The following is a 387,845-nucleotide window of genomic DNA, read 5'->3' on the forward strand; positions in this document are numbered from 1 at the left end:
ATTCTATTAAACGGAGTTTTCTCCATGTCTGAAATCGCTTTGATTTCGGCCCGTAAAAACAGGCTTGAAACAGTCTGCGAAAAAAGGCAATAATAGTGCAAAAACGGCACTAGACTTAGCTAATTCCCCAAATAAGTTTTTATCGACAGTACAAATCGGAATTACCCTTATCGGAATTTTGACAGGTATTTATTCTGGTGACAAAATTACTGCAGATGTTGAGCTTTTTGTAGCAGGATTTGAAGTTCTTAAACCTTACGCACATTCTATTGCGGTGGGAATTGTAGTTGTAGTTTTAACTTTCTTCTCATTGGTTTTGGGAGAATTACTTCCTAAACGAATCGGATTAAATTATCCAGAAGCAATTGCGAAAATGGTTGCAATGCCAATGAAAGTGATTTCGATTATTACAGCTCCATTTATTTGGTTGCTTACTACATCGACAGATTTCTTATTGAATGTTTTCCAAATAAAACCAACCGCTGACGGAAAAGTTACGGAGGAAGAAATTAAAGCCATCATTAAAGAAGGTACAGAAGTAGGAGAGGTTCAAGAAATTGAACAAGATATTGTGGAGCGTGTTTTTCATATTGGAGACAGAAAAGTAAACTCTTTAATGACACATCGCAAGTCGGTTGATATGTTACCATTAAAAGCCGATAAAGAAAAAATCAAAGAATTGGTTGTTCAAGACCTTCACGCAGTCTATCCTGTTTACAATGATAATTACGATGATATTGTTGGAGTCGTAACACTTAAAAATATTTTTGCTAACATCGAAAGCGATAATTTTGATTTAGCTGGCAATTATGTCTGACGCGCCCTATTTAATGGAGCAAACAACGGCGTACAAAGCTTTAGAAAATTTCAAAAAAACGGGTGTCCACTATGCTTTAGTTTCAGACGAATATGGAGTTTTTCAGGGACTGATTACTCTTAATGATATTTTGGAAGCTTTAGTTGGTGATGCTCGCAGAATTTTATAAAGACGAATTCCAGCTTATAGAAAGAGAAGATGGTTCGTGGTTAGTTGATGGACATTATTCATTGCACGACTTCTTGACTTACTTCGAATTGGATGAGTTAACAAACGATTATGAAGTAAATACCGTAAGCGGAATGATTATGACCGAGCTTTCTCATATTCCAAAAGAAGGAGAAAAATTAGTTTGGCAAAAATTCGTTCTAGAAGTAATCGACATGGACGGTGTTAAGATTGATAAAGTGCTTGTGAAAGCATTAAAAGAGTAGAGAGAAAATTTGTTTCAGGTTTCAAGTTTCAAGTTTCAGGTTATATATTAAACAACTTGAAACTTGAAACCTGAAACTTGAAACTTTACATAAACAAAGAAAATGACAGAAGGAAATTTTGTAGATTACGTTAAGATATATGTTTCTTCCGGAAAGGGAGGAAAAGGTTCTACGCATTTACATAGAGAGAAATTTATTGAAAAAGGAGGTCCAGATGGTGGCGATGGAGGTCGTGGTGGACATGTATATTTAGTTGGAAATAAAGGGCTTTGGACATTATTTCATTTGAAGTTTGCGCGTCATATTAAAGCAGGTCACGGTGGAGACGGAGGTTCTGACAGAAGTACTGGTGCAGACGGAGAAGATAAAATCATTGAAGTGCCATTAGGAACTGTTGTAAAAGACAAGGAAACTGGAGAAACGCTTTTTGAAATTACAGAACATGGAGAAAAACAGATTCTTGCAAGAGGAGGAAAAGGAGGTTTAGGAAACTGGCATTTTAGAAGCTCTACAAACCAAACGCCTCGTTATGCACAGCCAGGTTTGCTTGGTATTGAAATGGATGTGATTTTGGAACTTAAAGTTTTGGCTGATGTTGGTTTGGTTGGTTTTCCTAATGCAGGAAAATCTACTTTATTGTCTGTATTGACTTCGGCAAAACCAAAAATTGCCGATTATCCGTTTACGACTTTAAAACCGAATCTAGGAATCGTGGCTTACAGAGATTTTCAATCTTTCGTAATTGCTGATATTCCTGGAATTATTGAAGGCGCGGCAGAAGGAAAAGGTCTTGGTCATTACTTCTTGCGTCATATTGAACGTAACTCAACTTTATTGTTTTTAATTCCTGTTGATACAGCAGACATTAAAGGAGAATATGATATTTTGGTTAACGAATTAACAAAGTATAATCCTGAAATGCTAGACAAAGAACGTCTTGTGGTAATTTCAAAGTGTGATATGTTGGATGATGAATTGAAAGCTGAGCTGAAAGCAGAATTAGATGTTTCTTTCAAAGGCGTTCCTTATATGTTTATTTCATCTGTAGCACAACAAGGTTTGACAGATTTAAAAGACAGACTTTGGAAAATGCTTAACGAATAGTAAAGCTTACTTAGATATCAAAAAGGTGTTCTGTTCTCAGGGCACCTTTTTTGTTTTATAATGTTAAATTCGTAATAAACGGCTAAAAATCTAATATCATTTTTAATTTTAAGATTGTTTGGGTTGAGATAATTGCTAAAATGGCTTATATTCGCATCACTTAAACAAAATAACATGAAAAAAGTAATTTTATTCTTGACCATGTGCCTTATGGCTTTCCCAATGAGAGCCGATGAAGGAATGTGGTTTTTGATGTTTATCGAAAGATTGAACCATAGAGATATGGAAAAAATGGGCTTGCAATTGACAGCCGAAGAAATTTACAGTATCAATAATCATAGCTTAAAAGATGCAATTGTGCAATTCAATGGAGGATGTACAGCTGAAATCGTTTCAAACAGCGGTTTGGTTCTTACTAATCACCACTGTGGCTATAGTTCGATTGCAGAACTTTCAACTGCAGAACAAAATCATTTGAAAAATGGTTTTTGGGCAAAAAATCGTTCAGAAGAACTAAAACCAAAATCTTTATACGTTCGTTTCTTTGTTCGTATGGATGATGTTTCAAAAAGAATCCTGTCTAAAGTAAACGATACGATGACAGAAACTGAAAGAAACACAATCATTCAGCAAGAAATCGCTTTGATTGAAAAAGAAAATAGCGAAAATGGAAAATACACAGTTTCTGTTCGCCCTTTCTTTCAAGGAAATGAATATTACTATTTTGTTTACCAAGATTACACAGACGTTCGTTTAGTTGGAACTCCTCCTGAAAGCGTTGGTAAATTTGGTGGAGATACAGACAACTGGGAGTGGCCTCGTCAAACTGGAGATTTCTCTATGTTTAGAGTTTATGCTGACAAAGACGGAAATCCTGCAAGCATATTCTAAAGATAATGTGCCATTAAAACCAAAACACTATTTACCTGTAAGTTTAAAAGGAGTTAAAGAAAACGACTTTGCAATGATCTTAGGATATCCAGGCAGAACAAACCGTTGGATGCCGGCTGGAGGAATCGAGCAAAACATTAAATATGCTTATCCTGCTTGGGTTGAAGGTGCAAAAACCGGAATGGATGTAATGAAAAAGTATATGGATAAAGATGCAACTGTTCGTTTACAGTATGCTTCTAAATATGCTTCGACTGCTAACTACTGGAAAAACCGTCAAGGTATGATCGACGCTTTAACAAAAGCTGGAACTGTAGATGCTAAAGCAGAACAAGAAGATAAATTCTACGAGTGGGCAAGTAAACCTGCAAACAAAGAAAAGTACGAGAATGTAATTCCGACTATTAACGATTATTACAGAGAAACAAACTTAAAAGCGCGTCACGATAATTATTTGACTCAACTTTTACGTACTTCTAGCTACGCAACAGGACCTGCTAATTTAGGAAATGCATTAATTGCTTACTACAAAGAGAATGATGCTAAGAAAGCAGAAATGCTTCCTAAAATCAATGAAATGATTGAGAAGATTTATGGTGAGTTTTATGCTCCTTTAGAAAAAGACATTTTAACAGCTCAATTAAACTTATATGCTGAGAAAGTCGCTGAGTATGGACTTGCTCCAGAAATTGCAAAAATGAAAACAGCTAACAATGGTGATTTTACTGCAGATGTGGCAAAAGCTACAGAACAGAGTTACTTTACAACTAAGGAAAAAGTACTAGGATTTTTAGCAGATCCAAAACCAGTAGCCATTACGCACGATCCGTTGTATATTATTTCTAATGATTTATTGACAAAATACCGTTCTAAAACAGACGATCAAGCAAAAGCTGATGATGGTTTTGCAACTGCATACCGTAAATTGGTAGAAGGTTTAAGAGAATCTAAATTGAACGCAATTAAATATCCTGATGCAAACTCTACGTTGAGGTTGACTTACGGAAAAGTTCGCGCTTTACCTGTTGATCCTCGTAACGATGCTAAGATTAACAACTATACCACAATGGAAAGTATGGTTAAAAAATATAAAGCAGGAGATCAGGAATTTGACTTGCCAGCTCGTTTGTTAGAGTTAAACAAGAAAAAAGATTACGGTCAATATGCTGATAAAGCAGGTTATATGCCAATCAATTTCTTGACAGATAATGATATTACAGGAGGAAACTCTGGTTCGCCAGTTCTTAACGGAAAAGGAGAATTAATCGGTATCGCTTTTGACGGTAACATTGAAGCTATGGCTGGAGACGTAATTTTCGATTCTAAATTGCAAAGAACAATCAACGTAGATATTCGTTATGTACTTTGGATTATCGACAAATATGCAGGAGCTAAAAACATTATTGATGAATTGACGATTGCTAAATAATCTCAAATTCTTTTATAAAATAAAACCCGACAGTTTTTTAAGCTGTCGGGTTTTTTATTTTTTTAATTTGTGTAAAGTATACAAGGCTGATAGAAGTCGGGGCCTTTTGAATGCGTGTGTTCGACTTTACTTAGACTGACAAAAGATACATTTGATGATTTCAAAATTTGGATTTTCTCAAGTAAGAAATTTTAAATTGTTTTACATTTTATACCGAATGAAAGCACGAGTGTTTTTCATTGTTGTAATTGTATTTTTGAAGCTGATCGGGGATTTATATAAAAAGGTTGGAATAAGATTGACTATATTTTTCGTACAAATTACTAATTTATATTCAAAAGCAAATAGCATTTTATATTTCCTTATTTTTGAAATATGAAAAAGTCGCTAATTTTCTTTTTGATTGTTCCAATGTACTGTTGGTCACAATCTAATTTTGAGAAAGCAGAGAAATTATTCCGCGCAAAAAATTACGATGAAGCTAAACTCATATTTGAATTTGTCCTTAAAACAAATCCGTCAGATATAAAGTCACTGGAATATCTTGGAGAAATAGAAGCACATCAAAAATCTTGGGTAAAAGGTGCGGAATATTTTAAAAAACTAAAAGAATTGAAACCCACAGTGGCAGATTATTTTTTTAAATACGGAGGATGTTTGGCGATGCATGCTGTAGAAGTGAATAAAATTAAAGCATTTTCTATGGTGGGCGATATGAAAGAAGCTTTTGAGAAAGCCATCGAGCTTAATCCAAAACATGTTCAGGCGCGTTGGGCATTGATTGAAATTTATTTACAATTGCCTGGAATTTTAGGCGGAAGCGAATCAAAAGCAATTGCATATTCTAACGAATTAGCACAGTTTTCTCCAATTGATGGCTATCTGTCAAGAGGAAGAATTGAAGAGTATTTTAAAAGATATGATCTTGCCGAAAAAAATTATAAGAAAGCACATGAAATTGGCAATTCAAAAGTCACATTTCAAAAATTATATAATTTATATTTGAACAAACTAAAAGACACAAAAAAAGCGCAGGATTTAAAACGAAAATTCGAAGCATAAAATAAAGATTCTAAATGAAAACACATTTCATTGCCATTGGCGGAAGCGCAATGCACAATTTAGCATTAGCATTGCATAACAAAGGATATCAGGTTACAGGAAGTGACGATGCTATTTTTGAACCTTCAAAATCAAGATTAGAAAAGAAAGGAATTCTTCCTGCTGAATTGGGTTGGTTTCCAGAAAAAATCACTTCAGATATTGATGCTATTATTCTTGGAATGCATGCTAAAGCGGATAATCCTGAATTATTAAAAGCACAGGAATTAGGTTTAAAGATTTATTCGTATCCTGAGTTTTTATACGAACAATCTAAAAATAAAACTCGTGTTGTAATAGGTGGTTCTCATGGAAAAACTACGATAACTTCTATGATTCTTCATGTAATGCATTATCACAACATTGCAGTCGATTATATGGTAGGAGCACAGTTGGAAGGTTTTGATACGATGGTTCATTTGACTGAAGAAAATGATTTTGTGGTTTTAGAAGGCGATGAATATTTATCTTCTCCAATTGACAGACGTCCGAAATTTCATTTATATCAACCAAACATTGCTTTAATTTCTGGAATAGCTTGGGATCATATTAATGTTTTTCCAACGTATGAAAACTATGTGGAGCAATTTGAAATTTTCATTGAAAAAATTACAAATGGCGGAATTTTAGTTTATAACGAAAATGATCCAGAAGTAAAACGTGTTGCCGAAGCGACAACAAATCCGATTCGAAAAATTGCTTATTCGACTCCAGAATATTCGGTAAATGATGGAGTAACTTTATTAAAAACTCCAGAAGGCGATATGCCAATTGAAGTTTTTGGCGCACACAATTTAAATAATTTGGCAGGAGCAAAATGGATCTGTCAAAATATGGGGGTTGATGAGGCCGATTTCTACGAAGCGATTGCTAGCTTTAAAGGTGCTTCTAAACGTTTAGAGAAAATTGCTGAAGGAAAAGGAAAAGTGGCTTACAAAGATTTTGCGCATTCGCCAAGTAAAGTGGCCGCAACAACAAAAGCGGTAAAAGAGCAGTATCCTAATAGAACTCTAGTTGCTTGTTTAGAATTGCATACTTATAGTAGTTTAAATGCTGAGTTTTTAAAAGAATATGAAGGTGCTTTAGAATATGCTGATGTTGCAGTTGTTTTCTATTCTCCAGATGCGGTTAAAATTAAGCGACTAGAAGAAGTTACTTACGAGCAAATTGCTACGGCATTCAATAGAAAAGATTTAATTATTTATACCAATCCAACTGAGTTTAAAGAATATTTGTTCAATTTAAATTTAGAAAATTCTGCACTTTTATTAATGAGTTCAGGAAATTACGGAGGTTTAAATTTTGATGATGTAAAAGGTTTGATTAATTAGAAATTAGTCAATTTGAAAATTAGATAATGTGCCAATGCTTTTGTAGTTGGCACATTTTTTTTAGTCTAATTATCTAATTAGAATTTTCATATTTAAAATGTCCAACAATTTTGTATTCAAATAAACAATCTTCTAAAACTTGTCCGCCGCCGACGTTATGAACAATTAAATTACGTTTTCCGTCAGCTGATTTTTTATTAGTTACAATTCCAATATGCGGAAGTTTATCATTAATCATCCAAGTTACTAATTCTCCAGTTTTGTAATCTTTTGCGTTTTGAGTTACAGGTAATTTGGTTCCTTTTCTTTCAAAAAACACCTCTAGGTTCGGGACTCTTCTATGATCAATATTGGTATCGGTTTTTGTCATTCCCCATTTTTTTAAATTTGGATAAAGAGAAAAATTTTCAACCATATCTTGATGAACTTCTTTTTGTAAATCGATATTTAGAACTCGATACGATCGTATTATAACATCTGTGCAAACTCCCTTGTTTTTTGGAACATCGCCATTTGGGTAATCAATTTTGAAATAAGCAGGATCGTAATCAATCGAGGGATCAATTATTGAAATTGCGGCTTGAGATAATTTTTCGGCAAAAGTTTTAGGTTCGGTATAATTTGAAACAGTCTGCGCTTTTGTTTTCTTTTTGGTGGCATGATAGAAAAAATAATAAAATAAAGCAGGAGATTAATGGTTTCATTTTCAGATAATTTAGTTTTTAAAGATACTAAAATTTAAGAACGGTTAATAATATTTGAAAGATTTTTCTTCTTTTTTAAATATCTTCGCTTCTTAAAATTATTATTATGGAAGGAGGGCATTTCGCTATAAAAAATTGGTCTGATGATGATAAACCGCGCGAAAAATTAATGCTCAAAGGAAAAGATGCTTTAAGTGATGCTGAATTAATGGCTATCTTAATTGGTTCTGGAAGCCGTAATGAATCTGCTGTCGCTTTAAGTAAGCGAATTTTAGCTACAGCCAAAAATCTAACTGCTTTAGGAAAAATGACAATTTCTCAATTAATGCAATTTAAAGGTATTGGCGAAGCAAAAGCTGTTTCAATTGTTTCTGCTTTAGAGTTGGGTAGGAGGCAACGTATAGAAGATGTTGCGAAACCAAAAAAAATAACTTCAAGTAAAGCTGTTTTTGATATTATGCAACCCATTATTGGAGAACTTCCGCATGAAGAATTTTGGGTGCTTTTTCTTAATAATTCAAACAAAGTGATTTCTAAATCCCAATTAAGTAAAGGAGGTATTGCTGGAACAGTTGTAGATATACGATTGGTTTTTAAATTAGCACTAGAGAATGGCGCTACAGCCTTGATTTTGTGTCATAATCATCCTTCGGGTAGTTTAGTTCCAAGTGATGCCGACAAACAAATTACTAAGAAAATTAAAACAGCAGGAGATATATTAGATGTTAAAGTTTTAGATCATGTTATTATTACTGAATCAAAATATTATAGTTTTGTAGATGAAGGAATTTTTTAATACATGAACACCAATATTACCGACATCTTTTTTGATTTAGATCATACGCTTTGGGATTTTGATAAAAACTCAGAAATGGCTTTTGATCGTATTTTTAAAAATAAGTACCAAGAAATCGCAACTCAAGATTTTATTAAAGAATATATTCCGATCAATCAAGAATGTTGGAGATTGTATCAGAATGACAAAATTACGCATCAGGAATTGCGTTATAATCGTTTGAAGTTATCCTTTGATGCTTTGAATTATGTAGTTTCAGATGAGAATATTCTGGAAATTGCAAATGATTATATTGAGTTTCTTACTGATAACAATTATCTTTTTGATGGAGCGATTGAGGTTTTGGAATATTTGAAACCAAAATATAAACTTCACATCATCACAAATGGATTTGCTCAAGTTCAAGAAAAGAAAATTAATAATGCTGCGCTTGGCAATTATTTCAGTACAATCACAAATTCAGAATTAGCAGGTGTTAAAAAACCAAATAGTATTATATTTGATTATGCATTAAAATTGGCAAAAACTTCAAAAGAAAACAGCATTATGATCGGAGACGATTTTGAAGCAGATGTAAATGGAGCGTTGAATGCTGGTTTGGATGCTATTTTCTTTAATGAGAAAAAATTAGATATTTCGGGAAATTATAAACAAATTAACCATTTATTAGAACTAAAAAACTATTTATAATTATGAAAATTAAAATTTTACTTACTGCTCTTTTATGTTCAGTTGTTGGATTTGCGCAGTCTGTTAATGATTACAGGGCTGTAATTGTACCTCTAAGATATGATTTTATAAAAACAGATAATCAATATCGTTTGGCTACATTAACCAAATCAAATTTATTAAAAGGAGGTTTTGAAGCTTATTATACAAACGAGCAATTACCAGATGGACTTACAGATCGTTGTCAGGTTTTATATATAGATGTGAAAAAAGACAATGCTTTTTTGGTCACTAAACTTTTTATTGAATTAAAAGATTGTTACGGACAAGTGGTTTACACTTCTGAAGTGGGTAAAAGTAAGGAGAAAGAATATGAAGTTGCCTATAAAGAAGCGCTAGATAACGCTTTTAAATCGATTTATGGATTGCACTATAAATACAGCGGCAAGTCTGTAGTGCCATCTAGAACTGTTGTGGCACAGAAAAATACTGCCGAAACTTTGGCGGCTGCGACAGTTGCTCCTGCAGCAGCTGCAGTAAAAGTAGCGCAAACAAATCCAGTAGCAGCGACTGTTTCGCCAGATTTAAAAGATCCTAATTTATTATATGCTCAACCAACAGAATCTGGTTATCAATTAATAGATAAAACTCCAAAAGTAGTTATGAAGCTTCTTAAGACTTCTCAAGCAAATGTTTACATCGCGATAAAAGATAATGTTCAAGGTTCTTTGATTTTGAAAGAAGACGGACAATGGTATTTTGAGTCTTATCAGAATGACAAATTAGTTTCAGAAAAAATTGTAGTTAAATTCTAAATACAAAATACGGTTTAATAGCCGTATTTATCTTTCCAACGGTTCTTTAGAAATTCGCGGGTACTATTCTCTCTAGAATTGTTTCCAGGATTGTAAAGAACCGTTTCTTTTATAGCATCTGGTAAAAATTCTTGTTCTGCAAAATTATTGGCATAATCGTGAGAATATTTATATTCGTCTCCATAACCTAATTCCTTCATTAATTTGGTTGGAGCATTTCGTAAATGAATAGGAACAGGCAAATCGCCAGTTTGCTTTACTAACTGTTGAGCATTGCCAATTGCCATATAAGAAGCATTGCTTTTTGGCGAAGTAGCCAAATAAATAGCACACTGACTTAATATGATTCGGCTTTCTGGATATCCGATTGTTGTAACAGCCTGAAAAGTATTATTAGCCATTATCAGTGCAGTTGGATTAGCATTACCAATATCTTCGCTTGCTAGAATTAGCATTCTTCTAGCAATAAATTTTACTTCTTCGCCGCCTTCAATCATTCTGGCCAACCAATAAACGGCTCCATTAGGATCACTGCCTCGTATAGATTTAATAAAGGCAGAAACGATATCGTAATGTTGTTCGCCAGTTTTATCATAAAGAACCGTGTTTTGTTGTACAAGTTCAAAAACGCGATCGTTAGTAATTGTAATTTCATCACCAGCAGAAGCATTAATGACGAGTTCAAATACATTTAAGAGTTTTCTTCCGTCACCACCAGAAATACGCAATAATGCTTCTGTTTCTTTTAAATTTATTTTTTTTGTCAATAAATAGGCATCAGTTTTCATTGCACGCTGCAAAAGAGCTTCTAAATCGGCTTTTGTAAAAGCATTTAGTATATAAACTTGACAACGTGACAATAATGCAGGAATTACTTCAAAACTGGGGTTTTCGGTTGTAGCACCGACCAATGTTATCCAACCTTTCTCGACAGCGACTAAAAGTGAATCTTGTTGTGATTTACTAAACCTGTGGATCTCGTCTATAAATAGAATCGGATTTTTAGCCGTAAAAAGTCCGCCACTTTGTTTTGCTTTTTCAATAACATCGCGAATATCTTTTACACCAGAATTTATGGCACTTAGAATATAAAACGGTCTCTTTGATTCTTGCGCAATAATTTGTGCCAAAGTTGTTTTTCCTGTTCCTGGAGGTCCCCAGAAAATCAATGAAGGAATTATCCCTTTTGAAATTTGCTGTGTTAAAGAACCGGTTGGACCAACCAAATGTTGTTGGCTTATATAATCTTCTAATTTTTGCGGACGAATACGCTCTGCTAAAGGTGCTTCCATATTACAAAATTACTATTTTAAGATTTAAATTTCATTCATTCAAAAGTTAAAACAGTTCATGGAGAGATCGATTGTTCTGATTTGAGACAATTCTTTATCTTGGTATGACAAAATATCAGTAAATTATTTTTGGATAGTTTTTTGAGTTCTGTTAGATGTTATTTTCTAAAAATATGAGCGACACTAATTTTAAGTTTTCAAATTCGGTTATTGGACTTCCATTGTTTTTTGTCCTTTTTTTATGGATAATATATTGGCTTCAGATTCGCTTTGATTTTGATTTTTACCGATTCGGAATTTACCCTCGCGATTTTATTGGACTGCGAGGTGTTTTCTTCAGTCCATTTATTCATGAAAATTTAGATCATTTATACAATAATAGTATTCCGCTTGTAATACTATTGGCGGCAATGCAGTTTTTTTATCCAAAACAAACTTTTGGAGTTATAAGTTATGGAATAATATTTTCAGGATTGATTACTTGGGTAGTAGGAAGAGAGAATTTTCATATTGGGGCAAGCGGATTAATTTATGTTTTGGTTAGTTTTATTTTTTTTAAAGGTATTCAGACTAAATATTATAGATTGGTTGCATTATCCTTAACTGTGATTTTGCTTTATGGCGGAATGATATGGTATGTTTTTCCCGATGTTGATCAATCTATTTCTTGGGAAGGGCATTTAGCAGGACTTATTACGGGTTTTGTTTTGACTTTATTTTACAAAGCGCCCGAATATGCAAAACCAATTGTTTACGATTGGCAACGTCCAGATTTTGATCCAAGCCTTGATCCTTTCATGAAACATTTTGATGAAAACGGAAATTTCGTTACTTTTTCTCATGAAAACGAAGAAGAACAAATTCAGTATTTTTCGTCAAGCCATCCTGTAAATTATATAGTAATTAAAAAAGCTGATCAAGAAGAAGAAACTGGCCAGTAATTTTCTTTGAAATAAAAAGAGTAAATTTGTTAAACTAACAATTTAATTTTGAGCATTATGGAAATGAAGATTGTCGTTTTATTTTTGTTTTTTGTTTTTAATGCGAAAGGCGTTGCTCAATGTGAAATAAAAAATAGGGTGCAGGCAGATGGGAGTATGATCTACTATTTTGAGCCAGCAGACTTTTTACACTACAAAATCAAAATCGTTGAAAATTAATATTGTTACAGACAAAGAACATTATTTCGTAGCACTGCAGCCCACGCCTTTTCCTGATAAGAAAGAAGGGAAAAAAATTAAGGACGATTTAATAATTCTTCTAGCAGATAACAAAACATATAAGCTAGCACATTACGATACTCAATATCGACGTAACGATTCTATAATGCAGGTACTTTATTTGATTGACGATAAAGATCTCGATGCATTTTCTAATTACGAAGCTGTAAGTGCAGATATCAATATGCAGGGAACTGAATTTGTGCGAAGCTATAATTTTAAGCTTCATAAAAATGCTATTGTTGAACAGCTTAAATGCTTTTTGAAGAAAGAAGAAAACTAATTTTATTCTTCGTCTTTTACTTCAGGATGTTTTTTGGCTTCAATTTTCTTTTTAAGGTTTCGAAAAAAATTATTGAAACTTATAGTAAGCGAAGCGGCGTTGGTTGTTTGGTTTCCATTATTTCTTGGAAGATATTCGTTGCAATACGTTAATTCAACCTGAAAATCATCTGTAAATAAATAACCAGCACCAATATTGAATCGATTTCGATCAAAAAAACTTTCTCCAGTAACATTTGCTCCAGATTTAAAATAAAGTTCATCTGATGCAATCGCATATACGACTCCGCTTCTTAAAAATTTACTGTTAATGGGCTGTATATATTTAATCTGTTGTCGATATCTAAAAACGTTTTCATATTGATCATCATCATTTTTAATATGACGATATTCAGTACGCATTCTTGTACTTAAAGTGTAGCCTGTTTTGTGAAAATAATAAATGCCTTGAAGAGCAAAGCGCCATTCGGGAGATTCGAACTGACCAATTTCGGGAACATCTCTATTGCTGAAATAGGCAACAAAGGCGGAGAGTTTCCATCTGGGAGAAAAGTAATAATGTCCCCAACCTCTAATGGATCTTTGAATAGTGTTTTCGAATAAATTTGGAGATGATTCGGAACTGCTATAAGCTGCAGACAAAATCAATTTCGGTTGCCCACTTTTTGCTTAAAGTCTGATTGAACTGTAATTCATTCCAAAACTGATTATACGTAGTATTTTGTCCGTAGCTGTTTGTAATTAATAGAATTACAAACAGGCATCGGAATATTGTAATTTTTGATTTTGAATTAGATTTTGAAAGCATTAATTAAAGGTATTTAATTATTTCATTCGCATCTTAATCTCTCAATGTATTTTTTAGATTCTTTGTCTAACAGCTTCGTATAGAAAAGCACCACAGGCAACAGAGACATTTAAGGATCCTATTGAGCCGAACATTGGTAGCTTGGCCTTTTCGTCTACTATTTTTAAAACAGAAGGATTTATTCCTCGGTCTTCAGATCCCATAATAATGGCTAATGGTTCTGATAATGATATGTCATATATGTTTTGATCTGTTTTTTCAGTTGCTCGCTACTGTTTTAATTCCAGAACCTTGCAAATAGAAGATAGCATCTTTTATATGTTCAACTTTGCAGATAGGCACATTGAATACAGCTCCAGCTGAAGTTTTAACAGTATCACCGTTTACAGGAGCTGAACCTGCTTTTTGTATAATGATTCCATTAACTCCAGTACATTCTGCTGTTCTAATAATAGCGCCAAAATTTCTAGCATCTGATATTTGATCTAATATTAGAAAAAGAGGCTTGCTGCCAGACTCAATTGTAGATTCTACTAAATGCTCTAAATCAATAAAACCAATAGGAGAGATGGTTGCTACTGCACCTTGGTGATTATTTGGTGTAAGACGATTTAATTTTTCTACAGGAACATAAGAGAAGTTTACGTTTGCACGTTTCATTACCTTCATTAAATCTTTCATAAGTTCACCAGAAATGTCTTTCTGAATGAAAACTTTATCCACTTCTTTTCCTGCTTGAATCGCTTCTATGATGGCTCTAATGCCAAATATTTGATGTTCTTTTTCCATTGGACAAATATAGGTAATGTTTATATAAAAAAAAACCATCCCAATTTGGGATGGTTTAGTTTCATTGTTAAAAGAAGAATTAGTCAGCTAAAACTCCTTCTTTGTATGAGAATTTCAATTCTTGACTTGTAGTTCCTTGAACTTTGTCAGTAATTTTGATGATTCCAGTGTAAAGAACATCTTGGAAATCTGGATCTGATTCAGTTCCAAAGTTTACTGATCTTGTGATTTTGTAAACAATAACATCACCAACTACCAAATTAGTTAAAGATGTAACTTTAGTACCTGCGTTGTAAGCATTCTCAGCGACAAATAAGTTAGCAGTTGAGTAGTTTACAGTATTGTCTTTTACGAAATCGATACTAACTCCTTCTGATGTAGCGAAACCAAATGGGCTAACGAAATCAATTTCAGAAGCTTCATGGTCTCCAGTTTTGAAACTGAATGTTGACTCACTGTCAGAAATGTTTCCATTGTGAGAAGCACCAAATACTTGATCAGCAAAAGTTACTGTTGTAGTAATCTCATCTGTTTGAGTTCCTGAAGTTATAATAAATTTGTAAGTAATTTTATCTCCAGCAACAATTCCACCATAAGTAGAATATGGATAACTATTCAAATCTATAGTCTGTTTAGTAGCAGGCAATGTTCCAGGTAAATTAGTAAATGTACCAGTATCATTTTTAGACCATTGTCCAACAATACTTGTGATTGTTGTAGCAGCTTTAGTAAGTGGAGCGATATGCACTTCATAAGCAGCAGGATCATTAAATTTAATTGCTGAGATACCACTTGAAGTACTGTTTACAAGATCTCCATCAGCGTTTACTACTTGCCAAGTAATTGCTTTTCCAACTACTAAAGAAAAAGGAGCTCTTGATGTTGTTCCATCAGAATAAGTTGCAAGAATTGCTAATTCAAACGTTCCTGTTTTTCCAGTTAAAGTTGTTACACCACCTTCAGTTACTGGGAAATTGTCGAAACTTCCTAATGTAGAAGTATTGAAAGTAGCTTTTCCTTCACTTAAAGTTGCATCTGCTACTTTGTCTCCAAATACGATAGGATCTGTTGGAGGTGTTTTTGCGAGCATTTTTGAAAATTTCAACTTTAGTCACAGTTACACCTTCTTTAGTGTATGTGTTAAGTGGCAGGTTGTAGTTGTTATCCAAACGACTTATACTAGTCGTTGTTGGAACTGCATTACCTCCTGTAGTTGCAAATTCCATATTGTCATCTGCAGAACATGAAGCTAAAGTTGCAATAAATGCAAATGCGGCTATCTGTTTAATGTATTTTTTCATATTTGTACTGTTAAATATAATATTAGTGTTTGTCCCAGAAAAGTTTAGTAGTTACAGCATTGTTACCCAATTTTGCAACTGCAGCTTCTAAGTTTGCGACGTTTAATGTCTGCTCGATTCCTGGATAAGAGTAGCGTTTTGGAACTTCAGTGATGTCACCAAATGTTACAGGTGGCGCAACTAAAGCAGGGAAGTCTAATCTTCTGTAAGAAGTCCAAGCTTCAAAACCTCTATTATAGTAAGCAATCCAAGATTGTTCTCCAATTTTTTGTTTCCAAGTTCCTGTTGCAGTAGCATAAGCTACATCAGATCTTGTTAAGTAAGCGACGATATCACCAGCAGCTACACCCCAATCTTGTAAAGATGCAGTTACAGCAGCGTTATAGTGAGATTCAGCAGTACCTCCAACAGCGATACCTCTTTCTACAGCTTCAGCTAATAAGAATTCAACTTCAGAATACGTGAAAATTACACCTGGATAAACTGGATCTTTAATAGTTTCAGTAATGTGAGAGAAGTTTCCGTAAATGTTAACTGTTCCGTATACACCACCTTTGTATTGTCCTGATCCTTCTGGGTACTCAGTGAAGTATTTAGATCTTCTTGGGTCAGAAAGAGCATTCAATTTGTTAACAAATGTATCAGCAGGAACGAAGTCATTACGTCCACTAGCTACTAAGTCAAGATATAACGGGTTGTTATTTGTTGTATTTGTAGCGTAAGGCATGTAAGCACCATCAGCACTAGATGTGATTAATCCATCTTCTTTAGCCGCTAAAGCTTGTGTGCTAGCGTAAGCGTGATCAACGTCATCCATCATGATAGCCATTCTGAAACGAAGAGAGTTAGCAAACTTAGCCCATTTTGCAGTGTTACCACCGTAAATAAGGTCAGCACTACCATAACTGTCAGCAGATTGATCTAATTTATGAGATGCATTAGTTAATACAGTAAGTAAATCTCTGTAGATAGTTTGAGCGTCATCATATTTAGGTTGTGGATGATTTTCAATATCTAAAGCTTCTGTATAAGGAACATCTCCAAAAGTATCAACTAAGATACCGTAGCAGTAAGAAGTTAAAATGTCGATAATTGCAAGTTTATTTTCAATTACCACTAAACCATCAGCAGTTCCAGTGTAGCTTGCTTTTTGCTCTAGCAAAAGTGTTTTAGCTTCTTTAAAATCTCTTAGTACATCACGGTAGTAAGTAGCCCAGTGACGATCTGGAATTGTACGTCCAGTAAGGTCATATTGAGTTTCTTGTGGGTATTGTACTTCTGTCCATTGCTGAGCATATAATCTGAATACGTTGAAGTTAACAGATGTGCTAGTAACCTGATCCATCATGAATTTCTCTGCATTTGTAAATAAAAATTCAGGAGAAGTAGTGGTAGGGTTTTTTGTGTCTTGGTTCATGTTCCCAAAATCATCAGAGCAAGATGAAAATAAGGCAATGAACGATATTAATATTATTAGTCTATTTTTCATAGCTTAGAATTTTATTGTTAAGTTACAACCAATATTTCTAGTTGTTGGTAAAGAACCGATAGAAAGTCCTTGAGATCCTACGTTAGATCCTAATCCACTTTCTGGGTCTGCATCTGGAAGATTCTTTTGGATGATCCATAAGTTAGATCCGATAAGTGAAATTCTAGCATCAACTAATTTCATTTTTTGAACTAATGAAGATGGTAAAGTATAAGTAATGTTTACCTCTCTTAATTTGATAAATCCAGCATCGTAAACAAATTGACTTCTTGGTCCGTTAGTGTAAGCATTTGTAATAGCTCCACCTGTAGAGTAAGCAGTTCTTGTTGTGTTTGGAGTTCCATCAGCGTATACACCTGGAAGGATAACACCACCACCATTTACTAAACTATTTCTTTTTGGATTTCCAAGATCATTGTTTCCACCTGTTTCGTCAGTTAAACCAGTTCCAACTCCGTACCATTGGTCAGTAGAGAAAACATCTCCTCCGTGTTTAACATCGATTAAGAAGCTGAAAGATAAGTTTTTGTATGCGAATTTGTTGCGGATACCTCCAATCCAATCAGGATTGATGTTTCCAATAATATTGTTTGTAGAAGTATTGATTACGTATCTACCAGTTGCTGGGTTAACGATTCTTTGTCCGTTAGCATCATAAGTATAATCTGTTCCTTTCAATACACCAAATGGTTGTCCAACAACAGCATTTAAAGTTACTGTACCAGGGAAAGAAGATACTTGTAAGTTACTTACACCATCAGCCAAAGCTGTAACCATGTTTTCGTTTTTAGACCAGTTCACATTAACATCCCAAGAAAAACTATTTGTTTTAATAGGAGTAACGTTGAATTGAACCTCGATACCTTTGTTTTCTACTGTAGCAGCGTTAACATATTTAGAAGTATAACCTGTAGCAGTTGAGTAAGGTACTCTTACAGCTTCTCCGTCATTCACGTTTTTGTATAAACTCACGTCAAATCCAACTCTTCTGTTTAAGAATTGCATCTCAAGACCGATCTCTTGTGTATTAGTTTTAATAGGTTTAAGATCTGGGTTGTTTTTAATAGAGTTTACAGAATACATTTGGTTATTGTTGAACGGATCGTATTTTGTATAAGTATCAACCAATGCTAATGCAGGTGTTCCTAATGGGCTTTCAGAGTAACCTCCTCTTAATTTACCAAAACTTAACCAGCTAGCATCAATGTTTTTAGAGAAAACCCAGCTACCAGAAACAGAATAACTTGGGATGCTATTGTCGCTTGCAGGCAAGTTTGAGAAAGCATCTCTACGAGCAGTTGCATCGATGAAATATGTATCTAAATATCCTAAAGAAGCTGAAATGTAGTAACTGTTAACAGAAGCTTTAGTTTCTCTTTCGTATGGGTATGGGCTTGCAGCTTTAGAGTTTGATAAACTGTAAATACCAGGGATAATTAAACCTCCTTGAGTAGAAGCTGTAATTTGGTTGAAATAAGTGTTTCTTATTGTTCCCCCAGCTACTCCACTTAAACTAAAATCTTCTCCGAATTTTTTGTTGTAAGTAAGAATCAAGTCATAGTTTTGCTCAGAGAAGTTACCATTGTAACGTTGGTATCCTGAAGTCTCGTCAAGAGCATTGATACCAAAAGTTTTTGCAACAGATCCTACAGCAACTCTTTCTTCACGAATCTCAGAATAAGTATCTGTAGAGATTTTTCCAGTTGCAGAAAGCCAGTCTGTAATTTTGTACGTTAAGTTTGCATAACCGATAAAACGATTTCTACTATCGTTTTGGTAGTTTTGGTAACGCTCAAAGTAAGGGTTGTTCCAGTATGCAGGAGATCCATCGTCAACAGAAGTTCTGTTCCAAGTGATGTTTTGTCCGCCTGAATTGTTGTATGCTTGTTGTAATTGTTTAATATCAACGTTTGTTTGCCACCATTGACGGAAACCAGAAACTAAGTTGTCGCTGTATCCTGTCATGTTTCTACCAACTGTTTGTTGTGCAGAAAAGTTAGCAAAAGTACTTAAAGACAATCTGTCTGTAAATTGGTGGTTTAATTTTAAACTGAAGTTATTTTTTCTTAATTCACTATTAATTAAAACACCAGTTTGGTCAGTATTTGTATAGTTAAATACAACATTTGTTTTTTCATTTCCATCTTCAAAAGAGATACTGTTCACTAAAGAAAGTGAGTTTTTGAAGAAAGTGAAAGGATCGTTTGCGACAGCTTGCCATGGAGTTGCTTTTCCGTAGTTAGCATTTCCTGGGTATGCAGAGAATGCATCCCATTGGTAAACATTCAATGAAGGATCAAAACGGTTACCTACAGAAGCATCATCTCCCATAAGAACTACTCTATCATTTACACCGTCACCATTAATATCTTGTGTAGTGTCAAAAGAAGCACCGTATCCAGCTCCATAATTTTTTTGGTATTTAACGAAAGTGCTTTTGTCAGGACTACCAGTTACTACTTCAGAAGAAACAGTGATTCCTAATCCTTTTCTAGCTTTACCTTTTTTAGTTGTAATCATTAAAACCCCGTTACCAGCTAAGTATCCGTATAATGCAGAAGCCGCAGCACCTTTTAATACGTTCACACTTTCGATATCTTCTGGATTAATGTCCATCGCGTTATTACCGTAGTCAAATCCTCTAGATCCTGATGATTGAGCTGTTGTTCCGTCGTTTGTGTTGTTAGCGTTGTTGATTGGCATACCATCAATAACGATTAACATCTCATTACTTTGACCAATAGCTTTAACCCCTCTAGAAATTGCACTTGTAGAACCTCCAAAGTTAGTGTTTCTTGTAATGTTAACACCGGCAACTTTACCAGAAAGTTCGTTTAAGAAGTTACCACTAGAAGTACCATTTCTTAAATCTCCTCCTTTTACCTCTTGTGTTGCATAACCAAGAGATTTTTTCTCTCTTTTAACACCTAAAGCTGTTGTTACTACAACGCTTTCAAGTTCTTGAGCATCTCCAGCCAATTTTACGTTAACTGTTGATGAAGTTGCGACTATTTCTTGAGTTTTCATCCCAATGTAGCTAAATACCAATACTTGGCTTGATGATGCTTTGATAGTATATTTACCATCAAAATCGGTTTGCGTTCCAGCTTTGGTTCCTTTAACTAATACACTAACACCTGGTAGAGGCATCCCTGCATTGTCAGAAACTGTTCCCGAAACAGCTCTTTCTTGCGCAAAAGAAAGTTGCGCAACTAGTACTAATAAAAGCACTAAGAATCCATTGAACTTTAGTTTCATTTTTAAATATTTTGAATTAGTATCGCAAAACTCTTAATAATTTGTTAACTTTCCTAATAAATAAAAATCTTTTTTTGGTAAACTTTAAAATTTAACATTATAACATATGTTTACGATAGTGTTATATAATTGTATTTCTTGCTGATTTTCCTGACCATTCGTGAGAATAATTCGTAAAATTCCGTTTTTTGTTTGTATTCCTGCACCTATCCCGATTCCTATTAAATTCTTAATTTTTTTAGGATTTGAAATATTGGTTAAGTCTTGATATATAGCGTAATCCGTAATTGAATGAATGTATGCGCTTTTTGAAAACATATATCGATATTCTGTAAGAATTGCTGAATAAAAGTTTGCTTGAAGACTATTTTCTGAAAATCCTCTAATTGAGTTCATTCCGCCAAATCGAAATAATTCGTTCGAAATGTAATTTTTACTGTCTAAGTAAAAATTTTGAGAATTTATGTTAATGTAATTTTTGCTATTTAGTTCAAAATTATATGTTGCATTTAAATTTAGGTAGAATTGTTTGCTTGGATCTGCGGTCTCAGGATCATTATTTGTTTCTCGTTTTCCAAAACCTACGATTGTGCTTAAAAAAGCTTTTCCAGGCATTAAGCTATTATTTGGATCTATTCTTTTGTATTCATATGTGGATGTCAGATAGGAGTTGTTGAAATCGCTAATTGTAGAATTGTTGGCGTTTTGAATATCGCTCGATTCGGTTGACTGATAACCAAGATAGATTTTAGAATTGTAGTTTAAATAATAGCCGAGATTAATATCTGTTTTTGTATTCTGAAAAGTACTGTCTTGTTTAAAAATGTTTAATTGTGCCTTTATTCCAAGTGGTGATTGAAATAGATATGGAATCTCAAGCTTTGTGTTGAAAGTTTTTTGTTGATTTCCGTCGCTTTTCCAGTATAAGGAAAATTTTTCGCCAGCTCGAAGTATATTGGTTAATGAAATATCTAGGTAGCCATTTAATATTAGCTTTTTGTTTTCGTCATTGGAAAAGCCAATATAACCATCAAAATTGTTTGCTTTCCTTTTGTCAAGATAGGTATAGACTTTGGTTGAGTCTGGTGTAAATAAAATTTCTGGGTATTTAGGTTGAGAAACAAACTCAAAGCTATTGATGTCATCATGAAGTTTTTTGACAGTTTCTTGATTGAAAGTTTTGTTTAGGTATTTTTTGTTTAGTTGTTTTACTGCTCCTTTCGGAAAATAATCTTTTAAAGCAGGATTGGTATAATTTATAATAATGGAATTTAGGGTTCGTTTTTTTTCGGAATTAAAATTTAAGTCAGCGTAAATTATCGAATTCTTTTTTTTGATATTTTGTAGTTTGATTTTAGAAAATGCAAAACCTGCTTTTTCATTCTCTGATATTTCTTGATTTAAGAAATTTTCAAGTTCTGAATAAGGTATAATTATGCTGTCATTTTCTGTTTTTTTTGACTCATGAGAAAAATTATTTATACCTATATATATATGTACTTCTTTTATTCTGTTTTTTAGATCTATTAAAACGTTATATATGGTGTCGTTTGTTCTTTTGTTTTCCAGTACTTTAGAGTCAATATAGCCTTGTTTTGCAAGTCTGTTTATTACTGTCGTAATTTCGCTGTTTATTGATTTAATATTTGGATGTTTTTTTGTGTAAGAAATCGAGTCAATGGTTTGATTCTGTTTTTTATTAATTCCGTTTATATTAAGGTAGAAAGATTGCGCAAAACAATTAGCCGATAAGAGAAAAATGAGTATGTAATAAAATTGTTTCAAAAGCAATTGTTTTGTTAGTTAAATGTAAAGCAAATATCTAATGTTTCTTTGTTAAATCATAGATATAAATAATGTTGTTGAAAATTAATGATTTAACGTTTGTATACTGAAAAATATTTTATACATTTGCAACCCCGTAAAAAGCGGGAATTTAATAAACATAATAATTTTTAGTATTAATTATGCCAACAATTCAACAATTAGTAAGAACAGGAAGAACTCAGATCACTAAGAAGAGTAAATCGGTTGCTTTAGATTCTTGTCCTCAAAGAAGAGGGGTTTGTACGCGTGTTTACACTACTACACCAAAAAAACCAAACTCTGCAATGCGTAAAGTTGCGCGTGTACGTTTGACAAATGGTAATGAGGTGAATGCTTACATCCCAGGAGAAGGACATAATCTACAAGAGCACTCGATAGTATTAGTGCGAGGTGGAAGGGTAAAAGATTTACCAGGTGTTAGATATCATATCGTTCGTGGAGCGCTTGACACGTCAGGAGTTGCAGGAAGAACGCAAAGAAGATCTAAGTACGGTGCTAAACGCCCAAAAGAAGCAAAAAAGTAATTTAAAAACTTTTAAGAAAAAGACATGAGAAAAAGAGCGGCAAAGAAAAGACCACTTTTACCGGATCCAAGGTTTAATGACCAATTAGTTACACGTTTTGTGAACAACTTAATGTGGGATGGTAAGAAATCTACAGCTTTTAAAGTATTTTATGATGCAATTGATATCATCGAAACTAAAAAGCAAAATGATGAGAAAACTTCATTAGAGATCTGGAAAGATGCTTTAACTAACGTTATGCCTCACGTAGAAGTACGTAGCCGTAGAGTTGGTGGAGCTACATTCCAAATCCCAATGCAAATTCGTCCAGACAGAAAAATTTCTATGGCAATGAAGTGGTTAATACTTTATTCTAGAAGAAGAAATGAAAAATCTATGGCACAACGTTTAGCTTCTGAGTGTTTAGGCTGCTGCTAAAGAAGAAGGTGCTGCGGTTAAGAAAAGAATGGATACTCACAAAATGGCAGAAGCTAATAAAGCATTCTCTCACTTTAGATTTTAATTCGTAAAGAAATGGCTAGAGATTTAAAATATACAAGAAATATCGGAATCGTCGCTCACATTGATGCTGGTAAAACAACAACAACTGAGCGTATTCTTTTTTACACTGGAAAGTCACACAAAATTGGTGAGGTGCACGATGGTGCTTGCAACAATGGACTGGATGGCTCAAGAGCAAGAAAGAGGTATTACAATTACTTCAGTTGCTACAACTTGTACTTGGAACTTTCCAACTGTACAAGGTAAAGTTATTCCAGAATCATTACCATACCACTTTAATATTATTGATACTCCTGGACACGTTGACTTTACTGTAGAGGTAAACCGTTCTTTACGTGTACTTGATGGTTTAGTTTTCTTATTTAGTGCTGTTGATGGTGTTGAGCCTCAATCAGAAACTAACTGGAGACTTGCTGATCAATATAGAGTTCCTCGTATGGGATTCGTAAATAAAATGGACCGTCAAGGTGCTAACTTTTTAGCTGTATGCGGACAGGTTAAAGATATGTTGAAATCGAATGCGGTTGCAATTACTTTACCTATTGGTGATGAAGCAGATTTTAAAGGTATTGTTGACTTAGTGAAAAATCAAGCTATTGTATGGCATGATGAAACTCAAGGAGCTACTTTTGATATTGTGGATATCCCAGCTGATATGGTTGATGATGTAAAACACTACCGTTCTATCCTTATCGAAGAGATCGCTACTTATGATGAGAATCTTTTGGATAAATACATGGAAGATGAAAACTCTATTACAGAGGAAGAAATCAACAATGCATTAAGAGCGGCTACTATTGATATGGCAATCATTCCTATGCTTGCTGGTTCTTCTTTCAAAAACAAAGGAGTTCAATTCATGTTAGATGCTGTTTGTAAATATTTACCATCTCCATTAGATAAAGAAGGTATCGAAGGAATTCATCCTGATGATGCTGAATTATTAGAAGAAGATCAAACTAAAATCTTACGTCGCCCAGATGTAAAAGAGCCGTTTGTTGCTTTAGCGTTTAAAATTGCTACTGACCCATTCGTAGGTCGTTTAGCTTTCTTCCGTGCTTATTCTGGACGTTTAGATGCTGGTTCTTATGTTTTAAATACTCGTTCTGGTAACAAAGAGAGAATTTCTCGTATTTACCAAATGCACGCTAATAAACAAAATCCAATCGAATTTATTGAGGCTGGAGATATTGGAGCTGCTGTAGGATTTAAAGATATCAAAACTGGAGATACTTTGTGTGATGAAAAGAGTCCAATTATCTTGGAATCTATGAAATTCCCAGAGCCAGTAATTGGTATTGCTATTGAGCCTAAAACTAAAGCTGACGTTGATAAAATGGGTATGGCTTTGGCTAAATTGGCTGAAGAGGATCCAACGTTTACTGTAAGAACTGATGAGGCTTCAGGTCAAACTATTATTTCTGGTATGGGTGAGCTTCACTTAGATATCTTAGTTGATCGTATGAAACGTGAGTTTAAAGTAGAGGTTAACCAAGGTGAGCCACAAGTAGAATACAAAGAGGCGTTTACTAAATCTGCTCAGCATAGAGAAACTTACAAAAAACAATCTGGAGGTCGTGGTAAATTCGGTGATATCGTATTTAGAATCGAGCCTGCTGATGAAGTTGATGGTAAAGTTCCAGTTGGATTACAGTTCGTAAATGAGGTAAAAGGTGGTAACGTACCTAAAGAGTATATTCCTGCTGTTGAAAAAGGTTTCCGTGAGGCTATGAAAACAGGTCCATTAGCTGGATACGCTGTTGATAGTTTGAAAGTAACTTTATTAGATGGATCTTTCCACCCTGTGGATTCTGATGCTCTTTCTTTTGAATTAGTCGCTAGAATGGGTTATAAAGAGTCGGGACGTGCTGCTGGAGCTGTTATTCTTGAGCCAATCATGAAAATCGAAGTTATTACTCCAGAAGAAAACATGGGTGATATCGTAGGTGACTTGAACCGTCGTAGAGGACAAGTTAATGATATGGGTGACAGAAATGGTGCTAAAACGATTAAAGCTGATGTGCCTTTATCAGAAATGTTTGGTTATGTAACTACATTAAGAACATTATCTTCTGGTAGAGCGACTTCAACAATGGAGTTTTCTCACTATGCAGAAACACCTTCTAATATTTCAGAAGAGGTAATCAAAAAAGCAAAAGGTAACGCTTAATTTTAAGAAAATGAGTCAAAAAATCAGAATAAAACTAAAATCTTACGATCACATGTTGGTAGATAAATCTGCTGAAAAGATCGTAAAAACAGTAAAAACTACTGGAGCGGTTGTAACAGGTCCAATTCCGTTGCCAACTCACAAAAAACTTTTCACTGTATTGCGTTCTCCGCACGTTAACAAAAAAGCGAGAGAGCAATTTGAAGTAATGTCATACAAGAGATTGATTGATATTTATTCATCTTCATCTAAAACAATTGATGCTTTAATGAAACTTGAATTGCCAAGTGGTGTTGAAGTAGAGATAAAAGTATAATTTTTTTTATATTTTTTTATATAAAAAGCGAGTCAGAAATGTCTCGCTTTTTTTTGTTTTTAAAAATGCCTTTAGTTGGTTGATTTTGTGAAGTTTTAGTTTTGAATTTTTCTAATGAATTTCTTTAAAGGCCTTTGTTTTAAAGTGATGCAGGATTTTTTTGTTATGATTTTGTTGGTTAATTGTTAAGTGTAGTTTGTTTGTGTGTTGGAAAAAATAGGTTGAAATTTTGAATAATCTAAGTTGTTTTTAGTGTTGCTTTTGAGCTTGGATTTTGATTATGAGCGATTTAATTTTTGTAACTGTTTGGTATATTCAATTTTAATGTCTACTTTTGCACTCCCTGTTTGGAAATTTCTGTTATTTTCAAATTGAAGGGAATTTTAGTAATTAATAATTAATATTTATGTCTGGGTTAATTGGTAAGAAAATCGGCATGACTAGTATTTTCGACGAAAACGGGAAAAACATTCCTTGTACAGTAATCGAAGCTGGGCCATGCGTTGTTACCCAAGTCAGAACCAACGAGGTTGACGGGTATGAAGCGTTGCAACTTGGTTTCGATGACAAAAACGAGAAACATTCTACTAAAGCGGCTTTAGGTCACTTTAAAAAAGCTGGAACTGTTGCTAAGAAAAAAGTCGTTGAATTCCAAGATTTTGCAACTGAACAAAAATTAGGAGATCTTATTGATGTTACTATTTTTGAAGAAGGAGAATTTGTAGATGTACAAGGTGTGTCTAAAGGTAAAGGTTTCCAAGGTGTTGTTAAACGTCACGGTTTTGGTGGTGTTGGACAAGCTACTCATGGTCAGCACAACCGTTTAAGAGCGCCAGGTTCTGTAGGAGCTTCTTCTTATCCATCTAGAGTATTCAAAGGAATGCGTATGGCTGGAAGAATGGGAGGAGAAAATGTAAAAGTTCAAAACCTTAGAGTTTTAAAAGTAGTTGCTGAAAAGAATCTACTTGTTGTTAAAGGATGTATTCCTGGGCACAAAAACTCTTATGTAATCATTCAGAAGTAATGGAAGTAAAAGTATTAGATTTCAACGGAAAAGATACTGGAAGAAAAGTTCAACTTTCTGATTCAGTATTCGCAATTGAGCCAAACAATCACGCTGTATATCTTGATGTTAAGCAATATCTTGCTAATCAAAGACAAGGTACTCATAAAGCTAAAGAAAGAGCTGAAGTAACTGGAAGTACGCGTAAGATTAAAAAACAAAAAGGAACTGGTACTGCTCGTGCAGGAAGTGTTAAGAATCCATTGTTTAAAGGTGGTGGAACAGTTTTCGGACCAAGACCAAGAAGTTATTCATTCAAATTGAATAAAGGATTGAAGAGATTGGCTAGAAAATCAGCTTTCTCAATCAAAGCAAAAGAGTCAAATATTGTAGTTTTAGAAGACTTTAATTTTGAAACGCCAAACACTAAAAATTTCATTAACGTTTTGAAAGCTTTAGGGTTAGAGAGTAAAAAATCTCTATTTGTGTTGGGTGAGTCAAATAAAAACGTATATTTGTCGTCACGTAATTTAAAGGCTTCAAATGTTGTAACTAGCTCAGAATTAAGCACTTACGCAATATTAAACGCTAATAATTTGGTGCTTTTAGAGGGTTCTTTAGAGTTAATTGAAGAAAATTTAAGTAAATAATAGGAATATGAGCATCATTATTAAGCCTATAGTAACGGAAAAAGTAACCAAAGAAAGTGAAGTTCTAAACCGCTTCGGATTCGTTGTTAACAAAAAAGCAAACAAAGTTGAGATTAAGAAAGCTGTTGAGGCTGCTTATGGAGTAACTATCGTTTCTGTTAACACAATGAATGTGAGACCAGATAGATCTACTAAATACACTAAAAGTGGTTTAATCAGTGGAAAGACAAATGCTTATAAAAAAGCAATTGTACAAGTACAAGAAGGAGAAACAATTGATTTTTACAACAATATCTAAGATAGAAAAATGTCAGTAAGAAAATTAAAACCTATTACCCCAGGTCAGCGATTTAGAGTTGTGAATGGTTATGACGCCATTACAACTGATAAGCCGGAACGCTCTTTGATAGCGCCGATAAAAAACTCTGGAGGTAGAAATAGTCAAGGAAAGATGACCATGCGTTATACGGGTGGTGGTCACAAGCAGAGATATCGTATCATCGATTTCAAAAGAACTAAAGATGGAATTCCAGCTACAGTGAAATCAATCGAATACGATCCAAATCGTACTGCGTTCATCGCTTTGTTAGCTTATGCTGATGGAGAGAAAACTTATATTATCGCTCAAAATGGATTGAAAGTTGGTCAGAAATTAGTTTCTGGACCAGAATCTCAACCAGAGATTGGTAATACATTACCTTTAAGCAGAATTCCTCTTGGAACTGTTATATCTTGTATTGAGTTACGTCCAGGACAAGGAGCTGTTATTGCTCGTTCAGCTGGAACTTTTGCTCAGTTAATGGCAAGAGACGGGAAATATGCAACAATTAAAATGCCATCTGGTGAGACAAGATTAATCTTGTTAACTTGTTCGGCTACAATTGGAGCTGTTTCTAATTCTGACCATCAATTAGTTGTATCTGGAAAAGCAGGTAGAACAAGATGGTTAGGAAGAAGACCTAGAACTAGACCAGTAGCGATGAACCCAGTTGATCACCCTATGGGAGGTGGTGAAGGACGTTCTTCTGGAGGGCACCCACGTTCAAGAAACGGATTGCCAGCTAAAGGTTACAGAACTCGTTCTAAGAAAAACCCGAGTAACAAGTATATCGTAGAACGTAGAAAGAAATAATAAGATATGGCACGTTCATTAAAAAAAGGACCTTTCGTTCATTATAAATTAGACAAGAAAGTTCAAGAAAACGTAGAAAGTGGTAAAAATGCAGTTGTTAAGACTTGGTCTAGAGCTTCAATGATTACTCCAGATTTCGTTGGACAAACTATCGCAGTTCATAACGGCCGTCAATTTGTACCAGTTTACGTAACAGAAAACATGGTAGGTCACAAATTAGGAGAGTTTTCACCAACTAGATCTTTTAGAGGTCATGCTGGAGCAAAAAATAAAGGTAAAAAATAAGAAGCAATGGGAGTTCGTAAAAGAGAAACAGCAGATGCGAGAAAAGAGGCTAATAAGTCTATCGCTTTCGCAAAATTGAATAACTGCCCTACTTCACCTAGAAAAATGCGCTTAGTAGCGGACTTGGTAAGAGGTCAGAAGGTAGAAAGAGCACTTAACATTTTAAGATTCAGTTCTAAAGAAGCTTCAAGAAAATTAGAAAAACTATTATTATCTGCAATCAATAACTGGGAGCAAAAAAATAGTGAAGGTAATTTAGAAGAAGCTGGATTATTTGTTAAAGAGATCAGAGTAGATGGTGGAATGATGTTAAAAAGACTTCGTCCAGCTCCGCAAGGTCGTGCACACAGAATCAGAAAACGTTCTAATCACGTAACAATCGTGCTTGGAGCTATCAATAACACACAAAGCAATTCTTAAGCGACATGGGACAAAAGACAAATCCAATTGGAAATAGACTTGGTATCATCAGAGGATGGGACTCAAACTGGTATGGTGGAAATGATTACGGTGATAAATTAGCCGAAGATCACAAAATCAGAAAGTATATCCATGCTCGTTTATCAAAAGCTAGTGTATCAAAAGTAATCATCGAGAGAACTTTGAAACTTGTAACCGTTACTATCACTACTGCTAGACCTGGTATCATTATTGGAAAAGGTGGACAAGAGGTAGACAAGTTAAAAGAAGAACTTAAGAAGGTTACTGACAAAGAGGTTCAAATCAACATCTTTGAAATCAAAAGACCTGAGTTAGATGCTTATCTTGTGGCGACAAGCATCGCTCGTCAAATCGAAAGCCGTATTTCTTACAGACGTGCAATCAAAATGGCTATTGTTGCTTCTATGCGTATGAACGCTGAAGGTATCAAAGTTTTGATTTCTGGTCGTTTGAATGGAGCTGAGATGGCGCGTTCGGAAGGTTTCAAAGAAGGTAGAATTCCTCTATCAACTTTCAGAGCTGACATTGATTATGCTCTTGCTGAAGCTCACACTACTTATGGTAGAATGGGGATTAAAGTATGGATCATGAAAGGTGAAGTTTACGGTAAGAGAGAACTTTCTCCACTTGCTGGAATGGATAAAAAACAATCTGGTACAGGTGGTGGAAAAGGTGGAGATGCTCCTAGAGGCAAATCTAACTTTAACAAAGGTGGAAAACCAGACGCTCGTAAAAGAAAGTAAATTTTTAAACTAAAGAAAAATGTTACAGCCTAAAAGAACAAAATACCGTAAGGTACAAAAAGGTAGAATGAAAGGTAACTCTCAAAGAGGGCATGAGCTTTCAAATGGAATGTTTGGTATTAAATCTGTACATGAAGATGGAATGTTCTTAACTTCTCGTCAAATCGAAGCTGCACGTATTGTTGCAACTCGTTACATGAAAAGAGAGGGACAATTATGGATTAAAATTTTCCCAGACAAACCTATTACTAAGAAACCTCTTGAAGTACGTATGGGTAAAGGTAAAGGAGCAGTTGAGTATTGGGCTGCTGTTGTTAAACCAGGAAGAATTATGTTTGAAGTTGGAGGAGTTCCTTTGTCAGTTGCAAAAGAGGCGTTACGTCTTGCGGCTCAAAAGCTTCCAGTAAAAACTAAGTTCGTCGTTGCTAGAGATTTCGAAGCATAATTTATATTTATTATGAAACAATCAGAAATAAAAGATCTTTCTGCAGCGGAGTTGCAAGAAAAGCTTAGTCAAACTAAGAAAGTATATGCTGACCTAAAAATGGCTCATGCTATCTCTCCAATTGCTAACCCACTTCAAATTAGAAGCGTTAGAAGAACAGTTGCAAGATTAGCTACAGAGTTAACTAAAAGAGAGTTACAATAATTGTATTCTGCTGAAAGATGGAAGAAAAAAGAAATTTAAGAAAAGAAAGAATAGGTGTTGTTACTTCAAATAAGATGGATAAATCTATCGTTATTTCTGAAGTAAGAAAAGTAAAACACCCATTATACGGTAAGTTCGTGTTGAAAACAAAAAAATATGTTGCACACGACGAAAAAAACGACTGTAACATTGGTGATACTGTAAGAATTAGCGAAACGCGTCCTTTAAGTAAAACAAAATGTTGGAGATTAGTTGAAATCTTAGAAAGAGCTAAATAATTATGGTACAACAAGAATCAAGACTAAAAGTAGCAGATAACACGGGAGCTAAAGAAGTTTTAACTATTCGTGTTTTAGGAGGTACTAAAAGAAGATATGCCTCTGTTGGTGACAAAATTGTAGTTTCTATCAAAGATGCAACTCCAAACGGAAACGTTAAGAAAGGAGCTGTTTCAACTGCAGTTGTTGTGCGTACTAAAAAAGAAGTGAGAAGAGCCGATGGTTCTTATATCCGTTTCGATGACAATGCATGTGTTCTTTTGAATGCTGCAGGGGAAATGAGAGGAACTCGTGTTTTTGGTCCGGTAGCAAGAGAACTTCGTGAAAAACAATTCATGAAAATTGTATCATTAGCACCAGAAGTGCTTTAATTCGTTTTAAGATGATAAAGCTAAAAATAAAATCAGGAGATATCGTAAGAGTTATTGCTGGAGACCATAAAGGTGCTGAAGGTAAAGTTTTACGTGTTTACCGTGAAAAAAACAAAGCGATAGTTGAAGGTGTGAACTTGGTTTCAAAACACACTAAACCAAGTGCTAAAAACCCTCAAGGTGGTATCGTTAAGAAAGAGGCTTCTATTCAAATTTCTAACATTGCTTTAATTGATCCTAAAACTAAGGAGACAACTAGAGTAGGTATTAGAGTAGAAGGAGATAAGAAAGTAAGATTTTCAAAAAAATCTAATCAAGTACTATAGTAATGGCATATACACCTAGACTAAAAGAAGAATATAAGAGTAGAGTAATCTCTGCTCTTAAAGAAGAGTTCGGATATACAAACGTAATGCAAGTTCCAAAACTTGAAAAAATCGTTTTGAGCCGTGGAGTTGGTGCAGCTGTATCTGATAAAAAACTTATTGACTATGCGGTTGATGAGTTAACAAAGATCACTGGACAAAAAGCAGTTTCTACAATCTCTAAGAAAGACGTTGCGTCTTTCAAATTGAGAAAAGGAATGCCTATTGGAGCAAAAGTTACTTTACGCGGAGAAAGAATGTATGAGTTTTTAGATAGACTTATTACTTCAGCTTTGCCACGTGTTAGAGATTTCAGTGGTATTAAAGCTACTGGTTTCGACGGAAGAGGTAACTACAATCTTGGAGTTTTAGAGCAAATCATTTTCCCAGAAATTGATATTGATAAAGTAAACAAAATTTCAGGAATGGATATTACTTTTGTTACTACTGCAAAAACTGATAAGGAAGCAAAGTCATTATTGGCTGAATTAGGATTACCTTTTAAAAGAATTAAGACATGGCTAAAGAATCAATGAAAGCCCGCGAGGTGAAAAGAGAGAAAACGGTAGCTAAGTATGCTGAGAAGAGAAAAGCTTTATTAGAAGCTGGAGACTACGAAGGTTTACAAAGATTGCCTAAAAATGCTTCACCAGTTCGTTTACACAACCGTTGTAAATTAACAGGTAGACCTAGAGGTTATATCCGTCAATTCGGTATTTCACGTGTAACTTTCCGTGAAATGGCTAACAATGGGTTAATTCCAGGAGTTAAAAAGGCTTCTTGGTAATCTCGCAATAAGTTATTACTTTTGCAAACCAAAAAATAATTTTTAATTGATTAAAGGTTCGGGAAACGAGTGTTTCCCGAAAACCATAATCGCAATCAAATACATATGTATACAGATCCTATTGCAGATTATTTGACTAGAGTTCGTAACGCTGTGGCTGCAAACCACAAAGTTGTTGAAATTCCAGCTTCTAATCTAAAAAAAGAGATAACTAAGATCTTATTTGATCAAGGTTACATCTTAAGTTACAAATTTGAGCAGAACACAGTACAAGGTTCTATCAAAATTGCTTTGAAGTATGATAAAGATACTAAAGAGCCTGTAATCAAAGATATCCAAAGAATTAGTAAACCTGGTTTACGTAAGTACGCAGGTGCTGCCAAATTACCTAGAATCCTTAACGGATTAGGAATTGCTATTGTTTCTACATCAAAAGGTTTGATGACTGGAAAACAAGCTAAGCAATTAAATGTAGGTGGTGAGGTAATTTGTTACGTATACTAATTTTAAACACTAGATAAGATGTCAAGAATAGGTAAAAGCCCAATTGTAATCCCTGCTGGTGTAACTGTTGAAGTTAAAGACGGTATTATTACAGTAAAAGGAAAAAAAGGTCAACTAGTTCAGGAGTTTTCGGACGTAGCTGTAAAAGTTGAAGGCGATCAAGTTTTAGTTGAAAGATCGTCTGATCATAAAGACCATAGAGCAAAACACGGATTATTTAGATCTTTGATCAATAATATGATTGTTGGTGTTTCTGAAGGTTTCACAAAAGAACTAGAATTAGTTGGAGTTGGTTATAGAGCTTCAAACCAAGGTCAAAAATTAGATTTAGCTCTTGGATATTCTCACAATATTGTTTTAGAAATTGCTCCTGAAGTAAGTTTAGAAACAATATCTGAAAAAGGTAAGAACCCTATCGTAAAATTAACATCATTTGATAAACAACTTTTAGGTCAAGTTGCTCGCGAAAATCAGAGGATTCCGTAAGCCAGAGCCATACAAAGGAAAAGGTGTTAAATTTGTGGGTGAAGTATTAAGAAGAAAAGCAGGTAAATCAGCTTAAAATATAAGATTATGTCATTAACAAAATCTGAAAGAAGACAGAGAATTAAATTCAGAATTAGAAAATCGGTTAGTGGTTCTGCTGCAAGACCAAGACTTTCTGTATTTAGAAGTAATAAAGAAATTTACGCTCAAATCATTGATGATGTAAATGGAGTTACTATCTTAGTCGCATCTTCTAGAGAAAAAGAAATAGGAAAAGGTACTAACGTTGAAGTAGCTGCTGCTGTTGGAAAACTAGTTGCGGAGAAAGCGTTAAAAGCCGGGATTGATACTATCACTTTCGATAGAGGTGGGTATTTGTATCACGGTCGTATTAAATCATTAGCAGAAGGCGCAAGAGCCGCTGGACTTAAATTCTAATATATTATGTCTAAATACAAAAATGTAGAATTGGTAAAACCTAGTGGTCTTGAATTAAAAGATCGTCTAGTTAGTGTTAATCGTGTTACTAAAGTTACAAAAGGAGGTAGAGCTTTTGGTTTTTCTGCTATTGTAGTTGTAGGTGATGAAAATGGAGTAGTTGGTCACGGATTAGGAAAATCTAAAGACGTTTCTGAAGCAATTGCGAAAGCAGTAGAAGATGCTAAGAAAAATTTAGTTAGAATTCCTTTGAATGGACAATCTGTTCCTCACGAACAAAAAGGTAAATTTGGTGGTGCACGTGTATTCTTAATTCCAGCATCTCATGGTACTGGGGTTATTGCTGGTGGAGCTGTTCGTTCAGTTCTTGAGTCAGTAGGTATTCACGATGTATTGTCTAAATCTCAAGGATCGTCAAATCCACATAACGTAGTAAAAGCAACTTTTGATGCTTTATTGCAAATGAGAAGCGCTCATACTGTTGCAAAACAAAGAGGTGTTTCTTTAGAGAAAGTTTTTAAAGGTTAATTAGGAAATTATGGCTAAATTATTAGTAAAACAAGTAAGAAGCAAAATCAACTGCCCTCTTTCTCAAAAGAGAGGTTTAGAAGCTTTAGGTCTACGTAAAATTGGACAAGTTGTGGAGCATGAGTCAAATCCTGCTATCCTTGGGATGATAAACAAAGTTAAACACTTAGTTTCTGTTGAAGAAGCTAAATAACAAATACTGTTATGAATTTAAGTAACTTACAACCTGCTGAGGGATCTACACACAATCAAAATAAAAGATTAGGTAGAGGAGAAGGTTCTGGAAAAGGTGGTACCGCTGCACGTGGACACAAAGGAGCAAAATCTCGTTCTGGTTATTCTAAAAAGATTGGTTTTGAAGGAGGGCAGATGCCACTTCAAAGACGTGTACCTAAGTTTGGTTTCAAAAACATCAATCGTAAAGAATACGAAGGTGTTAATTTAGATACTCTTCAATTATTAGTTGATAACGGTGCAATTACTGATTCTGTTTCTATGACAGAGTTCGTAGCAAATCGTCTAGCTACTAAAAATGAAATCGTTAAGATTTTAGGTAGAGGAGAATTGAAAGCAAAATTAAAAGTAACTGCCCACAAATTTACTGCTACTGCTAAAGCTGCTATTGAAGCTGCTGGTGGAGAAGCTGTAACTATATAACTTATCTATTAAGATGAAGAAATTTATTGAATCAATAAGTAATGTTTGGAAAATCGAAGAACTAAAGAATAGAATCTTAATTACTTTAGGATTACTTTTAGTATATCGTTTTGGAGCACACGTTACGCTTCCTGGAATTGACGCAACGCAATTGACTGGTTTAGCGGGACAAACTAAAAATGGTCTAGGGTCTATTCTAGACATGTTCACCGGGTGCTTTCTCTAAGGCTTCAGTATTTGCCTTAGGTATCATGCCTTATATTTCTGCGTCTATTGTTGTTCAGTTAATGGGAATTGCGATTCCATATTTACAAAAACTTCAAAATGATGGGGAAAGTGGTAGAAAAAAGATTAATCAAATCACTCGTTGGTTGACAATCGCTATCACATTGGTTCAAGGTCCAACTTATATCTATAATTTATACAGAACATTGCCTAGTAATGCATTTTTGCTAGGCTTTAATTCACCTGAATTTTTGTTCTCGTCAGTTATCATTTTAGTTACAGGTACAATTTTTGCTATGTGGCTTGGTGAGAAAATTACAGATAAAGGTATTGGAAATGGTATTTCATTGTTAATTATGGTTGGTATTTTAGCACGTTTACCGCAAGCTTTTATTCAAGAGTTTACAACACGTGTTACCAATAACAATGGAGGTCCAATGTTATTAGTTATTGAAATTATTGTGTGGCTATTAGTTATCATTTCTTGTGTATTGCTTACAATGGCAGTACGTAAAATTCCAGTACAATACGCTCGTCGTACAACAACTGGAGATTACGAACAAGATTTGGCAGGAGGTAATAGACAATGGATTCCTCTAAAGCTTAATGCTTCTGGAGTAATGCCAATTATTTTTGCGCAAGCAATTATGTTTATCCCTGCAGCAGTGGCTGGATTGTCTAAATCAGATACATCACAATCTATTGTTGGTGCATTTAGTAATATGTTTGGTTTCTGGTATAATTTTGTTTTTGCAACTTTAATTATTGTATTTACATTCTTTTATACTGCAATCACCGTTCCTACTAACAAAATGGCTGATGATTTAAAAAGAAGCGGTGGTTTTATTCCAGGCGTACGTCCAGGAGCAGAAACTTCTGATTTCCTTGATAAAGTGATGTCTTTAATAACTTTCCCAGGATCTTTATTCCTTGCTTTGATTGCTGTGTTCCCAGCTATTGTTGTAAGTATTATGGATGTACAACAATCTTGGGCAATGTTTTTTGGAGGTACCTCATTAATAATTATGGTTGGTGTTGCAATAGATACTATTCAGCAGATCAATTCATACTTGTTAAATAAACATTATGATGGTTTAATGAAGACTGGTAAAAATAGAAAAGCGGTAGCTTAATATATTTATGGCAAAACAATCAGCAATAGAACAAGACGGATCAATCATTGAAGCATTGTCAAATGCGATGTTCCGTGTAGAGTTAGAAAATGGACATATTGTAATTGCTCATATTTCTGGAAAAATGCGAATGCATTACATCAAGTTATTACCTGGTGATAAAGTGAAACTAGAAATGAGTCCTTATGATTTGTCAAAAGCAAGAATTACTTATCGATATTAAAGGATATTCACTATGAAAGTTAGAGCATCAGTAAAAAGAGAAGTGCCGAGTGCATTATCGTGCGTAGAAAAGGGAGACTGTACGTAATAAACAAAAAGAATCCTAGATTTAAACAAAGACAAGGATAATTATGGCAAGAATAGCAGGGGTAGATATCCCAAAAAACAAAAGAGGTGTTATCGCACTTACCTATATTTTCGGATTAGGAAAAAGTAGAGCTATTGAGATTTTAGAAAAAGCTCAAGTTAGCCAAGATAAAAAAGTTCAAGATTGGAATGATGATGAGATCGGAGCGATTCGTGAAGCTGTTTCATTTTACAAAATTGAAGGAGAATTACGTTCTGAAATTTCTTTAAACATTAAGCGTTTAATGGATATTGGATGTTACAGAGGTATTCGTCATAGATCTGGTCTTCCATTAAGAGGACAAAGAACTAAAAACAACTCAAGAACAAGAAAAGGTAAAAGAAAAACTGTTGCTAACAAGAAAAAAGCAACTAAATAATAAGTAATATGGCTAAAGCAACTGCAAAAAAACGTAAAGTTATCGTTGAATCAACGGGTGAGGCTCATATTTCTGCCACTTTTAATAACATTATTATTTCTTTGACTAATAAGAAAGGTGAAGTTATCTCTTGGTCTTCAGCTGGTAAAATGGGTTTCAGAGGTTCTAAAAAGAACACTCCTTATGCAGCTCAAATGGCAGCGGAAGATTGCGCTAAAGTAGCACTTGAGGCAGGACTTAAAAAAGTGAAAGTTTATGTAAAAGGACCAGGTAACGGACGTGAGTCTGCTATCCGTTCTATTCATAACGGTGGAATTGAAGTTACTGAAATTATTGATGTTACTCCAATGCCACACAACGGATGTCGTCCTCCAAAAAGACGTAGAGTTTAATTTTTTATTTTTATAGTATAACCAAGGTAGAACATAGATTATCGAAGGATTAGACCTGAATTCATAATTTCTACCTTAAATTTTTTTTAAAATGGCAAGATATACTGGTCCTAAAACCAAAATCGCTCGTAAATTTGGCGAGGCAATCTTCGGAGATGATAAATCTTTCGAAAAAGAAATTACCCACCTGGACAACACGGGATGGCTAAAAAAAGAGGAAAAAAATCTGAGTACGCTGTTCAATTAATGGAAAAGCAAAAAGCTAAATATTCTTATGGAATTTTAGAAAAACAATTCAGAAATTTATTCGAAAAAGCATCAGCAACTAAAGGGGTTACTGGTGAAGTTTTATTACAATTATGCGAAGCAAGATTAGATAATGTTGTTTTTAGAATGGGAATTGCTCCATCTAGAAGAGGTGCGCGTCAAATCGTTTCTCACAGACACATTACTGTAAATGGAGAGGTTGTTAATATTCCTTCTTACCACCTTAAGCCTGGTGATAAAGTTGCAGTTCGTGAAAAATCTAAATCTTTAGAAGCTATCGAACGTTCTTTATCAAATTCAAGTCATGTTTATGAATGGATTACTTGGAACAATGATCTTAAAGAAGGAACTTTTGTTTCTGTTCCTGCAAGACTTCAAATTCCAGAAAACATTAAAGAACAATTAATCGTAGAGTTGTACAACAAATAATAATTGACTTAGTCGAAATTTATGGCAATATTTAATTTTCAAAAGCCCGATAAAGTTATCATGATCGATTCAACCGATTTTGAAGGTAAATTTGAGTTTAGACCTTTAGAACCTGGTTACGGATTGACAGTTGGTAATGCACTTAGAAGAGTTTTGCTTTCAGCGTTAGAAGGTTATGCAATTACATCTGTTCGTATCGAAGGTGTAGATCATGAGTTTTCTACTATTTCAGGTGTTGTAGAGGATGTTACCGAAATTATCCTTAATCTAAAACAAGTACGTTTCAAACGTCAGATCGAAGATATAGATAATGAATCAGTTACTATTTCTGTTTCTGGTAAAGATCAACTAACAGCAGGTGATTTTCAAAAATTTATCTCAGGTTTTCAAGTTTTGAATCCAGACCTTGTTATCTGTAATTTAGATTCTAAAATCAAATTGAACTTCGATTTAACAATCGAGAAAGGTAGAGGATACGTTCCTGCTGAAGAGAACAAAAAACAGAATGCCTGCAATTGGAACAATTTTTACAGATTCTATTTTTACTCCGGTAAAAAATGTAAAATATGCAATCGAAAATTTCCGTGTAGAGCAAAAAACAGATTATGAAAAATTAGTTTTTGAAATTAAAACTGATGGATCTATTAATCCTAAAGATGCTCTTACTGAAGTCGCTAAAGTTTTAATTCACCATTTCATGTTGTTTTCTGACGAAAGAATTACACTTGAGGCTGACGAAATTGCACAAACAGAATCGTATGATGAAGAGTCATTGCATATGAGACAATTGCTTAAAACTAAGCTTGTTGATATGGATTTATCTGTGAGAGCATTAAATTGCTTGAAAGCGGCTGAAGTTGATACACTTGGTGATTTAGTATCGTTCAATAAAAATGACCTAATGAAATTCCGTAATTTCGGTAAAAAATCTTTAACTGAACTTGATGAACTTGTTGCAGTTAAAAATTTGACTTTCGGAATGGATTTAGCTAAATACAAATTAGATAAAGAATAATTTACTTCATATTTTGCTCTCCATAGTGGATTGTAGCAAGATGAAGATAAAAAAAACACGTCATGAGACACGGAAAAAAATTCAACCACTTAAGCAGACAGACTGGACATAGAAAAGCTATGTTGGCTAATATGGCTTGTTCTCTTATCGAGCACAAACGTATTAACACTACTGTTGCTAAAGCTAAAGCGCTTAAACAATTCGTTGAGCCTTTAATCACTAAATCAAAAGAAGATACGACTCACAATCGTCGTATTGTTTTTGCTTACTTACGTAACAAATACGCTGTAACTGATTTGTTCAGAGATGTGGTCGCTAAAGTAGGTGACCGTCCAGGAGGATACACTCGTATCATTAAAGTTGGAAATCGTTTGGGAGATAACGCTGATATGGCGATGATCGAACTTGTTGACTTCAATGAACTTTACAACGGAGGTAAAAAAGAAGTTAAAAAAGCTAAAAGCCGTCGTGGTGGTAAAGCTAAAAAAGCTGAAACTGCTGCTCCAGAAGCTCCTGCTGCTGAAACAGAAACGACTACTGAAGCTTCTGAATAATTATGAAAGTAATCATTCTATAGAAATCAAGGATAAACTAATTTTTAGTTTATCCTTTTTTTTGATTTTTTTGAAACGGAAGAAATGTAACTTATTTAAAATGATAGGTTTTATTTTTACGAATGAAAGTTTTAAAAAATCTTGGAAGGGCTATTTTAAAGAAGTAAATTTGCAAAATATCTAATTACACTTAAAACCTTTATATTGGTTTTATATCTTGATTAAAAAAACAATTCAAATTAAATAATGAAATACACAACACGACAAAGCGCCATCTTATTACTTAGTGATGGAACAATCTTTCACGGAAAATCTATCGGAATTAGCGGTAAAACTTTCGGTGAAGTTTGTTTTAATACTGGAATGACAGGGTATCAGGAAATTTTTACTGATCCTTCTTATTTCGGTCAAATTATGGTTGCTACAAATACACATATCGGAAACTATGGTGTTAATGATTCTGAAGTTGAATCTGATAGTATTAAAATTGCCGGTTTAGTTTGTAAAAACTTTAGTTTTAATTATTCTAGAGAGAATGCTTCAGGAAGCTTGGAAGATTATTTTGCTAAACAAAATTTAATCTGTATTTCTGATGTTGATACTCGTGCACTTGTAAGTTACATTCGTGACAATGGAGCGATGAATGCTGTAATTTGCACAGATGGAACTCCAGTTGAAGATTTAAAGAAAGAATTGGCGAATGTTCCAAATATGGAAGGTTTAGAATTAGCTTCTAAGGTTTCTACTAAAGAACCATATTTCTTCGGAGATGAAAATGCAACTTATAAAATCTCAGCTTTAGATCTAGGAATTAAAAAGAACATTTTAAGAAACCTTGCTAAAAGAGATTGTTATATTAAAGTATATCCATTTGATTCAACTTATAAAGATATGACTGAGTTTAATCCAGATGGATATTTCTTGTCAAATGGGCCAGGGGATCCAGATCCATTGTTTGGAGCGATTCAAGTAGCAAAGGAAATATTAGCAGATAACAAGCCTTTGTTCGGAATCTGTTTAGGACATCAGGTAATCGGTTTGGCAAATGGTGTTGAAACCTATAAGATGTTTAATGGACACCGTGGAATTAATCACCCGGTTAAAAATATCATCACAGGTAAAGGCGAAATAACTTCTCAAAATCACGGATTTGCTGTTAAGAGAGAACAATTAGAGAATCATCCAGAGCTTGAAATAACTCATGTTCACTTAAATGATGGAACTGTTGCGGGAATGAGAATGAAGAATAAAAATTGTTTTTCAGTTCAATATCACCCAGAGGCTAGTCCAGGACCACACGATTCGTCATATTTGTTTGACCAATTCGTAGAGAATATTAAAAGTAGTAAGGTCTAAAACGATGTAGTTAATAAATAAAGGTGTTTAATGTCTAAAATGCGTTTATAGTATTAAATATTTTTATAATTTCGAAAAAAAATATAATTTATTAATAAAAAACAAAAATAATGAGTATTATAATTAAAGTTCACGCAAGACAAATTCTTGATTCTAGAGGTAACCCAACTATTGAAGTTGATGTAGTAACTGAAAATGGAGTTTTAGGTAGAGCTGCTGTTCCATCTGGAGCATCTACAGGAGAGCACGAAGCTGTTGAATTACGTGATGGAGGTAAAGCTTACCTAGGTAAAGGTGTTTTGAATGCAGTGAATAATGTAAATACTATTATTGCTGAAGAATTAGTTGGGACTTCTGTTTTCGAACAAAACACAATTGACCAATTAATGATTGATTTAGATGGTACTCCAAATAAATCTAAATTAGGAGCTAATGCTATTTTAGGGGTTTCTTTGGTCTGCTGCTAAAGCTGCTGCTAATGAACTTGGCTTGCCATTATACAGATACGTAGGTGGTGTTTCTGCTAATACGTTACCGGTTCCAATGATGAACATCATCAATGGAGGTTCTCACTCTGATGCGCCGATCGCATTCCAAGAGTTTATGATTTTCCCAGTAAAAGCGACTTCTTTTACACATGCAATGCAAATGGGAACTGAAATTTTCCACAACTTGAAAAAGTATTACATGATAGAGGTTTAAGTACTGCTGTTGGTGATGAAGGAGGTTTTGCTCCAAATTTAGCTGGTGGAACTGAGGACGCTTTAGATACTATCAAATTAGCTGTTGAAAAAGCAGGATATTCTTTCGGAGACGAAATTATGATTGCTCTTGATTGTGCTGCTTCTGAGTTTTATGTAAACGGAAAATACGATTACACTAAATTTGAAGGAGAAACTGGAAAAATCAGAACTTCTGAAGAACAAGCTCAATACTTAGCTGAACTTGCTGCTAAATATCCAATTATCTCTATCGAGGACGGTATGTACGAAGATGATTGGGATGGATGGAAAGCTTTAACTGAAAAAATTGGAGATAAAGTACAATTAGTAGGTGATGATTTGTTCGTAACTAACGTTGCTCGTTTATCAACTGGTATCGAAAAAGGAATTGCTAACTCAATCTTAGTAAAAGTAAACCAAATTGGAACTTTAACAGAAACTATCGCTGCAGTAAACATGGCTAAAAATGCTGGGTATACTTCAGTAATGTCTCACCGTTCTGGAGAAACAGAAGATAATACAATTGCAGACTTAGCTGTGGCTTTAAACTGTGGTCAAATTAAAACTGGTTCTGCTTCTCGTTCAGATCGTATGGCTAAATACAACCAATTATTGAGAATTGAAGAAGAGCTTGGAAATACTGCTTATTTTCCTGGTTTAAATGCTTTTAAAATCAAATAATTTCTGAAATTATATATTGGAAAAAACCATCCGCCGCGGCGGATGGTTTTTTTTTGGACTTTTAACAAATTCATAGCAGTATTCTTTTTTAAATTAGTCTTAAATTCATTAGATTTGATAAATTATTATTTAAAGAATTATTTCCAGTATATTATGTCAAAAATAGCTACATTAGAAATAGATGGTAAAAAGGTTGAACTTCCGGTAATCACAGGGAGTGAAAACGAATCAGCTATCGATATCAACAAATTACGTGATTTAACAGGTTATATTACCCTTGATCCAGGTTATAAAAATTCAGGATCTTGTACAAGTGAAATCACTTTCCTAGACGGAGAAGAAGGAATTTTACGTTACAGAGGATATTCTATTGAAGACCTTGCTGAAAAAGCCAGTTTCTTAGAAGTATCATATCTTTTGATTTTCGGTGAATTACCTACAGCTAAACAATTAGAAGATTTTGAAAATGGTATTAAAAAACATTCTTTGGTAAACGAAGAAATGAAAAATATCATTGACGGTTTCCCTAAAACGGCTCATCCAATGGGAGTGTTATCTGCTCTAACGAGCGCTTTAACGGCTTTTAATCCTAAAGCGGTTAATGTTGATAACGAAAAAGAAATGTACGAAGCTATTTGTAAAACAATGGCCAAATTTTTAGTGATTGCTACATGGACTTACAGAAAATCTATGGGTTATCCTTTAAATTACTACGATAATACAAAGGGTTATGTAGAAAGCTTTATGCAATTAATGTTTAAATTGCCTACAGGACCTTACGCTGCAAATCCTGTAATTGTAAATGCCTTAGATAAATTATTCATTCTTCATGCAGATCACGAGCAAAACTGTTCTACTTCAACTGTAAGAATGGTAGGTTCTTCTCATGCAGGTTTATTTGCTTCAGTTTCTGCAGGAGTTTCTGCTTTATGGGGGCCACTTCATGGTGGAGCTAACCAAGCAGTACTTGAAATGCTTGAAGAAATCAATAAAGACGGTGGTGATACAGATAAGTTCTTAGCGAAAGCGAAAGATAAAAATGATCCATTCCGTTTAATGGGATTCGGACACAGAGTTTACAAAAACTTTGACCCAAGAGCTAAAATCATCAAAAAAGTCGCAACAGAAGTATTAGAGACTTTAGGTGTTGAAGATCCGATTTTAGATATTGCAAGAAAATTAGAAAAAGCAACTCTTGAAGATGAGTACTTCAAATCAAGAAACTTATATCCAAACGTTGATTTCTATTCTGGAATTATTTACAGAGCTTTAGGAATTCCAACAGATATGTTTACTGTTATGTTTGCAATTGGAAGATTACCAGGTTGGATTGCGCAATGGAAAGAGATGCGTGAAAATAAAGAGCCAATCGGAAGACCAAGACAAATTTATACAGGACATCCTTTACGAGAGTTTAAGTCTAATAAATAAAAAACGAAAGCTTCACTTAACTGTGAAGCTTTTTTTATATTTGCTCAAAATACAATAAAGTTATGTTGCAATTAAATGTAAAGAATGAAACGTCTCGACTTCGTGCTGTAGTTCTGGGTTCTGCGGTTAATAATGGACCGACCCCAACTATAGAAGAGGCTTATGATCCTAAATCATTGGAACATATTAAAGCAGGAACTTACCCTGTAGAAAAAGATATGGTTGCTGAAATGGAAGCTTTTAATGCTGTTTTTCAGAAATATGATGTAACTGTTTATCGTCCAGAGATGATTGAAAATTACAATCAGATTTTTGCTAGGGATATTGGGTTTGTAATTGATGATATCTTTGTAAAATCGAATATTCTTCCAGATAGAGAACGTGAATTAGATGCTATTCAATATGTAATTGATCAGATTGATCCATTAAAAGTAGTTCGTCCTCCAGAAGAAGTTCATATCGAAGGAGGAGATGTGATGCTTTGGAATGATCATATTTTTATCGGAACTTATAAAGGAAGCGATTACAAAGATTATATTACTGCAAGAACAAATATGCATGGTGTAAACTATATTAAATCATTATTCCCTAATAAGATTGTAAAGGAATTTGATTTAGTAAAATCTAAATTGGAAGCAAGAGACAATGCTTTACATCTAGACTGCTGTTTTCAGCCTGTAGGAAAAGACAAAGGAATTATCTATAAAAGAGGTTTCCGTGAAGAAGCAGATTATCTTTATTTAGTGAAACTTTTTGGGAAAGAAAATCTATTTCATATCGAAAGAAACGAAATGTATAATATGTTTTCGAATGTGTTTTCAATTGATGAAAATGTGGTAGTTTCTGAAAAGAATTTCACGAGATTAAATAACTGGCTTCGTGAAAATGGTTTTATCGTTGAAGAAATTCCATATGCTGAAATTTCAAAGCAAGAAGGTTTGTTAAGATGTTCGACGCTTCCATTAATTAGAGACTAAAAAAAACAATTTTAAATTTCAGGCTTCTAGAAAAACTTGAAACCTGAAACTTGAAACAAAAAAATAAAAAATGAAACAAACTACTAATGCTATCGTGATGATTCGCCCAGTTGCATTCAGAATGAATGAACAGACGGCTGTAAATAATTATTATCAAAAAGTATTGGACGGACTTTTACCAAGTACGGTTAATGCTAAAGCGCAACAAGAATTTGATGCTTTTGTTGAAAAGCTAAGAGCTGTTGGAGTAGATGTAACTGTTGTAGAAGATAATTTGGAAACGGATACTCCAGATAGTATTTTTCCAAACAATTGGGTTTCATTTCATGAAAACGGAGATGTAGCGCTTTATCCAATGTTTGCTGAAAATCGTCGTCAAGAACGTCGGGAAGATATTTTGGATACTTTGGAAGAAAAAGGATTCGAAATTGCAAATATCATGGATTATACTTCTGCAGAAGAAGATGGCATTTTCTTAGAAGGAACAGGAAGTTTGTTATTAGATAGAGCAAACGGAAAAGCGTATTGCGCATTATCGCCAAGAGCAGATGAAGAATTGTTTATAGAATTTTGCGAAGATTTTGATTATGCTCCTGTAATTTTTGAAGCTTTTCAAACCGTCGATGGTGAACGTAAATTAATTTATCATACCAATGTGATGATGTGTTTGGGTGAAACTTTTGCTGTAATTTGCGCAGATTCTATTGATGATAAAAAAGAACGCAAAATGGTTTTGGATAACTTAAAAGATGACAAAAAAGAGGTTATTTTAATCACAGAAGATCAAGTGAATAATTTTGCGGGAAATATGCTGGAGGTTAGAGGGAAAGATGATAAGAGATACATTGTAATGAGCGCATCGGCACATCAAAGTTTAACTCCGAAACAAATTTCGCAATTAGAAAATCACGCTGAAATTTTAAGTTCGAGTTTAGATACAATTGAAGCTTGTGGTGGAGGAAGTGCCAGATGTATGATGGCAGAAGTTTTCTTGCCAAGAGCTTAAATAAAATGAATAGATGAAAAAAGAAAAAGGGATGAAATTATTTAAATTTCATCCCTTTTTCTTTTGGATCGTAGAGTGATATTAGTTAAAAATTTCCTTTAATAATATTGATTATAGCGCTTACTATATATTGAATTCCGATTGAAATAACTATAAAACCAACAATTCTAGAAATTGCAACAATACCCGAGGCTCCCAATATTCTAGCTAAATAATGTGCGCTTTTTAGAATAGCGAAAATAGCTACTGCAATTGCAAAAATTGCTAACGAAGAAATTATGATTTCGTTTAATTCATGGTGCTCTTGGTAAAAAGCAATTAAAAGAGACATTGATCCAGGTCCAGCAAGCATTGGAATTGCAAGCGGAGTGAGGGCAATATCGTTTCTATGCTGGGCTTCATTTTCAATTTTTTTGTTGATTCCTCTTTTCTTGTTGAACTTGCCAGATAGCAAAGAAAAGCCAGAGTTTACAATTACAATTCCGCCAGCAATTCTTAAAGCATCGATGCTAATGCCGAAAAAAGTTAGAACATATTGGCCAATAAAATAAGAAACCAATAGTATGATAAAAACATTGATGGCCGTCCAAAGTGAGATTCGGGATCTTTCTTTTTGAGAGTCATGTTGAGTTAGTCCAACAAAAATTGGTACAGTTCCGATTGGATTAAGTACCGAGAATAAAGCGACAAATAAGTAAATAAATAATTCCATGTTGTATTGGTTAGTGAAGTAAATGTAGTTATTTTTTGATGCTTTTAGGTGAAATTATGTTATAATAATATTTTTATTGGTGTCAATTCTGGCTTATAAGGCATAAAGTTAAATCGTTCTTTTTGATTACTTTTGCAATCTAAATTAAAACTATGAAAAGTAAAAAAACATTGGTTATAGGAGCGTCGACAAATCCAGAGCGTTATTCTTATAAAGCGGTAAATATGTTGGTAGGAAAAGGACATTCTGTATTAGCAATCGGTCAAAAAGCTGGCGAAGTTGCTGGAGTAAAAATTCAAACTAAAGCAATACCAGTTAAAAATATTGATACTATTACTCTATATTTAAATCCTGTTCGTCAGAGAGATTATTATAATTACATTATTGAATCGCATCCTAAAAGAGTAATCTTTAATCCTGGGACAGAAAATCCTGAATTGTATCAATTATTAGAGCTTAATGATATTCAAGTTGAAGTAGCTTGTACATTAGTTTTGTTGACTACAAATCAATACTAAATTATTGTTTGTTACTTTTCTTTTAGTCTCGAAAAGAAAGGGGTTTCGTAATAAAACAGCAATAGCATAAAGCTTTGAATTTAATGGCTGTAATGTAGGCTAAACCATTAAAAGTATTACTTTTGTCGTCATGGAATTTTCATCAAAATTAATTGAAAAAGCAGTAGGCGAAATGTCGCAATTACCTGGTATAGGTAAACGTACAGCACTTCGGCTAGTTCTTCATTTGCTAAAACAACCGAAAGAACAGACTGCTTTTTTATCTCAAGCATTGATGAATATGCGTGAGGATATTAAGTTTTGTGAAAGTTGCCATAATATTTCTGATACTAAGATTTGCGAGATTTGCGCTAATCCAGTTAGAAATCATGAAACAATATGTATTGTAGAAGATATTCGAGATGTTATGGCAATTGAAAATACGGGCCAGTTCAAAGGGATATATCATGTGCTTGGTGGGAAAATTTCGCCTATTGAAGGAGTTGGTCCTAATCAGTTGAATATTTCTAGTTTGGTAACAAAAGTGAAATCTGGAAATGTGTCAGAGATTATTTTTGCATTAAGCTCAACAATGGAAGGGGATACGACAAATTTTTATATATATAAACAGATTGCAGACACTAAGATTATAATTTCGACAATTGCTAGAGGGATATCAGTAGGAGATGAATTAGAGTATGCAGATGAAATAACACTAGGACGAAGCATCTTGCATAGAGTACCTTTTGAAAAAACATTTAAAAATAATTAACTTAACCCCAAATAAAAGTTAGGTTTTTCCGAACATTAAAGGAAAAGCCATATTTGCGATAAAATTGAACGAATGACAAAAAAAGTTTTTTTCTATTCTTATTAATTTCAGCATTATTTACCTCATGTATTCCAATTAAAGATTTGGTTTACCTTCAAGATAAAAATAATTCAGGAGAACAAACAGCAATTGCAGCGGTAGAAGCAAAACCCTATAGATTGCAAGTAAACGATGTTTTAAAAATCAATATAAAAGCTATTGATTCAAAATTGGTTTCTATTTTTAATACAACAGAAGGTGAAAGTAGTCAGGCAGGAAAAACTGAATCCAGTTTATACTTTGATGGATTTACAATTGATGATCATGGTAATATTAGGATGCCAATTTTGGGAGAAATAAATGTAATTGGCTATACTCTTGAAGAGGTTCGTGTAAAAATTGAAAAGAAATTACTTGAAGAATATTTTAAGAGCGAAGCTAATATTTTTGTTACAGTTAAATTAGCTGGTTTTAGATATACTATTAATGGAGAGGTTGGAATGACAGGAACAAAAACACTATTTAAGGATAATGTAACTATTTTGGATGCTGTTGCAAATGCGGGAGATATTACTACGGTTGGTAATAGAAAAGAAGTAACCATAATTCGTCAGACACCAACGGGTGTGCAAATGCATGATATTGATCTTACTGATGTGAATGTAATGAAGTCACCTTATTATTATTTACAGCCAAATGATTACATCTATGTAAAACCCTTAAGACAAAAAACTTGGGGAACAGGCCAAACAGGGATACAATCTATAGGAACAATAATTACATTATTATCTTTGGCAACAACAGTTTACCTAATTATAAAGTAAAAATAGATTTTTAAAATGTTAGACATTAAAGACTTCGCCATTTTTGAAAATCATTCTCATTTTGATTTTAAAGGGTTTCTGTTGAAAATTGTGGGATACTGGAAATGGTTTCTTATAAGTTTGATTATTACATTTACAATTGCTTATCAGATAAACGTTCGTAAAGAAAAAATTTACGGAATGCAGACAATGATTTCTATTAAAGAAGAAAGTAATCCTTTTTTTACCTCAAATACAAGTTTGGTTTTCAATTGGGGAGGGGTTTCTGATCAAGTAAATGGTATTTCTACAATTCTTCAATCAAGGTCTCATAATGAGTTGGTTGTAGATAAACTTCAATTTTATATTGATTATTTAGAACAAGGAAAATATAATTTAATAGATTCTTATGGAGCTGTGCCATTTTATGTCGATATTGATAAAACAAAAGGACAGCTTGTAAATACATTAATTAGTGTAAAATTTTTAAATGAAAACGAGTATGAAATAAGGATTCCATTTGAGGTTAATTCTGTTTCGTTAATAACTTACAGCAATAATTCTTATAATAATACGTCAGTACAACCTATAATGTTTGTTAAAAAATATAAAGTCGGAGAACGTGTTAATCTTCCATTTTTAAATTGGAAAATTCAAATAACAGATAATCCAGGTTTTTATAAAGGAAAAGAATACTTTATTAGATTTAATGATTTTGATGGAACAGTCTCTCGTTATAGAGGTGTAAATGTAGATTCAGGAAAAAGTAGTGGGTCATTATTGACTTTGTCTATGCAGGGTACTAATAAGGCAAGAATGGTTGATTATTTGAACGCAACTGTTAAAATGCTTATTAAGATACAACTTGATGGAAAAAATCAATTTGCTACGAATACTATCAGATTTATTGATAGTACACTAGTAGCAATGGAATCACAACTTAAGCAAACGGGTAACGAATTAAAATCTTTTCAAAAAGATAAAAAGATTTATGAAATAGAAGATGGAGGTTCTAGAGTTTCAGAGAAAATAATGAATTTTGATGTTGAAAAAGATCAAGTTACAAGAAAAATAGCTTATTATAATTCATTAAGATCATATTTAAATAGTAGTGATGATTATTCTAGATTACCAGCCCCTTCTGTTGCAGGAATTGAAGATCCGAATGTTGTTGCAAATGTGTCAAAACTTATTGCACTTTCTACACAAAGATCTGAAATGGCTTATGCAGTAAAAAGTGAAAAAATATTTAAAGATTTTGACAATCAAATGGCTGCAGTAAAAAATGTTCTTCAAGAGAATATTGTTACCGCAAAAGCGACTTTAATATATGATTTATCGCTATTAAACGCGAAAATTGGTCAAGCCGAAAGTACTGTTAAAAAACTTCCAGCCGAACAGCAAGAATTATTGAAGATTAAAAGAAAATATGATTTGAATGACAATATCTATACTGAATTTCTTCAAAAAAGAAATGAAGCAGAAATTGTAAGGGCATCTAATTTATCTGATATTCATTTTATTGATCCCGCAAAAGATATTGGAGGAGGATTGATCGGGCCCAAAACCTCAATGAATTATATACTGGCATTGTTTATTGGGATTTTAATTCCCTTGCTTTTTATCCTTGTGATTTTTTTTATTAATAATTCGATTCAGAATACTGAGGATATAACTAAATTAACTCAAATTCCTTTATTAGGAGTAATTGGTCTTAATGTGAATTCGAGCAGTTTGGCGGTTTTTGAGAAACCAAAATCAGCACTTTCTGAATCTTTTAGAGGAATACGTTCTTCGCTTCAGTTTTTATATAAAAAACAACAGCTTACCGGATCAAAAACTTTAATGATTACTTCTTCAATTAGTGGGGAAGGAAAAACTTTCTGTTCTATAAATATAGCGACTGTTTTTGCTTTAAGTGAAAAGAAAACAGTAATTGTAGGTCTAGATTTAAGAAAACCAAGGTTGGCAGATGAATTTCAATTAAAAAACCCTTTAGGAGTTGTCAACTATCTAATAAAACAAAATAGTTTAGAAGAAATTACCAATTCGACAGCTATTCCAAATTTAGATGTAATCCTCTCGGGTCCAATACCTCCAAATCCTTCAGAGTTAATTTTAAGCGATGGTATGAGGGAATTGATTGACGAATTGAAGCAGAAATATGATTATATAGTTTTGGATACTCCACCTGTTGGTTTGGTCGCAGATTCATTAGAATTGGTTCAATTTGCAGATGTGACATTGTATATTGTGAGACAGAATTATACTAAGAAAGATATGATAACGTTGTTGAATACAAGACTTAAACGCGGAGAGTTAAGTAACGTGAGTATTGTGTTGAATGGTTATGAAAATAAGGCAAAATATGGTACAGGTTATGGATATGGTTACGGTTATGGAGCATATTCGAATGGTTATCATGAGGAAGAGATCAAAGAAGGATTTTGGAAAGCGTTTGTAAATCGAATTAGAAAAAGCTAAATTTTGACAAATGAAAAATGAGATAAAAAGTACGATCTTGATTACAGGAGGAGCTGGATTTATTGGCTCAAATTTGACTGAGTATTTTTTAGACTTAGGTTATAAGATTGTTTGTCTAGACAATTTTTCTACAGGTCATCGTCATAATTTAAAAGATTTTTTAGATAATCCTGATTTTAAATTAATTGAGGCTGATATTAGAAGTTTAACAGATTGTAATTTGGCGGTTCAAGGAGTAGATTACGTTTTACATCAGGCAGCTTTAGGTTCTGTGCCTCGATCAATCAAAGATCCGATTACTACAAATGATGTAAATGTTTCTGGGTTTTTAAATATGCTTACTGCTGCACGAGATGCTAAAGTAAAACGATTTGTATATGCAGCAAGTTCGTCGACTTACGGAGATTCTCAAGGATTGCCAAAGGTAGAAAATGTTATAGGAAAACCATTGTCTCCTTATGCAATTACAAAATATGTAAACGAATTGTACGCAGAGATTTTTAGTAAAACATATGGGTTAGAAACAATCGGACTTCGTTATTTTAATGTTTTTGGAAGAAAACAAGATCCTAACGGAGCATATGCAGCTGTAATTCCAAAGTTTGTAAAACAATTTATGAATCATGAAAGTCCCGTAATTAACGGCGATGGAAATTATTCACGCGATTTTACTTATATCGATAATGTTATACAAATGAATGAGTTGGCTATGACTTGTCAAAATCCAGAGGCTGTTAATACTGTTTATAATACAGCATTTGGAGATAGAAATACATTAAATGACTTAGTTGGCTATTTAAAAAAGTTTTTATCAGACTTTGATCCAAAAATAAAGGATGTGCCAGTTATTTACGGCGAAAATAGAGCGGGAGATATCCCTCATTCTTTAGCAAGCATCGAAAAAGCAAAAAGAAATCTGGGTTATAATCCAAAATATTCTTTGCAAGACGGATTAAAAGAAGCTGTTGAATGGTATTGGCATAATTTAAAATAAACTTAAGATCAAGATAAAATAGATCAAATGAAAATTACAAAAATTTGTCGCATTGGTGCAGGATATGTTGGTGGACCTACAATGGCGGTTATTGCTCAAAAATGTCCACATATTCAGGTTACAGTTGTTGATTTAAATGAACAAAGGATAGCAGATTGGAACGATCCGAACCCTGAAAATATTCCAATATATGAACCTGGTCTTTCTGAAATTGTATCTGAAGCAAGAGGTAGAAATCTATTTTTCTCTACTGATGTTGATAAAGCAATAGATGAGGCTCAAATGATATTTATTTCAGTAAATACTCCAACTAAGACTTATGGAAAAGGAAAAGGGATGGCTGCTGATTTAAAGTATATTGAATTGTGTGCAAGGCAAATTGCAAGAGTTGCCAAACAAAATAAAATTGTAGTTGAAAAATCGACTTTGCCTGTTAGAACGGCTGAAGCAATTAAAAGTATATTGGATAATACAGGGAATGGTGTTCAATTTCAAATTTTATCTAATCCAGAATTTTTGGCAGAAGGAACTGCGGTCGCCGATTTGTTAAATCCAGATCGAATTTTAATTGGTGGAGACACAAATCAAGAAGGAGAAGAAGCAATTAATTCATTAGTTGATGTCTATGCAAATTGGGTAAGTAAAGATAGAATTTTGACAACAAATGTTTGGTCTTCAGAATTATCTAAACTTACAGCAAATGCATTTTTAGCACAACGAATTTCTTCAATCAATGCAATGTCAGAGCTTTGTGAGAAAACAGGTGCAGACGTAAATGAAGTTGCGAAAGCAATTGGTATGGATAGCAGAATAGGGCCAAAATTCTTAAAAGCTTCTGTAGGATTTGGAGGTTCTTGTTTTCAAAAAGACATTCTAAATTTAGTTTATATCGCAAAATCATATGGATTAAATGAAGTTGCAGATTATTGGGAACAAGTAATTATTATGAACGATCATCAAAAAGAAGATTTTCAAATAAAATTGTTCAGACATTATATAATACAGTAGCTGATAAGAAAATTGCCTTTTTGGGTTGGGCCTTCAAAAAAGATACAAACGATACAAGAGAATCTGCAAGCAATTTATGTTGCTGACGATTTAATAAACGAGCAAGCAAAAATTTCAGTTTACGATCCTAAAGTTTCTAAAAACAAGATGTTAAGTGATTTAGATTATTTAGAAACAAGAACAGGTGAAGAAAATAGAAGTGCATTAAATGTGTTTGATAATGCCTATGAAGCATGTAAAGATGCGCATGCAATTGCAATTTTAACTGAATGGGATGAATTTACGATGTACGATTGGAAGAAGATTTATGATTCGATGCATAAACCAGCTTTTATATTCGATGGAAGAAATATTTTAAATGCTAAACAATTAGAATCAATTGGATTCGTTTATAATGGTATAGGATCATAAATTGGTTTTGTGATTATTGTAAAATGAAGTAGTAAAAACTGCGTCATCATAAATAAAAAAAATGAATTGGTACGTAGTTTATACAAAACCTAAATGGGAAAAGAAAGTTGCAGATAGACTTATTCAACAGGGAATAGAGTGTTATTGTCCATTAGTAACACAAGTAAAGCAATGGTCAGATCGTAAGAAAAAAGTTGAAACACCTCTTTTTAGTTCCTATGTTTTTGTTCAATTAGCTGATTCAGATCGTAATTTAGTCTTTCAAGTTCAGGGAGTAGTTAGGTACCTATTTTGGTTGGGAAAACCCGCAATTGTAAAAGATCAAGAGATTGAAATTATTAAAAAGAGTTTAACGGCTCCAAACCTAAGTGATATTTCAATTTCTAGTATTCAGGTTGGAGATAAAATCAAATTAGAATCAGGCGTATTTAGCAATCAGAATGCAATAGTTCAGCAGGTATCTAGTAATTATTATGTGCTAGTGCTAGAAACATTAGGATGTGTTTTGAAGATAAAGTATAAATGATTTAAAAAATTAAGATGCAACAGAAGAGAAAGTCATTTTATGATTTTTTTCTTCTGTTTTTTATTATGTATTTATTTACAGTCTGATTAATAGATTGTTGGAAAAATTAGTTTTTTTTTAGTAATTCGTTTTGTAAGTATTACGGGAAACCGTATTGAATAACTAGACTTATTATGTTATATTTGCCGAAAATGATTAATTTAGGTATCTGAGTCAGAATTTTGTGACTGAGAACGGCGAAGCCATGAGTTTTATTGACCAGAAATAAATTAAAAAATATGAATTTGAAAGCTAAAGTAAAAATTGCAGTTATAGGTTTAGGTTATGTGGGACTACCATTAGCTCGATTATTTGCTACAAAATACCCAGTAGTGGGATTTGATATAAATGAATCACGAGTAGAGTCTTTAAGATCTGGAACAGATACTACTTTAGAAGTAGAAGATGATGTCTTAAATGAAGTTTTAGTAGATAGTTTAGATGGAGAAAAAGGATTGTATTGTACTACATCAATAGATGATATTAAAGAATGTAATTATTATATAATCACTGTTCCAACCCCTGTCGATAAAAATAATAGACCTGATTTGACTCCCTTGTATAAATCAAGTGAAACGGTTGGAAAAGTTTTGAAAAAAGGAGATGTCGTTATTTATGAATCGACTGTCTATCCGGGAGTAACAGAAGAGCAATGTGTTCCCGTTTTAGAAAAAGTTTCAGGCTTAAAATTTAACGAAGACTTTTTTGCAGGATATTCTCCAGAAAGGATAAATCCTGGTGACAAAGAACACACAGTCGAAAAGATATTAAAAGTTACTTCGGGCTCAACTACTGAAATAGGTTTAAAAGTCGATGAACTATATAAGTCTGTAATTACGGCAGGGACACATTTGGCACCTACAATAAAAGTTGCAGAAGCAACAAAAGTTATTGAAAACTCTCAGCGTGATATTAATATTGCTTTTGTTAATGAATTGGCTAAAATATTCAATTTAATGAATATTGATACCCAAGAGGTACTTGCAGCGGCATCGACAAAATGGAATTTTTTGCCTTTTAAGCCAGGACTTGTAGGTGGACACTGTATTGGTGTTGATCCCTACTATTTAGCACAGAGAGCGCAAGAATTTGGTTATCATCCTGAAATAATTTTAGCAGGAAGACGTTTAAACGATAGCATGGGGGAATATGTCGCTTCGCAAATCGTAAAGTTGATGATAAAAAAGGTATTTCTGTTAATGGCGCTGAATTATTAATGCTGGGCATTACTTTTAAAGAGAATTGCCCAGATGTAAGAAATACTAAAATTGTTGACGTGGTAAGAGCTTTGAAAGAATACGGAATATTGGTGAGTATATTTGATCCCCTTGCAAATGCACATGATGTAATAAAAGAATACAATTTAGTAACATTTAACTCTATTCCAGATAATAAATTTGACGCTATAGTTCTAGGAGTTTCACATTCTGAATTTTTAGAATTAGATTTTGCTAAACTGCAAAAAAAGAATAGTTTATTATATGATGTTAAAGGAGTCTTAGGGACTATAGCTGATAATAGATTATAGGTCTAACCTTTTTTTATTTTAGAGAAAATGGAAACAAAAAATTCAATAGTACATGTGGTTTTAACAGGAGGTGTAGGTAGCAGATTATGGCCACTTTCACGTAAAAGCCAGCCTAAACAATATCTAGAAATATTTGAAGGTAAATCTTTATTTGAAATGACTGTTGAACGTAATAGTCACTTGGCAGATAAAGTAATGGTTGTTGGTAACGTTGACAATCATCATTTAAGCGGTAAAGTAATGGAAAAAACTAAAACTTCGTACATTAATATTGTAGAAGCAACACCAAGAAATACTGCTGCGGCTATTGCCTTTGCTGCCTTTGCTTCAAAGTCAGACGATATACTAATTATTACCCCTTCTGATCATATTATTGATAAAATGGAGGATTATAATGCAGCAATTCAAGAAGCAATTTCAAAAGCTAATGACGGATTTATAGTTACTTTTGGAATCATTCCAACAAAACCAGAAACAGGCTATGGTTATATAGAATCCAAAGGTGATGAAGTATTATCATTTCGTGAAAAACCAAATGAAACCACGGCGAAGGAGTTTATCTCAAGAGGTAATTTCCTTTGGAACAGTGGAATGTTTTGTTTTAAAGCAGATGTTTTGTTGAATGAATTAAAACAATTTCAGCCGGATGTTTATGAAAAATCTAAAATAGTTTGGGAGGCATCTAAAGAAGGATTTTTGGATTTAGATTTATCATTGCAAATTCCATCTATAAGTATTGATTATGCTGTAATGGAACGAAGCAAAAAAATAAAAGTAGTGCCAGCTTCTTTTTCATGGTCGGATTTGGGCTCTTTTGAGTCAGTATATGAATATCTTGTTTCAAAAGGTCATCCAATAGATTCAAACGGAAATATGGTTATTGGATGTGACAGCCATACTACTTTCTTAGGATTAAGAAATACCATTTTTGTGCATACAGAATCTGCTAATTTAATTTTGCAAAAAGAAAATTCGCAAGATGTAAAAGATATATACAACGAATTAGAAAGACAAAATTCGGAATTATTAAAATAAAGAAATCAAAAATATAAAATGAAAAAAATTCTTATAACTGGCGGTGCAGGATTTATAGGATCACATGTAGTGAGACGTTTTGTAAATAAATATCCAGAATATCAAATTTATAATTTGGATGCCTTGACATATGCTGGAAATCTGGAAAACATTAAAGATATTGAAAATAAGCCTAACTATAATTTTATTAAGGGAGATATTGTAGATGAAGCTTTTATAAACGAACTATTTTCTCTACATAATTTTGATGGCGTTTTACATTTAGCGGCAGAATCTCATGTAGATCGTTCAATAGAAGATCCCTTAGCATTTGTAAAAACAAACGTTATTGGCACAATGAATTTGTTAAATGCGACTAAAAATCAATGGAAGAATAATTTTGATAATAAAAGATTCTATCATATTAGTACAGATGAAGTTTACGGAACTTTAGGAGAAGAAGGATTATTTACAGAAACAACACCTTACAATCCTAATTCTCCTTATTCTGCTTCAAAGGCAAGTTCAGATCATTTTGTTAGAGCTTATGGTGAAACTTATGGTTTGCCTTATGTTTTAACTAATTGCTCAAATAATTATGGATCGTATCATTTTCCAGAAAAATTAATTCCTTTATTTATTAATAATATTATAAATAATAAACCTTTACCTGTTTATGGCGATGGAAATTATACAAGAGATTGGTTATTTGTTGAAGATCATGTTGCTGCAATAGATTTAGTTTTTCATAAGGGAAAAAATCATGAAACATATAATATTGGCGGTTTCAACGAATGGAAAAATATAGATTTGGTAAAATTACTTTGTCAAATTATGGATGAAAAATTAGGAAGAGCCAAAGGTACTTCTAGGGAATTGATTACCTATGTAAAAGACAGACCAGGTCATGATTTGAGATATGCTATTGATGCTTCTAAAATAAATATAGAACTTGGATGGAAACCATCTGTAACTTTTGAAGAAGGCTTAGAAAGAACAATCAATTGGTACCTAAATAATGAAGAATGGTTACAGAATGTTACATCTGGCACATATAAAGAATACTACAAAAAACAATACTCATAAATTAAATTATTCTTACTTAAATTTATTTTTTAAGATTAAATAAAATCAACATGAAAAAAATAATATACGTTCTTATTTTGTTTTTTACTTTTCTATTTTCATATAATGTTAAAGCACAAGATATTTTAAAAAGTAAAGACTTAAGTACAATTAAAGTTGATTATTTATCTGATGATGACTTGTCTAAAATTAGTACACAACTTAAAAGTAACAATACTACAATAGAACAAGTTGAGCCAATGGCCCTATCAAGAGGAATGAGCCAGACTGAATACGATAAATTGAAAACCAAACTTAACGAGTATTTAGCAAAACAAAACAAGGGTATTGACGAAAAACCAAAAAAACAAGAAGATAAGGTTGAATTTGGAAGAAAACAAGATAAAATTAAAAATGAAAAGGTTAAAGACTCTGCAAATGTTTTAATTTTTGGTTCCGAATTGTTTGATAATCCTACGTTAAATTTTGAGCCTGATTTAAAAATGGCAACTCCTGTAAATTATGTATTAGGACCAGGCGACGAATTGCAAGTAAGTGTTTATGGTGTTCAAGAGTACAATGCGTCAATACCAGTCTCTCTTGAAGGGAAAGTTGCTATTCAATATGTGGGACAGATTTCAGTATCTGGAATGTCTATTGAAGTCGCTACTAAAAATAAAAGTCGCTATTGCAAAAGTATATAGTACTGTTCGTTCTGGGCAATCTCAGGTAAGCGTTAGCTTAAGTCAAATAAGAACAATCAAAATAACTATAGTAGGAGGTAAACAACCTGGAAATTACTCAATTTCTTCTCTAGCTACAGTTTATAACGCTCTACATTTAGCGGGTGGTCCAGGAAAAAATGGAAGTTATAGAAATATTGAATTAATTAGAAATAATAAAGTATATAAGAATATTGATATCTATAGATTTTTAGTAAAAGGAGATCAATCTGACAATGTTACTCTAAAAGAAAATGATGTAATAAGAATTCCAGCATATAGTCAGCGAGTTACTGTAGAAGGAGAAGTTAAGCGTCCCGGTATTTTTGAAATGAAGAAAGGAGAAACTTTTTCCGATTTATTAAATTTTGCTTCAGGTTTCAATGAATTTGCTTATACAGCTTCAGTAAATGTATTACAAAAAACGGGCAAAGAATTTAAAGTGCATGATATAAATGAAAGCGAATATAATTCATATCTTCCTCAATCAGGAGATGTTTTCAGGATTACAAAAATTTTAAATCGTTTTGAAAATAGAATTAAAATAGAAGGTGCTGTTTTTAGACCAGATTATTATTCTTTTACTGAGGGGATGCGAGTGTCTGATCTTATTACTAGAGCTGAGGGACTGAAAGAAGATGCCTATAGTAAAAGAGCAAGAATAGTTCGTCTAAAAAATGACCTAACGACAGAGATTATTAATGTAGATCTAGATTCTGCATTGTCTGGCGATTTAAATGCAGATATTGAATTAAAAGAGAAGACATAGTTACTGTTTATTCTATTTTAGATTTTAGAGAAGAATATAAAGTTACTATTGATGGAGAAGTAAAAAATCCAGGAGAATATGATTATTTAGAAAATTTGACTCTTAACGATTTAATTGTGCAAGTTGGCGGTTTGACAGGGTCAGCATCTAAAAGAGTTGAAATTGCTAGAATGATAAAGTCTGACTTTATCGATGATTCAGATCCAAAACGTATTGAATTAGTCCAATTTGAAATTACCGCAGATAATAATGAACAAGCCAAGAATTTTATTTTAAAACCTTTTGATGTAGTTAATATTCGAAGAATAGCTGTTTATGAAAAACCGCAAATGGTAGTTATAAAAGGAGCTGTTACATATCCTGGGAAATATGTTTTAGCAAATAAAAAAGAAACTGTTTATAATGTTGTAATGAGAGCTGGCGGACTTACCTCTGTGGCCAATTTGGAGGGGATGAAAATTCTTAGACCAATTAAGGAAGATCAAATTGAAAAATTAAAAAGTGTTGATTTGAATTTAAAAACGGATACGCTAAATAATAAATTAATAAATAAACTTGAAAATGAATTAAAGTTTTCGACAATTCCAATTAACTGGGAAAAAATAGTAAAGAATAAAAATCATTATTCCAACGTGACACTATTCCTGGTGATGAAATTGAGGTTGCAGTTTATAATGAAGGGGTAAAAGTAACAGGAAACGTATTGTTAACATCTGAAATTCCATATCGAAGTGGAAAAGGCTTTAAATATTATATTAATTCTGTTGGAGGAGTTGATAGTAAAGGTTGGAAGAAAAAAGCCTACATTATTTATCCAAATGGAAAAGCTGATGTAACAAAATCATTCTTGTTTTTTAGATTTTATCCAAACGTAGAGCCAGATTCACAGATAGTTGTTCCTGAAAAACCTGAAACTAAAAAGATGAGCACAGGAGAATGGGTAAGTATAGGAAGCGTATTGACTAGTCTAGCATTATTGATTGTAACAGCTTTTAAATAATTTTAGAATGAATAAAACTATAGATAACGACGAAATTTCACTAAAAGAATTATTATCGATTGCATCGGATTGGTATGCATATTTGCTTTCTAAATGGAAAATTATTTTAATAGTAGGAATCATTGGAGCTTCTTTAGGTGTAATATACTCTATAATTAAAAAACCTACATACAAAGCGACATTATCTTTTGCTTTAGAGGATGAAAAAGGAGGAGGTATTGGTGGTGCTTTAGGACTCGCAAGTACATTGGGACTTGATTTAGGAGGGAGTGCTGGAGGTATATTTACAGCGACCAATTTAACAGAACTTTTTAAATCAAGAGCAATGGTTGAAAAGACGTTGCTGAGTCCTGTTGTAATAAATGGTAAAACAATTTCTTTGGCAGAGATGTATATTCAAAACAATGAATGGAGAGAAAATTGGAATGAAAAGCCTCAATTAAAAAGCATTCAGTTTTTACCAAATCAACAGCGACAAGAATTTACTAGGGCAAAAGATAGTATTTTAGGAGAAATCTATAAAAAACTTTCAAATTCTGGTTTAATTGTTGCCATTAAAGATAAAAAAGTATCGATAATTACAATGGAAGTTTCATCTACAGATGAACTATTTTCTAAATATTTCTGCGAAGCATTAGCGAAGCAGGTAGGTAAATTTTATATTGATACAAAAAGTAAAAAGGCCAGAATGAATATGGATATTTTGGAACATCAAACAGATTCTATCCGAAATGAACTTAATGGAGCTATAACGGGAGTTGCAGTAGCTAATGATAATACTTTTAATCTGAACCCTGCTCTAAATGTACGTCGTGCTCCTTCAGTTCGCAGACAGGTAGATGTACAGGCTAATACAGCTATATTAACAGAATTGGTAAAACAAACAGAGCTTGCAAAAGTTACTTTAAGAAGAGAAACTCCTTTGATTCAAGTTATTGATAGACCAATTTTGCCACTAGAAAAAGAAAGATTTGGTAAATTAAAAGGGATTGTTTTAGGAGGCTTTTTATTTGGTTTTATTACCATTGCCTTTTTAACCATTAAGCGTATCGTTAAACAATTAGTTTAAAAATTTTATAACAAAAATCAATAATAACAATTATGTTAGATAATAAAACAATATTAATTACTGGAGGAACAGGGTCATTAGGAAAGGCACTAACTAAACATATACTTGAAATTTGTCCTACAATTAAGAAGTTAATTATTTTTTCTCGAGATGAGCAAAAACAATTTCAAATGGCTCAAGAGTATCCACAACAGCAGTATCCTCAAATTAGATTTTTTTTGGGAGATGTTAGAGATGAACAAAGATTAATAAGAGCTTTTCAAGGGGTTGATTATGTTATACATGCGGCTGCTATGAAACATGTTCATTTGGCTGAGTATAATCCAGATGAATGTATTAAAACAAATATTGGAGGAGCTCAAAATGTAATACATGCCGCTATGCAAACTAATGTGAAAAATGTTGTGGCTTTATCTACAGATAAAGCTTGTGCGCCTATTAATTTGTATGGAGCTACAAAATTAACATCAGATAAGTTATTTGTTGCGGCAAATAATATTAAAGGAGTTAATCCTATTAGATTTTCAGTTGTAAGATATGGTAATGTAATGGGGTCTAATGGTTCTGTAATTCCATTTTTTATTAATAAAAAGAAGAACGGAAAATTACCAATTACTGATGTAGCAATGACACGTTTTAATATTTCTCTTCAAGGAGGAGTGGATATGGTTATGCATGCGTTAGAACATGCCTGGGGAGGGAAATTTTTATACCGAAAATTCCTTCATATAGAATAACAGATGTTGCAGAAGCAGTAGCTCCTAATTGCCCAATTGATATTGTGGGGATTAGACCAGGTGAAAAGATACATGAAGAAATGATTACTGCGTCTGATTCCTTTTATACATATGATTTAGGGAAATATTATACGATTTTACCTTCTATTCCTAATTTTAAACTTGATGATTATTTAAATCATTTTAAAGCAAAAAAAGTTGAAGAAGGTTTTTATTATAATTCAGGAACAAATGAAGACTGGGAGACTGTTGATAGTTTGAGAAGTTTGATAAAAGAACATGTAGATGCAAATTTTGAAGTGTAATGAGAAATAAAGTTATACCATACGGTAGACAAGAAGTAACAGATGAAGATATTAAAGTTGTAATAGAAACTTTAAAATCAGATTTTTTAACCCAAGGACCGAAAATAAAAGAATTTGAGGAAAAATTTGCTAAATCGGTTGATGCTAGGTATGCTGTAGCTGTCAATAATGCTACTGCAGGCCTTCATATAGCAGTTATGGCTCTTGGATTAAAAGAAGGAGACAGGGTAATTTCTACTCCAATTACTTTTGCAGCCTCAGCTAATTGTGCACGATTTGTGGGAGCAGAAGTTTGGTTTGCAGATATTGATCGGGATACTTATTTATTATCGCTCGAAAAAACAAGAGAATTAATTTTAAGCAAACCGAAGGGCTTTTTTAAGGGAATTATTCCTGTAGATTTTGCTGGATTGCCTGTAAATTTAGAAGATTTTAGAAAACTAGCAAATGAACATGATCTTTGGATTTTAGAGGATGCTTGTCATGCACCAGGAGGATACTTTATAGACTCAAAAGAACAAAAACAATTTTGTGGAAATGGAGTCTATGCGGATGCAAGCAGTTTTTTCATTTCATCCCGTAAAACATATTGCGTGTGGAGAAGGAGGTATGGTCACAACAAACTCTGAAGAAGTATATAAAAAATTATTGCTATTGCGTTCTCACGGAATAACGAAAGAAAACATGTCAGAAAACCATGGAGGTTGGTTTTACGAAATGCAAACCTTAGGTTTCAATTATAGAATAACTGATTTTCAGGCTGCCTTAGGAATATCTCAATTAGCTAGAAATGAAAGAGGAGTTATCATTAGAAATGAAATTTCTGATCGTTATAAAAAAGCTTTTTTAGGAAAAGTGAAATTTCAAACTTTGCCAGAAAATTTTTTAAATGCACACCATCTTTTCGTAATTGAAGTCAATGATAGAAAAGGATTATATGATTATTTGCATGAAAATAAAATATATGCCCAAATACATTATATTCCTGTTCATAAGTTGCCTTATTATAAAGAGATTGGATATAATACAGATACAGATTTGAGCAAATCAGAAGATTATTATTCAAAATGTATTAGTTTGCCAATGTACCCAACTTTGAGCGCTGAGGAACAAGATTTTGTTATAATGAAAACACTCGAATTTTTAAATGTCTAATCTTTGTATAATTCCTGCAAGGGGAGGAAGTAAGCGAATTCCGCGAAAAAACATCAAGTTATTTCTGGGTAAACCAATAATTGCTTATTCAATTGAAGCGAGCAATTAATTCTAAATTATTCGATGAGGTAATGGTTTCTACTGATGATCCAGAAATTGCTGAAATAGCAACAAAATTTGGAGCAAATGTACCATTTTTCAGAACAGAAAAAACAGCAAATGATTTCGCTACAACTTTTGATGTAATTGAAGAAGTTCTTCTAAACTATAAAGATTTAGATCAAAATTACGATGTAGTTTGCTGTCTTTACGCTTGCGCACCGTTTGCAACTTCAATTAAACTTACTGAAAGTTTAGAAGTTTTAGAAAAGAATAATTATGATAGTGTTTTTCCTGTTATGCAATTCGGATTTCCTATTCAAAGAAGTTTAAAATTTGAAGATGATAAGATTAAATTTTTCTACCCTGAATTTAGTTTGTCAAGATCACAGGATTTAGAGAAAAGTTACCATGATGCTGGACAATTTTATTGGATGCAGGTTGATAAATGCTTGCCAGAAAAAAAGATTTTAACCGGAAATAGTGGGAGTATAGTTATTTCTGAAATGGAGGGTCAAGATATTGATAACGAAGTGGATTGGAAATTAGCTGAATTAAAATATGAATTGCTACAAAGTATTAAATAACCAGAAATATTCTGAAGGAGATTTTTCAATCATACCAATTCGTTACGAAGATCGTTTAGATATAATGAAATGGCGTAATGAACAAATTTATCATTTGCGTCAAGATAAACCATTAACAGTTGAAAGTCAGGAAAATTATTTCAATAATATAGTGTCTAAGCTTTTTGACCAAGAAAAACCAAACCAAATTTTATTTTCTTTTTTAAGAAATGAAGAGTTTGTTGGTTATGGAGGATTGGTTCACATTAATTGGGTTGATAAAAATGCTGAGATATCATTCTTAATGAATACAAATTTAGAAAAGGAATTTTATAGTTCTTTTTTGTTGAATTTTCTAAGTTTAATTGAAAAAGTTGCATTTAGTGATTTAGATTTGTTTAAAATTTACACATACGCTTTTGACGTGCGACCACAGCTTTATCCAATACTTGAGCAATCTAATTTTTTTAAAGAAGCCGTATTAAAGAATCATTGTTTCTATTATGGAAGTTTTAAAGATGTTATTATACATAGTAAATTTAATATATTGTGATGGGATGTAAATATACTTACGTAAATTTCACTGATTTAAATAATGAAGAATTATTATTGGTATTTAATTGGAGAAATAATTACGAAGTAAGAAAATGGATGTATAGTACTGATTTAGTTGAGTTAGATAACCATTTTAATTTTGTTGAAAGATTAAAAACGGATAAATCTAAATTGTACTTCCTTGTAAAAAGAAATGATTTGCCGATTGGTACTTTTTCACTAACTGGAATAGAAAATGGAGAAGCCGAATGGGGTTATTATGTGGCTCCAGATTATCATCATAAAAATATAGGAGTTGAATTTTATTATTATGCATTAGAATATATTTATTTGGTATTAAAGATGAAAAATGTGAAAGGATACGTTTTAACTACTAATAAGTCAGCAAATTCATTTAGTGATCTCTTTGGTTTTTCAAAAGTAATATCAAAATTTACTAGTTCGGGAAATAACAACGATGAATATTTTTTTAGAGAAATGTCTGAAAATGTGTGGGAAGAAAAAGTTAGAAAAAATAAAAAAATCGAAAGGCTCTTAGAATTGACGGTAAAATCAACAATTTAATATTGATCAATTAAGAGTTAATTAATGTGTTTGTGATTTCTTTGCTGTTGTATATTAGTAATTTAAGATTTTACAAAACATTCGTGTTTAAAAAAATAAAAAGTAATGGAAGCGTTTTTAAATGGAATCTCGTATTATTTGCCAGAAAAAGTTTTGGATAATTCAGAACTTTCTTCGATGTTTCCTGAATGGTCTGTTGAGAAAATTTCTCAAAAAACAGGAATTATTAGCAGACATATCGCGGATGAGGATGAATCATCAAGTGATATGGCAATTAAGGCCTTGGAGAATTTTATAAATGACTATAATTTTGATAAATCATTAATAGATTATATCATTCTTTGTACTCAGACACCAGATTATCTCCTTCCAACTACAGCTTGTATCATTCAAGATAAAGCAGGATTATCAAAGAGATGTGGAGCAATAGATGTTAATTTAGGATGCTCTGGATATATATACGGATTGGGTCTTGCAAAAGGACTTGTTTCTACGGGGCAAGCTAAAAATGTGATTTTGATTACTTCTGAAATGTATTCAAAAATTATTCATCCGAAAGATAAGTCTAATCGAACAATTTTTGGGGATGGTGCAACGGCAACATTAATAACATCTGAACCTAATTATAAACATTTTTCGGCGAAGATTAAAAACTTTAAATACGGAACAGACGGTAGTGGATTTGACCATTTAATCGTAAAAAATAGTGGAGTTAAAATAGATAGAGAGAATCAAAAAGATTTCTATGATGAGGAGGATAATTTTGTATCTAACGATGATTATCTTTATATGAATGGTAAGGAAATTTTTAACTTTACTGCATTTGAAATACCAAAATTAGTGGCTAATACGCTTGAAGTCAATGCTCTTTCTTTAGCAGAGATTGATATGGTAATTTTTCATCAAGCAAATGCTTTTATGCTTGATTTTATTAGAAAAAGATGTGGTATTGATTCAGATAAATTCTATGTTTCAATGAGCGACATAGGTAATACTGTTTCATCAACAATTCCTATTGCGCTTAGTCGAGTAATAAAAGAAAATAGGTTTAAAACAAATCAAGAAGCCTTGCTCTGCGGTTTTGGAGTTGGTTTGTCAATGGCGGGAGTAGTAATTGAAATTTGTTAAATTAAAAATATAAAAATATGGAAAAAGAAATTTTTGTTTCAAATGTTAGACAACAATTTATTGATGCTGAAGAGATTGTTTTAGAAATGTCTACTGAATTTAGACAATTAGATAGTTATGATTCATTGACTGGAATGACTATTATGGTTATGATAAAAGATGAGTACGGTGTTGATATTTCTGAAAGTGATTACAGAGCAAAGAAAACTGTGCAAGAGCTATATGAATATGTGTTAGCAAAAACAGAAAAAGTAATGGATGCCTATATTAATGGTATTTCTTACTATTTGCCCGAGAAGGCAATTACAAATGATGAGTTGCAAGAGATCTTTCCTGAATGGGAAGTTGATAAGGTAGCATCTCGCATTGGCGTAGAAAAAAGATATTTGTCATCAACTACTGAATTTACAAGTGATTTAGCTATCGCAAGTGCAAATAAATTAATTGAGGATTATAACATTGATAAATCCTCAGTTGATTATTTGATTATTTGTTCACAGACGCCTGATTATTTATTGCCTGCAACTTCATGTATTGTACAAGATAAGACAGGTTTGCCAAAATCAATTGGAGCATTAGATATTAATCTAGGCTGTTCTGGTTATATTTATGGTTTAGGCTTTGCAAAAGGATTAATATTTTCGGGCCAGGCTAAAAATATCATTTTTGTGACTTCTGAAACATTAACAAAATTTATCCATCAAGACGATAAAGCTAATAGAGCTTTATTTGGCGATGCTGCAACAGCGACATTTATTACATCTGAACCAAATAAAGATTTTTTTCTGCAAAGATAAAAAACTTTAAATATGGTACCGATGGAAGTGGTTATGATAAATTGATAATTAAAAATAGTGCTGGACATTTAAATAAAAAGGAATCGAACAGTATTTTGGATGACGATGGAAACTTTGTTTTAAATGACGATTATTTGTATATGAACGGTACTGAGATTTTTAATTTTACAGCTTTCGAAATTCCAAAATTAATAAAAAACATTTTAGATGTAAATAATCTAACATTAGATGATTTATCTATGACTGTACTACATCAGGCAAATTCATTTATGCTTGATTTTATTAGAAAAAGAAGTGGCATTGCTTCAGAAAAGATGTATATTAATTTACTCGAAACAGGAAATACTTTATCTTCAACAATTCCAATAGCGCTTTGTAAATTAATTGAAAACAATCAGATAAAAGAGCATAATAAAATTTTATTATCGGGATTTGGTGTTGGTTTATCCATGGCAGGTGTAATAATCGAAAATTAAAAATTAAAGAAATGAAAATTAGGAATATTTCTATAAATGAAAATTCACCAGTATTTATAATTGCTGAATTATCAGCAAATCATAATGGAAGTTTAGAAGTAGCTTTAGAAACTGTAAGAGTCGCAAAAAGGGCTGGTGCTGATTGTATAAAATTGCAAACATATACTGCAGACACAATAACTCTTGATTCCCAAAAAGATGATTTTATGATAAAAGGATCAATATGGGATGGAAAGAATTTACACGATTTATACAAAGAGGCTTATACGCCGTGGGAATGGCATAAAACTATTTTTGAGGAGGCAGAAAAAGTAGGTTTAGTTTGTTTTTCATCACCTTTTGATAAATCATCGATAGATTTTTTAGAAAATTTAAATACACCTGCATATAAAATTGCTTCGTTTGAAATAACAGATATCCCATTAATTGAATATGCAGCATCTAAAGGTAAACCTATTATCATTTCTACTGGTATTGCAGAGCAAGAAGATATAGAGTTGGCATTAGATGCTTGTCGAAGAATGGGAAATAATGATATAGCATTATTAAAATGTACTTCTAGTTACCCTGCTCCTATAGAAGAAGCAAACATGAGTATGGTAAAAGACTTAGCAGAAAGATACAATATTATTAGTGGATTATCTGATCATACTATGGGGGCAACAGTGCCTATTGTTGCCACAGCTTTTGGTGCTAAAATAATCGAGAAACATTTTATCCTTGATCGAGCAATAGGAGGGCCAGATGCTTCTTTTTCTATGAATGAAGAAGAATTTGGCGCTATGGTAAAAGCTGTGAGAGAAGCAGAAAGTGCTATTGGTGTGGTTGATTACACATTAACGGAAAAACAAGTTGCAGGTAAAGATTATTCTCGTTCATTGTATGTTGTTGAAGATATTAAAGCTGGGGAAATTATTACAGAACAAAATGTTAGATCAATAAGACCCGGGTATGGAATGCATCCTAAGTATTATAATGATATTTTAGGTAAAGAAGTTGTTGTCGATTTAGAAAAAGGAGATGCTTTAAAGTGGGATAATATCATTAAATAATATCTATATGAAACAAAAAATACTTACAGTTCTTCTTGTTTTAATGTTTTGTTCTTCTTGTACGGCTCAAGATGAAGATGATTCATTTAAAATACCAACTCAACGAATAACCTTTAATGGAGGAGAGTTGTATAATGCATTTACGGATTTGGTTTTTTTGATGATCAATTTTTTTGATATACAGAGAGTCAGATAAACATGCTTATGGTCTTAATGGAGTTGCTAAAATTTATAATAGTTTAGATGGTAAACAATGGACATTTTTAAAAGAGTTTAGTGTTGATGGAGTTGATCTACGAGACCCTAAATTTTCTATAGATGGCAATAAATTATCAGTTTATCTTCATGGTTCTGTTTGGTTGAGAGGAGGAGTTGTTGAAAGTAGAGATTTTATTTCTAATTTGAATAAGGTTGAATGGAGTAACCTCCAACAGGTATTACTCGATAATAAGAAATCAGGAACTACAAAAATTATAGGTAATGAATCTTGGCCTTGGCGCGTGACTTGGTATAAAGATGTAGCTTATGTTTTCGGATATAATGGAAAGGGCATATTTGACTTATATACTAGTAGGGACGGAATAAATTTTGCAAATGATGGAGAGTATTTTGATAAAATAGGAGCAATTCCCACCGAAGCAACAATTCGAGTTGACAAAAATGGAGTTTTTTATTGCTTTGTGAGAAGAAATGAAGGGTCTTCTGTTTTGTTAAAATCAACAAATAAAGGAGAAAAATGGGAAACCATTGGTGAGATTCCAATTGTTAGTATAGGAGGACCTAATTTTGTGTTTTATAAAAATGGCTTGATTTTCTCTGGAAGAGACAATGGGAAAGTTATTGTCGGTTATTTTGATTTGACCAACAACTCATATAGTAAGTTCAAAACTTTGCCTAGTGGTGGTGATTGTGGTTATCCTGGAATGGTCATTAAAGATAATGATTTGTGGATAAGTTACTATTCTGCACATGAAAATAAAATTAGCACAGCTATTTATCTTTCTAAAATTGATTTGACGACTATCAATTAAGATTGTTCTGTGCCAAGACATAATGCAATAGGAAAAATCTTAAAGATATATGATAAAATTTAATAATTAATAATAACAAAAATTAAATAATACAAATGTTTATTGATGATTTGAGTGAAAATTTATTTTTGAATGGTTTTGGCTCTTATTAAAATAATTAATTTGTAAATGATTTTAAGTTGAAGGATCCCCTTTAAGTATTTTTAATGTCTCAAAAACTCGTAAAAAGCACAATATATTATTCAATAGGAGAAATTGTCCCTAGAATTATTTCATTTCTTTTATTACCTATTTTAACTAAATATCTGACACCAGATGAATATGGCATAGTAAGCTATACTAATTCAGTAATGATGTTTGTATTTGTAATAGCTACTTTGTCGTTGAATACTTTTGTTCTGCGTCATTATTATAGTTCTAAAGATGAATATTCAAGAAAAGAATTAATCGGGAGTACGTTTTTATTTATTTTTGGATTCAATTGTATCTTGATGATTTTTCAAATGCTTTTCTTTCCATTACTAATAGATTTCTTTAACGTTAATATTCCGTTTAAACCCTATTTCCAATTAGCAATTTTAAATAATTTTTTTGATGTAATTTCTATTATTCCTTTAGTGTTATATAGGGTAAAAGAAAATGCAAAAGGATTCTTAATATTAAGCTTGTCAAGAACTTTGCTTCAATTTTTGATGGTTTATGTTTTAGTAGTTATATATAGCGAAGGTTTGTTAGGAAGTTATTATGCAAGGTTGGTTATTAATATACCTTTCATGTTTGTATATTTTTATATGATCTATAAGAATAGTATTTTCAAGATAAATTTTAAATTAATAAAGGAAGCACTGCATTTTACTTTACCTATTTTGCCTGGAAGTTTGGCTTTTTTATTTGTGTCATTGAGCGATAGGGTAATTTTGGAAAGATACATTTCACTGGATCAATTAGGGATCTTTTCTGTAGCTATAACTCTAGCGACTGTTTTAAATATTGTGATTCAAGCTTTATATAAAACATTTGAGCCAATCTTATTCAAAGAATACTATAATGAAAATTTTCAAGAGACAAACTTAAAATTATACAAAATTTATTTATTAGCTGTTTTTTCAGGAGCATTTGGAACTTCTATTTTTAGTAAAGAGTTTTTTATGATTGCAACATCAGGTGTTTTTAGAGAAGGTTATAAATTAGTGCCATTATTTATTGTTTCTGTCGTTATTTCAGGTATTAACACCTATTTAAATATCTTAATGATAGCAAATAAAAAGCAAAAAATGGTTTCTATAGTTTCAATTATTTCTGCCGTCATATCAGTTATTCTTAATTTTATTTTAATACCATACTATGGGTGTTATGGTGCTATAATCGCTTCTGTAGCTTCTTTTATATTTTCAAATATTATCTTTCAATACTATACAATTATTACTAAAAAATATATCATAACTCAAGTGATATTAATTGCACAAATCGTATTTGTACCGATAATTTATGATGAATTATTTAATTTTAACATACTAATAAATTTTGTATTAAAGATCATTATTTGTATTCTTTTTATACTTCTTAGTTTTAAGTTCTTTAATATTGATTTGAACTTTGTCAAATTAATGTTTACAAAGAATAGTGTTAAGAAAAATAGTTATTAAAGAGTTTGGCCGAGATGGGCATTGTTATTTAAAAAAAATTAATGAAAAGTAGTTTGACTTTAACAGTTGAAAACGTTTTAAAATCTATCTCTGTAGACAAAAAATATAAAGGTTATGCTTTAGAAGAATCTTTGATAGCCTTTAAGTATTTACAAAAATTAGGTTTACGAAATACGATTTGGTGGAAAAGTCTAATTAAACTTTCGATAGGTTTTATAAAAAAAATATTTTTTTATAAAAAGTTAATTCTAAGGGAAAGCTTAAAAAAAGATAAATATAAAATATTAGTTGCAATTAATTTTTCAATTGCTGATACAAGACATTCTAAAATTCTAATAGATTTTATCAATGAGTTTCCTGACAAGATGGATTTACTTATTGTAACAAATCAAAAATGTGTTGAAGAACATTGTTTGAAAAATGATTTTTCTTGTATTTTTTTAAAAACTCTATTTACAATTTTAATTTAGGTGATTTACTTAGTGGTTATACTATTAATGAGAGCTTTATTTTTAAAGAATATAGAGAATATATTGATTTTCTAAATGTTCTTTACCTTAGGGTAACACCGAAAATAGTAATTACAACGCAAGATTTTTTATTGCCTGATTTTTATTTTGCCAAGGTTGCAAATTTTCAAAACATCCAGACAATAACACATCAACATGGTGAAATACCAAATTCTGAGAAATCTCTTTATAGTGTGCTTTTTTCAGATTATTTTATGTGCTGGGGAGAAGTCTCAAAAGAAAGATTGAAACGTAGCATAAATGAAGATAGGATCAAAATTGTTGGAACAACAAAATTTGGTAAAATTAGAGCTAAAAATAGTTTTATTAAAGAAAATATTTTAATTACTCCAACGGTATTTCCGTTACATCAATTAAAATTTATATTAAGCAATACTCTAATTGAAATAAAAGATTTTAATAATATAATAATAAAAACACATCCAAGTCAAAATACCAAAGAAATTAAGGATGTAATTGATGAAATATGTAAATTGAATGAAATTACAACAAATATAAAGGTCATTGGGAGTGAAGAAGGATTAATAGACTTATTAGATAATGCATTTATTCTAATAAACATTAAATCTGGAGCATATTTAGAAGGAGTTCTCTCTGGTACATCTTTAATTGATCTTGATCTTGATGAAGTTAATAGTTCATTATTTCAGAATGCTGATGCGTTTATAAAAGTTAGTGATTTGAAAAATGAAATAGCTAAAAGAAAATCAGATTCAAAATACAATGAAAGTATAATCAGAAATCAAAATCTATTATTAAAAAAGAATATATTTTCATCTACTTTAGAAACCGAAATCGAGTTTGTCAAAGGCTTATTATAAGGTTAATTCTTCTTTATGATTAATTTTTATTTATCAAACGAGTAAAATACGATATGTCTAATAATTTTCAAAATAAAAAAATTTTATTTATAGGTCCAATTTTTCATAATTATCATATTTTAATTAAGGAAAAATTGGAAATTTTAGGAGCCACAGTTGATTTTTATCCTGAAAGAGATTATGGATGGAAATTTAAAATTATAAATAATTTATTTAAGAATCATTTAAATAAATTTCAAAAAAACTATTATGATTCGATTTTAGAGAATTCAGAAAATGCTGATTATGATTTTTTATTTGTAATAAGGGGGTATATGCTATCTAATGATTTTGTAAATAATTTTAAGAAATTATATCCAAAGGCTAAGACAATAATGTATCAATGGGATTCTGATGAAGAAAATCCATTTTTTGATGTAGCATCTTTATTTGATAAAGTTTATTCATTTGATTTCAAAGATTGTAATAACATATCATTTGTAAAATATATACCGTTGTTTTACACAGATGATCTTATACCTTATAGACAAAAAGAACAGGAAGCGGAATATGATTTCTTTTTTATGGGATGGTGTTTTCCTGAAAGATACAAAGCGGTTATTTCTTTTAGAGAGTTTACAAGGACAAATAATTATAAATTGAAAGCCTTTTTATATATGCCTTTTTCATCATATCTAAAAGAAGTGTTAAAAGGGAATTTTCTTGATCGGTCTATTGTCTCTTTTACTCCTATGAATAGAGTTCAATACTTAAGTATTTTGTCTAAATCAAAAGTTATGGTAGATGTAAGTAATCCTCGTCAGACAGGTTTAGCAATGCGTGTAATTGAAGCAATAGCTATGGGCACTAAAGTTTTAACGAATAATATGAATTTAAGGCAGGATAAGATTGTTGGTAAGACAGAGCTTTTTTCATTTTTTGATGAGAAAGATATTTTTGTTAAAGAAGATTTCATAAATGATCAATCATTTAAAGGCTCTAGTAATTCTATGCTGTCTATTGAACTTTGGTTGAAAAATATATTTGAACATAATGAAAACTAGATGGTTTACAAATCCTATATGGGTTTACTCTTGGATTTGGATTTTTGTCATGTTAGTTTATAATTTAAGATGGTCAAATTATTATAATAATTTATCTGTAAAATTAATATCTTTTTTTTGCATAACATTTTTTTTGTCGTTTATAGGAGGATATATACTGGAGATTACAAAAAAGAATAAATTTAAAGAGATCCCAGTCAGTTATTATAATTTAACGATGTTATTATTTTTGTGGGTTGGATATATATTAGAGTTTTTGTATTCTGGAGGTGTTCCTTTACTTCTAGTATTAAAAGGGTCATTTGGAAATTATAAAGATTTTACGGGAATACCTACTTTCCATGTGATTTTAGCATCGTATACTATTTTTTTGGGAGTTTACTTTTTTCATCAATTTGTATCGACAAAAACGAACAAAAAACTACTAATGTTTTTGATTTTGGCAGTTTTTCCAAATTTACTGGTACTTAATCGAGGGGCAATAATGATTACCCTAATAGCTTGCCTAATTATCTATTTAATGAAACAAAATATTGTCAAAATTACTAAAATGATAAAAATTGTTTTAGGAGTTTTAGTTGTTTTGTTTTTATTCGGACAACTTGGTAATGTACGTAATGAACTTTCTGCAGATAATAAAGAATATATTTTAAGTTTAGGAGGAGCAACGGATGAATTTATTTCTGGAAATGTACCTTTCGAATATTACTGGGGATATTTATATATTGCTTCTCCTCTAGGTAATTTAGACAATCTTGTAAATAACTATGATCCAAAATTTGACATCCATAACGTTCCAAATTTGATGTTTGAATTTACTCCAGATTTTATCTCTAATAGGCTACGATTAATTTTTAATGATGGAGAGATAGAAGATATTTCAAATTATTTAGTAGTAGAGTCTTTAAATGCACCAACTGTATATTTTAGGTCATACTTTTTATTGGGTTGGATAGGTATGTGGTCGATGTATTTTTTTTCTATGTTTTCAGTAATTTGTTATCTTTTTATTTTGCCAACTTCAGGAAAATATTATTTAACAGGATTGGGGATACTATCATCCATTATCATTTTAAATACATTTGGTAATATGTGGATATCTTCAGGAACTGTTTTAATATGGCCTTTGATATTTTCATTGTTTGATAAAATTAAAATTAAAAATAATGCTTAAAAAAGTAGTTAGTATAATCGTTCCCGCCTATAATGTACAAGATTATATATATCAATCTTTAGAATCTCTTTTAGATATTAAAGATGATAATGATATAGAAGTAATAATAATCAACGATGGATCTACTGATCAAACATTGAATGTCATTAAATCCTTTATAACAAATTATTCTTGCTTTAGTTTTCATTTAATTGATCAAGTTAACACTGGCCTAAGCGGTGCAAGAAACAACGGGTTAAAGTTAGCCAAAGGAGAATATGTTTTTTTTATGGATAGTGATGATATTATTCATTGCGACGGGTTACTTGAAATGTTAAAAAAAGCACAGGAAACAAAAGCAGATATTATTGTTGGTAATTATTATGAATTTACTGACTTAGAAAAAAACAAAGTATATAGAAATGATAAAACTAATTTTGAAAAACCTTTAATTACACTTGATGAACGTTTGGAAAAATTATTTACAATTGATATTTCTTTTGCTGTTTGGAATAAGCTTTATAAATATGATTTCTTAGTTCAAAAGAACCTAATATTTAAAGAGGGAATGTGGTTTGAAGATTTAGATTTTGTTTTTAGAGCTTTTTATGAAGCCCATAAAATTGAAAAAGTTGAAAACTTTGTTTATGGTTACAGGCAACGACCAAATTCAATTATGACTTTAGTAGTTCCTAAAATTCTTGACAAAATGAAAATTATGGAATCTTTGTCAGTTTTTTTAGTAGATAAGGGGACTTTTGAATATTACAAAGCGCAGTATGATATCTTGTATTTAAAAATGGCATTTTCAATTTTAAGTCCCGTAATTAAAAGAGACACTGATTCTTTTGAAGTAATCGTGAAAGGAGTTTTGAAGAATCCGTATTTTGCTAATTTAATTAAAAGCAATTTAGTTAATTTAGAATTGATGAAAATTAACGAAAGAGTATTTTATTATCTTCTTAAAAGTAATATCATAAATTATTATAGTTTAAGAATGCTATTTAATATTAGTAAATTATGGAAATAATCAAAAGATATGGTTTTTTAGGAATTATAGAAATGGGTATTTTTTTTTAAGAACAAAACTTATTTTCCCAAAGGCCCGATTAATAAGATTTCCTATCGACATAAGAAATAAGAGACAGATAAAAATTAATGAAGGGTTTACCACAGGCAGACATTGTAGGCTTGAAGCATATTCTCATGATGGGGAAGTCGTTTTGAAAATTGGGAAAAATGTACAAATTAATGACTTTGTACATATTACGGCTGTTGAAAATGTTTTAATTGAGGATAATGTGTTGATAGCGAGTAAAGTCTATATTTCAGACTCATCACATGGTAGCTATAAAGGTGATGAGAACGATAGTAATCCTAATCTAATCCCTAAAGATAGGTTGTTGGTTTCTAAACCAATAACTATTAAAGAGAATGTATGGTTAGGAGAGTTTGTTTCAGTTTTACCTGGGGTTACCATAGGAAAAGGCACTATAGTAGGCGCAAATTCAGTTGTTTCTAAAAGCCTTCCAGAATATGTAATTGCAGTAGGAATTCCTGCAAAGCCAATAAAAAAGTTTAATTTTCAATCTCAGAAATGGGAAAAATATCGATAAAAAAATATGAAAAACATTTTAATTACTGGAGGTGCAGGTTTCATTGGAAGCAATTTAGCCCTTAAGCTTATAGAAAAGGGACACACAGTTACTGTTTTGGATAATCTTTCAAAACAAATACACGGAGAAAATCCTCAAGAAACTTCTCCTCTTTATAAAAGCATAAAAGACAAAGTTATTTTTATTGAAGGTACAGTAACTTCAAGAAGTGATTGGGAAAAAGCACTTCAAAATCAGAATGTAGTAGTTCATTTTGTCGCAGAAACAGGAACGGGTCAATCTATGTATTGTATAGAAAAATACACAGAAGTTAATATCCAGGGAACAGCTATAATGCTTGATATATTAGCAAATAATGAGAATTCAGTTGAGAAAATTGTAATTGCCTCTTCGCGTTCAATTTATGGTGAAGGAAAATATAAGCATCCAAAATTAGGAATTGTTTATCCGACACATAGAAATGAAAATGATATGTTAGCAGGAAATTTTGAGCTTACTTTTTCAGATAAAGAAGAGCTTGAATTGTTGGCAACTGATGAGGATTCAAAAATTCATCCTTCTTCTGTTTACGGAATTACAAAACAAAACCAAGAGCAAATGATAATGACCGTTTGCCCAACAATAGGAATTGCTCCAGTAGGGTTTAGATACCAAAATGTTTATGGCCCAGGGCAATCTTTGTCGAATCCTTATACTGGTATTTTATCAATTTTTTCTACACAGATTAGAAATAATAATCCGATTCAGATTTTTGAAGATGGTAAAGAAACAAGAGACTTTGTTTTTATAGATGATGTTGTTGCCGCAACAATCCTTGGTATTGAAAAAGAAGAAGCAAATGGACATGTTTTTAATGTTGGTACTGGTGTTGCAACAGATGTTCTTGAAGTTGCAAATTCCTTGATAAAAGCTTATGAAATAGAGGTACCCGTAACAGTTACAGGAAGATTTAGATTAGGTGATATTCGTCATAATTTTGCAGATTTAACAAAAATTAAAGAGCGTTTAGGTTTTGAGCCAAAAGTATATTTCAAAGAAGGAATACAAAAATTTTCTGCTTGGGTATTACAGCAAGAAATCCAAGAAGATAAATTAAGTAAGTCTCTTGAGGAAATGAAGAAGAAAGGTCTTTTAAAATGATGATTGAAGAAGTTCTTAAAAATAAAAACATTTTGTTTTTTTCTGTTCAGACTTTTAATCTTGAGAAAGAGATTTTGAGTAAATTACAGCAGCTAGGAGCAAATGTTGATTACTATGATGAAAGACCTTCAAATAATAATTTTACAAAGGGAATTATCAGGATTAAAAGAGATTTGCTTCAAATAAAAATCAATAAGTACTATAGTAAAATTTTACTTGATATAAGTAATAAAAAATATGATTACTTGTTTGTAAATAAAGGAGAAGTCGTTCCAGAATTCTTTTTAAATGAGTTTAAAAAACAACAACCTCATTGTCATTGTATTTTTTATACTTGGGATTCTTTTTCAAACAATAAGAATGCAGTGGCAATTTTGAAGTATTTTCATGAGAAATTTTCATTTGATTCAGACGATGCGGTTAAGTTTGGTCTTAAATTTAGGCCACTTTTTTATTTAGATTTTTATCAAGATATACATGTAGATTCAAAAGCGGAAATAAAAAACGATTTACTTTTTTTAGGGACAGCACACTCTGATAGATATCGTATTAGTAGCAATATTGTTGATTGGTGTAATAAAAATGATATTAAATCATATTGTTACTATTATATGCAGGGGAAATTGGTTTATATTTATAAAAAACTCTTTGATAAAACTTTTAAAGATTTTGAATATAAAAAATTAAGTTTTGAAAGCCTAAAAGCAAAAGATTTATTTCAATTGTATCAAGATTCGAAAGTTATTTTGGATATTAATCATCCTGGGCAAAAAGGACTTACAATGCGAACTTTTGAAGCAATTGGAGCAAGAAGAAAAATAATAACAACCAATAGTGAAATTCGAAAATACAAATTTTATGATCCCAACAATATATTAATTGTTGATAGAGAAAATATCGTATTGAATAAGCAATTTTTTGAATCTGAATACAAGGATATTGAATCCACTTTATATGAAAGAATGTCATTAAGAGGATGGTTAACGTGCTTATTTGTTAAAAATGAACCAAACATTTGGGTCGAGGGAATAAATTAGAAAAATGCAATACACAATATTAGGTTTAGTTTTAATGATCTTAATGCTTCTTTATTTCAAAGTTGCAGATCGTTTTAATATTATCGATAAACCAAATCAGCGAAGTTCACATACAGAAATAACACTTCGAGGAGGTGGTATAATTTTTTGGTTTTCAGCTTTGCTTTATTTTTTTCAGCATATCGAAAGCAATTATTTTTTCTTTGCAGGAATTACATTGGTAAGTTTAGTAAGCTTTTGGGATGATATTCAAAGTCTTTCAAATAAGATTAGAATTTCAATTCATTTTCTTGCTATCACATTGATCTTCTTAGATCTCAACTTGTTTACTCTTATGCCAATTTGGGGAGCTGTTATATCTTATGTGCTTGCAATTGGATTAGTAAACGCTTACAATTTCATGGACGGTATTAATGGAATAACAGGACTCTATACTTTGGCTGTACTTGGATCTTTATTATATGTTAATGCCAAAATTCAACTATTTACAGATGGCAGTTTCATAAAATATGGAATGATTGCAAGTCTTGTCTTTTTGTTTTTTAATTATAGAAAAAAAGCGAAATGTTTTGCAGGCGATGTTGGTAGTATAGCAATTGCATTTTGGATTATTTATTTAGTTTTAAAATTAATTTTAAGTACAAACTCGGTTATTTGGCTTTTGTTTTTAGCTGTTTATGGAGTTGATGCTGTTTGTACCATTTTACATAGGCTTTATTTAAAACAAAATATATTCGAAGCACATCGTTTACATTTGTATCAAATTCTTAGCAATGAATACAAAATACAGCATAGATTAGTTTCGTTATATTATGCATTGGCACAAATTGTAGTTTCTATTTTAGTAGTATCACTTTATCAAAAAATAAGCGATTATATATTATTTGCGATTATAATTGTTCCATTGCTTTTAGTATATTCTTTAAAATTTTATTTAATAAATAAAAGCAACTTAAAATTACAAGTATGAGTCCAGAAGTAATTCAGGGAGGAAATTTTTCAGATCATCGAGGTACTATTTCATATGTTAATGATTTTAGTTTTAATGATATTGAAAGATTTTATATCATAACTAATTCGGAAGAAAACCCTATTCGTGCTTGGCAGGGACATAAATTAGATTCAAAGAATTTTTATTGCGTAAGCGGATCTTTTAAAATTCATTTTGTAAAAATTGATAATTGGGAGAATCCTTCTAAAGATTTGACGATCGAAACAGTTGAAGTTTCTGAGTTTGACAGTAAAATTGTTCATGTTCCTGCAGGTTATGCAAATGCAGTAGAATCCTTAGAAAAAGATTCAAAATTAATATCATTTTCTACTTTGCCATTATCAAATGTAAAAGAAGATGATGCACGATATCCTGCTGATTATTGGAATTTAAATGGGTAGAATTTATTTATCCTTATCGCAACAAAGTGGTTTTGAAATAGAATATATTGAGAAAGCATTACAATCTAACTGGATTACCTCGGGAGGACCAAATGTAAATGATTTTGAAATTGAACTTCAGAATTATTTCGGAGAAGATTCATTCGTTGCGGCGTTAAATTCAGGAACATCTGCAATTCATTTGTCATTAATTTTATTAGGAGTAAAACCAGGAGATGAGGTTATTTGTCAAAGTTTGACATTTTCAGCATCTGCGAATCCGATTTTATATCAAGGCGCTACTCCTATTTTTGTTGATAGTGAACCTGAAACTTGGAATATATGCCCTGATAATCTTGAAATAGCGATAAAAGACCGAATTAAAAGAGGTAATAAACCTAAAGCAATAATTGCAGTTCATTTGTATGGTATGCCATATAAAGTAGATGATATTCATGCTATAGCTGATCGCTATAGAATTCCTATTATCGAAGATAGCGCCGAAGCATTAGGAAGTTGTTATAAGGGAAAAAAATGCGGTACTTTTGGTGAATTTGGAGTATTATCATTTAATGGCAATAAAATAATTACGACCTCGAGTGGCGGTGCCCTAATATCTAATTCAAAAGAAGTAAAGGAAAAAGCCATTTTTTATGCCACTCAGTCAAAAGATAATGCGATTCATTATCAGCATAGCGAAATTGGATATAATTACAGAATGAGCAATATTTGCGCTGGGATTGGTTTAGGACAAATGAAAATTTTTCAGAAAAAAATAGATTCAAGAAGGAATAATCATATGTTTTATCAAGAGCTTTTTTCAAGTATTGAAGAGGTAGAGCTTTTTGAGGTAAAAAATGAAGATTATTTTTCAAATTATTGGCTGAACACGATTTTGCTAAAATCAAGCGAAGTTAAGAATGATTTATTGCAAGCCTTTGAGGAAGCAAACATTGAGACACGTCCTATTTGGAAACCAATGCATTTGCAACCAATTTTTGAAAGCTATCCTTATTACGGCAATAAAATATCAGAAAAGATATTTGAAAATGGATTATGTCTTCCATCTGGAGCAGATTTAACTATTAAAAATAAACAAAGAATAAAAGAAGTAATCAACACTTTTTTTTATAATTAAAAAAACATTTACCCAATTTATATGAAAGTTGAAGAAACCTATATTAAAGATTTAGTCATTATTGAACCAACTGTTTTCGGAGACGAAAGAGGTTATTTTTTTGAATCTTACAGTAAAACGAAATTTGAAGATTTAGAAATTAATATTGATTTTGTTCAAGATAACCAGTCATTTTCAAAATATGGAACATTAAGAGGCTTACATTATCAAAATCCTCCTTTTGCACAAACGAAATTAGTGCGTGTTTTAGAAGGTGAAATTATTGATGTTGCTGTAGATTTAAGAAAAGATTCACCTACTTACGGAAAATCTTTTAGTATTTTACTTTCATCTGAAAATAAAAAGCAATTGTTAGTTCCTCAAGGATTTGCCCATGGATTTTCGGTTATTAGCGAAACCGCATCAGTAATGTATAAATGTGATCAATTTTATAATAAAGCTTCTGAAGGAGGAATCAAATATGATGATCCATTTTTAAATATTGATTGGGGAATGGATTTGAACGACGCAATTGTTTCTGATAAAGATCAGATTTTGCCGTTTATTGAAAACTGTAATAGCTTATTTTAATGAAAAAAATTCTTGTAACGGGGGCAAATGGGCAATTAGGATCAGAACTTTCAGTTTTATCATCAAAATATCCAGAATATGAATGGTTTTTTGCCGATAGAACAAAAGCCACATTAGACAATCTAGATCTTTTGCCTATTCAATTAAATGATATTAAAGCAGATGTGATTTTTAATTGCGGTGCTTATACTGCAGTTGATAAAGCTGAAACAGAAAAAGAGCTAGCTTTTACAGTAAATTCTTCGGCAGTAGAAATAATTGCGAAATATGCTTCAGAAAATAAGGTGAAGTTAATTCATGTGTCCACAGATTATGTTTTCGATGGTACTTCATCAGTTGCTTTAAACGAAGAAGCATTTACAAATCCTATTAATGCCTATGGGGAAAGTAAATTAGCAGGAGAAATTGCATGCATGAAGCAAAATCCAGATTCAATTGTTGTTAGAACTTCTTGGGTTTACAGTAAATTTGGAAATAACTTTGTAAAAACCATGCAACGCTTAATGCAAGAGAAAGAAGAAATAAGTGTTGTGAATGATCAAGTTGGTTCACCAACTTATGCAACTGATCTAGCGCAGGCAATGATCAATATTGTTAATTCACCAAATTGGATTTCAGGAACATATAATTATTCTAATGAAGGAGAAATAAGCTGGTATGAATTTGCTTTGAGCATTAAAGAGTTAGGAAATTATAATTGCCAAGTAAACGGCATTCCATCTTCTTCATATCCAACACCTGCAAAAAGACCGAGTTTTTTCATTATTAGATAAAAATAAAATAAAATCAATCTATAATTTAGAAATTCCATATTATAAAGAAAGTTTAAAAAAGATATTTCTATAATATAAATATTGAGTTTGATTTCTATATTCTGATTAAAGTCAAAGTTTAAAATACTAAAATTAAAATTTATGAAAGGGATTATATTAGCTGGAGGTTCTGGCACAAGATTACACCCATTAACTTTAGCGGTTAGTAAGCAATTAATGCCCGTATATGATAAACCCATGATATACTACCCATTATCAACTTTGATGATGGCAGGAATTAGTGAAATTTTGATAATCTCCACACCTCATGATTTGCCTCATTTTAGAAAACTTCTGGTGATGGAAGCGCGATTGGTTGTAAGTTTAGTTATGCAGAACAACCAGATCCAAATGGTTTGGCTCAGGCTTTTGTTATTGGAGAAGAGTTTATAGGCAAAGACAAAGTGGCTTTAGTGTTAGGAGACAATATCTTTTTTGGAACAAATATGCAAGAACTTTTAAAAGATAATGCTAATCCAGATGGAGGAGTTGTATTTGCCTATCACGTTGCAGATCCTGAAAGGTATGGAGTAGTAGAATTTGACGAAAACAAAAATGCAATTTCAATAGAAGAAAAACCTTTGGAACCAAAATCAAATTATGCTGTTCCGGGCTTATATTTTTATGATAATTCTGTAGTAGAAATTGCCAAAAATATTAAGCCAAGTGCCCGTGGTGAATATGAAATAACAGATGTAAATAAAGTTTATCTTGAAAAAGGACAGTTAAAAGTTGGAATATTAAGTAGGGGAACGGCTTGGTTAGATACTGGAACATTTAATAGTTTGATGCAGGCAGGGCAATTTGTGCAAGTTTTAGAAGAAAGACAAGGATTAAAAGTGGGTTGTATCGAAGAAATTGCTTGGAGACAAGGTTTTATTGATGATCAACAACTTGAAAAGTTAGCACAACCACTGTTAAAATCAGGATATGGATCATATTTAATAGATTTTCTAAAACAAAAGAAAAAAGTGTTAAAATTTAATTTGTATCTTTAACTAATTATTTAAAATCTTTAATTTGTATTTTTGTATAAATGTCGGATTAAAGGCACTTAAAAAAAGAACAATTGAACACAGAAAAACCAAATAATATAACCTCTTTGTTATATAATACCTTTTCGCCAAGAAATCTTCGGGCAAATATTAATAATCTAAGTTATTTGCCTAGATGGATTATTGTTGGTATAGATGTTATGGTTTTGGTTTTTTCTTTTTGTCTTACCTATTTGCTTTTTGAAGGTACGGCAATAGGGTATCTTATTACGTCTCATAATTTTTTCTTTGTTGCAGGATTAATTATTGCCAATGTGTTTTTTTCTGGCTTTTTAGAACATACTCAGGAATTATTAGGCATTCTTCCTATATAGATGCAATAAAATTGTTGTTTTCTCAAATGTCTGTTCTTGTATTTTTCTTGTTTATAAATTTAATTTTTGAATTATATACAGGGCATAAAGCATTTTTAAACACTGCCCTTTTTATTAATTTAGTATTGTCTTTTTGTGGACTTTTCTTATATCGTGTTGTAGTAAAGCAGACATTTGAAATGTATTTTTCTGAAAAAGCTACGACTAAATTAATTCGAACTGTAATTTATGGCACAGATGCTAATGCAATTTCTGTTGCAAATGCATTGAAATTTGAAAGTCCTTCTCGTTTTAAAATAGTTGGTTTTGTTGATAAGAATAATCAGAATGCGTCTAAACGTATGCTAGATCTTCCTATCCTTATTTTAAGAAAGAAGTTGCCTGCTTTAATGCGTTCTGTAGCTGCAGAAGGTGTAATTATTGCAGATAAAAGTTTAAGCAAAGACGAACAGCTTATTATAGTTGATCAATGTTTGGAGTTTAATTACAGAGTATATACAGTACCTCTTATTTCAGATTGGGAAAATCAAAAAGAAATTTCGCAAAAAGTTAAGAATATCCAAATCGAAGACTTGTTAGAAAGAAAACCTATAGTTCTAGATAGTAGATCTATTTCTAAGCAGTTAAAAGATAAAACAATTTTAATTACAGGAGCAGCAGGATCAATAGGAAGTGAGATTGTAAGACAAGTTTTGAATTTTAATCCAAAAAATGTTATTGTCTTAGATCATGCAGAAACACCATTGCATAATTTGTGTTTGGAAACTCAAGCAATGAATGTAAGCACTAAAATAGTTGCGGTAATTGCAGATGTAAGAAGTAAAAAAGCTTTAGATAAGGTTTTTAAAAATTATAATCCACATGTAGTTTTTCATGCTGCAGCCTATAAGCATGTACCTTTGATGGAAGAAAATCCTTCTCAGGCAATTCAAACTAATATCAAAGGAACTAAAAATCTTGCTGATTTGGCTTGTAAATATCATGTGAAGAAATTTGTAATGGTTTCTACAGATAAAGCGGTTAACCCAAGCAATGCAATGGGAGCCAGTAAACGAATCGCAGAAAAATATGTACAGTCTTTATTCTTAAAAAATCAAAGAGAGAACATTCAAGGAGGGACAAAATTTATAACGACTCGTTTTGGAAATGTTCTGGGTTCAAATGGGTCAGTCGTTCCGTTGTTTACTAAACAAATTGCAGAAGGTGGACCTGTAACAATCACACATCAAGACATTATACGTTATTTTATGACAATTCCAGAAGCTTGTCAACTTGTATTGGAAGCTGGAGCTATGGGGAATGGAGGAGAAATCTATATTTTTGATATGGGTAAACCAGTTAGAATTATCGATTTAGCTCGAAAAATGATTAAGCTGGCTGGTTTTATACCAGATAAAGAAATCAAAATTAAAATTGTCGGATTAAGACCTGGAGAAAAGCTTTATGAAGAATTATTAAATGATACTTCAAAGACTCTTCCAACATATCATAATAAAATTATGATTGCGCAAGAAATTCAAGACGAGTATGAGAATCTTCATATTGATGTTGATGAGTTAATTGGAATTGCTGATTTTTACGAAAATGATGATATTGTTGCTAAAATGAAAAAAATAGTTCCAGAATTTAAAAGTATGAATTCGACTTTTGAAGTTTTAGATAAATAATATTAAACAAAAATAAAATCAAATATAATCAAGAGGTGTTTTTTTAAACGCCTTTTGACATTTTTAAACAAATTCTAAAATATTAAAAATCTTGTTAATTTTTCACAATAAGGTTTTTACGCTCTTAAATGGATTCTAAAAATACAAACGATTGGTTGTTTGAGATAACACCAAAAAATAAATTTCTTACGCTCAATTTTAAGGAAATTTGGCAATATAGAGATTTATTAATGCTTTTTGTTAAGAGAGATATTATAACAGTTTATAAACAAACTGTTTTGGGACCTCTATGGTATTTAATACAGCCTTTGTTTACTTCTATTACTTTTACTATTATTTTTAATAACGTTGCAGGAATTAAGACAGGAACGATTCCTCCATTTTTATTCAATTTAGCAGGAATAATGGTTTGGAATTATTTTACTGCTTGTTTAAATGGGACTTCTGATACATTTAAATCTAATGCCAATATATTTGGAAAAGTATATTTCCCAAGAATTATTACTCCTTTGTCTATAGTGATTTCGAACTTAATTAAATTTGGGATTCAATTAGGTATATTTATTTTCTTTTACATTTTCTTTTATTTTCAAGGAGTAGATTTACAACTTAATATGTCTATATTGTTTTTTCCAATCTTAATTTCAGTTATGGGAATTTTGGGACTAGGTTTAGGAATGATGATTTCTTCAATGGTTACAAAATATAGGGATCTAAATAATTTGGTTGGTTTTGGTGTACAGCTTTTAATGTATATATCTGCCGTAATGTACCCGATGGAATTAATAAAAGAAAAACTCCCAAAATACGGTTGGATTGTAGAATACAATCCATTAGCTTATGTGATAGAAACTTCACGTTATATGTTATTAAATATTGGGAATATATCAATTTTAGGTTTAATATATACAATGGTAGTTACAATTGTTGTTTTCTTTACTGGATTATTAGTTTTTAATAGAACAGAAAAAAGCTTTATAGATACCGTATAAATGAAAGATATAATATTAAAAGCCGAAAATATTTCTAAACAATACCGTTTAGGTCAAGTCGGTACAGGTACTTTAAGCCATGATTTGAATCGATGGTGGCATAAAATTAGAGGAAAAGAAAATCCATATCTAAAAATAGGTGATACTAACGATCGTTCTACCAAAGGAACGTCAGATTATGTTTGGGCTTTACAGGATATAAATTTTGAAGTTGAAAGAGGAGAAGTTTTAGGAATTATTGGAAAAAATGGAGCAGGAAAATCTACGCTTTTAAAAATACTTTCAAAAGTTACGGCTCCAACAACAGGTAGTATAAAATCTCGAGGACGTATTGCTTCTTTATTAGAAGTTGGCACAGGGTTTAATGGAGAAATGACTGGTCGAGAAAACATATTTCTAAACGGTGCTATTTTAGGAATGACCAAGAAAGAAATTACTTCAAAACTGGATGAAATTATTGAGTTTTCTGGATGCGAACGTTATATTGATACTCCAGTTAAAAGATATAGTTCTGGAATGACAGTTCGTTTAGCATTTGCTGTTGCGGCTTTTTTAGAACCTGAAATACTAGTTGTTGATGAGGTTTTAGCCGTTGGTGATGCCGAATTTCAAAAAAGCAATTGGTAAAATGCAAGATATTTCTAGGGGTGAAGGAAGGACAGTGTTATTTGTGAGTCATAATATGCCAGCAGTTAGAAGTCTTTGTACTAGGGGGTTGATTTTAGAATATGGAAAAACAGTTTTTGAAGGAAATATTAATGAGTCGATAGATTATTATTTAAATAATAACTTAATACTTGAGAAACTTTATCTTAATAAAAAAGTACCTAAAGTTAATGGTATTAAAAGTGTAAAAATTCTGGAGGCTAATGAATATTTACACCATAGTGAAAGCATTAAAATTGAAATAAGGCTTAATAATCAAATACAAAATATTAATGTGGGTATTGCAGTTCTAAATTCTGATAAAGTCAAAATATTTACCACATTTCATTTAATGGCTTCTAAATCCGATATTGTTTTTTGCAAGATTCCTGCGAAAACATTATTAAAAGGAACTTTTAGTTTAGATGTGGCAGTATTTGAAGATTCAAGAGTTTTTGAATATTTAAATGATATTTGTAATTTTCAAATTGAAGATTTAGATAACGATTATAAAATATATAATGGAAGTATTGGTGACATAAAAATTGATTGCAAATGGTACGGAAATTAATTGATAAGTTTTATAAAAAAAATGATTCAATATTATTAGACAAGACCGTAAAGGTATATCCTAATGTTATTTTGGAAACAAATTATGGAGGATCTATTGAGATTGGTAAGAATTGTGAATTACTTTATGGTGTTATTTTAATGACGTATGGCGGAAAAATAAAAATTGGTCATTCTTGTTCTATAAATCCTTATACCGTTTTATATGGCCATGGTAATTTAACTATTGGAAATAATGTTCTAATTGCAGGACATGTATTGATAATTCCAGCAAATCATCGATTTGATGACATAAATATTCCTATAAATAAACAGGGAGAAAATAGAAAAGGAATCATAATTAAAGATAATGTTTGGATCGGTGCTGGTTGTCAAATTTTAGACGGAGTAATTGTAGAAGAGGGGGCAATTATTGCAGCTGGTTCTGTTGTTACAAAAAATGTAAAAGCAAACACGATTGTTGGCGGAGTACCGGCAAAACTAATTAAATTAAGACCGTAGTACTAAAATGAAATTAAAAAAGCTACGAAAGATATATCGTATATTATTTCCGGTAAAATTTTCTGAGAAACAAATTTTTATTAATGAATTGCAATCAAACTGTTTAATAAAGGAGTTTAAAGAAACAAATTCTTTATTCTTACTCAACTTATGTAATGGTAAACAGATTTATCTTAGAGACTATACCCATAGTGATTACTCCGTTTTTACTCAAATATTTAAAGATGAAGAATATAAAATAGCTTTGTCTTTTTTTAAGTATAATAGGGATTTTAAGAATGCAGTAATGATTGATGTAGGTGCAAACATAGGTTATGCAACTATATATTTTCAGGAAAAATTAAAGTTTGACCATATCATTTGTATAGAGCCTTCAATATCTAATTTTAATATTTTAAAAAAAATATTGAATTAATAGATAATTCAAAAGACATTTTACTTCTAAATAAAGCCATTGCAGATAAAGAAAATTTGAAATTCAAAATTGAAAACAATTTTAGAGATGGAAAGGATTGGTCAATTACTACAAAAAAAAGTGATTTTGGAGAAATTCAAGGAATTACACTCAATGAAATAATAAGGGAAAACGACTTAAAGGAAATAACTTTATTAAAAATAGATATTGAAGGTGCTGAAAGATTTATTTTCCAAAGTTCTACAGATTTATCATTTTTAAATATCACAAAAGTTATTGTTATTGAAATTCATGATGAGTTTAATGTAAGAGATAGTATTTATAAGATATTAAGCGATAAACAATTTGTATTAATAGAATCTGGTGAAACAACAATCGGTATAAATAAAAATTTCCTCAATTAAAAAACAAAATGTCTCCAAAATTAAGTGTAATTATCCCTTGTTACAATTCAGAGGCTACTCTAGAATTAACTTTAAATTCGATATTGAATCAAAATTTTCAAGAATGGGAAGCTATAATTATCAATGACGGATCTAAAGATGCAACGGAAGAGATTTCAATAAAATGGACTGAAAAAGATAAGCGTTTCAAATATTTTTCAAAAGAAAATGGAGGATTAGGCAAAGCAAGAAATTTTGGAATTGAAAGAGCACAAGGAATTTATATACTTCCTTTAGATTCTGATAATCTTGTTGAAGAGAATTTTAGTAGAAAGGCAATCTCTGTTTTTGAAAAAGATTTAAGTATTGGTGTAGTGCATGGATACGCAGAATATTTTGGAGAAAAAAAGGACTATGGAAAATTGAAGATTTCAATTTACAAAAAATGCTTATTCATAACTATATTGATGCTTGTGCAATTTTTAAAAAAGAGTTATGGCAAAAAAATGGGGGTTATGATGAGAATATGCCACATCAAGGTCATGAGGATTGGGAATTTTGGCTGGCTCTCGGAATTAATAACACCAAGTTTTATAATTTAAACGAAATTACGTTCAAATATTTTGTAGCTCAAAATTCTATGATTAGATCATTTTCAAAAGAAATGATGATTGCAAATCAAGACTATATTGCGAAAAAATATTGTAAAGTCTATTATGATGAGTATTGCAAAACCTTTTTTCAAATAAAGAACACTAATAAGAAGATAGATTCAAAATTAAAAAGTGAAAAATTTGTAATTAATCTTTTCTGTTATACTTTTTTCAGATTTAAAATTTTTAAAGAAAATAGATCGTAATTTTGTAATGAGTCTACAGATAAAGCCTTTGGTTTCTATTATTATTCCAAATTATAATCATGAGAAATTTCTAACTCAGAGATTAGAAAGTGTATTCAATCAGACTTTTCAGGATTTTGAAGTTATTTTGCTTGATGATTGCAGTAGTGATAACAGCATACTTATTTTAAAACAATATGCTAATCATCCTAAAGTTTCTCATTGTATTTTCAATACCAATAATTCAGGAAGTCCTTTTATACAATGGGACAGAGGTATTAAAGCTTCAGAAGGGAAATATATCTGGATTGCCGAATCTGATGATTTCTGTGATATAGATTTTTTGACTAAATTATTAAAACCCTTACTAGATAATGATTCATTAGGAATTGCATATTGTCAGACAAACGATGTAGATGAAAATGGAATAATTTTGAAAAATAGAATTTCTTATACTCAAATATTTCAACCTAATATTTGGGAAAAATCATTTTCTCAAAAAGGTGAAGATTTTGTCAAATTATATCTTAGTTTCTTTAATGTTATTCCAAATGCAAGTGCTGTAATCTTTAAAAAGGAATTGTTAGAAACATCTTTTCTATTAGCTTCTGTATTAAAAATGAAGATGTGTGGAGATTGGTATTTTTGGATAAAAATAATGTTAAATTCAGAAGTTTTTTTTCTAAATGAAACATTGAATTATTTTAGAAATCACAATTCTGTTACTCGAAATCATACAACGATACTTAAAAAAAGACAACGTTTATTAGAAGAGAAAGAAGTGCGGTCTTTTTTGCAGTCAATCAAATTAAATAATTTTGAATCAGAAAAGGTTTTATACAACAGATGGTTTAAATTGTACTCCTTTAGAAATCTTTTTCGAAAATCTTTTTATGAAATCAAATTAGATCAGACATCTTATTTTAGTTTTTTTAAAACATATTTTTTTTTAAAATCTAAAAAAATTAAATGAAATATGAAATTTAAAAAATAATAGAATAGCGATTGTAGCGCCAGGGCAAAATAAATATTCAGAAACTTTTATTCAAGAACAAAAGAAAGGATTAAAAGGAGAAATCTTTTATTATTACAACGGAACCCCTCCTAATTTTCTTGAAGATAAAGGAAAATTATTCTCAAAATTTGATTTGACTGTTTTTAACATAAAACACAAATTAAGGCTTACAAGATTTAGTGCGATAGAACAAGCCTTTATACGATCACTAAAAAAAATAAGATAGATGTAGTTCTGGCACAATATGGCCCAACAGCGCATAAAATTGTCTCACTCTGCAAAAAAATAAATTTACCTTTAATAACTCACTTTCATGGTTATGATGCTTCCGAGTATTCTATCATAACACAATGCAATAATTATAAAGAAGTGTTTTCATATAGTAAATATGTTATTGCTGTATCATTATCAATGAAACAAAGATTAATTGATCTTGGCTGTTCAAATGAGAAAATAGTTTACAATTCATGTGCGCCAAATTCTATTTTTTGGATGTTAATCCCTCATTTAAAAACTCAACTTTTATAGCTGTAGGGCGTTTTGTAAATAAGAAGGCTCCGTATTATACTATTTTGGCCTTTAATAAAGTTTTGAATAAATTTCCAGATGCAAAATTAGTTATTGGTGGAGACGGAGTATTGTACGAAACCTGTGTAAATTTAATACGTTATTTAAAAATAGATAATAATGTATCGTTGCCTGGAATAATTGGAAGAGAAGATTTTCTTGGATATTTAGAAGACTCTTTAGCTTTTGTTCAACATTCAATAACTGCAATTTCTGGAGATCAGGAAGGTACACCTGTCGCAATTTTAGAGGCTTCCGCTGCAGGATTGCCTGTTATTTCAACCCAACATGCTGGCATTCCTGATGTCATCATTGATGGCAAAACCGGTTTTTTAGTAGAAGAGCATGATGTAGAAATGATGGCAGAAAAAGATGATATTTTTTCTAGAAAATAGAAGTGTGGCAAAGCAATTTGGTGAAAAAGGAAAAGAACTCGTAAAAAGTAATTTTACGTTAAAGAAACATTTAGATGTAATAGATGATCTAATAGAAAAAGCCTTAATTAAAACGTAAGTATTCTATAATTTCTATTATTGCTTTATACGATTTAGAAATGTTAATCAAAGAAAATTAGAAAATATGGATACGATTGATAAATCTAAAATTGCCATTCTTACCACTGTTACAAATTTTGAGTTGTATAAAAGAACATCTACAATTTTTCCAGAGGAGATTGATAAAATCGTTATTGATGGAACTAATGGGAGTATGGTTTAGAGAGTATAAACTATATGTTTAAGAAACTCAACAATAAAAAGTATGAGTGGATTATAATGGCAGATGAAGACATTTTTTTCTATGATTCTAATCTTGTTTTCGATTTGATCACGTACATGGACAAAAATAATTATCAAATATCTGGAGTTAGAAATGGTAGATTAATTAAACACAGAATTAATAACCCAGAAGTAATTGACACTTTTTTCTATGTAATAAATTATAAGAAATATACGGCTTTAAGTCGGTCAAAGAACACCAAATATTTATTCCAGAAATTTTTGAGAATAAAGACTATTCTTTTTAAAATACGATTATGATATAAAGAGCCTTGATGAATCATATTACTGTTTTTTTTTTTGGTCTATTCTAAAAGGCTTTAAAATTTTATATCTCGATACAATAAATCCAGTTAAAAATGATGAAACAGGAAATATAGTTCTTGATGTAAATGGAAATAAAATAGCTTTTCACAGCTGGTATGCTCGTGCCTATAAAGTTCATGAAGATCAAACCAAAAGAATTGATCATTATATAAGAGAATTTAAGATTGAAGAAGCATTAATCAATTTAAAAGATGTGCATATTTTTAAAAAGAGATTTTTTAATTTTAAGAAAAGATTTAAAAAAATAAAAAAATATATAGGAAAATGATAACAATAATTTTTCCTTATCGCAATAGAGAATCCGTCCGGGTTAAACGCTCTTTAGATTCGCTGAGGGAACAGACAAATTCTGATTTTGAAGTTGTTTTTGTAGACTATGGCTCAAATTCAGTTTCAGCATCCAATATTAAAGACTTGGTGGCTAATTATAAATTTGTAAAATATATTTATAATTATTCAGAATTTCAGCCTTGGTCAAGAGCTAAAGCAATTAACATTGGACTAAAAAATGCTACCACAGAGTACATATTTACAGCTGATGTTGATATGATTTTTAATCCAAATTTTGTTTGTAAACTTCATGAATTAAAAAATCCACTTAAAGGCTATTATTTTAAAGTTGGTTTTTTGAATGAAAAAGAATCAGAGTCTGATAAGAAATTTCAAGATCTTGAAATTGATTTTAGCAGTGGAGTTGGCGCGCAAGGATTATCATTATTTCATCTTAATAGTTTGAAAGAAGTAAGAGGATATGATGAGTTTTTGCATTTTTGGGGAGCTGAAGATATCGATATTCATAATCGATTAGAAAAAAATGGGGTCGAAAGTATTTTTTATTCAGAAGAAATTTTAATGCTCCATCAATGGCATACTAGCTATAGAAAAGAAGAAAAAAATGCTTACAAAAGATTTGCAACTGACAGATATTATAAAAATAAATCATCAAAAACTGTTAGCAAATACAGAAAATAGAGAAGTGCAAGTTAATAATGTAAAATGGGGAGCTGGTATTTGTAAAAATGATTTTGAGATTTTAAAAAAAGATAAGAAAGAAAAAATAATGCTTAATAAAAAAGAGATTGTTAGCCACTTTCTGTTTTGTGAATTACCGAATTTTGAAGACGATATTTTAAATATTAGTTTTGTGGAAGATCCTTTTCAGAATTCTCTGAAATATAAACTAAAGAAAATTCTAGGCAAAAAAGTTCCTAAATATTATACTTTAAAAGAAATTAATGATTTACTGTTGCTTCATATTATTTCTTTTTATCATACTTTTCCTTACTTGTACGAGGTCAGTGACGAATTAAATAGTATCAGATTCAAAATAAAAAAATAAGTGATTAGAAAAGCAAACCTCAAAAGAATTGAGCTGTTTCGAAAATATAAATCTCATGAATGAGCCTAAAGTTTCTGTAATAATTCCAACATATAATCGTGCACACATTATTAGTGAGACGCTAGATAGTATACTAAACCAAACTTATCAAAATTGGGAATGTATTATTGTCGATGATGGTTCAAATGACAATACAGAAAACATAATAAATAAATATTTAAAAAACGATAATCGTTTTAAGTTTTACCGCCGTCCAGATGATCGTTTAAAGGGGGCGAATGCGTGCAGAAATTATGGAATTGAAAATAGTTGTGGTACATATATAATGTTTTTAGATTCAGATGATATTTGTGAGTCTTTTTGTTTAGAAGAAAGAGCAGGTATAGTAGCAAATGATCTTTCTATAGATTTATTAATTAGAGATGGAGCCTTTCTTATTGATGAAGTAAAACAGTCATATTCCATTAACAAAGATCCAGAACTAAAAAATAATGAAAATTATTTAATGATGTTTTTAAGCTATAATACTCCTTGGCAAACTACTGCAGTTCTGTATAAAAAAAGTAGTATAAGGAATTGTTGGTTTGATGAAAAATTAAAGCGTTTTCAGGATTTAAGTTTTAATATTAGAGTACTTTCGCAACCTAAAGAATTAAAGATACATAGGGATTATAAAATCGATAATTATTATCGACAGGATGATGAAAAGGTTGTAAAGAACAATTTTATTGGTAATATGTATGAATCTTTTGTTGTTTTTCATCAAGTCCATATTAATTTGTTTGAAAATAAAATTTACAAAGGAGACTTTAGAAGATTTAATTGTAAAATCATTTATCAATTTGTAATACCATATTTCTATCAAAATAGAAAAGCATCAAATCGATTTCTTTTTTGGACAGTAAAATCCAATATATATTCTTTATCACAAAAATTGACATTGATTATTTTGTTGATTGTTCTCAATACAAGTTTATATAAAATAAAAGGTATAGGAATGTACCAATTACGAAATAAGATAAAAAGCTTCGCTAATTAATTCCAATAAAATAAATGTCGAATAAAACTTTAATCTCTGTCATTGTTCCTTGTTATAAACAATCTCACTTTTTAGATGAAAATTTACAATCGGTTTTAGATCAGACTTTTGAGGATTGGGAATGCATTATTGTTAATGATGGAAGCCCAGATGAAACCGAGGAAATAGCTCAAGAATGGTGTAGAAAAGATGATCGTTTTAAATATTTAAAAAAAGAAAATGGAGGCTTGCCAAGTGCAAGAAATGCAGGAATTGCAATTAGTAAAGGAAAATATATTTTACCTCTAGATTCAGATGATAAAATTCATTTGAGCTATCTTGAAAAGATATGTAAAGCTTTTTCTGATAATCCGGACATAAAAATGGTGACCTCTAGAATTCAATTATTTGGAGTTAGTAACGAGGAGATGAAATTGCCAGATTATAGCTATAGAAAAATATTAGTTCAAAATTGTTTTGCGCATTGTTCCGCTTTTAAGAAAGATTCTTGGGAAGAAGTTAATGGTTATGATGAAAACATGAAATCTTTTGAAGATTGGGAATTCTGGATTAGGATACTAGATGAAAACAGTAAAGTCTTTAAAATTCCTGAGTTAATGTTTATTTATAGAAAACACCTTGAAGGAAGTATGACTAATAAATTTGTAACCAATCCAGATTTTTATTTCGGACTTTATGATTATGTGTATGAGAAACATAAAGACATTTATAAAAAATATTTTTCAAATCCAATTATAGCATATAATGAGAATTTAATTTTAGAGGAGTTTAATAAAAAAATCAAAAGACATTTTCTCTTCAAATTGTATGTTAAAATAAAAAAAATGCTATGATTAGTGTTGTAATTAGAAATAAAAATCAAGAAAAAGCATTAGAATTTTTATTGAAAAATTTAAAAGAACGCTATTTTCAAGATATAAATGAGATTATTGTATTAGATAATCTATCTACAGATAGAAGTAAAGATATAGCAAGTAAATTTAATGCTAAATTTGTTTCCATAGAAAAATTCAGTTATGGAGGCAGTGCAAATTTAGGTGCCTTGTCTGCATCAAATAATATTGTTGTTATTTTCAGTGCACATTCTTACCCTGTTAGTCCAGATTTCTTTAAAGTGATTAAAGAAAAGTTTGATAATAATAAGAACTTAGCAGGTCTTCGTTGTTTGCATTCTTCAAATGATTTCAAAAATTATATTCTTGGAATCGATGCGAAGACTGATCCTAATAAATCAGGAGTTATTTTTTCAGGATCAGCTTTTAGTCGTAAAGTATGGGAAGTTATTCCATTTAATGATCAAGTTCCTACTTTTGAAGATAAAGATTGGACTCTTAGAGTTTTAAAAGCGGGTTACGATATAGAATTTGCACCAGTTGTTTTTAGCTATGAAATAAAAAGAACACTGACACAAGAATATTTTAGATTTAAAAATGATGTATTAGGAAATTATCAAATATGGCATGTCGAACCTAGTATGATGTCTATCATTAAAGGTTTTATTATGTCGTTGTTTAAGGTTTGTAAAAATCCATTTATTCAGATTTATTATATTTTTAAGAGATTCTTTTTTATGATAAAGTTTAAAATTGTCAAACCGCAAAAATTTGATTATTAACGATAATTATTTTTTAATGAATTGTCAAATAATTGTGCTTTTAAATGAGAATTGGCGAAAACCCTACAAGAGATAGATTAATAGAAAAAAGTGATTCTTCGCACCGAATTATCATTCCTTTATATATACCCCATGAAAAGGATTACTATAAGGATGCATTTAAAATTTTTAAATTATGTGTCTCATCTATAATGAAGACAAGTAGTTCGATAGTAAAGATCTCGGTAGTAAGCAATGGATGTAGCGATTCTATTAACGAAAGGCTATTGGATATAGCTAAACAAGGTTTAATAGATGAGCTTACTATTGAAAAAGGGGCAATTGGAAAAGTAAATAGTATTTTAAAAGCATTAAGAACTGCTCAAGAACGCTTAATTACTGTTACTGATGCAGATGTATTATTTGTCAATGGATGGGAAGAAGGAGTTTTAGAGGTTTTCAATGCTTTCCCTAAAGCCGGATCAGTAAGTCCTGTGCCAGTTTTTAGAACACATTTAAGACTAACAAGTAATATATGGTTGAGGAATTTTTTTCTAAGAAATTATATTTTAGAGCAGTTAAAAACCCTGAAGGGCTTACTGCATTTGCAAAAAGTATTGGGTGGCCAGATTTAGAATTGAAATTTAAAGATGTTATTGCGACAATTCAATCTAAAAACAATACGATCGCTGTGCTAGGATGTTCACATTTTGTAGTTACTTATAAACGAGAAATTTTCGATCAGTCTCCAAAAACAAATAGTATTTATCAATTGGGAGGCAATAGTGAACATCTTTATCTTGATGAGCCTGTTATTAAGATGGGTGGATATCGTTTAGCTACCTATGATAATTACGCTTTTCATATGGGTAATGTTTTTGAGCCTTGGATGGAAGATGTTTATGAAAATCTAGAAGTAATAGACAAAACGGTGATGGACTATAATACCCTTCCGTTTTTAAAGAAAAAAAATTAGAGTGTTTTTTTTCTGAAAAAATTTTTAAAAAAATTTTTATGAAAAAAAAATACGTAGTTTGATTTTTAAGTATAAAGGACTAAATCAAGAACAGATAAAAAATTTTGTAAGTTGGTAACTTACTTTTAAAAGAGATCAGAAAACTTTGTGTTCTCATTTCAAGAGATAAATTAAAAAGGTAAATTTTATGAAAAAAACCGCTATAATTCCACTTCGTAAAAATTCAAAAGGAATTCCAGGGAAAAATAAAAAGAAAATGCTTGGAAGACCACTTTTTTCATGGGTTTTAACAGAAGCTATTTTCTCAGAATTAGATGAGGTTTATGTTTTTACAGACGATCAAGATATTATTGATTATATCAAGAGAGAATATTTTTGGACTCCAAAAGTAAAGACGCTCTTAAGGAATGACGAGAATGCTTCTGACACCGCATCTACAGAAAGCGCCATGCTGGAATTTGCAACATTGGTAAAAAACGATTTTGATGTGCTGTGCTTATTGCAGGCAACTTCTCCAATGACAAAAGCCCAAGATATTAATACTGCATTAAACGAAATCCTTATCAATAAAAAAGAATCGGCTTTGACTGTTGTCAATACACATCGTTTTATTTGGAATTCAAATGGAACTCCAAGTAATTATGATGTTTTTAAAAGACCAAGACGCCAAGATTTTGATGGATTATTGATTGAAAATGGAGCTGTTTATGTTACCACAAAAGACGCTTTCTTAAATTCGAAAAATAGAGTAAGCGGTTCTATTGGCTTGGTAAAAATGGCAGAAGAATCTCTTGTAGAAATTGATAGTTTATCTGATTGGGATATTATTGAAAAACTTTTAGGAGATCGTCAGAAAAAACAAAAATTGCACCAAAGAATAGATTATTTAGTTTTAGATGTCGATGGAGTTTTTACAGATGGATGCGTCTATTATGATGCCAATGGCGAAATGGCTAAAAAGTTTGACATGCGCGACGGAATGGGCTTGGAAATTTTAAGACAGAATAATGTTGAAGTTGTAGTTATGACTTCAGAAAATTCTGAATTAGTGGCGCAGAGAATGAAGAAATTGCAGATTAAACATATATTTTTAGGAGTAAAAGATAAATTTTCCTTTTTAACACATTTTCTTTCAGAGAGAAATAGTAGTTTTGGCGCCGTTTCCTACGTGGGTGATGACGTAAATGATTTGACTAATATTTGCAGTGTTGGATGGTCTTTCGCACCAGCTGATGCAACAGATATTGTAAAAGCAAATGCAGATTATGTTTTAACACACCAATCTGGAGGTGGAGCAATACGAGAAACTTGTGAAATTTTATTAAAGTACAATAAACGTTATGAAGGAATTTAAAAAACCTTATGTGATTGCAGAAATTGGATGTAATCATAAAGGCGAAATGGAAATAGCAAAGGAATTAATTAAAATAGCAAAGATCTTCGGAAACGCAGATGCAGTAAAATTCCAAAAGCGCAATAATAAAGAACTTCTAACAGAGGAACAATATTATGCTCCGCATCCAAATGCTTCTAATTCTTATGGAGAAACTTATGGTGCACATAGGGAGTTCTTAGAATTTGATGTTGAACAGCATAGAGAGTTAAAATCATATTGCGAAGAAATCGGAATTATATATTCTACATCGGTTTGGGATACGACTTCAGCAAAAGAAATCGCATCATTAAATCCAGATTTTATTAAAATACCATCTGCTTGCAACAACAATTTTGAAATGTTGGAATGGCTCAGCGAAAATTATTCGGGAGAAATTCATATTTCTACAGGAATGACAACTAAAGATGAGACAGATACTTTGGTTGAATTTTTTACTAAAAAAGAAAGAAACCAAGATTTAGTTTTATATAATTGTACATCAGGTTATCCAGTTCCTTTTGAGGATGTTTGCCTTTTAGATATTACTATCCTACAGCAAAAGTATGGGCATTTGGTAAAGCATATAGGTTTTTCTGGTCATCATTTAGGAATTGCTGTAGATATAGCGGCTTATACTTTAGGAGCTAATATTATCGAAAGGCATTATACCCTAGACAGAACTTGGAAAGGTACAGATCATGCTTGCTTCATTAGAACCAATGGGTTTACGCAAACTTACTCGTGATCTTCAGGCGGTTTATCAAGCGTTGAATTTTAAGTCTACCGATATTTTGCCAATCGAACAAATTCAAAGAGACAAACTAAAAAACAAAAAAGTACAAGCTTAAAGGAATTCAATTAAAGCCATTTAAATATCTTAACTTGTAACAGAGGCTAAAAATGAAGATGTAAAATTTTCCTATTAGAGTCTATTTAAATTAAAATGAAAAAAAACATATTTATTTTTTTGCCTGATGGTGTTGGACTTCGAAATTTTGCCTTAACCTCTTTTAAAGAAATTGGAGAACAAAATGATTTCGATATTACATATTGGAACAACACTCCATTTTCGATTAAGGAGAAACTAGGTTTTGAAGAATTAAAAATTCAAGAAAAATCACTACATCCGTTAACAACAGTTTATAGCCGTGCGCGTAAAAGAATGGAATTAAATTTCTTTGATAAGAAATTTAAAGAGGTGGTTTACAATACCTATAATTTTCCGCAATCTTACAAAGGAGTTGCTAATCTTGCTAAAAGTTTAATGGTTGATGCCTTGACAACTTTTGGATCTAACGAAAAAGGAATCAAATTTGTTAGAAAGCAAATAAAAAAAGGCGAGCGAACTACAAGTAAATACAAAGAAAGTAAAAGACAATTAGAAAAATACAGACCAGATTTTGTTTTTTGCACCAATCAGCGTCCAACGCAGGCAATTGCTTCTATTTTAGCGGCACAAGACTTAGGAATTCCAACAGGAACTTTTATCTTTTCTTGGGATAATCTTCCTAAAGCAACGACGCTAGTCGAAACTGATTATTATTTTGTGTGGAGCGAACACATGAAAAAAGAGGTTTTAATGTATTGTCCTTATGTGAAAGAAAACCAGATTTTTGTAACAGGAACGCCTCAATTCGAAAGTCATTTTGATAAAACAATATTACAATCAAGAGAAGAATTTTATAGTTCACATAATCTCGACTTAAACAAAAAATATATTTGTTACTCTGGTGATGATATAGTTACATCTCCTTTAGATCAATATTATTTAGAAGATTTAGCATTATCAGTTAGAGAATTAAACCAAAATGGATATTCTTTAGGAATCATTTACCGAAAATGCCCAGTAGACTTTACAGATCGTTATGATGAGGTTTTAAAGAAATATCAAGATGTTATTGTAAGCATTGATCCGTTATGGAGTCCAGTTGGGGAAAGTTGGAATGAAATTATGCCGACAAAAGAAGATTTTGCATTGCAGGCAAATATTTGTGAATACACAGAATTTGTTGGTAATATAGCTTCATCAATGGTATTTGATTTTTCTGCGCACGATAAATCTTGCTTATTTTTTGACTACGAACAGCCACAACTTAGAAAGGGAATTCGTGATATTGGGCAAAATTATAAATACATTCATTTTAGATCAAAACCTTCAGAGCAGGCCGCTTTATGGATAAGAGATAAAAAAGATCTAACCAATATGGTTAAAGATATTATTGACGGAAAAATTTCAAGTGTTAAAGACAGTAAAAAGTGGTTTGAGATTATTGTTGGACCAAATCCTACCAAAGCATCTGAAAAAATCTGGGAAAGTTTAAAAGATATCTCAGGAAGTAATTTAGATTAATCAATAATATTTAATTCAGAGAGATGTATTATCTACTATGTCACAAGTAAATCGTATTTATTTACCCAATTTAAATTCATTAAGAGGAATTGTCTGCCTTAATGGTCATTTTTTCTCATTTACCTGCTGATAAATTTATATTAACATTTAAAAATTTCGGCACTATTGGTGTAACCATTTTTTTTACACTAAGTGGTTTTTTGATTTCATATCTTTTACAAGTAGAAGCAAAAGAGTTTTTTACTATAAATGTAAAAAACTTTTATTTGAGAAGAATTTTAAAGATATGGCCACTTTATTTTTTAATATTGTTTTTTGTATATATATTATATCCACATATTTTTCCGTCATGGTATGATACTGAACAAGAGAGATTTTCTGCAAAAAGTCTATTGATGAATATCTTCTTTTTGACTAATGTAACTCTTATTTTGAAGTTAACTCCTTTCATTATTAGAGTAATCTGGTCAATCGGAATTGAAGAACAATTTTATTTGATTCTGCCGTGGATAATGAAAGTTGAGGAGAAAAGACGAATTTTTATACTTTTCGCATTAATTTTTCTATTGCCATTTTCGAAGCTGTTTTTAGTATTATATCAAAAGATAACAGCTAGTGATTCTTTACAAATCATTTCAAGTATAATAACTGTTACAAGATTTGATTGCATGGCAATTGGGGTATTGTTTGGAATTTTGTCTTTTTCTAAAGAAATTAAACTGGGGAGGTTTATTATTAAGCGACAGTATTTTACAAAAAAAGAAGTTCAGATAACGATATATGCTCTTGCATTAATTTTTGTTTTAATCACTATAATAGTTCCTTCTCTTTTCAATATAATTAATTATGTGGTTTTACCATGGCTATTTGCAATTATAATTTCTAATCTGGCTACAAACAAAGAATCTATTTTTCATATAGAAAATAAAGTATTCAACTATTTAGGCAAAATTTCATATGGTATGTATTTATTACATGAGTTTGTTATTTTGATGTTATTGCCTTTAATATTGCCTTTAATATTGCCTTATCTTGTAGATTTACCGTCGTATATTAAAAGTTTTATTGGTTATATGATTGCTTTTGGTTTGACTATTATTATTTCTCACATTTCCTTTTATTGTTTTGAAATTCAATTTTTAAAACTTAAAAATAAAGTGTCGTATTTTAAGACATCTAATGAATATTAAATTTTATAACCGTTCGTACAGAATCATATGTTTTTTAATTCCTTAGCATTTGCTGTTTTTCTGCCAGTAGTTTTTTTCTCTACTGGTTTGTTTTCAATAAAAACAAGAGCACACAAAATGCTTTATTAATTGTGGCAAGTTATTATTTCTATTCTTGTTGGGATTGGAGGTTTCTATTTCTGCTAGTTTTTTCAACATTTTTAGATTATTTCACAGGAATTCAAATCGAGAAAAGTAATTCGGGAAAAAGTCGAAAATTTTGGTTTTGGCTTAGTATTTTGGTGAATTTAGGATTTCTAGGAGTCTTTAAATACTATAACTTCTTTGCAACTTCATTTGCAGAAATGTTTACCTCATTTGGCTTTAAAGTAAGTCCAATGTTGTTGAATGTAATTTTACCTGTTGGAATTTCATTTTACACTTTCCACGGATTATCTTACGTAATTGATATTTATTATAAAAGAATTAAAGCAGAATATAATTTCATAGATTATTCTTTATTTGTAAGTTACTTTCCTCTTTTGGTTGCTGGACCAATTGAAAGAGCAACGCATTTACTTCCAGAGTTAAAAGAAAAACGTGAGTTTAATTTAGAAAAAGCAAAAGAGGGAGTCTATCAAATTGTTTGGGGACTTGTTAAAAAAGTGGTTATTGCAGATACTTGTGCAGTTTATGCTAATGCTATTTTTGATCATTATCAGTCAATGAATTCTTTTTCATTAATTATGGGGGCAATTTATTTTGCGTTTCAGATTTACGGAGATTTCTCAGGATATTCAGATATCGCACTAGGGGTTTCTAAATTATTTGGTTTAGACTTATTACGAAACTTTAATTATCCATATTTTTCAAGAGATATAGCAGAGTTTTGGCGTCGTTGGCATATCTCACTTTCTTCTTGGTTTAGAGATTATTTATATATTCCTCTAGGTGGAAGCAAAGGTGGACTTTGGATGAAAATCCGAAATACATTTATCATTTTTGTTGTTAGTGGATTCTGGCATGGAGCCAACTGGACATATATTGTTTGGGGATTTATAAATGCTGTTTATTTCCTTCCACTATTGATTTCAAATAGTAATAGAAATAATATGGATTCTATAATTCTAAGATGGAATCTAGATTCTGTCAAAGTATTGTTTAGTATTCTAACAACATTTTTATTGACTTGTATTGCTTGGGTGTTTTTTAGAGCAAAAACCATTACAGATGCTGTTTTGTATCTAAAAAGAATATTTACTAACGGCGAGTTTAGCCCTCAGTATTTAGATAACGAAAGATATAATTATGAATTACTATTGATGATTGGTCTGTTTGTTTTAGTAGAATGGAATAATAAAACTAAAGTAGAACCAATTTCTGGAAAAAGAAGTTGGTTAAAAATGGCAGTGGCAATTATGGCAATTATTGCTTTCGGAACTTATTCTGATTATAAAGAATTTATTTATTTCCAGTTTTAATGAAGAAGTTTTTATTATACATATTAGGAGTTTTTCTTTTAACAGCTGTGATGGCAGTTCTTTTGGACGGATTGTATACTTATGCTTTTATACAGTCCAAAAATCGAGGAAAAATAGAAACCGTTTTCAATTCTACAGCAAAGAAGTATGATGTGGTTATTTTAGGCTCTTCAAGAGCTAATAACCATTTTGTTTCTCAAATGTTCGAAGATAAAGGATTAAATACGTTTAATTACGGAATGAGTGGCGGACATTTATTTGAAGCTTCATTAATGTTAAAATTAATGGTAGAAAGAAAATATGAAATAAAAAATTTAATTCTCGAAGCAGATTTAAATCTTTCTAACGATCAGGAATCTGAGGGAGTTGTCGCAAAATTTCTTCCCTACATACATTGTTCAAAAGCCATTAAAGATCATTTTTTACCAGAACCAAATTTCAACGAATTATATTATATCCCTTTTTACAGATATGTAAAATTCGATTCGAAAATTGGTTTTCGAGAAATCTATAAAATTGCTGTAAACGAAAAAACTAATGCATTAGACAATTTAGGATATTACCCTTTAAAGAAACATAAAAATGGTAATATGAAAAATAATATTGTTAATCTAAATCCGTTGCCACATAATAAATATTACGAGGAAATTAAGAGTATTTGTAAAAAAAATAATATAAATTTTATTGCCGTTATGACTCCAATGTGCGAAAATGTTGTTGGAATGAATTACTTTGATAAGGTAAAAAAAGCGTATCCTGAAATTCATAATTATGAAAATGTTGTTGTAGAAAATAAATATTTTTCTTCATGCGGTCATATGACAAATGATGGAGCTCGATTATTTACCGCAAGAATTATCAGAGATTTTTTTGGGAAATAATAAATATAGGCAATGAAGAATTTTTTAATTTATATATTCAAAATTTTAGTATTAACTTTTGTTTTGATGTTTATATTGAATAAAATTTATTCATATGCCTTTCTCCAATCGAATAAAAGAAGTAAAATCAGTCTTATTTATAATTCGCCGCCAACAAATTATGATGTTGTAATATGGGCTCTTCTAGAGCAAATAATCATTTCGTGACAAAAATGTTTACAGATACGGGGCTAAAAACATTTAATTTCGGAATGCAAGGTTCTAAACTGTTTGAGTCTGATTTGATTCTGAAATTACTTTTAGAAAAAAAAATAAAATCAAAAATGTAATAATTGATGTTGATGTTACACTAAAATCTGAAAACAAATCAGAGAGAACATTTTTGATGTTTTTGCCTTATCTTGATGATTATCATGTTGTTAGATGGCATTTTGAAGAATTGGAAGACTTTAACAGCTTTTATTATATCCCTTTTTATAGATACCTAAAATTTGATTCAAAAATTGGTTTTAGAGAGATGTTTTCTTCTGTCTTAAATAAAAAAAGTAATGAAATTGGTAATGGAAGATATTATCCTTTGCCTGAAAATAAAGGAAAACTAAATGCCGAAATTTTAGATTTTCAGCCACAAAGGAATAAATATTATGAAGAAATTAAAAAGATTTGTAAAGTAAATAATATTAATCTCATTGCAATTATGACACCTATGTGTGAAAAGGCTGTAGTTAATGATTACTTCAAAAAAGTCAATATGCTATATCCTGAAATTTATGACTATGAAAATAAGATAATTGAAGATAAATATTTTTCTACCTTTGAACATATGAATGATATGGGGGCCAAAGCTTTTACAACAAAAATTTTAAACGTTTTTTTTAATAAATAATGCATATTGCTTTTTTAACCCCAGAATATCCCCATTCAAAAACACTGCCATCCGGTGGATTGGGTACTAGTGTAAAAAATCTTGTATCAGCTTTAATTGCTGAAGAAATTAAAGTTTCTGTATTTGTTTATGGACAGAAAAACCAAGAGGTTATAAAAGAAGATAATGTCGAAATTCATCTTATTAAAAACAAAAAATATAAGTTTTTAAGATGGTTTTTTTATCGTAAATATATAGAGGAATATTGCAACTCAATTATAAAAAGAGAGTCTATTGATCTAATAGAAGCCGCTGATTGGACAGGAATAACAGCTTTTATGAATTTCAAAATTCCATTAGTAATTCGTTTTCATGGAAGTGACACTTACTTCTGCCATCTAGAAAATAGAAAACAGAAGATAAAAAATTTCTGGTTTGAAAAATTGGCCATAAATCGTGGGCAAGCATTTATTGCGCCAACTAAATTTGCGGGAGAAATTTCAAAAAAACTTTTCAAAATTCGAGAAAAAGAAATCAAAATAATTCATTATGGGATTAATCTAAGAAATTTTGAAAACCAAATTCCTCATCAATTTGAAAAGAATTTGATTCTATACATTGGAACTTTAATTAGAAAAAAAGGTGTTTTAGAACTGCCGGAAATTTTTAGCAAAGTTCGAAATGATTTTCCAAGTGCTAAATTAATTTTAATAGGAGCAGATTCTTTCGATATAAAAACAGGTTCAAAATCGACTTGGGAATTAATGAAAAATTTGTTTAATGAAGATGATTTAAAACACGTTCATTATTTAGGTAAAATTCCTTATGATGAAATTCAAAATTACATAAGGAAAGCAAATGTATGCATATTCCCAACTTTTGCAGAAACTTTAGGAATGGTAACAATAGAATCGATGGCTATGCAAAAAGCAGTTGTGAATAGTAATATTGGCTGGGCACAAGAACTTATTGTAGACGAAGAAAGCGGTTATTTGGTTCACCCTTCAAGTCATGATCTATATTCTAATCGAATTATTCAATTGCTAAAAAACAATTCACTTTGCCTAGAAATTGGAAAGAAAGCAAGAATTAGGGTAGAACTTAAATTTGATATCAATAAGTTAGTAAAAGAGAATATAGAATTTTATAGAAAGATAACCAATCAAAAAAGGTAATGGTCGTTGTTTATCATCAAAATAATAAGGTTGTAAAAGTTTACCGAGAGAGAGAAGTTATTTCATTTAGCGCTTCTTTAAATCTTGCCGCAACTTTAATGACGTTAGCAAAAAAATTTCCAACAGATAGATTAATCTGGAGTCATACTGCAATAGAAGCCAATATAAACTGGGATGCTTTAGATTCAATTTTTCATCATGACAGAATTATGGCATCTTTCAATAGCGACCAAGAAGAGTATTTTTCCGAAGGTATTGGTTATATTGACGAATCTATTTTTATAAATGTCAATAAAAATGTAAGTTATCCGACTTGGTTATGCAGTAGTGCTTTGGGAGGAATTAGTTCTAAAGCATTTTTGCAATTTGAAAATACAATCGAGTTAGAAGATAATTTTGATTATTTCTTGAATAGTATAGCAAAAATGGGAGCTCCAAAAGGATTATTTTGCTATTATGAGCCAAGACTTGTTATAGATAAAACAATTTCTGTACCTGTTAAGAAGGCAAATGTTTATACCTTATTTCGATTTACAAAGCAACATTATCGTACACGTTGGATATTCATATTGCTGTTGAGCTTTTTAGTTTTCGAAAAACGGTTTCCTATAATGGCTTTGTTGTTTTCTTTAAGATTTAAAAAGCGTGATAAAACCGCTATTGACTTGTCTGCAGTACCAGTTCAATCAAAGTTGAAAGTTATAGAATCTAAAACTATTGATGTTATTATTCCAACAATTGGACGAAAAGATTGCTTATATGATGTATTGCAAGATTTAGCAAAACAGAGTCATTTACCTAAAAATGTTATAATCGTAGAACAGAATCCGATAGCAGATAGTAGTAGTGAGTTAGATTATTTAACCACAGAGAAGTGGCCTTTTGTTATTAAACACATTTTTACTCATACAACGGGAGCTTGCAATGCGCGAAATGTTGCTTTGGGCCAAGTCTCGAGCGAATGGGTTTTTTTAAATGATGACGATAATAGGTTTAATGAAAATTTAATCATTGACATTTTTGATAAAATAGAACAGTTCGGAATATATGTTGCGACAACATCTTATTTGCAAAAAAATGAAAAATTAGTTTATAAGGATATTCATCAAACGGATATTTTTGGCTCAGGAAATAGTTTTGTAAAATCAAGTTGTTTAGATAAAGTTTCTTTTTCAATGGCACTAGAATTTGGTTATGGAGAAGATTTTGACTTTGGCGTGCAATTACGAAAAGAAGGCTTTGACGTAATATATTTTCCTAATCCATCTATTTTACATTTAAAAGCTCCTTTTGGAGGATTTAGAATTAAACCCAAATTTCCTTGGTTAAATGATAAACATCAGCCAAAGCCATCGCCAACAATCATGTACATAAAGAAAAAACATTTACATCCAAAACAACTAGAAGGATATAAATTAAGACTCTTCATGAAATCTATCAGAAATGAGTCTTTTTTTAATTGGTTTAAATTTTATGCATCATTTACGAGACGATGGAATGCAAGTGTGAATTGGAGTAATAAACTGTAAGAATTTAAAATGTCTGCTAAAAGATGGTGAAGATATATACAGAACATAGTTTTTTGAATGCTGATAATAGGAAAATAATATTTCCATTATTATTTGATTTAGTATATCTGCCAAATGATAAAGCGAGATCAAATTTTAATTTAACAGATTCTATTTTAGAAGCAGACGTTGCTATTTTTCCTGTAGATATTATTTCTTTTTTGAGAAAAGATAAATCTAATTTTTTTGAAAATTGGATTTCAAAAGTATCAGAATATAAAGTTCCCATTTGGATTTATGCAGCTGGCGATTTTGGACTTACATTTAAGAATGATAATGTTTTAACTTTTAGATTAGGAGGTTTCAATTCAAAGTTGAGTAATAATTCATGTATAATTCCTTGTTTTGTAAATGATCCTTATGATAGAATTTTAAAAAATGATTTTTTTGTACTTTCTAAAAGCGAAAAGCCAAATATTGGCTTTGTAGGAAATGCAAATGGTTCATTTTCTAAATTAATTAAAGAGTTTATTTTATATTTAAGAAGGAATGTAATTAACAGAAAATTCAAATTCCCAGAAGATTATCATCCTTTTTATCCCGCAGGAAAAAATAGACATAAATTATTGCAGAAGATTCAGAAGGAAGATAAAATTGAGAGTAATTTTATTTTTAGAGATAAATATCTAGGAGGAAATAAGGATAAAAGCATTAAAGAAAAAACAACTTTAGAGTTTTTTAAAAATATTCAGGATAATCTATATACTTTTTGCCTAAGAGGAAATGGGAACTTCTCTGTTCGATTTTATGAAGCATTGATAATGGGCAGGATTCCAGTTTTAATCGATACAGATGTAAGACTTCCTTTAGTTAATTCGATTGATTGGACTAAACACTGTGTGGTAGTTTCAAAAGATTCTATAATTCAGGACTTACTAGATTTTCATTTATCCAAGCCAGACGAAGAAATAAGAAAAATACAGGAAAACAATCGAAAATTAGTATTAGAAAAATTGAATAGAGTTGACTATTTTATTCAAATTAGTAAGCTATATTTGAAAAAGTAATGAAATTCTCTTTAATCATATGCACTTACATGCGTCCTACTCCGTTATTAAAATTATTAATTTCGATTAAGGATCAAATTTTATATCCAGATGAAATTTTGATTATTGATGGCTCACTTGACGATAAGACTAAATCGATCTTGGAAAACAATAATTTCGATCATTTAAAATATTATTTAATCTCAGAGCAAGATAGAGGTTTAACAAAGCAACGTAATTTTGGAATTTCGAAAGTAGACTCAACTAGTGATATAGTCTGTTTTTTAGATGATGATACAATTCTCGAAACTGAATATTTTGCAAATTTGTTGAATACCTATAATTTGTTTCCAGATGCTTTAGGAGTTGGAGGTTACATTACAAATGAGATTAAATGGCAAAAAATACCAGAAAGTTATTCAGAAAATAAAAATGAATTTTATTATGATGGTTGGAAACGAAAAGATGGAAGTCGTTTTGTTCTGAGAAAAAAAATAAATCTGGATAGTGATTGCCCTCCTGGATTTGCTCCAAAATTTTCGCATGGAAGAAGTGTCAGTTTTTTACCTCCGAGTGATAAAATTTATCCAACAGAACAATTAATGGGAGGGGTTTCTTCATTTAAAAAATCTGTCTTTGAACAATTTTCATTTTCCACATATTTTCAAGGTTATGGCTTATATGAAGATGCTGATTTTTGTTTAAGATTGGCTAAAGAAGGTAAACTATATTTAAATACAGCAAGCAAAACTTAGTCATTATCATGACTCAGCAGGTAGGCCAAATCAGTATACATATGGCAAAATGGTGGTTAGAAACGGATGGTATGTTTGGCGTATAAAAAACCCTAATCCAATTTTAAAAGACCGTTTAAAATGGAATTCAATTACAATTTTATTGATCGTTACAAGATTTGTAAATGTGATTAAAGGTAAAGACAAAAAAGTTGTCTTTACAGAATTTGTTGGAAGAGTTGTAGGCTGGTGGAGTTTAATATTTAACAAACCAAAACAAAAATGATTTTTGTTATAAAAAAGAAGATCGTAAAAAAACTTAAAGAATTTAAGCAGAATTACTCTTATGTTAGATTTTACAATAATCAAGATCCGGTAATCTATTTAAATTTAAAACATAAGACAAAAGTTCGCACTTATCTAAATCTTTTTTTAGAATTAGAGCAGTGTATAATGAGCCAATAGTTATAGAATTTTCACTTTTAAGGATAGTATTTTTAGCAAAATGGTTTAAAGATCTTGACTATATTTATTTTTCAAAGCCTTTTTCAAAACTTAATAAAGTAAAAGTTTTTAGCCATAATAAAAAAGCTGATTTTAATGTTAACTATAATTTTAAAAAAGTTTATTCTTCTGTAGATTTTAATAAAAATGCATTGCCATACATAATGCATCCTAATAATTATTTAAGCAAGGAAGCTCAAATTATGGAAAAAAAAGTTGGCATTTTAATGAGTGGCAATTTTGACAAAAAAATTTATGGTACAAACATCATTTCTAAAAACTTTGGAATGATGAATAGATGGGACGTTTACCAAGAAATTTTGAAACATAGTGCCCTACTTTCTATTTACGGAACAGATCTTTTAGAGAATTTGGATTCAGGACAATTTAAAAACAAATTTGTTTTAATGAAATGGCAAACAGGAGCAATCCCAATAGAAAAATGGAGAGATTATCTTTCTTCTGCAGATTTTATATTCTGTGCTCCCGGCATGACCATGCCTATGTGCCATAATGTACTTGAAGCAATGTCTGTTGGAGTAATTCCAATTTTAAATTATTCTAATTGGCTAAATCCTTCATTAGAAGATGGTGTTAATTGCTTAGAATATTCAAATTCCAGCGATATTGCTAAGGTAATAGATACTGCCCTGTCTTTGCCAGAAGAAAAGAAACAGATTTTGAGAGAAAATACAATAGCATATTTTAAAAAATATTATGATTTATATGATTTCAAAAAGAATTCATCAAATGAACTAGTAGTTTTAAATGAAAATATTTCTGATTTAATTTAACGAATGTCTGCATGAAAAAATTTGTTATTATAACGCATGTAAATCACATTCAAAATCAAGATCAGTATTATGGTTATGCTCCATATGTGCGTGAAATGAATCTTTGGCTTCAATATGTCGATCAATTAATTGTAGTTGCGCCATTAAAAAAAGACAATCTAACATCAATTGATCTAGCGTATAATTGTAATGATATTTTTTTTAGTAATATTCCCGATATTAATTTCATTACATTTAAAAGCAGGATTTCTTCAGTTTTTAAATTACCAGTTATTTTTTGGAAAATATTTCTAGCAATGTATCGCGCAGATCATATTCATTTAAGATGCCCAGGAAATATTGGACTTATTGGGTGTTTTGTCCAAATTCTATTTCCAAAAAAAGTAAAAACAGCTAAGTATGCTGGTAATTGGGATCCTAAAAGCAAACAACCTTGGACTTATAGACTACAAAAATATATCTTAAATAATACCATTCTAACGAGAAATATGCAAGTTCTTGTATATGGAAATTGGGATGGACAATCAAAAAATATCAAATCCTTTTTTACAGCAACTTATTCCCAAACCGAAAAAGAAGCTGTTCAAAAGAAAAGTTTTCAGGAAGGAATTTCTTTTCTTTTTGCAGGAAGTTTGTCAAAAGGTAAAAATTCGCTTTATGCAATACAAATTGTAAATCAATTATTAAAGAAAGGATATAATATTACTTTTAATCTTTTTGGCGAAGGAGAAGAAAGGGACAATTTGCAACGATTCATTTTAGAGAATAAAATAGAAAAATTTGTTTGCTTACATGGGAATCAAGATAAAGAAACAATTAAGAAGGCCATGAAGGAAAGTCATTTTGTAATTTTGCCTTCTAAAAGTGAAGGTTGGCCAAAAGTTGTTGCAGAAGGAATGTTTTGGGGTGGTGTTTCAATTGCAACAAAAGTGTCATGTGTTCCGTATATGTTGGATTATGGTAAACGTGGAGTTTTACTGGAAATGAATTTAGAAAAAGATACTGAACAGATTGAAAATGTATTGATGAATCAAGATGTTTTTTTAAGCAAAAGTCAACTTGCCTTAAAATGGTCACAGGGTTATACTACAGATGTTTTTCAAGAGGAAATAAGGAAATTAATTAAATGAGGATTGTACAAATTATAGACTCTTTAGAAATTGGAGGAGCTGAACGCATGGCAGTTAACTATGCAAATGCATTAGGCGAAAAAATTGAATTTTCGGGTTTAATTGCTACTAGAAGTGAAGGTGAGATGCTAAATCAGATTTCAAAAAAAGTTTCTTATTTGTTTTTAGATAAAAAGAGAAAAATTGATTTTAAGGCAATTTTTAAATTAAAAAAATATTTAAAACAGAATAAAGTAAATACTATCCACGCTCATAGCTCTTCCTTTTTTACAGCTGTTTTGGTTAAATTAGTTTATCCAAAAATAAAAGTTATCTGGCATGATCATTATGGACCAAGAATAGAACAGACTAAGAAAGATAATATAATTTTGATTTTTTGCTCTTTATTTTTTGCCTCGATATTTGTTGTAAATAAACAGCTAAAAGAATGGAATATGAAAAATATGAAATGTAAAAATGTTGTTTTTGTTCCAAATTTCATTCAGCACAATCATTCCTCTGAGCAAATAACCAAATTAAAAGGAATAGAAGGAAAACGTATAGTTTTTTTGGCTAATTTAAAAACTCCAAAAAATCATATTGTAATTTTAAAATCCTTTTTTGATCTAAAATTATTTGATCTTGGGTGGAGCTTACATTTAATTGGTAAAGATTATCATGATCAATATTCCCAAGTTTTAAAAGATTTTATTCAAAAAAATAATTTGGTTAATGATGTACATTTGTATGGAACTAGAAAGGATATAAGATTTATTCTTTCGCAAGCTTCAATAGGAGTCTTAGCTTCTACCTTTGAAGGATTTCCAGTAACATTGATTGAATATGGAGAATCGGAATTAGCAGTTCTTTGTACTAATGTAGGGTTCTGTTCGGATATAATTAAGGATGAAGAACGAGGATTATTATTTGATCCAAAAAATGAATTTGAACTTCTTGCTCAATTTAAAAGAATAACGGCAGATAAAAATTTGAGAACAGAAATTGCATATAAATTAAAGAATTTAGTCCAGGATTATTACACAGAAGATAAAGCTGTTGAAAAAATTCTTACAGAATATTACAAAGTAAAATAATGAAAAACATAAAACTTAATTATTTCTCTCTAATTGTAATTCATGCTTTAATTGCATTAATTGTTTTCATAATTCCATTTTTATCCAAAATTTATGCTCTGTCGATTCTTTTTATAGGGATTTTTATTGTTTCTAAAAATAAAAATAAAAATAATGAAGTCCTTCTTATAAGTGCTTATTTAGTTGGAACAGAGGTTTTTTTACGCATGACATTAGGTAGTTTGAATAATGAGTATGTAAAGTTTTCTGTGATATTTTTTATGCTTTATGGAATGCTTTATAGTAATTTTTCTAAAAATGCATTTATATATCTTGTTTTCTTATTTTTTTTAATTCCAGCAATTTTTGTAACCACTAGTGAAGCTACTTTCAATATAGATGTTAGAAAAGTTTTAGTTTTTAATTTGTCTGGCCCCTTCTGTTTGGGTATTTGTGCTGTTTATATGTTTAAGAGAAGAATTACTTTTGATAAACTACAGAGCATTTTAATTTCATTAGGACTGCCAATAGTCACTACTACGGTTTATTTGTTTTTATATACACCCAATATTAAGGATGTTGTAACAGGTACACAATCAAATTTCGAAACTTCAGGAGGTTTTGGTCCAAATCAGGTTTCTACAATTTTAGGTCTTGGAATGTTCGTTTTTTTTACACAATTAGTGCTTTTTTCCAAGTCTAAATTACAATTTTTGATTAACGGAGGACTATTTATTTTTATCAGCTATCGAGGAATTGTTACTTTTTCGAGGGGAGGAATTATTACAGCAACCATTATGATTGTATGTTTTTTAGCTATTTTATATTATTTTTCTAATGCTGAAGGAAAAAGAAAATTTAGTTTCGTATTTGTTCTGACGATTTTAATTGGCACAGGAATATGGTTTTATAGTTCGTTTCAAACTAACGGTCTTATTGATAAACGTTATGCTAATAAGGATGCGAGGGGACGTGAGAAGGGAGATCGTTTAGGAGGAAGAGAAGAAATTATGAATCAAGAGAAAGATATTTTTATTGATAATCCAATCTTTGGCGTAGGTGCTGGAATGAGTAAGTATGCGAGAGCTCAAATTACCAATGAAGAAATTGCATCACACAACGAAGTAACCAGAATGTTTAGTGAACATGGTTTGTTCGGAATATTTGCATTATTGATTCTTCTTATTACACCTTTCATATTATATATTAATAATAAACAGCATATATATTTTTTCTCATTTTTTGTTTTTTGGCTTTTTACCATAAATCACGCCGCAATGCGAACTGCAGCTCCTGCATTTGTATATGCATTAAGTCTTCTTTCAGTACAAATAAAAATTCCTGAAAAAACAAGAGAAGCAAATTAGCTAAATTCAATTTTTATAATACATTTGCCTCAAGTTTAAGCCCCTAACAAACTGAAAAATAATGTTGTCAAAAAAGAAAATGCATTTCGAAATTTCGGAAAGGAGAATACTGCTTCTTTCTTTCGATGCTGTTTTTGTTTTATCCGCTTTATATCTATTAAGTTCAATATTTGAGTATCATTATTTTGATTTCGGAGTAAGTAGTTCTTTAAGTATTGTTCTATTAATAGCATATCTTTACATTTTTGGAGTAATATTTGAAATTTATAATTTACAAGTAGCAAGTAATCATCTTCAGATTTTGCAAAATGTTGTTTTTACTGCAACAGCTACTGTTTTAGCCTATTTATTTACGCCAATTTTCTCTCCAGTACTTCCCAAACAAAGACTCGTCATACTAATATTTTATTTTACGATATTAATTACATTGTTGTTATGGCGTTTGTTTTACTGTTACTTTTTAGCTTCTCATAGATTTTCTCAAAATGTCGTTTTGATTTGTGATCAAAATGAAGTCGAAAAATTGGTTTTAGGATTGGAGAATGTCGATCCGCATTATAAAATTATTGGTTTTGTAAACTCCGATTCTATTGCAGATGAAAATTTAGATTTTCATTACGTAAAAGAAATAAAAAAGGATGATTTAGAACATTTTGTATCAACGAACCATATTTCAGAAATTATTATTGCTTCTCAGAATACAGATGGTATTACTCCAGATTTATATCAGCAATTGCTTCATTTATTAGAAAAAGGAATTATTATACGAGAATATACTCAAGTTTACGAAAGTAAAACGCAAAGAATCCCCGTTCATCATATAGAAAGAGATTTTTATAGATTTTTTCCTTTCAGCAGAAGCAATAGTAATAAACTTTATTTGTCTTTTGTTCGACTTATAGAGATCATGTTTTCTATTCTAGGGCTATTAATTTCCCTATTTTTTATCCCAATAATTTTTCTTTGCAACATCTTCGCAAACAAAGGGAGTCTTTTTTATACTCAAGAAAGAGTAGGGAAGAATGGAATCATTTTTGAGATTTATAAGTTTAGAACCATGACAGAGAATTCAGAAGCCAATGGAGCTGTTTTCGCTAGTCATAATGATAAAAGAATTACTCCGTTTGGTAAATTCATGCGAAAGTCAAGAATTGATGAATTGCCTCAATTTATTAATGTTTTAAAAGGCGATATGGGAGTAATAGGGCCAAGACCTGAGCGACCATTTTTTGTTGAAGAAATCGCCGCAGTAATGCCTTTTTATGAAACACGCCATGTAATCAAACCTGGACTTACGGGCTGGGCGCAGGTAAATTATTCTTATGGAGAATCTATAGACGAAAGTTTGATTAAGCTTCAATACGATCTATACTACATCAAGCACAGAAGTGTTTTTCTTGATTTAAGCATCACTTTCAAAACCATTACAACGGTTTTATTCTACAGAGGGCAATAATTTTTTTAGATTATAATCGGAATTGGTTTTTTGTTTCGAATTGCTGTTCGTACTAAAACCACTCCGCTCGTAATGATTAATGGTAAAGTAATAAAGAAATGCGCCTTGTTAATCAAAAATAGAAAGTAAATCACTAAAAGCACAAAGTTGATTAGTGAAAATCTATAAGTCCATAATTTGTTTTTGAAAATAGAAAACAAAACTAAAACCAATAAAAACGGACTAAATAATAGGACATTGTAATTCATCGCCAATTCTTGGTGAAAAGAGTAAAATCCCATAATAACGAAGAATATCCCAATAAGAGATAAAATCACAAAGTAGATTTTATCTACCGTTTTGTTTCTTGCAAAGATTACAAAAAGCAAGATAAAGAGATAAGTGTAAATGTTATTCCACCAAGATTTTGGTGTTTCTTTTGCAAATTCTAATAGTGTTTTGCTTTTTGCCGCTAAGGGTTTATTTTGAAAACTTGTTTTGTTTAAACTATTTTTCAATTCAAAAGGAAGAAAAATTCTTGTTCCCATTTGATCGACTTTCGTTCCAAAAATAATACTTGTTCCCAACTGATCGTAGAAATGGCCATCAAAATAAGGAAATAGGATAGAACGATAGGTTTTGTCTGTGTCTTGTGTTTTTACAATAACATCTCTGCCTAAAGTTTTATTCACTACATCTACAACCATCGAAGTACAGTTTTTATCGATGAATTTATAAGTATAATAACGTTCTTCAGAATCTAAAACGGCATTTAACTGGTCAAAAAGTTTTTGTTTTAAATCTTGAGAGATCAGTAATTCCTGCTCATAAATACTTCTTTTTTCGTAAGTGTATTCATTAAAAAAATCAGCAAATGAATGTACAGTTGCAAAATATTGCAAATCTCCTTTAGCAAACTTTAAAACAAAATTTGGAGTTCTAAAATCAAAAGTTCCATAATTGTAAACAACATCAAAATTGTTTACGGGATCTAAAACTCTAATTCCCGTATGTCCGAAATAAGAATAAGTTTCGTTTCCAAGTCCGCAGGTCAAAATACTTATTTTGGCATCTTTCGATAAAGCTAAACTTTGGCTGAAACCAATAAAACTTGATAAGAATAATAAAATTAAAAGTGCTTTTTTGGACATGAGAGTTTTCATGATTTAAAATTTTAAATGTTTTGTGGTTTCGAAATTATCTAAAGATACCCAAATCTACTTTTAACGAAAAAATATTAGAATACAAAGCGGTACTTTGATTTCCTAAATCGGTTAAAGCATAATCAATCTGTATGCCTTTATATCTAAACCCTAAGCCAATATTAGGCTGAAAGTTTATTTTTTCGGTATTATCTAATTGTGTTACATTCTGAAAATTTCCTGCTCCAGCTCTTACGAAAACTAAATCGGTATAACCAAATTCAAACCCTAGAGCTGGGTCTATACTTACAGCTTTTGATGAAATAATATCATTTGTCTGCTCAAAGCGCATATTTAAATTTGCAGAAGTGACAAGACTACATTCGTTATGGAAATCAAATCTTTTTGAAACTCCTAATTGAGCTTTTGGCAATGTTATTTCTGTACTTTCCGGCAATTCGTTGTTTTCTCCGGAATTGCATTTGCAATTTTAGCATATTCTTCTTCATCAATATTCCAAACATTGTAAGTTGTGGTAATATCGCGAAGCATTAAACCAAATTTCCAGTCATTTCTTTCAAACTGAAGTCCGATATCAAATCCAAATCCCCAAGAATTGGCAAATTTCCCAATTATTCTTCGAATTACTTTTGCATTTACACCATATTGAAATCCATCAACAGGCAATTTTCGAGCATAAGAAAAAGTAAAGCCATAATCTGCCGTAGAGAACAAGCTGATTCTGTTATAATCAATATTTCCTTGATTATCGATTAACTGCGTGGTGTCCATAATGTCGTCTACTCCAAAACGAATCATCGAAATTCCCCAAGCACTTCTGTCATCAATTGGACTTGCGTAACCTATGTAATCGTACTGTGCAATATTGGCGAAGTAGCTGGCGTGCATTAAAGCAATTTGATGATCTTCAAGATGAGTTAAACCTGCCGGATTCCAGTAACCTGCCGTTACATCATTTGTTGCGGCAGTCACAGCACTTGCCATTCCAAGAGCTGCGGCATCGACCCCAATATTCATAAATTCATTCGAGTATTTTCGAACGGTTTGTGCATACTGAAAAGTACAGCTACAAAATAATAAAAACACTAAATATTTCTTCAACGTATATGTTTTTGCAGATCGAGGCCTGTTTTAAAATTTTTATCAAAAATATAATATTTTACTCATCTAATAAGTTCCTTTAGTTAAATATTCCCAAAGTCATACTTCGAATTAAAAAACTCTCTAAAAAACTCGTTTTGCATCGAGTTATTATACTAAATTTGTTCTCTGCCATTATCAAAATTTAAAGCTATGAATATTAAAAAACACATTCCAAATCTAATTACATTAATTAATCTTTTCTGCGGTTGTGTCGCAATTGTCTTTATTTCCGAAAACAATTATTTAATGGCTTTTTTCATGGTTTGCTTAGGAATCTTTTTTGATTTCTTCGACGGCTTTTTTGCTAGATTATTTAAAGTTTCAAGTCCGCTTGGATTGCAATTAGATTCTCTTGCAGATATGGTAACAAGCGGAGTTGCTCCAGGATATGTGATGTACAGTATGTTTGTACATAGCGGTCATGAATTAGGAACTCACCCTGCAATTCCGTTTTTAGGATTTATTATCACTTTAGGATCTTGTTATCGTTTGGCCAATTTTAATATTGACACTCGTCAGACAGATTCTTTCATCGGATTGCCAACTCCAGCAAATGCTCTTTTTATTATTAGTTTGCAAATTGTTCTAGATATGTATGCAGAATCGTCACTGCTTATTCTTGAATTATTAACCAATCAATGGGTTTTGTTGATTATAACATTATGTAGTGCTTATATTTTGAATGCTGAGATTCCGTTGTTTGCTTTAAAAATTAAAAAATTCAGTTTGAAAGAAAATGCCCTTCAAATTGTATTTCTTGTTATTTCGGTATTGATGATTATTTTACTTCATTACATCGCAATTCCACTAATTATTGCTTTTTATGTATTGTTGTCAGTTATCAATAATCTTTTCTTGAAAAAGTAAATCTGTTTAATGGCAAGAAAAACGACTTATCGTAAAACATATACAAGAAAGCCCGCTGGAAGATCATTTCTAAGCAGGCTTTTTCGTTCATTTTTATTGATTCTTTTCGGACTTTTATTCATTGGGATAATTTATCATTATCGCAAAGGACTTGCTTATTATTTAGGTTTTAAAACAGAAAGAGTTTTAGATGAAGATGAGGTAGACAAACATCTTTCTGATGTTCGAAACATTCGTGTTCTCGAAAACCATAAAGGAAAAGTAATTGGAATTGACGTTTCTGAATTTCAAGGAAAAGTCGATTGGGAAGAAGTCGAAATCTTGGATGAAAAATATCCTGTTCAATTCGTGTTTATTCGTGCAACAGCAGGAAACGACCGCGTAGACAGACAGTTTAAAAGAAATTGGGAAGGTGCAAAAGAGAATAAAATCATGCGCGGCGCTTATCATTATTATCGTCCAAACGAAAATTCTATTGAACAGGCAGATCTTTTTATCAAAACAGTAAAATTGCAAAAAGGAGATCTTCCGCCAGTTTTAGATATTGAAAAATTGCCTAAAAATCAGCCTTTAGATAGTTTAAAAAAAGGATTGAAACGTTGGTTGAATAAAGTCGAAAAACATTATCAAGTTCGCCCAATAATTTATTCAGGAGAACGATATTATTCTGATTTTTTAAAAGAAGAATTTAGTGAATATCTTTTCTGGATTGCGAATTATAATTTTTACAGAGAGAAAATTGAAGATGATTGGTTGTTCTGGCAATTTACAGAAAAAGCTTCTCTGCCAGGAATAAAACATCGTGTTGATGTTAATATTTACAATGGAGATTTAGAGCAATTGCATTTTATTACTGTTGAGTAGTTTTAGTTTCTGTCGAGAACTATTTCCATAAAACCAAAATAACAATTATTACAAAAGGCAATAAAAGCATTACAGAATATGGATTGGCAAAATTTATAGTATAACCCATCCATTGAATCTTTTTCGGAGGAAGTAATCTTTTGTCTTTTGGGTTATAATAAAAGCTATTAAAGAAATACCAATTTTTTGGGTCTTTGTGCCAGTTGTCGTAATCTTCCTGAGTTGGTTTTTCTGATTTCATTTGCAACTATTTAAGAATCTTAGATTAAAAAAAATGGTAAAAAGAAATTTACTTTTTACCATTGATATATAACTGTCTTAAAATTCAAGTTTCTTTTTGCGTAGCTCGAAGTTTTGTCCAAGATAAACACGACGAACCATTTCGTCTTCTACCAATTCTTCTGGAATTCCTGCTTTTAGAATTCCTCCTTCAAACATTAAGTATGTTTTATCAGTAATTGCTAATGTTTCCTGAACGTTGTGATCGGTAATTAAAATTCCGATATTTTTGTTTTTTAATTGCGCAACAATTCGCTGAATATCCTCAACCGCAACAGGGTCAACTCCCGCAAAAGGCTCATCCAATAAAATAAACTTTGGATCGGTTGCCAATGCGCGTGCAATTTCGGTACGGCGGCGCTCACCTCCAGAAAGTAAATCTCCTCGGTTAGTACGAATGTGCTCTAAGCTGAATTCTTCAATTAAGCTTTCCATTTTAGCAATTTGCTCTTCTTTAGAAAGTTTAGTCAATTGCAGTACACTAAGAATATTATCCTCAATGCTAAGTTTTCTAAATACAGAAGCTTCTTGTGCCAAATAACCAATTCCTTGTTGTGCACGTTTGTACATTGGGTAATCGGTAATATTCAAATCATCAAGATAAATGTTTCCTTGATTTGGTTTTACTAATCCCACAATCATGTAAAAAGACGTTGTTTTTCCAGCTCCATTTGGCCCCAAAAGCCCTACGATTTCTCCTTGATTTACTTCAACAGAAATTCCTTTTACAACACTACGTCCTTTATAGGTTTTGATTAAATTATCGGCTCTTAATTTCATTTTTTAAGTTTAATCGTTTAATCGATAAATCGTTTATTCGTTGCAAATTAACAAATAAACGATTCAACAGTTAAACGTATTAACAATTATTTATTTTCCAGCTTCTTCAAGTGCTTCCCAAAATTCGTAAGCTCTTCTTAAATGTGGAATTACAATTGTTCCTCCAACAAGAGTTGCGATTCCCATTGCTTCCATCATTTCTTCTTTAGAAACACCTTCTTTATAACTTGTTTCTAAATGGTATTTTACACAGTCGTCACATCTCAAAACAGTTGATGCAACTAAACCTAAAAGTTCTTTTGTTTTTACATCAAGAGCGCCTTCAGCATAAGCATTGGTGTCAAGATTAAAAATTCGCTTTACAATTTTGTTATTGTCAGCAAGCAGTTTTTCGTTCATTTTAGAACGATAGTCATTAAATTCTTGAATTATATCAGACATTTTCTTTCATTTTATTTTTATACACAATCTTCGATATCCAGATACTTAATTCGTAAATGATTAGCATCGGAATTGCAACAATAGTTTGACTCACAACGTCTGGCGGAGTTACAATTGCAAGCAATAATTAAAATAATTACAACGGCGTATTTCCAATATTTTCTTAAAAAAGAAGGAGTTACTAAGCCTAATTTTGTTAAGAAGTAAATTGCAATTGGAAGCTCAAAAAAGATCGCACTTCCCAAAATACTTGTTTTTACCATTCCCATGTAAGATTCTAGTGTAAACTGATTTTTTACAACATCACTCACAGAGAAAGTAGCAACGAAATTAACCGACATCGGAATAACTACAAAATAGCCAAATAATACGCCTAAGAAGAAAAGCATTGAAGAAACAAAGATGAATACTTTTGCATTTTTGCGTTCTTTCTCATATAAAGCAGGACTGATAAACTTCCAGATTTCCCATAAAATATAGGGAAAACTCAAGATAAAACCTGCCAGAAGGCACATCCATACAAAAATATTTACTTGCCCTTCCATTTCTGTATTCTGAATGATAAAATTCAATTCAGTAATACAAATGCTGTCTGCAAATCCTAATGAATGCGATAAATCACAGAACCAAACGTAGGTAAAAAATGTTGGCCTAATTGGTCCTAAAATAATCTGATCAAATAAATAATCACTGATAAAATAAGTGACAAATGCCATAATACATATTGCAATTGTACTTCTAACTAATAACCATCTAAGTTCTTCAAGATGGTCCAAAAATGACATCTCGCCAAGGTTTTTCTTTGCCATTATACGATTCCTTCTTTTAAAATGTCATGTAAATGTAATACTCCTTTATATTCGCCATTGTCGGCTACGATTAATTGTGTAATCGAGAAATCTTCTAAAATATTTAAAGCGTCAACCGCCATAGTTTCCGAGGAAACTACTTTTGGATTTTTAGACATAATATCTTTTGCTGTTAAGTCTGCTATAGTATCTACGTCGTTTAGCATTCTTCGGATGTCTCCATCAGTAATAATTCCAACAATTTTATTGTCTTCAATTACTGCTGTAACTCCTAATCTTTTTTCAGAAATTTCAAAAATTGCTTTTTTAATAGAAGTTTCTGGCGTAACTGCAGGTTTTAATGAATGCTCAATCATATCTTTTACTCGAAGCAGTAATTTTTTTCCTAAAGCTCCTCCTGGATGATAAACTGCAAAATCTTCGGGTTTAAAATCACGCATTTCCATTAAGCAAACAGCCAATGCATCGCCCATTACAAGCTGTGCTGTTGTACTATTTGTAGGAGCTAAATTGATAGGGCAGGCTTCTGTATCAACAGTTGTATTTAAAACCAAATCAGAGCCTTTTGCCAAAAATGAAGTTGTATTTCCTGTAATGGCAATTAAAGTGTTTCCAAACCTTTTTAATAAAGGAACAAGAACTTTAATTTCTGGACTATTTCCGCTTTTAGAAATGCAGATAATGATATCGTCGTTTTGAATCATTCCTAAATCACCGTGAATCGCTTCTGCTGCGTGTAAAAACATAGAAGGAGTTCCAGTTGAGTTAAAAGTAGCTACCATTTTTTGAGCAATGATCGCGCTTTTTCCAATTCCTGTAACGATCAGACGGCCTTTGGTTTCATATATGCGTTGGACGGCTTCGTAAAAATTTTCGTCCAAAAAATCAATTAGTTTTGTAATTGCTTCACTTTCAGAGAGTATTGTTTTCTTGGCGATCGCCAATATATTTTCTTTTGTGATCAAAACAGAATATTTAAAATTTGTATGTATAAAAGAAAGTTGTATCTTTATGTGTTGCAAATTTATACAAAATACCATTAATATAGAGAATGAATTCAAATGAAATTGAAATACATAAAGAATTAAAGAAGTATTTCGGCTTTAGCCAATTTAAAGGCTTGCAGGAGCAAGTCATTACGAGCATTTTAGACGGAAAAAATACATTCGTAATTATGCCGACCGGTGGAGGAAAGTCTCTTTGCTACCAATTACCGGCTTTAATTCAAGAAGGAACAGCAATTGTTGTTTCTCCTTTAATTGCTTTGATGAAAAATCAGGTAGACGCAATTCGAAGTCTTTCGTCTGAAAATGGAATTGCACATGTATTAAATTCCTCTCTAACTAAAACAGAAATTGCTCAGGTTAAAAAAGATATTACATCTGGATTGACCAAACTTTTGTATGTCGCCCCCGAATCATTGACAAAAGAAGAATATGTGGCTTTTTTACAAAGTGTTCCAATTTCTTTTGTTGCTATTGATGAGGCACACTGTATCTCAGAATGGGGACATGATTTTAGGCCAGAGTACAGAAATCTGAGAAATATAATCAAGCAATTGGGTAAAGTGCCAATTATTGGTCTTACCGCAACGGCAACCCCAAAAGTTCAGGAAGATATCCTGAAAAACCTTGACATGGCTGATGCTAATACTTTTAAAGCATCATTCAACAGACCGAACTTGTATTATGAAGTTCGCACAAAAACGAAAAATATTGAGTCGGATATTATTCGATTTATCAAACAACATAAAGGTAAATCTGGAATTATTTACTGCTTAAGCCGTAAAAAAGTAGAGTCGATTGCCGAAGTTTTACAAGTTAACGGAATCAGCGCAGTTCCTTACCATGCAGGTTTAGATGCCAAAACACGGGCCAAACATCAAGATATGTTCTTGATGGAAGATGTCGATGTTGTTGTAGCAACAATCGCATTCGGAATGGGAATTGATAAACCAGACGTTCGTTTTGTAATTCACCACGACATTCCAAAATCACTTGAAAGCTATTACCAAGAAACTGGTCGTGCAGGACGTGACGGCGGAGAAGGACATTGTTTGGCTTACTACTCTTATAAAGATGTAGAAAAGCTAGAGAAATTTATGTCTGGAAAACCAGTTGCAGAACAAGAAATTGGTTTTGCACTTTTACAGGAAGTTGTGGCTTATGCCGAAACCTCAATGTCACGCAGAAAATTCCTGCTACATTATTTCGGAGAAGAATTTGATAGCGAAAATGGTGAAGGTGCCGATATGGATGACAATGTTCGTAATCCTAAACATAAAGTAGAAGCCAAAGAACAAGTGGTTAAATTGCTTGAAATTGTTCGTGATACCAAACATATTTATAAATCAAAAGAAATTGTGTTTACTTTAATAGGGCGTATTAATGCCGTAATTAAAGCACATAAAACAGATACTCAGCCTTATTTTGGCGTAGGTTCAGACCACGACGAAAAATACTGGATGGCATTATTGAGACAAGTTCTAGTTTCTGGTTATTTGTCTAAAGACATTGAAACTTATGGAGTAATCAAAATCACAAAAGCTGGTTTAGACTTCATTAAAAAACCAGTTTCATTCATGATGTCTGAAGATCATGAATACAGCGAAGCGGATGATGAAGCAATAGTAACATCATCAAAATCTTCTGGAACTGCCGATGAGGTGTTAACGGGAATGCTTCGTGAACTTCGTAAAAAAGTAGCCAAAAAACTTGGAGTGCCTCCATTTGTAGTTTTCCAAGATCCGTCAATTGAAGATATGGCTTTAAAATATCCGATAACAATTCAGGAATTATATAATATTCATGGTGTTGGTGAAGGAAAAGCTAAAAAATATGGTAGTGAATTTGTTGCTTTAATCAGTCGTTATGTAGAAGACAACGATATTATTCGCCCAGACGATTTAGTGGTTAAATCTACAGGAGTAAATTCTGCCAACAAATTATATATTATCCAAAATATTGATAGAAAGCTTTCATTAAATGATATCGCTTCCGCGAAAGGACTTACGATGGATGCGCTGATCAAGGAAATGGAACAGATTGTTTATTCTGGAACAAAATTAAATATCAAATATTGGTTAGACGATATTCTAGATGATGATCAGCAGGAAGAAATTCACGATTATTTCATGGAATCTGAATCTGATAAAATCGAAGATGCGCTGAAAGAATTTGATGGCGACTACGATATAGACGAATTGCGATTAATGCGTATTAAGTTTATTAGTGAAGTAGCGAACTAAAAAATAAATTCCAAAGTTTTTAAATTCCAAATTCCAACCCTTTTTGGGAATATTCAAAATAAAAATTCCAAATTCCAAGTTTTCTATAGCATTGGAATTTGGAATTTCATTTTTTTAAGTATTTCAGTTTTGGAATTTGGAATTTAAAATATTGGAATTTTATTCAGTATATAATTCCCCACGATGCGGTTTCAAAGCATCTCTTACCTGAATCATATTCTCATCGGTTACGACCATAAATGCTATGGCGTACATTTCGTCTATGATTTTAAATCCAGTAATATTTAAAGGCAGACTTTTCTATTGTAATATATTCTTTAAGATGAATTTCGTGATGTTCTGCAGTTTTAGCAGAAGCTGGCCCACGGAAATCCCAGATTAGTTTTATTTTTCGTGACATTTTATTTAAAGGTGCAAAGGTTCAGAGTAGCAAAGGTACAAAGTCTTTCTCAAAGGTTCTAAGATTCTGAGGTGCTAAGGTTCTAAGTTTTTTTTTGTAGAGATATACTGCAGTGTGTCTAACTGCTCTTAAGAGAAATCTTTTTAATCCAAATAATCTGTGGCTAGAAATAAATTGCAAAGATTTTATGAAAAATAAATTAAGGATAAAATCTGCGTAAATCTGCGTGAAAATTTAGAGTAAATATAAAATCTCATTTCAAAATAGTACTTTTGCATGTTCTTTTCATAGAAAGAAAAGCTAATAGAATAAATAAAACAAAATGCCTAAAGAACTTTTACTTCAAGTTACACCCGAAATTGCCGCAAACGAATCATTGCTAAAAGATCATTTGTCTAAGCAGATTAAAGTTTCTGCTCAAGAAATTCAGCACGTTTCAATTTTAAAACGCTCTATTGACGCACGTCAGAAAGCGATTAAAATTAATTTGAAAGTTCTTATTTATTTAAAAGGCGAACCTTTTCAGGAAACTAAAATTGAGCTTCCTATATATAAGGACGTTTCGAATGCACAAGAAGTTATTGTTGTCGGTGCTGGTCCAGCTGGACTTTTTGCGGCATTGCAATTAATTGAATTAGGTTTAAAGCCAATTGTACTCGAAAGAGGAAAAGACGTTCGTGGCCGTCGCCGTGACTTAAAAGCGATAAATCGTGAACATATTGTAAACGAAGATTCGAATTATTGTTTTGGAGAAGGCGGAGCAGGAACATATTCTGATGGAAAATTATATACTCGTTCTAAAAAGCGTGGCGATGTAACTAGAATTTTAGAACTTTTAGTTGCTTTTGGAGCTTCTGAAGATATTTTGGTAGAAGCGCATCCGCATATCGGAACTAATAAACTTCCAAAAATTATTGAAGATATTCGAAATAAAATTAGGGAGTTTGGCGGTCAGGTTTTGTTTGAAACCCGTGTAAGCGATATTTTAGTAAAGAATAATGAAGTTGAAGGAATCGTAACGCAGAACGGAGATAAAATTCATGCCAATAAATTAATCTTAGCAACAGGACATTCGGCTCGCGATATTTTTGAATTATTAGACAAAAAGAAAATTTTAATAGAAGCAAAACCTTTTGCTTTAGGTGTTCGTGCAGAACATTCACAAGAATTAATAGATAGTATTCAATACAGTTGTGATTATCGTGGAGAACATTTGCCTCCAGCTCCGTATTCTATTGTAAAACAAGTTAACGGTCGCGGAATGTATTCGTTCTGTATGTGTCCAGGTGGAGTAATTGCGCCATGTGCGACAAGTCCGGGAGAAGTGGTTACAAATGGTTGGTCACCATCTAAGCGAGATCAATCAACGGCAAATTCTGGAATTGTAGTCGAATTAAAATTGGAAGATTTTAAGCCTTTTGCAAAATTTGGTGCTTTGGCCGGAATGGAATTTCAAAAAAGCATCGAACAAAAAGCTTGGCATTTGGCAGGAGAAACCCAAAAAGTTCCAGCACAGCGAATGATTGATTTTACAAAAAGTAAAGTTTCGGCAGATATTCCGAAAACATCTTATGTTCCAGGAACCACTTCGGTTGAGTTAGGACAGGTTTTTCCTGGATTTTTAACTCAAATTATGCGTCAAGGTTTTCAGGATTTTGGAAAATCAATGCGCGGATATTTAACTAACGAAGCAATTTTGCATGCGCCAGAAAGTAGAACTTCATCACCAGTTAGAATTCCGAGAGATCCGATGACTTTGGAGCATTTGCAAATCAAAGGTTTATATCCTTGTGGAGAAGGTGCAGGTTATGCAGGCGGAATTATTTCTGCGGCAATTGATGGCGAAAAATGTGCTTTAATGATTGCGGAATCCTTGAAATAATTGACTTCAGGTTTTTTGGTCCAGTAAAGATTGTTATCTTAGTATTCTGATTTTAATAGAATATTCCCCCAAAGATGACAATACAAGAAATCGAAAAAAAATACAGATTTGAATACCCTTTCTTATACAAACAGTTAGAGGCTGACGGCATGCTAGATGTTGGAGAATATGGTCCAAATTGGTATACAGATGTCTATCCTACTTTAAAAGACAATCCGCCTTTGCTTTTACATTCTTATGATTTTGAATCGCTGAATTTAAAATCTGTTGCAGAAGAAATAGAAGAACTTCAAGATCCAGAAGATTATCGAAATATAAATCCAGAATTTAAATTTATTCCGTTTGCTAAAAGTGGCGGTGGCGATCATTATTGTTTCTTTTTAAACGAAGAAAACAATGGAGATGTGCCGATTGTTTTTGTTTGGCACGACTCTAATGAAGTTAATTATTTGGCAAAAAACCTTCAGGATTTTATTTTCAAAGTTTTATTGATTGATATGTCGAAACAAGATGTCTATAATGAACTTACTGATGAGGAATTTAGAGACGATATAGAATCAGTATTTAAATCGCACAAAAAGTATCTGACTGAGCAGACAAAACGCAATTCTATCAGCTATTTTAGAACGAGATATAATTGATTACGAAATACATGTTTCGCCAAAAATAGTTGAATCTGCTAGAGGATTATTAACAGATCATGAATTAGAATCGATTGTTAATGAAGTGATTCCTTTTGATAAAATGAATCAGAGTTTTAAATATTCTAACGATTAGTTTTAATACCAGTAATTGTAATGAGCTTTTTCTCAAACATATTTGGACGCAATAGCGACCCAAAATCTATCATTTCTTTTGATGTTATTGATCCTATTTACTCCTATTTATATAATGAGCAGTCAAGTCTTGAATTTAAAGTAAAGGGAATTCAGGAAGATGTGATGGTGAATTTATTTTTCTTTCCAAGTTCATTTGATCATGAAGAAGGAAATGAAGAAATTAAAAAAGCAGGTTTCAATAATGCTTATGAAGTTTTGAATGAACTTTATAAAAAAATGAATATTTCGACTCTTTCTGATGAGCAGATTCAAGAAGGTTTAGAGTACGATTTTATACACATTCAATTTTATTCGGAGCCAACCCCAGAAGAAAAAAAGTTCTTTAAGCGTTCTATAAAAAACTTCGTGATCTTTTTCTGTCGCACGAATAGTTTAGAAATAAACGATTTTAAAATATTGTATTCAGGAAGACATTTCTTTGATTATACAAAAGGATTGCTGGAAAGCGAACTTTTAGATGTAAATAATCCGAAGAATGAAAGTGAAGAAATCGGAATTAGAGATTTTAAATTGGTTTTGCAGGGAATCTGCCAATATTTAAATATTGAAATTCCTAAAACAGTAGAACTTTCTTCTCAAGAAAATTTAGTGCAAAATGAAGAAGCGACTGTAGAAACATTTAAAGAATTTCTACAATTAGTTTCTAGAGGAGAAATCGACGAAGAACTATTACAAAGTCAATCCCAAGAACTTTTTGATAAGAGAAATCAAAATGATGATGAATTTGATTATGATTTTGACTTTTTTGAAGGTATGAATTCATGGCATAGCGACTGGAAATTTGATCCAGAAGATGCAGAATATTTTATTTCTGAAATGCTTGGTGAAGATTTCAGGTTTGATTATCCAGAAGAAACCTATAGTCATGATTTGTTTCCATACATTCAATCTGAATTAGAAAAAAGGAATTTGGAATTAATGACGTATGAAACGTATGGCGATAGTTATTTGTTTTTTCTAGCCAATAAAAATGAAGTGAATAGGATTCTAGAATTGTCTGAATTGACAAAAATGGAAGTCGTTAAATTATGATGTTTTGCCACGAATTACACCAATTCTCACGAATTAAATTTAAAACCAAAAATAAAAATTAGTGAAAATTGGTGTAATTCGTGGCAAAAAAAATTAAGGAATCAAAATAATTTTTCCAGTGCTTTTTCTGCTTTCTAGAAAATCGTGCGCTAATTTTCCTTCTGATAATTTAAAAGATGTTGGTTCTGAAAGTTTGATTTTTCCTTCGGTAATCCAACTAAATAATTGAGTTGCTCTTTTAATTCTTTCTTCTTTAGAATTTAAATAACTCCATAAGTCACCTCCCGTTAAAGTTTTAGAACCATCCATTAGCATTCTTGGGTCTACAGGTGCTGGATCTCCGCCCGCCATTCCGAAGAAAACTACTTGTCCACATTCTTTGGTGACTTCAAAACTTTCCATCAAAGTACTTCCTATACTATCATAAACAGCATCGACACCATTGGGAACAACTTTAAAAACTTGCGATTTCCAATCGTCATTATAAAGAAAAACATGATCTGCACCTTGTTCAAATCCAGTTTTTGCTTTTTCAGCCGATGAAGTTAATCCAATGACAGTTGCGCCTAAAAGTTTACTGATCTGAGTTAGTATTTGACCAACTCCACCTGCAACGGCATGTATCAAAACAGTTTCTCCTTTAACAGTTTTATGACTATCTGTTGCAAGATAATGAGCTGTTAAACCTTGAAGCAAAACAGAAGCTGCGGTTTCAAAAGAAATATTTTCAGATAACGGAATAATGTGATTTACATTTACGGCAACCAATTCTGCATTGGCAAACGGAGCATCGGCAAAAGCCACACGATCGCCAATTTTAAATTCTGAGTGATTATTTGCATCAACAACAATTCCTGCTCCTTCATAACCGGCAATAAAAGGCGGATTTCCTTTTAAGTGATAATTTCCCTTGCGTCGGTAAACATCTGCAAAATTTAATCCGATGGCTTTCATTTCGACTAAAATTTCGTCTTTTTTTAATTGCGGATTAGGGATTTCTATATATTCTAAAACATCTGATTCTCCAAAAGAAGAAAAGGTAAGTGCTTTCATTTTTAATTGATTTAAGAATGTAAAGTTCGGGAAAATTCAAAAGAAAAAGCCTCAAATTATTTTGAGGCTTTTTTTATTTTTTCTTGGCCACAGATTAAAAGGATTTTCACAGATTTTTTTAAGTTTTTAATTTAAAAATTTTAATAATCCATTTAATCTGTGGCAAAAAAACTAATTAGATCTTAGGGAATTTCATGTCATTAAAAGTACTTTTTTGTTTGGCTAAAGCTTCAATGTCTTGCCATTTTCTAGGAGAATCTGCAGAAAGATTTTCATAAGAATCTTTAAGCATTAAAATATCATCTTCGATACGAACGCCAATATTCCACCATTTTTTATCGCATTTGCTATTTGCAGGAATATAAATTCCTGGTTCAACAGTAAGAATCATGTTTTCTTTTAGAGTTCCCATATAATTTCCTTTATCATGAACATCTAAACCAAGAAAATGCGAACATCCGTGCGGATAATAAATTCGGACATCTTTAGGATCTGTAATAATTCCTAATTTAATTAACCCAGCAGTTATAACTTCTTTTGCTTTTTTATTTAAATCCTGAATAGGAGTTCCTTCTTTACAGATTTTAAAAACTTCTTCCTGTGCATCATAAACAATTTGGTAAATTGCTTTTTGCTCTTCAGTAAATTTTCCGTTTGCAGGAATTGTTCTAGTAACGTCTGCAGAATAACCGTGATATTCAGAACCAACATCCATTAATAATAATTGATTGTCGATTTTTGTAGCGTTATTGTCTCCATAATGCAAAATACATCCGTTTGCTCCAGCGCCAACAATTGGAGGATAACCTTCGCCTTCTGCACCGTAATGTCTGTGAATGTAGGCATGAATTCCGTCTGCTTCATTTTCGCTCATATCTGGGCCAACTGCTTTCATAACCTCATTATGTGCAACGCAAGAAAGTTTTACCGTTTTGCGCATTAAAACAAGCTCTTCAGGAGTTTTGATTTCGCGAAGAGAATTGGTGATTTTGTCAAACAAATCTGTAGAAGCTTCATTTGCTGTTGTAATTCCTGCTTTAGATTTAAATGATTTTAGTAATGCATATAAATTATCAGGACTGTTGTTTTCTGCAACATCTGTTGGAATTTCGTCATAAATAACTTTGTCAAATTTTGCAAAATCAATTGCAAAGGCATTAAAGTCTTTTCCGTTGTAAACAGTTGTAAAACCTAATTTAGATTTAGCTCCTTCAATTCCTAAACGTCTTCCAGTCCATGTTTCGCGAGACGCATTTCTTTCTCTTACAAAAAGAACTTCGTTGTATTTTTCTGTTCCTTGAGGTTCTTTAAAAAGCACTAAAATAGCATCGGGTTCTTTGTATCCTGTTAAGTAATACATATCAGGATTTGGATGATAATTGTAGTTAATGTCTTTAGAGAAAACTTTTTCTGGATAAGAAAAAACAACGGCGACAGAATTAGCAGGCATTAAAGCTCTAAAAGCTTCACGTCGTCCTTGATGGAATTCTTTTGTTAGGTAATCTGTTGGAAGGTTTTCTTGCGATTGAACAAACGGAGCTGTCAATGCAAATACAAACAAAAATAGAAATTGTTTCATTTTTTGGTTTTTTTGTTGATGATTTGGCTTTTTGATTGATGCAAATTACAAAAAAAATAGTGTTACTTGTTTTATTTTAAACATCTGGGCGATAAAACTTTAAATAATTTGTAGTAACTTAGAGACAGAAAATAACAGCGTTGAGTTAAATTTAAACTTAAGAAAAGCTGTAACTGGGCATGAATATTGAGAATAGGATTTTTATAGAATTATTTTAGTTCAAAAAAAGAAAACAAATTATAAATCTTTAAAAAACATTTTTATGAAAAAATACACATTTGCAGTCCTTTCAGTTTTAACGCTATTATTTGCTTCATGCAAGACATCAAAAACAGATAAAAGCGCCAGCGATCTATTTGACACAACTTGGGAACTTGAGTATATTTCTGGACCAAGAATTGCTTTTGAAGGATTGTATCCGCATAAAAAGCCACAACTTACTTTCGATCAAAAAGAAACAAAAGTATACGGAAATAATGGATGTAACGGTTACAGTGCGCCTTATACTTTAAAAGGTAAATCTTTGACTTTTGGAGAAGCAGGGCCAACTACAATGATGTTTTGTGAAGGTGGTGGAGAACAGGAGTTTTTAAAACAAATTAAATTAGTTACGAGTTATTCTGTTGATAAAGACGGAAAACTAAATTTAATTCATGATAATGTACCAGTGATGCGATTTAAAAAAGTAGCTAAACAATAGTACTCAAAATCAATATACAAGAAAGGTGAAATGAAATTTATCATTTCACTTTTTTATGCTAAATCTAATTTGTCTTTAATTTCAAGTGTTCAATGTTTTTGCTGATGATATTTTTGTCGGATGCTGTTTTAGCTAAACCAAGAGCTGTTTCAAAATTCTGTAGTGCCTTTTTTGTGTCAATTCCAGAATAGAGATTTCCTAGTAGAGAATAATAAAAATGATTATCGGTTAAATTCAATTTTTCAGCTTCTTTGATTGCTTCTTCTTTGCCTTTTACTTTAGATAGAGCATAAGTTCTGTTTAAGGCAACAATTGGCGAATATTCTAAAATGATTAGATTGTTATAGAGTTCCAGAATATTTTTCCATTTTTCTAAAGTTTCTGTTTTTATGGTGTGCCAATAGGCTATTCCAGCTTCTAAGTGATATTTTGAAAGTGTATTTCCGGTCGAAGACTGACTAAGAAAATAAGTTCCTCTATCAATTAATTCCTGATTCCAAAGCGATTGATCCTGATCTTCATATAAAATAATTTCACCATTTAAGCCAGTTCGAGCATCAAATCTTGAAGAATGAAAACACATTAACGCCATTAGAGCATTTGTCTGTGGCAAATTTGTGCTTTCATTTTGAATCAATAAATAAGTCAGACGGATGGCTTCGGAACAAAGATCTTTTCGTAAAGTGGTGTTTTGCGAAATAGAGTAGTAGCCTTCAGAATAAAGCAGGTAAATGGTTTTGAGAACCGTTTGTATCCTGTCTTTTATTTCAGTATTGTTCGGATGCTGAATTTTTATGTTTTCTTCTTTTAGCTTTTCTTTGGCGCGATTAATTCTTTTGTAAATGACTTCCCTGTTAGATAAAAAAGCATCTGAAATTTCATTTACTCCAAAACCACATAATAAATTTAAGGCAAGGGCTATTTGAGCTTCTTCGGAATTACACGGATTGCAAACCGTAAATATCATCGCCAGTTGGCTATCGGCAATATTTTGATCAGACAAATCAATGTCGATTTCAGGATTGTTTAATGGAGTGTTGTGTTTTATTTCGGAAACGATTTTGGTCTCAAAAACGTTGTTTCTTTTCAGATAGTTTTTGGTTTTATTTTTGGCAACGGTATAAAGCCAAGCTGAAGGGTTTTCGGGAATGCCTTTAATTGCCCAAGTTTCTGAAGCGGTCAAAAAAGTATCACTTACAATATCTTCTGCAATTTCGATATGCTGAATTCCGAATAAGCTGCAGAGAACTGAAACTATTTTTTGATATTCGGTTCTGAATAAGTTTGGTAAAAGTTCTTTGTGCTCCATGTTTTAAGAGAAAAATGCCTTAGTAAAGATACAAGGCATTTTGTTTAAGTTGATTTAAAATCTAAACGGCCATTCTAATTTCGACATTTCCGCCAAAATTTAAAACTGGACATCCTTGCGCAATTTCGGTCGCTTCGTCATAATCTTTGGCTTTAATTATAATCAATCCGCCAATAGATTCTTTAATTTCAACAAAAGGCCCGTCGGTAATTCCCTTATTTGAATTTACAAGTTTTCCCTCGCCGTCCCATTTCTGTAAAGGTCTTGCCAGTTTATCTTGAGCCGCAAGACTTCCAAACCAGTTTTGCCACTGCTGTAAATGCTGCCGCAATTCTTCTGGAGACGGCTGTGTTTCTTTTGTTTTAAAATCTCTTCTGAAAATCAATAAAAACTCATTCATTTTTTATGTTTTTAAATTGAATAATTTGCTTTGAGTTGTATAAAGTTAATTGTTTTTACAAAATAAAATCAATTACTGTTTATCCGAACTGTCCAACTCTATAAGTTCCAGGCACATTGGAAAAAGTGATGTTAAGACGGTTCCAAGCGTTGATGGCAGCAACTGCAAGCGTAAGATCTATTAATTCTTGTTCTGTAAATTCAGCTTTTGCGATTTCGTAAATTTCGTCTGGAACATCACAAGCATTTACAGCTTCTGCTAAAGCAAGAGCGACTCTTTCTCTTTGTGTAAAATACGGAGTTTCTCTCCACACACTTAATCCAAATAAACGTTGTGTTGTTTCTCCAGCGGCTAAAGCTTCTTTTGAATGCATGTCTAAACAATAACCGCAGTTGTTGATTTGAGAGATTCTGAAATTTATTAATTCCATAAGAGATGCTTCAATTGTTCCTTTTTTCAAATAACCGCTAATTCCAAATAATGTGCTAACTGCTTTTTGACCTTGTTCGAATAAATTAAGTCTAGTTTCCATGATGTATAATTTTTTAATTGTTTATACCCTAATAACAATCGAACTTTCAGGATTGGACAAAAAAGAGAAAAAAATTAAAATATTTTTTCAATTAAAAGAAAAACCCATTGTTTACAAGGTTTGGTGAAATAAAAAAAACCGTCCATTTTTGTGGACGGTTGATAATAATAAGTTGTATTAGCCTTGTTTCTTTTTCAGTTTATCTTTAAAAACCTTTTCAAACTTTTCTATTTTAGGCTGAATCACCATTTTGCAATACGGCTGGTTTTTATTGTTCGCATAATAGTTTTGATGATAATCTTCGGCTTTATAAAAAACTTTAAAAGGTTCCACCTTGGTCACAATCGGACTATTGTAGACTTTTGCTTTGTTTAGTTCGGTAATAATACTTTGAGCCGCTTTTTTCTGTTCGTCATTTCTATAGAAAATAACGGAGCGGTATTGTGTGCCAACATCTGCACCTTGGCGGTTTAAAGTAGTTGGATCGTGAACGGTAAAGAAAACTTTGAAGATCTCGTTAATATCAGTTACAGTTTTGTCATAAGTAATCTGAACCACTTCGGCGTGGCCCGTTTCTCCTGTGCAAACTTCTTCGTAAGTAGGGTTAGCAACATTTCCTCCTGAAAATCCAGAAACAACAGATTTTACTCCGTCCAGATTTTCGTAAACGGCTTCAACGCACCAGTAGCAACCTCCGCCAAGCGTAATAGTTTCGAGATTGGATTTTTTATTTTGAGAAATGCCATTTAGCGAAAGCGTAAAAAGACATATTAAAAGTATATTTTTCATTTTTAGTTTATTTATTATCGGGAATAAAATCAAGAGCAATCGAATTCATGCAATAACGTTTTCCAGTAGGAGCAGGACCGTCATCAAAAATGTGGCCTAAATGTCCACCGCAACGCCCGCAAAGCGCTTCGGTTCTTTCCATTCCAAGTGAGTTGTCTTCTTTAAAAACTATGCTTTTTTTGTTTTCCTGTTCAAAGAAGCTTGGCCATCCGCAACTGCTTGAAAACTTAGCTGTAGATCTAAAAAGTAAGTTTCCGCAAGAAGCGCAGTAATAAGTTCCTTTTTCATCAGAATTCCAATACTTTCCAGTAAAAGGTCTTTCAGTGTCGGCTTCGCGCATTACGGCATAAACATCCTCAGGCAAAACCTTTTTCCATTCGGCGTTGCTTACATTTAATTTTGTTGTATCGGTATTCGAATAATAAGGATTTCCGGGTTTACTGATTTTATTTTCCATAACAGCAGTTTGTGTAGTTTGTTTTTTAGTGTTTTGTCCGCAAGCTTGTAAAATAAAGAGCGGAAGTATAAAACAAAGGCTGAAAATTAGATTTTTAGATTTCATAAGTTCTTGGGTGCTATAATCTGTATTTCAAAGATACGCCAAGATTTAGCTTCAAATTACAGACAAGGTTATTATTGAGATTTTTTTAAGTGTGTTTTAACTTTTTATTAGTTACGTAAAATGAGACAATCTAGTTTTTATGTCTTAATTTTAACAGCTTTTAATTTTTAGCAGAATTATAGAGTTGTAAATCAGGGAAATAGGAATTTAGTTAAAAGCAAAGCTTTTGACAAACTGAATTAGGATTTTTAAGCCATTTCTTTTTTCGTATTTTTGTTTGCTTAAGAAGCCTTATGACAGAAGAAAACGTAATACTAGTTAATCAGAACGATGAACAGATTGGCTTAATGCCAAAATTAGAAGCACATGAAAAAGCGCTTTTGCACCGTGCCTTTTCGGTTTTTATTCTAAATAGTAAAAACGAAATTATGCCGCAACAGCGTGCTCATCATAAATACCATTCTCCTTTACTTTGGACAAACACTTGTTGCAGTCATCAGAGAGAAGGAGAATCAAACATCGAGGCAGGAAGCCGAAGATTATTTGAAGAAATGGGTTTTAAGGCTGAATTGAAAGAGCTGTTTCATTTTATTTATAAAGCGCCTTTTGATAATGGTTTGACAGAGCATGAATTGGATCATGTTATGATTGGTTATTATAATGAGGAACCAAATATAAATCCAGACGAAGTCGAAGATTGGAAATGGATGAGTATTGAAGATGTGAAAGCAGATATTGAAAAACAGCCCGAAATTTATACCGTTTGGTTTAAGATAATTTTTGATGAATTTGATCATTATCTTGAAGACCATAAATTATAGCCAACTAACCAGAAACATAAATGAGAGTAACCATATCAAGAAAAGCACATTTTAATGCCGCACATCGACTGCATCGAAAGGATTGGTCATTTGAAAAAAACGACGCTGTTTTTGGAAAATGCAATAATCCGAACTTTCATGGTCATAATTATGGTTTAACAGTAAGTGTTACAGGAAAGATTGACCCGGAAACTGGTTTTGTTTTAGATGTGAAAGTATTAGCGGACATTATACGAGAAGAAGTAGAAATTCCGTTTGATCACAAAAATCTTAATCTGGATGTTCCAGAATTTGCAGATTTGAATCCGACTGCAGAAAATATTGCTGTTGTGATATGGAATAAAATTAGACAACGAATTCATGCCGACTTTGATCTTGAAGTTGTGCTGAACGAAACGGACCGAAATTTTGTAACTTATAAAGGAGAATAAAAAATGTCATTAAAAATAGGAGATATAGTTCCGAATTTTACTGCGAAAGACAACAATGGTGAACTTTTTGAAAGCCAAAGTGTTTTAGGAAGAAAGCCACTGGTGATTTATTTTTACCCAAAAGATAATACACCAGGATGTACAACCGAAGCTTGCAGTTTTCGGGATCAATACGAAGATTTTAAAGATTTGGGAGCTGAGGTAATTGGTATTAGCGACGATAGTGTAAAGTCACATCATAAATTTGCTTCTAAATATAAATTGCCTTTTATTTTGCTTTCAGATCAAGATAAAAGATTAAGAAAACTTTTTGGTGTTCGTAATAATTTGTTCGGGCTTTTGCCAGGACGCGTTACTTATATAATTGATAAGAATGGTTTATTGATTTCGATATTTGATAGTGCAAATGCTGCCAAACATATACCGAAAGCCTTAGAAATTGTTCAAGAATTAGTATCATAGATTACCAAAATAGTATCAAATTAGAATTAATTAAACAAATATATTAGCCTAAAAAACATGAGTCAGAATTTATACCCTTTGCAATTTGAACCGATTTTGAAAGAAAGAATCTGGGGAGGAGAAAAACTAAAAACTATTCTAAACAAACCAATCGTTTCTAAAATTACTGGCGAAAGCTGGGAATTGTCTACTGTACAAGGTGATATAAGTGTCGTTGCAAATGGAATTTTAAAAGGAAAATCTTTAATGGATTTGATTGATGAAACACCAGATGCTATTTTAGGAACTAAAGTTTATGAGCGTTTTGGAAAGCAATTTCCGTTACTTTTTAAATATCTAGATGCAAGAGAAGATCTTTCTATTCAAGTGCATCCAAATGACAAGTTGGCAAAAGAACGTCATAATTCATTCGGAAAAACTGAAATGTGGTACGTAATGCAAGCCGATGCTGATGCGAGAATTATTGTTGGTTTTAAAGAAGATTCTAGTAAAGAAGAATATTTGAAACATTTACACGATAATACTTTGGTGTCTATCTTAGATGATGTAAAAGCAAAAGCTGGAGATGTTTTCTTTTTAGAAACTGGAACAGTTCACGCAATTGGAGCTGGTTTGGTTGTTGCCGAAATTCAGCAGACTTCTGATATTACATATAGGTTATATGATTTTGATCGTGTAGATGCGCAAGGAAATAAAAGAGAATTGCACGTAGATCTTGCACTAGATGCAATTAACTATAATAAAGTAGATACACAGAAAAAATACGAAACAAAGGTTAATACCTCAAATACTGTTGTAGACTGTCCATATTTTACAACGAATTTCCTTCCGTTAGAAAATAAATTAGAAGTTGCCAAAAATGGAGAAACATTTACAGTATATATGTGTATTGAAGGTGATTTTGAAATTGAATATGACGGATTCAAGCAAGCTTATAAAAAAGGAGATACTGTTTTGGTTCCTGTTGCTATAAATGCATTTAATTTGAGCGGAAAAGCTTCAATTTTAGAAATTTACATTTCTTAGCATTAAATTTAAAGATAATATGTACTTTTGCAGACGCAAATTAAAATAAAAAGAAAATGGCAAACGTTAAGAATTTAAAGAAAGACATCAACTTCGTATTAGGAGATATTATTGAGGCAGTTTACTTGTTTGAGATGTCAACAACAGGAAATCCTACTCCAGAAACGAATGCTTTGGTCGATGAAGCTATCGCTGCATTCGATACTTTGATTACAAAAGTGAACGCAAAGAACGTTGAAAATAAAAAAGCACATTTCAAACAAATTAATGTTGAATTAGAACAAGCTGCTAATCAATTGATTGAAAAAATCAACGCATTATAAGAAAAAAAAGTGTAAAAAAGTGCAAATTTATTTTGGGAAATTGAAAAACCGCTTTATATTTGCACCCGTAATGAGGCCGATGTAGCTCAGCTGGCTAGAGCAGCTGATTTGTAATCAGCAGGTCGTGGGTTCGAGTCCCTCTATCGGCTCAAAAAAACGGAAACCATCACAGAAATGTGGTGGTTTTTTTAATTATAGAGAGAGGTGTGAAATTTTTTTTGGAATATTAAAAAACATTTATATCTTTGCACTCGCAAAATAGGCCGATGTAGCTCAGCTGGCTAGAGCAGCTGATTTGTAATCAGCAGGTCGTGGGTTCGAGTCCCTCTATCGGCTCAAAAACCATCACAGAAATGTGGTGGTTTTTTTTATGCCTAAAATCAAACTCCAGTTTTAGAGTTTGTGTTTTTCGTTTAATTAAAATCGATTTAAGTTGTTTTTATTTTGATGATATAATTGCCTTTTAACGCTTGAAAATATTAATAGCGAGCATGAATATCTTCTTGTTAAAATTTGTTGATTTAAGATATAAAAAAAGCCCTGAATATTTCAGGGCTTTTTTGTTTTTATAAAATGAAATTATTTTTTTGCTTCAGTTGCCGCAGCTTCTGTTTTAGTTTCTGCAGGAGCCTTTTGTTCTTCTTTTTTGATTTCAGATACATATTTTGTTAGTTTCTTTCCATAAAAAGATTGAGCTACTTTTGGCGTCATCGATTTTTGGATTGTATCAAGAAATTTTAAATTGATATCGTAAATTTCTGCTAAAGCAATATAAGGTGCTACTTCGTGATCTTTATTGTTTATAGCAAAGTTTGTAGCGTATAAATATTTTCTTTTGATATTTGACTGCTGTTTTGCATCTATGCTGTCAATTGCTTTTTGATCTTGTCTTTTTAAGGCTTTGAATTTTGATTCTACCATAGAAAGATTTTCATCTCTAAAACGAACATTTATTTTTTGATACTCTTCGTATAATTCTTGGTTTTTAGATCCGGTAATTTTTGCGCCGGTGATGAAGTTGTCCAAATTGGTCTCGATATTCATGTTTCCTGGCTCAGCAAAAAATAAGATGTTGTTATCTAAAGAATTTGTTACACCGCGATCTAGAAACAAATAAAGCATCTCTGGAGATTCTAATTTGATATCTCTTTCAAAAGTTGAATTTCCGTCGATTTTAATACTGTCGATGGCAACAAGAGAAGTATCCACAACTCTTTGGATATATAAAGTTCCGGTTTTTAAACCTTTAATGTTTCCTGTAAGGTGTAGGTTGTCAGCAGCAGATTCTTTTTTGCCGCAAGATGCTAATACTGCAAGAGTAACAAAAGCAATTAGTGTTTTTTTCATTAGTTTTTGAGATTTTGGTGCAAAATAAAGAAAATAGTTTAAATGTAATGAGGCTGTTGTTTTATTTTTATAAAAAAATAAATCCCAATCTATTTCTAAATTGGGATTTTAAAGTAATGCAAGAAAAGGTCTTACATTGATAATTGATATGAAGCGCCATTTTCTTGTGTGTAGGTGTAAATCGCATCACAGTCGTTGTTTCCGTAATCTATTACTCCGTTTAAAATTTCTCCTTGTACTTTCAATTGTCCTTTAGAAATAAATAAACAAGAATATTTTTTAGTCAATGGCTCTTTTATTGTTAAGGTAATTGATTCGCCATTTGCAGATGTCACTTTATGTGAGCCTTCTGTTATTTCGTATACATTGTCAGATAAAACCAAAGGAGTATCTACGCCTGCAATTTGTTTAGTGGTATAAAATCCAGAATTAATGTAAACTCCTCCCTGTATATCTGTAAGTTTGCCATTTATTACTTTTCTAGTCCATTGTGGTGTAGCGGCAACAGTTGTGGTGTTAGTGTATTCAATAGTGCCTTCTAGCTTGGTATAGTTTATTGAGTAGTCAATTCTTTCAATTGTCATTTTACTTCCAGTTTCCATAATTGGCCCCGTAAGAGTTACTTTTAATTGTCCTTTTCGAGTAAGGTTGTTTATGTCTTTACATCCTGCTGTTCCAAAATCTGCTAAAAATACTTTAGGATATTCTTCGCCGTTTGGAGTACTTATTGTTACAGTTGCGCAAAGTCCTGCAGGCGTTTCTGTAGTTTTTGCAGTAGTTGAAGTGGCTGTAGTAATTAAAAGCCCCGTGTTAAGATCCATTTCGTTGGAAGTATCAACAAAAATCGATGCTCCAACGTTTGTTAGATTTGTTGAATTTCCTGGTTCGTCGTGATTGTCGCTAGAGCAAGAAATATATAAAAATGCTGTAGCGCAAATAGTTGATAATAAAATGACAGTTTTTTTCATGGTTTTTTTGTTTTGGATTAGATTAATAAGGCAGTCAAATGTAATAAAAAAATAAGTTACAATTTAAAAATCCTATAGTGGTTAATTTATAAGATATCCTAACGATTTTTTGAACAAAAAATTATAATAATTGCTAATTAATGAGATGATTTTAAACAATCTAAAACCGGTTTTGGTTTAAACAACAAAAGCTGCCCAATCGGACAGCTTTTGTTAGGAAAGCAATTTTATGCTTATTTGATCATTTCAAAACTTCTTTTTACGAAAGCAGTAAGTGCTTCACCTTTTAATAGGTTTTGAGATAATTTAGCTAAATCTAATGCTTGTTTAACCAAATGCTCTTGGTGCGTTTTGTCTTCTGTGTTTAAGATGCTTGAAGCAAGATCAGAATTTGTATTTACCACCAAATTGTACATTTCTGGCATATTACCCATTCCGAACATTCCGCCGCCTGTTTGGCTCATTTCTTTCATTCTACGCATAAATTCTGGTTGCGTAATAAGGAATGGAGCGACTTGAGAATCCATAGCTTCCAATTGAACGCTGTATGCTTTTGGAATATAAGCTTCTAAAGAAGTTTTTAAAGTCGCTTTTTCGTCATCAGATAATTTAGAGATCGTATTTTCTTCTTTTTTGATTAAGTTGTCAATATGATCAGAGTCAACACGTACAAAAGTTAATCCGCTGTTATCGTTTTCAATCTTTTGGATTAAGTGCGAAATAATCGGAGAATCTAAAAGCAATACTTCGTAACCTTTGTCTTTTGTCGCTTCGATATAAGAGTGCTGTGCATCTTTGTTTCCAGCATAAAGAACTACAAGTTTACCATCTTTATCAGTTTGGTTTTCTTTTAGTTTTTCTTTTAATTCTTCTAAAGTAAAGTAAGTGTCATCTACAGTTGGGTACAAAACAAATGCACCTGCTTTTTCGTAGAACTTATCTTCAGAAAGCATTCCGTATTCTAAAACGATTTTAATATCGTTCCATTTTGCTTCAAAATCAGCGCGGTTTTCGTTAAATAAAGCTTTTAATTTATCTGCTACTTTACGAGTAATGTAGTTTGAGATTTTCTTAACTGCACCGTCAGCCTGTAAACCAGAACGAGAAACGTTTAATGGGATATCTGGAGAATCGATAACTCCTTTTAACATTGTCAAGAATTCAGGAACAATTCCTTCTACGTTATCTGTAACGTAAACTTGGTTTTGGTACAACTGAATTTTGTCTTTCTGGATCTGCATGTCGCTTCCTAATTTCGGGAAATACAAAATACCAGTTAAGTTAAACGGATAGTCTACATTTAAATGAATGTGGAATAAAGGATCCTCAAACTGCATTGGATACAATTCTCTGTAGAAGTTTTTGTAATCTTCATCAGTTAATTCAGAAGGCTGTTTTGTCCAAGCTGGATTTGGGTTGTTAATAATGTTGTCAATTTCAACAGTTTCATTAACGTAATCTTCCGGAGCATCTTCTGGTTTTGGAAGCGTTTCAGTTCTTGTTCCGAATTTAATCGGAATAGGCATGAATTTATTGTATTTGTTTAATAAACCACTGATTTTAGAATCGTCTAAGAACTCTAAAGAATCTTCTGCGATATGCAGAATGATTTCTGTTCCGCGTGAAGTTTTGTCAGCTGGTTCTAAAGTGAACTCAGGACTTCCGTCACATGTCCAGTGTGCAGCTGGTTCATCTTTGTACGATTTTGTAATGATTTCAACTTTTTCAGCTACCATAAAAGCAGAGTAGAAACCAAGACCAAAATGTCCAATAATTCCAGAATCTTTAGCAGAATCTTTGTATTTGTCTAAGAATTCTTCAGCACCAGAAAAAGCTACTTGATTGATGTATTTTTCAACTTCATCAGCAGTCATACCTAAACCTTGATCGATAATGTGGATTTTTTTACCTTCTTTATCTACTTTAACTTCAATAATAGGGTTTCCGTATTCTACTTTAGCTTCACCAATGCTAATAAGATGTTTTAATTTTAAAGTAGCATCAGTACCATTAGAAACAAGCTCGCGCAAGAAAATTTCGTGGTCGCTGTATAAGAACTTTTTAATTAAGGGAAAAATGTTTTCTACTGAAACATTAATTTTACCTGTTGCCATATTTTTTAATTTTTGAGTTTTAATTTGATGATTTTCATTTGTTCAAATAAAATACCAATTCTATTTTGGGTGACAAAATGGCGGAAATGTTAATTTTGAAAGAAAATAAATAGATTCTAAAACGAAAAATATCTCAATGAATCGTATATTTGTGGTACAATAATTGTTAAAAAGGCAAGTATTAATCTAAAAAAATTGTACAAAATGAAGAAGAGTATTTTTATATGCTTGATTGCCGCTATGTTTTTTGCGTGTAAATCAGCTTCGTCAACAGCTTCATCTTCTGAGGCTACTACGCTTTCAACAAAACTTGACAAATCGACTCAAGTAGCGTTAAAAGGAAATTGGGTGCTTACCAATGTTTCTTACCCAGGTTCTGATTATATCAAAGTAAATTCATTTGATCTTGCAGATTCAAAATGTTTTATTGGAAGTACTTGGAGCTTTATTTCAAACAACAATAAAGGAAATATGGCTTTAACTTCTCCAAGTTGTACTGGATTTTCTTCGCCAATTGTATGGAGCATTAACAATCAAGGCTTATTTGTATTAAAGATTCTTAATGCAGGTGAAAAAGCAAAGAAAGTAAGAGATGGCTATTTGCTTAAAGTTGCAGGTGTAACTGAAAGTTCTTTTCAGTTAGTTGATAATATCAATGTTGGAGGTCAGGTAAAAGATGTAGTTTACCAATTTCAAAGAGCTAATTAATATTTTAAAGATATAGAAAATGAGAAAGATAACGGTTTTAGGTTTAAGTAGTTTAATGGTTATAGCTAATTTTTTTACAAGCTGTGATTCGGTAAAAAACGCAAATAATACACAAAAAGGAGCCGGAATTGGTGCAGTTGCAGGAGGTGTAATTGGTGCTGTATTGGGAAATAATATCGGTCGAGGCGGAAACGCTGCTTTAGGTGCTGCAATTGGAGCTGCTGTAGGTGGTGGAACTGGAGCATTGATCGGAAACAAAATGGATAAACAAGCTCGTGAAATTGATCAAGCTTTGCCAGGTGCTTCTGTTGAAAGAGTTGGAGAAGGAATTCACTTGACATTGAATGAAAATGCAGTGCGTTTTGATACTAACAAATCAACTTTGACATCTCAAGCAAAAGCTAATTTGGATAAACTGGTTCCTGTATTTAATGAGTATGGAGATACAGATATTCAAATTTTTGGTTACACAGATAACACTGGAAAACCAGAGTATAACTTAACGCTTTCAGGACAAAGAGCTGCTTCTGTGCAAGCGTATTTAGTTTCAAAAGGATTAAAAGCAAGCCGTTTCAAAACTTCAGGTTTAGGAATAGCTGACCCAATTGCAACAAATGATACTCCAGAGGGAAGAGCGCAAAACCGTCGTGTTGAATTCTCAATTACAGCAAACGACAAAATGGTAAACGATGCTAAAGCAGAAGCTGGAAAATAAGTTTCTAAATAAAATAAATCATAAAAAAAGCTGTTTCAATAATTGAAGCAGACTTTTTTTTGACTTTAGAAATTAAACATTGTAAATTTGACGTCTCATATTACAACTCATGCTTGACATTCAAAATATATCTTTTTCGTACACCGAAAGCCCCGTTATAAAAAATATTTCCTTTTCTATTGAAAAAGGTCAGAACGTAGCCATTATTGGCGAGAGTGGTTGCGGAAAAAGCACACTGCTCAAGCTTATATATGGACTATATGATTTGAACGAGGGAAACATTTTTTATGGTGATAAACCTATCTTGGGACCAAAATTTAATTTGATTCCAGGAATGCCTTATATGAAATATTTGGCACAAGATTTTGATTTGTCTCCATATGAAACGGTTGCAGAAAACGTGGGCAAGTTTTTATCTAATGGTTTTGCAAACATGAAAAAACTTCGTGTTCAGGAATTGCTAGAGATGGTAGAAATGGATCAGTTTGCCAATGTTAAGACCAAATTCTTAAGCGGAGGACAGCAACAAAGAGTTGCTTTGGTTCGAGTTTTGGCTTTAGAGCCAGAAGTGATTTTGTTAGACGAGCCATTTAGTCAGATTGATGCTTTTAGAAAAAATGCTTTGCGCCGTAATTTATTCCGTTACCTAAAGCAAAAAGGAATTACTTGTATTATTGCAACGCACGATAGTACAGATGCTTTGTCTTTTGCAGATCAAGCAATAGTAATGAGAAATGGAGAAGTATTGGTAAAAGATGATCCTTCAAAAATATACGAAGATCCAAAGGTTAAGTACGTGGCTTCTTTGTTTGGAGAAGTAAATGAAATTCCGACTCATTTATTATTGTCTTATCCGGACGAGACTCATAAAACGCTAGTTTATCCGCATCAATTTAAAATGGTTTCGGAGTCAAAATTAATGGTAAAAATTAGGAGAACGTATTTTAGAGGAAGCCATTATTTAATTGAAACTGTTTATAAAAGACAGTTGATTTTCTTTGAAAGCGAAATAGATTTGCCGCTTGAACAAGAAGTTTTTCTAGCACTAAATTATTTATAATTAGAGGATGTGTCAATTAGAAAATTATATGATTTCTAATTGTTAAAATAATAAACCCGACAGGTTTTAAAAATCTGTCGGGTTTACTTTTGGAATCAAATTATGAATTTAGTTTTTTAGATACTTTTCTAAGAATTGATCTTGTTCCCAAAGCAAATGAAGAATGTTTTCTTTAGCAACATAGCTATGAGATTCTTTTGGCAAAATAACCATTCTAGCAGGCGCTCCTAAACCTTTTAATGCTTGAAAATAACGTTCTGTCTGCAAAGTAAAAGTTCCGGGATTGTTATCTGCTTCTCCGTGAACCAATAAAATCGGAGTTTTCATTTTTTCTGCATTCATAAATGGAGACATTGCATTGTAAACTTCTGGAGCTTCCCAATAATTTCGTTGTTCAGATTGGAATCCGAATGGTGTTAGAGTTCTGTTGTAAGCACCACTTCTTGCAATTCCGCAAGCAAAAAGATCAGAATGCGTTAGTAAGTTTGCTGTCATAAAGGCTCCATACGAATGTCCTCCTACAGCTACTTTTTTACGATTGATATAGCCTAAAGCGTCAACAGCGTCAATAGCCGCTGCTGCATTATCGACTAATTGCGAAATAAAGTTGTCGTTCGGTTCTGTAGTTCCCTCTCCAATAATCGGAAAAGCGGCATCGTCTAAAACCACATAGCCTTTTGTAACCCAATACACAAATGATCCGTAATAAGGAAAAGTGAATTCGTTTGAATTTTGAGTCGATTGAGAAGCGCTATTTCTATCTTTATATTCTGCTGGATAAGCCCAGATCAATAGCGGCAATTTTTCTTTTTTAGCTTTATCGTAACCAGCAGGTAGATATAAAGTTCCTGAAAGTTCCAATCCATCCTTACGTTTGTATTTAATAACTTCTTTGCTAACGTCTTTAATGCTTTCAAACGGATTCTTGAAATCAGTAACTTGTGTTAAGCTGTTTTGTTTTTTAATATTTCTGAAATAGTAATTCGGATATTCTGTTTTTGACTGAATCATAACTAAGACTTTTCCAGACTTAAAATCTTCAATTTCTAAAATATCTTCTTTTTTATCTTTGTATGGAGAAGTATAAATGCGCTTTGATTTTAAAGTTTCCAGATTGAATTCGTCAACAAAAGGGAATTGTCCATTTTTGGTATAACCCTCGCCAATTCTGTAAAGGTTATTTTTTTCGATAGCTAAAACATATTTGTTGTAGGCATTTTTTCTTGTTTCAAAAACTCCAGGATCAGAATAAACATCTTGAGAATTTCTGTCTGTGATTAATTTTGGCTGTTGATTTGGATTTGAAGGATTAATCAAAAATGTTTTGGTGTTTCTCGTATCATACCATTCTTCTGAAAGGACTGCTAAATTATCATTTCCCCAAGTAATGTCACTAAAACGTTGTGGTGTTTTTGCCAATGATGTTGCTTCTTTGTCAAAAGGTGCATCCCAAAGAAAAACTTCATCTCTAAAATCAACTTTGTTGGCAGGATCTCCTTCGTCTAAAGCTACAACATACGATAATGTCGCAGGTTTATCGTTTCTCCAAGCCATTTCTCTTTTTCCTTTTCGAACAGCCATAAAACCTTTTGGCATAATTTCGTTTAAAGGAACCTCGTTTACCGTTTTAATTTCTCTTCCGCTTAAATCGTAAACAACGGTTTTGAATGGAAATCTATTCAGAGGAACTACATAAGAAAATGGTTTTTGAATGGTAGTAAGCATAATGTAATTACCATCTGGTGAGATTCTTTCTCCAGCAAACATAGCGGCATCTTTATACAAAACAGCATCACCATTTAGTTTTACTTTGTATAATTCAGAAGTTATGCAGTTTTCAAAATTAGTTTCGTCGTTTTTGTTTTTCAACATATCTGGATACGTTCTGTTTTGAGATTTTTCTCCCGAAGTATTTGAAATAATTGGCCCAGTAGGCAAATCTTTTTTAGAATCCAAAAGTGGCTGTCTGTTTTTAGGAAGCATTTTTACTAATATAGTTTCACTATCCAAAAACCAGTTAAACGGATTTCCAAGGTTTGCATTTACTCTAGCCTCTGTAAGTTTTGTTGCTTGGGCAGTTGCCACATCCAAAACCCAAAGTTCAACACCCGAATTTGTAGTATGAGAGAATAAGATTTTTTTGTCGTTTGGTGACCAAAGAATATTTGTTATTTTCGGATTCTCAGGTAAGCCTTTAACTTGAATTTCTTCCTTTCCACTTATTTTTCTTAGTTTAAGATTGATCAAGTAAGTTGCTGTGCTTGAAATATTAGTAACAGGATTAATTCTTAAACCTGCCAGTTTAACTTCGTCTTGATTTAGATCTTCTAGCGTTTTATAAGTATTGCGATACATTAAGAGCATGTTCTCTTTTTTTGTATCCATAGATACCGAAGGAGGCCTTTGGTAATCTGCCAAATCTAAAATAGATTTCGAAGGTTTTTGATAAACTAGATTCTCTTGAGCAAAAGAGAAAAAGCTTATGTTTAAAAATAAAAACAGCGTAACCTTTAATTTCATAGTTTTAATTTTATGAGTTTATAAAATGGTATTCAAAATGTTTGTCTAATATACTTTTGTCTTGTTACAACTTGTATCTGATTTTTCATTTTTTTCAATATTTATGTCCGAAAATTGCCTTTTCAAGAAGTAAATGATTATAAGTTGCTTTAGAATTAAAATATATTAAATTGCTAATAACGAAAAAAATAGTATTTTGTGTACGTATATTTTAAAGTATGCGTAAATTTGCAATCCAATTTTTTAATAAATAATAATAGATTATGTATCATTCAAAAATAGCTGGTTTAGGATATTATGTTCCTTCTAATGTGGTGACTAACGATGATTTGTCTAAGATCATGGATACTAATGACGAGTGGATTCAGGAAAGAACAGGAATTCAAGAAAGAAGACACATTATCCGTGGAGAAGACACTACGACTTCAATGGGAGTAAAAGCGACTAAAATTGCAATCGAGCGTTCTGGTGTAGCCAAAGAAGATATTGATTTTGTAGTTTTTGCTACCTTAAGCCCAGATTATTATTTTCCAGGCCCAGGTGTTTTGGTTCAAAGAGATTTAGGTCTAAGAACAGTTGGTGCATTAGATGTTAGAAATCAATGCTCAGGATTTGTTTACGCAATTTCTGTTGCAGATCAATATATCAAAACCGGAATGTATAAAAATATTTTGGTAATTGGTTCTGAGGTTCATTCTACAGGATTAGACATGACAACTCGCGGACGTGGAGTTTCTGTAATTTTTGGTGATGGAGCAGGAGCAGCAGTTTTAAGCCGTGAAGAAGATGTAACAAAAGGAATTTTATCTACACATTTACATTCTGAAGGCCAGCATGCTGAAGAATTAGCATTGCAAGCACCAGGAATGGGAGCGCGTTGGGTAACAGACATTATTGCAGATAATGATCCGAATGACGAAAGTTATTATCCTTATATGAATGGGCAGTTTGTATTTAAAAATGCTGTAGTTCGTTTTGCAGAAGTAATCAATGAAGGATTAGAAGCAAATGGTCTTCAGGTTTCAGATATCGATATGTTGATTCCGCATCAAGCAAACTTGAGAATTTCGCAGTTTATTCAAAATAAATTCAAATTGACAGACGATCAAGTTCATAATAATATTCAGAAATACGGAAATACAACAGCTGCATCTATTCCGATTGCTTTAACTGAAGCTTGGGAAGAAGGAAAAATCAAATCTGGCGATACTGTAGTTTTAGCAACCTTCGGAAGTGGATTTACTTGGGCAAGCGCTATTATTAAATGGTAAATTAATTCATCTTACATTATATTTAGAACCTGCTTCTTATTGGGAGCAGGTTTTTTTATACATATATGTTAGGCTGAGCGGAGTCGAAGCTTACTTTCCGGTAGGAACGCCCTTCGACTCTGCTCAGTGGGACAAAACTTTGACGATTGTATGTGATGGATTTCTATTTGTCAGGCTGGGCGGAGTCGAAGCCCACATTCCAATTGGCACGTTCTTTTATTTAATGATTTGAATTAAATTTCTTACTTTTATTTTTTTTGAAAATAAAAACTATGAAAAGATATTACGTTTATATTTTGAAATGCTCCGATGGAAGTTATTACACAGGAATGACAAATGATATAAATAGGAGACTAAATGAACATAATTATGGCTTGAATAAAGAAAGTTACACTTTTGAAAAAAGACCTTTAGAGTTAGTGTTTTGCACTGAGTTTAATGATGTTATCCAAGCTATCGCATTTGAAAAGCAAGTAAAAGGCTGGAGCAGAAAAAAGAAAGAAGCTATAATAAAAGATAAATGGGAGGACTTGAAAAAACTTTCTCAATGTTTGAATAAAACAACTCATGAAAATTTTAATAAAAAGGATGTTTAATAGTAAATTAGCAGTCGATTTTGCTCAGTAGAATACAAGCGACTTGTCAGGCTGAGCGGAGTCGAAGCCCACGTTCCAATAGGAGCGCCCTTCGACTCCGCTCAGGGTGACAAAGATTGAACTTAATTGTTTTAAAGTTTGTGAGGCTGAGTGAAATAGAAGCCCTTTTAATAAAATCAAAATGAAAAAAAATCAACTAGAAATAGCTTGTTTTAATTATGAATCGGCATTGATTGCTCAGGCAAACGGTGCAGATAGAATTGAGCTATGTGAAAATATGAAACTGGGAGGAACTACTCCAAATTCTATTTTGGTAGTAAAAGTTCGCGAAAGCATAAATATAAAAATGCATGTTATCATTAGGCCTCGTGGCGGAGATTTTGTTTATTCTGATGAAGAACTCACAGAAATGAAACAAGACATAAAACAATATAAAAAACTAGGTGTTGACGGTTTTGTTTTCGGAATTCTAAAAGAAAACGGAAAAATAAATAAAAAGCAGAATAAAGAATTGGTTCATTTAGCGCATCCGCTTTCATGTACTTTTCATCGTGCTTTTGATGTGGTTAAAAATCCAGAAAAGTCACTAGAATCTGTTATAGACTGTGGTTTTAAAACTATTTTGACTTCCGGTCAAGGAGTAAATGTCGAAGAAGGAATTCTCGCTTTAGAAAGACTTCAGGAATTGGCAGGAGATAGAATTGAGATTATGCCAGGTGGTGGTTTACGGTCTTCCAACATCAAATTGCTCGCAAGAAAAATTAGATCTTACTTTTTATCATTCTTCAGCAATTACAGATAATTCTGAAACTGCAAATCCAGAAGAAATAAAAGAACTGTGTAATTTTTTATAAGTTTAATAAAACAAAAAAAGTCTGGAGGTGGCAATCTCCAGACTTTTTTTCTACAAGAAATTATTCAAAAATTATTTAAAAAAAATCTTTTTAGGTAAGATTAGAACATTCCACCCCCACCTTTATTAGTATTATCTTCTCTTTGTTTACGCTGTAAGTTTTTGATTTTTCCTCCTCCAAAGTTGTAAGTCAAACCTAAATAAACCGTTCTGCTTTCCCAAGAAAACTGACCTGTTTGAGGATAAGGATAAATTCCATCAAAAGCATATTTCATTGTCTTGAAAACATCATTAAAACGTACGCTAATGTTCATTTTGTTGTCTAGCAATGTGTAACGTGAACCAATATCCATTTTGTACATTTCATGTCGATTTTGCTGAACATCTTCAACAGGTCCTCTGTAAAAACCAAATAGCAAGAAACTTAAGCGTTTTGTAGGTTTAAAGTTAGAGTTCATACGAGCGTTAAAAGCTGTAGTTGTTACGCTACGTTCAAGAGGTGAACTTGTGCTAGTTGCTGGATCAAATTCAAATACAATACCTTGTTGTTTAATGCTCGAAAAGTCGATAGACGGTTGAATATCCCACCATTTTGTCAATTTATAATTTAACGAAACATCAAAACCATAAGCACTATTGTGATCATAATTTGTATAGCTCAAGATTTGTTTGTATCCAGACGGATCATTTGGATCTGGACTCAATGTTCTGCTTATTTGATCATTAATGCTTCTTACATAAACACCTGCAGTAACACTTCCTTTTTCAAGTGTTTTAGTATAATTAACCTCTACCGAATTTGTAAACTGAGGTCTTAATTCAGGATTTCCATATGAAGTTACTAATGGAGTTGAGAATTCACGAATTGGCTTAGTTTGCTCTATACTTGGACGGTCAACACGACGGCTATAGCTAAATTGAAGAACATTTTTTTCATTCAAATTATATGTCAAATAAGCAGATGGATATAAAGTAATATAATCATCATTAAACTTATCTTGGCCGTGGTTTAAATTAGCTTGAACTTTATAGCTCTCAAAACGAGTTCCTAATTGGTAACTGAATTTCTTGAATTTTTGACCAAAAGTCACATAAGCCGAATAAATATCAGTATCGTAAGTATAATTTGAAACTCGTTCGTCAATAGGAACTAAAGGATTACCGGTATTATAATCATTATTTGTTCTAGTAATTCTAGCTTCTGCACCAGCTTCAAGCGTGGTTTTGTCATTTAATGGATTTACATAATCAACATTTATTGTGCTCAATTTTCTTTGATCACCAATTTGATCGCTATAAATTACACTATTTGAAGTGTTATCAGGTCTTGTTGTATTAGTATCAAAACTTGCATTTTGGTCTGATTTCGTATCACTGTAATTACCTTCAAAATCTAAAGTATGTCCTTCTTTTTTGAAAATATGTTTGTATGCCAAATTGTAAGTTCCAGTTTTTGTTGGCCCTTTGTAAAGTGAATTTTGGTAAATGTTTAAAATATCTGGATCGCCATTGTTGTAATCGATATTAGTAATTACATTTCCGTTTCCAGTTGATTTATTTTGATTGGTATAGAAAGACAAAGTGTTTTTGTCATTAATTAAATAATCCATTCCTAACTTATATAAGTAATTATCATTTTCGTTAGAAATTTTCAAATTTTGTTCTACATCCTGATCCAATCTTAAGATTCTACCTTTGTTATAATACGTTCCAAAGTTTTGTCCTCCATTTCCAAAGAAGTTTACTTTTCCAGTTTTGTAGTTCAAATCAAGCGATTGATTGTATTTTGCCGTTTCGCCAAAAGTAATACCTCCGCTATAGCTTCCGTTAAAACCAGTGTTTGCACTTTTATGCAATACAATATTAATAATTCCAGACATTCCTTCTGGATTGTATTTTGCACTTGGGTTTGTAATTAACTCAATTTTTTTGATAGAAGTTGATGGAATTTGTTTCAATAATTGAGCTGGATCAATGTTCGATGGACGGCCGTCAATTAATACACGTACATTGTCATTTCCGCGAAGCGAAAGTTTTCCGTCCTGATCTACATTTACAGATGGAATATTGCTCATAATGTCAGATGCAGAAGCTCCAGCAGTTGTTAAATCTTTACCAACAGTAATTACTTTACGATCAATTTTTTGTTCAATTGTTGAACGTTCAGCAACTATATTTACACCTTTTAACTGAGTCGCTTCTTCTTCAAGAGCAACATTTACGGTTGCTGTTTTTCTGTTTTCGCTTAAAATTACAGAACCAATATATTTCTTGAATCCGATATATTGAATTTCTATTGTGTAATTTTTTAAAGCAATGTTTTTAAATGAAAAGTCTCCGTTGTCATCTGTATTTACTCCAGAAACTACTTTTCCATTTTCTTTAAGCGAAACAGTTGCATAAGAAATCGGCGCGTTGTTCGACTTTTCTGTAATTTTTCCAGAAATACTTCCAGTATTCTGGGCTTGTGCAGTTGCGATTATACCTAATAACGCAAACAGAAAGAATTTTAATTTCATGATTTTTTTACTGATTATTTTTTGATTTGATTGATGATGATTTTCGTTTTGTTAGTTTTTCTTTTTTGTTTTTTTCTGGCTTCAATAAAAATTGAAATCACTATGTAAGACTCTTTTGCATTTGATATGTTACAAGAAATTGAAGAAAAAAAAATATTTTTTTCTCATAGGCTGTTTTGTAAGAGATTACGCTTTTGATTTTTTGATAATTTTAACAATTAAAAAATGTGCTTTTTTGTCAAATCGAAACTCTTTTCTTGAATTTAATATGTTTTTGATTTTCTCTAATTGATGAATAAGCAGTATCTTTGCTCACTTAAAAAATAAGTTTACATGTCATTATCACAAATTCTTACACCTTCTATACAAAAAGCAATACAAGTATTATTTGATGTTACTGTTGATAAAATCGAGTTTCAAACTACTAGAAAAGAGTTTGAAGGAGATATTACAATGGTAATTTTTCCTTTATTGAAAGTCATCAAAATCAATCCGGCTGAATTGGGAAATAAAATTGGAAATTATCTAGTTGAGAATGTTTCTGAGGTTGCTCGCTTTAATGTAGTTTCTGGTTTCTTGAATATTGTTATTTCGGACAGTTATTATGTAAATTTCTTTAACGGAATAAAAGATCAAAAACAATTCGGATTTGTAGTCGCAAACCCAGAAGAAAAGGCAATTATGGTAGAGTATTCTTCTCCAAACACCAATAAACCTTTACACTTAGGACACGTTCGTAACAACTTATTAGGATATTCTGTTGCAGAAATTCTAAAAGCTTCTGGTAAAAAAGTTTATAAAACACAAATTATCAACGATCGCGGAATTCATATCTGTAAATCAATGTTAGCTTGGGAGAAATTTGGTAACGGAGAAACTCCTGAGACTTCTGGTTTAAAAGGAGATAAGCTAGTTGGTAAATATTATGTAGAGTTTGATAAAGCTTACAAAAACGAAATTAACGGTTTGGTAGAAGCTGGTAAAACGGAAGAAGAAGCAAAAAAACAAGCACCTATTATTATCGAAGCGCAAGATATGCTTAAGAAATGGGAAGCTGGCGATGAAAAAGTGATTGCTCTTTGGAAAAAAATGAACGAATGGGTTTATGACGGTTTCGCAACAACTTACAGCAATCTTGGAGTTAATTTTGATAAATATTACTACGAAAGCAACACCTATCTTTTAGGTAAAGATGTTGTGCAAGTAGGTTTAGATAAAGGTGTTTTTGAAAAAGATCCAGACGGTTCTGTTTGGATTGATTTGACCGACGAAGGTTTAGATCGTAAAGTTGTTTTACGTTCTGATGGAACAGCGGTTTATATGACACAAGATATCGGAACAGCAATTCAGCGTGTAAAAGATATGCCAGATGTTGGAGGAATGATTTATACGGTAGGAAATGAGCAAGATCATCACTTCAAAGTGTTATTCTTAATCTTGAAGAAATTAGGTTTTGATTGGGCTTCAAGTTTATATCACTTATCATACGGAATGGTAGATTTACCTTCTGGAAAAATGAAAAGCCGTGAAGGAACTGTTGTAGATGCTGATGATTTGATGCAAGATATGACCGATACGGCAAAACAAATTTCAGAAGATTTAGGAAAATTAGACAGCTATTCTGCCGAAGAAAAAGCAAAATTGTACAAAACGATTGGTTTAGGAGCTCTGAAATATTACATTTTAAAAATAGATCCGAAAAAACGTATTTTGTTCAACCCAGAAGAATCGGTAGATTTTGCAGGAAATACAGGTCCGTTTATTCAATATACATACGCAAGAATTCAGTCAATCATCCGTAAAGCCGATTTTGATTTTTCTAATAAAATTGAAATTGAAGAATTACATGAAAAAGAGAAAGAATTGGTAAAACAAATCGAACTTTTCCCAGAAGTAATTCAGAATGCTTGCCCAAAATCATAGTCCAGCATTAATTGCTAATTATACGTACGATTTAGTAAAAGAATATAACTCTTTTTACCAATCAGTTCATATTTTAGGTGAAGTTGATTTGACGAAAAAAATATTCAGAGTGCAGACTTTCTCAAAAAGTTGCAGAAGTAATTAAATCTGCATTTCAATTGTTAGGAATTGAAGTTCCTGAAAGAATGTAAAAAAAATAGAGTTAAGAATAAGAAAGCCAATAGTTTAAAACTATTGGCTTTTTTTATTGCTTTTTGGGCTTATAGGGCGCATGTTTGGCGGAATTCCTAAATAATTTTGTTATGTTTTTTATCAGTGTTACAATGTAATTATATAAGTTTTACATCAGTCTTGTTTTCATAATATTCATTTTATATAATAAACGCTAATATGGGAGATGTTTTGACGTTTTCTTACATGGGTTTTAAAGATGACGATTAACCATTAACTAGTTCTGTTTTGAATGTTAAAATGCAAGAAAGTGGAAAAGAATTGAGGTTGTGGTTGTAGCTTACGGTAAGCAAAATTTTCTTAAAAATACCTCAGGCTGAAATTGACGCAAACCCATTAATACCGAAAGATATAAACAATAATAGATAGATAAAAAAAAATCCGGAAGCTTTAAAAACTTCCGGATTTTTTTTAAAAAGAATTTTCGTGTAAAAAAGTAGTAACGAGATTTGTATATGTCATTTTTATAAGTATGTTTACAGTAAGAAATAATTGGTTATTTTTCAGTTAAAAGTGCCAATAAACAAAAGAGAAAAATCGGCTTATGATCCTATAAAATAAATACGAGGAAGCCGAAAATCGCGAGAGTAGGCAAAATTTAAACCCAAAAACAATGATTAAAAAATCTTTACTTTTAATGATGCTTCTTTTTGCACTTACAGCAACAAAAGCTCAAGATTTAATTAACCCATCTTATGGATTTTCACACAGTAAAACAGCTTACATTACACTAGCAGACGGAACAGAACTTAGCGGAACTATTCGCGATATTGACAGAGAAAAGGGACTAATTGAATTTATTAAGTTACAAGATGCAGCTGGAAAAAAGCACAAACTAAAACCAGAGGATATTAAGTATATGTATTTACCACCTAGTGGACTTGATAATTTGACTAAAAAAATTGATTTTGGTACAGATTTTCAAAAATGGAACGATGATAAACTTAACCAAGAGTACTTAAAAGAAGGTTACGCATACTTTGAAACTGCTGATGTGCAAATCAAAAAGAAAAAATCAAAATTATTAATGCAACTTTTAAACCCTGCATTCAGTAAAGAATTTAAAATATATTGTGATCCACATGCAAAAGAAACTACTTCTTTAGGAGTTGGAGGCGTTAAATTTGTAGGTGGAGATGCTAAATCTTACTATGTTGCTAAAAAAGATGCACCTGCATTTTTATTAAAGAAAAAAGAATACAAAAAAGAGTTTGCAACATTGTGGAGCGGATGTGACAAATTAATCACTGCATCTTCAGCAGATCCAAAATGGACAGATTTATCAAGACACGCTGTTACCTATTCAGAGTGCGCTCAGTAATTAGATAAAAACTAATAAAAAAATCCGGAAGCTTTTTAAACTTCCGGATTTCTTATTTTAACAACTAATTCTAATTACTTAACAAATTTGTCAATAATAGCATCTGATTCTGCTTTTGCAGTATCTGGTTTTAAATCAAATAATAAAGAGTAAAGTGCTTTTCTGTCTACTTTAGCTTCTAAGTTAAGATCTTTATGTCTGTCAAAAAGAGTTTGCCATTTATCACGAACGTTTTTCCAAAGAGCGTTATTTGCTACCCACCATTTTTGAGTCGCGATACATTTTACATCTGGAACTTTAGTATACACATCAAATCCTTTTTCTTGCGCCAATAAAACATCTTTTCCAGCATCGTCACGAACCAATTTATCATTGTCTTGCTCATGATTCCAACCTGTAGCAGTGATTTCGTGAATATTTCTTCTTTTTAAAACATTGTAATCGTTACGTTTTGTTTGCTCTCTTCTAGGAAGCGGTGCATCAGCAACGTTTGCCCAATAATCTTGTCCATCAACGTGAACCCATGTTGAAGATCCTTCATATCTCGGGCTGTCATCTACTTGATATACTTTTTGAGTCCATTGGCCTTTAACCGCTTTTTTGTCTAATTTTTTATATTTCCAAGAATTTCCTTTATCAAATGTATATAAGTCTGTGTTTTCGTAAAGCCAATCTTGTCTCCAGTGTTTGATAATCATATCGTCACTTACAATCAATAAATGTCGCATTACGATTTTGTTAGGAGTATCTTCTAATAACTCTACCCATTCTAAAGCAGATTCATGTTTAGTTTCGGAAGGTTTATAAGTAAGAGAATCTTTTGGGTATGAGAAAGTTTCAGTAAAATTGAACTTTACCTCATAACAACCACACATAGATTTAATAGATTTTATGTCTTGTTGTTTTTTATCCTGACTAAAACCAAGACTGCATGTTAAAGCCATAGTGGCTGACAAAAAAAGGTTTTTTGAAATCATAACTTATTGTTTTGTTTTTAAATTTTTCGCAAATATATAAATTTAATTTAGAACAATTAAAAATAATCATATATTTGCACCGATTATTAAGACTCAATAAAAATAATGAAAATTAAAATTACTCTTTTTGCAGTTGTGCTTTTTTGTCAAATTTCTGTTTGTCAAGAAGTTAAAAAAGATAGTGTAGAAACAAATGAATTATCGGAAGTTAAAGTTACTACTGCAACAAGAACAGAAAGAGTGCTTTCATCATTGCCTTTACCAATGACAATTATTACATCTGAAGCAATTATTAAGTCTGGTGTTACAAGATTGAATGAAATTTTAAGTGAACAAACGGGGATTATTTTGATTCCAGATGAAAGTGGTTTTGAAGGAATTCAAATGCAAGGATTAGATGCCGCATATACAATGATTTTAATTGATGGAGTACCGTTAGTAGGGAGAAGTGCTGGTGTTTTGGACCTATCAAGAGTTTCTGTTGGAAATATAGAAAGAATTGAAATTGTTAAAGGAGCTTCTTCAGCATTGTATGGTTCTGAAGCAATGGGTGGAGTAATAAATGTAATTACAAAAAGACCTAAAAAAGATACGTTTACGGGAAGTCTTTCTTATCGATATGCGACTTTTAATACTAGCGATGCTAATACCAATTTGTTGTGGAAAAAGAAGAAGTTCTCGGCTAATCTTTTTGCTAATTTTTATTCTACAGATGGTTATGATTTAGATAAAAGTACACCTTTAAAAAATGTAGAGCCATTTTATAATTTTACTATTCAGCCTAAGATATATTACGACTTTTCGGAGAACCTGAAGTTAATTGTAAATAACCGTTTTTATGATATGAAAATGGATAACAGAGCGATAATAGATGCTGAAAATTATAGTGGAGATGCAAAAGAAAAAGAATGGAATTCGCAACTAAAATTAGAACATAAATGGAGTTCGAAAGTATATTCTGAATATGAATTTTATGCTACAAATTATAAAAATGATTCCTTTTTAAAAGATGAGAATAATGTTCTTTTTGAAAGTGCTTATTATAACCAATGGTTAATTCGACCAGAGGTTAGAACGACACTTTCATTAAAAAATGATAAACTAACAGGTGGGGTTGGGGTAAGTTATGAGACTTTAGACAGAACTTATTTTGAAAAACAAGTAAACTTTAATTCACAATATGTTTATCTGCAATATGATTACAACCCAACGGAAAAATGGAATGTTCTTGCTGGATTTAGATACGATAATCATAGTGTGTATGCTTCGCAATTTAGTCCAAAATTAGCGGTCAATTTTAAGGTTAGCGAAAATTTCTCTTTAAAGTCTTCTGTAGGTTATGGATATAAAGCGCCAGATTTCCGTCAGTTGTATTTTGACTTTACAAATCCATCGGTTGGGTATACCGTTTTGGGATACAATGTTGCCGAAGATCGTTTAAATCAATTAGACGAACAGGGACAGCTTTTATCTAGAGTAGATGGAGTAAATTTTAGTGAACCATTAAAGCCAGAAAGCTCAATAAATGTGAATCTTGGAACTTTTTACAAGAAAAATAAATTAAGATTAGACGTAAATGCTTTTTATAATTCAATAGAAAATTTAATTGATACCCGTGTTGTAGCTCAAAAAACGAATGGACAGAATGTCTTCAGTTATTTTAACATTAGTAAAATTTTTACTTACGGTTTAGAATTTAATTCAACTTACGATTTCACAAAAGAATTATCGGTATCATTTGGATATCAGTTTTTAACAGCAAAAGACAAATCTGTTCTAGATAATTTCGAAAACTATCAATACGTACGTAACTCAGATTTACAAACCATTCAAATTAAAAAATCTGATTATTTTGGATTGTTTAACAGATCAAAACATACGGCCAATGTTAAGTTAGCCTACACTATACCTAAAATAAAAACAGATATCAATTTGCGTGTTTTCTATAGAAGCAAATACGGAATGTTCGATACCAATGGTAACCAGATTCTAGACAAATATGACACATTTGTCGATGGCTACTTCTTAACAAACTTATCTATATCAAAATATATCGGAGATAAATTTATGCTTCAGGCAGGAGCAAATAATTTATTTGATTTTACAGATCCATCTCAAATTAGCAATCTAGCAGGTAGACAGCTTTTTGCACGAATTCAATATAATTTTTAATCAACATTTATTTAACACCTTTCACAAAATGAAAACAAAAATTTTAAAACTTTCGCTTTTAGCATTATTTATTTCTACAGCATCTTGCAGTAGCGATGACAACAAAAATGAAGTAACACCAGTGGTAACAACAAAAGTTTCTAATGTTTATGCTCCGCAAACAGGAGGACAAGGACAACCAGTTGGTGGTGAATTTACAAAATTCAGTTTTTCTCAAAATAAAATTGTAACTGACGATAGTTGGGATATCGCTTTCCGCGGTACATCAGTTATTGTTAATGGAGGAGCAAAAATTAGCGCTACTGATACAGGAGAGCCAGAAAGAAAAGGACAAGGAGCAGTAAGTGTTGTTTCAGGTATTTTTGCAAACGTAACAGCTTTTCCAGCAGCATCGAGTTTTGCTCAGGATGCTAGCGGTGCTTCTGCATTCCCTTCTTCAGGAGATAATGCTTGGTACGATTATAATGGAGCAACTCATATTATTTCTGCAAAAGCAGGAAGAGTATTTGTTATCAAAACTCATGATGGAAAATATGCAAAAGTAGAATTCTTAAGCTATTATAAAGATGCACCTGCAACACCAGACCCAAATACTGCTGTAGCAAGATATTATACTTTTAATTTTGCATACCAAGCAAATAGCACTACTACATTTTAAATAAAGAGTTAATCTCGAATATTTTTATTTTATACAGGTATTTTTAAATAAAAACATCAAAAATCTAGTTAATCATTAGCTTTGTTTTTTTTATTTTTTGATTCAAGAGGTTAGAAATTCTAACCTCTTTTTTTGTTCTACTTTCTTGTTAAAATTAAATAGAAACAAAATGTTATTCTATCTTTGCACAAATTTTTTCTGCAATAAGTTAACAATTATTTAATTGGTTTAATTTTTGAATGCAGTTCTTCATATTTTATAATTATTAGGTGAATACAAAATCTTATTTTTTTCAGTCTTTTGCAATCGTTGCTTTAGCGCTAGTTGCTTTTATTGGGTTTAAACAAATCCTTCCAGACAAAATATTTTCTGAGAGTAAGTTAGATTCTAAAAATATATTAATCGACAGTTTGCTTTTAGAATCTGTTGCTGAAGATTCCTTATCGTTAGACAAAGACAGTATTGCGAAAAGTGAAGAAGCATTAAACGGACAGAAAATTGTTTTTGATCAAACAGAAGGAATCGAGTTTCCTTCAGAAACATTTGAAAATTACAAAGGTTATCAGTATCTAATTTCTTTTTATGAGAAATTGTATCAGTTAGAAAAAAATCCGCAGAACAAAGTGAGAATCGCTTATTACGGAGATTCTATGACCGATGGAGATTTAATCGTTCAGGACGTTCGTACCAATTATCAGGAACGTTTTGGCGGTAATGGTGTTGGTTTTGTTTCTATTACTTCAGAATCTGCTGCGTCTAGAGGTTCTGTAAAATCAACGTATTCTAAAAACTGGAAAACGCAATCTTACTTAAATGTGAAAAGACCGACGTGTCCTTTTGGAGTTAACGGACACGTATTCTTCGCAAATGATAAGTCCAATTCAACTTGGGTTCAGTATGAAGCTGGATTGAATAAATATTCTACCTCTTTAGATAATGCAACCTTATTTTACGGCCGTTCGTCTAAAACTGGAAAAGTTAATTTCATTATCGGAAAAGATACAATCAAGAAAAGCCTTTCTCCAAATGGTTTGGTTAATACGCTTAAAGTTTCATCAGGAAGTTTAAAATCGTTTAAAGCAAATTTCGTTCAAGCAGATTCTATTCCGATTTATGGATTTAATTTTGATAACGGCGCAGGAGTTCACGTAGATAATTTCTCGCAGAGAGGAAATTCTGGACTACCGATTTCGATGTTTAATGCAGACGTAATGAGAGCATTTAATAATAGCTTGAAATATGATTTGATTATCTTGCATTACGGAACCAACGTTTTAAATTACGGAACAAAAAATTATTCTTGGTATGAAAAAGGAATGACAAAAACCGTAAATAAAATTAAAGAATCTTTTCCTGGTGTTTCAATTTTAATTGTTTCTACTGCAGATAAATCAACTAAATATGATTTAGAAATGAAAACCGATTCTGCTGTAGTTCCGTTAATGAAAGCGCAAAAACATTACGCGCTTGAAGCACAGGCAGGTTTTGTGAATTTATATACTCTAATGGGAGGAGACGGTTCTATGATTAAATGGGTAGATGAGACTCCTGCAAAAGCAAATAAAGATTATACCCATTTTAACCAACGTGGAGCAAAAGCAATTGGAAATTTGCTATACGGGCAATTAAATAAAGGATACGAAGAATATAAAGTGCTCAGAGAAAAAAGAGATGCTGAGGGAACTAAGCCAAAACCAGTACGAAAAGCCAGACCAGATTCCGTTTCAGTAACAAAAGACAGTGTATGATAAACAAACTTATTCTTTCTTTTTGTTGTCTTTTTTTTGCAACAAATGAAAAAACTTCAAAAACACCCGTACATCCAACACCAAAAAGTATGATTCAAAAAGCAGATACAGCAGCAATTGGTGCTCCTTCTGAGGGTCAAATTTACAATGCAAAAGTATTAAATGATTTTTTTCAGAAACTGGAAAAAAACGAAGATCAGAAGAATCAAAAAATCAATATTGTACATATTGGCGATTCGCATATTCAAGGTGATTTGATGACCAATGAAATTAGAAAAAAACTGCAACAGAAGTTTGGTAATGGAGGGCGAGGTTTAGTGTTTCCATATCAATTGGCTAAAACAAATGGCTCTTATAACGAACGTTTTAGATCAAACAGAACTTGGGAAAGCTATAGAAATATTCATCCTGTTAAGAATTGTCCGATTGGGTTAAGCGGAATAGGACTTTGGAGAGATTCTGGTGGATTCGTAATAGAAATGAATGTAAAAGATCTAGCTTACAAATTCAATACGATAAAAATTATTACGCCTCAGAATCAAGATATGTTCGATTTGGCAATTTCATCTAAGATCAATTCTATTCAGACCACAGAGCCCAAAATAATTACACACAAAATTAAAAAAGGAGAAGTACTTGGTTCAATTGCAGATAAGTATAATGTTTCGATTATAGAAATTAAAAGAGAGAATCATTTAAAGTCTAATAATATTCGAGCAGGAAGAATTTTGAAAATTCCCACAAAGGAAACGAAACCAAAGACAATCTCAATGTCAGAATTTGTTCCTTTAGCAATAAAAACAGATTCGTATTCGCATTATTATAATTCAGAAAATGCTTTGAGTCGAATTTTCTTAATTCCGAACAAAGAAGCAAAAGATTATGAATTAAACGGAATTGTTTTAGAAAAAGATGCTCCAGGATTAATCTACAGTAGTATTGGAGTAAATGGCGCTAAATATTCAGATTACAATAAATATCCGTTATTCTTTGAGCAATTAAAATCATTGCAAGCAGATTTACTGGTTTTTTCGTTAGGAACAAATGAAAGCTACGATCATTTAGATGTAGAAAAATATATTCGTGAGCTAAAAGAATTTATCAGCAATATAAGAGCACAAAAAATAGATGCGCCAATAATTGTAATGACACCGCCGCCATCTTTGCTAAGAAGAAAACCAAATACTTATATTGATGATTATGCTAGACAAATTATTGATATAGCTCAGAAAGAAGGTTTTGCCGTTTGGGATCTGTACGATGAGTTTGGCGGAATGAGCGGAATAAGACAATTAAAAATACAAGGATTAATTGGACCAGATTGGGTTCATTACTCAAAAAAAGGATACGAGAAACAAGGAGATTTGTTTACTCAGGCATTTTTAAAATCATACGATAATTTTAAATTAAAGAATTAAATTGACAACAATAGATAGCATTAATAATTGGTTTATTCAAAACTTTGGTGCAATTACGATAGAACAAGTTAAGAGTTGGTTCGTTTACGATCCAGACGAAAAACTTTTATTCAATACTGGTTTATTCTTAGGTTTATTTCTGGTTTTCTATTTTGTGTATGGTTTTTTACGCAAAACATTTTATTTGAGATTAACGTATGTTATTCTCTTCTCACTTTTCTTTTACTATAAATCAAGTGGAATTTACTTTCTGCTGTTATTGCTTTCATCTGTTGTAGATTATGGTTTGAGCCAGATTATTTATAGAGAAAGCAGAGATGGCGTAAAGAAGTTATATTTGGTTATAAGTGTTATTTTGAACTTAGCACTTTTAGGCTATTTTAAATACATGAACTTCTTGATTGTGACTTACAATGATATGTTTCATGGTAACTTCGCACTTCATAATGTTTTCCTTCCGGTTGGAATTTCGTTCTATACTTTCCAATCGATGAGTTATATTATTGAGATTTACAGGGAAGAAATTAAACCGACAAAAAATTATATCGAATATTTATTCTTCGTTTCTTTTTTCCCACAGTTAGTTGCTGGACCAATTGTGCGCGCAAAAGATTTCTTGCCTCAGATTTATCAAAAATTAAACTTGACGAAGCAAGATGTAAATAATGCTTTGTTTTTAATTATCGGAGGTTTAATTAAGAAGACAGTAATCTCAAATTATATATCAGTAAACTTCGTAGACCGTGTTTTTGATACGCCGATGAGTTATACTTCGTTTGAAAACTTAATGGCTTCGTACGGATATGCAATTCAGATTTACTGTGATTTTTCTGGATATTCAGATATGGCAATTGGTATTGCATTATTGCTTGGGTTTAAATTGCCAGTTAACTTTAGAACACCATACAAATCGACTTCTATTACCGATTTTTGGAGAAGATGGCATATTTCGCTTTCAACTTGGTTAAAAGACTTTTTATATATTTCAATTGGAGGAAACAGAGAAGGTTCTTTCGCAGGATATTTATTTCCGAGTTTATTCTTCTTCGGATTATTACTTTGGGGAATGTCTTGTTACAACGAAAGTGTAATTCCGCTAATAATTGCAGGAATAAGTATTTTGATTTTTGCTTTGTCATTTCTGCTTTCAAGTAAAATAAAACAGACATTGGTAACCAATTTCAATCTGTTTACTACAATGCTTTTAGGTGGTTTGTGGCACGGAGCAGGAGCACAGTTTATTGTTTGGGGAGCGCTTCACGGATTAGCTTTGGCTGTTCATAAAATATTTATGGAATTCTTTCCTTCTAAAAAAGATAAAAGCCCAAATTTCTTATGGAGATTTTTCTCAATCGTAATCACATTTCACTTTGTGGTTTTCTGTTGGATTTTCTTCCGAGCAAGAGATTTCGAAACTGCTTTGCAAGTAATTAATAATATTGGCCAATTAACATTCGAACCAGAACTTTGGAAAACAATTGTATTAGGTTACAAAAATGTTTTCGGATTAATGTTATTCGGTTACGTTTGGCATTTCTTACCAGAATCATTCACAAACGGAATGAAATCTGTTTTCGACAAAACACCTTTACTTATTAAAGCAATAATCTTAGGATTTGTTTATTGGATTGTTTACGCAACAGCGGTAGCAGGTTCACAGCCATTTATATACTTCCAGTTTTAATTCTGGAGGTTCAAAGGTTCATAGCAACAAAGGCACAAAGATTTTATTCTTTGTGCCTTTTTTCTTTTGCCACAGATTAGATGGGTTAAAATGATTTTTTTCTCTCGCAGATTCTGCAGATTTAGGAGATTTTTATTCTCAATCAAAAAATAATCTGTTCGATCTGCGAGAGAAAAATATTTGTTTCAGTAATTCGAGAAATTAGCGTAATTCGTGGCAAAAAACTTTGCGCCTTTGTGCCTTCGTGGCAAAAAATTGCGTACAAATAAAAATTGCCTGAAATATCTAATTAGATTATCTTTGCACTTCAAATAAAGAAAATGATATGTTTGATAATTTAAGTGATAAGTTAGATAAAGCGTTCCATATATTAAAAGGACACGGTAAAATTACAGAAGTAAACGTTGCAGATACTTTAAAAGAAGTTCGTCGTGCGTTACTTGATGCCGATGTTAACTTTAAAATTGCTAAAGATTTTACAGCAAGAGTAAAAGATAAAGCAATTGGTCAGGATGTATTAACAACATTACAGCCAGGACAATTGTTGGTTAAGTTAGTAAAAGACGAACTTACCGAATTAATGGGTGGAGATGTTGCAGGCGTTAACCTTTCAGGAAATCCAACAGTGATTTTGATGTCAGGTTTGCAAGGTTCTGGTAAAACTACTTTCTCTGGAAAATTAGCAAACTACTTAAAAACAAAGAAAAATAAAAAACCACTTCTTGTAGCGTGTGATATCTATCGTCCAGCGGCGATTAATCAGCTTCATGTTGTGGGAGACCAAATAGGTGTTGAGGTTTACTCAGAACCAGAAAATAAAAATCCTGTAGAGATTGCTCAAAACGCAATTAAACATGCCAAATCAAACGGATTCAATGTTGTTATCGTCGATACAGCAGGACGTTTGGCAGTAGATCAGGAAATGATGGACGAAATTGCTCGCGTACACAAAGCAATTCAGCCACAAGAAACATTGTTCGTTGTAGACTCTATGACAGGACAAGATGCTGTAAATACAGCAAAAGCTTTCAACGATATCTTAAACTTTGATGGAGTTATCTTAACGAAATTAGATGGTGATACTCGTGGTGGAGCAGCGCTTTCAATCAAATCGATTGTAAATAAACCAATCAAATTTGTTGGTACTGGAGAAAAAATGGAAGCAATTGATGTTTTCTATCCAGAACGTATGGCTGAGCGTATATTAGGAATGGGAGACGTTGTGTCTCTTGTTGAAAGAGCTCAGGAACAATTTGATGAAGAAGAAGCAAGAAAACTTCAAAAGAAAATCGCTAAAAACGAATTCGGTTTTGACGACTTCTTAACGCAGATTCAGCAAGTAAAGAAAATGGGTAACATGAAAGATTTAGTCGGAATGATACCAGGTGCTTCAAAAGCGATGAAAGATGTTGAAATCGAAGACGACGCTTTCAAACATATCGAAGCGATCATTTATTCGATGACTCCAGGAGAAAGAAGCAAACCAGCCATTATCGATGTAAAAAGAAAAGCTAGAATTGCAAAAGGTTCGGGAACAAAAATCGAGCAAGTAAATCAGCTGATGAAGCAGTTTGACCAAATGAGCAAGATGATGAAGATGATGCAAGGTCCAGGCGGAAAGAATCTGATGAAAATGATGGGTGGTATGAAAGGAATGCCAGGTGGTATGCCAGGCGGAATGCCAAAATAATAAAAAGAGTTTCAAGTTTAAGGTTTCAATTTTAGAAACCAAAACTTGAAACTTTTTCACTTAATATATTAAGAGTTTCGTTTTAACATGAAACCTGAAGCTTGAAACAAAAATTAAAACCTGAAACAACACACAATGCAGCTACTAGACGGTAAAAAAACATCTAATGACATTAAAAACGAAATTGCAGTCGAAGTTCAATCTATAAAAGCAGCTGGAGGAAAAGTGCCTCATTTAGCGACTGTTTTAGTTGGAAATAACGGAGCAAGTTTAACTTACGTAGGAAGTAAAGTAAAATCATGTCAAGAAATTGGTTTCGATTCAACTTTAGTTGCTTTACCAGAAACAATTACAGAAGACGAGCTTTTAGCAAAAATTAAAGAATTGAACGAAGATGACAATCTAGATGGATACATCGTTCAGTTGCCTTTGCCAAAACACATCGACGAGCAAAAAATTCTATTAGCAATCGATCCTGACAAAGATGTAGATGGATTTCACCCAACTAACTTTGGTAGAATGGCTCTTGAAATGGAAAGTTTTATTCCAGCAACGCCATTCGGAATTATGGAATTGTTAGAACGTTACAAAGTAGAAACCGCAGGAAAACATACAGTTGTAATAGGAAGAAGCCATATCGTAGGACGTCCGATGAGTATTTTAATGAGCCGAAAAGGAAATCCTGGAGACTCAACCGTTACACTTACTCACAGCCGAACTAAAGATTTAGCAGAATTCACTAAAAATGCTGATATTATTATTACAGCTTTAGGAGTTCCAGAATTCTTAAAAGCAGATATGGTAAAAGAAGGAGTAACAGTTATCGACGTTGGAATTACACGCGTAGAAGATGCATCAAATGCAAAAGGATATGTTATTAAAGGTGACGTTGATTTTGATGGTGTAAGCAAAAAAGCATCATTTATTACGCCAGTTCCAGGTGGAGTAGGACCAATGACAATTGCAATGTTGCTTAAAAATACACTTCTGGCAAGAAAAATGAGAAGCGCAAAAAATAAATAATATTGTGTCAAAATAAAAAGAAAAAGCCTGTTCATTAAAAGAATGGGCTTTTTTGTTTTTATCATTTGGGCGTGACCATATTTTGCGAATGGCGCGCCAATCTTTACGCATATGCGCGCCATTCGCAAAATACGGTCGGGCTATCCGCGCTACTTCGGTAGCCAGCTTCTATCCCTCACGCGGTTTGTACAAATAGACCTGATAGGTTTTTAAAACCTGTCAGGTCTTGTTGAAATAAAAAATCACTTTTTTATTTGCCAATTAAAAATAAATAATAACTTTGTAACGCAAAGTACTTTAATTATGAATCAAAAGCACCAAGAAGATTTAGCACATATACGTTCCATGATGGAGCGCTCTTCAAGAGTTTTATCATTAAGCGGACTTTCAGGAGTTTTCGCGGGTCTTTCGGCTTTAATTGGCGGAATCTATGTTTACGAGCTTTTCAAAGCAAACGGAATGGATTATCTAAGCGATGAGCATAGATTATATTCTGCCAATTTGGTTTCAGAATTATTCTGGATTGGAATTACGATTTTGGTATTTGCATTTTTATTCGGAATCTTTTTTACCATAAGAAAAAGCCGAAAATATAATTTGCCAATCTGGACTTCAGTAACAAAAAAATTATTGTTTAATTTGGCTGTTCCGCTTGTAACCGGTGGTGTATTTTGTCTAGCTTTAATGTATCATGGACACTTTGGTTTAGTAGCGCCAGCAACATTAATTTTTTATGGACTAGCACTTATAAATGCAGAAAAATATACATTTTCAGATATAAAATATCTAGGTTTTTCGGAACTGATTTTAGGATGTATTGCACTTTTTAATATAGGATATGGATTGATTTTCTGGGTTTTAGGATTCGGAATCTTACATATCGTGTATGGATTAGTGATGTTCAAAAAATACAAATAATCCAATGGGAATTATTGATAAACTAAATAAAGATTTTGAAAGCCGTGTCAGACTGGGTATTATGTCCGTTCTGATGGTTAACGACTGGGTAGATTTTACCGAGATGAAAGCGCTTTTAAATATCACTGATGGTAATTTAGCAAGTCATTCCTCTGCGCTTGAAAAAGCGGGTTATATCGAAGTGAAGAAAGAATTCGTGGGCAAAAAGCCAAAAACCTCTTATCAGGTGACCGATTTGGGGCGTGCAGCTTTTAAAGAACACTTATCGTACCTTGAAAAATTAATGAAATCCTAATACCCCTATTTTTTTATCTATAAACTTTGAAATACAAAGTACTTTTAAATTTAAAACAATGAAAAAACATCAATTTATTTTAGCTTGCACAGCGGTTTTTTTACTGCTTTTTTACAACGAATCTGTTGGAATCAATATTTCTATTTTCGGTGTAGTTCTTACGCTCTTGATTAGTTATTTCTATCAGGAAAAGATGGTCGACAGATCACATTTGGTTCTTGTAATGACCTCTATTTTATCTTGTTTTGCTTTTGCGTGGTACGGAGATGCAAGCATCATTCTTTGCTTTAGCCTTATCAATTGTATTTTTGCAATTCAAAACTCAAAATGAGGAACTCAAGATGATTCAGGTTTTTCCACTAATATTCTTAAACGGATTTGCTTCTGTAGGTAGAATATTTATGTTTCACCAATGGCTTCCAGAGCGAAAAATCCATAATGATTTTGCTAAAAAACTAGTGGCGTTTGTTTTGATTCCAATTGTTTTTCTCGGATTGTTTTTTATTGTGTATTCTTTTGGAAGTGATCATTTCTCTTCATTATTTACGGATTACGAATTAGATATCGATTTACCGCAATTAATCGGAATCAGTATTTTAGGATTTTACATTTCATTCAGTTTTTGGAATTATTGGGTTCCAGATGCCTGTTATGAATACAATCCGAAATTAAACAATGATTTTAGCAATATTTCTGAAGTGAAAAATCAAAGTACTTTTTCTTTTTTAGATTTGGACTTCGAAAGAAAAAGCGGTGTAATTACCCTGTTTCTGTTAAATATTATGCTTTTAGTTTTTATCGGAACGTATAATTATGAGCAGTTTTTTGAAGTAGTGACAGCACAGGCTTCTAAACTTAGTTCTGATACACATGAAAGAGTAAATTCTGTTATCTTTTCGATTCTCATGGCAGTTGGTGTAATTATGTTTTATTTCAAAGGTGGATTCAATTTTGATAAAAAAGCAACACTTCTTAAAACACTTGCTAAAATCTGGATTTTTCTAAATGGAATTTTGATTGTAAGTACCATCATCAAAAATTCAGAGTATGTTTCATTTTTTGGTTTAACCTATAAACGTTTGGGAGTTTACGCTTTTCTTATTTTGGCAATTATTGGTTTGGTATACACTTTTTTGAAAATTACAAAACAAAAAACCAATGTTTATTTAGTAAATCAGATGGTTTGGTGTTTTTACGGGACTGTACTTTTATGCAGTTATGTAAATTGGGGAAACATAATTACCAATTATAATATCTCAGTAAATAAGGGAGTTTCGCCTATTTTTTTAAGCGGTTTAAATTTTAATGATGAGGCTCGAAGAGAATACTTCCAAAAGAACAATTTAGACGGGAAATATGCAGAATCAGTCAGAGAAGAAATGATTTTAAATTATCAAGAGGCTAGTTTTTTATCTAAAGCATTATACTATGATTTTTTAGATAAAAAGAAATAATAAAAAAATCCCATTCAAACGAATGGGATTTTTTTATTTATTATCTCCTCTTTTTTTAAATCTAGGATCGTGTTTTGAAATAAATGCTTTTCTTCTGGTTGGAGTTGCAGCGTTTGAAGTTGAACTTTCAGTTTTAGGAAAGCTTGCTTCTTCCGTTTTGCTAGAAGGCTCAATTAACTGATTTAATTCTTTTATTTCAGCATCTGTCAAATCTCTATATCTTCCAACAGGAACATCCAAAGAGATGTTAATGATTCTAATACGTTTTAAGGCAGTAACTTCATAACCCAAGTATTCAGACATTCTTCTAATCTGACGGTTTAATCCTTGCGTTAAAATGATCTTGAAAGTGAATTTGCTAATTTGTTCGACTTTACATTTTTTGGTAACCGTATCAAGAATAGGAACACCATTTCCCATTCTCTGAATAAAACGATCTGTAATTGGTTTGTTTACCGTAACGGTATATTCTTTTTCGTGATTATTTCTAGCACGCAGAATCTTGTTGACGATATCACCATCATTAGTCATAAAAATTAATCCTTCACTGGCTTTATCCAATCGTCCAATTGGGAAAATACGTTTTGGATAATTAATATAATCAACAATATTATTTTTAACTTCAAGGTTAGTCGTGCATTCAATTCCGACAGGCTTATTGAAAGCTAAATAAACCAATTTTTCGTTTTTCTCTACGATTAATTTACCATTAATACGTATTTCGTCATCTGGCGAAACTTTAGTTCCCATTTCCGCCACCGCACCATTTATAGTTACGCGTCCTTCTTCAATTAATTTATCAGCTTCACGACGAGAACAATATCCCGTTTCACCAATAAATTTATTAAGACGTTTTAAATTTTCTTCCATACTGCAAAAGTAGACAAAAGTTTAGACATCTTTGAATTTTAGATTTCAGACTTTAGATTTCAGATCTTTGAAAAAAACTTAGAACCTTAGTAGCTTAGAATCTTAGCACCTTTTTTTAAGATTCATGAAAAACAGAACTGTCTTCTGGAGTTTCTTTTCTATCGAACATTCCGTAATCACGGACTACAGATGCAATTCTTAAATGATAATCTTTGAAAACTTCATTTCTGCCTTTTGCCTGAGCTGCACGATGCATCTCTAGATTTCTCCACTGCTGAATGCTTTCTTCATCTTTCCAAAAAGATAAAGACAGCACTTTTGAAGGATCAGTAAAACTTTGAAATCGCTCTATCGAAATAAATCCTTCAATATGGTCTAATTCTGGACGCAGACTCGCTGCGATATCCAGATATTCTTCTTTTTTTCCTTCGTTAGGGATTACTTCAAAAATTACGGCAATCATTTTGATTTGTGGATTTTAGATTAAAAAAGCTTAGAGTCTTAGCGACTTAGTGGCTTAGAAACTTCGGAAAACAGAAACTCAATCACTTTATCATACAATTCATCATCATGCATTCCGTGACCTAAGCCGCTGGTTTCAATAAACTGGCTGTTTTTCCAATTACTGGCTATTTTTTTTCCTTCTTCAAAAGCTACAATCTTATCTGTCGTATCATGAGCAATAAAACCAGGAATAGTAAATTGAGAGGCAAATTTTTGTCCCGAAAAATCTTCCAGTTTAAAATTGAAACGATTAACAAATTTGTTTTCTAATAGAGACAACATTCTTCTATTCAAACTCAGCATTGAGATATAATTATCGATCAAAGTTTTTAAATCAGAAGGAGCGCCAAGAACAACCATTTTGTTAATGCTCGTGTTCGGAAATAAATATTGATGATAAACACAAGCTGCGCCGCCAATAGAATGCCCAATTATAATTTCTGGCTGATATTTTTCTACAGCTTTATTGATGAATTCAGCGTAAAGTGGCACATTGAATTCTTTTCCGCTACTTTGTCCGTGTGCAGGCGCATCAATTGCAATAATGGTGCTTCCAGATTTTTGAAGATGTGGTAAGGTTTTTTTCCATCGTGCAGCATTGCTTTCCCAGCCATGCACTAAGAGAATTTTGGTTTCATTTCCTTTCCAGATGTAGGTTTGAAAATGATGTTCATTATGATGAAACATTTCTGTTTCTGTATGTCGTAAAACTTTTGGAAGTTCCTCTTTTTTTAATCGGCCAATTCGAGGCTGGCTAAAAAGAGCATAAGAAAGTTCCATAGCTTTTTGCGGACGAACATAACTCAAAAAGTTAATGTAAGATCCAACTGATTTTAATGTGATGAACCGAATTCCTTTTTTAATTCCCAAAACTTAAATTTTTTCTAAAGATAAAAAAAGGTCTGCCACGAATTACACAAATTGGAGCGAATTTTTTATTCTCAAAGGAGTAGATTAAAAAAATAATTTGTGAAAATTCGTGGAATTCGTGGCAAAATAAACGTAAAAAAAAAGTCCCGATTTAATCGGGACTTGATATTTAGAATTTTGTGAACAATTGTTCCATTTTTTCTTTTTCTTCTTCAGCTAATTGTGTATCAACTAAGATTCTTCCAGAGTGCTCATCAGTGATGATTTTCTTTCTTGAAGCAATTTCAACCTGAGTTTGAGGTGGAATTGTAAAGAAAGATCCAGCAGAAGCTCCTCTTTCGATAGAAACTACAGCTAATCCGTTACGAACACTGCTTCTGATTCTGTTGTAAGCGACCAATAATCTGTCTTCGATTTGTGCAGCAAATTCAGCAGATTTCTCAGTTAAGAAAGTTTCTTCTTTTTGAGTTTCAGCCATAATAGCATCTAATTCAGATTTTTTATGTTTTAAATGAGAGCTTTTAGCATCAAGTTTTTCTTTTAAATTAGAAATAACTTCTTTTTTGTGCTCGATAGAAGCTTTCATTTCTTTGATTTGCTTTTCAGCCAATTGAATTTCTAATTCTTGAAATTCAACCTCTTTTGTCAAAGAATTAAATTCTCTGTTGTTACGTACTGATTCTTGTTGTTTTGTGTACTTCTTGATCACTTCTTTATGCTCCTCAATAGCAATTTTCTTTGCTTTGATTTGCTCCTCAATCACTTCAAGTTCACCTTTCAGTTTTTCTGAACGAGTGCTTAAACCTGCAACTTCATCTTCTAAATCTTCAACCTCTAAAGGAAGTTCTCCTCTAACGTTTCTGATTTCGTCAATTCTAGAGTCAATAAGCTGTAAATCATATATTGCTCTTAACTTGTCCTCAACACTTAATTCTTTCGTATTCGTCATATTCTATAAGTACTTAACTGGATTTGTATTTTCTTCCGATAAAATGATTGCAAAATTAAGAATTTTTTTTCGAAGATAATCAACAATATAATTTTTTGTATAGCGTTCGCTCTCAAAATGACCAATATCTGCCAAAAGTAACTTGTTTTCGGCTTCATAAAACTGATGATACTTCAAATCGGCAGTCAAAAATGCATCTGCTCCAGAACTTATTGCATTTCTAATTGCAAAACTTCCTGAACCTCCTAGCACAGCGACTTTTTTGATTTTTTTTCCTAAAAAAGCAGAATGGCGAATTCCGTCGGCAATCATTTTTTCTTTTACAAACTGAAGAAAGTCTTTCTCATCCATTTCAACTTCAAATTCGCCAATCATTCCTAAACCAATATTCTGATGAGAATTTTCAAGATTGTAAATTTCATAAGCTACTTCTTCGTAAATGTGATTTGCAAAAAGAGCTTTTAAAATTCGGGATTGCAAGTGCTTTTCAAACGTAACTTCGATTTTTATTTCTTGCGTTTCGGTTAAGTTGTGGCGTTCTCCGATTACAGGATTGCTTTCAGAATTTCCTTTGTATGTTCCAACTCCTTCAGAGTTAAAACTGCAATTGTCGTAATTGCCAATTGTTCCTGCGCCCGCTTCAAATAATGCTTTGCGAACTTTATCTGCATTATCAGGAATTGTATAAGTAACTAATTTTTGGATGAAATTATTTTTAGGAACTAATATCTTAGTATTTGTCAGACCCAAAGCATCACAAAATATTTTATTAACTCCTGCCGAGTGATTGTCTAAAGCTGTGTGAACGGCATAAATAGCTATATCATTTTTAATTGCTTTTAAAATGGCGCGTTCCACATAATTTTTACCTGTGATTTTTTTAATTCCAGAAAACAATATCGGGTGAAAGCAAACGACTAGATTAGAGTTTTTAGAAATAGCTTCGTCAATTACATTTTCTAATGCATCGTGACAAACTAAAACTCCAGTACATTCGGTTTCAGAATCTCCGACTAAAAGTCCAACATTGTCAAAATCTTCGGCATAGGCCAAAGGAGCCATTTCTTCAAGAACCGATATAATATTTTTGATTTTCATTTTAAGATTTGTTTCAAGTTTTAGGTTTCAAGTTTCAAGTTCTTCGACTTGTGGCAAAACCTCAAACAAATTAACGAAAAAAATTATACTTTCGTAAAATGAACTTACCTCGAAAATTACTTTTCCCTTTCGCCATTTTATACGGATTCATTACTTCAATCCGCAATTTTCTTTTTGATAAAGGAATTTTAAAATCAACTTCATTTGATCTTCCTGTTATTGCAGTTGGAAATTTAAGCGTTGGCGGAACTGGGAAAACTCCTCAAATAGAATATTTGATTCGATTATTATCTGATAAATATAAAGTGGCAACTTTAAGTCGCGGTTATAAAAGAAAATCGGAAGGTTTTGTTTTGGCTGATGAAAATTCGAATGCTGAAATTTTGGGCGACGAACCTTTTCAGTTTTATCAAAAATTTCCAAATGTAATGGTTGCTGTTGACGCCAATCGTACAAATGGAATTCAGCAACTGCTTTCGCAAAAAGAAAAACCTGAAATTGTTTTGCTCGATGATGCCTATCAGCATCGAAAAGTAAAAGCAGGTTTTTACATTTTGCTTACTTCTTATGGAGATTTATTTGCAGATGATTTTATGTCGCTGACAGGAAATTTGAGAGAAAGTAGGAGTGGAGCAGAAAGAGCCAGTATCGTGGTCGTTACAAAATGTCCAAGTATTTTAACTGAAGAAGAACAAACTGCGATTAGATCAAGATTGAAGCTTAATTACAAGCAAAAGCTATTTTTTAGTTTTATTGATTATGATAATGTGATTTACGGTAAAAATGAAAAAATTTCCGTTAACGAAATTAAATCAGAATCAAAAATTCTTTTAGCCGGAATTGCGAAACCAAAACCATTTTTTGATTATTTAAAGAATGAAAACGATGAATGTTTGACTTTTCCAGATCATCATCATTTTTCTGATGCGGATCTAGATTCAATTCAAGTTAAAGCAAACGGCAGAAAAATAGTTACAACCGAGAAAGATTATGTGCGTTTAAAAGATTCAAAATTGGTTTCTCAATTGTATTATCTTCCAATAAAAAGTTCATTCATCAACCATCAGCAAGACTTCGATGCTACGATTTTAGAGTATGTAAAAGAAAACTTAGAATCTTAGTATCTCATAAGAACCTTTGTTAATCAAAAAACTTAGCAATAGTGCTGTAGAATTCGTCTGGTACAAAAGGTTTGGTAATAACATCATCCATTCCAAAAGAAAGAAGCATATCTCGGTTTTCGTCAAGCGAAATTGCTGTTAAGGCAATAATTGGAGTTGCTTTGTCAAATTCACGAATCAATTTAGTTGCTGTAGTTCCGTTAATACCAGGAAGATGAACATCCATTAAAATCATATCGAAGCGCTTGATTTTTAAAAGTTCGACAGCATCTTCTCCATTGTCAACAATCTCGCAGGTAATGTTTTTGTTTTCTAGCATTTTGCGAGTGATCATTTGATTGATCTTGTTGTCCTCAATCAATAAAATAGATTTGTTTTTCAATTGTTTGTCGTTATAAGGTTTTACTTCTTCAATTACTTCCAATGGTTCGTTGTTAATTTTAAAATTTAGTTTAAAGGTGAATGTAGAACCTTTGCCCACTTCACTTTTTAGTTTTATTTCGCCTCCTAAGAGTTCGATTAATTTTTTTACGATAGTTAATCCAAGGCCAGTTCCTCCGTATTTTCTATTTACTTCTATAGAGCCTTGAGAAAAACTTTCAAAAACAGTTTGGAGTTTATCCTCAGGAATTCCAATACCAGTATCCACAATTTCAAAGTAAACTGTTGCTTCTTCTCCTTCTTGCGAATACAATTTTGCAATAACATTTACATGTCCGTTTTGAGTAAATTTTAAAGCATTGTTGATTAAGTTTAATATAATCTGAGATAATTTGGTCGGATCACCAATTAGATTGTCTGGAATTGCTTTGTCTATTTCTAGATTGAAATAATTTTTGTTGGCAGTTGCTAGTTCTTTTAATGAACTTTGAATATTAAAAAGTAGTTCTTTCAAATTAAAGCTGATATTTTCAACTTCAACTTTAGTCGAATCAATTTTATTAATTTCTAAAATTTCATTGATAAAAGTAGTTAGATAATTACCAGAGAATTTTAAAGATTCTAAGTACTTTAATTGCTTTTTCTTTGGTTTGTCTTCAAGTAGAATATGGGTTATTCCGTTAATGGCGTTCAATGGCGTCCGGAGTTCATGGCTTACTGTAGATAAAAATTCAGATCTGGCTTTTGATGCTTTTTCTGCTTTGTTTTTAGCCAAAATCAATTCTTTGTTCTTTTCTCGAAGCAATAAATTATTCTGATTTCTAATGATATTGTTTTTGTACAATGCTAAACTCAAAAGAGATAAAATTGAAATTAAAGCAATTGCCAGAATACTAACCAACTTAGAATAGCGATATGTTTTGAGCTGAAATTTTTCTTCGCTTTCTTTTTTAATGGTGTTGTTTAAAGATTGATTTTTTTTGAATTTTGAGAATTCATCCAAATCAATTTTGGCATTCTTTAATTTTAAAATATAATTTTCAAGCTGGTAATGTTCGTCTAAATACGAATACGCTAGATCATAATTTTTATTTTGTTTGTAATATTGGCTAATTGCTAGAACGATTTTAGATTTCTTGGTAAAATCATTTATTTTGGTATTGTAATCTAATGCTTTGTCAAAATAAATCATTGCCGAATCATTTCGTTTAAGCTGTCCCTCAATTAGTCCAAGCTGATAATATGCATCTATTTTGGTTTTTATAATTGCATTGTTATCCGGCTTTTTGGTGATGGCTTTAAGAGTTTTTACTGCCGATTTAAGATCATTATTAGTCTTAAATGCCAAAGCTTTCTGATAATCTAAAACTGCGGCATTATCATTAATGTTTAGTTGTTTTAGTAAATCTGTGGCTTTCGTATAATAGACACTAGCCGTTTTGTAATCGCCTTTTGCTGTATTGGCTACTCCAATATAATGCAATGCCAAAACTTTTGTACAGCTTGGTTTTAAAGTGTCAAATAAAGAAACTGTTTTATGGAAGTTTTTTAAAGCTTCTTCAAATTTTCCTTGGTTATAATAAATTTTACCAAGCTTAAAAGTCTGATTTGCAAGATTCTCTTTTTTGCCATTTTCTTCACAAAAATTAATCGATTTTTCAGTGTAGTAAACTGCTTGATTGAACTTTTTATTGTTAAGATTAGAATTAGCGAGCTTGTTATAATACATGACGCTATCCGTATTCTTTTTGGCTTGAGAATACAAAAACGAGTTAAAAAAACAAACAACAATAAAAAGATAGTATTTCATGTATGGCAATGCTATTACAATGAATCTTATTTTTTTCTTATCAGTAAAATTAAATCGATCAACCTTGATGAATAGCCAATTTCGTTATCGTACCAGCCTACAACTTTTACCATTTTATCGATAACTGAAGTTAGCTGAGCATCAAATAAACAAGAATGTGTGTTGCCAATTACATCTACCGAAACAATCGGATCTTCGGTATAATCTAATATTCCTTTTAAATTTGTTTTTGAGGCTTGTTTGAATGCTTTATTTATTTCTTCAATGCTCACAGCACGTTTTACATTGAAGGTTATGTCTGTTAATGAGCCGTCTGGAACAGGTACTCTAATACCACATCCACCCATTTTGTTGTGCAATTTAGGAAAAATTTTCGTTAATGCCTTAGCTGCACCCGTAGTTGTTGGAACAATCGACTGGCTGGCACCTCTTGCACGGCGTAAATCCTTATGGGGCTGGTCATGAAGACTTTGGTCTGTTGTGAAAGAATGTATAGTTGTAATGTATGCTTGTTCAATTCCGCACAACTCTTCGATAATTTTAATCATAGGAGCGGCGTTGTTTGTGGTACAGCTCGCATTAGAAACTATATCTTCATTTCCTTCCAGAATATTTTGGTTTACACCTAGAACAACCGTTTTTATGGTGTCAACTTCTGATGGAGCAGAAAGAATTACTTTTTTTGCTCCAGCTTCTAGGTGCGCATTTAATTCTTCATGCGTTTTGTATTTACCTGTCGATTCGATTACAATATCAATCGAATGCGATTTCCAGTCTATGTTTGCAATATTTTTTTCGTGAAAAAAGAAAAATGCCTTCCATCTACAATGATACTATTTTCGTCATGACTTACTTCAGCAGGCAAAACTCCATGTATACTGTCGTATTTAATTAAATGCGACATGGTTTTATTGTCTGCAATATCATTTATAGCTACGACTTCGATTTCGGGGTGATTTAAAAGCAATCGGAATAAATTTCTTCCAATTCTTCCAAACCCATTAATAGCAATTCTTGTTTTCAATGTTTTGTTTATTCGTTTAACTGTTTAATCGTTTAATCGGTTTTACAATTAAACGATTAAACGATTAAACTTTTTTTATAAAATATGTTTTTGTGCTTTATAAGAAGAACGAACAAGAGGTCCGCTTTCTACATGTCTAAAACCTAATTCAATACCAAATTGTTCATATTTGGCAAATTGCTCAGGCGTAATAAATTCTTTTACAGGAAGATGTTTTTTACTTGGCTGTAAATATTGTCCAATAGTAACCACATCAACATTTGCATTTCTCAAATCAGTCATAGTCTGGAAAACTTCTTCTTCTGTTTCGCCAAGCCCAAGCATAATTCCAGATTTTGTTCTATTGATTCCTTTTTCTTTTAAATAACGAAGGACTTCTAAACTTCTGTCATATTTTGCCTGAATACGAACTTCGCGAGTTAAGCGTCGTACCGTTTCCATGTTATGAGAAACAACTTCAGGATTTGCTTCTACAATACGATCAAGGTTTCTTTCAATTCCTTGGAAGTCTGGGATCAAAGTTTCAAGAGTAGTTTGAGGATTCATTCTTCTGATAGCTCTTACAGTTTCCATCCAAATGATAGAACCGCCATCTTTAATATCATCTCTATCAACACTGGTAATTACAGCGTGTTTAATGTTCATGATTTTAATAGAACGAGCTACTTTTTCAGGTTCATCCCAATCTACTGTTTCTGGTCTTCCGGTTTTTACACCGCAGAAACCGCAAGAACGAGTACAAACATTTCCTAAAATCATGAAAGTTGCAGTTCCTTCACCCCAGCATTCGCCCATGTTAGGACAGCTTCCAGAAGTGCAAATGGTATTTAAACTATATTTATCAACTAAACCTCTAAGCTCAGTATATTTTTGTCCGATAGGTAATTTTACTTTTAACCACTTTGGTTTTGTGGTTTGTATATTTTCAGTGACTGTTTCCATATATCAATGTTCAAAGTACAAAGATACGGAATGTAGTTTATTTAGAGATGTTTATTTGCTTTTCGTTTGCTTTTGTTGAAAGAACAGACATTTTTGCAATAAATAAGTTTTAATGTTAATACTTTGATTTAAAATGTTTTTTTGACTTTGTTTTCCTTGCTTATTGTTTCTTCTTCTGACGTTTTGGCTATTTTATTGCAAAATAAGAATATAACCTTAATCTGTTACAAATTTGACTTCTTCAGATATTGTAAAATTTATGCTGTACTAATTTTGCTGTTAATTTAACAGTTTAAAAACATGAAAAAGAAATTTATTCTAGTAGGAATGTTGTTTGCGGCTCTTGGCTTTGGTAAAATAGAGGCACAAATACTTTCGGATAAATCAATGGGAGCTTTGAGCAAAGGTGTTTCAGGATTTACTTTTAGTGATGCGGATGCGGCGGCTCTAGCAAAAAAATCTATCGATGAAATGGATGCAAATAATCCTGTTGCAAAACCCACAGATGGCTACTCAATTCGCTTAGATCGTGTGTTTGGAAAACACACAACCAGCGAAGGAGTAACTTTAAATTATAAAGTATATCTGGTAAAAGATATTAATGCTTTTGCTTGTGCTGACGGTAGTGTTCGCGTGTTTGCAGGTTTGATGGATATTATGGATGATAATCAATTGCTTGCTGTTATAGGGCATGAAATTGGGCATGTTGTTAATCATGATACAAGAGACGCAATAAAAGCGGCTTATAAAAAAGAAGCCCTGATGGATGCCGCATCATCACAATCTGGAAAAATGGAAACGCTAACCAATTCTCAATTAGGACAAATAGGAAGTGCCATGATTGATAGCAAACACAGCCGAAAACAAGAATCTGAGGCAGATGCTTTCTCTTATAATTTCATGAAAAAAAATGGCTATGATGTGAATGCTGTAGAATCTGCTTTTAGAATTCTGCAAAATTTAAGCGAAGGAGCTGAGTCGTCTTTTATGACCAAAATGATGAGTTCTCACCCAGATTCTGGAAAAAGAGCCGATGATGCTAAGAAAAAGGCAACAAAAGACGGTTTGTATCATGCTTATGTGCAACAGAAAATTGATAACACAGCGCCTGTAAAAGCAAAAACAACGACAACGGCTAAAAAAACGACTGCAAAAAAGAAATAATTTTTTTGATATAAAGGTAAAAGGCAAATTCATTAGAGTTTGCCTTTTTTTGTTTTAAAATATTGTTAGATAATATTTTAAGCGACTGTGCAGTATAGCTAGTTTAAAAATTATACCTTTAAATGTTAAAAAACTAGATTTCTAATAGAAATGTGAAAATGTTATTATAGTATATTTGTTGTTAAATTAATAAAAGTAAAAAATGAAAAAGAAATTTATTGTATTGGGAGTTTTATTGGCCGCTTTTAGTTTTACTAAAACAAATGCACAGATTAATCTGGGAGATAAAGCAATTGGGGCAGTTCAAAAAGGAGTTACTGGTTTTACTTTTAGTAATGCTGATGCAGCAAAACTATCTAAAGAAGCCGTTGATAAATTAGACGCTGAACATGAAATTGCTGGACCGACAGATGGTTATACTTTAAGATTAAATCGTGTTTTTGGCAAACATGCATCTGGAGAAGGATTTACTTTAAATTATAAAGTGTATAAATTGAAAGAAGTAAATGCTTTTGCAACTGCAGACGGAAGCGTTCGTGTGTATTCTGGATTAATGGATATCATGGATGATAACGAATTAGTTGCTGTAATTGGACACGAAATCGGACACGTTGCAAACAACGATTCTAGAGATGCTGTTCGTGCAGCTTATCAAAAAGAAGCTTTAATGGATGGAGTTGCTTCTCAGTCGGCAACTGTGGCAACAGTTACAGATAGTCAGCTTGGAAAAATTGGAAGCGCGATTATTGATAGCAAATACAGTCGTAAGCAAGAATCTGAAGCCGATTTATTTGCTTATAATTTCATGAAGAAAAATGGTTATGACGTAAATGCTGAAGAATCTGCTTTTAGAATTTTGGCAAAAATGAGCGAAGGATCTGAAGCGTCATTTATTGATCAAATGATGAGTTCGCATCCAGATTCTAAAAAGAGAGCAGATGACGCTAAGAAAAGAGCAGAAAAAGATGGTTTGTACAAACCATATGTACAGCAGAAAATTGTAAATACAGTTCCTGTAACAACCACTAAAAAGACAACTACAACAACCAAAAAGAAAACGACAACAACCAAAAAGAAATAAGAGTTGTTCTTTAGAATTATAAACCCCAGCAATGCTGGGGTTATTTTTTTATCCTAATACATGAAAAGCAAGAACTTTTTGCACTTCATAAACATTAACCGATTTGTTGAATTGTTTTACAATACTTGGTTGCTGTTCGCTTGAGATCCAGATTTTTAATTCGGCATCAAGATCAAAAGTTCCTGCAGTTTCTACACTGAATCTTGTAATATTTTTGTAAGCAATAGATTTGTATTCTGTTTTGCTTCCTGTAATTCCTTGCACATCAACTAAGATTAATCTTTTGTTGGTAAAAATAAAAGTGTCGCGAATAAGTTTAAAACCCATTTCGATTTCTTCATTTGTAGTTAAAAGCTGTCCATACTTCTTGATTAAATCTTCTGAACTTACAGAACCTGCATTACCAAGAATGGCTGAAAATATTCCCATTATTTTGTTTTTAATTAGTTGAAATGAATTCCGTTTTGAAGAGGTAAATGTAGTGGATTTTAAACGAATATAAACAAAAAAGCAGAACCTAAAGTTCTGCTTTTTACTTTTCAAAATATCTATAATTAGTCAACTTCTGTTTTTATTGTAATAGGAAGATTGTATGCAGTTCGTACTGCTTGTCCGTTAAGAACTCCTGGAGTCCATTTTGTTTTTAATGATTTTAAAACTCTAATAGCTTCTTTGCCCATTCCGTAGCCAGGATCATTTTTTACCATAATGTCAGTAAGTGATCCGTCTTTTTCAACTACAAACGATACATACACTTTTAATGTTTTTTCTACATCAAGTTCTGGTCTGCGGAAATTATTTCCAACATATTTGTAGAACTGTGCAATTCCGCCTGGGAATTCTGGAAGCTTATCCAAAACAGCAATAGAGACAGGCTCATTAGTTGGTGGTGCAACCGAAGCAACTTCACCATTTCCTCCAGAAGAAGGCATTGTATTAATTGCAGGTCCATTTCCAGTTGTATTGTCTGAAACAGGCACATTTTCTGTATTTACTGCAATGTTTTCCACTGCATCTTGTGTTCTACTAACAACAGGATTTGTCAACTGAACCGCATCCGTTTTTGGAGCTGTGCTATGTTCAACCATAGGCGCAGGCGGAGCTGGCGGTGGCGGCACAACAATTGGATCCACAGGTATAACTGTAGGTTTGTAGATTGTTGGTTCTGGCTCTACTTCAACGGGTGAAGTCCTAAATAGTTTGCTAATAAGTACTGGTGTACTTCCTAAAGCCGTTATTAACAATAAACCCATAAAGAGAGCTGTAACAGAATTTTTGGAATTCTCCTGGCGTAATTGATACGCGCCGTATTCTTTGTTTTTGTTCTCGAAAACAAGATCGGTCCACTTGTTTTCATAAATGCTTAATTTAGACATAATTTTTGGGTTTTAAGGTTAAGTAACTTTAAATCATACGCAGAAAAGGTTTAGGGTTGAGCTAACAACGTAGAAGTTGTAGTTTTAATGTTGTGAAAATATATTTATTTTAAGAATAAAGGTAAGAATTGTTTATTCTTTGACTAAAGATAATAAATTATCTGTTGCGTTCAATGATTTCTGCTAATAATTTTTTAGCACGTAAAAGTTTTACTTTGACGCTACTTAAAGGTTCGTCAATCTTAGCCGCAATTTCCTGATAAGACATTTCTTGGAAATAACGAAGCTGAATTACTTCTTGATAATGTGGTTTAAGTTCTTTGATGCATAAGAGCAGACGAGAGAGATTCTGTTCTTTAATTAAAGCATCTTCTGCAGATGGAGTAGGGTCTGCAATGTTGTATGCCTGTTGGTCTTCATTGTCTGTGATTTCTATAAAAAGATTGGTTTTCTTTTTTCGAAGTAAATCAATATAGACATTTTTTGCAATTGCAATAAGCCAGGTATTAAATTGAAATTCTGGATTATAAGAAGCTATTTTGTCAAAAGCTTTAGAGAACGTTTCTATGGTAATATCTTCTGCAGTGGTTTCATTTTCGGTTCGTTTGAGCATAAACGAATACACCTCATTCCAATAATGATCTAATAAAAAAGTAAAGGCGATCTGATCGCCTTTTTTTGCTTTTTCTATTTTAGAATTTATTTCCAATATACTGGTTTTGAAAAGATATTAGTTATAAAGATATTAATTTGCGTTAATATAAGCGCTATCTCAACAACTGGAAACCAAATTTTAATATCTTTTTCTTTTAGTTTTCCTGCTGAAAATCCGATTACTGTCCATACAACAGTGTAACGTGTTGCTAAAATTGCTAATACGGCGATCCATTGAAATTGAAACGCTAACAATATTATAACTGACAAAAAGAAAAATAATTGCGAAAGAAAGAACAAACCTAACTGCATTTTGTCAAAAAACTTGTAATGTTCTGCAGTAGAAACATGTCTTCTTTTTTGAGTAAACCATTCCTTATAAGTTGTCTTAGGTCTTGAATATGTAAAACTTTCAGGTGTATAAGAAATAGTGGTATTTGTTTTATTCGCCGCTTGGTTAATGAACAAATCGTCATCGCCAGAACGAATCTGAATATGGTCAATAAAACCATTTACATTAAAAAATTCTTCTTTTTTATAAGCAAGATTTCTGCCGACTCCCATGTATGGAAGTCCCATTTTTGCCCAAGAAAAATATTGCATTGCCGTTAAAACAGTTTCAAAACGAATAATTTTGTTTAAAAACGAACGCTCTACTTTCTCATAGCCACCATAACCCAAAACGATAGTTTTGTTCATAGTAAAATGAGAAGACATGGAAGAAATCCAATCTTTAGAATTTGGGAAACAATCTGCATCTGTAAAAAGTAAATAATCTTTCTTTGTTGCTTTTATTCCAAGCGTTAAAGCGTATTTTTTATTTCCCCAAAAAGCCTCATTGTTTTCGACTTTAACCAAACGGATATTAGAGAATTCTTTTTCAAATTCTTCAAAAACTTCAAGAGTTTCATCGCTAGATGCGTCGTCAATTAGAACAACTTCGAAATCTGGATAATCTTGCTGTGCCAAAAGCGGAATGTATTTTTTTACATTCTCTTCTTCGTTTTTAGCGCATACAATTACAGAAACCGGAAGATTTTTAGGTTTCACATGTTGAGGTTTGGCAAAAGCAAATTTTCCAAAAACTCCTAAATAATAAAATAATTGAACTACGACAATAGCAATAAAAAAGTAAAATATGTATATAAGCATCTGATTTATTTGGTTCTATTAATTTCACGTTCTGCGACTGCAAATGTACTTATCAATTCGCTAAATTCAATAACCAAAACCGATTTACTTTCGGCATTTTGACATTTCTTTTGCAACAGCAATAGACTGAGGGTTTTCGGTTTTTTCCAGTTCCGAAATTATATTTTTGTAATTGTGATCGTCGCGGTTTTGGGACAGTTTTTTTGTAGCTTGAATTTCTTCAATTTCGATTTCAAAACCAAAAATTCCACGGGCTTCCCGCATAGTTTTTTCAGATAAATCTTCAACACGAATAGGGTTCTTAGAATTCGCTTCGTATTTGTCTACAAGTTTTTTCAGTTGTTCTACAGAAGTTTCATAATCTACAATCTTGATTTTTCCGTAAACATGTACGGCTATGTAATTCCATGTTGGAACATTTTCGTGATCATACCAAGACGATGAAATATAACTGTGTGGTCCTGTAAAAATAGCTAGAACCTGATCGTTTGCTCGCAAAACCTTCTGCTTGTGGATTCAGTTTTGAAATATGCCCTTGTAAAATTTCCTTTCCATCAGAATTTAATTCTAATTCTATCGGAATATGAGTTGCGCACAACTTCCCGTTAGTCTGATTAACTAGAATTCCAAAGCTGTTTTCTTTTAAAAAAGCTCTAATTTCTTCAGGATTTTCGTTTTTATATAGGTCAGGTGTGTACATTATTTGTGGTTTAAGAAAGATTTACAAATAAATTTTTATGTTTAATTTTCAGCAACTTCTTTATCTAAATTAAACAATTTTGAATTTACGCTAAAATAAATAAGGAAAAGTCCAATGATCGTAAAAACAATTCCTTCGACTAAACATTGTATGGCAAAATCATCTGAAAGCATTACTCTGATTGGTCTAAAAAGAAGTGAAAATATTTCTTTTCTAAAAAACTTTAATCTTAAAAGAACATACAAGGCGATTGCAAGCAAAATAGTGTTTATAGAAGAAAGTTTACGTTTCCAGTTAAGAAATGCAACGTAGAAAATGCCCATTAAAAGAGCAAAAAAGATCCATATAAAAACACTTGGCCAGAAATTGGAAACATCTTCATTTGTAGGGAATAGTCTGTTCCAATTTTCGGGTTTTTGAAACTGAAATTGATTTTTCATGCAAATGACTTTTTCTGCAACAGTAAATAAACGCAACTGAAAAATGCCATTAATTAGGAAAATCATTCCTAGAAATTGAACTAAAAGAATTCCTATGTTTAGTTTTTTCATTAAAGATTTAAAAAATGAAGATTATATTTAAATCACATTAACTTCCGCCTCGATCTGAATGCCGAAAGTTTCAAAAACCGTTTTCTGAACTTCTTTCGAAACCTCTAAAATTTCTTGACCTGTCGCGTTTCCGTAATTTACCAAAACTAAAGCTTGATTTTTATGAACTCCGGCATCGCCAAAACGTTTTCCTTTAAAACCTGCTTGCTCAATTAGCCATCCTGCTGGAACTTTTACTTCTGTTTCTGAAACTTCGTAAAATTTCATTTCTGGGAATTTTTGGTGTATTTTTTCAAAATCAGATTTCAATAAAATTGGATTTTTAAAGAAACTTCCGCTATTGCCCAATTCTTTTGGATCTGGCAATTTACTTTGTCTAATGGCAATTACAGCATTGCTCACATCTTTTAAAGTTGGTTCTGTAATGTTGTTTTTAGCCAATTCAGCCAAAATATCTCCGTAAGATGTATTGATTTTATGATTGCGTTTGGTCAGTTTAAAAATAACCGAAGTAATGATATATTGGTCTTTAGCTTCATGTTTGAAAATACTTTCGCGGTAGCCAAAATTACATTCGGCGTTCTCAAAAGTTTTTATTTCCTGAGTTGCAATATTCATGGCTTCACAAGAAACAAAAGTGTCTTTAATTTCCGTTCCATAAGCGCCAATATTTTGCACTGGAGTTGTGCCGACATTTCCAGGAATTAGTGACATGTTTTCTAATCCGCCGAAATTGTTGTCGATTGTCCAAAGAACGAAATCGTGCCAAGTTTCTCCTGCTTGACTTTCGACCCAAACAAAATCGTCGTCTTCTTTTGTGATTTTTTTCCTTTTAAATCGATGTGAATAACCAGCGCCTCAATATCTTTTGTCAAAAGCATATTGCTTCCGCCGCCCAAAATGAATTTTTTCTCGTTTTTGTTTTCTGCTAAAACTGTTTTTAATTCATCAATAGAATGAACCGCAACAAATTGTTTAGCACTGGCTTCAATGCCGAAAGTATTATATTTTTTTAAAGAAAAATTGGATTGGATTTCCATAAATAAAAGGCTTTTTAAGTTCCGAAACTTCGGAAAAATTCTGAGATCAAAAGTAACGATTATAATTTATTTGAGTAGATTTTCTGTAAAAAGACTTTTTTCAAAATTTTACTTTATGGCTTCAATAAATCGCCGCATTTCTTTCATTGTGCCAATAGTAATTCTGGTCCATTTTCCGTTTTCTTCGTAGATTTTTGTTCCTTGTATATTATTGGCTTCTAATTGCTTGAAAAAATCTTTTTTATAATTGTCTAAAGAAAAATAAATAAAGTTTGCGTGTGAAGGAATGCATGTTAAATTTAGTTTAGTAAGCTGGTCGATAGTGTATTTTTTTACTTCTTCATTTGCCGTGTGTACTTGCTGAATAAATTTATCGTCATTTAGCGATGCTATCGCCGCAGCTGTAGATACCACACTAACAGACAAATTTGGAGAAGATTTTAAAATGCTAAGTTCTTCAATTGTTGACGAAGATGCAACGGCGTAGCCTATACGAGCACCGGCTAGACCATACATTTTTGAAAAAGTTTTTGTAACGATTAAGTTTTTATTTTCGATTACAAGATTACTTAATGATTTTTCTTTTGTGAAATCAAGATATGCTTCGTCTACAAAAACAATTGCTTTTTTAGAAGCTTCTTTTACAAAAGAAATTAGTTGCTCATAATCGCAAATTGTTCCTGTCGGATTATTGGGATTACAGATATAAATCATTTTTGTATCAGAATCAATTGCTTTTAGCATTGCAGTTAAATCATGTTTTTTATCAGCAGTTAGCGGAACTGTGATTTTTTTTAACCCTAATTTCTCAGAAGGAAATGTCCAATAATTAAAGGTTGTTTCGGCCAGTATAAAATTGCCTTTTTGTAAAGCAGTATATTGAAGAACCAAGTCTAGAATTTCTGTTGAGCCAGCGCCAAGTAAAATATTCTGGTTTGAAACATTGTTTTTTGTAGCAATAAGTGCAATTAATTCGTCTGAAAGATTCCAGCCATATCGATTACTATTATTAATGCTTTTTTGCATGGCAGCACGAGCAAGTGGAGAAGGTCCGTAAGGATTTTCATTTGATCGTAATAATATGAGCGACTGGTCTACATCTGGAAGTATATATGTTTCTGGTGGAGTGTTTGCGAATGTTTCAAATTGGCAGAGGCCTAATCCAACTGCACCTAAACCTATTTGTTTTAACCAGTTTCTTCTATTGCTCATATTACTAAAGAATTAAATTAGACAATTTGTTTTAGTAATATGTCGTTGAGTTTTAATAAAAGTTACGATGTAGTTTTTACCGCAAAGACACAAAGTTTGCGCAAGGAGCGCTAAGCTTTGTGTTCTTTGCGCAGATCTTAGCGAACTTTGCGGTTAAATTATTTTCTAGAATCAATCAATTTGTGATATTGATCAGCGATAACCTTCATATTAATATCATAATTTGCATTTTCCTCCACAAATTTTCTATTTCGAATAAGTGTTTCATTTCTTAATTCAGGATTTTCTAAAGACCAGATTAATTCATTGGCTAACATTTCAATATTATCAATTGTAATTAATTGACCATTTTCTCGATGCGTAATCCAACTTTGGTTTCCTGGAATGTCTGAAACAACTGGAAAACAATTAGAGGCCATTGCCTCAAACAGAGATGCAGAAACACCTTCGGTAATAGGCATGCTGATGTAGATATTCGATTGTTGTAGTAATTTTGGAAGTTCTGTATTCGGGATTCTTCCTGTAAAAATTACTTTATTTTCGATTTGAAGTTCTTTAGATAAATCTTTTAAATACTGCAATCTTGTTCCGTCGCCAACAATTGTCAAAGAAAAATCAATTCCCTTTTGATGTAAAATTCCAAATGCTTTTAATATACAATCGTGTCGATATTCAGGCATTAAAGAACGCGTTACAATAGCTTCAATTTTATTTGAGTTGTTTGTGGATGGAGTAAAAAGCGATAAGTCAATTCCTTTTGGAAGTATTAAAACTTTATCCATGTCAACGCCAGTTGCTTTCATGTGAATTGCCATAACTGGTCCCCAGGCATGAATTAAATGCGCTTTTTTGAAAGCATATTTCTGAATGAATTTTTTAAAAGGGTATAATTTAGATTCCTCTGGCCATAAATCGGTACGGCCTTGCTGTGCGATTGCAATGGTTTTTGATCCAGATAATGCTCGCAAGAAAACCATAGCTGGTAGTTCTTTCTGCAATAACCATATCTGGTTTTTCTTTTTTAATGATTTTTCGAATAGAAAGAGGAGAGAAGAAATACTCTAAAATACGCTTGAATCTATGATTGTTAGATGTTTGAAGTTCCCAAGTGACAATTTCAAAATCGCCAAATTCTTTGAGGCCTTTCATCCAAGTGATAGCATCGGCGCGGTAAGATTCTCCAAGAAAAAGTATTTTCCTTTTCATTCAGTAAATGAGTTTTTGTCGCCGCGAATTTCACAAATTTTCACTAATTAATTCGTGTCAATTCGTGAAATTCGTGGCGTTTTATCTTTTTCTAGAATTCTTCAGTGTCTAAAGCTCGGTTTATAAATTCGTTTAAAGGTTTTAGAGCAATCAATTTCTGGCTTATCTTTTTTACAAAGTCTTTCTGAGTAACTTCGGAGATGTCATATTTTTGAGTTGCCGTAAAACTTTTCAGTTTCAAAAACTCAATTGCTGGATGGTCTTTTTCGTAACCTCGAGGCATGCTTTTTAGTGAATTGTTTTCGTTTATATCTAAACTTCCAAACTCTTTTTTGAAGTTTTTGTCATTTAAGATTTCCTGTAAATCATCGTAGAAAAAAGCAATTTCTTTACGGACTTTTTTCAAATCTTCAGATTCGGGAGAATAAAATCCGCCGGCAATAAAACTTGCTCCTTTCTCAATATGTACATAATATCCGGCGCGGTTTAAACCTTTTGTTCCGCCAGACATCCAGATTCCTAAATGCGCTTTGTATGGAGATTTGTCTTTTGAGAATCGAATGTCACGATTAATTCTAAAAGTGCAATTTTTTACTTCCAATAATTCTAGTGAAGGATCAAGCGGTTTCATTGCATCTAGAAAATCGCTTACCAATTGATGATAATCTTTCTTGAAAACTTCATATCGTTTTTTGTTTTCTTGAAACCATTCTCGATTATTGTTCTTTTTTAAATCGTCTAAAAATTGCAATGATTCTTTCGCTAACATATTCCTTAATATATTTTATTGCAGTTAATTTTTAAGTTTTTTGTTTAAGCTAATTTAATGATTTCTATTTTGGAATTGATTCTAAAAGCTGATACAAATTATATCAATTTTTAAGGAATCGGATAAAATCACAAATTAAATATCTTATAGGTCTGATGCGTCGATTTTACAATCGCTTCAGTTCTTTCTGGATGAGTGTCAGAAATAAAAAGTTGTCCAAACGTCTCGCTGTTTACCATTTCTATGATTTTGGCAACACGCGTTTCGTCTAATTTGTCAAAAATATCATCAAATAAAAGAATAGGTTTTACACCACTTTGTTTTTTCAAGAATTCAAATTGCGCCAATTTTAAAGCAATCAGAAAAGATTTCTGCTGTCCTTGCGATCCGAATTTTTTTATCGGATGTGAATCAATTTCAAAAGACAAATCATCTTTATGAGTTCCAACGGTTGTGTAATGCAACGCTCTGTCTTTATTGATGTTTTCCTGTAAAAGGGTCAAAAGATCTTTTTCGAATAAATGGCTTTCGTAAACCAACTGCACACTTTCTTCAGATCCTGTAATTGCTTGATGATGTCTATTAAATATAGGTATAAACTGCTCTAAGAAATCTTTTCGTTTTTCAAAAATCGATTTGCCGTAGCCTTGCAGTTGTTCGTTATATATAGATAAGGTATCGTTGTCAAAGACATGATTGAGAGCAAAATATTTTAAAAGTGCATTTCGTCGCGTAATTACCTTTTGGTATTGTATTAATTCGTGCAGATAAGTCGCGTCTAATTGCGAAATCACGCTGTCCATAAATTTACGACGTGTTTCACTTCCTTCAATAATCAAATCGCGATCGGCTGGCGAAATAATTACAAGCGGAATAAACCCAATATGATCTGAAAATTTATCGTAAGGTTTTCCGTTTCGCTTTAAAACCTTTTTTTGCCCTTTTTTTAAACTGCAAACAATCTGTTCTGTTCTCTCATTTTTTTCGAGTTCGGCATCAATTACAAAAAACTCTTCACCGTGTTTGATATTTTGTACAGCAAGCGGATTAAAATAACTTTTTCCGTAAGCTAAATGGTAAATAGCATCGAGCACATTGGTTTTTCCAATGCCATTTTTACCCACAAAACAGTTGATTTTGATGTCAAAATCAAAACTTGCTTCAGAAAAGTTCTTGTAATTGAATAATGAGATTTTGTTTAAATGCATTTTTAGGGACTCCAAGTGTAAAATTCACCGTTTTTGAACAGTAAAAATTTGAGGTCGCAAATTACCGAAAATTATCGATATAATTGGCTTTAGGGCGATTCTCAGCCAATTTATTTTAGCGCTTCCGCGAAAGTACAAATCACAAAAGAAAATATTTCTTTTAAAATAGTGATAAAATTGAAATTTTTTACGTCATTTTCAATAAAAATTTTATTTTTGCCGTTCACTAAATAAATTTTAAATGGCAACTTACAATAAAAGAGGATATAAGACACCAAAAGAAAAGGAAGTAAAAGAAGTGGTTACTGAAGAGCAACAAGTAGTTATTGACGAAAAAGACAGCACAACAGCTGGAGTTTTCTCAAAATTAGATGAAACGGCTTCAAGAACTGAGGATTGGGTGGCTAAAAATCAAAAAATCATTATTGGTTTAGTTGCTGGTATTGCAGTTGCTACAATTGGATATTTGGCTTACCAAAAATTTATTGCAACTCCTAAACAAGAAGAGGCTGCAAGTGAAATGTTTGTTGCGCAACAAAACTTTGAAAAAGCTGTAAATGGTGTTTCTAGCGATTCATTATTCAAATTATCATTAAACGGTTCTGAAGGTAAATTCGGATTTATCAAAATCGCTGACGAATATTCTGGAACTGATGCTGGAAATTTAGCAAACTACTATGCTGGTATCGCTTACTTGAATACTGGTAAATTTGATGAGGCAATTAAATATTTAGGTGAGTTCAAATCTAAAGATGTAATCTTGAGTGCATTAGCTAAAGGTGCTACAGGAGATGCTTATTCTCAAAAAAATCAGCAAAAAGAAGCTTTAGATTTTTATGTAAAAGCCGCTGAATCTAACAAAAATGATTTTACAACGCCTCGTTTCTTATTAAAAGCTGGAAAAACTGCTTTGGCTTTAGGGCAAAAAGAAGATGCTTTGAAATACTTTAATGACATTAAAGATAATTACGACAGTACTCCAGAAGCTGCATCTGTTGATGCTTTGATCGGATTAGCACAATAATTATACTATTTGAGTTCAGTTTTTAGATTTTAGATTCGTATTTTAGCAGTCTGAAATTTAATAACAAAAATAGTACAGATGGCTACTGAAAATAAAAATCTATCAGAATACGATAAAAACACAATCCCAAACGCGAAAGACTTTCGGTTTGGGATTGTTGTTTCTGAATGGAATGATACTATAACAGAAGGACTTTATAATGGTGCTTTTGACGCTTTGGTTGATTGTGATGTTCCTGCTCAACAAATTATCCGTTGGAATGTTCCAGGAAGTTTTGAGTTGATCTACGGAGCTAAAAAAATGCTTCAAACACAAAATGTTGATGCGGTTATTGTAATTGGATGTGTAATTCAAGGAGAAACTAAACATTTTGATTTTGTTTGTGAAGGCGTTACACAAGGAATTAAAGATTTGAATGTTCAAACTGATGTTCCGGTTATTTTCTGTGTTTTAACAGATAATAATATGCAACAGTCAATAGATAGAAGTGGAGGAGTTCACGGAAACAAAGGAACTGAAGCGGCGATTGCAGCAATTAAAATGGCTTATATTCGTCAGCAAGCTTCAATAGCTCACGTTTTTAATCAGCCATTACTAACTTCTGGAGCAATTCAAATTGAAGATTCTCCGAAGAAAATAGAAAACGAATAAGCACATTTGTTTTAAAAAATATTAAAACCTATACTGTGTAATAACGGTATAGGTTTTTTGTTTTTTTTATGATTGTTCTTATTCTAAAAGCCAATCAAAATTTACTAAATTTGTACTTCTTGGTTTGCAAAAACCTAATCTAACTTTTAAACTTATTTTTGCTTAATGTCGAGTATTATTCAATTGCTTCCTGATCACGTTGCTAACCAAATTGCTGCTGGAGAGGTGGTTCAAAGACCAGCTTCAGTCGTAAAAGAATTGTTAGAAAATGCTGTAGATGCGAAGGCAACTGATATTAAATTAATTATTAAAGATGCGGGCAAATCATTAGTCCAAGTTATTGATAACGGAGTTGGAATGACAGTTACAGATGCACGTTTGTGTTTTGCGCGTCACGCTACGTCAAAAATTCGTCAGGCAGAAGATTTATTTTCGCTTGGTACAAAAGGTTTTCGTGGAGAGGCTTTGGCTTCTATTGCAGCGATTGCACACATGGAAATGAAAACGAAACAGGACCAAGATGAACTAGGTACACATATTGTAATTGAAGGAAGTAAATTTGTTTCGCAAGAGGTGGCTGTTTTGCCAAAAGGGACTTCATTTGCGGTTAAAAACTTGTTTTTTAATATTCCTGCTCGCCGTAATTTCTTAAAATCAGATACGGTTGAATTTCGTCATGTTATGGATGAGTTTCAGCGTGTAGCATTGGCGCATCCTAATATTCATTTTAGTTTTTATCATAACGGAAGCGAGATGTATAATCTTCCAGCAGCAGGATATCGCCAGCGAATTGTTGGTATTATGTCTGGAAAAACGAATGAAAAATTAGTTCCTGTAAACGAAGATACCGAAATTATAAATGTTCAAGGTTTTGTATGTAAACCTGAATTTGCTAAGAAAAATAGAGGAGAGCAGTTCTTTTTTGTAAATGATCGATTTATAAAAAGCAGTTTCTTGCATCACGCTGTAATGTCTGCATATGATGGATTGCTGAAAGACGGTTCTCAGCCAAGTTATTTCTTGTATTTGCAGGTTCCACCAAACACAATTGATATTAATATACACCCAACTAAAACGGAAATTAAATTTGATGACGAGCAAGCATTATATGCTATTTTAAGAGCCTCTATAAAGCATAGTTTAGGACAATTTAATGTTGCGCCGGTTTTAGATTTTGATAGAGATTCTAATTTAGATACGCCATATCATTATAAAGATGTAGAAGCAGAAGTGCCAACGATTCAAGTAGACGGAACTTTTAACCCTTTTACTGATGATAAAACCAATCAGCATTATAGTAAAGCTGGTTCGGGGTCATCAGGATATAGTTCTGGTTCTTCTTTTTCGTCTTCATCTTCTTCATCAGGATCATCATCTTCTGGATCATATTCAGGATATTCTAAAAGAGTAGAACCAACTGCAAGCTGGGAGAGTTTATATGTTGGTTTAGATGTTGAAAATCCAGAAAGCATTGAAAGTTCGCCTTTTACATTCGAAAATGAAGAAGTGACTTCTTCTTTATTTAATGACGAAGATGTAGAACAGGCTACTCAGAAAACGTATCAAATTCATAAAAAATATATTGTTTCGCCAATAAAATCAGGAATGATTATTGTTGATCAACAGCGCGCGCATCAACGAATTTTGTATGAACAATTTTTACTGAATATGACGGTTAATCAGGCCTCGAGCCAACAGTTGCTTTTTCCTTTAGATTTGTTTTATTCAGCATCTGAAATGGAATTAATCGAAGAATTAAAGCCTTCACTAGCAACAACAGGATTTGTTTTCGACGAAAGTAAAACGGATCATGTTGTAATTTCAGGAATTCCAGTAAATATTACAGAAAGCGAAGTTTCGCAGGTCATAGAGCAATTATTGAGCGATTTGCAAGACGGAATTCCTGGTAATAGCTACAGTCAGAACGATACAATTGCAAAGTCAATGGCCAAAAGTTTAGCGGTTAAAACAGGATCTTATTTAACCGAAAAAGAACAAGATAATATAGTAAACGGATTGTTTGCTTGCAAAGATCCAAATATTTCACCTTTTCAAAAACCTACTTTCATCACCATGCGTGTTGAAGATATAGATAAAAAGTTTGCAGTATGATGAATATCACACCAGTAGTTAAGCAACTACTAATTATTAATATAATATTTTTTATTGGGGCTCAGTTAGTGCCAATTTCTTATGAATATCTTGCCCTTTTCTTTCCGGAAAATCCAGAATTTAAAGTTTGGCAGCCGGTTACTCACATGTTTATGCATGGCGGTTTTGCTCATATCGCATTCAATATGTTTGCATTGTATTCTTTTGGATCTACATTAGAACATTTTTGGGGAGGAAGAAAATTTTTATTTTTCTATATCTCATGTGGGCTAGGAGCAGCTTTGGTGAATTTTGCGGTTAATTATTACTTTTATCAAGATAGCCTTAATATTTTGATGGGACACGGGTTTGCGAAAGCGGATATATTAAATATCTTAAATCAAGGAAAGATTGATACTAGATGGCAGACAAATTTTGACAGTCTCAGAATTTAAACATTTTACAAGTGCCTATTTCGGAACTGTGGTCGGGGCTTCTGGAGCAATTTATGGATTGTTGGTGGCTTTTACTTTTATGTTTCCAAATGCAGAACTGGGAATTATGTTTATTCCTATTCCAATAAAGGCAAAATATTTTGTGCCAATTTACATGCTTTTATTTGATGGTTTCTTCGGAATTTTTGGAAGTTCGCTGATGGGAATAGAATCTGGAATCGCACATTATGCGCATATTGGTGGTGCATTTTTTGGATTTATGATTATGTGGTACTGGAAAAAAATCAGTTTAATAACAACCGTTGGAATTAATTTTTAACTTTAAAGTACGAATTCTAAAATAGAAGAATTTTTATGAATATTCTAGACGATTTAAAATTACAGTATAGATTGGGTGGTATTGCTATGCGAGTTATGTATTGGAACGTAGCATGTTTTATTGTGTCACTTATCTTTTTCTATCAATTTTCAGTAGGTCAGTTTGCATTTCCAAATTGGCTGGCTTTGTCGTCAGATCCTCAGGTTTTTATGTTTAAACCTTGGACTTTTTTAACGTATGCGTTCTTTCACGACGGATTTTTTCATCTGTTATTTAATATGATGGTGCTTAATTTTGCAAGCACTTTGTTTCTTACTTATTTTACTCAAAAGCAATATTTAGGATTGTATCTTTTAAGCGCTCTTTTTGCAGGAGTAGCTTTTGCGCTAAGTTTTTATTTTTCTAATATCAGCGGTTCTATTGTTGGTGCCTCGGCGGCTATTATGGCTATTTTAGTGGCAGCAACAACTTATTCTCCTTTAATGAATGTGCGATTATTTCTCTTCGGAAATGTAAAACTTTGGCACATCACAGCTGTTATTATAATCTTAGATTTAATGCAGTTTCGTTTAGGAAATATGGGCGGACATATTTCGCATCTTGCAGGTGCTTTCTTCGGATTTGTATATATTAAATTACTCCAGAACGGTACCGATTTAAGTATCATTGTTTCTAAAACCTTAGATTTCTTCGTAAATCTTTTTAGAAAATCTCCTACGACCCCATTCACAAAAGTTCATAAAAATTACAAAAAACCTACAGAAAAAACAACATCAAGAATTGTTACGAAAGACAAAACGCAAGCAACAGATTGATGAAATTTTAGACAAAATTAGTCAATCAGGATATGATTGTCTGACAAAAGAAGAAAAAGAGTTTTTATTTAAAGCTGGAAAATAAACTTGTAGGAGAATTAAATATGAAAAACCTTTCTTGGTTTAATAAAATAATGTTCTTTTTGAATATAGTGCTAACTGTGCTTACATTTAGCGTCTATGTTTTACCTTTTTTAGCACCTAAAAGTTTTCCGCTTTTATCGGTGCTTACGTTGTTTATGCCTGCTTTTTTTGTAGCCAACATATTGTTTTTCGTCTATTGGGGAATTCAGTTCAAAAAACGTCTTATTTTATCTGGTTTAGTTTTATTGACAGGTATTACATTTATTAGTAAGTTCTATAAGTTTTCTGCAAAAGAATATGTGAAAGACGAAAAAGATTTTTCTGTTATGAGTTACAATGTGCGTCTTTTTAATGTTTTTAAATGGCTTGATCGCGATGATATTCCAGCAAATATTAAAGCTTTTATAGACGAAAAAGACCCTGATATTTTGTGTATTCAAGAATATTCTAATTCGGCACATTTAGATTTGAAAGTATATCCGCACCGTTATATTTTTATCGATGGAAAAAAATAAAAACGGGACAGGCTATTTTTTCTAAGTTCCCAATTATTGAAGAAGGGAAAATTATTTTTCCAAAATCAGACAATAATGTAGTTTATGCCGATATTAAGCGTGGAAAAGATATTATTCGTGTTTATAATATGCACTTGCAGTCTATTAAAATTTCTCCCGATGTAAGTGAAATATCAGATGATATTGATAATGTTAACCAAAAGAAATCTCAGCGAATTTATGGCAGAATAAGCAAAGGATTTAAGCAACAGCAAGAACAAGCTGAGATTTTTAGAGAGCATATAAAAAACTGCAAAACTCCAATGATTATTTGTGGAGACATGAATAATAGTCCGTTTTCTTATGTGTATAGAAGCATCAAAGGAAAATTGAAAGATGCTTTTGAAGAAGCAGGAGAGGGTTTTGGAGCTACTTATAAATTTAAATATTATCCAGCAAGAATTGACTACATCTTTACAGACAATAAAATGAAAGTAAAGCAATTTGAAAGCTTCCCTGATTTCGAAAATTCAGATCACTATCCGATTATGACAAGATTGTCAATGGAATGATTTATTAATCGTGATAAGTTAAGAAAGATATGAGAATTCATAACTCATAACTTACAATTCATAATTTATACGATTTTCTGTGTTTTTAAATAATCCATTGCAAATTTACCTTCGTTAAAAAGTAGATCCAAAACACTTAGATTATTAATGAAGCCATGTTTGTCATCAAAAACCTGAGTGTATTTTTCAAAAGAATTAGCATCTTTTTTACCATTTGCCAAATATCTGAAATCGTTAAAATCATTTACTTCATGAAAGTATTCTGCGGTTTTTCCAAATTCCAGTTTCATTCGAAGACATTTAGTTACAACATCTAGAACTTCGAAGTTTAAATCCATCAAAAATTGGTGTTTTTTCTCGAAAATAGGAGCGATATCGTCTTCAAAGTACTCGAAGAAAGGAGAGCTTCTATATGCCGCTTCAAGCGATTTAAAATGCTGTTTCTGCCAATCAAATTCGTTTTCGATCAAAATGTCTTTTGTCTTCTGATGCGTGGCTTTAGAATGCTTAACAGGGATATTTAATAATTGAATTCCATTTGGGCTATAAATATAAGTCCTATTTCTATTGGTCTGTTTTTGGAAATTATCTTCCATTTCAAAAGTAATACTGTCAGATTGTGCTATAACAGCAAAATGACTGATAGATGGGAAATAAGTTGGAAGTATTAAGGAATTCATTTTGTTTTGTTTCAAGTTTAAAAGTTTCAGGTTTCAAGTTGACGTAAAAACGTGAAACTTGAAACCTGACACAAAAATAACTTTTTTTTAATTATGCTTTATTTTCTCTTCTTTTTTTCCAGATAAAATCTCCTACGAAATAAATAGCTAGAAGTATTAAGAAATATTTAAAGTAAGATTGAGGCTGACCTTCGCCATCTACAGTTGTAAATACTCGGTTCCAGCGAATCTTGTTAATTCCTTTTCCGTTAGTATCCCAGCTCATCCAAATAAATACTGGTTTACCTACTATATGATCTTCTGGAACATAACCCCAATAACGGCTATCTTCTGAGTTATGACGGTTGTCTCCCATCATCCAGTAATAGTTTTGTTTGAAGGTATATGTTGTAGCAGGTTTTCCATTAATAATGAATTTAGAACCTTGCAATTCTAAAGTGTTTCCTTCATAATTCGTAATAATTTCTTTATAGAAAGGAAGTGATTCATTTGTTAATGCAACTGTTTTTCCAGCTTCAGGAATATAAATAGGCCCCATGTTGTCTTGGTTCCATTTGTTGATATGAGGGAAAATATCATTGTTATTTCCCGTGTCAATTTTTCTAATTACAGCAGTAACTCCAGGAGTATGTTTGAATCTTTCTGCTCCCGCTTCTGTTAATGAACCCAAGTAGAGTGTATCTCTTTTTTCGGTTCTAAAACCTGCTGGGTCTGTAATATCTAATTCTTTGAAGATCGTTTCAAAGTCAATTGGAGTTTTTCCGTCTAAAGCTACAGCGTATGAATACTGTGGTTTTGCTCTTTCTGGTAAAACTAATTTTTTTCCGTTAATAAAAACGTAACCATCTTTTATTGATAAGCTGTCTCCAGGTATACCAACACATCTTTTTACGTAATTTGATTTTTTATCAATTGGTTTAATGACACCTGGTCTTCCTTTTGGTTCAAAGAAGTAATGAACGGTATCGACCGGCCAGTTGAAGACGACAATGTCGCAACGGTTTATTTTTTGAAGAGCTGGAAGTCTTAAATAAGGTAATTGTGGCCAGCTTAAATAGGATTTAGTTTTGGTTAAAGGAATAGAGTCGTGAACCATTGGCAAAGCTACCGTGGTCATTGGGACTCTAGGCCCATAGTTTAATTTACTCACAAATAAGAAATCACCAATCAATAAAGATTTTTCTAAAGATGATGTCGGAATTGTGTATGGTTGTACAACATAAGTGTGTACTAATGTTGCTACTATAATTGCAAATAATAAAGAGCTAACCGTATCTGCAGTTTTATTTTCGGGAGTTAATTTACGATCTTTATTATACTCTAATTTCTGTGTGTAATTGACAACATAAATGTAAAAACCTAAAGTAAAAAGACCTAAAATAGTGTCTAAAGTTGATTTTTTGCCAAAAGTTCTTAAAGTTTCTACCCATATAACTGGAAACATAATCAAGTTAATGATTGGAATAAAAAGCAGTAATGTCCACCATGTTGGGCGTCCAATAATTTTCATTAAAACGATAGAATTGTATACCGGAATTGCAGCTTCCCAACTTTTTCTTCCTGCTGCCTGATATAATTTCCATGTTCCTAGAAAATGAATAATTTGAACGGCTAAGAAAAATACGAACCAAGAGTAAAATGTCATAATATTGTATTTTAAGTTTCAAATTCAAGTTTTTATTAATCTTGAATTTAAGTCAATTTATTGTAAGTTTAATACATCTTTCATTGAGAAAATTCCCTGTTTTCCTGCTAGCCATTCTGCAGCGATAACAGCTCCAAGAGCAAAACCTTCGCGGTTATGAGCAGTATGTTTAATTTCGATGCTGTCAATGGCAGAGTCGTAATTTACTGTGTGAGTACCAGGTACTTCTCCAATTCTTTTTGCTTCAATTTGGATTTCATTTGCTTTAGCTTCTTCCATAGTCCAATTAGCGTAATTGCTGTTTTCAATAACGCCTTGAGCTAAAGAAATGGCCGTTCCGCTTGGAGCATCAAGTTTATGAATGTGGTGAATTTCTTCCATCGAAACTTTATAAGAATCGAATTGCTTCATGATTTTAGCTAAATATTCATTTAATCCAAAGAAAATATTTACTCCTAAACTGAAGTTTGAACTAGAAATAAATCCTCCTTTTGTCTCATTACAAAGTGCAATCATTTCGTCATAATGTTCTAACCATCCAGTAGTTCCTGACACTACAGGCACATTAGCATTAAAAGATGCAGAAATATTACTCACTGCTGCAGAAGGAACGCTGAAATCGATGGCAACATCAGCAGTCGAAAGTCCGTCATAGGTGTTAAATTCATCTTTTCTTAAAACTATTTCATGACCTCTTTCCAAAGCAATTCTTTCGATTACTTTGCCCATTTTTCCGTATCCTAAAAGCGCAATTTTCATTATGATTTGTTTTTTGATTTTTTAAATAGAATTCAATCTATTAAAACTTATAATTAAAGGTTAGTCCGACGTTTGGTTTAAATGTTACATCGGCAGGATAAATTTCTGGACGCATTGAAAGTCTTTCATTTACGTTAAACTGTATCAAAGCCGCGTCAACATTGGCATCAATAATGTTTAAAACATAAAATCCGACAACAAATAAGGCAGATAAGTCTCTGTTTCTCTGGTAGAATTTTTGACCAGCAACAAGTCGGCTTTCATCCAAATATTTATATTTATCATCATTATAGCCTTCTAATCTTCGTTTGTAGGCGTCACGATAATCGTGGTATTTTTTATTGTTGTCTATGTAGAAATATAAACTTGTTCCAATTGCTCCGTAAACCAATGGAATTTTCCAATATTTTTTGTTGTATGCTTGACCTAAACCTGGTAATACAGCAGAATAGAAAGTCTGCTTTTGCTGGTGTAAGCGGGTCTATTTCTTCTAATGCAGTAGTGTCTTTTACGACCAAAACCGTGTCTTTTTTTGCTTGGGCAAAAAGAGAAACGGTTCCTGTTAGAAAGAACAATAGACCAATGGGGACAATTTTATTCACTATCCGTTTATTAATTTCATAATTCTGTTAAAGTCAGCTTCAGAATTAAATGGAATTGTAATTTTTCCTTTTCCGTTGCCAGCGACTTTTATATCAACTTTTGAGCCAAAATAATCGTTAAAACTGTTTTTTTGAGTTTCTCTAACTACGAATGCAGCATCAGCTTTTGGCTTTCCGTCAGCTTTTGGCTGTAAACCTTCGTGATAATTTTTAACTAAAGCTTCTGTCTCACGAACTGATAAATTTTGGCTAACGATTTTTTGATAAATATCGGTCTGAACGTCTAAATCTTCAATGTTGATAATTGCTCTACCATGTCCCATGCTAATAAAACCATCGCGAATACCTGTCTGGATAATCGGATCTAATTTTAAAAGACGTAAATAATTGGCAATTGTAGAACGTTTTTTACCAACTCTTTCACTCATTTGTTCTTGAGTTAATTGAATTTCGTCAATTAAACGCTGGTATGATAAAGCAATCTCAATTGGATCTAAGTCATGACGCTGGATGTTTTCAACCAAAGCCATAACCAAAGATTCGTTGTCATTTGCAATACGAATATAGGCAGGAACATGAGTTAAGCCTACTAATTTTGATGCACGAAGACGACGCTCTCCAGAGATTAATTGATATTTATTAAAATCTAATTTACGAACAGTAATAGGTTGAATTACGCCAAGTTCTTTGATGGAAGTGGCTAATTCGCGTAATGATTCTTCATTAAAATTGCTTCTAGGCTGAAACGGATTTATTTCAATCGCACTTATTTCAAGCTCAATGATGTTTCCAACAACTTTATCAGCATTTTTGTCTTCTACTGATTTAATGTCGTTTTCTGGATCTTTTAATAGTGCAGATAATCCTCTTCCTAAGGCTTGTTTTTTAATTACTTTTGTCATAAAAACTATTTACTGTTTTTCTTTATAATTTCTTGAGCTAAATGAATATAGTTTACAGCACCTTTACTTGTAGCATCATAATTAATGATACTTTCTCCAAAACTCGGAGCTTCACTTAATTTTACATTTCGCTGAATTACAGTGTCAAAAACCATGTCGTTAAAGTGTTTTTGAACCTCTTCTACAACTTGATTAGATAAACGTAATCTTGAATCGTACATTGTTAGCAATAAACCTTCAATGTCTAAATCAGGATTGTGTATTTTTTGAATACTCTTAATAGTGTTCAATAATTTTCCTAATCCCTCAAGTGCAAAATATTCACATTGAATAGGAATAACTACAGAATCTGCTGCTGTTAAGGCATTCAAGGTTAACAAACCTAAAGAAGGCGCACAGTCGATAATGATATAATCATATTCTTCTTTTGCTTCTTCCAATGCTTTTTTAAGCATGTATTCACGGTTTTCTTTGTCAACCAATTCAATTTCGATAGCAACAAGGTCAATGTGAGCTGGTATCACATCTACATTTGGAGCTGTACATTTTAAAACGGCTTCTTTTGGTGTTACAGTATGCTCAAGTATTTGGTAAGTTCCAGTTTCAACTGTTTCTACGTCAATTCCAAGACCAGATGTAGCATTGGCCTGTGGATCTGCGTCGATCAACAATACTTTTTTCTCTAAAACACCTAATGAGGCGACAAGATTTACTGATGTAGTAGTCTTTCCAACGCCTCCTTTTTGATTAGCAATAGCAATGATTTTGCCCATTTATTTTCTGAATTTTGAACCGTAAAAATACAATTATTTATGGTTTTTGAAAATCTATTTTGTTAACATTTGTGAAAGTTCGCTTAATCGTGGTTTCATGGGTGCTTGGCGGAAAATAATTTTAGTTATGAATAAAATTATAATAAGATTTTTGAATAATTTAGTTGATATTCTAGTCGCAAAAAGACAAGAATCTATTTTTGTTTCGAAAAAAATCTTATTTTAAGATTTCAATTGTAACATAAACTAAACCGCTTTTTTTATTTGAAGCAATCTCCATAAATGCTCTTTTACTGAGGTCAATTTCTCGTCCTTTTACAAAAGGGCCTCTGTCTGTAACTTCTACAATTGTAAATTTCTTATTTATTTCGTTTGTTATTTTTAGGATAGTGCCAAAAGGAAATTTTTTATGCGCTGCAGTGAGTTTATTATTATTAAATCTTTTGCCACTTGCTGTTTTTCTTCCATTAAATTTATCATGATAATAGGAAGCGTGTGCATTTTTCTTATATAAAATACTTTCTTTAATTAGCGTACACGAGTCAATAGGAAAGCTGTTTTTTTGCTGTGCTTTAATAATGGTGAAAAAAAGTAAAGCAATAAATAGTACAATTTTTTTCATTTGATTTTTTCTTTCAATTTGCACACAAAAAAAAGCGATTAAAGACAAACAGATGAGTTCAATAAGCTTTCTTTATGTTATAAAAAGGCAAAATATCCAGTTTTTGTAGTGTTTTTGATAAGAAAATTGAATGTTCTAATGAAGATGCGGGTTAAAGATTATTGCTATTTTGGGATTTCTAAAAATTACATTTATTACAATCTATCAAACCACAAAAAAGAACATTCTTATGAGTAAAAAAGCATTCTCATTACTTGCAGTATTTGCGTTTTTTCTGTTTTTATGCAGTTTTGTTTCACCTGATTCGATTAACGAAACAATGGAAGGAAATAAAAAAATAGAACGCAAAATTGTTTACAACAAAAAGAAACATACTATTACATTATCATGGTCGGCTTTTGGCTCTTCGGGAAATTATATTATTACAAGAGGAGGAAGTCGTTTAGCATCAGAATTTGTGTCAGTGGGATCGACTTCTAAGTTGATATTTATTGACAATAAGCCTAATGAAGCTAAATATGAGAATTATTATAAAGTCACTCGTAACAATATCACTATTGTAATTTCTCTCGAAAATCAAATTTTTGGAGACAATATGTATTTCTATGATCGAAAACACGAAAAAGCTGAAACGGCACGAAATGAAATTAATTCTCAGTTTAGCAGTATTGGTTTAGGTGGTACAAATGGCGAATGGACAACAAAACGCCAAGCTTATTACTTTAAACCAAATGTAAATGGTCAGACTTATGATGTTGGTGGTTCTGGTTCTGCATCGTCAAAAGAGGCAAATGCTATAGAGTTAGGGTTTTATTCTCATATTGGAGGTTTAGGAAAAGTGCCTTCTGACGTTAAATTGGGCGCAATATTTACAAGACCGCATCTTTCTGGCGGAGCAAATGCAACATGTACGTTTTGGCGTTCTGTAGAAAACGTAGAAATTATGCGTGATTTTTCTTGGACGGTTTCCCAATCAACAAGCGCAAGAAGACTTTTGATTGAAAGTACTTCTAAGTATATTTCGGATATTGGAGATACCAATTTTTGGGGAAGTGGCGGTTTTATTGCCGATGCTCATTACACTACGTCAAGGCCGAATTGGGGCGGACAGCAACAATGGTATACAAGAAATGCAGTTTTTCCTTCGGGTTCTAGTGCCATGGGAGGTTCTTATAATATGGTGTGGCAAGGTTGCGTCAATGCTCCTGAAGCAGATAATAGTAATGCGCCTATTCCTACGACACCTATTATCAGAGAAAAACCTTTTCTTTTTATTGATAGTGATGGAGAATACAAAGTGTTTGTTCCTGCGTGGCAAAATGATAGAGTTGGGGTTTCTTGGTCTGTGACAGATATGGGGAAAGGTAAAGTTCAAGATTTAATTACGAGTTGGTATGTTGCCAAAGAAGGAGATACCGATAAGGAAATTAACGCAGCTTTGAAAGCAGGTAAAAATATATTTTTTACTCCAGGACATTATGCGTTAAATGCTCCAATCCAAGTAAATAGGAAAGATGCGATTCTTTTAGGAGCAGGTATTGCATCAGTTACACTTGAGCCTACCGAGAAAAATAGTTGGGGATGCATTTATGCAGATGATAAAGATGGAATTGTCATTGCGGGACTTTTGATGGATTCATTAAATAGTACCACATATCAAATTAGAATTGGTAATGAAGGAGCAAATACGGATCACAGTGCAGATCCTATTCTGCTTAGCGATATTACTTGTAGAGTAGGTGGAGTTCAGTCAAAAAATATTCAGATTGAGGCTTCTATGCAAATAAATAGCAATAATGTTGTAGGAGATCATTTCTGGTTGTGGCGTGCCGACCATGGTTCGCAAAAAGGAGGTGATGCACGCTGGACGAGAGATAGATGTAAAAACGGACTTATTGTTACAGGAAATGATGTTACGCTTTATGCATTATTTGTTGAGCATTATCAGGAATACGAAGTGTTATGGCTTGGTGAGCGCGGGAGAACTTTTTTCTTTCAGAATGAACCTCCATACGATGCTCCGAATCAAGCAAGTTGGAGTAGTCAAGGAGGTAGAGTTGATGGTTATGCGGCTTTTAAAGTAGCAAATACCGTCAAAGAACATCATACAGTCGGAATGGGTTCATATGCAGTTTTTACAGGAACGGATGGAAATGTAAATAAGAAAAATGGTTTTGAAATACCAAACAGTCCAAATGTGAAATTGGAGAAAATGTGCATTACTCGGTTTGCTGGATCGGGTAATATTCAAAATGTTATAAATAGTACGGGCGGAAGCACGTCAACTGGTGCAAAACGTGTAGCGTCTTATAATAATGGCGAAGGCACACAGCCTTTTGATGAGGAATTTGTTTTGCCAAAACGTGAATCGTATCCTTCTTATATTAGTATGGGGAAATAATAAAAAAAAATCTCGAAACAAAAACTCTGAAGACTATTGGTTTTCGGAGTTTTTTTTATTTTTCTATTGTGTTTTTTGCTCGTAAAGTTGCAAAAACGCAAAGTTGATGTTTTAAGTTTATGGAAATAAAAAAGCCGAACATTTCTGTTCGGCTTTTGTCGGGGTGGCAGGATTCGAACCTGCGGCCTTCCCGCTTTAAGGCGGGACGCGATAACCGAGCTACGCTACAATTGATATTCAAAATTTATATCTTGAAGATACCTTTTTGCACCACGTTTTTTTATTTTGTCTTCCAGAGTCACTGCTTCAGACCTTGTGTTTAATTGAATTGTATAAATGATTTTCCAAGGAGTACCATTTTTTGTGGATAGTGATTGTCCACTATTGTGTCTTCTCAATCTATCGTCGATATCATTTGTTTGACCGATATAGAATTTTTCCTTTGTAGCGCTGTAAAGAATATAAACGAAAAACATAAGGTTGGAATTAAAATAAAAAAGCCGAACATTTCTGTTCGGCTTTTGTCGGGGTGGCAGGATTCGAACCTGCGGCCTCCTGCTCCCAAAGCAGGCGCGATAACCAGGCTACGCTACACCCCGAAGATGTAATTTTTGTTGTAGTGCCCGAAAGCGGATGCAAAGATATAAATAAATTTGATTTGTAAAAGAAAAAAAGGAAAATAAATAAAACTTATTTTAAGATAGCTATTTCAGATTTATTTTCGAGGTTATTTTTTATAATAAAGTTTACATTTGCAACTCAAAAAAACTATTACTATGTCAAATACAATCGAAAAAATTAAATGCCTTATTATAGGTTCTGGTCCTGCAGGTTATACTGCGGCTATTTATGCGGCTAGAGCTAACATGAATCCAGTATTATATCAAGGAATGCAGCCTGGTGGTCAGTTGACTACGACTAATGAGGTTGAGAACTTTCCAGGTTATGTTGATGGAGTAACAGGGCCTGAAATGATGATTCAGTCGCAAGAACAAGCAAAACGTTTTGGTGCAGACATTCGTGACGGATGGGCAACAAAAGTTGATTTTTCTGGAGATATTCATAAAGTTTGGATTAATGATACAATCGAATTACACTGCGAAACTGTAATTATTTCTACAGGTGCTTCGGCTAAATATTTAGGATTGCCATCAGAACAACACTATTTAAATATGGGTGGTGGAGTTTCTGCTTGTGCAGTTTGCGACGGATTCTTCTACAGAAATCAAGATGTTGTTATTGTTGGAGCAGGAGATTCTGCTTGTGAAGAAGCACATTACTTATCTAAACTTTGTAAAAAAGTAACAATGTTGGTTAGAAGTGAAAAGTTTAGAGCTTCTAAAATTATGGAAGAGCGTGTTCGTAAAACCGAAAACATTGAGATTTTAATGAACCATGATACAGTTGAAGTTCTTGGAGATAATAATGTAGTTCATGCTATTAAAGCATTAAATAAAACTACGGGAGAAACTATCGAAATTCCTGCAACTGGTTTCTTCGTAGCAATTGGACACAAACCAAATACAGATATCTTTAAAGATTATATCACATTAGATGAAACAGGTTACATCGTAAATACTCCAGGAACATCTAAAACAAATGTTGATGGTATTTTCGTAGCTGGTGATGCCGCTGATAATGTATACCGTCAAGCAATTACTGCTGCAGGTACAGGATGTATGGCTGCATTAGATGCAGAAAGATATTTAGCTTCTAAAGAATAATTTTAGTTTAAAGCTTTCCAGTTTTAGGTTTCAAGACTGTTGGAGCGTTTAAAACTTTGCATAAAAAAATCCCAATTTTAATTGGGATTTTTTTTAATTATTTTTTGATTGTTTCTAACCTTCTTAGTTTGTCAGACATTGTTTTTCCTGTCGCAATTAAAGTGTCATGATGATTAATGGTTATTAACCATTCATATTTTTTGGATACTATATAAAGATCACTAAACCAACTCTCACCAATAATGATTTGTATTGTTTTTATTTTTCCTTCGTAAAACCAAAATTTATCACTTTCATTAATTGTTTCGTTAACTATGTACCAGACATTTTCTTCTTCGTCAACTAATTTATCAAGATAATTTTCAGGACGTTGAGCTAAATTTGAAAGTGCAAATGTATCGAGTTTAAAATCGGTCCAAATCCAAGCTGGCTTTTTGTTAGAATGCGATAAATTGCAGAAAATATTAATTATATTATTTTCAATTTTTTCCCAATTTTCATTTGTTGATAAAGGGCGAAAATCTTCTTTAGAAATTTCTTTTTTGGTAATTATATTGGCTATTTCGGCTCTTAAATTACTCCAGTTTTTTCTAAGTAAACTTCTTTCTTTTCGCATCTTGTAAAAAATCAGATGATTTTATAAAACCTAATCTACTTAATTTACTTAATCTTTTTAAGCAACTTCGCTTCTTCAGAAAAACGCGTAAGCTGTATTGCTGGATTTCCGTAAAGAGAAATTTCTGCTTTGTCACCTATTGCTAAAGAAAGTGTAGTTTCGGCTAGAATACTTCCAATAGCAGAACTTTCAGCAGTTACATTTGCTTCTTTCAAAGTAAATTTTACTCCCGTAAAAACAGAATTATTGTCTAATCTAATAGTTGCTTTTTCAGCAATACCTTCTATCGCAAGCATTTGCTTTTTGATATAAATCACATTTGAATTTTATAGCAGAAACTAAAGATTTAACAACTGCATTTTTGCTCAACTGTAAGATTCCGTCTTCTGCTTTTAAATTTAATTCTGTCCTTGTTTTATCATCTGCTATAAGAGTGAATTTTTTAGAATTTACATTCAAAAATAGTTTAGAAAAGTCAAGGCAATTCATTGTGATGTCATCTAAATGCAGTTCTTGAATAGCATAAACAACGGCTTCATTTTTAGTAATTACTTTTTTTAACGATTTAGTATAAGTAACTTTTACAGATAATTTCTTGAAAATAGTAGATTCTTTATTAGTATATAATCGAAGCGTTTTTTCTCTTAAATCCATTCCTACAATATCGTGCAGGTTATCATCGGCTTCGATTTTGATTGCATTTTTTTCTCCCTCTTCCAAGTAAACTTCCAGGTTATCGTCGACTTCAAGAGCGTCAAAACTTCCAATTTCTTGTAATGAGGTGGTAACGATTTTAGAACCTTTTATTTTTTCTCTTTTTTGTGCAAAAGTCAAGGTTGTAACAAATAATAATAAGAGCAGCGCTGTACTTTTTTTCATTAATTCTAGATTTGATTTTGACAAATATAAAAAAATCATCCACTTTTGATGAATGATTTCTTTTATATTTAACAGTTGTTTGTCTAGCTTTTGCTAACGCTTCCTCCAGAAGTTTCAGATTTTTCAACTTTTTTTGGATTACCGCTGTAGTTTACATTTCCACCGCTAGAAGCTTCTGCTTTTAGACTCAAGATTGGGTGTACAGAAACTGTTCCGCCGCTAGAAGCATCTGCATGAATATCATTCGCCATTAATTCCTCAGCATCAATACTTCCACCGCTTGAAACAGATGCGTTAAGGCTTAATGCTTTACCTTTAATTTCTATAGAACCAGCACTTCCTGTATCTATTGAAATTCTATCCGATTCAATATTCATATCCATTGATGCGGCGCTAGAAAGTTCCAAAGTAATATCTTCACCATGAATAAGTCCGCTAGTTTCAACAGTTGATGCGCTAGAAGCTTCAATTCTATTAATTGCAGGCATTTTTACCGTTACCTTTTTTGACGTAATGTTACGGAAAGAGCTGTATTTACATTCAATAATAAGAGTTCCGTTTTCTACTCGAGTAACAATTTCTTTTTGAAGATTATCGTCGGCTTCAACTGTAATTTCTGTTTGGTCAGATTGCTGAATAACTAGATCGATAGCATTGCTTACAGAGATATTTTTAAACTCTCCATTAACGGTTCTTTTTTCTGTTGTAACATTTCCGCTTCCTTCAATTGCATTCATGTTAAAGTTGCATGAAGCAAATAATAAAGCCGTAATAGTTATAATTATAAATTTCGTAATATGAATGATTATTTTTATCATGGTTTAGTTAATTTTGATTATCACTCCGTTTTTATCAGTAGTTAGTCTTCCTTTAGTTTTTTTCCGTTTAAAACTTCTTTTCCGTTAATTTTAACCGAAACTTCTTTTATAGTGTCAGCAGGATCAATTTTAGCATCATTAATTGCTTCATTAACATCTTCGTTGATACTATCGTAGTCAATTTCATCATTGTTTTCATCAGCAGGACAGTTTAAACATTTTACTTTAGCCCCGATAACTTTATAGTTGTAATCTCCTTTATAATTTAATTCGAAGAAATTGTCATCTGAATTGTAATAATCTCTAACAGATGAGTCTGGTTTAATTAGTTGTCCTTCTGGAAGATAAAGGTAAATATCAACTTCTTGACCTCTAAATTTATTTTTAACATCTGTCAGAAAATAGTTATCCAAAATTAAATGATTTCCGTTAACTTGAAACTTGTAATTAATTTTTTCTGCTCTTTTTTTAGCATTTGTAAAAGAGTTTCCTCTTGCACTTTTTTCGATCTGCATAAATGGAGTCGACTCGTCTGTATGCAATACATGTATACGTACATCATTAGAATAAATCAGTTCATTGTTTGCAGAATCTTGTACAAATTCAAATTCTCTATAGTGGTTCAAGCTTTTTGTATAGTAATCATTATACTTGAATTTAATGTATAAAGTATCAGTTGGTTTAATTGCTAGAACTTTTTTCTCTACTACTTTATTATCATATGAAATTTCAGTAGCCTGTTTGATTCCAATACTAGTAAGAATTGCAATAGATATAATCCAAAGAGCTAAAAGCGTGTATTTTGTAATATTCCCGATTGATTTTAAATTTGGAGATAACAATTTAAATCCTAAAAGTGTTAAGAAGAAAAATGGAATTCCAATTGCAAAGAACATTAATAATCCAAATGACCAAAGCGGATATTCTGTAAAGTTTCCTGCTTCAATAAAATTTTGCCAAGGGAAATCGATAAAAATGTTAGTTCCTAGAGTAAATACCCCAATCAATAACATAATCAAAGTTGAAAGTCCTGCTATAATTAGAATCACACCTAAAAACTTAGCAAAAATTTTAAAAACCGTCATGACAAAGTCTCCAAATGAACTACTTATTCTCTCAGCTCCCGACTTTACTTGGTTTCCCATTTTATCATAATCTGCATTTTTGAATTTTTCAGAAAGCGTATCAATTTCTTCACGAACTTTTTTTTCGATGTTCGAAATCGTTACTGGCTCTCCTGTCATTTCTAATTTTTCAGAAGTTGTAACAGCTTCAGGAGTTACAATCCAAAGAACGAAATAAGCTAAGATTCCTGTTCCAAAACCTGCAAAAACGAAGATTAAGAATATGATTTTAATCCAAACAGCGTCAATTCCAAAATAATGTCCTAAACCTGTTGCTACACCACCAATCATACCTTTTTCTTTATCGCGATATAATTTTTTGTGTTTTCTTGGGCCGTAATTATTGAAAGATTGGTTTGCGTTTTCTTCATCTTCAATTCGGTAATCTTCTGGCTGACCCATTACTGCAATCACTTCGTCAACATCTTTCAGTCCAACAACATGTTTTTCGCTTTTTTGTTTTTCTGTCAACAATTCAGAAACACGCATTTCGATATCTTTAATAATTTCATCTTGACCAGAAGAGTTGTTAAGTGATCGTTTTATAGCGTCAAAGTAGCGTGTCAATTTTAAGTATGCATCTTCATCGATGTGAAAAAACATCCCGCCTAAGTTAATATTTACTGTTTTGTTCATGACTTATTGATTTTGATTGGTGATTAGATTTACGGCGTCAGATAATTCTGTCCAAGTGCCGCTAAGTTCGTTTAAAAAAGTTTGTCCTATTTCGGTTAATCCATAATATTTTCGTGGCGGCCCTGAGGTCGATTCTTCCCAGCGATAATTTAGTAAACCGTCATTTTTTAATCTAGTTAACAACGGGTAAACGGTTCCTTCTACAACTAGTAATTTTGCGTTTTTTAAAGTGTCTAATATTTCAGATGTATATGCGTCTTTTTCTTTTAGAACAGATAAGATGCAAAACTCAAGAACACCTTTGCGCATCTGTGCTTTTGTGTTTTCAATGTTCATAATTTCATTTTGTTTTTTTTTGATTGAACAATTCGTTTTTTGATTGATGATTGATGATTGATGATGATTGATTTGTCTATAACCTTTAACCTTTTTAGTTAGACTGAGCGAACTCGAAGTCTTACTTTACAAAAGGAATCGTAAGAGGATATTTATATAATTCTCCGTTTGAAGCTTTTATTGAAGCATAAATCACTAAAAAAAATTCAACAAATTTCAAAACTGCAAAAAGAACGACTGCTGTAATTCCGACACTTAAAATTCCAATGTTTGCTTGAATGTTGAAATTTCTGATTACAAAATCGTCGTCATTAAAGACAGCTTCTATTGGAAGATTCTGCAAGAAAACTGTAATAAAGATTGGAATAGCAATAAGTGCTAAAATTAAAGAGTAAAGCAAAATGCTTAACTGAAAGTTCAAAGCCTGTTTTCCGTGATGATCTGCAAATTCAGATTTGTCTTTGTAACTAGTCCAAATTATTAGCGGAAAAATATAGTTCCCAAACGGAATTATATATTGGCTTAAAGTACTCAAATGAGTAAATGCTTGCTGTATTCTTTTCTGATGTTTTTTCCATGATTAGTGGTGATGTTGTTTCCATGATTAAAAGTATATAGTAATTTCTTATGCAAATATATGGCTAAAAAACAGTATCTTGTTTTGCATAGTACTAATTATTAACAAAAATTTAACAAATTTAAAACTATGAAATTGACTTTAAATTGTTGAGAATCACTCGAAAGTCTTATGTTTATTGGCTTCGTTTTGTTAAGTTAATAATTTATTGTGCGTGCATAGTTTTTTTGTATTTTTACATAAAAAAATAAATCATATGGCACTTTCGGTATCAAAACTTAATAAATTCGTCTTATTCAAATTGCCTTCTGCATACTTTTGCGGAGTGCGAGTAAAAGACATCAACGATAGTAGTTGTACAGTTACAGTGAAGCACAGATGGATCAATCAAAATCCGTTTAACTCAATGTACTTTGCGGTTCAAGCCATGGCGGCAGAGTTAACAACTGGAGCTTTGGTAATTTCTCAGATTCAACAGAGCGGTAGAAAAATCTCTATGTTAGTAGCCAACAACAAAGGAAACTTTACAAAAAAAGCAACTGGAAGAATTACATTTGTTTGCAACGATGGCCATTTAATTGCCGATGCTATAAAAAGAACAATTGAAACTGGAGAAGGACAGACATTCTGGATGAAATCTATTGGAACAAATGAAGAAGGTGTTCAGGTTTCTGAAATGGATTTTGAATGGAGTATTCGAGTGAAATAATTATTTCGTTCAATCTATATCTATTTTAATATAGAAGTAAAAGCAATAAATTTTTTATTGCTTTTTTTATTTTTTGACCTCACTATATTTATTATATCTGAATTTTTTAGCTCAAAAAACAAAACTTAATTGTTAAGTTGTTAAAAATCAGTACCTTTACAGTTGCTATAGTTATGGTTTTATCAAAATCTTCCAATACAATTGTTCACATTCTTTAAATTACTACAAGCCTATATTTGAAAATTGTTTTTCTAACTTATAAAGCCTATTTTTTTTGTAAGTTATTATTTATTTTTTTGATTTTTTACAATTTTACTGCTCTCAGAAGGTAAAAAGATGTCTCTATTTAATATTCTTTAGACGATTAGAGGTAAAACAAATCGTCAAACTAAAAAGAAATTTGCGACTGTCTAAAAACAATTTAGACAGAAGATAAACACTAAAAGCAAATATAAAGCAGAATAATTGATTTTATAACACATTGAGCTGTTGTAAATATTTGTTTTTAATAAATACATATTTATGAGAACAAAGGCTACTCTATTTTTATTAATTTCTTTTATTGGTTTAACAAAGCTGTATTCTCAAACCGTTACGGCTGTTGCAACACCATCAACTTGTGCTCGCTAATGGAAAAATAGAGTTAACAGCATCAGGCATACCAGAGCCCATTATCTATGGTATTGCAAAATCTCCTTACACAGCTGCTGATGTTATCAGCAGTACTTCTCCGGTTTTTTCCTTTTTGGCTCCAGGGAATTATTATTATGGATATTATAATGGTGCTAATTTTGTTTCCTCTTCTTCAACTATTGCAGTTGCCAACCAATATGTTACAACTTCTCCCAGCTTTACAGCCTATTACGCTACTAGATATGCTTACTGCGGTGGTACAGATCCATTAGGAAGGGTAACTGGTTCATTGTCTGGAGGTAATAAGCCGTATAATGTAGAATTGTTAAACTCAAGTAATGTTGTTGTGCAAGCAAAAGCAAACAACTGGATCATCTACAACTGCAATTTTTGATGGAGTTGCAGCAGGAACTTATACCTTAAGGGGGACAGATGCTTGTGGTACAGTGGTATATGCGCCAAATACTATAGTAGTACAGTCCAATGTGATTTATTCGGATTTTACTTTAGGAACGGTTAATCCGCAACCAACTACGTCTTATTTTAATGTGGTTTATAATACGCCAGGTGATGTTTGTTCAGGAATTGTATCGGCTTCTATTACCAATATCGCATTTATGACCGGTACAAACACCATAACAGACATAACAACTCCAACTGGAGGGCCAACATTTTATGGAGGAAGAAATCCTATTTATAAAGTAGAAATACAAAATGCGTCTGGCGGATATGATGTTTATGATAATTTAACTAGTGGTCAAGTGAGCACTAGTACTAGTTATGTACTTCCTAATGATCGGAGCAAATGGGGATTAATAAAAGTTTCGGTTACGATTTGTGGTATTACTAAGACAAACCAATTAGATTTAGTCGCTTATAATGAATTTAAAATAAAACCCTTTACGTTCACAGGTTTTACAATTTATGATGACAGTACTCCCGCCGCTTGTGCCCCGCCAAGCCAAGTTGAAATCTGGACAAGTACTTTTCAATCAGGAGGATGTCAGCCTATTACGCTGGATATTACAGAAAATGGAACTTCAAATACACAGCATTATGTACTACCTCAAAATTTTAAATTTAAGGTAGATATAGGCAAAACCTATACTGTCGTCGTAAAAGATGGTACTGGAGCTTTACTGCCATCTTATTTATTTAGAAACAGTACTTCCTCCACAACTACCCCTAAACCTCCTTCTCAGACAGACCCTAATAATTTGTATATAGATCCTGCTTATTTTACTCCGATATTAACTAAGGACAAAATAACTTTTACAGATGGTTTAAGTGGTAAAAACATTGGGAAATGTGCTCTCGTAATAAATAATTTGACAAGTGCTCTTGGACTTATAGCACCTGTTTATGTTGAGACAATCAGTGGGCCCACGAATATTAATCTAACCGTAACACCAACAACGGGATCTTATAATATTGGCCTGGGAAATAATCTAACACCAGGAACATATAAAATAAGAATAAGAGATTCTCAGTGTTTTACAGCTGACTATGATATTGTTTTAAATAGTTATATTGTGAGTGTGCGACTTCAAAATATAACTTCTGTTCCAAGTACCATAGCCTGCGACCGATATATTAAGAAAGGTGAAGTTAAGATTACAGCTGTTGGAAAGATGTTTGATACGTCAGGACCTTTACAGAGTGTTTACGGATATGATTATGCTACTCCTAGAATTCTCAGTGCACCTGCTGGGGCTAGTACTTTTGTTAGTATTGATGGTAATTTTGTTCTAAGAGGCAATCTAGTGATTCCTTTTACTTTTACGGCAGATTTGCCAGGGGATTATCAGATCGCATTAAGCAGGAAATCAGACAACCGTTTATTACTCCCTTCAGAAGTATTTGAAAATACAACACCCGTACCGTTAACAGTTACACAAGATTTTCCTGCTTTTGATCTTTCACAGTCAGGAGGAGTTATCTGTCCTGGAAATACAACAGGAAATTTGACCGTAAAAATTAATAATGCTGCGGGAACAATAACTTATTACATAAAAAAAGATACAGATGCAAATTTTCCGGCAACAGGACAAACATCTGCAGTTTTTACAGGATTAACTGCGGGAAATTATGATATAAAGGCAAAAACGCTTTGTTATGAGGTAGTGCAGTCTTTTAAATTAGCGACTCTCGCTCAATTAACAGATGTTATTTTTGGAGATAATACTTATTGCAGTGGTGCTTCACTTCATTTTTCCACTGTCGCTGTAGGGCCTGTTAGCAGTATTGTATGGACACTGCCAAATAATTCTACAGTTACAGGGAATATACTGGATATTCCAAATTTGACAACAGCAAATAATGGAGAGTACAAAGTTACGATCAACAGTACGGCGGGCTGCGTGATAAATGGTTCAACAATTGTAACAGTAAATACTCTTCCAGAGGTACAGACACCAATTTTTAATGCTTTAAGTCCTAGCGTAATATGTCAATCTGTTAGTGCTCAGCAATCTGATTATACTGCTACAGCAGTAAATGCTACAGCTATTAATTACAGCATTTCTCCTCTCGAAGCAGGAACAATTACAGCGGGAATAGTAAATTGGAATTCTTCCTTTAATGGTACAGCGGTTATTACTGCAATAGCAAGTGGCTGTGGTACTGACGAAACAGCTCATTTTACAGTTACTGTAAGTCCGCGAACAGATGTTTCGGAAATTATTACTGAAGACAGGTCAATTTGTCCAAACGAAACAGGAATTCTTTTGGAAGCTTTAGCGCCCAATATTTCAAATCCGATTTTTACATGGTATGATAGTAATTTATCATCAGCATCCGTGTTAGCTGTTGATGATAATCTTGTAGTTAGTCCAACATCCACAACAACTTATTATGTAGGAGTTGAAGGCAGTGATCTTTGTGTAAACGAAGCTGGAAATCGTAAAGCGGTAACAGTAACAGTTAAGCCTTTAGCAACAGTTGCTGATATAGTGGTTTCAGACGAAACTATTTGTCAAGGAGAAACAGCGACCTTGACAGCCTCGAGTCCTTTAACGAATCCAATTTTTACATGGTATACAGATGCTTGCTTTAGAAAATTTAATAAGCAATGTCGAAACAATAGATGTTAAACCAAATGTTACAACAACCTATTATGTCACAGTTGAAGGTGATGGTGTTTGTGCGCTTCCACCACCAGCGAAGGAAGTAACAGTTAATGTAAATCAATTGCCAGTAGCTACAATTTCGTATAGCAATAGTGTGTATTGTAATCGTGGCAGCGCTGCCGTAACTTTAACGGGAACAGTAGGAGGAACTTTTAACAGTGATGCAGGTTTAACAATTGATGTCGCAACAGGAGAAATTAATTTAGCATCTTCAACAGTAGGAATGCATACAATCTCTTATGTCTTTAGTGATGGAACTTGCTCTAATACCGTTTCAACAGATATAACAATCAACGCTACAGTTTTACCAGCTGCACTTCCAGATATAATTGAAGAATGTTCTGCATCGCCAGCAGTTCCAACTTTGACTGACCTATGTGCGGGAATAATAACTGCAACAACTCCAACAAGCTTTCCAATTACGACTCAGGGAATAACAGAAGTGACCTGGACATTTGATTATGGTGGAGGTTTTACCCAAACAGTAATACAAACAGTAAATATCAAAGACATAACCAAACCTGCAAAACCTATTTTAGATCCTGTTACAGCCGAATGCGAAGTGGTTTCAATAGCACCTCCGACAACGACAGACAACTGCGCCGGAACAGTTACGGGAACCACTTTAGCAGGTTTCCCAATCACGGCACAAGGCACAACAGAAGTCACTTGGACATTTGATGACGGAAACGGAAACATTGAAACAGCGGTTCAGGAAGTGGTCATAAAAGACATCACCAAACCTGCAAAACCTGTTTTGGATCCTGTTACGGCGGAATGCGAAGTGGCTTCAATAGCACCTCCGACCACTACAGACAACTGCGCTGGAACGGTTACAGGAACAACTTTGGCAAATTTCCCAATCACGGCGCAGGGCACAACAGAAGTGACCTGGACATTTGATGACGGGAACGGAAACATTGAAACGGCCATTCAGGAAGTGGTCATTAAAGACACCACCAAACCTGCAAAACCTGTTTTGGATCCTGTTGCAGCGGAATGCGAAGCGGCTTCAATAATTCCTCCGACCACGACAGACAACTGCGCTGGAACGGTTACGGGAACCACTTTAGCGGGGTTCCCAATCACGGCGCAGGGCACAACAGAAGTGACCTGGACATTTGATGACGGCAACGGAAATGTTGAAACAGCTGTTCAGCAAGTGGTCATTAAAGACACCACCAAACCTGCAAAACCTGTTTTGGATCCTGTTGCAGCGGAATGCGAAGTGGCTACAATAACAGCTCCGACCACTACAGACAACTGCGCGGGAACGGTGATGGGAACCACTTTAACAGGTTTCCCAATCACAGCACAGGGCACGACAGAAGTCACTTGGACGTTTGATGACGGGAACGGAAACATTGAAACGGCGATTCAGGAAGTGGTCATTAAAGACATCACCAAACCTGTTGCACCAATTCTGAATCCTGTTACCGCCGAATGCGAGGTCGCAACAATAACACCTCCAATTGCTACGGACAACTGTAAAGGATTGGTGATGGGAACCACTTTGACAAGTTTCCCAATCACGGCGCAGGGCACAACAGAAGTGACCTGGACATTTGATGACGGGAACGGAAATATTGAGACAGCGGTTCAGGAAGTGGTCATTAAAGACATCACCAAACCTGCAAAACCTGTTTTGGATCCTGTTACGGCGGAATGCGAAGTGGCTTCAATAACACCTCCGACCACGACAGACAACTGCGCGGGAACGGTTACGGGAACCACTTTAGCGGGGTTCCCAATCACGACGCAGGGCACAACAGAAGTGACCTGGACATTTGATGACGGGAACGGAAATATTGAGACAGCGGTTCAGGAAGTCATCATTAAAGACATCACGAAACCTGCAAAACCTGTTTTGGATCCTGTTACAGCCGAATGCGAAGTGGCTACAATAGCACCTCCGACCACGACTGACAACTGCGCTGGAACAATTGCGGGAACCACTTTAACAAGTTTCCCAATCACGGCGCAGGGCACAACAGAAGTGACCTGGACATTTGATGACGGGAACGGAAACATTGAAACGGCCATTCAGGAAGTGGTCATTAAAGACATTACAAAACCTGCAAAACCTATTTTGGATCCTGTTACAGCGGAATGCGAAGTGGCTTCAATAGCACCTCCGACCACGATTGACAACTGCGCTGGAACAATTGCGGGAACCACTTTAGCAGGGTTCCCAATCACAGCACAAGGAACGACAGAAGTCACTTGGACATTTGATGACGGGAACGGAAATATTGAAACTGCGGTTCAGGAAGTGGTCATTAAAGACATCACAAAACCTGCAAAACCTGTTTTGGATCCTGTTACGGCGGAATGCGAAGTGGCTTCAATAACACCTCCGACCACTACAGACAACTGCGCTGGAACGGTTACGGGAACCACTTTAACAAGTTTCCCAATCACGGCGCAGGGCACGACAGAAGTGACCTGGACATTTGATGACGGCAACGGAAATGTTGAAACAGCTGTTCAGCAAGTGGTCATTAAAGACACCACCAAACCTGCAAAACCTGTTTTGGATCCTGTTGCAGCGGAATGCGAAGTGGCTTCAATAACACCTCCGACCACTACAGACAACTGCGCTGGAACGGTTACAGGAACCACTTTAACAAGTTTCCCAATCGCGGCACAGGGCACGACAGAAGTGACCTGGACATTTGATGACGGAAACGGAAACATTGAAACGGCGGTTCAGAATGTTATTATTAAAGATGTTACAGCACCTGTAGCACCTGTTTTGGTAGATATTACAGATCAATGTTCTGTAACTTTAGAGGCACCAACTGCAGTTGATAATTGCGCGGGAATTATTACTGGAACAACAACAACGACGTTTCCAGTGACTGAAGAAGGAACAACATTGGTAATCTGGACATTTAATGACGGAAACGGAAATATTTCTACTGCCGAACAGAAAATAGTTATTAATACAATTGTATTAGAAGAACCAGAAAAAGCAACTTGTTTGACTAATAAACCCGAATATGTAGTTACTTTATCGGTATCTGGAAAAGCACCATTTACAGTTGTAGGAACAGGTGCTCCAGGAACGTGGTCGGGTAATAATTGGACTTCAAATGTTATAAGTGGTGGTACAGATTATAATGTAAATATACAAGATCAGTACAAATGCAATACTCTGAATGTAGCAGGTGTTTCGCCTAATTGCTGTGTTTTTGATGTTGTTTGTCCGACTTTCCCAGCTCAAACTGTTTCTTGTGCTGATGAATTGCCAACAGCAACGAGTTTAACAATTGCTCAGTTTCAAGCATTAGGAAATAGAAATGGAAAAATCACCAATAATTGTGGAATCATTGATATTACAGCAGAAAATAGTCAGAATCAAGGATGTAATACTAATGTAGTACGAACTTATACAATTACGGAATATGCAGATGATAATAATAATGGTATACATGATGCAGGAGAAAATACAATTTTAAACAGTTCAAAATGTACGGAGGTCATTACAGTAAATGATAGAACAGCTCCCGTATTTACAGAAGCATTACCACCTGCTGTTATAAATGCAGATTGTGATACTATTCCTGACCCAGTAATTCTTACAGCAACTGATAATTGTAGTATAGCAACAGTAACATATAATGAAGAAAAAACAGATGGTGATTGCAGCGGTAGATATTCGTTGGAAAGAACTTGGACAGCAGTCGACGAATGTGGCAATAAAAATGTATTTAGTCAAAAGGTCAATGTTTCTTGTATGGAAACTATTTATAATGCTTTGTCTCCAAATGGAGATGGTATAAATGATACATTTGTAATTAAGAATATTGATTGTTTTCCAAATAATACAGTTGAGATTTATAACCGATATGGTGTGCTGATTTACAGTAAAAAAGGGTACGATAATATTACTGATCCTTTTGATGGCTTTTCTTCTGGACGTGCTACTGTTTTAAAGAAAGACATGATTCCTACAGGAACTTATTTCTATATTTTAGAATATGAGAATAATGGGAAACAAATTAAAAAATCAGGATATTTATATGTAAGCACTCAATAATTTTGATTATAAAAAGGGCCTTAAATTTTTAAGGCCCTTTTTATAAAATATGATTTTCAATTATTTTTTAACGCAACAAGATTTTTTATCTTTTTTATCTGCTGTTTTTTTGCGAGCAAGATTCTTTTTTTGCTTTTTCTTTTGTAGCAGGTTTTGTTTCTTGAGCCATTACGCCAATTGAGAATAAAGTCTGCTGTCATTACTGTAATAACTTTTGTCATTTTAATTAAATGTTTTTTGTGTTAGAGATTATAATTGGTAGTCAAATATAGAAAGATTTCGTTGAGTTGATTCTTACAAAAAAGTTAATGTTTTTATAATTAATAATTCAAATTCACTCCAAATCCAATACCCATATCACTATCGTAATGTGTTGTGATTCCGAAGTTTCGGGCAACAATATATTTTAAACCAGCCATATATTCTTTATCGGTATTCCACATTAAATTCATACGAAGACGTTTTGAAAGAGGAATGTCTTTTCGTTCAAATTGCAGGCGGACATTTCCATCTGTATATACTTCGACTTGCGCTTTTATGAGCATTGGCAAAGTATATTCAAGACCAGCGCTAAAAACCGAACGATTATCTTTGGTATTTTTCTGTCCGAAAAGATTTTGTTCCTGTTCGTCTATTCCCATTCTTCGGTATCGCCAGTCAAAACCAATAAAAGGCATCAGCCACTGATTTTTTCCAATATATCTTCCAATGTGAGTTTCAGTTTCGTAACCATGTTCGTTATTATAACCCAATCTCCATTCGGTTCCAATACTCCATCTGGTATTGCTGAACATTGCTTCACCGTCGTTTCCATTAGATGCAAAATCATTTTCTGCTCTAAAATGAAACATTCTGTCGTCCATTTTCAGCATTTTAAAAGCCATTTCTGGATGATGAATTAGCGGATTTGGCGCTGAATTTTCATAACTAAAAATCCTTCCCATTCCAGCCATCATATGATATAAAATATGGCAGTGAAAGAACCAGTCGCCATCAGCATTTGCCTGAAACTCGATCGTATCGGTTTCCATTGGCATAATGTCAATTACATTTTTAAGTGGAGAATAATCTCCGTGTTCATTTAAAATTCTAAAATCATGTCCATGTAAATGCATTGGGTGGCGCATCATCGAACCATTATATAAAACAATGCGGACGTTTTCTCCCTTTTTAATTAAAATTTTATCGGTTTCAGAAACCACTTTATTATCCAAACTCCAAACATAACGATTCATATTTCCAGAAAGCGTAAAACGTAATTCTTTGACAGGTGCATCTTTCGGAAGATTGGTTTTAAAAGGAGATTTCAGCATTCCGTAATTTAAAGTCACGATTTCAGAAGTTTCTGTGCTGTCACTTTTCATTTTCATCTCTTCCATATTATGATTCGAATGATCCATTGCAGGTTTTGCATTTTCATCTTCCCCCGAAATTTCTGGATACATTACGGCGTTCATGTCCATTTTGTTCAGAGACATATTCATACCCATATCGTTCATTTCGCCGTTCATCTTCATCATATCATTCATCATTTTCATGCCTTCAAAATATTTTAATTTCGAAAGATGATGAACAGGCTGTTTTTCGCCATTTCCTAAAAATAAAGAAGCAGATCCCGTTCTGTCTTCGGCTGTAGCCAAAAAAGCAAAAGATTTATTGTCTTCAGGAATTGTAATGACAACATCATAAGTTTCAGAAACCGCAATAATCAAGCAATCAACTTCTACTGGTTCGACATCGTTTCCGTCACTGGCAACAACGGTGATTTTTCCTCCGCCATAAGTCAGCCAAAAATAACTTGATGCGCCTCCGTTGGCAATTCGTAAGCGGACTTTAGAGCCTGGTTTAAAATCAGAAAGCTGTTGCTCATTTTTCCCATTAAGCAGAAACTTTTCATAATAAACATCACTGACATCCATGGCGTTCATTCGTTTCCATTCGTTGGTTACTTTGGTCGAAAAATGTCCTTTTTTTATAGCCTCGGCATAACTTTGTGTTGTTCCTTTTTTAATCGCAAACCAATCATTTGCATTATGAAGCATTCGCTGAATATTCTCTGGTTTTAAATCTGACCATTCGCTTAAAATAACTGGAATAGTAGGTAAATCGTCAATGCCTTTTCTAATAGTTGAATCGTCTTTTTTCTTGTTGATGATAAAAAGTCCGTATAAACCAATTTGTTCCTGCAAACCAGAATGGCTATGATACCAATAAGTTCCATTCTGAATAATCGGAAAAGTATATTTATGAGTTGTTCCAGGCTCAATTGGCATTTGAGTTAGGTACGGAACACCATCTTCTTTATTTGGCAGAAATAATCCGTGCCAATGCATTGAAGTCGTTTCTTTTTTGAGTTCGTTATGAACATAAATTTCTGCAATATCGCCTTCAGTAAAAGTTAGCGTCGGCATCGGAATTTGTCCGTTTACCGCAATCGCACGTTTTTCTTTACCCGAAAAATTTACAATCGTATCGCGAACATGCAAATCATAACGTACTACTTTTTGCGCCTTTAGCTGAAAAGCGATTAAAAATAGTATAAGTATATATTTGATCTTAATCATTAGCTTATAATTTTAAATTTCTCAATCGCAACGCATTTACAATTACAGATACAGAACTTAAACTCATGGCAACAGCAGCCAACATTGGAGAAAGCAATATCCCTAAAAACGGATATAAAATTCCTGCTCGCAATTGGAACGCCCAAAGTATTATATATAAAAGCAAAGAATAAATTCTGTTTGATATTTGACATTACAGCATGGCTGAGGTTTTTAGCTTTTACAATTCCGTTTAAATCGCCTTTAACCAAAGTGATTTTGGCGCTTTCGATTGCAACATCTGTTCCTGTTCCCATAGCAATTCCGATGTTAGATTGAGCCAAAGCAGGTGCATCATTGATTCCGTCTCCCGCCATGGCAACAATTTTTCCTTGAGCTTGAAGACGTTCAATTTCTTTTAATTTATCTTGTGGAAGACAATCTGCTTTAAACGAACTCAAATGCAAATGTTCAGCAACTGCTTTTGCTGTATTGTGGTTATCTCCCGTCATCATGATAACCTCAACGCCTTGATCGATTAATTCTTTGATCGCTTTAGCACTGTTTTCTTTAATGGCATCAGTAATGGCAACATAACCTAAAACAACATTTTCAATTGCGATGTACGAAATAGTTTTTCCTAAATTTTGTTCAACAGTTACTTTTTGTTCTAAATCAGAAGAAACAGAAGCACCGATTTCGTCCATTAATTTTTTATTTCCTAAAGCTACTTTCTTGTTTTCGATTGTTCCTAAAACACCTTTTCCTGCAATAGTTTCAAAACCTTGAACTTCTTTTAAAGCACTATTTTTTACTTTCGAGAAATTGACTACGGCTTGCGCTAAAGGATGCTCGCTGTGCTGATTTAAAGAAGCAATATTTTGAAGCAGAAAATCTTCCTCATTAGTAACCGAATAGACTTTTTCTACAGATGGTTTTCCTTCTGTAATGGTTCCTGTTTTGTCGGTGATTAAAACATCAATTTTATTCATGTTCTCTAGAGCTTCAGCATTTTTGATCAGGATTCCGTTTTGTGCTCCTTTACCGATCCCAACCATAACCGACATGGGAGTTGCCAACCCAAGCGCACAAGGACAGGCAATAATTAAAACAGCAATTGCATTAATTAATCCGTAAACATAAGCGGGTTCAGGTCCGAATTTTGCCCAAGCAAAAAAGGTTAAAACCGAAATAATAACAACGGTTGGAACAAAATATTTAGAAACGCGATCGGCTAATTTCTGAATTGGAGCGCGAGATCTGCTTGCGTCATTTACCATTTGAATAATCTGAGAAAGCATGGTTTCTGACCCCACTTTTTCAGCAATCATTACAAATGACTTTGTACCGTTTATAGTTCCTGAAATTACAGCATCGCCTGTTTTTTTATCAACAGGAATTGGTTCTCCAGTTATCATTGACTCATCGATACTACTTTCGCCAGTAGTTATTTTTCCGTCAACCGGAATTTTTTCTCCTGGTTTTACACGAAGTAAATCGCCCTTTTTAATGTTATGAATAGAAATTACTTTGTCAATTCCGTTTTCAACTAAAGTCGCTTCAGTTGGCGCTAATTTTAATAGTTCTTTAATTGCACCATTAGTTTGTCCGTGGGCTTTGGCTTCCAATAATTGTCCTAATAAAACTAAGGTGATAATTACAGTTGTGGCTTCAAAATACAAATGAATGGTTCCGTGATGTGATTTGAATTCGGATGGAAAAATATCAGGAAAAAACATTCCGACAATACTAAATAGAAAGGCAACACTTGTTCCAATTCCGATTAGTGTAAACATATTTAAATTCCATGTCACAATAGATTTGTAGGCACGAACAAAAAACATCCAGCCAGCATAAAATAAAACAGGAAGTGAAAATAGAAACTGAACCCAGTTCCATTTTTCGATAGACATTATATTGTATAGCGGATTATTCGGAATCATTTCTGACATTGAAATGATGAAAATTGGAAGTGTAAACAAAATCGCGATTTTCATTTTCTTCAATAAATCAGTGTAAGTTTTATTTTCCTCACTTTCTGAAGCTTGAATTGGAACCAGATCCATTCCGCAAATCGGACAGTCGCCAGGTTCGTTCGAAACGATTTCTGGATGCATCGGACACGTAAATTGTGTGGACGTTATAGCAACTTGAGGTACTAAATCCATTCCGCAAACGGGACAGTCTCCGGGTTTGTTATATGTTTTGTCGCCTTCGCAATGCATTGGGCAATAATAAACGCCATTTGCACTGTGCACGTGTACTTTTTTAGTTTCTGTTTTATGATGATTATGGTTGTGATTCTCTTTTTTATGGCCAGAACAGCAAGATTTAGCTTCGCCGTGATTTTTAGGAGAATCCATTTCAATACTATAATTTCCGGCAGACTAAAACTTCTTGAAATTTTTCTGTCGGAACATGTTTCTCCATTGTGATCGTAGCCATTGGCGGATTCAAAGTCACTTCTGCCTGAACGCCTTCAACTTCGTTTAGAGTTTTTTCGACTTTAGTTCGACATCCGTTGCACGACATTCCTGAAATTATATATTGATGAGTCATTGTATTGGTTTTTAAGTATTACAATGCAAATTTCTGAACTATCTGTGAGTTCGGTTTGTAGAATTTTGGGAATGATTTGTAAGATTTACTAAATGCTGTTTTTTAACGCAAAGAGCGCAAAGAATTTACGCAAAGTGCATTAAGTTTTGTTTGTTTAAAGATTAGAGAGTTCTCAAAGCTTTGTGTATAAAAAGTTAGCCACAGATTAAAAAGATTAACACAGATTTTTTTTTAAAGTTGATATTAATCTCGCAAAGACGCAGAGACGCGAAGTTTTATAATTAATAAGATAATTAAAAAATAATCTCCCGCAGATTCAGCAGATTTAACAGATTTAAATTTTAATACTTACAATTAATTTATCTGCTAAATCTGCTGAATCTGCGGGAGACAAAAAAACTTTGCGCCTCTGCGACTTTGCGAGAGATTAAATATTCTCAATCTGAATACGCTTATTATCTTTCAATTGTTTAAATGAAGTAGGAGTGTAGCCCGTAATTTTTTTGAACTGATTACTCAAATGTGCTACGTTGCTGTAATTTAGAATATCTGCAATTTCGCTTAAGGAAAGCTCATTGTAAATCAATAATTCTTTTACTTTTTCGATTTTCTGGCTTATGAAATACTTTTCGATTGTTGTGTTTTCGATTTCAGAAAATAAATTGCTTAATGAATTATAATCTTGATTTAAATTTTCTGCGAGATATTCTGATAGGTTGATTTTTAAATCATTGTTTTTATGATGAACCAAATCTACAATCAGGTTTTTTATTCTTTCGACTGTTTTTGTTTTTTTATCATCGAGTAGATCAAAACCCAAAGATTGCAGGTTCTCTAATAAAATTTCTTTTTGCAAATCGTTGATTTCTTCCTGTAGTTCAACTTCTCCTAATTCTACAGAAATAGGTTGAAGTCCGAGTTTTTCGAACTCAGACTTCACTACCATTTTGCATCGGCTGCACACCATATTTTTGATGTAAAGCTTCATATTTATTTGATCGTTTCTACTACATTTCCGCAAGTCAGCATCGAAGAACCATAATAAGGGTTTTTAACTGCTTTTTCTTTACTTAACCAATCAGCGTCTGCCATTGGGCAATATTGTTTGTAGATTGGCTGTTCTGGATTAGAAACTTTTATTAAATCGTAAGTGTTTTTAGATAAAGATTTAAAAGTTTCACGTTGCTTTTTAAGATCTGTTGTAGCTGAAATACTTTTAGCGTCAGCAGTTAATTTCTTTACCACTTTCATCCAAACCGTATGTTCATTGCTTTTTAATTTGTCCATTTTTACGGCAGTAATAGCAGTCAATAATGTTGCTTGCTTTTGCCGAAGTCAATTTGCTATCACTTTTTATAAGTGCATCTTTAACATCAAAATAAGCGTCATATACAGATTGAAGCTGATTTGTGTCAACGACTTCTGTCGTTCCTGATTCTAATTTTATTGTATTTGCCTGAATATTGTTTGCACTAATTAATGCGGTTAGTACAGTTGCTAAAGCTATGATTGATTTTTTCATTGTATATAATATTTGGTAAAGGATTTATTTTCCTTTAAAATTAATTAAAAATTTCGTTTAAAAAAAGGCCCAATATGGGCTGTCATAAATGCGATAATTATATTTTCGGCTTCAGCCAAATAGAAGTAAATCCCGCAGAAATAGTAGAATTACTGTAAGATGAAATTGCGTTTTTTAAAGAAAAATTGAAAACGTCATTTTGCAAATCAAGATCGGTTGAAGTTAAAATAACGAATTGTAATGCAGAAGTTGTACAGCCAGAATGACTGCATTTTCCATCACAATTGTGTTTTTCTTGTTTTGAAGTTTTCTTTTCGCGACATTTTTTAGAACAGCTGTTTTCTTCTTTAGAAGCAATTTCTTTGTGATTCCCGATATTACATGCGTAGGTATAACTCGGATTCAAAAAGAAACTAAGTGTTATAAAAAGCAATATTATGTGGGTTTTCTGTTTCAAAGAAATTGTTTTTGAGGTACAAATTTAGATAAAAATGCGTGAGGAAATCACTTTTTAAGATTTCGCTAACTACAGTTTCTTAAAATCAGTCGGTTTCATGTTTTTACGTTTTTTGAAATAATTCGTCAAATGACTTTCGTCTGTAAAGCCAAATTCGTACGCAATTTGTTTAATCGGCAATTGATTGTTATGAAATCTTTTTTCGATTAAAGTCGTTCTCAAATTATGGATGTATTCGCGATAACTTATGCTGAAAGTTCTTTTAAAATAAGCACTAAAATAAGTTTGGGCAATATTAAAATGTTCTGCAATGACTTTTACTTGAACTAGTTTTGGCTGATATATATTTTGATGAATATAATTGGCAATTTGCTCATTATCCAAATGTGTCGATTGCATCTGTAGATTCATACCGCGAATCGTTTCTTTAATTAAGCCAAAAATGGAAAGAATCTGATAGAAAACAATTGGAGAAGAAGTAACGTCAATATAGCGATCGTATGTTACAATGTTTTCAACCGTATTTTTCAAGATCGTTTTGCAAGGTTCATCAAACTTTAAAACCGTTTCTTTTAAGATTTTATCTCGCATGAAACTTTCGGGAGTATTTACGAGAAATTCATCACAAGTTAGATTTTGTTTGGAATTGAAATAATTATCAGTGAATTTGATAAAAATGAATCGTGTACTTTTCTTTATATCGAAATAATGTTCGTCGTCTGGCGAAATCACAAATAAGTCTCCAGCTTTGTATGAAAGGAGATTGTTATTCAAATGATGAATGCCACTCCCTTTCTTTATATAAATGATTTCATAATAGGTATGGGTATGTGGAGGAAGATGAAATTTCTCTTCTTCAAATTCATCAAGAACAAGTGTTTTAAACTGATTTAATTTAGGCATAACTTAAATGTACAATTTTATGTCACAAATTTACAATTTTTTTAAAGGTTAACGGTGTTAATTTTGCATCGTAGAAATCTATTCCTTTCTACAATAAATCAAAATGAAAAAAAGTCTTATTGCACTCTCTTTAGGAGGGTTAACTATTGGTATTACAGAATTTGTAATGATGGGATTACTCCCAGATATTGCTTCAGATATGAAAGTCTCGATTCCGGTTGCTGGATATTTAATTTCGTCTTATGCACTTGGAGTTGTTATTGGAGCGCCTTTATTAGTAATCGCAGGAAGAAATTATGCGCCTAAAAAAATGCTTTTAATTTTGGCTTTAATGCTGGCAGTTTTTAATGCATTATCAATTATAGCTCCTGATTATAATGTTCTATTTGCTTCTCGATTTTTATCTGGATTGCCGCACGGAGCATTCTTTGGAGTGGGAGCGGTAGTCGCAAGCCGTTTGGCAGACAAAGGAAAAGAAGCGCAGGCAATTTCTATAATGTTTGCTGGTTTAACGATTGCTAATTTAATAGGTGTGCCAATTGGTACTTATATAGGTCACCATTTTATTTGGCGTTATACCTTTGTATTAATTGCGATTGTTGGTTTGTTGACCTTTTTGGCAATTTATTTATGGATGCCGAATCTTGAAAAAGGTGAAAGCGTGAATATGAAAACACAACTTCAGTTTTTTAAGAAAACAGAAGCATGGTTAATTATCGGAATTACGGCAATTGGTTTTGGAGGTCTTTTTGCTTGGATCAGTTATATTGCTCCTTTATTAATTAATGTATCGAAATTTTCACCGGAAGATGTTTCTACAATTTTAATCTTAGCAGGATTAGGAATGGTTGTCGGTAATTTTGTCGGAGGAAAATTGGCAGATAAATATTCGCCAGCACCAACCGTACTAGCGTTACTATTTGTAATGGTACTTGATTTGTTGATGGTTTACTTTTTCTCTTTCAATCAATATATTTCATTGTTTTTGACATTCTTAACAGGAGCAATTTCTTTCTCTGTTATTGCGCCAATTCAGATGCTTATGATTAAGACAGCCAAAGATGCAGAGATGATTGCATCAGCAGCGCTTCAAGGAAGTTTTAATATCGGGAATGCTTTAGGAGCTTTCTTAGGAGGACTGCCTTTAGCGACTGGTTATAATTTTGCTTCGCCTAATCTTATAGGTATTGCAATGGCTATGACCGGAATGGTGATTACATTTATATTGATGAGGTTACATCAAAAACAAGTGCACGTACAAGTCGCATAACTTTAAAATATATTCTTTTTAAGGCCCTTAACGTTTGTTTAAGGGCTTTTTTTATGTCTTCAATGAATCAATTAGCTTAAGAATGTCTTTTCATGAGCAAATGATTTTACTTCTATAGTCAGAAAATACTCTTTAAAATAAATCTCATCTTTATTCTGTATTTAAATTTTTTTAGGATCTTTTTAACTTTTTAAGTGTAAAACCAACACATAATAAATTTTGTAATTTATATTCATGTAATCGATTGTTTTTTTTGTAAAAATCGAATCAAATGAACGATTAATAATAATATTATTAATATTTTATATTGATATAAATTACATATGTTACATAAAAAAGCAATAAAATTTCTAATATGTAATTTTTTTTATGAAATTTTTGGGAAATTTTATTTTTCGTTTAAAAAAAATATCTATGTTTGTGTAATCGATTACAACTTTTTTTGCATAGTTCGAAAACGATTAAGTAAAAGAGAAGTAAAATGTGCAAGAATAAAGATTTACTTCGGTGATAAATAAAATACTGTTAAAATAAAAACCACAAAAATTAACCATAAATGAATTGAAAGTAACCACAAAAAACCACTTAAACCACAAAGAAAAACCATTTAATAACTTAAACAATCAACCATGAACTTTAAAGAATTATTAAACAAAGGAGCAAACTTTTGCTTTAAACTTGTTTTCTTACTGTGCTTATTGATCGGTAGTCAAATACACGCGCAGGGCACAACGATAGAGGGAACCGTGAAGGATGCCGCGGGACTTTCTCTTCCTGGGGTAAACGTCTTAGAAAAAGGAACTAAGAACGGAACTTCTACCGATTTTGACGGGCATTACAAATTAAAGCTTACTAATCCGAAAGCAGTCTTAAGCTTTTCTTTCATAGGATTTAAAAGCATTGACATTTCTGCAGACGGAAAAACAAAAGTAAATGCAACAATGTCTGAAGATTCTAATAACTTAAATGAAGTTGTTGTAATTGGATATGGAACATCTAAGAAATCTGATTTGACTGGAGCAGTTGCTACATTTTCTGGAAGTGAAGTTCGTAAAATTCCAGTGCCAAACGTAGCTGAGGCATTAACAGGACGTATTGCTGGAGTATCGGTAAGCAGTTCTGAAGGTTCTCCAGATTCAAACGTTCAGATAAGAATTCGAGGAAATGGATCTTTAAGTCAAGATGCTTCTCCATTATATATCGTAGATGGATTTCCGGTAAATAATATCAATGATATTTCTTCTTCTGACATTGAAACGATGACAGTTTTGAAAGATGCATCATCTACTGCAATCTATGGTTCTAGAGGTGCTTATGGAGTTATTATCGTTACAACTAAAAAAGGTAAAGATGGTAAAATAGCAGTTAATTATAATATGTTCTACGGAATGAAAAAGTTGGCTAATACTATCGATGTTACATCTCCAGAAGATTACGTAAAATGGCAGTATGAGTATGCTTTACTAGATCAAAGCGATAAAACTATTTTGAGTAATCCAAGTTCTTATACTAAGTATTTTGGTAATTGGCAGGATTATGATATGTACAAAGGTATGAAAGGCAATAACTGGCAAAAGCAAGTTTTTGGACGTACCGGAGAAGTGCAAAGCCGTGATTTATCTATTCGTGGTGGAAGTGATAAAATGAACTATAACTTCAATTATGCACATTATGATGAAAAAGCAATTATGCTTGGATCAGATTTTAAAAGAAACAATTTATCTCTTGCTTTAAATAGTAAAGCTTCTGATAAAGTAGATTTAAGTTTTACAGTACGTTACTCTGATACTGAAATTAACGGTGCCGGTATGAATGAGCAAAATGAAGCTTCTTCTGCAGATTCTCGTTTAAAAAATATTGTGGGTTATGCACCAATTCCTATTCCAGGTTTAACGACAGACGATACAGACGAAGCGGTTGCTAACAACTTAACACATCCTTTTGTTGCTATTACAGATAACAACCGCCAGCAGTTTAGAAAGAACTTTAATACATTGGGAAGTTTTTCTTGGAAACTTACTTCAGATTTAATATTCAAAACAGAATTAGGTTTAGATAATTACAACTTCCAAGATTATCGTTTCTACGGCCGCACAACGTATTATGTAAAAAATAATCCTGCAGCCGAAAGACAAGGTATGCCTGCATTGATAATGTCAGATAGAAAAGATACTCGCTTTAGAAATGCAAATACTCTTAACTATGATTTGAAAAAAATAATGGGAGAAGATCATAGCTTAAAATTACTTTTAGGAGAAGAGTCTATTAATTATAATAGAAATGATTTGACAAGTACAATTCACGGATTTCCATTATCTTTTGAATTAGATGAAGCAAAAAAATTAACTACACAAGGAACGCCAGTTTCAGTTGATAATTTCTATTTCCCAGATGATAAATTACTTTCTTTCTTCGGACGTGCAAATTATGATTACAAAGACCGTTATCTTTTAACAGCGACTTATCGTGCCGATGGTTCAAGTAAGTTCTTAGGAAGTAATAAATGGGGATTTTTCCCAGCAGCAGCAGCAGCTTGGAAAATTTCGGGAGAAGAATTTATGAAAAATGCTTCATGGGTTAATTTGCTTAAATTAAGAGTAAGTTATGGTGAAGCAGGAAACAATAATATTCCGACAGGACAAATGGTTCAAAGTTTTGCATCTACTACATCTACATGGATTAATGGAGTAGATAGCTATTGGGCGACTTCAAAAACAATGGCTAATCCAGATTTGAAATGGGAAACTACTGTAACGCAAAATATTGGTTTAGATTACGATCTTTTCAAAAATAAGGTAACAGGATCTGTTGAGTTTTATAAAAACAAAACAAAAGACTTGCTAATGAATTTTCCAATTTCTGGAGGTTATGACTATCAGTATAGAAATATGGGTGAAATTCAAAACAGTGGTGTAGAGGCAACTTTAAACCTTAACTTAATTGAAAGACCTAAATATGGAGTAAGCGTATCATTTAACAGCTGCTTTCAATACTAACAGAATTAATTCTCTTGGTGTAATGAAAGATTTTACATGGTCAAGTGGATGGGCTTCTTCTTCAATCACAGCAGATTATCTTGTAAACGTAGGACAACCTCTAGGGATTATGTATGGATATAAAAGTGATGGACGTTATGAAGTTTCAGACTTTGATTATAATGCAGGAACTTATACTTTAAAAACAGGAGTTGCAGATGCTAAAACTGTCGTTGGCCCAATGAAGCCAGGTGCTATGAAATTAAAAGATATTAATGGTGACAATGTTGTAGATAGTAAAGATCTTACTGTTATAGGAAATGCGAATCCAAAAAGCACTGGAGGTATGGTGTTAAATGCTAATGCTTACGGATTTGATCTTTCTGCAGCTTTTAACTGGAGTATTGGAAACGATGTATACAACGGAAATAAAACAGAATTTTCTACTTCAGTTCCTAACGGACAATATAGAAATTTAGGTTCTGAAATGGCAGATGGAAAAAGATGGACAAATCTTGATCCTAATACAGGACAACTAGTAACCGATCCTGCTCAGTTAACTGCTTTAAATGCCAATACTACAATGTGGTCTCCATACATGCCTCGTTATGTTTTTACTGATTGGTCTGTTGAAGATGGGTCTTTCTTAAGACTTAACAATTTAAGTTTAGGTTACACTACGCCAGATGCGCTAACTTCTGCTCTAGGAATTTCTAAGTTAAGATTTTACTTAACAGCTAGTAATGTTTTTGTTTGGACTAAGTACTCAGGTCAAGATCCAGAAGCTTCAACTAGAAGAGCGACACCGTATACTCCAGGAGTTGATTATTCAGCTTATCCAAGAAGTAGACAGATGATATTTGGTTTAAACCTTAATTTCTAATTCAGTTAAATTTTCACAAGATGAAACATAAAATATTAATAGCAGGAATGTTTGTTGCAAGCTTTTTTACTTCTTGCTCAGATGATTACTTAGATGCCCCAGCAAAATCAACATTAGATGAGTCAGTTATTTTTTCTAATCCAGGATTGGCTGAAGGCGCAATTGATGGAATAAAAATTCCTTTTGCAGAAACGAATTCATATAGAGGCCGTTATCTTCCTTTTTATGGTTTGAATACAGATACAGAATGGTATAACTCTTCTCAAACTGTAAGTGATGCGTCAGATTTGTGTACTTATGATGCGCAATCGATTAATTCTCAAATGAATACAACTAATAATGCGTGGGCAATGATGTACTCAGGTATTGAACGTGCTAATATTGCTATTAGAGGTTTGCGTACTTACGGAAATCCAACTCCTGGATCGGAGCTAGGATATTTATTAGGTGAGGCATTAACTCTAAGAGCTATTTATTATGCCGATTTAGTAAAAGCATGGGGAGATGTGCCGGCAAGATTTGAACCGTTAAATAACGAAACTTTATATGTGTCGAAATCAAGCCGTGATGTGATTTACAAGCAGATTATTGCCGATTTAGGAGAAGTCGCAACATTAGTGCCTTGGCCAGGTGGAAGCGCAGCAACAAGTAGTGTAGAAAGAATTAATAAAGCGTTCGTAAAAGGATTCCGCGCTCGTTTGGCATTGGCTGCCAGCGGTTACCAGCAATATCCTGACGGTATTAGAAGAAGTACAGATCCTGAATTGTCTGTTGCAAATATGTATGTTCTAGCATTGGCAGAATCTCGTTCTGTTATTGCAAGCGGTTCTGCACATTTAGAGTCTTCATTTGAAACATTCTGGAAAAAATACAATCAAGAATATATTGTTGCAGGCGGAGAATCTCTATGGGAAATACCTTTTTCAGATGGTAGAGGGCGTATGTTGTTTACTTTTGCTGTAAAACATACTACAAACGACCAGTTTCATGCAAATGGAGCGAATCGTGGAGGAACTGCAGGACCACTTCCTACTGTTTTTTATGATTATGATCAAGAAGATACAAGAAGAGATGTAACATGTGTTCCTTATAAATATGGTACAGCGGTAAATAATGTTGCTAAGCAAGAATTAGGGGCATTAAATACTTGGTATTTTGGAAAATATAGATACGAATGGATGACTCGCTTTGTGACATCAACAAATGATGATGGAGTGAATAAAATTTATATGCGATACGCCGAAGTTCTTTTAATAGCAAGCAGAAGCGAGCAAATGAGTTAGAAGGTCCAGCAGCGGCTGCTCCATATTTAAAAGAAATTAGAAGAAGAGCATTTCCAGCAAGCATCTCAGAATGAAAAGGTTGATAATTATGTGAATTTACTAACTAGTAAAGTAGCCATGTTTAATGCTCTTGTTGATGAAAACAAGTACGAGTTTACAGGAGAAATGGAGCGTAAACAAGCATTGATCCGTTGGAATTTACTTAAGACAAAAATGGATGAAGCTAAAGCTGATATGAAAGATTTGTCTAATCGTTCAGGAAATTATAAAGACGTTCCTACTACATTGTATTATAAATACAAAGCAGATAATGTTAGTCTTGATATTTATGGTTTGAACCGTGGAGAAACTACAAACCCGGGAGCAGATTATTCGCAATTTACATGGACTTGGACAGGTGCAACAGCAGATACTAAAATCAATACTTTATATAAACCTGGAGTAGATCCAAACAATAGACAATTCTGGCCAATTTGGAAAGTGTTTATTGAGAGTAGTAATGGAATGCTAACAAATGATTACGGTTATTAATAACAAGTGATTATAGTTAGTAACGTGAAAATTAATAAAGTATAATTATGAAAACAAAATATAAAGTAAAAGGATTTATTGCTGTAATGTTGCTGGCTCTGGCGGTTTCAAGCTGTGAGAGTTACAATGAAGCGGTTATTGACAGTTTAGATGTAAATAGGGCTTTTTCGCCAGTAGGCATCTCGGCCGTGGTTAGAAATAAAACTACAGTCGAATTAAATTGGACAGTTAAAGATGATGCAGATCATTATGTAGTAGAAATTAGTGCCGATGATGCTAATTTCGGTACAATTTATAAAACTTTAAATGTTGCTCCAACAGAACTTCCTGTGCAAATTGCATTAGAAGGAGAAACAGTTTATTCGTTTAGAGTAAAGGCAATTAGCGCTACAGGTCTAGAAGATTCTAAGTGGTCTCTTGCTACTGCCACTACTTTGGCAGAAGATATTTATCTTGCTACGGTAGATGGAGATATTGATGCTAAACAGGTTACTTTAAGATGGCCTGCAAATAGCACTGTGACACAAATTGTAGTTAACCCAGGAGCAATAACACATGTTATTACGCCAGCAGAAAAAGTTAGTGGTGTTGCAATAGTAACAGGATTAACAGGAGAAACTTCTTATACAGCAGATTTGTATAACGGAACTAAAAAGAGAGGATCTAAAGCTTTTACAACTGGAATTGATATTGGAGATGGTATTTTGGTTAAATCAACAGACGATTTAATGCAGAAAATTGCTGATGCAGAATCTGGAGCTATACTTGTTCTTGAACCAGGAGATTATACTGCTGATAACCAAATAGGAGCAATTACCTTAAACAAATCAATAACACTAAGAGGTTTACGTAGTTTTAATAAACCAAAGCTTCATGTTAATTTTGTAATGACAAACGGAGCGACTAATTTAAGCTTAATAGATCTTGACTTGAAAGGAGATAGTTTTGCTAGCGGTAGCAATATTTCTGTTGTCAAATACAACGATAATAATACAACTTATGGTGCACTTTTAATAAGTGGTTGTAATATACATGATTACGCAGTTTCATTAATAAGTGCTGGTTTATCAGCTTCTAAGATGACTTCAGCAATAATCGAAAACACAATTGTAACCAATATCTTGACTACTGGAGGAGAATTTATTGACTTTAGAGGATCAAACTTAGGACAGCTTACTCTTAAAAACAGTACGTTTAACAACTGCGCAACAGCAAGATATTTCATTCGTATGGATGCCGGACTTACCGGAAGTTCAAATGTGTTAATAGATGCTTGTACGATTTCTAATCCAAATATGCTTGCAGCAACAGGAAATGCAATTTTGTATACACGTTTTGCTACTACATCAATAATTGTACGTAATACATTGTTTGCAAATACACCAGCACCATATACAAGAGAAACGGCAACTCCAAATCCGACATTTACAAATAATAATTATTTCAATTCACCAAACTTAATTGGTAATCCTAATTCGCTTGCTAATAATAGACCAGATGCATCTGGAACTTCATTAGATCCTCAATTTGGAACTACTTCTGGTGACTTTACGATTAAAGATCAAACCTTAATCGATCGAAAAGTTGGAGATCCACTTTGGTACGGTGGCAGATAAAAAAATCGTGGTTGATTAAATAGAGAAAAGCGGGATGCAATTGAATTTGCAATCCCGCTTTTTATCTTTAGATGGAATTGAATAAAACTAAAAACTACTCAATAGATAAATCAAATTTTTGAAGTAAACCTGCAAGCGCCGCATGCGAAACCTTTGTTCCTTTAATCTTATTTTCTGACGGATCAAAAGCATAATTTCGAGAACTTCTGAAATCTGTTTTTTCTAGAATACTTTCCACGAAAGTGGCACCAGAAAGATCACAATTCTTAAAAACTGCCAGAGACAAATCGGTATTAGAAAAATCAGTTTCTTTTAAAAAACAATCTGCAAAAGTAGTTTTCTTTAGCTTTTTGTAAATGAAAGTAGAATAGTCTAAAATGCAATCTTCAAAATTCATTGAAAACAGAAAACTATTGCAAGCACTAAAGTCCAATCCCATTAATTTACAGCCGATAAACTTGATGTTTTTCAATCCGGTGTTTCTTAAAGTTGCCAAAGAAAGGTTGCAATTTTTAAAAGTACAATCTAAAAAGTCGTTATGGCTTAAATCACTTTTAGAGAAATTACAGTTTATGAATTCGCAGTTTACAAATTCAGTATGGGCTAAACTTTGTTCCGAATAGTCGATCGTTTCAAAAGTGCGATTTTGATATAATTTTGATTCCATTATAATTTTTAGGAAGGTATATAAAGTTTTATTCTAATTCGATGCATTCAAAAACAGTATTGTTTTGAAGCAGTTCTACAGCATTCAATTCGCTATCAATTCGTAAAATATTATCACAATCTTCGAGGTCGAAATTCCACTGAGATTCTGGTAATAATTGATTTAGTAATGCAGAAGCCGATTCGAATTTGGTCTGATTATCAACGGAAGTTTTAAAAACATAAATCATAATTTGCATTTTGAGGTAGCAAATTTCTGAAAAACACCCGCATATTTGTTAGGATTCTATAATCAATAATTAGGACTTATCAATCATTTTTCGGTATCGTATAGGAGAGATTCCTTCTGTTTTTTTAAAAAATCGGCTAAAGTAAGATTGATCTTCAAAGCCTACTTGCGTTGCAATTTCGCCCACAGAAAGTGTAGTTTGAAATAGTAAATATTTGGCTTCTAGTAATATGTTTTCGTCAATCCATTTAACAGCTGATTTCCCTGTTACCGTTTTAACGCATTTGTTTAAATGGTTTGGAGTAACATTTAATAAAGAAGAGTAGTAATTAACTTGGTGCTTGCGTTTTAATGTGGTCATGAATCATTTCTTTGAACTTTGCTGTAATTGCTTCTGCTGCCGAAATGCTTTTAGAAGTTTTTACCGCATTTTTATTCATTTCATAAAACAGCGTAATCAAGTACGATTGCACAATATTCAAATCTGTAACAGTTGTTTCAGAATATTCCTTTTTCAATCGTTCTAAAATATTGGTTATTGGAGCAATATCTTCAGGGGCAAGTTTTATTTTTGGATTTCCCGAAATTTTTAAAAAATCAAAATCATTAAGAAGCTCGCGGCTTCCATACTTTCGAATCAAAATATCAGGATGAAACTGGCAGATGTAACCTTTATGAATATTGTTAACATTATCAAGCGAAAAAATTTGACCGGCCGGAACCATAATCATTTCGTTATCGGTTGTGATGTATTCTTGATAACCTAATTTCATAACATGCTGGCCAGAAGAAATAAAAATCAAAGTATGGCAAGAATGTTTAGAAGGTGGAACTGGATGCTTGCATTTGCATCATTTCTTCGATTTCAAGACAGAAAAAATGATCAGAATTCGACTTGAAAAGCAAATGAATAGGATTATCTTCTCCTAAAAACTTCTCTCGAAATCCTTTTGGGCCATAGGTTTTTATTTTCTCTGCTTGCTTCTTTTTCATTTTTAATAATATAATCTAAAATCAAGCAGTTTACACAGATTATAATGTTTGGTATAAAGATCTTCAACAACTTCAATTAGGTTGTCGTTTTCCTGATACAAACTAAAAAAAGCTTTGTCGATCGTGCTCGCAACTTGCAATTTTATTGTAAGTCGAACCATACCCAGAAATAGCTCTAGCGCCAGTAATATCTAAAAAATATTGGGCTTCTTCTTCGTTTAAATCCAAAACCTTAAGATTGGCAAAATGAATGATTTTACCTTTCATTTTACCTTCAAACAATTCGGCAATTTCTTCAATGCTGTAATAATAATCGTGAAGGCAGATATTGTTTTCCTGACCTGGCATTGCCAAATAAATAATTTCATAATCTTTGAAATTATGATCTTCATAAAGCAAAATATTCAGACTTTCTTCTAAACCTTCGATTGTGTCGCAAGTTTTATGAATGCTCGAAATACCTTGGTCAATAGCCAATTCTTCCAGACATTTTACCACATTGGTCGGCGTATGATCGTCTATATCTTTAACGCCTTCAAGGCAGAAAATAAATTTTTCATTATCCATGCAGTTATTCTTTCTGGTTTTAAACTTTTTTACTGGTTTTAGCAAATGTATTTTTTATATCATAAAATCCAATAGAGAAAACAGACTTTAACGTGTTTTTTTGATTTTAAATTTAGGTTACAGCTACGTAAATTTTTAAGCGTATTTTTGTAAACCAAAAATAAATTACGCATGATACAAATTAACCAAACGGCATCTTTTGCTGTTGAAGATATATTATTCTGTTTTGCTCTTGAATCTGAAGCGGCAGAAGTTTTTAAAGGGCATAATATTTTATTTACAGGAATTGGAAAAGTAAATGCGACTTACGAATTGACAAAAGCCATTCAAAAGAAAAGGCCTTCTATCATTATAAATCTAGGATCGGCAGGAAGTGGTTGCTTTCAAAAAGGCGAAGTAATTTGCTGTACCAAATTTGTACAAAGAGATATGGATGTTCGCGGTTTAGGTTTTGCATTATACGAAACGCCACTTTCTGGTTTACCGCCAGTTTTAGAATATGGTTTGTTGATGGATAATCTTCAAGAAGGAATTTGCGGAACTGGAGATAATTTCGAAATGGAACATTGTTCAGATGTCTACAATATAGTTGATATGGAAGCCTACGCTTTGGCGATGATTGCCATGAAAGAGAATATTCCGTTTTTAAGCTTAAAATATATTTCTGACGGAGCCGATGATAATGCTGCCGAAGATTGGACGGTTCAGGTTCATAAAGCGGCAATTGCTTATGGGAAAATTTTGGGATTGATTGAAGAGAAAGTTTTTTAATAATAAATTTAAGAGTTTTAGATGCAAAGAGTTGACCAAGAAATGGAAGATTTAATAACTAGTGTTGGTGCCGAAACATTTATTAAATATTACAAGATTTATCAAGCGCACAAGGATTTAAAAGATAATAGTTCAATTCGAATTGCTTTTAAGGAAAATGGAGAAAAATGGTCGCCTTCAACAATAAATACAAAAGCATCTGGAGGAAAAAGAATATTCGTGAAAGGATATGAACAAGACGTATTGCATAGAATAATTAATAATTCGATAAAACTCAATGAAGATATTATCAATCAAGCTAAAGATTATTTAATATTGTGTATAGAGGATGAAGTAATAAAATCTTTGCCAATAGATATTGAAACTGAAAAAAATCCGATTAATCAAGTTAAGAATTCAGCAATCTTTGTTTAGAAAAATGGTTGTTAAACATTGGGAGAAATGCGCAATTACAAAATGTGAAAATCAATCAATTCTTATTGCTTCTCACATAAAACCATGGAAGGATAGTGATAATTTAGAAAAGCTAGATCCTTTTAATGGGATTTTACTTTCTCCTATTTACGACAAACTGTTTGATAAGTATTTAATTTCATTCGATGATAATGGCAATATTTTAATTTCTGATGAACTTACAAATAATGATTTAGTTGCACTGAATGTAAAGAAAACTGACAAATTAAATTTTCATAAATTAGAAAAAAGACATCTTGACTATTTAATTCATCATAGAAATATATTTTTTTCAAAAAATGAAATATAATATTATTTCTCAAATAAAGATCAAATGAAATATAACTTAAGGTGAAAAATTTTGTTTGTGAACTTTTTTGCATAACGTAAGCCATTTCTTAATTGAAATGGCTTTTTTAATTTTTAAGAGATTGCTCCAGCGGAGCACAATATTTATAGCATAATTTAAATTCTCAAAAAACAAAAAGCTCCAGCGGAGCGACACATTAATTTTTATCGAGACACATAGTTTTTATGAAAATACAATCCACAAACAGCAAGAATACTTGTTCTAAGATAAAACTGATAAGTATTTGATGGGTTATTTTGGCCAATCAAAAAACAGTAGTTTACCTCTGCTTTAGAGAAACTTTTTAACTTTATAGTTTTCATTTTTTAATGAAAGACGAATTAACTATTGAAACCAAAATGATTTTATTATGAAGAAAATTGCAATGCTGTGCTGTACTTTTTTGTTGATGGGAAAAACAATAGCTCAGGAAATTCCATTAGTAACTAATATTTCAGCTAGAAACAATATTACTTTAAACGGAAAATGGAGATATATTGTAGATCCTTTAGAAAATGGATATTTTAATTACCGTTTAGAACCTTTTAAAGACAACGGATTTTTCGAAAATAAAAAATGGAACACCACAGAATTAAGCGAATATAATTTTGCAACCTCAGCAGTAATGGATATTCCGTCTGATTGGAATTCGAAAGATCAAAGACTGTTTTTTTACGAAGGAACGGTTTGGTTTCAGAAAGACTTTAATTATAAAAAAGATGCAAAATCGAAAGGAATTCTTCACTTCGGGGCAGTCAATTATGATGCAAAAGTCTACGTGAACGGAAAAATGGCAGGAACTCATATTGGAGGTTATACACCTTTTAATTTTGATGTAACCGATTTGTTAGTTGACGGAAACAATTTTGTAGTAGTAAAAGTCGATAACAAACGCCATAAAGACAACGTGCCAACGGTAAATATGGATTGGTGGAATTACGGCGGAATCACAAGAGACGTAACTCTGGCTCAGGTTCCGAATACGTATATCGAAGATTATTTGGTTCAATTGGATAAAAAAGAAAAAGGAAAAATTTCGGGTTGGATAAAACTCAATAATGAAAGCGGAAATCAATCAGTTTCAGTTTCAATTCCAGAATTAAAAATCAAAAAGAACGTTACAACAGATGCTAAAGGAGTTGCGTATTTCGAAATAAAAGCCAATCCTGTTTTATGGACACCCGAACAACCAAAATTGTACGACGTAACTATAAGTAAAGCAGATGAAAATATTGCTGATAAAATTGGTTTTAGAACCATTGAGACAAAAGGCAAAGAAATTCTATTAAACGGAAAAAAAGTCTTTTTACGCGGAATCAGCATTCACGAAGAAGCACCTTTTAGATCCGGAAGAGCATGGTCTCAAAATGATGCGATTACATTATTGACTTGGGCAAAAGAATTAGGCTGTAATTATGTTCGTTTGGCGCATTATCCGCACAACGAAAATATGGTAAGAGAAGCTGAAAAAATGGGATTAATGATTTGGTCTGAAGTTCCTGTTTATTGGACTATTTCGTGGACAAATCCCGAAACTTATGCCAATGCAGAACATCAATTGCATGACATGATTTACCGTGATAAAAATCGTTGCGGCATTGTAATTTGGTCAATTGCCAACGAAACGCCACATGGAGATGACCGAGATGTATTCTTAAGCAAATTAGCAAAATATGCTCGCACACAAGATAATTCTCGTTTAATAAGTATGGCAATGGAGGTTACTTCGAGTTCGAATAACATCAATACACTTCATGATAATATGAATGAATATGTAGATATCGTAAGTTTTAATCAATACTTAGGTTGGTACAGAGGAACTAACGAATCTTGCAAAGACATGCAATGGGTAATTCCGTATAACAAACCCGTTATTATAAGTGAATTTGGAGGCGAAGCGTTACAAGGTCTTCATGGTGATAAAAAAGAACGTTGGAACGAAGAATATCAAGAAGAATTGTACATTCAAAACACACAAATGTTCAACAGAATTGAAGGTCTAGCAGGAGTTTCTCCTTGGATTTTAGTCGATTTTAGATCGCCAAGAAGACAGTTGCCGAATATTCAGGATTTCTTCAATCGCAAAGGTTTAATTTCTGATCAGGGAATTAAAAAGAAAGCTTTTTATGTCATGAAAGATTGGTATGCACAAAAAGAAAAAGAATATAAGTAAACAAGATTTTTAAAATTTATTTTTGTCTGAAAAGTTGTATTTTTGGCATCATATAAAAATAAGTTTCTATTTACCGTTTTTCGGTATCATGCAGAACAAATTATGTAATCTACATATTTCTTATTTTTAAAGTCGTAATTATTATCTTTGAACTATGAGTACAGTAACTAGACCAAATCACATCGGGAGAAAAATTAGCCGCATTCGTGAGCTAAAAGACATGAAACAAGAAGCATTGGCAATTGCTTTGGGAATAAGCCAGCAAGCAGTTTCAAATATCGAAAATAGTGAAACTGTTGATGAACAAAAATTAATCGAAATTGCAAAAGCTTTAGATGTAACTGTTGAAGCTATCAAGAATTTTTCGGAGGAAGCTGTATTCAATTATTTCAATAATTTTTACGATAATAGTCAAGGAAGTGTCGGAAATCATGATGGAAACCATCACTGCACATTTAATCCATTAGATAAATTAATAGAATCTGTTGAAGAAAATAAAAAGCTTTACGAACGCCTTTTGCAAGCTGAAAAAGATAAAATCGAATATTTAGAAAAACTATTGAAAGGAAAATAGTTTTTGTGTAAAAACTTAAATAGAGAGAACCTTCAAAGTCATTTTGATTTTGAAGGTTTTTTTGTGTTTTTTATGTAATTTTATTTGAAAAATAGAAGACTTTAATGGAACTAGAAATTATCATAAGATTGCTTTTAGCGACATTTTGGGGTGCTTTAATTGGTGCCGAAAGAGAATACAGAGGAAAAGCAGCTGGTCTGCGCACCACAATAATGATTTCTGTTGGAGCTTGTTTCTTTACTTTAATGTCACAATGGATTGGAGGATCTGGGAATCCAGACCGTATAGCTTCTAATATTGTAACAGGATTAGGTTTTCTTTGCGCAGGAGTAATCTTTAGATCAGACAACCACGTTTCGGGCATTACGACCGCGGCGACAATTTGGTCGGTTGCGGCTGTAAGTATGGGAGTTGGCGCGGGTTATTACTTTGCTTCGGCTTGCGCGGCACTTATGATTCTTATAATTTTAACGATGCTTACCATTCTTCAAGATAAAATTGACCTCATCAACGAGCATAAAACGCTCAGAATAACCTTTAAACGTTCAGACGCAGGACACGCAAGATGCAAAGAACTTTTTTCGACTTATGGTATAAAATCTAAACTGTTAATGCAACACCGTAATATAGACCATATTATTTTAGAATGGCAAATACATGGTTCTAAACATGCCATAGAATCTTTGTATGCTTCGCTTTTGCAAGATCCTATTTTTGAAGAATTAGTTTTATAAAAAAATAAGAATAATGAATTTTAATTTACAACCCATTTTAGAAAATGATCTTTGCCTTCTATCTCCTTTAGAAGAAAAAGATTTTGATGCATTATACCAAGTAGCTTCAGATCCTAAAATTTGGGAACAACATCCAAACAAAGACCGATGGAAAAAAGAAGTCTTTCAAAATTTTTTTGAAGGAGCCATGAAAAGTAAAGGCGCTTTTAAAATTATAAACAAAGAAACCGGAGAAGTTATCGGAAGTACACGATTTTACGATTTTGATCAAGAAGACGATAGTATTTTTATTGGCTATACTTTTTATGCTGTTTCGTGCTGGGGAAAAGGCGTGAATCAAAGTGTAAAAAAGACCATGCTGGATTATCTTTTTCAATATGTATCCAAAGTGAAATTTCATATTGGTTCAGAGAATATTCGTTCGCAAATTGCAATTTCGAGAGTAGGAGCAAAAAAAATAGCTGAAGAAGAAGTGGCTTATTTTGGAGAAAAACCAAAGTTGAATTTTGTTTATCAGATCGAAAAAACAAATTGAACACTGGTTCTAATACAGCAAATTACTGGTGTCTTTTGATTTTTTGTTTTATCACAAAACTATTTTATTTAAAAAGTTAAATTAAGATTACAATTCTTACATTAGCCAATTCAAAATTTGGACTATGGAGAATTTTATTCTTTTATCATTAATTGCATGTGTTGTCATTTTATTTAATAATTTTTCGAAATTAAAGAAGGAGAATGAATTTTTAGATTCTTCTTATTCAAAGATTAAGGAAGATTATAAATCTTTGAAAAAAGAAATTGAAGAAATAAAAAATCAGCTGATTCAACCTGATTTTAAACCTGGAGACTTGACTTCTACAGCAGAAGAGATTGAAATAATTTCTGAACCTATACCCGAAAATATACCTTTAATTATTCCAGATGCTGCTTCTCTTATTGACGATATTTCTCAAGAAAGCAATATTGTAGCAAGCAGAAATTTCAGAAAGTCCAATATTAGTTTCAGATACTTTAACAGCTGATTCCTATAACGAAATTGAAGCAAACGAAAATTCTCAGTTTGTAGAAAATTTTGAAACGCTTCCTGTAAATAAAGAGACTCTAAATGATGATTCGAAAGAATTTGAAGAAGAGAAAATTTATGTAGAAAGCGCTTTTTCAGTTTTAATCAAAAAATTAGAACAGCAATTTGCCGAAAACTGGACCGAATTCTTGGAACCGCAATTATGGTGTTAGGAATTGGTTATCTGAGTATTTATACAGCATTGAAAGTTTCGCCAATGTTCCGTGTATTAATTCTTTGGCTTTATGCTGGAATTTTAGCTGGGTCTTATTATTTTTTAAAGAAGAAAGAAAAATGGTTCAAAACAGGACTTTGGCTTCGTAGCGCTGGAGCAAGTTTATTCTTGTTTGGCTGTTTTGGCGCATCGCAAATTCCGGCTCTTACATTTATAGATAATATTCCTCTTGCGTATTCGCTTATTGGAATCGGAATCGGAATCAATTTGTTTGTGGGATATATTATTAAACAGCAAACCTTTTTATCGCTCCATACTATTTTGAGTATTTTAATTCTCTGTGTAATTCCCGAAAAACTATTAATTACATTTTTACTAGCGTCAGTCACTGCAACAGCGGGAATTATTTTATCGTACAAAGAAAAATGGGAGTATCATTTGTTAATTGTTATTTCTGGTTTTATAATATTTGATATTTGGTTTACACAAGGCACAAATGCGTTAAGTAAGTCTCAAAATATCTTCGCTATAATCGGTATTGTTTTGGTTTCGGTTAGCTGTATGTATATGCAATACAGAAGTATTTATGCCAATACAAGATTTGATAAAATTGCCTTTGTAACGCATTTAACCAATTGGATTTTATTTGCTTTAGGCCTGGTTTTGCATTCAACCGGAAGCAGAATCAAAATCTTTGTTTTGCTGGCCGCGGGTATTCTTTGCCTTTTTGCAACACTATTTGCCAGAAAGAAAAAGATTTTTTGGCTGTATCATCTTGACGGAATGGTTTCGTTTGTACTTTTTGCTTTAACCATTTTTATGCTTAATGATTGGAAAGTAGGTTATGATATAATCGCATGCGGATTGTACTTCTTAGTGGTTACATGCCTAATAATTGTTTACAAAAGCAAGGAAATTTTATTGCATAAAATATTTTTAGGACTCAATCATGCTTTAGGGATTTTTATTTTAGGATTCTTTATTTTGCACATCAATCCATCCTCAGTACAAACCAATATTACAAATATCTTTGCTTCCTTAATTGTGATGATAGTGGCAACATTGTCAGTTTCTGTTTTTTGTGTTGCAAGAAAAGAATTTTTAGAAACAGATGTTTTCCTTTTAAAGAAAGATTTGAGCTTAAATGGAATTCTCTCTATTCTGTTTTCAATGTTCTTTTTCATAAGCTGGTATCATACAATCGAAATTTCGTTCTATTATCCGCTTGTGTTTATTGCTTTATTGTGGTGTCTTTTGCGCTTCAAATTCAAAACAAACACATTTGATATAGGAAGATTTACTTTTTTAAACATTGCTATTGTAGTAGGTGTAGTATTAATTGCTATAGAAGCAAAATCTAATTTAGATATTTTTTATGCTCTAGGAATTATTGCTGTAATTATAGCAAACTGGTTTGTAAAGGAATTTTATACAGATAAAAGCATTATTAAAACAATTAGCATTGTGGGGGCAAATGCATTACTTGTTTCGCTTTCTTATAAATATCTGTTTTTAGGAAATATTGTTCAAATTTTGCCTTGGATTGCTATTGCTATATTAAACCATGAATTTCTTTGGCTTCAATTTAAGCGAAAAACACTTTCTTCAGACAACCAAATTCTGCTGTATCTTTTTTGTGCGGTTTTTTTAATATTCGGAAATGCTTTGTTTTTATATAACACCCAATTTTTAAATACTATCGAAATTGGATTGATTGCTTTGGGACTTTCTGCTGTCGAAGTTTATGTTTTGTTTGCAGATAAAATAAGAAACAAGTCAAACGAGGTTATTTCTGGATGGGGAAGTTTCCATACATTAAATTGTGAGCTGATACTTCTTAATGCTTTAATTTTTGGTTTCTCTTGTATTGAACTTACCTATATTCCAATATATTTAGGAGGTTTGGCTATATTAATTTTTTGGATTTTTCAGAAAATTGAAAAATTTGGGCGTTACAACATTTATTCGTTTGTACTATTAATTGGAACAATATTTTTAAGTATTTATCAGGCCATTTTTGATGCCAATCCTGATAATAGAATTATACTTTATAGTGTGCAAGCCTTATGCGTTTTGCTATCTGTAGTTTATTATTATTTGCAAGTAAAAAGTACAAGAGAAGCAGGTAAAATGTTTATTTCAGTTTTACCGATTGTTCAAAACTTATGGATCATCACTTTATTATTTATTCAGGTAGAAATTGCTTATTTGCCAGCTATATTTATGCTTTTGGCCATCTTGAATTTTGGTCTGATTTTATACAGAAAGATAAATTTAGCTCCAGAATCGATTTTAATTATTTCACTTTTGTCCATTTTAGTTTCTGCTTTTTACAGCGTCAAAAAGCTTAATGATTTTGATTTGATCGATTGGGGATTACAGCTATTGAGTGTGGCTTTATTGATTGTCTTAGTTATCCTGATCAAGAAAAAAGATTTCATAAAAGAATTGAAAGTAGATTTTCAAATTGTCATCAACTTTTGGCTTTCTACAATTATGTTTGCGCAATTAGAGCATAAATGGCTTCCTGTGTTTTGGGCCTCAACTGCTATTGTAAATAGTATTCTTTATTATAAAAAAATAGGAAACAAAAAGGAAATCAGTATTGTGTATTACTTACTGGCCAATTTTCATTTGGCTTTTGTAAGTTTCAATTATTTTGAATCTAGATTCGAATTTGTATACCTTATTATATTTGCGTTACTGGCACTATACATTTTTATTGTCTATAAATATATCGAAGATTTCGAATTTAAAAACAGCATTATTATTTATCCAGCCACTTTTAGTATTGGTTTATTTTTGTTCCTTACATTCGATAAAGGAATCTTAACCTTCTTCTGGATATTAGAATCTCTAGGATTGCTTATATTAGGTATTCTTCTTAAAGAAAAATATTTTAGATATGTATCATTGTCTTTGGTAGGAATTTGTGTTATACGACTCATGTTTTTTGACTTATCAAACGCAGATTTCCTAATCAGAGCTATGGTTTTATTAGGAGTTGGAATAGTACTTTTGATTATGAATACGCTATTTAAAAAATACAAAGAGCGATTTGATTAACATAAATCTTTCTCAATAAAAAGAACCACAAATTCAAATAAATGAATTTGTGGTTCTTGTGTTTTAGACCCTGATTTAATTTGTTTTTTTAGCTAAAATATCATTTCCTAAGTTTTGGTTTTTCTTGAATTATATTAAAATAAGAAGCGCTAAAAGCAGATAGACTTTTATAACCAACCAAATGAGCAATCTGACTTAAAGTATATTGTTTGGCATCTAAAAGTTCAATGCTTTTTAGAATACGAATTAGTCGCAAATATTTTTGAAGCGTAATATTTGTTTTCTGTTTAAAAACCCTTTGCAAACTGCGAACCGACATTTGGGCTAGATTGGCCAATTCGTCAATTTCAAAAGCATATTGATAATTTTTGTTGATGTAATCGCAAACAGGAATCAAACGGTCATCTGCAGGAACTGGAATTTGTAATGCATTGTTTTCTTTGCAAAAGTTAGGAAGACTCGTTAAAATCGCTTTTAAGAAATTGGACTGTTCTTCATTTTCTGTTAAAAGTTTATCCCATTTTTGAGCATAAAGAATCATTTCTTTTAAAACATTGGGAGCCGAGAAAACATGCACATTTTGAAAAAAATCTTGCGTGGGAACAGATTTGAATAAAGCAATTATCAAGTTTACGGTTTTAGATTCTGAAGAAATGCGATGTTCTTTTTTGGTCGGAATCCAGATAACATGGTTTTGCGGAACGAGATAAGTCTTTTCTTCAATATGAAAATATTGATAACCCTCTTCTACATAAGTTAATTGGTAACGTTCGTGCGTGTGCAGATATTCGTCATGCTGCCAGTTTTGGTCATACCAAACATAAGCGTTTGTTGATATATTGTCTAGAAATTGACCTTCCGTTGGTTCAGATAAGCCACATTTTAAATTGGCGTTTTGCATGTACTTTTTGGCAAAGTTAATAAAAACGTCATTGCTAATTTTGTAAATGAATATAATTTACAATAACATGAATAAACTACATCTCTTTTGGATCGGTATTTTGACATTATTAGTGATCCATACAAGTGAAGCGCAGAATAAAAAAACGAACATATTGGTACTTATACATTCTGACAATGGCGGAACTTACGAATTGGCAAAAGAAATTGCTAAAGGAATCGAGAGTGACCAAAATGCTACAGCAATTATAAAACAAGTAAAAACGGCAACTAATTCAAAATTAAAAGAAATTCCAGTTGCAACGGTTGAGGAGTTGCCATCGTATGACGGAATCGCGTTTGGTTCGCCTGTTTATTTTGGAAATATTAGTACTGCCATGAGTGAGTTTCTCTCTAAAACAGTCAATTTATGGACGAATCATGCTTTAGAAGGAATGCCTGCAATGGTTTTCATGTCGGCAGGAAGTGGCGCTGGAAAAGAATTGGCTTTACAGTCTTTTTGGAATAGCTTGGCCGTGCATGGAATGGTTTTGGTTTCAAACGGAATTAGAGGTAATGAAAAAATCGACAAGAAAATTCCGCAGGGAAATTCTGTTTTAGGAACCACAAGTTTGGCTTCCTTAAAAGATGTTGAAAGACCAACAAAAGATGAACGTTATTTAGCCGAATTGCAAGGAAAAAATTTTGCTAAAGTTGCTTCTGCTTTAAAAGGAACTTTTGCTAAGAAAGAAATAACAGTAAAACAAGAATCTTCAATTAATGCTATTTTAAAATCGAAGAATATTGTATTGCCGCAAGTGCCTAAACCAGCAGGAAATTATCAGCCATATGTTCGTACAGGAAATTTGATATTTATTAATCAAGTGGCTTTAAAAGATGGAAAAATCCTGAATCCAGGAAGATTAGGATTGAATGTAGATGAACAGCAAGTTAAAGACGCAACCGAACAGACAATGCTAAACGTAATTTCGGTTTTGAATGGAGCAGTTGACGGAGATTTAAACCGTGTAAAACGTTGTGTGCAATTGACAGGGATTTTCAATACCAAAGACGATTATACCAAACACGCTGATTTAATGAACGTTGCTTCAAATCTTACTGCTGAAATTTTTGGCGAAAAAGGAAAACATGCTAGAGCGACTTTCGGAGCTTCTTCAATTCGGTAAATTCTTCAGTAGAAATACAAGCTGTTTTTGAGGTAGAATAAAATTAGCTTAAAAAGAAAAACTCCTTAAATGTTTTATTTAAGGAGTTTTTGAATTTATGAAATGGTTGTTTATTTATTTCACCAAGTAAGGAACCTGATCTGCTTCGCAAAGTCTAAAATAGCCCAAAGCAAAATTAGTAGCATCGGTTGTATTTACAATGTTTCCTCTAATATTTCCAGGAGGAATAGAAAACGGATTAGAATTTGAAGCTTCTAGAATTAATTTCCAATAATTATAGAAATTTTTAGAAACACCTCTATGCGTAATTGTTACAGTCGTTCCCGTTTTTATATCGTCTTCATGAGAATATCTTGTACTGATTTCGTTTCCGTTATAAAATTCATCATTTGTGATTTCATATTCTGGATAAATCAAAAATGAACTTTGATAATCAGTCACATAATAATTGGTTTGATCTGCAGGATCAGTGTAATAAAAAGTCAATTCAATGATATCTGTTCCGTCAAAATCTTTAACAATATTTTGCTCCACTTTATTAATTGGAGTTACAGAAGTCAATTTTTCAACAGCTGTAAAACTTTGGCCTTCGGCATCAACAAATAATTTATAATCAGCATTAAGTACAGGAACAAAATTGGTGCATTTGTACACTCCAGCTTCGGTTTCGTTAAAAGTAAAAGTATCGCCATTACCGTTTTCTACTCGTACCTGCGCACCCGAAACTTTTGGCGTCGAGCCGCTGTAGTAAGGAGCTGTTTTACTAATTTTTATAGTTTGTTCTTTCCCGTCGGTTCCTTTTTTCCAAATAATTTCAGCATCAATAACCAGTTTGGTTTCACCAGTTGGCAAATCAAGATTGACCACATCTTCGCATGAAGCAAAAGAAAAAACAAAAAGTAGAGTTATTAATGCCAGTGCTTTGTTCATTATGTGTTTTTTTAATTTATTCATAGCATTAAAATTTAAAATTATAAGTAACTCCAGGTACAATTCCGAAAATAGAAAGTCTTCGGGTTTCATTTGCTCCTGTGTCTTCATTGGTTGTAAAACTCATAGAAGTCGCATTTTTTCTGTTGTAAACGTTGTAAAGGCTAAATACCCAATAGCTTTGCCACCCTTTCTTTTTGTCTGGTTTTGGCGTATAAGTCGCTGCGAGATCAAGATGGTGGAAAAGTGGTAATCTGTTTTCGTTTCTTAAAGAATAATTTGGAACATGGATGCCGCCCATTTCATAATAACCATTAGGATACGTTACTGGCTGACCAGATTGTAAAGTGAAATTACTATTGAAAGACCATTTCGGATTCAATTCATAACTTCCCACAATGCTTAAATTATGCAATTTGTCATATCCAGATAAATACCAATTACCGTTTGCAATTCCTGGTTCTTCAGGAGTTCTTCCTGGTGTTTTTTGTTCGGCTCTAGATAAGGTATATGAAACCCATCCTGTGAATACGCCAGTATTTTTTCTAAACAGTAATTCCATTCCATAAGATCTGGCTTTCCCGTTTAGAATAACTTGCTCAATGTTGTTGTTAGCCAAAACATCAGCACCGTCAATATAGTCAATACGATTTTGAACATTTTTATAAAATAATTCAGTTTCTAAAGAGTAATCTCCGTCTTTAAAATTTCTAAAATAACCCATCGCATACTGATCCAAAAGCTGAGGTTTTGTAAAAGGTCCGCTTGGAGTCCAGATGCTCATTGGTAAAGGAGATTGTGTGTTTGATAAAATATGAATGTACTGCGCCATTCTGTTGTAACTTGCTTTTATAGAAGTTTCGTCATTAAAGGCATAAGATAAAGCAACTCTAGGTTCAAAATTATTGAATTTGCTGATAGTTTTTCCTTTTCCGTAAGTAATGCTTCCGTTTGGCGTTCCTTCTTCATAAATATTGTATAACGGATTATACACTACTGCCTGACCATTTTCGTAAGTGCTTATTGTTTCATCTCCTAAACGATAAAACATGCTGTAGCGAAGTCCGTAACGGAAATTCAATTTCTCAGTAATCTGATTTTCGAAATCAACAAAAGCAGATGCTTCTAAAGCATATTTTTTATCCAATTGCATATAATTGAACTGAGAATCTGGGCTAGTTGGTTTTACAACTCCCGGATTGAAATTATAATACAAACCATCAACACCATAATTGATTTTAAATTTCTCAGACTGCTGAAGATTCCAATTGTATTTCAATCCGTAACTCTGAATGTTGCTGTCCCATTTAAAGCTTTCAATCGGAATTTCTAAATTAAATCTGTAATCACTATAGAACGTTGATAAATTACTGCTTAAGCGATCAGAAAATTTATGTTTCCAGCTCAAAATTCCCATTGTGCTTCCATAAGTGCTTGCAAAACGATCATTAATATCGAATACGTCATTTCCGAAATAACCAGAAAATGAAAGCGTGTTTTTGGCGTTAAAACGATAGTTCAGCTTTGTATTCAAATCATAAAACATTGCTGAGTTATTATTATCAGCCAATTTCATAAATAAATGTGCATAAGAAGCACGCCCAGAAAGAATAAAAGAACCTTTTTCTTTTTGCAACGGACCTTGAACTAAAAGACGGCTCGAAATAATCCCGATTCCTCCATTAACTTTATACTCTTCAAAATCTCCCGTTTGTTGCGTAACATCTAAAACAGAAGAAACGCGTCCTCCAAATTTTGACGGAATTCCTCCTTTGTATAAATCTAAACCGTTTACGATATCAGCATTAAAAATAGAAAAGAACCCGAACATATGCGAATCTGCATAAACAGGAGCACCATCTAAAAGAATCAAATTCTGATCGGCAGCACCACCGCGAACATTAAAGCCAGAAGAAGCTTCTCCAGCATTGGTAACACCAGGCAAAGTCAAAATCGATTTTAAAGGATCGGCTTCTCCCATTGCAACTGGAATTTTTTTGATTTCCTGCATAGAAAGCCTGTTAACACTCATTTGGGTTGTTTTAATGTCAACTGCTTTATTATTCATTACAATAACTTCTCCCAATTGCTGACTGTCAGAATCGATGTTGAAATTAACCTTAGTGTCATCAGAAACAGAAACTCGTTTTTCTTCATTTTTAAATCCAACATAACTTACCTGAACGGTATAATTTCCATTTGGAACATCGATGCTATATTTTCCGTTAGGATCTGTTACAACACCAGTTTCGAGTTCTTTAATGTAGACATTAGCGCCAATAACAGGTTGTCTTTCGTCATCAAGAACGTGGCGGTTAGCTTGCTTTTTTTTTGGCAGGCTTTTGAGTTTGTTGCACTTTCTGTTTAACAAAAATATTGTTACCAACTACAGAAAATTGTACAGACGAAATTTTATTCAATTCCGTAATAAGACTGCTGATTTCAATATTCTTAAAAGTATTTTTCTGAGTAAAATACTTTTTATTGGTATCAATTTGATCAGTAAAAGCAAATTTAAGATCGGTTTGATTTTCGATCTGTTTAAAGAATTCTTTTAAAGTTACATTTTGGTCAACAGTTACGGTAACGCTTTGAGCAGACATACACAAACTGAATAAAAAAAAGCATGCTGAAATTATATGCTTCATGAAATTTTGTATTTTTGAATATTATTAAATGGATAACTTGATGTTATCCTGAACATTAAGGAGGATGTGGAGTTTCGCGGCTTACATCCTTTTTTGTCTTCATTGAAAAGTGATCTGCTTTAAATCTTCATTTATTTCAAAGTTTAGGTTATACATTTCTGATAGTAATTGTAAAATCGTTTTTAAATCTTCTTTTCTATTGATTCGAATTGTGATTTTCTGATTTTGGTTTTCTTTCGGAAGAACCACTTTATAGCCATAATTCTCTTCGATGTAATGGCTTATCGCAGAAAGATTTTCATTATCAAAATCTACAAAACGGCTAAATTCTGATACCGAAGCGGTTTGGTTTCCGTAGGTGAATTTTTCTCCCGGTTTCAAAATCCATTTTTGATTTTGACCCTTCACATTCATCTGAACGCTTCCTTCAAATAATTCAACAGTAATTTCTTCGTTTTTAGATTCTTTCACTATAAAGGAAGTTCCTAAAACGGTAGTTGTTGTTTCATCGCAAAAAACCTGAAATGGATGCTGTTTGTCTTTCTTAACTTTAAAATAGGCCTCGCCATCCATTTGGATTTTTCTATTTAAAGCAAAATCGTTTCCATAAATAATTTTAGAATTTGGAGCCAATTCTACTTTTGAGCTATCTGGCAAAACCACATATTTTATTGTTGAGGTTTTATTTTCGATTACATTTTCAGAAAGAACTACATTTTCAGCTGAAGGGTTTTCTGTAAAATAAAATCCAGTTCCAATAAGAGCAAAAAGTAAAACCGAAGCCGCCGCATAAAGATGCCAAGGCTTAAATTTTCTTTTCTTTTTTGAAAATGTTATAGAATGAAATTGTTCCCATGAAGCTTCTTTTTCATCTTCGGAGTGAGAAAGGGGAGACTCTTTCCATAATTTTTTAAATTCTTCGTCAAATTTTTCCTGATCCATCTTTTCTAGATATTAAATGATTTGACAATGAAATCCTTGTTTGCTGAAAACACGATAAACCATTTCTTTAATATCACGGTTGGTTTCGATTTTGAGGATGTTTTCGCGTCCCTGACGATCAAAATTGATGATACAGTCAGAAATGACAAACTGAAGATAAGCTACAAGCAAGCTGGCATCTTTCTTTGTTTTTACATTAGTTTTATACGCTTCGATATGCATTTTTAGTTCTTGTTTTATAGTATAACAAACGAGAACTAAAAAGTTCCTAATGGTTTTCGATTTTTTTTCGAATAAATTTACTGGCGAGATAAATATGATTGGCAATGGTCTTTTCAGAAAGATCCGTTATTTCTGCAATCTCCTTATAGCTAAGGTTTTCCAGTTTATGTAAAGTGAAGATTTTTTGTTGCTGTTCTGGAAGCTGATTAATGAAATTTTGTAGTTTTTCTTGCCTTTCTTCAAAAATTCCAGAGTCTGATTCTTCCTGTGGCACGTCAACTTGATTCGGATCAAGCTGAATTATTTTATTTTCTCTGTTAACGTGATTGATAATAATGTTTTTGCAGATAACAAATATCTGTTTGTCAAACAAAACATCTTCGTTAAGCAGTTCTCTTTTATTATATAGTCTTATGAAAGTTTCCTGAACAAAGTCTTCAGGAGTAAATACAGAAGAGTTAAATCGTTTGGCAATATTTATTAGTTTATCGTAGTAGCTGAAGTAAACTTCCTTAAAAGCCGCTTCATTACCTTTTTTTAAACTTAAAATAAATTTTTTATTGTCCATAACGAAAATATCGTAACTAGCTTCCTAGTCTAAACTCATTGGTATCAATATTATTGTATTCAGAAATTTGAGCAATTTCAAATCAGAAATGTAATAAGTTGCAAAGAACCGTAATTAAATTTAAGATTTGACGCTTTTGCAACGAGAAATGTTACAAATAGGGGGAAGCTTTTTTTTCTGGTGGAGCAAAATTAAAAAGAATGTTTTGGAGTTGAGGACTTTTTTTTAGTAAAAATGGAAAGCAATTATTCTCTTTTTATTGCTGAAAATGTATCGTCAATTTGAGACTGCTTATAAAATACCTTTATAAGCGAGCTGTAAGTTTATCTAGAAAAACAAAAAGCTTTTCGTTCATTTCTGTATAATCATGAGAAAGAATTTCTTCAGGATTTTGAACAAATGGATATTTTTTGCTTTTGGCTAATAAATCAGTTTCACTTTCAATTAAAAGAGAAACGACTTTGGTTGTGAGTTCCATATGACATTGAAAGCCATAAACAAGATCAGAATAGGAAATAATCTGAACAGGACACCCTTCGCTAAAAGCTAAGACTTTACTTTCTTTGGTTAAACCTGGCATATCGTTGTGCCAATGGCCAACATTTAAAGTGGTGCCAAAATGATTTATTTTGTCGTCTATTAATCCTTCTTTGGTTAAAGTAATCGGAAAGACTCCAATTTCTTTTTCTGGACTATGACCAAAATTTGCTCCTAAAGCTTCGCTAATAAGTTGCGATCCTAAACAAACTCCCACAACTGCTTTTCCTAGAGAAATGCATTTTCGAATCAAAGCAATTTCAGCTTCAGCATTAAAATAACGACATTCTTTAAGAGTCATGTTTGGACTTTGAGGTCCGCCCATTACAATCAGCATGTCTATAAAATCAGCAGAATCTGGCAAAGCTTCATTTTTATAAACTTTAGAAAAAGTTATTTTGTGATTTCTGCTTTCTGCCCAATTCAAATACGCGCCTGGAGCTTCGTAAGTTTCGTGTTGTATAAAGTGTATGTTCATTCGATCTAAAAAAATTACAGCAAATATATTAGGATAAAGAGCGTTTTTGATAGTCCACTTTTTCTTTTACTGAAATAGTCCAGATTTAAGAATTTAGCATAAGAATCATCTGAATATCAACTCTATCATAAGCTGACGAAAGGCCTGTTACTTCTTTAAATCCTAATTTCTCATACAATTTAATAGCTGGTTTCAATTTGGTATTGCTTTCTAAATAAATTTTAGAAGCTCCTTTTTCTTTAGCCCATTTTATCGCAGATTCTGCCAATAATAATCCAACACCTTTTCCTTGCGCTTTCGGATTAACGGCCATTTTGGCTAATTCGTAATCGTAATCTTTTCCTTCACTTTTTATTAATGCGCAAACGCCTAAAACTTCCTCGTTTAAAACTGCGGCAAAAATTTCTCCGCCTTTGTTTATAATGTAATCTTCGGCATGATCAAGCGCTTTTACATCATTTGGTTCAACTACAAAATAATTTGAAATCCATTCTATGTTTAAATCCTTGAAATCTTTTTTGTATTTCGGGTTATAAGTTACTATTTCTACTTGTTCGTTATTTTTCATAATGCTATTAAATACTATTTTTTATTATTCTGCCCAATTTTTCCAGATCAGAATTTACGCGTTCATTCCATTCTAAAACATAGGTTAATCTCATGCAGTTGTTGTATTGATTGTACTGCGAAAAAATTCTTCCTGGTGCAAAGACGATTTTTTGAGCGAGAGCAGTGTTGTATAATTCTGTTGTAGAAATTCTTTCATCTAATTCTATCCATAACATAAAACCGCCTTTTGGCTGTGCTATTTTGGTGTTGTCTGGAAAATAAGATTCTACAGCACGGCTAATCTGAAGATAATTATTGTAAAGCTTATTTCTAAAAGACCTCAGATGATGATCGTAACGTCCATGTTCTAAGAAATCTGCAATGACATCTGAATATAAAGAAGAATTGCAAACCGTTTGAACTAGTTTTTGACGTATGATTTTATCTTTAAATTTTCCGGTGCAATCCATCCAACGCGATAACCTGGTGCAAGCGTTTTAGAAACAGATCCGATCCACAAAACCAAACCAGCTTCGTCATAAAATTTGCAAGGCTTTGGGCGTTCTGAACCAAAGTAAAGATTGCCGTAAATATCGTCTTCAATTAATGGAATATTATATTGTGTTATCAGTCGTACCAGTTCTTGCTTGTTTTCATCAGGCATTTGAAACCCCATTGGATTATTAAAATTAGTAACAAAACAACAGGCCTTTATTTCAGGCATTACTTTTTTTAAAGCGTCGAGATCTATTCCATACAAAGGATGGGTCGGAATTTCAACAGCTTTTAAACCTAATGCCTTAATGGCTTGAAGTATTCCAAAATAAGCAGGACTTTCTACAGCAACACTGTCTCCTGGAGATGTCACGGCCATAAGTGCATTGTACATGGCATGCATAGCGCCAGAAGTAATTACAAGATCGTCTTCGGTAATTTTTCCTTCCATAACAAGTGCCCATTTTGCAATGGCACGTCGAAGTTCTTCAGATCCTTGAACGGGTTCGTAGGTTGTGCCGGCGTCACTTCTATTTCGTACAGCATTGATGATTCCTTTGTTAAGTTTTGCAATTGGAAGAAAATTTTTTCCAGGTAATCCAAGTGCAAATTGTGTTACATCGGTTTGATTGATGGTACCGAAAACTTTATCAATAAGCTCCTCGGGCGTATTTTCTGTTTCGTGATTGTTTATACTCGCAATTGTTGGAAGTGCCGTTGTGCGTTGTGAACTTTTGCTTACATAATATCCCGTTTTTGGACGAGATTCTATAAGAGAACGGCTTTCGAGTTCTAAATATGCTTGTTTAATGGTATTAAGGCTAACATTATATAGTTTTTGCGCACTTCGTACAGAAGGCAGTTTGTCGCCAAGCATTAAAGTTTCAGTGTGAATTTGATCTTCAATGATTTTGGCAATTTTTAAATATAATGTTTCTTGATTCTTCATTGTGCTTTTTCTTAAGCGTTTAAAGGTTGAGATAATGAATAAAATGTTCGGTACTTTTTTTAGTTGTTCAGCATTATTGAAATTGGCACTTCTTTTTTCGTTAGAAATTTTTTGATGTATTCATTAAATGTTGCTTTATCTTCATTTGTCAAACTTCCGTTATCATAAATTTTAAATCCGATTTCATTATTTTCATCCAATACTAAACTTGCAAACGAATTTATTTCATTGTCTTTTTCGCAGAGAAGAAAAGGCATTCCAAAAAGCATTTTATCTTCAGCTTTTTCACGCATGTTCTGAATGAAGATGTTTTGCAAAATCTCCATATCAAATACATAAACTTCTCTAAATGTTGTCTTTTTCTGTGTTGTTGCTTTAGATTCCATATCTTTTTTTAGCAAAATTATTGCTATCGGGTTTATGGGTACAGATACAGAAAAAACTTTTTTTACGGGTACAGATTAAAATTACTGTTTTTTGTTGAGAGGATGAAATAATTGTAAAAAGAAAGTCCCTGAATGTTATTCAGAGACTTTAAATTATAAAGAAGAAAAGGAAATTAATTATTGATTTTCCTTTTCTAAATCGGCAACAGAAATCTGATCTAATATATTCGTTTGATTTGGCGAAATATAGTTTTTATTTTCGATCGTTGCTTCTTTCTTAAAAAGAAGATCTAAGGCATTATATAGTTTTAATAAAACATCACGATCTGCTTTATCAATTTCTAAAGCAGTATTAAAGTTAAAAACATAATTATTCGAATTGCGCACTTCGACTTTTATTGTTTTTGATGTGATCTTAAATTTAACTATATCCATATGTTTGTAAATTACCTTTGCAAAATAACTATTTTAATGGCAGTTTTTGCGGATATTTTTTGATTTTTTAATTACAAATAATTTTTATTTTCCTCTTTTAATTTTAGCAATACATCCATTGCTTTTTGCGCGTCATTTTCATCAACAAATATATGGTCGTGAAAATAGGCGACAACTACATTGCAACTTATATTGGCTTTTCCTAAAGCTTGAGAAAATGCGAGCAGTTAAACCTACTGCAGCCAAAGAAGAATGAACTTCTAAAGTAATCCAAGAAGCAACATAAGAGAAGTTAAGATTAAGTTCTTCTGCAAAGTGTTTTTCTAGTACAACTGTGATTCCTTCTTGCTCTTTAAATAGAAATAAAATTTTAGAAAAAGGAATTAAATCTAAAGAATCTACTTTGGTGAAAACATACTTTCCGTCATTAAGAAGAGGATTAAGATTCTCTAAAATAGTGTTCAAATTTGTTTCGCCTTCCATAAAAATAGGATTGATTTTTATTTAAAAATAATAAAAAACCCTTAAACATTTCTGCTTAAGGGTTTTACCTTCTAAGTAGCGAGGACGGGAGTTGAACCCGTGACCTCAGGGTTATGAATCCTGCGCTCTAACCAACTGAGCTACCTCGCCTGGACTGCTATCATGAATTCGTGATTGCGGGTGCAAAGATAGAAATAATATTAAAGCGTGCAAGCATAAATTGAAGAAAAAAAAATATTTTTAAAAATGCATTGTTTTTGGACATATATTCTTATATTTCGAAAAAATTAAAAGTAGCACATGGATTCAAAAATACGTTACGAAATCGAGTTTCCGATCAATTCTTCGCCACAATTATTGTATCAATATATATCAACGCCGTCAGGTTTACAAGAATGGTTTGCTGACAATGTTAATTCAAGAGGTGAAATTTTTACTTTCATCTGGAATGATTCGCAGGAAAAAGCACGTTTGGCTTCAAAAAAATCTGGAGAAAAAGTAAAATTCAAATGGGTTGATGATAGCAGTAAAGATACCGAGTACTTTTTTGAACTTCATATTTTAGTTGATGAGTTGACTAAAGATGTATCGCTTATGGTAGTCGATTTTGCTGATAAAGAAGAATTAGGCGAGGCTAAACAATTGTGGGAGAACCAAATCTCAGATCTAAAACATCTTATAGGATCTGTTTAGTAAAAGTCTATTTTATACCTTATATTTGCCCTGAACAAAATTCAGGGTTTTTTTTATGATTAATTTTAACGGAAACATAGCGCAAGAAGATACAATATTAACTCAAAACCGCGCTTTTTTATACGGAGACGGTATCTTTGAAACAGTAAAAATTATCAATGGAAAAATCTTGTTTCTTGAGGATCATTATTTTAGGCTAATGGCTTCTATGCGAGTAGTGAGAATGATGATTCCGATGGATTTTACAATGGAATATTTTGAAGAGCAAATTCTGAACTTGGTAAAAGAACAAGGAATTGCATCTTCAGCTCGCGCAAGAATAACAGTTTTTAGAAATGATGGTGGTTTGTATCTTCCGAAAACTAATGATATCTCATTCTTAATCAATGCAACTCCAATTGAGAGTGTTTCTTATATTATAAATTCAAACGAATACGAAGTAGATTTGTATAAGGATTTCTATGTGACAAAACAGTTATTGTCGTCTCTTAAAACGACTAATAAAATGATTAATGTTACTGGAAGCATCTATGCGCACGAAAATGACCTTGCCAATTGCATTTTGCTAAATGACAGTAAAAATGTAGTAGAGGCGCTTCAGGGAAATATTTTCATGCTAACAGGTAAAAAGCTTATTACCCCTCCAGTTTCAGAAGGAGCTTTAAACGGAATTATGCGTAAACAAATTTTAGCGATTGCTAAAAAAATAGAAGGCATAGAAGTGCTAGAAGAAATAATTTCGCCATTTGATCTTCAAAAAGCAGACGAATTATTTCTGACTAATGTAATCATGGGAATACAGCCGATAACTAAATATCGAAAAAAAGAGTTTACAACAAATCTTGCTCATTTATTAGTGCAGAAACTAAATGAATCCATAGCTGAAAATTAATTCAGATATGGATTTTCTGGTGCGTTAGACCAAATAAGATAATCACCGCCTAGCTCAATAATCTGCTCTTTCCAAAAGTGAGTGGTAGATTTTCCGATAATTTTATTTTTATAATTATTATCAGCAATAATCCAAGAGTTTCCTTGCATCTCATTCTCAAGCTGATTTTCTTCCCAACCGGTATAACCTAAGAAAAAACGAATATTATTTTTGCTAATAGATCCGTTGTTTATAAGGTCTTTGGTGGACTCAAAATCGCCTCCCCAATAAATTCCATTTGAAATCTCCACACTGTTTGGAATTAACTCAGGAATATTATGGATAAAATAAAGGTTGTCTTGTTCTACAGGGCCTCCGTTATATATCTTAAAGTTAGCATCAATCTCAGGGATTAAGTCATTAATAGTGTATTTTAATGGCTTATTAATTATAAAACCTATTGATCCTTCTTTGTTATGGTCTGCTAATAAAATTACCGATCTGTTAAAAGATAAATCTCCAATTATTGAAGGCTCGGCAATAAGCAGGTGTCCTTTTTTTAATTTTTCTGAAATCATACGGTTACAATTTTTATTAAATTTAATCATAAAAAAATTAAAATCACAAAAAAAATCGTTAAACCGCATAAAAAAACCTCCCATATGGAAGGTTTTAATTATATTATAAGTTTAGAGAACTTTCTTACTTAGTTCACTGCACCTTCTAATTCAGCTCCAGCTTTGAATTTTACAACGTTTTTAGTCGCGATTTTGATAGTTTTTCCTGTTTGAGGGTTTCTACCGTCTCTAGCAGCTCTTGAAGATACTGACCATGATCCGAAACCTACTAATGAAACTCTTCCACCTTTTTTCAAAGTAGTTCCTACATTACCTAAAAAAGACTCTAAAGCTAATTTCGTCGCAGCTTTTGTAATTCCTGCATCAGCAGCGATAGCATCGATTAATTCTGATTTGTTCATAATAATTAGTTATTAATTGTTGGTTAAAAAAAATTGTTAATACACAAATTTAGTAGGAAATCCGTTGCGTGCAAGTGTTTTCTTTATTTTTAGCAAAAATTGTTAATAACTTGCTTTTTTTGTTCATAAAGAATGTTGTTCATCGATAAAAAGTAGGTACAAACCCCTGTTTTACTGACCTTAATACACTTTTGCAGACTCAGAAAAACTCACTCCATTTAATAATTCTGAAGCAAGCATTCTCTTTTTTCCTGGAAATTGTAGACTTAATAACTGAATAAAGCCATCTTTTATTGCAATCTTGATTTCTTTTTTAGTGCTAATTAGCTTTCCAATCTCATAAGAGTGTGATTCTGAGGCTAATTTGGCTTCATAAATTTTGATGTTTAATTCTTCATTTTGGTCTTTCAAAAAGCACCAAGAAGCGGGATAAGGACTTAAACCCCGAATTAAGTTGTTGATTTCTGTCCCAGATTTGGTCCAATCAATTTTGCAGTTTTCTTTATTTAGTTTGTAAGCCGTTTTAATATCGTCATTATCTTCTTGAATTGTTGTGGTAACATTTCTGTTTTCAATAACCTTTAAAGTATCAATTACAGTTGTGCTTCCTAATTCCATTAAACGATCATGCAATTGTCCTGCCGTTTCTTCTGGTTCAATATTGATTTCGGAATTTAAAATCATTGCACCAGTATCAATTTTATCATCTATAAAAAAAGTAGTAACTCCAGTTTTAGTTTCACCGTTAATAATTGCCCAGTTAATTGGAGCGGCTCCACGATAATTTGGAAGCAATGAAGCATGAAGATTAAAAGTTCCTAAGCTTGGCATTTCCCAAACCACTTTTGGTAGCATTCTAAAAGCAACTACGATTTGTAAATTAGCATTTAACGCTTTTAATTCTGCTAAGAAACTTTCATCTTTTAAATTGGTTGGCTGTAATAAAGTAAGATTGTTTGCAAGCGCATATTCTTTTACTGCAGAATATTTTATTTTTTGTCCGCGACCTGCTGGTTTATCTGCAGCAGTAATTACGCCCACGACTTCGTAGTTATTTTTGATAATGGTATCCAAAATGCCAACAGCAAATTCTGGCGTTCCCATAAATATAATTCTCAATTTCTCCATTATGATTTTAAAGTGTATTTATTATTCGCTTGTATAATGATATGATTATTTTCGAGTAATTCCTGAAGAACCGATAGAATATCTTTGCTATTCATTTTTATCTGGTTTTCAATTTCTCTCGAAGTCAGCGAAGCGTTTTTCAATAGAGATAAAATCCTATCTGCAATCGAATCGGCTTCGGTAATTTTTCCTTTTAGTGTAATGCAGTACGAACAAATGCCGCAATTTTCTCTGGTTTCTTCTCCAAAATAGTTTAAAACCAATCTGTTTTTGCAGGTTTTATTGTCTTTTATATAATGTAAAACAGACAAAAGCTGTTCTTTTTTAACTTCATTTTGTTTTTCTAAATACTTTGAAACCCTATTTATAGTAAGGTCGTCTTCACGGACTTCATTAAATAAAATGGTAGCGTCGTTGTTTTTAGATTTGTATTCTATAATTTCTTTTTCTTTCAGTTTTTCTAAAACCGCAATAATTTGTTCTTCAGACCGATTTGATTTTTTTGCAATTAATCCTAAATTCAAATTAGCTTTTACATCGTAAATGCCTGGATAAGTTCTTAAAATTGCCAAAATAATTTCTTCATCATTCGGATTCAAGCTCATATATCGAATCACTTCTTTAGACTCAATCAAAAATTGTACGCTAATTTTTTCTGAAAATTCCTGAGACATTGTAATAATTCCTTGCTGGCTCAAAAACTGCAAAGCATTGTATGTTTTGAGAGTAGGGAATTCGTATTTATTGCAAAAATGATTCAATTTGAACGAGAAAGTTTCGTCTAAACCTTCTCCGTATGCAATCTGAAAATAATTGCAGAGTTTGATGTACATCGTTTTTAAAAACTTCTTATCAGGAAGAATATTTATAAACTGCTGTTCGGTCTGGATCATGTCTGAATTATTGTAAAGCAAGACCGAAAAAGCTTTTTCGCCATTTCGTCCAGCCCTGCCAGACTCTTGATAATAATTTTCTATATTTTCTGGAAGCTGTGTATGAATAACAGTTTTAACATTGTCTTTGTCAATTCCCATTCCAAAAGCATTTGTTGCCACAATAACCTGAGCTTGTTGTGACATCCATAATTGCATGTTTTTGTCTTTTTCTTTAGCCGAAAGACCACCGTGATAATAAGTCGAAGTGAATCCTAAAGATTGCAATTGAGAAGACATGTTTAAACACGCTTTACGATTTCGTACATATATAATAGAAGGCTGCGGATTTTTTTAAGAATTTGTTCAGTTCTATAAAGTTTATCTTCAACTTCAAAAACCATATAAGCAATGTTTTTTCGCTCAAACGATTGTTGAAAATGTCTTGGATTTTTTAATTCTAATTGTGTTCTGATATCTTCAATAACTCTCGGAGTTGCCGTTGCTGTTAAAGCCAAAAAAGGAATTTTCGGAAAGTGTTTTTTAAGTTCTGAAATTTTAAGATAAGCAGGTCTAAAATCATGACCCCATTGCGAAACACAGTGCGCTTCGTCAATAGCAATTAAATTTATGGGTAAATTTTTAATACGCTCCAAAATCCAGTCCGATTGTAATCTTTCTGGAGATAGATATAAGAATTTGTAATTTCCGTATTGGCAATTGTCTAGAAGATCGATCAATTCTTCGGTATGAATTCCGCCTGTAAGAGCAATTGCTTTAATGTCTCTTTTTTGCAGATTAGCAACCTGATCTTTCATTAAAGCAATTAAAGGAGAAATAACAAGACAGATTCCTTCCTGCATCATGGCGGGAACCTGAAAACAAATCGATTTTCCGCCGCCCGTAGGAAGTACGGCAAAAGTATCCTGTCCTTCAAGAACAGAGTCAATAATTTCTTTTTGCAACGGTCTAAAACTGTCGTGTTTCCAGTATTTTAGAAGAATATCCTGCGCTCCGAGCATTGCTTTAGTTTTAAAGTTAAAAATTTAGAAAAACAGTTTCTAGTTTTACAACTTTAAACCATACCGCTAAATTTTGTCTAAGATATAAAGAATTCTGTTTTCAACCGTATCTTTAGGAACTTCAATCAGTTCGTAACCGTATTTTTTATAGGTTTCAATAAGATGATCTTGAATTTTTACTGCCTGATCAAAATTTTCATAACGTTCAGAATCACTTTGGTAAATCTCTTCCCAAGGCGGTAAAATAAAGGTTTTAGAATATTTGAAATCTTCGCAAGCTTTTGTAAAGTGCTCCGGATATTCATCGCCAATATAATCCATATAAGCTACAACATCTGGAATTCCTCTATCAATAAAAACTACATTATCAGGTTCTTCAAGAGCATTTTTATATTGTTCAATACGACCTTCCAATAACATTTCGCTAAACAAAAGAGGTTGTTCTAGAAACAACTGTTCAATGCCTTGTTCTTGCGCTTTCATGGTAACCTGTCTAGAGATTTCAGGATAGCGACAAAAGCCACGAGCTACCAATTCGTTAATAAGTGTTGATTTTCCAGTACCAGGTCCGCCAAGCAAGACTATAATTTCTTTTTGCACTATTCTAAAAATAAAGCGCAAATTTACCTAAACTTATTTATAATTAAAAAGAATATTTGCTTGAAGCGAAAGATTTAGCATTTTTAGCAGTCATGGGTTCCTGCTGTCCGCTGCAATCTTTTGCTTTTTAAAGGAAAAAGCAAAAGGATTTCCGCTTCCATCAGGGCTAAAAAGGAGAGATGGTTTTATTTTTGGAATTATTTTTTTTGCAAACACTATCTCCTGCCAGATTTTCACAACTTTGAAGGAATTGAAATTTTAAAGAAGGAAATATTAAATAATTATAGTTCCTCTATAATAAAAAGTTAATTGTGAGTTTTCAATAAAATCAGCTAAAGAAGTTTCTGTACTAGCTTTTTTATTTTCTAATTCGAAGTAGCATTCAGTTGGGTTTACCATTCCTTTACGATAACGCCAAAAAACGAATCGTTTAGTTTGGGGATTCGGATTTAATCTTTTAAGTTCATGAAAATTGCTTATTCGTATAGAATCTGTTTTATTAAAATTGTAAATCATTTTTTCATCTTTTGTCATTTTACTCAATTCCTCTTTAGTTTTTAAAATTGAAGTTGAATTTTCTGTAATGATGTTTGGGTAAAAAACACCTTTAGTGAAAATGGATATATAATCATTATTTACATTAGTAAGAATTAATGTTTTTTCATCAAATTGAATAGAATTTTCATTTAAAATTAAAATCTTTCCTTTAAATCTTTCAAAATATTTTCTCGAATATTTTTTTTCAAATACCTCTTTAGAAAATTGATAGCGCAGGCTGCTCAGATCATCATTTTGGGCTATGGTTTTTCCAAATGATAATAGAAATAAAGATATATTTAGTACTGTTTTTAATTTCATAAATAAAGATTTTAAATAAAAAAATTACTCACAGAACGAATATTTCCCAGCGCTTTTTCCATTTTTTGAAGGCATAATCAAATGCGATTCAAATTTCTTCCCTTTCAAAACATCATTCACAAAATCCAAAACATACTGCTGTCCTTCATGAAAAAGATAACCCGAGAATTCATGTCCGCCACCGCAGAAAGTAATTAGTTCAATATCTTTATGTAAATCGTTCATTTGATTGTAGACTGCATAAGAGCCAAAAAGAATCAGCCAGCCAGAAGCATTTGTCGGGCAAGAACGATGTGAACCTGCAGCGTACGGAACTGTATCATCATTGCTTCCATGAGCCAACAACATCGGAATTGCTTTTTCTTTTGTAATCAGATTAATATCCTGAATCGCTCCTGAGCCTCCAATGAAACCTTTGTATTTAAAGTTTTCTGGGAGATTTTTTTGTATAAATTCATTAATTTATAATCCCAAAACGAAGCATGGAAACCAATTTCGGCTCCTGCACTTATTCCGGAAATAAAGATTTTTGAAGTATCAAGATTGTATTTGTCTGCATTTTCAATTAAGAAAGCCGTTGCTTGCCACATATCGCTCACGCCAATTTGTATTGCTTTTATTTTTTCGGTTAAAGTTCCTTTACAGCCAAAATCTTTTCCTTTCATGTATAGACTGTACGAAATGCTTGCAACTGCATAACCATTTTTAGCCATGAATAAACCAAAATTTTTTTCGCTAGTGCGTTCTCCGCCAGAAAATCCTCCACCAAAAGCAAACATAATTAACGGGATTTTTTCGCCAGCTTTTTTCTTTGGCAGATATAAATCTAAATCAAGTTTTAAAGTGTCGTTTTGGAAATAAGTCAGTGTTTTGATTTCTTGTGCTTGAATCGAATTTAAGGTAAGAACGATAAAAAGTAAAAGGAGTTTTTTCATTGTAATGTGTTTTTAATCTCGCAAAGTCACAGAGACGCAAAGTTTTTCCACAATATTGTCATTTCGACGAAGGAGAAATCTCCACGAGAAGCTCTACAAAGGTTGGCGAAATACCGTGAGGAGTTACTTACGGAGATTTCTCCTTCGTCGAAATGACAAACAGTACGTTGTATGAGTCCTTCTGATAAACTTTTTGAGAAATATTTTAAGGATTATTTTCTCAAATATAAGCGTAAATTTTACAAAGAAATAATCTTCGATTGCATTTTTCTCTGCACCTTTGCGCCTTTGTAACTTTGTCCCTTTAAAACAAAGTTTTAAGTACAGAAAAAATCTAAAATCGAAACTCAAAAATCTAAATTCAAAAACCGTATATTTGCGTTTATTTTTAATTACGAATGGAGAACGATAAAGAAAAAAACACCGCCGAATTTTACGAAAGATTAAAAGTAGAACTTGATAACGCAAACACTTGGCCAGCAGAATATTTGTATAAGTTTATTGTGCCTTCTGTAGGTGATAATGTAGAGCGTGTTGAAAAAGCTTTTGATAGAATGGGAGCGGTTATTAAAACAACAAAATCTAAAACAGGTAAATTTACCAGTGTTTCTGTAGATGTTACGATGCACAGCTCAGACGATGTGATTAGTAAATACAAAGAAGTTTCTACAATAGAAGGTATAGTTTCATTATAAACTTATGATCGAAAAATATAAAAGAGAAGCCGCAAGTGACGTTGTGTATAATTTGGAATACAATTCTGAAAGACAACGTTTAATTATCCCAGAATATGGGCGTCATTTACAAAAATTGATCGATCAGGCAACTGCAATCGAAGATGATGAAACGCGCAATAAAGCCGCGAAATATATCATTCAGGTTATGGGAAGCCTAAATCCGCATTTGCGTGACGTACCAGATTTTCAGCATAAACTTTGGGATCAGCTTTTTATCATGTCTGATTTCAAACTGAATGTAGAATCGCCATACCCAATTCCGTCTCGCGATGTATTGCAGTTAAAACCTGAAACTTTGCAATATCCGCAGAACTTTCCAAAATATAGATTTTATGGCAATAACATCAAATATATGATTGAAGTTGCTAATAAATGGGAAGAAGGCGAAATGAAAAATGCGCTGATAATGGTAATTGCCAATCACATGAAAAAGTCGTTTTTGAGCTGGAACAAAGACACAGTAAAAGACGATGTGATTTTTGAGCATTTGTATGAATTATCTGGCGGTAAAATTAATTTATTACACAGTACAGAAGAATTGTTGAATACAACAGATTTAATGCGCACTAATAAACGCATGTCCAATAAAACAGCTTCTGGAACACAGCCAAAAATGCAGAATAACAAAAACAATAACAAAGGCGGTCAAAAAAAGACATTTCAAAAAAACAATAATCAAAAGTAAGAAAAAGCGACTAAGAGGCTAAGCTCCTAAGTTGCTAAGTTTTTTTTACTTAGATGCTTAAAAAATAAACAAAAACAAAAATAAAAAAAGGCGCTAAGTCTGCTAAGCTACTAAGTTGCTGAGTTTTTTTACTTAGAATCTCAGAATCTTAGAAACTTTGAAAGAACCTAAACAAAATCTATGGGAATTTTTAAAATCGAAGGAGGAACTCCTTTAAAAGGAGAAATCACTCCGCAAGGAGCAAAGAATGAGGCATTACAAATTTTATGTGCCGTGCTTCTAACAGGAGAGAAAGTAAAAATTAATAACATTCCTGATATTATAGACATCAATAAATTAATCACTTTGTTGGGGAATTTAGGGGTAAAAATTCAACGTAACGAACCAGGTTCAATTACTTTTCAAGCTGATGAAGTTAACGTTGGATATTTAGAAACTGAAGCTTTCAAGAAAGAAGGAGGAGCGCTTCGTGGTTCTATTATGATTGTTGGCCCTCTTTTGGCTCGTTTCGGAAAAGGATATATTCCAAAACCAGGTGGAGATAAAATCGGTCGCCGTAGATTAGATACTCACTTTGAAGGTTTTATTAACCTTGGAGCAAAATTTAGATATAACAGAGAAGATCATTTTTATGGAGTAGAAACTCCAAAAGAAGGTCTTAAAGGAACAGATATGCTTTTGGATGAAGCGTCTGTAACTGGAACTGCAAATATTGTAATGGTCGCAGTTTTAGCAAAAGGAACAACTACAGTTTACAATGCAGCTTGCGAACCATACTTACAGCAATTGTGTAAAATGCTGAACTCTATGGGAGCTAAAATCACTGGAGTTGGATCTAACTTATTGACTATCGAAGGTGTTGAAAGTCTTGGAGGTTGTGAGCATAGAATTCTTCCAGATATGATCGAAATTGGTTCTTGGATTGGTCTTGCGACTATGACAAAAAGCGAAATTACGATCAAAAATGTAAGTTGGGAAAACTTAGGTTTGATTCCAAATACGTTTAGAAAACTAGGAATTACAGTTGAGAAACGTAATGACGATATTTATATTCCTGCTCACAAAGATGGATATGAGGTAAAAACCGATATCGATGGTTCTATTTTGACAATTGCAGATGCACCTTGGCCAGGATTTACGCCTGACTTATTAAGTATCGTTTTGGTTGTAGCAACGCAAGCAAAAGGAGATGTTTTAATTCACCAAAAAATGTTCGAAAGCCGTTTGTTCTTTGTAGACAAATTAATCGATATGGGAGCAAAAATCATGTTATGTGATCCGCACAGAGCTGTGGTTATGGGACATAATTTCGAATCTCAATTAAAAGCAACTACAATGTCTTCTCCTGATATTCGTGCGGGAATCTCATTGTTGATTGCTGCGCTTTCTGCAAAAGGAACTAGTACAATTCAAAATATCGAACAAATCGATCGTGGATACGAGCGTATCGACGAACGTTTGAGAGCAATTGGAGCTAAAATCGTGAGAGCTTAAAAGTTTATAGCCACGGATTACAAAAATTGCACTAATTTTTATTTTTGAAATTTAATTTTGCGATTTTAATTTTTAAAAATTAGTAAAATAAAACACAAAGCTAATCTTCGTGTAATTTGTGTAATTCGTGGCTAAAAAAAATAGTCTAAATGACAAACGAACAAAAAGCTATAAAAGCTACTATTTTTAGTATAATAGGAAATACCTGCCTGGCCATTATAAAAGGTCTCGCAGGTTTTTTTGGCAATTCTTATGCCTTGATTGCCGATGCAATAGAATCAACGACAGATATATTTTCGTCTTTTTTGGTACTTTTTGGAATCAAATATTCGAATAAACCAGCAGATGAAAATCATCCTTATGGACACGGTCGTGCAGAACCTTTAATAACATTTTTAGTTGTTGGTTTCCTAATTACTTCAGCAACAATTATTGGATATGAAAGTATTGCCAATATTGGAAGTGATCATGATTTGCCAAAATCTTGGACGCTTTATGTTTTGGGAGCTATCATAATCTGGAAAGAGTATTCATTCCGTTTGGTTATGAAGCGAAGCAAGCAAACCAATAGTACCTCTCTTGCTGCTGATGCTTGGCATCATCGTAGTGATGCTATAACCTCTGTTGCGGCGTTTATCGGAATTTCGATTGCGCTGATTATGGGAAAAGGTTATGAATCTGCAGATGATTGGGCGACGCTTTTTGCGACTTTTTTTATTCTCTATAATAGTTATAAAATCTTTAGACCTGCGCTTGGTGAAATTATGGACGAAAATCTTCATGAAGATTTAGTTGAAGAAATTCGTGTAAAAGCTTTATTGGTTCCAGGAATTCTTGGAACAGAAAAATGTTTTATTCGTAAAGCAGGAATGAAATACCACGTAGATCTTCACGCAATTGTTTCTGCAAAAATTTCAGTAAAAGAAGGACATGATTTAGCACACGAATTAAAAGACACTTTGAGAAAAGAAATCCCAGAACTTGGGCACGTTTTAATACATGTTGAGCCAGATGATTATTCTTAAGATACTAAGGTTCTGAGGTGCTAAGATTCTGAGCTTTTCCTTTGTTAAAGTTCTAAAGTTTGACAAAGTTTAATTTAAAATCCGCTTAATTTATGATCTGCTTGAAACCAGATTTTAAATTAAGCTTTTTTTTAAGATTGAAAATCTTTGCTCAGTCTTCTCCTGAAGTCTGTAGATTGCTCAGCCTGAAAAAAATGCTGTCAAGTATTAAAAGAAAAACTTAGAAGCTTAGCATCTAAGAATCTTAAAACCTTTTTTAATCTAACGCATTTAAAATCTTCAATCCAAATACAACGCCATTTTGTTGGATGCCACCTTGGTAAGAATGAACATAATCGATTCTGAATAATTTGAATTTTCCGAAACCTAAATTGTCTAAACCAATTGTAAATTCAGAATATGGTTTTTTGTCTGGAATTGCCAAAGCATGAAATCCGATATTCATAGTTGATTTTAAAAGATTCAATAACGGAATTTTATTCATAATAAAGCCCGTATCATTGTATTCGGTATGCATTTCAAAATAACTATCGTTTGTGCTGTTAGAATAATACGGCATCATGTTGAAAACATTTAGATAGCGTTCACTTGTTCCAATATGAGTTTGGTTTCCGTTAAAATGTCTGTAATCAATAAACGAAATATTCTCAGCATTGAAGAATTTTCCTCCTCTAAAATTGGTTCCTAAAAGACCTTTATTACCAAGCGATAAATCATATTGAACGGAAGCTCCAATTCGTTCATATTCGTACTTTTTTTCGCTTGCCGCAAAGGTTTTTTCGAATGCTAAATAAACCGTCGGATATCTATCGTCTTTAAAATTAAATCTTCCGTCAGGTCTTGAAATATATTTGTTTCCAAAATTGATCTTCGTTGTCAGAAGCGCTTTAAACAAATGATGCTGATCAAAAGCTGGAGTTGTAAAATCGTTTGGCGCTAACGGATTATTTGAGGAGTAAATATCATCTTTTTTAAAGAATGAATAGTCGGTTGTATTCAAAAGCGGTTTTCGCTGCTCGTAACCAATTTTTCCAGTAAGATTTATTCCATTAGCAATATCTTGTCCGTAATTAATTTCAGCAAATTCTAAGTTATAAAGCTTCATGTAGTTGTCTTTAAAAAATAGAGAGCTTATAGAATTAATAAATTTTGAAATTGGTTCGGCACTATTAAATTGAGCAGTTTTTGTTCCTCCAGAACCCCAAATTGTAGCATAATTAATAGTGTTGAATCGATGACTGAATTCTCCAATTGCGCGAAAACGTTCGTCAGAAAATCCATAATTAAAAGTAGTACTTATCGAAGTGCTTTTTCCTTCTTCTTCATTCCATTTTTTAAAAGAGAAGCCAGAATCCAAATTAAAACCTTGAACAGTATTGAAACTTAATGAAGAAATATTCAATAAGCCTTTATAGTCAAAAGAATATTTCTTAAAAGTGTTTTTATAATCGTAACCCATTAAAATATCCCAAACCTTGAATTTGTTGTTTTTTGCATCAATAGAATCGGTATATTTTTTTGATTTTCTAATAGTCTGCAAACTGTCTTTTTTTGCATAATCACTGCTTTCTTCAATCGTTAACGGAATGGGACGAATTTCATTCCAGAAAGCATCATCTTTTTTATTGGCATTTAGATCAAAAGCTACGAGCTCGTTTCCAAAAGTTTTCTTTTCAAATGAGGCAGGAAATTCATAATTAGAATAAACATAATTGAAATTTCCAGAGAACTTTACACCAAAAATTCCAGCATTAAAAGAAAGTGTCTGTGCATTTTTTGACCAGATTTTATTTTTGGTGTTGTAGCTGAAACTCTGTTTTAAAGTCATTATTTCTGTAAATTCATTTTTCATTCGATACCCTTTGATGTCTAAATCAATGGCATAAATGGCAAAACTATCATCTACAATATAAATGTATCCTTCAAAAACAGGTTCTTTATCTCGTTTCGGAATGACTTTGATTTTATAAATCTGCTGATTGTTGTCGTCGTAAAAAGTGCTTTCTAATTTGTATTTGTAATAATTGAAAGCATTGTCAGCGATAGGTGAGATGAGTTTTACATCAAAATCTAAAGTGTTGTCATAAAAGTCGTAATTTGACAATGTTGCTGTATTATAACTATAACCACGATTGTTTCCAGAAACTTTAGAAGCAATAATGTTTTCTTTAAACTTGTTTGGTTTTTCAAGGCTAACTTTAGATATCGTTTCAGATAAATATAAGATTCCAGTTCCCGTAGAATCTAAATTTGAAGCCATATCATCGCCAAGTTCTACTTTTTTGCCCAGTATTTTTTTGGGAAGATCTTTTACTTTAAACATTCCTTTTGAATAAAAATCGGCTGTATATCTTTCAGTTTTATCCGAGTTTTCTTTTTTATGAGCTATTGCATTTTTTATGATGGCATTTGCTGGATTGTTTTTAGGATCGATAATTACTTCATTTAAAGCAAAACTTTCTTCTTGGAGCTGAATGTCTAAAGTAACGGTTTTGCTTCCGGCAGCGACGGCTATTTTTTGAGTTTTGAATCCTAAATATTGAAAAGTAATTTTGTTTTTTCCAATTTCTTTTACATTAAGCTGATATTTTCCCTGCTCATTTGAAGTGGTTCCTGCATAAGTGTTTTCTTCAAAAACGGATACAAAAGGAAGCGGATTTCCTTTGTCATCTGTTATAGTTCCTTTAATTTGTGAAAAGGTGGTAATAGAAAAAAATAAGAAGGAAAATAAAGTAAAGTTTCTCATGTAGTATGGCTTGTCTTACAAAAATATAATAAGTTAAATCTGAGCTTATTAATAATTTGTTAAATTCTAAGACATTAGATGAGATAACATATCAAGTTGAACGAAGTTGAAATTCTTTAGTTTTTGGTAATTCCAACTTCGTGCAATAAAATTGTTTTTTATAGAAAGGACTGAATAGCCAATTCGTAACTTTTAAGTCCGAAACCTAAAATAACACCTTTTGCATTTCCAGATAAATAAGATTGGTGTCTGAAACTTTCTCTAGCATAAGTATTAGAAATATGCACTTCGATTACAGGAGTTGTAACGGCTTTCATAGCATCTCCTAAACCAATAGAAGTATGTGTATAAGCACCTGCATTCAAAATGATTCCGTCAAAAGTAAAACCGCATTCTTGAATTTTTCCAATTAGTTCTCCTTCAATATTACTTTGATAATAGGAAAGTTCAATATTTGGAAATTTTTGTTTCAACGTTTCAAAATAATCTTCGAAAGTTTGGCTTCCATAAACTTCAGGTTCTCTTTTTCCTAAAAGATTCAAATTTGGTCCGTTGATAATGCAGATTTTCATAAAGTAATTTGTTTTTTAATTAAGCGATGTGAATGTATTTTACATTTTTACAAATGACATTTCACATATAAGTGTAAAAATAAAAAAAACCGCACTAATAAATAGAGCGGTTTTTGTAAAAGTATGTGATATATTTTTAGAACATGTATCCAGCTGAAAGTTGGAATACAGAGTTTTTAAAATCAGCTTCTTTTGAAATTTCTGTCAAACCAATACCATAACGAGCTTGAACGAAAAGACCTCCAACAACTTTTAATCCTAAACCTGCGTTAAGAGAAAAGTCAAATGTTTTTGGATCTGCAACATCAAATTCTTTTTTATTGCTAACAAGGAATGATGCCTGTGGGCCAAGTTCTAAACTAAGAGATTTAGTCATATAGATTTTTGCCATTACTGGAATAGCAATATATCCCATTTCATTTTTAAATTCTGAAACAGCATTTTTATAAGTTGCTCCTTGAGTAGTATATAAAAGTTCTGGCTGAATTGAGAATTTTTCTAATAATTTAAGTTCTGCTACAAGACCTGCGTGGTAACTTGTAATTCCTTCTTTGTCAACAGAAATTCCATTAAAGTCAGAACCTCCAGTTTGATTAGCAAAGTTAACCCCTGCTTTTACCCCGATTTGTACAAATTGTGCGTTTACTGCCGCTGATGTTGCGATAAACATAACAGTCGCTAAAAATATTTTCTTCATAAAAAGGTTTTTAAAAATTGGTATTTTAAATGTTATTTATAGATCAAAACTACATATTTAGCATTTTATTGCATTATATTTTCGATTAAATAATTAATAAAATTCCCACCGAAAAGTAAATTTTAAGGTTTTAAAGCCGTTTATAATCTTTTACTAATCTGAAAATCAGCTCTTTTTTTGGTAATTTTTTTCTGTCTTATTTTAATACTTTTTAAGCTTGTTGTGGAGTTTATTTTGTAAGTGTAATCTTAGTTTTGCGAAGTATTAATCAAATAATATTTTAAAAATTATGAAAAAAATTGTTTTAGTCGCTATTGCAGTATTATCTTTTGGATGGGCTAATGCTCAAGAACAGACAGCAAAAGGAAAATGGTTAATTGAAGCTAATACAGCTTTCGGTGGTGCTGATGCAAATGTTGGCAATACTAGTTTTCATTTGTCATCTAGAGATGGAGAGACTGAATGGGGTTTAGGAGCTGAAGCTGGTTACTTTGTTGCCAATAATTTAGCTGTTAAAGCTGGTTTAGGTTATAATGACTTTGGTCATAGCTCAAATGCATTTTCTTATAAAGTGGGAGCGAAATATTATTTATTAAATAAATTTCCTCTTGAAGCTTCTTACACAGGAGCAAGTATTAAAGATGCTAATGAAAATCCTTCTTACTTAGGTTTACAAGGAGGATATGCTTGGTTTGTTGGAAAAAACATATCTATTGAACCAGGTCTTCGTTACAATATTACTTTAAATGAAGATTACGGAAAAGATGTTTTCCAATTAAACATCGGTTTTGCATTACACTTCTAATATTTAGTTAATAGTGTTTTTTAAGAGCCTTTCCAGAAATGGAAGGGCTTTTGCTTTTATTTTAGTTTGCTTAATCTAAAATTAACAAATAATGTAATAGTTACTATTTTATTTGTTAAATTCCTAATATAGATTTATGAAGAATATTTTTATATTTGGCTAATTAAATTTAACCCAAAACAAATTTAGAATGAAAAAAATTATTTTATCTGCCATTGCAATTATGGCTTTTACATTTGCAAATGCTCAGTCAACAAGATTTGGAGTAAAAGGAGGTCTTAATATCACAACTTTTGCTGGTGGAAATTATTGGGATGCTAGCTCTTTAGTAGGTTTTCAAGTTGGAGGTTTCGCTGAGATTAAAGTTATTGAAAGATTAGCTATTCAGCCAGAGGTTTTGTTTTCTACGCAAGGTGCTAAATTGAAATTTGCTGGTGATAAGTATGATACTAAATTAAATTATATTAACGTTCCTGTTTTAGCGAAGTTTTATATCACAAAACAATTTACTGCTGAGGCGGGTCCACAAATAGGATTTTTAGTTTCTGCGAAAAGTGATGGAGAAGATGTTAAAGATGGTTTCAAATCTGTTGATACAGGATTTAACTTTGGATTAGGATATAACTTTACAGATAATTTCTCAGTTGGTGCACGTTACACAGTAGGTTTGTCTAATATAGCAGATAACAATGCAGACACTTGGGATGAATATTATGATAGCCCAAAAAATAGTGTTTTTGCTATAACTGCAGCTTATAAATTTAATTAAGAAATTAAAAAATATTTGAAGAACCTTCCTTTTTTAAGGAAGGTTTTTTTATGCCAAAAAATCACTTACTTTGTAGATATGAATTGGAGTAGATATATAAAAGATTATCAATCATACTTAAGGATTGAGAGAGGTTTGTCTAAAAATACGATCGAAAACTACGGCTTTGATATTGAACGTTTATGTCTGTTTTTAGAAACCAATCAGATTGATGTTTCTCCAATAAAAATTTCCGACGAAACTTTACAGCAATTTATTTATTCGGTAGCCAAAGAAGTTAATCCGAGGTCGCAGGCAAGGATTATTTCTGGACTTAAAAGTTTTTTTAATTATCTGGTTTTTGAAGATTATAGAAACGATAATCCGTTAGAATTAATTGAAGCTCCAAAGACTGGCCGTAAACTACCAGATACTTTATCACTTCAGGAAATTGATGCTTTGATAGAAAACATCGACTTAAGTACTAACGAGGGGGAACGAAATAGAGCGATGCTCGAAACTTTATATGGCTGCGGCTTACGTGTTTCCGAATTGATTTCGCTTAAAATTTCTGATCTCTTTTTTGATGAAGGATTTATTAAAATTACTGGAAAAGGAAATAAAGAAAGATTTGTTCCAATTGGGCCTCTAACTCAAAAATATATTGATATATATCGAAATGCGATTCGTTGCAATCTCATTATAAAAAAAGGAGCGGAAGATACTTTATTCTTAAATAGAAGAGGAAATCAGTTAACACGTGCAATGGTTTTTACTATCATAAAAGATCTTGCTGAAAAAGTGGGGCTTAAAAAGAATATAAGTCCGCATACGTTGAGGCATTCTTTTGCTACACATCTGCTTGAGAATGGTGCAGACTTAAGATCTATTCAATTAATGTTGGGACATGAGTCTATTACAACAACAGAAATCTATGTGCATTTGGATCGCAGTTTTCTAAAAGAAGTAATGCATAGTTATCATCCTAGGAAATAATTTTTGTAGAATTGTGTTTTTTTGTTCTATAAATTTATATATTGTGTTAAAATTTTGTTTTTAACTGGAGTAAAATAAAGCATTGCAGTTTGTTTTTGCTTTTCCAAATAAGTTCTGAATATTTTATTTACATAAAAAAGTAGCATATGGTTTTTGATTTGTATGGAAATGACGATTGCTTGGAGGTAAATAATTTTTATAAAAAATTGTTGGCCGAAATGCCCGACCTGCTTTTTCAATTTAGTATTGATTCCGATAATAATTATACTTTTCCTCTCGTAAGTAAATCGGCAGATGAGATATTTGAACTTTCTGCCGCGGATTTTAATAATGATATAAAGTTTGTAATCTACGATCGAATTCTTCCGCAGGATCGTGAACTTTTTTTTCAGTCTTTGGTCAAAGCTAGGAAAGAAATAAAGCCATGGGAAATTGAGTTTAGAGCTGTGCTTCCAAAAAAGGGATTCGATGGTTTAAAGTTACCTCTAAAACGGAATCTTCTATAAATGGAAATGTAATTTTCTATGGTCATGTTTCGGATATTACTGAAATAAAGGATAAAGAAGAAAAACTTAGAATTTCTGAAGAACGTTTTCAATTTGCTTTAGATGCTTCTACAGTCGGAATTTGGGATTGGGATATGGTTACAAATAGTGTCTTTTACTCTTCTTTGTCTCTTAAAATTTTAGAGTTAGAATCGACTGATATTTTTGATGATCCTGAGCGTTGGGATAAAATTGTACATCCTGATGATCTTCCCAAATATTACTCTGATATTCACGAACATTTTGATAATAAGATTCCGTTTTACGAAAATTATCATCGTGTAATGACTTCTAGTGGTAACTATAAGTGGATTTTAGATCGAGGAAAAGTAATTAAACGTGATGAAAACGGAAGACCTTTGCGTGTAATTGGAACTCATACTGATGTTTCGGCTCAAAAAGAGAAAGAACTCGAACTTGTGAAAACAATGAAATTGTATAGTGATCAGAACAGTCGTTTGCTGAACTTCTCTCATATTGTTTCTCATAATTTAAATACGCAGGCTGGAAACATAAAATCAATTTTAGATTTTATAGATGCTGATGTGAATAAGCAAACTGTTGCTGAAATGCTGGAACATTTGAGAACCGTTTCAAACGATTTGAATGAAACGATTTCAAATCTTACTCAAATTGTAAAGACGCAAAGTAATATTAATATTGCAGTTGTTCCGCTAAAACTTTGCGAGTATATCGAAAAGACGATATCGACTATTAAAGGTTATGATAAGCAGCGAAAAGTGACTATTGTGAATAACGTTCCAAAGTATCTCACGATTAATTTTAATCCGGCGTATATGGAAAGCGTTTTGCTCAATTTTACGACAAATGCAATTAAATATGCACATCCTGATCGAGATCCTGTAATTACTTTTGATTTTGCTATAGAGCCAGAAGGTTTTAAATCGCTTACAATTACAGATAACGGACTTGGAATCGATTTAAAAGTATATGGTGATTTAATGTTTGGAATGTATAAAACATTTCATAAGCATGAAGAAGCTCGCGGAATAGGATTGTATATTACGAGAAATCAAATTGAAGCCATGAAAGGAACGGTTGAAGTAGAAAGTGAAGTAGGAGTGGGGACCAGCTTTAAAATCATTTTTAATGATATGTAAAACTTGAAATAGAGATAAAAAACAAAAAGCTGTCAATTGACAGCCTTTTGTTTTATTTATGTTTTCTTAGATTATTTAGCAATATTTACAGCTCTAGTTTCTCTAATAACTGTAACTTTTACTTGTCCAGGATAAGTCATTTCTGTTTGAATTTTTTGCGAAATTTCGAAAGATAAGTTTGCGAGCATTATCATCAGAAACTTTTTCGCTTTCTACAATTACACGAAGCTCTCTACCAGCTTGGATAGCGTAAGCATTTTTAACACCGCTAAATCCGTAAGCAACATCTTCAAGATCTTTCAAACGCTGAATGTAAGAATCTAGAACTTGGCGTCTTGCACCTGGTCTAGCTCCAGAAATAGCATCACAAACTTGAATAATTGGAGATAGTAAAGATTTCATTTCAATCTCATCGTGGTGAGCTCCAATGGCGTTGCAAACTTCTTCTTTTTCACCGTATTTCTCTGCCCATTGCATACCTAAAAGTGCGTGAGGTAAATCACTTTCTGTATCTGGCACTTTTCCGATATCGTGTAATAAACCAGCTCTTTTTGCAAGTTTTACATTTAGTCCTAATTCTGCTGCCATGATACCGCAAAGTTTAGAAACTTCTCTTGAGTGCTGTAATAAGTTTTGTCCGTAAGAAGAACGGTATTTCATTCTACCTACAACTTTAATTAATTCTGGGTGTAAACCATGAATTCCTAAGTCGATAACAGTACGTTTTCCAACTTCAATAATTTCGTCATCAATTTGTTTTGCTGTTTTAGCAACAACTTCTTCGATACGAGCTGGGTGAATACGTCCGTCAGTAACTAATTTGTGTAAAGACAAACGAGCAATTTCTCTACGAACAGGATCAAAACAAGAAAGAATGATAGCTTCTGGTGTATCGTCTACAATGATTTCAACTCCGGTTGCAGCTTCCAAAGCTCTAATGTTACGACCTTCACGACCAATAATTCTGCCTTTTACATCATCAGATTCGATATTGAAAACAGAAACGCAATTTTCAACTGCTTCTTCTGTTCCAACTCTCTGAATAGTGTTGATGATTATTTTTTTAGCTTCTTGCTGTGCAGTCAATTTTGCCTCTTCAATAGTTTCTTGAATATGAGACATTGCTTTTGTTTTAGCTTCAGCTTTTAAACCTTCTACCAATTGCTCTTTTGCTTCTTCAGCAGAAAGACCAGAAATTACTTCTAATTGCTGTAATTGGCTTTTGTGAAGTTTGTCAACTTCAGCTTGTTTTTTATCTAAAACTTCAATTTTGTTATTGTATTCAGCTGTTTTAGATTCGTAATCTTCGTTTACTTTTTTAGCTTTAGAAAGTTCGTTAGAAACTTGAGATTCTTTATCGCGCACGCGTTTTTCTACTTCAGCAACTTTTTTATCACGTGCTAAAATAACTTGTTCGTGCTCAGATTTAAGTTCGATAAAACGCTCTTTTGCTTGAAGAATTTTATCTTTTTTGATATTTTCGGCCTCCAAATTAGCGTCTTTTAAGATAGAAGTCGCTTCTTTTTTAGCGTTTTTAATTAGGTTTGAAATATTACTTTTCTCGATAATTTTAGCTATCGCAAATCCTGTCGCAATACCTACAATACCAATAATGATCGTTATGATGTCCATGTTTGTTAGGGTTTATATATAAAAAAAGCCTACATTAATTGCTTGTATAAACTCGTAAAGACAAGTTTTGAGCTAACTCACTGTTCAAGTTTCCCAGCCAAATGGAGGGCATACTATAGTAGCGACGATTTGCTCATTCTAAATTGTTAGTGTTGAGTTTACCAATTGTGAACTAATGTAGGCAGTATCTTAGTTTCTGTAAAGAACGTTTATTTTTCGAGATATTGATCTAAAAGCGTATTTAATCTTTTAATTCTTTCGATAGTCTCTTCTCCATCGATTGTATTGTCAATCTGTTTTTGTTCTACTTGCGATGCAAATTGTAATGCACACATTGCTAGAACATCTTGTTTGTCACGAACCGCGTAATTTTCTTCGAACTGCTTGATCATGGCATCAATTTTTTTAGAAGCACTTCTAAGTCCTTCTTCTTGAGCGGGTTCAACCGTAAGTGGGTAAACGCGGTCGGCAATTGATATTTTAATTCTAAGCTTTCCGTCCATGTTATTAATCTGATAGTTGTGCTATACAGTAATCAATTTCGCGAATTAATGAATTTATTTTAAGCTTTGTCTCTCTCTTGTTATTGTCGCCGCCAAGCAACGAATTGGCTATCTTAAGTGTTTCATTTTGCTTCTTCAAAGCTTCCATTTCCTCAGATTGTTTCTGGATAATTTGCGCAGCTTTGGCTAATTCTAATCGTAATACTTGATTGTTTTGCTCCAAGCCTTTTGACTTCTCAAAAAGCTTTTCAACTTTATATTCAAGAGTATCAATTATTTCTGCAATTACACTCATTATACATCCTATTCATTACTTAATCATACAAAGTTAATATTCCTTTTTATTAATGCAATTTTTTATCGATTTTTTTACATTAAAATAGATAAATATATGTAATTCAATTAATTGTAAAATTGTAATTTTTTTCTTGCTTTTATTGGCTTATTTTTATTTATCTTAGCAAAAATGTTGCTTATGAGATTCGCTGTACTTACCCTTTTGATTTGTAATTCTATATTTGCTCAAACGCAGTATCCTAAAGACTATTTCCGCCCTCCGCTAGATATTCCAATGCAACTTTCTGGTAATTTTGGAGAATTAAGACCAAATCACTTTCATGCTGGTTTTGATTTAAAAACCAATCAAAGAGAAGGATTAAGCGTGCACGCAATTGCGGATGGATATGTTTCGAGAATCAAAATTTCGACTTTCGGAAACGGAAAATGCATTTATATTACACATGCAAATGGTTATACTTCTGTTTACGGGCATTTGCAAACTCCAGTTGGGCCAATTTTAGATTATGTAAAAAAAACGCACTACAAAGAAAAAGCGTATGAAATCGAAATGTTTCCAAAACCTGACGAGCTTCCTGTGAAAAAGGGAGAAATAATAGGTCTTTCTGGAAATACTGGATCGTCTGAAGGTCCGCATCTTCATTTTGAAATAAGAGACACTAAAACGGAGTTTGTTATCAATCCAATTTTCTTTGGCTTTGACCAAAATATAAAAGATACCAAAAAACCTACTTTGTCAAGTTTGTATGTTTATCCGCTAGATAACGCAACGGTAAATCTTTCGAAACAGCCTTTGTTGGTTAATATGACGCTTCAAAAAGACGGAACTTATTTGGCTTCTAAAGTAAAAGCTAACGGAAAAATTGGTTTCGGAATCAATGCGGTGGACACTGATGATGTTTCGCATAATAAAAATGGAGTTTTTAATGTTTCGACTTTTTTAAACGGAAATCAGAATTATAATTATCAGTTTAATACCTATTCTTTTGATGAAATGCGTTATGTAAACGCTCTGATCGATTATCCACGATATAAAAAATCAGGACAACGTGTGCAGAAACTTTTTATGAAAACGCCTTTTGCTTTGAGTATTATCAAAACAGATTCTCTTCAAGGTATTGTAAAAGCAGAGCCTAATCTGGCTTCAAATTATAAAATTGAGGTTTCGGACTATTTTGGAAATATGAATTCGATTACTGTTCCAATCGAGTTTGATGCTGCGACACCGCTTGTAGAGGCTGAATTAGTTAACGGAAAATATTTCATTAAGTATAATAGAGATACTAATTTCGAAAAAGATAATATGTCGGTTTTCTTTCCTGCAGGGACATTTTACGATGATTTCAATATGAATTTTGATGTTAGGAATAATAAAATTTTCATTCATGACGATACAGTTCCTGTACATTCCAATTTTACGATTACTATAAAAGACGACACTTATCCAGAATCTTTAAGAGATAAACTTTATATTGGTAAGGGAACAAGCTATAACGGAACAATTAGAAAAGGAGATGTTTTTACTGCTAAAGCAAAAATATTAGGGACATACGGCTTGGTTTTGGATACAATTGCGCCTGTAATAAAAATTGCAAAACCTGTTGAAGGAAAGTGGATCAGCGATCAAAATAAAATTGATTTTACAATTAACGATGCACTGTCTGGAATAAAATCTTATAACGGCTATTTAAACGGAAGTTGGGTTTTGTTTGAATACGAAAATAAAGCAAGAAGAATAACTCATACTTTTGATGATCAATATTTGGCAGAAGGAGAAAACGTTTTAAAAATTGAGGTAGTTGATAATGTAGGAAATACTGCTATCTTTGAAACACGTTTTTTTAGAAGTCAAAAAAATAAAACCCAAAATCTTTGAGTCAAAATAGGTTTACATTCGCTTTTCTTTTTTTATTTATCAGCTGTATTGCATTGGCTCAAAGCGCTCATATTAAGGGGCTGATTTTAGATGCAGAAAAACATCCTGTTTCTGGGGTTAATGTTTCTTCACAAGATGCTTTTGTTCAGTCTGATTCGAATGGCTTTTACGAAATTGTAATTCCGTCAAACAAAAAGGTTTCTTTGATATTTACTCACGTTTCTTTAAAAATGATGAGTTTGACTGTTAGTTTGAAAACAAACGAAGTTTTTGTTTTTAATCCGATTATGAATAATTCTGAGGAACAAATGGGTGAAGTTTTTGTTTCTTCTGGAAATAGAAAAAGAGTTCAAGGGATTACATCAGTAGATACTGAAACCATTAAGAAAATTCCAGGTGCAAATGCCGGAATCGAAAACATTCTAAAAACACTTCCGGGCGTTAATTCAAATAACGAATTAAGCACGCAATATATGGTGCGAGGCGGGAATTATGATGAAAACTTAGTTTATGTAAATGAAGTAGAAGTGTATCGTCCGTTTTTAATTCGTTCGGGACAGCAGGAAGGACTAAGTTTTACCAATACAGATTTAGTTCAGAATGTTGAATTTTCTGCTGGTGGATTTCAGGCTAAATTTGGTGATAAATTGTCTTCGGTTTTGGATATTACGTATCGCAAACCAACTCAATTTGGAGCTGCTTTTGAAGCAAGTTTTTTAGGAGGAAGTGCTGCAGTCGATTTGGTTTCAAAAAATAAAAAATGGTCTGCCGTAACTGGAGTCCGTTATAGAAATAACAGTCTTTTAGTAAATAGCCAAGATACACAGACAAATTACAAGCCAACTTTTGCCGATATTCAGACTAATATCAATTATGATATTTCTGAAAAATGGCAGATGAGCTTTTAGGGAATATTTCTCAGAATAAATATTCGTATGAGCCTTTGGTGCGCCAAACTAATTTTGGAACAATAGATCAGCCAATGGCGCTTTCGGTTTATTATGAAGGACAGGAAAAAGATCAGTACGATACTTATTTCGGAGCTCTAAAAACTACTTATAAAGCGTCGCCTACACTTACTTTAAAATTAATCGGTTCCTTATTTCATACCACAGAAAAAGAACATTTTGATATTTTGGCTCAATATCGTTTAGGAAATGTAAACGCTGAGAGTTCAGAAGACGCTTCGGCAATTGATTTTACACGTGGAATCGGTTCTCAGTTAAATCATGCTCGAAACGATTTAGATGCTTTAATTGCAAACATTGAGCTTAAAGGAATTAAAGACTGGAAAGAAAGCCAATTAGAGTTTGGTTTAAAATATACCAGAGAATCTATTAGAGATCGAGTAGTAGAGTGGGAAGTAATTGATTCTGCGGGATTTTCTATTAATCCGCCTTTGGTAGTTATTCCTAAAAATAATGAACCTTACACGCCTTATACAGGTCCGCTTTTACCTTATCAAAATATTCGCGCTACAAATTTTAATACTATAAATAGATTTTCGGGTTACGCACAATGGAACAAACAATCAGAAATTGGTTCAAGCCAAATCTGGTATCATTTAGGAGCGCGTTTTCAAGGATGGAATGTTGCGGGAGCGGTAGAAGAAGGAAAAACACAATTTGTCGTAAGTCCGCGTGCACAATTTGCAATAAAACCAGATTGGGATCGCGATATGGTTTTTAGAATTTCCGGAGGATTATATCATCAGCCTCCATTTTATCGAGAATTGAGAGATTTGGACGGAGTTGTGAACCCAAATGTAAAAGCTCAAGAAGCTATTCATATTGTTTTAAGTAACGATTATAACTTTAAAATGTGGAATCGTCCTTTTAAATGGGTGACAGAGCTATATTATAAATCGCTTTCAGATGTCAACGTTTATTCGATAGACAATGTTCGAATTCGATATGTTGCCAATAACAATGCAAAAGCCTATGCACAAGGTCTTGATTTTAGATTAAATGGCGAATTTGTACCAGGAACCGAATCTTGGATAAGTTTTGGATACATGAAAACCGAAGAGAATTACGAAAATAGAGGCTATATTGCTCGTCCGACAGATCAGCGATTGAAATTTGCAATGCTGTTTCAGGATTATATGCCGAATATTCCAAGTGTAAAAGTGTATTTGAACTTGGTCTACAATACAGGATTGCCAGGAGGAGCGCCAGCGTATTCAGATCCATATTTATATCAAAATAGACTGAATGATTATAGAAGAGCTGATATTGGTTTTGCAAAGGTTTTTGTAGATGCAAGTACGCAAAATACAAAAACAGGCTGGCTGAAAAAGTTTAAAGAGTTGTCTCTAGGGCTAGAAATTTTTAATCTTTTCAACAATCAAAACGCAATTACAAATACTTGGGTTCGTGATGTCTATTCAAAAAAACAATATGCGATTCCAAATTATATGACTTCGAGAGTTTTTAACGTTAAATTAAATGCGAGGTTATAAACTGCTTCGATGTTGGTTATAAAATTCAATAAAACTCAAAAATACAATCAAAAATAGTATATTTGATAATCGTATATAATCATTGTAGATGAAAAAGTATTTTAAATATATTGCCCTTATACTTGTCGGGACGGTTATAAGTTGCCGAGAAGAAGTTCAAAAACCAAAAGTAACTTATGGTGCTTCTAATAAAGTAAGCACAGGCGCAGTAAAAACAGACTCAACACAAATTGAAATTGCAGATCTTCCTATTCAAATGGAAGGTACTAATTATTTGATTCACCCCGTTGGAGATTTAAGAGTTTACGAAAGAGGCTCTAAAGCAAGATTTGGTTCTTCTAGTGTAAACGATGTAAGTTTTACAATTTCTAATTTAGGAGAATATGAAATTACAGGATTTCTTCAGAATTTAAAATTTCAAAAAGTAGATTCAGATTCTATCCGACCTTTATCTGATAAACCAGTTTTAATTTTAACAGCTACTTATTTAAAGACTGTTGCAGATAAAACGCATAATAATGTTATGGTTTATACACTAACAGATTCGGATACAAACAAAGATGGTAAAATAGATACCAGCGATATTAAAACTTTATATTTAAGCGATATAAGTGGAGAAAATTTCACAAAAGTTTCAGCAGAATTAGAGGAATTGGTAGATTGGAGTTTAATTGAATCTAAAAACCGTCTGTATTTTAGAACAATTGAAGATACCAACCAAAATGGTCAGTTTGATAAAAATGATGTTTTGCATTATAATTATATAGATTTAGCTTCTAAAAAATGGGAAGTGAAGAGTTATAAGCCTATCTAAGATTCTGAGTTTCTAAGATGCTAAGGATCTAAGGTTTTGCCACAGATTAAAAGGATTAAAAAGATTTTTATTAAAAAGAGAGGCTGTTTCAATAAGTTGATACAGCCTCTCTTTTTAAATTACTTTTATTAATTAAAACAGCGTTTTTCATTTTTATGCATCAGGTCATCATTCCGTAGGAATGTCTGGTCGGTAGAAAAAAATGACGTTCAACCAATTTACGTTCCGTAGGAACGTTTGATGCTTTGCATTGTTAAAAAAATATCTAAATCAAACGTTCCTACGGAACGTAAAATAACTGTAACTATATAATTTTCTACCAATGAAATGTTCCTACGGAACATAATCAAATCAGAAACGGGAAAAAATCTTTCTAATCCTTTTAATCCGTGGCAAGAAAAAAAAACTTAGAATCTTAGCATCTCAGAACCTTAGCAACTTCAAATCAATATATCACTTTCCAGATCAGATTTTTCGATTTCAAAACCAAATCCTAGACGTTCAACTAATTCTATTACCAGTTTTTTGTACCAGTTTTCAGATTTTGGATGAATGTATATTTTTTCGATCAATTGATTAATGTCGACGTTGATTTTTAATCCGTCGTTTAACTTGATGTCACTTTTTGAAGTGTCACTTAGAATTCGGACTTCTCTTTCGTACTGAAAACTTTTTCTTTTGAATAAAAAAGGAAAGAATAGATCGTCAAACGGAATGTATTCTTTTTTGTAATCAATATAGTTTACTTCGCCAATATATTGATCAAAATTATTCTCCGGTTTTACAGCTTTCTGTAGTCTTTTGATAGTAGACTGAATGGCTAAACCTTCATTGTTTTTGGTGAAAATCTGCCACATAGCAAACGATTCGTATTCGTTAATATGCCAACTGCTAATGGCTACTTTTTCACGATGCGTTTTGTAGTAATTTAAAAACTCCGGATTGTCTGCGGCAAGTTTTTTTATCTCTTCATAAGTTGGTTCGCTAAAAGTGCCTTCGTATTGGTCTTCAAACTTGTCTGAACGCGACATAAAAAGCTTCTTAGAGAGTAATAAATCAAGAAATTTAGATAAGTCCAGATATTTCCAAACAATAGTATCGGGATCATCGGGAAGTTTTATGTTGGGGTTGTTAAGATACATTTTCTCTAGATTAAATGATTTCAATCTTTAACTAACCTAAAGTTATAAAAATAAACACAGATTAAAGAAATTAAAATTGAGTTTTAATATTTCCTTAATCTGTGTGTATTAATTTGGATTTAATGATTTCTTACGATTCGAAAGATTGCATTGTTACCAATTTATTGTAAGTTCCGTTGTGTGCAATTAGCTCTTCGTGGGTTCCTTGTTCAACGATTTTTCCTTTTTGCATTACTACGATTATATCTGCTTTTTGAATAGTAGAAAGACGGTGTGCAATTACGATTGAAGTTCTGTTTTGCATCATGTTTTCTAGTGCGACCTGAACAAATTTTTCGCTTTCTGTGTCTAATGCTGATGTTGCTTCATCCAAAATCATAATCGGTGGATTTTTCAATACGGCACGAGCTATAGATAAACGTTGTTTTTGTCCTCCAGAAAGCTTGTTTCCGCTATCTCCAATGTTAGTGTAAATTCCTTGCGGAAGATCTTTAACAAATTCATAAGCATTTGCAATCTTAAGCGCTTCGATAATTTCGTCATCACTAGCATCTAGCTTTCCTAAAGAGATGTTTGCTTTAATAGTATCATTAAATAAAATGCTGTCTTGCGTAACTAATCCCATCAAACTGCGAAGCGATTGCAAATTCATGTCTTTAATGTTAATTCCGTCAATAGAAATAGAACCGTCATTAACATCATAAAAACGTGTCAATAAATTAGCGATTGTGCTTTTTCCGCTTCCAGATTGTCCAACCAAAGCAACAGTTTGTCCTTTTTTAATTTGAAGAGAAAAGTCTTTTAAAACGGTTTCTTCTTCATATTTAAAGTTTACATTTTGAACACTGATATTATTATCAAAAGTTGTTTTTTCAATTGCATTTTCTTTAGAAACGATGGTGTTTTCCTGTTCTAATATTTCAAGAACACGTTCTGCAACTGCGTTTCCTCTTTTACTCCGTAAGAAGCTTTAGAAATTGCTTTTGCAGGAGTTAGAATATTATAAGCTAATCCCATGTAGGCAATAAATGCTGCGCCTTGTAATGTTTTATCGATCAAAACCATTTGACCTCCGTACCAAAGTAAAATGGCAATTACAGTAATTCCCATAAATTCACTTGCAGGCGAAGCTAAGTTCTGACGGTTTCCGATGCTGTTTGATAAAGTGAAAAAACGCTCTGTCGAATTTTGGAAAACTTTATTAAAATAGTTTTCAGAATTATAGCCTTTTACAACTTTTAATCCTCCAATTGTTTCTTCGATTGTAGAAAGAAATCTTCCTTGTTCTTCTTGCGCTTTAGTAGATTGCTTTTTAAGCTGTTTTCCAATCAACGAAATAATATATCCAGAAACAGGAATGAAAATGAATACAAACAAGGTTAGTTTAGCACTAATGATAAGCATAGTGGTGATTGTAAAAATAATCGTTAAAGGCTCTTTTACGATAAGCTCTAAGATGGCTAAGAAAGAATTTTGAACCTCGTTTACGTCAGCTGAAATCCTAGAAATTACATCTCCTTTTCTTTTTTCAGAATAAAATGCCAAAGGAAGCTCCAAAGTTTTTTTGTACAATGCATTTCGCATGTCTTTTAAAACACCATTTCGAAGGAAATTAATAAAAAACATTGCCAAATAATCGGCTAAGTTTTTAAGCAAAAAGATCGAAATAATAATGGCTACCATTACCGATAAAACATAACCAGGTTCGTGGTTTTTTTGTGCCGTGGTAATGTAATAGGCCAAATAGTCTTCGGCATAATCTTTTATTTTAAAAATACCTTGATAAATTGGTTCTATTTCAACTTTTTTTCCTTTTTCGAATAATACCTGAAGCATAGGTATTAAAGCGACAAACGAAAGTGTGCTGAAAAGCGCATACAAAATATTAAAAAAGATATTTAAGAATGCGTATTTTTTATACGGATATATAAAAGGAATTATTTTTTTGAAATTACTCATTTATTTTTTTTGATATTGTTTTCTTTTAATGCGATAACTCATTTCTAGATTAAAGTTATTTTGAGCAAGCAAATTTTATTGCACAAAATTAATCCAATTGAGGTGTTTTCAATTTCTTTTTAGTTTTTTTTATAAAAGAAACTCTGATTTACTTTAGAGATTGTAAATCAGAGTTCAAAGATATCTAACTTGTTAATCTTGCATGTTAGGTGCAAAATTGTACAATTGAGAAAAGCAGATTTAATTTAACTGCATGTCTGCAATGATGTTTTGTATTTTGCTGTCTAAGAATTTCTCTGCTTCATCAAAATCTAAAACCGATTCGATTTCAGCATTTACGCTGATATAGAATTTAATTTTAGGTTCAGTTCCACTAGGTCTAGCGCAAATTTTAGATCCATCTTCTGTGTAATAAATCAATACGTTTGATTTAGGAATATCCATTGTTGATTCAGATCCATCCAATAAATTTAATGCGATAGAAGATTGGTAATCCTCAACCATGATAACTCTTTGTCCGTTTATTTCTTTTAAAGGATTTTCACGTAAATCAATCATCATTTGGTTGATTTCTTGTAAACCTTCCATTCCTTTTTTAGTCAATGAAACTAAGTACTCTTTGTAGAAGCCATTTTCTACATAAAGCTGTAAAAGTTCTTTGTAAACAGAGCTTCCAGCAGCTTTAGCTTGAGCCGCAACTTCGCAAATTAATAAAGTAGCGACAACAGCATCTTTATCTCTCACGGCATCTCCAACCATAAATCCGAAACTTTCTTCACCACCTCCAATAAACTCAAGTTCAGGAAAATCTTTAATCATTTTAGCGATCCACTTAAAGCCGGTTAACCCAACTTTGCACTCAACACCGTAACTTGTCGCCAATTCCATAATCATTGGAGTAGAAACGATTGTTGAACCAATGAATTGTTTTCCGTTTAGTTTACCTGCTTTTTTCCATTGTTTCAATAAGAAAGAAGTCATTAAAACCATAGTTTGGTTTCCGTTCAACAAAATCATTTTGCCGTCATTGTTACGAACAGCAACTCCTAAACGGTCGCAATCAGGATCTGTTCCAACTACAATATCAGAATTTGTTTTGTCTGCCAAGGCTAGAGCCATTGTTAAAGCTTCTGGTTCTTCTGGATTTGGAGATTTTACAGTTGGGAAATTCCCGTCTGGAATAGCTTGTTCAGGAACAATGTGAACATTTTTATATCCTGCTTGAGATAAAGTATCTGGAACTGATTTTATAGAAGTTCCGTGCAATGAAGTGAAAACAATTTGAAGATTGTCTTTAGCTTCAGCTGGAGTGTCAAAACTTGCATTTTCGATAGACGATTTTATAAAAGCTTTGTCTATTTCGGTATCAATGTACTGAATCAAATCTTCGTTTGGGCTAAATTTGATTTTGTCATAGCTTAAGTTTTCAATTACATTAACAATTTCTTTGTCTTGTGGAGGAACAATCTGTCCGCCATCTTGCCAGTATACTTTGTAACCATTGTATTCTGGTGGATTATGAGAAGCTGTTAAAACAATTCCGCACTGACATTTTAAATATTTAAGAGCAAAAGATAATTCTGGAGTTGGTCTTAAATCAGAAAACAAATAAACCTGAATACCATTTGCAGAGAAAACATCAGCAACCACTTTTGCCAAAGTGTTGCTGTTGTGGCGACAATCGTAAGCAATAACTACTTTTAAAGGCTCGTTTGGAAAAACCTCATGCATGTAATCAGATATTCCCTGAGTATTTTTTCCAAGCGTATATTTATTGATTCGATTGTTTCCAATACCCATTACACCGCGCATTCCTCCAGTTCCAAATTCTAAGTTTTTGTAAAAACTCTCTTCAAGTTCTTTTGGCGAAGTTGTCATTAATTCTTTAACGGCAGCTTGCGTTTCCTGGTCAAAGGTTGGAGTCAGCCATTCGTTTACAGCGTTTAATATGTTTGGTGCTATGTTCATTGTAAATTTTGTTTTTGTATAGTTAAAAGGTTTTAAAGATGATTAAAATATTTTTAGAAATTAACCTCTCGAGCTACTTTATAACGAGCTTCATTGTTTTTAGTTCTTAGAATAATTTCGCCTAAGAAGCCTGCTAAAAATAATTGAGTGCCAAGAATCATTGTGGTTAAAGCAATATAAAACCATGGATTATTGGTAACCAAAGTGTATTTCATTCCAGTATACATATGGTATAGTTTAGAAACCCCAATGTATCCAGCAGATAAAAATCCGATGATAAACATTAAAGAGCCCATAGCGCCAAATAAGTGCATAGGTCTTTTTCCGAATCTTGATAAGAACCAAATCGTAATTAAATCTAGGAAGCCGTTTATAAAACGCTCCATTCCGAATTTAGTTTCACCATATTTTCTAGCTTGGTGAATTACCACTTTTTCGCCAATTTTTCCAAATCCTGCATTTTTAGCTAAGACAGGAATATAACGGTGCATTTCGCCAGAAACTTCAATGTTTTTCACTACGACATTTTTGTAGGCTTTCAATCCGCAGTTAAAATCGTTTAACTCAACGCCAGAAGTTTTTCTAGCGGCCCAGTTAAATAATTTTGACGGAAGATTTTTTGCTACAACAGAGTCGTAACGTTTCTTTTTCCATCCAGAAACCAAATCGTATTTTTGATTTGTAATCATTTCATACAATTCAGGAATTTCATCTGGACTGTCTTGCAAGTCGGCATCCATAGTAATAATGACATCGCCCTTTGCTTTTGCAAAACCAGCATGTAAAGCTTGAGATTTTCCAAAGTTTTTCATGAAACGAATTCCTTTTACATTTGGATTTTCGTTAGAGAAACCTTCAATAATTTGCCAAGAATTATCTGTACTACCATCATCTACAAAAATGATTTCATAAGAGTAATTGTTAGATTGCATCACTTTAATGATCCATGTATAGAGTTCTTTAAGTGATTCCTCCTCGTTTAGAAGCGGTATAAGTATAGATAAATTCATTTATATTTTATTATGGACTTAAGGTTTTTCATTTTTTACTATTCCTCCAATTATTAAGGAATATATTAATCCAATTAATGCATACATAACAAGTGTTACTGGAAAAACAATAAATGGATTCATAAATTTTTTAACCATCCCAAGTCCCATTTCAAGTTCTTTTGATGTTATATTTGGATTTTGTTTAATCATTTGTTCTTTGGTGATATCCATCATTTCATTTATAAAATCAGGAAAAATGAAATTAAAAATAACACTAAAGACGGCATATGTTAAGCCAGCAATAACCGTAATAGAAACGCCGGTTTTTAAAGATTCAGAGAAGGATATAAATCCATTGTTTATATTTTTTTTGTAATTTGTGCAACCTAAATATATAAACAATAGTGGCAAAATCAGATAATTTGCAATGTTTACAATTGTTCCTACGCTTGTATTTACTAGCGATTTCATGCCTATAACGTACATGATAACAAATTCTAAAATCATAATAACACCGAACAAAATACCATAAGGCGTGCCTGACTTTGCAGGAGATACTTTTACATCCATAAACTTATGTTTAATTAATCCACAAATATAGTAATTCCCACTATAATCGAATATAAAAAAAGCTTTTCGAAATAAACTAAAAAAAAGTAAGCTAACTGTTTGTTTATTAAAAAAGAATTGTAAATTTGCACACTCAAAAATAATTAAATTTTTAAACAAAAAAGAGTAGTATTTGTTTACACCTTTTTCTAGCCATGAAAAAGCTTCAAAATGAAAATGCTCTAAAACAATAAATAAAAGAAAAGATGAAAAAAGGAATTCACCCAGAAAATTACAGATTAGTTGCATTTAAAGACATGTCTAACGATGAGGTTTTTATCACTAAATCTACTGCAGATACAAGAGAAACAATTGAAGTTGACGGAGTTGAGTATCCAGTTGTAAAAATGGAGATTTCTAGAACATCTCACCCATTTTATACTGGTAAATCTAAACTTATCGATACTGCAGGACGTATTGATAAATTCAAAACTAAATACGCTAAACACGCTAAAAAATAATAGCTGTTTTACATTATACAAAAGCCTTCCAAACTCTGGAAGGCTTTTTTTATGCGTTAAATATTACTTTCCGTTAATATGGTTTTGAATTAAAACAGTAAAATATTTGTAACTTTGAAGCCAGGTAACCAAATCAAATTTTAACAAACACTCAATTATTTATGAACTACATTCTTTTCGACGGTCCCGTTCGGAATGCTTTATTACCTTTTACTTTTACTAGACCTGTAGCTGATATTTTAGTCGGAATTATGACGATTCGCCAGAAATGGGAAAAATACCTAGGTTCGACAATCACTACCATAACAGAGGAATATTTATCGGAGAAATTTCCAATGGTCGAATTAGAAGAAAACGTAATGATCAATGCAGCGTATTTGCCAAATGATGCTCTTGCAGAGATGGTTTCTAATTTAACAGAAAACCAAGCAATCTTTAAAGGCGAAGATGTAATTGCATTTTTTGCAAGCGAAAATCAGGAAGAAGTCGATTTTGATTCTTATGAAATTATTCAATACAACGAAGATTGTATAACAATCGAACATACTTGGGATATTTTCTCTAAAAATGATGCCGCAATCCGTCAGGATTTTAAGTACTTGACTGAAGATCGCACTTCGCGACCAATTCCTAAAAGTGTAAATGTAATAGCACCAGAAAATATTTTTATCGAAGAAGGAGCAAAATTAGAGTTCGTAACTTTAAATGCTTCAACGGGTCCTATATATATAGGTAAAAATGCTGAAATTATGGAAGGAACTGTAATTCGAGGGCCATTTGCTTTATGCGAAAACGCTATGGTAAAAATGTCGGCTAAGGTTTATGGGGCAACAACTGTTGGGCCAGGATCTAGAATAGGCGGCGAGGTTAAAAACTCAGTTCTTTTTGCTAATTCTAACAAAGGACACGAAGGGTTTTTAGGTGATTCTGTTTTAGGAGAATGGTGCAATATCGGTGCAGATTCTAACAACTCGAACCTAAAAAACAACTACGAAGAAGTAAAATTATGGAGCTACGAAACAGAAGGTTTTGCTAAAACAGGACTTCAGTTTTGCGGTTTAATGATGGGAGATCATAGTAAATGCGGAATCAACACTATGTTTAATACAGGAACTGTTGTTGGTGTAAGCGCTAATATTTTCGGAAGCGGATTCCCTCGCAATTTTGTTCCAAGTTTTTCTTGGGGTGGCGCGGCAGGATTTACAACTTATGTGACTAAAAAAGCTTTTGAAACTGCAAGGTTGGTGATGAGTCGAAGAAATATAGAGTTTGATGCAACAGAAGTCGCAATTATGGAGCATATTTTTGAAGAAACTAAAAAATGGAGAAAAGACTAATTAGATAATTGGTCAATTTGACAATGAGATAATTTTTGTAACCCGACAGGTTTTAGAGACTTGTCGGGTTTATTTTTTTCAGCCACAGATTAAAATTAAAAAGATCAAAAAATCTGTGGAATCCTATAATCTGTGGCTAAAAATTATTTGTCAATCTTAATAAAATCTTCTTTCAGGTTGAATTTTAATTCTAAACCGTTAGTAAGTTTCGCTTCATAACCAGAACTTCCAATTTCTAATTTGGTTACTTTTTCCTTAGGAAAGTTTGATTTGATGTAAGAAGCAATTTTTTTAGGAACAATAGATTTTGGAATTTTAGAGCTATTGCCGTCAACTTCTTTCCAGTTTCCTTTTTTATCGAATTCAATTTTTATTTCATCTCCAAACTTAACTTTGTATTCTGTAGAAAGAATTTCTTTGTCTTCTAATATGTAGCTCGGTTTTTTTGAGCCAAAATGCGTCTTTAAAAAAGCTTGAGCATTTGCTGGTAAAGCTTCTTTTTTGATTACAGTTTTTTGTGCATTTGCAGAAAGTCCAAATATTAATCCTGCAATTAAGTAAATAGTCAGTTTTAATTTCGTTTTCATATTTTGCTGATTTTTAAAATTATAGTACAAGGTAAGATTAAAAAATTGAAATATGAGAAAACCATTTGGGTTTCGTTTGTCGCGATTTAGGTATTATTTAAGAGGTCAGATTATCTAATTGACACATTTTCAAAATTATCTAATTTTCAAATTGCCTAATTATCTAATTAAATTATCTTTGCAAGACGAAAAAAATGGGTAGTCTACTAAACGATTAACCGATTAAACAAATTAACAAAGACAAATGATTACAGTTAACGATATTTCGGTTCAGTTTGGCGGAACTACACTTTTTAGCGATGTTTCTTTTGCTATAAATGAAAATGATAAAATTGCCCTTATGGGTAAAAATGGTGCGGGAAAATCTACACTTTTAAAGATAATTGCTGGTGTAAATAAACCTTCAACAGGAAGCATTTCGTCTCCAAAAGAAGCTGTAATTGCTTACTTGCCACAGCATTTGCTTACTGAAGATGGCGCAACAGTGATGGAAGAAGCATCTAAAGCGTTCAGTGAGATTTTTACAATGAAAGCAGAGATAGATGAAATCAATGAGCAATTGACAGTTCGTACTGATTATGAAAGTGATGAATACATGAAATTAATCGAAAGAGTTTCTGACTTAAGCGAGAAATTTTATGCTATTGAAGAAGTGAATTACGAAGCTGAAGTTGAGAAAATTCTAATTGGTTTAGGTTTTGAGCGTGAAGATTTCGCACGTCAAACTTCAGAATTTTCAGGAGGATGGAGAATGCGTATTGAGTTGGCTAAGATTTTGTTGAGAAAACCAGATTTGATTTTGCTAGATGAGCCTACTAACCACATGGATATTGAAAGTATTCAATGGTTAGAAGATTTCTTATTGACTCAAGCAAAAGCAGTTGTGGTAATCTCGCACGATAGAGCGTTTGTAGATAATATTACAAACCGAACTATCGAAGTTACGATGGGAAGAATTTACGATTACAAAGCGAAATATACTCATTATTTAGAATTAAGAAAAGACCGCCGTATCCATCAGCAGAAAGCGTATGATGAACAACAGAAAATGATTGCTGAAAATCGTGCTTTTATTGAGCGTTTCAGAGGAACATTTTCTAAAACAGATGCAGTTCAGTCTCGTGTCAAAATGCTTGAGAAACTTGAAATAGTAGAGGTTGATGAAGTTGATACATCTGCATTGCGTTTAAAATTCCCGCCAGCGGCACGTTCTGGTCAATATCCTGTTATTGTAAAAGAAATGTCTAAAGCTTACGGAGATCACGTAGTTTTTAAAGATGCAAACATCGTAATCGAACGCGGACAAAAAGTGGCTTTTGTTGGAAAAAATGGTGAAGGTAAATCGACAATGATTAAAGCAATCATGAAAGAAATTGGCGTTGATTCTGGAAGTGTTGAAATCGGTCATAATGCGCAAATCGGATATTTTGCTCAAAATCAAGCGGCATTATTAGATGAAAATGCTACAATTTTTGAAACAATTGATAGTATTGCGGTTGGAGATATTAGAACGCAGATCAAAAATATTTTAGGCGCTTTCATGTTTCAAGGAGATGATATTACAAAGAAAGTAAAAGTGCTTTCTGGAGGTGAAAAAACGCGTTTGGCAATGATTAAATTATTGTTGGAGCCAGTAAACTTGTTGATTCTGGATGAGCCTTCAAATCACTTGGATATGAAAACCAAAGACATTATTAAAGATGCTTTACGTGATTTTGATGGAACTTTAATCTTAGTTTCTCACGACCGTGATTTCCTTGACGGATTAGCTACTAAAGTTTTCGAATTCGGGAATAAAAGGGTTAAAGAGCATTTTGAGGATGTAGCTGGTTTCTTAGCACACAAGAAAATGGATTCTATGAGAGAAATAGAGAAATAGTATCTTTTCAATAAAAAAATTAAAGGGCATAAGTTTCATTACTTGTGCCTTTTTTTTTGCTGTAATATTAATAACAGTATTTTAATGCAATTTTTTTTACATAAAATCTCTTTTTTTGTTATTTTAGTATTCCCATTTCGCATTGACTATAAGCAGTTAAGTTTTTTGATCTCAAGAATAAAGAGCTGATTTTTAAATCACTATATAAGCATTACTGTTTCATTTAATTTAAGCCTATGAATAAAAGTCTACTAATGCCATTTTTGTTCCTTTTCCTTACAGCTCCATTTTTTTTGCATGCCCAAGGAGATTTGAATCAGGGAGCTGATAAAAAAGAAACCGAAGAAGTAAAATATCCGCAATTTCAATTAAAAGGCCTTCTTCAAGCAAGATATTTAGAGAGTTTTGGAGATAATGTAGACGTTTTAGGAACGCATCATTCAACAGGAGATGCAGTTCAAAGCTCTTTTGATATAAAAAGAATGCGTGTCGGATTGAATACCAAATTAAGCGAAACTACAGAAATTGTAATTCTGGTCAATTTAGCCGATTTTAAATCAGATCCAAAAGGTAAAGTTCTGGAGAATGCCTACGGAAAATATACTTTTAATAAATATATAGCCTTAACAGGAGGGCAGTTTCGACCTGCCTTTGGTATTGAGGAGCTTGTTCCTGTAGATATTATTAAATCTTTCGATTTTTCAAATCAGTATTATGAATTTGGAAAAAATGGATGGACAAGTTTTCAGATAGGAGCATCGGCAACAGGAGCTTTTGATGTAGGGAAAATTCCAGTGAATTATGCTGTTTCGATTTTAAATGGAAATGGAAAAAATACGGAAATGGATAAAGACAACGGAAAACAGTATTCTTCAAGATGGGTTTTTGGTTTGTCAAAAGAACATAAAATTAATCTAGGTTTAAATGGAGGTTTCGGAAAAGTCTTTAAAGAAGATGTTTTTGCATTTGGAGCCGATATTACCAGCGATTTTAAATTGACCGATAAACTTAGTTTTGATTTACAGATAGAATTTAAGCAAGGAACAAACCATAATTTATATTATTCTTTACCAGTTGAGGCTCGAACAGACAATGTAGCCGATTATCAAATGCGAGGAATATATTTTCTGCCAAATTTTAGATACGAGATAAATTACAATAAACTTACAGCGCTTGAAGTATCTTGTCGCTATGAATCTTTTGATCCGAGTTACAAAATCGATTCAAATGTTCGAAAAACTTACACGCCAATGGTTAGTTTAGAATTCGGAAAATCGTACACAGGCCGTATCGAAATGGGATTTGAAATTGACAGATTTGATAAAAGTATTCCAGATACATCAACCTATAACGATAACCTGTTTTTAATTCAATTGCGACTTAGAATTTAATTCACTTAATTTTTGTTTTTATGAAAGAAGTAAAAATTCCTCAGACTTTAATTACGCTGGCAGTTTTAGTTGCCATTTGGTTTATTCCAGCGCCAGAAGGTGTTGTTCCAGAAGCTTGGCATTTATTTGCCATTTTCGTGGCTACTATTTTAGGAATCATCTTAAAAGCGGCTCCAATGGGAACTATGTGTATGATAGCAATTGCTTTAACGGCAATGTCTCAGGTTTTGGCTCCTGGAGATCCTGGAAAGTCGATAACAATGGCATTAAGAGGATTTGGCGATAAAGTAATCTGGCTGATCGGAATTTCGTTTTTCATTGCACGAGGATTTATAAAAACAGGTCTTGGAAATAGAATTGCTTTTCTATTCATAAAAATATTCGGAAAAAGTTCTCTTGGACTAGCTTATGGTTTAGGATTGGCAGATTTGGTTTTAGCGCCAGCTGTTCCGAGTAATACCGCTAGAGGAGGAGGAATCGTTTATCCGATTATGAAATCAATGTCGATGAGTTTTGGCTCAATGCCCGATAAACCAGAAACACATAGAAAGCTCGGAGCATATTTAACTTTGAATAGTTATAATATGAATTTGATTGCATCTTCTATGTTTTTAACAGGAACGGCAAGTAACCCTATGTGCCAGAAATTTGCACTTAATTTAGGGATAAAAATAACTTGGATGTCTTGGGCAGCAGCAGCGATTGTTCCAGGATTATGTGCTTTTATTGTAATTCCTTTTGTTTTGTATAAAATCTATCCGCCAGAATTAAAGAAAACCGGTGATGCGCCACAGCTTGCCATGCAGAAATTGAAAGAAATGGGTGCCATTACAAGAGACGAATGGATGATGTTGCTGACATTTTTTATTCTGCTTTTCTTGTGGATGACGGGAGATTTGTTTTCTATTGATGCTACAACAACAGCTTTTATCGGATTAGTGATTTTGCTCTTAACTTCAGTTTTAACTTGGGAAGATGTAAAAGCCGAAAAAGGAGCTTGGGACACTATTGTGTGGTTTTCTGTTTTGGTAATGATGGCGAGTTCGCTTAACGAATTAGGTTTTATAGCGTGGTTCAGTGACTTGGTAAAAGCGCAAATTGGCGGATTAAGCTGGCAAATGGCTTTTCCGATTATTATATTGGTTTATTTCTTTAGTCATTACCTTTTTGCAAGTGCAACTGCGCACGTTGCGAGCAATGTACGCAGCCTTGCTTGGTGTTGGGGTTTCGCTTGGAATTCCAGGACTATTGCTCGCATTTATGCTTGGTTTTGTCGGATCTCTTTACGGAACTTTAACTCATTATGGTCACGGTCCGGCACCCGTATTTTTCGGGAGCGGCTACGTTGACCTAAAGAGCTGGTGGGTCAAAGGGCTTATAACCGGTTTGGTTATGCTCTTAATTTATATGGTAATTGGAGGATTATGGCTCCGACTTATTGGATATTTTTAAATTCTAATTCCAGGAGGAAGTAGTTCTTTATATCTAGGATTTTTTTTAAAAAACGAAACAATTTTTGGGTGAATAGGAACTACTCTGTAATTTTTTTCAGAACTTAAGTCTAAAACATTTTTAAGTAAAGTGTTAATTGTTTCTTCGTTTTCGTACGAATCAGGCTTTTTGATTTTGGTTAAGAAGATTTTTTTCTCTTGAAATTGATACTCAACTGCTAACATTCCTTCAGGGATGACAGTTTCGAATTGGCGTGCAAATGTGTTGTCTTTGATTTCCATAGTTACAGATGTTTCCATAGTAATTTCTTGTTAGGTTATTGGTAAATAGTGAATTTGGGCCCCAAAACATTCTTGAAAGAAAATTCTTTATAAGGTTTAAAATCAAAAAATATTTGGAAATGCAAAGGTAATCATTTGATTTTCAATATTGAATTATTTTTTGCAACTATAAAGTTTAAGTTATTGTTTCAAAGTTTTATTTTTTTCGAATCTCTGTAAAATAGGTCTGAAATTTGATTATCATGATATTAAAAAAAGTAACTTTATTTTTTTAGAATAAATGTATTAATGGTAATTTCATTTTAATGTTATGAGTAAAATTCCAGTTTATTTTATGCCAGGTTTGGCGGCGAGTTCATCTATTTTTGAAAGAATAAAATTGGATGAAACTGTTTTTGAAATGCATCTTTTGGAATGGGAAATTCCGAATCCGAAAGAATCTTTATCTGATTATGCGCTTCGAATTAGTAAAAATATAAAAGATGAAAATCCTGTTTTAATTGGAGTTTCTTTTGGCGGAATTCTAGTGCAGGAAATTTCTAAACATATAAAAACACGAAAAGTAATTATTATATCGAGCGTTCGAAGCAATCTGGAATTTCCGAGAAGAATGAAAATAGGAAAGACTACTAAAGCTTATAAGTTAATCCCGATGCAATTAATTTTAAATATTGAAAAATTGGCTAAATTTTCTTTTGGCGAAAAGGTTAATAAGAGGATTAAATTATACGAGAAATTTTTATCTGTGCGCGATTTAGGTTATCTGCAATGGGCTGTAGAAAGTGTAATTCTATGGGATCGCGATAAAATTGATGAAAATGTAGTACATATTCACGGAGATAAAGATGATGTTTTTCCGATTAAATATATTGATAAATGCATTTTAGTTAAAGGAGGAACTCATATTATGATTCTCAATAAGTATAAATGGCTGAATGAGAATTTGCCTTCGATAATTTTGGAATAAAATTCCAATTTTTAAATTCCAAATTCCAATACTTTGAGGATTTGTAATCTTTGTTAAAGTTTTAAACTTATACAAAGATGTATTTAAGAAAATGTGCAAGCAATCTTGTCATTTCGAGCGTAGCGAGAAATCTTCGCAAGTAGCTCGACAAAGATTGGTAATTTACTTTGCGGAGTTTCTTGCGGAGATTCCTCGTTCCTCGGGATGACAAACTATATGGAAAATCTTTAGTGGAGAATAAATCTGAAATCTAAATTCAATAATCTACAATAAAAAAATCCCAAACTCCTTTTGGAATTTGGGATTTTTAATATTGTAATTTAGAAAATTAGATTTTCTTCATTTGTTCTTTCATCATCGTGATTTGCTCTTTCAGCATGCCTTGCTTGTCTAATTTTTTAGCTTCGTTAAGTAAATTAGTCGCTTCCAATTTTCTTCTGCGTGACATTGCAACTCCCGCAAGGTTTAATTTAGCTACTGCTAAATCCATATCCATTGATAGTCCAAGTTCGATTGCTTTTTTGAAATGTTTCTCTGCTTGGTTAATATTGGTTTGAGATAACATAATGCCTTGTAAGTAATTTAAGTATCCTTGCTGTTTTCTTACTAATGCACCTTCTGGATTTTTGATATATGATAACCATTTATTAGCCCCTGCAAAGTCTTGTTTTCTTAATTTAAGGAAAGCTAAAAGGATAAATTCGTTTTTAAAATAAAGAAAAATTGGAATTGCAGTCAGTAAGATAAGGAATATACCATTCCCAATATTACTCTCTGTAAATTGCCAAATGCCCGCCACTACAAGAAGTCCGGCCAAAATAAGTTTAATATTCTTGTGAAACATAATTATTGTAAATTTGTGATTGCAAAGATAGTAAAAGGAATTAAAAATATTTTTATAAAAGTGCTTGCCAGAAAAAAAAGTCTTTGTATATTTGCACTCGGTTTTTGAACAACGATATCCAAAACCAAATAAACGAGTTAATAGATACCATTTTTAAAGATACAAAGCAATGAGCAAAAGAACATTTCAACCATCGAAAAGAAAAAGAAGAAATAAGCACGGATTTATGGACAGAATGGCTTCTGCGAATGGAAGAAAAGTTCTAGCGCGTAGAAGAGCAAAAGGAAGACATAAATTAACTGTTTCTAGCGAGCCTAGACACAAAAAATAATGTTTGTATAAACATACATAAGGCGATTACTTTTTTAGTATCGCCTTTTTTTATACCTTGTCGGTAAAAATTTTCTCAACTTTCTAGTTTTTAACGCACTAGAACAGTTTTTTAAAATCGTAAATAACTACACAATACATACAAAATGCCTAAAGACACATCAATAAAATCAGTTTTAATTATAGGTTCAGGACCTATTGTTATTGGCCAAGCTTGCGAATTCGATTATGCGGGATCTCAATCTGCACGCTCGATTCGTGAAGAAGGAATTGAGGTTATCTTGATTAACTCGAATCCAGCGACGATTATGACCGACCCATCTATGGCCGATCATATTTATTTGAAACCTTTAACGACAAAATCGATTATTGAAATTCTTAAGGAACATCCACAAATTGATGCAGTTTTGCCAACAATGGGAGGACAAACTGCTTTGAACTTGTGTTTGGAAGCTGAGGAAAAAGGAATCTGGCAAGATTTCGGAGTGAGATTAATCGGTGTTGATGTAAATGCTATTAATATTACTGAAGACAGGGAACAGTTTAAACAGCTTTTAGAAAGAATTAATGTGCCAACTGCACCTGCAAAAACAGCTACTTCTTACCTTGAAGGAAAAGAAATTGCTCAGGAATTTGGTTTCCCGCTTGTAATTCGTCCTTCGTTTACATTAGGAGGAACTGGAGCAGCTGTGGTTTACAAAAAAGAAGATTTTGATGAGCTTTTAACTCGTGGACTAGAAGCTTCTCCAATTCACGAAGTTTTAATTGATAAAGCTTTGATGGGATGGAAAGAGTACGAATTAGAGCTTTTAAGAGATAAAAATGACAACGTTGTAATTATCTGTTCTATCGAAAATATGGACCCAATGGGAATTCATACTGGAGATTCTATCACGGTAGCACCAGCGATGACATTATCTGATACAACTTTCCAAAAATTACGTGACTACGCTATCTTAATGATGAGAAGTATCGGAAATTTTGCTGGAGGATGTAACGTACAATTCGCAGTTTCACCAGACGAAAAAGAAGATATCGTAGCAATCGAAATTAACCCTCGTGTATCTCGTTCTTCTGCATTAGCATCAAAAGCGACTGGATATCCAATTGCTAAAATTGCTTCTAAACTAGCTTTAGGATACAATTTAGATGAATTGCAAAACCAAATTACAAAATCGACTTCGGCTCTTTTCGAACCAACTTTAGATTATGTAATCGTAAAAATACCACGTTGGAACTTCGATAAATTTGAAGGTTCAGACAGAACTTTAGGTCTTCAGATGAAATCTGTAGGTGAGGTTATGGGAATTGGACGTTCTTTCCAAGAAGCACTTCATAAAGCAACTCAATCTTTAGAGATTAAGAGAAATGGTTTAGGTGCTGACGGAAAAGGATACAAAAATTACGAACAAATTATCGAAAAACTAACTTATGCAAGTTGGGATCGTGTATTCGTAATCTACGATGCAATTGCAATGGGTATTCCATTAAGCACAATTCACGAAATTACAAGAATCGACATGTGGTTCTTGAAGCAATACGAAGAGCTTTATACTTTAGAAAAAGAAATCTCAAACTACAAAGTTTCTGATCTTCCAAAAGAATTATTACTTGAGGCAAAACAAAAAGGTTTTGCAGATAGACAAATCGCTCACATGATGAGTTGTTTAGAAAGTGAAGTGCACACTTTACGTATGAACATGAACATCAACCGTGTATTCAAATTGGTTGATACGTGTGCGGCTGAGTTTAAAGCTAAAACACCATATTACTACTCAACTTTTGAGGCAGAAATCGAAAAAGCAAATGGAGAGCGTTATGTAGATAACGAAAGTATCCTGACAGATAAAAAGAAAGTAATCGTTCTAGGTTCTGGACCAAACAGAATTGGACAAGGAATTGAGTTTGATTATTCTTGTGTACACGGAGTTTTAGTCGCAAAAGAATGCGGTTACGAAACAATCATGATCAACTGTAATCCTGAAACGGTTTCTACAGACTTTGACACAGCTGATAAATTATACTTCGAGCCAGTTTTCTGGGAGCATATTTATGACATCATCCAACACGAAAAACCAGAAGGTGTAATTGTACAGTTAGGTGGCCAAACAGCTCTTAAATTAGCAGATAAATTATCTAAATACGGAGTGAAAATCATCGGAACTAGTTTTGATGCACTTGACTTAGCAGAAGACAGAGGAAGATTCTCAGATTTATTGACTGAATTAAATATTCCTTTCCCAAGATTCGGAATCGCTGAAACGGCTGATGAAGCTTCGAAATTGGCTGATACTTTAGATTTCCCACTTTTAATTCGTCCTTCTTATGTATTAGGAGGTCAGGGAATGAAAATTGTAATCAACAAAAAAGAGCTTGAAGAGCACGTTATCGATTTGTTGAAAGCAATTCCAGGAAACAAATTATTACTAGATCACTACTTAGCTGGAGCAATCGAAGCTGAAGCTGATGCAATCTGTGATGCTGATGGAAATGTTTACATCATCGGAATTATGGAGCACATTGAGCCTTGTGGAGTTCACTCTGGAGATAGTAACGCAACATTGCCTCCTTTTAACTTAGGAGAATTTGTAATGCAACAAATTAAAGATCATACGCATAAAATTGCTAGAGCTTTAAAAACTGTAGGTTTAATCAATATTCAGTTTGCGATTAAAGATGATACAGTTTACATCATCGAGGCAAATCCAAGAGCTTCAAGAACGGTTCCGTTTATTGCAAAAGCTTACGGAGAGCCTTATGTAAACTACGCTACAAAAGTAATGTTAGGTCACAATAAAGTAACTGACTTTGATTTCAATCCACAATTAAAAGGATACGCAATCAAACAACCAGTTTTCTCTTTCAGCAAATTCCCGAACGTAAACAAAGCGTTAGGACCAGAAATGAAATCGACAGGAGAAAGCATCTTGTTTATTGATGACTTAAAAGACGATCAATTCTACGAATTGTACTCTAGAAGAAAAATGTATTTGAGTAAATAATCTCAGATTTTAATATAAAAGAAAAGCTCCAATGAAAATTGGAGCTTTTTTTGTTTTATACGTTTTGATGTTCCGTAGGAACATTTTGTTGGTAGTAGAAATATTGTGTTGTTGTCGTTGTTACGTTCCGTAGGAACGTAAATAGTGCTATTAGCTGTTTTTTTTCTACCGATGAGACATTCCTACGGAATGAAAGCTAGATATAAAAATACAAAGTTAAAGTTGTGTTTCATTAAAAGGATAAAATAACAAAGGGGCTGTCTCAGTATTTGAAGCAGCCCCTTTAGTATTTTAATTATAAATCCTATTCGTTTTGATTAAAGTTCATGTTGTCTCTTGTATTTTTTTGTACTGAAATAGCACCAAATAATGCTAGTAGAAAGGCAAAGGCATAAAAACCTTTTTCGCTTGGAAGAATCGTTGCATTCCATAATCCAACAACTAGAAGAACGATTGATAATAATGTTCCAAACCAGCAGATTCCGTAATAAATATCAGTAACAGGAAGTTTTTCTAATCGATCTCTTACGCTTTTTTGTAAAGAGACAACGGCAAAAAGTCCGAACATTAAAACAGTGAAATAATATCCTTTTTCGTTTAAAAGCATTTCAGCTCTGGCAAGTCCAACAATAAAGCCAACTGTTCCTGCTCCAAGGGCAACCCAAGATGCCGCGATAAAGGCATTTGATGTTTTTTGTATCATAATTTATTATTTTGGTAAGAAGCAAATATAATTAAATTAGATTCAGGACAAAACAAATAGCAATTGTTTTGTTCAGTAAAATCTCTCAAATAAGCAAAAAGAAAAAGCTCCAATTATGGAGCTTTTCTCATTTAAAAAGTAAGATGTTTTTATTTTTTAAGCAATTGTTCTAAAGGTTTTAACTGTTCCATGTCTATTTTAGATTTCTGTAAAACAGACATTAAAGTCATAATGTTATTTGGATTCATATTTTCGCCTAAAACACGAACTACTGCAAAGCCATTTTCTTTTCTGTTGGCGAAAATAACAAACTCTTTAATATTGTCATCACTTCCAACATAGCTTACAGTAGCACCATCTTTGCCGGAACCAATTTTCATTAATTCTTGATATTTCGGATCTTTTAATATGGCTTTTACTTTGTTTCTTTCTGTTTCAAATTCTGCCTGATTGTTTTGGTCGGCTTTAAAAGCGAGAATATTCATTTTGTCAAATGAGTTTAAAGCTTTACTTTGTTCTGCTGATAAAGACGTTTGATCAACATTTAGAATAGTTGGCGAAACATCTAATGCTATGAAATCTTTTTTCTCCGAATTCTCAACAAAATATTTTTGTAATGTTGGTTCAGAATTACAGCTTCCTAATGTTAGGAGAGCTGTAACTGCTATGATGAAAATATTTGTTCTCATGTTATTTTTTGCCTTTAGAAGCTTTCTTTAAGTCTGTTCCTCCAGGAAGTTGCATTTTATCTGTTAATACTGAAATTTCGTTTAAATCAAAATTACCAGTTAAAGATAATAAAACAGTTTCATCGTTTTTTGCACCGTCAACATACATTAAAAGCTCTTTTATTTGAGTGTCTGTAGCTCCAGATTTTACCATTATTCTAACGTTTTTCCCGCTATCATTTACACGCATTAATTCTTCTAAACCAGCAGTTTTTACATACTTATCGGCAGTAGCTTTCATATCGGCTTCGATTTTTGGGTTTTTAGTGGTAAAGACTTTTAAGTAATCTAACTTTTTGATTAGAGCAATATATTGTTGCGTCTCTTTATCAGAAGCGTCAACTTTTACTTTACTCATTAAATCAAACATTTTTTTATTTACAATTACCGAAGTCACATCATCTTGACCGTCAAATTTGTCAAAAGCACCTTGTGCGTAAAAAGTTGTGGTAACAAATGCGAATACTAAAGTTATAATGAAATTTTTCATGACAATTTTTTGTTTAATTACTGTTTAAAAATTTTGTTTTTTGATTGTTCATATTCGTTAATGTATTGCACACTTTCAATACCTACATTAACATGTGTTGATAATAAGGCCAAAGCTTTTTGCGTAGCTTTCAAGGCTTCTTCAGGATTGTTATAGGTTCCTAATTCTGTTTGCGAAGCTACTGCAGTTGTATCTTTTTGCTCGCTCATAAAAAAGTAGGTTCCAATTCCTAGCAAAACAACAACTGATGCCGCAATCGATAACCACGCTACATTGCGTTTCTTAGATTGTAGTGGAATTTCATACGTTGATTTTTGTTCTTTTGCTTGAGAGAAATAGTTAAACATAGGTTTGTATTGCTCCAAATGCTTGCGCAACATTGGATGAAGAAAAATATTCTTTTAATTGATTTTCTTCGGCAATAGAAGTTTCTCCCTGAAAGTATTTTTCTAATATCTCTTCTATTTTATTTAGTTCCATAAAGGTGTGTATTTGTCATTGATTCTCTAATTTTTTTCTTGCTCTCGAAAGCGCCACTCGTATTGCCGTTTCGTTCATATTTACGATTTTGGCTATTTCTTCAAATTCATATTGTTCTACATCTCGAAGCTGAATTAATAATTGCAGTTGTTCTGGCATTTCATTTATAATTTTTTCGACCCATTCTAAACTATCTTGATCTTCTAGTTTTTTATCCAATTGTGGCTGCCGATCGGTAAAATTGTTATGAACAATCTGCAGATTACTGGCTCTTTTAGATTTTAATTGATCAAGACAATAATTTTTGGTCATGGTCATTGCCAATGCTTCGACGCTATTATAGTTCTCTAAATTGTCTTTTTTGTTCCATAATTTTACCATTACTTCCTGAGTTGCATCTTCTGCTTCTTCAGTACTTGTAAGCAATCTTTTTGCCAGACGAAAAACTTTGTCTTTAAAAGGATTTATTAATTCTATAAATACAACTTGGTTCATTAATCTGATGGTTAATCGTTAGCTTATATATTCAAGACGAGGTGTAATTATATTTGTTACAACAAAAAAGAAAATATTTTTTATATAAAAAAATACTGCTTGATCGATGAAGCTAAAACTAAAGATACTACTTTTACGTTATTCATAATATAGATAACCTACACGATATGAAAACAACTTTAAAGAGCGTTCTTTTTCTCTTTTTATTCGCATTTTCCTTGCAATCTTGTGAAGATCAGGATGATGTTGCAGCTCCAGCAGACTTACAGATTAATAATTTTATTTGGAGAGGATTAAATGAAGTCTATTTATGGCAACAAGATGTGCCAAATCTAGCCGATGGCCGTAATCTGCAACCCGATTTTAATCAGTTCTTAAGAGGGTATTCTAAGCCCGAAGATTTATTTGAAGCTTTATTGAACAAACCGGTAAGTAAATATCCAAATGGAGACGCAATTGATCGTTTCAGCTGGATTGTTGAAGATTATACTGTTTTGGAACAGGAACTAAGCGGTGTCACAAAAAATAATGGTGTAGATTTTAGATTGAGTCGCGTATCTTCAGGATCGAATGATGTGGTAGGTTTTGTGCGATATATTATTCCAAATTCAGATGCTTCGACTAAAGCAATTAAACGCGGTGATTTATTTACAAGTGTGAATGGAGTAAAACTTACTGTTTCTAATTATCAAGATTTATTGTTCAATAAGGATAGCTATACGCTAAACTTGGCTGATTATAATGGTAGCGGTTATGTTTTGAACGGAAAATCGGTTGATTTGACAAAAACTGTTTTAGAAGAAAACCCGATTTTAATTAGCAAAGTGATTCCTTCGGGAGGTCATAAAATAGGTTATTTAATGTATAATGGCTTTTATTCAAGCTATGACGATAAATTAAATCAGGCTTTTGGCGAATTGAAAACACAAGGAGTTACCGATTTAATTCTAGATCTTCGATATAATGGAGGAGGAGCCGTTCCTTCAGCAATTAGACTTGCTAGTTTGATTACAGGGCAATTTGATAATCAGGTTTTTGCTAAAACGCAGTTTAACACAAAGTGGATGAAAGATATGACTGCTGATGATTTAGAAAGTCTGAATTACAGATTTGTAAATAATATTGATGGTAAAGCTTTAAACAGTTTAAATTTAAGTACGGTTTACATTATTGCCACTGCAAGTACAGCATCTGCAAGTGAATTGGTTATTAATGGATTAGCACCTTATATTAATGTAGTTCAGATTGGAGAAACTACAACAGGTAAAAATGTTGGTTCGTATACTATTTATGATTCTGAAACTTTGTTTACTAAAAAAGGAATCAATGCAAATCATAAATATGCAATGCAACCTTTGGTTTTTAAAATCTCAAATTCTGCCGGTTTTGGAGACTATACTCAAGGTTTACAGCCTACTTATCCGCAGAAAGAATATTTGGATACTTATGGTGTTTTAGGAGAAACATCTGAGCCTTTGCTTAATTTGGCTATTTCAAAAATTACGGGATCTACTGCTAAAACAATTTCTAATGATTCTGGACTGGATCTGCCTTATTTAACTGATTCAAAAATCATAAACGGATTAAGACACGGAATGTATTTTCAGAATGCTCCAAAGAATTTTTAATAAAAATCTAATAAATAGAAAAGGCTTTCATTTCTGAAAGCCTTTTCCATAAAAAACAAAAACTAATTCTAAGGATAAAATTAATCGTTAAAGTAGAATCCGTTCGTACCTATTCCAGTAGTCAATTCTTTTTGTAGAGTTCCCGACAAATTGTAGATGTAAGCTTTACTGTCTTGAGTAAATTTCCCATCAGCAAAGAAAGCACGGTTGTTTTTTACTGCAAATCCGTAAAGGTATCCAATCTCTGGATTAGCTGTAAAAAGCGGAGTAGTAGCTGCTGTTGTTGCAGAAGTTGTAATTGAATACACAGAGCTTCCTACTGTATAATAAACTTGGTTGTTTTCTATGTCTAAAAACCCAGCAACCCCTTGAGATTCTGGAATTGTAATTTTAGAAACAGATTTGTCAGAGATTTTAACTTTTATAATTTCGCTACTTTCAGTAAAAGAAGGACGTAAGATAAAAAGAGTTCCATTTTCTTCTTCAATAGAATCTGAACCAGAACCAATTGTTATTGGAGTTTCTAAAGTTTTTGTGTTCAGATTGTAAATAGAAAGTTTGTCAGTTCCTATTGGATCTGTAATGTATAATTTTCCGCCTTCTTCTACAATTCTGTTTGCCGTTGTGTTTAATGAAATTTTGGATTCAACAACATTAGTTGCCAAGTTAATTACAGCAATATAATCATCTGTAACAGAATCGTATGAATTTGCATTTGTTACATAAGCTTTACCGTCTTTTATAACACCATATCTAGGATTAACTAAGCCGCTGTCAATTTTAGTAATTAACTTAAAAGTATAACGATTTACAATGTTTATTACGTTTGATCCGCCAGCAATAATATATGCTTTGTCTCCATCAAAAAAGATATTCTGAATAAATTTCCCAAGTACATCAGATCCGTTTTCTGTTTCATAAACGTCTTTTGTAAATATGCTGAAATCATTGCTAGAGAAAGATACTGTTCCAGAAGTAGAACCGCCTTCATTAACAATAAAAAAACCATTGTCGTAAGCGCCTTTCGGACCATCGTTGTCATCACTTGAACAAGAAGCGAATAACGAAATGCTTAACGCTATTAAAAGTAATTTGCTAAACTTCATATTTTAAAATTTTAAGGTTAAATACATATTGAAATTTCGACCTGGCATTGGTCTGCTTTCTAGACTTTCGTAGTTTTTATTTAAAAGATTCAAAACTTGAAAACCTATTTTGAAAGAATCTAAAAATTTAAGATCATAATCGATTCCGACATTAGAAATTGTATAATCATTAATGATTTCATCAGGATTATTATCGGCTCTTGTATAAACAAATCCGTTGTAAAGAATTTGATAATAAGCGCTTATTTTATTTCTAGAATATGAAACTGCTCCTGTTGCTTTGTTAAACGGAACAAAAAAGATCTGATTTTTAGTTTTTTCATCCTGAGAAACCGTGTAAGCATAAGTAGCATTTGCGGCAAAAATGTTTTTGCCATAACTTTTTTTCCAACTCAGCATGGTTTCGGTTCCATAACTGTTTACTTTATCTTGGTTTTTAGGAGTCCAAATACCGTTTGCGCCTGGAACCCATTGCAGCATATCGGTAATTTTCATATAATAAAAATTCTGCGTCCAAGTCAGGTTTTTGAATGTAAAAACATTACCAATTTCTCCCTGATAAGAACTTTCGGGTTTTAAGTCTAGATTTCCTCCTGGATTCCAATACAAATCATTGTAAGTTGGAATTCTAAAGTTTCTAGAAACATTCAGTTTTAAATTGTACCAATTATTGAATTTATAAGAAGATCCTAAATTGAATAAAACTGGAGATTTGTAATTGTCTGTAAATTCTTTTCTAACCCCAAGTTCGTTCTTCCAGTTAGCGCCAAAATCTTGTCTAACCAACAAAGCGACAGAACTGATTTCACGAATATGGCTTCCAAAACTAGTTCCGTAACCATTTGTTCGACTGTAATCTACAATTCCGTTTATATGTGTCTCTTTAAATAAATGATAATCGACGTCAAGCTTAGTAATCAAGTTCTCCGTTTTTCCGTATGTATAATTTTTTAAAGAATTATCGGCAAAATATTGATAGTTTTCGAAAATGTAAGCGGTTTTGAAATTAGTCTTTAATTTTCCAAAATTTCCGTCGTATTCCAATAAATTTCGGTTAAAACCATTTATGTATTTGCTTTTCGTTTCAGATTCTGTAACCAAAGAAGTATTGCGGTCAGTGTTTGAAGTCTGGCTGTACAGTTTTAAAATATGATTTTGATTGAATTTATAACCCACATTGGCATTTAACGTAATAATATCGTATTGCCCATTTTGGTTCCATCGCTGTTCACCTCTCCATGTATAGCGATCTAAGTATTTATAATCGTTTGTTGAGCTGTTTTTAGAAAAGCCAATTTGGGTACTCCATTTTTTATTTGAAATAGAAGTTTTGTAATTAATCCCAATTGTATTAAAACTGCCATAATCTAGTCTTAAATTATTCTCAAAACGATTAAAAAACAACAAATCGTTGTTTAAATGCACAGTACCTCCAACTGCGCCGCTTCCGTAAATTACACTTCCACCACCTGCTTTTACACTTATTGAATTATAATCTGAGCCCGAAATAGTATTAAAATCGGTACTTCCGTTCATTTGAGAATTAATGTTTATTCCGTTCCACATAACAGCTGTTTGCGAAGAAGTTGTTCCTCTAAAAGAAACCGTAGAAAGCATTCCTCGTCCATATTCTTTAAAATATAAAGTCGAATTAAAGTTCAATAAATCGGTTAGGAGCGCCTCGTTTTTATTGATTATAGAATCATTCAGTTTTAAAACAGATTGTGAAGCCGAATAGGTTTTTAAATTCTTATCTGAAACAAAAACTTCTTTCAGACTGGTAATAGAATCGTTCTGCGCCGAAATAATCTGGCACACAACAAATAAACAAAAAGTAAAAAATCTTTTTAAAGTCATAATTTCTTCACTCTTTTTCCCGAGAGTTTGATATTTGTTATAAAGGCAGGTCTCCTGGCTTGCGTCTTGCTGTTTACCTTCCCATCGCGCGCGGCGTGACAGTGGTTTGTAGTTTACAGCAAGCGTTCGTTTTTTTGAACTTAGCTTACAGTTGCGGGTACAGCTCAAGAATTATACTTGATTCCCTTTTAATGTATTTTTTAAATTAAAAACACAACCTTAATTTGTCGCAAAGATAAAGTTAAAAATATTGATTATTCAAATTTGTTTTAGGTTTCATGAAAAATTATAAATAATTAGCATTAAAAACTGATTTTTATAACTTCTCCGAAATCAACTTTATTATTGAAGGCGTCTTTTAATGGAAGCGAACTCTGATGGCATAAAATGCTTCTGATGATTCCTGCATGTGCAACAATTACAGTTGGCTGATTTATTTTTGAAAGTGTTTCCGACAAAAAATGGCCAACTCTTTCATGTAATTCAATAAAAGATTCTCCGTTTGAAACCTTGATATTCACGAAATCTTCCATCCAAGGATTGAGCTCTTCTGACGGAATTTCGTTCCAGCTTTTCAATTCCCAATCACCAAAATTCATTTCTTTTAAGCGTTCGTCTTCCTGATACGAAATGGTTTTGATATTTTCTTGAATGTGCTTGGCTAAAATAACACAACGTTTTAATGGACTAGAAAAGATAATCGCCTCTGAAGGTAATTCTGAAATGATTCTGCTAAAAATTTCCTCAAAAGGTTTTGCAATATCAACATCTGATTGTCCGTAACAAATTCCTTTTTCACAAACTGTTTCGGTATGACGAACTAGATAAATTTCCATAAAAATAAAATGCTTAAGTAAAATACAACTTCGCAAACTTGCTGTGTTGCGCCAAGGCAATCTCCAGTATAACCATCAATCCATTTCTGAAAATAGCGCGCTAGAAAATATCTCGTTATGAAAACAGGAATAATAGCAAGCAGAAATTTCAAATCGAAATAAGAAAATACAATTAACGGAACTAAGCCAAAAAAGAAAGATCCAAAAACTTCTTTCCAAGTATATTGTTTTGCAATTGGTTTGCTTTTGCTCGAAGCATCGTCACGAGAATATTCGTGTGTGAAAATAATGCTTATTGCGGCAAGTCGACTCAATGAATGAGCAGAAATAAACAAAAGGAAAATGAGAAGAATATTATTTGCAAAAAGTAAAACGGATTCTGCAAGCAATTTAAATTTTAGTAAAAAAAGCAAAACCAATCCGATTGCTCCGTAGGCTCCAATTGCACTGTCTTTCATTATCATTAAGATTTTTTCTTTAGTCCAGCCTCCGCCAAAACCATCACAGACATCTGCAAAACCGTCTTCGTGAAAAGCGCCTGTGGTTAAAATAGAAGTAATGATTGCTAGTATGACAGCAATTTCTGAAGAAAGAAAAAATGAAAAAAGATAAAAAGCTAAAAAAGAAATACCGCCAACAATCCATCCAATAAATGGGAAATATCTTGTGGCTTTATTTAAATAATCTGGATGATGCGTAATGTTTTTTGGACATGGAATTCTGGTGTAGAACATTAAACAGGTGAAGAAAATGTGTAGTTCTTTTTTCATTTGATTATGATTGTTTGGCTAAAGCCCTTTTTGGGAGCAAATTTATAACCTCCAGATAAATCTGGAGGCAATTCAAAATAAAATTAAAAAAAAGATTTCTATGAATTGCCAACATCTTTAGATGTTGGTTTGTTTATAGTTACTAATAAAGGCTTTAGCCAAATTTTTTTAGGATTGCTTGAATCCAAATTGACTATAAATTCTTCATATTTCATTTGATTATGATTATTTGGCTAAAGCCCTTTTAGGGAGTCAATATTAAACCAATATCTAAAGATGTTGGCAATTCATTTTGTATTTGTAAATCTAAATATATTAGAATTTCTTTTTCAAAATTAAATCATATTATTTTTTTGAATTGCCTCCAGATTTATCTGGAGGTTGAGAAAATGTCAAAGAATGAGGCTTTAGCCAAACTTTAGAGATTAGTAAATCCAAATTTGATCATAAATTCATTATATTCATCTTGAAATGTTTTTTTTATGATGTTCTTCTTGATTTTTAATATAATCTCGAACTTTATCTACAATAGATTCTGAAACTGAAACAGCAAAATACTCATCCTGCCATTCAAATTTATCTTTCGTTAATTGATTTTTATTAATCCAGTATGAAGATTCTCCTTTCAAAAGCTGTATTGTTTTCTGAATAGTCTGATTATTTCCTAATGAAATTAAACAATGACAATGATCAGAATATCCGCTAATGAAATCAAGATAAATTTCTTTCTTTATTGCATTTTCTTTTATGTGATCCCACACTTTTTGGCGAAGATGAATTGAATTTAAAAACGGAAATCTGTTTTTGGTACTCCAAACACAATGAATATAAATTTTGGTAAAAGGCATTTTTAATAATTTCAATTAGAAATTCAAAGTTATAAACTTTAAACAGCAAAAGAAAGTTATTTCCTACTTACTCCCGCGCTCTCAAAACTAGCCATTTCATTCAAAAAAGCTTCAGCTGATTTTAAAATTGGAAAAGCAACAGCGCAACCAGTTCCTTCGCCTAAGCGCAAATCGAGGTTTAAAATAGGTTTTGCTTCTAAATAATTTAATAATTCTGAATGTGCTTTTTCGGCAGAACAGTGACAAAAAACAGCATTTTGCTGTATGTTCGGATTTATTTTAAAAGCAATCAGATAAGCAATAGTACAGATAAAACCATCGACTAGAATTAGCATTTTGTTTTCAAAAGCTTCTAATATTGCTCCAGACATTTGAATAATTTCAAAACCACCAAAATAGGAAAGTTGCGCTATTAATTCGGTTTGACCGGAATAATTATCAATTGCTTTTTGAGCAAATTTTGTTTTAGAAGCAGTTTTTCATTTTCAACTCCAGTTCCCTTTCCGATGCATTCTTCAATAGGAAAACCTGTTAGAATACTCATTAAAACAGAAGCAGTTGAAGTGTTTCCGATTCCCATTTCGCCAAAACCAATACAATTCGAACCAGATTTTACAATATTTTGAACAATCGATTTTCCTTTATCCAAACACAACCAAACTTCAGATTCGCTCATTGCAGGAACATGTAAAAAGGATTGAGTTCCTTTTGCAATTTTTGCATCGATTAATTTTGCATTGGTTGGAAAATCGTAATTGACGCCTGAATCTACAATTGATAATTCAATATTATTCTGATTGCAAAAAACATTTATGGCAGCGCCGCCATCTAGAAAATTATTGACCATTTGGCGTGTAACATCTTGCGGATAATCACTTACACCGTGATTGGCAATTCCGTGATCGGCTGCAAAAACAACAATGTTAGGTTTTTCGATTTTCGGATTCAAAGTTTCAAAAACAGTTGCCATTTGAAAAGCTAGAGATTCCAGCATTCCTAAAGAACCAACGGGTTTTGTTTTTGAATCTATTTTTTCTTGTAAACGTTTATTGAAATCAGATTTGTTTTTGATTTCATTTTCTGATCTTAAATCAAAATCTGGAACATTTATTTGATGAATTTCTTTGATTTCATTACAAATGGGAGCTTCCGATTTTTGTTTCCAATGCAACTGTTGCAACATTGGCTGATTGTTATAATTGGTGGCTGGTTTTCCGATGCAGAAATAACCAAGCGGTTCTATATTTTCGGGTAAATCAAGTATTTTTTTAAACTGATAATAATTTAAAATCGAAACCCAGCCCATTCCGTAACCTTGTTCTGTAAGCGAAAGCCAAATATTTTGAGCCGCACAAACTGAACTGAATTTTACTGCTTCGTTACTCCCAATTGTTCCAATCGTAAACTGATTTAAAACGGAGCGATCATAAGCAATAATAAGTCCGATTGGCGCTTCTTCGATCGCTTCTAGTTTTAGCGATCTGTAAAGTTCCTTCTGTTCTGCATTATCGGTACGCTCTTCGGCTTTTTTATTGTAATCTAAAAACAGTTTTTTAATAGACGTTTTTACTTCATCCGATTTAATGAGATAATATCGTGTAGCATCAGTAAGCCCAACAGAAGGCGCCCAATGTCCAGCCTGTAAAGCTTTCTGAATTACTTCGTCTGGAACTTCATCGTTTGTAAAATGGCGTGTGTCTCTGCGGGATTTTAATATATCGTCTAAATTACTCATGCTATAAAATTACAATTTTTAAATTCCAAACTCCAAGATCAAACTCCAAAAAAGAAAAATTCCAAATTGCAAAACTCACTATGTTTTGCAATTTGAAATTTTTGTATTGAAATTTATCCTTTGATTTTAACCGAATTCCAGAAACCATAAGTACAACTTGATCAGCATTGGTTGCAAGAAATTGATTCATCCAACCTTGCAATTCAACAAATTTTCTGCCTATGTGCGTTTCTGCATGAACTCCCATTCCGATTTCATTTGTTACAATAATTATATTAGCATTTTCATGTTTAGCAATGGAAAGAAATTCTTTTTTAGCCTCTTCCAAACTTAGTTCGACGTCATTTTTATTATCGATAAAAAAATTAGTCAGCCAAAGCGTTACACAATCTATTAAGGCAGTTTTTTCAGAAAAATCAATTTCACTTAAATATTTTTCTTTTTCGATATTCGTCCAATGTTCGTCCCTTTCCTTCTGATGACGATCGATTCGGTTTTGAAAATCAGCATCCCATTTTCGTGCAGTTGCTACATATAAAGGAGAATCGGAAAGCTCTAAAGCAAGTTTTTGAGCATAACCGCTTTTTCCAGAACGTTCGCCGCCAGTTACCAAGTAAATCATTATATAATGGTTAATTATTAATTGTTAGTTGTTAATTTTTTTGCTTCTGATTGGTTTTTAGAAGTTTTAAGGATACTAGTTATTAATTTTAGTATCGTAATTGCATCATTATAAATGTTTTCAAATTCTTTTTCGTTGAGATAGTCAGTAGCTTTCAATAATTCTAGCCAATAAACAGTTTCATTGGCTTCTTTTTGAGCAATTGCAAATTTATGAATAAAATCGCTTTTACTCTCAGCATGTTCAGCTTCTCGAATCATTGCGCCAATACTAGTGCCAGATCTTAAAAGTTGTTTTGCAAGGATGAATTCTTTTTTAGTATTGTTTAAATATTGATAAAGTTTAACAATCCTTATGGCAAAATCAAAGCTTTTATTTCTAACAATGTTATTTTTCATAACTAACAATTAACAATTTATAATTAACAATTAATAGGGGCAATGTCGGCAGTTATTTCCGCAGCAGACTCCTCTTTTTAGATGAAACCAAGCTTTAAAAACATAGTTGCCATTTTCGATGTAGTAATCGATTCCTTCAATTAAATTATCATTTTTGGGCAAAAACATGGCCTTGTTATTAAGAGCCTTTTTTGGAGTTACAGTTTCGACATAAGCATCAATTTTATCTTCACAGGCTTCTTTAAAGCATATAGGGCAAAGGCAATCGCCTCCTTCTGATAGATTGAAAATAGGTGGATAATCATTACACCAGCACTTATTTTCGGGCGAAGTGTCGCCACATAAAAAAGCAGTTTCACAACTGGAGCAGATTTTTGTTTTTGGTACATTCATCAAATAAAAAGCGATTTGTTTAAATTTGTACGAATAAAGGTAAACAAAAAAAATAGAATTTGATTTACCTTTGTTGCCATACAAAACATAAAATATGAAATATTTTTTCCATAAATTACCAGTCGTTTTTGTGCTTCTTATCTTAATTGGATGTAAAAAAAATGAAGCGCAAGAGGTTGTAAAATCTGCTACTGCCAAAGAAAGTATCGAGTTTGCTTCTGGACTTTCGATCATAAAAAACGAGGGCTATTCAATTGTAAATGTGAGTAATCCGTGGCCAAATGCTAAGGGGAGATTTACTTACATTTTAAAAGAAAAAGACGTACAAATTCCTGATAGTTTAAATAAATATATTTCTATAAAAGTTCCTCTAGAAAGTGTTGTGGTAACTTCAACTACCAATATTCCTTTTTTAGAAATGTTAGAAGTTGAGAATAAATTGGTCGGATTTCCGCATACTGATTACATTTCTTCTGAAAAAACTAGAGCATTAATTGACAAAGGTTCTGTGAAAAACGTTGGACAAAATGAAAAACTGAACATTGAACAATTAATAGAATTGTCACCAGATTTGATTGTGACATTTGGTGTAGATAACAACAATCCTATGCTAGATAATCTTAAAAAAAGCGGTTTAAATGTTTTGATTCAGGGTGATTGGATGGAACAGTCTCCACTAGGAAAAGCAGAATGGATAAAGTTATACGGTGCTTTATTTGGAAAAGAAGAAAAAGCAAAAGAGCTGTTTGATAAAATCGTTGAAAGCTATAATCAAGCCAAAAAATTGGTTGCCGATAAACCTGCAACTTCAAAGGTTTTATACGGTTCTATGTACGAAGATGTTTGGTATGTTGCCAAAGGAAATAGCTGGGTTGCACAGTTTATGAAAGATGCAAAAGCGAATTATTTATGGGCTGATCTTGAAGGAACTGGAAGCGAAGGTTTGTCTTTTGAAAAAGTTTTAGATAAAGCAAAAGATGCAAATGTTTGGATTGCTTCTGGATCTTTTAAAAGTTTGGATGAATTGCAGAAAGCAAATCCGCATTACTCAGAATTTGATGCTTTTAAGAATAAAACTATTTACAATTTTGAAGGCAAAGTAGGAGCGACAGGTGGTACAGTTTATTATGAATTAGCACCAAGTCGTCCAGATTTGGTATTGAAAGATTATATCAAGATTTTTCATCCTGATTTATTGACGAGCTACGAATTTACTTTTGCTTCTAAACTGAATTAATTTTGGTGAGTAAAACACGAAATACCATTTTATTTACCGTTTTGGGCATAGGTCTTTTGTTAATGTTTTTTGCGAGCATTAGTTTAGGATCGGTTACAATTCCGTTAAAAGATGTTTTTGCAAGTTTAACAGGAGGGCATGCGGCAAAATCAACATGGGAATATATTATTATTAATTACCGTTTGCCAAAAGCAATTACCGCAGTTTTAGTTGGAACGGGACTTTCTATAAGTGGACTTTTGATGCAGACGCTTTTTAGAAATCCGCTTGCGGGACCTTATGTTTTAGGATTAAGTTCTGGTGCAAGTTTAGGTGTTGCTTTTGTAATTTTAGGAGCAGGATTTCTTCCTTCTTTTCTAAGTGTAATTGCATTGTCTTCTTACGGAATTGTTTTGGCATCAACTTTAGGAAGTACATTGGTTCTTTTTTTAGTTCTTATCGTTTCACAACGATTGAGAGACACAATGGCAATTTTGATTGTCGGTTTAATGTTCGGAAGTTTTACAACTGCAATTGTAAGCGTACTGACTTATTTTAGTACGGCAGAACAGCTTCAGAAATTCACTTTCTGGTCAATGGGAAATCTAGGTAATCTTTCTTGGACAACAATCGGAATTTTGACATTTTGCGTTGGAATCGGTTTGCTTTTAAGCGCCAAAAGTATAAAACCTTTAAATGCCTTGCTTCTTGGTGAAAATTACGCCAAAAGTATGGGATTGAATTTTAAACAAGCAAGATTAGTTATCATCTTTGCTACCAGTATTTTGTCAGGAGTGATTACGGCATTTGCTGGCCCGATTGCTTTTGTTGGTCTGGCAGTTCCTCATATTGCAAAACTGACTTTTCAAACTAGTAATCATACGATTCTATTTTGGAGCACTTTATTTTTTGGTTCGATAATAATGCTATTTTGTGATATTGTTTCTCAAATGCCAGGCTTTGAGGTTACACTTCCAATAAATGCTGTTACGTCTATAATTGGTGCGCCTGTTGTAATTTGGTTATTAGTTAGAAAAAGAAATTTTTAATATTTTTTTGCCACAGATTAAAAAGATTTACACAGATTCTTTAATTATTAGACAAAGAAAAAACTTAGAATCTCAGAATCTTAGCACCTTTAAAAATGAAAAACATTCTATCAACTTCAAGTTTAAATATTGGATATAAATCCAAGAAAGGAGTTACGGCCATTGCTGAGAATCTTAATATTAATCTTGAAGCAGGAAAACTCATTACTTTAATAGGAGCAAACGGAATTGGAAAATCAACTTTACTGCGAACGATTACTGGAATTCAGAAACCGTTGTCAGGAAATGTTTATTTGAATGAAAAAAAGATTTCAGATTATCAACCTTTAGAATTGGCGCAAAATTTAAGTTTAGTTTTAACCGAAAAACTACCACCAAGCAATCTTTCTGTTTTTGAATTAGTTGCTTTAGGAAGACAACCTTACACCAATTGGGTTGATAAATTATCTGATGAAGATATTGCTAAAGTTCATGAAGCTATGCAATTGACACAAATTGAACATTTGGCTTCGAAAAAACATTTCCAGATTAGTGACGGACAATTGCAGAAAGTGTTAATTGCAAGAGCTTTGGCTCAAGATACTCCCCTAATTATTTTGGACGAGCCAACAACGCATCTTGATCTCCTTCATAAAGTTTCGTTATTCAAGCTCTTGAAAAAGCTTACACAAGAAACTCAAAAATGTATTTTGTTTTCGACACACGATATCGATTTGGCTATTCAGTTAAGTGACGAAATGATCATCATGACCCCAGATAGTATAGTGCAAGACCAACCGTGCAATTTAATTTCTAACGGAAGTTTCAGCAATTTGTTCAAAGACGAACATATTATCTTTGATGCTCAAAAAGGGAAGTTTATTGTGAGTTAATATTTCGGCTGTCCTGCAAGGTTTTCAAAACCTTGTGGGTATAAATATTTCTAAGTTTTAAAGAAAATCTTGCAGAAAATCGAGATTATTTCTTCAATCCAATTTGTCTCTTAGCTTCTCCAACCACAAAAGCAACCGAATTGGCAATATTAAAACTGCGAATAAGCGGTGACATCGGAATCGTTAAATGATTTTCGAATCTTGACATAAACTCTCTGCTCAAACCAACGCTTTCTTTTCCAAAAACTAACCAGTCGCCATCTTGAAATTCGTTTTCTAAATAAGATTTATCAGAATGCGAACTCATTAAAAACACGCGAGAATGATCTGGAATTTGCGCAATCCATTCTTCGACATTTTGATATTCGGTTACATCAAGATGAACCCAATAATCCAATCCTGAACGTTTTAGGTTTTTGTCATTAATAACAAATCCGAAAGGATGAATTAAATGAAGACGGCTTTCTGTGCCAACGCACAATCTTCCAATATTTCGGTATTATTTGGTATTTCTGGTTCTACAAGAACAACGTTTAACATCTTTTTTTAGTTATGAATTATGAGTTATAAGTTATGAGTTTCTGGAAATTATCTAATTTCCATATTTTCTAATTTTCTAATTCGAAATCGGAAACTTCCAAAACTTCACCCGCTTTTAGGTTTTGCAAATATACATTTCCTATTCGAACGCGAACTAAACGCAATGTTGGAAAACCAACAGCCGCAGTCATTTTTCTAACTTGACGAAATTTTCCTTCTCTAACCGTGATTGAAGCCCAAGAAGTTGGACCATGACGTTCGTCTCTTATTTTCTTCGCTCTTGCTCCAAAATCAGGAATTTCAGTTACGATAGATGCTTTGCAACGTTTTGTTTTGTATTTTCCACCGTCAAGTCCAATTTCTACCCCATTTTGTAATTGTTCAATTGCTTCTGGCGTAATTAATCCGTCAACCTGAACGTAATATTCTTTTTCAACCTTTTTACTTCGAACAAGTTCGCTCATGTTTCCATCAGTCGTCAAAAGAAGTAATCCTTCAGAATCTTCATCTAATCTTCCAATTGCCATTGTGCCTTCTGGGAAATCGTGCAATTCGCCCAAAAGCTTTTTCTTTCTTTTTAATTCATAAATAAATTGACTTAAGTAGCCGTAAGGTTTAAAAAGAATGAAGTGTCGATGCATTTTTAATTTTTTGCAAAGATAGTTCTTTCCTAAAATTAAAACCCATTACTGCTTTTGCGATTTTATTTTTTGAGCCATTGATAAACAAACCAAATTGCAGTAACAATAAAAATGCCTATTAAAATGGAATAATAATTTTGAAAAAATTCATGAAAATAACTTCCAACAAAAATATAAATAGAAGCCATGCAAAGTTTAATCAAGATAAATTCGGAATTGGACCAGCTGGTTTTGATTTTGAAGAAATTCATAATAGTTAAGGTTGTTAAGTTGCTTTGAATAAAGGTAATAAAATAAAAAAACAGATGGCAATTATAAAAGAAAGCAATCTTAAGCCATAACTTTTTTGCGATTAGAATTTGTAATATTATAAACTAAAAGATAATGTTATGGAAACGAATAAATTAGGAACGAAAAAGATAAACGGAACGCAAAAAAATATAGACGAGTCTAAAGGAAAAAACGTTTCGCACGATAAAGAATTAAAAGATGCCAAACTGAATAAAGAATTGATTACAGATGCAGATGGCGATAAAAAGATTGTTGAAAGAGCTAGAAACGAAAATGAAGATATAAATGTAGCGAAGCATCAGATAAATCCAAATAATCCAAATGCAAATCGCGGAGTAGAAACAGAGGAAGAAGCAAATAAAACAGTAGAGAATAAAGATCGTAACTCTGATATAATTCCAAATCGATATTCAAACTCACATCCAGATAATCATGAAGATCGTGGAAACATGAAATTGGACGAAGAGAATTAGATAATACAAAATTTTAAACAAAATCTTGTCAATTTAATGTCAAATAACATAACATTAGCGCTTAACGTTAATGTTGTTTTAAACTCTTTTGAAAGCTTCGCCAATGCTCAAGTTCTTCGTAAATTAGAAGAATCAATTTAAAAACATATATAAAATGGCACTTTTAGAAAATAAAGTAGCTTTTGTATCTGGCGGAGGTTCAGGAATCGGACGTGCAGTGGCAGAAGCATACGCTCGAGAAGGAGCAAAAGTAGTAGTAGCTGATATAAATGTAGAGCACGGTGAAGAAACCGTAAAAATAATAAAAGATAAGGGCGGAGAAGCTTTTTTTGTAAAAGGAGATTCGTCGAGTGCCAATGACAATAAGCATATGGTTGAAGTTACGGTTTCAAAATATGGTCGATTGGATATTGCCTGTAACAATGCAGGAATGGGAGGGCCGGCAAAACCAACTGGAGAATATGAGCCAGAAGCTTGGGATAAAGTTATTGCACTTAATTTGAGCGGTGTTTTTTATGCCTGCCGTTATCAACTAGAACAAATGGAGAAAAACGGAGGAGGGAGTATTGTAAATATTGCTTCGATCCACGGACAAGTTGCCGCTCCAAATAGTGTCGCGTATACTGCAAGTAAACATGGTGTAGTTGGTTTGACAAAAAATATTGCGGTAGAATATGCTCAGAAAAATATTCGATGCAATGCTGTTGGACCAGGTTATATAGAAACAGCACTTTTAAAAGATAATTTGAATAAGGAAATGATGCAGGCTGTTGCGGCAAAATCTGCAATGAATCGTTTAGGGACAGCAGAAGAAGTTGCCGAATTGGTAACATTTTTAAGTTCTGAAAAATCTTCTTTCACAACAGGAAGTTATATTATAGCCGATGGAGGTTATACCGCAGTCTAATTATTTTTTAGAGTAAATAACATGACGATTGAAAAAGCAGTAAGCGAAAGTTTACTGCTTTTTTTTTGCTGAAACTGCTGTATTTGTAGGAAACATGGAGTTTTTGTTAGTGTTTTTGAGATGCTTATTATTTGAGTAATGTTTTGTAATAAGGCTTTTTTGTTATTTTTATTTTAGTATCTTTAAGTATGTGTTAAGCTTTATTGAATTATATTGATAAAAAAGCAAACATTAAGTTGATGGTTTTGTAACATTCCCTTAATTTTAAAGAAGATAAATTTGAACTCTAAAAACTCTATTCTTTAACGTATGAAAAAACTTTACTTTTCGCGCCTTATTCTGGCTCTTTTGTGTTTTTTTGCTTGCTTTTCTGGAGATCTTTTTGGTCAAACTAATCCAGAGGCGCAAGAACCATTACCTTACAAACAAGATTTTGAATCATGGCTAGCTACAGATGCACAGTTTCCAGCAGGATTTCAAGGTTGGACACTTGGTGGTAATGATGGTGGAGTAACTCAATACTTGACTTCTCCAACTTTTACAGATTATAATACTATACTTATTGGCAAAGGTGCAAATACTAATTCAGGAGGTTTTTATAATTATGTTGGTAAACTAGGTTTTTTAAACACAGGAAGTGTCAATCTTACAATTGGTTTTGCTTTTTCAAGTGTTGGAACAACAAATGTACAGGTTACATATAATGTAATGACAATAAGAAATCCTTCTGATGCTACAAATACGAGAGTTAATGAAGTGATTTTGCAATATAGAGTTGGTACTACGGGAGATTTTATTTCACTTTTAGGAACGGCATATAGAAATAATTCTAGCAATCAAATTAGTAATACTACTGCGCCACAAAATCCTCAACTAAGAAAAATTACTTTACCTGCAGAATGTGATAATCAGCCTGTAGTTCAAATACGTTGGGCTTCAAGACAAATTTCAGGCAGTGGAGGGCGTCCATCTTTTGCAATTGATGATTTAGATATTAGAAAAGATACTTTCGCTCCAGCTAATATTTCAGGTTACCCAAAAGCGGCAAATGTTTTAGCAGAAAGTTTTGATTTTATTAATAAAATTGATGAAATTGGAAAAACGTATTATGTCTTACTACCAGGTGGTAGCGAAGAACCAACAATTGCACAAATAAAAGCAGGGCAGGATTCTAATGGAACTGCAGCTTTGCAAGCAGGAGTTTTTGATGTAACAAATTCTTCTCAAGAATATGTAGCAAGTTTTACAGGGTTGCCTTTAAATACAGCATATTCTATTTTTTCTATTTCAGAAGACATTGCAGGAAATATTCAAGCATCAGTTAATAGAGTAGATGTAACAACGCTAAGTGTTATGCCTCCTGCTATATCTCCTTCTGTTGCGGTATTAAATTTAGGTGGTACCGAACCAAATTTTGATCCCTTAGTTAAAAATTACCAGATAGGAGCTTCAGATCTTACTGCAAATGTAGTGGTTACTGCTTCAGGAGATTTCCAAATTTCAAAAGATAATGCAACATATTCATCATCTTTAACTTTTGTTCCAACCGATTTTGATTCTAATGCCACACCAACAGTTTATGTAAAATTCACTCCTACTTCAGTTGCCAGTTTTACAGGTTCAATAATTCATGAAACAACAGGTGGGACAACTAAAACGGTTAATTTAACAGCGCTTGGAGTAAATCCTTTAGTACAAAATTTTGACGATGCAAATGTTTTTGTAAACAGTAATTGGGTACAATATAATGAGACGGGACCTTTAAACAAATGGTCTTATACTAACCAATCACGAAATGTTAACTCTGGAACTGGTGCAGTTTTAATGAACGGATATTCAGATGCTGGAGCTAGTAAAGACTGGTTAATTTCTCCAAGATTACGTTTAGATAGTTTTAACCACATTCCGTTATTATCTTTTTATTCTCGTCAATATTATGATGGACCATCTTTAAAATTAGTAGTTTCTACAAACTACGACGGAGTAAGTGATCCCAATACAGCCACATGGACGCCACTAGATGGTAAATTTCCAGGTAATACAGGAACTTACGAAAAATCAGAATATATAAATTTAATAGCTTATAAAACAGATCATACTTATTTGGCTTGGGTTTACGAAACGACTTCTGGTGGGCTTGATAATGCTGCAGAATGGTCTTTTGATGATTTTGCTATTATCGATGAATCAAAATATGTGGATTCAAACCCATTTTTAGATTTTGCAGATGTAAGTCCGAATTCGGTTTCTGCTAGTCAGTCTTTTGTTTTTAATGCTGCAGGTTATGACGATATTACTATTACTGCTCCAGCGTCTTACGAGTTATCATTAGATAATGTTTCATTTGCATCAAGTGTTATTGTTACTTCTGCCGAATCAGAAGCAGGAAAAACAATTTATGCAAGATTTGTTCCAACGACAAAAGTACCAACAATCTCTGGCGTTTTAACCGTTACAGGAAGCTCTCTAACTAAACAAATTGGTTTATTTACAGGAGCTTCTATATTAAAAGCAAATACTTACGATGTAGTGTCTTATAATTTAGAGTTTTTTGGAACCGATGTTAGAGATGCTACTGGTAAAGAATTTGGCCCAACGAATGATGCACTACAAATAGAAAACGTCTGCTAAAGTAATGAACACATTAAACGCAGATGTTTATGTAGTTCAAGAAGTTTCTGATGACTTGGCTCTTGAAGAATTAATTAAAAAAATTAGCATCAACGGAAAAACATTCGATAAAACAATCTCAACTTCTTGGTCGTATTCATTTAAGCCTTTAGATCCTTATTATCCACCACAAAAACTAGTTGTGATTTACAATACACAAACAACTACTGTAAAAAGTACAAAAGTATTGTTTAAAGATTTATTCGATCAAATTCTTGCGAATACGGTGGTTTTACCAAATTATCCAGGAACAAAAACTCCAGAAGAGAATGATGATAGTTTTTTCTCATCGGGACGTCTTCCTTATTTGGTTCAAGTTGAGGCTAATATTGGCGGAATTAAAAAAGAAATTAACTTAATTGATCTTCACGCACGTGCAAACAGCGGAACTGATATTTCAAAATACAATCAGCGCAAATACGATATAGATTACCTTAAAGATGCATTAGATACAGAATATCCAAATTCAAATTTAATTCTTTTAGGAGATTTTAATGATGATGTAAAAGCTTGGGTTGGTAATGCAAATACACCGTCATCTTATCAGAAATTTGTAGAAGATACAACTGGTTATAATGCTTTGACATTAGGCATTAGTCAGGCTGGAGCTTATAGCTTTTTAAGTTCAAAAGGATTTTTAGATCATATTTTAATTTCTGATGAATTGAATGAAGATTACATAGACAACTCAATCGCAGTTTATGACCCAAGAAATTTTGTTAAAAACTATACCACAACAACTTCAGACCACGGACCGGTAATTGCTCGTTTCTATTTGAAAGAAGACGTACTTTCTACACCTGATTTTGGAGCGAAAAACAAATATTTCGTAAAAGCTTATCCAAATCCTGCAACAGATGTTTTAAATTTTGATATCAAAACAGCACAAGCAAGAGATTTGAAAATTAGATTATACGATTTTAATGGACGTGCCATTGGAAATCCAATTAACGTTAAAAATGAATCTGAAGTTAGTACTGCAGTTGTTGCTGTTAATAATCTAGTCTCTGGAGTTTATTTTTACACGGTTACCGAAAACAATAAAGTTATTTTTAAAGATAAAGTGATTAAAAAATAAGTGCTTACTATTAATTGGAAAAGGCAGTCATTTTAAGACTGCCTTTTTTTTATGCAAATATTTTTCTGATTTCGTTTAAATCAATATCGTCTAGATTGGTAAAAAGAAAGAAATAATCTAATTGCCATTTCTGTGTTTTTTGAGCTTGTTTGCTTGAGGTTTCATCCCAAGGTGGATATACTCTTGTCGCTCTAATTCCTTCTTTGTTTTGGGTAGAAAAAATACCTTTCTCTAACGCTATCTTTTTTGGAAAAATAAATTGTCCCCAATTCTGATCTTTTCGAACAGTGATAATTACAAAATCTATATCGTCAGAATAGGCGAAAGGTTCAATGATCCCAGTTTGATTGCGTTTCCATAAAGTAACAAACTGTCCTGTTTTGGTTGGAGTAACTTTTGCTTCTCGATAACAAATCTTCTTATTGTTTATTAGAAAACGATGCGCCTTATATTCGTCGCTTTCACTTTCTTTTTGCAAAGAAGCAAGCAATAATTCAGCCTTATCATAAACGCTTTCTTTGCTTAATAGCAAATCAGCTGGAGCAGTAGTAAAATTCATAAAAATTCAATTCTCAAGTATTCTTGAAAATTACTGCAAATTCTCGTTAGAAAGCAACATTAAGGCCAAAATTTAATCCCCATTGAAACTGGTTGAAAGACTGGCTGTTTAACGGATTGACATAATAATTCATAGCAGGTTCAACAAAAACATTGGTTTTTTTGTACACACGATATTGAACCGTACTGCTTAAAGTAGAACCATAAACGTAATCGTTAGCATTCATATTTTCTCCAATAGAATGTCCATCCAAATTCACATTGTTAGAAATTAGTTTACCAACAAAACCTCCAGTGTTTAAATTAATGCTGGCTTTATTTTTATTAAAAATAGAATAAGAAACCTCAAGTGGCATCTCAATATATCTTAAGTTTTGATCCAATTTACCCGTTTGCACGTTTTCATTCTTCAGAGCTTCTTTTGTGCTATTAGAAATCAAAAGATAATCCTGACTTGGTTGATTGCCAGCAGCAGCAACTGGATAAGAGTCTGGAGCAAAAAAAGCATTGTTTTTGGCACTTAAATACGATACATTGGCAACGCTTTGGCCTAATTCGTTAATTTTTAAACCAGATCCAACAGCCCATTTTTTATTAATGCTGTATTTTGTTTTAACTCCATAAGAATTAGATTGTTTAGAATCGTTTACGTTGCCCAGAGTTTTTTCGTTTTTAGTGTTTTCAGAACTTGCAACACCAGCAAAAACAGCAACTGCCCATCTTTCTTTTTTATCAATCAAATTGTCTTTTTTCTCTTTTTCTTCTTTTGTCTTTTCAGGAGTTAAAATACCTTTTTCCAAATTCTGAAGTTCAGCCAATTGAATAGAGTCTGTTTTGCTTAAAGTGTTATTAAGCTTTAGATCGTCTTTTATGATAACTGCTTTATCGGTACGGTTATTTTCAGTTTTTCCTGAAATAGAAGTATTCGATTTATATACATTGTTGTTTACAGAAGAACTTTGGCTACTGAAAGCAATATTTTTGTTGTTTTTAGCTGTCAATTGATCGTCAAAAATAGATTTTGAGAGCGATTTGTTTGCTGTCGAGTTAAATTTACTTTGTTTGCCAAATGCAATACGTTCTTCAGAAATTCCTTTATTAGAAGTTTTTAAATTATTTCCTAAGATAGATTTGCTAGAAGATTTCACAAGCGATTTATCTTCTGAAATACTAGAATTCTGAAATGCAACCGATTCGTTTGGAGTATTGGCAACATTTGGAGTGCTATATTTAGAATCTTTTTTATTCGTTTTGTTGTTAGAATTTGTTTGAGCTACAGAAGTCTCTTGAACTTGAATTCCAGATTTGGTATTAAATTGATTTTTTCTTACTGAATTTTCATTTAAAGAATCTACCGTTTTACCAATATTATTATTTTGATCTAAATTTTTGTTGCTAGAGTTGTCATTTGTTTTTTTATCAAGAACAACACTATTGTTGCTGTTTTCTAAACCGCCTTTGTTGAGGTTGATATTTTCAGGCGAAGCAGTAAAATGTAATATTGAAGGCAGAAGCAACCCTAATAATAAGCATGCAGCAGCCGACCACCAAAGAACAACTCTCTTCTTCTTTTTAGGTTTGTCTAATTTTTCTTCAATCTGACCCCATAATTCTGGAGGCGGAACACTCGAAAAGTCTTCCATTGATGAAAAAATATCTTCTATTTTATGCTTCTTCATGCTGTTTTAAAATTTTTTATGCTCAAAATTCGCTTTTGTAATATATGTTTGGCGCGATTTAGATTTGATTTTGATGTCCCTTCGGAGATCTTTAGTAGTTCGGCGATTTCTCTGTGTTTCATTTTTTCAAATACATACAAGTTAAAAACCGTCCGATATTGATCTGGCAAATCCCGAATGTATTCTAGTAGTTTTTCCTGTTCTAGCGGAATAACTTCTAATTCCTCTTCTTCTATAAAATCGGTGTCAGGATCAAAAACATCCAAATAGAAACTTTCTTTTTTCTTCTTATTTAAAGTCTCGATGAGTTTGTTTATAAAAATCCGTTTTAGCCAGCCCTCAAAACTTCCTTCAAACTTATACTGGCTTATTTTCTGAAAGGCAATTACAAAAGCTTCCTGAAAAACATCTTTCGCATCATCTTCGTTCTTCATATATTTCAAACAGATGCCATATAAAACAGGAGAGAACAACTGATAAATTTTCAGTTGTCCCTCTCTGTCATTTTTAATGCACAGTTTGATATATTTTTCTAACTCGTCTTTCAAGAAATGGTTCAAATTTGATTTTGCAAAAATAGTTTTAAATAGCTTACAAAACTATCTTTTAAAAATAGTTCGAGTACCATCTTGATGGTTACTTACTATTGTTAAGTTTTGATTGTCAAGGTTTTCTATTACGTAGGTTTTGCCTTCGAACGTAATTAGATCACGTTCTGATTGGTCAAAATATGCTTTTCCTTTTTCTATCTGATAAACACTGTTTCTTATTTCTACATTGTTTTTATAAGTAATAACTCTTCCGTTTTGGGTGAAGATAATTTTCTTAGTAAACCCAATTGATTTTGGGGTAGCCACATAAGGATTGCTAGAACCTCCTATAGATTTTTCCCAAATCCAAGTATTGATTATTGATCCTGTAATTTTTTCTTTAGAAGAATTTACAGAAATCATTGATGTAAAAAGAAAGCAGGCAATAAAAGATAAAAAGAGATGCTTCATGATTTAAATTATTTTAAGCTTGTAATTTTGTCTTGAATCTTTTTCTTGAATTGTTTTACGTCAGCACTTTGATCTGCTGTGTCATTGTTGTCTATATAAATTTTTGTAGTGTTTCCTGCTTGACGCAATTCAAAATAAACTCCGCCTTGATCTCCTGCATCTGGAGTACCGTATGTTTTAGTTTGTCCTTTTAAAGCTAAAATCTCTGCAGGAACTTCTTTTAAAAGTAAAGTATATTCGCCTCTTTTAATTGTTGGAGTATATCTGTATTGCCCAAAATCATATTGTTTTGCACCAACATTTAAGAATTTTAAAGTATTGTAATCGTTAATTTGGTAGAATTTTTGGCAATCTGAACTAGCACATTGGTTGTTAAAACTTCCAATAACAATATTATCTGCATTCTCTGTTGTTTTGTTGAAAATCATTCCTTTTGATGTTTTCGGAATCAAAACAAAATTAGTTGGGTAAGTTGGGGTTTGAGTTACGTTTTCGCCAACAGCCGGAGTTTTTTCGTAATAGTTCACAACAATTTCGCAATTGTTTTCTACAATAGAGCTAATTACAATTTCGTAACCGCTTGTAGGTTTAGCGCCAGCAAAAAGTCCAACCAAATATTCTTTTGTAAAATCAATATTTGGATCACTTGCAACAGGGCAATTGTTAGTATGTTTTGTAAAATATTGATTCATTTTTTCCTGAGATCCAACAACAATTGCGGCAGGATTATTTTGCAATGTTTTTTCGCTATAATTACATGAGAAAGGAAAACCAGTAAAATTTACAACAGTATTAGAACCACAATCTACATAGTTATTTCCATCATTAAGAGAACAGGCACTGAATCCGAAGGCTACAAATAAGCCAAGCATTATTTTTTTCATAATTATTTTGATAGGTTTATATTTTAGTAGATAGCAGTTTTAAAAAAAGGTTGCGTTGAGGTTCTTATTTTTTTGAAAAAATAAAATGTTGGTTTAGTTTGAATTGAGAATGAATTAGTGAAATTTCCGTTTTAAAAACTAAGCACTACGTATTATTGCGTACTTTTACGTAAAATAAACTTAGTTATGTCTGATTATATACCGTTTTTATTAGGCTTTGTTGTTGCACTTTTTATGGGCATATACGTAGGTAGAATGCTTTCTGCATCAAAATTTCAGTCAGAAAAAGTCATTTCTGAGGAAAGATTGAATGCGTTAAACGGTCAATTGCAAATGCAGAAAGAGCAGTTTGAAAACGAAAAAAATAATTTTCAGAAACAATTGCAGTTAAATATTGCTGAGAAAGAAAACATCCGAACCGAAAAAGATAGTTTGGCAATTCAGCTTTCTAAAAAAGAAGTTGATTTTGAAAATTTATGGGAACGTCATAAAGAACAAAAAAGCGAAATCAATGAACTTCAGGAAAAATTCACTAAAGAGTTTGAAAATCTTGCGAATAAAATCTTAGAAGAAAAATCGGCTAAGTTTACCGAACAGAATACCGTTAATATGAAAAATATCCTAACTCCTTTGCAGGATAAAATTTTGGTATTTGAACAGAAAGTAGAACAAACACATAAAGAAAGTATAGATTATCATGCAGCACTTCGTCAGCAGATTATTGGTTTGAGCGAAATGAATGCGCAAATGAGCAAAGAAACCTTAAATCTTACTAAAGCTCTAAAAGGCGACAGTAAAATGCAGGGAAATTGGGGAGAATTGGTTCTAGAACGTGTTTTAGAAAAATCGGGATTAGAAAAAGGAAGAGAATATGAAGTCCAGCAAAGTTTTACCAATAGCGAAGGAAATCGTGTTTTGCCAGACGTTGTAATTAATCTTCCGGATGGTAAGAAAATGATTGTTGATTCTAAAGTTTCGCTTTCAGCTTACGAAAAATGGGTAAACGAAGAGTCGGAACTTTTAAAAATAGAATTTCTTAAAGAACATGTTATTTCTATAAAAAGGCATGTTGAGCAATTGGGAAGTAAAAACTATCATGATTTGTATCAAATGGAAAGTCCCGATTTTGTACTGCTTTTTATTCCAATGGAACCCGCTTTTGCAATTGCTTTAAACGAAGATCCCTCTTTATATACAAAAGCATTTGATAGAAATATTGTAATTGTTACGCCAAGTACGCTTTTGGCAACTTTACGAACAATTGACAGTATGTGGACGAATCAAAAACAGCAAGAAAATGCGTTAGAGATTGCAAGACAAGCAGGAGCTTTATATGATAAATTTGAAGGTTTTGTGTCCGATTTAGTCCGAATAGGAAATAAAATAAAAGACACTAAAACTGAATACGAAAGCGCCATGAATAAACTGGTTGACGGAAAAGGAAACCTGATTTCGAGCGTAGAAAGATTAAAAAAAATGGGAGCAAAAGCAAAGAAATCGCTTCCAGACAATATTATTGCAAGAGCGATTAATTCAGATGAAAATGAGTTATTGAATTAGAAGGGTAAAGAAGCAAGAAGAAAGACTAACGTAATATATAATACAATACAACTAATCAAAAAAATACCAAAAACAAAAACATGAGTACAGATTTTAAACCCGTTTCATCATCAAAAGTTAGTATATCAGAATTAATGTTGCCTTCGCATACCAACTTTAGCGGGAAAATTCACGGAGGATATATTTTACAATTGTTAGATCAAATTGCCTTTGCATCAGCATCAAAATTCAGCGGAAATTATTGTGTGACTGCCTCTGTAGATACGGTAAACTTTTTGAAACCAATCGAAGTTGGAGAATTAGTAACAATGAAAGCTTCTGTAAATTATGTTGGAAGAAGTTCTATGATTGTAGGTATACGTGTAGAAGCAGAAAACATTCAGACAGGAGCTATCAAACATTGTAATTCATCTTATTTTACAATGGTTGCCAAAGATAAAGACGGAAAAAGCGTTCGGTTCCAGGATTGATTTTATCTAATTTGGAAGAAGTACGCCGTTTCAGAAAAGCAATAAAACATATCGAAGTTCGAAAAGAAGTAGAAGAACACGAAAAATTGACCAATATTAATTCTATCGAAGATTTGGCGAGCCTTGAAAAATATAATGTTCTTTTAGAAATTAGCTAAATTTTCTTATATTTATTGAAATCATTAAATATTTAGAAAGCATGGTCAAGTTTGGATATACAATTTTATATGTTGAAAATGTCGAAGAAACTATTTCGTTTTACGAAAACGCATTTGGTTTTTCGAGAAAATTTGTCACCCCAGATAATGATTATGGCGAATTAATTACGGGAGAAACAACACTTTCATTTGCTTCAAAAAAATTAGCTTCAAAAAATTTACCCGATGGTTTTATCGAAAGCAGTTTAGAAGACAAACCTTTTGCCATAGAAATTGGCTTTATTACAGAGAATGTTCCAGAAGTTTTGCAAAAAGCTACTTCTTTTGGAGCTGTTATTGTTTTAGAACCTGTAGAAAAACCGTGGGGACAAGTTGTAGCATACGCAAGAGATTTAAACGGATTTTTGATTGAGATTTGTACAGAAGTAAAAAGTTAAGTTTTGACAGTATTTGGCATCTCATACCTTTTATTTTTCAATTAAAACATTCACAAATATTTAGCATAAGTTCTAAAACTTCGCATACAAAAATTCCGTAACTTTAAGTGTAATTATTGGGTTACGGAAATTTTTCACTGAGTATTGCCGTTCGATTTTTTTCAGATTAATTAGAATCTGATTTTATTTTCTCTTAGTCAGAATAAATGGAATGACATAATTGTTTAAATGAAGACGATTATGAAAACAACTACTTTATTATTTTTACTTTTTACTGCTTTTTCTGTCATTGCCCAAGACAAATTTTTTACAAATACAGGGACAATAAATTTTGAAGCGTCTGTTCCGCTATTTGAAGAAGTGAGAGCTGTAAATAGACAAGTTGCCATACTTTTAGAACCTAAAACAAGTACTTTTATCTGTACTGTTATTATCAAAGATTTTCGTTTTAAATTAGATTTGATGCAAGAGCATTTCAATGAAAATTATATGCAAAGCAATCGTTATCCTAAAGCTGTGTTTAAAGGAAAGATCGAAAAATTTGATTTGAAAGATATTAATGAGGTTGAAAAACAATACCAAATAAAGGGGAAGCTTAATTTGCGCGGAAAGTCGAAGGAGATTATCGTAAATGCTTTGATAAAAAGAGTTCCAGAAGGAATTCAGGTTATTTCCGATTTTCCAATTGCAGTATCTGATTTCAATATTAGTATTCCAACTACTATTGCGGCTAAAATTGCAAAAACGGCCAATACAGAACTCACGGGTGTTGTGCGCAGTGATGACACAATGCTAACACTTAAGTAAAAAACTACTTTATACAGTTTATAAGTGTCTTTTCTAGATCGGTAAACTGAAACTCAAAACCTGTTTTCTGAATTTTTTCTGAAGAAACACGTTGTCCTGTCAAGACAGCTACACTCATTTGCCCAAGTAAAATCTTTAGCACAAAAGGTGGAACTTTTGGCGACCATATACTATAATCGTATAGTTTTGCCATAGTTTTAGAAAATCGAGCATTTGTGGTATTGTCAGTAATACAAGCATTGTAGGCGCCTTCAAGTTGGTTGTCTTCAATGCTTTTTAAATAAATCTGACATAAATCTTCAACATGAATCCAAGGTAGATATTGTTTGCCTGAACCTAATACGGCACCAAAACCGGACTTAAAAGTAGGAATCATTTTTTTTAAGAAACCTTCATTTTTGCCCAAAACAATGCCAGTCCTAATTTTGACTGTTCGAATATTTAAAGAACTAATTTTATCGGCAGCGCTTTCCCATTTTTGACATGTAATGCCAAGAAAATCATCAGCTGGCGGAGTATTTTCAGTACAGATTTTATGACTTGTAACAGCACCATAAATTCCAATGCCAGAAGCAGAAATAAATGCTTCCAGTTTTTTATTGTTCATTTCTAAAACAGAATAGATCATTTCTACTGGTCTTACGCGGCTTTCTATAATAGCTTTTTTGCGTCTTTTGGTCCATCTTTTTTCTACTATTCCTTCGCCTGCAAGGTGAATGATATAATCGGCATTTAGAATTGCATTTTTATCAATGTAGTTTTTCTTTATGTCCCATTTATAATAAGTAATTCTTGCACTGTCTTTTTTATCAGAACGACTCAAAACGGAAACAGAAAAACCTGCTTCGATCAGAACATCTGTCAAATATTTTCCAATGAAACCAGTTCCGCCTGTTAATAGAACATTTTGAGCCATAATAGTTTATAATATATTTAACAGTGTATAGTGTTTAAGGATTAGTAAAGGTACTTAAACAATGTTTACCTTTATGGCAAATTCTAAATTTTAATAAAATGGCGACTAAAAAAAAGGTAATTACCAAGGATGATATCGTTTCAAAATATATGGATGAGGTTCTAGAAAAGGGACAAAAACCAAAATCGGTTTATCATTTTGCCAAAGAAAATGATTTTACTGAAGCTGAGTTTTATACTTTCTTCGGAACATTAGAAGGTTTAGAAAAAGAAATATTTCGACTGTTTTTTGAAAACACAGTAAATCTTCTTCATAAAAACGAAGAATATCAAGGATATGACATGAAGAATAAAATGTTAAGTTTTTATTTTACTTTTTTCGAAATCCTAACAGCAAACAGAAGTTATGTTTTGCAATCGCTTAAAATAGATAGAAATCCGCTTAAAAATTTAGTTCAGTTAACGACGCTTAGAAATAGTTTCAAAGATTATGTTGCTGAAATTTTAACCGACGATTATAGATTAGAACAAGAAAGATTTCAGAAGTTTCAGGAAAAAACGATTCAAGAATCTTCTTGGTTGCAATTAATGCTAACCATTAAATTCTGGATGGAAGATGAATCTCCTGCTTTTGAGAAAACCGATATTTTTATAGAAAAGTCGGTTAATGCCTCATTTGAATTGATGAATGTAGCTCCGATGAATCATTTGCTTGATTTCGGGAAATTTTTGTTCAAAGAAAAAGTATACAGTAGATAATGAAAACGATAGATTATATCCCAACTTCAAAAATTGAAAGAGCGGGAAAATTGGTTCAGACCGGTGCTAAAATTGGTGTAAACTACGTAAAGCATTATGCTGAGAAAATGGTAAATCCAGATCTAACCCGTGATAAACTAAACGAGAACAATGCAGAAGATATTTATGACGGACTAAAAAGCTTAAAAGGAAGTGCTCTTAAAGTGGCTCAGATGCTGAGTATGGACAAGAACTTTTTACCTCAAGCTTATGTAGAGAAGTTTTCTTTGTCGCAGTTTTCTGTTCCGCCGCTTTCTGCTCCTTTGGTTTTAAAAACCTTTAAAAGCAATTTTGGAAAAACTCCATATGAGATTTTCGATGAGTTTAATCCGAATTCTGTCAATGCAGCAAGTATTGGTCAGGTGCATTTAGCAAAGAAAGGAGATAAAAAACTAGCCGTTAAAATTCAATATCCAGGCGTTGCCAATAGTATTTCGTCAGATTTGGCTTTGGTAAAACCAATTGCGATTAGAATGTTTAATCTTCAAGGCAAAGATTCTGATAAATATTTCAAAGAAGTTGAAGATAAACTGATTGAAGAAACTAACTATTTGTTAGAATTGAAACAAAGCCAAGAAGTGGTTGATGCTTGCGACAAGATTGAAAATATAACTTTTCCAAACTATTATCCTGAGTTTTCATCTGAGAGGATTATCACAATGGATTGGATGACAGGAATTCATCTTTCTGAGTTTACAGCTAAAAATACCAATCAAGAAGTAGGAGATAAATTAGGTCAAGCACTTTGGGATTTTTACATGTATCAGATTCACGTTTTGAAAAAGTTCATGCAGATCCACATCCTGGAAATTTTTTGGTAGATGATCAAAACCAATTGATTGCTTTAGATTTTGGATGTATGAAACAAATTCCAGACGATTTCTACACACCATATTTTGAGCTAATCAACAAAAATGTAATTACCGACGAAAAGCTTTTTAACGAGAAATTATTCGAATTAGAAATTCTTCGTCAAGATGATACACCTGCAGAAATTGAATATTTTACCGAAATGTTTCATGATTTGTTATCGCTTTTCACGAAACCTTTCCAAAACGAAACTTTCGATTTTGCCGATGAAAAATTCTTCAATGCAATTGCCGAATTAGGAAAACGTTTCTCAGAAGATACAAACCTTAAAAAAATGAACGGAAATCGAGGTTCTAAGCACTTTATTTACATGAATCGTACTTTCTTTGGTTTGTACAATTTAATGTTTGATTTGAAGGCTAAGATTGTAGTTGATAATTATTTGAAGTATTAAAGTTTTTATTTCAAGTTTCAGGTTTCATGTTAACCGAACTTTACGCATAGAACTTTGTCAAAGTTTAAAACTTTGACAAAGTTCTTTTTGTTTAGTTTGTCATTCTGAGGAACGAAGGATGATAAAAATGAATATAAATCTGCTTAATTTGCAAAATCTGCGTGAAATAAAATTAAGTATCCAGTGTAAACTTGAAACAAAAACTTTATTTCAAAATCCCAGCCTTGTAAGTAGAAATCGCACGATCTCTAGCAAAGGCATGATCAACCATTGGTTCATTATAACCAAAATCAAACTCAGGAATCCATTTTCTAATATATTCTCCTTTTTCATCAAATTTCTTTTGTTGTATCTCGGGATTGAAAACTCTAAAATAAGGCGCTGCGTCGCAACCTGTTCCTGCTGCCCATTGCCAGTTTCCTACGTTTGATGCCAATTCGAAATCTAGAAGTTTTTCTGCAAAATAAGCTTCGCCCCATTGCCAATTGATGAGTAAATGTTTGCAAAGAAAACTTGCCACAACCATACGGACACGATTGTGCATATAACCAGTCTCATTTAATTGGCGCATTCCGGCATCAACCATTGGGTAGCCTGTTGTTCCCGAACACCAGCGTTTGAAATCTTCCTCATTATTTCGCCATTGAATTTCGTCATAATTGGACTTGAAATTATGATTAACACAATTCGGAAAACTAAACAGAATCTGAATGAAGAATTCTCTCCAGATTAATTCACTCAAAAAAGTCTGATTTTTTCTGTTTGCCCAATTTACTAATTTTCGAATACTCACTGTCCCAAAACGCAAATGTGGAGAAAGATATGAAGTACTGTCTAAAGCTGGAAAATCTCTCGTTTCTTTATAATTAGCAATTTGAGTTAAGTTGTGTGGAAGTACTTTTATAGCGCTTCTTTCAAAACCGATTTCGGCTAATTCAGGAAACTTGAATTTATTCTTCGCAAAATTAGACTGATATGAAGCCGAATCGTATTCTGGTGCTGAGCCTGAAAGATGATATTTCTCCAGCCATTTGTTTTTATAAGGCGTGTAAACGGTATATGGAAGTCCGTCTGCTTTTGTGATTTCTTTTTCTTCGAAGATTACATGATCTTTAAAAAAGAAAGATTCAATGTCATTTTCTTTTAATAAAGATGAAATTAAGCTATCACGTTTAATGGCAAAAGGTTCATAATCTTTATTGAAGAAAACAGATTGAATGTCAAATTCTTCAATGAGTGATTTCCAAACGTCTTTTGTTTTTCCTTTTTTGATTAAAATGGAAGAATCTAATTTGCTTAATTCTGTATTTATTTTTTCGAGTGAATCATAAATGAAAGTTACTCTGGCGTCATTTTTTGGAAGATGTTCTAAAATATCATCATCGAAAATAAAAAGAGGAACAACAGGAAAGTCTGATTGCAAGGCATGAAATAAACCTGTATTATCTTCTAAACGCAAATCGCGTCTAAACCAAAATAAAATAACTTTTTGTTTTGTCATTGTTTTTGTTTTTTTGCCACAGATTATTAGAATTTAAAATGATTTTTTTATCTGTGCTAATCTGTGAAATCTGTGGCTTATTTTTTCAAATTAAATAATTCTTCGATTTTATTAAATCTATAATCGAAAATGCTTTTCAATTTGTTTTTTACAACCAAGCGATTCATGATTCTGCCTAAAATTCCAAAAGGGAGAGCGTAATGAACAATATCTGTCATTTTGGTTCCGCCATCTGTTGTTGGTTCAAAGAAATGTTTGTGATGCCATAGTTTATAAGGCCCGAATTGCTGAATGTCTACAAAATACTCGTTTTCTTGGCAAGCTGTAATTTCGGTAACCCAAGACATTTTGATTCCGAAAAGTGGCTTTAAGGTATAAGTGATAATCTGTCCTTGATACATACGTTTTCCATCATAATCCTGAATTTGGAAATTCATGTTATCGAGTGTAATGGTTTGCAAATTTTTCGGACTTGAGAAGAAATCCCAGCAATCTTCTGCGCTTGCATTGATATGTTGTACGGTTGTTATTTTGTATAATTTCATAATCAAATCGATTTTAAAAATGCCCAAATAATGCTACATTTTATAATATTTGAATGGTACGAATAACATTCCGAAACATTCTCCTTTTTCTTTTTGTAAATGTTTGTGGTGTATTTTATGTGCTTTTCTAAGTCCGATGAGGTATTTATTTTTGGTGTTTTTAAACCATTTAAAACGCTGATGAATCAAGACATCGTGAATTAAAAAATAACAAGCACCATAAAGGGTAATTCCGCAGGCAATAAAAAACAAATAGTTAAATCCGCCTTGAACGCCAAAGTAGAATAAAATAATACTCGGAGTAGCAAAAATGACGAAGAAAATATCGTTGAGCTCAAAAGTGTTTTCGTATTTCGGCTGATGATGGTCAGCATGAAAATACCACATAAATCCATGCATAACGTATTTGTGCGTAAGCCATGTCACACATTCCATGAAAAGAAAAACGCCTAAAAAGATTAAAAAAGAAATCATTTTATAAATATTGATGTTTTAAAATTATCGTTTTATTGGTTCTGAGTTTAGCTTTAAATTATAAAAGATTGACTCAAAAGGTTGTTTTTATTAATGATTTTATCATTTTTTTGTTATCCTGAGCGGAGTCGAAGGAAAGCAAGTAACTCCGCAACGAAAATTCAATCTTTGTCGATTTGCGAGTGCGATTCCTCGTTCCTCGGAATGACAAAACGATGCGATGATTATACCAACTTCAATTTATAAGTCACAAAAGACTGCGCCAAAAGTCCCGCTTTGGTATAATTAGAAACTCTAATTCTAGAATTTCCGATCTCGTAATACGGTGTGTTTTTTAGCTTTTGAAGCAGTTTTTTATAATAAACATAAGCAGTATAAACTCCAAATTTTGCTTCGATTGGTAATTTTACAATTCCTTGATAGGCAATTCTAAAATCTTCTTCGATTTCTTTGATGATTTGGTTTTTCGAATCTTCATTGAAATTATTCAGGTTGATGCTTGGAAAATAGGCCCGATTTAAAATCGTATTATCATCTTTTAAATCTCTCAAGAAATTTACCTTCTGAAAAGCAGATCCCAAACGCATGGCTTCGTTTTTTAGCTGTTCGTATTTGTGCTCTTTTCCAGAAACAAAAACTTTCAAACACATTAATCCCACTACATCGGCAGAACCATAAATGTAATCGATGTACTCGGTTTGTGTTTGGTAATTTGATTTTATGAGATCCATTTTCATGCTTTTTAAAAATGCCTGAACCAAATCGTCTGTAATATTATATTCTTTGACAGTTTGCTGAAACGAATTCAAAATCGGATTTAAGCTAATGCCTAATTGCATTGCTTTGTAATATTCTTTTTCAAAATCTTCAATAAGATATTCTTTTTCATACTCATGAAATGAATCTACAATTTCGTCAGCAAAACGAACAAATCCGTAAATGCTGTAAATGGCATCGCGAATGCTTGGAGAAAGCATTTTTACGGCTAGCGAAAATGAGGTGCTGTAATTTTTGGTTACCAGTTTGTCGCATTTGAAAGAAACGGCGTCAAATAGTGATTTCATTTTTTAAGATCTAAAAGATTTTTGAATTAATTCAGCTGCGAGTTTTCCTGAAATTAAAGCAGGCGGAACACCTGGGCCTGGAACAGTTAATTGTCCTGTAAAATATAGATTCTTGATTTTTTTGCTTTTTAATTTTGGTCTTAAAAAAGCCGTTTGAAATAACGTGTTGGCCATTCCGTAAGCGTTTCCTTTATAGGCGTTGTAATCGGCTACAAAATCATTTTTACAGAATGATCTCTTAAAGATAATGCTATTTTTTATCTTTTGCTGTGTCAGTTCTTCAAAACGCGTGATGATTTTTTCGAAGTATTCTTCTCGTAAAGCTTCATTGTCTTCAATTCCAGGCGCAAGCGGAATTAAGAAAAATCCAGATTCCATCCCGTCAGGCGCCGCAGTTGAATCTGTTTTGGACGGAAAATTGGCATAGAATAACGGAGCATTCGGCCATTTTGGATTATCGTAAATATCGGCGGCATGCTGATTAAAATCGACATCAAAGAATAAAGCGTGATGTGAAATATTTTCTATCTTTTTATTGAAACCAACAAAAAATAGAAGAGAAGAAGGTGCAAAAACTCTACTTTTCCAATATTTTTCAGAATACATTCTGTGCTCTTTTTCTACTAATGTTTCAGAATGATGATAATCGGCTCCGCTTAAAACGATATCTGCATTTAGGATTTCGCCATTAATTACAATTCCTTTTGCGGTTTTGTTTTCAACGATTATTTTATCAATTTCCGAATTGGTTTTTATGGTAACGCCAAGTTCTAATGCCAGTTTTTCGATTCCTCGAATAACATCAAACATTCCCGTTTTAGGATGCCAAGTTCCTAAACCGAAATCGGCATAATTCATAAAATTATAAAACGAAGGTGTTTTGGTTGGTTTTGCTCCGAGAAATAAAACAGGAAATTCTAAAATCTGAATTAGTCTCTCGTTCTTGAAATTTTTGCGAATATCGGTGCTTACGTTCTTAAAAAACTGATTGAGTTTTAATGCAGTTTCTTTTGTCACTAATTCTAGCGGCGAAATTCCAGGACGATAGACCAAATCCTTAATTGCAATGTCATAATTGCTTTTGGCTTGATCAATAAAGTTTTGCAGTTTTTGACCGCTTCCTTTTTCGATGGTCTCAAAAGTGTATTTTATTTCATCTAGATTATCGTAAATGCTAATAAAATCATCGATTCCAAAATAAACCCGATAGGCTGGATTTAGTTTTATCAGTTCGTAATAATCGGAAGGTTTTTTATTGAAATCTTGAAAAAAGCGTTCAAATACATCTGGCATCCAATACCAGCTCGGACCCATGTCAAAAGTGAAACCATCTTCTTTAAATTGTCTTGCACGTCCGCCAATTGTACTGTTTTTTTCGTAAACAGTAACTTTATTTCCTTGCTGGGCAAGGTAACACGCGGCTGCCAAAGAAGAGAAGCCTGAGCCTATTATTTGGATAGTTTTTCTCATTTGTTTAACAAATATAAGAAAAACTTAAACAAAAATAAATTAAAGCATATTAATAGTTTCTTCGATTGAATCAAAAACTCGAATTCTGTCTGTCAGAACCTTTTCATCTATGTATTCAACCATTTTACCCATAAGCCAGATTTCATTGTTTTTCTGTAATAATTTCTGCCCCATTGATTTTACATATTGATTAATTACGCTTCTGTCTGGCTGAACGGTCATGAAAGAGATGAATGTAATGTTTTCAAAATGTTTCGTTAAATCCTGTAAGTTTTCAATAGGCATACTTTCTCCCAAATAAATGGTTTTGTAGCCTTTGTCAAGGATTTCGTATTGCAAGTATAGTAATCCGATTTGATGAATTTCGTTTAACGGAAGTGATAAAACAAAAATTCGATCGGTTTTGATTGGCTTTCTAATTTGAAGGCTTTCTGTGTAAATCAATATTTTCTGCTTGATTAAATGACTCATAAAATGTTCATTTGCAGGCGTGATTGTTTCAGATTGCCATAATAACCCAAGCTCTTTTAAAAGAGGTAAAAAATGATCTTTAAAAACTTCTTTAAACGTTTTCTCAGTAATAAGCCAATCGAAGGTGTTGAAGAATAACTCTTGGTCAAAGTTCATCATTGCCATTTTGAAAGATGTAATGGCATAGTTTTGAGAATTTTTTTCGAAATTATTTCGCGTACCAGTTGTGGTATTTTTTCTTCAGGATATGTTGCGATTTTAGAAATCTTATAACCGTATTCGTGCAGTAACGTAATATTTAATAGTTTCTGCAGATTATGAAGATTGTAAAATCTAATATTAGTATCGGTTCGCATTGGTTCAAGGATGTTGTATCTCTTTTCCCAGATGCGTATGGTATGCGCTTTTATTCCAGATAAGTTCTCAAGATCTTTAATGCTGAAAACAGTTTTAATATTGTTTATCATTTTTCGCGATTAAGTCAACAAATGTAAAATAAAATCTTATACTCGGCATTAAAACTAGATTAAAAAGATAGAGAATTAGAGGTTTACGTATTAATAATATATTTTTTACCTAAAATCAGGTAATTTTTTCTTAAGAAATATATTACTTTGATAAAAACAGAACAGCCTGCTAGATTAAGAAATCTTAACAGGCTGTTCGTATTTTTTAGTTTTGTACTATTTGCAGAAAGTTGCTCTGTTTTTTGCGACGCTCTGACTTCCTAATTCAATTGCTTTTGTAAAATCTTCGCATGACTTTTTTTATCGCCAATGCTCGCTATATGCTAAACCTCTTAGATTATAAGCAATGTAATCTTTTGGATTTAAACCTAATGAAGAGGTGCAGTCATCAATTGTTTCTTGATACTTTTGTAATTTGTAGTTAACATTGGCTCTGCCAGTAAAAGCATCGGCATTCATGTTGTCTAGCTCAATTGTTTTGCTAAAATCGGCTTGAGCTCCTTTGAGATCGTTTAGTTTGAATTTTGCGACACCGCGATTCTGATAAGCTTCAACAAATTTAGGGCTCATTTGAATCGCTTTGTTGTAATCGGCAATTGCGCCTTTTGTGTTGCCGGCTTCAGCTTTTTTCATGGCTTTGTCAAAATAGCCCGTTGCAGATTGTGCCCAGATAGAGCATGTCATCATCATAAGTGATGCGAATAGTAGGTTTTTCATAAAACTAATTTGGGATTAGTAATTTAATTATTTCAAGACGAATTTAAGAAAGTTTTTATTTTGTAAGAGAATTTCTTTTTTTTATTATGCGACAAAAAATGAGACAATTCAGTTAGAGAAATTAAAAGATTTTTTAAATCTACTTTTAAGGATTGGAATAGGAGGAAAACAAAAAAAGGCCAAGTAAAATAATTACTTGACCTTTTGTGACCCGACTGGGGCTCGAACCCAGGACCCCATCATTAAAAGTGATGTGCTCTACCGACTGAGCTATCGAGTCTTCATTTCTTCAATGAGGGTGCAAATATAAGGACTTTATTTAGCTTCACAAGTCTTTTTTGAATGAATTTTGAAATAAAGTTTAGAAAGATCGGTAAGGTGTTGTTTTATAGTGGAATAAAATTTATTGTTTTTAAGTGTATAAAAATGATGATAGATTTTAATCGTATTTGTCTTGCAATCTAAATTTTGTATTGAAATTATTTACCGTTAAAAAGTTGTATCCGATGTCGATAGTTTTGTTTTTAAATTTAAAATACCTTCCATCGGTATGAACTATTTCTTTTCTGTCTTCATCATTCCAAAATTCAATATAGTATTTGTACTCAAATGTGTCGTTTGTTTGTTTGCCTTTGAAAATTTCTGTGAATAAATAATAGCTTTCAGATTTTGTCAAATCACAAATTTGGTTTCCTTTTTTGAAACTGATTCGCCATATCGGAAATAGAAGTTCTTCTGTTTTTATAGGAGACAGTTTTATTTGCTGGTATAAATATCGAATAGGAGTGTAAGCCCAAACGAAAGTGGCCGGGATTGTCTTCCGTAATCACTAATCGACTTCGCGATTTTATTGTTTTTTACAAATGTTACTGTAATAGTTTCGTCATCTGTCCAGCTTCCTTCATAATTATCTTTAAGATTCATTATGTCTGCTTTTTTAAGATTGGTTTGGACTTTTTGATACTGACTCTTGGTGATATGAGATTTATAAAAGCCATTTTGTGTGTTGTAATGTTGGCCAAAATAGATAATATTGCCATTATTGTCAATACTTATATTTAAAACAGGACAAGAACCATAACAACCTGAAGAAGAAAGGATAATTTGATCGTAATTCTCATCTGGATTAATCTTGTAATTTGTTCTTGCGTATTTTGCAAAGATACTATCATCTATTTTTGTTGTTAATGTATCTCCAAGAATAGATTCTATTTTCTGATTTTTCCAGGTTTTGCTTTCTAAATCAAAAATTTTCAGACTATCATTTTCGATTTTATATTTAGTTTCAGTACCTAAAAAATAAGTCTTTCTATTTTCTCTTTCTTGAGTTTTAATCATTTTAAAATAACCAGATTTATATTCGGTAATATTGTTTTCTAAAAAAGTATATCCCTCTTTGTGCGAACCAAATGGAGGAGGTGGTGGAGGAATATTATGGTTATTATTTGTCAGTGGTTTTCGCTGATCATCTGTCTTAATGTAGATCCATTCTCCAAGAATATCTTTTTGTAGTTTTTTATCATTATTCGTCTGACAAGAATATAGAATGAAAAATAGTATGAGATATAATACTGGTGTTGGCTTCATAATATTTATTTCGATTATTGTAATTTTTGGTTTGTAGTAATGTAAATATAATCGATTTTGAAGGAAGTTTTTAAAGGAAGTTTTTAAAGGAAGTTTTGAAATAAAAAAAGCGGAAATCTTTAACTAATAAAGATTTCCGCTTTAAGTGACCATGGAGGGATTTGAACCCTCACGCCCTTACGAGCACCACCCCCTCAAGATGGCGAGTCTACCGTTTCTCCACATGGCCTCAAAAGAAAAAAGGTCGAGTAAAATAAATTACCCGACCTTTTGTGACCCGACTGGGGCTCGAACCCAGGACCCCATCATTAAAAGTGATGTGCTCTACCGACTGAGCTATCGAGTCATTGCTTTCAAGAAATTTAATTTGTTAATCACAAAATTTGTGACCCGACTGGGGCTCGAACCCAGGACCCCATCATTAAAAGTGATGTGCTCTACCGACTGAGCTATCGAGTCATTTAATTTCTTGAATGCGGGTGCAAATATAAGGAGTTTTTTTTGAAGTTTCCAAGCTATTTTATCATAAATTTGTCTTTTTTTTAGAAAAATTCTCAAATGCTTAGTTTATAAGGTTTTATTAATATGAAAAAAATTGTGTTGTTAGGTTATATGGGCTGCGGAAAGTCTACTATTGCCCAAAATTTGTCAAAAATTACAAATATTCCGTTCTTAGATTTAGATAAATGCATCGAAGAAAGAGCAAATTTATCCATAAATGAGATTTTTGAGAAGCATGGAGAAGTGCATTTTCGAAAATTAGAGCACCAAATGTTCGTCGAATTGCTAGAATCTTCAGATAATAATATTATAGGTCTTGGAGGAGGTACTCCATGTTATGCTAATAATCATGAATTGTTAAAAGGAGACGATGTTACTTCTATATATTTAAAAGCATCAATTGATACCTTATATAATAGATTGGTGCATAACAAAAGCAAACGCCCTTTGATTGCTAATATGAATGAGGAAGAAATGAAAGAGTTTATCGCGAAACATTTATTCGACAGAAGTTATTATTACAATCAGGCAAAACATAAAGTTTCAGTTGATGATAAATCTGTCGAAGAAACGGTTCAGGATATTTTAGAAATATTAGCTTAAAGAAGCATAATCGCCATTTTCTGAATTGAAAACTACTTGGACATGCTCTAATAAAGAAGTTGAAAGCGAGATTCCTTTAAAATCTGCTTTTACTGGATATTTTTTATGATTTCGATCAACAAGTACAGCTGTTTTGAATTTTTTAAGCGGAACGTCTAAGAAATGACGAACAGCATAGATTAATGTAGTTCCTGAGTTTAAGACATCATCAACCAGAACTAACCCTTTGTTTTTGTATTCTTCAGTGCTTAATGAAGTTTGTATCGCTTCTTGCGGATTTTGTTTGTTTATTTTTACTTCGCAGATTGAAACCTTTAGGGTAGAGATGCTTGCTAAGTGCCGAAGCAACTTTTTCGGCAAAAACAAATCCGTTAGAAGCAATTCCTGCAATAACAACTTCTTCTTCGTCTACAAAAGTCTCGTAAATTTGATAAGCGATACGTTTTATTTTATGTTCGATTTCTTGATTAGTTAAGATTATATTGTTGCTCATGATATATTTTTTTGCTAATGTACAAATTTATTGAAAGTCCTATTTTTTATTGCAATTACTATTTAAAGATCGTCATGGTCTTCATCATCTTCATGAACATCATCTCCGTAATCGTCAATGTCTCTTCGGTCTTTTTTAGTTGGACGTCCGGCACCAGTTCTTCTAGAATGTTCTTTAGATAGTTTTAACATCTCTAAATGGGCAAAAGCTTCTGGTGGAGTTTCGTTTTTTTGATAAATATCTACCAATTTTGCGCCAACTCGATTTTGCGGAATATCTAAAACCGTTATAATTTGTGTAATTTGATCTTTTCTAAAGGTGATTCGGTCTGTAGGAAAAACTTCTTTTGAAGGTTTTGCAACTTGCCCATTTACAGTGATCTGATTCTTTTTGCAAGCTTCAGTAACCATGTTTCTGGTCTTGTAATAACGAACGCACCACAAGTATTTATCTATTCTCATAATTTTTCTAAAATCCAAGTTAAATTCTTTACAAAAATAAATCAATATTGTATCTTGCGCACCTAAAAAAATGATAATAATGAATAAATTTAAATATTATTTTGTTTTGTTACTTGCTGGCCTTGCCATCGTTTCTTGTAATAAAAATGATGACGATAATGTAGTGGTTGTTCCTTTAAGAGATTATGCAGAGCAGTATAAGGCAGATAATGATTCGATTGAAAAATTTTTAAAGACTAATTATATTGTTGTAGATAAGACTACTTTTGATGTTAAAATAGAAAAAATTCCTGCTGGAGGAACTCAAGTTTCGATTTGGGATCAGAAAGAGTATCCCTTACAAATTAGACCCGTTTACAATCATGATGTAAATTATAAAGTTTATTATTTATCCTTAAATAAAGGTATTGGTGATGCTCCATGTAATTTTGATGAAGTTACCGTTTCATATACAGGAAGTTTTTTAAATGGTACTCAATTTGATAGCTCCTACGGCTTGGCGCGTAATTTTAATTTAAATATTTACGTTGCAGGGCCAGTTATAGATGGTTGGGGAGAAATTATGCCGCAATTTAAAGTAGGAATCCGTAATCCAACTGGCGATGATGGGACTTTTAGTTATAAGGATTATGGAGCAGGAGTAATGTTTCTGCCTTCAGGTTTAGGGTATTATGGTAATCCGCCAGAAGGTATTCCTGCGTATTCGCCTTTAGTATTTAGTTTTAAATTATTAGCTTTAAAACGATCTGATCTTGAGTATAGTTCTTCTTCACAAGCTACAGTAGGTGATGGTGTGCCATCTTATCTAGAAGATATTAATGGTGATGGATATTTATATGATCAAAGAGATACTGACAGATATCCTAATTTGCCAAAAGAGTTAATAGACGATACAGATGGAGACGGAATTCCTGATTTCATGGATTTTGATGACGATGGAGATGGTTATACGACGAGATTTGAAATTTCAAAACCTAGTGATCAGATTGGTTGGGGAACATTAAATGGAGAGCCTTTTAATTATGGTATTAGTTTGTATTACCCTTACAATCCAGTAGTGGATAATCCTGATACACCAAATGTAGACGAAACAGAAATTTGGGCTATTCCAAGAAGACCAACTGGAGCACTTACAGATCCAACTAAGCCTGAGTCTATAACAAATCCTCGTAAGTTTGTTCCTGAGGATTATACAGCACCAGGACGTTTGAGAATTCATCTTGATAAAACATATCCTTATCAGAAAAATTAAAATAAGATTTACATAAAAAAAAGACCTTGAAATCAATATTTCGAGGTCTTTTTTTTATGTAATATCCAAAGCTGTATAGGTTTGTTGCAATTGATGATATGTTAAAGTTTTTTTGCTTAGGTATTGTTTATTAGTTAGTTGTATTTATTGTAAGAATTATTATTGTGTTTTACGGAATGACGTAAGGAATTTATTTCTTTTGGTTTTAATTTTGAAAGAATAATATTAAAATTTACAAAATGAAAAAATTAATTACATTATTTTTAGGGCTTACTATTTTGTCATGTAGTAGCGAAGATCAGGTAAATCAAGATGTTGCTTCTTCAAAAGAAACTTCAGCTTCAGTTTTAGATGGTAAAATGTTATCATTTAAAAATGAAGAGTCTTTTATTAAAGAATACTCAGATCTTGCTTTACTAGATAGTAAAGGTCTTCAGGACTGGATTACTTCGAAAGGAGTAAATTCATTATCAAAAGTTTCTGATGAATCAACTGCTATGGAAGACGATGTTCTTTCAGAAACAAGAGTTATTTATTCAGATGCATTAGAAGCAGTTCTAAATACTGAATCAAAAGTTAAAATTGGGGGTAAGGTATTGTGGCTTAATGGGCGTGATTTCTATATTCTATCAGAGAATGAAATTAATAAGAGTCCAAAGGAACTTATTAGTATTAAAGAAAATTTAGTAGTTTATGGTCAATTATTAAGTGTTTCGAAATCTACTAAAGATTTAACAAGTAGATATGTTATTCCAAATGAAAATAGAATTAAAACATTTGTTACAGACGAAGGTAGTTTTAATGTGCCAGGAATGAGGTATAGACATGTATTGGATTTGTATAATGAGACAGTTCTTTTAAATAATGTTGTTTATTCAAGTAAAATGTTTTTAAGATCATTAATGCAATATCGTTCATGTTCAACTTGGAGATGTACATGGAAAACAGAATCAACTCCTATGCAAGTAGATGGTAGCAATATATCTGCAAATTCTTTGTTTTGGAATGCATCATTAGTTATGGATAGTTCGGTGTCTGGAAGTAAAACGTTTCTATTGGCTACTTGGACTCCAAAAGCGCCTTATGGTGAGCAAACTTGGTATCAAAACTTTGAAGTTTCAGGAAATTTCAAGATTTATGTAGTAAATGCTTGGCATGAAATTCCTCTTTCTTGGTATTAAAAGCCTAAGATGGTTGATTAAAATAAAAAGCCTCGAAATGTAAATTTCGAGGCTTTTTTTATAAAGTAAGAAAACGTAAAATTATTTTCTTTTGATTACTCTTTCTACAGCTTCAACAATCGCTTGATTGTTTAATTTGTATTTTTCCATCAATTGTTCTGGTGTTCCAGATTCTCCAAAACTATCTTTAACTGCTACAAATTCTTGTGGAGTTGGATTGTTTAAAGCTAATACTCCAGAAACACTTTCACCAAGACCTCCAAGGTAATTGTGCTCTTCTGCAGTAACAACACATTTAGTTTTAGCAACAGATTTTAGAATAGCTTCTTCATCAAGAGGTTTAATTGTGTGGATGTTGATTACTTCGGCAGAAATTCCTTTTGCTTCTAATGCTTCAGCAGCAATAAGAGCTTCCCAAACTAAGTGTCCTGTTGCAATAATAGTAACGTCTGTTCCTTCGTTTAACATAATTGCTTTTCCAATTACGAAAGGCTCGTCAGCAGGAGTGAAGTTTGCTACAACTGGACGTCCGAAACGTAAATAAGCTGGACCGTGATGATCTGCTAGTGCCAAAGTTGCGGCTTTAGTTTGGTTGTAATCGCAAGTATTGATTACAGTCATTCCTGGTAACATTTTCATTAAACCAATATCTTCTAAGATTTGGTGAGTTGCTCCGTCTTCTCCAAGAGTTAAACCAGCGTGAGAAGCACAGATTTTTACGTTTTTATCTGAGTAAGCAACAGATTGACGAATTTGGTCGTAAACTCTACCTGTAGAGAAGTTAGCAAAAGTTCCAGTAAAAGGAATTTTTCCTCCAATTGTTAAACCTGCGAGCAATTCCAATCATGTTAGCTTCAGCGATTCCGATTTGGAAAAAACGCTCTGGGTGATTTTTTTGAATTCATCAAATTTTAATGATCCAATTAAATCAGCACATAATGCAACAACATTTTCGTTTTTTTGACCTAATTCAGTCATTCCCGCTCCAAAACCAGAACGAGTATCTTTACTTCCTGTATTTTCGTATTTTTTCATTTTGTTTTTTGCTATACGCAATAGGCTGTAGGCAATAGGCTTAAAGCTTAATGCTTACTGCTTAAAGCATTTTTTAATAATCTGCTAAAGTTGAAATGTTTTGAGCTAAAGCACTAGCCAATTGGTCATTGTTTGGTGCTTTACCATGCCAAGCGTGAGTGTGCATCATGAAATCTACACCATTCCCCATTTCTGTATGTAATAAAATACAAACTGGTTTTCCTTTTCCTGTTCTTGATTTAGCGTCAGTTAAACCAGCAATGATAGCATCGATGCTGTTTCCTTCTTTAATTTCTAAAACATCCCAGTCAAAAGCTTCAAATTTAGCGCGAATGCTTCCCATTGGCAAAACTTCGTCAGTTGTTCCATCAATTTGTTTTCCGTTTAAGTCGATAGTTGCAATAATGTTGTCTACTTTCTTAGCAGATGCATACATGATAGCCTCCCAGTTTTGACCTTCTTGCAATTCTCCGTCTCCGTGTAAACTATATACAATATGATTGTCTTTGTTTAATTTTTTAGCTTGCGCTGCTCCAAGAGCTACAGATAAACCTTGTCCTAATGAACCAGACGCAATACGAACTCCAGGTAAACCTTCGTGTGTTGTTGGGTGTCCTTGTAAACGAGAATCTAATAATCTGAATGTAGCTAATTCTGAAACTGGAAAATATCCGCTGCGTGCTAAAACGCTATAGAATACAGGTGAGATGTGTCCGTTTGAAAGGAAAAATAAATCTTCTCCAATTCCGTCCATGTCAAAACCTTCTTTGCGGTCCATTATATTTTGATATAGTGTAACCAAAAATTCAGTACAACCTAAAGAACCACCTGGGTGTCCAGAGTTTACAGCATGTACCATTCTAAGAATATCTCTTCTTACTTGGATCGTTAAATCGCTTAATTGTTGTGTGTTAGGCTTCATTTTATATGTAAAAGTTAAACTGAAGCAAAAGTAGGCGTTATTTTGTGTGCAGACAAATGATTTTTTGCTTTAGTTTTACTACAATTGTTAAATTTTGCTGTTTTTTTTATGTTATGAAAAAAAATATAACGCATGTTTTTGCTTTTTGTATTTTTTAAGTGTGTTTTTTACAGTTAAGAAAAGGTTTTGCTTAACGATGCGATTTAATGCAATTAAATAAAGAAAAACTTTCTACGGAATTTCTTAGAATTTATTGTTTTTTGATATATATATTGTTCGTTTATTAAATCTTAAAGAAATCTTAAAAAAGAATTTAGAGCGTATCATAAAACAATTATATTTGCTCAAATTTTTTAAAAAGAAAATCTTTTATTTAGCAGGAAAAACTTTTACCTGATAATGATTTTTAGATAGAAAATCTAATGAAACAAATACCATATAGAAACTAAAAAATGAGCCAAAAACTATCAATAATTATACCTGCTTATAATGAAGAAAAAACCATAAGTTTTATATTAGACAAAATTAAAAAAGTTGAATTAATAGAAAATATTAGAAAAGAGATTATAATTGTAGATGATTGTTCTTCAGATAATTCTTTAAAGGCATTTAATGAATATAAAGCGACCAATAGTGAATTGGATATTGTAATTTTAACGCATTCTATAAATAAAGGAAAAGGAGTCGCTCTTCATTCTGGAATAAGTAAGGCAACAGGAGATATATTAATAATTCAAGATGCCGATTTAGAATATGATCCTGCTGAATATAATATATTGTTGAGACCAATTGTAGAGGGCTATGCCGATGTAGTATATGGAAGCAGATTTATGGGAGGTAAACCTCATAGAATATTGTTTTTTTGGCATAGTATAGGGAACAAGTTTTTGACATTTTTGAGTAATATGTTCACTAATCTTAACCTTACTGATATGGAAACCTGCTATAAAATGTTTAAAACCGAGATTATTCAAAATGTAAAACTTCACGAAAAGAGATTTGGTTTTGAACCTGAGGTTACTGCAAAAATTTCTAAAATTAAAGGTATCAGGATTTATGAGGTTGGGATTAGTTATTATGGAAGAACATTTGAAGAAGGAAAAAAATAAGTTGGAAAGATGGCTTTAGAGCTATTTATTGTATACTTAAATACGCAATTAGATGAAAAAGGTTTGTTTGTTTCTTTTAATTTCAGGTATAATACTAAGATTTATAATTCAGTTTGTTTTTCCTGCTTTTAATGGTGATGAAATTTCATTGGGAAACAATATTAAGAACTCAGGTTTTGTAGAATTACTTTATCCATTAGATTCTTTTCAATCTGCGCCACCTTTATATTTATGGATTCAAAGGTTTATTGTTCAGACTTTTCCATTTAGTTTTTGGATAAATATTAAAATCTTAAGTTTTATCTTTTCAATAAGTGGTTTAGTATTGTTTTATGTATTTATAAAAAGAAATAAGTTTAATCCAATATTTTTATTGTTGTTTATTGTGTTGATTTTCAATCCATTTATTGTTAATAATTCATTGACAGTAAAACAATATACTATTGACTTAACGGGAAGTATCTGTTTATTGATATATTTTCAATCAGAGAAATTTAAGAAATACAATTGGATTTTCTTTTTGATTTGGAGTTTGATGTCAAATATTGGTTTGTTTGCTTGCTGTGGATATTTGATTTATAATTTATTTAAATCGAACTCATTCAACAATTTTGGCTTGTTTTTGAAATTTATAAAAAATAATATACTTACGATTCTTGTCCCTATTCCATATGTTGTTTATTTTTTATGGTTCATGAAGCAAAAAGGAGCGGCAGAATTAAAGTCTTATATGGTTCAATATTGGAGCGATACATTTATACCGCTTAATAGCTCAATTTTTAAATATTTGATTTTTACTATTCACGGTTTGTGGACTTCTATCTTTAATGCTTTTGAAATTTGGGGAGTTTTTATGATGCTTCTTATTGTTCCTTTTTTTATTTTCTATAGAAAGCAATCATTATTTAAAGAAGAAATTTTGTTGCTTTTTTGCGTTATTTTAGTGCATTTAATATTGAATGTTTTTCAAATGTATCCTTTCTCAGATAGGCTATACCTTTACATTGCTCCTTTTTTTATTTTGATTTTGGGATCATCTCTCAACACTCTTTCAGGTTTTGCGATTATCAAAAAACATTTTCAAAAAATATATATAGTCATTTCGATTAGTACATTGTTTTTGTATGTTTTATATATGCCTTCAAATGATAATAATGTATATCTGTTGTATAAAAAGCTAAATAATTTAGAAGCTAATCAAGTTTATGTGACGGGAAAGTCTCTTGAGACAATAAATTCTTTCGATAAATTTACAGATAACAAATTTACTACCAGTAAAAAGATTTTACTCCTTGACACCGAATTAGATAAGTCAAGTTATATAGTTTCTCGAGTGAGTAAAAAACTGAAATTTAACTCAACAAGTCCTCCTGAATCTGAAATTCAAAATCTAATAAAATCTAACAGAATCAAAAGAATTGATTGGGTAAATGGATACGATATTTATGAAATTAAGAATAAATAAAAACAAAAAAAGTCCTCAAATGAGGGCTTTTTTATATCTCATAAATAAACAATTTTAATCAGTATCACCTTCGCTATAATAATTATTCTCTTCATCTTCTGAGCCAATTTCTTCTTGCTCATCATCTAATTCAGCTCCTGGAATATCCAAATCATTTCCAAGTTTGTCGCTGTTTTGTTTCCATTCGTTGTCGTTTTGAGTAATGGTTTGATCGGTCGAAATATTTTCTGGATCTATATTTTCTGACTTGTCTTCGCGATTGTAAATATCTTCATTTGCTGGATAATTTAGATTTTCCAGATTTCTTTCTATCTCATTTTCTTTTGTCGCATTTTTATCTTCTGAATTTATCATAATGTCAATATTAAATATTATTAAACAGATATTTGTATACTATAAAGTTATGAAATCTATGGTTTCAATACTTATATTTTTAAAATCAGTATGTTATAATATTTGCATAAAAAATCAGCTTATTTTTTAATTGAAAGATGCTCCAATTGCCCAATTTCTTTCCATGTAATTAATTGAATATTATTCTCTTTTAATTTTGCTTTGCATTCATCACTGGTAAAAAACTCGAAATCTATTTGACGCCATTCTGAACCAAAATTTGGATGATTTATTGTGATGCCTTGCATTTCAAAATCATCAAACGCAGGATGAAGCAGGAAAACATTTAATCCAGAAATTGCGCTGTCTAAAGCTTTTTCATAAGATTTTTTGAGTTCTCCTTTTTCAAAGTCAGCATAATATCCAATTAAAAGTTTATCAGCCAAAAGTGTATCATCAAAATTATATTTTTCATTAGATAGAGAAATTGATTCTACAAAGTCTTTATTAATAAAAACTGGTAAATTGTATGTTTTTCCTAGCTCTTTGTAGATTTCTAAAATTTCAGGGGTAACGCCGACACTGCACATATGCGAGTCGAGATGTGTAGGCTGAATGCCAAATTGCAAAGCTCTTTCGATTTGTGCGGTAAGCTCCTTTTTAATTTCAGCTGGTTGTGCGTTGTTTTTGAAATCTTGTCGGGTTTTATAAAAATAACCATTTTGATCTACTAAGCTTGAAACTTCGGAAACGGGAAGAATCGGGCCAAATTTGTAATTCTCCCATTCGCAGGTGAGAGTTAAATGAATTCCGCAGTCATAATTTGGATTGTTATTAGCAAAAGTGGCCATCTCAAAAAACCACGGACAAGGAACCATTATGCTGTATGAATTGACAGATCCGTTTTGGAGTGTTTTTATAGTTGCCTGATTTTCGGAATGCGATAGTCCTGCATCATCGGCGTGAATGATTAATAGTTTGGTGTTTTCAGGATATCCGAGTTTTTGTGCTAAGTTCATTTTGAATTTTTATTGTTGTGAATATGCTGAGTGAGAACTTCAACTTCGTTTAGTATGGAAGCTCCGCATTTCATTTTTTAATAGATTTTATTCAAATTTAAAAATTTCTGAAGTTTAGGTTTTATGTTGTTTTTGAATTAACTCAATTTTATAATTCACAATTTTTCTAATTAATTAAATTTCCCTGAAATTAGCTTATCTTTGCCGACTGAAAAAAGAAACAAATGAAGTTCGATTTATTACAAAAAGATCCGCAGTCTAAAGCAAGAGCGGGAAGTATAACTACTGATCACGGCGTAATTGAAACGCCTATTTTTATGCCGGTTGGAACGGTTGCATCTGTAAAAGGTGTGCATCAGCGTGAGCTTAAAGAAGAAATAAATCCGGATATTATTCTTGGAAATACATACCATTTATATTTACGTCCACAAACCGAAATTTTAGAAAAAGCGGGAGGATTGCATAAATTCATGAACTGGGATCGTAATATTTTGACTGATTCTGGAGGATATCAAGTATATTCTCTTTCTTCAAATAGAAAAATTAAAGAAGAAGGAGTGAAGTTCAAATCGCATATTGACGGTTCTTACCACTTTTTTACTCCAGAAAATGTAATGGAAATTCAGCGTACAATTGGAGCCGATATTATTATGGCTTTTGACGAATGTACACCTTATCCTTGTGATTATCGTTATGCGCAGCGTTCTATGCACATGACACACCGTTGGTTAGACAGATGTATTAATCATTTAGAAAAAGTGCCTTATAAATATGGTTACGAACAAACGTTTTTTCCAATTGTTCAAGGAAGTACTTATAAAGATTTGCGTCGCCAGTCGGCTGAATATATTGCCAATGCAGGACAGCAAGGAAATGCAATTGGAGGACTTTCAGTTGGAGAACCTGCTGAAGAAATGTATGCAATGACCGAAGTAGTTTGCGAAATTCTGCCAGAAGATAAACCTCGTTATTTAATGGGAGTTGGAACTCCAATTAATATTTTAGAAAATATTGCGTTAGGGATTGATATGTTCGACTGTGTTATGCCAACACGTAATGCAAGAAACGGAATGTTGTTTACAGCAAACGGAACAATTAACATCAAGAATAAAAAGTGGGAAGCTGATTTTTCTCCAATTGATGAAATGGGACACACTTTTGTAGATACAGAATATTCTAAAGCTTATTTGCGTCATTTATTTGTCGCCAACGAATATCTTGGAAAACAAATTGCAACCATTCATAATCTTGGTTTTTATATGTGGTTGGTTCGTGAAGCCAGAAAACATATCTTAGCCGGAGATTTTAGACCATGGAAAGAAATGATGGTTAAAAATATGAGCCAAAGACTTTAAAATATGTTTATTTGTTTAATCGTTTATTCGGTTAAACGATTAAACAAATAATCGATTAAACTTTGTTATGTTAACAATAATAGATAAATACATTTTAAAAAGATACCTCGGAACTTTTTCTGTGATGCTTCTTTTATTTGCACCAATCGGAATCGTAATTGACGTTTCTGAAAAGGTAAATAAAATGCTCGAAAACAAGATTCCGTTTGGAGATATTGCTCTCTATTATTACAATTTTACGATTTACTTTATTAATTCGCTGTTTCCGATATTTTTGTTTTTATCCGTAATCTGGTTTACTTCAAAGTTGGCAAACAATACAGAAATTATCGCGATTTTAAGTTCTGGAATTTCATTTACGCGTTTTTTACGTCCTTATATTATAGGTGCAACTATAGTTTCTCTTTTTGTATTGTTAATGGGATTTTTTATTGTTCCAGCAGCAAGTGAAGGTTATAATAATTTTAGATATACGTATCTAAAAGGAAACGGAAAAGCCGAAATGCGTGGCGAAAACACCAATGTTTACAGGCAAATTAATGACCACGATTTTATCTTTGTAAATAGTTTTAATGAAGAGTCTAAAACGGCTTTTAATTTTTCTTTGGAACATTTTGAAAAAGAAAAACTAACCTATAAAATTACTGCAAGCCGTATTAAATGGGATCCTAAAAAAGAAGATTTACGTTTTATACGATTATACTAAGAGAACCGTAGGAGAATTAAATGATGTAATCGAAAAAGCTCCAGAAAAAAATATCCCTTTTAAATTTGAATTGGCCGATTTAACACCTGTCGTTTATATCGCAGAAACATTGCCTTTGGGTAAGCTAATTGATTTTATTGAGAAAGAAAGAAAAAGAGGTTCAGGAAACATAAATACCTATTTGGTTGTTCTTTATAAAAAATACAGTATTCCTGTTTCAGCATTTATTTTGACGATTATTGCCGTTTCTGTTTCTTCTATGAAACGTCGTGGCGGAATGGGAATGAACCTTGCAATTGGTATAGCAATTGCGTTCTCTTTCGTATTCTTTGATAAAATCTTTGGTACACTTGCCGAAAAATCTACATTCTCACCTTTATTGGCTGTTTGGTTCCCGAATATTGTTTTCGGAATTTTAGCAGTTTACTTATTACGTAATGCGAAACGATAATTTAAAAAGTTATTTAAATCTTCACTTAATTGTTTTTATCTGGGGTTTTACTGCCATTTTGGGCGCTTTAATTACAATTGATGCCGAAAATTTGGTTTGGTATAGAATGCTTATCGCTATGGTTTTCCTTGGCGGATTTATAGCTTTTAAAAAACAGTCTTTTCAAGTTCCTGTCAAAGAATTTTTTAAATTGATTTTTGTTGGTTTATTAATTGCATTGCACTGGATTTTCTTTTTTAAAGCAATCCATGTTTCCAATGTTTCAATTACACTTTCTATATTTTCTCTGGGAGCATTTTTTGCTTCTTTATTAGAGCCATTATTCTATGGAAGAAAAGTCCTTTGGTACGAAGTTTTCTTCGGACTAATCATTATTGCAGGATTAGGGCTGATTCTTCAAGTAGAAATAAAATATCTTACGGGAGTTTACTATGCCTTGGCAGCAATCATTTTAGGGGTTTTATTTACCTTGATGAATGGGAAACTAATTTCAGATCATGAGCCTTCTGTAATTACTTTTTATGAGTTTGGTGCAGGAGTTTTCTTTATAACGATTTATTTTTTATTTCAAGGAAAATTTACAGCAGATTTCTTCAAAATGTCTTTAAATAATTGGGTTTTGTTATTGATTTTGGCTTCAATTTGTACGGCTTATGCCTTTACTGCATCAGTAAAAGTAATGCAGCGATTAACGCCATATACAGTAATGTTAACCACTAATTTAGAGCCAGTTTACGGAATCGTTTTGGCGTATTTTATCCTAGGAGGAAAAGAAAAAATGAGTGTTGAATTTTACGTAGGAGCGGTTATAATTATCATAACAGTTATTCTAAACGGCGTTTTCAAACATTATCAGAACAAGAAAGAAAACTTGTAATAGTTTACTTATTTTTAATTTGCATTTTTATACTTTAAATAACAATTAACTTCGCCAATGATATAATATTTTTATATTTGCGGTTCGATTTACAAACAAAATTCAAAAATCCATGGAATATTTAGATTTTGAGCTTCCAATTAAAGAACTTGAAGAACAGTTAGAAAAGTGCGTTATTATTGGAAAAGAATCTGACGTTGACGTAACGCCAACGTGCAAGGAAATCAACAAGAAATTAGAGGAGACCAAGAAAGATATATACAAAAACCTAACTGCTTGGCAGAGGGTACAATTGTCAAGACACCCAAACAGACCTTATACTTTAGATTACATCAAAGCAATCTGCGGAGATACTTTCTTAGAACTTCATGGAGATAGAGGCTTTAAAGATGATAAAGCTATGGTTGGTGGTTTAGGTAAAATAAACGGACAATCGTTTATGATTATCGGTCAGCAAAAAGGATATAATACTAAAACACGTCAATACCGTAATTTTGGTATGGCTAATCCAGAAGGATACCGTAAAGCACTTCGTTTGATGAAAATGGCAGAGAAATTCGGAATTCCAGTTCTTACTTTAGTAGATACTCCTGGTGCATATCCAGGACTTGAAGCAGAAGAAAGAGGGCAAGGAGAAGCTATTGCTAGAAATATCTTCGAAATGGTTCGTTTACAAGTGCCAATTATCACAATTATTGTTGGTGAAGGTGCTTCTGGAGGAGCTTTAGGAATTGGTGTTGGAGATCGTGTTTACATGTTAGAAAACACTTGGTACTCTGTAATTTCTCCAGAATCTTGCTCTTCTATTTTATGGAAAAGCTGGGAGTACAAAGAGCGTGCAGCAGAAGCTTTAAAACTGACTTCTTCTGACATGAAAAAACAAAAATTAGTTGATGATGTAATCCCAGAACCACTAGGCGGAGCGCACTACGACCGTGAAACAACTTTTAAAACGGTTGCAGAATACATCACTAAAGGATATAATGAATTAAAAGACTTATCAACAGCCGACTTAATTGCCCAAAGAATGGACAAATACAGTAATATGGGCGAGTATAAAGAGTAAATTCATACAAAGAGACTTAAAATCCGAAGCCTTACAGTTTCGGATTTTTTTTTGGTTATGAACAAATCAGAATTATTTATAAACAATTATTAGTTATAACTAGATAGCAGATTTTTTTTAAATTTTGCTACTTTCGCTATATGGAAAATTTCAAAAACTTAAACCCTGTTAAGGTCGACAAAACCACAATTATCAACTTAGAAAAAGGAAAGTTGCCACCGCAAGCTCTTGACTTGGAAGAGGCTGTGCTTGGTGCGATGATGATTGATAAAAAAGGGGTAGATGATGTAATTGATATTTTGCAAGCCGAAGCTTTTTACAAAGACGCGCACAAACATATTTTTGAAGCGATTTTACAACTTTTTACCGAAACGCAGCCAATTGATATCTTAACCGTTTCGACTCAGTTAAAGAAAAACGGAAAGTTAGATTTAGCAGGTGGAGATTTTTATTTGATTCAGCTTACGCAGAAAATTGCTTCATCGGCGCATATCGAATTTCACTCACGTATCATTCTTCAGAAATTTATTCAAAGAAGTTTAATTAGAATTTCTTCAGAAATTATCGAAGCATCATATGATGAAAGTGCTGACGTTTTTGATTTATTGGATCAAGCTGAATCTAAATTATACGAAGTAACACAAGGAAATATCAAGCGTAGTTCTGAAACCGCACAGAGTTTAGTTTTACAAGCTAAAAAGAAAATTGAGGAAATTTCTAAAAAAGAAGGATTAAGTGGTGTAGAAACTGGTTTTCATAATTTAGATAAGCTAACTTCTGGATGGCAACCGAGTGATTTAATTATTATCGCGGCGAGACCAGCGATGGGAAAAACGGCATTTGTACTTTCTATGGCCAGAAATATTGCGATCCAATATGGACATGGAGTGGCTTTGTTTTCCCTAGAGATGGCATCTGTTCAGTTAATTACGAGGCTTATTTCTTCTGAAACAGGTTTGTCTTCAGAAAAATTACGTACAGGTAAATTAGAGGCTCACGAATGGACAATGTTGAGTACTAAAGTGAAAGATTTAGAGAAAGCACCTTTGTTTATTGATGACACACCTTCGCTTTCTATTTTCGATTTAAGAGCAAAGTGCCGTCGTTTAGCATCGCAACATGGTATTAAAATTATCATTATAGATTATTTGCAGTTGATGACTGCAGGAGGAAATGCTAAAGGAGGAGGAAATCGTGAGCAGGAAATTTCGACAATTTCTCGAAACTTAAAAGCTTTGGCAAAAGAACTTAACGTTCCTGTTATTGCACTTTCTCAGTTATCGCGTGCCGTTGAAACGCGTGGTTCTAGTAAAAGACCGTTACTTTCGGATCTTCGTGAATCTGGAGCGATTGAGCAAGATGCTGATATCGTTTCGTTTTTATACCGACCAGAATATTACAAAATTGAAGAATGGGATGATGAAGAAGCTTCTCCAACTGCCGGCCAAGCTGAAATTATGATTGCAAAACACCGTAATGGTGGTATTGAGAACATTCGTTTGAAGTTTTTAGGACACTTAGGAAAATTTGATAACCTTGATGATTTTTCAGGTAATTATGATGATTTGCCGTCAAAAATGAATCATGATGATAATTCATTTATTACTAATAATCTGCCTTCGGCTAATGAAGCCTTCGGAAGTAATTTAAATGATGACGATGATGATAGCGATGTTCCGTTTTAATAAAACAAAAAGCCTTATTATTAAGGCTTTTTTTATGTTTTTATGTTAATTGTAGAATAAAAATCAGTAGTTTAGCTAAACCAATTATAAACTATTATTTTTTTTTAATTATTAACCAATTAACAAATTTTAAATTATGAATGAAGAAACTTTTCCAGGACCTATTCAGATTCCTGTAGCTACTGCAAACGAGTGGGAGCAAAGATATCAAGATGATCAAAGCGTTGAAGATGCTAAGAAAAAAGTAAAAGCTTTCTTAGTACCAAGAGAAAGTTTGAAAAAAGTACTTGAGCTTGACACAGATGCTGTTTGGGCTTATATTGGAATTAACGATCAAAAAGAAAAAACATTACTTTTCGTAGGAGCCCAATATGATGAGAAAACTGGTAAATACATAAATGTTTATGGTAAAGCCGACGGATTAGGTGGCGACGAAGCTGCTGAAGAAGTAGTTTACGATGGTTCACGTCCAAGCCCTCCTTTTTAATTTTTGATAGTAAAAAAATGATTGATTTTTTAATATATTCAGGTTATTTGATTTTATTAATTGATCTAGTACTATATTCAATTAGCTTTTTCCGCAAGGAAAAAGCTAATGTTTTTTTTGTTTCTTACTTGGCATTTATATTTTTAATACAAATTTCAATGGAAATATTGTATTCGCTAAAAATGAATAACTTGTTTTTGGTCAATAGTTTTTTTATTGGTCAAATGATATTACTGGGTTTATTTTACAATTCGATTCTACATATTAAAATTCAAAAGCAATTTGTAAAAATTAGCCTTTTTCTTGCTCTGCTTGTACTGACAATACAATTTATTAAGACGCCACAAGAATTTTTAAAATTTAATTTGTTTGAAATTACTTTGACATCGTTGCTAATAGTTGTTTTTGCATTGATACATTTCTACAATATGCTCACAGAAAACAAGACCTATTATTATGTAAATATGGGTATAATGTTATACTTGCTTTCAAGTACAGTATTGTACATTATAGGTAATTTAACGTCGGTCTTAAATAATGATCTAAAATATTTGAGTTGGCAGTTAAATGCATTTTTGAATATTATTTATTATCTGTTTATTTTGTATGAATGGAAAGTTAGTTTTTCAAAAAAAGGTTTACAAAACTAATTTGTATTATTAAACGTAGATTATGAACTCCAATTCAATCCCCGAAAAAGAATTAGTTGCTATAATATTATATATCTCTCTGTTTTTTATAATTGTTGCAGTCGCATTAATAATATTCTTTTACTTTTCTAGAAAAAAATAATTCAGAAAGAATTAGAGAAAATAGATTTAATACTTCGATATCAAAAAGAACAGCTACATGCTATTATTGTTACACAAGAGGAAGAACGCAAAAGAATTGCGCAAGATCTTCATGATGATATTAGTTCAAAATTAAACATTGTTTCCTTAAACAGTCATTTGCTTACAGCTCCAAACCTTACAGAGGCTGAAACAGCTGAAATTACAGAAAATATAATCGCTTTAACAACAAAGGCATTAGATAATTCTAGAAAAATTGCGCATAATTTATTGCCACCAGTTTTTGAAAAATTTGGCTTAAATGCTGGTATCGAGGAATTGTGTGAAGAATTTGAATCTAGTAAGTCTGTCAAAACATATTATAAAAATGAAATTGATTTTGATGAGAAAGAAATAGACAGACATTTACATATTTTTAGAATCCTACAAGAATTAATGAATAATTCGATTCGTCATGGAAAAGCATCTGAGATATGGATTTCTTTTGCCACTAAAGATGGAGTAAATATTTGTGACTATAAAGATAACGGAGTTGGTTTTGATAGTTCGAATGCCGAAAATCAAAAAGGTTTAGGAATGAAAAATATCGATAGCCGAATATCATTTTTACAAGGAACAATTGAAATTAACTCTGAAATTAATAACGGTATTGTTGTAAATTTTACATTTTAGGTCAAATTATGTGTTTTATGAAGCTTTTTGGTCAATAAAATAGGGTATTTAGACTTTTTCTAATTCATATTTTGTAATTTCGATAAACCAAATAAACGACCAAAAACAAATAAGATGAATCCTGCTATTAAAATTGCTCTAGTCGATGATGAAATTTTGTTTCGAAAAGGAATTTCTTTTTTATTGCAAAGAGAAGAAAATATTGACGTTATTTTTGAGGCTTCAAATGGTGACGAGTTAATTTCTCAATTAAATGAAAGAGAAATTAAACCAGATATAATAATAATGGACTTAAAGATGCCAATCTTAAACGGTGTCGAAGCCACAAAAATTATTAGAAAACTATTTCCCGACATTAAGATCATTGCATTGACTAGTTACGATACCAAATCGTTTATTGCCAATATGATTCAAGTTGGAGCTGTAGCATACTTAATTAAAAATACTACTCCAAAAGATTTGATTCTTACAATCAATGAGGTCGCAAAAAAAGGATTCTATTATAACGAAAATGTCTTAAAAACAATTCAAGATACAATAGTTTCTCCTAAAAATGCCAGAGGCGGTTTAGAAACGAATTTCCTTTCACCTCGTGAAATTGAAATTCTGCAATTAATCTGTCAGCAGAAAACTACTGCAGAAATTGCAGAACATCTTTTTTTAAGTCCAAGAACAATCGAAGGACACAGAAACAATTTATTGCTTAAAACAGAATCGCGAAATATTGCCGGTTTGGTTGTCTACGCTATTCAAAATGATTTGGCAGTTTTAACAATTTAAAATATTATGCTGTCAAAAACTGAATTGACAGCACATAATATAATATGATTGTTATTACAAGAACACATAGTCCTATTTTCTGAATTATATTCAGACCCTTTTGCTGGTTATTACTTTCATTAAACTTCATAGTTGGTTTTTTTTTACAGCGATTAGTTTTATGAACCTGGGATAGCAAATGTATAGAGAATATTCTTCCAAATTATAGGTGTTTTTACCTGTTTTTTTATTGTTTGAAAATCAATTTTCTTCAAGCTTTTTTATTTAACATTCTATATTCAACAGAAAAGATTCTAAGTGTTCTTTTTTTGCTGATGGCTTTTATATCTTTACTAAAATAATTTTCTGATGAATAAGACTTTATTCTACTTTTTTATACTATTGATTACATTTAATGCTAAAGCTTCGTTTATCTTACTTCCGATGGACGAATCGACGCAGCAAAATCATTTAAAAGCATACGGAATTACTTATTGGTGTTTGAGCAGAGATTATAAAGCGAGCTGGCTTTTAAATTATCGCGGTGGTTCTTTTTTACTTCCTGATGCTGATGAAATTAGAAAAGAATGTAAAATACGAGGAGTAAGTTTTGAAGTAATTTCAGATAGCGAACAAGCTTCTATTTTAAATGAAATTTCGAGCCCTTCTCAAAATATGGAATCTGTGATTTTAGAAAAAGCACCTAAAATTGCCGTTTATACTCCAAAAGGAAAACAACCTTGGGATGATGCCGTAACGCTAGTTCTAACTTACGCCGAAATTCCTTTTACCCCAATTTATGATGAAGAAGTTTTAAGTGATCAATTATTAATGTACGATTGGCTTCATTTGCATCATGAAGATTTTACCGGACAATATGGAAAATTTTATGCCGCTTACAAAAATACGCCTTGGTACATCGATCAAAAGAGAGATGCCGAAGCTTTGGCAAAGAAACTAGGATACGCAAAAGTATCTCAGGAAAAAGGAGCAGTTGCTAAAAAAATTAGAGATTTTGTAATTGGAGGTGGTTTTATGTTTGCCATGTGTTCTGCGACAGATAGTTTCGATATTGCACTTGCTGCAGATGGAGTAGATATTTGCGAAGCTATGTTTGACGGAGATCCTAGTGAATCTAATTATCAGTCAAAATTAAATTATAATAATTCTTTTGCTTTTAAAAATTTTACTTTAGAAAGAAGGCCAGAGGTATATGAGTTTTCGGATATTGATATGACGACGAAAAGACGAATACCAATGGATAAAGATTATTTTACTTTAATGGAATTTTCTGCAAAATGGGATCCTATTCCGAGTATGTTATGCCAAAACCATACACAATTGGTAAAAGGTTTTATGGGACAAACGACTTCATTTGATACTTCATTAATAAAATCGAACATCTTAATTATGGGAACTTGCGAGTTAAACGGCGAGTCAAGATATATTCATGGAGAAAAAGGCAAAGGAATGTTTACTTTTTTTGGAGGACATGATCCAGAAGATTTTCAGCATCAGGTTGGCGATCCTCCAACGGTTTTAGATTTACATCCGAATTCGCCTGGATATAGATTGATTTTGAACAATGTTTTATTTCCTGTCGCAAGAAAAAAGAAACTTAAAACATAATTAATTTAAAGAAAACTCAACCCAGATCGGAATATGGTCTGATATTTTTTTTGCACTTTGTAAAGAATCAAAATCTTCGTAAAATTTAATAATTCCAGAATTGTTTACTTTTAGATTCAATGTCTTATAAAAGATATTGTCAAATTCTGAAGCAAGGCAAATATTGTTTTTGCATTTATGTTTTAAAGTTGTCTTTTGATTTTTTAATACAGAATCATATCCCATTTTTTTCAACGGATTAAAAACAGAATGTTTTTCAGGACAATTAAAGTCACCTAAGAAAACGAGATTTAAATCAGGATATTCGTTTGGTAAAAATTTAAAATATTTGATTTCGGTTTCGGGCTGTTTATTTTTAGTTATTGCGTGAAAATTGACAAGAGTGATTGTCTTTTTATTAATTTCGAACGTGGCAAAATAGGGTTCCCGGTCAATTTCTACGCTAAATTTTTTCTCTAGCCAAGGTTTGTTTTTCAATTTGGCTTTGTGAGTTTTCCAAATAAAGGCGTACCGCTCGGTTTTATAACTGCTACTAGAAGTAGGATCACTTATTTTGTAGTCCCATTTGCTTCCTTTTTGGTTAAGTATTGTGGCAAGTTTTGCTACAGTTTGTGCACCTCCATTTCCAGCTACAACTTCTTGAATTGCAATTATATCATAAGTAGATATTGTTTTGGCAATATATTCTAGATGAATATCAGATTTCGATTTTCCAAAGTTTTCTATATTCCAAGATAGGACTTTGGTTTGTGCAAAAGATAAAAATGTAAATAATAGTAAGACAAGGCAGAGAATTCTTTTCATGAAAAAATTTAACGGGACTAAGATTAAAACATCTCTTCCTGCAATAATTAAGCCTATCTTAAAATAAATTAGTGCTTTTTGTATCGATTTTTTAAGGCAGTACCAATAATTATAATTTGTAAAACTAACAATGCTGGAATAAAAATCATTTTCCAGTCAATTTCCAACCAGCCCGTTTTTTCAGAAACAAAGGCAAAGCTTATCGATAAAAAAAGGCAAAGTAACATTGTTTTCATAACTATTTTATTTTGTGTAGTATTAATTCTAGAGAATACAATACTCGCTTTACTTTTTGGTTTCATGGTAGGTTAATAGATTATCACAAATTTAGCAGTATAAACAGTGTAATCCTTACGGGAATCCGTAAAGCGCCATAAAAATTACACCAGTCCGAAATCTTTTGCAATTGCAATTAAATGCACATTATTATTGGCCTTAAAGTAAATTTTTAGTTTATTGATTCTTTTCTCTATACTGCTTGTTCCGTTAGGAGTGATAGATGAATCTTTGAACTCTCTAGAAATACTTTCTAATATATATCCTTGAGATAAAAGTTTTAGAATAGAAATATCATATGATTCAATTTCAATTAAAGATTTGTCATTAAAATTGAACGACAAATCTGAAGAAAGTATTTTTTCTTCATTGTTAAATGTACTTTCAATAGCATTTCTTAATTCGGCAATACTGTTTCTACCTTTAGTGACATAGGCATTAATACCCAATTCATTAAAAAGATTTTTTATTCTGTAGCTTTTGTCTTCTATAGAAAAAACAATCTTTTTCAGTTTTGGCTGTACTTTGTTTATTGCTTCAATAAGTTCATCTCCGCTGGTTAAATCTACTTTTCTATGGTCAGATTTAAAAGATAAATCTGTAATCAATAAATCGTAAGGTTCTTTATCAGCCAATGCCTTTTTTACTTTAAGTAAGCCTTCATCGCAATATTTAACATGATGAATTACAGGAACTTGTAACTCTTCAAGAACTTGAACAACTGCGATACTGATACTGTCTAGATCTTCGGCAACTAAAACTTTTTTAAACATAATTGTCTTATATTGGAAATTTGAAACTTATTTTAAAACCATTTTCTGATTCTTTGTCAAAATTAAGAGTTCCTTTTATTGTTTTAATACGGTTTTCCACATTTTGTAGTCTTTTTTCTAAAATAAAATATTCAGAGCTTATTTTTTTGCCATTATCGATATACACTATTTGAATGTTTCTTTCTTCTTTTTTAAACGTTATACTCGCTAGAGATGCATCATTCAGTGTTTTCATGTGATCAAGGATTTCCTGAAGAACACGAGAAACAGTAATTTTTTTTACACGGTCAATTTTTTTCCATGAAAAAGCATTTAAACCGTTTACAATTATATTTAGCTTTTGGTTGGTGTATCCAGAAATCATTTCTTTTAGATCTTTTTCGAAATTTTCGTTGGTAGCGATTTCACTATTTTCTCGAGAAATATTTCTGGTTTTGGAGTAAATGTTATTTAAATAGAATAAAAATTTTTCTTTGTTTTCTTCTTCTTCGAGGTTGTAGTTTTCTGTAAATGATAAAATTTTGTCAATGTCTTTTTCAAGTTCAAATTGTAATTTTTCAGAAATACGCATTTCATTCTTAAAAACTTCGTTATTGCTTTCCTTTCTGCCTTTCGTAATTACATAAAAAATGATGAAGACTAAGCTTCCAATGCTGACAAAAATTACAACATAAGAAATGTAACTTCTGTTTTTTTGTCTTTGTAGTTCTAATTCTTTTTCTGCTTTTTGGTTTTTGAGTTCTAAATTTTCGTCTTTATCTTTTTTTGAATTATATATAGCATCAGCAAATTGATTTTTTGCTTTTTTTCTGCTAACAGCAAGACTGTCAATCATTCTACTATAAATTTTCCAATGTTTTTTTGAATTCTTAGCATCGTCGGCCTCAATAAGTCCAGTCAGCATATTGATTTGATTTGTTATAGATTTTGCTTTTTTAGCGCAATTGTAAGCTTTTATTGCATTGATTTTCTTTAACTCTGGATTGTTGTATTTTGAATAATATAGATAAAAAGCATAATAATTTCCAATTAGCTCGTAATCATCGTTTAATGTAAGAGTTACTTCTAAACTTTCGTTAAGGCACTTAAAAGCTTGTTCTTTATGATTTCCAAGTCTTAGATAAGAAAGACCTAAATTATATAATATAGATGCACGCTGAATATTTGTATTCGAAGGAGTTATTTTATCTTCAATCTTATATTTTACAAGTGGTTCTAATAAATTTACTGCTTCTTGATATTTTTTTTGTTGCATATAGGTAAATGCAATTTCAGACAATATTCGTGCTTTTCTGAACGTTGATACGGCTTTTTTTAATGCTTTTTTATGATAATGCAAAGCCTTTTCGTTGTCATAAGTATAGTAGTAATGATAAGCCATAAATGTATAAGCATTAACAGCATACTTTACATTTGTTGTCTTATCTAAATAAGGAAAAGCTTTTATAAGTTTAGTTTCGGCTTCATAATAATCGCCATTTCGTCGCAAGATTTCTACACTATTATTTAAAGAGCCAACATAATCATCCGCATAATCTTCTATTGGAACACATAGTGATTGTGTTTTGTTGAAATAAAAAATGGCGCTGTCGGTTTTTCCAGAATCCCAAAAAGCATTTGCCTTGTCCATCGTCTGCTTAATTTCGACGGAGTGATCGGTTTTGGTGTGATTTATTTTAAGGCTTTTTGCCCAAGAAATAGGTGTAGAATAATATAATGCTAAACCTATAATAGAGATTAACAAGCAAAAAAGGAAGATTTTTTTTCGAAAAAAGTTGAGCCAGTATTTAATCATTATGCCGGAAATTTAATTAAAACTTTAAAACCTTTTCCAAAATCTGAATGAATATTTATCTCGCCTTTAATGGCATTAATTCTATTTTCAATATTATGTAAACCATTTTTTAAAACCATTTTGTTTATATCGATTCCTCGTCCGTTATCGGTATAATTAATTATTATACTATTATCGAGCTCTTTAAAAGTTAGTGCAACTAAACTCGCACAACTATGTTTTTTCATGTTCACAAGTAATTCTTGTATAGAACGATAAACAGCTATTTTTTTAGTTCTGTCAATAGAATCCCATGAAATGGTATCCAAACCATTTATCATAAGATTTGTGGTTGGTGTATTAAATCCAGAAATCATTTCTTTAATCAAAACTATATAATTTTGATTGCTTATAGTTGGGGTATTTTCTTTTGAAATATTTCTTGTTCGAGAATAAATATCTTCTAATCTTTTTAATAGATGCTTTTTATTTTCTTGAGTAGAAATGTTTCTATTTTCGACAAATGCCATTGTGTGATAAATGTCATTGGCAAGTTCGTCATGTAATTTTTTTGAGATTCTAGTTTCGCTTTGATATGTTGCTTCTATTTTTTGACGATTGGCTCGTGAGGTCAGAAAAAAATAAATGAAAACGATTAGGGCAGATGCAAATATGATTACTATATAGGAAATAATATTACTGTTTTCTTGTTTTGCTAACTGAAGTTCATTTTTAATTTTTTGAGCTTTTAATTTTAGATTTTCCTCTTTTTCCTTTTTAGTGTCGTATTTAATTTTTGCAAATTGATTTTTTGCTTGTTGCCTTACTTCAAAAATGCTATCTATTGCACTTATATAAATAAGCATATTTTTTTTTGATTCGACATCGGGACTATTTTCTATTATAAATTTTAAAGCAAGTAGTCGCTCATCTATATTACCTGATAATGTATAATTTTTATAGCTTAATTTAGCGTACTTCATTGCTAAACCAGCTTTGTTTTTTTGATAGAATTGAGAAAGATTATAATAGGTTTTGCCTAAGCCTTCTAAATAATTTGCTTGAGATTTTATTTTTAAGCTCTTTCTAAAAAAGGAAAGTGCTCTTGGATCTTCTAGTTTATAATAGCAGTATCCTATGTAATCTAATATTTTGGAATAATTTTCAGGACTATCTTTTAAGATCTTCTCTTTACTTATTGAAAGAAAAATGGGAAGCGCTTTTTTAAACTTATGTTGTTTTATATAAATAACAGCGATATTGTTTTTTGCTTCAAGTTTATTTATCCTGTCAATTTTTAAAGTAAATGCCTTAGAGTAATAATAAATTGCAGTTGGGTAATCGTAGGTATAAAAATAGTTCCTTCCTAATACACTGTAGATATTCCAGATATAATTAGAGTCTTTTATTTGATTTAGAAACGGAATTGTTTCTATTGCTGTTTTTGTACTACCAACAAAATCTTCATGTTTTTGCTGAATTTCGGCCATATAGTACATACAATAAACATAATTCTTTACATCGTCTTTAAGATTGCTATTTGCCCTTGCCTTATTGTATAAATAAAATGCACTGTCTAACTGTTTGTTTTTATAAAAGAAGTCGGCCGAACGAATCGTTTTTTCTATTTCGATTTTATTGCTTGCAATTTTTTCTACCGGTTTTTTCTTGTTTTGGCACGCAAAAAAAAATACAAAAATGAAAATTGTATAAAAGGTAATTTGTATTTTTTTTGGAATCATGCGCCAAAAATAAATAATTTTATTTCTTACAAAAGCGTATAAATACCTGTTTTTCAAAAATCTCAAAAAAAAGAAAATTCACATTCTGATTTCCAGTGATATACAGAAAGGCCCTCTTGTAGAAGGGCCTGTAATAGTAAATTGCTTGTAAATTTTATCCTTATAAATTATTCTGCACGCATATCGGTTGCAATTCCAATTCGATTCCATGCATTAATAGTAATGATTGCCATAATGATTTCTGCTAGATATTTTTTATCAAATAATTTAGCAGAGATTTTGATATACTTCTTCAGAAACGTGATTGCTTATTAATGTTATTTCTTCTGTTAAAGCTAATATTGCTTTTTCTTCATCACTATAAAAATCAGCTTCACGCCAAGCAGTAAGCAGATAAATACGTTGTTCGGTTACACCCAGCTTTCTCGCGTCTGCAGTGTGCATGTTTATGCAATAAGCACAACCATTTATTTGTGATGCTCTAATTTTAATTAACTCTTTATGTACAGGAGATAGAGAAGTAGAAGCAATATATTTTTCTAAACCTAACATGGCTTGATATGCTTCTGGAGCAACTTGCGGGATAACGATTCTTGAGTTCATTTTTATATGTTTTAAAATTTCATTACAAAGGTGGGTAATGTATGCTTTTAAAAACTTGAACTACTTCAAGAAATTCAACTCAGAGTTTTCCAGCTCTTATTTTACTCATAAATTCTGCAGAAAAATCCAGATAGGAGGCAAGCATATATTGAGGAACGCGCTGAACAAATTCTGGGAAATGGTCATTAAAGTGATGATATCTTTCTTCGGCTGACATTGTAAATAAGAATTTGATACGCATTTGCATTGCGCCAAAACTTTTTTGAGTAACAATTCTAAAGTATCTTTCAAGATTAGGAATTTCAAGTAGTAATGCCTCTAAAAGGTTTTTATCAATGGCAATAACTTCTGAGTTTTCAACTGCCTGCAGATAAAAGCTTGATGGTATGTGATTGTGGTAGCTCAAATAATCAGTAATCCACCAGTTTTCTATCGCAAATTGAAGTGTTTGCTCTGTACCTTTAGGATTGATGATATATTGTCTCATACAGCCCTTGACAACAAAATACATTGTATTGCAAATTTGACCTTCTGTGAGTATATGTTCTTTCTTTTTTATATTAGAAATTTCTAGACATGATTCTAATTTATCTATTTCTGAAGGTTCAAGAGTAATAAATTTTTCAATATGGTCAAAAAGCGCTTTGTACATAAGATTATTTTGATTTATACAAAGTTACCTTTTAATTTTTTTCTAAAGACGGAGATTTGAGACTTCTTTAAAGCAAAAAACCATTCGCGTTAACGAATGGTTTTATATAATAAGTAAGTAATCTTAAATTGAGTTTATAAAACGTTTTATTTTACTTTATTAAGAATAGCTTTGAAAGCTTCTGGGTGGTTCATAGCTAAATCTGCAAGAACTTTACGGTTCAATTCGATTCCGTTAGCTTTAACTTTCCCCATGAATTGAGAATAAGACATTCCCTCTAATCTAGCTCCAGCGTTGATACGTTGAATCCATAATGAACGGAAATTTCTTTTATTCTGTTTTCTGTCACGGTAAGCGTAGCTCATCGCTTTCTCTACCGCGTTCTTAGCAACTGTCCAAACGTTTTTACGTCTACCAAAGAAACCTTTGGCTTGCTTCATTATTTTTTTCTTCTTGCTCTTTTAGCAACTGAATTTACCGATCTTGGCATAATTTTAATGTGTTTTTGTAGCAGGCGTCCTGAATTGAATCAAAGGAACTTAAAGCCATACTCCAAGGTTATATAAATAATTTTTTAACCTAAAGAAAATCTTTAGTCTAATGTCTTAAAGTCAAATGTCTAATGTCAGATACTGACTTTTAAACTTTATGACTTTCTAACTTCTGACTTATAATTAGATAATTCTTAATTGTTGTTTAATGCTTCTCATATCTGTTTGGTGAACTAGCGCTGAGTGAGTCAAAGCTAATTTACGTTTTTTAGATTTTTTAGTCAAGATGTGACTTTTAAAAGCATGCTTTCTTTTAATCTTTCCAGAACCAGTAACTTTAAAACGTTTCTTAGCGCTAGATTTTGTTTTCATTTTAGGCATTTTTCCTAGTGTTTTAATTTATTCTTACTTACTTATATCTTTAGTCTGAATGTTTAAAAGTTAAAAGTCAAAAGTCAGTTTATGACTTTTGACTTTAAGACTTTCGATCTTAAGACTTATTTCTTTTTCTTCGGAGCAATGAACATAATCATTCTCTTTCCTTCCAAAACAGGCATAGCTTCAACTTTACCATGTTCCTCTAAATCTTGAGCAAGACGTAATAATAGAATCTGACCTTGATCTTTATAAATGATAGAACGTCCTTTAAAGAATACGAAAGCTTTTAATTTAGCTCCCTCTTTTAAGAATTTTTCAGCGTTCTTTCTTTTAAATTCATAATCATGCTCATCTGTTTGAGGACCAAATCGAATTTCCTTTACCACAACTTGAGAAGATTTAGCCTTCAAAGCCTTATCTCTTTTCTTTTGTTCGTAAACAAATTTCTTGTAATCCATGATTTTACAAACCGGTGGTTCCGCATTTGGCGAAATTTCAACTAAATCCAATTCAAATTGGTCAGCTAAACGTAGCGCGTCAGCGATTTTAAAAACCCCAGGTTCAATGTTTTCACCTACAAGACGTACTTCAGGAACACGAATAAGATTGTTTATTCTGTGTGCATCTTTCTTCTCTACTCGAGGTTGAAAACCTCTGTTACTTTTTATTGCTATGACTTTCTAATTTAAGTTAAACTGTAAATACTTTTAATGTCTTTTTTATCTCTTCGTCTACAATCGCGACAAATTCTTCGATTGAAACTGTGATATTGCCTTTTCCTTCTTGTCCGTGACGACGAATAGAAATCGTGCCATTTTTCTCTTCTTCCTCACCAACGATAAGCATAAATGGAATTTTCTGCATTTCTGCATCTCTAATTTTCTTACCGATAGTTTCATTTCGGTTGTCAATTAGGGCGCGAATTTCGTGATTTTCTAGCAAATCTAAAACTTTTTTAGCATAATTTTCGTATTTCTCGCTCAAAGACAAGATAATAGCCTGCTCAGGCATTAACCAAAGTGGGAAATTTCCTGCTGTATGCTCTAGTAAAATTGCTATAAAACGTTCCATAGATCCAAAAGGAGCTCTGTGAATCATAACAGGGCGATGTAATTCATTATCAGCGCCTTTATAAGTCAATTCAAAACGTTCAGGCAAGTTGTAATCTACCTGAATTGTTCCTAATTGCCATTGTCTTCCCAAAGCATCTTTTACCATGAAATCAAGTTTCGGACCATAAAATGTCGCTTCACCATATTCGACAACAGTATTAAGACCTTTGTCTTTTGCTGCGTTGATAATTGCATTTTCTGCCTTTTCCCAATTTTCATCAGTACCAATATACTTGTCTCTATTTTCCTGATCTCTTAATGAAATCTGAGCAGTAAAGTTCTCAAAGCCTAATGAGCCAAATACGTACAATACAAGGTCAATTACTTTTTTGAATTCTTCGTCTAATTGCTCCGGAGTACAGAAGATATGCGCATCATCTTGAGTGAATCCTCTAACGCGAGTTAAACCATGTAATTCTCCAGATTGCTCATATCTGTAAACGGTACCAAACTCAGCATAACGCTTAGGTAGATCTTTATATGACCAAGGTCTTACGTTGTAAATCTCACAGTGATGAGGACAGTTCATTGGTTTCAATAAAAATTCTTCACCCTCAGCTGGTGTATGAATTGGTTGGAAACTATCTGCCCCATACTTTGCATAATGACCAGAAGTTACATAAAGTTCTTTTTGGCCAATGTGCGGACTCACAACTTGCTCGTATCCAGCTTTCTTTTGAGCTTTCTTTAAAAATTGCTCCAAACGCTCTCTAAGAGCAGCGCCTTTAGGTAGCCATAAAGGCAAACCTTGACCTACTTTTTGAGAAAAAGCGAACAACTCCAACTCTTTTCCTAATTTACGGTGATCACGACGTTTTGCCTCCTCAAGAAGTTCAAGATATTCAGTTAAATCTTTTTGTTTAGGGAAAGAAGTTCCGTAAACACGAGTCAACTGTTTGTTTTTCTCATCACCTCTCCAGTAAGCACCGGCAACACTCATGATTTTTACAGCTTTGATTATTCCAGTATTTGGAATATGTCCACCACGGCATAAATCAGTAAAAGTTGCATGGTCACAAAAAGTAATAGTTCCGTCTTCAAGGTTTGAAATTAATTCAGTCTTATAAACGTTATCCTTATACATTTCTAGCGCCTCTGCTTTGCTTACTGGGCGCATTTTGAAATCATATTTTCCTCTAGAGATTTCAAGAATACGATCTTCAATCTTTTTGAAGTCAGCTTCAGAAATCTTTTGATCTTCAAAATCTACATCATAATAAAAACCATTAGCAATTGCAGGCCCAAGAGTTAATTTGATTCCTGGGTACAATTCCTCAAGGGCTTGTGCCATTACGTGCGAAGTCGAATGCCAGAAAGCTTTTTTTCCTTCTGCATCATTCCAAGTATATAGTATAAGATTACCGTCGGTCGTTAATGGAGTTTCGGTTTCAATAGTTGTACCATTAAAAGATGCAGAAATCACATTTCTAGCAAAACCTTCGCTAATGTTTTTAGCGACCTCCATTGGAGTTACGCCTGAAGCAAACTCTCTAATTGACCCATCGGGTAAAGTAATCTTGATCATTGTTTATAATTTTGTGAATGCAAATATACGTGATTACAAAAATACATACAATATATAAGTACAAGTTTACTCTATTATATAATAAGTATTGTCTTTTGTCTATTATTTTATATTATATTATATGTAAAGCTAATTCTTTTTCAAAACCTCACGTCTTTACTTTATATGTACATATATAATATAAGTATGGAATATAAGTATGGAATATAAGTATGGAATATAAGTATGGAATAGGAGTATGGAATAGAAGTATGGAATAGAAGTATGGAATAGAAGTATGGAATAGAAGTATGGAATAGAAGTATGGAATATGATGCTGGGTAGATGGGAAACCTTAAGTTTTATAATAAACAAGGATCTTTTGCGGCCGAAGGCCTGCCTAAAAAGGATTTCCGCTTCCATCGGGGCTATGGCGGAGCATTTTTGGAACACATTTTTACGGAAAGCGCCCCTTTAAGAATATAAGGAGCCGCGCAAAAAGGGCATGAAATGGCGGAAACTCCGCAAAAGCGGCATTGAAAAACCCCGATAAAACGGCAAAACCGCACCGCAGTTCAGAAAAACCCCACACAGCGCCAAAAAAAAGCAGAGCGTAAAGGGACTGCTTCCAGACAGTTACGGAAAAAGGCAAAAAAAGATTAAAAAAAGCGGCTAAAAAAGCTTGGAAAAGCGGAAAAAGGTTCTACTTTTGCACCCGCAACAGCAAAACGCTCATCGAAATGCCGGCAAGGGAATAAGAATTAAAAAGGGAAGAAATTTTCTAAAAAAAGATTCGAAAAAGCTTGCGAGATTTGAAAAAGCGATTTACATTTGCACCCCGCAAAACACGGAAAGCTCTTTGATAGACTGGGAAGGAAAAAGGAAAATGGAGGCGAAAATAAAGCTTCAAAATTTTTCAAATTTTTTCTTGCAGGTTTAAAAAATTAGTTTTAGTTTTGCACCCGCTTTGAAACACAAGCGATGAAGAAATAAAGACACGTTCGTAGACATATTGAATTGACAGCCGTTCTGAAAGAGATTTCAGAACATAAAGAATAAGAGCATTAGAATCGAGAGATTCGATAAAGAACCGCTAAGTTTAGCGCATCGCAATATAATATTAAAATATACGATGAAGAGTTTGATCCTGGCTCAGGATGAACGCTAGCGGCAGGCTTAACACATGCAAGTCGAGGGGTAGAGCACTTCGGTGCTTGAGACCGGCGCACGGGTGCGTAACGCGTATGCAATCTGCCTTTCACAGAGGGATAGCCCAGAGAAATTTGGATTAATACCTCATAGCATACTAAGTTGGCATCAACCTAGTATTAAAGTCACAACGGTGAAAGATGAGCATGCGTCCCATTAGCTAGTTGGTAAGGTAACGGCTTACCAAGGCGACGATGGGTAGGGGTCCTGAGAGGGAGATCCCCCACACTGGTACTGAGACACGGACCAGACTCCTACGGGAGGCAGCAGTGAGGAATATTGGTCAATGGGCGCAAGCCTGAACCAGCCATGCCGCGTGCAGGATGACGGTCCTATGGATTGTAAACTGCTTTTGTACGGGAAGAAACACTCCTTCGTGAAGGAGCTTGACGGTACCGTAAGAATAAGGATCGGCTAACTCCGTGCCAGCAGCCGCGGTAATACGGAGGATCCAAGCGTTATCCGGAATCATTGGGTTTAAAGGGTCCGTAGGCGGTCTTGTAAGTCAGTGGTGAAAGCCCATCGCTCAACGGTGGAACGGCCATTGATACTGCAGGACTTGAATTATTGGGAAGTAACTAGAATATGTAGTGTAGCGGTGAAATGCTTAGAGATTACATGGAATACCAATTGCGAAGGCAGGTTACTACCAATTTATTGACGCTGATGGACGAAAGCGTGGGTAGCGAACAGGATTAGATACCCTGGTAGTCCACGCCGTAAACGATGGATACTAGCTGTTGGGGGCAACTTCAGTGGCTAAGCGAAAGTGATAAGTATCCCACCTGGGGAGTACGTTCGCAAGAATGAAACTCAAAGGAATTGACGGGGGCCCGCACAAGCGGTGGAGCATGTGGTTTAATTCGATGATACGCGAGGAACCTTACCAAGGCTTAAATGCAGACTGACCGATTTGGAAACAGATCTTTCGCAAGACAGTTTACAAGGTGCTGCATGGTTGTCGTCAGCTCGTGCCGTGAGGTGTCAGGTTAAGTCCTATAACGAGCGCAACCCCTGTTGTTAGTTGCCAGCGAGTAGTGTCGGGAACTCTAACAAGACTGCCAGTGCAAACTGTGAGGAAGGTGGGGATGACGTCAAATCATCACGGCCCTTACGCCTTGGGCTACACACGTGCTACAATGGCCGGTACAGAGAGCAGCCACCTCGCGAGGGGGAGCGAATCTATAAAGCCGGTCACAGTTCGGATCGGAGTCTGCAACTCGACTCCGTGAAGCTGGAATCGCTAGTAATCGGATATCAGCCATGATCCGGTGAATACGTTCCCGGGCCTTGTACACACCGCCCGTCAAGCCATGGAAGCTGGGGGTGCCTGAAGTCGGTGACCGCAAGGAGCTGCCTAGGGTAAAACTGGTAACTAGGGCTAAGTCGTAACAAGGTAGCCGTACCGGAAGGTGCGGCTGGAACACCTCCTTTCTAGAGCCCTAATGTTAGTGCTTGCACACGTTTGGGAAATAAGATGCGCAGCATCGGTTTTTTGGATCTTGAAATTGTATTGCTCTTGCTGTTAATTTAAAAAAATGATAAAACTTAAGTAAAACAGAGTCTCGTAGCTCAGCTGGTTAGAGTACTACACTGATAATGTAGGGGTCGGCAGTTCGAGTCTGCCCGGGACTACTATTTGACTTAAAAGAAGGAAATTCTAGAGTTGAAAGGTTACGAATTACAAAAAAAATTCATAATTCATAATTCACAATTCATAATTAGATTGGGGGATTAGCTCAGCTGGCTAGAGCGCCTGCCTTGCACGCAGGAGGTCAACGGTTCGACTCCGTTATTCTCCACAGGTCCGAAAGGGCATAAGTTCATTGACATATTGGGATAAGAAAATAATAAGAAAGTAGAAAGCGTTTTCTGTTATGGCAGCAATGCATATGATAGGAAACAAAACAAAACGGATCATATTAAATTATGATTTGGTGCAATAAGCAAAATAAGGGCGCATGGGGAATGCCTAGGCTCTCAGAGGCGATGAAGGACGTGATAAGTCGCGAAAAGCTGCGGGGACGGGCACACACCGATCGATCCGCAGATATCCGAATGGGGCAACCCGCTATGTTGAAGACATAGCACACCGATAGGTGGGCAAACCCGCTGAACTGAAACATCTAAGTAGGCGGAGGAGAAGAAAACAAAAGTGATTCCGTAAGTAGTGGCGAGCGAACGCGGATTAGCCCAAACCAGCATTGTTACGGCATTGTTGGGGTTGTAGGACCGCGACATTTCATGCGCAAGGAACCGGAAGCTTCTGGAAAGGAGCGCCATAGAGGGTGACAGCCCCGTATGGGTAACGAGTGTAATGGATAGCGGTATCCTGAGTAGGGCGGGGCACGTGAAACCCTGTCTGAATTTGGCGGGACCATCCGCTAAGGCTAAATACTCCTGAGAGACCGATAGTGAACCAGTACCGTGAGGGAAAGGTGAAAAGAACCGTGAATAACGGAGTGAAATAGATCCTGAAACCATGCGCTTACAAGCGGTCGGAGCCCTTTCGTGGGGTGACGGCGTGCCTTTTGCATAATGAGCCTACGAGTTAACGCTGCTGGCAAGGATAAGTGGTTA

Annotated in this window: 345 protein-coding genes, 10 tRNA genes, 2 rRNA genes, 56 pseudogenes and 1 riboswitch (2 of these 414 running past the window's edge); of the genes and pseudogenes, 242 read left to right on the forward strand and 171 right to left on the reverse strand. The window is 32.5% G+C overall.

The window, feature by feature from the left end; translation table 11 throughout:
• The 5 genes and pseudogenes from P5P87_RS19935 to P5P87_RS19955 form a co-directional block, all read left to right on the forward strand.
• Positions 1-1,251 (forward strand): annotated as a pseudogene (locus P5P87_RS19935) (hemolysin family protein) (it extends 27 nt beyond the left edge of the window).
• Between the two features lie 102 nt (positions 1,252-1,353).
• Positions 1,354-2,355, forward strand: a complete 1,002-nt coding sequence (gene obgE, locus P5P87_RS19940; RefSeq protein WP_278020373.1) for a GTPase ObgE — start codon at positions 1,354-1,356, stop codon at positions 2,353-2,355.
• A gap of 174 nt (positions 2,356-2,529) precedes the next feature.
• Positions 2,530-4,675, forward strand: a pseudogene (locus P5P87_RS19945) (S46 family peptidase).
• Between the two features lie 375 nt (positions 4,676-5,050).
• The gene (locus P5P87_RS19950; protein WP_278020374.1) at positions 5,051-5,737 is read left to right on the forward strand and encodes a tetratricopeptide repeat protein; all 687 of its coding nucleotides are present in this window, start codon (positions 5,051-5,053) and stop codon (positions 5,735-5,737) included.
• A 14-nt stretch (positions 5,738-5,751) separates the two neighbouring features.
• Complete coding sequence (locus P5P87_RS19955; RefSeq protein WP_278020375.1) at positions 5,752-7,107, forward strand: UDP-N-acetylmuramate--L-alanine ligase; 1,356 nt, start codon at positions 5,752-5,754, stop codon at positions 7,105-7,107.
• A gap of 73 nt (positions 7,108-7,180) precedes the next feature.
• Here P5P87_RS19955 and P5P87_RS19960 read toward each other — a convergent pair whose 3' ends face one another.
• Positions 7,181-7,681: a DUF1287 domain-containing protein gene (locus tag P5P87_RS19960; protein ID WP_340696697.1), complete on the reverse strand. Its 501-nt coding sequence runs from the start codon at positions 7,679-7,681 to the stop codon at positions 7,181-7,183.
• Between the two features lie 236 nt (positions 7,682-7,917).
• Here P5P87_RS19960 and radC point away from each other — a divergent pair, with 236 nt between their 5' ends.
• Genes radC through P5P87_RS19975 form a run of 3 tightly spaced genes read left to right on the forward strand, consistent with a single transcriptional unit; the run spans position 7,918 to position 10,091 of the window.
• On the forward strand, positions 7,918-8,607 hold the full coding sequence (gene radC / locus P5P87_RS19965; protein WP_198857792.1) for a RadC family protein: 690 nt from the start codon (positions 7,918-7,920) through the stop codon (positions 8,605-8,607).
• A 3-nt stretch (positions 8,608-8,610) separates the two neighbouring features.
• Positions 8,611-9,297 carry a YjjG family noncanonical pyrimidine nucleotidase gene (locus tag P5P87_RS19970; RefSeq protein WP_278020376.1) on the forward strand — a complete coding sequence of 229 codons (687 nt, stop codon included), beginning with the start codon at positions 8,611-8,613 and terminating at the stop codon, positions 9,295-9,297.
• A gap of 2 nt (positions 9,298-9,299) precedes the next feature.
• Entirely contained in the window at positions 9,300-10,091 is a 792-nt protein-coding gene (locus tag P5P87_RS19975) for a hypothetical protein (RefSeq protein WP_278020377.1), read from the forward strand.
• Positions 10,092-10,105: 14 nt separating this feature from the next.
• Here the strand turns inward: P5P87_RS19975 and P5P87_RS19980 are convergent, their stop codons facing one another.
• Positions 10,106-11,383, reverse strand: coding sequence for a replication-associated recombination protein A (locus P5P87_RS19980; protein WP_278020378.1), 1,278 nt, complete (start codon positions 11,381-11,383; stop codon positions 10,106-10,108).
• A gap of 173 nt (positions 11,384-11,556) precedes the next feature.
• Here P5P87_RS19980 and P5P87_RS19985 point away from each other — a divergent pair, with 173 nt between their 5' ends.
• Together P5P87_RS19985 and P5P87_RS19990 are read left to right on the forward strand one after the other, a co-directional pair.
• Positions 11,557-12,324: a rhomboid family intramembrane serine protease gene (locus P5P87_RS19985; RefSeq protein ID WP_278020379.1), complete on the forward strand. Its 768-nt coding sequence runs from the start codon at positions 11,557-11,559 to the stop codon at positions 12,322-12,324.
• A 208-nt stretch (positions 12,325-12,532) separates the two neighbouring features.
• A complete protein-coding gene (locus P5P87_RS19990) occupies positions 12,533-12,886 on the forward strand; it encodes a hypothetical protein (RefSeq protein WP_278020380.1) in 354 nt (117 codons plus the stop codon).
• 2 nt (positions 12,887-12,888) lie between these two features.
• Here the strand turns inward: P5P87_RS19990 and P5P87_RS19995 are convergent, their stop codons facing one another.
• The 8 genes and pseudogenes from P5P87_RS19995 to P5P87_RS20030 all read right to left on the reverse strand — a co-directional run bounded on the left by P5P87_RS19995 (position 12,889) and on the right by P5P87_RS20030 (position 22,315).
• Positions 12,889-13,527: a DUF2490 domain-containing protein gene (locus P5P87_RS19995; RefSeq protein WP_278020381.1), complete on the reverse strand. Its 639-nt coding sequence runs from the start codon at positions 13,525-13,527 to the stop codon at positions 12,889-12,891.
• Positions 13,511-13,693 carry a hypothetical protein gene (locus P5P87_RS20000; protein ID WP_278020382.1) on the reverse strand — a complete coding sequence of 61 codons (183 nt, stop codon included), beginning with the start codon at positions 13,691-13,693 and terminating at the stop codon, positions 13,511-13,513. Before P5P87_RS20000 ends, P5P87_RS19995 begins: the two co-directional genes overlap by 17 nt.
• Positions 13,694-13,746: 53 nt before the next feature.
• Positions 13,747-14,482: pseudogene (rlmB, locus tag P5P87_RS20005) on the reverse strand (23S rRNA (guanosine(2251)-2'-O)-methyltransferase RlmB).
• 79 nt (positions 14,483-14,561) lie between these two features.
• The gene (locus P5P87_RS20010) at positions 14,562-15,572 is read right to left on the reverse strand and encodes a hypothetical protein (RefSeq protein WP_278020383.1); all 1,011 of its coding nucleotides are present in this window, start codon (positions 15,570-15,572) and stop codon (positions 14,562-14,564) included.
• Positions 15,502-15,783, reverse strand: a complete 282-nt coding sequence (locus tag P5P87_RS20015) for a hypothetical protein (RefSeq protein WP_278020384.1) — start codon at positions 15,781-15,783, stop codon at positions 15,502-15,504. The genes P5P87_RS20010 and P5P87_RS20015 overlap by 71 nt, the downstream gene beginning before the upstream one ends.
• A gap of 22 nt (positions 15,784-15,805) precedes the next feature.
• Positions 15,806-17,272: a SusD/RagB family nutrient-binding outer membrane lipoprotein gene (locus tag P5P87_RS20020; RefSeq protein ID WP_278020385.1), complete on the reverse strand. Its 1,467-nt coding sequence runs from the start codon at positions 17,270-17,272 to the stop codon at positions 15,806-15,808.
• 3 nt (positions 17,273-17,275) lie between these two features.
• Positions 17,276-20,530: a SusC/RagA family TonB-linked outer membrane protein gene (locus P5P87_RS20025; RefSeq protein WP_278020386.1), complete on the reverse strand. Its 3,255-nt coding sequence runs from the start codon at positions 20,528-20,530 to the stop codon at positions 17,276-17,278.
• An 84-nt stretch (positions 20,531-20,614) separates the two neighbouring features.
• Positions 20,615-22,315 carry a BamA/TamA family outer membrane protein gene (locus P5P87_RS20030; protein WP_278020387.1) on the reverse strand — a complete coding sequence of 567 codons (1,701 nt, stop codon included), beginning with the start codon at positions 22,313-22,315 and terminating at the stop codon, positions 20,615-20,617.
• A gap of 182 nt (positions 22,316-22,497) precedes the next feature.
• On the opposite strand from P5P87_RS20030, the gene rpsL reads away from it, so the two are divergent.
• From rpsL to ctlX, 38 genes and pseudogenes are all read left to right on the forward strand, one after another.
• Complete coding sequence (rpsL, locus tag P5P87_RS20035) at positions 22,498-22,881, forward strand: 30S ribosomal protein S12 (RefSeq protein WP_007136570.1); 384 nt, start codon at positions 22,498-22,500, stop codon at positions 22,879-22,881.
• 24 nt (positions 22,882-22,905) lie between these two features.
• Positions 22,906-23,383, forward strand: a pseudogene (gene rpsG / locus P5P87_RS20040) (30S ribosomal protein S7).
• Between the two features lie 11 nt (positions 23,384-23,394).
• Positions 23,395-25,552: pseudogene (fusA, locus tag P5P87_RS20045) on the forward strand (elongation factor G).
• A gap of 10 nt (positions 25,553-25,562) precedes the next feature.
• Entirely contained in the window at positions 25,563-25,868 is a 306-nt protein-coding gene (gene rpsJ / locus P5P87_RS20050) for a 30S ribosomal protein S10 (RefSeq protein WP_007803605.1), read from the forward strand.
• A gap of 406 nt (positions 25,869-26,274) precedes the next feature.
• Complete coding sequence (rplC, locus tag P5P87_RS20055; RefSeq protein ID WP_144217592.1) at positions 26,275-26,892, forward strand: 50S ribosomal protein L3; 618 nt, start codon at positions 26,275-26,277, stop codon at positions 26,890-26,892.
• Entirely contained in the window at positions 26,892-27,521 is a 630-nt protein-coding gene (gene rplD, locus P5P87_RS20060) for a 50S ribosomal protein L4 (protein ID WP_198857782.1), read from the forward strand. Before rplC ends, rplD begins: the two co-directional genes overlap by 1 nt.
• 7 nt (positions 27,522-27,528) lie before the next feature.
• Positions 27,529-27,819 (forward strand): 50S ribosomal protein L23, encoded by a 291-nt coding sequence (gene rplW, locus P5P87_RS20065; protein ID WP_198857781.1) that lies wholly within the window; start codon positions 27,529-27,531, stop codon positions 27,817-27,819.
• 9 nt (positions 27,820-27,828) lie between these two features.
• A complete protein-coding gene (rplB, locus tag P5P87_RS20070) occupies positions 27,829-28,653 on the forward strand; it encodes a 50S ribosomal protein L2 (RefSeq protein WP_008464287.1) in 825 nt (274 codons plus the stop codon).
• Between the two features lie 6 nt (positions 28,654-28,659).
• The gene (gene rpsS / locus P5P87_RS20075; protein ID WP_008464288.1) at positions 28,660-28,938 is read left to right on the forward strand and encodes a 30S ribosomal protein S19; all 279 of its coding nucleotides are present in this window, start codon (positions 28,660-28,662) and stop codon (positions 28,936-28,938) included.
• 6 nt (positions 28,939-28,944) lie between these two features.
• Positions 28,945-29,358, forward strand: a complete 414-nt coding sequence (rplV, locus tag P5P87_RS20080) for a 50S ribosomal protein L22 (RefSeq protein ID WP_007803631.1) — start codon at positions 28,945-28,947, stop codon at positions 29,356-29,358.
• Positions 29,359-29,363: 5 nt separating this feature from the next.
• Positions 29,364-30,122, forward strand: coding sequence for a 30S ribosomal protein S3 (gene rpsC / locus P5P87_RS20085; protein WP_278020388.1), 759 nt, complete (start codon positions 29,364-29,366; stop codon positions 30,120-30,122).
• A 19-nt stretch (positions 30,123-30,141) separates the two neighbouring features.
• Positions 30,142-30,567: a 50S ribosomal protein L16 gene (rplP, locus tag P5P87_RS20090; protein ID WP_278020389.1), complete on the forward strand. Its 426-nt coding sequence runs from the start codon at positions 30,142-30,144 to the stop codon at positions 30,565-30,567.
• A 12-nt stretch (positions 30,568-30,579) separates the two neighbouring features.
• Entirely contained in the window at positions 30,580-30,771 is a 192-nt protein-coding gene (gene rpmC / locus P5P87_RS20095) for a 50S ribosomal protein L29 (RefSeq protein WP_008464297.1), read from the forward strand.
• Positions 30,772-30,788: 17 nt separating this feature from the next.
• Positions 30,789-31,049 (forward strand): 30S ribosomal protein S17, encoded by a 261-nt coding sequence (rpsQ, locus tag P5P87_RS20100; RefSeq protein ID WP_008464298.1) that lies wholly within the window; start codon positions 30,789-30,791, stop codon positions 31,047-31,049.
• 2 nt (positions 31,050-31,051) lie between these two features.
• On the forward strand, positions 31,052-31,420 hold the full coding sequence (rplN, locus tag P5P87_RS20105) for a 50S ribosomal protein L14 (protein ID WP_007803649.1): 369 nt from the start codon (positions 31,052-31,054) through the stop codon (positions 31,418-31,420).
• An 11-nt stretch (positions 31,421-31,431) separates the two neighbouring features.
• Positions 31,432-31,746 (forward strand): 50S ribosomal protein L24, encoded by a 315-nt coding sequence (gene rplX / locus P5P87_RS20110; RefSeq protein WP_008464300.1) that lies wholly within the window; start codon positions 31,432-31,434, stop codon positions 31,744-31,746.
• Positions 31,747-31,748: 2 nt separating this feature from the next.
• On the forward strand, positions 31,749-32,321 hold the full coding sequence (rplE, locus tag P5P87_RS20115) for a 50S ribosomal protein L5 (RefSeq protein ID WP_278020390.1): 573 nt from the start codon (positions 31,749-31,751) through the stop codon (positions 32,319-32,321).
• Complete coding sequence (rpsN, locus tag P5P87_RS20120; RefSeq protein WP_008464305.1) at positions 32,303-32,572, forward strand: 30S ribosomal protein S14; 270 nt, start codon at positions 32,303-32,305, stop codon at positions 32,570-32,572. The genes rplE and rpsN overlap by 19 nt, the downstream gene beginning before the upstream one ends.
• A gap of 105 nt (positions 32,573-32,677) precedes the next feature.
• Positions 32,678-33,076: a 30S ribosomal protein S8 gene (rpsH, locus tag P5P87_RS20125; protein ID WP_008464306.1), complete on the forward strand. Its 399-nt coding sequence runs from the start codon at positions 32,678-32,680 to the stop codon at positions 33,074-33,076.
• A gap of 18 nt (positions 33,077-33,094) precedes the next feature.
• Positions 33,095-33,638, forward strand: a pseudogene (rplF, locus tag P5P87_RS20130) (50S ribosomal protein L6).
• Between the two features lie 11 nt (positions 33,639-33,649).
• Positions 33,650-34,000: a 50S ribosomal protein L18 gene (rplR, locus tag P5P87_RS20135; RefSeq protein ID WP_278020391.1), complete on the forward strand. Its 351-nt coding sequence runs from the start codon at positions 33,650-33,652 to the stop codon at positions 33,998-34,000.
• 3 nt (positions 34,001-34,003) lie between these two features.
• Positions 34,004-34,528, forward strand: a complete 525-nt coding sequence (gene rpsE, locus P5P87_RS20140; protein ID WP_085949269.1) for a 30S ribosomal protein S5 — start codon at positions 34,004-34,006, stop codon at positions 34,526-34,528.
• Positions 34,529-34,538: 10 nt separating this feature from the next.
• Positions 34,539-34,721 (forward strand): 50S ribosomal protein L30, encoded by a 183-nt coding sequence (gene rpmD, locus P5P87_RS20145; RefSeq protein WP_008464315.1) that lies wholly within the window; start codon positions 34,539-34,541, stop codon positions 34,719-34,721.
• Between the two features lie 11 nt (positions 34,722-34,732).
• Positions 34,733-35,185, forward strand: coding sequence for a 50S ribosomal protein L15 (rplO, locus tag P5P87_RS20150; RefSeq protein ID WP_095931496.1), 453 nt, complete (start codon positions 34,733-34,735; stop codon positions 35,183-35,185).
• A gap of 13 nt (positions 35,186-35,198) precedes the next feature.
• Positions 35,199-36,543: pseudogene (secY, locus tag P5P87_RS20155) on the forward strand (preprotein translocase subunit SecY).
• 7 nt (positions 36,544-36,550) lie between these two features.
• Positions 36,551-36,766, forward strand: a complete 216-nt coding sequence (gene infA / locus P5P87_RS20160) for a translation initiation factor IF-1 (RefSeq protein WP_007136545.1) — start codon at positions 36,551-36,553, stop codon at positions 36,764-36,766.
• A gap of 12 nt (positions 36,767-36,778) precedes the next feature.
• Positions 36,779-36,894, forward strand: a pseudogene (ykgO, locus tag P5P87_RS20165) (type B 50S ribosomal protein L36).
• Positions 36,895-36,896: 2 nt separating this feature from the next.
• On the forward strand, positions 36,897-37,271 hold the full coding sequence (gene rpsM, locus P5P87_RS20170; protein ID WP_008464322.1) for a 30S ribosomal protein S13: 375 nt from the start codon (positions 36,897-36,899) through the stop codon (positions 37,269-37,271).
• 8 nt (positions 37,272-37,279) lie between these two features.
• Entirely contained in the window at positions 37,280-37,663 is a 384-nt protein-coding gene (gene rpsK / locus P5P87_RS20175) for a 30S ribosomal protein S11 (protein WP_026727866.1), read from the forward strand.
• Positions 37,664-37,754: 91 nt separating this feature from the next.
• Positions 37,755-38,359 (forward strand): annotated as a pseudogene (gene rpsD, locus P5P87_RS20180) (30S ribosomal protein S4).
• A gap of 21 nt (positions 38,360-38,380) precedes the next feature.
• Positions 38,381-39,374, forward strand: a pseudogene (locus P5P87_RS20185) (DNA-directed RNA polymerase subunit alpha).
• Between the two features lie 62 nt (positions 39,375-39,436).
• Positions 39,437-39,928, forward strand: coding sequence for a 50S ribosomal protein L17 (rplQ, locus tag P5P87_RS20190; RefSeq protein WP_278020392.1), 492 nt, complete (start codon positions 39,437-39,439; stop codon positions 39,926-39,928).
• A 246-nt stretch (positions 39,929-40,174) separates the two neighbouring features.
• Positions 40,175-41,284 carry a glutamine-hydrolyzing carbamoyl-phosphate synthase small subunit gene (carA, locus tag P5P87_RS20195; protein WP_278020393.1) on the forward strand — a complete coding sequence of 370 codons (1,110 nt, stop codon included), beginning with the start codon at positions 40,175-40,177 and terminating at the stop codon, positions 41,282-41,284.
• A gap of 110 nt (positions 41,285-41,394) precedes the next feature.
• The gene (locus tag P5P87_RS25985) at positions 41,395-41,751 is read left to right on the forward strand and encodes a phosphopyruvate hydratase family protein (protein ID WP_340696583.1); all 357 of its coding nucleotides are present in this window, start codon (positions 41,395-41,397) and stop codon (positions 41,749-41,751) included.
• A 79-nt stretch (positions 41,752-41,830) separates the two neighbouring features.
• A pseudogene (gene eno / locus P5P87_RS20200) lies at positions 41,831-42,687 on the forward strand (phosphopyruvate hydratase).
• Between the two features lie 153 nt (positions 42,688-42,840).
• Complete coding sequence (locus P5P87_RS20205; protein WP_278020394.1) at positions 42,841-44,118, forward strand: citrate synthase; 1,278 nt, start codon at positions 42,841-42,843, stop codon at positions 44,116-44,118.
• 62 nt (positions 44,119-44,180) lie between these two features.
• On the forward strand, positions 44,181-45,095 hold the full coding sequence (locus tag P5P87_RS20210; RefSeq protein WP_278020395.1) for a dimethylarginine dimethylaminohydrolase family protein: 915 nt from the start codon (positions 44,181-44,183) through the stop codon (positions 45,093-45,095).
• Between the two features lie 70 nt (positions 45,096-45,165).
• Positions 45,166-46,101, forward strand: coding sequence for a citrulline utilization hydrolase CtlX (ctlX, locus tag P5P87_RS20215; protein ID WP_278020396.1), 936 nt, complete (start codon positions 45,166-45,168; stop codon positions 46,099-46,101).
• An 85-nt stretch (positions 46,102-46,186) separates the two neighbouring features.
• Here the strand turns inward: ctlX and P5P87_RS20220 are convergent, their stop codons facing one another.
• Complete coding sequence (locus tag P5P87_RS20220; RefSeq protein ID WP_278020397.1) at positions 46,187-46,813, reverse strand: MarC family NAAT transporter; 627 nt, start codon at positions 46,811-46,813, stop codon at positions 46,187-46,189.
• Between the two features lie 152 nt (positions 46,814-46,965).
• Between P5P87_RS20220 and P5P87_RS20225 the strand changes: the two genes are divergently transcribed.
• From P5P87_RS20225 to P5P87_RS20605, 75 genes and pseudogenes are all read left to right on the forward strand, one after another.
• Entirely contained in the window at positions 46,966-47,331 is a 366-nt protein-coding gene (locus P5P87_RS20225; protein WP_198857773.1) for a CoA-binding protein, read from the forward strand.
• A gap of 130 nt (positions 47,332-47,461) precedes the next feature.
• A complete protein-coding gene (gene recR / locus P5P87_RS20230) occupies positions 47,462-48,082 on the forward strand; it encodes a recombination mediator RecR (protein WP_198857772.1) in 621 nt (206 codons plus the stop codon).
• Between the two features lie 134 nt (positions 48,083-48,216).
• Positions 48,217-48,945: a polysaccharide biosynthesis/export family protein gene (locus P5P87_RS20235; protein WP_278022818.1), complete on the forward strand. Its 729-nt coding sequence runs from the start codon at positions 48,217-48,219 to the stop codon at positions 48,943-48,945.
• Positions 48,946-48,960: 15 nt separating this feature from the next.
• Complete coding sequence (locus P5P87_RS20240) at positions 48,961-51,408, forward strand: polysaccharide biosynthesis tyrosine autokinase (protein WP_278020398.1); 2,448 nt, start codon at positions 48,961-48,963, stop codon at positions 51,406-51,408.
• 10 nt (positions 51,409-51,418) lie between these two features.
• Entirely contained in the window at positions 51,419-52,402 is a 984-nt protein-coding gene (locus tag P5P87_RS20245; RefSeq protein WP_198857769.1) for an SDR family oxidoreductase, read from the forward strand.
• Positions 52,403-52,429: 27 nt separating this feature from the next.
• Positions 52,430-53,821, forward strand: a pseudogene (locus P5P87_RS20250) (UDP-glucose 6-dehydrogenase).
• A gap of 61 nt (positions 53,822-53,882) precedes the next feature.
• The gene (locus P5P87_RS20255; RefSeq protein ID WP_198857767.1) at positions 53,883-54,347 is read left to right on the forward strand and encodes a UpxY family transcription antiterminator; all 465 of its coding nucleotides are present in this window, start codon (positions 53,883-53,885) and stop codon (positions 54,345-54,347) included.
• Positions 54,348-54,625: 278 nt separating this feature from the next.
• A pseudogene (locus P5P87_RS20260) lies at positions 54,626-55,914 on the forward strand (nucleotide sugar dehydrogenase).
• Between the two features lie 27 nt (positions 55,915-55,941).
• Entirely contained in the window at positions 55,942-56,949 is a 1,008-nt protein-coding gene (locus tag P5P87_RS20265; protein WP_278020399.1) for a mannose-1-phosphate guanylyltransferase, read from the forward strand.
• Between the two features lie 18 nt (positions 56,950-56,967).
• The gene (gene rfbB / locus P5P87_RS20270; protein WP_278020400.1) at positions 56,968-58,014 is read left to right on the forward strand and encodes a dTDP-glucose 4,6-dehydratase; all 1,047 of its coding nucleotides are present in this window, start codon (positions 56,968-56,970) and stop codon (positions 58,012-58,014) included.
• 50 nt (positions 58,015-58,064) lie between these two features.
• Positions 58,065-60,484: pseudogene (locus P5P87_RS26190) on the forward strand (SLBB domain-containing protein).
• 7 nt (positions 60,485-60,491) lie between these two features.
• Entirely contained in the window at positions 60,492-61,553 is a 1,062-nt protein-coding gene (locus tag P5P87_RS20295) for a Wzz/FepE/Etk N-terminal domain-containing protein (RefSeq protein ID WP_278020405.1), read from the forward strand.
• A gap of 32 nt (positions 61,554-61,585) precedes the next feature.
• Positions 61,586-62,367 (forward strand): annotated as a pseudogene (pseB, locus tag P5P87_RS20300) (UDP-N-acetylglucosamine 4,6-dehydratase (inverting)); the annotation flags it as partial.
• Positions 62,368-62,370: 3 nt separating this feature from the next.
• On the forward strand, positions 62,371-62,595 hold the full coding sequence (locus P5P87_RS20305) for a hypothetical protein (protein ID WP_278020407.1): 225 nt from the start codon (positions 62,371-62,373) through the stop codon (positions 62,593-62,595).
• On the forward strand, positions 62,595-63,224 hold the full coding sequence (locus P5P87_RS20310; RefSeq protein ID WP_278020408.1) for an aminotransferase class I/II-fold pyridoxal phosphate-dependent enzyme: 630 nt from the start codon (positions 62,595-62,597) through the stop codon (positions 63,222-63,224). Before P5P87_RS20305 ends, P5P87_RS20310 begins: the two co-directional genes overlap by 1 nt.
• Positions 63,205-63,750 carry a DegT/DnrJ/EryC1/StrS family aminotransferase gene (locus P5P87_RS20315; RefSeq protein ID WP_278020409.1) on the forward strand — a complete coding sequence of 182 codons (546 nt, stop codon included), beginning with the start codon at positions 63,205-63,207 and terminating at the stop codon, positions 63,748-63,750. The genes P5P87_RS20310 and P5P87_RS20315 overlap by 20 nt, the downstream gene beginning before the upstream one ends.
• The gene (locus P5P87_RS20320) at positions 63,743-63,859 is read left to right on the forward strand and encodes a cytidylyltransferase domain-containing protein (RefSeq protein ID WP_278020410.1); all 117 of its coding nucleotides are present in this window, start codon (positions 63,743-63,745) and stop codon (positions 63,857-63,859) included. The genes P5P87_RS20315 and P5P87_RS20320 overlap by 8 nt, the downstream gene beginning before the upstream one ends.
• On the forward strand, positions 63,843-64,436 hold the full coding sequence (gene pseF / locus P5P87_RS20325) for a pseudaminic acid cytidylyltransferase (RefSeq protein WP_278020411.1): 594 nt from the start codon (positions 63,843-63,845) through the stop codon (positions 64,434-64,436). The genes P5P87_RS20320 and pseF overlap by 17 nt, the downstream gene beginning before the upstream one ends.
• Positions 64,411-64,968 carry a GNAT family N-acetyltransferase gene (locus P5P87_RS20330; RefSeq protein WP_278020412.1) on the forward strand — a complete coding sequence of 186 codons (558 nt, stop codon included), beginning with the start codon at positions 64,411-64,413 and terminating at the stop codon, positions 64,966-64,968. Before pseF ends, P5P87_RS20330 begins: the two co-directional genes overlap by 26 nt.
• Positions 64,968-65,534, forward strand: coding sequence for a UDP-4-amino-4,6-dideoxy-N-acetyl-beta-L-altrosamine N-acetyltransferase (gene pseH, locus P5P87_RS20335; RefSeq protein WP_278020413.1), 567 nt, complete (start codon positions 64,968-64,970; stop codon positions 65,532-65,534). The genes P5P87_RS20330 and pseH overlap by 1 nt, the downstream gene beginning before the upstream one ends.
• A 105-nt stretch (positions 65,535-65,639) precedes the next feature.
• Complete coding sequence (locus tag P5P87_RS20340; protein WP_278020414.1) at positions 65,640-66,662, forward strand: 3-oxoacyl-ACP synthase III family protein; 1,023 nt, start codon at positions 65,640-65,642, stop codon at positions 66,660-66,662.
• Between the two features lie 17 nt (positions 66,663-66,679).
• Positions 66,680-67,459 carry a phosphopantetheine-binding protein gene (locus P5P87_RS20345; protein WP_278020415.1) on the forward strand — a complete coding sequence of 260 codons (780 nt, stop codon included), beginning with the start codon at positions 66,680-66,682 and terminating at the stop codon, positions 67,457-67,459.
• Between the two features lie 41 nt (positions 67,460-67,500).
• Positions 67,501-67,935 carry a 3-oxoacyl-[acyl-carrier-protein] synthase III C-terminal domain-containing protein gene (locus P5P87_RS20350; protein ID WP_278020416.1) on the forward strand — a complete coding sequence of 145 codons (435 nt, stop codon included), beginning with the start codon at positions 67,501-67,503 and terminating at the stop codon, positions 67,933-67,935.
• Between the two features lie 11 nt (positions 67,936-67,946).
• Positions 67,947-68,987: a pseudaminic acid synthase gene (pseI, locus tag P5P87_RS20355; protein WP_278020417.1), complete on the forward strand. Its 1,041-nt coding sequence runs from the start codon at positions 67,947-67,949 to the stop codon at positions 68,985-68,987.
• Between the two features lie 173 nt (positions 68,988-69,160).
• Entirely contained in the window at positions 69,161-70,018 is an 858-nt protein-coding gene (locus P5P87_RS20360) for a sialidase family protein (RefSeq protein ID WP_278020418.1), read from the forward strand.
• Positions 70,019-70,224: 206 nt separating this feature from the next.
• A complete protein-coding gene (locus P5P87_RS20365) occupies positions 70,225-71,664 on the forward strand; it encodes a lipopolysaccharide biosynthesis protein (protein WP_278020419.1) in 1,440 nt (479 codons plus the stop codon).
• 41 nt (positions 71,665-71,705) lie between these two features.
• Positions 71,706-72,134: a hypothetical protein gene (locus P5P87_RS20370; RefSeq protein ID WP_278020420.1), complete on the forward strand. Its 429-nt coding sequence runs from the start codon at positions 71,706-71,708 to the stop codon at positions 72,132-72,134.
• Complete coding sequence (locus P5P87_RS20375) at positions 72,095-73,015, forward strand: hypothetical protein (protein ID WP_278020421.1); 921 nt, start codon at positions 72,095-72,097, stop codon at positions 73,013-73,015. Before P5P87_RS20370 ends, P5P87_RS20375 begins: the two co-directional genes overlap by 40 nt.
• A gap of 53 nt (positions 73,016-73,068) precedes the next feature.
• Positions 73,069-74,058 (forward strand): WaaS/CpsH family glycosyltransferase, encoded by a 990-nt coding sequence (locus P5P87_RS20380; RefSeq protein ID WP_278020422.1) that lies wholly within the window; start codon positions 73,069-73,071, stop codon positions 74,056-74,058.
• Positions 74,048-75,232: an O-antigen polymerase gene (locus P5P87_RS20385; RefSeq protein ID WP_278020423.1), complete on the forward strand. Its 1,185-nt coding sequence runs from the start codon at positions 74,048-74,050 to the stop codon at positions 75,230-75,232. Before P5P87_RS20380 ends, P5P87_RS20385 begins: the two co-directional genes overlap by 11 nt.
• A complete protein-coding gene (locus tag P5P87_RS20390; protein WP_278020424.1) occupies positions 75,225-76,241 on the forward strand; it encodes a glycosyltransferase family 2 protein in 1,017 nt (338 codons plus the stop codon). Before P5P87_RS20385 ends, P5P87_RS20390 begins: the two co-directional genes overlap by 8 nt.
• A 193-nt stretch (positions 76,242-76,434) precedes the next feature.
• Entirely contained in the window at positions 76,435-76,827 is a 393-nt protein-coding gene (locus tag P5P87_RS20395; RefSeq protein WP_278020425.1) for an LbetaH domain-containing protein, read from the forward strand.
• A gap of 6 nt (positions 76,828-76,833) precedes the next feature.
• Entirely contained in the window at positions 76,834-77,967 is a 1,134-nt protein-coding gene (locus P5P87_RS20400; RefSeq protein WP_278020426.1) for an NAD-dependent epimerase/dehydratase family protein, read from the forward strand.
• On the forward strand, positions 77,964-79,004 hold the full coding sequence (locus P5P87_RS20405) for a WaaS/CpsH family glycosyltransferase (protein WP_278020427.1): 1,041 nt from the start codon (positions 77,964-77,966) through the stop codon (positions 79,002-79,004). Before P5P87_RS20400 ends, P5P87_RS20405 begins: the two co-directional genes overlap by 4 nt.
• Positions 79,005-79,008: 4 nt before the next feature.
• Positions 79,009-79,974, forward strand: coding sequence for an MraY family glycosyltransferase (locus P5P87_RS20410; RefSeq protein WP_278020428.1), 966 nt, complete (start codon positions 79,009-79,011; stop codon positions 79,972-79,974).
• Entirely contained in the window at positions 79,971-80,396 is a 426-nt protein-coding gene (locus P5P87_RS20415) for a cupin domain-containing protein (RefSeq protein ID WP_198857741.1), read from the forward strand. The genes P5P87_RS20410 and P5P87_RS20415 overlap by 4 nt, the downstream gene beginning before the upstream one ends.
• Positions 80,389-81,513, forward strand: a complete 1,125-nt coding sequence (locus tag P5P87_RS20420; protein ID WP_278020429.1) for a DegT/DnrJ/EryC1/StrS family aminotransferase — start codon at positions 80,389-80,391, stop codon at positions 81,511-81,513. The genes P5P87_RS20415 and P5P87_RS20420 overlap by 8 nt, the downstream gene beginning before the upstream one ends.
• 21 nt (positions 81,514-81,534) lie before the next feature.
• Positions 81,535-82,083 (forward strand): dTDP-4-dehydrorhamnose 3,5-epimerase, encoded by a 549-nt coding sequence (rfbC, locus tag P5P87_RS20425; protein ID WP_278020430.1) that lies wholly within the window; start codon positions 81,535-81,537, stop codon positions 82,081-82,083.
• Positions 82,083-82,929: pseudogene (gene rfbD, locus P5P87_RS20430) on the forward strand (dTDP-4-dehydrorhamnose reductase). Before rfbC ends, rfbD begins: the two are co-directional and overlap by 1 nt.
• Positions 82,930-82,997: 68 nt before the next feature.
• Positions 82,998-83,893 (forward strand): annotated as a pseudogene (gene rfbA, locus P5P87_RS20435) (glucose-1-phosphate thymidylyltransferase RfbA).
• A gap of 71 nt (positions 83,894-83,964) precedes the next feature.
• Positions 83,965-85,931, forward strand: a pseudogene (locus P5P87_RS20445) (polysaccharide biosynthesis protein).
• A gap of 128 nt (positions 85,932-86,059) precedes the next feature.
• On the forward strand, positions 86,060-86,923 hold the full coding sequence (locus P5P87_RS20450) for an ABC transporter permease (protein ID WP_278020433.1): 864 nt from the start codon (positions 86,060-86,062) through the stop codon (positions 86,921-86,923).
• Positions 86,924-88,139: pseudogene (locus tag P5P87_RS20455) on the forward strand (ABC transporter ATP-binding protein).
• Positions 88,124-88,639, forward strand: a complete 516-nt coding sequence (locus P5P87_RS20460) for an acyltransferase (RefSeq protein ID WP_278020434.1) — start codon at positions 88,124-88,126, stop codon at positions 88,637-88,639. Before P5P87_RS20455 ends, P5P87_RS20460 begins: the two are co-directional and overlap by 16 nt.
• Before the next feature lie 7 nt (positions 88,640-88,646).
• On the forward strand, positions 88,647-89,054 hold the full coding sequence (locus P5P87_RS20465; protein ID WP_278020435.1) for a class I SAM-dependent methyltransferase: 408 nt from the start codon (positions 88,647-88,649) through the stop codon (positions 89,052-89,054).
• A 38-nt stretch (positions 89,055-89,092) separates the two neighbouring features.
• Positions 89,093-89,458, forward strand: coding sequence for an FkbM family methyltransferase (locus P5P87_RS20470; RefSeq protein WP_278022819.1), 366 nt, complete (start codon positions 89,093-89,095; stop codon positions 89,456-89,458).
• A gap of 8 nt (positions 89,459-89,466) precedes the next feature.
• Positions 89,467-90,039, forward strand: a complete 573-nt coding sequence (locus tag P5P87_RS20475) for a glycosyltransferase family 2 protein (RefSeq protein WP_278020436.1) — start codon at positions 89,467-89,469, stop codon at positions 90,037-90,039.
• Positions 90,040-90,303: 264 nt separating this feature from the next.
• Positions 90,304-91,248, forward strand: coding sequence for a glycosyltransferase family 2 protein (locus P5P87_RS20480; RefSeq protein ID WP_278020437.1), 945 nt, complete (start codon positions 90,304-90,306; stop codon positions 91,246-91,248).
• A gap of 276 nt (positions 91,249-91,524) precedes the next feature.
• Entirely contained in the window at positions 91,525-91,818 is a 294-nt protein-coding gene (locus tag P5P87_RS26195; protein WP_422854102.1) for a glycosyltransferase family protein, read from the forward strand.
• On the forward strand, positions 91,779-92,252 hold the full coding sequence (locus tag P5P87_RS20485) for a glycosyltransferase (protein WP_278020438.1): 474 nt from the start codon (positions 91,779-91,781) through the stop codon (positions 92,250-92,252). The genes P5P87_RS26195 and P5P87_RS20485 overlap by 40 nt, the downstream gene beginning before the upstream one ends.
• Before the next feature lie 184 nt (positions 92,253-92,436).
• Positions 92,437-92,574, forward strand: coding sequence for a hypothetical protein (locus P5P87_RS20490; RefSeq protein WP_278020439.1), 138 nt, complete (start codon positions 92,437-92,439; stop codon positions 92,572-92,574).
• A 650-nt stretch (positions 92,575-93,224) separates the two neighbouring features.
• The gene (locus P5P87_RS20495; protein ID WP_278020440.1) at positions 93,225-93,932 is read left to right on the forward strand and encodes a glycosyltransferase family 2 protein; all 708 of its coding nucleotides are present in this window, start codon (positions 93,225-93,227) and stop codon (positions 93,930-93,932) included.
• Positions 93,856-94,299 (forward strand): hypothetical protein, encoded by a 444-nt coding sequence (locus tag P5P87_RS20500; protein ID WP_278020441.1) that lies wholly within the window; start codon positions 93,856-93,858, stop codon positions 94,297-94,299. The genes P5P87_RS20495 and P5P87_RS20500 overlap by 77 nt, the downstream gene beginning before the upstream one ends.
• A gap of 55 nt (positions 94,300-94,354) precedes the next feature.
• Positions 94,355-95,338 carry a glycosyltransferase family 2 protein gene (locus P5P87_RS20505; protein ID WP_278020442.1) on the forward strand — a complete coding sequence of 328 codons (984 nt, stop codon included), beginning with the start codon at positions 94,355-94,357 and terminating at the stop codon, positions 95,336-95,338.
• Positions 95,339-95,352: 14 nt separating this feature from the next.
• Entirely contained in the window at positions 95,353-96,171 is an 819-nt protein-coding gene (locus P5P87_RS20510; RefSeq protein WP_278020443.1) for a glycosyltransferase family 2 protein, read from the forward strand.
• Complete coding sequence (locus P5P87_RS20515) at positions 96,168-96,953, forward strand: glycosyltransferase family 2 protein (protein ID WP_278020444.1); 786 nt, start codon at positions 96,168-96,170, stop codon at positions 96,951-96,953. The genes P5P87_RS20510 and P5P87_RS20515 overlap by 4 nt, the downstream gene beginning before the upstream one ends.
• A gap of 44 nt (positions 96,954-96,997) precedes the next feature.
• The gene (locus P5P87_RS20520; protein WP_278020445.1) at positions 96,998-97,567 is read left to right on the forward strand and encodes a glycosyltransferase; all 570 of its coding nucleotides are present in this window, start codon (positions 96,998-97,000) and stop codon (positions 97,565-97,567) included.
• Positions 97,568-97,569: 2 nt separating this feature from the next.
• Positions 97,570-97,908: a hypothetical protein gene (locus tag P5P87_RS20525; RefSeq protein WP_278020446.1), complete on the forward strand. Its 339-nt coding sequence runs from the start codon at positions 97,570-97,572 to the stop codon at positions 97,906-97,908.
• 187 nt (positions 97,909-98,095) lie between these two features.
• The gene (locus P5P87_RS20530) at positions 98,096-99,262 is read left to right on the forward strand and encodes an acylneuraminate cytidylyltransferase (RefSeq protein WP_198857726.1); all 1,167 of its coding nucleotides are present in this window, start codon (positions 98,096-98,098) and stop codon (positions 99,260-99,262) included.
• Positions 99,249-100,131 (forward strand): annotated as a pseudogene (locus tag P5P87_RS20535) (N-acetylneuraminate synthase family protein). Before P5P87_RS20530 ends, P5P87_RS20535 begins: the two are co-directional and overlap by 14 nt.
• Positions 100,132-100,226: 95 nt before the next feature.
• Positions 100,227-101,633, forward strand: coding sequence for a glycosyltransferase family protein (locus P5P87_RS20540; protein ID WP_278020447.1), 1,407 nt, complete (start codon positions 100,227-100,229; stop codon positions 101,631-101,633).
• A gap of 89 nt (positions 101,634-101,722) precedes the next feature.
• Complete coding sequence (locus tag P5P87_RS20545) at positions 101,723-102,823, forward strand: acyltransferase family protein (RefSeq protein WP_278020448.1); 1,101 nt, start codon at positions 101,723-101,725, stop codon at positions 102,821-102,823.
• 27 nt (positions 102,824-102,850) lie between these two features.
• Positions 102,851-104,283: pseudogene (locus P5P87_RS20550) on the forward strand (MBOAT family O-acyltransferase).
• Positions 104,283-105,164: a hypothetical protein gene (locus P5P87_RS20555; RefSeq protein ID WP_278020449.1), complete on the forward strand. Its 882-nt coding sequence runs from the start codon at positions 104,283-104,285 to the stop codon at positions 105,162-105,164. The pseudogene P5P87_RS20550 and the gene P5P87_RS20555 overlap by 1 nt, the downstream one beginning before the upstream one ends.
• A 382-nt stretch (positions 105,165-105,546) precedes the next feature.
• Positions 105,547-106,050 (forward strand): hypothetical protein, encoded by a 504-nt coding sequence (locus P5P87_RS20560; protein WP_278020450.1) that lies wholly within the window; start codon positions 105,547-105,549, stop codon positions 106,048-106,050.
• Positions 106,051-106,109: 59 nt separating this feature from the next.
• A complete protein-coding gene (locus tag P5P87_RS20565; protein WP_340696585.1) occupies positions 106,110-107,204 on the forward strand; it encodes a glycosyltransferase family 4 protein in 1,095 nt (364 codons plus the stop codon).
• The gene (locus tag P5P87_RS20570) at positions 107,204-108,733 is read left to right on the forward strand and encodes a glycosyltransferase family 2 protein (RefSeq protein WP_278020452.1); all 1,530 of its coding nucleotides are present in this window, start codon (positions 107,204-107,206) and stop codon (positions 108,731-108,733) included. The genes P5P87_RS20565 and P5P87_RS20570 overlap by 1 nt, the downstream gene beginning before the upstream one ends.
• Before the next feature lie 23 nt (positions 108,734-108,756).
• The gene (locus P5P87_RS20575) at positions 108,757-109,779 is read left to right on the forward strand and encodes an exostosin domain-containing protein (RefSeq protein ID WP_278020453.1); all 1,023 of its coding nucleotides are present in this window, start codon (positions 108,757-108,759) and stop codon (positions 109,777-109,779) included.
• Positions 109,779-110,513 (forward strand): glycosyltransferase family 2 protein, encoded by a 735-nt coding sequence (locus P5P87_RS20580; protein WP_422854076.1) that lies wholly within the window; start codon positions 109,779-109,781, stop codon positions 110,511-110,513. The genes P5P87_RS20575 and P5P87_RS20580 overlap by 1 nt, the downstream gene beginning before the upstream one ends.
• A 49-nt stretch (positions 110,514-110,562) precedes the next feature.
• On the forward strand, positions 110,563-110,778 hold the full coding sequence (locus P5P87_RS26200; RefSeq protein WP_422854077.1) for a hypothetical protein: 216 nt from the start codon (positions 110,563-110,565) through the stop codon (positions 110,776-110,778).
• Positions 110,779-110,938: 160 nt separating this feature from the next.
• On the forward strand, positions 110,939-111,790 hold the full coding sequence (locus tag P5P87_RS20585; RefSeq protein WP_278020454.1) for a glycosyltransferase family protein: 852 nt from the start codon (positions 110,939-110,941) through the stop codon (positions 111,788-111,790).
• Positions 111,791-111,801: 11 nt separating this feature from the next.
• The gene (locus tag P5P87_RS20590; protein ID WP_278020455.1) at positions 111,802-112,920 is read left to right on the forward strand and encodes a glycosyltransferase; all 1,119 of its coding nucleotides are present in this window, start codon (positions 111,802-111,804) and stop codon (positions 112,918-112,920) included.
• A complete protein-coding gene (locus P5P87_RS20595; RefSeq protein WP_278020456.1) occupies positions 112,917-113,993 on the forward strand; it encodes a glycosyltransferase in 1,077 nt (358 codons plus the stop codon). The genes P5P87_RS20590 and P5P87_RS20595 overlap by 4 nt, the downstream gene beginning before the upstream one ends.
• On the forward strand, positions 113,993-115,339 hold the full coding sequence (locus P5P87_RS20600; protein WP_278020457.1) for an O-antigen ligase family protein: 1,347 nt from the start codon (positions 113,993-113,995) through the stop codon (positions 115,337-115,339). Before P5P87_RS20595 ends, P5P87_RS20600 begins: the two co-directional genes overlap by 1 nt.
• Before the next feature lie 61 nt (positions 115,340-115,400).
• Positions 115,401-116,795 (forward strand): sugar transferase, encoded by a 1,395-nt coding sequence (locus P5P87_RS20605; RefSeq protein WP_278020458.1) that lies wholly within the window; start codon positions 115,401-115,403, stop codon positions 116,793-116,795.
• A 5-nt stretch (positions 116,796-116,800) separates the two neighbouring features.
• Here the strand turns inward: P5P87_RS20605 and P5P87_RS20610 are convergent, their stop codons facing one another.
• Complete coding sequence (locus P5P87_RS20610; protein ID WP_278020459.1) at positions 116,801-117,937, reverse strand: lipoprotein N-acyltransferase Lnb domain-containing protein; 1,137 nt, start codon at positions 117,935-117,937, stop codon at positions 116,801-116,803.
• A gap of 34 nt (positions 117,938-117,971) precedes the next feature.
• Positions 117,972-119,038 (reverse strand): annotated as a pseudogene (locus P5P87_RS20615) (putative type IX sorting system protein PorV2).
• 192 nt (positions 119,039-119,230) lie between these two features.
• On the opposite strand from P5P87_RS20615, the gene P5P87_RS20620 reads away from it, so the two are divergent.
• Positions 119,231-119,947, forward strand: coding sequence for a CDP-alcohol phosphatidyltransferase family protein (locus P5P87_RS20620; protein WP_278020460.1), 717 nt, complete (start codon positions 119,231-119,233; stop codon positions 119,945-119,947).
• A 9-nt stretch (positions 119,948-119,956) separates the two neighbouring features.
• Positions 119,957-120,811, forward strand: coding sequence for a glycoside hydrolase family 25 protein (locus tag P5P87_RS20625; protein ID WP_278020461.1), 855 nt, complete (start codon positions 119,957-119,959; stop codon positions 120,809-120,811).
• Positions 120,812-120,830: 19 nt separating this feature from the next.
• Here P5P87_RS20625 and P5P87_RS20630 read toward each other — a convergent pair whose 3' ends face one another.
• The 5 genes and pseudogenes from P5P87_RS20630 to P5P87_RS20650 form a co-directional block, all read right to left on the reverse strand.
• Positions 120,831-121,052: a DUF5808 domain-containing protein gene (locus P5P87_RS20630; RefSeq protein ID WP_278020462.1), complete on the reverse strand. Its 222-nt coding sequence runs from the start codon at positions 121,050-121,052 to the stop codon at positions 120,831-120,833.
• 77 nt (positions 121,053-121,129) lie between these two features.
• Positions 121,130-121,870 carry an LPS export ABC transporter ATP-binding protein gene (lptB, locus tag P5P87_RS20635; protein WP_026982881.1) on the reverse strand — a complete coding sequence of 247 codons (741 nt, stop codon included), beginning with the start codon at positions 121,868-121,870 and terminating at the stop codon, positions 121,130-121,132.
• A gap of 90 nt (positions 121,871-121,960) precedes the next feature.
• On the reverse strand, positions 121,961-122,311 hold the full coding sequence (locus P5P87_RS20640) for a carboxymuconolactone decarboxylase family protein (RefSeq protein ID WP_144217757.1): 351 nt from the start codon (positions 122,309-122,311) through the stop codon (positions 121,961-121,963).
• Positions 122,304-123,120 (reverse strand): annotated as a pseudogene (gene tatC / locus P5P87_RS20645) (twin-arginine translocase subunit TatC). The gene P5P87_RS20640 and the pseudogene tatC overlap by 8 nt, the downstream one beginning before the upstream one ends.
• Entirely contained in the window at positions 123,120-124,085 is a 966-nt protein-coding gene (locus tag P5P87_RS20650; protein ID WP_278020463.1) for a KpsF/GutQ family sugar-phosphate isomerase, read from the reverse strand. Before P5P87_RS20650 ends, tatC begins: the two are co-directional and overlap by 1 nt.
• Positions 124,086-124,171: 86 nt before the next feature.
• Here P5P87_RS20650 and recQ point away from each other — a divergent pair, with 86 nt between their 5' ends.
• Positions 124,172-126,367, forward strand: coding sequence for a DNA helicase RecQ (recQ, locus tag P5P87_RS20655; protein ID WP_198857704.1), 2,196 nt, complete (start codon positions 124,172-124,174; stop codon positions 126,365-126,367).
• A gap of 159 nt (positions 126,368-126,526) precedes the next feature.
• On the opposite strand, the pseudogene P5P87_RS20660 reads toward recQ, so the two are convergent.
• Positions 126,527-126,767 (reverse strand): annotated as a pseudogene (locus P5P87_RS20660) (hypothetical protein).
• Between the two features lie 322 nt (positions 126,768-127,089).
• Here P5P87_RS20660 and P5P87_RS20665 point away from each other — a divergent pair.
• The 3 genes from P5P87_RS20665 (at position 127,090) to P5P87_RS20675 (ending at position 130,520) form a co-directional block, all read left to right on the forward strand.
• Entirely contained in the window at positions 127,090-128,649 is a 1,560-nt protein-coding gene (locus P5P87_RS20665; protein WP_278020464.1) for an NAD(P)/FAD-dependent oxidoreductase, read from the forward strand.
• Positions 128,650-128,723: 74 nt separating this feature from the next.
• Positions 128,724-129,290 carry an SMI1/KNR4 family protein gene (locus P5P87_RS20670; RefSeq protein ID WP_278020465.1) on the forward strand — a complete coding sequence of 189 codons (567 nt, stop codon included), beginning with the start codon at positions 128,724-128,726 and terminating at the stop codon, positions 129,288-129,290.
• A gap of 156 nt (positions 129,291-129,446) precedes the next feature.
• Positions 129,447-130,520 carry a DUF6630 family protein gene (locus tag P5P87_RS20675; RefSeq protein ID WP_278020466.1) on the forward strand — a complete coding sequence of 358 codons (1,074 nt, stop codon included), beginning with the start codon at positions 129,447-129,449 and terminating at the stop codon, positions 130,518-130,520.
• A gap of 93 nt (positions 130,521-130,613) precedes the next feature.
• Here the strand turns inward: P5P87_RS20675 and P5P87_RS20680 are convergent, their stop codons facing one another.
• Positions 130,614-131,573 (reverse strand): quinone oxidoreductase family protein, encoded by a 960-nt coding sequence (locus P5P87_RS20680; protein ID WP_278020467.1) that lies wholly within the window; start codon positions 131,571-131,573, stop codon positions 130,614-130,616.
• A gap of 175 nt (positions 131,574-131,748) precedes the next feature.
• Positions 131,749-133,152, reverse strand: coding sequence for an aminopeptidase P N-terminal domain-containing protein (locus P5P87_RS20685; RefSeq protein WP_278020468.1), 1,404 nt, complete (start codon positions 133,150-133,152; stop codon positions 131,749-131,751).
• 262 nt (positions 133,153-133,414) lie between these two features.
• On the opposite strand from P5P87_RS20685, the gene P5P87_RS20690 reads away from it, so the two are divergent.
• A complete protein-coding gene (locus P5P87_RS20690; protein ID WP_278020469.1) occupies positions 133,415-133,852 on the forward strand; it encodes an META domain-containing protein in 438 nt (145 codons plus the stop codon).
• A 64-nt stretch (positions 133,853-133,916) separates the two neighbouring features.
• Here P5P87_RS20690 and P5P87_RS20695 read toward each other — a convergent pair whose 3' ends face one another.
• From P5P87_RS20695 to msrB, 5 genes are all read right to left on the reverse strand, one after another.
• The gene (locus P5P87_RS20695) at positions 133,917-135,161 is read right to left on the reverse strand and encodes an RNA polymerase sigma factor (protein ID WP_278020470.1); all 1,245 of its coding nucleotides are present in this window, start codon (positions 135,159-135,161) and stop codon (positions 133,917-133,919) included.
• A gap of 61 nt (positions 135,162-135,222) precedes the next feature.
• A complete protein-coding gene (locus P5P87_RS20700) occupies positions 135,223-135,561 on the reverse strand; it encodes a YciI family protein (RefSeq protein WP_278020471.1) in 339 nt (112 codons plus the stop codon).
• A 79-nt stretch (positions 135,562-135,640) separates the two neighbouring features.
• Positions 135,641-136,093, reverse strand: a complete 453-nt coding sequence (locus P5P87_RS20705) for a carboxymuconolactone decarboxylase family protein (protein ID WP_198857694.1) — start codon at positions 136,091-136,093, stop codon at positions 135,641-135,643.
• A gap of 177 nt (positions 136,094-136,270) precedes the next feature.
• Positions 136,271-136,882, reverse strand: coding sequence for a peptide-methionine (S)-S-oxide reductase MsrA (gene msrA / locus P5P87_RS20710; protein WP_278020472.1), 612 nt, complete (start codon positions 136,880-136,882; stop codon positions 136,271-136,273).
• A gap of 7 nt (positions 136,883-136,889) precedes the next feature.
• Positions 136,890-137,444 carry a peptide-methionine (R)-S-oxide reductase MsrB gene (gene msrB / locus P5P87_RS20715; RefSeq protein WP_278020473.1) on the reverse strand — a complete coding sequence of 185 codons (555 nt, stop codon included), beginning with the start codon at positions 137,442-137,444 and terminating at the stop codon, positions 136,890-136,892.
• 293 nt (positions 137,445-137,737) lie between these two features.
• Between msrB and idi the strand changes: the two genes are divergently transcribed.
• From idi to P5P87_RS20750, 7 genes are all read left to right on the forward strand, one after another.
• The gene (gene idi / locus P5P87_RS20720) at positions 137,738-138,265 is read left to right on the forward strand and encodes an isopentenyl-diphosphate Delta-isomerase (RefSeq protein ID WP_278020474.1); all 528 of its coding nucleotides are present in this window, start codon (positions 137,738-137,740) and stop codon (positions 138,263-138,265) included.
• A gap of 20 nt (positions 138,266-138,285) precedes the next feature.
• A complete protein-coding gene (locus P5P87_RS20725) occupies positions 138,286-138,696 on the forward strand; it encodes a 6-carboxytetrahydropterin synthase (RefSeq protein ID WP_095929382.1) in 411 nt (136 codons plus the stop codon).
• Positions 138,697-138,699: 3 nt separating this feature from the next.
• Entirely contained in the window at positions 138,700-139,158 is a 459-nt protein-coding gene (locus tag P5P87_RS20730) for a peroxiredoxin (RefSeq protein WP_278020475.1), read from the forward strand.
• 57 nt (positions 139,159-139,215) lie between these two features.
• Positions 139,216-140,184, forward strand: coding sequence for a type I phosphomannose isomerase catalytic subunit (locus P5P87_RS20735; protein ID WP_278020476.1), 969 nt, complete (start codon positions 139,216-139,218; stop codon positions 140,182-140,184).
• Between the two features lie 56 nt (positions 140,185-140,240).
• Entirely contained in the window at positions 140,241-140,507 is a 267-nt protein-coding gene (locus P5P87_RS20740) for a hypothetical protein (RefSeq protein ID WP_111364281.1), read from the forward strand.
• A gap of 75 nt (positions 140,508-140,582) precedes the next feature.
• Positions 140,583-140,656 (forward strand) — tRNA-Thr (locus P5P87_RS20745).
• A gap of 113 nt (positions 140,657-140,769) precedes the next feature.
• Positions 140,770-140,843: transfer RNA gene (locus P5P87_RS20750), tRNA-Thr, on the forward strand.
• A gap of 243 nt (positions 140,844-141,086) precedes the next feature.
• Here P5P87_RS20750 and P5P87_RS20755 read toward each other — a convergent pair.
• From P5P87_RS20755 to htpG, 3 genes are all read right to left on the reverse strand, one after another.
• Positions 141,087-141,854: a DUF4369 domain-containing protein gene (locus P5P87_RS20755; protein WP_278020477.1), complete on the reverse strand. Its 768-nt coding sequence runs from the start codon at positions 141,852-141,854 to the stop codon at positions 141,087-141,089.
• A 131-nt stretch (positions 141,855-141,985) separates the two neighbouring features.
• Positions 141,986-142,822 (reverse strand): hypothetical protein, encoded by an 837-nt coding sequence (locus P5P87_RS20760; RefSeq protein ID WP_278020478.1) that lies wholly within the window; start codon positions 142,820-142,822, stop codon positions 141,986-141,988.
• 233 nt (positions 142,823-143,055) lie between these two features.
• Positions 143,056-144,936, reverse strand: coding sequence for a molecular chaperone HtpG (gene htpG / locus P5P87_RS20765; protein ID WP_278020479.1), 1,881 nt, complete (start codon positions 144,934-144,936; stop codon positions 143,056-143,058).
• 204 nt (positions 144,937-145,140) lie between these two features.
• Between htpG and P5P87_RS20770 the strand changes: the two genes are divergently transcribed.
• The 3 genes from P5P87_RS20770 (at position 145,141) to P5P87_RS20780 (ending at position 147,419) form a co-directional block, all read left to right on the forward strand.
• Positions 145,141-145,644, forward strand: a complete 504-nt coding sequence (locus tag P5P87_RS20770) for a lipocalin family protein (protein ID WP_198858427.1) — start codon at positions 145,141-145,143, stop codon at positions 145,642-145,644.
• Between the two features lie 19 nt (positions 145,645-145,663).
• Complete coding sequence (locus P5P87_RS20775) at positions 145,664-146,359, forward strand: YiaD family glycine zipper/OmpA-like lipoprotein (protein WP_278020480.1); 696 nt, start codon at positions 145,664-145,666, stop codon at positions 146,357-146,359.
• 109 nt (positions 146,360-146,468) lie between these two features.
• On the forward strand, positions 146,469-147,419 hold the full coding sequence (locus P5P87_RS20780) for an ABC transporter ATP-binding protein (protein WP_198858425.1): 951 nt from the start codon (positions 146,469-146,471) through the stop codon (positions 147,417-147,419).
• 108 nt (positions 147,420-147,527) lie between these two features.
• Here the strand turns inward: P5P87_RS20780 and P5P87_RS20785 are convergent, their stop codons facing one another.
• The gene (locus P5P87_RS20785; RefSeq protein WP_198858424.1) at positions 147,528-149,939 is read right to left on the reverse strand and encodes an alpha/beta hydrolase family protein; all 2,412 of its coding nucleotides are present in this window, start codon (positions 149,937-149,939) and stop codon (positions 147,528-147,530) included.
• Between the two features lie 263 nt (positions 149,940-150,202).
• Here P5P87_RS20785 and P5P87_RS20790 point away from each other — a divergent pair, with 263 nt between their 5' ends.
• The 3 genes and pseudogenes from P5P87_RS20790 to P5P87_RS20800 all read left to right on the forward strand — a co-directional run bounded on the left by P5P87_RS20790 (position 150,203) and on the right by P5P87_RS20800 (position 152,660).
• Positions 150,203-151,210, forward strand: coding sequence for a 3-oxoacyl-ACP synthase III family protein (locus tag P5P87_RS20790; protein ID WP_278020481.1), 1,008 nt, complete (start codon positions 150,203-150,205; stop codon positions 151,208-151,210).
• 272 nt (positions 151,211-151,482) lie between these two features.
• Positions 151,483-151,806 (forward strand): GIY-YIG nuclease family protein, encoded by a 324-nt coding sequence (locus tag P5P87_RS20795; RefSeq protein ID WP_198858422.1) that lies wholly within the window; start codon positions 151,483-151,485, stop codon positions 151,804-151,806.
• Positions 151,807-151,987: 181 nt separating this feature from the next.
• Positions 151,988-152,660 (forward strand): annotated as a pseudogene (locus P5P87_RS20800) (copper homeostasis protein CutC).
• 100 nt (positions 152,661-152,760) lie between these two features.
• Here P5P87_RS20800 and P5P87_RS20805 read toward each other — a convergent pair.
• A complete protein-coding gene (locus tag P5P87_RS20805) occupies positions 152,761-155,178 on the reverse strand; it encodes a TonB-dependent receptor (protein ID WP_278020482.1) in 2,418 nt (805 codons plus the stop codon).
• Between the two features lie 333 nt (positions 155,179-155,511).
• Here P5P87_RS20805 and argS point away from each other — a divergent pair.
• Together argS and P5P87_RS20815 are read left to right on the forward strand one after the other, a co-directional pair.
• Positions 155,512-157,292: pseudogene (gene argS, locus P5P87_RS20810) on the forward strand (arginine--tRNA ligase).
• Between the two features lie 653 nt (positions 157,293-157,945).
• The gene (locus P5P87_RS20815) at positions 157,946-158,653 is read left to right on the forward strand and encodes a hypothetical protein (protein ID WP_198858418.1); all 708 of its coding nucleotides are present in this window, start codon (positions 157,946-157,948) and stop codon (positions 158,651-158,653) included.
• Between the two features lie 74 nt (positions 158,654-158,727).
• Here the strand turns inward: P5P87_RS20815 and P5P87_RS20820 are convergent, their stop codons facing one another.
• Complete coding sequence (locus P5P87_RS20820) at positions 158,728-159,630, reverse strand: DUF6607 family protein (protein ID WP_278020483.1); 903 nt, start codon at positions 159,628-159,630, stop codon at positions 158,728-158,730.
• Between the two features lie 105 nt (positions 159,631-159,735).
• On the opposite strand from P5P87_RS20820, the gene P5P87_RS20825 reads away from it, so the two are divergent.
• The 11 genes from P5P87_RS20825 (at position 159,736) to P5P87_RS20875 (ending at position 172,690) form a co-directional block, all read left to right on the forward strand.
• Positions 159,736-161,802, forward strand: coding sequence for a TonB-dependent receptor plug domain-containing protein (locus tag P5P87_RS20825; protein WP_278020484.1), 2,067 nt, complete (start codon positions 159,736-159,738; stop codon positions 161,800-161,802).
• A gap of 28 nt (positions 161,803-161,830) precedes the next feature.
• Positions 161,831-162,460, forward strand: a complete 630-nt coding sequence (locus P5P87_RS20830; RefSeq protein ID WP_198858415.1) for an HmuY family protein — start codon at positions 161,831-161,833, stop codon at positions 162,458-162,460.
• Positions 162,461-162,729: 269 nt separating this feature from the next.
• Positions 162,730-164,208, forward strand: a complete 1,479-nt coding sequence (locus P5P87_RS20835; RefSeq protein ID WP_198858414.1) for an SGNH/GDSL hydrolase family protein — start codon at positions 162,730-162,732, stop codon at positions 164,206-164,208.
• 89 nt (positions 164,209-164,297) lie between these two features.
• Positions 164,298-165,626 carry a GDSL-type esterase/lipase family protein gene (locus P5P87_RS20840; protein ID WP_278020485.1) on the forward strand — a complete coding sequence of 443 codons (1,329 nt, stop codon included), beginning with the start codon at positions 164,298-164,300 and terminating at the stop codon, positions 165,624-165,626.
• 1 nt (position 165,627) lies between these two features.
• Positions 165,628-167,310, forward strand: a complete 1,683-nt coding sequence (locus tag P5P87_RS20845) for an MBOAT family O-acyltransferase (RefSeq protein WP_198858412.1) — start codon at positions 165,628-165,630, stop codon at positions 167,308-167,310.
• A gap of 325 nt (positions 167,311-167,635) precedes the next feature.
• Positions 167,636-169,000, forward strand: coding sequence for a signal recognition particle protein (ffh, locus tag P5P87_RS20850; protein WP_198858411.1), 1,365 nt, complete (start codon positions 167,636-167,638; stop codon positions 168,998-169,000).
• A 135-nt stretch (positions 169,001-169,135) separates the two neighbouring features.
• Positions 169,136-170,023, forward strand: coding sequence for a bifunctional 5,10-methylenetetrahydrofolate dehydrogenase/5,10-methenyltetrahydrofolate cyclohydrolase (locus P5P87_RS20855; RefSeq protein WP_278020486.1), 888 nt, complete (start codon positions 169,136-169,138; stop codon positions 170,021-170,023).
• A 303-nt stretch (positions 170,024-170,326) separates the two neighbouring features.
• Positions 170,327-170,941 carry a hypothetical protein gene (locus P5P87_RS20860; RefSeq protein ID WP_198858409.1) on the forward strand — a complete coding sequence of 205 codons (615 nt, stop codon included), beginning with the start codon at positions 170,327-170,329 and terminating at the stop codon, positions 170,939-170,941.
• A 4-nt stretch (positions 170,942-170,945) separates the two neighbouring features.
• Positions 170,946-171,236: a winged helix-turn-helix domain-containing protein gene (locus P5P87_RS20865; protein WP_198858408.1), complete on the forward strand. Its 291-nt coding sequence runs from the start codon at positions 170,946-170,948 to the stop codon at positions 171,234-171,236.
• A 58-nt stretch (positions 171,237-171,294) separates the two neighbouring features.
• Entirely contained in the window at positions 171,295-171,567 is a 273-nt protein-coding gene (locus P5P87_RS20870) for a hypothetical protein (protein ID WP_278020487.1), read from the forward strand.
• Entirely contained in the window at positions 171,503-172,690 is a 1,188-nt protein-coding gene (locus tag P5P87_RS20875; protein WP_340696586.1) for a DUF4153 domain-containing protein, read from the forward strand. The genes P5P87_RS20870 and P5P87_RS20875 overlap by 65 nt, the downstream gene beginning before the upstream one ends.
• A 33-nt stretch (positions 172,691-172,723) precedes the next feature.
• Here the strand turns inward: P5P87_RS20875 and rluF are convergent, their stop codons facing one another.
• The 5 genes from rluF to P5P87_RS20900 all read right to left on the reverse strand — a co-directional run bounded on the left by rluF (position 172,724) and on the right by P5P87_RS20900 (position 176,981).
• Positions 172,724-173,560 (reverse strand): 23S rRNA pseudouridine(2604) synthase RluF, encoded by an 837-nt coding sequence (gene rluF, locus P5P87_RS20880; protein WP_278020489.1) that lies wholly within the window; start codon positions 173,558-173,560, stop codon positions 172,724-172,726.
• A 115-nt stretch (positions 173,561-173,675) separates the two neighbouring features.
• The gene (locus P5P87_RS20885) at positions 173,676-174,023 is read right to left on the reverse strand and encodes an antibiotic biosynthesis monooxygenase family protein (RefSeq protein WP_278020490.1); all 348 of its coding nucleotides are present in this window, start codon (positions 174,021-174,023) and stop codon (positions 173,676-173,678) included.
• A 38-nt stretch (positions 174,024-174,061) separates the two neighbouring features.
• A complete protein-coding gene (locus P5P87_RS20890; RefSeq protein WP_278020491.1) occupies positions 174,062-174,934 on the reverse strand; it encodes an alpha/beta fold hydrolase in 873 nt (290 codons plus the stop codon).
• Positions 174,935-175,103: 169 nt separating this feature from the next.
• Positions 175,104-175,883 carry a zinc ribbon domain-containing protein gene (locus P5P87_RS20895; RefSeq protein WP_278020492.1) on the reverse strand — a complete coding sequence of 260 codons (780 nt, stop codon included), beginning with the start codon at positions 175,881-175,883 and terminating at the stop codon, positions 175,104-175,106.
• Positions 175,884-175,886: 3 nt separating this feature from the next.
• The gene (locus tag P5P87_RS20900; protein WP_198858402.1) at positions 175,887-176,981 is read right to left on the reverse strand and encodes a Nif3-like dinuclear metal center hexameric protein; all 1,095 of its coding nucleotides are present in this window, start codon (positions 176,979-176,981) and stop codon (positions 175,887-175,889) included.
• 98 nt (positions 176,982-177,079) lie between these two features.
• On the opposite strand from P5P87_RS20900, the gene lpxK reads away from it, so the two are divergent.
• Positions 177,080-178,102 carry a tetraacyldisaccharide 4'-kinase gene (lpxK, locus tag P5P87_RS20905; protein ID WP_278020493.1) on the forward strand — a complete coding sequence of 341 codons (1,023 nt, stop codon included), beginning with the start codon at positions 177,080-177,082 and terminating at the stop codon, positions 178,100-178,102.
• Positions 178,103-178,121: 19 nt separating this feature from the next.
• Here the strand turns inward: lpxK and P5P87_RS20910 are convergent, their stop codons facing one another.
• The 3 genes and pseudogenes from P5P87_RS20910 to lipA all read right to left on the reverse strand — a co-directional run bounded on the left by P5P87_RS20910 (position 178,122) and on the right by lipA (position 182,259).
• Complete coding sequence (locus tag P5P87_RS20910; protein ID WP_198858400.1) at positions 178,122-180,293, reverse strand: tetratricopeptide repeat-containing hybrid sensor histidine kinase/response regulator; 2,172 nt, start codon at positions 180,291-180,293, stop codon at positions 178,122-178,124.
• 26 nt (positions 180,294-180,319) lie between these two features.
• Positions 180,320-181,317 (reverse strand): annotated as a pseudogene (gap, locus tag P5P87_RS20915) (type I glyceraldehyde-3-phosphate dehydrogenase).
• 75 nt (positions 181,318-181,392) lie between these two features.
• On the reverse strand, positions 181,393-182,259 hold the full coding sequence (lipA, locus tag P5P87_RS20920; protein WP_198858398.1) for a lipoyl synthase: 867 nt from the start codon (positions 182,257-182,259) through the stop codon (positions 181,393-181,395).
• 300 nt (positions 182,260-182,559) lie between these two features.
• Between lipA and P5P87_RS20925 the strand changes: the two genes are divergently transcribed.
• Positions 182,560-183,423 carry a M48 family metalloprotease gene (locus P5P87_RS20925; RefSeq protein WP_278020494.1) on the forward strand — a complete coding sequence of 288 codons (864 nt, stop codon included), beginning with the start codon at positions 182,560-182,562 and terminating at the stop codon, positions 183,421-183,423.
• A gap of 202 nt (positions 183,424-183,625) precedes the next feature.
• Positions 183,626-184,504, forward strand: coding sequence for a M48 family metalloprotease (locus P5P87_RS20930; RefSeq protein WP_278020495.1), 879 nt, complete (start codon positions 183,626-183,628; stop codon positions 184,502-184,504).
• Positions 184,505-184,552: 48 nt separating this feature from the next.
• On the opposite strand, the gene P5P87_RS20935 is transcribed toward P5P87_RS20930, so the two are convergent.
• The 12 genes and pseudogenes from P5P87_RS20935 to recF form a co-directional block, all read right to left on the reverse strand.
• Positions 184,553-184,933, reverse strand: coding sequence for a PH domain-containing protein (locus P5P87_RS20935; RefSeq protein WP_198858395.1), 381 nt, complete (start codon positions 184,931-184,933; stop codon positions 184,553-184,555).
• Between the two features lie 125 nt (positions 184,934-185,058).
• Positions 185,059-185,880 (reverse strand): energy transducer TonB, encoded by an 822-nt coding sequence (locus P5P87_RS20940; protein WP_198858394.1) that lies wholly within the window; start codon positions 185,878-185,880, stop codon positions 185,059-185,061.
• Between the two features lie 157 nt (positions 185,881-186,037).
• The gene (locus P5P87_RS20945; protein WP_066033644.1) at positions 186,038-186,589 is read right to left on the reverse strand and encodes an RNA polymerase sigma factor; all 552 of its coding nucleotides are present in this window, start codon (positions 186,587-186,589) and stop codon (positions 186,038-186,040) included.
• Complete coding sequence (locus P5P87_RS20950; RefSeq protein WP_278020496.1) at positions 186,580-187,686, reverse strand: glycosyltransferase; 1,107 nt, start codon at positions 187,684-187,686, stop codon at positions 186,580-186,582. Before P5P87_RS20950 ends, P5P87_RS20945 begins: the two co-directional genes overlap by 10 nt.
• 84 nt (positions 187,687-187,770) lie before the next feature.
• Positions 187,771-188,386, reverse strand: a pseudogene (locus P5P87_RS20955) (FMN-binding negative transcriptional regulator).
• Between the two features lie 41 nt (positions 188,387-188,427).
• Entirely contained in the window at positions 188,428-188,937 is a 510-nt protein-coding gene (locus P5P87_RS20960) for a hypothetical protein (RefSeq protein WP_278020497.1), read from the reverse strand.
• 27 nt (positions 188,938-188,964) lie between these two features.
• Positions 188,965-189,977, reverse strand: a pseudogene (gene murB / locus P5P87_RS20965) (UDP-N-acetylmuramate dehydrogenase).
• 108 nt (positions 189,978-190,085) lie between these two features.
• Entirely contained in the window at positions 190,086-191,189 is a 1,104-nt protein-coding gene (locus tag P5P87_RS20970) for a pyridoxal phosphate-dependent aminotransferase (RefSeq protein WP_278020498.1), read from the reverse strand.
• 158 nt (positions 191,190-191,347) lie between these two features.
• Positions 191,348-192,166, reverse strand: a complete 819-nt coding sequence (locus P5P87_RS20975; protein WP_340696587.1) for a glycosyltransferase — start codon at positions 192,164-192,166, stop codon at positions 191,348-191,350.
• Positions 192,081-192,395, reverse strand: coding sequence for a glycosyltransferase (locus P5P87_RS25990; protein WP_340696588.1), 315 nt, complete (start codon positions 192,393-192,395; stop codon positions 192,081-192,083). Before P5P87_RS25990 ends, P5P87_RS20975 begins: the two co-directional genes overlap by 86 nt.
• 91 nt (positions 192,396-192,486) lie before the next feature.
• A complete protein-coding gene (locus P5P87_RS20980) occupies positions 192,487-193,164 on the reverse strand; it encodes a DUF2461 domain-containing protein (RefSeq protein ID WP_198858387.1) in 678 nt (225 codons plus the stop codon).
• A gap of 128 nt (positions 193,165-193,292) precedes the next feature.
• Complete coding sequence (gene recF / locus P5P87_RS20985; RefSeq protein WP_278020499.1) at positions 193,293-194,372, reverse strand: DNA replication/repair protein RecF; 1,080 nt, start codon at positions 194,370-194,372, stop codon at positions 193,293-193,295.
• A gap of 241 nt (positions 194,373-194,613) precedes the next feature.
• On the opposite strand from recF, the gene P5P87_RS20990 reads away from it, so the two are divergent.
• From P5P87_RS20990 to P5P87_RS21015, 6 genes and pseudogenes are all read left to right on the forward strand, one after another.
• A complete protein-coding gene (locus P5P87_RS20990) occupies positions 194,614-195,396 on the forward strand; it encodes a tetratricopeptide repeat protein (protein WP_198858385.1) in 783 nt (260 codons plus the stop codon).
• Positions 195,397-195,474: 78 nt separating this feature from the next.
• Entirely contained in the window at positions 195,475-196,047 is a 573-nt protein-coding gene (gene ribH / locus P5P87_RS20995; RefSeq protein WP_278020500.1) for a 6,7-dimethyl-8-ribityllumazine synthase, read from the forward strand.
• Positions 196,048-196,212: 165 nt separating this feature from the next.
• Positions 196,213-198,159, forward strand: coding sequence for a DNA mismatch repair endonuclease MutL (gene mutL, locus P5P87_RS21000; protein WP_198858383.1), 1,947 nt, complete (start codon positions 196,213-196,215; stop codon positions 198,157-198,159).
• Positions 198,156-198,905, forward strand: a pseudogene (locus P5P87_RS21005) (rhomboid family intramembrane serine protease). Before mutL ends, P5P87_RS21005 begins: the two are co-directional and overlap by 4 nt.
• Before the next feature lie 42 nt (positions 198,906-198,947).
• Positions 198,948-199,812, forward strand: a pseudogene (locus tag P5P87_RS21010) (rhomboid family intramembrane serine protease).
• Between the two features lie 19 nt (positions 199,813-199,831).
• Positions 199,832-200,877 (forward strand): annotated as a pseudogene (locus tag P5P87_RS21015) (endonuclease/exonuclease/phosphatase family protein).
• A gap of 65 nt (positions 200,878-200,942) precedes the next feature.
• Here P5P87_RS21015 and P5P87_RS21020 read toward each other — a convergent pair.
• The 7 genes and pseudogenes from P5P87_RS21020 to P5P87_RS21050 form a co-directional block, all read right to left on the reverse strand.
• Positions 200,943-201,557, reverse strand: a complete 615-nt coding sequence (locus P5P87_RS21020) for a WbqC family protein (RefSeq protein ID WP_198858379.1) — start codon at positions 201,555-201,557, stop codon at positions 200,943-200,945.
• Positions 201,558-201,648: 91 nt separating this feature from the next.
• The gene (gene lepB, locus P5P87_RS21025) at positions 201,649-203,202 is read right to left on the reverse strand and encodes a signal peptidase I (RefSeq protein WP_278020501.1); all 1,554 of its coding nucleotides are present in this window, start codon (positions 203,200-203,202) and stop codon (positions 201,649-201,651) included.
• 57 nt (positions 203,203-203,259) lie between these two features.
• Entirely contained in the window at positions 203,260-203,961 is a 702-nt protein-coding gene (dapB, locus tag P5P87_RS21030; protein ID WP_198858377.1) for a 4-hydroxy-tetrahydrodipicolinate reductase, read from the reverse strand.
• Positions 203,962-204,001: 40 nt separating this feature from the next.
• Positions 204,002-204,563 (reverse strand): annotated as a pseudogene (locus tag P5P87_RS21035) (DUF5683 domain-containing protein).
• A complete protein-coding gene (locus P5P87_RS21040; RefSeq protein ID WP_095929441.1) occupies positions 204,563-205,465 on the reverse strand; it encodes a ParB/RepB/Spo0J family partition protein in 903 nt (300 codons plus the stop codon). Before P5P87_RS21040 ends, P5P87_RS21035 begins: the two are co-directional and overlap by 1 nt.
• Positions 205,466-205,470: 5 nt before the next feature.
• Positions 205,471-206,238 (reverse strand): ParA family protein, encoded by a 768-nt coding sequence (locus tag P5P87_RS21045; RefSeq protein ID WP_278020502.1) that lies wholly within the window; start codon positions 206,236-206,238, stop codon positions 205,471-205,473.
• Positions 206,239-206,455: 217 nt separating this feature from the next.
• Complete coding sequence (locus P5P87_RS21050) at positions 206,456-206,860, reverse strand: septal ring lytic transglycosylase RlpA family protein (RefSeq protein WP_198858375.1); 405 nt, start codon at positions 206,858-206,860, stop codon at positions 206,456-206,458.
• Positions 206,861-207,089: 229 nt separating this feature from the next.
• Here P5P87_RS21050 and P5P87_RS21055 point away from each other — a divergent pair, with 229 nt between their 5' ends.
• Positions 207,090-209,261, forward strand: coding sequence for a pectate lyase family protein (locus P5P87_RS21055; RefSeq protein WP_278020503.1), 2,172 nt, complete (start codon positions 207,090-207,092; stop codon positions 209,259-209,261).
• A 224-nt stretch (positions 209,262-209,485) separates the two neighbouring features.
• Here P5P87_RS21055 and P5P87_RS21060 read toward each other — a convergent pair whose 3' ends face one another.
• Both P5P87_RS21060 and P5P87_RS21065 read right to left on the reverse strand, forming a co-directional pair.
• Positions 209,486-209,737: a GIY-YIG nuclease family protein gene (locus tag P5P87_RS21060; RefSeq protein WP_278020504.1), complete on the reverse strand. Its 252-nt coding sequence runs from the start codon at positions 209,735-209,737 to the stop codon at positions 209,486-209,488.
• A gap of 48 nt (positions 209,738-209,785) precedes the next feature.
• A tRNA-Pro gene (locus P5P87_RS21065) sits at positions 209,786-209,860 on the reverse strand.
• Positions 209,861-210,037: 177 nt separating this feature from the next.
• Here P5P87_RS21065 and trxB point away from each other — a divergent pair.
• The gene (trxB, locus tag P5P87_RS21070) at positions 210,038-210,985 is read left to right on the forward strand and encodes a thioredoxin-disulfide reductase (protein ID WP_278020505.1); all 948 of its coding nucleotides are present in this window, start codon (positions 210,038-210,040) and stop codon (positions 210,983-210,985) included.
• Between the two features lie 97 nt (positions 210,986-211,082).
• Here trxB and P5P87_RS21075 read toward each other — a convergent pair whose 3' ends face one another.
• The 7 genes and pseudogenes from P5P87_RS21075 to P5P87_RS21105 form a co-directional block, all read right to left on the reverse strand.
• Positions 211,083-211,601 carry a DUF6756 family protein gene (locus tag P5P87_RS21075; protein WP_278020506.1) on the reverse strand — a complete coding sequence of 173 codons (519 nt, stop codon included), beginning with the start codon at positions 211,599-211,601 and terminating at the stop codon, positions 211,083-211,085.
• A 44-nt stretch (positions 211,602-211,645) separates the two neighbouring features.
• Positions 211,646-211,897, reverse strand: a complete 252-nt coding sequence (locus tag P5P87_RS21080; protein ID WP_278020507.1) for a hypothetical protein — start codon at positions 211,895-211,897, stop codon at positions 211,646-211,648.
• The gene (locus tag P5P87_RS21085) at positions 211,872-212,480 is read right to left on the reverse strand and encodes a GIN domain-containing protein (RefSeq protein WP_278020508.1); all 609 of its coding nucleotides are present in this window, start codon (positions 212,478-212,480) and stop codon (positions 211,872-211,874) included. Before P5P87_RS21085 ends, P5P87_RS21080 begins: the two co-directional genes overlap by 26 nt.
• 83 nt (positions 212,481-212,563) lie before the next feature.
• Positions 212,564-213,298, reverse strand: coding sequence for a head GIN domain-containing protein (locus P5P87_RS21090; protein WP_278020509.1), 735 nt, complete (start codon positions 213,296-213,298; stop codon positions 212,564-212,566).
• A gap of 3 nt (positions 213,299-213,301) precedes the next feature.
• Positions 213,302-215,058: pseudogene (locus P5P87_RS21095) on the reverse strand (PspC domain-containing protein).
• 3 nt (positions 215,059-215,061) lie between these two features.
• Positions 215,062-215,394 carry a PadR family transcriptional regulator gene (locus P5P87_RS21100; protein ID WP_008464689.1) on the reverse strand — a complete coding sequence of 111 codons (333 nt, stop codon included), beginning with the start codon at positions 215,392-215,394 and terminating at the stop codon, positions 215,062-215,064.
• A 121-nt stretch (positions 215,395-215,515) separates the two neighbouring features.
• Positions 215,516-215,929 (reverse strand): DUF4870 domain-containing protein, encoded by a 414-nt coding sequence (locus P5P87_RS21105; RefSeq protein WP_278020511.1) that lies wholly within the window; start codon positions 215,927-215,929, stop codon positions 215,516-215,518.
• Between the two features lie 298 nt (positions 215,930-216,227).
• Here P5P87_RS21105 and P5P87_RS21110 point away from each other — a divergent pair, with 298 nt between their 5' ends.
• The 4 genes from P5P87_RS21110 to P5P87_RS21125 all read left to right on the forward strand — a co-directional run bounded on the left by P5P87_RS21110 (position 216,228) and on the right by P5P87_RS21125 (position 224,483).
• Positions 216,228-216,680, forward strand: a complete 453-nt coding sequence (locus P5P87_RS21110; RefSeq protein WP_278020512.1) for a DUF4442 domain-containing protein — start codon at positions 216,228-216,230, stop codon at positions 216,678-216,680.
• A gap of 619 nt (positions 216,681-217,299) precedes the next feature.
• A complete protein-coding gene (locus tag P5P87_RS21115) occupies positions 217,300-217,707 on the forward strand; it encodes a hypothetical protein (protein ID WP_278020513.1) in 408 nt (135 codons plus the stop codon).
• Positions 217,652-220,405 (forward strand): Ig-like domain-containing protein, encoded by a 2,754-nt coding sequence (locus P5P87_RS21120; RefSeq protein ID WP_278020514.1) that lies wholly within the window; start codon positions 217,652-217,654, stop codon positions 220,403-220,405. Before P5P87_RS21115 ends, P5P87_RS21120 begins: the two co-directional genes overlap by 56 nt.
• Positions 220,356-224,483, forward strand: a complete 4,128-nt coding sequence (locus P5P87_RS21125; protein WP_278020515.1) for a T9SS type B sorting domain-containing protein — start codon at positions 220,356-220,358, stop codon at positions 224,481-224,483. Before P5P87_RS21120 ends, P5P87_RS21125 begins: the two co-directional genes overlap by 50 nt.
• A gap of 320 nt (positions 224,484-224,803) precedes the next feature.
• On the opposite strand, the gene P5P87_RS21130 is transcribed toward P5P87_RS21125, so the two are convergent.
• The 7 genes and pseudogenes from P5P87_RS21130 to P5P87_RS21160 form a co-directional block, all read right to left on the reverse strand.
• Entirely contained in the window at positions 224,804-227,047 is a 2,244-nt protein-coding gene (locus P5P87_RS21130) for a multicopper oxidase family protein (RefSeq protein ID WP_278020516.1), read from the reverse strand.
• Positions 227,048-227,051: 4 nt separating this feature from the next.
• A pseudogene (locus P5P87_RS21135) lies at positions 227,052-229,585 on the reverse strand (heavy metal translocating P-type ATPase).
• A 427-nt stretch (positions 229,586-230,012) separates the two neighbouring features.
• Positions 230,013-230,573 carry a helix-turn-helix domain-containing protein gene (locus P5P87_RS21140; RefSeq protein ID WP_278020517.1) on the reverse strand — a complete coding sequence of 187 codons (561 nt, stop codon included), beginning with the start codon at positions 230,571-230,573 and terminating at the stop codon, positions 230,013-230,015.
• Between the two features lie 2 nt (positions 230,574-230,575).
• On the reverse strand, positions 230,576-230,872 hold the full coding sequence (locus P5P87_RS21145; RefSeq protein ID WP_278020518.1) for a DUF3347 domain-containing protein: 297 nt from the start codon (positions 230,870-230,872) through the stop codon (positions 230,576-230,578).
• Entirely contained in the window at positions 230,850-231,107 is a 258-nt protein-coding gene (locus tag P5P87_RS21150) for a hypothetical protein (protein WP_278020519.1), read from the reverse strand. Before P5P87_RS21150 ends, P5P87_RS21145 begins: the two co-directional genes overlap by 23 nt.
• A 97-nt stretch (positions 231,108-231,204) precedes the next feature.
• On the reverse strand, positions 231,205-231,564 hold the full coding sequence (locus P5P87_RS21155) for a hypothetical protein (RefSeq protein WP_278020520.1): 360 nt from the start codon (positions 231,562-231,564) through the stop codon (positions 231,205-231,207).
• A 69-nt stretch (positions 231,565-231,633) separates the two neighbouring features.
• Complete coding sequence (locus tag P5P87_RS21160; protein ID WP_278020521.1) at positions 231,634-232,467, reverse strand: AraC family transcriptional regulator; 834 nt, start codon at positions 232,465-232,467, stop codon at positions 231,634-231,636.
• Positions 232,468-232,570: 103 nt separating this feature from the next.
• Between P5P87_RS21160 and P5P87_RS21165 the strand changes: the two genes are divergently transcribed.
• From P5P87_RS21165 to P5P87_RS21190, 6 genes are all read left to right on the forward strand, one after another.
• Complete coding sequence (locus P5P87_RS21165; protein ID WP_278020522.1) at positions 232,571-233,737, forward strand: MFS transporter; 1,167 nt, start codon at positions 232,571-232,573, stop codon at positions 233,735-233,737.
• Between the two features lie 629 nt (positions 233,738-234,366).
• Positions 234,367-236,733, forward strand: a complete 2,367-nt coding sequence (locus P5P87_RS21170) for a SusC/RagA family TonB-linked outer membrane protein (protein ID WP_278020523.1) — start codon at positions 234,367-234,369, stop codon at positions 236,731-236,733.
• A 22-nt stretch (positions 236,734-236,755) separates the two neighbouring features.
• Positions 236,756-237,595 carry a SusC/RagA family TonB-linked outer membrane protein gene (locus P5P87_RS21175; RefSeq protein WP_278020524.1) on the forward strand — a complete coding sequence of 280 codons (840 nt, stop codon included), beginning with the start codon at positions 236,756-236,758 and terminating at the stop codon, positions 237,593-237,595.
• Positions 237,596-237,615: 20 nt separating this feature from the next.
• Positions 237,616-238,878, forward strand: a complete 1,263-nt coding sequence (locus P5P87_RS21180; protein WP_278020525.1) for a RagB/SusD family nutrient uptake outer membrane protein — start codon at positions 237,616-237,618, stop codon at positions 238,876-238,878.
• A 90-nt stretch (positions 238,879-238,968) separates the two neighbouring features.
• Positions 238,969-239,409 (forward strand): RagB/SusD family nutrient uptake outer membrane protein, encoded by a 441-nt coding sequence (locus P5P87_RS21185; RefSeq protein ID WP_278020526.1) that lies wholly within the window; start codon positions 238,969-238,971, stop codon positions 239,407-239,409.
• Between the two features lie 47 nt (positions 239,410-239,456).
• The gene (locus P5P87_RS21190) at positions 239,457-241,025 is read left to right on the forward strand and encodes a DUF4957 domain-containing protein (protein ID WP_278020527.1); all 1,569 of its coding nucleotides are present in this window, start codon (positions 239,457-239,459) and stop codon (positions 241,023-241,025) included.
• Between the two features lie 94 nt (positions 241,026-241,119).
• Here the strand turns inward: P5P87_RS21190 and P5P87_RS21195 are convergent, their stop codons facing one another.
• From P5P87_RS21195 to P5P87_RS21220, 6 genes and pseudogenes are all read right to left on the reverse strand, one after another.
• Positions 241,120-241,692 (reverse strand): pentapeptide repeat-containing protein, encoded by a 573-nt coding sequence (locus P5P87_RS21195; protein ID WP_278020528.1) that lies wholly within the window; start codon positions 241,690-241,692, stop codon positions 241,120-241,122.
• Positions 241,693-241,720: 28 nt separating this feature from the next.
• Positions 241,721-241,921 carry a hypothetical protein gene (locus tag P5P87_RS21200; protein WP_198858246.1) on the reverse strand — a complete coding sequence of 67 codons (201 nt, stop codon included), beginning with the start codon at positions 241,919-241,921 and terminating at the stop codon, positions 241,721-241,723.
• A gap of 69 nt (positions 241,922-241,990) precedes the next feature.
• On the reverse strand, positions 241,991-242,281 hold the full coding sequence (locus P5P87_RS21205; protein WP_278020529.1) for a helix-turn-helix domain-containing protein: 291 nt from the start codon (positions 242,279-242,281) through the stop codon (positions 241,991-241,993).
• A complete protein-coding gene (locus tag P5P87_RS21210; RefSeq protein WP_278020530.1) occupies positions 242,250-242,723 on the reverse strand; it encodes a hypothetical protein in 474 nt (157 codons plus the stop codon). The genes P5P87_RS21205 and P5P87_RS21210 overlap by 32 nt, the downstream gene beginning before the upstream one ends.
• Positions 242,724-242,739: 16 nt before the next feature.
• Entirely contained in the window at positions 242,740-242,913 is a 174-nt protein-coding gene (locus P5P87_RS21215) for a hypothetical protein (RefSeq protein ID WP_278020531.1), read from the reverse strand.
• A 2-nt stretch (positions 242,914-242,915) separates the two neighbouring features.
• Positions 242,916-243,480: pseudogene (locus P5P87_RS21220) on the reverse strand (DUF6642 family protein).
• A gap of 171 nt (positions 243,481-243,651) precedes the next feature.
• Here P5P87_RS21220 and P5P87_RS21225 point away from each other — a divergent pair.
• The 9 genes from P5P87_RS21225 (at position 243,652) to P5P87_RS21265 (ending at position 252,841) form a co-directional block, all read left to right on the forward strand.
• Complete coding sequence (locus P5P87_RS21225) at positions 243,652-244,251, forward strand: 5'-methylthioadenosine/S-adenosylhomocysteine nucleosidase family protein (RefSeq protein WP_278020532.1); 600 nt, start codon at positions 243,652-243,654, stop codon at positions 244,249-244,251.
• 21 nt (positions 244,252-244,272) lie between these two features.
• The gene (locus P5P87_RS21230) at positions 244,273-244,665 is read left to right on the forward strand and encodes a hypothetical protein (protein WP_278020533.1); all 393 of its coding nucleotides are present in this window, start codon (positions 244,273-244,275) and stop codon (positions 244,663-244,665) included.
• Positions 244,666-244,669: 4 nt separating this feature from the next.
• On the forward strand, positions 244,670-245,014 hold the full coding sequence (locus P5P87_RS21235) for an HNH endonuclease (RefSeq protein WP_278020534.1): 345 nt from the start codon (positions 244,670-244,672) through the stop codon (positions 245,012-245,014).
• Between the two features lie 409 nt (positions 245,015-245,423).
• The gene (locus tag P5P87_RS21240) at positions 245,424-247,226 is read left to right on the forward strand and encodes a glycoside hydrolase family 2 protein (protein ID WP_278020535.1); all 1,803 of its coding nucleotides are present in this window, start codon (positions 245,424-245,426) and stop codon (positions 247,224-247,226) included.
• 154 nt (positions 247,227-247,380) lie between these two features.
• On the forward strand, positions 247,381-247,800 hold the full coding sequence (locus tag P5P87_RS21245; protein ID WP_278020536.1) for a helix-turn-helix domain-containing protein: 420 nt from the start codon (positions 247,381-247,383) through the stop codon (positions 247,798-247,800).
• 104 nt (positions 247,801-247,904) lie between these two features.
• Complete coding sequence (locus P5P87_RS21250; protein WP_278020537.1) at positions 247,905-248,534, forward strand: MgtC/SapB family protein; 630 nt, start codon at positions 247,905-247,907, stop codon at positions 248,532-248,534.
• A 13-nt stretch (positions 248,535-248,547) separates the two neighbouring features.
• Positions 248,548-249,069 (forward strand): GNAT family N-acetyltransferase, encoded by a 522-nt coding sequence (locus P5P87_RS21255; protein WP_278020538.1) that lies wholly within the window; start codon positions 248,548-248,550, stop codon positions 249,067-249,069.
• A gap of 124 nt (positions 249,070-249,193) precedes the next feature.
• The gene (locus tag P5P87_RS21260) at positions 249,194-249,559 is read left to right on the forward strand and encodes a hypothetical protein (protein WP_278020539.1); all 366 of its coding nucleotides are present in this window, start codon (positions 249,194-249,196) and stop codon (positions 249,557-249,559) included.
• A gap of 204 nt (positions 249,560-249,763) precedes the next feature.
• The gene (locus tag P5P87_RS21265; RefSeq protein ID WP_278020540.1) at positions 249,764-252,841 is read left to right on the forward strand and encodes a DUF2339 domain-containing protein; all 3,078 of its coding nucleotides are present in this window, start codon (positions 249,764-249,766) and stop codon (positions 252,839-252,841) included.
• A 100-nt stretch (positions 252,842-252,941) separates the two neighbouring features.
• Here P5P87_RS21265 and P5P87_RS21270 read toward each other — a convergent pair whose 3' ends face one another.
• Complete coding sequence (locus P5P87_RS21270; RefSeq protein WP_278020541.1) at positions 252,942-253,742, reverse strand: AraC family transcriptional regulator; 801 nt, start codon at positions 253,740-253,742, stop codon at positions 252,942-252,944.
• 67 nt (positions 253,743-253,809) lie between these two features.
• Between P5P87_RS21270 and P5P87_RS21275 the strand changes: the two are divergent.
• Positions 253,810-254,948, forward strand: a pseudogene (locus tag P5P87_RS21275) (Atu1372/SO_1960 family protein).
• Positions 254,949-255,021: 73 nt separating this feature from the next.
• Here the strand turns inward: P5P87_RS21275 and P5P87_RS21280 are convergent.
• The 15 genes from P5P87_RS21280 to P5P87_RS21345 all read right to left on the reverse strand — a co-directional run bounded on the left by P5P87_RS21280 (position 255,022) and on the right by P5P87_RS21345 (position 264,679).
• Positions 255,022-255,837 (reverse strand): DUF4249 domain-containing protein, encoded by an 816-nt coding sequence (locus tag P5P87_RS21280; protein WP_233074205.1) that lies wholly within the window; start codon positions 255,835-255,837, stop codon positions 255,022-255,024.
• A gap of 28 nt (positions 255,838-255,865) precedes the next feature.
• Positions 255,866-258,208, reverse strand: coding sequence for a TonB-dependent receptor (locus P5P87_RS21285; protein WP_278020542.1), 2,343 nt, complete (start codon positions 258,206-258,208; stop codon positions 255,866-255,868).
• Positions 258,153-258,485, reverse strand: a complete 333-nt coding sequence (locus P5P87_RS21290) for a hypothetical protein (RefSeq protein WP_278020543.1) — start codon at positions 258,483-258,485, stop codon at positions 258,153-258,155. The genes P5P87_RS21285 and P5P87_RS21290 overlap by 56 nt, the downstream gene beginning before the upstream one ends.
• Positions 258,486-258,584: 99 nt before the next feature.
• The gene (locus P5P87_RS21295; RefSeq protein ID WP_198858233.1) at positions 258,585-259,427 is read right to left on the reverse strand and encodes a FecR family protein; all 843 of its coding nucleotides are present in this window, start codon (positions 259,425-259,427) and stop codon (positions 258,585-258,587) included.
• Positions 259,428-259,439: 12 nt separating this feature from the next.
• Complete coding sequence (locus P5P87_RS21300) at positions 259,440-259,649, reverse strand: hypothetical protein (protein ID WP_198858232.1); 210 nt, start codon at positions 259,647-259,649, stop codon at positions 259,440-259,442.
• Between the two features lie 46 nt (positions 259,650-259,695).
• Positions 259,696-260,217: an RNA polymerase sigma factor gene (locus P5P87_RS21305; RefSeq protein WP_198858231.1), complete on the reverse strand. Its 522-nt coding sequence runs from the start codon at positions 260,215-260,217 to the stop codon at positions 259,696-259,698.
• A 304-nt stretch (positions 260,218-260,521) separates the two neighbouring features.
• On the reverse strand, positions 260,522-261,232 hold the full coding sequence (locus P5P87_RS21310) for a type 1 glutamine amidotransferase (protein WP_278020544.1): 711 nt from the start codon (positions 261,230-261,232) through the stop codon (positions 260,522-260,524).
• Positions 261,233-261,317: 85 nt separating this feature from the next.
• Positions 261,318-261,800: a GNAT family N-acetyltransferase gene (locus P5P87_RS21315; RefSeq protein ID WP_198858229.1), complete on the reverse strand. Its 483-nt coding sequence runs from the start codon at positions 261,798-261,800 to the stop codon at positions 261,318-261,320.
• Positions 261,801-261,807: 7 nt separating this feature from the next.
• The gene (locus P5P87_RS21320; RefSeq protein ID WP_278020545.1) at positions 261,808-262,251 is read right to left on the reverse strand and encodes an aminotransferase-like domain-containing protein; all 444 of its coding nucleotides are present in this window, start codon (positions 262,249-262,251) and stop codon (positions 261,808-261,810) included.
• Complete coding sequence (locus P5P87_RS21325) at positions 262,203-263,225, reverse strand: aminotransferase-like domain-containing protein (protein WP_278020546.1); 1,023 nt, start codon at positions 263,223-263,225, stop codon at positions 262,203-262,205. The genes P5P87_RS21320 and P5P87_RS21325 overlap by 49 nt, the downstream gene beginning before the upstream one ends.
• A 59-nt stretch (positions 263,226-263,284) precedes the next feature.
• Positions 263,285-263,611 carry a hypothetical protein gene (locus P5P87_RS21330; RefSeq protein WP_278020547.1) on the reverse strand — a complete coding sequence of 109 codons (327 nt, stop codon included), beginning with the start codon at positions 263,609-263,611 and terminating at the stop codon, positions 263,285-263,287.
• A 177-nt stretch (positions 263,612-263,788) separates the two neighbouring features.
• Positions 263,789-264,046 carry a hypothetical protein gene (locus P5P87_RS21335; protein WP_278020548.1) on the reverse strand — a complete coding sequence of 86 codons (258 nt, stop codon included), beginning with the start codon at positions 264,044-264,046 and terminating at the stop codon, positions 263,789-263,791.
• 71 nt (positions 264,047-264,117) lie between these two features.
• Positions 264,118-264,237, reverse strand: a complete 120-nt coding sequence (locus tag P5P87_RS26205) for a hypothetical protein (protein WP_422854103.1) — start codon at positions 264,235-264,237, stop codon at positions 264,118-264,120.
• The gene (locus P5P87_RS21340) at positions 264,188-264,529 is read right to left on the reverse strand and encodes an ACT domain-containing protein (RefSeq protein ID WP_278020549.1); all 342 of its coding nucleotides are present in this window, start codon (positions 264,527-264,529) and stop codon (positions 264,188-264,190) included. Before P5P87_RS21340 ends, P5P87_RS26205 begins: the two co-directional genes overlap by 50 nt.
• Before the next feature lie 76 nt (positions 264,530-264,605).
• Positions 264,606-264,679, reverse strand: a tRNA-Met gene (locus tag P5P87_RS21345).
• 150 nt (positions 264,680-264,829) lie between these two features.
• Here P5P87_RS21345 and P5P87_RS21350 point away from each other — a divergent pair.
• Positions 264,830-265,222 carry an START-like domain-containing protein gene (locus tag P5P87_RS21350; RefSeq protein WP_198858224.1) on the forward strand — a complete coding sequence of 131 codons (393 nt, stop codon included), beginning with the start codon at positions 264,830-264,832 and terminating at the stop codon, positions 265,220-265,222.
• Between the two features lie 55 nt (positions 265,223-265,277).
• Positions 265,278-266,114: an aminotransferase class IV gene (locus tag P5P87_RS21355; RefSeq protein ID WP_278020550.1), complete on the forward strand. Its 837-nt coding sequence runs from the start codon at positions 265,278-265,280 to the stop codon at positions 266,112-266,114.
• Here P5P87_RS21355 and P5P87_RS21360 read toward each other — a convergent pair.
• The 8 genes and pseudogenes from P5P87_RS21360 to P5P87_RS21395 all read right to left on the reverse strand — a co-directional run bounded on the left by P5P87_RS21360 (position 266,111) and on the right by P5P87_RS21395 (position 272,487).
• On the reverse strand, positions 266,111-266,671 hold the full coding sequence (locus P5P87_RS21360) for a YqgE/AlgH family protein (RefSeq protein WP_008464759.1): 561 nt from the start codon (positions 266,669-266,671) through the stop codon (positions 266,111-266,113). The genes P5P87_RS21355 and P5P87_RS21360 overlap by 4 nt on opposite strands.
• A 128-nt stretch (positions 266,672-266,799) precedes the next feature.
• Positions 266,800-267,072, reverse strand: coding sequence for an HU family DNA-binding protein (locus tag P5P87_RS21365; protein WP_278020551.1), 273 nt, complete (start codon positions 267,070-267,072; stop codon positions 266,800-266,802).
• Between the two features lie 180 nt (positions 267,073-267,252).
• Complete coding sequence (gene fmt, locus P5P87_RS21370) at positions 267,253-268,200, reverse strand: methionyl-tRNA formyltransferase (protein WP_278020552.1); 948 nt, start codon at positions 268,198-268,200, stop codon at positions 267,253-267,255.
• Positions 268,200-270,094, reverse strand: a pseudogene (locus P5P87_RS21375) (RecQ family ATP-dependent DNA helicase). The gene fmt and the pseudogene P5P87_RS21375 overlap by 1 nt, the downstream one beginning before the upstream one ends.
• Before the next feature lie 66 nt (positions 270,095-270,160).
• On the reverse strand, positions 270,161-270,694 hold the full coding sequence (locus tag P5P87_RS21380) for an AAA family ATPase (protein WP_278020553.1): 534 nt from the start codon (positions 270,692-270,694) through the stop codon (positions 270,161-270,163).
• Between the two features lie 273 nt (positions 270,695-270,967).
• Positions 270,968-271,552 carry a hypothetical protein gene (locus P5P87_RS21385; protein WP_278020554.1) on the reverse strand — a complete coding sequence of 195 codons (585 nt, stop codon included), beginning with the start codon at positions 271,550-271,552 and terminating at the stop codon, positions 270,968-270,970.
• A 24-nt stretch (positions 271,553-271,576) separates the two neighbouring features.
• Positions 271,577-271,900, reverse strand: coding sequence for an alpha/beta hydrolase family protein (locus P5P87_RS21390; RefSeq protein WP_278020555.1), 324 nt, complete (start codon positions 271,898-271,900; stop codon positions 271,577-271,579).
• 23 nt (positions 271,901-271,923) lie between these two features.
• Positions 271,924-272,487, reverse strand: coding sequence for a carboxylesterase family protein (locus P5P87_RS21395; RefSeq protein ID WP_278020556.1), 564 nt, complete (start codon positions 272,485-272,487; stop codon positions 271,924-271,926).
• Between the two features lie 398 nt (positions 272,488-272,885).
• Here P5P87_RS21395 and P5P87_RS21400 point away from each other — a divergent pair, with 398 nt between their 5' ends.
• The 4 genes from P5P87_RS21400 (at position 272,886) to P5P87_RS21415 (ending at position 276,428) form a co-directional block, all read left to right on the forward strand.
• Positions 272,886-273,182: a DUF493 family protein gene (locus P5P87_RS21400; RefSeq protein ID WP_111285800.1), complete on the forward strand. Its 297-nt coding sequence runs from the start codon at positions 272,886-272,888 to the stop codon at positions 273,180-273,182.
• A 4-nt stretch (positions 273,183-273,186) separates the two neighbouring features.
• Positions 273,187-273,909 (forward strand): DUF4290 domain-containing protein, encoded by a 723-nt coding sequence (locus P5P87_RS21405; protein ID WP_278020557.1) that lies wholly within the window; start codon positions 273,187-273,189, stop codon positions 273,907-273,909.
• Positions 273,910-274,089: 180 nt separating this feature from the next.
• Complete coding sequence (murA, locus tag P5P87_RS21410) at positions 274,090-275,403, forward strand: UDP-N-acetylglucosamine 1-carboxyvinyltransferase (RefSeq protein WP_278020558.1); 1,314 nt, start codon at positions 274,090-274,092, stop codon at positions 275,401-275,403.
• A gap of 149 nt (positions 275,404-275,552) precedes the next feature.
• On the forward strand, positions 275,553-276,428 hold the full coding sequence (locus tag P5P87_RS21415; protein WP_278020559.1) for a cation diffusion facilitator family transporter: 876 nt from the start codon (positions 275,553-275,555) through the stop codon (positions 276,426-276,428).
• A 256-nt stretch (positions 276,429-276,684) separates the two neighbouring features.
• On the opposite strand, the gene P5P87_RS21420 is transcribed toward P5P87_RS21415, so the two are convergent.
• The 3 genes from P5P87_RS21420 to P5P87_RS21430 form a co-directional block, all read right to left on the reverse strand.
• On the reverse strand, positions 276,685-279,174 hold the full coding sequence (locus P5P87_RS21420) for a DUF5686 and carboxypeptidase regulatory-like domain-containing protein (RefSeq protein ID WP_278020560.1): 2,490 nt from the start codon (positions 279,172-279,174) through the stop codon (positions 276,685-276,687).
• A 158-nt stretch (positions 279,175-279,332) separates the two neighbouring features.
• Positions 279,333-279,746: a type II 3-dehydroquinate dehydratase gene (gene aroQ, locus P5P87_RS21425; protein WP_198858214.1), complete on the reverse strand. Its 414-nt coding sequence runs from the start codon at positions 279,744-279,746 to the stop codon at positions 279,333-279,335.
• 136 nt (positions 279,747-279,882) lie between these two features.
• Positions 279,883-280,443 (reverse strand): porin family protein, encoded by a 561-nt coding sequence (locus P5P87_RS21430; RefSeq protein WP_278020561.1) that lies wholly within the window; start codon positions 280,441-280,443, stop codon positions 279,883-279,885.
• Positions 280,444-280,732: 289 nt separating this feature from the next.
• Between P5P87_RS21430 and P5P87_RS21435 the strand changes: the two genes are divergently transcribed.
• From P5P87_RS21435 to P5P87_RS21455, 5 genes are all read left to right on the forward strand, one after another.
• Positions 280,733-281,248 carry a hypothetical protein gene (locus tag P5P87_RS21435; RefSeq protein WP_278020562.1) on the forward strand — a complete coding sequence of 172 codons (516 nt, stop codon included), beginning with the start codon at positions 280,733-280,735 and terminating at the stop codon, positions 281,246-281,248.
• 190 nt (positions 281,249-281,438) lie between these two features.
• Positions 281,439-282,017 (forward strand): porin family protein, encoded by a 579-nt coding sequence (locus P5P87_RS21440; protein WP_198858211.1) that lies wholly within the window; start codon positions 281,439-281,441, stop codon positions 282,015-282,017.
• Positions 282,018-282,095: 78 nt separating this feature from the next.
• Complete coding sequence (gene xerD, locus P5P87_RS21445) at positions 282,096-282,992, forward strand: site-specific tyrosine recombinase XerD (RefSeq protein ID WP_278020563.1); 897 nt, start codon at positions 282,096-282,098, stop codon at positions 282,990-282,992.
• 146 nt (positions 282,993-283,138) lie between these two features.
• A complete protein-coding gene (locus P5P87_RS21450) occupies positions 283,139-283,498 on the forward strand; it encodes a hypothetical protein (protein WP_278020564.1) in 360 nt (119 codons plus the stop codon).
• A gap of 134 nt (positions 283,499-283,632) precedes the next feature.
• Positions 283,633-284,658 (forward strand): sensor histidine kinase, encoded by a 1,026-nt coding sequence (locus P5P87_RS21455; RefSeq protein WP_278020565.1) that lies wholly within the window; start codon positions 283,633-283,635, stop codon positions 284,656-284,658.
• 71 nt (positions 284,659-284,729) lie between these two features.
• Here the strand turns inward: P5P87_RS21455 and rny are convergent.
• From rny to P5P87_RS21470, 3 genes and pseudogenes are all read right to left on the reverse strand, one after another.
• A pseudogene (gene rny / locus P5P87_RS21460) lies at positions 284,730-286,290 on the reverse strand (ribonuclease Y).
• Positions 286,291-286,499: 209 nt separating this feature from the next.
• Positions 286,500-286,793 carry a cell division protein ZapA gene (locus tag P5P87_RS21465; RefSeq protein ID WP_198858207.1) on the reverse strand — a complete coding sequence of 98 codons (294 nt, stop codon included), beginning with the start codon at positions 286,791-286,793 and terminating at the stop codon, positions 286,500-286,502.
• Between the two features lie 4 nt (positions 286,794-286,797).
• The gene (locus P5P87_RS21470; protein WP_278020566.1) at positions 286,798-287,088 is read right to left on the reverse strand and encodes a hypothetical protein; all 291 of its coding nucleotides are present in this window, start codon (positions 287,086-287,088) and stop codon (positions 286,798-286,800) included.
• 180 nt (positions 287,089-287,268) lie between these two features.
• On the opposite strand from P5P87_RS21470, the gene P5P87_RS21475 reads away from it, so the two are divergent.
• From P5P87_RS21475 to P5P87_RS21485, 3 genes and pseudogenes are all read left to right on the forward strand, one after another.
• Positions 287,269-288,966, forward strand: a complete 1,698-nt coding sequence (locus tag P5P87_RS21475) for a M23 family metallopeptidase (RefSeq protein WP_278020567.1) — start codon at positions 287,269-287,271, stop codon at positions 288,964-288,966.
• Positions 288,963-291,427 (forward strand): annotated as a pseudogene (locus P5P87_RS21480) (TonB-dependent receptor plug domain-containing protein). Before P5P87_RS21475 ends, P5P87_RS21480 begins: the two are co-directional and overlap by 4 nt.
• 88 nt (positions 291,428-291,515) lie before the next feature.
• Positions 291,516-292,241: a CREC-EF hand family protein gene (locus tag P5P87_RS21485; RefSeq protein ID WP_198858203.1), complete on the forward strand. Its 726-nt coding sequence runs from the start codon at positions 291,516-291,518 to the stop codon at positions 292,239-292,241.
• A gap of 440 nt (positions 292,242-292,681) precedes the next feature.
• On the opposite strand, the gene P5P87_RS21490 is transcribed toward P5P87_RS21485, so the two are convergent.
• The 5 genes and pseudogenes from P5P87_RS21490 to P5P87_RS21510 form a co-directional block, all read right to left on the reverse strand.
• On the reverse strand, positions 292,682-293,383 hold the full coding sequence (locus P5P87_RS21490) for a DUF2971 domain-containing protein (RefSeq protein ID WP_111380149.1): 702 nt from the start codon (positions 293,381-293,383) through the stop codon (positions 292,682-292,684).
• Between the two features lie 130 nt (positions 293,384-293,513).
• Positions 293,514-295,342: pseudogene (locus P5P87_RS21495) on the reverse strand (ABC transporter ATP-binding protein).
• A gap of 240 nt (positions 295,343-295,582) precedes the next feature.
• Positions 295,583-297,310, reverse strand: coding sequence for a phospho-sugar mutase (locus P5P87_RS21500; protein ID WP_278020568.1), 1,728 nt, complete (start codon positions 297,308-297,310; stop codon positions 295,583-295,585).
• A 53-nt stretch (positions 297,311-297,363) separates the two neighbouring features.
• Positions 297,364-298,320: a glycosyltransferase family 2 protein gene (locus P5P87_RS21505; protein WP_198858200.1), complete on the reverse strand. Its 957-nt coding sequence runs from the start codon at positions 298,318-298,320 to the stop codon at positions 297,364-297,366.
• Between the two features lie 18 nt (positions 298,321-298,338).
• The gene (locus tag P5P87_RS21510) at positions 298,339-298,872 is read right to left on the reverse strand and encodes a DUF4199 domain-containing protein (protein ID WP_278020569.1); all 534 of its coding nucleotides are present in this window, start codon (positions 298,870-298,872) and stop codon (positions 298,339-298,341) included.
• A gap of 245 nt (positions 298,873-299,117) precedes the next feature.
• On the opposite strand from P5P87_RS21510, the gene P5P87_RS21515 reads away from it, so the two are divergent.
• Together P5P87_RS21515 and P5P87_RS21520 are read left to right on the forward strand one after the other, a co-directional pair.
• Complete coding sequence (locus P5P87_RS21515; RefSeq protein WP_111363726.1) at positions 299,118-299,372, forward strand: type B 50S ribosomal protein L31; 255 nt, start codon at positions 299,118-299,120, stop codon at positions 299,370-299,372.
• A 161-nt stretch (positions 299,373-299,533) separates the two neighbouring features.
• On the forward strand, positions 299,534-300,709 hold the full coding sequence (locus P5P87_RS21520) for a GlmU family protein (protein WP_278020570.1): 1,176 nt from the start codon (positions 299,534-299,536) through the stop codon (positions 300,707-300,709).
• Positions 300,710-300,852: 143 nt separating this feature from the next.
• Here P5P87_RS21520 and P5P87_RS21525 read toward each other — a convergent pair whose 3' ends face one another.
• Complete coding sequence (locus tag P5P87_RS21525) at positions 300,853-301,296, reverse strand: PepSY-like domain-containing protein (protein WP_278020571.1); 444 nt, start codon at positions 301,294-301,296, stop codon at positions 300,853-300,855.
• A 244-nt stretch (positions 301,297-301,540) separates the two neighbouring features.
• Between P5P87_RS21525 and P5P87_RS21530 the strand changes: the two genes are divergently transcribed.
• From P5P87_RS21530 to P5P87_RS21540, 3 genes and pseudogenes are all read left to right on the forward strand, one after another.
• Positions 301,541-303,175 (forward strand): ABC-F family ATP-binding cassette domain-containing protein, encoded by a 1,635-nt coding sequence (locus P5P87_RS21530; RefSeq protein ID WP_278020572.1) that lies wholly within the window; start codon positions 301,541-301,543, stop codon positions 303,173-303,175.
• A gap of 236 nt (positions 303,176-303,411) precedes the next feature.
• Positions 303,412-304,566, forward strand: coding sequence for a porin (locus P5P87_RS21535; RefSeq protein ID WP_278020573.1), 1,155 nt, complete (start codon positions 303,412-303,414; stop codon positions 304,564-304,566).
• 20 nt (positions 304,567-304,586) lie between these two features.
• Positions 304,587-306,018, forward strand: a pseudogene (locus tag P5P87_RS21540) (anion permease).
• Here the strand turns inward: P5P87_RS21540 and P5P87_RS21545 are convergent.
• Positions 306,015-306,317 carry a GNAT family N-acetyltransferase gene (locus P5P87_RS21545; RefSeq protein WP_233074199.1) on the reverse strand — a complete coding sequence of 101 codons (303 nt, stop codon included), beginning with the start codon at positions 306,315-306,317 and terminating at the stop codon, positions 306,015-306,017. The pseudogene P5P87_RS21540 and the gene P5P87_RS21545 sit on opposite strands and share 4 nt — an antisense overlap.
• Positions 306,318-306,609: 292 nt before the next feature.
• Between P5P87_RS21545 and P5P87_RS21550 the strand changes: the two genes are divergently transcribed.
• Entirely contained in the window at positions 306,610-307,266 is a 657-nt protein-coding gene (locus P5P87_RS21550) for an alpha/beta hydrolase family protein (protein WP_278020574.1), read from the forward strand.
• 328 nt (positions 307,267-307,594) lie between these two features.
• Here P5P87_RS21550 and P5P87_RS21555 read toward each other — a convergent pair whose 3' ends face one another.
• Complete coding sequence (locus P5P87_RS21555; RefSeq protein WP_198858193.1) at positions 307,595-308,110, reverse strand: DUF2892 domain-containing protein; 516 nt, start codon at positions 308,108-308,110, stop codon at positions 307,595-307,597.
• A gap of 169 nt (positions 308,111-308,279) precedes the next feature.
• Between P5P87_RS21555 and rpmH the strand changes: the two genes are divergently transcribed.
• Positions 308,280-308,441, forward strand: coding sequence for a 50S ribosomal protein L34 (rpmH, locus tag P5P87_RS21560; RefSeq protein ID WP_008464848.1), 162 nt, complete (start codon positions 308,280-308,282; stop codon positions 308,439-308,441).
• 145 nt (positions 308,442-308,586) lie between these two features.
• On the forward strand, positions 308,587-311,442 hold the full coding sequence (gene carB / locus P5P87_RS21565) for a carbamoyl-phosphate synthase large subunit (RefSeq protein WP_278020575.1): 2,856 nt from the start codon (positions 308,587-308,589) through the stop codon (positions 311,440-311,442).
• A 304-nt stretch (positions 311,443-311,746) separates the two neighbouring features.
• On the opposite strand, the gene yiaA is transcribed toward carB, so the two are convergent.
• From yiaA to P5P87_RS21590, 5 genes and pseudogenes are all read right to left on the reverse strand, one after another.
• Entirely contained in the window at positions 311,747-312,145 is a 399-nt protein-coding gene (gene yiaA / locus P5P87_RS21570; RefSeq protein WP_278020576.1) for an inner membrane protein YiaA, read from the reverse strand.
• Positions 312,146-312,294: 149 nt separating this feature from the next.
• A complete protein-coding gene (locus P5P87_RS21575) occupies positions 312,295-312,834 on the reverse strand; it encodes a DUF4252 domain-containing protein (protein WP_278020577.1) in 540 nt (179 codons plus the stop codon).
• 1 nt (position 312,835) lies between these two features.
• On the reverse strand, positions 312,836-313,363 hold the full coding sequence (locus P5P87_RS21580; RefSeq protein ID WP_198858190.1) for a DUF4252 domain-containing protein: 528 nt from the start codon (positions 313,361-313,363) through the stop codon (positions 312,836-312,838).
• Positions 313,364-313,380: 17 nt separating this feature from the next.
• A pseudogene (locus tag P5P87_RS21585) lies at positions 313,381-313,843 on the reverse strand (hypothetical protein).
• Positions 313,830-314,338 (reverse strand): annotated as a pseudogene (locus P5P87_RS21590) (RNA polymerase sigma factor). The pseudogenes P5P87_RS21585 and P5P87_RS21590 overlap by 14 nt, the downstream one beginning before the upstream one ends.
• Positions 314,339-314,505: 167 nt before the next feature.
• Here P5P87_RS21590 and P5P87_RS21595 point away from each other — a divergent pair.
• Positions 314,506-315,966 carry a S41 family peptidase gene (locus tag P5P87_RS21595; RefSeq protein WP_198858187.1) on the forward strand — a complete coding sequence of 487 codons (1,461 nt, stop codon included), beginning with the start codon at positions 314,506-314,508 and terminating at the stop codon, positions 315,964-315,966.
• An 80-nt stretch (positions 315,967-316,046) separates the two neighbouring features.
• Here the strand turns inward: P5P87_RS21595 and P5P87_RS21600 are convergent, their stop codons facing one another.
• From P5P87_RS21600 to P5P87_RS21645, 9 genes and pseudogenes are all read right to left on the reverse strand, one after another.
• A complete protein-coding gene (locus P5P87_RS21600; RefSeq protein ID WP_198858186.1) occupies positions 316,047-317,072 on the reverse strand; it encodes a YncE family protein in 1,026 nt (341 codons plus the stop codon).
• 3 nt (positions 317,073-317,075) lie between these two features.
• Complete coding sequence (locus tag P5P87_RS21605) at positions 317,076-318,929, reverse strand: TonB-dependent receptor plug domain-containing protein (RefSeq protein ID WP_278020578.1); 1,854 nt, start codon at positions 318,927-318,929, stop codon at positions 317,076-317,078.
• Positions 318,930-318,956: 27 nt separating this feature from the next.
• Positions 318,957-319,166, reverse strand: a riboswitch (cobalamin riboswitch).
• Between the two features lie 65 nt (positions 319,167-319,231).
• Positions 319,232-319,765, reverse strand: coding sequence for an alpha-ribazole phosphatase (cobC, locus tag P5P87_RS21610; protein WP_278020579.1), 534 nt, complete (start codon positions 319,763-319,765; stop codon positions 319,232-319,234).
• Positions 319,750-320,535: an adenosylcobinamide-GDP ribazoletransferase gene (locus P5P87_RS21615; protein WP_278020580.1), complete on the reverse strand. Its 786-nt coding sequence runs from the start codon at positions 320,533-320,535 to the stop codon at positions 319,750-319,752. Before P5P87_RS21615 ends, cobC begins: the two co-directional genes overlap by 16 nt.
• A 418-nt stretch (positions 320,536-320,953) precedes the next feature.
• Positions 320,954-321,383, reverse strand: a pseudogene (locus tag P5P87_RS21620) (transposase).
• A gap of 56 nt (positions 321,384-321,439) precedes the next feature.
• A pseudogene (cobT, locus tag P5P87_RS21630) lies at positions 321,440-323,118 on the reverse strand (nicotinate-nucleotide--dimethylbenzimidazole phosphoribosyltransferase).
• A gap of 1 nt (position 323,119) precedes the next feature.
• Positions 323,120-323,740, reverse strand: a complete 621-nt coding sequence (gene cobU, locus P5P87_RS21635; RefSeq protein WP_278020583.1) for a bifunctional adenosylcobinamide kinase/adenosylcobinamide-phosphate guanylyltransferase — start codon at positions 323,738-323,740, stop codon at positions 323,120-323,122.
• A 17-nt stretch (positions 323,741-323,757) separates the two neighbouring features.
• A complete protein-coding gene (locus P5P87_RS21640) occupies positions 323,758-324,138 on the reverse strand; it encodes a four helix bundle protein (RefSeq protein WP_278020584.1) in 381 nt (126 codons plus the stop codon).
• A gap of 30 nt (positions 324,139-324,168) precedes the next feature.
• A complete protein-coding gene (locus tag P5P87_RS21645) occupies positions 324,169-324,531 on the reverse strand; it encodes a C1orf53 family protein (protein WP_198858180.1) in 363 nt (120 codons plus the stop codon).
• Positions 324,532-324,625: 94 nt separating this feature from the next.
• Between P5P87_RS21645 and P5P87_RS21650 the strand changes: the two genes are divergently transcribed.
• The 3 genes from P5P87_RS21650 (at position 324,626) to P5P87_RS21660 (ending at position 327,668) form a co-directional block, all read left to right on the forward strand.
• Positions 324,626-325,768, forward strand: a complete 1,143-nt coding sequence (locus P5P87_RS21650) for an ABC transporter substrate-binding protein (RefSeq protein ID WP_278020585.1) — start codon at positions 324,626-324,628, stop codon at positions 325,766-325,768.
• 62 nt (positions 325,769-325,830) lie between these two features.
• Positions 325,831-326,796 carry an iron ABC transporter permease gene (locus tag P5P87_RS21655; RefSeq protein ID WP_278022821.1) on the forward strand — a complete coding sequence of 322 codons (966 nt, stop codon included), beginning with the start codon at positions 325,831-325,833 and terminating at the stop codon, positions 326,794-326,796.
• Between the two features lie 95 nt (positions 326,797-326,891).
• Positions 326,892-327,668 (forward strand): ABC transporter ATP-binding protein, encoded by a 777-nt coding sequence (locus tag P5P87_RS21660; protein ID WP_278020586.1) that lies wholly within the window; start codon positions 326,892-326,894, stop codon positions 327,666-327,668.
• 85 nt (positions 327,669-327,753) lie between these two features.
• On the opposite strand, the pseudogene P5P87_RS21665 reads toward P5P87_RS21660, so the two are convergent.
• Positions 327,754-328,208, reverse strand: a pseudogene (locus P5P87_RS21665) (tRNA (cytidine(34)-2'-O)-methyltransferase).
• 68 nt (positions 328,209-328,276) lie between these two features.
• Entirely contained in the window at positions 328,277-328,849 is a 573-nt protein-coding gene (locus tag P5P87_RS21670; protein ID WP_278020587.1) for a pseudouridine synthase, read from the reverse strand.
• A 389-nt stretch (positions 328,850-329,238) separates the two neighbouring features.
• On the opposite strand from P5P87_RS21670, the gene P5P87_RS21675 reads away from it, so the two are divergent.
• The 4 genes from P5P87_RS21675 (at position 329,239) to P5P87_RS21690 (ending at position 334,268) form a co-directional block, all read left to right on the forward strand.
• The gene (locus P5P87_RS21675; protein WP_198858175.1) at positions 329,239-329,613 is read left to right on the forward strand and encodes a hypothetical protein; all 375 of its coding nucleotides are present in this window, start codon (positions 329,239-329,241) and stop codon (positions 329,611-329,613) included.
• 154 nt (positions 329,614-329,767) lie between these two features.
• Entirely contained in the window at positions 329,768-330,520 is a 753-nt protein-coding gene (locus P5P87_RS21680) for an SDR family NAD(P)-dependent oxidoreductase (protein ID WP_198858174.1), read from the forward strand.
• Positions 330,521-330,829: 309 nt separating this feature from the next.
• The gene (locus tag P5P87_RS21685; protein ID WP_278020588.1) at positions 330,830-333,151 is read left to right on the forward strand and encodes a hypothetical protein; all 2,322 of its coding nucleotides are present in this window, start codon (positions 330,830-330,832) and stop codon (positions 333,149-333,151) included.
• Positions 333,152-333,155: 4 nt separating this feature from the next.
• A complete protein-coding gene (locus P5P87_RS21690; RefSeq protein WP_278020589.1) occupies positions 333,156-334,268 on the forward strand; it encodes a T9SS type A sorting domain-containing protein in 1,113 nt (370 codons plus the stop codon).
• A gap of 49 nt (positions 334,269-334,317) precedes the next feature.
• Here P5P87_RS21690 and P5P87_RS21695 read toward each other — a convergent pair whose 3' ends face one another.
• The 5 genes from P5P87_RS21695 to P5P87_RS21715 all read right to left on the reverse strand — a co-directional run bounded on the left by P5P87_RS21695 (position 334,318) and on the right by P5P87_RS21715 (position 338,390).
• Complete coding sequence (locus P5P87_RS21695; protein WP_278020590.1) at positions 334,318-334,827, reverse strand: MepB family protein; 510 nt, start codon at positions 334,825-334,827, stop codon at positions 334,318-334,320.
• A 46-nt stretch (positions 334,828-334,873) separates the two neighbouring features.
• Complete coding sequence (locus P5P87_RS21700; protein ID WP_278020591.1) at positions 334,874-336,505, reverse strand: hypothetical protein; 1,632 nt, start codon at positions 336,503-336,505, stop codon at positions 334,874-334,876.
• Positions 336,502-336,939, reverse strand: coding sequence for an RNA polymerase sigma factor (locus tag P5P87_RS21705; RefSeq protein WP_278020592.1), 438 nt, complete (start codon positions 336,937-336,939; stop codon positions 336,502-336,504). Before P5P87_RS21705 ends, P5P87_RS21700 begins: the two co-directional genes overlap by 4 nt.
• Positions 336,940-337,104: 165 nt before the next feature.
• Entirely contained in the window at positions 337,105-337,506 is a 402-nt protein-coding gene (locus tag P5P87_RS21710) for a hypothetical protein (protein WP_278020593.1), read from the reverse strand.
• A gap of 8 nt (positions 337,507-337,514) precedes the next feature.
• A complete protein-coding gene (locus tag P5P87_RS21715) occupies positions 337,515-338,390 on the reverse strand; it encodes a protease complex subunit PrcB family protein (RefSeq protein ID WP_198858168.1) in 876 nt (291 codons plus the stop codon).
• A gap of 186 nt (positions 338,391-338,576) precedes the next feature.
• Here P5P87_RS21715 and P5P87_RS21720 point away from each other — a divergent pair, with 186 nt between their 5' ends.
• The 4 genes and pseudogenes from P5P87_RS21720 to P5P87_RS21735 all read left to right on the forward strand — a co-directional run bounded on the left by P5P87_RS21720 (position 338,577) and on the right by P5P87_RS21735 (position 341,822).
• Positions 338,577-339,950, forward strand: coding sequence for a DNA recombination protein RmuC (locus P5P87_RS21720; protein WP_198858167.1), 1,374 nt, complete (start codon positions 338,577-338,579; stop codon positions 339,948-339,950).
• Positions 339,951-340,030: 80 nt separating this feature from the next.
• A pseudogene (locus tag P5P87_RS21725) lies at positions 340,031-340,578 on the forward strand (acyl-CoA thioesterase).
• A gap of 41 nt (positions 340,579-340,619) precedes the next feature.
• Positions 340,620-341,015, forward strand: a complete 396-nt coding sequence (locus P5P87_RS21730) for a VOC family protein (RefSeq protein ID WP_198858165.1) — start codon at positions 340,620-340,622, stop codon at positions 341,013-341,015.
• A 240-nt stretch (positions 341,016-341,255) separates the two neighbouring features.
• Positions 341,256-341,822, forward strand: a complete 567-nt coding sequence (locus tag P5P87_RS21735) for a YceI family protein (protein WP_198858164.1) — start codon at positions 341,256-341,258, stop codon at positions 341,820-341,822.
• 4 nt (positions 341,823-341,826) lie between these two features.
• On the opposite strand, the gene P5P87_RS21740 is transcribed toward P5P87_RS21735, so the two are convergent.
• Positions 341,827-342,738, reverse strand: a complete 912-nt coding sequence (locus P5P87_RS21740; protein ID WP_278020594.1) for a TIGR01777 family oxidoreductase — start codon at positions 342,736-342,738, stop codon at positions 341,827-341,829.
• 98 nt (positions 342,739-342,836) lie between these two features.
• Here P5P87_RS21740 and P5P87_RS21745 point away from each other — a divergent pair, with 98 nt between their 5' ends.
• A complete protein-coding gene (locus P5P87_RS21745) occupies positions 342,837-343,496 on the forward strand; it encodes a TetR family transcriptional regulator C-terminal domain-containing protein (RefSeq protein WP_278020595.1) in 660 nt (219 codons plus the stop codon).
• Positions 343,496-344,799: pseudogene (locus P5P87_RS21750) on the forward strand (ABC1 kinase family protein). Before P5P87_RS21745 ends, P5P87_RS21750 begins: the two are co-directional and overlap by 1 nt.
• 205 nt (positions 344,800-345,004) lie before the next feature.
• Here the strand turns inward: P5P87_RS21750 and P5P87_RS21755 are convergent.
• From P5P87_RS21755 to P5P87_RS21815, 13 genes and pseudogenes are all read right to left on the reverse strand, one after another.
• Positions 345,005-346,300, reverse strand: a complete 1,296-nt coding sequence (locus tag P5P87_RS21755; protein WP_278020596.1) for a cryptochrome/photolyase family protein — start codon at positions 346,298-346,300, stop codon at positions 345,005-345,007.
• Between the two features lie 77 nt (positions 346,301-346,377).
• Positions 346,378-346,845, reverse strand: coding sequence for an SRPBCC family protein (locus P5P87_RS21760; protein WP_278020597.1), 468 nt, complete (start codon positions 346,843-346,845; stop codon positions 346,378-346,380).
• A gap of 33 nt (positions 346,846-346,878) precedes the next feature.
• Positions 346,879-347,319 carry a sterol desaturase family protein gene (locus P5P87_RS21765; protein ID WP_278020598.1) on the reverse strand — a complete coding sequence of 147 codons (441 nt, stop codon included), beginning with the start codon at positions 347,317-347,319 and terminating at the stop codon, positions 346,879-346,881.
• 224 nt (positions 347,320-347,543) lie between these two features.
• Positions 347,544-348,383 carry a phytoene/squalene synthase family protein gene (locus tag P5P87_RS21770; RefSeq protein WP_278020599.1) on the reverse strand — a complete coding sequence of 280 codons (840 nt, stop codon included), beginning with the start codon at positions 348,381-348,383 and terminating at the stop codon, positions 347,544-347,546.
• A gap of 3 nt (positions 348,384-348,386) precedes the next feature.
• On the reverse strand, positions 348,387-349,853 hold the full coding sequence (locus P5P87_RS21775) for a phytoene desaturase family protein (protein WP_278020600.1): 1,467 nt from the start codon (positions 349,851-349,853) through the stop codon (positions 348,387-348,389).
• A gap of 39 nt (positions 349,854-349,892) precedes the next feature.
• Positions 349,893-350,791, reverse strand: a pseudogene (locus P5P87_RS21780) (MerR family transcriptional regulator).
• Positions 350,792-351,091: 300 nt separating this feature from the next.
• Entirely contained in the window at positions 351,092-351,508 is a 417-nt protein-coding gene (locus P5P87_RS21785; protein ID WP_278020601.1) for a tetratricopeptide repeat protein, read from the reverse strand.
• Between the two features lie 207 nt (positions 351,509-351,715).
• Positions 351,716-351,788 (reverse strand) — tRNA-Lys (locus P5P87_RS21790).
• A gap of 159 nt (positions 351,789-351,947) precedes the next feature.
• Entirely contained in the window at positions 351,948-352,184 is a 237-nt protein-coding gene (locus P5P87_RS21795) for a hypothetical protein (RefSeq protein WP_278020602.1), read from the reverse strand.
• Between the two features lie 80 nt (positions 352,185-352,264).
• Complete coding sequence (locus P5P87_RS21800) at positions 352,265-353,095, reverse strand: DUF6438 domain-containing protein (protein WP_278020603.1); 831 nt, start codon at positions 353,093-353,095, stop codon at positions 352,265-352,267.
• A 146-nt stretch (positions 353,096-353,241) separates the two neighbouring features.
• Positions 353,242-353,324 (reverse strand) — tRNA-Leu (locus tag P5P87_RS21805).
• Between the two features lie 44 nt (positions 353,325-353,368).
• Positions 353,369-353,441 (reverse strand) — tRNA-Lys (locus P5P87_RS21810).
• Between the two features lie 40 nt (positions 353,442-353,481).
• Positions 353,482-353,554, reverse strand: a tRNA-Lys gene (locus tag P5P87_RS21815).
• A 126-nt stretch (positions 353,555-353,680) separates the two neighbouring features.
• Here P5P87_RS21815 and P5P87_RS21820 point away from each other — a divergent pair.
• The gene (locus P5P87_RS21820; protein WP_278020604.1) at positions 353,681-354,199 is read left to right on the forward strand and encodes a shikimate kinase; all 519 of its coding nucleotides are present in this window, start codon (positions 353,681-353,683) and stop codon (positions 354,197-354,199) included.
• Here the strand turns inward: P5P87_RS21820 and P5P87_RS21825 are convergent.
• Positions 354,191-354,692, reverse strand: a pseudogene (locus tag P5P87_RS21825) (phosphoribosyltransferase domain-containing protein). The gene P5P87_RS21820 and the pseudogene P5P87_RS21825 overlap by 9 nt on opposite strands.
• Before the next feature lie 62 nt (positions 354,693-354,754).
• The gene (locus P5P87_RS21830; RefSeq protein ID WP_198858151.1) at positions 354,755-355,153 is read right to left on the reverse strand and encodes an RNA-binding S4 domain-containing protein; all 399 of its coding nucleotides are present in this window, start codon (positions 355,151-355,153) and stop codon (positions 354,755-354,757) included.
• 79 nt (positions 355,154-355,232) lie between these two features.
• Between P5P87_RS21830 and bamM the strand changes: the two genes are divergently transcribed.
• Positions 355,233-356,405 carry a BamM family beta-barrel-assembly machinery protein gene (bamM, locus tag P5P87_RS21835; RefSeq protein ID WP_278020605.1) on the forward strand — a complete coding sequence of 391 codons (1,173 nt, stop codon included), beginning with the start codon at positions 355,233-355,235 and terminating at the stop codon, positions 356,403-356,405.
• Between the two features lie 278 nt (positions 356,406-356,683).
• Positions 356,684-357,586 carry a hypothetical protein gene (locus P5P87_RS21840; RefSeq protein ID WP_278020606.1) on the forward strand — a complete coding sequence of 301 codons (903 nt, stop codon included), beginning with the start codon at positions 356,684-356,686 and terminating at the stop codon, positions 357,584-357,586.
• 81 nt (positions 357,587-357,667) lie between these two features.
• Here P5P87_RS21840 and P5P87_RS21845 read toward each other — a convergent pair.
• A pseudogene (locus P5P87_RS21845) lies at positions 357,668-358,621 on the reverse strand (transketolase family protein).
• A gap of 73 nt (positions 358,622-358,694) precedes the next feature.
• Positions 358,695-359,543, reverse strand: a complete 849-nt coding sequence (locus tag P5P87_RS21850; RefSeq protein WP_095931688.1) for a transketolase — start codon at positions 359,541-359,543, stop codon at positions 358,695-358,697.
• Positions 359,544-359,995: 452 nt separating this feature from the next.
• On the opposite strand from P5P87_RS21850, the pseudogene P5P87_RS21855 reads away from it, so the two are divergent.
• Positions 359,996-360,708, forward strand: a pseudogene (locus P5P87_RS21855) (glycosyltransferase family 2 protein).
• A gap of 566 nt (positions 360,709-361,274) precedes the next feature.
• Positions 361,275-362,117: a hypothetical protein gene (locus P5P87_RS21860; protein ID WP_278020607.1), complete on the forward strand. Its 843-nt coding sequence runs from the start codon at positions 361,275-361,277 to the stop codon at positions 362,115-362,117.
• Positions 362,118-362,171: 54 nt separating this feature from the next.
• Here the strand turns inward: P5P87_RS21860 and P5P87_RS21865 are convergent, their stop codons facing one another.
• Together P5P87_RS21865 and P5P87_RS21870 are read right to left on the reverse strand one after the other, a co-directional pair.
• The gene (locus tag P5P87_RS21865) at positions 362,172-362,471 is read right to left on the reverse strand and encodes a hypothetical protein (protein ID WP_278020608.1); all 300 of its coding nucleotides are present in this window, start codon (positions 362,469-362,471) and stop codon (positions 362,172-362,174) included.
• 119 nt (positions 362,472-362,590) lie between these two features.
• Positions 362,591-363,469 carry a polysaccharide deacetylase family protein gene (locus tag P5P87_RS21870; RefSeq protein ID WP_278020609.1) on the reverse strand — a complete coding sequence of 293 codons (879 nt, stop codon included), beginning with the start codon at positions 363,467-363,469 and terminating at the stop codon, positions 362,591-362,593.
• Positions 363,470-363,693: 224 nt separating this feature from the next.
• Between P5P87_RS21870 and tgt the strand changes: the two genes are divergently transcribed.
• From tgt to P5P87_RS21915, 9 genes and pseudogenes are all read left to right on the forward strand, one after another.
• Complete coding sequence (gene tgt / locus P5P87_RS21875; RefSeq protein ID WP_278020610.1) at positions 363,694-364,824, forward strand: tRNA guanosine(34) transglycosylase Tgt; 1,131 nt, start codon at positions 363,694-363,696, stop codon at positions 364,822-364,824.
• A gap of 67 nt (positions 364,825-364,891) precedes the next feature.
• Positions 364,892-365,981, forward strand: a pseudogene (locus P5P87_RS21880) (LptF/LptG family permease).
• A complete protein-coding gene (locus P5P87_RS21885; RefSeq protein WP_198858144.1) occupies positions 365,968-366,858 on the forward strand; it encodes a DMT family transporter in 891 nt (296 codons plus the stop codon). Before P5P87_RS21880 ends, P5P87_RS21885 begins: the two are co-directional and overlap by 14 nt.
• A 112-nt stretch (positions 366,859-366,970) precedes the next feature.
• Complete coding sequence (locus P5P87_RS21890) at positions 366,971-367,924, forward strand: acetyl-CoA carboxylase carboxyltransferase subunit alpha (RefSeq protein WP_198858143.1); 954 nt, start codon at positions 366,971-366,973, stop codon at positions 367,922-367,924.
• Between the two features lie 140 nt (positions 367,925-368,064).
• Positions 368,065-369,609: a replicative DNA helicase gene (gene dnaB / locus P5P87_RS21895; protein ID WP_198858142.1), complete on the forward strand. Its 1,545-nt coding sequence runs from the start codon at positions 368,065-368,067 to the stop codon at positions 369,607-369,609.
• A 136-nt stretch (positions 369,610-369,745) separates the two neighbouring features.
• Positions 369,746-370,096: a hypothetical protein gene (locus P5P87_RS21900; RefSeq protein WP_198858141.1), complete on the forward strand. Its 351-nt coding sequence runs from the start codon at positions 369,746-369,748 to the stop codon at positions 370,094-370,096.
• Between the two features lie 929 nt (positions 370,097-371,025).
• Positions 371,026-371,559 carry a sensor histidine kinase gene (locus tag P5P87_RS21905; protein WP_278022822.1) on the forward strand — a complete coding sequence of 178 codons (534 nt, stop codon included), beginning with the start codon at positions 371,026-371,028 and terminating at the stop codon, positions 371,557-371,559.
• 114 nt (positions 371,560-371,673) lie between these two features.
• Positions 371,674-372,339 carry a response regulator transcription factor gene (locus P5P87_RS21910; protein ID WP_278020611.1) on the forward strand — a complete coding sequence of 222 codons (666 nt, stop codon included), beginning with the start codon at positions 371,674-371,676 and terminating at the stop codon, positions 372,337-372,339.
• Between the two features lie 348 nt (positions 372,340-372,687).
• Complete coding sequence (locus P5P87_RS21915; protein ID WP_278020612.1) at positions 372,688-373,947, forward strand: asparagine synthetase B; 1,260 nt, start codon at positions 372,688-372,690, stop codon at positions 373,945-373,947.
• Here P5P87_RS21915 and P5P87_RS21920 read toward each other — a convergent pair whose 3' ends face one another.
• From P5P87_RS21920 to thrS, 11 genes and pseudogenes are all read right to left on the reverse strand, one after another.
• On the reverse strand, positions 373,948-374,751 hold the full coding sequence (locus P5P87_RS21920) for an endonuclease/exonuclease/phosphatase family protein (RefSeq protein ID WP_278020613.1): 804 nt from the start codon (positions 374,749-374,751) through the stop codon (positions 373,948-373,950).
• Between the two features lie 68 nt (positions 374,752-374,819).
• Complete coding sequence (locus P5P87_RS21925) at positions 374,820-374,987, reverse strand: hypothetical protein (RefSeq protein ID WP_165352465.1); 168 nt, start codon at positions 374,985-374,987, stop codon at positions 374,820-374,822.
• 144 nt (positions 374,988-375,131) lie between these two features.
• Entirely contained in the window at positions 375,132-375,800 is a 669-nt protein-coding gene (locus P5P87_RS21930; protein ID WP_198858136.1) for a DNA-binding transcriptional response regulator, read from the reverse strand.
• A gap of 7 nt (positions 375,801-375,807) precedes the next feature.
• On the reverse strand, positions 375,808-377,544 hold the full coding sequence (locus P5P87_RS21935; protein ID WP_278020614.1) for an ATP-binding protein: 1,737 nt from the start codon (positions 377,542-377,544) through the stop codon (positions 375,808-375,810).
• 50 nt (positions 377,545-377,594) lie between these two features.
• Positions 377,595-379,316 carry a tetratricopeptide repeat-containing sensor histidine kinase gene (locus tag P5P87_RS21940; RefSeq protein ID WP_278020615.1) on the reverse strand — a complete coding sequence of 574 codons (1,722 nt, stop codon included), beginning with the start codon at positions 379,314-379,316 and terminating at the stop codon, positions 377,595-377,597.
• Positions 379,317-379,483: 167 nt separating this feature from the next.
• Positions 379,484-379,919, reverse strand: a pseudogene (locus tag P5P87_RS21945) (carboxymuconolactone decarboxylase family protein).
• 79 nt (positions 379,920-379,998) lie between these two features.
• Positions 379,999-380,571 carry a Crp/Fnr family transcriptional regulator gene (locus tag P5P87_RS21950; RefSeq protein WP_278020616.1) on the reverse strand — a complete coding sequence of 191 codons (573 nt, stop codon included), beginning with the start codon at positions 380,569-380,571 and terminating at the stop codon, positions 379,999-380,001.
• Between the two features lie 146 nt (positions 380,572-380,717).
• Positions 380,718-381,061: pseudogene (rplT, locus tag P5P87_RS21955) on the reverse strand (50S ribosomal protein L20).
• A gap of 184 nt (positions 381,062-381,245) precedes the next feature.
• Positions 381,246-381,443: a 50S ribosomal protein L35 gene (gene rpmI, locus P5P87_RS21960; protein WP_008464950.1), complete on the reverse strand. Its 198-nt coding sequence runs from the start codon at positions 381,441-381,443 to the stop codon at positions 381,246-381,248.
• Between the two features lie 116 nt (positions 381,444-381,559).
• Positions 381,560-382,054, reverse strand: a complete 495-nt coding sequence (gene infC / locus P5P87_RS21965) for a translation initiation factor IF-3 (protein ID WP_216359054.1) — start codon at positions 382,052-382,054, stop codon at positions 381,560-381,562.
• A 76-nt stretch (positions 382,055-382,130) separates the two neighbouring features.
• Positions 382,131-384,077: a threonine--tRNA ligase gene (gene thrS, locus P5P87_RS21970; protein ID WP_278020617.1), complete on the reverse strand. Its 1,947-nt coding sequence runs from the start codon at positions 384,075-384,077 to the stop codon at positions 382,131-382,133.
• A 661-nt stretch (positions 384,078-384,738) separates the two neighbouring features.
• Here thrS and P5P87_RS21975 point away from each other — a divergent pair.
• The 5 genes from P5P87_RS21975 to P5P87_RS21995 form a co-directional block, all read left to right on the forward strand.
• Positions 384,739-384,996, forward strand: a complete 258-nt coding sequence (locus P5P87_RS21975; RefSeq protein WP_278020618.1) for a hypothetical protein — start codon at positions 384,739-384,741, stop codon at positions 384,994-384,996.
• Positions 384,997-385,185: 189 nt separating this feature from the next.
• Positions 385,186-386,699 (forward strand): 16S ribosomal RNA (locus tag P5P87_RS21980).
• Positions 386,700-386,826: 127 nt separating this feature from the next.
• Positions 386,827-386,900: transfer RNA gene (locus tag P5P87_RS21985), tRNA-Ile, on the forward strand.
• 93 nt (positions 386,901-386,993) lie between these two features.
• A tRNA-Ala gene (locus tag P5P87_RS21990) sits at positions 386,994-387,067 on the forward strand.
• 137 nt (positions 387,068-387,204) lie between these two features.
• Positions 387,205-387,845, forward strand: a 23S ribosomal RNA gene (locus tag P5P87_RS21995); it runs 2,243 nt beyond the window's last position.
• Together the 16S and 23S rRNA genes with 2 tRNA genes alongside form the textbook arrangement of a ribosomal RNA operon.

Origin of the sequence: Flavobacterium ginsengisoli (genome assembly GCF_029625315.1) — a bacterium.
GTDB classification, from domain to species: domain Bacteria; phylum Bacteroidota; class Bacteroidia; order Flavobacteriales; family Flavobacteriaceae; genus Flavobacterium; species Flavobacterium ginsengisoli.

Bases quoted from the DNA above. Each gene is read 5' to 3' on its own strand.
- obgE (WP_278020373.1), top strand. From the start codon at position 1,354: ATGACAGAAGGAAATTTTGTAGATTACGTTAAGATATATGTTTCTTCC.
- P5P87_RS19950 (WP_278020374.1), top strand. From the start codon at position 5,051: ATGAAAAAGTCGCTAATTTTCTTTTTGATTGTTCCAATGTACTGTTGG.
- P5P87_RS19955 (WP_278020375.1), top strand. From the start codon at position 5,752: ATGAAAACACATTTCATTGCCATTGGCGGAAGCGCAATGCACAATTTA.
- radC (WP_198857792.1), top strand. From the start codon at position 7,918: ATGGAAGGAGGGCATTTCGCTATAAAAAATTGGTCTGATGATGATAAA.
- P5P87_RS19970 (WP_278020376.1), top strand. From the start codon at position 8,611: ATGAACACCAATATTACCGACATCTTTTTTGATTTAGATCATACGCTT.
- P5P87_RS19975 (WP_278020377.1), top strand. From the start codon at position 9,300: ATGAAAATTAAAATTTTACTTACTGCTCTTTTATGTTCAGTTGTTGGA.
- P5P87_RS19980 (WP_278020378.1), bottom strand. From the start codon at position 11,383: ATGGAAGCACCTTTAGCAGAGCGTATTCGTCCGCAAAAATTAGAAGAT.
- P5P87_RS19985 (WP_278020379.1), top strand. From the start codon at position 11,557: ATGAGCGACACTAATTTTAAGTTTTCAAATTCGGTTATTGGACTTCCA.
- P5P87_RS20000 (WP_278020382.1), bottom strand. From the start codon at position 13,693: ATGCTTTCAAAATCTAATTCAAAATCAAAAATTACAATATTCCGATGC.
- P5P87_RS20010 (WP_278020383.1), bottom strand. From the start codon at position 15,572: ATGCTCGCAAAAACACCTCCAACAGATCCTATCGTATTTGGAGACAAA.
- P5P87_RS20015 (WP_278020384.1), bottom strand. From the start codon at position 15,783: ATGAAAAAATACATTAAACAGATAGCCGCATTTGCATTTATTGCAACT.
- P5P87_RS20020 (WP_278020385.1), bottom strand. From the start codon at position 17,272: ATGAAAAATAGACTAATAATATTAATATCGTTCATTGCCTTATTTTCA.
- P5P87_RS20025 (WP_278020386.1), bottom strand. From the start codon at position 20,530: ATGAAACTAAAGTTCAATGGATTCTTAGTGCTTTTATTAGTACTAGTT.
- rpsL (WP_007136570.1), top strand. From the start codon at position 22,498: ATGCCAACAATTCAACAATTAGTAAGAACAGGAAGAACTCAGATCACT.
- rpsJ (WP_007803605.1), top strand. From the start codon at position 25,563: ATGAGTCAAAAAATCAGAATAAAACTAAAATCTTACGATCACATGTTG.
- rplC (WP_144217592.1), top strand. From the start codon at position 26,275: ATGTCTGGGTTAATTGGTAAGAAAATCGGCATGACTAGTATTTTCGAC.
- rplD (WP_198857782.1), top strand. From the start codon at position 26,892: ATGGAAGTAAAAGTATTAGATTTCAACGGAAAAGATACTGGAAGAAAA.
- rplW (WP_198857781.1), top strand. From the start codon at position 27,529: ATGAGCATCATTATTAAGCCTATAGTAACGGAAAAAGTAACCAAAGAA.
- rplB (WP_008464287.1), top strand. From the start codon at position 27,829: ATGTCAGTAAGAAAATTAAAACCTATTACCCCAGGTCAGCGATTTAGA.
- rpsS (WP_008464288.1), top strand. From the start codon at position 28,660: ATGGCACGTTCATTAAAAAAAGGACCTTTCGTTCATTATAAATTAGAC.
- rplV (WP_007803631.1), top strand. From the start codon at position 28,945: ATGGGAGTTCGTAAAAGAGAAACAGCAGATGCGAGAAAAGAGGCTAAT.
- rpsC (WP_278020388.1), top strand. From the start codon at position 29,364: ATGGGACAAAAGACAAATCCAATTGGAAATAGACTTGGTATCATCAGA.
- rplP (WP_278020389.1), top strand. From the start codon at position 30,142: ATGTTACAGCCTAAAAGAACAAAATACCGTAAGGTACAAAAAGGTAGA.
- rpmC (WP_008464297.1), top strand. From the start codon at position 30,580: ATGAAACAATCAGAAATAAAAGATCTTTCTGCAGCGGAGTTGCAAGAA.
- rpsQ (WP_008464298.1), top strand. From the start codon at position 30,789: ATGGAAGAAAAAAGAAATTTAAGAAAAGAAAGAATAGGTGTTGTTACT.
- rplN (WP_007803649.1), top strand. From the start codon at position 31,052: ATGGTACAACAAGAATCAAGACTAAAAGTAGCAGATAACACGGGAGCT.
- rplX (WP_008464300.1), top strand. From the start codon at position 31,432: ATGATAAAGCTAAAAATAAAATCAGGAGATATCGTAAGAGTTATTGCT.
- rplE (WP_278020390.1), top strand. From the start codon at position 31,749: ATGGCATATACACCTAGACTAAAAGAAGAATATAAGAGTAGAGTAATC.
- rpsN (WP_008464305.1), top strand. From the start codon at position 32,303: ATGGCTAAAGAATCAATGAAAGCCCGCGAGGTGAAAAGAGAGAAAACG.
- rpsH (WP_008464306.1), top strand. From the start codon at position 32,678: ATGTATACAGATCCTATTGCAGATTATTTGACTAGAGTTCGTAACGCT.
- rplR (WP_278020391.1), top strand. From the start codon at position 33,650: ATGTCATTAACAAAATCTGAAAGAAGACAGAGAATTAAATTCAGAATT.
- rpmD (WP_008464315.1), top strand. From the start codon at position 34,539: ATGGCTAAATTATTAGTAAAACAAGTAAGAAGCAAAATCAACTGCCCT.
- rplO (WP_095931496.1), top strand. From the start codon at position 34,733: ATGAATTTAAGTAACTTACAACCTGCTGAGGGATCTACACACAATCAA.
- infA (WP_007136545.1), top strand. From the start codon at position 36,551: ATGGCAAAACAATCAGCAATAGAACAAGACGGATCAATCATTGAAGCA.
- rpsM (WP_008464322.1), top strand. From the start codon at position 36,897: ATGGCAAGAATAGCAGGGGTAGATATCCCAAAAAACAAAAGAGGTGTT.
- rpsK (WP_026727866.1), top strand. From the start codon at position 37,280: ATGGCTAAAGCAACTGCAAAAAAACGTAAAGTTATCGTTGAATCAACG.
- rplQ (WP_278020392.1), top strand. From the start codon at position 39,437: ATGAGACACGGAAAAAAATTCAACCACTTAAGCAGACAGACTGGACAT.
- carA (WP_278020393.1), top strand. From the start codon at position 40,175: ATGAAATACACAACACGACAAAGCGCCATCTTATTACTTAGTGATGGA.
- P5P87_RS25985 (WP_340696583.1), top strand. From the start codon at position 41,395: ATGAGTATTATAATTAAAGTTCACGCAAGACAAATTCTTGATTCTAGA.
- P5P87_RS20205 (WP_278020394.1), top strand. From the start codon at position 42,841: ATGTCAAAAATAGCTACATTAGAAATAGATGGTAAAAAGGTTGAACTT.
- P5P87_RS20210 (WP_278020395.1), top strand. From the start codon at position 44,181: ATGTTGCAATTAAATGTAAAGAATGAAACGTCTCGACTTCGTGCTGTA.
- ctlX (WP_278020396.1), top strand. From the start codon at position 45,166: ATGAAACAAACTACTAATGCTATCGTGATGATTCGCCCAGTTGCATTC.
- P5P87_RS20220 (WP_278020397.1), bottom strand. From the start codon at position 46,813: ATGGAATTATTTATTTACTTATTTGTCGCTTTATTCTCGGTACTTAAT.
- P5P87_RS20225 (WP_198857773.1), top strand. From the start codon at position 46,966: ATGAAAAGTAAAAAAACATTGGTTATAGGAGCGTCGACAAATCCAGAG.
- recR (WP_198857772.1), top strand. From the start codon at position 47,462: ATGGAATTTTCATCAAAATTAATTGAAAAAGCAGTAGGCGAAATGTCG.
- P5P87_RS20240 (WP_278020398.1), top strand. From the start codon at position 48,961: ATGTTAGACATTAAAGACTTCGCCATTTTTGAAAATCATTCTCATTTT.
- P5P87_RS20245 (WP_198857769.1), top strand. From the start codon at position 51,419: ATGAAAAATGAGATAAAAAGTACGATCTTGATTACAGGAGGAGCTGGA.
- P5P87_RS20255 (WP_198857767.1), top strand. From the start codon at position 53,883: ATGAATTGGTACGTAGTTTATACAAAACCTAAATGGGAAAAGAAAGTT.
- P5P87_RS20265 (WP_278020399.1), top strand. From the start codon at position 55,942: ATGGAAACAAAAAATTCAATAGTACATGTGGTTTTAACAGGAGGTGTA.
- rfbB (WP_278020400.1), top strand. From the start codon at position 56,968: ATGAAAAAAATTCTTATAACTGGCGGTGCAGGATTTATAGGATCACAT.
- P5P87_RS20295 (WP_278020405.1), top strand. From the start codon at position 60,492: ATGAATAAAACTATAGATAACGACGAAATTTCACTAAAAGAATTATTA.
- P5P87_RS20305 (WP_278020407.1), top strand. From the start codon at position 62,371: ATGATTACTGCGTCTGATTCCTTTTATACATATGATTTAGGGAAATAT.
- P5P87_RS20310 (WP_278020408.1), top strand. From the start codon at position 62,595: ATGAGAAATAAAGTTATACCATACGGTAGACAAGAAGTAACAGATGAA.
- P5P87_RS20315 (WP_278020409.1), top strand. From the start codon at position 63,205: ATGGTCACAACAAACTCTGAAGAAGTATATAAAAAATTATTGCTATTG.
- P5P87_RS20320 (WP_278020410.1), top strand. From the start codon at position 63,743: ATGTCTAATCTTTGTATAATTCCTGCAAGGGGAGGAAGTAAGCGAATT.
- P5P87_RS20330 (WP_278020412.1), top strand. From the start codon at position 64,411: ATGAATTGCTACAAAGTATTAAATAACCAGAAATATTCTGAAGGAGAT.
- pseH (WP_278020413.1), top strand. From the start codon at position 64,968: ATGGGATGTAAATATACTTACGTAAATTTCACTGATTTAAATAATGAA.
- P5P87_RS20340 (WP_278020414.1), top strand. From the start codon at position 65,640: ATGGAAGCGTTTTTAAATGGAATCTCGTATTATTTGCCAGAAAAAGTT.
- P5P87_RS20345 (WP_278020415.1), top strand. From the start codon at position 66,680: ATGGAAAAAGAAATTTTTGTTTCAAATGTTAGACAACAATTTATTGAT.
- pseI (WP_278020417.1), top strand. From the start codon at position 67,947: ATGAAAATTAGGAATATTTCTATAAATGAAAATTCACCAGTATTTATA.
- P5P87_RS20365 (WP_278020419.1), top strand. From the start codon at position 70,225: ATGTCTCAAAAACTCGTAAAAAGCACAATATATTATTCAATAGGAGAA.
- P5P87_RS20370 (WP_278020420.1), top strand. From the start codon at position 71,706: ATGAAAAGTAGTTTGACTTTAACAGTTGAAAACGTTTTAAAATCTATC.
- P5P87_RS20380 (WP_278020422.1), top strand. From the start codon at position 73,069: ATGTCTAATAATTTTCAAAATAAAAAAATTTTATTTATAGGTCCAATT.
- P5P87_RS20385 (WP_278020423.1), top strand. From the start codon at position 74,048: ATGAAAACTAGATGGTTTACAAATCCTATATGGGTTTACTCTTGGATT.
- P5P87_RS20390 (WP_278020424.1), top strand. From the start codon at position 75,225: ATGCTTAAAAAAGTAGTTAGTATAATCGTTCCCGCCTATAATGTACAA.
- P5P87_RS20400 (WP_278020426.1), top strand. From the start codon at position 76,834: ATGAAAAACATTTTAATTACTGGAGGTGCAGGTTTCATTGGAAGCAAT.
- P5P87_RS20405 (WP_278020427.1), top strand. From the start codon at position 77,964: ATGATGATTGAAGAAGTTCTTAAAAATAAAAACATTTTGTTTTTTTCT.
- P5P87_RS20410 (WP_278020428.1), top strand. From the start codon at position 79,009: ATGCAATACACAATATTAGGTTTAGTTTTAATGATCTTAATGCTTCTT.
- P5P87_RS20415 (WP_198857741.1), top strand. From the start codon at position 79,971: ATGAGTCCAGAAGTAATTCAGGGAGGAAATTTTTCAGATCATCGAGGT.
- P5P87_RS20420 (WP_278020429.1), top strand. From the start codon at position 80,389: ATGGGTAGAATTTATTTATCCTTATCGCAACAAAGTGGTTTTGAAATA.
- rfbC (WP_278020430.1), top strand. From the start codon at position 81,535: ATGAAAGTTGAAGAAACCTATATTAAAGATTTAGTCATTATTGAACCA.
- P5P87_RS20450 (WP_278020433.1), top strand. From the start codon at position 86,060: ATGGATTCTAAAAATACAAACGATTGGTTGTTTGAGATAACACCAAAA.
- P5P87_RS20460 (WP_278020434.1), top strand. From the start codon at position 88,124: ATGGTACGGAAATTAATTGATAAGTTTTATAAAAAAAATGATTCAATA.
- P5P87_RS20465 (WP_278020435.1), top strand. From the start codon at position 88,647: ATGAAATTAAAAAAGCTACGAAAGATATATCGTATATTATTTCCGGTA.
- P5P87_RS20475 (WP_278020436.1), top strand. From the start codon at position 89,467: ATGTCTCCAAAATTAAGTGTAATTATCCCTTGTTACAATTCAGAGGCT.
- P5P87_RS20480 (WP_278020437.1), top strand. From the start codon at position 90,304: ATGAGTCTACAGATAAAGCCTTTGGTTTCTATTATTATTCCAAATTAT.
- P5P87_RS20490 (WP_278020439.1), top strand. From the start codon at position 92,437: ATGGATACGATTGATAAATCTAAAATTGCCATTCTTACCACTGTTACA.
- P5P87_RS20495 (WP_278020440.1), top strand. From the start codon at position 93,225: ATGATAACAATAATTTTTCCTTATCGCAATAGAGAATCCGTCCGGGTT.
- P5P87_RS20500 (WP_278020441.1), top strand. From the start codon at position 93,856: ATGCTTACAAAAGATTTGCAACTGACAGATATTATAAAAATAAATCAT.
- P5P87_RS20505 (WP_278020442.1), top strand. From the start codon at position 94,355: ATGAATGAGCCTAAAGTTTCTGTAATAATTCCAACATATAATCGTGCA.
- P5P87_RS20510 (WP_278020443.1), top strand. From the start codon at position 95,353: ATGTCGAATAAAACTTTAATCTCTGTCATTGTTCCTTGTTATAAACAA.
- P5P87_RS20515 (WP_278020444.1), top strand. From the start codon at position 96,168: ATGATTAGTGTTGTAATTAGAAATAAAAATCAAGAAAAAGCATTAGAA.
- P5P87_RS20520 (WP_278020445.1), top strand. From the start codon at position 96,998: ATGAGAATTGGCGAAAACCCTACAAGAGATAGATTAATAGAAAAAAGT.
- P5P87_RS20530 (WP_198857726.1), top strand. From the start codon at position 98,096: ATGAAAAAAACCGCTATAATTCCACTTCGTAAAAATTCAAAAGGAATT.
- P5P87_RS20540 (WP_278020447.1), top strand. From the start codon at position 100,227: ATGAAAAAAAACATATTTATTTTTTTGCCTGATGGTGTTGGACTTCGA.
- P5P87_RS20555 (WP_278020449.1), top strand. From the start codon at position 104,283: ATGAAGAAGTTTTTATTATACATATTAGGAGTTTTTCTTTTAACAGCT.
- P5P87_RS20570 (WP_278020452.1), top strand. From the start codon at position 107,204: ATGGTCGTTGTTTATCATCAAAATAATAAGGTTGTAAAAGTTTACCGA.
- P5P87_RS20575 (WP_278020453.1), top strand. From the start codon at position 108,757: ATGGTGAAGATATATACAGAACATAGTTTTTTGAATGCTGATAATAGG.
- P5P87_RS20580 (WP_422854076.1), top strand. From the start codon at position 109,779: ATGAAATTCTCTTTAATCATATGCACTTACATGCGTCCTACTCCGTTA.
- P5P87_RS26200 (WP_422854077.1), top strand. From the start codon at position 110,563: ATGGTGGTTAGAAACGGATGGTATGTTTGGCGTATAAAAAACCCTAAT.
- P5P87_RS20590 (WP_278020455.1), top strand. From the start codon at position 111,802: ATGAAAAAATTTGTTATTATAACGCATGTAAATCACATTCAAAATCAA.
- P5P87_RS20595 (WP_278020456.1), top strand. From the start codon at position 112,917: ATGAGGATTGTACAAATTATAGACTCTTTAGAAATTGGAGGAGCTGAA.
- P5P87_RS20600 (WP_278020457.1), top strand. From the start codon at position 113,993: ATGAAAAACATAAAACTTAATTATTTCTCTCTAATTGTAATTCATGCT.
- P5P87_RS20605 (WP_278020458.1), top strand. From the start codon at position 115,401: ATGTTGTCAAAAAAGAAAATGCATTTCGAAATTTCGGAAAGGAGAATA.
- P5P87_RS20610 (WP_278020459.1), bottom strand. From the start codon at position 117,937: ATGAAAACTCTCATGTCCAAAAAAGCACTTTTAATTTTATTATTCTTA.
- P5P87_RS20620 (WP_278020460.1), top strand. From the start codon at position 119,231: ATGAATATTAAAAAACACATTCCAAATCTAATTACATTAATTAATCTT.
- P5P87_RS20625 (WP_278020461.1), top strand. From the start codon at position 119,957: ATGGCAAGAAAAACGACTTATCGTAAAACATATACAAGAAAGCCCGCT.
- P5P87_RS20630 (WP_278020462.1), bottom strand. From the start codon at position 121,052: ATGAAATCAGAAAAACCAACTCAGGAAGATTACGACAACTGGCACAAA.
- lptB (WP_026982881.1), bottom strand. From the start codon at position 121,870: ATGAAATTAAGAGCCGATAATTTAATCAAAACCTATAAAGGACGTAGT.
- P5P87_RS20640 (WP_144217757.1), bottom strand. From the start codon at position 122,311: ATGTCTGATATAATTCAAGAATTTAATGACTATCGTTCTAAAATGAAC.
- recQ (WP_198857704.1), top strand. From the start codon at position 124,172: ATGAATTCAAATGAAATTGAAATACATAAAGAATTAAAGAAGTATTTC.
- P5P87_RS20665 (WP_278020464.1), top strand. From the start codon at position 127,090: ATGCCTAAAGAACTTTTACTTCAAGTTACACCCGAAATTGCCGCAAAC.
- P5P87_RS20670 (WP_278020465.1), top strand. From the start codon at position 128,724: ATGACAATACAAGAAATCGAAAAAAAATACAGATTTGAATACCCTTTC.
- P5P87_RS20675 (WP_278020466.1), top strand. From the start codon at position 129,447: ATGAGCTTTTTCTCAAACATATTTGGACGCAATAGCGACCCAAAATCT.
- P5P87_RS20680 (WP_278020467.1), bottom strand. From the start codon at position 131,573: ATGAAAGCACTTACCTTTTCTTCTTTTGGAGAATCAGATGTTTTAGAA.
- P5P87_RS20685 (WP_278020468.1), bottom strand. From the start codon at position 133,152: ATGAAACAATTTCTATTTTTGTTTGTATTTGCATTGACAGCTCCGTTT.
- P5P87_RS20690 (WP_278020469.1), top strand. From the start codon at position 133,415: ATGAAAAAATACACATTTGCAGTCCTTTCAGTTTTAACGCTATTATTT.
- P5P87_RS20695 (WP_278020470.1), bottom strand. From the start codon at position 135,161: ATGGAGCACAAAGAACTTTTACCAAACTTATTCAGAACCGAATATCAA.
- P5P87_RS20700 (WP_278020471.1), bottom strand. From the start codon at position 135,561: ATGAATGAGTTTTTATTGATTTTCAGAAGAGATTTTAAAACAAAAGAA.
- P5P87_RS20705 (WP_198857694.1), bottom strand. From the start codon at position 136,093: ATGGAAACTAGACTTAATTTATTCGAACAAGGTCAAAAAGCAGTTAGC.
- msrA (WP_278020472.1), bottom strand. From the start codon at position 136,882: ATGAAAAATATACTTTTAATATGTCTTTTTACGCTTTCGCTAAATGGC.
- msrB (WP_278020473.1), bottom strand. From the start codon at position 137,444: ATGAAATCTAAAAATCTAATTTTCAGCCTTTGTTTTATACTTCCGCTC.
- idi (WP_278020474.1), top strand. From the start codon at position 137,738: ATGACAGAAGAAAACGTAATACTAGTTAATCAGAACGATGAACAGATT.
- P5P87_RS20725 (WP_095929382.1), top strand. From the start codon at position 138,286: ATGAGAGTAACCATATCAAGAAAAGCACATTTTAATGCCGCACATCGA.
- P5P87_RS20730 (WP_278020475.1), top strand. From the start codon at position 138,700: ATGTCATTAAAAATAGGAGATATAGTTCCGAATTTTACTGCGAAAGAC.
- P5P87_RS20735 (WP_278020476.1), top strand. From the start codon at position 139,216: ATGAGTCAGAATTTATACCCTTTGCAATTTGAACCGATTTTGAAAGAA.
- P5P87_RS20740 (WP_111364281.1), top strand. From the start codon at position 140,241: ATGGCAAACGTTAAGAATTTAAAGAAAGACATCAACTTCGTATTAGGA.
- P5P87_RS20755 (WP_278020477.1), bottom strand. From the start codon at position 141,854: ATGAAAAAAACACTAATTGCTTTTGTTACTCTTGCAGTATTAGCATCT.
- P5P87_RS20760 (WP_278020478.1), bottom strand. From the start codon at position 142,822: ATGAAAAAAACTGTCATTTTATTATCAACTATTTGCGCTACAGCATTT.
- htpG (WP_278020479.1), bottom strand. From the start codon at position 144,936: ATGGCAACAGGTAAAATTAATGTTTCAGTAGAAAACATTTTTCCCTTA.
- P5P87_RS20770 (WP_198858427.1), top strand. From the start codon at position 145,141: ATGAAGAAGAGTATTTTTATATGCTTGATTGCCGCTATGTTTTTTGCG.
- P5P87_RS20775 (WP_278020480.1), top strand. From the start codon at position 145,664: ATGAGAAAGATAACGGTTTTAGGTTTAAGTAGTTTAATGGTTATAGCT.
- P5P87_RS20780 (WP_198858425.1), top strand. From the start codon at position 146,469: ATGCTTGACATTCAAAATATATCTTTTTCGTACACCGAAAGCCCCGTT.
- P5P87_RS20785 (WP_198858424.1), bottom strand. From the start codon at position 149,939: ATGAAATTAAAGGTTACGCTGTTTTTATTTTTAAACATAAGCTTTTTC.
- P5P87_RS20790 (WP_278020481.1), top strand. From the start codon at position 150,203: ATGTATCATTCAAAAATAGCTGGTTTAGGATATTATGTTCCTTCTAAT.
- P5P87_RS20795 (WP_198858422.1), top strand. From the start codon at position 151,483: ATGAAAAGATATTACGTTTATATTTTGAAATGCTCCGATGGAAGTTAT.
- P5P87_RS20805 (WP_278020482.1), bottom strand. From the start codon at position 155,178: ATGAAATTAAAATTCTTTCTGTTTGCGTTATTAGGTATAATCGCAACT.
- P5P87_RS20815 (WP_198858418.1), top strand. From the start codon at position 157,946: ATGATTAAAAAATCTTTACTTTTAATGATGCTTCTTTTTGCACTTACA.
- P5P87_RS20820 (WP_278020483.1), bottom strand. From the start codon at position 159,630: ATGATTTCAAAAAACCTTTTTTTGTCAGCCACTATGGCTTTAACATGC.
- P5P87_RS20825 (WP_278020484.1), top strand. From the start codon at position 159,736: ATGAAAATTAAAATTACTCTTTTTGCAGTTGTGCTTTTTTGTCAAATT.
- P5P87_RS20830 (WP_198858415.1), top strand. From the start codon at position 161,831: ATGAAAACAAAAATTTTAAAACTTTCGCTTTTAGCATTATTTATTTCT.
- P5P87_RS20840 (WP_278020485.1), top strand. From the start codon at position 164,298: ATGATTCAAAAAGCAGATACAGCAGCAATTGGTGCTCCTTCTGAGGGT.
- ffh (WP_198858411.1), top strand. From the start codon at position 167,636: ATGTTTGATAATTTAAGTGATAAGTTAGATAAAGCGTTCCATATATTA.
- P5P87_RS20855 (WP_278020486.1), top strand. From the start codon at position 169,136: ATGCAGCTACTAGACGGTAAAAAAACATCTAATGACATTAAAAACGAA.
- P5P87_RS20860 (WP_198858409.1), top strand. From the start codon at position 170,327: ATGAATCAAAAGCACCAAGAAGATTTAGCACATATACGTTCCATGATG.
- P5P87_RS20865 (WP_198858408.1), top strand. From the start codon at position 170,946: ATGGGAATTATTGATAAACTAAATAAAGATTTTGAAAGCCGTGTCAGA.
- P5P87_RS20870 (WP_278020487.1), top strand. From the start codon at position 171,295: ATGAAAAAACATCAATTTATTTTAGCTTGCACAGCGGTTTTTTTACTG.
- P5P87_RS20875 (WP_340696586.1), top strand. From the start codon at position 171,503: ATGCAAGCATCATTCTTTGCTTTAGCCTTATCAATTGTATTTTTGCAA.
- rluF (WP_278020489.1), bottom strand. From the start codon at position 173,560: ATGGAAGAAAATTTAAAACGTCTTAATAAATTTATTGGTGAAACGGGA.
- P5P87_RS20885 (WP_278020490.1), bottom strand. From the start codon at position 174,023: ATGATTGCCGTAATTTTTGAAGTAATCCCTAACGAAGGAAAAAAAGAA.
- P5P87_RS20895 (WP_278020492.1), bottom strand. From the start codon at position 175,883: ATGACGAATACGAAAGAATTAAGTGTTGAGGACAAGTTAAGAGCAATA.
- P5P87_RS20900 (WP_198858402.1), bottom strand. From the start codon at position 176,981: ATGAAAATCAAAAATATTATATCGGTTCTTGAAGAAATGGCTCCTTTG.
- lpxK (WP_278020493.1), top strand. From the start codon at position 177,080: ATGAACTTACCTCGAAAATTACTTTTCCCTTTCGCCATTTTATACGGA.
- P5P87_RS20910 (WP_198858400.1), bottom strand. From the start codon at position 180,293: ATGAAATACTATCTTTTTATTGTTGTTTGTTTTTTTAACTCGTTTTTG.
- lipA (WP_198858398.1), bottom strand. From the start codon at position 182,259: ATGGAAACAGTCACTGAAAATATACAAACCACAAAACCAAAGTGGTTA.
- P5P87_RS20925 (WP_278020494.1), top strand. From the start codon at position 182,560: ATGAAAAAGAAATTTATTCTAGTAGGAATGTTGTTTGCGGCTCTTGGC.
- P5P87_RS20930 (WP_278020495.1), top strand. From the start codon at position 183,626: ATGAAAAAGAAATTTATTGTATTGGGAGTTTTATTGGCCGCTTTTAGT.
- P5P87_RS20935 (WP_198858395.1), bottom strand. From the start codon at position 184,933: ATGGGAATATTTTCAGCCATTCTTGGTAATGCAGGTTCTGTAAGTTCA.
- P5P87_RS20940 (WP_198858394.1), bottom strand. From the start codon at position 185,880: ATGTCTAAATTAAGCATTTATGAAAACAAGTGGACCGATCTTGTTTTC.
- P5P87_RS20950 (WP_278020496.1), bottom strand. From the start codon at position 187,686: ATGCTTATATACATATTTTACTTTTTTATTGCTATTGTCGTAGTTCAA.
- P5P87_RS20960 (WP_278020497.1), bottom strand. From the start codon at position 188,937: ATGAAAAAACTAAACATAGGAATTCTTTTAGTTCAATTTCTAGGAATG.
- P5P87_RS20970 (WP_278020498.1), bottom strand. From the start codon at position 191,189: ATGAGCAATAGAAGAAACTGGTTAAAACAAATAGGTTTAGGTGCAGTT.
- P5P87_RS20975 (WP_340696587.1), bottom strand. From the start codon at position 192,166: ATGGTTTTCTTGCGAGCATTATCTGGATCAAAAACCATTGCAATCGCA.
- P5P87_RS25990 (WP_340696588.1), bottom strand. From the start codon at position 192,395: ATGAAAAGGAAAATACTTTTTCTTGGAGAATCTTACCGCGCCGATGCT.
- P5P87_RS20980 (WP_198858387.1), bottom strand. From the start codon at position 193,164: ATGTTAGCGAAAGAATCATTGCAATTTTTAGACGATTTAAAAAAGAAC.
- recF (WP_278020499.1), bottom strand. From the start codon at position 194,372: ATGCATTTAAACAAAATCTCATTATTCAATTACAAGAACTTTTCTGAA.
- P5P87_RS20990 (WP_198858385.1), top strand. From the start codon at position 194,614: ATGGCAACTTACAATAAAAGAGGATATAAGACACCAAAAGAAAAGGAA.
- ribH (WP_278020500.1), top strand. From the start codon at position 195,475: ATGGCTACTGAAAATAAAAATCTATCAGAATACGATAAAAACACAATC.
- mutL (WP_198858383.1), top strand. From the start codon at position 196,213: ATGTCGAGTATTATTCAATTGCTTCCTGATCACGTTGCTAACCAAATT.
- P5P87_RS21020 (WP_198858379.1), bottom strand. From the start codon at position 201,557: ATGAATTCCTTAATACTTCCAACTTATTTCCCATCTATCAGTCATTTT.
- lepB (WP_278020501.1), bottom strand. From the start codon at position 203,202: ATGACATTTTACTCTTGGTTCGTATTTTTCTTAGCCGTTCAAATTATT.
- dapB (WP_198858377.1), bottom strand. From the start codon at position 203,961: ATGAAAATTGCGCTTTTAGGATACGGAAAAATGGGCAAAGTAATCGAA.
- P5P87_RS21040 (WP_095929441.1), bottom strand. From the start codon at position 205,465: ATGACAAAAGTAATTAAAAAACAAGCCTTAGGAAGAGGATTATCTGCA.
- P5P87_RS21045 (WP_278020502.1), bottom strand. From the start codon at position 206,238: ATGGGCAAAATCATTGCTATTGCTAATCAAAAAGGAGGCGTTGGAAAG.
- P5P87_RS21050 (WP_198858375.1), bottom strand. From the start codon at position 206,860: ATGAAAAAAATTGTACTATTTATTGCTTTACTTTTTTTCACCATTATT.
- P5P87_RS21055 (WP_278020503.1), top strand. From the start codon at position 207,090: ATGAGTAAAAAAGCATTCTCATTACTTGCAGTATTTGCGTTTTTTCTG.
- P5P87_RS21060 (WP_278020504.1), bottom strand. From the start codon at position 209,737: ATGTTTTTCGTTTATATTCTTTACAGCGCTACAAAGGAAAAATTCTAT.
- trxB (WP_278020505.1), top strand. From the start codon at position 210,038: ATGTCAAATACAATCGAAAAAATTAAATGCCTTATTATAGGTTCTGGT.
- P5P87_RS21075 (WP_278020506.1), bottom strand. From the start codon at position 211,601: ATGCGAAAAGAAAGAAGTTTACTTAGAAAAAACTGGAGTAATTTAAGA.
- P5P87_RS21080 (WP_278020507.1), bottom strand. From the start codon at position 211,897: ATGCTTGCGATAGAAGGTATTGCTGAAAAAGCAACTATTAGATTAGAC.
- P5P87_RS21085 (WP_278020508.1), bottom strand. From the start codon at position 212,480: ATGAAAAAAAGTACAGCGCTGCTCTTATTATTATTTGTTACAACCTTG.
- P5P87_RS21090 (WP_278020509.1), bottom strand. From the start codon at position 213,298: ATGATAAAAATAATCATTCATATTACGAAATTTATAATTATAACTATT.
- P5P87_RS21100 (WP_008464689.1), bottom strand. From the start codon at position 215,394: ATGAACATTGAAAACACAAAAGCACAGATGCGCAAAGGTGTTCTTGAG.
- P5P87_RS21110 (WP_278020512.1), top strand. From the start codon at position 216,228: ATGGCACTTTCGGTATCAAAACTTAATAAATTCGTCTTATTCAAATTG.
- P5P87_RS21120 (WP_278020514.1), top strand. From the start codon at position 217,652: ATGTTGTTGTGCAAGCAAAAGCAAACAACTGGATCATCTACAACTGCA.
- P5P87_RS21125 (WP_278020515.1), top strand. From the start codon at position 220,356: ATGCTTGCTTTAGAAAATTTAATAAGCAATGTCGAAACAATAGATGTT.
- P5P87_RS21130 (WP_278020516.1), bottom strand. From the start codon at position 227,047: ATGATTAAGATCAAATATATACTTATACTATTTTTAATCGCTTTTCAG.
- P5P87_RS21140 (WP_278020517.1), bottom strand. From the start codon at position 230,573: ATGAAGCTTTACATCAAAAATATGGTGTGCAGCCGATGCAAAATGGTA.
- P5P87_RS21145 (WP_278020518.1), bottom strand. From the start codon at position 230,872: ATGGACAAATTAAAAAGCAATGAACATACGGTTTGGATGAAAGTGGTA.
- P5P87_RS21150 (WP_278020519.1), bottom strand. From the start codon at position 231,107: ATGAAAAAATCAATCATAGCTTTAGCAACTGTACTAACCGCATTAATT.
- P5P87_RS21160 (WP_278020521.1), bottom strand. From the start codon at position 232,467: ATGCCTAAATTAAATCAGTTTAAAACACTTGTTCTTGATGAATTTGAA.
- P5P87_RS21165 (WP_278020522.1), top strand. From the start codon at position 232,571: ATGAAAAAAAGTCTTATTGCACTCTCTTTAGGAGGGTTAACTATTGGT.
- P5P87_RS21170 (WP_278020523.1), top strand. From the start codon at position 234,367: ATGAACTTTAAAGAATTATTAAACAAAGGAGCAAACTTTTGCTTTAAA.
- P5P87_RS21175 (WP_278020524.1), top strand. From the start codon at position 236,756: ATGAAAGATTTTACATGGTCAAGTGGATGGGCTTCTTCTTCAATCACA.
- P5P87_RS21180 (WP_278020525.1), top strand. From the start codon at position 237,616: ATGAAACATAAAATATTAATAGCAGGAATGTTTGTTGCAAGCTTTTTT.
- P5P87_RS21190 (WP_278020527.1), top strand. From the start codon at position 239,457: ATGAAAACAAAATATAAAGTAAAAGGATTTATTGCTGTAATGTTGCTG.
- P5P87_RS21195 (WP_278020528.1), bottom strand. From the start codon at position 241,692: ATGGAATCAAAATTATATCAAAATCGCACTTTTGAAACGATCGACTAT.
- P5P87_RS21200 (WP_198858246.1), bottom strand. From the start codon at position 241,921: ATGATTTATGTTTTTAAAACTTCCGTTGATAATCAGACCAAATTCGAA.
- P5P87_RS21205 (WP_278020529.1), bottom strand. From the start codon at position 242,281: ATGACCACATTAAAACGCAAGCACCAAGTTAATTACTACTCTTCTTTA.
- P5P87_RS21215 (WP_278020531.1), bottom strand. From the start codon at position 242,913: ATGAAAAAGAAGCAAGCAGAGAAAATAAAAACCTATGGCCCAAAAGGA.
- P5P87_RS21225 (WP_278020532.1), top strand. From the start codon at position 243,652: ATGATACAAATTAACCAAACGGCATCTTTTGCTGTTGAAGATATATTA.
- P5P87_RS21230 (WP_278020533.1), top strand. From the start codon at position 244,273: ATGCAAAGAGTTGACCAAGAAATGGAAGATTTAATAACTAGTGTTGGT.
- P5P87_RS21235 (WP_278020534.1), top strand. From the start codon at position 244,670: ATGGTTGTTAAACATTGGGAGAAATGCGCAATTACAAAATGTGAAAAT.
- P5P87_RS21240 (WP_278020535.1), top strand. From the start codon at position 245,424: ATGAAGAAAATTGCAATGCTGTGCTGTACTTTTTTGTTGATGGGAAAA.
- P5P87_RS21245 (WP_278020536.1), top strand. From the start codon at position 247,381: ATGAGTACAGTAACTAGACCAAATCACATCGGGAGAAAAATTAGCCGC.
- P5P87_RS21250 (WP_278020537.1), top strand. From the start codon at position 247,905: ATGGAACTAGAAATTATCATAAGATTGCTTTTAGCGACATTTTGGGGT.
- P5P87_RS21255 (WP_278020538.1), top strand. From the start codon at position 248,548: ATGAATTTTAATTTACAACCCATTTTAGAAAATGATCTTTGCCTTCTA.
- P5P87_RS21260 (WP_278020539.1), top strand. From the start codon at position 249,194: ATGGAGAATTTTATTCTTTTATCATTAATTGCATGTGTTGTCATTTTA.
- P5P87_RS21265 (WP_278020540.1), top strand. From the start codon at position 249,764: ATGGTGTTAGGAATTGGTTATCTGAGTATTTATACAGCATTGAAAGTT.
- P5P87_RS21270 (WP_278020541.1), bottom strand. From the start codon at position 253,742: ATGCAAAACGCCAATTTAAAATGTGGCTTATCTGAACCAACGGAAGGT.
- P5P87_RS21280 (WP_233074205.1), bottom strand. From the start codon at position 255,837: ATGAACAAAGCACTGGCATTAATAACTCTACTTTTTGTTTTTTCTTTT.
- P5P87_RS21290 (WP_278020543.1), bottom strand. From the start codon at position 258,485: ATGAAGCATATAATTTCAGCATGCTTTTTTTTATTCAGTTTGTGTATG.
- P5P87_RS21295 (WP_198858233.1), bottom strand. From the start codon at position 259,427: ATGGATCAGGAAAAATTTGACGAAGAATTTAAAAAATTATGGAAAGAG.
- P5P87_RS21300 (WP_198858232.1), bottom strand. From the start codon at position 259,649: ATGCATATCGAAGCGTATAAAACTAATGTAAAAACAAAGAAAGATGCC.
- P5P87_RS21305 (WP_198858231.1), bottom strand. From the start codon at position 260,217: ATGGACAATAAAAAATTTATTTTAAGTTTAAAAAAAGGTAATGAAGCG.
- P5P87_RS21310 (WP_278020544.1), bottom strand. From the start codon at position 261,232: ATGAACATACACTTTATACAACACGAAACTTACGAAGCTCCAGGCGCG.
- P5P87_RS21315 (WP_198858229.1), bottom strand. From the start codon at position 261,800: ATGAAAAATAACGAACAAGTAGAAATAGTAACTTATAACCCGAAATAC.
- P5P87_RS21320 (WP_278020545.1), bottom strand. From the start codon at position 262,251: ATGGATTGCACCGGAAAATTTAAAGATAAAATCATACGTCAAAAACTA.
- P5P87_RS21325 (WP_278020546.1), bottom strand. From the start codon at position 263,225: ATGAAGAATCAAGAAACATTATATTTAAAAATTGCCAAAATCATTGAA.
- P5P87_RS21330 (WP_278020547.1), bottom strand. From the start codon at position 263,611: ATGGAATCTAAAGCAACAACACAGAAAAAGACAACATTTAGAGAAGTT.
- P5P87_RS21335 (WP_278020548.1), bottom strand. From the start codon at position 264,046: ATGGATATAGTTAAATTTAAGATCACATCAAAAACAATAAAAGTCGAA.
- P5P87_RS21340 (WP_278020549.1), bottom strand. From the start codon at position 264,529: ATGGAAGGCGAAACAAATTTGAACACTATTTTAGAGAATCTTAATCCT.
- P5P87_RS21350 (WP_198858224.1), top strand. From the start codon at position 264,830: ATGGATTCAAAAATACGTTACGAAATCGAGTTTCCGATCAATTCTTCG.
- P5P87_RS21355 (WP_278020550.1), top strand. From the start codon at position 265,278: ATGATTAATTTTAACGGAAACATAGCGCAAGAAGATACAATATTAACT.
- P5P87_RS21360 (WP_008464759.1), bottom strand. From the start codon at position 266,671: ATGATTTCAGAAAAATTAAAAAAAGGACACCTGCTTATTGCCGAGCCT.
- P5P87_RS21365 (WP_278020551.1), bottom strand. From the start codon at position 267,072: ATGAACAAATCAGAATTAATCGATGCTATCGCTGCTGATGCAGGAATT.
- fmt (WP_278020552.1), bottom strand. From the start codon at position 268,200: ATGGAGAAATTGAGAATTATATTTATGGGAACGCCAGAATTTGCTGTT.
- P5P87_RS21385 (WP_278020554.1), bottom strand. From the start codon at position 271,552: ATGAAATTAAAAACAGTACTAAATATATCTTTATTTCTATTATCATTT.
- P5P87_RS21390 (WP_278020555.1), bottom strand. From the start codon at position 271,900: ATGTTGTTGGCTCATGGAAGCAATGATGATACAGTTCCGTACGCTGCA.
- P5P87_RS21395 (WP_278020556.1), bottom strand. From the start codon at position 272,487: ATGAAAAAACTCCTTTTACTTTTTATCGTTCTTACCTTAAATTCGATT.
- P5P87_RS21400 (WP_111285800.1), top strand. From the start codon at position 272,886: ATGGAGAACGATAAAGAAAAAAACACCGCCGAATTTTACGAAAGATTA.
- P5P87_RS21405 (WP_278020557.1), top strand. From the start codon at position 273,187: ATGATCGAAAAATATAAAAGAGAAGCCGCAAGTGACGTTGTGTATAAT.
- murA (WP_278020558.1), top strand. From the start codon at position 274,090: ATGGGAATTTTTAAAATCGAAGGAGGAACTCCTTTAAAAGGAGAAATC.
- P5P87_RS21415 (WP_278020559.1), top strand. From the start codon at position 275,553: ATGACAAACGAACAAAAAGCTATAAAAGCTACTATTTTTAGTATAATA.
- P5P87_RS21420 (WP_278020560.1), bottom strand. From the start codon at position 279,174: ATGAGAAACTTTACTTTATTTTCCTTCTTATTTTTTTCTATTACCACC.
- aroQ (WP_198858214.1), bottom strand. From the start codon at position 279,746: ATGAAAATCTGCATTATCAACGGACCAAATTTGAATCTTTTAGGAAAA.
- P5P87_RS21430 (WP_278020561.1), bottom strand. From the start codon at position 280,443: ATGAAGAAAATATTTTTAGCGACTGTTATGTTTATCGCAACATCAGCG.
- P5P87_RS21435 (WP_278020562.1), top strand. From the start codon at position 280,733: ATGAAAAAAATTGTTTTAGTCGCTATTGCAGTATTATCTTTTGGATGG.
- P5P87_RS21440 (WP_198858211.1), top strand. From the start codon at position 281,439: ATGAAAAAAATTATTTTATCTGCCATTGCAATTATGGCTTTTACATTT.
- xerD (WP_278020563.1), top strand. From the start codon at position 282,096: ATGAATTGGAGTAGATATATAAAAGATTATCAATCATACTTAAGGATT.
- P5P87_RS21450 (WP_278020564.1), top strand. From the start codon at position 283,139: ATGGTTTTTGATTTGTATGGAAATGACGATTGCTTGGAGGTAAATAAT.
- P5P87_RS21455 (WP_278020565.1), top strand. From the start codon at position 283,633: ATGGTTACAAATAGTGTCTTTTACTCTTCTTTGTCTCTTAAAATTTTA.
- P5P87_RS21465 (WP_198858207.1), bottom strand. From the start codon at position 286,793: ATGGACGGAAAGCTTAGAATTAAAATATCAATTGCCGACCGCGTTTAC.
- P5P87_RS21470 (WP_278020566.1), bottom strand. From the start codon at position 287,088: ATGAGTGTAATTGCAGAAATAATTGATACTCTTGAATATAAAGTTGAA.
- P5P87_RS21475 (WP_278020567.1), top strand. From the start codon at position 287,269: ATGAGATTCGCTGTACTTACCCTTTTGATTTGTAATTCTATATTTGCT.
- P5P87_RS21485 (WP_198858203.1), top strand. From the start codon at position 291,516: ATGAAAAAGTATTTTAAATATATTGCCCTTATACTTGTCGGGACGGTT.
- P5P87_RS21490 (WP_111380149.1), bottom strand. From the start codon at position 293,383: ATGTATCTTAACAACCCCAACATAAAACTTCCCGATGATCCCGATACT.
- P5P87_RS21500 (WP_278020568.1), bottom strand. From the start codon at position 297,310: ATGAACATAGCACCAAACATATTAAACGCTGTAAACGAATGGCTGACT.
- P5P87_RS21505 (WP_198858200.1), bottom strand. From the start codon at position 298,320: ATGAATTTATCTATACTTATACCGCTTCTAAACGAGGAGGAATCACTT.
- P5P87_RS21510 (WP_278020569.1), bottom strand. From the start codon at position 298,872: ATGGATGTAAAAGTATCTCCTGCAAAGTCAGGCACGCCTTATGGTATT.
- P5P87_RS21515 (WP_111363726.1), top strand. From the start codon at position 299,118: ATGAAAAAAGGAATTCACCCAGAAAATTACAGATTAGTTGCATTTAAA.
- P5P87_RS21520 (WP_278020570.1), top strand. From the start codon at position 299,534: ATGAACTACATTCTTTTCGACGGTCCCGTTCGGAATGCTTTATTACCT.
- P5P87_RS21525 (WP_278020571.1), bottom strand. From the start codon at position 301,296: ATGAAAACGAAATTAAAACTGACTATTTACTTAATTGCAGGATTAATA.
- P5P87_RS21530 (WP_278020572.1), top strand. From the start codon at position 301,541: ATGATTACAGTTAACGATATTTCGGTTCAGTTTGGCGGAACTACACTT.
- P5P87_RS21535 (WP_278020573.1), top strand. From the start codon at position 303,412: ATGAATAAAAGTCTACTAATGCCATTTTTGTTCCTTTTCCTTACAGCT.
- P5P87_RS21545 (WP_233074199.1), bottom strand. From the start codon at position 306,317: ATGGAAACATCTGTAACTATGGAAATCAAAGACAACACATTTGCACGC.
- P5P87_RS21550 (WP_278020574.1), top strand. From the start codon at position 306,610: ATGAGTAAAATTCCAGTTTATTTTATGCCAGGTTTGGCGGCGAGTTCA.
- P5P87_RS21555 (WP_198858193.1), bottom strand. From the start codon at position 308,110: ATGTTTCACAAGAATATTAAACTTATTTTGGCCGGACTTCTTGTAGTG.
- rpmH (WP_008464848.1), top strand. From the start codon at position 308,280: ATGAGCAAAAGAACATTTCAACCATCGAAAAGAAAAAGAAGAAATAAG.
- carB (WP_278020575.1), top strand. From the start codon at position 308,587: ATGCCTAAAGACACATCAATAAAATCAGTTTTAATTATAGGTTCAGGA.
- yiaA (WP_278020576.1), bottom strand. From the start codon at position 312,145: ATGATACAAAAAACATCAAATGCCTTTATCGCGGCATCTTGGGTTGCC.
- P5P87_RS21575 (WP_278020577.1), bottom strand. From the start codon at position 312,834: ATGAGAACAAATATTTTCATCATAGCAGTTACAGCTCTCCTAACATTA.
- P5P87_RS21580 (WP_198858190.1), bottom strand. From the start codon at position 313,363: ATGAAAAATTTCATTATAACTTTAGTATTCGCATTTGTTACCACAACT.
- P5P87_RS21595 (WP_198858187.1), top strand. From the start codon at position 314,506: ATGAAAACAACTTTAAAGAGCGTTCTTTTTCTCTTTTTATTCGCATTT.
- P5P87_RS21600 (WP_198858186.1), bottom strand. From the start codon at position 317,072: ATGAAGTTTAGCAAATTACTTTTAATAGCGTTAAGCATTTCGTTATTC.
- P5P87_RS21605 (WP_278020578.1), bottom strand. From the start codon at position 318,929: ATGACTTTAAAAAGATTTTTTACTTTTTGTTTATTTGTTGTGTGCCAG.
- cobC (WP_278020579.1), bottom strand. From the start codon at position 319,765: ATGGAAATTTATCTAGTTCGTCATACCGAAACAGTTTGTGAAAAAGGA.
- P5P87_RS21615 (WP_278020580.1), bottom strand. From the start codon at position 320,535: ATGAAAAAAGAACTACACATTTTCTTCACCTGTTTAATGTTCTACACC.
- cobU (WP_278020583.1), bottom strand. From the start codon at position 323,740: ATGATTTACTTGGTAACTGGCGGCGAACGTTCTGGAAAAAGCGGTTAT.
- P5P87_RS21640 (WP_278020584.1), bottom strand. From the start codon at position 324,138: ATGAAAAATAACATTGTTAGAAATAAAAGCTTTGATTTTGCCATAAGG.
- P5P87_RS21645 (WP_198858180.1), bottom strand. From the start codon at position 324,531: ATGAATGTACCAAAAACAAAAATCTGCTCCAGTTGTGAAACTGCTTTT.
- P5P87_RS21650 (WP_278020585.1), top strand. From the start codon at position 324,626: ATGAAATATTTTTTCCATAAATTACCAGTCGTTTTTGTGCTTCTTATC.
- P5P87_RS21655 (WP_278022821.1), top strand. From the start codon at position 325,831: ATGTTTTTTGCGAGCATTAGTTTAGGATCGGTTACAATTCCGTTAAAA.
- P5P87_RS21660 (WP_278020586.1), top strand. From the start codon at position 326,892: ATGAAAAACATTCTATCAACTTCAAGTTTAAATATTGGATATAAATCC.
- P5P87_RS21670 (WP_278020587.1), bottom strand. From the start codon at position 328,849: ATGCATCGACACTTCATTCTTTTTAAACCTTACGGCTACTTAAGTCAA.
- P5P87_RS21675 (WP_198858175.1), top strand. From the start codon at position 329,239: ATGGAAACGAATAAATTAGGAACGAAAAAGATAAACGGAACGCAAAAA.
- P5P87_RS21680 (WP_198858174.1), top strand. From the start codon at position 329,768: ATGGCACTTTTAGAAAATAAAGTAGCTTTTGTATCTGGCGGAGGTTCA.
- P5P87_RS21685 (WP_278020588.1), top strand. From the start codon at position 330,830: ATGAAAAAACTTTACTTTTCGCGCCTTATTCTGGCTCTTTTGTGTTTT.
- P5P87_RS21690 (WP_278020589.1), top strand. From the start codon at position 333,156: ATGAACACATTAAACGCAGATGTTTATGTAGTTCAAGAAGTTTCTGAT.
- P5P87_RS21695 (WP_278020590.1), bottom strand. From the start codon at position 334,827: ATGAATTTTACTACTGCTCCAGCTGATTTGCTATTAAGCAAAGAAAGC.
- P5P87_RS21700 (WP_278020591.1), bottom strand. From the start codon at position 336,505: ATGAAGAAGCATAAAATAGAAGATATTTTTTCATCAATGGAAGACTTT.
- P5P87_RS21705 (WP_278020592.1), bottom strand. From the start codon at position 336,939: ATGAAGAACGAAGATGATGCGAAAGATGTTTTTCAGGAAGCTTTTGTA.
- P5P87_RS21710 (WP_278020593.1), bottom strand. From the start codon at position 337,506: ATGAAGCATCTCTTTTTATCTTTTATTGCCTGCTTTCTTTTTACATCA.
- P5P87_RS21715 (WP_198858168.1), bottom strand. From the start codon at position 338,390: ATGAAAAAAATAATGCTTGGCTTATTTGTAGCCTTCGGATTCAGTGCC.
- P5P87_RS21720 (WP_198858167.1), top strand. From the start codon at position 338,577: ATGTCTGATTATATACCGTTTTTATTAGGCTTTGTTGTTGCACTTTTT.
- P5P87_RS21730 (WP_198858165.1), top strand. From the start codon at position 340,620: ATGGTCAAGTTTGGATATACAATTTTATATGTTGAAAATGTCGAAGAA.
- P5P87_RS21735 (WP_198858164.1), top strand. From the start codon at position 341,256: ATGAAAACAACTACTTTATTATTTTTACTTTTTACTGCTTTTTCTGTC.
- P5P87_RS21740 (WP_278020594.1), bottom strand. From the start codon at position 342,738: ATGGCTCAAAATGTTCTATTAACAGGCGGAACTGGTTTCATTGGAAAA.
- P5P87_RS21745 (WP_278020595.1), top strand. From the start codon at position 342,837: ATGGCGACTAAAAAAAAGGTAATTACCAAGGATGATATCGTTTCAAAA.
- P5P87_RS21755 (WP_278020596.1), bottom strand. From the start codon at position 346,300: ATGACAAAACAAAAAGTTATTTTATTTTGGTTTAGACGCGATTTGCGT.
- P5P87_RS21760 (WP_278020597.1), bottom strand. From the start codon at position 346,845: ATGAAATTATACAAAATAACAACCGTACAACATATCAATGCAAGCGCA.
- P5P87_RS21765 (WP_278020598.1), bottom strand. From the start codon at position 347,319: ATGATTTCTTTTTTAATCTTTTTAGGCGTTTTTCTTTTCATGGAATGT.
- P5P87_RS21770 (WP_278020599.1), bottom strand. From the start codon at position 348,383: ATGAAATCACTATTTGACGCCGTTTCTTTCAAATGCGACAAACTGGTA.
- P5P87_RS21775 (WP_278020600.1), bottom strand. From the start codon at position 349,853: ATGAGAAAAACTATCCAAATAATAGGCTCAGGCTTCTCTTCTTTGGCA.
- P5P87_RS21785 (WP_278020601.1), bottom strand. From the start codon at position 351,508: ATGAAAAACCTACTATTCGCATCACTTATGATGATGACATGCTCTATC.
- P5P87_RS21800 (WP_278020603.1), bottom strand. From the start codon at position 353,095: ATGAAGCCAACACCAGTATTATATCTCATACTATTTTTCATTCTATAT.
- P5P87_RS21820 (WP_278020604.1), top strand. From the start codon at position 353,681: ATGAAAAAAATTGTGTTGTTAGGTTATATGGGCTGCGGAAAGTCTACT.
- P5P87_RS21830 (WP_198858151.1), bottom strand. From the start codon at position 355,153: ATGAGAATAGATAAATACTTGTGGTGCGTTCGTTATTACAAGACCAGA.
- bamM (WP_278020605.1), top strand. From the start codon at position 355,233: ATGAATAAATTTAAATATTATTTTGTTTTGTTACTTGCTGGCCTTGCC.
- P5P87_RS21850 (WP_095931688.1), bottom strand. From the start codon at position 359,543: ATGAAGCCTAACACACAACAATTAAGCGATTTAACGATCCAAGTAAGA.
- P5P87_RS21865 (WP_278020608.1), bottom strand. From the start codon at position 362,471: ATGATAAATTCAGAAGATAAAAATGCGACAAAAGAAAATGAGATAGAA.
- P5P87_RS21870 (WP_278020609.1), bottom strand. From the start codon at position 363,469: ATGAACTTAGCACAAAAACTCGGATATCCTGAAAACACCAAACTATTA.
- tgt (WP_278020610.1), top strand. From the start codon at position 363,694: ATGAAGTTCGATTTATTACAAAAAGATCCGCAGTCTAAAGCAAGAGCG.
- P5P87_RS21885 (WP_198858144.1), top strand. From the start codon at position 365,968: ATGCGAAACGATAATTTAAAAAGTTATTTAAATCTTCACTTAATTGTT.
- P5P87_RS21890 (WP_198858143.1), top strand. From the start codon at position 366,971: ATGGAATATTTAGATTTTGAGCTTCCAATTAAAGAACTTGAAGAACAG.
- dnaB (WP_198858142.1), top strand. From the start codon at position 368,065: ATGGAAAATTTCAAAAACTTAAACCCTGTTAAGGTCGACAAAACCACA.
- P5P87_RS21900 (WP_198858141.1), top strand. From the start codon at position 369,746: ATGAATGAAGAAACTTTTCCAGGACCTATTCAGATTCCTGTAGCTACT.
- P5P87_RS21910 (WP_278020611.1), top strand. From the start codon at position 371,674: ATGAATCCTGCTATTAAAATTGCTCTAGTCGATGATGAAATTTTGTTT.
- P5P87_RS21915 (WP_278020612.1), top strand. From the start codon at position 372,688: ATGAATAAGACTTTATTCTACTTTTTTATACTATTGATTACATTTAAT.
- P5P87_RS21920 (WP_278020613.1), bottom strand. From the start codon at position 374,751: ATGAAAAGAATTCTCTGCCTTGTCTTACTATTATTTACATTTTTATCT.
- P5P87_RS21925 (WP_165352465.1), bottom strand. From the start codon at position 374,987: ATGAAAACAATGTTACTTTGCCTTTTTTTATCGATAAGCTTTGCCTTT.
- P5P87_RS21930 (WP_198858136.1), bottom strand. From the start codon at position 375,800: ATGTTTAAAAAAGTTTTAGTTGCCGAAGATCTAGACAGTATCAGTATC.
- P5P87_RS21940 (WP_278020615.1), bottom strand. From the start codon at position 379,316: ATGATTCCAAAAAAAATACAAATTACCTTTTATACAATTTTCATTTTT.
- P5P87_RS21950 (WP_278020616.1), bottom strand. From the start codon at position 380,571: ATGTACAAAGCGCTTTTTGACCATATTGAAAAATTTATTACTCTTGAA.
- rpmI (WP_008464950.1), bottom strand. From the start codon at position 381,443: ATGCCTAAAATGAAAACAAAATCTAGCGCTAAGAAACGTTTTAAAGTT.
- thrS (WP_278020617.1), bottom strand. From the start codon at position 384,077: ATGATCAAGATTACTTTACCCGATGGGTCAATTAGAGAGTTTGCTTCA.